Raw genomic sequence first — 461,373 nt, forward strand, 5'->3', positions numbered from 1 at the left:
CACCAATTAAAGCAAAGACTAAACTCGGTAATATCACCATTTTCCTACCAAAGCGATCCGATAAATAGCCCGCTACTGGTATAAGAAAAATAGCCGCGACTGAATAACTTGTAATGATCATACTCGATTGAAATGATGTGATTCCAACCTTATCTTCTAGGATCGGGAGCACTGGAATTAGCATCGAATTCCCTAGGGTCATGACGAGAGGTATTGAAGCCATGCTTACAATGCACCATATACTAACCTTATCCGCACTTTGTTCCATTACCACACCTCGACTACTCTTGTTTTCGATTGCTACAGGTATGGTTTCCTTACTTGTACTAATTATGCGTTATATGGTACAGACTTTTATCATTTTACTATGTAAGAAAAGAAAAGGTATTCATTTTTACACTGGAAAGTCAATTAAAATAATGCATGAAAAGCTTGGATGCCAAAGTAAATACCGAAACCGATCATGGATAGGGATGAAAATCCGGAGACGATTTTCAAAAGCCTGTTGGAGAATAGCTTTCGAGCCCCACTAGATAAAATGGACATTAATAAATCCACAAACATAATGCCAACCAAAATAGCAATACTATTTATAACGATTTGGTATCCCGTTAAGATTCCAACTGTTTTTGCTAAGATGGAACCATATATCCCCAACCAAAAAAGGATGGTAAGCGGATTCAACAATGACATGAAGAAACCGGATAGAATTGAATTTCTAAGACGGACTCTTTTACCTGATGTCAAGTTCGTCTCAATGTTTTTTAGCGTAAGTAAATTTTCTATACCCGTATACATTAGTACAAAACAGCCAAATGACCATAGGATTGTTTTCAGTAATGGTGAATCAATGAATTGACCAATCCCAAAGTAAATCATGAACATATACATGACGTCGGTGACCAAAGCACCAAAACTAAAAAACCAAGCATGAAAAAAACCGCTTTTAATGCCCGTGTTTAATAGTACGGTCTTAACGGGGCCAATTGGTGCAGCTAAAGATATGCCTAAAAAGATATAAATAAATATTGAATTCATAGTTATAGCCCCCTAGTAAAATGATGTCATTGTATTTTATTCAATAGCAATGAGTTGTACGACTATTTTACAAAGATAATAGGGAAGCAAAAGTAAAAGTCTAAGTGATTTAGTCAACATCAAGTTGGCAAGAGAAAATGATTAGATGAAATTTGGGGGATATGTATAGTTTAAGCTATTAAGAGACCTCAAGAAACGGTTGGTCATCGCAACCTAGTTCTTGAGGTCTCTTTTCGTTTATAGGATTCCAAATTTAGGGAGGAGCTGCAATTGCTTTTAAGTGAGCAAGAGGGGGACTTGAAATCAATTGCCTGTGCAAGAAACTAAGTGAACGTTTCTTGCATAGGCACTTTTGATTTATTGATATGACTCTGGTTCCAATTGATACAACTGGGCTACTTTGGGGACACAAAAATTATTCTCAAAGTTGCATTTCGTGTAATTAAATATACCCGTTAATGCGTGATTTATTTTCTTCTTTAATTTCACTTTGCAAACTTTCGATGCTTTCTTGACGCCTTGCATTTTTCTCCTTGATGGCAGCTAGTTCTTTCCCGTCTGCGAATTCCATTGCCGCTTCCGCTGCTTCTGCATTGCTAATTGTTTTCTTGAGCCTGTTCACATTGTCATCAGAGTCATTAGGCATTGAGGTTTTTCTGGACATACTAATACCTCCTTTTGTTTTATAACCTTCAGGAGATAGCGTTCCCGGATTCGCAATAACTATTTGTGGTTTATATTTCTTGGAAAAATAAATAACTTTTCATAATCCGGAAGCGGGAAAAGGACTTGTTCATTATTTCGATTTCAAACTAATAAGAATGAGTATGATACCGCCGAACAGGCAAATCATTCTTGGCAACGATATCTTTTCAGTTAGACCAGTCAATGCTATTCCTGTCGTAACAATTAAAATAACAGGACCCACTAAAGCAAGTAGCGTATTAATATAAAATGCCTTCTCCAAGTCATTAAATTTCAACATAAACATCGCCGCTGTTAATTCGATGCTTCCTGAAAAAATTCTCAAAATAATTATGAAAAGAAGTGCTTTTTCAATCAATAAACATGACTCCTTCATCCCTTAATAATATGGGCACATGCAAAAATCTGACCCTCGAAGTAATACCTAAAGTGTATGCGGGCTTGCCCACTTTTAGTAATGAACAAAAACCGAAATGCTATGTAAGAACTCGTCGTGAGTGTTGGCAACTTAAAGATTGTTTGTATTACGTAAAAAATTGCGATGTGGGAACGTTCCTTCTATAATGGAGACAACGCAAAGGGGATAGGTATCAGAACAACCTCTAGCTAGAGTTAGGAAACCTGAATAAACATTCGAAGCCGATCCAAATGCTTCGCAAATAATGAATTCTAACTGAATGGAGGGAAACGAATGATTACTAAGGTCGGTCAAATTATGTTATATGTAAATGATCAAGATGAGGCGGTAACATTTTGGACGGAAAAAGTCGGATTTAGTGTAGTTTCTGAAGAGGATAACGGCCAAGGGTTTAGATGGTTTGAAATTTCTCCTACAAAGGGATCGGAAACGACTTTCGTTCTCCACAACAAGGAATTAATTGCGGAAATGCAGCCTGAATTAAATCTTTCTACCCCTTCATTACTATTTTACTCGGAGGATCTCGATAATCTGTATAAAGACTTTTCCGATAAAAATATCACCGTTGGGGAAATCGTAAATATGCCTACTGGTAGAGTATTCAACTTTGCCGATAATGAAAAGAATTACTTTGCAGTCATGGAGAAAAAGTAGTATTCGTTTCTGGTGTCCATTTTAATTGCAACCTATAAAAATGAAGATATGCCGTGTAAATAAATGGCTTATCTTCATTTTGGCTTTTTTAGCGGTACTGTAATCACTTCGGTTCATTCCAAGGTAACGTGCCTACTAGCGACACAGGGTGGATTTACGAATGAAATAATCGTCATTGCTGTTGGTGGAATCAATGATGAGACGGTTGGGTTTGCGTTTCCTATACCAAGCAACAAAATTGTTGTTATATTCTGAAATAATTACCAAATAAGTCGTGATTTTGTTATAGTAGAATGTAGAATGCCACTACAAGCGGATGATAGTGGAATGGTTTTCGGGAGTTATTAAACAGGGCGGTGGATAGATGAAGCAAGGACAGCCTATTTGGAGGTATGCATTTGCAAGTGTCATGGTGACGATCAGTACGCTTGGCTTTGGAAGAATGTCATATGGTATTTTAATGCCTTCTATGAAAGATAGTTTGTCATTATCATATGAACAGGCGGGAATGTTAGCAACGACAAACTCAATCGGCTATTTAGGGATGGTCCTTTTTGCTGGCATTTTAGCTGCAAAATGGGGGTCCAAAAAGCTGGTTGTTTTCGGTACGGTGCTTGTTTCTGCTGGATTGCTGTATATGGCTTCGGTTCAAAGCTATGCCGCGAGTCTAGCAGGCATGATCATCATGGGAGTGGGGACGGCTTTCGCCTATACACCGCTTGTAAATATTGTCGTGGGCTGGTTTCCAGAGCGGCGGGGGATGATGATCGGTTTCCTTGTCAGCGGTCTCGGGCTTGGAACGCTTATTTCGAGTATGTTAATCCCATTTTTCTCGACTTGGTTTGCAATTGACGGATGGCGGTACCTTTGGTTGTTGTATGGATTTTTGTCACTATTGTTTGCCCTAGCAGCGCTGATCATTTTGCGGGATCCGCCCATCCCCTTATTGAAAAAAGAACAAAAGGATCTATCCCTATGGCGGGAAGTGTATGTACATAAAGGGGTACTCCTTGTCGCTTTTATTTATGGGCTCATCGGTTTTGCATATTTGATACCACAAAGTTTTTTGTTCAGTTTTATATTGGAATCCAGGATCGATCGATTTGTAGCCGGGCAAATAATGGCTTTAGGCGGATTGATGTCCATTTTCAGCGGACCGTTATGGGGAACGATTTCCGATAAAATTGGGCGAAGAAAGTCGCTGAATATTACGCTTGTCACAGGGGCATTGTCTATGTTCATTGCTGTTATCTACCCAGTATTCATCGGGTTTATCATCGGTCAATTGTTCTGGGGAATTACAGTTGTCGGCATGCTTTCGCTCATTCAAGCACTGTCCACGGAACAAATTCATCCTTCCTATGCTCCAATTGCTTTAGGGTATGTCACTGTTTATTTCGCTTCGGGGCAGCTTCTTGGACCTGGTCTTGCCGGTTGGATGATCGATCATATCGGCGGAATCTCCTCCGCGTTACTCTTATGTTGTGGTTTGTTATTGCTCGCTTTTCTATTTTCGTTGCGACTGCAACTAAAAACGGACACCAAACGTGTAAAATGGGTTCTTAATAGGCGAGCTTGAAACGAAGGTGTTTCCAGGATGACATTATTCGTAGAAGTTTCGACAATTGCATAGAAAAAAACAAAAACCAACCGTTAGCAATACCTTCGGTTGGTTTTTTCAGGCTGTACTTTACGTTTGTAAGTACTTTTGAAGGGAAAGATATGGAAAAGGTTTTTATTATCAAAAGAGGTGAGTTTGTTGAATCGATTATTTGCCATTTTAGTATTCGCCGGTGTCCCGCTCGTGCTTGCCGGTGCATTCTTGAACTGGTCGGACATGATAATGTTCGTCCTATGCTGTATAAGCATCATCGGGCTTTCGGGATACATAGGCCGCGCGACGGAAAGCCTTGCAATCGTTAGCGGGCCGAGGATTGGCGGGCTATTGAACGCCACTTTCGGCAACGCCGTCGAACTCATCATTTCAATATTTACATTGAAGGCGGGAATGGTCGGCATCGTCTTGGCATCGCTAACGGGCTCCGTACTTGGAAATCTTTTGCTCGTGCTCGGGCTTTCCTTTTTTGCGGGAGGCATTAAATTCAAACGCCAAAATTTCAGTCTCCTTGATGCGCGCTACAATTCAGGATTGCTGATTTTCGCTGTTATCGTAGCATTCGTCATTCCCGAGATATTCTCCATGTCGATGGATGAACAAACAACACTCAACTTAAGTATTGGCATCGCGGTTATACTAATCATCCTCTATCTTGCCGGACTGTTCTTCAAACTTGTCACACATCGCGGCGTATTTGCCTCCTCAGATAAGAACGTGGATGAAGAGGAGGAGGAAACGCCTGAGTGGACAAAGCGCAAGTCGATTCTTGTCCTTCTGTTGGCAACAGTTACGGTTGCTTTCGTATCGGAGCAACTGGTTCATACATTTGAAATGCTCGGTGAAAAATTCGGATGGACGGAGTTGTTCATCGGTGTCATTATCGTCGCGATTGTCGGAAATGCGGCGGAGCACGTATCTGCTATTACGTTGGCGGTCAAAAATAAAATGGATGTGTCTGTGGAGTTAGCAGTCGGTTCCACGTTGCAGGTCGCCATGTTCGTTGCGCCGATTCTCGTCCTAGTTTCACTCATAATGCCGGAACCGATGGCACTTGTTTTCACGGTCCCTGAGCTGGTCGCAATGGTAGCCGCATCATTGCTTGTCATCAATCTTTGTAATGATGGCGAATCGAATTGGTTCGAGGGTCTGATTCTATTCGCTGCTTATCTGATTATGGGAATCGGCTTTTATTTCCTCTAAATGTCCGCCGAAAGCTGTAAACGGTAATGGTACTAAAAAATATCAAATCATCCTGTTTTCTCACTTAGAACCCAATTTCATAAAAAATTTCTTTACGGGCATACTTTGAGTATTAATTCAAAGTAGGAGGATTTTAAATTTGAATAACACTGAAAATAAATTATCAGTTTTTGCGCTAGGCGGCATTAACGAAATCGGGAAAAATATGTATGTATTACAATATGAAGACGATCTCATAATAATCGACTGTGGTGCTAAGTTCCCGGATGAAAGTCTGCTGGGAATCGATTTGATTATCCAAGATATTTCTTACTTACAGAAAAATAAGGATAAAATACGGGCATTGGTTGTTACACATGGACATGAAGATCATATTGGAGGCATTCCTTACTTTTTGAAGCAATTAAATGTGCCGATTTACGCAACACGATTAACACTAGGTTTAATTGAACTTAAGCTAAAGGAACATGGGCTTCTGAGGCAAACCGAGCTGGTACTGATAAATTCCGATTCTGATTTGGAGTTTGGAACGGTGAGAGTGACGTTTTTCAAAACAAGCCACAGTATTCCCGATTGTCTAGGTATTGTATTTCATACACCGGAGGGTGCAGTTGTACATACCGGTGATTTTAAATTCGATTTAACTCCTATTAATAAAGACTATCCAGATATTTATAAAATGGCTGAAGTAGGAAATAACGGTGTATTGCTTCTATTATCGGAAAGCACGAATGCGGAACGTCCCGGCTTTAATCCATCTGAACTACTTGTAGGCGGGCATATTGAAGAAGCATTCCGAAAAGCTCGCCGGAAAGTGTTTATCTCTACTTTTGCTTCCAACGTCCATCGGGTTCAGCAAGTGGTGGATGCGGCACAAAAAACAAACCGCAAGCTTGCGTTACTTGGGCGAAGTATGGTGAATGTTGTAGCGGTTGCATCGGAACTTGGGTATTTGAAGATTCCTGAGGGTATGCTGATCGAGAAAAATGAGGTCAGGGGAATGGATCCGGAACGTGTCGCCATTCTTTGTACGGGAAGTCAAGGGGAGCCGATGGCAGCACTGTCCCGTTTGTCTAGCGGAAATTTTCGTGATGTACAAGTCCATCCTGAAGATACGGTTATCTTTGCTTCGTCGCCAATTCCAGGAAACGAAAAAAGTGTCTCGCGTATTGTCGATAATTTATTCCATCTAGGAGCCAAAGTAATCTATGGATCTGCAAGCACTACCGGTATGCATGTATCAGGACATGCATGCCAAGAAGAATTGAAACTAATGTTGACCTTAATGAAACCAAAATATTTCATCCCTATCCACGGTGAATATAGAATGCTTCAGCAGCACCGTATATTAGCTGAGTCTGTTGGGGTAGAAAGTGATAATATTTTTATCATCAACAATGGAGATGTTGTCGATATTAATAATCAAGTCGCCCGCCAAACACGAAAAGTGCAATCAGGGAACCTTTTTGTGGACGGACTGGGTATTGGCGATGTTGGAAAAATCGTCTTGCGCGACCGGAAACTTCTTTCCGAAGAGGGCATGCTGGTCATTGTTATTACCTTAGGTAAAACGGATGGAAAACTAATATCCGATCCGGATACAATATCCCGCGGATTTGTGTATAGTAGCAATTCGGAGGAACTGTTGAATGAAGTGAATCAGTTGGTCATCAAGACCATAAATGAATTGCAAGGCGTCAATGAGAATCAAAGAATCAATTTAAAACAACATCTTAAAAAATCGATTGAAACGCTTTTATTTACCCGGACAAAAAGGAGGCCGATGATTCTTCCAGTCATTATTGAAATTTAACATTAACCTATGTTAAAGAGTGAACTCCTTGAAAGTATAGGGGGTTCCCTCTTTTTTTTGATATTTTAAAACCGATTACTGTTCCGGAATTCCTCTGGCTTTTAGGAAAGTGTCCACCTGCAAATTGCCATAGAAGTACCACGTCTCCGGGATTAGTAGTATATTTATATATACATGGACTCTTAAAAGATATGGAGTATCCAAATCAAAACTATATTTATAGTAGCTGCTGGAGGAAAAAGATGAAAGCAACAATCGCTGTTTTGGGTGATACAGCCGTTTCAAAAGTGAATCAATTACAGACGAGTAAAAGTAGATACCTTACATTGACAATGATGGCGGGGTTTTTCCTTGGATTTGGGATCATTCTTATTTTTACGATAGGTGGTTTGCTAGGACCTACTAACTTTGCAGGAACGAAATTAATAATGGGCATTACATTTGGAATTGCGTTAAGTTTGGTTTTGATGGCCGGAGCAGATCTCTTCACAAGTAATAATATGATCATGACCATTGGTACGTTGACGAAGAAAACGACTTGGTATGAAACTATACAAATTTGGACATTCAGCTATTTGGGCAACTTTGCCGGAGCGATTCTCGTTGCCGCACTTTTTTTCTATTCGGGTCTGGCTTCAGGCGATACGGCAGACTATATCAATACAGCGGCAAGCGCTAAGATGAATACGCCGTTCGTAGAGTTGCTTATTCGCGGAATACTTTGTAATATTCTCGTCTGTTTGGCCGTTTGGTGTGCATTTAAGCTTAAGGAAGAAACCGCAAAATTGATTATGATTTTTTGGTGTTTATTCGCGTTTATCACCTCGGGGTTCGAGCATAGTATCGCAAACATGACCTTGCTTTCCATCGCACTGATGGTTCCTCATCCTGAAACAGTATCATTGGCAGGATTGGCGGCAAACTTAGTGCCCGTGACAATCGGCAATATCATTGGTGGAGCTGTTTTCATTGGCGCTGCATACTGGTTCGCGAATTCCGAAAAGAACTTAGAAATCTCCGAGAAATAACTAAGTGAATGCATTTTCCGCTTTTTGGAGCTTGACAATAGAATTTAGTACATTTTTTAAAGTGATTAATGAATGTACCAATTTCACAATTACTAATTTCAATTGAAAATATGAACATTAACGTATTTTCGCCAACAATTATTCATTTAAATGGATGAGTTCCGTTGATTGTAACGGAAAACGTCCGCCTCTCGTTACAATCAAGCTTGTTCGGATTTTAATACAAAAAATTCTCTATTATGAAATTGACTCGAATGCAAAATTCAATTGGAAGTACCATTACTTAAAACGATTTCTATTTTCGAATTTGCCTTTTAAACATGATCAAGGCCCAGCTTCTCATCCCTAACAAAGGGAAAGAGGCTGGTTTTTACTTATTTATCATTTTGCACGGATTCTTTGAAAAGAATCATTTTGGGCCCTCATTTTGACTAATAATACACTCTGTACCTACTTTTCAATATGACTAAAAATTAGAATTGTATCTAATGTAACGATTCTTTTTACAGGTCCTCTTCATAGAATGTCAAAAGGGGGGGAATCCTTTTGTCGGCTTGGATCTGGGGCTTATTGATTTTTCAATTTATACTTGCGTTTTTCACCTACAAATTTCTATATAGGCGAAGAAAACGGATTTGTTCTCATCTAGGCATGAATGTGGCCATGGTAGCGGGTGGAGGGATGGCACTCGGAACGGGAATTCTTCTGATTTATGAGTTTCCCATCTACTATATGGAGGTTACTGTACTAGCGTCCTTGGCAGGGATGGTGGCGGGAAGTTTATTCGGAGGGATGTTTGACAACCAGACACTGCTAACGGGCTATATTAGCGGTCTGATGACGGGAATGATGGCCCCGATGATCGGAGCGGCGGCGTCTTACAGTGTTGCATTCGCCATCATGATGGAGTTTTTTGTTTTGTGTTCGTTTTTGATGCTGTTTAAAGCGGCGAAATCTGTGCGGAAAACGTAGGGAGAGACGTGAAATGGTCTTATTTGGATCGATTTTGCTTGTGTTAAGTAGTTTGTTGGGCATCTATATGTATGCGCTATTCTATAAATCACGTTACAAAATTAGCAATCGGCTTGGCTTTACTGTGACATTGGCAGCGGGACAGATTACCGGCTTTGTCATTGCGATGATGTTATATTTGATTTTCCCGATGGACTTTTCTATTATCTGTACAGTCAACTTATGGATTGGTATTGTAATAGGCGCTCAATTCGGTTCGATTGTAAGGAAGCAATCGGTGCTTGCGGGTTCTTTTAATGGGGGAGTCGCGGCAGTCATGGGGACGATGGTAGGTACTGTTGCGTTCGCTCCAAGCCTTTGTGGGTTACCCGCCTCGAATATGAGTTTCCAAAATACGGGCATTGCCATTGGGGGTTTTGGATTATTACTGCTTTGTGCCACGACATTGCTGGTCAGATTCTCGGTGATGAATGAAAGGGAATCATCCTAAAATTACTCGGGATTGTTATCAGAAATGATATTATTTTAAGCGATCGCTTGCGAAAAAATAGAAAAGCTTTTATTGTAGGTAAGGAAACAATAACGGAAAAGTTTTTATGGTAATAAAAGGAGAAAATAAAATGGTTTTAGAAAAAAACACTGTTATTCGGAAAGAATTATTTAAAGCGATTGAACCATTGACGGATGAACAGTTCAATAAAATACCCCCGAATGGCGGATGGTCTCCAAAACAAATATTCGAACACCTAGCGCGAATGGAAACAGTGATTGCGACTACTATTGCCAGAGAACTAAAAAATCCCGATAGTCCAAAATCAATGAAGAAACCAATTGCATTATCAACGAATCGCTTAATAAAGGTGGAAGCACCCGGACATACGGCACCGACAAATGAGTATAAATCAAAAATAGAAATGAAAAATGAACTCTATGATTCACGTATCTTCTTACTGGACGTGTATGATTTAAGTACAAAAGACGAACTTCGTGAAAAGTCATTCAAACATCCGATTTTCGGGCAAATACCATTGATTCAATGGTTTCCGTTTGTCGGATTGCATGAAAAACGTCATTTGAAACAATTGAAGAAAACAATTGAAATGGACAAAGAGTGATTTCATCAAACGTAGGACAGGCAGACCATTCACGTGTTATTCCAGTAATTAGACGGGTAGGATTGAGGAATCATCATACAGCGAAGGAGCATCGGGAGAATTCTACCGATGCTCCTTCGCTGTTTTTGAACTGTCGATGCTGAAATTTGGATCGATTTTCACTTCTTTAACATCTGTTCTTGTGCCATCCGAACCATTTCTTTTACCATATTACCACCTATCGGTCCACCGATATTACCCGCCTGTTCCGACGTAAGTTTGCCGTTATATCCTATCGATAATGGAATACCGAGTTCATCTGCGACTTCGTATTTCACCTTGTCGGGATCGGTTGGATTCACATAATAACCTTGTGCTTTCATGACATCCGCTTTCAATTGATCCAACCCCTTACGCGCACCTGGCACTAAAATCCTGTTGTTTTTCGCCATTTTTTCCCCTCCTTCAATGACTAGTGTTTCCTCAAATTGAAAGTTCACTCGGGCAAAATAATTACCAGTAATTTTTTTTAGTAATCGTTGTATGATGGTTGTTTGTACAAAACAACAGCTGTCTTCAAAGTCCGCACATACAGGATTTTGGAGATAGCTTTTCTGCTATTATTCGAAATAAGCAACGTTTAATCCACTAACGAGTTAATGAAAGCGTACTTACAATTCGTTTTAGACTATGCGCATGAGGGTATGCTAATAATGAACTCAATATTAAGGAGGTTACAAATTATGCCATTAAGTAAGGAAATTCAAACTTTAAAAGAATATCAGTGTGATGACCGTTGTGTGTTGAGTGTGTATTTAAACACCAATCCAGGCGATCCGGAGCAGCTAAACGGGGCGTGGAGAATTCATTTGAAGAGTGGATTGAAACGGATAGATGAGTATTTGACGGCCTCCAATGATGAAAAAGAAATAAAAGCATTTAATGAGCTTAAGAAAAAAATTGAAAAAGAAGTCGAGGATCATAAGAATGAACTTAGCAAAGGTGTCGTGATTTTTGCGGCGCTAGACCCGGAATTATGGTCGGTTCACTATGTTCAAGTCCCAGTGAAAACAAGCTTCCACTGGGAGAACAAACCGATGACCGAGGAATTGGAATATATGTACAAAGCATATCCGGAAGCGGGAATTATTTTGCCGAGTTTCGGAGAGGTCCGCATTTTAGACACCGCAATGGGATCTGTCCTTGGTGAAATGACGTACGAATTCGATCCGAATTTAGAAGGATGGGGAGAACGGAATAAAGCTTCCGCTGCGCATAATGTTGGAAATGGAAGCACAAAAGGGGATGCCATCGAACCTCGCTTGAGAGAAAATCTACAGAGGTTCTATAAAGGGATGGGTGAAATTGTTGGAAAACTGAAGAAAGAACGCGGCTGGCATGAAATTCATGTGTCGGGTGAAGCCGATTTGGCAAATGCTTTCGCCGAAACATTGCGAGAAAAACCGGCAAGCTGTATTTATAAAAACTTGAATAACAGTAAACCGAATGATGTGATTCACCAAGTTTTTGAAAAGTAAAAGTGAATAGGCAATACAGGAAAAACGAACCGATCTCTAGTTTACTAGAGACCGGTTCGTTTTTTGTAGTCCTCATTTCGGAAATGATTTTTGAACATACATCCCGCTAGACGAATAACATAGGTAAGGGTAGGTAGGTAGGTAGGTAGGTAGGTAGGTAGGTAGGTAGGTAGGTAAGTGTGATCTGGGTCACGCCTTACTTAAAAGATTACTATGCTTTTAAAATGAAGGGAAGTGCTAGCGGTGCAACTCTTTTATACAGTCCGGCGAGGCGACACGATAAGCCGTATTGCAAAACGATGGGAAATTCCGGTGAAATCCGTTATCGCTGCAAATAACTTGGATGCTCCTTATGTGATATCCATCGGTCAGCAGTTGTCAATCCCCCCCGGTGTTGATAAATACCGGGTGCTGCCAGGGGACTCGGTATATCGAATTTCACAAAATTTTGGTGTGCCGATTTCTGTCATTGCCGAAGCAAATGCCCTTAAGCCCCCATATGTTTTACTGGCGGGGCAGTTATTGACAATCCCTCCCGGTGTTTCTCATTATGTCGTTCAGCCCGGAGATACACTGGTTCAGATAGCCAAACGTTACAATGTGACAACTGCTGGTAAAAGTGAGTCGAAGTTGATTCAACAAGTCAACCAACTGCCTTCTGTGACCATAAAGCCGGGGATGAAGTTAACGATTCCCTATGCACCGCTTGGCGAACGAGGGTTCATTGCGTTTGTTTCTAACCGCGGCGGCAATTATGATGTTTGGGTGTATAATTCACGAAACGGACAAAGTGAAGAACTGACAAATGGGTTGGGCGATGTATTTTCAAAGCCGATTTGGTCACCGGATAGTAGCAGGATTGCATTCGTAGGTAAGAACAGGATTATTTACGTTATTTACGTCCAGACAGGTTTGGTCGCGGGGATTGATCAGTTGGAAGAAGGAGGAGATTTCAGCCTAGATTGGTCGCCTGACAGCAAAGTGTTGGCTTATGCCGCTCGGGGCATCATCATATTATATAACGCTACGCTCCAGGCGGCAAAAAGAATTATGGAACCGGGTGCATCCGATATCAGATGGTTTCCGAGCGGCACGGAATTATTGTTTCAAGCACTGGATGCCTCCGGAATAAGTCAGCTGTACCGTATCAGCACAAATGGAACGGGCAAACATCAATTGACTACAAACAAGGACGGTCCTCTCCATGATATAGCTCTGTCGCCGGATGGTGCCTTTGCTCTTTATACAACGCCGGGCGCAAGTGTTTCGATCATATATACTTTGGAGCTTGCTACAGGTGCCATTCATGAAGTGAAAGGCGGCCCGGATGGAAAAAATTATTTCCCGGAATGGTCGCCGGATTCATCGCGGATTGCCTTCAACTCTACCGCATTCGATGAACAAGGATACTTCTCGCAAATTCGTACAGTTGGACGTCTGGGTGAACGCGAACGAGTGTGGGCGATATCGAATTGCTTCTCGACGCCTGTTACCTGGTCGCCGAATGGCAGAAAAATAGCATATCTTTCCGGATGTAAGGAGCGGGAATTTGCCAATGAGTTGTGGGCGATTGATTTAGGTCATCCGGTTCCAATTCAGCTCCTTGATGGCGTACCTATCCTGTCGTTACAATGGTCGCCGACGCCGGTAATGGATTTAGCAAAAAAAGAATTTACAAGCGAGAAATTTGACGTTAACTTTCAATATCCGGCAAGTTGGCAAAGCGTGAACGAGGAACGATATGAAGGCAGTGATGGATTTTTTCAATTATCAGCCCTTTTTGGAACGGATACGATGGAGCAGATTTGCCATGATGAAGCATTTCACCAGTTAAATCCTTATGGTTCGGCCCCGCAAATATTAATTTCGTCAAAACCATATATACAATCGTGCACCATATTGCCATCTTCAGACCAGCCGTCCGAAATGAAAGGGCAGGCGGCATTTATAGCTAAGTATCCGACACCGATCTCGATTAATGGGATAACTTACAATTATTTTATCTTATGGGCAGACAAGGAGCATATTCATGAGATATCCTCAACGATACTTTTTTTACCGTAAAGCGCTTCAAATAGACAGAAACCACCAAGTCGATTACCCCTGGTGGTTTTAACTTGGTTATTTATAAGTCTTATCCGATTGGCTAACTTCCCGTTGATTGTTGGAAGACATTGGTCCATGCTTCGGATTCAGATTGCCGAGTTCGGCTAATTCCAAAGAAATTTCTTCTTTCATGGCCCCTGTTTTTGCATTCGCTTTACGTTCTGCCTGTGACAAAAAAGCCGTATCTTGGGCAGATCCTTTGCTAATACCTTTACCCATTTATAAAACCTCCAATTCCTCTTTTATGTTTCGACATTAATATGGCTCGGCAAGCCGATTTCGATGCGCGGATTCGACGAATTAATAATTCCGAATGATGAAACTGTGTAAAGAGACTCAAATTAGTACAATAAAGTATAAAGGTCGATTAGATTTTCGGTATTAATTGGAAAAGAACTCATTATTAATCAACCATTCCATCAAGTATACCAACCGTTTGTGACAAATTTGTGAATTGATGCTATTTTTGCATAATCCGACACCTTTTTCAATCCAGCTGTTGTAGACTGAAATAGTTGCTTCAAGACATGCCAGATAATAACCTCAAGATATGAAGCCGAATATATCGTATGGAGGCAGATTCGTGAACAAGCTATTGAATGAAAAAATGTTGTTGGCTCAAATAGGCATTAAGAGGAAAATTATGTATAGGAGAGCAAAAACTTTCGGATTTACAGATCCAAGGGTTGTAGAATGCAGTCAAGAATTGGATGTACTAATTAATAAATATCATAAAAAAGTTGCATGATTAAAAATTCCATTGTCACTTTTGATGCCATCCCATAAAGAACGATCAGCTCTCCATAATTGGGAACTGGTCGTTTTTTATTGATAGGATATGGCGAAAAATCTCAATTTATTCAGCGCATGTTTATACAAATAATGAAGTAAGAATTCTTTTTAATGAAATTTTAACTCAATTGGAAATGTAAGTGCTTCAGTGTTCAGAAAAATATAAATCTTATTGACTAACATGCGCGAACAGTGTACTATTACGAATAATTATTGCCGTAGAAAGAGTGTTCAAAAAGAAGGCAATAATGAAAAAAGGGGGAGTTTAAATGAAGAGAAATTGGATGGCGTATGCAGTGGCATTAGTATGTGTCCTATTCGTCCTAGCAGCATGTGGTAAAGGTGAGGATAAAGCCCCTACAACGTCAAATGACGATAAAAAGACAGGGACGACTGAAGAGACGGAAAAATATAAAATAGGAGTGACACAAATCGTGGAGCATCCATCTTTAAACGCCGCTTATGATGGCTTTAAGAAAGCGATAGAAGATGCAGGACTCGATGTTGAATATGATGTGCAAAATGCGCAGAACGATAACAGTGTGAATACGACGATCGCCAATAACCTGGCCGGTTCAGGCGTAGACCTAATTTTTGCGAACTCGACACCGAGCGCACAGGCTGTTGCCGCTGTAACGCAAGACATTCCAGTTGTTTTTACATCCGTTACGGATGCTGTGACTGCTGAACTCGTTGCTTCCATGGAAAGTCCTGGAGCAAATTTGACGGGTACGATTGACAATCACCCTGACGCGATTCCGAATACGATGAAACTCCTTCAAGAAATGGGAGCCAAGAATGTTGGAATGGTATTTAACGCTGGAGAGCAGAACTCCCGTGCTCAAGTGGACGCAGTTAAAGAGTTATTAAAAGATATGGATATGAAAGTAGAGGAAGCGGCTGTTGCGACGTCCGCGGATGTGAAACAGGCTGCCGAATCATTGATCGGTAAAGTGGATGCGTTCTACATTATTACAGATAACACAGTTGTTTCTGCACTGGAATCTGTCATTGACGTAGCGAATGAAAATAAAATCCCGATGATGGTAGGGGAATTCGATTCTGTAAAACGCGGCGGTTTAGCAGCGTACGGCTTCGAATATTATGATATCGGCTATGAAGCGGGGGAAATGGCAGTGAAGATTCTTAAAGGTGAAAGTGAACCTGCAACTTTGCCTGTACAAGTACCGCAAAACTTGAAACTCATCATGAACAAAGATACTGCTGATGCAATTGAGCTTGATATCAAGGATGAGTGGAATGCTGAATTTAGCGATTAAATTAGGAGATGATTCTATATGTTTACTGCTGTTTTTGGCTCTGTAGAGCAAGGAATCATCTATGCAATTATGGCACTCGGGGTGTACATCACATTCCGAGTGCTGGATTTTCCGGATTTGACAGTTGACGGAAGTTTTGTAACAGGTGCTGCGGTTGCGGCGACAATGATCATTTTTGGCTATCATCCGTTGGCAGCAACTGGTGTAGCGATAGTCATCGGATTCGTTGCGGGATGCTTAACTGGTCTATTGCATACAAAAGGAAAGATAAATCCATTGCTCGCCGGGATTTTGATGATGATAGCACTTTATTCAATCAATTTAAGAATCATGGGACTGACGTCGGAAAATACGGTCGGACGTCCGAATATCCCTTTATTGAATGCCGAAACTTTGTTCAGTAAATTTCATAGCTTTTGGAGTTCACTCGGGATCGATACTACCATCAATCAGTTTTTTGCGATGTTAGGTGTTGAGCATTTGCCTTCAACGTGGGGAACATTATTTTTAATGATTGTAGCTACTTTCCTTATTAAACTCATTGTAGATTGGTTTTTACAAACAGAAATCGGTCTTGCAATAAGGGCGACTGGTGATAATAAAAAAATGATCCGTAGCTTTTCGGCAAATACGGACACGCTTGTTATTCTCGGATTAGGCCTTTCCAATGCGCTTGTCGCATTCGCCGGTGCATTGATCGCCCAGTACTCGAAGTTTTCCGATATCGGTATGGGAATCGGAATGATTATTATAGGACTGGCTTCCGTCATTATCGGAGAAGCGATTTTTGGCACAAAAACAATTATGCGAACAACACTTGCAGTCATTGCGGGTGCGATCATTTATCGAATTGTATTGGGGCTGGCATTGCGAGTGGATTTTCTCGACACGGGGGATATGAAATTGATCACCGCGGTGATAGTTGTTGCAGCACTGATTTTACCGCAACACTTTGAGAAAAGACGTGAAAGAAAGAGGAAATCGAAACGCCAAGTTGAACGTTCAGCATCTTATGCCTCTGTATCGAAAAAGGGAGGTAAAACAATTGTTGAAACTACAACAGATTAACAAAATATTCAATGAGTCGACTCCCGATGAAAAAATCGCGCTAGACCAAATCAACCTGCATTTAAAGCCTGGGGATTTCGTGACCGTCATCGGCAGTAACGGTGCGGGGAAATCAACAATGATGAATATGATTTCAGGAGCATTGACACCGGATTTCGGAGTCATTGAAATCGCTGGTAAAAATGTTGTAAAACTACCCGAATATAAACGTTCTGTTATGATCGGCAGAGTGTTCCAAGATCCCATGGCAGGAACCGCACCATCGATGACAATAGAAGAAAACCTGGCAATGGCCTATTCACGAAATAAAAAACGTGGATTGCGAAAAGGAGTTCACAAGAAACGCCGTGACCTATTTCGGAATTCACTTGAAACGCTTCATCTGAATCTGGAAAATCGGTTGAATGCAAAAGTAGGGATGCTATCCGGCGGTGAGCGTCAAGCGCTCTCCCTCTTAATGGCTACTTTTACGCAACCGTCCATTTTACTTCTGGATGAACATACAGCCGCCCTTGATCCATCGAGAGCGGAATTAATCACGAATTTGACGAAACAGCTCGTGGAACAGGATAAGTTGACGACCCTGATGGTCACGCATAATATGCAGCAGGCGATGGATTTAGGCAACCGTCTCATTATGATGGATAAAGGGCAAATCATCCTAGAGGTGGAAGCGGAAGAGAAGAAGCAATTGACGATTGAAAAGCTGATGGCTGAATTCCAGCGTATCCGCGGCGAAAAGTTAACGAGTGATGCGGCGTTATTGTCCGTGTAACTATGAAAAGGCCTGACTTGTTGTTTGTTCAACAGGTTAGGTCTTTTACTTTGGGGGGACAGCAGATGGTGAAGTTTTGTAGTTGGGATATGATCGGCCATGCTGTACCATCACTTATAAGACATCAAACTCTCCACGATTACAACGGTTGTGCGAACTGGTATGATTAGAACAGATTTGAAAAGAAAAGGTGTATAGTATGAAAAATGTAATCATTATCGGCGCAGGAGTCCTAGGGGCTTCGACGGCCTATCACTTGGCTAAATCGGGTGCCCGTGTGACGGTTATTGACCGCCATGACGCGGGCCAGGCAACAGATGCAGCGGCTGGAATAATCTGTCCTTGGCTTTCCCAGCGAAGGAACAAAGCGTGGTATACACTCGCGAAAAACGGGGCAGCTTATTACACTTCGCTCATCCGACAACTTGAAGAGGATGGGGAAAGCGAAACGGGATACCGGCGAGTCGGTGCAATCAGCTTGCATACAGATGCTGTCAAACTTGAAAAAATGACAGGGCGCGCAATGAAAAAACGGGAAGATGCACCTGAAATCGGCGACATCCGTCAATTGAACACAATTGAAACCTCAACTTTATTTCCACCATTATCTTCCGTATATGAATCAGTCCATATTAGCGGAGCAGCACGTGTCAATGGACGCGCATTGCGGGAGGCGCTAGTAAGCGCGGCCAAAAAACACGGTGCCGCATTTGTCTACGGATCGGCTACACTTACGTTTACCGACAATATTGTTACAGGTGCCCGAGTCGGAGACGATAGCTTTTCTGCAGATACGGTCATTGTTGCAGCCGGGGCCTGGGCAGCAGAGTTATTGGCGCCCCTTGGTATCCAATTGCAAGTGAGTGCCCAAAAAGCGCAAATCGTACATCTTCAGCTTGAAGATGTGAAAACCGGTGAATGGCCGGTTGTCATGCCGCCGATAGACCAATATATTCTTGCATTTGACGATGGAAAAATAGTCATCGGAGCAACGCACGAAGATGAAAAGAATTTCGATATGCGCCTAACAGCTGGGGGATTGAATGAAGTGTTAAGCAAAGCGTTGCAAATCGCACCGGGATTGGCTGATAGTACATTTGCCGAGGCGCGTGTTGGATACCGTCCGTTTACACCGGGTTTCCTTCCGGTCATTGGAGCAGTTCCAGGAATAGAAGGTCTTCTACTTGCAAATGGTTTGGGTGCATCCGGATTGACAGTCGGACCTTTCCTAGGAATGCAACTAGCAATGTTGGCGATGGGCGAACCACTCGAAATCAATCTTGACTTATATAAAATCGAAGGTGCGATTGACGCTGAGTGACAGTCACCTGCGTAAATCTGAAACAATTCTGACTTTTTTCAGAATACTAAAACATCCTCAAATTGAATTTTCAATTTGAGGATGTTTTTTATAATTTAAGCGATTTACCACTGGATTAGAAACTATTTGAAAATACATGAAAAAAGGGAAACAGACCATTCTACTGCTACTGACAAATTTAAAGGAGGAATACCATTGAAGAACATGTTGCGGATTATTGTAACTTTGTTAATTATTTTTTCGTTGGTAGGGTGTGGGGCGAAAAAGAATGATGATGTAAATAACAATGCCACGGGCAACGATACGGGAACAGATACAAATCTGAACAATGACGACAATAACGCGGATAACAACGTAACTAATGATTCAACAACGGGCGAAAATCAAAATAATGAAGGTAATCATGAGTTGGCATTGGCGGATGATGTTGCTGACAAAATTGTTGAAATGGATGAAGTGGAAAGTGCGAACGTCATCGTTACCAATGAAAACGCATATGTAGCGGTCGTTCTAAATGAAGGAACGGATGATACAGAAGCGATTGAAAACAAAATTGCGGACGAAGCCAGATCTGCAAATGCAGATTTTAAAAATGTTTATGTATCAATGAATCCGGATTTTGTGAAGCAGATGAACGATTATGGAACAAAAATTAGGAGCAATGAACCTGTGGAAGGATTCTTCGAAGAATTTTCTGATTCAGTGCGAAGAGTGTTTCCAGACGCCCATTAACTATTCTATGTACAACGATACATTTCAATCACATTAACAGGGTTCATCATTATTTATACAATGATGAACCCTTTTCCTATGGAATTATCTATTCATGTTCATTCGTTACATTATCTATTTATAACAAGCTATATCTGAAAATCATTAGTGGAAAAGGCGGATTCAGTCCTGGTAAAAGAGGGAATAACAAGAAAATGGCGAATTCCTATACTGATAAAGGGGCTGACTTCATGATTCGAAAAAGTATCATTTTCATTGTGGTAAGTATTCTCTTTCTACTAGGAGCGTGTAATCCGAAAGCAAAAGAAACAATGGAGAAAACGAAACTTCCTGAAACACACATACCGGAAAGTGAGACGGAAACGTCTGAAAACAAACCGGAAAACCCCGAACAGACCCACGAGGAAGTGATGGAAGAAGTGAAATCAGCTATAGAAACAGAAATTGAGCTGAAGCTTCCGTCTGACGTTATAATCGGTGATGGCTACTTGACCGCGATAACAACATCTGACGAAAGTAATTATGAAGTCAATTTTTATACTACAAATGTTCCGATTCCCGTTAATGATCCCTCTTTGCACGACGCACATCCCTACATGATTGTGAGTGGCGCGAAATTCGATTCGGCAGATGCTGCGAAAGCGAAAATCAATTACCAGCCGATTATTGATGGTGCAGAAGAGATCGATTTAGGGCATGGCGTGGTAGGATACAGAGATGCCGGCGCAGGCAGTATTTTTATGACATGGCATGAAGGACGTTGGTCTTTCTTAATACGTAATCTAAATTCCGAATCAGGAAATGAAGAAATGATTGACCTATCAAAACAAATTGTTGCAAAACTTGAAAGCCAATTGTTACCTGCACCACAAAAAATTGGCGCTGGCACGTTTGATATGGATAGTGATGGGGCAGTCGCTAACATCTTAATGTGGCAGGAAAGTGATGTCGTTTACGAAGTCTATACGGCAGATCCACTTATACTTGTCGATACAGTGACTGACTATATGAAGGAATAAATAGACCTTGGCCTGTGAGCACACTGTATATAAATGTGTGCCTTACAGGTTTTTTAAGGTTCGAATTCCTATTCGTGATTAAAAGGCATTCGAATGAAGTTGACGAATACAATAAAGGGACACACTAGTTTTGCGGGAGGAGAATAACTATCCTACAGCCTGCTAAAGAAATATCACCTTGGCAAATTTCTTTGTTACTAATGGCGTTGCTGTCAGTTTACACACTGCTGACCGATTTTAATTTAATCGGATATAATTATCAGTTGGATGAAAAAGCAATGGTCTTAACAATTGAGGAAGGTTTTTATGAGAAGGAAATCTACAATGTACAGGTGACTGATGAAAATATAATTCAAATTATACAAGAAGTGATGTTACCGGTTAATTCAGCGAATACAATATGGCAATTTACTATTATTATGCTGTCGTTATTTTTCGGAGGATTTGTGGCTTTAACTCAATTACCTATCACACAAAGCAAAAATGGTAAGTGGTACGTGATAGTATATATAGTGGGTGTTATCGTTTTTATTGGTTGGGATATTTATGCTCATCGAGAACTTCTAGTAGAGATTACTCAATTTCATAAACGATATTTATCAATTTTTTGGGGGTCAATCGATGAAAATTATATCTATGAATATAGGAAAGCCAACAACGGTTGTCTACAATGGAAAAGAAGTCAAAACAGGCTTCTACAAAATACCTGTCCAAGAATCGCTATACCTAGCAAAATTAAATTTTGAAGGGGACGAACAAGCGGATCTTATAAATCATGGTGGGGTAGACAAAGCCGTTTGTGTTTATCCGCATGAGCACTATTCCTTCTGGGAGAAGGAATTGGCGCAAGACTTACAACCAGCAGCATTCGGGGAGAACTTAACAGTAGCGGGTATGCTAGAAACGGACGTGCATATTGGAGATGTTTTCAAGATTGGCGATGCTATTCTCCAGTTATCGCAGCCGAGGCAGCCTTGCTATAAAATTGCAGGCAGACATAATGTGAAGGATTTGATGTTGCGCTTACAGAAAACTGGTTTTACAGGTTATTATTTTCGCGTACTTGAAGAGGGGAACATTTCACCCGATTCATCAATTGAAAGATTGTCAATCCATCCCGCAAAAGTGACCGTCGCTAATGCGAACGAAATCATGTACGAAGATATCAACAATAAAGATGCAATCCAAAAGCACTTGGCAATAGAAGAACTATCGGGAAGTTGGAGGGAGCGATTTGAAAAAAGGCTTGAAAAACTAAAAGCTTACTAATGGAAAAACAACTTAGCTGAATGTACATAAAGGAGATCAATGTAAATGAAATTAGTATCATGGAATGTAAATGGATTAAGGGCATGTGTACGTAAAGGTTTCCTAGAATACTTTGAGTCGATGGACGCGGATATTTTCTGTGTGCAGGAAATCAAATTGCAGGAGGGACAAATCGACTTACAGTTGGATGGCTATCATCAGTATTGGAATTATGCGCTGAAGAAAGGATATTCCGGAACGGCTGTGTTCACAAAAGAAAAACCGCTATCGGTGAAATATGGTGTAGGAGATTTGGAGGCGGAAAACGAAGGTCGTATCCTTACGCTGGAGTTCCCTCATTATTACGTTGTGAATGTTTACACACCAAACTCCCAACGTGATTTGGCACGGCTGCCTTTTCGTTTGGAATGGGAAGATGATATGCGGGCATACTTGAAAAAGCTTAATCAGATTAAGCCCGTTATCTATTGTGGAGATTTGAATGTCGCGCACCAGGAAAGCGATGTACGGAATGTGAAATCAAATATCGGTAATTCAGGCTTTACTTTTGAAGAGCGCGGCAAGATGACAGATTTGTTAGCAGAAGGATTCATCGATACATACCGGTATTTCAATCCGGATCAAGAAGGGGCTTATACGTGGTGGTCATATATGAGTAAAGTAAGGGAGCGTAATATCGGATGGCGAATTGATTATTTTATTGTATCTAAGGGGCTCGAACCTTTACTGAAAGATGCAACCATCCATTCGGATATACTAGGTAGTGACCATTGTCCGATTGTTTTGGAGTTGCAAATTTAATTTAAAGTAGCATTTTTGTGGGGAAAGTTGAACAAAAGAAAGGATGGTTTACATGATTGCTGATTTCAAGCGAATTGAAAATGGGTATCTAGCAAGTTTCGAGCGGCAACTAACTCATACCGTTGAAGCAGTATGGGCAATGCTAACAGATAATGAGCAGTTGAAAAGATGGTTTGAAGAGCTTCGTGTCGGAGAACTTCGTGAAGGGGGATTCATGCAGTTCAATGTGCCGGAAGTAATCAATCAGGAACTAGAAATCAGTGAACTGAAACCTTTATCTGTTTTGGAGTTTGATTGGTTCGGTGATGTAATCCGTTTTGAATTGTATCCAAACGAGAATGGTTGTGAGTTGTTAGTAACGGAAAAGATCAGCTCGATAACGGAACAAACTAAAAAAGACATTGCGGGTTGGCATGTTTGCCTGGATGTTATTGAAGCATTACTGGATGAAAAAACGATACCAAGGGACGAAGAATGGAGAAAGTGGTACGAGAGATATGCGCGGGAAATTGATGAATTGACCGGTTCGAATATCTGAGGAATATGGTCATCTTTAGGTACATTTGGCCATATTCGATAAAAAACTTTGGAGAGATAAATTATAGGAACGACAGACATAAGCATTGATAATTATATTCCCCACGAATTTACATTCACTCCTGCTATTTCACTATTTGTGACATGCGACACGGAAGTCGAAAATGATCGGCTTTTTGAACAGCTATCACAGGATGGACAAGTCCTAGAGCTTTCTCCAATACCGTTATGTGGGAAATTCGGTGTTTCACGGCAATTGAACTTTCCAAAGAAGTGATCTGAATCACTATAAACAAAGAAGCCTGCTTAAGTAGATCATCTACTTAAACAGGCTTCTTTTCATACTATTAAAATCGATTACGGTCGTTCAATGGATCATCATCTAATTCATTTCGCTCAAACCGATTCGTTTCCAATGAATCAATGATCGTTCCCTCTTGTTTATCTAGTACATCATCCGTCCGGTCGATATCCGCTTCTTCACGACGCACTCTTTCACTCACTGTTTCCGTATCATGGACCTCTCGCTTCCCAACGACGATTTCTTCACTGACGACAGGGCGTTTTGTCACTTCAACCCGTTCTTCCATGACAGGAATATGAATGTTTTCACCATCATCAAACACTTCCCCGGCAGCAGTCTCCTCCGTTACGGCGCGACGTTCAATATATACTTCCTCCCGGGTAACGGGCACTTCAACTGTTTGTATATCTTCGACAACATGCTTTCTGACGTTCACTTCTCCCGCTTGATAGCGTTCTTTGTCGACATTGAGCTTCTCTTCATGTAATCGTAGACGTTCGACCCGTTCTGCATCCGTTTCCAACCCATTGCTGTTCATTGCTATATTTGTATTATCATAATCATCGACGACAAGATTTGAGCCGATGTTCAAATCTGTATAACCGGCTTGATAGTCCGTTCCTGGATAGAGTTCACCGTACTCGCGGTCGACATAAAGAAGAATTCCGCCAGCTTTGACTTCATTGAAATAACGGTTGGATTCTTCTTCAGTGAATCCCATATTAGTGAATGCGCCTTTGACGGGTTCATCTCCGCTAAGGAAAGCGATGAATTTGTCCATCCAATTACCTTCAGGTGACCGAAGATCCACATCCGTTTCCCCTCGGACAATCAATAATGAATCCGCATCATTCGTCACAATATAAATATCATTATCAGAATATCCTTGTGCTTTTAACTCATCGATCTTATTCAAAACCTCGGTCTCATTTTGGAATGTACCTACATATTTTTTGTCAGCCATATCAATTTTCCTCCTAAGATTTTTATTGTTTTACTAGTGTTGGTGCTAGTATGTGAAATACCCCGCTTACGAATAATAAAACCTACGTGTCGAATCACGAGGAAATATACATTTATTTCTGAAATATCCCCATAAACTAAATATAATCGATTACACTAGTAAGAGGGGGAAGTTTTCTTGGACATGTTCTTATTTGGATGAATGATAGGCAAGTTGCCGAATTCTATTACTAAACAGAGCAGGTGGAAGACTTATCTCCGTTTCGATACTAGTGAAATAGGGGTGTAGATTTGATTACTTTTATTGTGTCAATAGTTCTTCTGGTTGTGGGGTACTATACGTATGGTAAGGTCATTGAAAAGATATTTGGACCTGCCGAGTCTAGAAAAACACCTGCTTATGAAAATAATGACGGTGTAGACTTTGTGCCAATGAATAAACACAAAAACGCGCTTATTCAACTATTGAACATTGCTGGGACAGGACCGATATTCGGACCGATTATGGGTGCCCTATATGGTCCGGTCGCATTTTTATGGATTGTTTTGGGATCCATTTTTGCAGGAGCTGTGCATGATTATTTAACAGGTATGATCTCTCTACGAAATAAAGGGGCGCATATTCCAGAACTAGCCGGAAAATTTTTAGGTAAAGTATCTAAACATATTGTAAATGTTTTTGCTTTGTTGTTGCTGCTTTTAGTCGGAACCGTATTTGTTACGACGCCGGCATCGTTGCTAAACATTTTACTTGATGGGAAAGTAGCTTTATGGATAATCATTTCCGTTATTTTTGCTTATTATTTCTTATCTACAATTCTTCCGATTGATAAAATAATTGGTAGATTGTATCCCTATTTCGGCGCCGTTCTTTTACTCGGTACACTCGGCGTTGGAGGAGCGTTACTGTTTTCTGGCTATACGATTCCAGAGTTGAGTCTCGAAAATATGCATCCGAATAATTTACCTATTTTCCCGATATTATTCTTTACAATTACATGTGGTGCGTTATCCGGTTTCCATGCGACACAATCACCGATTATATCTAGAACGGTAGAAAAAGAGTCTCAAGGTCGTTACATATTTTACGGAATGATGATTGCTGAAGCGGTGATCGCAATGATCTGGGCAGCTGCATCGATGAGTATGTTTGATGGGCTGACGTTAAATGAATTCATTAATTCAGGTACCCCTTCGGCTGTTGTGAATGAAGTGTCAATGACATTATTAGGGGCTATCGGAGGAACGATTGCAGTATTGGGTGCTATTGTACTTCCAATTACATCGGGAGATACAGCATTCAGGGCGGCGCGTACAATTATTGGTGATTATTTGAAGATTGATCAGAAAAAATTAATGAGACGTTTACTGATCGCAATTCCTTTGTTCGCTATATCTGCCTTGCTAACACAAATTGACTTCAATATTCTGTGGAGATACTTTTCATGGGCGAACCAAGCTACCGCGGCTATAGCGTTATGGATTGCGACGATGTATTTATTTTTAAAAGGCAAGAACTACTTTGTATCATTAGTGCCTGCGCTGTTTATCACCTATATGGTATTTGTATATATATTAAATCAGAAGATAGGATTTAACTTAGATTTAAAAATATCATTTATTGTAGGGTTATTGTTAACCGCTATTTTAGTAGTGATGTTCTTTATAAAAGCCAGGAAGAACAAAGAGGATAAGATAGAAACGGATATGGTTGTCGATTGAAAAAAGAGCAGTAAACCAATATGGTTTACTGCTCTTTTTGTATGTTGGCCACCTGTATTCAATTACTCAGAAGTAATGAAAGCATTTTTACCTGCTTTCATACCGGATAGGAACAGAATGACGGATGAAACGAGTATAATCAGCATCGGTACTGTCCAACCGGAAGTGAAATCATGCAAGAAACCGAACAACACAGGTCCGATTGCAGCGAGCATATAGCCGAAAGACTGCGCCATGCCAGACATCTCCGTGGCTTCGTTCGGTGTACGAGTCCGTAATGTGAAAAACATCATCGCAAGCCCGAATGACGCACCTCCTGCAATTCCTATGATAATCATAAAAAATGGAGTGAAAGAAGTTGCGCCAGCAAAGATACCGCCGTAGCCCATAAGATAAAAAACGGTAACCGCGATAACAATCAACCGTTGATCTTTCACCTTTCCCGCAATAATTGGGATGATGAACGTTATCGGAAGCTGTGAAAATTGCAATAGGGAAAGCATCCATCCCGCGCTGTCCGCATCCAAGTCTTGCGCTTTTAACACTTCAGGCAACCATGCCGAAGTTGTATAGAAGATTAAGGATTGGAAACCCATAAAAAAGGTAATGCCCCATGCCAATGGAGAACGCCATAAGGAAATAGATTGAGGTTTTTCAGACGATAATTCCGGTGTGTTTGCTAGTTTCTTATGTTTAAGTTGTGGCAGCCAGATCAGTAGTGCGATAAATGATAAAAGGGCCCAAATACCTAACGCACCTTCCCATCCTAATCGGGCTCCATGAGCAAGCGGCACACTGGCGCCGGCTGCTATGGATGCGGATAAATTCATGGATACAGAATAAATGCCGGTCATGAGTCCCATTTGCAGTGGGAAATTTAGTTTTATCAAACCCGGCAATAAAACATTACCGAATGCAATGGCAAGCCCCAGAAGAAAAGTACCGAGGAGCAAGTTGGATGTCGTACCCAACGAACGAATAATGATGCCCGACGTCAATAAAATGAGGGATCCGAATAATGTCAGCTCCAACCCGAAGCGACGTGCAATTTTTGGAGCGAACGGTGAAATTAAGGCAAAGGCGAGCAAGGGGATAGTCGTCAGGAATCCCGCTAGCACATTCGAAATTGCTAAACTGTCCCTGATGGAGGAGATTAAAGGTCCAACAGAGGTTAACGGTGCTCGAAGCGTAGATGCGATGAAAATGATTCCGAAAAGTAGAAACCAAGTCTGTCGTGAGAATTTCAATTTTTTGTTTGTGAGATTCGAATGTGAATTGGTCAAGTTAAAGCCCCCGTAATCCATGTATGTTGAAATAAAGAATTCCTTTACATTCGCTTCGGCTACCCCAGATAAGGCGCCTACGCTAAGTTTATACTTGTATTCATATAGTCAGCATACAGTGTAGTTTTATAAAGGATATCACATTCAGCGTTTTAGGTATGTTCAGTGAATTGTATGAATCATTTTTTAATTTTTGATGTCGTTGAAATGTAAATTTAGCATGCTATACTAATAACATTCTAATAGCATTCGCTCATATAATCGCGGGGATATGGCCTGCAAGTTTCTACCGATTTGCCGTAAACAAATCGACTATGGGAAGCAACGGATTGAAAGGGTCGTACTCATTACATGGGTATGTCTCCTTTTCTTTTCCATTCGGCAAATAAGCTCGAATGACATTGCTCCACTCATGGTTTGAATGGATGCACGGTCAACGGGCTTATTTTTTTCGCCCTTGATTGTGAAAACGAAGAGGAGGAACAGAAGAATGAAATTATTAAAAGATAAAATTGTACAAGATGGAAAAGTATTATCGGATCAGGTGTTAAAAGTGGATTCGTTTTTGAACCATCAAATAGATCCACCTCTTATGCAGGCGATAGGAGAAGAATTCGCGGAACGATTTAAAGACGCAGGCATTACAAAAATTCTGACGTTGGAATCATCGGGTATCGCGCCTTCGATGATGGCGGGCCTGATTCTGGGTGTACCGGTGATTTTTGCACGTAAACGGAAATCATTGACGTTAATTGATCATCTGTATACAGCGAGTGTTCATTCATTCACCAAAAACGAAACAAATGATATTTCTGTTTCAAAAGATTTCGTTACAAGTGAAGATACAGTATTACTTATCGATGATTTTCTTGCAAATGGTCAGGCTGTTCTTGGATTGCTTGACATCATCGAACAAGCCGGAGCCAAGTTGGCAGGAGTCGGAATTGTCATTGAGAAAGGATTCCAACCCGGCGGGGCGCTGATCCGTGAACAGGACATCCGTGTGGAGTCACTGGCGAATATCGCTTCGCTTGAAAACGGGCAAGTGACGTTTTTTGAGGGGGCACTTTCCAAGTGAATAATCCACTGAAGTCAACCGCGTTAGGCCTCCAACACGTTTTAGCCATGTATGCGGGAGCTGTCCTCGTCCCATTAATTGTCGGTGGCGCACTGGGCTTATCCTCGAAACAATTGACATATCTCGTCTCCATCGACATTTTAATGTGTGGGATTGCAACAATCTTACAAATTATGAATAATCGTTTCTTCGGAATCGGACTGCCAGTCGTCTTAGGATGTTCGTTTACAGCAGTTGGCCCGATGATTGCGATTGGCACAGAATCTGGAATTTCTGCTATTTACGGAGCAATTATCGTTTCAGGACTTTTTGTTATTGTGATTGGTCGATTTTTCGGTAAGCTTGTACGTTTCTTCCCTCCTGTCGTAACGGGTTCCGTCGTTACGATTATCGGGATTACGTTGATTCCCGTGGCTATCAATAACATGGGCGGGGGACAAGGTGCAGGCGATTTCGGTTCATTGTCTAATATTGCATTGTCTTTCGGAACCTTGCTTTTCATCCTCCTTGTCTTTAAATTTTCTACCGGTTTCATGCGGGCGATTTCCATCCTGCTTGGTTTGCTAGTCGGAACTGTTGCGGCTACATTTATGGGGAAAGTTGATTTCTCAGCTGTTCAGGATGCATCCTATTTCCATATGGTGGAGCCTTTCTATTTTGGAATGCCTACTTTCGAATGGCCGGCCATTTTGACGATGATTCTTGTGGCGATGGTTTCACTCGTTGAATCGACGGGCGTTTACTTTGCGTTAGGTGATATTTGTGAGCGTGATATAAAGAAGAAAGATCTTGAAAAAGGGTATCGTGCGGAAGGAATAGCCGTATTGCTCGGTGGGATATTCAATGCCTTTCCTTATACGACGTTCTCACAAAATGTCGGTTTAATTCAAATGTCGGGTGTCAGATCACGAAAAGTTATTTTAATTGCGGGTATTATGTTAATAACACTCGGCTTTGTCCCTAAAATCGCCGCTATAACAACAATTATCCCGAATGCCGTTTTAGGGGGGGCGATGATTGCCATGTTCGGAATGGTCGTTTCCCAAGGAATAAAAATGTTAAGTAAAATCATAACGGATTCACAAGAGAATTCGATGATCATCGCTTGCTCAATCGGTATAGGACTTGGCGTGACTGTTGCACCTGAGCTGTTCGCACAATTCCCATCAAGCCTTAAAGTATTAACGAGCAATGGTATTGTCGCGGGAAGTGCAACAGCAATTGTGTTAAACATCTTATTTAATATGATTCCTTCAAAAAAGAAGAAGCATTTGATTCAATTGTCTGAACAAAAAGCTTGATTATAAATGTAATCAACCCGGTCCAAAAACATGGATCGGGTTTTTTTATATGGAATATTCCTGCTGCTTGCTGAAACAGCCAATTTGTCGAATTTAGAAAGAGTAAATGTCGAAGAATTGTGGAATACTAAGACCGAAGTCGTTTTGAAAACTTAGTTTTTAATGCGATTCATTTACTTATTTCAATTCGTTTGCTAAACTCATTTAGTTGTATGACGTCAGACGACAAAATAGAGGTTTACATAGTGTGAATTGGCGTATTAGTACCAAAATTATAAATGGAAAAATTCCATTGAAGAGGTGTAGCTGTTGAATTTATTGTGGGGGCTTTTAGGGATAGTGATCGTGTTGGGAATTGCATTTCTTTTCTCCACTGGAAAGAAATCGATTAATTACCGAACTATCATCGTTGGTTTAATCATACAAGTGACGTTTGCATTCGTCGTCTTGAAGTGGGAGGCTGGAAGAGCTGGTTTAGTAGCGTTTTCCAGTCTGGTACAAAATGTCATTGACTATGCTGGTGAAGGGGTTGCATTTCTTTTCGGTCCGGCAGCGGATGTTAAAGGATTCGGTTTTGTTTTTGCATTCCAAGTATTGACGATCATTATTTTCTTTTCATCCTTGATTTCTGTGTTGTATTATCTTGGTATTATGCAGATGATCATCAGACTGATTGGAGGCGCATTATCGAAACTGCTTGGTACGAGTAAGGCGGAATCGGTGTCTGCGGCAGCGAATATATTCGTCGGACAAACGGAAGCTCCGCTTGTTATTCGACCTTTTTTGGCAAATATGACAAAGTCAGAGCTTTTTGCAGTTATGACAGGTGGTCTTGCGTCAGTTGCCGGTTCTGTTCTCGCAGGATACGCACTTTTAGGCGTTCCTCTTGAATATTTGATTGCGGCAAGCTTCATGGCTGCACCAGCAGGGTTAGTAATGGCGAAAATTTTTATACCGGAAACGGAAAAATCGGACATTACAACTTTTGACATGGAGAAAGACCAGGAATCAGTGAACGTGATTGATGCGGCGGCGCGTGGGGCAGGAGATGGTTTAAAACTTGCCTTGAATGTCGGTGCAATGTTATTGGCGTTTATTGCATTAATCGCATTAATGAACGGCATGTTGGGTGGTCTCGGTAAAATATTCGGTTTTGAGTCGTTGACGGTTGAGGGAATACTTGGGGTATTATTTGCACCGCTTGCCTTTGCTATCGGCGTACCTTGGTCGGAGGCGGTTACGGCTGGAGGATTCATCGGTCAAAAGCTTGTGTTGAATGAGTTTGTCGCATATGCCTCATTCGCGCCGGAAATAGCTTCCCTCAGCCCTAAAACAGTCATTGTTGTAAGCTTTGCGCTTTGTGGCTTTGCGAACTTAAGTTCATTGGCGATTCTTCTTGGTGGATTGGGCTCTCTTGCACCAAGTCGCCGCCCTGACATTGCAAAACTTGGTATCCGTTCAGTTGCAGCAGGAATGTTAGCTTCGTTATTAAGTGCTGCAATTGCTGGGATGTTTATTTAAAAGTAAAATTTTAGCCGCAAAAAGACTGGATGGCCAATGGGTCATCCAGTCTTTTTGCGTAACAGCTAATGATGCCATAGTTGATGCGTCTGTTATTCTTTCTTATCGTCAACGACACCATCGCCGTCATCGTCACCCTCTACATCCACATCTGTATCGGTTCCATCGTCAGTATCCACATCGACGTCTGTATCGGTTCCATCGTCAGTATCCACATCGACGTCTGTATCCGTGCCATCATCTGGATTGACATCTTCTACGGGTTCGTTAACATCCACGTTGACATCATCTTCATCCCCGTCGCCGCACGCTGCGAGCATCCCGACTGACAGCAATGTTGCCGCTCCAAGTTTTAACCATTTCTTTTCTCCAGTAAGTTTCAAATTCATTTAAATCCCCTCCAAAAAGTTTGTATAAGTGATGCATGTCCTTGTTATACCCCGATTTAAATCTATTAATCATTTCATTCGTTTTTCGGATAGATTAATGGGGGTCAACTGAACTTCGATACAGCGGAATCATCAAGATTTTTGAAAGTGAAATTCTAGTTGATTAGGTATAGTTTATGACTTAATCAGAAAATCGAACAAAAGCATCCTTGAATAAACGAAAAAGAACGATCAACTGCATCACGATTAAAGGAGTATATGAAAAGGAGCTAAAACCATGGCGGTTTTTAGCTCCTCTGTTGTTTTACATGTTGAGGTAAAAATCACCTTCAATCACGCTTCATCTAAAGACCTTGGCAAGTTACTAGAATTGGGTTTATTCACCGGATTAAACTCGTATTTCAATATATCAAGGTAGAACCAGCGAAGGCGCCTCACAGTGTCAAGTTGCTATCACAATTCGAAAGACGTGAATTGTGTCAGAACTGGACACCGGGTAGCCGAAGCCATCCCCGAGCGCCGAAGCGCAGTATGAAACAATTCATAATTTCAATTTATACAGTTGGATGTTAGTACCGATTATAGAATTCCTATTCCATTAAACACGGTGCTCTTTATAATTATGCATTTTCGCGATAGTCGCTAACTGAGTGATTTCTTCGACTGATGTTTTTTTCTCATAAGCTATAATAGAATCGAGCAACTGCTCGGTCGTGCGGGCACCGATAAGGGCAGAAGCGACCGTTTTATCACGCAATACGAAAGCGATTGCCCCCGCATGCAAGTCGTCGGAATTTTCACTAAGCGCTTGAACGGTACGGTTCAATTCTCCTGCATCGTATTCGGCGAATCCATTCGCATTTGCAGCTCGTGCCAACCCTTCAGATGTCAAAAAACCTTTCGCGATCGTGCCACGGGTGATGACGGATGCACCGGCCTCGTAAATCATGGAAAACCATTCTTCCGGTCTGCGGTCGAGCAGATTATATTGCATCATGACCGAAATTGCGGAGCTGCTAGCTAGGAATCGTTCAATGACAGTCGGACGTATCGACGAAATGCCATATTGACGGATGAGTCCTTCTATTTTTAAACTTTCAAATGCGTCAATCGTCTCATCCACATCGTCTTCCATCGTCCCTCCGTGGAGCTGATATAAATCTATATAATCTGTGTCAAGACGCCTCAGACTCTTTTTGACGGCATCCATAATGTGCGCTTTCGAAGAATCCCATGTCCAACCATCGCCGCCCGGGTTCATTTTATTGCCCGCTTTCGTCGCAAGGATAATATCATTCCGTTTCCCTTTCAGCGCAGCGCCTACAAGTTCCTCATTTCTACCGCCCGCATATAAATCGGCTGTGTCGAAGAAATTGATGCCCGCGTGGATTGCGGCATCGATGATGTTTTTCGATTCGCCCAAATCATCCGGTAGTGACATGCAACCCAGTCCGATTTCAGAAACGTAAAGACCACTTTTACCTAACTCTCTTTTCTCCATGAAAGCACCCCCTGTTTTGTTCTCGTCTAGGAAATTATAAAATCTCGTACTGTGGATAAGTTACTACACAGAGATTTCGCGTCTAGACTCCGGGCGCCAAATGCTCGGATCATAAGTCAGCCCGGCGAGGAAGGGTTGAACTGCATCCTTCCCGGGCAAAAACGCCGCGTCGCCGGTCCGTCTAATGCCTGTCGCATTTAGGCAGGCGCCCTACGCTTTTGTTCATGGTACAATGACAGCATTGGAAATTCTAGAAGAAAGGGTTGACTATTTTGAATAAATACGAAGAAAAAACCATTTCAGGTGAAACGTTATATGAAGGGAAAGTCATCACACTGCGGGTTGAGGAAGTGGAACTGCCCGATGGCAAGAAAGCCGCCCGTGAATTGATCAAACATCCGGGAGCGGTTTCAATCATTCCCATTACCAAGGATGGCAAGCTAGTCCTTGTTGAACAGTATAGGAAAGCGTTGGAACGCACGCTCATCGAAATTCCTGCGGGGAAAATTGATCCCGGGGAAAAACCTGAAGTGACCGCGGTCCGCGAATTGGAAGAGGAAACTGGATACGGAGCCAACGAATTTACGTATATCCAGTCTTTTGCAACGTCGCCCGGTTTTGCGGACGAAATCATTCATATGTATCTGGCACAGGATCTTTATAAGATTGAAAATCCTGCTGCGGGAGATGAAGATGAATTCATCGGACTGTTGGAAGTGACGCTTGAAGAGGCGCAAGAAATGGTTGTGTCAGGAAAGATTTACGATGCAAAAACCGCATTCGCCGTACTCTATGCAAAAAACCTTTTAACGAAGTGACCTAATTTGGAGCGGACAAGCATATGTTGAATAAACTATGCGGAGGTGCAGCCTATGTTCCGTTCTTTATCTTTCATCCATTTATTCGTCATTCTGGCAATCGGCTATATCGGAGGAGCACTTTTGTTCCGTGAGATGTCTGCGACTGCGATTGAAAGAGTGGTAGTTTTTTACGATGCCCGAGTTGTTCATGGGCATGATGCAGGTTATATCAGACCCGTCGGTACGGCGGCCTTATTTTTCGTCGTTGCATTCGGGTTGGCGGCGTTTAGGAAAACACGGTTTGCTGTGTTGTTTTTCGGTGCGGTGAAATGTGTGCTGTTCGGTTTATCTTCCTCATATCTGATAGCTTCAGGTGCGAAGATGATGGAGTATTCAATATGGTGGTTCCCGTTCCAGTTCCTTATTTGCTTCCTATTTCTAGTATACTGTGCTATCCTTAGCCCGCCTTATTTTATGCGTACGACAATTGGAAAGAAAGTCAACACACGTGCATTACCGACGATTATCGGTATATCGACCGCGGTACTTGCTATCGAAATCGTCGTCTTTCAATTCATTCTTGGGTAAATATCAAGTGTTCCAGATTATTGGTCCGCCCCTTTCTGTTGTCATAAGGAAAGCCCATTTGTTATAATAGAAACAGTTTGAGGGGGGCATCGTATGGAGAGCCGAATCGATCGGATAAAAAAACAATTGCATGGGGCCAGCTACAAACTAACGCCTCAGCGTGAAGCGACGGTTTTGGTCCTCCTTGAGCATGAGGAAGATCATCTGAGTGCTGAAGATGTATTTTTGCTAGTCAAAGAGAAAGCACCGGAAATCGGGCTTGCAACCGTGTATCGCACGCTGGAATTGCTGACAGATCTAAAGGTAGTCGATAAAATCAATTTTGGTGATGGCGTGTCGAGATATGATCTGCGGCAGGAAGGCGCTGCCCATTTCCATCATCATCTTATATGTATTGAATGTGGAACAGTTGATGAAATACAGGAGGATCTTCTCGGTGATGTCGAAAAGATCGTGGAAAGCCGCTTTGAATTCGCTATTAAAGATCATTGGTTAACATTTCATGGTATTTGTAAAAGATGTAAATCGGACACTGATGGAAATGCAGAATGAAAAAGGGGATGGCATAATGCTGTCCTTTTTTCATTGAACGTAAACCGGAATTTCGTGGGAAGGGGGAAGGGATTTGTTGGGATTACAATTGAAAAAATCTTCTTTTCTGTTTCCCGTCGGCGTATGAAAGATGGCCGTTTTGCGCTTGAAGATTACATACACTTCCTGAAAGTGGAACGTCAATTGGCGGGAAATACAGTCGTTTCATATAAACGTGACATTGATGAATACCTGGTCTTTATGGAAAAAGCGGGTTATGAATCGATAGACGAAGTTGATCGTTCTACTATTTTAAGTCATTTGCAGCGATTAAAAGAAGGCGGGAAATCAGCCAGAACCGTATCGAGGCATATTTCCTCGATTCGCTCATTTCATCAATTCCTGTTGCGGGAGAAAGTGACGACACAAGATCCGACTGTCCATTTAGAGCTGCCGAAACTTGAACAGAAATTACCGCGTGTTTTATCAATGGACGAAATAGACAGACTGATTGAAGCGCCGGATCGTTCTAAACCCCAGGGAGTGAGGGATACTGCATTACTGGAAATTTTGTACGGGACTGGTATGCGAGTCAGTGAACTTATCGGGCTTAATATGGACGATATCCATCTTTCAATGGGGTTCGTCCGTGTGTTCGGTAAAGGCGGGAAAGAGAGAATCATTCCGCTGGGTGGCAAGTCGATTACGGCATGCAAACGGTATATAGAAGAAGCCCGGCCTGGTTTCATCAAAAAGCAGAAAGGGGCCGAAGCATTATTCGTCAATATGAGGGGAACCAGACTGACAAGACAGGGTTGTTGGAAATTGTTGAATGGGCATGCTCTGAAAGCGGGTATACATAAAGAGTTGACACCGCATATCTTGCGCCATACATTCGCCACGCATCTTGTTGAAAACGGGGCGGATCTCCGTGCGGTACAGGAAATGCTTGGCCATGCAGATATTTCCACGACACAAATCTATACACATGTTAGCCGTTCACGGTTGAAAGAGGTCTATGTGAAATTCCATCCAAGGGCATAGATCTCTATAGAAAAGCTTATCTTACAAGGAGGACTATTTTATGGGAAAACAACAATTCAAACGTGTTCATCTGATCGTGCTCGACTCTGTAGGGATCGGTGAATCACCCGATGCACATCTATTCGGGGATGTTGGTGCAGATACGCTTGGCCATATCGGTGAAGCTATGGGCGGTCTGCATATGCCGAACATGGGCAAACTTGGATTATCCAATATACGCGCGATTAAAGGCATCTCCGCTGCAGATGAACCGCTTGCATGTTACGGTAAAATGCAGGAGGCGTCCGTCGGTAAAGATACGATGACAGGACATTGGGAAATAATGGGTCTCAACATTGATAAACCGTTCAAAGTATATCCGAATGGTTTCCCGCCGAAACTGATACATGAACTGGAGCAGCGCATCGGCCGGAAAGTCATTGGCAATAAACCGGCGAGCGGCACTGGAATCCTAGATGAGCTTGGTCAAGAACATATGGAAACGGGCGCCATCATCGTGTATACATCCGCAGATCCTGTCCTGCAAATTGCTGCGCATGAGGGAATCATCCCGATTGAAGAACAATACCGGATTTGTGAAATTGCACGTGAATTAACAATGAAGCCCGAGTTTTTAGTCGGCCGCGTCATTGCGCGCCCGTTCATCGGCGAACCGGGTAATTTCACGCGGACGACGAATCGCCATGATTACGCGCTGAAACCATTCGCCCGTACAGTTATGAATGAGATGGTGGATGCGAATTATGAAGTAATCGCAATTGGTAAAATCGCTGATATTTATAATGGAGAAGGCATAACGGAATCAGTCCGTACGATTGGAAATATGGATGGTGTCGACAAATTGCTGGCTGTGATGAACAAAGACTTTTCTGGTCTCAGCTTCACGAATCTCGTCGATTTTGACGCCTTATTCGGCCACCGGAGAGATCCGCTCGGTTACGGAAACGCCCTGCAGGAATTCGACGCAAGGCTGGATGAGATCATGGGTGCAATGCGAGAGGACGATCTGCTCATCATTACTGCGGATCATGGCAATGACCCTGTCCATGAAGGAACAGACCATACGCGGGAATATGTTCCGCTTCTCGTCTATTCACCTTCATTCAATACAGGCGGAGCTATGCCTCAGAATGAAACCTTCTCGGACATCGGTGCAACGATTGCAGATAACTTCAACGTGAAAATGCCGGAATACGGAAAAAGCTTTTTAGGTTTATTAGAAGAAAAGGTGTGATGAGATTGTTGAGAATGGTAGACGTAATTGAGAAAAAAAGGGACGGCGAAATCCTGACGAAAGAAGAAATCACTTTTTTCGTAAACGGTTATACGAATGGCTCGATTCCTGACTACCAAGCGAGCGCGTTTCTTATGGCCATCTATTTCAAAGGGATGACTGCGGAGGAACAAGGCTATTTGACGATGGCGATGGTTGAATCCGGGGATCAGATCGACTTGTCAGCAATTGAAGGGATAAAAGTCGATAAGCACTCCACAGGAGGAGTGGGCGATACGACGACGTTGATACTCGTTCCTCTGGTCGCTGCATGCGGCGTTCCTGTAGCCAAAATGAGCGGGAGGGGACTTGGTCATACAGGCGGGACACTCGACAAGCTCGAGGCGATAGAAGGGTTCCACATCGAATTGACTGAAGAGCAGTTTGTCAAGCAAGTGAATGATTTGAAATTGGCGGTCATCGGTCAAAGCGGCAACTTGACGCCTGCTGATAAAAACCTGTACTCATTGCGTGATGTAACGGCTACGGTCGACAGTATCCCGCTTATCGCAAGTTCAATCATGAGCAAGAAAATCGCCGCCGGTGCGGATGCAATCGTCCTTGATGTGAAAACGGGGGATGGCGCGTTCATGAAGACGGAGGAGGATGCAAAAGCGTTGGCCCATTCGATGGTGGCAATCGGAAAACAAGTCGGCCGGAACACGATGGCGGTCATTTCCGATATGAGCCAACCTCTTGGGTTCGCGATTGGTAACTCACTTGAAGTGATTGAGGCGATTGAAACGCTTAAAGGGAAAGGTCCTGAAGATTTGACTGAACTCTGCCTCGTCCTTGGCAGCAAGATGATTGTGGCTGGAGGAAAAGCGAATTCAATCGACGAAGCGCGAGGCATGCTGAAAGCGGTCATTGCTGACGGTTCCGCACTTGAATTGTTTGGAAAACTGATTACAGCACAAGGCGGCAATGGGGAAATCATCCATGATATTTCACTATTGCCGACCGCGAAATACCAGATTGAAGTACCAGCGCTGTCGTCGGGTTATGTAACGAAGATGGAAGCGGATGACATCGGTGTTGCAGCGATGCTCCTAGGCGCCGGTAGGGCGACGAAGGATGATGAAATCGATCTTGCAGTCGGCATTGTGCTGACTAAAAAAATCGGAGATGCCGTGCAAGAAGGAGAACCGCTTGCCATCATCCACTCCAATAGAGAAAACGTTGAACAATCCATGTCACTTATACAGAAACACATCTCCATTGGAAAAGAAGCAGTAGAAGGCCCGCGTCTCATTGGAGAGATGATTACGGGCTGAAAATTGATTGAAGAGTAAAGCGACCCCCTTACCGGAAATTAATTCTGGTAAGGGGGTCGCTTTTTTTGATTAAGAAACCGACCTTATCCGCAACATTTCTTTTTTTAGGAGGATGTGTAAATTGATTGTAAGACGTGCATACTTGCACTAGCTGTCAGCGTTGTCGAAATATAAGAACCTTTCACTGTCCTTGACTAGTTCTGTCAAGTGTAAGGTTTTTACTCCCCGATTGTGGAATAATTTGCAGGAAGGGGGGGTTACAAGTATGGCTGACATCGAAATTATTGACAATGGGATTTTAATTGTGTCGTTACACGGGGAATTGGACAATCATGAGGCGAATCGAATCCGTTCCCATATTTCTTCATCAATTTTCAGTGGACAAGTCAGGTCGGTCATTTGGGATTTGGCAAGGCTGGGTTTTATGGATAGTGCAGGAATCGGCCTTATTCTTGGAAGAATGCGTGACTTGGCACCTTTGGGAGGAGAAACGCTCATATTGAATCCTTCCGCAACGATGGAAAAGATATTTACATTTTCTGGTCTCGGACCAAATATAAGGCATTGCACGGTAGATTTAGCAATCGTGGAAATTGGAGGGGTATTACATGAACAATGAAATGACGTTATCATTCGTCGCAATTGAGGAAAATGAAGCGCTGGCAAGGATGGCAATGACTTGTTTCATCACACCGCTTGACCCGACAATTGAAGAAATCTCGGAATTCAAAACAATTGTATCAGAAGCTGTAACAAATGCCATCATCCATGGTTACGAATGTGATGGGAAAAGTCTTGTCACGCTCCATGCCGTAATTGAAGGGAAAAAAGTGACAATGACGGTCAGGGATGAAGGTATGGGTATTTTTGACGTAGAGCAAGCGATGGAACCGATGTTTACGACCCGCCCCTTCATGGAACGATCGGGTATGGGATTTACGATCATGGAGAGCTTCGCCGACAGCGTGTCGGTCGAGTCTGTCCTAGGAAATGGTACAGCCGTAAAGTTCGAGAAAACGTTTTCTCCGGTCCCGGAAGCAAGCAGAATGAGGTGACCCATGGACGCATCCGTTGAACTAAAACCCGCTTTGTTGACCCAGGAAAAGATGAGGGAACTGATTAAAGTATCACAGGAAGGCGATAAAGAAGCGAGAAGGATGATGGTTGAAGGCAATACTCGGCTTGTCTGGTCCATCGTCCAGCGTTTTGCTTCCCGCGGTGCGGACCCCGAAGATCTGTTTCAAATCGGGTGTATCGGCCTTATGAAATCCATTGATAAATTCGATCTATCATACGAAGTGAAATTTTCGACATATGCGGTTCCGATGATCGTCGGCGAAATCCAGCGTTTTCTAAGAGATGACGGAATGGTAAAGGTGAGCCGGTCGATCCGTGAACTCAGTTTTAAAATCCGGCATGCAACCGACGATTATATTAAACAGCATGGCAAATCGCCATCCATATCGGAAGTCGCGGCCGTCTTGGAAGTAACCGTCGATGAGGTTGTACTTGCATCAGATGCATTGCGCGATCCTGCGTCCCTTCATGAGCAGCTATATGAAAGCGAAGGGGATAGCTTGACGTTGATGGATCAGTTGCGAGATGACAGATCTGAAAGGGTTTTCGATCATATCCCGCTCCGAGATGTCATTTCCAAGTTGAATAAAAGAGACCAGACCATCATTTATATGCGCTATTATTTGGATTGTACGCAAAGTGATATTGCGGAACGGATCGGCATCTCACAAGTTCAGGTGTCAAGGCTTGAAAAGAAAATCCTAGCCCAATTGAAATCATGGATGGGCGTTGATTTCGAAGAAAGTATATTAAAAGCGAGGACGGATTGAATCAATGGAAAAGTTATTCCGGTCGATGCAAGAAGGAGAAGAGTGGTTCTATTCCCGTTTCGACAAAGATAGGACGTTCGATGCTACTGCCAGACAGTTGCATCTTTGGGATATGCCCGCTCTGTTACTTTATATTAACGGACTAATAGACAGTGATACAATAACAACTTTATTGACTGAAATGCAGGCTAATACTGAAATGGAGAATGAAGAGAGTGATGGGGGAGGAAGGTTCCTCTCCTATTTTCCGTACCATGCTGTTTCAAATGTGAAAGATGCCGATGAACTGCTCACCTCAATTTTGAGCGGACAGGCAGCCTTCATTACGCCAGACGGGTACGTATTTACCATCGACATCCGTTCTTATCCGGGCAGGCAGCCCGAAGAACCGGACAACGAAAAGGTTGTCAGAGGACCAAGGGATGGTTTTACTGAAAATCTCATCCAAAATACGGCACTGATCAGAAGAAGACTTCGTACGGAGGACCTTCGATTTGAAATGCATAAAGTGACGACAAATGGAAAAACGGATGTGGCAATCACATATATGGAAGGTGCTGCTAGTAATGAGCATCTCACGTATATAAGGGAAAGGCTTGATGCTATACACCACGATGGGCTTACAATGACGGACAAATCCCTGGAAGAATTTCTATTCAAACAGCGTTTTCATCCTATGCCGTTCGTCCGTTTCACGGAACGTCCTGATATTTGTGCGGCACATCTGCTGGAAGGTCATATCGCGCTTATTGTCGATACATCCCCATCTGTCATCCTAGTTCCGGCCCCGTTATTTCATCATCTTCAACATGCTGAAGAATATCGACAGGCCCCGCTAAGTGGAACAATGATCAGAATGATGCGTCTCTTCGCGGCGGTCATGAGTCTAATTCTTTTACCATTCTGGTTTTTGCTTGCAACACATCAGCACTATTTACCGGATTACCTCAGTTACATCGGACCGAATGATATCGGGGAAGTACCTTTACTACTTCAGCTTCTTATTGCCGATGGCGGAATAGAAGTGCTGCGTATGGCGGCTATTCATACGCCGACACCGATGTCGACCGCAATGGGACTTGTTGCAGCTATCGTCATCGGACAAGTAGCGATCGATGTAGGTCTTTTCACTCCGGAAGTCGTCTTGTATGTAGCGGTAAGTGCCATCTTCACCTTCTCCATCCCCTCATACGAATTAAGCCTGACGACGAAGATTTTCAGGATATGCATCCTATTATCAACGGCGCTTTTGGGAGCACCCGGATTTTTCTTGTCCGTCGCTGTTCTGTTCTACTATTTGTGTTCATTGAAGCCAATGGGCGTGCCGTATTTATGGCCCGCTGTTCCGTTTTTCCCGAAAGCCATGTTGCGGATTATTATCAGATTTCCGATGACTCAAGACGTTCCCAGACCATTCATAACCGACTCCCCTGATCGTAACCGTTTGTCTTAGACCATTGCCACTACCCTTCTTTATATGATAAAGTTTTAGATATCTGATTCGGGAGGGGAAGGCACATGCATTTTTATGGCACACAATCGGTCAACGAAAACGGCCACCTGACAATCGGCGGCGTGGATACGGTTGATCTTGCGCATACTTATGGAACACCATTGATCATCTACGATATCGACTTGTTCCGGGAACGGGCAAACGCTTTTAAGGAAACTTTTGAGAAAGCCGGTATCCGCGCGCAAGTTGCTTATGCGAGTAAAGCATTCTCGTCCATAGCCATTTATGAAGTCGCTGCACAACAAGGTCTTTCCTTAGACGTAGTTTCCGGAGGGGAATTGTTTACTGCTGTTAGCGCGGGTTTCCCAAGGAATCGAATTCATTTCCATGGAAACAATAAAAGCTTTACGGAACTGCAATATGCTTTCGACGAAAAAATAGGTTGCATCGTCATCGATAACTTTTCTGAAATCAAGCTGGTGAAGGAAATTGCGGAATCCCGGAAGGAAGCGATGAATGTACTTATCCGGGTGACGCCGGGCGTTGAAGCATCCACGCATGATTACATAACGACCGGTCAGGAAGATTCGAAGTTTGGATTCGATTTGAAGAATGGTCAGACGGATGAAGCTTTTCTCCAACTGTATGACCATCCTTACATCAACTTGCTTGGCATGCATTGTCATATCGGTTCCCAAATATTCGAAACGGATGCATTCCGACTAGCGGCAGAGGCACTCATGAATAAAATGGTTGCCTGGCGTGATGATCACGAATTCATATGCTCTGTTTTAAATCTGGGCGGCGGTTTCGGTATCCGTTATACGGAAGAAGACGAGCCGCTCGAACCGTCTGCATACGTCGAGGAAATGGCGTCGGTCGTATTATCGATGACCCGTAGCTACAAGTATCCGTTACCGGAAATATGGATCGAGCCAGGCAGATCGCTTGTCGGGGATGCTGGAACGACGCTTTACACTACGGGCAGCACAAAAGAAGTACCTGGTGTCCGGAAGTATATCGCAGTTGACGGTGGCATGTCCGATAATATTCGTCCAGCGTTGTACGGTGCAAAATATACAGCTGTATCGGCAAACCGAATGGACGAGCCACATGCGGATAAAGTGACGATTGCGGGGAAATGTTGTGAATCGGGAGATAAGCTTATTGAGGAAGCGTTCCTTGCGCAGCCGGCAGAAGGCGACATCATCGCTGTTTTTTGTACAGGCGCTTATGGCTATTCGATGGCGAGCAATTATAATAGGCTTCCAAAACCGGCAATCGTATTCTGTGAAAATGGAACCCATCAGCTTGTAGTTCGCAGGGAAACCTACGAAGACGTTGTCAGACTCGATATCCCCCTGGAACTGGCGAGACGGGAGGAAAGGATTTGAGAAAACGCAACATTCTCCTATTCCTCTTTGTAGTTGTTGCAGCTATTATGTGGGGAGCGGTATACTGGATGTTCGTCGCACCAATCATCGATCCGAGATAAAGAGAAACTTCAATCAGTGGGGTGCTTTCTTTCCCCCGCTGATTGTTAGTTGAACCATTCGGGCATTTGCAGGTAGTTGACCCTATATATCACTAGTTTTTTTAATTATAATTAACCTTGAATAGGGATCTTACTGCCCGTTAATGCGGGATAAATGATACCGTTAATCAAATGAAAAATAGAATCGACTCAATTGGATGGACAAAGGATTTTCAGAAAAGAAGGGATTCAAATGATGCTTTTGCGTTATAAGAAGACATATGAAAAGATAGCGATGGGACTACTCTCATACATGCCGGGCGACAAAACTGTGAAAAAATTGCAGGAAACAATCCTACAATATGAAACAAATGATAGTTGGCAGTTGTACCTTATTAAAAAAGATGACGACTTTATCGGTCTGATCGGCATCGAATTGGGCGATGACTCATACACATTGCAACATCTCTCCGTCAATCCATCCTTCCGCGGGGAAGGGATTGGCAAAGAGATGGTCATGAAGTTGCAGGCGCTATTTCCTGATAAAAAATGTTTTGGCACTGAAGAAACCGATTCATTTATACAGAGATGTAAGTCGAAAGAAGAAGGAGCAGACCTTTAATGTCTGCCCTTCTTCTTTTCTTCTCGTTCACGAAGAATATCACTGCGGTCTCTTAGCATATGTTTATGAATGACAGCATCACTGTCGAAAGGAAGAAGTGTCATGGAATTTTCGGCCTGATGGGCGAGTTCCGCTAACGATGCTGATAGAATGGAAATGCGGAAAGGATTGAACGGAAGTTCTTGTGCCGAACTGCTTACTGCCTTTTCCACATCTTCGAGTAGTAAATTAAAATCAATTTCTTCCGTGTAAGCGGGATGGTTACAGAGAAACGTCTGAAACCTGACCTTCGCTTTTTCAAGTGTTCGGCGAGCTCCTGTATTATTTCCCCGACGCCAATGATACAATCCCGTGGCTAAAAGGATATAAGCCGCCAACGGATGGTCTTTGTCGCTATCTGGAATGGACTTCCAATATTCCTCCAATACCTCGTGACATTCAAAATAGTCTTGATTGTTATTGAAATAAACGATGAAATTTACGAACAGTGGATGATGGTACTGATGCATGTAATCATTCCTTTCCATAATATGAACGATAGGCAGGTGTAAAACTATGACATACCAAGTGAAGCTGGATGCCTTTGAAGGCCCGCTAGATCTATTATTACATTTAATCAACCGACTTGAAATTGATATATACGATATCCCGATGGCGGAATTGACGGGCCAATACATAGAACACCTTCAGGCCATGCGTGTACTGCAATTGGACGAACTGAGCGAATACCTTGTCCTGGCAGCGACACTGATTGAGATTAAGAGCAAAATGCTTCTCCCCGTCCATGAAGGGGAAGTGTTCGAAGACGACTATAATCTGGAAGTCGAAAATGATCCGCGTGATGAACTTGTTGCACGGCTTATTGAGTATAGAAAATATAAGGAGGCGGCAATTAGCTTGAAGGGATCAGCGGAAGAGCGATCCGGCCATTTTACAAAACCGCCTGAAGATCTGACGGAGTTTGGTGAAATAGTTGCAGTTGAGACCGAAGAAAGTATGAATATTTTCGATTTGATTGGGGCTTTCCAGAAGATGCTCGATCGAAAGCGATTGAAAGCGCCGCTAACAGCAAGTATATCTAAAACGGAAGTGTCCTTGAGTGAAAAGATGGATGAGATAATGGAGATATTGGAAAGGGGCGGTGGAAAATGCGCATTCCACTCGCTTTTCGAAAAGTGGGAGACAACGGAGTTGGTTGTAACCTTTTTATCGCTGCTTGAATTAATGAAACGGCGGGACGTCATTGTCGAACAGCATGGAAATTTTGACGAAATGACAGTGTCGTTCCGACGGGAGGATGAGTGAAATGGAAAAGGAAGACCGTTTGCCTGGTATGATTGAAAGTTTTTTGTTCATAGTAGGGGATGAAGGATTGACGATCAAACAGTTGACCACGCTTACTGAGTGCGAAGAATCTGAAGTGGCATTGGCAATTGATTGGCTCCGCGGTAATTATGAGAAACGCAATGAGAGCGGTATTGAACTGAAAGTTTTCGGAGGTGCGTATCGTCTTGTAACAAAAGCTGAATTCGCGGAAGATATTAAACGGTTGTTGGAAAATCCGGCACCGAAATCCATGACGCAAGCCTCTCTTGAAGTGTTGGCGATCATCGCCTATAGGCAACCGGTGACGCGTGTTGAAATTGATGATCTTAGGGGCGTCAAATCCGAGGGACCGGTCAGTACGCTGATTGCCAAAGGACTCATAATGGAGAAAGGGCGCTCGGAAGGAAGTGGACGAGCAATACTCTATGGCACGACGGACTTGTTCCTGGATCGATTCGGATTGGAGTCGCTTGATGGATTGCCGCCTCTATCCCAGGAAGAAGAGGGTGAACCAATCGAAACAGACTTGTTCATGACAAAATTCCAAGAAGCGTTTGCAATCGAAAATGACGGAGGAGGAAACATTTCTTGAAACGGACGATGATGGCAGTCCTACTTTTTTCGATAATAGTTAGTGCAGGAATGAAAGAAGTCGCTGCTTCAGGCCAAGCGTGGGCAGTTATTGATGCAGATACAGGCAGATTATTGGAAGGGCACAATGAAAATGTCCGCTTGCCAATTGCGAGTCTAACTAAAATCTGGACGGCGTTTACGTTCATTGAAAGCGGTACACCACCCGAAGATATCATTATTTCTCCGCAAGCCGCATCGACTGAAGGGTCCTCACTTTACTTGCAGCAAGGGATGAAGATGGAAGCGGATGCGCTACTTTATGGCCTGATGCTGCGGTCGGGCAATGATGCGGCACGTGCGTTGGCAGAACAGGCTGGCGGTTCAATGGATGGGTTCGTGGATATGATGAACGACAAAGCGCTGTTCTACGGCTTGAATGACACTGTCTTCACGAATCCATCCGGTCTGCATGATGATCTGCATTTGTCCACAGCATACGAAACAGCGCTCATGCTGCATTATGCGATGGAGAACGACAAGTTCCGTAAAATCGCCACCACCAAAAATTATAAGTACCAGACCAAGGAACAGGCCTATAGCTGGCGGAATAAACATCGCCTCCTCCATTCCGAACTGACTGCGATTGCAGGAAAGACAGGATTTACAAAAGCGGCAGGCAGGACGCTGGCAACCTATTTCGAGGAAGATGGCAAAAATATCATCGTTGTCACTTTGAACGACGGGGACGACTGGAATACGCATAAAGGTCTGGCAAATAAAGTGTTTTCTTCATATAAACTGATGACAGTCGCAAAAAAGGGGAGATATGATATCCTTCCAGGTGTAGAAGGAAACCTGGAAAAACCTATCCGCCTGTTGTTGAAAAAAGGAGAAAAAGAAAAGTTGTCCAATGTCATCCGTATTCCCCGCGGCAAAAGTGAAAAAAGTACAGGGCATTGGACCGTTTCGTTCGGCAATGAACCGCTTATTACGAGTGAAATCCAGATAAACCAATAAATTCATTCCATTGGCAAATAAAACAAAGGAAATCAAGCGATTTTCGATATGGAAAATTGAATTGTGACGTTTTTGGGAAGACTGCTGCTATATAGGGCGGTCTTCTTTTCATTTGCCGCAAAGTGTGACATACTTTTTTACAGAATGAAGATGGGGTGACTTGATGGAAAGATTACAGAAGGTGTTGGCACAAGCAGGTGTCGCATCACGGAGAAAATCCGAAACGCTAATTATTGAAGGTAAAGTGAAAGTGAACGGCGTCGTTGTAACGGAGCTAGGAACAAAAGTATCCAATTCCGACCGTGTGGAAGTGGAAGGCGTACAGCTCGTCAAAGAAGATTATGTCTACTATCTGTTATATAAACCAAGAGGAATCATTTCGACTGTCGATGACGAGAAAGGCAGAAAAACCGTGTTGGACCTGTTTCCACAAGTCGAACAACGAATTTTTCCGGTAGGACGACTTGACTATGACACATCCGGTGTCATCATCATGACGAATGATGGAGATTTCTCCTATCTGATGACACACCCGAAATTCGGTATCAAGAAAAAGTATATTGCAAAAGTAAAAGGGATTCCCGATCGCGAAGCGCTTCGCAAACTTGAAAAAGGAGTCGATCTGGACGATGGTAAAACGGCTCCCGCACATGTGAAAATGCAGACGGTAGATAAGAAAGCCGGCACTGCACTCATTGAAATTACGATTCACGAAGGAAAAAACCGTCAAGTTCGCCGTATGTTCGATGCAATTGGCTATCCAGTCCAAAAACTTCGCAGAGAATCATTCGGTAACATTACGACTCATGGATTGAACGCAGGAGAGGCGCGGGAATTAACGAAGCATGAAGTGAAACAGCTACGCGTCCTTGCTGAAACAGGTAAAATCGGCTGAACTCGAATCAATTACGCCTCGGCGGAATTGCAGTTCATTCCACCCTGTTGGACAAACGTTCACAATCCCTTCAATTATGACGCGTCTTAACAAAGGTCTGTTTGTTATACTAAAGTAGAGAACTTATTTATTGTTAGGAGGCAGTGCGTATGACCAAGGCGGGTAAAAAGAAAACACGCCTTATTATTAGGACAATCGTCCTGTTACTTCTCGTTTCAGCAGTTGTCTATACCATCGCGTCGAAAGACAAAGTGAAGGTATTGGCAGTTGGGGATAAAGCACCCGATTTCGAACTTGTCGATTTGGAAGGCAACAAACATCGGTTATCCGATTATAAAGGTGAAGGTGTTTTCCTAAATTTTTGGGGAACCTGGTGCCCCCCTTGTAAAAAAGAAATGCCTTATATAGAGCGTCAACACAATGCATTCGCAGAGAAGGGCGTCCATGTACTTAGTGTTAACATTGCGGAACCTCACTTAAAAGTTGAGACATTCAGGGATCAGTACGGTCTGACGTTCCCAATTGTCATCGATAAAAGTAAAAGTGTCATGGAGGTCTTTAATGTTGGGATACTCCCCGCAACATACCTCATCAATAAGGACGGGAAAATAGAACAAATCATAACAAGGGAAATGTCTGAGGATGAGATTATTTCATTCATGGAAAGCATTCAACCCGAATAAGGAGTAAATCCAAAATGAGCAAAATCAAATGCCAGTGCGGTCATGATAATCCATTTGGCACAGTGCTTTGTGAGCGATGTGGTAGACCGCAGACTGAAGAGGCTAAAGAAAGCAAACTTGTCGATATGCGTTACGAAGGGTCGGCAAGAAGATCGCAGACGTATAAACGGTCGATCATCGATAAAATATGGAATTTCTTTTCAAGTGTAAAAATCGGAATCAGTATCATTGTTGCCGTTCTCACTACAGCTGCAATAGGAACGATTTTCCCGCAGAAGTTGTATGTGCCAGTGTCAGGCGAAGCAGAATTAGCAGCATACTACGAACGACTTTATGGAATACCCGGCACGATTTATTACAAACTTGGGTTCCACGACATGTACAATAGTTGGTGGTTCATCACGCTAATCGGGATGCTTGGAACTTCCATCATCATCGCCAGTGTCGATCGGGTCATTCCGCTATATAAATCGTTGAAGAAGCAACGTACGAAACGCCATCCATCATTTATGAAAAGACAGCGGATCTATGGTGAGGGCCCTTCCGAAAATCCAGATGATGCACTCATTGAAGCCGAGGGGCAACTGAAGGAACTCCGCTACAAAGTGAAAACGGAAGACGGAGCATTGCTTGCGGAGAAAAACCGTTTTTCAAGATGGGGTCCGTATGTGAATCACGCTGGTCTTATCATTTTCCTCTTTGGTATTTTATTGCGCGGTATCCCCGGGTTCTATGTCGATGAAACGATGTGGATCCGCGAAGGGGAAACACGTTCCATCCCTGGCGCAGAGGGTTATTATTTGGAAAGTAAAGCATTCATCATAGAAAACTATACAAAAGAGGAAGCCGATGAAGTGTTCGGTGATGCTCTAGAGCGTGTCGGTATGATCGCGAAAAACTATCAGACCGATGTCACCTTGTATAAAAAAGAGGAAGGTAGTCTTCCGGGATCCAATCAGACGAATTTCGTGAAGGACTATTCGATTATTGTCAATAAACCTTTGAAATTTGATGGGTATAACGTGTTTCAAATGGATTTCCGTCTGGATGAATTAAAATCGATGACATTCAAATTGACTGAAAAAGCGACGGATGCTTCTTTCGGTGAGTTCACGGTCGATCTTACCAATCCGGAACGTGAATATGAACTTGATAATGGCGCTCGCGTTATTCTCAGTGATTATTATCCGGATTATGACGGGATTGAAAACGGGGAACCAACCTCGAAATCTCCGATACCGAACAATCCCGCATTTATCTTTAAAATGGTGACTCCGGCCAAGCCCGACGGTGAAATGAGTTTCGTCGCGATCAAACAAACGCTTGAAACGGAAGTCAATGATTATAAAGTGAATTTTGTCAGTGCAGAAACCCGGGATATATCGGGGCTTACAGTACGTAAGGATAAAACGTTATATCTCCTTCTGGTAGGGGGGATTATCTTCATGATTGGTGTCTCGCAAGGATCTTATTGGAATCATAGAAGAATTTGGATCCAAAAAGGACCTGACGGCGGGCTGCTAGTTGCCGGTCATACGAATAAAAACTGGTTCTCTCTGAAGAAAGAACTGGATAAAGTAAAAGACGCGGCAAATCTGCCTTCTTACGAAGATAGACAAGACAAGGAATCTAACTTGGATGATAAGGAAGTGGACAAAATATAATGGGACTTGCAGCGTTAAGCGCTAATCTACTTTTAGTTTCATTTATCGCCTATCTTGTCGCAACGCTCTTTTTCGGCGGTGCGGTAAAAGGCGCTAAATCGGAAGCTTCTTATAAAAATAACAGATGGGGAAAAATCGCGATTACGATTACAATCATCGGTTTTATCACCCATGTCGGCTACTTCGTCACTCGGTGGATGGCATCAGGACATGCCCCAGTGAGTAATATGTTCGAATTTACGACAGCATTTGGGATGATGCTAGTAGGGGCGTTCATTCTTTTGTTTTACTTATATAGAACACCATCACTCGGCTTATTTGCTCTGCCAATTGCTATTATTATCATCGGCTATGCAAGTATGTTCCCAAGGGAAATTACACCGCTTATTCCAGCACTGAAAAGTTACTGGTTGACAGTTCATGTCATTACAGCTGCGCTTGGCGAATCGATTCTTGCGATTAGTGCTGTAGCGGGACTCATATACTTATTGAAAAATATTGACTTGACGAAAAAGTCGAAACAGCGTTTTTGGCTAGAGGCAGTTATTTTCACGCTTATCCTAGTAGTCGGTTTCGTACTGTCTTCGTCAGCGTTCAAGCTGACCGGCTATGAAGCTCACTTCACTTATACCGATAAAAATGAACAGCTTGCCAAAATCGAGTACAACTATCCACCACTTTTCGGTATGCATGAATATGAGTCGCTTACACCTGACGTAATGACGCCTTGGGCCGAGATGCCGCCAATCGTCAACGCGAAGACGTTGACCACGTTTGTCTGGTCAATTGCTAGCGGAATTCTTCTTTACTTGATTCTCAGACTCATCTTCCGTCGACCGATTGCGGCGTTGTTGCAACCTTTCGCAAAAAAAGCGAATTCACAGTTGATGGACGAAATCGGCTATCGTGCTGTTATGATAGGTTTCCCGGTATTTACACTGGGGGCTCTCATTTTTGCAATGATTTGGGCACACGAAGCATGGTCCAGATTCTGGGGATGGGATCCGAAGGAAGTATGGGCGCTTATCACTTGGTTATTTTATGCAGCATTTCTTCACTTGCGTCTATCGCGCGGTTGGGAAGGCGAAAAATCGGCATGGCTTGCGGTTATCGGTTTTATCATCATCATGTTCAACCTGATTGCCGTGAACTTGATTATCGCAGGGTTGCATTCATACGCTTAATGAAGAGCTGTACAGTAGTTAACAAACTACTGTACAGTTTTTTTATGCTTGATAAACGCGCTTTCACTGATCCGTCATATGCATCTGCTTTAAAGCGCACCGCTGCCGCTTTTAAGTTTCTTTTTTGCATGCCGGCTTGTACAATGGAAGGAGAAGCTAGTTGAAAGGGGTAATCATTCGTGGAAGAAAAAGTGACGCTATTAGTTGTGGATGACGAAGAGAGGATTCGTCGTCTGTTAAATATGTACCTTACTCGTGAAGGCTATGAAATAGAAGAAGCTGTTGATGGTGCGGATGCGCTCGAAAAAGCGCTTGCCACTACTTATGACTGTATTTTGCTTGATTTGATGATGCCTGAAAAAGATGGGCTGGAAGTATTGCAGGAGCTGCGAGAAAAGAAAATCATGACACCCGTCATTATGTTGACTGCAAAAGGAGAAGAGTCCGATAGAGTGACCGGTTTTGAGTCGGGTGCTGACGATTACATAGTGAAGCCCTTCAGTCCGCGCGAGGTCGTTCTGCGCGTGAAAGCGATTCTTAGAAGATCCGTCGCCTTCCCGGGAACTGTTGCGGCGACGACTTCGAAAGACCTGGTTGTCTTCCCTCAGCTGACAATTGATCATGACGCGCATCGTGTCACGGCGGATGGGAAAGAAGTGGGCTTGACTCCCAAAGAATACGAATTGCTCTATTTCCTTGCAAAATCGCCGGACAAAGTATTCGATCGGGAGCAATTATTAAAAGAGGTATGGCATTATGAGTTTTTCGGCGATCTTCGAACAGTCGATACACATGTCAAACGTCTCCGTGAAAAACTGAGCCGTGTTTCCGAACGTGCCGCAAAAATGATTGTCACTGTTTGGGGAGTCGGCTATAAGTTCGAGATTCCGAATGAATAGAATATGGAATTCAATTGTCGGGAAGCTATGGGCAACCATTTTGCTTCTCGTTTCCTTTGTCCTTTTTATTGTGACGGTCCTTCTACTTGAATTCCTTGATAACTTCCATACGCAACAAGCAGAGGATATATTACGAAGAGAAGCGACGACAATCGGTAAAATTGTTGAAGATCATGATAGCGAGTCATCGATGCAGTTAATCATTCACGACATTCTTGACAGGGAAACGAATGCAATAATTGTGGGCTCCGATCGGGAAGTGATGTATTCATTTCATAAAGGATTGAACAAAGAACGAATCGAAAATAAAATTTTGAATGAAACGATTTTTCCGTTCGATCAACAACTGGATACACAAGTCGTGAAAGAGATGATTTTGCCTTCAAATACTGTAGACAATGTCATGGAGCAATACTTGGTTCTGTCTAACCCGTTCGAAAACGAAAATGAATTGGCTGGTACGGTCATCATTTATCAAAGTCTGGATGCCGTCCATAGAACAACGAAAAGAACAACACATATTGTATTTTTATCGGCGTTTATCGCATTTATTTTAACGACCTTTTTCGCTTTTTTCCTCTCTACGCGAATTACATTACCTCTACGGAGTTTAAAGCAAGCTGCATTTGACTTATCGAAAGGGAATTTCGATACACGGCTTCCTGTTTCTCAAAATGATGAAATCGGTCAGCTGGCAACTGCATTTAACCAGATGGGAAGACAGCTGAAATACCATGTTGAACTGATCAATCAAGACAAGGAGCAGCTTTCAAGCATTCTTACATCGATGACAGATGCTGTTATTACATTCAACCGGGATTACACAATTCTGCTGAGCAACCCGCAAGCTGAACGGCTGTTACAAAACTGGTATTTCAATAATGGGGCACAACAGGGGAACCATCATATACCACCGGCGATTTTTCATATGCTTGAACATGTCATTTCATTCGCTGAGGAAGTGGAAGACGAATTGGAGCTTGGCGGTCAATTCTATGGAATTTCCATCAGCCCGTTATATAGCGGAAATAGTATCCGAGGTGCGGTCGCTGTCTTACGGGACATGACGGATCAGCATAAGCTCGAAAAGCTCCGTTCCGATTTCATTGCCAACGTTTCGCACGAACTTAGAACCCCTATTTCGATGCTTCAAGGATACAGTGAAGCGATTATCGACGGTGTTACGACAAGTGATGAAGAACGCGACGAAATGGTTCAAATTATACATGAAGAATCGAAAAGAATGGGAAGACTCGTTACGGATCTACTCGATCTCGCAAGAATGGAATCGGGTCATATGCGTCTTTACAGAGAGGATCTGTCGATGATTCCGTATCTAGGACGCATCGTCAATAAATTCATGCAAGTTGCGCGAGAAGCGAATGTTGACTTGTCATTCGACTTTCCGGAGGACAAAGAGCTGATTGCGAATGTGGATGAAGATCGTATGGAACAAGTCTTTACGAATTTAATCGACAACGCCATCCGTCATACGCCCGATGGAGGAAATGTCAGTCTTAGCATCGCAAAATATGTGGATATGATCGAAATAAAGGTTGCGGATACAGGCGTCGGAATTCCGGAAGAAGATTTACCGTATATCTTTGAACGTTTCTACAAAGCGGATAAAGCGAGAACGAGGGGAAAAGGCGGTACGGGTCTCGGCCTTGCCATTGCCAAAAGTATCATTGACTCGCATGGCGGCAGAATCTCCGCAAAAAGGGGCGATAGTGAAGGGACAATTTTCAGTTGCACCTTGCCATTAAAAAATATGTAACTAAATAGTTTGAAGAACGACTAATTGATGGAACGGGGGGATTTCATGGACGACTCCGTTTTTCACCGGCTTTATGACCAGTACCACCAAGACGTGTTCAAGTTTCTTATCTACTTGACGAGAGATCGTGACCACGCTGAGGACCTCATGCACGAAGTATATGTGAGGGTGCTGCGCGCTTACGCCGGTTTTGAGGGGAAAAGTTCTGAGAAGACATGGCTCTTTTCAATTGCTAAAAATGTAGCGATAGACCATTTCAGAAAGAATACAGTCCGTAAAAAGCATCTTTTCGATAAATTCGACTGGGAAAAAAGTGAACTCGTTTCAACAGGAATCCTTCCGGATGAAATCGTCACACTCAGTGAAGAGATGCAAGACCTGTTACAAGCGCTTAACACATGTACAGGTGATCAGAAAATGGTCATTGTCATGCGTTATTTTCAAGATCTTTCCATAACTGAAACAGCTGAAATTCTTGGCTGGACAGAAGGTAAAGTGAAAACGACTCAACATAGGGCAATCAAAGCGTTACAAAAGAAATTGAAAGCTCTTCCGACAGAAGGGGGGAAATTGAATGACCCACAAAAATTGGAACGACAACAAGATTAACGATCTCCTCGGTGAAGTGCCCGATATACAAGATAATCGTCCGAAGTCGGAAATACTGGAACGGCTGAAACAAGATGAAAGACTGAATGCCCCCCGCCGGAAAAATTTGAAGTGGTGGGGACCTGCACTGGCGGCGGTGGCCGCGCTGCTTGTCATTGGGCTACTGATACCATCCATGCTCCGGGGAAATGAGAGTGCAATGAGGGACCAAGCGCCCGAGAATATAAACCTAGAGAGCAATAGTGACGATAAGGCAACAATGGAGGATGGATCATCGAAATTATCTGTTGCAGATGAAAAGCAGGAAAAGTCATCTCTTATGAGGACGACTGGAGCTGGATTTACGCATCATTTTGCTGTCTATCCCGAGGATATTGCCGATAGTACGTTATTCCATTTAGGGCTTGCCGGCGATCAAGCTTCAAGCATCCCTGTCACATTTGTTATTCCGAGCGGCCAAATCGAAGAAGACTTTGATACGGTAAAGCCGACAAGTTATGACTTGTACAAAAAGTATGCGGCACGGATTGATGAAGAAGCACTTGGATTTCAGGAGTATCATCCCTATAAAGGGGAAGTGAATGCGGATGATCATGTGATTATCCATAAACTTCCGAAAGGCCATGGTTATGATTTGGCATCTGCATCGATGGAAGTATATCAGCACTCTTTACAAGATACGTTTTACGGTTTTCAGGAAGTCCGATTTGAGAACGAGGATGGAACACCGGTCACTTTCTTTCAAGCGGGGGAACCGAGCGTTCCGCTGAAATTGCCAAATGGCCGCAATCACGTCAATTACTATTTAGTCGAACAACAAGATGGACAACAATTTCTGTCATCGAACTTTTCGCAGGAACAGGCAGGGCTTGTAGAAGCGCTGCAGCAGATGAAAGTGAAACCGAATGATGTTTTTCAGCCTGTTATCCCGCAAGACATAGAATTTGAAGTGATTTCAGAAGCTGGTGTGACAATTGTGAAATTTGCACAGCCACTGGATCTGGAAGCACTAGATCAATCAAAAGCCTTGCAAATGATTGAAGGGATGCTTCTTACGGCTGCAAGCTTTGACGAACAGCTGCAGTTCGACAATGTCATACAAGAAGAATGGAACATTTTTAACTTCAGTCGGCCTTTACCGGTTCCGATTGGCTCCAATCCGCTGCCATTCATGTTGAAGTGATCCGTTGCGCTTTGTAAACAATCTAAATAAGTTGAAGTATTGAATACGCTGTATAAAATGGGTGGATAGCGCCATAGCGGATTCGAAGGAAATCTATACTTCAACTTATATAGTTTACAAAGTGCTTTTTTTTGTATAGAATAGACTTGTAACATACTATTGATTCATCTTCGGGGCAGGGTGTAATTCCCGACCGGCGGTAATGGAAGGTTTCTTTCCAAGCCCGCGAGCTTAACAGCTGATACCGGTGTGATTCCGGAGCCGACAGTATAGTCTGGATGGGAGAAGGTGAAGGTGCGGCCGTCTTTTTGTGTTGTCCACAAAAAGGGTGCTTATTTGATCATGGGCAATATAGAAGAATTACTCTCTTTTGCTTATGAGGATTTCGAGACAGAGCAGTGCGCTTTGTTTGGGAAGTCGATTGTGCCTTTTAACTACCTGGAGCAATTCTGCTTTGGGGATTTTTTGTAGACGTATATCGACGGAACGGCCTTTCCTCTTTTGAAGTGAATCGCAAAAGGAGAGAGGAACAAGTGGCTAACAAAAAGCTAAGAAAGATGATTCTCGTCGCAATACTGGGGAGTATCGCAACTGTTTTAATGCAGTTCAACTTCCCGTTACCTGCATTACCGGGCTTCCTGAAAATTGATTTCAGCGAAATTCCCGCCGTACTGGCAATTATGACGATGGGGCCGGTAGCCGGCATTGGCGTCGAATTGATTAAGAATATTCTTCACTGGTTCTTTTCGGGTAGTCCTACGGGCGTTCCCGTTGGTGAAATCGCGAACTTTACGACTGGCGTGCTCTTCATCTTGCCAATCTACTTTATCTTCAATAAATTCCGTACCGCAAAAGGTCTGACAACGGGTCTCATCGCGGGGACGGTTTCGATGGCAGTCGGTATGACTACATTGAATTATCTCGTGTTTTTACCGATGTACACGTACTTCCTTAACTTCCCACCGTATACGGGAGATGCGTTATATACTGTGGTCGTACTTGGGATATTGCCGTTTAACCTTATTAAAGGTGTTATGTTGATGGTTGTATCATTGCTTCTATTTAACAGTATGCAGAAATGGATCAATAAGCAACGACTTCAATTGATGTCTTAATTTAGAACTATATATTATATGCGCATGCCGAGATATAGAGGCGTGCGTATTTTTATTTGTCATGAAAATTGAGTGATTTAATAGAGTAAATATGGATATCTCATAATACACGCTTCGACGCTCGGGGATGCCTCCCGCCATAAGCCGGACAACTTCGTCGTCAGTCTTATGGCTTCGGCTACCCCTGTGAGGCGCCTTCGCTGGTTATTACTGGGAAGCGTTCTCATATATAGCGAAGCAAGTATTATGGATAATGCTAAGTTCATTCTATAGGGGTGAACTTTTTTAGTGTATTTTAATATCTCAAGAAGCGTATATAATGTGCAATACATATGCCAGCCAACAATTTCGAATTTTTTCTGTATCCACAACAATCCCGGTGTCCTTGGAAAAAATCAGCACAGGCGCCTTTCAGTGTCGAGTTGCTGTCACAATTCGAAGGATGTGAATTGTGTCAGAACTGGACACCAGGTAGCCGAAGCGGTAAGACTGGCGGCGAACTTCCGCTTGGCTTATAGCAAGCCGCTGAAAAAGTTCTTTTTAAAGTAAGAAGTAGTTGATTGTAGTGAAGAGCGGCGACTCCAGCGGGAACAGCGCGAGCTGAAGACCCCGCAGGAACGCAGTGACGAGGAGGCGGAAGCCGTGCCCGCGGAAAGCGTCCGCTCGGAACGGAAATCAACGGGATTTAAGGAAATCGGAATTTTTCTGTGCCCTCGTTTATCGCGGGAGACATCCACAAAGCGCCGTAGCGTGTTATGTAGGGGAATCCTTATATCAGTCTAACTATCGAAGGATAATACAAGAAAGACCGTCCTCGTAAAAAGGACGGTCTTTCTTGTATAGGGTTCATACGATCGGGATTTTATAATCAGTCTTCGTATTTTAACGCATCACCATCAAATGGTGCGTCGGCGGTTTTGATTGAATCAGTTGGGCAGCCATCGAAAGCGTCTTCCAAATCTTCCATCAGTTCTTCTGGAACTTCTGCAGTACCCATGTTATCATCTAGGATAACGTAAGCGATCCCCTCGTCGTCATAATCGTATATATCTGGAGCAGCAGCTCCGCACGCCCCACAAGCGATGCATGTATCCTGATCGACGATTGTATATTTAGGCATAGACCTTCTCTCCTCTTCTCTCCGTACAAACAATTTACTTCACATTCTATTCTAATGATGTTAACAAGAGTTTTCAACAAAAAACATTTGTTATTGGGAGGAATTCAAAATGAATCTATCTTCAATACTAGTAACCATCATAAGCAGAATAGATGGGGAACGCAAGATTTATGCCGGATTTCACTTATTGCGTGGCAAACGATCGGGCCAAACTTTGCAAGATGTCGAGTATTACGGACTAAAAGAGTTCTTTGGCATATTGCCGAAACTATCGATTGAACGTTTTGATGAGGCGGTTAAACAATTGGTCGATGCCGGATTCATTTCCACTATGGATGATTCATTTGTCAGACTGACCGAAAAAGGACGCGACATAGTTACTGAAATTCCTTCTTTCCGATTTAACGGCTGGGATTACAGAGGAGGGGAAACGATATTCTTTGGAAGGTTATCGCTGATGGTTCAGACGGTATCTCATTTCAAGGCAGGGGAAAAGTCGTTCATGCCTGTACAAAAAGACCGCGATATCCAGTATTTCGTTAAATCGCTATTACATAATCGACCGATTGGCGATCCTGCATTTGCAGGGGAGATCGGCAAGGAACTTCGGCTTTGCATCACCCGAAGTGGAATCAATGATAAACAAAAAATAATTATCACCCATCGATTAAGCGGATTCGGTCTGACCGGATGGACGTGGGATCAATTGGGGGATAATCTGAAACTAAATCCATTCGATGTCCGTCTATTGTTTATAGAAGCCCTTCATATGCTGCTCGCTGTCATCACCAAGTCCTCCGATTTGCCCTTATTGCGAAAAATAGCTGAAAGTGTCAAGGTATCGACTTATTTGACTGATTCCTCGGTAAAAACGAAACAACTTTTCAATCAAGGCTTGTCCCTTGAAGATATTGTAGCAGCGCGTAACTTGAAAACGAGTACGATAGAAGATCACTTCGTCGAAATGTCCATAAATGATTCCGATTTCCCCCTAACTGATTTTGTGTCTGATGGGGACATTGAAGCGGTCATCGAAAAAGTGAAGGAAATGGGAACTAGGAGGCTTCGATTGCTGAAATCCGAATTCGAAGCGTTATCCTATTTTCAGCTGCGTCTTATTTTAGGTGCGCGGACGGGAGTGGTAAACTGATGGAAATTCACGGGATATTAAAAGGGAAATTCGGCTTCGATCAATTTAGGACGGGACAGGAGGCTGTCATCCGTGATGTGATTGCAGGCAAAGATACACTTGCGATTTTACCTACCGGTAGTGGAAAGTCGCTTTGCTATCAATTGCCTGCGTATGTTCTTGAAGGAACGGTCTTGATTATATCGCCGCTCGTCGCGTTGATGGAAGACCAGGTGGCCATTATGAAAAAGAATGGAGAAAAACGGGTTGTTGCTTTGAACTCGTTCCTCTCTTATTCGGATAAAAACCGGATTTTGGGCGAGTTGGACCGATATAAATTCATTTTCATTTCACCTGAAATGCTGTTGCAACAAAATGTGGCTTTACGACTTCGAAGTATCAACCTATCGTTATTTGTAGTCGATGAAGCGCATTGTATCTCCCAATGGGGATTCGATTTCCGACCGGATTATTTACGCATCGGTGAGCTGTTCGAGGGACTGGCGCGCCCGGGTATTTTGGCACTTACTGCAACAGCAGACGACAAAGTGAAAAATGACATTTGCCGATATTTAAGGCTTCAAGCGCCTGCCGTCCATCAGCAATCGCTGGACCGTCCTGCTATTTCTTATTCGATTATCAAAGTAGATAATGGGATGATGAAAACGGAATGGATCACGAACCGGATTTCATCTACTCCGGGACCTGGGATCATTTACGTCGCGTCGCGAAAAAGGGCAGATGAATTATCCTCCCTACTCCAGGAGGAAGGGATTTCGGTTGCATCCTATCACGCCGGAAAGGAACAGGAAGATCGTGCTTTCATTCAAGAACAATTCATCACAGGTGAAATAGGTTGGATATGTGCTACAAATGCATTCGGAATGGGTATACATAAGAATAATATCCGTCAGGTGATCCATGAACATATACCACACGCCATTTCAAGCTACATACAGGAAGTGGGCCGGGCGGGCCGCGATGGTGAACAATCGCAGGCTACAATGCTGTATTCGGATGACGACGAAGGAAGAACCCGTTTTATTGTTCAAGATGATATTCCCCAGGAAGATGAAATTCGGAATTATGAAAGTCTGCTGGCCGCTAACATACCACCCGATGAAGCCGCTGATCTGGCACGAATTAGCGAAACGGGAAGACGTATCATAGACTATTACACTGAACGTATGTCTATGGAAGATGTCATTAGCCGAATGAAAGAATTACTACGTGAAAAAGAGATGCAATTGCAGAAGATACTTCGGCTGATCCGGTCGGAAACATGCATCCGTGAAGAAATTTTAGGTTTTTTTGGCGAGGAATCTGTAGAGAAGCCGAAATATTGCTGTTCTGCCTGCGGAACTGCAGAGGTTCATTGGCATATCGGACAGCAACCGATCACTTTTGATAAACGAATGATGGATTGGGAGGAAAGGCTTAATGGACTTCTTGGATAACAGTTCTGTTATCAATTTGACTTCATTCAGCAAAAGTACGCCTACTGACCCGTGGAACTCAGGCTAAGTTCACCGCATCCTGAAGCAACATTGAGGAATGAATTGCAATACCTCCTCGGATCAAAACCTTCTACGGACGCCACAAATTTTGAGGGGTATCAATTGTGCGCGCTTAATTCAAAATCTAAGCGTAATTACAGCAAGGTGTATTTGATTTTCACGACAAAATTCGTCATAATGAAAGAATAGCACGATGCGATAGGAGAATGTGGCGATGAAAAAAGATGATTACAAGACTGAATTCGAAGAGCACAGGAAGGAAATCAGCTTAGACGAAGATCACGGTGTTGACAACCTTCCATCGCGCGCTGAATTGCACAGGAAAGGTCGGAAGCCAAAGAAGAAATCCGGTCATATGATGATTAATGTTATCCTCGGTCTGTTTACGCTCATTCCAGTACTCATTTTAGTATATTTCATTTCCGATTTTTATAACCCGAGCGATCGTACGTCAGCAAAAGGTGGGGAATCGGGTATACGCTTCGAAACAAGCGATAAAACAGCCGATAAAAAGACAGAAGCGACTGACAAGGAAATCGCATTGAATGACAAGGCGGATGACAATAGTACGGATAGTAAAGAAGAAGAAAATAGTGCGGAGAAATCAGAGGTGGAGTCGAAGGAAGTGCAGAAACCGGTAGTGAATGTCAATCCGGCGCCTGTTGAAAAACCTGAAGTGAAACCTGTAGTGAAACCGGAAACCAAACCGGAAAAGAAAGTGGAGCCGGAAAAGAAACCAGATCCCAAACCGGCATCGAAATCACATACAGTGGCCAGTAATGAAAACCTGTACCGTATTTCCCTGAAATATTATGGCAATGGTTCAGGTGTCGAAAAAATCAAAAGTGCGAACGGTTTATCTTCGAATGAAATCAGGGTCGGACAGACGTTGGTTATTCCTTAATAAAACAACAGAATGGTGAACTGGGCAAAGTATGCTTGCTTTGCCTTTTTCTAATGAAAGGTGGCGCATGATTACGGTAAATAAAACAATAGGTACATTAGTTTCACTTATGATTGGATTCATTGGATTCATGTTCGTTAGTGCCAGAAGAAGGAATGTGATTCATCATAGCCTGGATATTGTCGGTGAAGAACTTCAAGGCAAAAGCTTATCGGTTTTTTTTATATCAGATATTCATCGGCGTAAAATCGACGATAAGCTACTTGCAAAAGTTCAAACCGTGCGGGCCATCGATATTGTCATCATCGGCGGCGATTTGGCTGAAAGCGGTGTACCGCTAACACGTATAGCGGAAAATATCCGTAAGCTTGCACAACTGGGTCCGGTATTTTATATTTGGGGCAATAATGACCGTGAGGCTGGAGAACAAGAAATTAGAGATATTATTACCCGTAACGGCGGAAAAGTCCTGGATAATGAAAATGTTACTATCCCCGGACATCCAAGTTGGGGGATAGCTGGAACGGATGACCCATCAAGCGGGAATGTCGATATTGATGCGGCTCTCCGTTATATTGATAAGTATGAGAACGTTATTTTTGTTACACATACACCTTCGCTGTTCCGGAAGGTGGAGCAAATGTATCAGCCGCGAATAATGCTTGCGGGCCATACACACGGCGGGCAAATCCGGTTTGGTAAATTCGGTTTGCAGGAAAAAGGTACGTTCCGTAAAGAAAATGGCAGGGCGAAACTTATCAGCAACGGGTATGGAACGACTACATTGCCATTGCGGCTGGGCGCTCCACCGGAATGTCACGTAATTGCCATCAGATATGTGTAAGTGTACTAAGGGAGTGTTTTAATATAATGATACAAAAAGATGTAATTGTGGTAGGGGGAGGTCCATGCGGCCTTTCTGCGGCGATAGAATTGCGAAAGATAGGACTCGAAGTTCTTGTCATTGAAAAAGGCAATCTAGTCAATTCGATTTATCATTATCCTACGCACCAAACCTTTTTCAGTTCAAGCATGAAGTTATCAATTGGTGATATTCCATTCATCACCGCCAAAGATAAACCAAAGCGTAATGATGCGCTTGTTTATTATCGAAAAGTTGCAGAACTGAAAGAAATCCCTATCAATAGTTTTGAAAAAGTGGAAGATGTTCAGAAGGAAAATTCGGGATTCCGGGTTTTGACGAATAAAGGAGAATATCTTGCGACGAATGTAGTGGTCGCGACGGGTTATTACGATAATCCGAATCAACTCGGTATTGAAGGCGAGAATCTTCCCAACGTCTTCCATTACTTCAAGGAAGCACATCCTTTCTTCAGAAAAAAAGTCATCGTCATCGGAGGGAAGAACTCTTCAATCGACGCCGCTTTGGAATTGGAACGTGCCGGAGCGTCGGTTACCGTAGTCTATCGCGGTTCCGACTATTCACCAAGCGTCAAACCATGGATATTGCCCGCATTTGATAGTCTCGTACGAAGCGGTGAAATCGACATGCATTTTAATGCGAATGTCGTCAAAATTACCGTAGATACTGTCTTAATAGAAAAAGATGGCGTCTTGTACGAGGCTGAAAATGATTACGTTTTTGCGATGGTCGGTTACCATCCTGACCATACTTTCCTTAGAAAACTCGGTATTTCGATTGAAGAGGAAAGTGGACGTCCTAGTTTTGACGAAGAAACAATGGAATCAAATGTTAAAGGGCTTTATATTGCAGGTGTTATTGCCGCTGGAAATAATGCCAATGAGATTTTTATCGAAAATGGAAAGTTTCATGGCGGGATAATTGCTGAAGCAATCAAAAAAACAAAATAAAGTGCAGGTACAGAAAAAAGGTTCCTCTTTGTCCCGGTCCAACCGGATTGAAGAGGAGCCTTTTATGTTATAGGTATAAGGGTCGACTAGTATCCTATTCTGAACAAAGTTCCAGCAATAGTTTCAGCCGCGCTTTCTGTCCACTCAGTCCGTTTTCAAACCGCACGCCCATATCTTTCAGCATCTTACCTCCGCCTTCATACGCATAAATGTCCTGTGCGATGCCGTTAAAGCAACGGGAAACGAGAATGACGGGAAGACCTTCGGTAAGCAGACCTCTGATTCCAGTGGCCAGATTAGGCGGGACATTTCCTTGGCCTAGCCCTTCAAGTACAACGCCGTCATAGCCGAGCGCAGAAATTGTAGTGAGCAAGTCGGCCTCCATCCCTGCATAGACTTTAAACATTGCAACTTTTTTGCTGATTTTCTCGATAGGCAGATACGTTCTTGATAAGGGGGCATGATGGAAATGAATAGCTGCCTTCGTCACGATGCCGATAGGTCCAAATTGGGGACTTTGGAATGTGGACACACTGCTGCTATGCGTCTTCGTCACGTTGGTCGCAGTATGGATCTCATCATTCAGGACGACTAGGACGCCCTTGCCGTTTGCATCATCTGCAGCGGCAACCCTGACGGCAGACATCAGGTTATAAACGCCATCCGATCCGATTTCATTGGATGAGCGCATTGCGCCGGTTAACACAATGGGAATTGTGTAGTCCGTGGTGAGTTCCAGGAAATAGGCAGTCTCTTCAAGAGTATCAGTGCCGTGTGTAATAACTACACCATCAAACGGACTATAATCCATTTTTTCGGTAATTAATGCTTTAAGCTCTAACATCCTTTCCGGTGTTATATGTGGAGAAGGTAAATTGAACGCCTCCACTTCAGTAATATTGGCGAATTTCTGAATGTTATCTATCTCCAAAGCAAGGGGATTCGTCGCACTCAAAATGACACCGCCCGTTTTTGTATCAAATTCCATTGAAATCGTGCCACCCGTATGAATAAGCAGAATGTTTTTCTTCAAATGGACACCTCCTGTTTTAAGGGAATACATGGTATAATATAGCGGATTGGGGGCCTTCCTATGTTCATATTGCTCACTGCAGCGATTGCGCCGGGATTGGCGCTTTTCAGTTATCTTTATTTACGAAAACAAATTGCAAAAGAACCTTCACTTACATTATTCCATACATTCATATATGGGGCTATTATGACTTTCCCGATTTTGTTCATTCAACATGTATTCGAAGAGGAAAACATCTTCTCTAACTACTTCATCAGGAATGTTGTTTTCACGAGCGGCCTTGAAGAGTTTTTTAAATGGTTCATCCTGTTGTTGGCCATTTATCGTCATGTTGAATTTGAAGATGCATATGATGGAATCCTTTATGGCGCTAGCGTATCCTTAGGTTTTGCAACAGTCGAGAATATCATTTATCTGCTGACATTCGGTGCTGATACCGCTTTTCTCCGTGCTCTGCTTCCGGTTTCCAGTCATGCGCTGTTCGGAGTGGTCATGGGTTATTATTTTGGCCGTGCTAAATTTGCAGTGGAGTCAAACATCAATACATATTTGTTTTTAGCGTTGCTAGCTCCATACACTCTGCATTTCATCTATAATGGCATCCTGGCCGTCCACAATTTGTGGCTCTATCTCATAATACCTTTCATGTTGTTCCTTTGGTGGTTTGGTTTGACACGAGTGAAGTATGCCCATACTTTTGCCATGCAGCAATTCAGACGTAAGGCGCGAACAAATAAAAAATGATCCAGCTTTTGCTGGATCATTTTTTATTTGTTAATAATATTGATGATTTTGGACAAACTACCTGAAAAGGAGGAATGAAATTGAAGAAAATAATCATTCGGATGATAACGATCATCCTGCTCCTCGGCTGTGTATATTCCACATCGCCTGGTCAAATAGAGGCGTTCAGTTCCCAGGATATCGCGCGGGGTGCCTTTGGCGATGATGTCATAGAGCTACAGTCGAGACTTCAATATATCGGTTACTATACTGGTACGATAGATGGAACTTTCGGCTATGGAACGTATTGGGCATTACGTAATTTCCAGGATAAGTATGGTCTACCCGTTGATGGAATTGCAGGGTTGAAAACAAGACAAAAACTGATTGAAGTATCACAATACGATGAGAAATACGTGAAAAACAACATGAACAAGGGTAATAAATTTACCTACTATGGAAGCAAGCCGCTCGCATCCCAAGTGGAAAAAGGGACCGGTAAAAAAGAGAATGTCCAGTTGCCTGCAAAGTATTCCGAACAAGATCTTAAACTGATCGCCAATGCCGTTTATGGTGAAGCGAGAGGTGAGCCGTATGAAGGCCAAGTAGCGGTTGCCGCAGTAATCTTGAATCGGATCGAACACCCCGATTTTCCTGATACAGTTGGAGGCGTCATATTTCAGCCGCTTGCATTTACTGCAGTTGCCGACGGACAAATCTGGCTGACGCCCAATGAGCGTGCGAAAGAGGCGGTGCTGGACGCCATTAATGGCTGGGACCCTTCCGAAAATGCCATTTATTACTTTAATCCCATTACCGCAACAAGCGAGTGGATCTGGTCGCGTCCGCAAATTAAAAAAATCGGGCTACACATCTTTTGCAGATGATGACACATTGGACAGAAGAAACACTTGACGACGAGAGGAGGACAGGGCAAAAAGTAGCGGGAATGATTATGGATTCCAGCGATAGTTTGCCGATTTATGAAAAAACTGATTTTTGTACTCGTATATTCAGTAGCAGCACTTTCAATCTTTTCGTATGGGAAATCCGTAGAAAATGAGCAGCTTTCAATTGCTTTAAGTGGACAATATGCCAGTAAGATGACGGATGCGTCAGCGAAACTGGAAGAATTGGATACAGCGGTGAAAAAGACGTTATTATTCAATGAAGCAGATGGTTCTTCAAAAGCGCGAGAGGATATTTGGCGACTGTCATCCGATATTAAAAACTCTGTATCTTCCTTACCGATGGATCCGAGCTTTTCGACATCATGGATGAATTATCTTGGGCGACTTGGTAATTTTGCGAAGGATGCTAATCATGCAACCGACAATGCAGAGTATCACCGTGTGATGAAGCTGGCTTCCAAAAACCTCCGTTCAATGGCGGATGAGTGGGGAGTCGCAACCGCAGACATGGTGGGCGGCGGACTATCGATAGACGGCTGGAAAAAAAGATTGGATGCTGATGAATCGAGCCATGATTGGGCCGGGATGGGTACCACTGTTAAGCAATATACAGAGAGTGATTTCCCCCTGACGGCAAGCGAGTCGGACTCTATGAAGAAAAAAGACTTGAAAGAAATGAAAGATCCAAAAGTGACACGGGATGAAGCGGTTGTCAAATTTAAAAAGCTGTTTCCTTACTTGTCAAACGAAACAATCGGTGTAGAGGAGAGTAAGCCTGGCTCCCCGTATCCGTTTTATCACATTCGTTTCGCGGAAGAGGAGTCGATCGGTTACATTGACATTACGGAAAAAGGCGGTCACGTGCTTTCATTTCTTGCTGAAAGACCTTTCGGAAAAGAAAGTCTCCCGTTTGAGGATCTTAAAAAGAAAGCGGAGTCATTTTTAAAAGATGCGGGATATAAAGACCTTGTTTACGAAGAGGCAAGGGAAAATAATACAGCATGGCATATGGTGTATGTAAGGGTGGAACCAAAATATGGTGCAAAAGTATTTTCGGATACAATCCATTTAAAAATCGCGAAAGATAACGGCGGTATTGTGGGACTGGATGCCTCTGAGTATATACGAAAAGAAAAGACCGAACAGCAACCGATTACGCAAAAAGATTGGAAGAAATTTTTCCACTCCGGCGTCACGATTGTTAAAGAAGAATATGCTTATGTAGAAAATGAACATTTGGAACAGCGTTTGACACATTATTTTACGGTTACATTAGATGAAAATGGAAAAATAGGTACGTATGCGGTAGTGGTCGATACGGAAACGTCTGAAGTGATTAAAACCGAGAAATTGCAGTAAAATAGCCATTGGAATTTCCATCACGCCATGACATAATAGGTCTAAGAAGAGCTGAAGGTTCTATTATAGCATCTGAAGCTGGACCGTATGACATGAAGATGGCGGGTGTGAAAAGTGCTACTTTCGATCGGGACGATTATTGTTATCGACAAAGACTTTACAAAGGACAGTGAAAAGTTTAAAAGTAAAGTGGTCGATATGAGTGAAGGATTTGTGATGATCGATTATCCAACCCATATCGAAACGGGACGGACTGCGTTTTTCATTGATGGAACGCAACTGATTGTAAATTTTACGGATAGCAAGAAAATGTCCTATACATTTCGGACTGAAGTGGGCGGTCGGCTCAATAAAGGGATTCCGATGCTTAAATTAACCTATCCCGGTGACGAGCAGCTGATTAAAATTCAACGGCGTCAATTTGTAAGAGTGGATACAGCAATCGATATTGCCGTAGAGAGAAATGGCCGCTTCAGTCAATACGTAGCAGCAGATCTCAGTGCCGGCGGTGTCGCACTCTTGCTGCCGAAGGAGTCATCCCTAACTGCTGAAGAGGTTTTATCATTAACCATTGTTCTGCCCTTCAACAACCAGGAAATCAGATATATCAAAGCAGTTGCACAAGTAGTCCGGGTATGGGAGAAAGAAGGCAGGATGATTGCCTCGCTAAAGTTTGAAGACATGAACCCGTTTGAGCGTCAATCTATCATCCGGTTCTGTTTTGAACGGCAACTGCAGATGAGGGACCAAAAATAAGTCCGGAAAAGAGGGAGAAGTCTACGTTAATGGGACTTTTCCCTTTTGAATTGACCAATCTTCGGCGAGCTTACCAACGCGCTTACACTTTTCTTATGATATAATGTTTTCGAATTGACTACGGGGGTAGATGAAATGGCTAACAGGATAAAAATTGCAATTGACGGTCCTGCTGCTGCAGGCAAAAGTACAATCGCCAAAATTACAGCCGAGAAATTGGGCTATCTGTATATCGATACAGGTGCTATGTACCGCGCGCTTACGCATAAGGCACTCGTCAACGATATAAATACCGGTGACGGAGAAGAACTAGAAAGATTGCTGGCACAGACCGATATTGTTCTATTGCCCTCACCGCAAGGTCAAGCGGTACTTGTAGATGGGCAAGACGTGACGGAAGACATCCGTTCACAACTCGTCACTGCCAGCGTCTCAGCTATCGCCGCGCATAACGGTGTCCGCCGGCTCATGGTCGATAAGCAACGACAATTAGCTGAACGGGCCGGTGTGGTGATGGATGGTCGTGATATCGGGACAGCTGTATTGCCCGACGCGGAATTGAAAATTTTCATGACAGCTTCTGTTGAAGAAAGAGCGATGCGCCGTCATATTGAAAATGAAAAGCGCGGCTTCACAACTTCCCTTGAACAATTAAAGGCTGAAATCAGCGAGCGTGACCGAGCGGATAGCGAAAGGGATATATCGCCGCTGCGACAAGCGGAAGACGCTGTTCTCATCGATACGACTGCAATGTCGATTGAGGAAGCAGCGGATAAAATCAGTGAACTTGCAGAAAAGAGGATAAGCTTATGAACTTATACCCGCTAGGCAAGTTTCTATGCAGTACAATTCTTTATCCGCTCTATAGAATTAAAGTGATCGGCACAGAAAATTTCCCGAAAGAAGGGGGCGTTCTTCTCTGCACGAACCACATTGAAAACGTAGATCCTCCTGTCGTCGGCATTACTTGTCCGCGTCCTGTCCACTTCATGGCGAAAGAAGAGCTGTTCAAAATGCCGGTGTTAAAAAGTGTTCTTCCCAACGTAAATGCATATCCGGTGAAACGAGGTATGAGTGACAGGGAAGCTTTTCGGAATACATTGAAAATCCTTAAATCCGGTAAGGTTGTCGGAATGTTTCCAGAAGGGACGAGAAGTAAATCTGGTGAAATCGGTAAAGGGCTTGCTGGAGCCGGTTTCTTTGCTCTCAAAGGCGATGCAGTTGTAGTTCCATGTGCAATCATAGGACCTTACAAAGCGTTTAGAAGATTGAAAGTCGTCTATGGAAAACCGCTTGATTTGACAACTTATCGTGAAAATCGGACCTCGGCTGAGGAAGTGACGGAAGTCATCATGAATGAAATTAAAAAACTTCTCGAACAAAATAAATGAAGAAGATAAGGGTAATTTTTTGTTATTATGAATAGATTCGCATAATATAGAAGTAGGATTCTTTATGAAGGAGGACTACATAATGACTGAAGACATGAACTTGGAAAAAGCGAACATCTACAATGAGGGTGACCGTGTTACTGGAAAAGTGACGAAAATTGAAGAGAAATCAGTGACAGTCGAAATTGCAGGAGCACCATTCGATGGAGTCATTCCAATCAGTGAACTATCTAGCCTACACATTGAAAAGGCTGGGGATGCAGTTGCGGAAGGCGACGAACTTGAATTGATCATCATGAAAGTGGAAGAGGACAACTATGTCCTTTCGAAACGGAAAGTCGACGCGGACGATGCATGGGATTCCCTTGAAGAGAAATTCAATACGAAAGAGACTATCGAAACAGAAGTGAAAGACGTCGTAAAAGGCGGACTTGTTGTCGATCTTGGTGTCCGCGGATTCATCCCGGCATCCCTCGTCGAAGATCACTTCGTCGAATCCTTTGAAGACTATAAAGGGCGTGTCATGACATTTAAAATCGTTGAAATGGACAAAGAGAAAAATCGGTTAATCCTTTCTCACCGTGCAGTTATCCAAGAGGAAAAAGAATCGCAAAAAGGTGAAGTTCTGGATAGACTCAATGAAGGAGAAGTCCTAGCGGGGACAGTTCAACGTATTGCGGCATTTGGTGCATTCGTCGATATCGGCGGCGTAGACGGACTTGTCCATATCTCACAACTGTCGCATGATCACGTCGAAAAAGTTTCCGATGTCCTAAAAGAAGGCGACAAAGTAAAAGTGAAAGTGTTATCGATAGACCGGGATTCGGAACGGATTTCCCTATCCATCAAAGACACATTGCCTGGACCGTGGGAAGAAATTGAAGAAAAAGCCCAGGTAGGTTCAACACTCGAAGGAACTGTGAAACGACTCGTTTCTTATGGAGCATTCGTTGAAGTGTTCCCGGGTGTCGAAGGATTAGTCCATATTTCGCGTATTTCCCACCAGCACATCGGAACTCCGAATGAAGTGTTGCAAGAAGGCCAAAAAATCGATGTGAAGGTTCTGGAAGTCAACACTCAAGATAAACGTTTATCATTAAGCATCAAAGATCTTATTAAAAAAGAAGACAGCAACGCCTATGGAGACTATGTAATGCCAGAAGAAGCATCTGGATTCTCGATGAGCGATGTCATCGGAGATCAACTGAAGAAATTTTCGAATAAAGAATGAAAGTCGTAAAATGTCCTTTTGTGAATAACATATATGAACCGGCGTTTTAACCCTGAACAACAGATGTGTCAATATTATGAATGGACACTTACAAGGATGATGGTGCTTTTACGGGCATCATCGTCTTTTTTTGTGTATAATATGCAGAAGATAAGCTGGAAGGATGTTAGATTATGAATAAACCAACAGTAGCGATCGTCGGTAGGCCGAACGTCGGAAAATCGACAATATTCAACCGAATCGTTGGTGAACGAATTTCAATCGTAGAAGACGTTGCGGGTGTTACACGTGACCGTATTTATAGTTCAGCCGATTGGCTCGCGCATGAGTTCAACCTGATTGATACAGGGGGAATTGATATTGGAGACGAGCCTTTTCTTGAGCAGATTCGTTTACAAGCGGAAATTGCGATTGAAGAAGCGGATGTCATCATTTTCCTCGTGAACGGTCGTGAAGGTGTTACCGATGGTGATGAGCAAGTCGCCAAAATATTGTACAAAACGAAAAAACCGGTTGTTCTTGCAGTTAACAAGGTTGATAACCCGGACATGAGGGATATGATTTATGATTTCTATGCCCTTGGATTCGGAGAACCTTATCCGATTTCGGGAGCACATGGACTAGGTCTCGGGGATCTGCTTGATGCAGTGGCGAACGATTTCCCGGAACCGGGCGATGAAGCTATCGAAGACGATGTTATCCGGTTTTCGTTGATCGGCAGGCCGAATGTCGGAAAATCATCACTCGTCAATGCATTTTTAGGCGAAGAACGGGTCATCGTCAGCAACATACCTGGAACAACGGTGGATGCCATAGATACGGCGTATGAATATGAAGGACAGAAATATAAAATCATCGATACAGCAGGTATGCGAAAAAAAGGAAAAGTATATGAGAATGTTGAGAAATATGCCGTTCTCCGAGCACTGAAGGCGATTGATCGTTCCGATGTTGTGCTCATTGTCATCAATGGAGAAGAAGGTATCCGTGAAATGGACAAGCGAATTGCCGGCTATGCGGAAGATGCAGGAAAAGGCGTAATGTTCGTTGTCAATAAATGGGATGCTGTCGAAAAAGATGATAAGACGATGAATAAATTCATTGCGGATATCCGTGATAATTTCCTATTCCTCGACTATGCACCAATAGCTTTTGTTTCAGCCAAAACGAAACAGCGCGTTACTACTTTGTTTGATAAAGTTAAGTTGATCAGTGAAAACCATTCACTGCGCATCCAGTCAAGCGTGTTGAACGAAGTGATCGAAGACGCGGTTGCGAGAAATCCGGCACCTACTAAAAAGGGGCGTCGACTGCGTATTTACTACGTTACTCAAGTTGCCGTCAAGCCGCCGACTTTCGTCGTTTTTGTCAACGATGTCGAGCTCATGCACTTCTCATATGAACGATTTTTACAAAACCGTCTTCGGGAATCATTTGGTTTCGAAGGAACCCCGATCCGGCTGATTACACGCGCCAGAACCTGATCGGCGTTGAAGGGGAAAGGATGTATGAAATGGAAAAAGTAACTGTTATCGGCGCCGGAAGCTGGGGTACAGCAATCGCTTTTGTCCTTGCTGAAAACGGACATGACTGTTTACTATGGGCGAGGCGTCCCGACCAATCCGCGGAAATCAACGAAAACCATACAAATAATTCATATTTACCGGGCATTTCTTTGCCAGAAAATTTAAAAGCGACATCGGATTTGGAAAAAGCCGTGATGCATGGCGATACCGTCATCATCGCAGTTCCGACAAAAGCGGTTCGCGAAGTCTGTTCCGAACTGAATGAAAGGGAAATCAATCCTAAGCTGATTGTCCATGTTTCTAAAGGCATTGAACCGGATTCGTTGAAACGGATCTCCGAAATGATTGCGGAAGAGCTTGAACCTTCCAAAGCATCGGCTATCGTCGTTCTTTCGGGACCGAGTCATGCCGAAGAAGTTGTTTTGCATCACCCGACGACGGTGACGGCTGCTTCATTTGACTTGGCGGCTGCAGAAAAGGTGCAGGACCTATTCATGAACAATTATTTCCGTGTCTATACGAATCCCGATATTGTTGGTGTCGAAATCGGAGCCGCGCTTAAAAATGTCATTGCATTGGCAGCCGGAATCTCCGATGGACTCGGTTATGGAGATAACGCCAAAGCCGCCCTTATTACGCGCGGTTTGGCGGAGATTTCAAGGCTCGGCGTGAAGATGGGGGCAAATCCCCTGACATTTTCGGGTCTGACAGGTCTTGGAGATTTAATCGTCACATGTACGAGTGTCCATTCCCGTAACTGGAAAGCGGGCAACATGCTTGGGAAAGGGAACAGTCTTGATGAGGTCGTATCAGGCATGGGTATGGTCATAGAAGGGGTCAGGACAGCTAAAGCGGCACATCAGCTTGCTGCCCGGCACGACGTCTCCATGCCGCTCACAGAAGCCTTGTACTCCATCCTGTTTAAGGATATTCCGCCGAAAGTGGCCGTAGATCAGCTGATGACCCGCATGAAGAAGCAGGAAGTCGAAGATCTTTTCGGCAACCGTTAACATTTCATTAGATGAAAGGAGGACTTCCTTTGTCCTCGATTGATAAAATGTGGCTATCGTTCTATGCAATGGGATTCATGGTCATTTCCATGGGTCTTATTTACGCGAGCCGACATAAGCTGCAAAACAAATTATTGAAGTTCCTATTTGCTATAATTGCCTATGCTTTACTGATTTTCTCGTTTTTAGCGATGATTTATCTCGTATTCAATGGGCCGACTGGAGGGGCATGATGAAAATGTCATTCAAAAAAATCGGACTACTACTTATGACATCTATTGTTTTTGTTTTATCGGGCTGTATGTATCCAGCCGAAAAAACAACGGGGCAGGAAATTCCATACGCCGACCAATTGGAATCGATGCAAAAAGCGGTCGATGCCTATCAAGTTGACTCGGGAGGAATGCTACCCATCAAAACGCGGGACCAGGAAACGGACATCTATATTAAATATCCAATCGAATTCTCTAAAGTCGTACCGGCCTATATGGAGAAAATACCTTCCAATGCCTATGAAACAGGAGGTATCTATCAGTATGTCTTGATAGACGTGGAAACTGATCCGACTGTCAAGCTTATCGATCTGCGCTCAGCGGAACGAATCCGTGATTTGAATTTAAGGAAGAACATCAACGGTCGGGTGCCATTCAAGGATCCGATCGGCGATAACGTCTATGCAGTCGATTTTGAAGCGATGGGCTTCAAAGAGGCTTTGACGGTACCAAGTCCATATTCGGAAGCGGTTTTGCCGCTGGTCATCGGCGGGGACGGAATTTTTTATATCGATTATTCGATTGACCTGAACCGAATCTTGAAAGAACTGAAACCGGATGTTAAGCAAGGAGAAGATATCCGTTATCTTCTAACGGATAACTATCCAGTTTTACCGGCTTATTCCTTGCCTTATACAGTCAATGAAAAGAACGAACCGGTCTTTATGAAGAAATGAAAATAAAAAACGTTTCATGCCGTGTGCATGAAACGTTTTTTATTTTCATAAGGTAATATGCGTATATAAAGGAGGACGATGGATGAAAGAAGAATTATATGAAAACTTGGCTAGACGTACGGACGGTGATATTTACATCGGTGTTGTTGGTCCTGTTCGTGTAGGGAAGTCTACGTTCGTTAAAAGAGTCATGGAAGAAGTCGTAATTCCAAATATGACGGAGCCGGCAGACCGAATTCGGGCACAGGACGAACTTCCGCAAAGTTCACCGGGTCAAGTCATCATGACATCGGAACCAAAGTTTGTACCAGCCCAGGGAACCTCCGTTTCTGTAGGGGATGGAGAGTTGAAATTTCAGATTAGGCTAGCGGATTGCGTCGGTTATGTGATAGATGGCGTGAAAGGCTATGAAGACGAGAATGGTCCAAAATATGTCCACACGCCATGGCATAACGAACCGATACCGTTCGAGGAAGCGGCCCGCATTGGTACGGATAAAGTGATTCGGGATCATTCCACGATTGGTATCCTTGTTACGACGGATGGTACTGTAAATAACATCCCGCGGGCCGCGGCTGAGGTTGCGGAAGTGGAAATCGTCAATAAATTGAAGGATATCGGCAAGCCGTTTGTTATTGTTCTGAATTCCAAAATGCCTGCCAATGAAAAAACCGTCGCGCTGAAACAGGAATTACATCAAAAATATGGTGTGCCTGTTATTGCAATTAGTGCTGACCAATTGAACGCGCAGGAAATCCAGCTCATTTTAAAAGAAGCCCTTTACGAATTCCCTATTTCCGATATCGAAGTACAAAAGCCGGACTGGATGGATGTACTGGGAAGCGAACATGAGTTGAATGCGAACATCGATCGGGTCATCAATGAAGGATTTTTGGAAGCTTCAAAAATCCGTAAAGTGCAAGAGCTTGCTGAAAGAATAAAAGAAGAAAAATACGTCAAGCATGCAGATGTCATCGAAGTGGATGCAGGAAAAGGGAAAGCAATCGTGAAAATTGATATGGACGAACAGGCATTCCGAGAAATCTGTGAAGAAATTATGGGACTTGAAATCAGTTCGAAAAAAGACTGGTTATTGTTTGTCAAAGAGGCCGCCAAAGCGAAAAAGTCTTATGAAATGTATTCCGAAGCAATTGATACGGCCAAGAAACAAGGGTACGGTGTTGCTTTACCCACAATCGAGGATTTTAATCCTTCACCGCCCGAACTTATTAAACAGAACAACTTTTTTGGCGTCCGCATGAAAGCGACAGCGCCTTCCCTTCATATCATCCGAGTGGATATGGAAGCCGAATTTTCTCCATTAATCGGGTCTGAATTCCATAGCCATCATTTATTAAAAGAATTGAAGAATGCTTATTTGCATGATAGAGAGGCGTTATGGGAAACACAACTTTTCGGTACGCCGCTCCATGAAGTGATGAAAGAAAGCATCCGTTTCAAAACTGCTTCTGTCCCGATGAATGCACGTAAACGTCTCCGGGAAACGATTGAGCAGATGGTCAATGATGGAAATAAAGGCATGATCACATTTATCGTATAAAGGAAAAAGATCCGTTAAAAACGGATCTTTTTCTGTTTTTCGCGTCTAAAGTGCATGAAATTGGCAATTCCGCGATAATATTGTTGCGTCGGGGTTTTTCTTGTGATACTCTTTTTACAGTATTGAAGGCTAGCTAGTTCCCTTTGAGAGGAGGTGAATGGTGTGAATAAAACAGAATTGATTACCTCTGTAGCTGAAGCAGCAGAACTAACTAAGAAAGATGCTACAAAAGCTGTCGAAGCTGTATTCGATACGATCCAGTCTACTCTTGCAAAGGGTGACAAAGTACAATTGATCGGTTTCGGAAACTTCGAAGTTCGTGAGCGTGCAGCTCGTAAAGGACGTAACCCGCAATCCGGGGAAGAAATCGATATCGCAGCAAGCAAAGTTCCGGCTTTCAAAGCAGGTAAAGCGCTTAAAGATGCGGTAAAATAATCTTCATTTTTACATAGAAGTCCGTCCGTCGTATCTGTTAATCAGATGCCCTGGGCGGACTTCTTTCCATTTTTATCATATTACATAAAAAGAGTGAACGAACTGTACGGAAATGGGGGAGTATGCTACTATTTCTGTTGGAATAGCTTTATTGCCTATTAGGGAGGATTCGTATGATGAATGTTGTCGATTATGAGAAAATAGAGAAGGCAGTTTCAATGATCCTGGAAGCGGTCGGTGAAGATCCTGAGCGTGAAGGACTTATAGATACCCCGAAGCGGGTGGCGAAAATGTACGCAGAAGTATTCGAAGGTTTAAACAAGGACCCTAAAGAGTACTTTAAAACAGTGTTCAATGAGAATCACGATGAAGTCGTGCTTGTGAAAGATATACCGTTCTACTCGATGTGTGAGCATCATCTTGTGCCGTTTTTCGGCCATGCGCATGTTGCATACATACCGCGCGACGGGGTTGTTGCCGGCCTGAGTAAATTGGCGAGGGCTGTCGAAACGACCGCGAGGAGGCCGCAACTTCAGGAACGTATCACCTCAACGGTTGCTGATACCATGATGGAGATGTTGAATCCGATTGGTGTATACGTCGTGATTGAAGCGGAACATATGTGCATGACGATGCGAGGTATCAAGAAACCCGGTGCAAAGACCATTACAACTGTTGCACGCGGTGTTTACGAGCAGGACGATGTCAAGCGGGCTGAGATTCTTTCACTGATCAAGATGTCTTGAGGTCTTTGCTGATAACGCCTTTTCTATGATATGATTAGGACCGTAATAGAATAGACAGGAGAGGTGAAAATGACACAAACCGACTATATCGTAATTAAAGCGAAAGAAGACGGCGTAAATGTAATCGGTCTGACAAGAGGGAATGATACAAAGTTCCATCATACGGAAAAATTAGACTGTGGTGAAGTGATGATCGCACAATTTACAGATCATACGTCAGCGATGAAAATACGTGGCAAAGCTGACGTTCATACCGCATATGGTGTCTTGTCAAGTGAAGGGAAAGACTGAATCGTACTTGACACACCTTTCCGCGGACGTCTTTGAATGGGGATTCGACGATGGAAATACAAAAAACTGAATTGCATATCGAAAATTATATACTTGAAGTAGAGCGTTCGATTTACGAGCCAATCGTGGACAGGGATGTCGGCCGGATGCCGGTCGATGCGCTCAAGGCCTTCTTCCTCCTTTTGCCGCTGTTGAACGGTGAAAGGTGGAACAATCATCTGGACGCTGTAGCAATCGCGGTCGGCGCAGTACATGCAGCGTTCGACGCACATGATTCAATTGATCTTTCCGATGCGACGTCACGGCAGCAGCAGCTTTCTGTATTGGCGGGAGATCATTTCAGCGGAGTCCATTATCGACTCCTGGCCTCTCTTCCCGATTTCGGTTTTATCCGTTCATTGTCCGGAACGATTGGGCATATTAACGAGATGAAGACAACTTTTCATGACCGATCACCGGATGGACCTGCTCAATTGATTGAGACGGTCCGGACCATCGAAGCAGGATGTATAACGGATTTTTTACGTACTTACGGCTTTTCGGAATATGTTCCGCTGGCTAGTGCGGCACTCCCTTTACTGTGGCTTGATAGAAGGAAGACTGACGGTAATTTCGATTGGTATGCGCGATCCGGTCGTGGAATGAATATTGCGGATGCGGATCGTGCGGCGGCCATGCTTCATGCTGAAATGCAGGAAGCAGTTGACGCGGCTGATTTCCTTGAGCCTTTTTTACAACAGAAAATCCGTAAATTAGCAACTCCGCTTCTTGGCAAACTGAATTGAGAAAAGGGGTATAACGCTTGTCATTATCAAAGGAACAGAAAGTCCATAATGTTTTTGAGAAGATATCCGTCGATTACGATAAGATGAATTCCGTCATCAGTTTCAATCAGCATAAGAAGTGGCGTGATGATATCATGGCGCGTATGAACGTTCAAGTAGGCGCACATGCTTTGGATGTCTGTTGCGGTACTGCAGATTGGACGATTGCACTTGCAGAAGCAACAGGTTTAGAGGGACATGTAACCGGTCTCGATTTCAGCGAAGGAATGCTGGAAGCCGGCCGCCCGAAAGTTGCAGCACACCCGAACATTTCGCTTGTACAAGGCAACGCGATGGAATTGCCGTTCCCGGACAATTCGTTCGATTATGTGACAATCGGTTTCGGGTTGCGTAACGTACCGGATTATTTGACGGTTTTGAAAGAAATGAACCGTGTATTGAAACCGGGCGGCATGATTGCTTGTCTGGAAACATCTCAATCCGAACTGCCGGGTTACAGACAAGTATTCCGGTTCTATTTCAAATTCATCATGCCGGTATTGGGTAAATTGTTTGCAAAAAGTTATAAAGAATATTCATGGCTTCAGGAGTCCGCGGACGATTTCCCGGGGATGAAGCAGCTTGCCCAGCTATTTTCGGAAGCAGGATTCGCTGGTGTGTCCTTTAAGTCATATAGTGGTGGCGCCGCGGCTGGCCATGTAGGATATAAACAATAAAGACCGCAGGGGAAGGTAATCGTTTTGGAGAAACTGAAGTTAATGTCACTTTATGTCGATTTCCGGAAGGATTTCGCTTATATAGAAAAGGAACTTGAACGATCCGTCAATTCATCTTCCCCGATCATCAGGCAAGCGTCACTTCATTTGCTTCGTGCAGGAGGGAAAAGGATTCGACCTATATTCGTCATTCTGGCTTCCAAATTCGGCACCTATTCGTTAGAAGACGTAGCAAAAGTTGCAGTGTCCCTTGAACTTGTCCACATGGCATCTCTCGTCCATGATGATGTCATTGACGATTCAGATATGCGTCGTGGCTTTAAGACGGTGAAAGCGCGTTGGGATAACCGGATTGCTATGTATGCAGGGGACTTTATCTTTTCCCGGGCACTTACATCCATTGGGGAAATTGAAATTCCAGCGGTCCATCAGCTGCTTGCAAACACGATGCTTGAAATTTGTAAGGGTGAAATCATTCAGATTGATCATCAGCGTAAAACTGATCAGACGATACGGGATTATTTGCGCCGTATTAAAAGGAAGACGGCACTTCTCCTCTCATCTAGCTGCGAACTTGGTGCGCTTGTTTCAGGAGCAGATCCGGAAATTGTAAGGAAAATGCGCCGTTTTGGTTATTTTACTGGAATGGCTTTTCAAATCGTCGATGATATTCTTGATATTACATCTACAGACAAAGAACTGGGTAAACCGGCCGGCAGTGATCTGTTGAACGGACATCTGACATTACCCATCCTATACATAAAAAATGATGCACAGTTCAGGCCTTATATGGAGCGTTCGTTCGACGGGACGTTGACAGAAGCGGATCGTCAGGCGATGCTATCCTATATCCGCAGTACGGGAGCCATTCAGATGGCGCAGGCTGTGAGCGATTTGTATCTGCAGAAGGCAATGGACGAGTTAAGCGCGTTGCCTGACGGTGAGGCGAAAAAGGCCTTCATGCAAATTACCGCATTCATCGGCAGACGCAAATATTAATGTGCTAACAGTTGAAAGATTAAGCATCCGGTGGTACGATCGAAAAGGAGAAATTCCGATACATACAAGAAGGAGTGTTAAATATGGAAAGAACATTTTTAATGGTTAAACCTGACGGCGTTCAACGTAATCTAATCGGTGAAATCGTCGGTCGTTTCGAAAGCAAAGGTTTCCAACTCGTAGGCGCGAAACTTATGAATATTTCACAAGAACTTGCTGAGCAACACTACGGCGAACATAAAGAGCGTCCTTTCTTCGGCGAGCTTGTTGATTTCATCACATCGGGTCCTGTATTCGCGATGGTATGGGAGGGCGAAAACGTTATCTCTGTCGGCCGTCTGATGACAGGAGCGACGAACCCGAAAGAATCTGCACCTGGAACAATTCGCGGCGACTTCGCTGTCACTGTCGGTAAAAACATCATTCACGGTTCGGATGCACCGGAATCGGCTGTTCGCGAAATCGGTCTTTTCTTCAAAGAAGAAGAGCTTGTATCTTACAGCAAAACAATGAACAACTGGATTAATTAATCATCTTAAACAGCCATGCGAATACCGCACGGCTGTTTTTGCTATTCACTAAGAAATAGTGAATAGCGTATTGTGGGTCAGTTATAAGTCTGGGATTTTTCGTCTAGAGTCCTGCGCCTAGCCCCCGAGTCGCTTCAGACCTTAAGATTAAGGCGCTTACGCTTTTGGTCTTCCGAAATTAGTTCCAATCCGTTATAATAGTTAGAATATATGGACGGGAGGACTTATATTGCCGGATTATGCTTTATTTATAGGAAACATTAAAAAGAAGACGGGAATTGACCTTTCTCTTTATAAAGAAGCGCAGATGAAAAGAAGACTCACTTCCCTTTATGAGAAAAGAGGATTTGGGAATTTCATCGATTATTATCATGCTATACATACTGACAAGGTTTTGCTCGAGGAATTCCTCGATCGGATGACAATCAATGTCTCCGAGTTCTACCGCAATGCCCAACGGTGGGACGTGCTCGAAAAAAAGATATTCCCTAAGCTACTTGCCGAAAATAAAAAACTGAAGATTTGGAGTGCTGCCTGTTCAACAGGTGAAGAACCTTACTCCATAGCAATGGTTTTATCATCCCATGTACCGTTGCATGATATATCAATTTTAGCGACGGATATTGACACTGGTGTCATTGAACGGGCGAAAGTCGGTCTTTATCCTGACAGGGCATTGAAGGAAGTACCTGCATCCGTTGTGAAGAATAACTTCATCAATGAAGGCCATTTTTATCAAGTGAAGGATGATGTCAAACGGACCGTAACCTTTAAGCAGCAAAATTTGCTTGAAGACAGGTTTGATTCCGGATTCGATTTAATCGTCTGCCGTAATGTGATGATATATTTCACCGAAGAGGCGAAAGAACAGATATACATGAACTTTTCCAAATCGTTGAAACCGGGTGGAATACTATTTGTAGGCAGTACTGAACAGATTTTCAATCCTGCAAAATATGGTTTCGAATCTGAAGATACGTTCTTTTATAAGAAAATTTAAAATATCCGGAGTGATTTCCGGATATTTTTCATATTAACATATAGTCAAAAGGACTTTACTTTGGTAGAGTGCTATAAAACGAATGGTAAACTATTCGTCGGAGGAGGAAATGGAATGAGGTATTTCACAGCAGGAGAATCACATGGACCACAACTGACGGCAATCATTGAAGGGCTGCCTGCCCAAATGGAATTGACCGCCGAAATGATAAATGGGGAACTTTCAAGACGTCAAGGAGGCCACGGTCGCGGAAGGCGCATGCAAATCGAAAAAGATCAGGTTGTTATTTCGTCGGGCGTCCGTCATGGCAAGACACTAGGCTCACCGGTCACGTTGACGGTTGTCAATGATGACTGGAAACATTGGACATCGATCATGGGTGTAGAGCCATTAGCGGATGATGTTAAGCCGGAAGATGTGAAACGTCAAATCACGCGTCCTAGACCGGGCCATGCGGATCTTGTCGGGGGCATGAAATACGGTCATCGTGATCTCCGCAACGTTCTTGAGCGGTCATCCGCACGCGAGACAACAATGCGCGTCGCTATCGGTGCAGTAGCAAAGCAATTTCTTCGGGAACTCGATATCCATACTGTCGCACACGTGACGGAAATTGGAGGAGTTACAACCAATCCGGATACATATGCAGGAAAAGGGACGGAGGAGCTAAGGGGCGTCATTGAAAACGACCCTGTCTATTGTGCAGACCCTGAAGCTTCTAAACTGATGGTCCAAGCCATTGATGATGCAAAAGGCCGCGGAGACACCGCTGGCGGGGTCGTAGAAGTGGTAATTGAAGGTTGTCCGCCTGGAATCGGGAGTTACGTGCAGTTCGACCGCAAAATGGACGGCAAGCTTGCAGGGGCGATGATGAGCATCAATGCATTTAAAGGTGTGGAAATCGGACTCGGATTTGAGATGGCTAAAATGCCGGGCAGCAAAGTACATGATGAAATCGCTTGGAGCAAGGAACGAGGATATTTACGGAAATCTAACCGTTTAGGCGGTCTTGAAGGCGGGATGACGACTGGAATGCCGATTGTCGTCAGAGGAGTCATGAAGCCGATCCCGACGTTATACAAACCGCTTGAAAGTGTTGATATCGATACCAAAGAACCATTTGTCGCAACAATCGAGCGCTCGGATCCTTGTGCAGTACCCGCGGCTTCAGTCGTAGCTGAACATGTCATCGCAACCGAGATGGCAAAAGCGATAATGGAAGAATTCCGTTCGGATACGATGGACGGCTTGAAAAAGGAGCTTGAAGAATACAGACGGTACGTAAAGGAGTTTTAAAATGGGGAAACTTGCGGTCAATATCCTAGATCATGAATATGACGTCCATTTCGGTAAAGATACATACACTCTATTTGCTACCGATTACGCAGGGTTACTGGCCAGTGCGGACCGTATTGCAATCATTGCCGATGAACGGATTGCCGCCCTCCATTTACCACTTTTACAAAAGGCATTGGAGGCCTCGAATCGTGAAATCATTGTGAAGACGGTCCCGGCTGGGGAAAGTTGTAAAACATCCGCTGTCTACGTCGATTGCCTTTCCTTTCTGTTGAATGAAAAATTCACGAGGGATTCCCTTATTATCGCTTTCGGCGGCGGAGCTTGCGGTGACTTGACAGGGTTCGTCGCGGCAACTTTCATGAGAGGGATACGGTTTCTTCAATGTCCAACGACGATTCTGGCACATGACAGTGCGGTAGGGGGCAAAACCGCAATCAATATGCCGGAAGGGAAGAATATGGTCGGTTCATTTCATCAGCCGGTCGGTGTTCTGTTCAACACATCACTCTTTGAATCACTCCCGCCGCGTGAAATTAGGTCCGGCATGGCAGAATTGTTGAAACATGCATTTATTTCGGATGAAAAATGGACACTTGCTCTATTAGACAATCCGACCTTTTCACAACCCGATATCGATTGGCTGTCAGGCGAATTGTTGCGGGGGACAGAAGTGAAAGCGAAAATTGTCTCGGAAGATGAATTTGAACGTTCTGTACGGAAGTATCTTAACTTCGGCCATACTTTCGGCCACGCGGTGGAAGGGGTTTGCGGGTTCGGTGGTTTAAGCCACGGAGAGTCCGTGATGATCGGTATGGCGTACAGCCTTGTCTTGAGCGAAAGTCATGGGGCGGTGGATGAAGAGATGACAACTCTTTTCATCAGGTTCGCCAAGAAGCATGGCTACACATTCCAACCTGTCCATGAACATACTTTCGACGTTTTCATGAATTATATGGAAAAAGATAAAAAAGCCTCTTTCGGCAGACTGCATTTCGTTTTGCTGGATGGGATAGGAAATCCCTATGTGAAAGAACTATCGAAAGAGCAATGCGAAGAGGCATTCGATCTATTGAGGCGAAGAACGGAAGGGGATGGGAAGCTATGATGGTTAGAGGATTAAGGGGAGCGACCACTGTCGAATATGACGAAGAACAATCCGTTCTTGAAGCGACGAAAGTACTCGTTGAAGAAATGGCGAAAGAGAACTCAATCTCGCCGTCGGATATCATATCTGTACTTGTGTCTACCACGACGGACGTCAAATCGACTTTTCCTGCTAAAGCAGTCCGATCGATCAATGGATGGATGTATGTCCCGGTCATGTGCACGCATGAAATGGATGTGCCGGGTTCAATGCCGCTATGCATCAGGGTCCTCATGCATGTGAATACGGATATTCCGCAACGTTTTATCAAACATATTTATCAAAATGAAGCGATTAAACTGCGACCGGATTTACAAAAAAAATAACGAGATAATTCACTGGAGGGATTTACATGAACTGGAAAAAAGCGCTTGATGGGATGACTCCATATAAACCGGGCAGATCAATCGAAGAAGTGATAAGCCTGTATGGATTGAAAGAAGTTGTAAAACTCGCTTCAAATGAAAACCCGTACGGCTGCGCGCCGTCGGTGAAAGAATTCATGGCAACGGCCGCTATCCAGCATGAAATCTATCCGGATGGTCATGCCAGTGCGTTGCGAAGCAAATTGGCCTTGAAACATGGGGTCGGAGAAGAATCAATATTGTTCGGCAACGGTTCTGACGAAATTGTGATGATCATTTCACGGGCGCTTCTCAGCCCAGGGGCGAATACAGTGATGGCGACACCGACTTTTCCCCAGTATGCCCATAGTGCGAAAATTGAAGGTGCCGAAATTAGGGAAGTCCCATTAAAAGCAGATGGACAACATAATCTAGATGGGTTCCTGAACGCAGTCGATAGCAAAACAACCGTCGTTTGGGTATGCAATCCGAACAATCCAACGGGAAATGTAATTCCAATCGATGACTTGAAAGCTTTTTTAGGACAAGTTCCGGATACTGTTCTCGTTGTGCTTGACGAAGCCTATTTTGAATACGTGACGGCTGCAGACCATGGCGATTCTGTCGCGCTGCTTGAGCACTATCCAAATATAATAGTGTTGCGTACGTTTTCGAAAGCATACGGGCTAGCTGCATTCAGGGTAGGGTATGCAATCGGCCAATCTGAAGTAATCTCCAATCTCAATAAAGTGCGGAGCCCATTCAATAACAACTCGTTCGGACTGGTACTTGCTGAAAAGGCACTTGAAGACGCAGCATTCATTGAGGAGTGTCGTGAGTTGAATCGTCAACAGAGGCAACGTTTCAAGGACTATGCTGACCGGAAGGATATCCACATCTTTGATTCGGAAACGAATTTCGTTCTAATTCAAGTTCCGGGTGATGCAGATGAGGCAGCGGAGAAACTGTTGAAGCAAGGATTTATCATCCGGAGCGGAAATGCGCTCGGAACGCCGGGATATATCCGGGTGACAATCGGGACGGAAGAACAGACCAGCAAATTCTTTGATGCGTTTGATACGTTATTGTCTGTAGAAGGTTCTCACGTATGAGTTCAAATATAACCATCATCGGTCTCGGATTGATCGGCGGCTCGCTCGGTCTTGCTTTGAAAAGGAATCCGGACGTAGAAGTAACAGGCTTTGACCAATCTCCAAGTACGATGGAAGAAGCCTATCGGAGGGGGATCATCGATACATACGCCCCTTCCGCCGAACAGGCTGTCAGGCAGGCGGATGTTGTCATCTTTGCCACACCTGTCAATACAACCATCGGCATGATGCAAGAAGCATCTTCATGGAAACTGAAAAAAGGTGTCATCATGACTGATACAGGCAGCACAAAAGGGTCAATCATGGAGGCTGCATCTGCTTTGATCAAACAAGATGTTGTATTCATCGGCGGGCATCCGATGGCAGGCTCCCACAAAAGTGGAGTTTCAGCGGCAAAAGAGCATCTGTTTGAAAACGCCTATTACATATTGACACCCGATTCAAGGACGGATACAAAGCATGTTGAAAGACTTCAACGACTCCTTGTTCCGACGAAGGGAAAAATTGCAGTACTGGATGCGGAAAAACATGATCGGATGACAGCCATCGTCAGCCATTTCCCCCATCTGATCGCTTCGTCCCTTGTTGGCCGACTTGCACTGCAGCAAGAAGACCAGCCATTCGTTCAAGAACTCGCGGCGGGCGGCTTCCGTGATTTAACCCGTATCGCTTCGGCAGATCCTGTCATGTGGCGGGATATCACAACACAGAACAGAGAAGAATTACTGCAGCAGCTTGACGGATGGTTAATTGAAATGGGGAATGTCCGGGAGATGTTGCTGTCAAATGATCCTGAAAAAATATATGATTATTTTGCAGGGGCTAAAAAATTCAGGGATGATTTGCCGTTGCGGTCACAAGGTGCACTTTATATGACATTCGATTTGCATATCGACATCCCGGATCATCCCGGCATTATTTCTGACATCACCAAAATACTTGCCGATGAACGAATCAGTCTGACAAATATCCGAATCGTTGAGACGCGGACGGATGTATACGGAATTCTTGTCATCAGCTTCCAAACTGCCGATGATCGGGAAAAGGCTAAATCCGTCCTGTCCAAAACAATGGATTATAGTATGTACATAGTATAAAGGGGGCTTTCGTGGTGGTAATGAAAACAGTTGTGTTCGATAAACCGATATTGACGGGGGATGTAGCTGTCCCGGGTGATAAATCGATATCACATCGGGCGGTGATGCTAGGTTCTATCGCTGAAGGGGAAACAAAAATCACCGGCTTTCTAGACGGGGAAGACTGCCTGCGTACAATTGATATTTTCCGGCAACTCGGTGTCTCGATTGAAAGAGAAGGCACAAACGTCACCGTTGACAGCCCGGGATTGCAAGGATGGCAATTGCCGTCCGGGGATCTATACGCGGGCAATTCGGGAACGACGGCACGTCTGATGCTGGGCATTCTTGCGGGATCGAACATCGAGTCGGTTTTGACGGGAGACGAATCATTGTCTAAGCGTCCAATGAATCGGGTTACACTGCCGTTATCGACGATGGGGGCTTCCATAGCAGGCGGTCCGGATGGCAATCTCCTGCCGCTTACAATTGCTGGCGGGCATCTCACTGCGATTGACTATAAGATGCCTGTTGCAAGCGCCCAAGTGAAATCGGCCATCTTGTTTGCAGGATTGAATGCCGAAGGGACGACCACCATCAGTGAGAAGACAGTTTCCCGGGATCATACGGAACGGATGCTTATGCAATTCGGAGCGTCGATTCAGGTCGATGGATTCAAAGTCAGTGTCAAGGGCGGTAATGTGCTCCATGGTACGGAAGTCATCGTCCCGGGTGATATTTCATCAGCTGCATTTTTCATGTCTGCAGCAGCAATGATCAAAGGAAGTTCCGTCACTTTTAAAAATGTCGGCCTTAATCCTACAAGGACCGGGATACTTGACGTACTTAGGAATATGGGTGCACGTGTTGAAATTCTTGAGGAGAAAAACGGAGTCGGAGAACCGTTTGGTACTGTCAAGGTTTCCTACGGTGAATTACGCGCTACGGAAATCAGCGGGGAGCTTATCCCGAGATTGATTGATGAACTGCCTATTATCGCCCTTCTCGCAACGCAGGCGGAAGGTACGACTGTCATCAAAGATGCCGAAGAATTGCGCGTGAAAGAAACGGACAGAATTGCGGCTGTGACATCAGAACTGAAAAAAATCGGTGCGGATATTGAAGCGACGGACGATGGTATGATTATCCACGGTCCTACGGCGCTTACGGGCGGGACGCTTACTTCTTATGGGGATCACAGGGTGGGCATGATGGCGGCGATTGCTGCACTCATTGCATCAGAACCGATTCAAATTGAAGATCCGGAGTGTATAGCTATTTCATATCCGGGATTTTTCGAAGACCTTGATAAACTTGCCCAACCGGCAAATGCCAATGGATAACGAACTGATGTATATATTGTGAAAGAACAGGTGAAAATATGGGACAGTTAGAAGAAATTGAACGGCATATCTTAGAAGGCGATGCCGAAGTACTCAGCCGTGCAGTTGATCAGTTGAACGCGTCGACCGATTTCGATATGCTTTATGAAGCCGCAGGATTATTTGCCGGTTATGGATTTATGGGTGAAGCCGATCGACTTTATGAAACATTGCGGCTTCATCTGCCCGATGAAGCCCAACTGAAAATCGACCGTGCCGGAACGTTGCTGGAGCTTGATGAAGAAGATGAAGCCCTTTTGCTACTCACGGATGTGGGCCCGGATGACGAAGAATATGTTCAAGCTCTTTTGGCACTGGCCGATTATTATCAAATGTCCGGCATGGCGGAATCGGCGCTATCAAAGATTAAGGAAGCCCATGAACTGAATCCGTATGAGCCTGTTATCCGGTTTGCTTATGCGGAATTGCTCCTGGACGCTGGGAAGTACGGCGAAGCAGCGCGGTTGTACTTGGAGTTGCATGAAGAAGCGGATGAAATCGGAGGGATCCGTATTTTATCAAGGCTTGCCGAAACGTATAGCGCGGGGGCGGCCTATGAAGAAGCTATTCCGTATTATGAAGAATTGCTGGAAGATAATGCGACGCCGGATACATTATTCGGAGCGGCATTCGCCTATTACCAAAGTGGCCAACCGGAACGTGCTGTCACCCTTCTCGACAATCTGCTTGAGATGGATCCCGATTATTTTTCCGCCTATATGCTGGCGGGACAATCATTATCTTCAATCGGCGAGGATCAAAGAGCATACGACATGTTCATTAACGGAATCCGCAGGGATGAATTTGACAAAGAACTCCAATTGAGTGCAGGAAAATCCGCCTTGAAGTTGGGCCTTCCCGATGAAGCGGAAACACACTTGAAAGAAGCGCTAGTGCTAGATCCGGAATATATCGAAGCACTTGTCACACTAGCTTCGCTGTACAATGAAAGGGAGCAGAACGACAAACTGCTCGATCTTCTTTCGTATACAAAGAGTGACCAGCTCGATATCCCTTTATTGGATGCATTCCAGGCATATGCATATGAACGGGAAGAACAATTTGACGATGCATATGTATCATATGGTAAGGCATATGTTGGATTGAAGGATGATCACGAGTTTCTTGATAGCTATGCAAACTTCCTTCTTGAGGAAGGTAAAAGTAGCGAAGCCATAGAAATAGTCAAGGAATTGGTTACACTTGTTCCCGATGAAGAGAATTGGAGAGCTTTTCTGGAAGCACAAAATGACGAGGAGGGGTGACATGACGGCCATGGTTCCTGTCGCTGCTAAAAAGGACTTTGTACGATGGTTCTTAAAGCGGTACAAATTGAAGCGCCGTGAATGTGTGTGGATTTTGAATTATCTTCTTAGCCATGAACATCTTCTGGAAAACGTTCACTTTACGGATGAAGCGCATTACTGTCCCAGGGCGATGGTGATCTCGACCACTGGATCGGAGAGCATTCCATTCCGCTTCTACAAAGGAAATTTAATGACTGCCGATGCAGAAAAATCATTTCATGATCTAAGACTTCATCCGGATGATAAAATGTTTATTCAATTAAACTTTCCAAACAGTCATTCCTGTCCGGAATATGCGAGTGTACGGGAAGAGAATCCATTTCTTCCGACCTATTTGCAAGTAAGCGAAAGCGATCGAAAAATCGCGGAACAATTGCTTGAGGAAAGTGCAGCTGCCATAACTGTTGAAATGCTCATGAAGAGGGTTGACGAAGCGCTCGACACCAACGACAAGGAACGGTTCATCGCTTTATCTGCAATGCTGAACGATATGAAGGTAGCAAAGGACTAGCGACTCCATCCAAACAGATGGAGTCCTTTACTGATTTCCCAAGGAGGTAATATAGAAATGAACTGGACCGCCAATGATATGGATACATATTTGCAACAAAGAGAGTATATCGATACACTCATTGTACCCCTACTAAAAGTAGAGACGAAACCCGAGAATATGAAAAGTAGTTCGTCATCTTCCGAGTTCCTGATGCATCTTACGACGTTCATTGAAACACAATTCAAAGGGCGCATGATGCTGATGCCGCCTTTCGCCTATACGCAATCAATGGATCTGACGGAGATGGCTGCAACGCTGTCGCAGGACCTATCTGTAGCATCATTCAAATACGTGTTTTTTCTGACGACCGATTCCAAATGGACAAGCATTGAAATGGATGGCGAGGTTATTTGGCTGCCTTCGATTCCGCTTGAAAGCATGGACCCGCAACTGAGGAAATCCATCATTGAAGATCAGCTTCGACAAGTATTGCCACGATTTACGGAAAAGTGGTCAGAACAGTAAAATTCGATATTTGTTCACAAACTGACATCTGTTCGGAAAGCATGATTGAATTTCCTGTAGTATTGATATATCATAGATATGTCCTAGTATTACAATTAGCAATAGAATGTCCGTTGGACTGACCTTTAAGTAAGAGGAGGGAAAATGATGAGCAAGAAAGTGTCAAGACGCCAATTCATGAGCTATACACTTATGGGTGTTGGTGGATTCATGGCTTCTGGTATGTTGATGCCAATGGTCCGTTTTGCAATCGACCCTGTGTTGCAGACGAAAGATGAAGGTGACTTCATCCATACTCAACACAAAGTGGACGAGCTATCGGAAACGCCGATTCGTATCGATTTCACTATCAAAGATCGAAAAGATGCCTGGTATAAATCCGATGTGTCAAACACTGCCTGGGTTTATAAAAATGGTGATACGGTCATCGCGCTTTCTCCTGTCTGTAAACACCTTGGTTGTACAGTGAACTGGGGCGGAGATGAAAAGCATCCAGATCAATTTTTCTGTCCATGCCACGCAGGACGTTATATGAAAAATGGTGATAACGTAAAAGGAACACCACCGCTTGGACCACTTGACGAATTTGACGTGAAAGTGGAAGACGGATTCTTGTATCTCGGAAAAACAAAACCGAACACATTAGTTTAAAAATGTAAGGGGGTACGACCGAAGTGCTAAATAAAATTTATGATTGGGTTGACGAACGGTTGGATATCACCCCGATTTGGCGCGATATTGCCGACCACGAAGTACCTGAGCACGTAAACCCTGCACATCACTTTTCTGCATTCATCTATTGTTTCGGGGGATTGACGTTCTTCATCACTGTCATCCAGATTCTTTCTGGTATGTTCCTGACGATGTATTACACACCGGACATTGAAAATGCATGGAAATCCGTTTATTATCTTCAAAATGAAGTGGCATTCGGTGAAATTGTGCGTGGGATGCACCACTGGGGAGCTTCACTTGTTATCGTGATGATGTTCCTACATACGCTACGTGTATTCTTTACAGGGTCTTATAAAAAACCGCGTGAACTGAACTGGGTTGTCGGAGTATTGATCTTCATGGTCATGCTCGGCCTTGGATTCACAGGTTATCTACTACCATGGGATATGAAAGCATTGTTCGCTACGAAAGTAGGAATTGAAATTGCCGCTTCAGTCCCGTTCATCGGAGAATCGATAAAAGTACTCCTTGCCGGAGACTCAACGATCCTCGGTGCACAAACACTAACACGTTTCTTCGCGATTCATGTATTCTTCTTACCGGCTGCTTTGCTTGGGTTGCTTGCAGCACACTTTATCATGATCAGAAGACAAGGTATTTCAGGACCGCTATAAGATTGACCGGCGTCCAACGATTTTAACAAGGAGGGGACATTATGCAACGCGGAAAAGGGATGAAATTTGTCGGAGATTCGCGCATTAAGGCTAACAATAAAATGCCGAACGTCCCGAAAGATTACTCAGAATATCCGGGTAAAACGGAAGCGTTCTGGCCTAACTTCCTATTGAAAGAATGGCTGATCGGTGCCGTTTTCCTTATTGGATATTTAATATTGACAGTTGCTCATCCGTCACCGCTTGAACGTCAGGCGGATCCGACAGATACGATGTACATGCCGGTTCCGGACTGGTACTTCCTATCGATGTATCAATTGTTGAAATATGAGTTCGCTTCAGGGCCATGGAACATCATCGGGGCTATCGTCATGCCGGGTCTTGCATTCGGAGCATTGATGCTCGTTCCATTTATGGATACTACAAAGGAACGCCGTCCGTTTAAACGTCCGCTTCCAACAGCATTCATGCTTCTGTCATTTGCGGCGCTCTTCTATCTGACATGGGAATCATATGTAAACCATGATTGGGAGAAACAGAAAATACAAGGTGCGATTGTTGAGGAAGTTGAATTCGACACTGAATCAGAAGGCTATCAAATTTACGCTGGTGCGTCATGTATCGGTTGTCACGGGGATGCATTCCAGGGTGGACTTGGTAAGCCGTTAGTAAATACAGGTCTTGCTGCTGATGAAATCGTGAAAATTGCTCATGATGGAGTAGGCGACATGCCTCCAGGGACATGGGAAGGCTCAGATGAAGATCTGCAGATACTTGCCGAGTTCATTGAAGGTTTGAACAGCAAGTAACAAAAAAGAGTCAGGAAACTGACTCTTTTTTTGTATACATATTAAGCTATTATGGAGAGGTGCCCATGGGTTTATTCATGCAGAAGATTTGGCTCGTTCTTTCCCATAAATCGTTTCTTTGGATTCTATTATTCGTAAACTTGGTCGGTACAGTGTTCGGGTATGATTGGTATATGTGGCAGCTTGAAATCACGGAGCCGAAATTCTGGATTTTTGTGCCGGACAGTCCGACCGCCAGTCTGTTTTTTACACTAGCGATCATCGGCTGGCTTATTGGAAAGAACTTCAGGCTTATTGAGGCGCTTGCACTCATCACACTCGTTAAATATGGTCTTTGGGCGGTTGTCATGAATATTTTGACGCTTTTCGAGACTGGATCAATAGGCTGGGTGGGGTGGATGCTCGTCGGCTCGCATTTTGCAATGGCGGTCCAGGCGATACTGTACAGCCCTTTGTATCGGTTTTCATTCATCCATATAGCGATTGCCGCCATATGGACGCTTCATAATGACGTCATCGATTATGTGTATGGCCAGATGCCGATCTATCATGATTTGATGAGACATATGGAACATATCGGTTATTTCACATTCTGGTTATCAATCGCCTGCATTTTACTCGCCTGTTGGATGTGGCAAAAGCGGGCGAAAGGCGATATATGGTAATAGTAAAAAGTTGCGGTTGAAGCGGTACCATTATAGAATGGATTATATAGAGAAAAGGGAGGAAGTTGACTATGTTCTGGATTTACTTGGCTGCAATCATATTATTGCCGCTTTACGCCCAATTCAAAGTGAAACGCACATACAAGAAATATTCGAAAGTTCGTTCAACCTCAGGCATGACAGGAGCGGAAGTCGCCCGTCTGATTCTTGATCAAAATGGTTTACAAGACGTTAAAGTCGTCGAAAGCCAAGGGTACCTGAGTGATCATTATAACCCGCTTACGAAAATCGTTGCGCTGTCAACACATAACTATCGTGAGGCATCCGTTGCTGGTACAGCAATCGCCGCGCACGAAGTCGGTCACGCGATTCAGGATAAGGAAGCATACGCATTCCTGCGTTTTCGTCACCGTTTAGCACCTGTTGCGAACATCACGTCAAATGCATCTTGGGTTTTCATTATGATCGGTCTGATTTTCTCGAGCATGAATTCCATGTTGGGAATCGGTATCGCATTGCTCGCAGTTGGGGTTCTGTTCCAAGTCGTAACTTTGCCGGTCGAGTTCAATGCGTCATCACGTGCCATGAATGAAATCGTCTCACTTGGTATCATTCGCAATGAAGAGGAAGGCCACGCGAAAAAAGTATTGAGTGCAGCAGCGATGACATATGTTGCAGCAACAGCGGTCGCAGTTCTCGAATTGGTTCGACTTATCTTGATATTTACAAACAGAGACTAACTGTCTATATTGCGAAAAAATCCGTTCCTCCAGTCTGGAGGAACGGATTTTTTTTGGTTACATATAAAAGATAAGAAAGGATAAAATTTTCAATAGGGAACAGGGGCTGGTACCAGTTACACTTATGCTTGTCGGGACTTCGGGACTGTACGGCGACTAGAGTTTTTCTTACCGCTCAAGCGGACGTTTTTGTTCGTCCAGCGTAAAGCCCTCTCCCATGACATCGTGGACATCGGTTAGGGAAACGAAAGCGTGCGGATCAACTGCAGTGATGATATTTTTTAACCGGACTATTTCATTCCTTCCAACGACACAATATAGGATTTCCCTGTCAGATTTAGTGAAATGACCATATCCTTTGAAGATGGTGACGCCACGGTCCATATCTTCTGTGATTTTCGTCGCGATTTCGTCTTGTGATTCAGAAATGATAAACGCGCCCCTGGCTGCATAGGCCCCTTCCTGAACAAAGTCGATCACCCGGGCCCCAACAAATAATGCGACAAGCGTATACATCATCGATCGGTGGTCGAGATAGACGGCCCAGGAAACCAGAATGACAAGCGCATCGAAGAGGAACATCGTCTTCCCCATACTCCAGCCGATGTATTTATGGGCTAGCCGTGCGATAATATCAACACCACCGGTAGTACCTCCATATCTGAAAATGATACCGAGTCCGATTCCGATGAACACCCCGGCGAAGAGAGCCACTAGGAACATATCATCTTTCAAATGGATATCGATCTGATAGACCATGAAAACTTTTAGGAAAACGGATACAGCAACCGTACCGATTACTGTATAGATGAACACTTTCTTCCCCAGCAGTTTCCATCCTATAATGAACATGGGGATGTTCAGGATAAGGTTCATGATTGCGGGATCCCAATTGAATGCGAACAGTAGAATGAGTGTAATACCTGTGAATCCGCCTTCGGCAAGTTCGTTTTGAATATTAAAGTGTACCAGTCCGAAACTGAAAATTGCAGCACCAAGAATGATGAAAAAGATATTTTTGAATTTGATTCCTTCAAGCATTTCGGGAACACCTTCCTTTTTATAGCAGTAGGGCTATTATCGGCTAAAATTTTTATTTTGACAATAGTGTTATTAATTTATACGATGGTAAAGGGAGTTGACGCAAATGGAACGATTGCAGACGATGAAGGATTTACAACAAAGGGTCGATTTATACATAAACGGTTTTGAAGAAGGCTATTTTCCTCCAATGGAACTGATGGCAAGGTTGACCGAAGAACTGGGAGAATTGTCACGGGAAGTACAGCATGTGTACGGTACGAAAAAGAAAAAGCCCAGTGAAGCGGTAAAATCTCTTGAAGAAGAAACGGGGGATCTGCTATTCGTTTTAATCTGTTTCGCCAATTCACAGGGAATCAGTTTGGATAAAGCACTCATTACTGTTCTCGATAAATTCAAAGATCGCGATGCAGACCGCTGGACAAAAAAGGAGGAAACGAAATGACGATAAAAGTAGTTATTGCAGGAGCGCGCGGCAGGCTGGGAAGCGCAGCGTTACGCTCGATTTTGAATGCACCGAATATGGAAGTCGTTGCTGTCCTTGATTATAAATACGAAGGGCAGTATCTACATGGAACAGTAGTGAATGATGAGGCGGGTGGAATCCCAATCTATACGTCCCTTGAAAATCTGGTAGCTGCGACCCGACCGGATGTACTTCTTGACTTGACGGATCCTGACGCCGTATTCAAAAATGTACATGATGCCATAACGCTCGGAATACGTCCCGTTGTCGGCACGTCGGGACTCTCAATAGAAAACATATCACTGTTAACTGAATTGGCGGCAAAAAATCGGATAGGCGGCATCATTGCGCCGAACTTCTCCATCGGTGCAGTATTGATGATGAAGTTTTCCGCCATTGCAGCCCGTTATTTAGGAGATGTCGAAATTCTGGAAATGCATCATGATAAAAAAGTGGATGCTCCATCAGGAACAGCTGTAAAGACTGCGGAAATGATTAAAGAAGTCAGAGAAGCGCATAAACAAGGGCATCCGGAAGAAAAAGAACATCAGGCAGGGGCACGGGGCGCGGATTTCGACGGTATGAAAATACATAGTATCCGACTACCGGGACTGCTTGCGCATCAGGAAGTAATGCTTGGCGGCGAAGGCGAATTGCTCAGCATCCGCCACGATTCATTCGACCGGAGCTCATTCATGCCGGGAATTCTTATGGCGATCCATAATGTTATGGAACGTAAGGATCTAGTCTACGGACTCGAAAACATCATTGATTAATGCAAAAAACCTATTACTGTAAATCGGAAGGAGCACTGTGATTGAAAAAATTGAAAGTCGGTGTAATCTGCTATCCCTCACTCGGGGGTTCCGGAGTTGTAGCGACTGAACTGGGGAAAATGATGGCGGATAAAGGCCATGAAATGCATTACATCACATCGAGTAAACCGTTTCGTTTTCTGGACGTACATGCCAATATTCAATTTCATGAAGTTAAAATCGACGGCTATGCCGTATTTAAATATCCACCCTATGACATTGCTCTCGCCAACCGCATTGCTGAAGTAATTGAAACGGAAGAACTCGATCTTCTCCATGTCCATTATGCAGTACCTCATGCTATTGCCGCAGCGCTTGGCAAAGACATGGCAAATTCCACAATCGGCGTAATCACAACGCTGCACGGAACTGATGTAACAATCCTAGGACATGATCAGGGGCTACGTAATACAGTGCGTTACGGGATTGATAAATCGACGATCACTACGGCGGTTTCCGAATCACTGCGTATGGAGACGCTGGAGTTGATCGAACCCAAGAATAACTTGATAACGATTTACAATTTCATCGACGAAAACAAATACCGGCCGGTGGATCCGGGTACGTTGAAATCCGATCTTGGAATCGGGCAGGATGAAAAAGTAATTATCCATATTTCGAATTTCCGGAAAATAAAACGGATTCCCGATATTATTATCAGTTTCAAGAAAGTATTGAAGGAGATTGATGCAAGGTTGCTTCTAGTCGGAGATGGGCCGGAAAGAATCGAAATGGAAGAGCTTGTGAGTGAGTTCGGTCTGCAGGATAAAGTCACTTTCACTGGTAAACGCGATGACCTTCCCGAACTACTGGCCATCAGCGATTTAATGTTCCATTTGTCCGAAAAAGAAGCGTTCGGTCTAGTTCTGCTCGAGGCGCTCGCTTGCGGACTGCCTTCAATCGCGACGGATGCGGGCGGAATTCCGGAAGTGATCGAAGATGGAGTCAATGGATTTATTGTACAAATCGGGGATACGGACATGGCTGCTGAGAAGGCTCTTCTAGTACTCAAAAACGATGAGTTACGGGTGACGTTGAAGGAAAATGCACTGAGAACAGCGGCAGACAAGTTCCATTCGTCCACAATCGTCGATCAGTACGAAAGACTTTATTATGAAGTGGCGGGAAGCAGATGACTGAACGATTCGGAACCGAACCAAGCCGAGAAGTCATTCGTTTTCTGGAAGAAGCGGGATACGAGGCTGTTTTTGTTGGAGGCGCAGTACGCGATCATCTATTGGGAAAACCGGCGAAAGATATGGATATTGCAACCTCCGCTGAACCGGCAGAAGTAAAATCGGTATTTCCGATAACTGTGGATATAGGGACTGATCACGGAACGGTACTTGTCATGATGAATGGTGAACCGATTGAAACGACGACATACCGGACGGAGGGGACGTATACGGATCACCGTCGTCCCGATGACGTGCAATTCGTCAAATCTTTGAAGGAAGATCTGCGGCGACGCGACTTCACGATAAATGCGCTTGCTATGACGTTAGATGGCGAACTCATCGATCTGTTCGGCGGAAAAACGGATATGGAATACCGACTCATCAGGGCGGTAGGAAATGCAGCGGACCGGTTCAATGAAGATGCTCTCCGTATGTTTCGGGCAGTCCGTTTCACGGCTGTGCTTGGATTCGATATCGAAGAAAAGACGTTTGAAGCAATCCGCGACAATGCCGATCAAATTCGTTACATATCTGTAGAACGATTGAAAGCCGAAATGGATAAACTCTTTGCCGGCAATGATCCCGCGAAAGCTTTTATGGCTATACAAAAAACGGGATTAAATTTCCATCTGCCGCTATTTCCGAAAGAAACAGAAGTACTCTGTCTTACCGCGCCATATGAAACGGCAATCGAAGGTTGGGCCTGTTTCATGATTGCAGGAGAGTTTTCAGCAGCGGATATCGGCAGGGTATACAAATTATCGAACGCTGAAAAGGCGTTCCTCTCAGCCGTGAAAGAAGCATACGCAATTCGAGTCAAGAACCATTTTACAATCGAGGATTATTACCGCTACGACCTGGATGTCCTCATGACTGCGGAAAAGTTGTTCCGGACGAACCATAACGCTAGAGAAACTGTTTCAACCGCAGAAATGAAACGCTTGAAACAATCTATGCCGATTCAGTCCGCGGCAGATCTTGCCGTTGACGGCAGAAAGCTTATGGAATGGACAGGCCAATCGGGAGGCAGATGGATTGGTGAATGGATCGGGAAAATCGAGAAAGCAGTCCTGCACGATACATGTAAAAATGTAACAAACGACATAAAGGAATGGTTTCTATATGAATTCAATCGTGAAAAATGAATTGTTGAAAAGGCTGTTTGAAGCGGAAGGTGAGCCCGTGTCGGGACAGGAAATCGCCGACCAGTTCGGGTTATCGAGGACAGCCATCTGGAAATATGTGAAAGAACTCGAAAAAGACGGCTATGAAATCGGAACCATCCGAAAAAGAGGATATTATCTCATTAAATCAGCGGACCGCGTAAACGAAGCAAATGTACAAAAATATTTGGCGACAAAAAAGTATGGACAACATATCCATTATTTCGACACATGCAAATCGACGCAATTCATCGCGCTGGATGAAGAACAGAATGGTGCCGCTGATGGAACCGTCATCATATCGGAAGAACAGACAGCGGGAAGAGGTCGAATGGCACGCCCGTGGGCTTCAACAGCGGGTAAGGGGATTTGGATGAGTGTTATTACCAGACCGACGCTGACGCCCCAGCAGGCGCCGCAAATGACGTTGGTTGCAGCGGTCTCGGTAACACGTGCAATCCAGGAAATGACGGGAATCGAGCCTGATATTAAATGGCCGAATGATATTTTAATCAACGGCAGAAAAGTGACGGGGATTTTAACAGAACTTCAAGCAGATCCAGATCAGGTGAAAGCTGTCATCATTGGAATCGGCATGAATGTCAACCAGGATGAAACGGATTTCCCGGAAGAATTACAAACGATTGCGACATCACTGAAAATGCTTACCGGCAAATCTGTCGATCGTGCGCAGTTAATTGCCAAAACCCTTGGATTTCTGGAGATTTATACCGATTTGTATGTGAAACACGGTTTTGGACCGATTAAACTTTTATGGGAAGGCTATTCAAATACGACCGGTAAACGGATCCGGGCAGTTATGCTCAATGAAACGATTGTAGGGACTGCACTTGGTATTTCTGATGAAGGGGTCCTGGAGCTGAAGCTTGACGACGGGACGATCCGCGGCATCTATTCTGCCGATATTGAAATTTCGAAGTGATCTGTATACATGTTTCTTCCGATTTGGTATAGTGGTTTCGAAGGGCGGTATCTAGCGGGAACTGCACCTGTTGGAATAATTGAAAACAATCAGTTCCATATGTTCTGCCTTGATCTTTATAGAAAGACAGGGACGGAGGAAACCATCGCATGATGATACAACCCTTCTGTCCATTTAATTGGAAGGAAGGGTTTTTAAATCCGGTTTCCTCTCAAAAAGAGAGGGGAATAATTAAGATGAAGAGCACACTTGATTTTATTAAAATGAAAAAGACACGCGAGAAGATCGTCATGCTGACAGCTTACGATTACCCATCCGCAAAACTTGCGGAAGAGGCGGGAGTCGACATCCTTCTTGTCGGGGATTCACTCGGCATGGTCGTTCTCGGCTATGATTCCACGATTGCGGTTACGACGGAGGATATGATCCATCATGGCAAGGCGACGAGAAGAGGGGCAAAAGAAACGTTTGTTGTAGTCGACATGCCGTTCGGTTCGTATCACGGCTCTGCAGACAGGACACTTACAGATGCAGTGCGGATTTTTCAGCAAACAGGGGCTAATGCGTTAAAACTTGAAGGCGCCGGAAAAGTGATTGACACAATACGCCTGCTTACCGGAACAGGAATTCCGATTGTTGCTCATCTTGGTCTATTGCCCCAATCCGCTTCAGTTGCTGGCGGATATAAAGTGCAAGGGAAGACAGCGGAAGCGGCACAGCAACTTATTGAAGATGCCCGGGCATGTCAAGACGCCGGAGCATTCATGGTCGTTTTGGAATGTATTCCTTATCAACTTGGCGAAGAGGTGGCAAACGCAGTTTCAATTCCGGTCATCGGAATCGGCGCTGGAGCCGGAACGGATGGGCAAGTGCTCGTTTACCACGACACTGTGAAATACGGCAGTCATCATGTCCCGAAATTCGTAGAAAGCTATGCAGATATCGGAACGGATATCCGTGACGCATTGAAACAGTATGTGACATCGGTGAAAGACGGTTCATTCCCCGCGGAACGCCATTGTTTCACGATGAAAGAGGAAGAATTGACTGCGTTGTACGGAGGCAAGCACGATGGCGAATGAAATGAAGATAGTTCAAACGATTGAGGAATTGCAAGGTTTAATTGATCGCAATAAACGTGGGGATCGGACAGTCGGTTTCGTCCCGACGATGGGTTACTTGCATGAAGGTCACTTATCACTTGTCAAGCAGGCGAGAGAGCAAAATGACATTGTGGTCATGAGCATTTTCGTCAATCCGGCACAATTCGGTCCGGGGGAAGACTTTGAAGCGTATCCCCGTGATGCAGAACGGGATGCAGGTTTAGCCGAAGCGGCTGGTGTCGACATTCTATTCATGCCGACGCCTCAAGAAATGTATCCGGAGGACGGCGGTATCCGCATCTTGCCGGGACCGCAATCGACAGCATTATGCGGAGTATCGCGTCCAGGGCATTTTGACGGGGTTTTGAAAGTCGTGTTGAAACTGTTCAATATCGTCGACCCTGACCGGTCCTATTTCGGAATGAAAGACGCACAGCAATTGGCGATAATCGAGACGTTTGTCCGTGACTTTAACTTGAGGACATCGATTGTTCGTGTTCCGATTGTCCGCGAACAGGATGGCCTGGCCAAAAGTTCAAGGAATGTCAATTTGACAGGGAATGAACGTGCGGAAGCGCCGATAATCCAAAAGGCGCTTAAAAAAGGTGAAAAGTTATTCGAACAAGGTGTTTCAGCTGCAGAAATTGAACGCGAAGTCGCATCATATATCACACAAAACAGTTCAGGCATAATGGATTATGTGTCACTTTTGTCATACCCCGAGCTGACAAAATATGATGGGACGTCCGGCGGGGCGATTCTCGCTTGTGCTGTGGTCTTTGAAAAAACTAGACTGATAGATAATATTATTATGTCAACAAAGGATGGTTTGTATGTTTAGAATGATGATGAACAGTAAACTGCACCGCGCAACCGTAACAGAGGCCGACCTTAATTATGTAGGAAGCATTACAATCGATAGTGACTTGCTAGACGCCGCTGGTATGCTTCCGAATGAGAAAGTGCATGTAGTCAACAACAACAATGGAGCCCGTTTCGAAACTTATATCATAGCAGGGGAACGCGGAAGCGGCGTTGTCTGCGTGAACGGGGCGGCAGCACGACTAGTCCAGCGGGGAGACATCGTCATCATCCTGTCCTACGTCTATATGACAGACGAAGAGGCGCAAACACATGAACCGACTGTACTCATCATGGATGAAAAAAATGGCGTACAAGAAATAATTCGGGAAAAACAAGGTATGACGATTTAAATTGCCGAGATCATTTGGAATCAGTAAGCCCTATTCCAAATGATCTTTTGTTTTTTAACCTATCCGAATGGGTTTTGTGCCAACTTGAAGGCCAGAATGTGATACAATCTGCTGTAGTATGTTAAACAGGAAGTTGATGATCGAATGCACAATAAAACCTATGCAGTCGTTGATCTGGAAACAACCGGGCATTCACCGGCAAAAGGGGACCGGATGATTCAAATCGCGATTGTATTCATAAAAAACGGTGAAATAGCTGACAAGTATGTCAGCTTTGTTAATCCCGGACAAAAAATCCCGGCGTTCATTCGTCAATTGACGGCTATTTCAGATGAGGATGTAAAAGACGCACCTTCATTTGAGGAAATCGCGATAGAAGTTGCGACCCTTCTTGAAGGAACGGTCTTCATCGCACATAATACGGATTTTGACTTGTCTTTCCTGCAAAGTGAATTTGCAAGATGTGGCATTCCCCGGTGGACGGGGAAGAAAATTGATACAGTGGAACTGTCTAAAATTTTAATACCATCCGCTCCGAGCTATAGATTGCAGGACATTACAGAAGAACTCGGTATCCCGCTGGCGTCCGCCCATCGCGCTGATGACGATGCAGAGGCGACGGCTAAGCTGTTTCTAATGTGCATGCAGAAATTACACACATTACCGGAGGATTCATTAAACCTTTTACACCGCAGGTCTTTTCGCTTGAAAACAGATCTTGCGACCCTTTTCTATGAAGCGCTCAAGATTGCAAGGACGAAAAGTGTGGGGAAGGAATTTTTATCATTCCGCGGCATCCCTTATCGGAACAGATCGATTTCAGATACGGAACAGTCCGAATCCCCGGTGTATCCCTTCGACAACCATGAGAAAATAGCGCAATTAGAAAAAGCATACCCCGAATTCGAACAAAGGGAATCGCAGTTCGAATTCATGGATGCAGTGTGGGATGCTTTATCCACGCAAACAGAAATCATTGCGGAAGTACCGACAGGAATCGGAAAAACCGTTGCTTACCTCTTGCCGGCAGCCATTCGTTCCATTGAGACGGGGAAACCTGTCGTCATCAGTACATATACCAATCACCTTGCTGATAAAATCATGGATGAAGAACTGGAAAAGGTGCGATTAATACTTGGATTCAATGTGACGGCGACTGTACTGAAAGGCAGGGAGCAATACATTTCGCTTGGCAAATTTGAGGAACTGCTTAGAATTGCAGACGAATCGTACGATGAAACGTTTACAATCATGCAGATCCTCGTATGGCTAACTGAAACGGTGACAGGTGATTTGGAAGAATTGAATATATCCGGCGGCGGGCAGCTGTTTCTTGATCGAATTAGGAAGAGGTCGAATAAGCTGGCGCCGGATGAGCAAGCCGCCGATTATCATTACAAACTGCTTGAAGCGTGCGGCCATTCAAATTTAATCATTACAAACCATTCCATGCTTCTTTCCGACTTGAACCGAAGAGAAGGTATTTTTAGCTTACTCGGGGGGCTTGTAGTCGATGAAGCCCATCAATTTGTCCAAGCGGCATCCATGATGAATGAAACGGTGTTCTCTTATACAAATTGGAAGTATGTGATGGGACAAATTGCATCAGAAGCATCAGGGCATCTTTTGCAGAAAGTCGATGCGCTCAATAGTCGATTGCGAACGGATGGATTTCATAATAAAGAACAACTTGATTCTGCATTTATCAAGTTTCTGACATTGTTCGACCATGCCATTGCGACGTTGACTGCTTTTAATCCGCCAAAGCGTAAAAAGCAACAGGGGAACAGACAAATCTATACGTTAGCGGAATTAGATTATAAAAGTGCTCATTTTTCAAAAGTTGTCGAAGCGATGTCCGATTATATCAGCAAAGCTGAAGCGTTCGCTGATGGTTTGTCGAACCACTTCGATAATTTAACGAAGAATGAACAGGCAATTGTTGCAGATTGGAATTATTGGGTACGCGAAATGACAATTAAAGCCGGTGAATGGGTGGAAGTTTTCCTCGAGGATAATACAGAGGACTTCACAGTCTGGATGGAGAAGGATATGCGAAGTATTCCCGGCAGCCTCACTGTTATCAAACGTTCACTGGATGGCTCCCAAATGATCCGTAAGTTTATTGATAAGCTGAAAGGCGAACGGACCGGTATCATCTGGACATCGGGTACACTGAGGATTCCGGAAAATGAGCGCTTCATCTCAAGACAGCTTGGTATCGATGATTCGATTCCACTTTTACTCTTTGACGCACCGGCCCATTTCTATGAAGGGGCCGAAGTGATTATCGTGGAAGATATGCCAGATATCCAGCAGGTCAGCCAGTCCGATTATATTCTGGCAGTTACGGATGCGGTCATCCAAACAGTGATGGCAACAGGTGGAAGGCTCTTCGTCTTGTTCACTTCACAAGATATGCTAAGAAAAACCTATGACATAATAATGGAAAGTGAGCAATTGGAGGACTATGCTCTTTTTGCGCAAGGAATTAGTTCAGGCAGCCGGCTTAGATTATTAAAGTCTTTCAGGCAATTCAATAACTCTGTCCTTTTCGGAACGAACAGTTTTTGGGAGGGGGTAGACGTGCCTGGGGATGCACTTTCGGCCGTCATCGCCGTTAGACTTCCATTTTCATCACCGGAAGAGCCTATGTACAAAGCGAAAGCCGCCAAGCTCTCGGCGGCCGGACTGAATCCGTTCACCGAACATGCTTTGCCGGAAGCGGTAATGAGGCTACGACAAGGTTTCGGCAGGCTGATCCGTTCATCAACGGATAAAGGGTTTTTTATCATTCTAGACAGGCGGATTGAGACGAAGTCATACGGCAAGCGTTTTTTAGAGGCTTTCCCGGATGTGCCTGTGAAAAAAGTATCACTTGAGCATATGGTTAATGAACTTGAAAATTGCTATAATGAATAGGTATGTAAAATGAAACGAGTCACCAAGAACAGAAAAAACTTTTACGGAGTACGGGACGTGGAGCAATATGTTGAATTGGATAAAATTCATCGTCGTCTTCCTTTTACTGCTAACTTCAGTCATCACCGTCACGGTTTTGTATAATGCCGATAAGCCTTTTTCATCAGCTGAAAAGACGGCGACCAAATCCGCAATCCAATCGGGACAGCTCGTTTCTGCGAGTTCAGCTACAATTTTCCATGGAACGGTTCCGGTTGTGACGGTATTTGGAGTTGACGGGGATGGGATAGAAAAAGCCGTTTTCGTCGATGAAAAATCGAAAGACGGTTATAAAGAAGTGAAGTTGTCGGAAGGGATATCGGCGAAAAAAGCCGTTGCAAATGTCAAAAAAGAACTGGATGTAAAAAAAGTTCTTCATGTTACACTCGGTCTAGAAGAAGAAGGACCTGTCTGGGAAGTAGCATTCAAAAGTAATAGCGGCAAACTGAATTATGTCTATGTTTTTTTCGAAGACGGACAATGGTGGAAACGGATTTTGAATCTATAAGGGAGTGAGACAATTGACAAAATCATTAGCATCCAGAGTAAGTACTTTAACGCCGTCAACTACGCTTGCGATAACGGCAAAAGCAAAGGAAATGAAAGAATCGGGTATCGACGTCATCGGTCTTGGAGCGGGGGAACCTGATTATAATACACCTGCCAATATTATTGAAGCGGCATACGCATCCATGAAAGAAGGAAAAACGAAATATACGCCAGCAGGTGGATTGCCTGCACTTAAAGATTCGATCATCCAAAAGCTCAAGAAGGACCAAGGATTGGACTATTCAAGGAAACAAATTATGATTGGGATCGGAGCAAAACATGTATTATATACATTGTTCCAAGTAATCCTTGATCCGGTCGATGAAGTTATCATCCCGACACCCTATTGGGTCAGCTATCCTGAACAGGTGAAGTTGGCGGGCGGGGTACCGGTACATATCGAAGGGACTGCTACAGCACAGTTTAAAGTGACGGCAGAGCAGATTCGCGGGGCAATCACTTCCAAAACGAAAGCGGTTATCATAAATTCGCCGGGGAACCCGACCGGGATGATTTATTCGAAAGAGGAATTACTGCAGATTGCCGAAGTTTGTAAAGAAAAAGACTTATGGATCATCTCTGATGAAATCTATGAGAAACTCATATATGGTGAAGAAGAACATGTTTCCATCGCGCAGCTTTCTGACGATGCAAAAAAACGGACACTTCTCATTAATGGCGTGTCGAAATCACATTCGATGACTGGCTGGCGAATCGGCTATATTGCTGGTGATGCCGAAGTTGTCGGTGCAATGACCGATCTCGCAAGCCACTCGACTTCCAATCCGACGACGACTTCCCAATACGCAACGATCGAGGCGTATAACGGGCCACAAGATACAGTTGAAACGATGCGTCAAGATTTTGAATCGCGTCTGGACCGGGTGTATCCACAATTATCGGCCATTCCTGGATTTAATGTGATTAAACCGCAAGGAGCTTTCTACCTTCTTCCGGAAGTATCTGAAGCAGTCAAGAAAACAGGGTTCGCCAACGTCGATGATTTTGCTGAAGCATTGTTGACGAAAGCGAATGTCGCGGTAATACCGGGATCCGGCTTTGGTTCTCCCGACACGATTCGATTGTCTTACGCAACTTCAATCGACCTGCTTGAAGAAGCAATTGGGCGCATCCTTGCATTTGTTGAAGAAAACTGGAAAGAATAAGAAATAGGTACCTAAAGCCTAGACAACGACTTGAGTTGAAAAATAATCCTTCTAACTCTTTTAAAAATTGAGAACGTTAACTTTCGGAGGTAACTATGAAAACAATCATGATACATGAAATGCCAAACCACGCAGGCGAAATGGTCCGTATCGGCGGATGGCTTGCGAATAAACGTTCAAGCGGAAAGATTGCTTTTCTACAATTGCGTGACGGTTCAGGATTTGTCCAAGGAGTCGTAGTCAAAGAAGTGGTCGGCGAAGACATCTTTGCAAAAGCCAAATCAATCACACAGGAAAGTTCACTTTATATTACTGCGGAAGTGACTGTGGACGAACGTTCGACTTTTGGCTTTGAACTGCAAGTGAAAGACATCGAAGTCATCCAAGAAGCAGTCGATTATCCAATCACACCGAAAGAGCACGGCACAGAGTTTCTGATGGATCACCGCCATTTGTGGCTCCGGTCCCGTAAACAGCACGCTGTGATGAAAATCCGTGACGAAATAATCCGCGCAACGTATGAATTTTTCCATATGAATGGTTTTGTCAAAGTCGATCCACCGATTTTAACCGGTTCTTCACCGGAAGGAACGTCTGAACTATTCCAAACGAAATATTTCGACGAGGATGCATATCTATCACAATCAGGGCAGCTTTACATGGAAGCGGCGGCAATGGCGCTTGGAAAGGTATTCTCATTCGGCCCAACATTCCGTGCGGAAAAATCGAAAACACGCCGTCACTTGATTGAATTTTGGATGATTGAGCCGGAAATGGCTTTCGTTGAATTCGATGAGAGCTTGGAGGTGCAGGAACAGTATGTGACACACGTAGTACAATCCGTGCTTCAAAACTGCCCGATTGAATTAGAAAGACTTGGCCGTGATCTGTCCAAACTTGAAAAAATTCAAGCGCCATTCCCGCGTATATCATACGATGATGCCATCAAGTTCTTGAACGACAACGGATTTGACGACATTACATGGGGTGAGGATTTCGGTGCACCGCATGAAACGGCAATTGCTGAAAACTATGATATGCCGGTATTCATCACACATTACCCAATAGGCATCAAACCGTTTTACATGCAGCCGCATCCAGAGCGCGACGATGTTGTCCTATGCGCAGATTTGATTGCGCCGGAGGGGTACGGGGAAATCATAGGTGGATCTGAACGTGTTCATGACTATGAGCTCATGAAACAAAGGATCAAAGAGCATAACCTGGATGAGTCAGCTTATGAATGGTACTTAGATCTCAGTAAATATGGGGCGGTGCCACATTCAGGATTTGGACTTGGTCTGGAGCGTACCGTCGCTTGGATTTCCGGCGTGGAACACGTTCGTGAAACAATACCATTCCCGCGTCTATTGAACAGATTGTACCCTTAATATTTAAATAGAGGAAAGGAGTTCGGACATGCAACACGAAGAACGGCTCCAGATTTGGATTGAGCAGGGAAATGTTAACATTTCCCAGCTTTTTTTTCACCATTACAAAAATCTTGGCATTCAGGATTTGGATGCTATGCTGATCATGCATATGACTGCATATAAATCAGAAGGCAATCATTTTCCAACTCCAACTGATTTTACGAGCCGGATGGATTTGACGGAAAATGAAGTATCTATGATTTTACAACGTCTGATGCAACGCGGTTTGCTTCAAATTGGACAAAGTGAAGACCAAAAAGGTGTTTTGCATGAGCGATTTTCATTGCAGCCATTATGGGATAGGCTGATTGATCATATCGCCAAATCATCGACTGAGACTGAAATTGAGGACCAGAAGAATGCGGAAGGTGAAATTTATTCGCTGTTCGAACAAGAATTCGGAAGGTTCTTGTCGCCGATGGAATGTGAATCGATTGCGATGTGGTTTGATGAAGACGGTCATACAGCAGAAATTATCCGCGCGGCATTAAAAGAAGCTGTAATTGCACAAAAGTTAAGTCTCCGATATATCGATCGGATTCTTTTTGAGTGGAAAAAGAAGAATGTAAAGACGTTGTCCGATGTAGAACGTCAAACAAAGTCATTTCGGACAGTAGGGACGCGGCCGTCACAGCAATCAGAAAAAACGGTTACGGTAAAACGTGTACCCTTCTATAACTGGCTGGAAGAACGGGATTAGGTGGGAGTACATGCTGACAAAAAAACAATGGGCATTTTGCCTTGAACAATTCGGTGAAATGTTTCCGGATGCACATTGCGAACTGGTGCATGACAATCCATTTGAATTGACGATAGCGACGCTTCTTTCCGCCCAATGTACGGATGTACTCGTCAATCGGGTGACAGCAGAGCTATTTAAAAAATATAAAACGCCTGAAGATTACCTAGCAGTTGATGTTGAAGAATTACAGAAGGATATCAGATCGATTGGATTATTCCGTAATAAGGCAAAAAACATTCAAGCGCTAAGTCAAATACTAGTTGATAATTATGGCGGGGAAGTTCCTCCCAACAGGGATACAATGATGACACTTCCGGGTGTCGGACGAAAAACGGCGAATGTCGTCGTATCGAATGCGTTCGGCATTCCCGCGCTTGCCGTCGATACACATGTTGAACGTGTTGCAAAGCGACTTGGCATGAATCGTTGGAAAGACTCGCCGCTGGTTGTCGAGGAAAAAATCATGCGTTGGACACCGATGGAAAAGTGGACAGATACACATCACCAAATTATTTTTTTCGGAAGATATCATTGCAAAGCGCAAAACCCGGGCTGTAATATCTGTCCACTCCTGCCATTATGCAGGGAAGGAAAGAAAAGGATGAAAACAAATGCCAAGTGAAGAGAAACGTATCGATAAGGAGCTGCTGGCACCTTATTTTGAACACTGGGAAACAATGCGGGACAAGATAGAAGCATTTTACAATCAAAAAGACCAACAAGCAGTTGGACAGATGGAATCAGCGATAAAGATTTATAGTGAATTGCTCAAGAACGGTGGAAAAGTGATAGATGACCGAAAAGGAAAGGTTGTTTATACACTGCTGCCATTGAATGGTGAAGAACGTTTCGAGTTTGTGAAGGACAAGATATCCAGCCATTATGCTTATATTCAATTGGATGCTCTCTTTACGGAAACGAAAAAGAAAGTTGCAAGACTTTCGATACAGCAGAAATGAAAAAAGAAGAAACCGGAATGCAGATCTGCATTCCGGTTTCTTCTTTTTGTCTATGCTTCAGTGGCTAGCTCGTCAGATGATTATGGATTCGCACCATCATCTGACGTTCCATCTGTTCCGGCATTAGGATCAGGAACCGTTCCATCTTCAACTGAAGAACCGTCGTTCGAATTGTTGCTATTGGGATCTGTGCTACCATTGTTGCCACCGTTACCACCGTTACCGCTGTTACCACTATTACCGCTGTTACCGTTGTTACCGTTATTACCGTTGTTGCCATTGTTCCAGTTGTTTTCGTTGTTGCCATTGTTCCCATCTATGCCATCCGGATTTTCAGAATCGATTTCATCATCCGGTTCTGGGATTTCTTCAACAAATTCTTCAATCTGGACAGTAGTCGTTGCTGGACTGCTTTCCAGACCTTCGAGTTTGGCCACGACGGAGAATGTATAAGTCCGACCTGCTTCAGCTCCCGAGAAAGTAACTGACGTATCTGTAGTTGTTGTCATTTCTTGCATGTCTCCACCATCAACGCCCACTAATACAGTGAAATTAACATTGCCTACGATAGCCTCCGAAACCGGAGCGTTATGTGACCAGCTCAACCCGACGGAACTGGTTGCTGCGTCGTATTGGGCAGTCAAACCGTTTGGTGCATCTAGTTCGATGACTTCTTCTTTAGCAACTTCTACGGGTACAGTCCCTCTCACGAATAACTCGGTCCGTTTCTTCCATTGTGGAGTAGAAGCACTTGCTAGAACAAGTGGATCAGAACCGTATTCGATTGTGGCCTCTTCAACAGATGAAGGCTTTTTAAAGCGTTCTGTATTTTTCCCTGATGAAATGTTTGTCATGACTTGTTTAAATAAATCTTGCGGGACATAACGCTCACCTTCAAAATTTTGCATTGCGGCACGATTTTGATAACCGCCCCAAGCAGCAATTGTGTAGTCTGTCGTATAGCCGGCAAACCAAGAATCTTTTGCTCCCTCTTTGTCCGCGAAGTTCGTTGTCCCTGTTTTACCAGCAACATCAAGACCGTAAATAGCAGCCCGTTTCGCCGTGCCTCCGTCACCAAAGACATCACGCAGTACATCTGTAATCATATAAGCCGTTGAATCTTTCATGACCGTTACTGGATCTGGCGTCATGTTGCGTACCGTTTTGCCATCTCGGAAAACGATTTTCTTAATAGCATGGGGTTTTGTATATATACCGCCATTTCCAAATGCGGAATAGGCACCGGCAATCTCGACCGTAGAGAACTCATCCGTTCCTCCCAATGCATTCGAAGGGTATTCATTCTTGAAATCCAATCCGAGGTTTGCCGCGAACCCTACTGCTTTCTTCCGACCAACTTCTTCATACGTTTTTACAGCCGGAACATTTCGGGAGTTGTAAAGTGCTTCGCGCATCGTAATCGCGCCCCTATATTTTCTATCTACATTACGGACAGGTTGTGCAGGTTTTGAGTCTTTGTAATTGTATGGTTCGTCATGCAGGGTCTGACCTGTAGACCAATTCAAATACTCGATTGCAGGACCATAATCGATAATCGGTTTAATCGCCGATCCTGGTTGGCGTTTTTCGGCAGAGGCAAAATTCAGCAAACCGGTGGAAAAGTTTCGTCCACCGCCGATTGCGACGATTCCGCCTGTTTTCGTATCGAGCACTGTCATGGCGCCTTGCATTTTATCATTGGCGAATATATCCGATTTAAGTGCATTTTCGACTGACTGTTGTGCATCGGGATCAAGGGTTGTATGAATTGTAACCCCGTCGGACAACACATCTTTCATACCCGCATCTTCCAATTCAGCTAAAACGATATCGACAAATGCAGCGTATTTCATATTATCATTCGCCTGTCTTTTATCGTCCGCCAGAAGGGTTGATGTCACTGGAATTGCCTTGGCTGCTTCCATTTCAGCTTTTGTAATCTTCTTATGCTGATACATCAGACCAAGTACGATATTGCGTCGCTTTTCAGCCCGTTCCGGATTTTTATAAGGATTATACCCATTCGGACTTTGTGGCAATCCGGCTAACATGGCAATTTCATGCAATTCAAGCTCGTTCAATTTTTTTCCATAAAAGTGTGCGGCAGCTGTGCCGAACCCATAATTATTTCCAGACATTAATATTTTGTTGAAATACATTTCGAAAATTTCATCTTTTTCATATTTGCGCTCAAGTTTAAAGGCTAGCCATGCTTCTTGTGCTTTCCTTTTCAGCGTTTTTTCTTCGGAAAGAAAAGAGTTCTTAATGACCTGTTGGGTTAGTGTACTTGCACCTTGTGAACCGAATCCGCTCCGGAAATTCGCGATGACAGCACCGCCAAGTCGCCAGAAATCCATCCCGTGGTGGGAATAGAATCGAATATCTTCCGTTGCCAAGATAGCATCTTGCATGGAATCCGGGATTTCATTGTAAGGAACAAACTCCCTTTTTTCTATACCCGACTTATAAATTACATTTTGATTCATATCCAAAATCTCAGACGACAACGGATCTTTCAAAAGTTTTTCATCTAAAGCGGGTGCCGAACTAGCGTAGAAGGCGAACAACCCGGCGCCGCCGATCAGGACCGCTAATCCGATGAGGACAAGCGATAGAAGCACTTTCTTAAAGATATTCCCGCCACCGCCTGTTTTTTTGGTTTTCTTTTTTGCGCGTTCCGCCTCGAGCTGTTTTCTTCGGGCTGATCTAGAATTTATATTTTCACTCATACTTATTCCTGCCTTTCAGTTGTTTCGTTAGATGTTGCTAAAATGACCGACATTGCTTGTAAATAATCGAGTCTGGGATTGAAGCTTGGTAGTATTTCCAAAGCCATCGCTTCAAACTCTATAAGTGTAATCGATTTTCTGCCGCCCATCTTCATTCTCTCCCAGTATTTTTCAAAGTTATCATAAGGGACGATGAAATAGCGGTCAAGCGTAGTGAATTTGATAATGAAAAACACGACTCCATCTTGCTTAGACACAGATTTCATATGCTCCACTTGATGATCATGGATATTTTGCAGGGGAAAAGATGTCGAACTCTTTGTTTCTTTCGCTTCGAAATCGATATATTTCCCTTGCCATACACCATTGAAGTCGGTTGTAGACGGAGTCCGGAAATAAGCTTCTGTAATTACAGCGGCGCTTCTAGCCGGGTACTTCACATTTACAATTTGTATCGGCACGGGTTTCTTATGGATGACAGCAATGCCGCGGCTTAAATAGAATTCATTCGTTTCATTCAATTCATCTTCCAATGACTTTCCACGGTTACTGAATGAAAGATCGACCTTTTTTTGAAGGCCGCTACTTTGGACAGCTACGTATTTCTTGCCGTTCGGATAGCGTATTGTCACAGATACCACCTCGCATCTCTCTATCATACCACAAGACTTAGACGCATCAGAGGGGGGAAAGTTTCAACTTTAGTTACAGATAAGAAACAAGTGCGTAAGATTTGTAATGCAGTTTGTCCTATCCTTTTACGGTGTTTTAAAAAAGTCCTGCCACCTTACCTCTTTCACTCCATCTAAACCCTTATCGATACTACGATCAGGATAAAGTTGGAGTGTGGATTCTTTATCTAAAATCGAAAAAATATGAGCGACATAGATTTGAAATCGGGATTTGTAGCAGAATTTCATTAAAATGGCTGCCGAAAGAATTCAAATTTGAGTATGGAAAGCAGTTGTGACTAAATTAAAAAAACTACAACATAGTGAATGATGACGGGAAAGTTGATTGCGATTGAGAGAAAGCTTATAGTTTTAACTATAACGAAGATAATTTAAATGAAATATTTTTTTGCCTAAGGAAATTCAACTATGAGAGATATGGTTCATATGATAGCTCTGAATAAAAGGGCAGTTTCTGAACTTGCGGAACCGTTTGGAATGTCTTTGGCTGCATTTTCATGGGAAATCTTGAGTAATCGTTTTAATCTTTTTGAAAATGAGTTATGGAAAGCAATAGAGAAAGAATATTAATTCATATAAAAGGAGCATTACGATGAACAATTATTCGACAACTACCTTAACAATGACAAGAAATTTCGATGTAGCATCTGAGAGAGTTTTTGAAGCATGGCTGAACCCTGAGATGATGAAAAAATGGTTCTTTACATTGGAGGGGACAAACAAGGTGGCGCAAAATAATCCTCAAGTGGGAGGTGCTTGGGAAATTATTGATCATCGCGATGGGAAAGATTATCGTGCGGTAGGGGAGTACCTTGAAATTGATCCTCCCCAAAAAATAGTTTTCACTTTCAAAATGCCCCAATTTAGCGAATTGGAAGATACGATTACTGTTGAGTTAAAAGAACTTCAACAAAGCTGTGAAATGACATTTTCACAAAAAATTATTGTGTTTCATGAAGAAGATTGGACGAAATCCGATATCGAAAAAGCTCTTGGCGAGTATCACGATGGATCTGAACATGGTTGGAATTTAATGTTCATGGGTCTTAAAGAATTAGTTGAGACAGGAAAAGTTAGCTATACAGGCTGACAATTGTTTGAGCGAAGTCAATAATATAGAAAATCTTGGATATAAATCACATATTGTAACCCCCTCCTATCATCAGGACGGGGTTATTCGAGTTAGAGGTGCTAACTTAAATAAATGAAAATAAATAGATGTGGGAAAAATAGTGAGAATTTCGACTCTACAAACAACTAATTAAAGGACTCCCATCTTGGTGTAACTATATATGTTGAATATATTAATACGTGTATAAATTTAGCGGGAGGCATCCCCATAGCGCCGCAGCGGAATTAAATGGATTCTTTATTTCAATTTAAATAGGTAGTAATCGTTTTATTGTTTAGTTATATTTATTTGAAAAGTTCAATTGTTAAAGAATATACGTTCCCTCCAATATGGTGAATGAACCCCATATCTGATAAAATGGAAGAATAGCACGGAAAGGGTGTATACATTCATGAATTTAATAGAGAAAACAGAAATCCTCCTTTCAGTCTGCAAAGAATGTTTTGAGAGACATGCCCATATGAGGGAACTCGATCGGGAACCTGATTTTTTTATAGAAGTGAAACCGTATGCGGACAAATATCATACGATGATCGATGAATGGACAGAGGAAATTTCTGGATTCATCAAGACGGCTAAACCGAAATATGTTCATCCGATTCAAATCGAGACACTGACTGATTCTATGAAGCAATTCATCGTCCAGTCATTTTATCAAAAGACAGGCAAAAAACGTTTTGTCTTATCAATCAATTCTGCGGAATATACATTGAAAACAATCTTGGACGCACTGCACGCTGAGTCAGAAGGCGATATGCGATGACAGAAAAGATAGCGGTTCACGAAGTGTTGCAAACACTGCGTACTGACCCTTCGTTTTCCGAAAATATCATTCATTATAAAACGATTGCCGGGAAAGAAGCGATTTACGCTGAATTTCCGAAACAACTTCATCCATCCATCATTCAAGCGCTGGCTTCAAAAGGGATAGACCAGCTGTATAGCCACCAAAGACAAGCTTTCGAATTGGCATCCTCTGGAAAATCCTTCACTGCCGTCACACCGACTGCTTCAGGGAAATCCCTTTGTTACCATTTACCTGTTATGCAAAGCATTCTTGAAGATGAAACGTCGAGGGCGATCTATCTGTTCCCGACGAAAGCACTCGCCCAAGATCAGCTGGCGGATCTACATGAATTGATTGAAGCGAGTGGTGAAACGATCCTCAGTTATACGTATGACGGCGATACCGCACCTGGATTGCGCTCCAAGGTACGGAAGTCAGGCCATATTGTGTTGACAAATCCTGATATGCTCCATTCAGGTATTTTGCCGCATCATACAAAATGGGTTTCATTATTCGAGAACTTGAAATACATTATTATCGATGAATTGCATACGTACAAAGGGGTTTTCGGTAGCCATGTCGCACATGTGCTCAGAAGGCTGAAACGGATTTGCAATTATTATGGCAGTGATCCTGTTTTCATCTGTACGTCAGCAACAATTGCGAATCCGCAGGAACTGGCAGAGTCGCTCATTAATTCGGAGATGGAAGTGATTGTCAATAACGGTGCGCCCGCCGGGAAGAAACATTTCGTCTTCTATAATCCACCCGTCGTCCATCCGACTTTCGGTATCCGAAGAAGTGCAGTGCTTGAAGTAAGGGATATCGCCGCGCTTTTATACCGTGAAGGCATCCAAACGATCATCTTTGCGAAAAGCCGGGTAAGGGTTGAGATGCTTGTGACGTATATGAAAGCATTAACGAAAAAGAAATTATTCGATGAAACAGTTATGGGATATAGGGGCGGCTATTTGCCTTCGGAACGACGGAAAATTGAAAAGGGACTGCGCGAAGGGGATATCCGTACGGTCGTCAGCACGAATGCACTTGAACTCGGTATTGATATCGGACAATTGCAGGCATGTATTATGACGGGTTACCCGGGAAATATTGCGAGTGCATTCCAACAAGCAGGACGTGCAGGAAGAAGACAGGATGAGGCTCTCATCATTTACGTCGCACAATCTTTGGCACTCGATCAATACATTATCGAACATCCTGAGTACCTTCTTGGTCAATCGCCTGAAGAAGCGCGGATTCATCCGGATAATATGTTCATTCTGATGGATCACCTTAAATGTGCTTCTTTCGAGTTGCCATTTTCATCGACGGAAACATATGGTGAATTCGAAGTGCAGGAACTGCTCGCTTTCCTTGAAAGTGAAGGAGTGTTAATTAAGACGACCGACAAATGGCATTGGATGACCGATAGTTTCCCAGCGAGTGAAGTGAGTCTCCGTTCCGCATCGCAGGAGAATGTCATCATTATTGATAAAACCTATCCGAAAGAGACCAAGGTAATCGGGGAAATGGACCGCTTTAGCGCGATGACGCTTCTTCATGAAGAAGCGATTTATATTCATCAAGGGACGCAATTTCAAGTCGAGGAACTCGATTGGGATGAAAAGAAAGCCTATGTCAGCGAAGTCGATGTCGATTATTTTACTGATGCCAATCTCGCAGTGGAATTGAAAGTGATGAATGAGGATAACGCGGAACAATATGGCGCTGACACAGCTGCTTATGGGGATATCGCTGTTCTTGCCATCCCGACTATCTTCAAGAAAATTAGATTCGATACTCATGACAATATAGGCTCCGGTCCGATTTCATTGCCCGCGGAAGAATTACATACGTCTTCTACCTGGTATTCATTCGACATACCCGTAGGATGGACAGGTGCTGGACTTACCGATGCAATGACGGGGGCAGCCTATGCCATCCAGTCATTCATCCCATTATTTGTCCGTTGCGATAAGACGGATATCCATGTCGTACCGCAAGTCAAAGCCGTCCATACTGGCAAGCCGACTTTTTTCATTTACGACAGTTATCCAGGAGGGATAGGGTTGAGTGAAAAAATATTTGAACGGTGGGATAACTTGTTGCGCCAAGCTGCTGATCACGTTTCTGCATGCCGCTGCGAATCGGGCTGTCCTGTCTGTATCGGGGCGCAGGAAGCCGGAATGGACATGAAGCGTGATGTCGGCTCCCTTCTGCATACGCTCGCGGGAGGAGAACGCAATGTCTTATGAACAAAAATTGATGCAAATGAAGAAAATGCTGAAGAAGACGGACAATAAAGCGACACCAGAAACCGTGGCCAAAGTTGTGAAGGTAGCTGCGGAACCCCCATTTTACGAACAAGAGTGGCTGGATGCCGGTCTGACGAAAGCCGTGAATAAACACGGCATCGTCTACAAACGAATTGTAGAATACGATGCGGACCACCATCACGGAAACATCGCCCTTTCCGGGTTGAAATCGACGATTGACAAATGGAGGACATCCGGTGAAGTGCATCCGCTTTCACCGGATTTTTCTAAACAGCTACTATTTTTTGATACGGAAACGACAGGTTTAAAAGGTGCGGGCACGCTGATATTCCTCATGGGGTTCCTTGAACAGACAGCGTCCTCTTTTAAAATGACGCAATATGTCCTTCCGGGTCCCAATCATGAAGCCGCCTTTCTATACGAAACGGGATTGTGGGAAAAGCCGTCGACGCTTGTGACTTATAACGGTAAAAGTTTCGATATACCGATGGTTGAAACGCGTTGGACGATGAACCGCAGGGAGTTGCCGCCGCTGCTTGACCACACGCAAATCGACCTGTTGCATGGCTCAAGGCGCATCTGGAAAGGCGAAATGGCAACGTTCAGACTTCCCGCTATCGAAGAAGAACAACTCGGTTTTTATCGGGAGGGGGATATTCCGGGGCATATGGCGCCGATCATCTACCAGGATGCCGTTAAGAACGGTCGTGCGGAACTTTTGATGAAGGTCCTCGTCCATAATGAGTGGGATATCTTATCACTTGTCGCACTTTATATACGCTCAACGGATTTGCTCCTGAAAACGGATATCCTTGACTCCGCTAATACGCATACGAATATCGGGAAATGGTTTGGCGATTTGAAGTCCTATGGTCGGAGTAAGCAAATCCTTAAAAGCGTAATCGCCGAATATGGAATCAATCATCCCGCCACACATTATCACTTCGGATTCATTCAAAAAAGGGAACAGGATTACGAAGTCGCAGCCTCTTCATTCAGGATAGCGGCGGATGGTCTTACAGGACGCGATCAAATTATCGCTTTGGAGGAATTAGCAAAGCTATATGAGCATAAGCTGAAAGAGTTGACTAAGGCATTAGAGGCTACGAATGAAGCAATTCGGCTGTTGAAAACGGATACCCGACTGACTGAGAAATTCCGAATGCGTTCGGGAAATGAATTCAAGAAGAGGGAAATAAGAATAAACAGAAAATTATTTCCCGGGCAAGCGCGCGAATCGACAGAGAAGGGCTGAAAAACCGATTTAATAAGACAATGCCGGATGCTATATGGTATAATCAACCGTATATAAACAGAGACGGAAGGGCGATTTTTCATGGACATGAAATTAGATACAAAAACGATTCTTGAGAAAGAATTCAAAACTGGCCTACGCGGCTATAACCAGGAAGAAGTTGACCTCTTCCTAGATGATGTCATTCATGATTATGAGACTTTCAAAAAGACGATATCGGAATTGCAGAACGAAAACGCACGGATACAAAGGGAATTGGATATCGCACAAAAACGCCCTGCAGCTGGAAGCGCTGGAACGACAAATTTCGACTTATTAAAGCGTATTTCCAATCTGGAGAAGCATGTGTTCGGAAGTAAACTCTTCGACCAGGAATAAAATATTGTAAATGAAACATAAGTACGGTATACTAAGAATATCATAGAGTGAATTCAGGTAATCGCTGCAACATCCCATGTTGTAGAGGAAAGTCCATGCTCACACGGTTCTGAGATGACCGTAGTGTTCGTGCTCGGCGAAAGAATAAGCCGTGGCTTCGCGCATAGCGCGTTGACGGCGGGTATAAATCCTAAGTCTTCGGATATGGATGAGGTTCCCTGAACAGTGCCACAGTGACGTAGCTGATTCGGAAACGGATCAGATGGAACGCGGTAAACCCCACGAGTGAGAAACCCAAACTATGGTAGGGGCACTCTTCCAAAGGAAATGAACTGAGGAAGGGACAGGCAAATGCCTGTAGATAGATGATTACCACCCTTCGTACGAGGCGCAAGCCGTTTGAGTACACGGGAACAAAACATGGCTTATCGAATTTCCTATGGTATTATTTTTACAATGATTGCTCTCCTCTACAAGATGGGGAGCTTTTCTTTTGGAAAATTAAAGGGTTAGTTAATAGAATAAGATTTCATTGGCTAAGATGTAACTATATAAGTTGAAGGATTGAAAACGGTGAAAAAATCGAGCATAGGCAACCCAAAAGCGCCGAAGCATTTTTTCAAGGAATTCTTTACTTCAACCTATATAATGAAAACCTTACTAAACTCATTGAAAAGATTGACGGTATAGGATTGGAGTTGGAAGTGCATGACTGAATTTAAATTAGTGGCAACGTCAGCGATGGGGCTTGAATCGCTTGTGGCGGATGAAGTGAAGGCGCTAGGATTTAAAACGACTTCGGAAAACGGTAAGATTTATTTCCAAGGCGATGAATCGGCGATTGCGAAAACGAATTTATGGCTTCGGGTAGCGGATCGGGTCCGCATTGTTGCAGGTGAGTTCCACGCAACAACATTCGATGACTTATTCGAACAAACGAAAGCGATTCCATGGGAGCGTTTTTTACCGGTCGACGCGGAATTTCCGGTTGCGGGTAAATCAGTGAAATCCACATTATACAGTGTTCCTGATTGCCAAGCTATCGTAAAAAAAGCGATTGTTGAACGTTTAAAAATCGCTTATAAAAGAATTGGATTTCTTGATGAATCAGGTCCTTTGTTCAAATTGGAAGTATCCATTTTAAAAGATAAAGTGACATTGACAATCGATTCCAGTGGAACAGGACTACATAAACGCGGATACCGTCTTGCGCAAGGGGATGCTCCACTAAAAGAGACACTTGCGGCAGCACTTGTGAAAATATCTCGCTGGAATCCGAACCGTCCTTTTGTAGACCCATTTTGCGGTTCCGGTACGATTGCTATAGAAGCCGCGATGATCGGACAAAATATTGCTCCTGGATACAACCGTGAATTTTTAAGTGAAGAGTGGCCTTGGATCAACAAAACGATTTGGGATGAAGTCCGGGAAGAAGCGGAGGATCTTGCGAAATACGATCAAGAGCTTGATATTACGGGTTTTGATCATGATCCGAGAATGATTAAAGTCGCACAGGAAAATGCAGCGGGAGCAGGATTTGCAGATTTGATCAAATGGCAGACGAACGATGTACGGGATTTGGTTGTAGAAGGGCTGAACGGTGTCATGATCGGTAATCCGCCATACGGTGAACGACTCGGTGAAATTGAAGAGGCTGAAGAGATCACCCGTGAACTTGGCCGGATAATGAAGGACTATCCTTCTTGGTCCGTTTATATGTTGTCTTCATTGGAGAATTTCGAAAAACTGTATGGTCACAAAGCGACGAAAAAGAGAAAATTATTTAACGGCTTCATTAGAACCGATTTGTATCAGTACTGGGGACAACGTCAATAATTGAAGGAATGCGGAAGAGGGAAACTCCTCTTCCTTTTGCATGTAAATAGGAAGGGGTAAACAATGAAAAGTAAGATGCCATTCCCATTATCAAAAGAAAAATCGTTTTATGAATCATTGAACGATTGGATAGGGGATACGTTATACGATGATTTGACCGAAAAAGGGTTCGAATGCCGCGATGAACAAATCTATATGGCATTCCAGATCGAGCAAGCGCTGAAAGAAAAGAAAGTCCTATTCGCTGAAGCAGGGGTCGGAACGGGAAAAACAATCGCCTATCTGCTTCCTGCAATTGCATACGCCCGCTATACAGGAAAACCGGCACTTATATCATGCGCAGATGAGACGCTCATCGACCAGCTGATAAAAGAGGACGGTGATATCCGGAAAATTAGCGAAGCACTCGATCTAGATATAGATGTTCGCCTTGCCAAATCACGTGACCAATATCTTTGCTTGAAACGCTTAGAAGAAGCGGGTAATAAGATTGATGAGGACTATGTCGACATCTTGGCGGATGAACTTCCGGATTTCGTGTATGGAAGTGCCTCGTTGCAATCCATCGTTCCTTATGGCGAACGTGCGAATTATCCCGATTTGAGCGATGAAGAATGGAAAACCGTGAATTTCCATCCGATTCAACAGTGCGCAGCATGCGATATCCGTAACCGCTGCGGTCAGACAATCCACCGAAACCATTATAGGGAAGCAGTTGAACTGGTCATTTGCTCCCACGACTTCTACATGGAGCATATTTGGACGAAAGATTCCCGAAAACGTCAAGGGCAATTGCCGTTGCTCCCGGAAGTTTCGATGATTGTGTTTGATGAAGGACATCTCCTTGAATATTCAGCTCAGCGGGCATTGACTTATGAAGTTCAAAACAGCACATTGTTAAATCTGCTGGAACGAATCATGGTAGATGGTATAAGGGAGACGACACTTCAGCTGATGGAACGTCTTATTGATTCGCACGAAGCGTTCTTTGCATTGTTAGACGTCCACGCAGACGAAACAGAAAACGAACGGAAGGCAATTGAAAAAGCGCCTGAACTTCTTGAAATCGGGAAATCGGTGGTGAAGATTTCGAATGCGCTGCTTGAAGAATTCGTCTTCGAAGGGGAACTGTTCATCATTCCTGAATATGATTTAAAAATGGTAGAAGAATATCTAGACCAATATATTTATTCAATGGAACTCTTCACATCCCAAAACGATGCTGTCGACTGGCTTGAAGACCGTCAAGGCGAATCAACGCTTGTTATCATGCCGCGTCTCGTGACAGACATTTTAAGGGAAAAATTGTTTTCATCCAAAACGCCGATTGTTTTTTCATCGGCGACATTATCGGTCGGTGAAACGTTCACTTATTTGGCGGACGGTCTCGGTATCCAAGACTACTTGTCATTCTCAGTGGATTCACCATTCGATTACGATGAAGTGATGGAAGTGTTTGCGACGGATGTTGAATCAGGTGGGAAGGCGAAGCATGCGCTTGAGCTTTTGGAAGATGGCGAACAAACGTTGATGTTATTCAAATCGGAAGCCGCAATGAATAAATTTAAAGAAAAAGTACCTGCCGAGTGGCAGAGTCGTATCGCTTTCGAAGGCGAAAGGGAATTGTCTTCGATTGTACGTGATTTTCAGCAAAAGAAAGTGCCTGTTTTATGCTCTTATCATTTATGGGAGGGACTCGACATTCCCGAGGACGCATTGACGCGCGTTATTATTTACGATTTACCGTTACCGCCGTCGGATCCATTGTTCGACGCTAGACGTCAGCATGCCAAGGATCCATTCCGGGAAGTGGACTTACCATTCATGTTGCTAAGATTGCGCCAGGGTGCCGGCCGGCTCATACGGACGTCAGCCGATTCCGGAACGGTTCACCTTCTGCTTGAAGGGGAAGAACAACGGATGAGAACTGAAATTGAAGGTATTTTCCCTGTGAAAATGAAAATGACTACGTAAAACGAAAATGATGTAGTAGGTCCTCCCATTAGTTGGGAGGGCTTTTTCATTAGTAACCGAACAGCACTAGTCTAACTTTTAGAGTTGACGGAATTATGTTACTATAAAAACCTGTATAGTCAATGAGGGGGAATGGATATGTCCACTGAAGAAAATTTTGTAGCTTTGCTTAAAAAAATGAGCGCCTACTCGGAAGCCGTTTCAATCATGTATTGGGATATGCGTACGGGTGCACCTAAAAAAGGGATTCCGGCAAGATCGGAAGCGGTCGGTACACTATCGACCGAGCTCTTCAAGATGAGCATATCTGAGGAAATGGGCGAGTATCTAGATGAACTCGGAAAAAGGTTAGATACTCTTAACCCAATCCTGTTAAAGACCGTTGAAGAAGTGAAAAGGGAATATGATTTAAGTAAAAAAATACCCGCGGATGAATACCGTAAATTTGTCGTTCTGACATCTCAATCCGAATCAGCATGGGAAGAAGCGAAAGAACAAAACGATTTTGACATGTTCCTTCCTTATCTCGAAAAAATCGTTTCAACGACGAAGAAGTTCATCGGCTATTGGGGCGAGAAAGATGGCAACGCGTATAATACATTGCTCGATCAATACGAACCGGGAATGACAACGGATATCATCGATGAGGTATTCAATCAATTGAAAGAAACGATTGTACCGCTTGTGAAGAAAATCTCTGACTCGGGCCAGCAACCTGACACGTCATTTTTATTCAAACAGTTTCCGAAAGAAAGTCAGAAAGCATTCAGCTATGAGGTATTGAAACAACTCGGTTATGATTTCGATGCCGGCCGTTTGGATGAAACTGTCCACCCATTCGCAACAGGCATCAATATCGGTGACGTGCGGATAACGACTAAGTACGATGAAAACGATTTTCGTTCAGCTGTTTTTGGTACCATCCACGAATGTGGACATGCGCTTTATGAGCAAAATATTGATAGGGAACTCGAAGGACTTCCGGTTGCTGATGGTACTTCCATGGGGATCCATGAATCGCAATCGTTATTCTATGAACAATTCGTTGGGCATAACGAGAATTTTTGGAAATATAATTTCGACTTATTAAAAAGCCGATCACCTGAACAATTCGGAAGGGTGGCGCTAGAGGACTTCCTTCGTGCAATCAACGTATCTAAGCCGTCGCTCATCCGGATTGAAGCGGATGAACTGACATATCCACTTCACATCATGATCCGCTATGAAATTGAAAAAGAACTCTTCAACGGTGAGTTGGAAGTGAAAGATTTGCCGCAAATCTGGAACGATAAATACGAAGAGTATCTCGGAATCCGCCCGGAAAATAATAGTGAAGGCGTTCTTCAGGATGTGCACTGGGCTGGTGGCTCATTTGGGTATTTCCCGTCCTATGCTCTCGGATATATGTACGCTGCACAGTTAAAGGTCGCTATGTTGAAGGATCTGCCTAATTTCGATGAACTCTGTGCTACAGGTGAGTTTGGGCCGATCCTTGACTGGTTAACAGAACATGTCCATAAATACGGAAAGATGAAACAACCGCTAGAGATTATCAAAGATACGACAGGTGAAGGATTGAATGCCAAATATCTGGCCGATTACTTGGCTGGAAAATATACGAAACTTTATAATTTGTAAACAGAAGCAATCCCGCAAACCTAAGATCAGCCGGCGAGCGGGATTGTTTTTTATACGTCAATTCTCATCGATTGTCAGAATCACTGTAAGTAAACCGCCGCTTTCAAGCAGGACGGGTAACTTAAAGGCTTGTTTAAAACCGAAAAATTTCGTGGTTCCTTTCATGACCGTCGGAGGGGATATATCGAGGATAAGACCGTCCTTTTCTAATATTGTACATAAATTTCCGGCAATCATATTGCCCAGTTCTCCCGTGAATGATTCAATCATTTCTCCTTCTATTGACATACCGAACATTGCATGTCCGATCCTTGTGATGACGTCTGTTGACGTATCGATGATTAATCTGCCTTTTATCCCGCCGACGATTCCAATCAATACACTCAACTCTTTTTGTTCGTAGGGCTCTGCGGTCAGAGATGGAGCTAATACATCCAGTTGTACTGGGATAACAGTTGTTAATGATGAAATCGTACCAGTTAATATCCGTTGCACGTTTGCGGATATAGTCATTTATACTACCGCCTTTCTGAAATAATATGGTAGGACGATTATACCATGGATGAAGAAGCCGAAAACAAGAATCGACAAATATCACATAGAAAATTTTGTTCTTAAACTGGACGTCAAAAATGGTATGATTAGAAGAGTAATTGACGAAGGGACCGAAAAAATAAATGCCTGAATTAGATGCACTCCTACAACAATCTGCAACATATGCTTTACTGTTTAAACAAAATGACGATGAAGAACGCTACAAAAAGATGGCATTATTCGCCAAAAAACTTATCGACAAAGAATATACGATTGGATTTGCAGGGCATTTTTCTGCTGGTAAGTCCTCGATGATTAATGCGTTGACAGGCGACGATTTACTACCGTCCAGTCCAATACCTACGAGTGCTAATATTGTAAAGGTGCGAAAAACTGCAACAGATTACGCCGTTATTCATATGACGGACGGTACTGCAGTAAAATATGGAGGGCATGGTTTTCCTGCTGCTGTAAAGTCGTTCAGTAAGAATGGTGCAGCGGTTTCACTCGTCGAAATCGGTCATACGGAATCCAGTTTGCCGGCAGGGATCACGGTTATGGATACTCCGGGTGTCGATTCAACGGATGATGCGCACCGTCTTTCGACAGAGTCTGCATTACATCTTGCCGACCTGGTTTTTTATACGATGGATTACAATCATGTGCAATCGGAATTGAATTTCCGATTCACGAAAGAATTGATGCGATACAACGATAATGTTTATCTGATCATCAACCAGATTGATAAACACCGCGATAATGAATTACTGTTTGTGGATTTCAAAAAATCAGTTGAGGATTCGTTTAACATGTGGGGAGTGGTACCAAAAGGGATTTTCTATACTTCATTAAAAGACTTAGAGCTTCCGAATAATGATTTCAATGATGTAAAAGCGATTGTTGACGGATCAATGGAAAACTGGCAAGAGAGATTCATAGATAATGCAGAACAAACGCTTTTGAAACTGAAAGACGAGCACACACAATTTCTGACCGATGAAATTGTGGAACGGAAAAATAACTTCCATGAAATCGTTTCAGCAGACGAATGGGAAATGCAAGCCGAACTACAAGAAGAAGCATTAGAAGCAAAAAAGATGTTGAGGCTTCTTTCAGGAGATGCATTTTCCAGCGCGTTTGAAAAAGAACGCAATAGTTTGCTTCAAGTTGCGGCAATCACTCCCTATGAAACACGCGAACTGCTGAAGGAATATTTGGAATCACTGTCGTCCCGTTTCAAAGTGGGTATTCTATTTGGTGCGAAAAAAACGGCAGAAGAAAGAGAACGCCGAAAAAATGCACTTGCCGAAAACATGGGCAAACTTGTGCATGCTCAAATTGAAGTTCATCTGAAAACGCTTATGAAAAAATCTCTAAAAGAGGCAGGAATCTTAACAGACGAACGGTCTCTCGCAATCGACGGAATCGATATGACAATTCCATTCACCGATATCGAAACTGAATTTAATGTATCGGATACCATAACGGGAGATACTGTACTTAATTATGCTGAACGGATGAAAACAACCATCCACACGGCTTTCCGTAGAAAGACGGATGAGTGGAAACACGAAATGGCCCAAATTGCATTGACATCGGGCAATGAAAATACAGGCATCCTTGAACAAAAAGTGTACCATCTGGAAGAAAAATTAAATGCAATCTCACAAGTGGCGGAAGTCGAGGCACAATTAACGGAACTCGAAAATGGAATCGACTTTTCGCCCAGTAAGGTTGAAGCACTCCTTCAAAAATGGAAAACGAAGGAAACGCTGCAAACGGTTGAATTCAACGAAGCGGAGGAAATAATCAGTCTGGAGGAAACGCATGAGCAACCTGTTGAACACGGACAAATCGATCAAGAAGTAAGTGCCGCAGGGGCGAAATCGGTTGTCAGGCATGCTATCCATATTGCAGATTCAGTGGAAGCGATTCCCGGATTCCTGGAAACAGCAGACTATTTACGGAAAAAAGCTGATAGGCTTAATGGGCAAGAGTTCACCATAGCATTGTTCGGCGCGTTCAGCGCGGGCAAATCCTCATTTTCCAATGCTTTGATCGGCGAAAATGTCTTGCCGGTTTCTCCGAATCCAACGACGGCGGCTATTAACCGAATCCGCCCAGTGTCAGCAGGAAAAGAAGATAGAACAGCTGATATTCATTTAAAAACGGAAGAACGCATGGCAGAAGATGTATTGCGCTCGTTCAATGCGCTTGGCATTCCCGTGTCATCATTAAAAGAAGCTTTTCAAAAATCTGACGAAGCGCTAAATACGGAATTGGCAGATGAAAGTCTTCATATTCACAAAGCCTTCATCAGCGCCTTTAAAAAAGGGTATTCCATTTATGGAAAAGTGCTTGGTACGATCCTCAAGGCCGAGCGGGAAGAGTTCGTCAAGTTTGTCGCCGAAGAAGATCGCAGTTGTTTTGTCGAGTCAATCGACTTTTATTATGACTGTGAATTGACACGAAAAGGAATCACGCTCGTTGATACACCAGGTGCCGACTCCATTAATGCGCGCCATACTGATGTGGCGTTCGAATATATCCGAAACGCGGATCTGATTCTATTCATTACGTATTACAATCATGCGTTTGCAAGGGCAGACAGGGAGTTCCTTGTCCAACTCGGGCGTGTGAAAGATGCGTTTGAGCTCGATAAGATGTTTTTCATCGTCAATGCGATAGATCTTGCGTCAGATAAGGAAGAGGCGGAAGCGGTTAAAACATTCGTCGGGGATGAACTTCGGAAATTCGGTATCCGGAATCCTAGAGTCCATGGAATTTCAAGCTTACGTGCGCTTGAGGCAAAAATGGAAAATCGAAAAGATCAGTTCATGACTCCTTTTGAAGAAGAATTCCATCATTTCCTTGAACACGATTTGAAAGGGCTTGCGGTTCAAGCGCTAGAGGAAGAAACAGCGAAAACGATTGAACGACTTGCCTCGCTCATTACACGGACTGAAATGAACATGACGCGCAAAGCAGAGAGACTGGAAGAGTTAAATAAACTCGAAGGGGAAGTGCGTCAACATTTCGCAGCCAACTTTACACACGTGCTTACGAAAGCTGCACATAATGAATTGAGTGAACTCGTCTATTACATTTTACAACGCGTATTTTTACGTTTCGGCGATTTCTTCAAAGAGGCATACAGCCCTTCCGTCTTCGTCAACAACTCGGCAGATCGGGCATTGAAAAGCGCACTTGCCGAAACTGTCCAAATGATTGGATTTGATTTGACGCAAGAACTTAAAGTGACGAACTTGCGGATGCTCAACTTCATGAAAAAGCAATTGAGTGAGAGGCAGCGTATGGAAATTGTAAAATTGAGCGAAAAGGACGGTTCCGTTTCACCTTCACCATATGAACCGCAAGATGCAGACATGTTATCTTTCGAACTTCCATACAAGGACCCGAATGTTTACACTAGCGTGAACAGATTGTTTAAAAATCAAAAAGCATTCTTCGAAAAGGGCGAAAGAGATGTGTTGAAAGCCCGGCTCGAAGAATTGTTGAAGCAAGATGCCTCTCTTTATCTTGGGAAAGAGAAAGAACAGCTTGAAAAGTGGTCCGATCACTGGATTGAAAGCGAAGCTGAAGGGCTCAGACAGCATTTATTGAAAGAAAGTCTGACTCAGATTGCTTCCGAACGATCACTTCTTCAAGGAACGGAGCAACTCGGAGAATGGCGTAGCGTTTACGAAAAATTGCAATCGGAGGAGCTGGTTTGATTGGCTGACGTTTTTATATCGATAAAAGATATTGAATTTGGCGAAACGAAATGGATCGATACCCGTTTTTCGTTGCAAGACGCGGAGGCGGGCAAGCGGAAATATATAGAAAGCCATGTTACAGGGGCAGTATACTGGGATCTCGAGGATGATTTGTCCGATATGACGAAATCGAATGGCAGACACCCGTTGCCAGAAAAAGCTGCACTTACGGAGCTTTTCAGGAAGAGTGGCTTATCCATCGGGGATCACATAGTCGTGTACGATGATGGGGGAAGCCCTTTCGCAACCCGTGCGTGGTGGTTACTGCAATATGCGGGATTCAAAAATTCATTTATCGTCCTTGAAGGATTCGACGCCCTCAAAGAAGCGGGTTTTCCAGTAGATGAAGGTATACCGAAGCCTGTGAAAACTACAGTTTCCCCCGAGTGGGATGAAACGATCCATGCGCCTAGACGGTTCGTTGAAGAAACGGTTTCCGGTGAAACAGCAAGCATTCTTCTGGATGCCCGATCAGCGGAACGGTATCGGGGTGAACAAGAACCGATCGATCCGATTGCAGGGCGGATTCCTGGAGCTCTGAACTTCGACTGGGAACAGCTAAAAATAGGTGGTCTCTTTAATTTGGATGAAGGAATTAAAGAACAATTGCACGGTATTGTCAATCCGGCTGTAGAAGTGACGGTCTACTGTGGCAGCGGCGTGACGGCGGCTCCGCTCTATGCAATGCTCAAACAGCAAGGTTATGAAAAAGTCCGGCTATATGTCGGAAGTTATAGTGATTGGATTTCAAGGGAAGAAACGGAAGTTGAGCGTGGATAACGATTACTATCGATGAATACGGGTATATTCCAATATCACGCTGTATTGGAGGACACCCGTTATGTATCTAGATTTATTGCTGAAGCTTGTAATCGGTCTGGCAGCACTCATGGTCGTCATCCGCCTTCTCGGCAAGAAAGAATTGGCCCAGCTGACGCCGTACGATTTCGTGTACACACTTATTCTCGGCGGAATTCTTGAAGAAAGTCTGTTCGATGAAAAAATTAAGATTACTCACTTCCTGTTTGCGATTGCATTATGGGCAGTGCTCATTTATCTGATTGAACGAGCGACGAAGAAATGGAACCCGTTGCGAATCCTTCTTAAAGGAGAACCAGTCAAACTTATCAGCAACGGCACACTTGATATGCAGAAATTCAACAAACATCATCTTGAAATGGAACAGCTCCGTTCGGCTCTACGGCGGCAGGGCGTATTTTCGCTGCGGGAGGTTCGCGATTTATTCCTGGAACCGGGCGGTGATATTACGATTAATAAATATGTGAAATATGAACCCGTGACAAACGGAGAACTGAAAGAAGAAGCGAAAGATGAGGAACCGACTGTTCTGCTCATCGATGAAGGCGAAGTGAAAGAGGAAGTGCTCTCGTTTGCCGGGAAAGACCTCAAATGGCTCATGGATGAGTTAGCTAAAAAAGGTTACTTTGATCTTGATGAAATCGCATATGGCGAGTGGTCGTCGACGGAGGGGCTTTTCATTAAATTGTATTAATGGAATTTGGAGGATACTACTTTGTATTACGCACTACTTGGAGACATTCATTCATCTAAAGAAGATTTGGAAAAAGTGTTAACGGATATTACAGAGAAATCACCCGAAGCAATACGTGTGGGAACTGGTGATCTATTTGAATGCACAATCAGTAAAAGAGATATAACGGACAAGAAGTTCACGAAGTTGGAAGATGTTATGATTATTCCTGAAGGGTTTACCGAACTGTTATCATTCCCATCTGTCAGTGGAAATCAGGAAGACCGGATTTTAATGCTTACAGAAATGGGAGATCCGCTTAGAGAAAAACTTGCAACTTTGCCGGAGACATTTGAAATTGCCGATGCTAAAGTTGTCCACGGACATCAGTGGGAGTGGGGCGGGCAACCTTGGTCACTCGTACGCGCGGAAGAGCATGGCTCTCCTATATTTTACGGTCACAGCCATACGTCGGGTCTATTGCTCAATGGAACCCGCCAGCAAATCGAATTCGGCGTTTCCTATGACGTCATCGGGGGAAAGGTACTTGTCAATGTAGGGGCTGTCAAAGATGATTGTGAATGGGTCCTGTATGATTCGGTGAAAAACACTGTCATTTTTATGAAAGTGTAATGCAAAAGACTGGACAGGCATTTCGCCCGTTCAGTCTTTTGCGTGAATTGCTTCTCGTGCAAGGGCGTCGGCTGCCCGGTTTTCCGTGTCGGGAATCCATTTGATGAAAAAGAAGTCGAATGATTTAACGATAGTAAGAATCCTCGATAAATATTGTTTGTACATTTCATTTTTAACAAACTCTTTTTCAACAGCCATGACGACGATTTGGGAATCCGATCGGGCTGACACCATCCCGGAAGTCAACTTCGCTGTTTCCTCCAGTCCGCGTAACAACGCTTGGAATTCAGCGGTATGATTATCTGTCGGTTCAATTTTTTCGGCTATTTTCAGCATATGACCTTCGCCCTTTATGAAAATTCCGATGCCGCTTTTTCCGGGATTCCCTGCGCTTGCACCATCTACATACAGTTCAATCATTCTCCAAACACCTCGATTTTCTAGATTAGTTGCACCAATGTTCAAAGCGTATTAGAATAAATACAGCTTTCCATTCGGAGGTAAAATAACATGAACAAAACAAGCGTTATGAATGAAATAAATGGGATTATGGACACATATTGTGAAGGTTGTTTCCTGAAGACGCAACTGTCAAAAGATAAAGGGAAGACTGGTTCACATAAATTCTGTATTACAACATGTACAATCGGTGAACAGCTGAAATTTTTGGGTCAAGAAATGAATAAAATCACAAAATAATATCCCACTGGAATTTACATCAGTGGGATTTTGTGTTTTATCTGGAAAGCTATAAAATCTCGTACTGTGCTCAAATTTACCACGTAGAGATTTAACGTCTAGATCTAGCACCTGGATTATCAAAGGGCCATAGGTTGTGGGGGGGCGCAGCGCACTTAGGCTGGATCCTGTGATAGCAAGTCCGGCCAGGAAGGATTGAAATGCATCCTTCCCGGGTAAATAACGGCCGCTCCCTTTACCTGTCTTATGGATGTAGGCCCTGAACAGGCGCTTGCGTTATTTTTATTTATTATTCATCACCAAGTTTTAAGACATTCGCTGCCTGAGGACCGCGATTCCCTTCGATGATTTCGAAAGACACGGATTGTCCTTCATCAAGCGTTTTAAAGCCTTCTGATAGAATACCGGTAAAGTGGACGAACACATCTTCCCCGTCATCCGCTTCGATGAAACCATAGCCTTTGTCATTGCTGAACCATTTCACTTTTCCCTGGTACATGTATATTCCTCCTCGGCAATTCGATGTCCCATCCATCTTAAGCATGGATGAACTTACTATACATGAATCGACATTCGGCGTCAACGATATGCCCAAATATTCAGACGCTAATCCTTGAAAAAACAATAGTAAATACAGGAGTGATGATATGAATGAAATGATTGAAAGATGTCAGGAAATTGTTTTAGAAATATACGATAAGTTTGATGCAAGTCACGATTTCGCCCATATTGAACGCGTAATGAAAAATGCGGAAAAAATCCTTGCTGTGGAACCTTCGGCAAATGAGCAAGTTGTACGACTTGCCGTTTTATTGCATGATATCGAGGATGCTAAGTATAAAATAGACACTAATCCAACATGCTTGGAAATTTTACAATCGCTCAAAGCCGACGACGAACTTACACAAAGCGTGATTGCAACGATTGAAAGTGTATCGTTCAGCGGCGGTAATTCAAAAAATGTTACGTCCATCGAAGGTGCCATCGTCCGCGACGCTGACCGCCTTGACGCAATCGGTGCAATCGGGATTGCACGCACATTTGCATTTGGCGGTGCAAGAGGCAGGAAGTTATACGACACAGAGGAAAATGCACGAGTAAACATGTCCGAAATAGAATATCGCAATAAAGAAACTGCATCGGTTACACATTTCTATGAAAAACTGCTGCTGTTGAAAGATTTGATGGTGACAGAAGAAGGCATTCGTCTCGCGCAGCAGCGGCATGATTATATGATTGATTTTTTAAAGCAATTGGAAGATGAAATTGGCCACTGATGGGTAATTTTCAATTCAAACACTATTATTTCATTCGAAAAGCCCCTTGTCCTCCGAAATAGGATAAGGGGCTTTACGTTATTTTAATAACAGATGGACTTGCGATTAAAGTAGTAGTTTTTCCAACATAACTGACACTTCTCTCGGTCGGATTCCATCTTGATTCTCACAATATTGCAGAAAAGGCATTGTATTAATGTAATGGAAAATGAGGGAGACATAAGATAGTTATCGATGTGTAGAAAGTGCATGAATCGGAAAATGGGGGATCCAATTCAATTTTCAGTCGTTGAAGATGAAACCAATCACATGCCTTGTAACACTAAAAAAATTCTAGACACCGAAACATGTTGAAGTGTTTCAATGCCTAGAATAAGTGGGTAGGTTGTCAGGTGGCTTGACATAGATTAACTGGATTGTTTTGGGTTGCCAGCTTAAAATTCAAAGTGTTTAGTGATGTAATCCTTCACTTCTGAAATTGGCATCCGGACTTGTTCCATTGAATCGCGGTGACGTACGGTCACTTGACGATCTTCTTCGGAATCAAAGTCATACGTAATACAGAACGGTGTACCGATTTCATCTTGACGGCGATAGCGTCTGCCGATGGATTGTGCGTCATCATATTGGACATTGAAATGTTTGCGAAGTTCCGCGTATACTTCATCCGCACCATTCGCTAGTTTCTTCGACAAAGGCAGAACTGCAGCTTTTACAGGTGCAAGTGCCGGGTGGAAGCGGAGAACAGTACGTTTGTCATCGCCATCCAGTACTTCTTCATCAAATGCATCGCAAAGGAATGCCAGTGTTACGCGGTCTGCTCCTAGGGATGGTTCGATGCAATAGGGTACGAATTTTTCGTTGGTTACTGGATCTTGGTAGTGGAAATCTTCCCCTGAATGCTCCATGTGCCGTTTCAAGTCGAAATCGGTACGATTCGCAATGCCCCACAGTTCACCCCAGCCGAACGGGAATTTGTATTCGATGTCAACAGTCCCGTTCGAATAGTGGGAGAGTTCGTCTTCGTCGTGTTCGCGCAGGCGCATATTGTCTTCCGTCAATCCAAGGTTCAACAACCACTGTTTTGAAAAGTCGCGCCAGAACTCGTACCATTTCATGTCTTCTCCTGGTTTACAGAAGAACTCAAGTTCCATCTGTTCGAACTCACGCGTACGGAATGTGAAATTCCCCGGTGTAATTTCGTTACGGAAGCTTTTTCCGATTTGCGCGATACCGAAAGGCATTTTCTTTCTCATCGAACGCTGAACATTTTTAAAGTTTACGAAGATTCCTTGTGCAGTTTCGGGACGAAGGAAAATTTCGTTCGCTGATGAATCCGTGACGCCTTGAGATGTTTTGAACATCAAGTTGAATTGGCGGATTTCTGTGTAATCCAAAGCTCCGCATGTAGGGCAGACAACTTTATGTTCATTGATCAGCTCTGCCATTTTTTCAAATGACAGACCGTCAACGATCATTTCAATTCCTTTGGCATCAAGTGCATCCTCAATCAATTTATCTGCACGGTGACGCGTGTTACATTTTTTACAGTCAATCATCGGATCATTGAAGTTGCCGATATGACCTGACGCTTCCCAAACTTTCGGGTTCATTAGAATAGCCGAGTCAAGACCGACATTATACGGCGATTCTTGAATGAATTTTTGCCACCAAGCTTTTTTGATGTTGTTCTTCAATTCGATGCCAAGCGGACCGTAATCCCAAGTATTCGCAAGACCGCCATAAATGTCGGATCCTGGGAATACAAAACCTCTCTGCTTTGCTAAGTTTACAACTTGTTCCATTGACATAGTAAATCCCTCCAATTAAAATAAGCACCCATCCCTGGACAATAAGTCCAGGGACGAGTGCATGATGCCCCGCGGTTCCACCCTAATTGGCTGTGTTGTATAAACAGCCCTCTTTACTAATGCATTAGCTCAAGGCCGCCTTTTCATGTCGATACGGGCTTTCACCATCCCCGTTCGCTTCAATTTGACATTACTTATAAACCCATCTTCGCCTATTCGATTCTAATTCAGTTTAGCATGGTTCTTCTTTCTTCGCAATAGCGCACGACTTCGTATATAATAATCAAGGATAAACAATTGAACGCTTAGGGCGGTGACTTATATGGAACTGAATAAGCGCCAGACGGAGATTTTTGAAATCGTTAAAGCTGACGGTCCAATTACCGGCGAACAAATCGCGGAAAGGCTCAAGCTGGCGAGGGCAACAATCCGTCCTGACTTAGCCATATTAACGATGGCAGGTTATTTGGACGCGAGACCGCGCGTAGGATATTTCTATTCGGGAAAAAGGCCTGTCCAATCGGTGGCTGACAGTATGATTGGCATGAAAGTACGTGATTTTCAGTCGATTCCGGTCGTTGTGGAGGAGAACATATCCGTCTATGACGCAATTACCCATATGTTCCTTGAAGATGTGGGAACTTTGTTTGTAGTCAACGGATCATCCCATCTTACAGGGGTCCTATCAAGGAAAGACTTATTAAGAACCAGCCTCGGCAACAATGAGTTGGAAAAAATACCTGTCCATATCATAATGACCCGAATGCCGAATATAACGTACTGTGGAAAACAGGATACACTTCTTCATGCGGCAAAAAAAATGATGGATAAGCAAATAGACTCGCTTCCTGTAGTAAAAGACAATGGGGGCGGTCTGGAAGTTGTAGGTAGGATTACGAAAACAAACATTACCGCAGCCTTCCTTTCACTTGCGGATGACCACGAATTATGAGGGGGATACTATGAGAAAGTTAACCTTATTCATCGTTTCCGACTCAGTCGGGGAAACGGCCGACCTTGTAGCCAAAGCGGCAGCGAGTCAATTCAGGCAAGGGCTTGAAACGGTTTTGATGAAAAGATTTTCGCATATTGAAGAAGAGTCACAGATTGATGAAATCGTCTATTTAGCGCAACGGGAAAATGCCATTATCGTCTATACACTGGTAAAAAGTACCATGTGTCAGAAACTAAAGGTAGAATGCGAAGCAAAAGGACTTCAATGCATCGATCTATTAGGTCCGATCATCAATCGAATCGGCATCGAACTCGGCGAAAAGCCATTGGAAGAACCTGGATTGGTTCGACAGCTTGATGAAGATTATTACAAAAAAATTGAAGCAATTGAATTTGCAGTAAAATATGACGACGGCAGGGATCCGAGAGGGATACTGAGAGCGGATATTGTTCTCGTAGGTGTTTCAAGAACTTCGAAAACGCCGCTTTCGCAATATCTTGCTCATAAACGATACAAAGTGGCGAATGTTCCGCTTGTACCCGAGGTCGACCCGCCGGAAGAGCTCTACATGATAGATCCAGAAAAATGCTTCGGGCTTGTCATATCACCGGAAAAACTGAATTTCATCCGCAAGGAACGGCTCATTGCCCTTGGTTTGAAAGATGATGCGAATTATGCAAGGGTGGATCGGATTGAAGCCGAGATCAGCCATTTCAATAAGGTCGTTTCAAAAATTGGCTGTACGGTGATTGATGTGACGAATCGCGCTGTTGAGGAAACGGCAAATGTTATACTTAATAAACTTGTGGAACGCAATCGACAATAGAAGCTTATCCACAGTGCTGAAGAAGGACCTCCTGTTCATACGGGGTGGTTCTTCTTTTGCGGATACTTCGAAAAAAGTTTTTTTGAAAAATGAGGCCTATTTGGAGATAAAGATTTTCAATTAGTGTAATATGAGAGATTCTGAGTATAATCGAAAATATTTTGTCGAATTAGAAGGATTTTTGAAATCCACCTCGAATTCAATGTTGATAGAGTGGTTGGTGATAGGATGACGAGAATACCAGAAGAGACTATAGAAGCCGTCCGATCAAAGACTGATATCGTAGATTTAATAGGGGAGTTTGTACAGCTGACAAAAAGGGGAAAGAACTGGTTCGGTTTGTGCCCGTTCCATGGAGAAAGCACGCCTTCCTTTTCCGTATCGGAAGATAAACAGCTCTTTCATTGTTTCGGTTGTGGTGCTAGCGGCAATGCGATTACATTCGTCATGGATATCGAGAACAGTCCATTTTCCGAAGCGGTCGTAAAATTGGCCGAACGGACTGGCATAGAGATTGATGTAGCGGTAAGTGAAGGCCCCCAAGCCAGGCAAAACAACGAATTTAAATCTATGCTTGAAGCACATGCTCTTGCAACAAATTTCTATAGTCATCTACTATTAAACACTGTAGAAGGTGAAGAAGCACTAGAATATCTTGAAAAAAGAGGGTTTACGCGGGACAATATCGAAAAATATGGAATCGGGTGGTCACTTAATGATAACGAAGCGTTATCAAGTCTCCTGAAACGTAAAAGTTTTAATATGAAAGAAATGGAACGAGCTGGATTGTGTATCATGAAAGATGATGGGACAGGCTATTTTGACAGATTCCGTTCACGTATTATGTTTCCGCTTCGTGACGATAATGGAAACGTTGTCGCATTCTCCGGAAGGATATTATCGGGTTCGAAACAAGAAGCAAAATACTTGAATAGTCCTGAAACGCCGATATTCGAAAAGAGTCAAATCTTGTACAATTTTCACAATGCACGTCTTAACGTCCGTAAAACGGGTAAAGTAATACTGTTTGAAGGATTTATGGATACAATTTCGGCAGATCGTGCCGGTGTAACGAATAGCGTTGCGGTAATGGGTACATCTTTATCAGATACGCATCTCCTTAAGCTTAAAAGAATAGCTAAAGATATCATCATCTGCTGTGATGGTGATGACGCCGGATGGGAAGCAGCCAAACGATTTGCGGGTATGGTTACGCGGAAAGGGATGGATGTTCAAATCGCCCTTCTGCCGGGGAAAATGGACCCGGACGACTATATTACAGAATTTGGCGGGGATGCTTTTCGCGAAAAAGTCCTCGGTAATCCGCATTCATTCATGTCATTCATCATGGCATATGCTAAACGTTCCAAGAATTTATCATATGAAAACGATGTATTGCAATATATCCATGAAGTACTGGAAGAATTGGCAAAGCGATCATCGCCGGTGGAACGGGATTTGTATATCCGGCAGCTTTCAACAATAACGGGTGTTTCCGTCGAGGCGATTAATCAGCAGTTCATAAAAATGGCCGGGCATCAGGCGAAAAGGGAAAAGGTTGAACCGGACCGCGAAGAGCCGGTTCGTTCCGGAAATGCTGTACCGCTTCAAAAACAAACAGTCACCGAACGCGCCGAGCGATTGTTGCTCCATCATCTGCTGAATGACGGCGCCCTTTTCGACCGTTTACGCGAGGACAAGGAAAATCTGTTCAACCGGGAGGAGTATGTAGCTATCTTCATTCGACTTGCCGGGTTTTACGAACAACACGGAACACCTGATTTCCACAGGTTCGCTGAGTCTTTGGAAGACCGGGAACTTAGGAAGGTCGTTCTGCAATCCGCTATGGTGGAAAGAGATCCAGAACACGCGGAAGAAGAAATAGCAGACTGTATCCGTCATTTGAAAAGATATCGAATCAGTTTGACAATCCAGTCGAAAATGCACGAATCAAAAGAAGCTGAAAAAAAGAATGATCATACCCGGGCGCTGGAGCTGGCCAGGGAAATTATACAGCTCCGGAAATCATTGACGGTAATGTAGTCGTATTCCGGTGTACTAAGGAGGAACGGGTAAGATGAGTAAACAAGAGAAATCCGAAGATATGGAAATTGAAATGACCGTTGAAGATGTGAAAGCGAACCTGTTGGAGGCCGGAAAGAAAACAGGCGAACTAACGCTGGATGAGGTAACAGAAAAGTTGTCAGTTTTTGACATGGAGCCGGAACAATTCGAGGAATTCCTTGATTTGATAGAAGTGCAAGGGATTGAGATGGATCGAAAAGCCGATGAAGAAGCTGGAGAAGAAGGCAAAGTGGTGACAGAGGAAAAGTTCGATTTGAATGACCTTAGTGTACCGCCAGGCGTCAAAATCAACGATCCGGTCAGAATGTATTTGAAAGAAATCGGCCGTGTAGACTTGTTGACAGGGGCGGAGGAAGTTGAACTCGCAATCCGTATTCTTGATGGTGATGAAGAAGCTAAAAAACGACTTGCAGAAGCGAACCTTCGACTTGTCGTCAGTATAGCGAAAAGATACGTGGGACGCGGCATGCTTTTCCTCGACCTGATTCAAGAAGGGAATATGGGGCTTATAAAAGCGGTAGAGAAATTCGACCATACAAAAGGCTTCAAATTCAGTACGTACGCAACATGGTGGATTCGGCAAGCAATCACCCGCGCAATCGCGGACCAGGCCCGTACAATCCGGATTCCAGTGCATATGGTAGAAACTATCAATAAATTAATTCGTGTCCAACGGCAATTGCTGCAAGACCTCGGGCGTGAACCATCTCCGGAAGAAATTGGTGAGGAAATGGATTTGACTGCGGAAAAAGTGCGTGAAATTTTGAAGATTGCACAAGAGCCCGTTTCATTGGAAACGCCGATCGGTGAAGAAGATGATTCCCATCTTGGTGACTTCATTGAAGATTCCGAAGCCCAGTCTCCATCCGATCATGCAGCATATGAGCTACTGAAGGAACAATTGGAGGATGTACTTGATACATTGACGGACAGGGAAGAAAATGTCCTGCGTCTACGGTTCGGTCTCGACGATGGCCGTACGAGAACACTTGAAGAGGTCGGTAAAGTGTTCGGCGTCACACGTGAGCGGATCCGTCAAATTGAAGCGAAAGCACTTCGTAAACTGCGCCATCCATCCAGAAGCAAACGTCTAAAAGATTTCCTTGAATAAAAGATTGCATCGGCGAACCATGTGCCGGTGCTTTTTTCACTATACATATCCTGAGCGACTGAATGGCGCTCTCCACTTTTCCTATATTTATCAAGGAGCGATCAAATACATGCATCCACAGCGAAAAAAGATGATTATTTCTGAAATCAAGTATTGGAAAATAAACAAGCTGTTACCTGAGCATTACTGTGATTTCCTTATTACTCTTTATGCGCAAGGAGAAGAAGAAAAAGAAACGAAAGCTGCAGAAGGGATACTTCTTAAAGAGAAAAGAAGATATAATCTGATGCTATTAATACTTTCCTTACTAACAATATTTGTCGGTGTTTGCATGTTCGTACTTATTCGTCACCCCGAATTGACGATTACTCTTACAGCGATTGTTTCATTCCTTTTTTTAATGTCGACCTTACGTAAATCAACTATTCAATCTGATATTGCACCGGTTCTATACATATTGACATCATTCATGTTGCTGTTAATGTCCCTAAAGTTATGGGGTGTCTTTTTTGAAGGGCAAGTGATGCTACTCGTTGGATTGCTCATTTTAAATTGTGTACTTTGGCTGTTTGCTGGTCGTTTGCTTAAATTGCTTTATTTCACAATTTCGGGAGCAGCTGGACTTCTATTAATCATCGGATTCCTTTTATTTCATTCTAAAGTCTAGTAAACTTTCACTATTTACTGTGAAAGCGTTGGACAATTCGTTATAATTGAAATTGTAAGCGAAAGCGTTCACAGCAAAGGGGATGAAGATGTTGAATTTCGATTTAACTGAAGAACAGCAGATGATAAAAAAAATGATCCGGGAATTTGCAGATGAAGTTGTTGCACCGGGGGCAGTCGACCGTGATCGGTCAAAGAAGTTTCCAGTGGAAGTCTTTAAACAGCTTTCCGGCATGGGAATGATGGGCTTACCGTTTTCGGAAGAATACGGCGGTGGAGGGGCTGATACGATCAGTTTCGCTATCGTGACGGAAGAACTGAGCCGCGCATGCGCGTCGACGGGAATCACTTATTCCGCTCATATTTCATTAGGAGGCGCTCCGCTCAATCTGTTTGGAACCGAAGCACAAAAACATAAATATTTGACTCCTATTTGTACAGGCGAATCATTCGGTGCATTTGGATTGACAGAATCGAATGCAGGATCGGATGCGGGGGGGACGCAGACGACAGCAAAAGAAGACGGCGATGATTATGTCATCAACGGATCTAAGATGTTTATCACGAATGCAAGTTATGCCAAGCATCTTGCAATTACCGCTATTACGCGGAATGAAGGCGGCAAGAAAGAAATAAGCGCAATCATTGTACCAACCGATGTAGAAGGTTTCACAGTCATTGATAATTATGAAAAAATGGGGCTTAATGCTTCCAACACTACAGAGCTGGTGCTTGACAATGTTCGTGTGCCGAAAGAGAACCTGCTAGGCACTCAAGGCAACGGTTTCCGGCAATTCCTCGTCACTCTTGACGGAGGGCGCATTGGAATCGGCGCTATGGCTGTAGGAATTGCTCAAGCTGCGTTTGACCGTGCGCTACGCTATTCCAAAGAACGTAAACAATTCGGTAAAGTGCTTTCCGAATTTCAAATAACCCAATTTAAGTTAGCAGACATGGCGATGAAAATTGAGCTCGCACGAACTATGGTACATAAAGCCGCATGGCTGAAGGATCAGGGGCGTCCATTTTCAAGAGAAGCTTCCATGTGTAAATTATATGCGTCGGAAATCGCTATGGAAGTTGCGAGTGAAGCGATTCAAATCCATGGAGGATATGGGTATATGAGGGAATACGAAGTTGAACGCTATATGCGAGATGCAAAACTTCTCGAAATCGGGGAAGGCACTTCGGAAGTCCAAAGAATGGTCATCGCCAGATTGATTGGCTGCTAAGAACAAATGCGAAAGCGGCTAGTTCAATGCCTCCCTATTGGAGGACCACTAACTTGAAGACTGAAGCGACACGAGGGGCCAGGCACTGAATACTAGACGACATAACTCCAACTGGCAACTTAGACACAATATGAGCGTTTTATCATTTCTAGGTTTATATAATAAAAGTGCTAAAGACACCCGCAGCAAAACAACAGCAAAATGTTTGTCGAATTTGTCACAAAGAGCGAAAAAATCAGCGATATCCCTTTCAGTTTTCATTGGGATACAGTACAATAATAGTTGTGTACTGTATTCATTACAGAATAAATCCTGATGAAGGAGGGTAATTCAATGAGTAAAAATCCAATAGTGCCTTATATCCTGATTTTTGCGCTTGGTATCGGACTTATTTTCTTCATGTCTATTTATGGACTTGATCAGAAAGAGGAAATCGCGGGACAGGGTGAAGAGGGAAAAACTGAAGAAGCTGAAGGTGCGGCGGATTCTGCGGAATTTGACGCTGAAGCGGTTGCTCAAGGTAAATGTATCGGCTGTCACGGTGGCGATCTTACGGGTGGAATGGGACCAGCTTTGGCTGGAACAAAACTATCTAAGGATGAAATTAAAACCATCATCAAAGAAGGTGCTGAAGGCGGAATGCCAGGCGGACTAATAACTGATGATGCCGAGCTTGACGCAATGGCAGACTATATCTTATCACTTAAATAAGTAGAAACGAGCAAAAAGCTGTCAGTCAGCAGATATATCTGTTGACTGGCAGCTTTTTCGAATTCAAAGATAGTGCAAAAACTTCCGAATTCCTATACACTACTAGCTAAGAAAGGCGGCGAAAAAATGAATTCAGAACGATTATCCAACAGATTAGAGGCGGTCGCTTCTTTCGTCAACAAAGGGGCAGTCGTTGCAGATATCGGCAGTGATCATGCCTATTTGCCATGTTTCCTTATACATACTGGAAAAGTAAGAAAGGCTGTAGCCGGGGAAGTGGCAAAGGGGCCTTATGAATCTGCAGTGAAAAATGTACTGCGTGAAGGTTTGTCGGAAGTTATTACAATACGTTTGGCAGATGGTCTATTTGCCATCGAAGAAAGTGATGCTGTCGATACCGTGACGATTGCGGGGATGGGAGGTCCGCTTATCGCAACGATTTTGGATCGGGGTAAGGAACGACTGGCTCATATAAATCGCATCATTACACAACCGAATATATATGCACGGGCTATTCGTGAATGGGCAGTCGTTAACGGCTGGAAAGTTGCAGACGAGCGAATTCTGAAAGAAGATGGCAAATTATATGAAATAATTGTGTTGGAAAAAGGGCAGTCGGCGTATGGTGAATTGGAATTGATGGCGGGTCCCATATTGCTTGATTCAAAAACGGATGTATTCTACGAAAAGTGGGAAAACGAGATGGTGGAATGGAAACGCGTACTTGACTCACTCGAAAAGGCGTCGGAAACAGATGCTATAAAAACGAAAAAAGCACAGTTGAAAAGTCATATCGATTTAGTTGGAAAGGTGTTGGCGACGTGAAAAAAGTTAATGGTCATGAGGTAATTGAACTTTTCGAACAATGGTCACCAAAACGCTTCGCGATGGATGGGGATCCAATCGGTCTTCATATCGGCCAATTGAATCGCCCTGTGGAAAAGGTGCTCGTTACTTTGGATGTCAATGAAGAGGTGATCGATGAAGCGATTGAAAAAGGCGCCAGTCTCGTCATCGCACATCATCCACCGATCTTCAGGCCATTGAAAAGTCTTAAGACGGATACACCGCAAGGCAGAATGATCGAGAAATGTATTAAAAATGATATTGCCGTCTATGCGGCACATACGAATCTGGATGTTGCCCCAGGGGGAGTAAACGATATGTTAGCTTCCAAACTTGGACTAGTCGACACGGAAATAGTGGAGCGGACATTTTCTGAACCGCTTTACAAAATGATCGTCTTCAGTCCGCTATCGCATTCAAACGACATCCGGCAGGCGCTGGCAAAAGCGGGTGCGGGTGCAATCGGCGATTACGCGGGATGCAGTTTTAGTTCCACGGGCATTGGTCGCTTCACGCCTACAGAGGGAGCCGATCCATTCCTCGGTGAAATCGGGAAAGGCGAAGAGGTCAAAGAAGAAAGAATCGAAGTTGTTCTTCCTGGTTCGCTTCGCAGTAAAGTGCTGAATGCAATGTTGAACGCCCATCCATACGAAGAGCCTGCTTATGATTTTTTTGCACTTGATCAGCGGTCGAATGAATATGGACTCGGCCGTATCGGGAAACTTCCTGAAAAAACGACTCTTGCACAATTTGCCGAACTTGTTAAAACTATCTTTAAGGTTCCAGCATTGCGATTTGTCGGTGATCCAAACAAGGAAATTCATAAAGTTGCGGTATTGGGCGGGGATGGCAACAAATACATCGGAGCCGCTAAACGCAGTGGAGCGGATGTTCTAGTGACGGGTGATTTATATTATCATGTTGCCCATGATGCCGAAGCGATGGGGCTCGCCGTCATAGACCCGGGCCATAATATCGAGAAAGTGATGATTAGCGGTGTCGTGGATCATATGCATTCAGCATGCAAGGAAGCTGGTTATCATGTGTCCTTCATCGAATCGGTGGTCATCACTGAACCATTTACATTCATATAAGTTGAAATAAAGAATTCCATTGAATCACTGCAGCGCTAGGGGATGCTTCCAATCATAAGCCAGGTAACTTCGCCGTCGGGCTTATGGCTTCGGCTACCTCTGTTAAGGAACCTTCGTTCAGTTTATAAACCGGATTCAATACTTGAACTTATTTAGTTAGTGAACCATGACGAAAGAAACCGGCCTCTGCAATGGGAGGCCGGTTTCTTCAAGTTGTTGCGTAAGGTTCAATTCGTTCGACAGGGGTGGGATTTTTAATTTTTGGAAGAATTTTTTCCAATTGAAATTTCCGTTCCGGGATATGTGTAGCTGGATCTTCGGGATTGAAATTCTCGAGGAATGAAATCACTTCACGAACTATTAAAGTCGGAGTGGAAGCACCCGCTGTGACACCAACAGTTTCGATACCTTCCAACCATTTCACATCAAGTTCCGATACATCCGAAATTCGATACGATGGTGTGTCGGCAATCTCAACGGAAACTTGTGTCAGACGGTTCGAGTTATTGCTCATTGGATCCCCAACGACAATTAAAAGTTCTGTTTCGCCGGCTTGTTGTGCGACGGCTTCCTGTCTAACTTGTGTAGCAAGACAAATTTCCTTATGAACTCCGATATGTGGATATTTTTCTTTAAGTGCGTCCATAATGTGAACGACATCCCATTGACTCATCGTCGTTTGATTCGTCACGAGCAGTTTGTCATTTTTCACGTCCAGTTTTTCGACGTCTTCAATAGTTTCAATCAGATGCACCGCATGAGGCGCCACACCGATTGCACCTTCCGGCTCAGGATGATTTTGTTTGCCGATGTAAATGATATCGTAGCCATCTGAAGTTTTTTCTTTGATAAGATCATGGGTAACGGTTACGTCCGGGCAAGTTGCATCAATCGAAACAAGGCCTTTTCTTTTCGCCAGTTCACGCACTTCCGGAGAAACGCCGTGTGCTGTAAAGATAACCGTGCCCGTTTCGACTTGCTCTAGGATCTCTAAACGATTTTCCCCGTCGAGAGTAATGATTCCATCCTCTTCAAATGCATCCGTAACGTGTTTATTATGGACGATCATTCCCAATATATATATGGGTCTCGGCAACGTCTTGTCGAGCGCCGCGTTTCTCGCGATGATCATTGCATCGACAACCCCATAACAGTAACCCCTTGGGGTAATCTTTAATACTTTCATGCAGTCTCACTCCTCTAATAGGATCTATCATCCATTATAGCGGAGTCGGGCGGCGGATTCAAAATTATCGGATGGGCGGCTGGAAGATACGGGGGACAGATGGACCGGGCGGCGTATTTGCAACCGCTGATTGCGCGGCGGACGCTACTCCACTTGCGGCCGACCCAGCGGAGGCACCGGCCGATGGGAGCGATTGGAAACCTTTATACAATCTCCACATTGCAGGCAAGTTTTGAACCATTGGCGCAAATTGCTGAACCATTGGTGCGAATTGCTGGGCCGTGTTCAAGAAGCGGTTAGCTGTTTGCATATACGATTCCATTTTTGATGGACCTTGCTGCATCCCTTGACCGGACGTCGGCCCGCCAAACGGATTGTTGGCCGGACCGTTCATGAATGGTTGTCTGGGTCCTTGCCCCTGCCCTAATCGAGGGGGCGGACCGAAGCCCGTTTGTCCCATAGAATTCGGGGGTGGTTGGTGTCGTGCGAACGGATAAAAGGATTCATACCTCATAACTATCTCCTTTCTATAAATAAGAATGGACTTTCACATACTATACTATGCGAAAATCGCATACGGCGGAACGAAATCGTGTTACAATAGGTGTACATTAGGAGGGTTACGTATGTCTAAATTTACAGACTATCAATTCAAACCATTTTTACGCGAAGCAATCGGGAGGCTCGGTTTTGAGAAGCCGACACCGATACAAAAGGAAATTATACCGCTCATCCTTAAAGGGACGAACGCAATCGGACAAGCACATACAGGTACGGGGAAATCACACAGCTTCCTAATTCCGGTATTGGAACGGACAGATACAACTGTCGATGAGCTGCAAGCGGTTATTACAGCTCCGACAAGAGAGCTGGCGACGCAATTGTACAATGAGCTCGCTAAAATGACGGAAGGCACAGATGTGCGCAGTTCACTGCTAATCGGCGGTACGGACAAGCAACGGTCCATCGGGAAGCTGAAATCGATTCCTCATATCGTAGTAGGAACACCTGGGCGGATCAATGATATGTCCGAAAATGGAGCGCTTGCCATTCATACTGCAAAAATATTAGTGATTGACGAAGCGGATCTTGCATTCGACATGGGCTTTATCGAGGATATCGATAAGTTTGCAGCGAAAATGCCCGCTAAACTGGAAATGTATGTCTTCTCAGCGACGATTCCGGAAAAACTTAAACCGTTTCTGACTAAATATATGGAATCGCCTGTTCATGTGAAAATCGGTGAACGAAAACCATTGACGGAAGGGATGCACTACTCTCTTGTTCCTGTCCGCAGCATGAATAAAAGGAAGAAATTGTTGGAAGTAATGCAAGGCATCAATCCTTATTTGGCGATTATCTTTATGAATACAAGGCAAAATGCCGAAGGACTGGCTACTTATCTAGCTGAGAACGGCATTAAAGTAGGAAGGATACACGGTGATTTAACACCGCGTGAACGGACGCGGATGATGAAACAAATCCGTGACCTTGAATTCCAATACATTGTAGCGACGGACCTTGCAGCCCGCGGAATCGATATTCCAGGTGTCAGCCACGTCATCAACTTCGAGCTGCCTGATGACCTCGAGTTTTTCATCCACCGCGTTGGACGTACTGCACGTGCAGGGCTTAAAGGGACTGCGATTACTCTGTATGAACCATCTGAAGACGATAAGGTGGTCAGAATTGAAAAGATGGGCATTCCTTTTGTTCATGAAGAAGTGAAAAAAGGTGAGTGGGTCGAGGTAAAAGAGCGCCATGCAAGAAGAAACCGTGTAAAAGAAGAAGATGATATCGACCGTAAAGCGATTTCGTTCGTACAAAAACCATCGAAAGTGAAACCGGGCTATAAAAAGAAAATGGCTCAGGAAGTAGAAAGGTTCAAAAAGCGGGAAAGGAGATTGAAACGTAAAAAATGACAAACAATCAACCATTATTACTTGGATCCCATGTATCTATGAGTGGAAGCAAAATGTTGCTTGGGGCAAGCCAGGAAGCTGCAAGTTACGGAGCGACCACTTTCATGATCTATACCGGGGCTCCTCAGAACACACGCAGGAAACCGATTGAAGAATTGAATATCGCAGCGGGTCAATTGAACATGGAGGAAAATGGACAATCCAATATCGTCGTCCATGCACCTTATATCATTAATATCGCAAATACATTTAAGCCCGAGACATTCAGACTCGGTGTCGATTTTTTGCAAATGGAGATTGAACGTACCGCTGCACTTGGTATTGATCAAATTGTTCTTCACCCGGGCGCGCACGTAGGGGCTGGTGCCGAGCTAGGGATCGCGAAGATCATCGAAGGGCTGAACGAAGTCCTATCCCAGGACTATCCAGTACGCATCGCACTCGAAACGATGGCGGGGAAAGGGACTGAATGCGGTCGTAACTTCGATGAAATTGCCGCAATCATCAACGGCGTAACGCATAATGAGCGTTTATCGGTTTGTTTCGACACATGCCACGTTCATGATGCCGGATATGATATCGTAAATGATTTTGAAGGTGTACTGCACGAATTTGATAAAATTGTGGGCAAGGAAAGAATTTCCGTCATCCATGTCAATGATAGTAAAAATGAGTGCGGTGCAATGAAAGACCGTCATGAAAATATCGGATTCGGTCATATCGGTTTTGAACCACTTTCTTATATTGTTCATCATGAAGGTTTCCAATCGATTCCAAAAATTCTTGAAACACCGTTTGTAGGTGCAGATCCGAAAAAGAAATCGGCGCCATATAAATTCGAGATTGAAATGCTCAAAGAAACATCATTTCAACCTGAAAAGATTGATCTGTTAAGAGGATAAATTGAACCTCCCGTCTGCAAAGAGTCTATATGCAGACGGGAGGTTTTTGTTAAGAAGTGTACAGACACTTTTTACTTGGTGGAATCCAAATACTTCTTGAATAGAATTTCAGTTTTTTTATCACCGATGGCCAACCGGATTTTATTGATGAAGGCTTCCGGTACCCCCGTAAAAAGCCAATGAAATGAAATTTCATCAAGCAATGGACGCAAAGCCCTTATTTCCGACTTGGAAAAGTCGATTCCGTATTGCCTTGCAATGATTTTGACTTCCTCATCACTTCTCATTTTCACTTCATTTAACAGTTGAACATAATCCACAAATGATTCCTTCTTTCTTAAATGGTTGTATCCCTTCGTGTCTTGGTTTATAATTTGACGAGTGAATCGTAATGATTCCTGTTTCAGGGAAGGGATAGTAAAATGTCAACTAACATTATTCAGCTGGACGATGTCAGTTTCAGTTATGAACAATCAATCGCCCTTGATCATATTTCCCTCCAAGTTGGAGATGGGGAGTTTTGGGCATTGATAGGGCCGAATGGTTCCGGTAAATCAACCCTTATCAATATTATTCTTGGACTCTTACGGCCATCCAGCGGCTCGGTGAAACTGTTTGGTGCGGATATCGATTCATTTAGACACCGCGAACGGATTGGTTATGTTTCTCAGAAATCCAACTCGTTCAACTCTGGTTTTCCCGCGACCGTCCTTGAAGTTGTGAGAAGTGGATTGGCTCGTAAAGTAGGGTTATTTAAAAGTTTTTCAAAAAAAGATGAGCACCGAACAGTAGAAGCACTCCGTATCGTTGGTATGGCGGACTTTGCAAAGCGAAATATGGGTGAATTATCCGGTGGTCAACAGCAGCGTGTGTTCATAGCAAGAGCACTTGCCGGTGAACCGGATCTTCTAATCATGGATGAGCCGACGGTTGGAATCGATCAGCAGAACGTCGCATCATTTTATTCTATGCTCAATAAATTAAATCGTGAGCATGGAATTGCAATCTTGCTTGTGACACACGAAATCGACCTCGTCACCGATCTTGCAACGCATGTGGCCTGTTTGAACAGAACCATCCATTTTCACGGTAGACAGTCCGAGTACAAAAAAATGGAAGATGACGATATTTCCAGATGGTATGGACATCCTGTCCGGCGCGTCCACCAGCATAAGGATGAGGTGGAACGATGATCACTGATATTTTATCGTATGAATTTCTTCAGAATGCTTTTCTGTCCGGTTTGATCATCGGCGTCATTGCCCCTTTGCTCGGTCTATTCATCGTCGTCAGACGTCTTTCGCTAATCGCAGATGCGCTCAGTCATGTAGCGTTGGCGGGTATCGCCGGAAGTCTTTACCTAAGCCAACAAGTTCTTTTTTTCGCTGCATTGAACCCGGTTTATCTAGGAATTGCGTCAGCCGTAGGTGGGTCGTTACTGATTGAAAAATTGAGGGGAGCTTACCGTCATTATGAAGAATTGGCGATTCCGGTAATATTATCGGCAGGAATCGGTCTTGGTGCTATTTTCATTTCGTTATCAAAAGGGTTCGGCTCGGATTTAATCGGTTATTTATTCGGTTCAGTATCTGCGGTCAGCAGGCAGGATCTGCTCGTCGTTATCGTAATTGCAATCATAGTCATCGTCTATATCCGGTTTCTTTATAAAGAACTGTTTGTACTGTCATTCGACGCAGAGTACGCGAAAGTTTCTGGTATAAATCCGCGGTACATCCAGATGGTCTTCATGATCATCACGGCGTTAGTCATTGGTGCGTCGATGCGGATTGTCGGCATTTTGCTAGTGTCATCACTTATGACGATTCCGGTTGCGGCGGCTATACAGCTCGCAAAAAGTTTCAAGGGGGCGATGATCTACTCCATCGTATTCGGAGAGTTGGCGGTCATAATTGGACTAATCACTGCCTATCATTTGGATATCGCTCCAGGGGGAACGATTGTCATCACATCAATACTTATTTTATTAGTAGTACTTGGCTGGAAGAAAGTCCAGGGCGGACGGAATGTCCGTGCAGCGAAGGGGGAGTTGGTATGACACTCGATGAGGCATGGCGTATCCTTCAGGAAAAACAATTTAAGCGGACAAAAAACAGAGATACGATATTACAGTTCTTTTCGGAGAATGACCGCTATTTGACAGCGCTCGAAGTGAAAAACTTCATGGAAGAGGATAATCCGGGAATAAGTTTTGATACGATATATCGAAACTTATCGACCTTTTCAGACCTAGGTATCCTCGAAGAGACAGATTTAAACGGGGACCGCCATTTTCGGATGCAATGTGATCCTGGCGTTCACCATCATCATTTCATCTGTACGGCATGCGGAAAAACTAGGAGTATTTCACATTGTCCTATGGAAATGATTACTGTCAACCTACCTGATTATGAAGTAGAAGGGCATAAATTCGAAATCTATGGCAAGTGTCCTTTATGTGTTGCGAAATAAAAAAACGGTGTGAGCCTCTAACGCTAGAGGTTCACACCGTTTTATCATTTAAATGGAAGCTTCTACTATGGGAAATAACTGCTTGATCCATTTGTTTGCTTCCTGCCAATCAGACACGCGGATGACACCGTCAGGAATCGGCTTCCGGTTATACGGCGTATCAAATAGAATGACTGGAATATTTAGCTCTTTATGGATTTCTACAGCATTATCATGCTTGTCTTCAAAAAAAGCATGAACACCGAATTTTTTTGCCGTTTCAATCTTATAATGGCTTCCGACAAGTTCGATATGATCGTACGGGATTTCCTGTTGTTTGAACCAGTTCAGTGTGGAATCGTATACATGATGGCCCCGGGCGGAAATATAGTACAGTTCAAACTGTGCTTGCCAATCGGTTAAAATGTCTTTGGCATATTCTTGAGCGGGAGACGTTTTGTAAATATGCGGCTCCGCACTTTTATACCAATCATAAAAATTTTTTTCATCTACTGTAAATGCCTTTGTCAGGTCATATTCTTTGATATCATCAAGAACCAGATTGCAGCCGAACTGCTCGTTTATATGCGGCAATAAAGAAGTGGGGCATGTCACCGTTCCGTCGATATCAATACCGAAGCGGAGACTCCTCATTCAACTTTCCCACCTTGCAGGAGTAGTTCTTCTTGTCTTTTCTTTTCAAAATATTCTTCCGCAAGTTTATCGATTTCGACTTTTAACTCTTCGACCATCGTCTCTTCCGGAACTTTTCGGACGGTTTTACCTTTCATAAAGAGAAGTCCTTCGCCGCGTGCGCCTGCGATTCCGATATCCGCTTCGCGCGCCTCACCCGGTCCGTTGACCGCGCAGCCGAGCACTGCAACTTTAATCGGAGCTTTTATGTGGGAAATATATTCTTCGACTTCATTCGCGATTGTAATGAGGTCGATTTCAATCCGACCGCATGTAGGGCATGAAATTAGCGTAGCTGCGTTTGACGAAAGACCGAATATCTTCAACAATTCACGTGCCACTTTAATTTCTTGAACAGGATCGGCACTCAGCGATACCCGCATCGTGTTGCCGATGCCTGCTGATAAAAGGGTACCGAGACCCGCCGCACTTTTAATGGACCCTGAAAACAGCGTCCCTGACTCAGTTATGCCGAGGTGTAATGGGTAATCGAATGCTGCCGCCGCTTTCTGATACGCTTCAATCGCTAAATTTACATCGGAAGCTTTCAATGACACGATGATATCGTGGAAATCGAGGTCTTCCAATATTTTGATATGGTGCAGTGCACTTTCCACCATTCCGTCGGCTGTCGGGTAGCCGTATTTTTCAAGGATCTTTTTCTCAAGGGATCCGGCATTTACGCCGATACGAATCGGAATGCCTTTTGCTTTCGCAGCATTGACGACAGCTTCGACTTTTGCCTGTCTACCGATGTTACCAGGATTGATGCGAATCTTATCCGCCCCTTGTTCGATGGCGATTAACGCTAATTTATAGTCGAAATGTATGTCTACCACAAGCGGAATGTTAATCCGTTTTTTGATTTCGCCGATGGAATAGGCTGCTCGCTCGTCAGGACACGCAACACGGACAATTTGACATCCGGCCTCTTCCAAACGTAGGATTTCCGCGACTGTCGCTTCGATGTCATGTGTCTTAGTAGTTGTCATACTCTGGATGAATAACTCGTCACTGCCACCGATTGTCAGGTTACCGACCCGGACAGGACGTGTATTTGCTCTGTTTATCATTGCACTCATTTATTTCTCTCCTTAGTTGGCCATAGCCTCATAACTATAGCTATTTTAGCAATCTTCATAGTGAAAAGACAAGGGACAGCCCTTATCGATTGTACTCTATGCATTTTTCGGTTTGCGTACCTGATAATGGAAGTACAATTTTTTCACCGCCGACAATTTGCTGGTTTTGAAGATGAGGATTCAAGGAATAGAAGGAAGACAACCTATCGATAAATCCGGTTTCAGCATCGGGATACAGTGCGAACAATGTTTCAATCGTATCACCGTCGACTGTAGAGACGGTGATGGTTTTGATTTTTTCTTCTTCACATTGTTGCTGTTGTTCATTGACAAAAGAAGCGAGCGGGATTGTACCTTCCACCAAATCGAGTCGTATGAAATGGAACGTTGCGAATAATAGAACTGCGAGTAGTAGTATTCTCATGGAAATTCCCCCTTCCGCCACTATATGCACGGAACAGGGAAATATTCATTGAGGCATTTTGGGATAATATCTAGCCGCGGCAGCAATATAAGCAAAATGGACAACAGCTGTGAATACCGTACTGAAGGTTTTCAGTGACGGCAGGAAATCAAGTCCAATTGTCAAAAGTATAGGAACGGTAACCGCAATAGCGGAAGTTCTCCATATATGGCGGTATTCCCCACGTCTCTTCATCAATTTTAGCAAAAGTAAGCCTATGTAACCTAAAATACTGATTTGGATGAATATGAAAGAAGTACTGATGACAAGCTGCAACAAAAATGCAATCGGATAGATGAGACCGCCGATTGTTTTACCGTGCTCCATCTGTTCAGGCGTTGATTCGAATAAAACAGCATCTCCGCCAATATAGCGGATGAAAGATAACAATGTAAATAACGCGACAAAAACGAAAACATAACGGAATACCTTTCCTATCGGTAAAAGGCGAAATGCCGCCAGTTTTTTCGGTTCATGAATCGCTGATTTGAAAAGCTGTTGGAACTTCACTTTATGACCTCCTTCATCTACAACAGTCTATCATTTTACAAAGCAGTTGTGTTTACAACTATATTCGACAGAATGATGACATTTCGTAAACCAATTGTTAAGGGAATGTAAAGATTCGGCTACTTCTATTTACAATTGGGGATTGCTATCCCCATAATGGGATGCGTACATAAAGCATACACAATGGAGGTTGACTGCGTAATGGAAGTGAACTGGCAGGAAATGCTGTTCCAGTTTCTAGGCGGGCTCGGAATTTTCTTGTTCGCGATAAAGTATATGGGGGACGGCCTTCAAAAAGCAGCGGGGGACAGGCTGCGTGCAATCCTTGACCGTTTCACGACAAACCCGTTCATGGGTGTACTGGTCGGAATTATCGTTACCGTTTTGATTCAATCAAGTTCGGGAACGACAGTCATTACAGTAGGTCTTGTGAGTGCCGGTTTCATGACTCTCCGTCAAGCAATCGGTGTCATTATGGGAGCAAATATCGGAACTACTGTTACGGCATTCATCATCGGTCTTGATGTCGGGGCCTATGCGCTGCCGATCATGGCGGTCGGAGCATTTCTTATTTTCTTCATTAAGAAAAACCAAATTAAAAACCTTGGGGAAGTCATTTTTGGCTTCGGCGGACTTTTCCTTGGCCTCGAATTGATGAGTGGAGGTATGAAGCCGCTTCGGGAATTAGAAGTGTTCACTGATATGATGGTATCGATGAGCGATCAACCGATGCTTGGAGTAGTTGTTGGGACGGTATTCACATTGATTGTACAAAGTTCGAGTGCAACGGTCGGTATTTTGCAGGGTCTTTATGCCGAAAATCTCGTTAATATCAATGGAGCACTACCAATTTTATTTGGTGATAATATTGGAACAACGATTACAGCTGTTCTTGCATCAATCGGTGCTTCGGTAGCAGCGAAGCGTGCTGCGGCAACACACGTATTATTTAATGTCATCGGAACGGTCGTCTTCATGCTGCTTCTCATACCGTTCACTGCATACGTCGAGTGGATATCAGGAGTGTTGGCCCTTGAAAATAAAATGCAAATTGCATTTGCACACGGATCGTTTAACATTGCCAATACTATCATCCAGTTCCCGTTAATAGGAGCATGGGCTTGGTTAGTGACAAAAATGATTCCAGGTGAAGATGTTACAATTGAATATAAACCGAAGCACTTGGACAGGCATTTTATAGAGCAATCACCTGCGGTCGCAATTGGACAAGCGAAAGAGGAAATCATTCGCATGGGCGATTTCAGTGTTCGCGGTTTGCAAGAGTCATTTGAATACTTGAAAACAGGCAATAAAAAGCATGCGGAAACAGCATATCAAATTGAAGATGCCATCAATAACCTGGACCGAAAAATTACGGACTATCTTGTTGAAATAACTTCAGTAAGCATTTCGCCGGTTGAATCTGCACGTCACTTTATGCTCATGGATACGGTGCGTGATATTGAACGGATAGGCGATCATTTTGAAAACATTATCGAACTCATTGACTATCGTGATGTCAACCGAGTAAAACTGACGGACGGTGCGATGAACGATCTATCGGAAATGTTTACGTTAACTATTGAAACTGTCCAGAAAGCTGTAGATTCACTCAACCTGAATGATATGGAACTGGCAAGAACGGTTGCAGAAAAAGAAGTTCTCATCGACAAGATGGAACGGAAATTCAGGAAAAATCATATTTTACGACTAAATGAAGGTCGATGTACGGCGCAATCAGGCATGGTGTTTGTTGATATCGTTTCAAACTTGGAGCGTGTCGGTGACCATGCTGTGAATATTGCGGAAGCAATTCTTGGAAATAGAGCATAAATGTTCGTATAGGAGGATGATTTCATGGAAATCATAGGTTGGATTATTGCGATTGCCATGTTTATTATAGCCTTCGCTGGACTCGTGTATCCGATTATCCCATCGGCTCTCTTCATCGTAGGGGGGTTCCTCTTATACGGCCTCATTGATACATTCAACGGGATGACCGTCTTGTTTTGGAGTATTCAAGTGTTGTTCGTTATCTTGCTGTTCGGTGCGGATACATTGTCGAATCTCGTCGGTGTGAAAAAGTTCGGCGGATCTAAAGCGGGTATGTGGGGAAGTACAATCGGCCTTCTCATTGGTCCTTTCGTCATCCCGGTTGCTGGAATCCTAATCGGTCCTTTTTTGGGCGCCGTCATCGCGGAACTGGTTGTTTCCCGAGTCGGAGTTAAGCAGGCCGTCAAGACAGGCATCGGGTCACTTGTCGGATTTTTCACTTCAGTTGTAACAAAAGGACTGGTCATGGCTGTGATGATTACTGTTTTTGTTTTATTCGTCAGATGAATCGATTCGAAATAGTCCATTATATTTGAACGTCATTAGCAACTTTGATAATGTTGAAAGCGTAGCATATTTATGAAACTATCGAGGAGGAAATGACAAATGGCTTACAAATTACCAGAATTACCTTATGCATATGATGCACTTGAACCACACATCGACAAAGAAACGATGAACATTCACCACACTAAACACCATAATACGTATATAACGAACTTGAACAATGCGCTTGAAGGAAATGAAGAACTTTTAAACAAATCAATCGAAGATCTAATTGCTGATCTTGACGCTGTACCTGAGGACAAGCGTACGGCTGTCCGTAACAATGGCGGCGGTCACGCGAACCACTCCCTCTTCTGGGAACTGCTATCACCGAATGGCGGCGGAAACCCGTCAGGCGCTCTTGCAGAAGCAATCGATAAAAAATTCGGCAGCCTTGAAACATTCAAAGAAGAATTTGCAAAAGCGGGTGCGACTCGCTTTGGATCTGGATGGGCTTGGCTTGTATTGAATAATGGCGAACTTGAAATCATGTCGACTCCAAACCAGGATTCACCTATCATGGAAGGCAAAACGCCTCTTCTTGGACTAGATGTTTGGGAGCACGCGTACTATTTAAACTATCAAAACCGTCGTCCTGACTATATTTCAGCATTTTGGAATGTTGTCAATTGGGATGAAGTTGCAAAACGCTTCGGTAAATAATTAATAACTTCATCTAGAAGGAACCAAGCACACATCTTGTTCGTCAAGATGTGTGCTTTTTCTATTTTGAATGATATAATTCAAAATGGTTAACGTAGAAGGGGGGGACATTATGAAAAAACCGATGCGTAAGGCGGAACAGGCTAAAACACGTCAACGAAGACATATCGCATTCCGAATGAACTTCCTGTTCTTTTCAATCTTTGTCCTATTCTCATTGCTGATTTTTCGACTAGGTTACTTACAAATCGTCAAAGGCGAAGATTATTCCAGAGCACTGGAAAGGACGGAAGAAGTTGCTGTCAATACAAGTGTTCCAAGAGGCAGATTATTTGATCGCACGGGGCGTGTTCTTGTAGATAATGAACCGAAAAACGCCATTACATACACGAAGATGACGTCTACAAGCGCGCAAGAAATGCTTGAAATTGCTCAGAAGCTTGCAGTCTTGATTGAACAAGATACGAAAAGGATTACCATTGGGGATAAAAGGGATTTTTGGATTTTGAATAATCCTAAAGAAGCGCTTAAAAAAGTTTCCGAAAAGGAACAGCTCGCAATTGAAAAGGATAGTTCACTATCAAGAGTTCAAATGCAACGTAAAATCAATATGCTGACACGAGAGCGTGTTACGGAAAAAGAAATCGATTCATTCACAGATGATGAACTTGAAGTGCTTGCTATATACAGGGAAATGATGTCGGGCTATGCTTACTCACCGCAAATCGTGAAAAGCGGGAATGTCAGCGAAGAGGAATTCGCAAAAGTATCCGAGCGCCTTGGAGAATTGCCGGGTGTCGATACAACTACAGATTGGGAACGTGTGAAGAAATCAGAGAATACGATTCTAGGATCAACCACTAGTCCGATTGAAGGGATTCCGGATTCACGTAAGAATTATTTTTTGGCTAGAGATTATTCAAGAAATGACCGTGTTGGAAAAAGTTATATTGAGCAATATTATGAAGAATTGTTAAAAGGACAAAAAACAATTGTTAAAAACATTAAAGATCGCAGTGGCCGTGTCGTCGAAACGAAAACAATCAGGGAAGGCGAACCTGGTAAGGATCTTGTCCTGACGATCGACAGCGAATTGCAAGAGGAAATCGAGAAGATTGTATCGGAAAAACTATTGGATTTGAAAAGAGGGCGAAATACCGGAGAATTGGATAGGGCTTTCCTGGTCATGATGAATCCGAATAACGGTGAAGTTCTCGCGCTTGTAGGTAAGCAAGTTGTTACAAATCAAGAAACAGGTAAGCTCGAAATTTGGGACTATGCTTATGGTACGTTCACTGCACTCCATGAAGCTGGCTCGACAGTCAAGATGGCGACACTTTTAACGGGCTATCATGAGAATGTAGTACGAATCGGTGAGCGGAAAATAGATGAACCGCTTAAGATTGGTTCACAATATAAAAGATCGCTGTTCAATCAACACTCCAGGGTTTCTATAAACGATGTTGAAGCGATTGGTAGGTCTTCGAACGTTTATATGTTCAAAATCGCAATCTCTTTGGCGAAAGCTAATTATAGGTTTGGAGAGGCGTTAAGAATTGATAAAAAAGCATTCGATACCTTCAGGCAATCTTTCGCATCTTTCGGATTGGGGACGAAAACTGGAATTGATTTGCCTGGCGAATCACCAGGTCTCATAGGGAATGATACGCTAACAGGATTCTTACTGGACTTATCTGTTGGGCAATACGATACCTATTCAACACTCCAGCTCGCACAATACGTTTCTACTATTGCGAACGGCGGTTATCGGATAGCGCCTAAAGTGCTGAAGGAAATTCGCGAACCTTCCGAAGATGGCAAAATTCTCGGTCCTCTCATCCAGGAGACAGACATTAAGGTCTTGAATAGAATCCAAAATACCGATGCGGAGATTAATCAAGTAAAGCGCGGGATGCACTATGTGTATTATGGAGCAAATGGGACGGCTAAGAATCTATTTGCCGGAAAAGATTTTGATGCTGGTGGGAAAACGGGAACCGCACAAGCATTCAGTTCAGGTAAACCGACAATCAATCTATCCCATGTCGGGTTTGCGCCTTATGAAAACCCCGAAATTGCTTATGCAATCATTATCCCGAACATTACTACAAAGCCAGGCGACCACACGTCTGGCGCCCAAAATAAGATTATCCAGCAAGCTGTCGACAAATACTTCGAATTGAAAGCAAAAAGGGCTTCAGAAGAAAACGCATCAGGTGTCACTCAACCAATCATACAGGCACCTAAAGTGGAATCCGAAAAATAGAAAAAAGGTAGGGAAGCCAGAAAATGGTTTCCCTACCTTTCTATTTTACAGACGTTATTTCCTTGGCGATCGCATGAAAATTCATTGATGAATCAATCTTGTGTTCACCAATTTGAATTTGCCCCGTTAGCCCATTATCGGCAAGATATGCATCAAATATGGCTGCGTCTTCTACAATGCCCATTCGTTCCAAATCAGCTGAGACGATTGCTGAATTCGAACCTGCTTCAATCAATAAAATGGTCCTAATAATTGTGTCTTTGTCCGGGGAATTACTTTCAGTTACATCTTTCTTGCTATCCATCTTTTTCTCTTCCGCAGCTGGTTTATGCTCTTTCACTGTAGATATGGTTTGGGCAGTTGCCAATAGTTCTTTTGTTTTGGCAAGTTCACCACTAAGTTCTTCAACTTCCGCTTGCAATTGCCGTGTTTCGGAAACTGGGATATATTCGTTTTTATTGATGAAATAAAGAATCCCGCCGGCAAGAATACAGGCAGTCCCGAGTATACGTAACATATCCCTGATCATACAATCACACCTTTTAATTGCAATACAGAGATTACGTCTTCGCTTGTTAAGGAAGAGCGTTTGGCGATATCCTTGACGGAATACCCTTGGGCATGCAAAGACAGTATTTGGTTAACGATGATTTCATGAACGGGTTTTGTTTGTTTTTTAGTTTTATTCTTTGAAGGAATCGAACCGGCACCAATCATCAATTCTTCCTCAACCGCTTTCAATCTTTTTTTTATACCATTTGTTTCTTGATGGAGGCTGATTGACACCTTTTCCAATTCTTCGGCATGGTCGGAAGAAGATTTCCCGATGATAAATGAAGCAAATATACTTATAAGTCCAATGATCAGAAGAATTATTGGAATGTCCATTTTATCACATCCTTTGGTAGCTGTTTTGCTACCATTTTACCATAGACAATCCGTTAGGGAAATTTCAATCTTTCTAGTGGACATATGCTGTCAATATGGTACACTTGATAAGTCGTATAAATCATGCTCATATTAAATTTTATATTCCTGATGAGTGGGAGGGACTAACAATGCGCGTAAATATTACACTTGCTTGCACAGAATGCGGTGAGCGCAACTATATTTCAAAGAAAAACAAGCGTAACAATCCAGAACGGATTGAAATGAAAAAATACTGCTCACGTGAAAAGAAACAAACTTTGCACCGTGAAACGAAATAATCGCTCAGGCCAAAACCTTCACCGGTTTTGGTTTTTTCATTTCAGAACGGAGGTAGTATAGTATGTATAAAAAATTATCAAGGAATCAAATGCTAGATATATTGAATAATATGAATCGATCAGAACATATGAAAAAGTCCTTAGAGATTACTGACAGGGTCATTGCATCGAATGAATTCCAAAGTGCGGATACAATCGGGATAACGATTTCTCGTTATCCCGAAGTGGACACACGCCCGCTTATCGAAGCGGCTTGGGAGGCGGGAAAACAGATTGCAGTCCCTAAATGCTTACATGCAACCCGCGAAATGGATTTTCGACTAATTACTACGTTCGATAATTTGGAAACGGTCTATGTGGATCTTTTAGAGCCGATTATCGATAAAACAGTGTCAGTCGGCAAAAATGAAATTGATTTGCAGATTGTCCCTGGTGTCGTCTTTTCTGAAGAAGGATACAGGGTCGGCTTCGGCGGGGGGTACTACGACCGGTATTTACAAGGCTATAAGGGCGAAACTTTATCGCTGGCGTTTGCAATTCAAACGGGTCAAGCGGTTCCTGTTGAACCTCACGACATTCCGGTCGGCAGAATTTTTACAGAAGAAAAGGTGATTGTTTGTCATGGCAGCGAGAGATGCAAATGAAAGATTTCTATGATGTCCTTCAATTGCTGAAACGGTTCGGAATCTATACCTACACGGGAAATAAAAAAGATGATATCGATATGGTGCAATCCGAAGTGAAAGATCTCTACGACAACGGTCTTCTGATGAAGCAAGATTATTTGAATGCCGTTCTGATTTTGCGCCAGGAAGCATCGAAACTATGAAATGAAAAATGGGAATATCCTCCTTTTGACCTTTTTTTAGTGGTTTGTGAAACTTTATTTCAGCTTCTGCGTCTAATTTGTAGTAAGATTGATAAGAAAGCCTTTTATGCCAATTTTTTATTGAAAGGAAGAGATGGAATGAGAAAAATGGTATGTTCAAAACATTCCGTACTCATCGTTGCAATAGTCGCAACCTGGTTGACAACTTATTTCGGTTATATTACAAGTTTCAATATGAAAATCGATAATATGATGCAGGAATTCATTCTCCTTTTGAATCCTCTCAGTTTTCTTTTATTTGTTTACGGAATTGCGCTATTCATCAAGAGTACGAAACGGCGTAACATTTATATACTGACGGTAAGTGTTATGACGTCAATTATTATGTTCAGTAATGCAGTGTTCTATAGATTCTTTAATGATTTCATTACATTACCGATCCTTTTTCAAACGAGTAACTTCGGGGATCTTTCATCCTCGGTTACAGCCAATCTCCACTTGACGGATGTATTCTTTTTCACGGATGTACTAATTATCTGTTTGGCAATCCGATTTATCCCCAAAAATGAACAGAAAGTGCAGCATAGTAAAATTGCCCGTAAGCTGTACTTTGTCATGACAGCTGCAATCATGATGATAAATCTGGGTCTAGCGGAAATGGAACGGCCACAATTATTAACACGCAGTTTCGATAGAGAACTTCTAGTGAAGAATATCGGGACATACAATTACCATATCTATGATTTGTTCATTCAATCCAAATCCCATGCTCAGCGTGCGCTTGCGGACGGTAGTGAACTAGTTGAAGTAGGTAACTATATTAATGCGAACTACGCTGCTCCGGATCCTGAAATGTATGGAATTGCGGAAGGGCGCAATATCATCGCAATATCCCTGGAATCCTTACAGTCGTTCGTTATTAACGAGGAAATGGATGGACATGTCATTACGCCATTCCTAAATGAATTATCAAAGGATCCCGATACATTCTATTTCTCTGACTTTTATCACAACACAGGTCTAGGAAAGACGTCAGATTCAGAATTTCTCCTTGAAAATTCGCTGTACCCGAGAAATGGCAGTGCAGTATTTTTCACACACAGCGGAAACACTTATGAATCAATGGCAGCTCAATTGGGCGAAAATGGATATTTCACGAATGTGATGCATCCGAATAACCGAAGCTTCTGGAACCGTGATATCATGTACGGCGCACTTGGCATCGATAAGTTCTATGATATTGAAAGCTATACTGTCGGTGAAGGAGAAGCGGTCAACTGGGGCATGAAAGATATCCCATTCTTCAATCAGTCGGTTGAGTTGATGAAAGAGATGCCGCAGCCTTTTTACTCAAGATTGATTACATTGACAAACCATCATCCATTCGATCTTGACGAAGAAGATAAACTTATTCCTGAATATACTTCAAATTCAAATACGCTGAATAAATATTTCCAGACAGTTCGCTATATGGACGAAGCAGTCAAAATTCTGTTTGAGGACTTAAAAGCGAGCGGTTTGTATGACAATTCAATTATTGTGATGTATGGGGACCATTATGGTATTTCTGAAAATCATAACAAAGCGATGGGTATGTATCTCGATAAGGAAATAACGCCTTTTGATAATGCGAAATTGCAGAGAGTTCCATTGTATATCCACATACCCGGTTATGGTAAAGGGAAGACGATTGACGAAGTTTCAGGGCAAGTCGACTTACGACCTACCATTCTTCATCTGATGGGTCTCGATACGAAAGACGATATGTACCTTGGGGCGGACATTTTCTCACCTGATCATGAACCATTTGCAATCTTCCGTGACGGACGTTTTGTAACCGATAAAAATGTTTTCACGCAAGATGTCTGCTATGATACCGAGACTGGCGAAGAAACCGATAAAGGTGAATGTGAGCCGTTTATGGAACGCGCTTCAACCGAGCTGAATTACTCAGATATGATTATTAACGGAGATTTGCTCAGATTCAAAGAAGAACAGGGGAATACACCGGGGTCACCCGATAAGGAGTAAAAATCAATAAGGTACTGCACGGAACTATCCGTGCAGCCTTTTTTTTAACTTAAATAGAGGGAGGGGGAGGTCCGGTGAGGAAAGGGTGGTTCATCTTTTGTGCGGCAGTCATGTTGCTGGCAGGCTGTACAGAGAAGGCGAAAGTGGTTGTAGAAAGCCCGAAGGACGTGGAAGCGCCTGAGGAAATTCCTTTGAGTGAAAAGGAACAGATTAAGATATTGCCTGCTGACCCTGCAAAATTTCACTTTGTTGTGGACTGGCTGACGGAGACTAAAATCGTTTACGTTGAAAAAGAGAATGGATTCTATTTACTGAATAGTTTTGACGTGCAAACTGGTCAAAAGGAAACATTGTATGAAGATGCATCAATAATCATCGACGCCCTCATACACCCCTCAAAGAAATATATTTTACTGCATACCAGTGTCGATACTTCATCCGCTACAATTAAAATTGTGACAACGGATGGTGCGGTATATGATGAAATTAAGGTTGCGTCCACAGAACTAGGGATTGAATGGAATGACATGGATCCGTCGCTCATCCTTCTAACGGCCTTCCACCAAGATTGGACGTTCGATTTATTTTTGTATAATGGAAAAAAAGAAGTTTTAAAAATATTGCCGATTGATGATCCTTTTCCGAAATGGCTTGGGATAGATACAATTGCTTATAGCGATATGGAAGGTCATTTGCTCGATGGCGGTGAGATACATACATATAGCCTCGGCACTGAACTATGGGGACAGTTAAATGTTAGCGATGTTGTTTATTTTGATACATATGAAGACTCCATACTCTTTGTTCAAATAAATAAGGATGGAGATGCAAGTTATACAATTAAGAAAAAAGATGGCATCGTTCAATCCGAATGGAAGATGCCGGCGATCAGTAATTATTCAGAATGGATTTTCCCTGATATTGAATGGCATTCAAGTGATACCCTATTCCTGACCTCGCCTGAAACGGGCGGACAGCTTGATGAGCTTAAATCCCCTTATCGACTTGTTCGCGTTACAGCAGGTCAACAGGATGTTGTAACCGATGAATTCACGGAAGGAATCCTTCGATGTTCGCCATCAGGACAGAATTGCCTGACCGGCTACTCATCGGAAAATTTGATTGATGTGAAAAAGAAAACACAGACGACGTGGCTGACGTTCCCCAAGTAAAATAAAAAACCTTTGTGTATGATACACAAAGGTTTTTTATTTTGTCCATGGATTGGCAAATCTTATAGACTTGGTGGATATCCTTGGAAAACGACTGTAGCAATCGTGAAGCCTCCGAAAATAACTGCAGCTCCAAGGTTGAACAGGACGCTTAAAGCGTTACGTTCTTTGAAAGCTTGGACTGTACCAACCACCGCTAAAATTGCGATGAGCCCAAAAATGACCATCAATAAGTTCATAGTGAAGACACTCCTTTCAATAGGAACTTCTGCTAATACCGCTCACATCCTGTGAGCTCTGCAGAAGTCAGCACATTCAGTGCAAGTCCGATTTAACGATATTCCTCTTCTATTGTACTGTTTACAATCTATTTTGTCGAGGTAAATAAGTGACGATTGTTTGAATTCGTATTTCATGTTGCGTACTATGAGTAAAGAGGTGAAGATTATGTTGGAAATCAGTATATACCCACTCGGACCAATCCAGACCAATTGTTATATCATCAGTGACAGTTTGGGAAATTGCTTAATTGTGGATCCAGGTGAAGAAAGTGCACGTCTCATCCGAAAAGTGGAAAGTAAGGAATTGACGCCGACTGCAATTCTTCTGACGCATGCCCACTTCGATCATATCGGGGCCGTCGACAGCATAAGGGACCGTTATAATATTCCAGTTTATGTCCATGAAGAGGAACAGGAGTGGCTGACGAATCCAAAATTGAACGGCTCTGCCAAATATTCTGGATTACCCGATGTTAGCAATAGAAAAGCGGATCATATTATCCGCGATGAAGGGATGATGTCGGTAGGATCATTCGAGTTTGAAGTCAGGCATACTCCGGGTCACTCACCGGGAAGTGTTTCTTATATTTTTGCGCCGTCCCGTTTTGCAATTGTGGGGGATACGCTCTTCAAACAAGGTGTCGGAAGGACGGATCTGCCTGGCGGGAACACGCATGTCTTGCTAGCATCGATACATGATAAACTGCTTTCACTGGATGATGATTACAACATCTATCCCGGTCATGGACCATCTACAACTCCAGAGGAAGAAAAAGATTCGAATCCTTTTTTGAATGGATTCTGAACGAATGTTAACTATAAAAACAAAAAAACAGCCAAAAATAGGCTGTTTTTTCGTATGTACTTTTAGTGGCCAGCGCCAGGTACGTGTATAAACGTTGTGTAGTAGCTGAATCCGACCATGAACACCATCAGATATGCTCCAAATAAGTACATGTACATCCGCTCTGTCAGGTTCAAATATCCAAGTAGTAGGAAGAACCCAGTGTTCGCAACAAAAAGAAGTGCGGCTGGCAGCATGTCTCCTATATAAAACATTACTGCAAATATGCCTGTCCAGAAGCCCATCAACTTGAACATGTTATCCATGTGTGCGTCCCTCCTTAATAAAACATTACAATAAGCTCCCATTCATTATAAAGGATAACAACTGCAGATGTAAACTCCAATCGTTCTTTCATTGTGACAAAGACGTGTATTAATGGTGTTTTCATGAAAAATGAAATTTACTGCGGAATACAGGATGAAAATTCATATATTCCGTCTTTTTACTAATACATAATTCGACTTTGAGGGAAAGTATTCCCAATATTAAGTACAAATCGTATACTATGCCCATAGGCGGATGTAATTTAACCGTTTTCAAAGAAAGAGGGGTGTTCAATGATTAGGAATGACAACGTAGTAGAACACAAAAGTTTTGACCTGTTGGAGAAAGCGATAAAATACGAGGCGACTGATATTCACCTCGTCCCAATGAAGGAAGGATATGATGTGTCCTTCAAGAAAGATTCAAGACTGGACCGGTCCGGGACAATTCCCCTACAGTTGGCGGGCCGAATGATTTTATTTTACAAATACCTATCCTCACTCGACATCAGCGATAAACGTAAACCCCAAAGCGGATCTTTTCACAAACAGGTACAGGGAGAGAACTATTCTTTCCGGGTATCAACAATCCCATCGATTCAAATGAAAGAAAGTGTGGTTATTCGGCTACAGAGACATGACCAAATTGTTTCAATCGATGAATTATGCATCGAAAAATCTTGGGCCGATAAATTGCGTCAGGCTGTTTCTGAACCCCAAGGACTGGTGTTTCTCACAGGTCCAACCGGATGTGGTAAGACCACGACTATCTATTCTTTAACGGCACATTGTGTCAACCATCTTGAACGGCATGTAATCACATTGGAAGACCCCGTCGAAAACAATCATTCGCATCTGCTTCAAATTCAAGTGAACGAACGTTCAGGTATGACCTATTCTGCTGGTCTAAAGGCGATTTTACGCCATTCCCCCGATGTTATCATGATTGGGGAAATCCGGGATAGTGAAACAGCAAAGATTGCGGTTCAGGCTGCATTGACGGGACATTTAGTTTTGACTACGGTTCACTCAAAGGATCCTGCGGGCTGTTTTTACAGAATGATGGATTTTGGTATTACAGCGGAGGAATTAAGACAAACGATTGTTTGTATATCAGCGCAGCGTCTTATTCGGCGGATGTCCGGAAAGAGAGGGGCGGTATTTGAAATCATACAAGGGGAAAATCTTGCTGCAATGACAGATGCAATCATAAAAGGGGACAGGGTAGTTGTACCAGATGAACTTAGAGTAGAATCCCTTGTTCGGAAATACAACAGTTCAGGTGTGATGCATAATGAGTAGACGTGCATGGAAAATGCAATTCCGTAAAAAAGAAGCCATTCAAAATCGGCCGGTATTCCTTGAAAGGCTCTCCGTTTTATTAACGGAGGGTTATACATTTCACGAGGGAATCATTTTATTATTGCCCCATCATATGAAAGATTACAAGGGGATGTTGGAGACTATGGATAATGATTTTAAGGAAGGGCTGGGCGTCATCCATATCCTGTCGCGAATCGGATTTTCATCAAGTGCACTTCTTCCCATTGCGATAGCTGAAATGGATGGCAGAGTCGCGCAGGCATTGGGTGGTACAGCGGCACGTTTAAAGCGGATGGAAGAAAAGAGGAAGAAGCTAAAAAACCTTCTCATTTATCCAATCTTCCTTTTAGTTATCATCTCCGCGCTCCTAATCGCATTCCGCAAGTTTTTCTTGCCCAATATGCAGTTAATGACGAATTCTAGAATAAGTGAAGACGAAGGCATTGTCTCGGTATTGCCTTCCTTAGTGACGAAAATCCCGGATATTATTATGGGTGTGGTACTACTATCTTTAGTGTTGACAGCCATTTGTGTCTTCGTTTACGGAAAACTTTTGCCCGGAACTAAAATACGTGTAGTAATGTCCATACCTATTGCAGGAACTTTCTTTTCAGTCGTTAAGACCCGGGACTTCTCAAGTGAAATCGGAGGCTTGCTTGAATCGGGTCTTTCCATGCAAAACGCATTGGATGTGTTAACTGATCAGAAATTGGATATCGTTTTGAGCGAGATTGCAAAAAATGTAAAAGAACAAGTCATCTACGGGGAATCGTTCCACATTGCAGTCAGCAGGACGGAAGGATTGATGGATCAATTATCCGCATTCGCCAAGCATGGGGCGGATAGCGGGTATTTGCCGAAGGAATTGCAGTTATACAGCGAGCACCTCACTGAAACGATCGATGAGAAGCTGACGAAGGCTTTAGCGATGCTGCAGCCGGCATTATTCAGCATCATTGCTATATGTATATTAGCTGCTTATCTTGCATTACTATTACCGGTTTACGGAATGATGGATAAATTATAAGGGAGAGGAAATAGATGAAATTCATTTATAATGAAAAGGCTTTTACGCTAATTGAAATGATGATCGTTTTATTGATCATTTCGGTTCTGATTCTTATCGCTATCCCGAATGTCACAAAGCATTCGAAGTCCATAGATGAAAAAGGCTGTGATGCATATATGAAAATGGTTCAAGGGCAAGTCGAAGCATATAAAATGGATAAAAAACTTATACCGTCATCTATCGGTGAATTGGTGGAAGAGGAATATCTGCCGAAAAACGCGCAGTGTCCAGACGGCACTCAACTATCAATCGACAACGGTACGGTAAATAAAGTAGGATCGTGAGTAAATGGGGGAGGATACTAACGAAAGCGGATTCACTTTTGTTGAAATGATACTAGTTCTTGCTGTGCTAGCGATCATGACGGCAATCATATTTCCGGTCAGTGCCAAATGGATACGTACTGCATCCGAAGAAGAGGCAGTTCAAGCACTGATTGCATCTATTTATAGTTTACAAGCTCATTCTATGGCAAATTATATCGTCACAAAGTTGGAGTTCAAGCATTCGGGTACAGAGTATACTACTTCGGACTTAGAGGGGAATATCATTACAAAAACTGTTTTTCCTGAAGGGATGCGTTATGTAGGTTCCAGCCAATTTAATGTAATTGAATTCCGTGCAGACGGAGATATCGTCAAAACAGGTACAATTACCCTTTCAACAAGTACAGGCCTTATCGAAATAAGATTACAATTTCAGCGCGGGAGGATGATCATCTATGAATGAAGGGGGCTACTCATGGCTGGAAGCTATTCTTGCACTGACGATTGCAATCGTGATATTCGGAACGCTACTACCCTTCGCGACCATGGTGACTTCGGATTTGCAGGCGAGAAAGATGCACATGTATGCAGCTGAAACCGCCCTTCAAGGATCCATCTACTTTAGTTCGCATGGCCTGATGGAAGGTATCCGTCAGGTTGATGGAGTGGATTACAATTGGAACATTAACGGTGAAGTCGTCTGTGTGTCATACGAAATTGTGGATAAGGTATTCAATAAATGCGTGAAATGATGAATATATCGAATGAACGTGGCTATACGTTTCTGGAAAGCATCTTTCAATTGGTCATACTGGCGATTTTCCTTCATTTGTTTCTTATGTTCTTTTTCTGGAAAAGTTCAATTGAACAGAAGTATTTTGATTATGCATCCACCGAATTTGAGCTATTTTCGGCCGATATGCAACACCTTTTGTCTGATGTAAGCGAACTCCGATTAATTGAGGAAGGAAGTTCGATCCGGCTGAGAAACTCCCGTGGGCTCATTAATATTGAACAGAGCGGAACTGTCTTAAGAAAAAGAGTGGATCAAACCGGACATGTTCCCTATATTACGAATGTGAGGGCAGTTACATATACATTCGATGGTACGACGTTAACTGCCCGTGTAACGATGCTGGACGGTACCTTAAAAGTAAGGGGGTTCGCGGTTGGACTCTATCCGAAATGAAGACGGCGCGTTGCTTGCGTCAGCAATTATTTTATTATTTTTCGTCAGTCTCTTTCTTTTCTCCCTCGTTTCATGGCATGATAGTCTACAAAGGACTTACGATTCGCTTGAAACGTATTATGAAAACGAAACGGTGAGAACAATGAAACGGAACGGATAACACTATTCGTTCTGCCAAATGGGTGATGAGATGAAGAAAGTATATTTGGTTGGTTATATGGGATGTGGTAAGAGTGCAATCGGCAAACGGCTCAGTTTTGCGACGAAAATGCCCTTTTATGATATGGACAATGAAATCGTAAAGATGACAGGTTTGACAATCCCGCAAATTTTTGAAATGTATGGTGAGGAGTATTTTCGTGAAATGGAAACATCTTTTTTACGTTCGTTCCGTGATGAATCATGTATTATCGCTACGGGCGGGGGTGTTGCGGCACGAAGGGAGAACCGGGAAATCATGCGAGAAACGGGCCTTGTCTTTTTCTTGAATGCACCTTTTCGCGATATTTGGCGTAGGATTTCGACTGATCGAAATCGTCCGATTGTCCAACGTTCGACACGCAACGATCTTGAAAAGTTATTTAACGAACGAAAACCTTTCTATTTACAAAGTGCTCATTTTAAAGTGGAAACGGAAAATCGATCATTGCGCGATATTGTGGATTATATCGCGTTCCAAATCGGCAGACTGAAAGGGACAGGTAGATAAAAACGAAAAATATCAGTAGATTCGTGACTTTCATTACTGTAATTGGAAGAAATATTAATTAATAATGATAAACACGAACGATTATTATGTTTTTTACGTTTTCGTTCGTTAAAACAACCATCAATTAAAAAGTATTGCGCTTACAGAATTGAAATGTTAAGATATAAGGCGAAAGGGCATTAGTTGTCCGAATCTTAATCATTTTCAATTGAATAACGCGAATGATTGTATGGGGAGAGCACGCACTGGCGTCGCCGAAGGAGCAAATAACGATTGTTATGAATCTCTCAGGTAACAAGACCCATACATGACGCATCTCTGGAGAGCGCCGTTTTCAGCCGGCCACCAACGAGGAAAGCCGTAAGGTCAAACTTTCAGGTACAAGGACAGAGGTTCTCTTTTTAGGGGACCTCTGTCCTTTTTTAACGACTTTTAAGGGGGAATAGACTGTGTCAGAAACTTTAAAACGTACCGTGCTTTTTGATAGCTATGCTGAGTATGGCGGAAAAACAATCGATTTCGGTGGTTGGGAATTACCTGTTCAATTTTCGAGTATTAAAGCGGAACACGAAGCTGTCCGTACGAAGGCAGGATTGTTTGATGTTTCACATATGGGAGAAGTGCTTGTCAGTGGGGAAGGTGCTCTTTCTTATTTGCAAAAAATGGTTACGAACGATGTTTCGAAACTGAAAGATGGACAGGCGCAGTATACCGCTATGTGTTATGAAGATGGCGGAACTGTTGACGATCTTCTAATTTATAAACGCGGGGAAAACGATTACCTACTTGTTGTCAACGCGTCAAACATCGATAAAGATCTTGAGTGGATGAACAAGCACGCAACTGATGATGTCAAAATTGAAAACGTATCATCTTCTTATGCACTGTTAGCATTGCAAGGACCTGTTGCGCAGGAAGTTCTTCAGAAAATGACAAATGAGCCACTGGCGGACATCAAATTTTTCCGTTTCAAAGAAAATGTCGATATCGCAGGTCAAAAAGTGCTCGTATCCCGTACAGGCTACACAGGCGAAGACGGATTCGAAATTTACGGCTCCCCGGAGGCGATCGTCGAGCTATGGTCCGCTATCCTGAAAGCGGGTGAAAGCGAAGGTGTCGTACCGGCAGGTCTCGGTGCACGTGATACGCTACGTTTTGAAGCAGGTCTTCCGTTATATGGACAAGAATTATCTAAAGATATATCGCCGCTCGAAACGGGTCTTGGCTTCGTTGTGAAAGTGAATAAAGAAGCAGATTTTCTTGGGAAAGAAGCCTTGGCTTCGCAAAAAGAGAATGGTGTACCTCGTAAACTTGTCGGTGTGGAAATGATCGACAAAGGAATTCCACGTACAGGTTACAAAGTGTTTCTGGGCGAAGAGCTAATCGGTGAGGTAACGACTGGTACACAATCACCTACACTAAAAAAGAATATAGGTTTTGCACTTCTGAATAAAGAACACACTGCAGAAGGAACCGAAGTTGAAATCGAAATTCGAAATAAGCGTTTGAAAGCAGTCATTATCGCTACACCATTTTACAAACGCTAATCATATGACATTATGAAAAGGGGTTAAGAGGACATGCAGCATCGTTATATTCCAATGACCGAAACTGATCGCGATGAAATGATGAAAACAATCGGAGTCGCATCTATAGATGAACTTTTTGCAGATATTCCTGAAAAGGTCAGATTTAAGGGCGAATACAATATTAAAAAAGCGAAATCCGAAACTTCTTTGACTAAAGAGCTTTCGAAACTTGCATCGAAAAACGCGGATGCGCGGACATACGCATCATTCTTGGGCGCAGGCGTTTATGATCACTATAAACCAATCATCGTCGACCATGTCATTTCACGTTCTGAGTTCTATACTGCCTATACGCCATACCAACCGGAAATTTCGCAAGGTGAGTTGCAAGCAATTTTCGAGTTCCAGACAATGATCTGTGAACTGACTGGTATGGATCTAGCAAACTCTTCTATGTATGATGGCGGTACGGCTCTTGCGGAAGCGGGAACACTTGCGGCAGGACATACGCGTCGGAAGAAACTTATTGTTTCCGAGACGGTTAATCCGGAATCCCGTGACGTAGTGCTTTCTTATGCATCAGGACAATACATTGAAGTTGTTACAGTTCCACAAAAAGATGGGGTAACTGATATGGCAATGCTGGAAGAATTGATGGACGAAGATACAGCTGCTGTTCTTGTTCAATACCCGAACTTCTTTGGTCAAATCGAAGATATTCGAAAAATCGGGGAAATTGCCCACGCTAAAGGCGGATTGTTCGTCGTATCATCGAATCCGCTTGCACTAGGAATACTAACGCCGCCAGGTAAGCTTGGCGCAGACATCACAGTAGGGGATGCGCAGCCGTTCGGCATTCCTGAAGCATTCGGCGGACCGCATTGCGGCTATTTCGCAGTGACGAAAAAGCTGATGCGGAAAGTACCTGGACGTCTTGTTGGAGAAACGACCGACGATGAAGGCCGCCGCGGTTATGTCCTAACGCTTCAAGCACGTGAGCAGCATATCCGTCGCGATAAAGCGACGTCCAACATCTGTTCGAACCAGGCACTGAATGCACTTGCCGCTTCCGTTGCCATGACGGCACTTGGGAAGATAGGCGCGCAGGAAATCGCGTATCAGAACATTGTCAAAACACGCTATGCGAAAGATGCATTTGAAAAAGCCGGTTTCGAAGTTAAGTTTAACGGATCGCACTTCAACGAAATTGTCGTTGATTGCAAACGATCTGTAAAAGAAGTGAATACAAAATTATTTACAAAAGGGATAATCGGCGGCTATGACTTGGGTCTGACGTATCCTGAATTTACTAACCATGCACTTATCGCTGTTACGGAACAGCGTACAAAAGAAGAAATCGATGCACTTGTGCAGGAAATGGAGGCCCTTCATGCATAAAGATAACCAGGCGTTAATTTTTGAACTTACGAGAGAAGGACGGATAGGCTATAGTCTACCTGAACTAGATGTGCCTGAACTTGACCTTTCCAGCCTATTGCCGAAAGGAATTGTCCGTGAAGAAGTCGCGGAACTTCCCGAAGTTTCCGAACTCGATATTATGCGTCATTACACAGCGCTATCAAATCGTAACCATGGGATTGATTCCGGATTCTATCCTCTTGGATCTTGTACGATGAAATATAATCCGAAAATCAACGAATCTGTTGCACGTTATCCTGGATTCGCAAATATCCATCCACTACAGGATGAGTCGACAGTTCAAGGTGCTCTGGAAGTTATGTATGACCTGCAAGAGCATCTTGTAGAAATCACAGGAATGGATGAAGTGACGCTTCAGCCGGCGGCAGGAGCGCACGGCGAGTGGACGGCTCTCATGATGATTCGGGCTTTCCATGAAGCGAACGGCGACTTCAATCGTACAAAAGTTCTCGTTCCGGATTCTGCACACGGAACAAATCCGGCTTCTGCTACAGTTGCAGGTTTCGATACTGTGACAGTTAAATCCGGTGAGGATGGACTAGTCGATCTTGAGGACTTGAAAAAGCATGTGGGGGAAGATACTGCGGCACTAATGCTGACGAATCCGAATACACTTGGTCTCTTCGAAGAAGAAATTCTTGAAATGGCTGCCATCGTCCATGGTGCCGGCGGTAAGTTGTATTATGATGGTGCGAATTTGAACGCTGTAATGTCTAAAGCACGTCCTGGCGACATGGGCTTCGACGCAGTTCACTTGAACCTGCACAAAACATTCACAGGTCCGCATGGCGGCGGTGGACCAGGATCAGGCCCGGTCGGGGTTAAGAAGGATCTTATTCCATTCCTGCCGAAACCGGTCTTAGTGAAAAAAGAGGATGTTTACACATTTGAATACGATCTTCCGCAATCAATCGGCCGTGTGAAACCGTTCTATGGCAACTTCGGCATTTACCTGCGTGCATACACATATATCCGTTCAATGGGACCAGACGGTTTGAAAGCCGTTACGGAATACGCAGTATTGAATGCGAACTATATGATGCGCAGATTGGAGCCTTATTTCGACCTCCCATATAACCGTCATTGTAAACACGAATTCGTTCTGTCGGGGCGCCGTCAAAAGAAACTTGGCGTTCGTACACTCGATATGGCGAAACGACTGCTCGACTTCGGCTATCACCCGCCGACAATTTACTTCCCGCTTAACGTCGAGGAAGGTATGATGATCGAACCTACGGAAACAGAGTCTAAAGAAACACTCGACGCATTCTGTGATGCGCTCATCCAAATTGCGCAAGAAGTCGAAGAAAATCCGGAAATCGTACAAAACGCACCGCATACGACTGTCATCAATCGTCTTGATGAAACGAAAGCGGCACGTCAGCCAGTTCTGCGTTATATAAAAGGATAAATGAACTATATCTGAATTTAGTAAGGCGACATTACGTTCGATTTTGAGCGGAGTGTCGCCTTTCCTATTCATTATTTTTGCTTAGATTCCACATGGTGGTCCTGATTTGTTTGAGATTGATCGCAAAAGCGATCTTTCCCTAGTAAAGCCTGTCCGTTTTCTGTATAACCTGTAAAGTTGAGTAAGGTATCACTAATATACCCGGGAAAAACCAACGTGGGCATCCCAAAGCGACGAATTGTTTTCGGGTATTCTTTATTTCAACTTTTGTAGCAAACACAAAATGGAAGTGATTTTGTCCTCCCTTCACACATATATTTAAATGGAAGGGAGCGAGAAGAATGAAGCATTCACGACGGTCTCTATTCATATGGTGTATTGGTGGGGTTTTTCTAACAGTCTATGGAACGGCTGTTATCATGCGTCTTATGTCAGGAGAATTTCTGTTGGATGGCGGACTGACCGATTTGAATTATGTATTACTTGCCCTTTTATGCGCGGTGCCATTTCTATTCTATTTAGTAGTCAGCAAGAATGATCTTGAAAAGATCAGTGGAGTGATTTTTACGAGCGGATTTTTCTTTCTACTTCTATTTATCTATACTAACTTTATGCTTATTTTTTCTTTAACCGAACATACCCAGGCAATTGCGGTTAGACTGTTGATCACCTTTCCGATTGTCGCGTTGATAATGGTGGCTGTTTTACATTTTATTCAAAGTAGAAATATATGGTGGAGAGAATTAAACTAGTAAACAAAACAAAAAGGAGAAGCCGCCTCGGGCTCTCCTTTTTAAAATCCGATAGATCCTTCTTGTTCCCAATTACCTTTTGTTGATCGCTTATGCTGTTTCTGTAAATCTTTAATCCGCCTGTCGTATTCGATTGTGCCATCGTAATGAAAACCGAGTGCGACGGACATATACAATTCATTGAGCTGCGAAACGGATAAACCTTCCGTCCGTTTTGTTATCTCGTCCAATTGCTCGTTATTGAATAACCCTTTTTTATCTAGTTTCTTCATATAATTACGGCGTATTTCCGCAGAAGGGGACGGGAGTTCATAGGTGCTGTCAAAACGACCTGCGCGGTTAATGAGTGCCGGGTCGATTTTTTCGGGATAGTTCGTCGTCCCGATAATGAACAAGCCTGAACGCACGCGTGCACCGTCCAACGTGTTGAGAAAAGAACTCCGTGTATGTTCGGGCATTGAATCGATATCTTCAATGACAAGGATTGCAGGGGCCATTCTCGCGACAGTGCTGAATACTTCCTGAACGGAATAGCTACCCGTATGTTCGGTTATCTGCCAATAAATGACTGGTGCGGACGTTGAGCCGGTGATTGAACGGACAAGTGTCGTCTTGCCATTGCCTGGAGCTCCATACAACAGGATTCCCCGTTTGTAGGGCAACCCATATTCTTTATAGAACAATCCATCATCCTTGAAAAACTCATCAATCGTACGGAAAATATCGCTTTTCATCGTTTCCTCAAGCAAGACATCATCCCTGCCGACCTTTTCCCCATATTCAAAACTTTTCTTTTCAACTCCATTGTCCGTATCGACAAGGTATGTAACAGTCGTTTTCATCATTTCACGTTGCATATGATTTACTTCTTCGATAAATGTTTTCGCTGTCTCAGCAGAGGGTGCAAAGAGTTGGAATTCTGGCCAAGTCGTACCGTTTCCTACGAAGTACAGCAGTTGCGTGAACGCAACATCGAAGTCGGGAAAGTATAACAGCTGGTTTTCAATAGTCTCGGAAACACGCAGTTTGAAACCGTTATCTGAATCGCAGCGTTCGACTTTACTTGTCGGCCGCACGCCGTATACATGGCCAAGTGACTCATAGCGTAAATTCCCTTTTTTCATCAATTCATCAATGACTGATTCAGCATGGGCAATTAGTTCTTCTGCCTGGATTGTTTGCCAATCCTGTTGTTTGCGTTCGTTCAGCAGATTCACGATATGGCGATTTACAGTGGCAAAGTCTTCGTAATTCGGTAATTTCTCACGTATCTCGATAGTAACCGGGAATAAAATCGTTTTTTTCATAGATGCTCCATTCCGAAATTTAGTAGTAGAAAAAAAGTTCCTCCATATGGGAAGAACTTTTTATTTTATTTACTTTTCACTTTACCTGTCCATTGACGGAAACCGCCTTGCAGGTGAAACAGTTGTTCATATCCTTTTTTCTTGAGAAACAGCGCCCCACGTGCACTTTTACCACCGTTTTGATCATACAGGTAGACGGGCTTGTCCGAACGGATTTCTTTGAAACGTTGACGGAACTGCGAATACGGAATGTTACGTGCGCCCAGTATATGGCCGGCCTCATAATCTTTGGTTTCGCGTACGTCAATCAGTTGTGCTTTCCGATATCCTTCGATAAATTGCTCTTGCGTCAAGTTTGTCACAGCTTTATTAAGACGCAGCATCGTCACGACAAAATAAATGATAACAATGAGAGCGACGGCCCCTAAAAAATAATAATTCACAACAACTTTCCCCTTTCTCTCTACCTTTTCATTATAAAGATTGAGTGGCACTTGTTCAATGGGAATGCTAAAATGAAATTCGTTGTGAAGGGGGAATTCGGATGGAAAAAACGGTTTGGCACTTCATCAATTCTGGGAAATGCAGAGCATCATTCAATATGGCACTCGATGAAGCGTTGCTGGAATGGCATAGCAAAGGGGAAATCGGTCCAGTACTACGCTTTTATGAATGGGAGCCTGCCACTTTGTCAATCGGCTATTTTCAAAATGTCGAAAAAGAAATAAATATGGATGAAGTGAAAAAGTATGGGCTTGGTTTCGTCCGTCGTCCCACCGGGGGCAGGGGTGTACTCCATGAGCATGAACTTACATACAGCGTAATTGTCAGTGAAAGTTATCCGGATATGCCTGAAACGGTAACGGAAGCGTATCGCGTAATTTCGGGCGGGCTACTCGAAGGGTTCCGCAATCTGGGGCTGGATGCAACGTTTTCTATTCCGCGAACAGCACAACAAGGGAATGATTTGAAAAAACCGAAGAGTGCTGTCTGCTTTGATACGCCTAGTTGGTACGAACTTGTCGTCGAAGGGAAGAAAGTCGCGGGTAGTGCGCAGACAAGACAGAAAGGTGTCATTTTGCAGCACGGTGCGATACTTTTAAGTCTTGACGTGGACAAGCTTGTTGCACTTTTCAAGTTCAGATCGGAAGTGCAGCGTGAACAGATGCGCATAAGTTTGCCTGATAAAGCGATAGCGATTGATAGGTTGGTCGACCGATCGGTGTCGGTCAGTGAATGTGTCAACGCTTTTTCGAAAGGTTTCGAAGAAGCGCTAGATATGAAACTTGAACCGTTGGAATTAACAAAGCAGCAACTTGAATATGTCATGGAAATCGAGCGTAAGAAATATGCGAACGACGAATGGACATTTAAGAAATAACGTCTATATCTTTGGTTCTATTTTTCAAAAGATGACATATGAAAAGGCTTGAATAGCGCACTTTGAGTTTTGTGTAAAAACAATTTAATTGAAGCTCGATTCAATATGTAGTAGATTAAGTAATAATAAGGACACCATATGTAGTGTCAAATTAAATAATCCCAGAAGGAGGGAGCGTTTATGGTCATTGTTTCGAAGCATCAAGAACCAAAAATTAACAAGAAACAACTAAATGCAGATATCGCAGAATTCCCGCAAGTGCATCCGATTACGGAAGAAATGTGTATCGAACACAAAGGAGTATCCCGGCTGGTCATGATCGACCGGTATTCATTCAAGGATACGGAAAAGAAAACACTTAAAGTTGGCGATTTCGTCGTCCTGACAGTGAAGGAAGATCCGAAATTCCCGGCACGCGGACTTGGATTTATCACCGCGATTGATGAGAAGAACGGCAAAGCGGACATTTGGATTGAAAAAGATTACCGTTCCGCGATTGATAATCCGGAAGAACAGGATAAAGGGATCGTTACAAGGCCTATTGAAGTTATCGAGAAGCCGCTTGAAGTGTTTTATGAGCAGATTGCGAAACGCAATGCAACTGGACTGGCTTCGGTTGAACCGACAGATGCAAGGCGTCAGGAATCGTTCAATCAGTTCTATGACCAATTGTCACAACTGAACTTCATTCCCGCAGGACGCGTTCTGTACGGAGCCGGCTCGGATACTGAAGTGACATTTTTCAACTGCTATGTCATGCCTTTTGTAGCTGACTCCCGCGAGGGGATTTCCGATCACCGCAAACAAGTGATGGAAATCATGAGCCGGGGCGGCGGTGTCGGGACAAACGGTTCTACACTACGTCCACGTAACACACTCGCACGAGGCGTCAACGGCAAATCATCCGGGTCGGTATCGTGGCTTGATGATATTGCTAAATTGACACATCTTGTCGAACAAGGTGGATCCAGACGTGGTGCGCAGATGATCATGTTGGCGGACTGGCACCCTGATATTTGCGAGTTCATCATCTCGAAAATGCAAAATCCAAGAATACTCCGTTATCTAATGGAACATACCGAAGATGAAATGATTAAAAAACTTGCAAGTGAAAAACTGAAATTCAAACCGCTTACTGTTCAGGAAGAAGCGATGTATCAAGGTATTATTAACTATCGTACAATTCCTGGCATGGGCGGATTTAATGAAGCGATTCTGAAAGACGCTGAAACGAAATTGCGCGATGGTGGGACCTATTCCGTACATAATGCGGAATTCCTGACTGGTGCAAATATCTCCGTTACATTGACGGACGATTTCATGAAAGCAGTCGAACAGAATGCGGATTATGACCTACGTTTCCCAGCTGTTGAAAAGTATTCGCCGGAAGAAATGGCGACATACAACGAAGAATGGCATAAAGTAGGCGATGTCCGCGAATGGGAACGCAAAGGATTCGATGTACGTGTTTATCGGACAATCAAAGCGCGCGCACTTTGGGATCTTATCAACATTTGTGCAACGTACGCTGCAGAGCCCGGCATTTTCTTCATCGACAATGCCAACAATGAAACGAACGCCAAAGCTTACGGTCAGCAAGTCGTAGCGACAAACCCGTGCGGGGAACAACCTCTCGCTCCTTACAGCGTGTGCAATTTAGCTGCTGTAAACCTTGCTGAATATGCAGATAAAGAAACAAAAACAGTAAACTATGAAAAATTGAAGGAAACGGTCCGTATTGGCGTCCGTATGCAGGATAACGTCATCGATGCAACACCATATTTCCTCGCAGAAAATAAAGTACAAGCACTTGGCGAACGCCGTGTTGGACTCGGAGTCATGGGACTTGCCGACCTTCTCATCTATTGCGAAAAAGAATACGGTTCCCCTGAAGGCAACGACCTTGTGGACAAAGTGTTCGAAACGATTGCAACTTCGGCTTACCGTGAATCAATTGAGCTTGCGAAAGAGAAAGGGAGCTTCCCATTCCTCATCGGCAAGACGGATGGAGAAACGAAAGCTCTGCGCAATGCATTCATCAATACAGGGTTCATGAAAAAAATGCCGGAAGATATCCGTGAATCCATTTTGGAACATGGTATCAGAAACTCTCATTTATTAACTGTTGCTCCAACGGGATCGACTGGAACAATGGTAGGAGTTTCAACTGGATTAGAACCTTATTTCTCCTTTACCTATTACCGCAGCGGACGCCTCGGGAAATTCATCGAGGTGAAAGCTGAAATAGTAGAGGAATATTTGGAACGCAATCCTGATGCAGATCCGGATAATTTACCGGAATGGTTCATCTCATCGATGGCTTTGGCGCCTGAAGCGCATGCGGATGTTCAATGTATCATCCAGCGCTGGATTGACAGTTCTATTTCGAAAACGGTCAATGCACCGAAAGGTTACACGGTCGAGCAAGTAGAAAGCGTCTATGAACGACTGTATAAAGGCGGAGCGAAAGGCGGCACTGTCTATGTAGACGGAAGCCGTGACTCGCAAGTGCTGACGCTTAAAGCGGAAGAAAACGAGATGGATTCCGGCTACGTCGAGGAAGTCATCGAACAGCGTAAAGTGGTTCTTGTGGATACGATCCAGGACTTACGCTCGACAAATGTCACAATTGGATCTGAGGTTGGGGATACATGTCCTGTCTGCAGAACGGGAACTGTCGAAGAAATGGGCGGCTGCAATACATGCACGAACTGTAATGCCCAATTGAAATGCGGTCTTTAAGAGAAGCATAAGCTGCCCTAATAGACGTGACAGCAGAAGGCGGTTTTCGGGGAGGCGTTCCTCAGCCACCACAGTAATGCGCATCGTAAGAATTACAGTCTAAAAGCGCGACGTCCAGTCTCAAAGACTGCATAACCCGCATCCGGCACGCCTCTGAGCGTCTGGGCGCTGCAGACTAGACAATAAACAAATGAAAAAGCGGAAGCAGCCATAATTGGCAGCTTCCGCTATCTTAAGTTACGGGAACAGTTCCTGTTTCAGAATCTGCCTTCGTAGCAACCTTCATTGCTTCAACACCGAATTCTTCTATCTCCAACAATCTTTCAAATGACGCAATCGCTACTTCCACTTGCTGATCATCCGGTTCTTTCGTTGTCAACAACTGCAACCACAGACCTGGATAGCCTAAATATTTCAGCACCGGAATATTTCGGAGGGAGTTCGTCAATTGCAACACTTCAAAGGAGATGCCGAGTACGACGGGAATGAGAAGAATCCGGTTTACAATACGCAACCAAAATGGATCAGTCGGTACGAGGAAGTAAATAAACATGCCGACAATCACCGTGAAAAGCATGAAACTGCTACCACAACGGAAATGCAGCCTCGATTGTGCTTGTACATTTTCAATGGTCATCGGCAGATTATTTTCATATGCGTTGATCACCTTATGTTCCGCACCATGGTATTGGAACACGCGTTTAATGAGTGGGGTCATAGATATGAGTGAAATATACGATAATAACAAAATAAGTTTGAACAGACTTTCAAGTAAAATTTGCTCTGTTTTCCCGGGCGCGATAAACAGCAGCGCTTGCGCTAGAAATACGGGGATGAGGGTGAAGACGAACTTCCCGAATAGTAAGGATAAGACACCGACAACGGCAACGCCGAGTACCATCGTCAATTTGGAAGTCTCTTCTTTTTCCTTAACCACTTCATCGCCGGGCATGACATCATAACGTTCACTCGAAAATGTTAAATGCCGCGATCCGACGCCAGCCGATTCGATCAGCGCAACAATACCACGAACAAACGGGATTTTCTTCAATTTCATCCGAATATTATTCTTTTCTTTTGGCAGATGGAAGTAATCGATCGAATCGTCTTTCCGTCTGACAGCGGCCACCGTATGATATTTCCCGCCGAACATAACACCTTCGACAAGAGCTTGACCTCCGTAAGCGGGAGTTTGTTGTCCTTTTTTCATACATTTACCCACACTTTCTCTCATATCGGCTAAAGCATATGATTCATTATACTAAATAATCACGATACACTCCACTGTGATGTTTAAAATGTTCTGATCCTCCCGACACTTTATGCAGGAGGGATTTACTTGATTAATAAAACTTTAATGTGGACCGCGTTGGTCGGTGCTTTTTTTACTACGGCAGCTCTTAAGTTTTTACAATTGTTCAACTTCATCAGTTGGTCACCTGTCGGTTGGGCAAAAAAATGGCATTTGTTCGAAGCCGAACATTTTACGATTAAATGGACATTACTTTTCATAGCACTCTCATTATTATTCGCCATCGTATACTTCGCAGTTTCATTCACAACATCGATTCCACCCTCTGTTACGGCAATACTCCTTGGGGTTATCGTTGTATTTACGGTTGAATGGACGATAGGCTCACCGAAAACCCCAGTAGCAGCACTCAAATCGATATCAATCCCTTACTTTGCTATAATGGCCATAGTATTCAGGTTTATTACCGGTACGGCCGTTTATATGAAGAAAATTTCAAGTGAAAGTGCGAAATGAGTTGCGACAAAAGAACGATATGCTAAAATGAGAAAGACTACGGTGAAGGGAATGGTGCGGTGGTGAAGCTACTTATTTTGAACGGACCCAATCTTAACAGGCTTGGCAAAAGGGAGCCGGGTATTTACGGTGCGGAAACATTGGCAGATGTTGAAAGTAAACTAGATAAGATTGCACTGGCGCAGGATGTTGAACTTGCCTTCTACCAATCGAATTGGGAAGGTGCCTTAGTCGACAAAATCCATGAAGCGGAAGACATCGGTCTCGATGGCATCATCTTCAATCCGGGTGCGTTTACGCATTATAGCATCGCATTGCGTGATGCTGTTGCGTCAATCACTGTACCGGTCATTGAAATCCACATTTCCAATATACATAGCCGGGAACCCTTCAGACAGAATTCCGTTATTGCACCGGTCTGTATCGGTCAAATATCCGGATTTGGCACGGACGGATATGAACTTGCCTACCAAGCTTTCCTTCTCCGGGGAAAAGGGGTATGAAACTGTGAAATTGACAAAACTGCGGCAATTGTTAAAAGAACATGATATCGATGCACTGCTTGTCACAAACGAATTCAACCGTCGTTATATAACGGGATTCACTGGAACAGCGGGGCTTGCTCTTATCTCTACCAATGATGCAGTGTTCATCACAGACTTCCGTTACACAGAACAGGCGGAAAAAGAGATTAGCGGTTTCCGTCTAGTTCAACATACGACAACTATCATTGAAGAAGTGGCAACGCAAGTGAAAAACATGAATCTTCGTACGGTCGGTTTTGAAAAAGATGATATGTCTTTTGGTCTTTATGAGTTGTATAATGAAAAAATCGAGGCGGAGCTGAAACCGGTTTCGGGTCTCGTTGAAAAACTGCGCATGGTTAAAACGGAAGATGAGCTGCTTATTTTGAAAAAAGCTGCTAAAATTGCCGATGATGCATTTGCGCATATTTGCACGTTCATCAAACCGGGTGTGAGTGAACTGGAAGTGTCGAATGAACTTGAGTTTTTCATGCGTAAACAAGGAGCAACATCCTCCTCATTCTCAATTATCGTTGCATCCGGCTTACGCGGTGCATTACCGCACGGTGTGGCAACAGAAAAAGTGATTGAATCGGGAGAACTTGTTACATTGGACTTCGGTGCATTATATGAAGGCTATATTTCTGACATAACACGTACAGTTGCTGTAGGGGAACCTTCGGATAAATTGAAAAAGATCTACGAAGTGACGCTAGCAGCGCAAGAACTTGCTTTAAAAGAGATTAAACCGGGTATGACGGGAATAGAAGCGGACGCGATTGCGCGTGATTATATCAAGACCAAAGGGTATGGTGAGGCATTCGGGCATTCAACAGGACATGGTATCGGTCTGGAAGTGCACGAAGGGCCTGGACTATCTTTCCGCTCTGAGACGGTGCTTGTACCGAATATGGTCGTTACGGTCGAGCCGGGCATCTATTTGCCTGGAATCGGAGGCGTACGCATCGAAGACGATATTATCTTGACGGCAAATGGTAATGAGCGTTTAACGCATTCAACAAAAGAACTACTTATTTTATAATCTATTATTCATTGGAGGAATCACTTTGATTTCAGTAAACGAATTTAAAACAGGACTTACAATTGAATTTGACGGCGACATATGGCGCGTAATGGATTTCCAACACGTTAAACCAGGTAAAGGTGCAGCGTTCGTACGTTCGAAACTCCGTAACCTTCGTTCCGGAAACGTCAATGAAAAAACATTCCGTGCAGGAGAAAAGGTTGCGAAAGCGCAAATCGATAACCGCCGCATGCAATACCTTTATGCAAACGGGGACGATCATGTCTTTATGGATAATGAATCGTATGAACAGATTGAACTTCCTGAAAAGCAGATTGAAGACGAATTGATGTTCTTGAAAGAAAATATGGAAGTCCATGTTATTCTATTTAAAGAAGAAGTACTCGGGGTTGAACTGCCAGTGACAGTCGTGCTGGAAGTTGCAGAAACTGAACCGGGCATTAAGGGCGATACAGCGAGTGGCGGTTCCAAGCCAGCGAAAATGGAAACGGGCGTTGTCGTCCAAGTACCATTCTTTGTCAACGTCGGAGATAAACTTATTATCAATACAGTAGAATCCGAATACGTTTCAAGAGCATAATTAGGAACGCAGTGTAAGAGCGCCACGTCCTGTGGCAACGACTTGCATGACCTACATCCTGTAGGCCTTAGCGGTAACGGCCTGCTCAGACGCGACAGGCGTAAGGCAGAACGGCGAAGCGGTGACCTTTACCAAGGGAAGATGCTGTTCACCCCTTCCTAGCTGAACTGCCTTATGACCCGAGCGTTTGGCCGTTGGGGCTAGACCATAATTAGGGACGCCGTCTAATTACATAACTAGCTTACTAAAATTCTAAACACCTTGCACCCCAATCGGGAAGCAAGGTGTTTTTTTCATATGGGGCGACCTCGGCACATAGGATAGTGCCATGGGGGGAATACCGGATGGAATTAAATGATTTACTGCGTATTGCCGGTATCGGTTTAGTCATCGGTTTTCTGCATATTTTCTTCGAGCAGACCGGCAGAAAGGAATTTTCTTTTTTCCTGTTTTTCATCGCTTATATTTATATCACTGCCGAAATGCTTCGCTTCCTGAAGATTTTCTTCACGGAAATCACGGAGTTTTTCCAGTGGTTATCGATGACGGTCTGATGATAATTCTAGTTCAGTCAATTGTCGTCTTCCTGATTCTCCTCCTCATTTCATTTTCCGTACCTAAATTGCAACCGTTGCTGTATGCAGCCATTTTTTTCTACTTTTTATTCCACTTGCTTAACACAATCGTTTTTCCGTTCGGGAAGTATTTTGTGGCATTGTTTGAACCGTTACCGGAACCATTTGCAAAATTATTGATCGGCAGTGCCATACTTTTTTATGTATCCGAGCTCATCGCAAAACACATTTCAGAGGCAGGTTATGGTTCTCTTGCTTCGATGACTCATTTCGCTGTAAAAATCGCGATTCTTACATTGTGGATGCAGCAGACAGCCACACTTATCGATCTACTTTCAAAACTCATTACAAAATGAACGGACGGGGCCATCCATGATCTCTTTTATAGAAACGATACTCGGAACCGTATTATCAAGTTTCGTCATTGTTATCATTTCAACTTTTATGGCACTGCTGGTGGATTTCCTATTCCCTTCTTTTTCGAAATGGACGAGGATGATTCTGATTTTCATTGTAGTGATCGTCGTTTTACAGCCAGCGTTTGAACATCTGACGCTTATCCGTGATATTGCACATTCAATATCAATGATGTTCATCTCGATTTACCCGATATTGACAGCAAGCATGATTGCGGCAGGTGGGGCATTCAGCATGCTGAATTTTCAGCCGGCGATGCTGCTATTTGCGAATGGCGCGATTGTCCTGACGGAACGTATACTAATCCCGTTGTTGACGGGCGCACTAATTTTTGATCTTGTATCAAGGATATTACCCGCTGTTCCGTTTACTAAAATGGCGGATTTGATTCGGACGACCCTTCTCGGCGCTGTTTCAGCCGTTGTTGCCGCTTATTCCATTTTTATCACTGTAGGAGGGACCATGTCATGGGCACTCACAGGGTTAGCGAGTGAGCCGATCAAGGAACTCATCCGGCAAAACGTCCCGCTAATTGGCTCATTCATGACTGATAGTATGGGGACGATCGGACGTTATTCATCGGGAGCCAGTGTTTTCGCAGGGGGATGGCTTATTTCCGCAATATGGACGGTTGCGCTTATTCCGTCGTTCAAGACATTACTTACGGCATTCTTTTATAGATGGACGGCTGCGCTTATCGAGCCATTCGCGAATGAAGATATCACCGGGATTTTGGATGATATCGGAAGGACTTTGTTCGTGTTGTGCGCCGTTTCTTTTCTTATCGCTTTCGCATTTATCTACACGGCACTATTTTCAATCATTCTTGTGAAGTTGATTACTTCAATGAAATGAGGCTAGGAAATGGAATCTTTTTAATTGGTGTCCTGCTGATTACTCTTCTATCCTCAACACTCCTATTGTTACTGCCAGAAGAAACGGAAGAAGATTTTATGCCGATCATTAAACTTGCCATGGGAATCTGGATGATTCAATCAATCTTCAATATTTTTGGTCATAGCCTCTCTTGAAACTGCATAATATGAATCATTGATGACAGGTCGTACAAGCGGCTCAATGAACGAAAATGGTGATGATATGGAAAAACCGAAAAGAAAAATTCATACGATCTTCCTCGGCACTATTGTTATCCTGGTCATCATTTTCATCAATTCCAGTCTTGGCGTCATCGGGGGAGAGAAGGGAAAGAAGGAGGAGAGCCGGGAATATGCAGCACTAGAAGAGGCGCTGATGAGAATTGAAGGGATCGGGAAGGTCTCACTTTACTTTCATTATGAAAACAGAGAACCTGCCAATCCGCTATCCGATTACTTTTCAACGTCCACAGCATCGACCAATAAAGGAAATAAGTTGCAAGGCATTCTAGTCGTTGCAGAAGGTGCGGAAGACTTTAAGATTCAAACTGAACTATCCCACATTTTGTCGACCGTCCTTCAGCTGCCCGAACATCGAATCGTCATCGTTGAAATGGAGAAAAGGGGGAACACTAATGAAAACGAATAAAAGAACAGTATGGTTTTTAACATTGCTAAGCCTGGTTGCAGTCATCTCAATCTATTACATCAAAGAAAAAGCACCGATGCCGTTCGACGGGATCACCATCTTCAAAGATTCAGAGAAAGCCATACAGTTGGCAGAGAAAAAGAGTGATGCGGAGAAGACACAACCCGTCTTTGCGGAAGCGCTACTTTTCCAAGAAATGCGGATGGAGGTCCGCAATGAACGGAGTAAGATGGAAGAGCAATTAATGACTAAAATGACATCCTCCGATTATACGGCCGAGGAAAAAAACAAAGTATTCGAAGAGATGGGTGAGTTGTCTAAACGCGAATCGGCAGAAGCGCTCATGGAGTTACAAATAAAAGCGTTGGGATATCCCGAAGCGTTCGTACACAATGAAGACGGCGAAGTAAAAGTGACTGTCCTTTCCACTGAAGGTCAATCAGCACAAATGGCGGATGAAATCGTTCATTACGTCAAGACAAGCTGGAAAGATGCAAAGATGGTGCAAGTCAGCTTCACAGGCGACTCTGAATAAGTAAGAAAATTGAAGGCCCTAAAAAGGGTCTTTTTTTCGTCCATGAAATTATAAAATCTCTTATTATGGATAAGTTACGACACAGAGATTACACTCCAAACTCCGACGCTTTCGTTATTTTAGAAGCAAACTTTAAGACAAATGACTATTATCTATTTCATTGTGGAGTGAAAACGGCTAAAATAGTTAAAGAACGTAATTATAATGGAGTCAGGAGAATCGATCATGTTAAAAATCCAAGAAATCCGTGAAATTATTAAACTAATTGATCAATCTTCAATTGCAAAGTTTTCTTATGAATCAGAAGGCGCGAAATTGGAATTGAAAAAAGGCGATGACCAGCGACCAGCTGTAATCGTAGAGACGGCACCGCCTGTTCAACAGGAAGTTGCGGTTGCCCAAGTAAAGAAGCCGGAAGAAGTTATTGTACCTCTGCAAGAAACGTCAGTTGCACCTGAAGCTGCAACACCAACGGAAGATCCTTCTTTACACAAAATCGTTTCACCTATGGTCGGGACGTTTTATTCTGCATCTTCACCAGATGTACCAGCATATGTGCAGAATGGTGATAAAGTGAAACCTGAAGCCATCGTGTGCATCGTAGAAGCAATGAAACTTTTCAATGAAATTGAAGCGGAAGTTTCAGGGGAAATCGTCGAGGTTCTTGTAAAAGACGGACAACTTGTTGAATACGGGCAACCCCTCTTCCTTGTAAAAGCTAATTAAGGGGGAAAAGTTAATGAAAAAAGTATTAATAGCCAATCGCGGTGAAATCGCCGTACGTATCATCAGGGCCTGTAAAGAGCTTGGTATCAAAACGGTCGCGGTGTATTCTGAAGCTGACCAAGATGCTCTTCACGTGGAATTAGCGGATGAAGCTTATTGCATCGGTCCAAAATTATCCAAAGACAGTTATCTTAACTTTTCTAATATCATCAGTGTTGCAAAATTAACCGGTTGTGATGGAATTCATCCTGGATATGGATTCCTTGCTGAAAATGCGAGTTTTGCGGAACTATGTGAAGAAGTCAACATCGAATTCATCGGACCTACCGCGGATTCAATTTCACGGATGGGTACGAAAGACGTAGCACGTGAAACGATGCGGGAAGCAGGCGTTCCGATTGTGCCGGGGTCTACTGGAATCGTTGCTGATGAAACAGAAGGTCTTCGAATCGCCGAAGAAATTGGTTTTCCTGTTATCATCAAAGCAACGGCAGGCGGCGGCGGAAAAGGGATACGAGTGGCACGAGATCCTGAAGAGCTGATCAAAGGAATCAAAATTACACAAAAAGAAGCAGCAGCCGCTTTCGGCAATCCGGGCGTCTACCTGGAGAAATATATTGAAGTCTTCCGTCATGTCGAAGTTCAAATACTCGCGGACAAATACGGTAATACGATCCATCTTGGCGAACGCGACTGTTCCATTCAGCGCAGAATGCAGAAACTCGTCGAGGAAGCACCATCACCGGCATTGACGCCTGAACTGAGACAGGCAGTCGGAGAAGCGGCGGTAATAGCGGCAGAAGCGGTTAATTATCGTGGAGCCGGAACAGTTGAATTCATTTTCGATCATATCAATCAAAAGTTCTACTTCATGGAAATGAATACCCGGATTCAAGTGGAACATACGATAACAGAAATGGTTACAGGTATCGATTTGGTGAAACAGCAACTGAAAATCGCGTCGGGTGAAAAACTGGCCTATCGTCAGGAAGATATCAAAATCACCGGCTGGTCAATCGAATGCCGCATCAATGCGGAAAATCCTTCGAAAAACTTTATGCCGTCACCGGGGAAAGTCACGATGTACATGCCTCCAGGCGGCTTTGGTGTTCGAGTGGATTCAGCGATGTATACAGGCTATTCCATACCGCCGTTTTACGATTCTATGGTTGCGAAATTGATTGTTCATGGGGATACGAGGGAAGAAGCGGTCGCCAGGATGAAACGGGCTCTTGATGAATTCATCATCGAAGGTGTCGATACGACAATCCCGTTCCATTTGAAACTTATGGGTAACGAAGTCTTTGAATCAGGGGATTTCGATACAAAATTCCTTGAAAAATATACGATTATGAACTAACAAGGAGGAGAATCGGATTGTCTGACAAAACAATTCCCACATTAGTCGGAATGGCTCCAACTGGAAACAGTGAGCTTGGACGTGTCCAGCTTGCTCCTGAAGTTCTTGAGGTGATTATCGGAATAGCAACGACGGAAATAAAAGGCGTTGCGGATACAAGAGGTAATTTTGCTACGGGTGTTGCGGAAAAGTTCGGTAAAGTGAACCATGGAAAAGGCGTAAAAACAGAATGGTCCGAGGATGGCTTAACGATTGACGTATACTGCGTTGTTGAATATGGCTATTCCGTCCCTGCCATCGCCTTGGAAATCCAAAAACAAATTCGTCATGCCATATTCCACATGACTTCCCTTGAAACGAAAGAAGTCAATGTCCATATAACAGGGATTCAGTTTGAGACTGGAGCCGAAATGGTATGATCTGAAAAGCATCGTCCAGCTGGATGATGCTTTTCAACTTGTCTTACTGTATTCGGACAACCTGTTTATGCTATGATAATGCCCTAGAGACACGGTAGTGGAGGAGAATATTAATATGAAACGAAGAGAAGCACGTGAAAAAGCAGTCCAAACACTTTTTCAGCTTGATAATACGGAATTGAGTGTAGATGAAGCCATTAACTATATTATTGAAGAGCCGGCGAGCCGCTTCTATGAACAGCTTGTACGGGGAACTGTGCAAAATAAAGAAGCAATAGATGAAGTCCTGGCCGAAAAGTTGGAAAACTGGTCATTGGACCGACTTCCGAAAATTGAACGGACCGTCCTGAGGATTGCAGTCTATGAACTACTGTTCAATGAAGAAGTACCGCACAGGGTGGTATTGAATGAGGCGATCGAGTTATGCAAAACATTCGGTGATGAAAAATCAGGCCGTTTTGTTAATGGCGTGCTCTCAAAATTCGAAGAAAAATAATTCAAGCTATTTGGAGGAATCATGATGACTGGGAAACTGATCGATGGAAGAGCAATCGGGGAAGAAATCCGGGAAGAAATCAAAGAAAGGGTCACTGCACTGAAGGAAAAAGGTTGTCAACCTGGACTTGCGGTCGTCCTCGTTGGCGATAATCAAGCCTCCCGTACATATGTGAAAAATAAACAGAAATCGAGTCTGGAAGCAGGTATGAAATCGGAATTGATTGAACTTCCAATTACTGTTTCTGAAAAAGAGTTACTTGATCACGTCACAAGATTGAACAATGATGATTCAATCCACGGTATTCTGGTTCAGCTCCCATTACCGGAGCATATCGACGAAAACCTTGTCATTCGTGCCATAGACCCTGCAAAAGACGTAGATGGATTCCATCCTGAAAATGTCGGGAAAATGATCATTGGACAACATGCATTTCTATCCTGTACGCCATATGGCATCATCAAGCTTCTAGAACGGACGGGTACTGAAATAAGTGGGAAGCACGCTGTTATCGTAGGGCGCAGCAACATCGTCGGAAAACCGATGGGTCAATTGCTATTGCAGCGGGACGCTACTGTGACATACTGCCATTCAAAAACGAAAGATCTAGCATCATTTACAAAACAGGCGGACATTCTTATCGTTGCAATCGGAAAAACAAAATTCATTACTGATGAGCATGTGAAAGAAGGTAGTGTCGTAATCGATGTCGGCATGAACCGAGATGAGAACGGCAAATTGTGCGGAGATGTTGATTTCGATTCAGCAAAAACGAAGGCATCTGCAATCACGCCTGTCCCGGGTGGAGTAGGTCCGATGACAATTACAATGTTACTGAAAAATACTCTTCATAGTGCAGAAAAAGCTTCACAAGAAGGAAGATGCACGCAACAACTATAAAAAAACGGACGGACGCTGTTTTTCATTGAAAAGACAGCGTTTCTATACGTCAAGAATCGGGAGGCGGGACTGTTGGCCGGAAACCCACATCTATCTGTACAAGCATTAACAAAATACATAAAACGAAAGTTCGATGCGGATCCCCATTTACGTAACGTCTATGTCAAAGGGGAATTATCGAATGTTAAAAGCCACCCGAGCGGTCATATTTATTTCACGTTAAAAGATGAAAAGAGCCGGATCCAGTCAGCAATGTTCCGTTCAAGCGCAGCCGGACTAAAATTCAGGCCAGAAAATGGCATGAATGTGCTCATCACTGGCGATGTAACAGTCTTTGAGACAAGCGGTAACTATCAATTGTATGTACAATCCATGCAGCCGGATGGTATAGGTGCACTTTATCTAGCATTTGAACAATTGAAAGAAAGTCTTGGGAAAGAAGGACTCTTCGATGCGCGTTGGAAGATTCCATTGCCCTTGTATCCGCAAAAGATTGGTGTAGTTACAGCGCAAACGGGTGCGGCAATCCAAGATATTTGTTCAACAATTGAAAGACGCTATCCTCTTGCTGAAATCATTTTATTTCCGGCGGTTGTACAAGGACCACAGGCGGCTCCATCTATCATCACATCAATTGAACAGGCAGATGCCTATGGTTCAATCGATGTTCTTATCGTTGGACGCGGCGGCGGTTCCATCGAAGATTTGTGGGCGTTCAACGAAGAATCGGTTGCACGCGCGATATTCTCCTGCCGAATTCCGGTAATCAGCGCTGTCGGCCACGAGACGGATACGACAATTGCCGATTTCGTGTCGGATAGACGAGCACCTACGCCAACAGCAGCTGCTGAAATGGCCGTTCCAGCCCGAGATGAACTGTTTGAAAGAGTCCTAGACCGCAAACGAGCTATTTACAGTACGCTGTCCAACCAAATTAAAAATGAACGGAAACGGCTAACAAATTTACAAACTTCCTATCCACTTCAATTTCCGGAACGACTTTACCGGCCTTTCACCGAAAGACTGCTAGGGCTCGAAGGAAGGCTAGTACGTAGTGGGCAGGATATAACCGGTTACCGAACATCACAATATCAACGATTAAGCAGCATGCTATCCACTTTTTCGCCGGAACAGCGAATCAGGGAAGGGCACCGCAATGTGTCGTTATTGACGGAACGCCTGACAAGAGGCGTCCAGCAAGATGTCCGCATGCGCAGTGACCGCTTTCACGCATCCGTCCGTATGCTCAAGGCACTGAATCCGCTTACGATCATGGAGCGCGGTTATTCAATTGTTTATCATAATAACGAAGTTGCAAATTCTGTCCAATCCATCAAGATTGGAGAAAACATCCAAATTCGCTTACAAGATGGAATAGCAGATGCAACCGTCCAATCGATAACAATAAACGAAGGGGAGGAAATATAATTGGGAAACGAGCCGATTCGCTTTGAGGAAGCGATGCTTAAATTAGAAGAAGTCGTCCAGAAGCTTGAGACGGGCGATGTGCCACTTGAAGATGCCATCACGCTTTACAAAAAAGGGATGGAACTTTCCGCGTATTGCCACGGCAAATTACAGGACGCTGAAAAACAGCTCATTTCCATTATTGATAAAGAAGGAAATAAGACGGAATTCAATCCGGCAAAAGGAACTGATTCGAATGAATGAAAAACTGCAGCGATTCATCACAGAAAAAATTCCTGTTATCGACGACAGGCTTAATAGCATGCTTGCAGCCTCAAATGTATCGGAATCATTGAAGTCCTCGATGACCTATTCAATCAATGCCGGCGGGAAGCGAATCCGACCACTCCTCGTACTAGCCACGCTCGAAGACCTCGGTGCCCTTACAGAAGACGCCTTGACGGTAGCATGTGCAGTCGAATTGGTACATACGTATTCCCTAATCCACGATGATTTGCCTTGTATGGATGATGACGACTTCAGACGCGGTAAACCAACGAATCATATCGTTTACGGGGAAGCTGTCGCGGTTCTTGCAGGAGATGCACTTCAGGCCCTAGCATTCGGCAGTCTGACACATCTACAAGAGACATCCGCTCTGGACGCTCTCCGCATCATCCGTTTACTCGCGGACGCATCGGGGGCCACGGGCATGGTCGGCGGACAGGTGCTGGATATTGAAGGGGAGACAAAAAAGTTATCTCTATCAGAACTCGAAACTGTTCATATCAATAAAACGGGTGCCTTGTTATCATTCTGTATCGAAGCCGGTGCGATATTAGCCGGTCTGGATGAAGAAAAATCAGCGGAATTGAAAAGGTTTGCTTATAACATCGGACTTGCATTCCAAATACAGGACGATATTCTAGATATCACGTCTACAACAGAAGAACTCGGAAAGACTGTGGGTAGCGACGCGACAAGTGACAAGTCGACTTATCCATCGCTGCTTGGTTTGGAAGGTGCAGTAGAGCGGCTTGAAGAACATCACCAATTCGCAAAAGAATCAATTGCATTTTTGGAAGCGGAGCATCCCATGCTTGGATTATTCGCGGATTATATCGTGAATCGTAAGTCGTAAAGGGAACGTAAATGTTGTGCTGGTCGTCCTACTTGATATAATGTAGTCAGCGCAATAACAACAATGGCAATTAATATGTGAAGGTGTGTGATAATGATGGAACTCACTGAAATTACTAGTCCATCTTTTATAAAAAAACTCAATAAGGATCAGATGACGCAGCTTGCTGAAGATATCCGTAAATTTCTTATTGAAAAGCTTTCTGTTACCGGCGGTCATATCGGTCCGAATCTTGGTGTAGTTGAATTGACGATTATGCTGCATCGGATATTTGATAGTCCAGACGATAAAATCATCTGGGATGTCGGTCACCAGGCGTATGTCCATAAAATTTTAACAGGGCGTGCATGTGATTTTGATTCATTAAGGCAATATAAAGGTTTATGCGGATTTCCAAAAATGATTGAGAGCGAACATGACGTATGGGAAACAGGACACAGTTCCACTTCACTGTCTGCTGCAATGGGAATGGCGGCTGCAAGGGATGTGAAAGGCGATTCGAATTTTGTTATTCCGATCATCGGTGATGGTGCACTTACCGGCGGAATGGCACTGGAAGCACTTAATCATATCGGTCATGCGAAAACGAATATGATTGTCATTTTGAATGACAACGAAATGTCGATTGCCCCGAACGTCGGTGCACTTCACGCTGTTCTTGGGAAATTGAGAACTGCCGGAAAGTACAATAGTGCCAAAGATGAACTTGAATATATTTTAAAAAAGATTCCGGCGGTTGGCGGTAAACTTGCATCTGCTGCGGAACGAGTGAAAGACAGTTTGAAATACCTGCTAGTTTCGGGCATCTTTTTTGAAGAACTCGGTTTCACCTATCTTGGTCCGATTGATGGCCATGACTTTAATGACCTTGAACGCAATATTCAATACGCGAAGAAGACGGAAGGACCTGTCCTTCTGCACGTCATTACGAAAAAAGGCAAAGGATTCCGTCCTGCAGAGGACGATAAAAGAGGTACCTGGCATGGTACGGGACCTTATAAGATTGAAACCGGCGATCTCATCAAATCTTCTTCCGTGGCGCCTTCATGGAGTGGACTCATTGCAGAAACAGTCCGGAACATCGCACGTGAGGACAGGCGTATCGTGGCAATAACACCGGCAATGCCTGTCGGTTCGAAGCTCGAATCATTTGCATCTGAATTTCCCGATCGTTTCTTCGATGTCGGCATCGCCGAACAGCATGCTACAACGATGGCGGCGGGACTTGCGACGCAAGGGATGAAACCTTTCCTTGCGATTTATTCGACATTCATGCAACGTGCTTATGATCAGATGCTGCACGACATTTCAAGGCAGAACTTGAATGTTTTTATCGGAATCGACCGTGCAGGTCTCGTAGGGGCGGATGGTGAAACTCATCAAGGTGTCTTTGATATCGCATTCTTAAGACATATGCCGAATTTGGTCATCATGATGCCGAAAGACGAAAATGAAGGGCAGCATATGGTGAAAACTGCTATAGATTACAATGAAGGTCCCATTGTATTACGCTATCCGAGGGGTAACGGACTAGGTGTACCACTGGACGAAACGTTGCGCCCAATCCCGATTGGTACATGGGAAGTGCTGCGTGAAGGACATGACGTTGCTGTCCTGACATTCGGAACATCAATTCCGATGGCGCTGGAAGCGGCTGAAACATTAGCTGCAAAAGGAATTCATGTCAAAGTAATCAATGCAAGATTTATCAAGCCGCTCGATACTGCAATGCTGGACCGGCTTTTTGCAACAGGCATGCCAATCATGACAGTGGAAGAAGCGGTCCTCGCAGGCGGTTTCGGAAGTGCTGTACTTGAATATGCACACGATTCCCAGCAGACTGTCATACCGATTCAGCGGATGGGTATTCCGGATCGATTCATCGAGCATGGCAATGTCGAAGAGCTGCTGGCCGAAATTGGTATGACAGCAGGTCATTTAGCTGATGATTTGGAAATCCTTGTGAAAAAGCATGCAGTTGAAAGGGAACAAGTATGATTAATCGTATTGAAAAAGAGCGGGTCGATGTCCTCTTGGTCGCGCGCGGCCTCTTTGAAACGAGGGAGCAAGCAAAACGATCTATTATGGCAGGTATCGTCTTTTCCGCCGAAACCAGACTCGATAAACCGGGTGAGAAAATTGCAGCGGATGCACCGCTAATGGTAAAAGGCTCGAAACTGAAATATGTTAGCAGGGGCGGCTTGAAGTTGGAAAAAGCGCTTGAACTGTTCGATGCTGATGTGGAAGGCAAGATTGTACTTGATATCGGTTCATCGACGGGCGGATTTACAGACTGCGCTCTACAAAACGGAGCGGCACATTGTTACGCACTTGATGTCGGGTACAATCAATTAGCTTGGAAAATACGTCAAGACCCGCGTGTCACAGTTATGGAGAGAACAAACTTCAGACACGCTACGCCGGAACTATTCACTGAAGGCATACCCCAATTTGCGACAATTGATGTTTCCTTCATTTCATTGACACTAATCCTGCCTGCTTTGAAACGTATCATTGCAAATGGTGGTGATGTTATGGTGCTTGTTAAGCCACAATTCGAAGCGGGCAAAGGGAAAGTGGGCAAAAAAGGAGTCGTCAGGGAAAAGTCCGTACATCTTGAAGTATTAAAAAAAATCGCGGAGGCATCTATAGAAGAAGGTTTCAGTCTACGCGGAATTTCATTCTCACCTGTCACGGGGGGAGAAGGGAACATCGAGTTTCTGTTTCATCTGACTTCTGAGGACAATGCCACGACGTCATTCGATGATGTTGACTTCGACAAACTTGTCGATGACGCTTACAAAAACTTGCAATAGCGCGCATTAAGTTGCGCGCTTTTGTTGTTGTGTACAAAATTCGATGTTAAAGTACAAAATAGGATATCATTATTGTGTATGGGAGTGATTGGTATGAATAAAGGGCATAGACAAATACGCATTCGGGATATTATCTCGAATTTTGAAATAGAAACACAAGACCAGCTTGTAGATAGTTTAAAAGCAGCAGGCGTAGAGGTGACACAAGCGACCGTTTCACGGGATATAAAAGAAATGCATCTCATTAAAGTCCCTTTATCCAATGGTAATTATAAATACAGCCTTCCACCCGTACATAAATACAATACGGAACAGAAACTTCATCGTATGCTGACGGATGCATTTGTCAGTATTGACGGTGCTGGCTATTTTATTATCTTGAAAACGCTTCCTGGAAATGCTCAGGCTGTCGGATCTTTAATGGACCATCTCGGATGGGATGAAATTCTCGGAACAATTTGCGGCGATGATACATGTTTGATTATTTGCCGGGACGAAACCCTGACACAACAAGTGAAAGAAAAACTGCTAGCAATGCTTTGAAAGAGGTGACTGCAATTGTTAAGTGAAATTTCCATTAAGAACTTCGCAATCATTGAAAACCTCGAGGTTACTTTTAGCGAAGGTTTAACTGTATTGACTGGGGAAACAGGTGCGGGGAAATCAATCATTATCGATGCTGTCCAACTTCTGGCAGGTGGAAGAGGGTCACAGGAATTTATCCGTCATGGAGCGCAAAAAGCCGAACTTGAAGGGCTATTCACAATTGAAGATGAAACGCACCCGGTCATTGTAAAACTAGCCGAGTTTGGAATTGATGCACAGGATGGCGTTGTTATATTGCGACGTGACTTGAATTCGAACGGAAAAACAGTTTGCCGTGTCAACGGCAAGTTGGTGACCATCGCTATTTTGAGGGAAATCGGTTCCCACCTAATTGATATTCACGGTCAGCATGAGAATCAGGAATTGATGCATGAAAGAAGCCATATCCATTTACTCGACCATTTCGCAGGTGGGAAAATTGCACATGCATATGAAAACTATACCGAGTTATATGAAAGTTATTTGAAGTTAAAGAGAAAGCTTGATAAGGCGGATGAAAATGAACAACAAGTAGCCCAACGTATCGATTTGTATTCATTTCAATTGAAAGAAATAGACGCTGCCGCCCTACAAATCGGTGAAGAAGACGAACTTGAAGCTGAAAAACAAAAACTTCAAAATTTCAACCGTTTATATGAGCGTTTGAATACAGCATACATCTCAATTAGCGGAGATACACATGCCCTCGATTGGGTCGGTTCCGCAATGAGTGATATCGAGGATGCGGCTTCAGTGGATAAAATGCTGAAACCGCATGCTGAAACGATCGCGACAAGCTTCTATACATTACAAGAAACTGCGCATGAACTTAAAAGCATACTTGATGATATGGAATTCGATCCTGCAAGACTAGAACTAGTCGAAGAGCGCCTTGCTCTTCATATATCACTGAAACGAAAATATGGTAAAACGATAGAAGATATTTTGTTGTATCGTGACAAAATCGCAGATGATTTGGAGGGATTGGTAAGCAGGGATGAACGTCTTGCCGCAGAGCAGGAAAAACTCGCGCAAATCCTGAAAGACCTTGAAATTGAAGCGGAAGAACTATCCATTATCCGACAAGAGTCGTCGATACAATTGGAAAATGCTATTATGGAGCAATTGCAACAGCTTCACATGGGAAAAGCGTCTTTCAAAGTGGAATTTACTCGAAAAGCGGCGGGTACTTTCGATTCGAACGGGTATGATAATGTAGCGTTCCTAATCTCAACGAATGTGGGAGAACCATTGAAGCCTATGGTGAAGGTAGCCTCCGGCGGCGAGATTTCCCGCATCATGCTGGCATTAAAGACGATTTTTTCAAAACATCAAGGTGTCACTTCACTTATTTTCGACGAAGTCGACACTGGTGTCAGCGGAAGAGTGGCACAAGCCATTGCAGAAAAGATTGCCATGATTGCAACCCATTCCCAAGTGCTTTGCATTTCGCATTTACCGCAAGTTGCGGCAATGGCTGATCACCATTATCTCATAAAAAAAGATGTTAAAAAGGATAGGACAAGGACTGAAATCCAAGATGTGGTTGAGTCGGATAGAACTGGGGAATTATCCAGAATGTTATCCGGGGCTGAAATCACTCCATTGACCTTAAAACATGCGGAAGAATTATTGAATTTGGCAGTCGAACGTAAAAAGTCGTTTCGGTAACCGCTCAGTGCGTATACTACATTATGCTTGGTTTTGAATGATTTATTCATCAATCGTAAATCACTTTTAATTGCTGAAATATGGAAGAAATAATTCGCATTCCACTTTTGCTTTATTTACCCTTTCATAACATTCTCCCGAACGGACATACCAACAGTAACTTATTTAGGGAGGTGAAATATGGGATGGAGTAGACAGTTCAAGTTGGCCGTTTCGTTATCTGTGCTTTTTCTTTTCATGCCTTTCACGACAGATGCAGCTTTTGCAAAGGACGGTTCACTTATACCGATGGGACAGTCAATAGGTATTAAAATGGAACTGTCCGGGGTCTACATCACAAATGATATCATGATCAGTAAGGACAATTGGTTGAAGGCTGGTGATTTAATCGGACAAGTGGACAATGTTGCAATCAGCACTCTACACGAATTTGAGAAAAAATCGACGTCATGGCGTGATAAAAAAGAAATTGTATTACATGTTATCCGAAATGGAGACGAAAGCCAATTCCAAGCAGACGGCGAAGCGATGAAACGTCTCATTCCATTCCTGAAAGACCGGACTGAAGGAACAGGAACTTTGACGTATGTCGATCCCGATAATGGGACGTACGGCGCGCTTGGTCACCAGATTATCGACAGTGCATTGAAATCACCGCCTTCTTTTAAATCTGGATCGATTTATCTATCTGAAATTGATCAGATTAAAAAAAGTGTACCAGGAATTCCCGGCTATAAAATTTCAACGATTGTTGACGGTGATGATGTTCTTGGATCAATTCGGATAAATGGTATTTACGGTATTTTCGGGGCATGGAGCAGCGATTATAAGAAAGTGTTGGCCGAACCACTCCAGATTATGCAGCCGGCAGAAGTGGAAGTTGGTCCTGCCGAAATTTATACGACCATCAAAGGTGTCGAGGTAGAAGCATTTTCTATTCGAATTACCGAAGTCGAACATGACCAATTCCACTTTATTTTAACAGATCAAAAATTACTCGCGGCAACAGGCGGGATACTGCAAGGTATGAGTGGTAGTCCGGTAATCCAGAACGGTAAATTTGCAGGCGCAGTAACGCATATGTTTGTCGATGATCCCAAAAAAGGTGCAGGTCTTTATTTGGAAAAGATGCGTAGCGGCGAAAAATGAAAAAAAGGGTCAACCCATACGCGGTTGACCCTTTTTAGCAGCGTCCATTCAGAAGGTGAATTATTTGACAATCTATGGGAAGGTAATGGAATTCGTCGAAATATAGGGAAACCATATGCCAGAAGATTCATTTTTCTGTACTTATAAAGGTTTCATATACTATTCGTCGAAATTTCCCTTGTGTAGTTAAGAGATAGTTGCTAATATTTAGGGAAAGAAGTCGTCATAAACGAACAAGGGGGAATTGGGAATGGATAAACTGAAAGTCGCAATTGCGGATGATAATAAAGAGCTTGTAAGGACTATGGTGACATATTTTGAAAGGCATCCCGAAATTGAAGTCGTTTGGACGGCGCACAATGGAAAAGTATGTCTGTCGATGTTGGAAGAGAAAAAACCTGATGTCCTATTGCTTGATATCATCATGCCCCACCTCGACGGTATAGCGGTACTTGAAACATTGAGCGGTAATACAAAAATTACTGATTTGCATATTATCATGCTGACGGCATTTGGCCAGGAAGATGTAATGACACAAGCTGCAAGTTTGGGAGCTTCCTATTTCATGCTTAAACCTTTTGAATTCGATCGGCTAGCAAATCAAATTTTCCAAGTGGCTGGAACAAGAAAACCTGTTGCTACTGCAACTAAATCTGTCGAAGAGTATGCACCGGGAACTGTGAGTCAAAAAGTATTAGATACGACAATTACAGCAATCATTAAAGAAATCGGCGTGCCTGCGCATATTAAGGGCTATGCTTTTATTCGTGAAGCGATTCAAATGGTCTACACGGATGTCGATTTGCTAGGGTCGGTGACGAAAGTACTTTATCCGGAGATTGCAAAAAAATACAATACGACAGCATCCCGTGTCGAGCGGGCAATCCGTCATGCAATTGAAGTGGCATGGAATCGCGGGAATTACGACGTCATCTCCAAAATGTTCGGCTATACCGTGCATCATTTGAAAAGTAAACCGACAAATTCAGAATTCATCGCAATGATTGCAGATAAAATCCGTCTTGAGCATATGGCGAGCTGATTATCGGTATGAAAGCGTTTTTGCGGATTAGTAATCCTCGAATGTCTACCTTGCCCAATGGTTATGGCTTTTAAAACCTATAAAATATACGCCCAAAGACCAATGAATTAAGAAATTCATCGGTCTTTTTTATTGTTGTACAAAGAATATCATAGCAGTGAAAATTAATCATCCGCATTCTGTGATTTGTCGGAGGAACGGGACCCATATATGGTTACCACTAGAAGTGGTCAGTACGCTCTGACTGAATCTATTAATCTTTTTTTAGAGTATGATTATCTGTAGAATTAATAAGGTCTTAAAATTGATTTGTAAGGTTTTCTATTCGCTTTTTAGTAGCCTAGTAAGTTGTGCTATTTGAATTAATTTACTATCTTATTTGTTACATTGGTCAAACTATATCATCGTCGGGTTCCAATTCATTTGCTTAAGTGATAAAATGGAATTGGAAGAGTCTGATAAGTTTGTTTGTCTAAACTGATTATGATGTGTGGAATTAAAGCTTGGCCTACTTTCCGAATTTTTTTCGTAGGGTAGGCATTTTTTTCGAAAAGTAAAAAAAGCTATTCCAACAAAGTGTTTAATGCAGCTCTGTAATAATTACTTGAGAAAGGGTGAATCCGCGGTGCTGACTCAAAATGATTTTTTCGATCTTTTTGTACAGGAGGACAAAGTGATTTTGCGTTCAAAGAAGAACGGTTTTCCGCTTAAATCATTCGATGGAATAACACGTGAACATCCGCGACTTAAACTCAATTCATTTTCTACGCTACGGACAGCACTGATGGATTCAGAGAAAGAACATATCATCGGTAGCTGGCTGCCCGCAATCGAAGTAGCAATATCACCCGATAAGATGACCGCCTTATTATATATCAATTTATCAAAGAAGGAATTTGACGAAAACAAACAGCCGATTTTGCAACAAGCAGAAAAAGTACTTACTGAAACCGGAATAAGTCATGGGAAAAATGACTTGAAAAGCGAACCTTTTAAACCAGGCGAACCGATGATTGCCGCCGTTGGTACACTTCCGACGAAAGGTAAAGAGGCTGTCGTCACATATATCGATATTCCCTCACGGAGACCAGTTATCCGTGAGGATGGTCTTGCTGATTACTTTGAAATGAACTTTGTAACTACTGTTAAAGAAGGGGACTGGCTTGGTGAAAAGATACCCGCGCAGGAAGGCGTCGATGGAATAGATGTATTAGGTAATACTGTGTCTGCGAAACGAGGCGATGACGTGATGCTGTCCTTTGATAAGAAGTCAGTGACTGAAGAACAAGAAAAAGGGAAAGTAGTTCTGCGTGCATCACACAGCGGGGCGCTGGAAATCATCAACGGTGTAATTGGTGTCGGAAAACAGCTGATTGTTAACGGCGATGTCGGTCCTGAAACGGGTTCGATTACATTCGATGGTGCCGTTACTGTTTATGGAACGGTTCTCGCGGACTTTTCGGTTAATGCGACTGGTACTATTTCGATAGAAGGAAATGAAGGGATTACAAATGCAAAGGAAATACGATCGACGGAAGGCGATATTTACATAAAAGGGGGCGTATTCGGGGGTGAAATGACCATTGTCGAGGCTCAAGGCGATATTTATATTAAACATGCAAATAATTGCAAACTGTATGGAAAAGAGATTCATGTCGGACTCTATTTGCTTGGGGCCGAAGTTATCGCGGATAGTGTCTTTGTCGACAAAAGCCAAGGAAAGATAATTGGCGGGGAAATAGATGCCCTCTTTAAAATCGAGTGTGCATTTGCAGGTAATAACCACGAACGAAAAACCACCCTTCGTACAAAAGGCATCGATAAGGACGCAATCTATATGAAAGTTCAAGAAATGGCGAACAGCTTAAAAGAACATCAAGCGATAGTTGTGAAGCTAGAACAGCATGTTCTTCCATTGGAGAGAGCTGCAGATGATCTGAAGGGGCAACAAGCCAAAGTATTCGAAAAGTTAATGGATACGATCGACTATAACAGAAAAAGGATCTTAGAAATAGACGGAGAGATTCACTTGGAACTGCGCAAAATTAAACAGGCAATCCCCGGACAAATCGAAGTGACGAAAGAAGCATACCCCGGAACAATTATTCAAATCGGAACTAAATCTTCTACGCTTTCCGTTCCTACGAATGGTGTATTTACTATTATAGATGGAGTTCTTAATGTCTAGGCCCGCTATTTTTGCACATCGAGGTGCATCAGGCGTCCGATTTGAAAATACGATGAAAGCATTTGAGAAGGCCGTCGACCAAGGGGCTGATGGTATTGAACTGGACGTTCAAGTTTCGGAGGATGGTGTACCGTTTGTGATCCATGATCCTGAACTCACTAGGCTTGCAGGCATCCGTAGAGCGATTTCATCTATGACAAGTGGAGAAATAAAGAGGGTTCCAGTGGGCAGAAAATATACACGCATTTTCCGTGGGCACCGGATTCCCACATTAATTGAAGCCGTGTCATTTTGTCAAAGTCATCAATTGGCACTCAATGTTGAATTGAAAGAGACAGTTTCGGGGCGACCCGATTACATTAAACAGATAGTTGATATTGTATCCCACCTTGATAATGTCCACATCTCTGCATTCGATTACCGTCTACTTGAAGTAGTGAAAAAGGAAAGTCACCAGATGGAAACGGCCTATCTTTTGCGGAAAAAAGATGTCGATTGGACAAATCTTGAACAATATTCATGTGCGGATGGATTCCATTTGCACAAAAGGCTATTGAAAGAGCCTTATTTGAACAATCTTATTCTGTCCGGCAAAAAGATTCGAGTGTACGGTATTAGTGGGAAAGAACCAATGGCGTTAAATCCACCGCCATATATCGATGGTTGGATTACGGATTACCCGGATAGATTCAATGATGTGAAAAAGGACCGAGACAGTTAAATGTCTTGGTCCTTTTCTAATCCTTTACTCCATAACTTACCGCCATCGTTTTTACTTTTCTTTAAATCGTTCTTGCACCCGTCCTGATCTTCGGTCGCGGCGCAATAGGAATCCCGCGAAAAACCAGAGTCCCCCCGCAAAGAGTAAAAAGCCTACTACAAATTGAAGCCAGATGAATGGAAACGGATTGAATAATACTCCAAATATGGAATCCCGCATTAACTTTATGCCACCGGCCGCAAAAAGTCCGGGGATTAGTAGTACGATGAATGCCGCTAAACGTGCCATAGAATCCCACTCCTTAACGATTCTAATTTTACCTACTCATATTTTATTGTCAAGAACTGCGCTTTCATGTATGATGTAGTGGTAATTGCAAAAGATTGCATGATTCAAAAAGGAGAATGAATACCTTTGCAAAACGTTCTCATTGTCGGGGCGGGGACAGGCGGATCGATAATACTGGACCTTCTCCAAAATTTAGAATTCATGAATGTTAAGGCAATCATCGATACTGATGAACAAGCACCAGGAATAATTCTAGCAAAAAAACGAGGCATTCCATATGGAACGGATTGGAAGAGTCATCTGACCGAAGATTTGCATATCATTTTCGATGTAACCGGAGAGGAGGCTGTATTCTCCGAACTGTTACATGCGAGGCCCGCCCAAACTGTAGTGATACCTGGATCTGTCGCGAATCTTCTTGTAAAGCTTCTCGAGGAAAATGATACATATATTAAGCGGATTCAGACAGAAGTGCATAAACAACGGATGATCTTCGATTCAATAGGCGAAGGCATGATCGGGATTAATGAAGATGGCATTATTGACTTTTTCAATAAGAGCGCATCCAAGATGATTGGCTTTCCGATAGAAGAAGCTGTTGGCAGAACAATTACTGAAGTCATTCCAACAACAGAGCTTCCTAGAGTGTTCAATTCGGGGCAGGCGGAATTGAATAAGGAGCTGATTCTCGGCAACGGTTTGAAAATCGTCACATCTCGTTTTCCGCTTTTCGACTCAACAGGGAAAAAGTTTGGCGCTTTCGCGATATTTAAAGAGATTACGGAAATTGTTGCTCTTGCTGAGGAAATCACAGATCTGAAAAAAGTGAAGACGATGCTTGAAGCCATCATTCATTCAAGTGATGATGCGATTTCGGTCGTAGATGATAAAGGGTACGGAATTCTTGTCAATCCGGCCTATTCGCGAATGACGGGTCTTTCTAAAGAGGAAGTGATCGGAAAACCTGCCAATGCGGATATCAACGAAGGTGAGAGTATTCATATGAGAGTACTCAAGTCCAAAAAACCGTTCCGGGGCGTCAATATGCGGATTGGCGACAACAACCGGGAAGTTATTGTCAATGTTGCGCCAATCATTGTCGATCATCAAGTTAAGGGAAGTGTCGGGGTCATTCATGACATAACCGAAATGCGTAATCTGATGAAAGAACTCGACCAGGCACGAACAATCATCCGGAAACTTGAATCCACTTATACATTTGATGATATCTTCGGCAGTTCATCCGATATTGAAATTTCAATTGAGCAGGCAAAGCTGGCAGCTAAATCCGATGTGCCAGTCCTTCTTCGCGGAGAAATCGGAACCGGAAAAGAATTGTTTGCGCATGCCATCCATAGTGGAAGTGAACGGCGGTCGAATAAATTCATTCGAATGAATTGTGCAGCGATGGACCCGACCGTATTGGAAATAGAGTTGTTCGGACAGGTATCGGGGGCTTCCCAATCTGGCTTTGAAAAGGATGTAAAAGGACTTTTTAAAGACTCCGAACAAGGTACGCTATTCCTTGATGAAGTGGCCGATTTACCGCTAGCTGCTCAAGAGGGGTTGCTGAACTACTTAAAAAATGGCGCGATTTTCAATGTCGGCGGTACCCAACCAATCCATTTATCTGTCCGTGTTATTACGTCCACTTCGAAAAACCTGGAAAAAGCGATGCATGAAGGTTTTTTTAATGAAGAGCTGTATTACATGCTGAATCGGATATCCATCCAAGTTGCACCACTTCGATCACGAAAAAAGGATATACCATTGATTGTCGGACACCTGCTTGTAAAACTTAACCAGGAGTTTGGCATGAATATCGAGACGATTACCGAAGCGGCGCTGGAAAGGCTGATGCAATATGATTGGCCCGGGAATTTGAGGGAACTCGAAAACGTCCTTAGCCGCGCAATGATTTACATGGGGTCGGGAGAGGCAGTAATCAATTTGGAAGATGTGGTTAACGCACTGTCATCTAGGGGAAACAAGGAAGAGGAACAAATTCTTTCGGAAACTAGCACCCTTGCTTCCATAATGGATCAATATGAAAAATCCATTCTTGAAACGGCTCTTCGGGAAAACGATGGAAATAAATCGTTAACAGCGAACAGACTCGGTATTTCGTTGCGATCCCTTTATTATAAACTTGAGAAATTCAGCCTTGTGTAATAGTTAAGACGTTCAGTCGAAGGAGGAGAGACGATGACTACACTCGACTCACTTATCATCAAGGCTGCATCGAAGCAAGATCCTGTCGTCGCAGTTGCATCTGCCGCAGATCGGGAAGTTCTTGAAGCCGTGAATATGGCTATTGAAAAAGGGATTGCTTCATTCATGCTTTTTGATGATGAAAAACGAATGAAAGATATGATTGAAACACATTTCCCCCGCTTGTCAGATGAAGCGAAAGTTAGTTTTCATCACGCAAAGGATAATGTAGATGCGGCGACCCTTGCCGTGAAAGCGGTTTCAAGCGGTTTGGCAACCGTTTTAATGAAGGGGAACTTGGCAACTTCCGTAATACTTAAAGCTGTCTTGAACGGTGAATTTGGATTGCGGTCAGGAAAAGTGCTGTCGCATGTGGCTGCATTTGAGGTTCCAGGCTATGATCGACTTCTTTTTGTGACAGATGCAGCAATGAATATTGCGCCTGATCTTGGAGCGAAAGCACAAATTATCCGGAATGCTGTTGACACCGCACATGCATGTGGCATCACGGAACCTATCGTCGCTCCGCTTGCCGCGGTCGAAACCGTCAATCCAGCGATGATTCCAACCACGGATGCTGCATCACTGGTCGTCATGAATCGACGCGGGCAAATTACAGGTTGTATCGTCGATGGTCCGCTTGCACTTGATAATGCGGTATCAAAGGAGGCAGCGGGACAAAAAGGGATTACGGGTGAAACAGCCGGTAAAGCTGATATTCTCGTTGTTCCGAATATCGAAGCAGGCAACATCCTGTACAAGTCACTTATGTATTTTGCCAATGCAAAGGTAGGTGCTGTCATTCAAGGCGCTAAAGCACCAATTGTCCTGACATCAAGGGCGGACAGTGCCGAAAGTAAATTGTATTCACTCGCACTGGCGATACTTACCACAAAGTGAAATAAAATCGAACATACTTTAGGAGGAAATTACAATGGAAATTTTCAAATATATGGAGAACCAAGATTATGAGCAACTCGTTATTTGCCAGGATAAAACTTCAGGACTGAAAGCGATTATCGCTATCCACGATACGACACTCGGGCCTGCACTTGGCGGAACACGCATGTGGACTTATGCAAGTGAAGAAGAAGCGATTGAAGATGCACTTCGCCTTGCTCGAGGTATGACTTACAAAAACGCGGCAGCAGGATTGAATCTTGGTGGCGGAAAAACGGTTATTATCGGAAATCCGAAAACAGACAAAAACGACGAAATGTTCCGTGCTTTCGGGCGATACATCGAAGGTTTGAACGGCCGCTATATTACTGCGGAAGATGTGGGAACAACTGAAGCGGATATGGATTTGATCAATCTTGAAACGGATTATGTTACAGGGACTTCTGCTGGATCGGGCTCATCGGGCAATCCTTCCCCTGTTACTGCTTATGGAATTTATTACGGCATGAAAGCGGCGGCAAAAGAGGCATTTGGTGACGACTCACTAACAGGCAAAACAGTAGCGGTGCAAGGAGTCGGAAACGTTGCCTATGCACTTTGCGAGTACCTGCACGAAGAAGGTGCGAAACTGATTATTACGGATATCAATGAAGAGGCTGTTCAACGTGCAGTTGAGGCATTCGGTGCAACGGCAGTCGGTATCAATGAAATATACTCTCAAGAAGCGGACATTTTTGCACCATGTGCACTAGGGGCAATCATCAATGATGAGACAATTCCGCAGTTGAAATCAAAAGTGATTGCTGGTTCAGCAAATAATCAATTGAAAGATACTCGCCACGGCGATCTACTCCACGAAATGGGCATCGTTTACGCTCCAGACTACGTTATCAACTCAGGCGGAGTCATCAACGTAGCAGACGAGCTTGATGGTTATAACCGCGAACGTGCACTTAAACGTGTCGAAGGCATCTACGACGTAATCGGGAAAATCTTCGCCATCTCAAAACGTGATAACATTCCGACGTACGTTGCTGCTGACCGCATGGCAGAAGAACGTATCGCACGTGTTGCAAACACACGAAGCACATTTTTACAAAATGAAAAAAGTGTACTCTCAAAACGATAAGATAAATAATTTGAAGCAGCCGTACTAAAGGAAAATAGTCATGCAGCAATTAAGAGGGATGAAGTTCAATCCCTCATCTCTGCTTGACTTCCATCTTGGAGGCCTTCGACATGGAAGGAGGACTACTTATGCATGAAAATTTATACCGGATCTTGGTCATTAATCCAGGGTCAACATCAACAAAAATAGGCGTTTTTGAAGGCGGAAAACAGTTGATGGAAAGTACGTTACGACATTCTTCAGAAGATATAGCAAAGTATCCTTCCATCATCGATCAATACAGTTTCCGTAAAGACGCAATCCTGGCTTCACTTGACAGTGAAGGTTTCCACATTTCGGATCTATCTGCCATTTGCGGTCGCGGCGGGCTTCTCCGCCCGATTGAAGGCGGTACTTATTCTGTCAATGAAGCAATGATCGACGATTTGAAAAAGGGCTATTCAGGTCAACATGCATCGAACCTGGGGGGGATAATTGCGAATGAAATCGCATCCAGTCTAAATGTTCCCGCTTTTATCGTCGATCCAGTAGTCGTCGATGAACTTGCACCCCTGGCGAGGATTTCCGGGTTTTCGGCCATTGATCGGAAATCCATTTTCCATGCGCTGAACCAAAAAGCGGTTGCTAGACGCTACGCAAAACAAGTTGGTAAAAAGTATGAAAGTCTTCGGCTGATCGTCACACATATGGGCGGGGGCATTACAGTCGGTGTGCACGAATCCGGCAAAGTCATCGATGTGAACAATGGACTTCACGGAGATGGACCTTTTAGCCCTGAGCGTGCGGGCACCGTTCCGGCCGGCGATCTTGTCGATCTATGTTTTTCGGGTGAATATTTCCGTCATGAAGTGATGAAAAAGGTTGTCGGTCAAGGCGGCTTAGTCGGTTATCTTGGGACGAACGACGCTGTTCGAGTGGAAAAACGGATTGAAGACGGCGACGAAAAAGCGAAACTGGTGTACGGAGCAATGGCCTATCAGGTCGCTAAGGAAATCGGTAGTGCCGCCGCCGTTCTTCAAGGCAAAGTCGATGCAATCATTCTTACGGGCGGGCTCGCGTATGGTAAAGAGTTTGTGAAGGAAATTTCATCCAGGATTGACTGGATTTCTGAGGTTGTTGTGTACGCTGGAGAAGACGAACTGCAAGCACTTGCGGAAGGCGCACTCCGCGTCCTATCTGGTGAAGAGACTGCTAAAATCTACCCGTCTTGACGGGGCGTTGTGAGGGAGGCCATCAATTATGGCACGGGAATATGATGTAGTTATTTTGGGAGGCGGAACAGGCGGCTATGTCGCTGCGATCCGCGCCGCTCAATTAGGACTGAAAACAGCACTTGTTGAAAAAGGGAAACTTGGAGGAACTTGCTTACACAAAGGTTGTATCCCAAGTAAAGCGTTACTGAAAAGTGCTGAAGTATTCGATATAGCGAAAAATCAGGCGGCGGATTTCGGTGTTGACACGAAAGACGTAACGCTTGACTTCAGCCGTGTCCAAGCTAGAAAAGAGGGTATCGTCAAACAGCTGCACAGCGGTGTCACAGCACTTATGAAAAAAGGGAAAATCGATGTATTTGATGGATTTGGCAGAATGCTAGGACCGTCTATATTTTCTCCGATGCCCGGCACGATTTCGGTCGAAATGAACAACGGTGACGAAAACGAAATGCTCATCCTGAAAAACTTGATTATCGCAACAGGCTCTAGACCACGCACGTTACCAGGTTTGGATATTGATGAAAATCAAGTCATGTCATCAGATGGCGCACTTTCTATGGAAGCACTTCCGAAGTCGATCATCATCGTCGGCGGCGGTGTCATCGGTATCGAATGGGCATCCATGCTCAACGATTTCGGTGTAGAAGTCACGGTCCTTGAATATGCAGACCGGATTATACCGACTGAAGATGAAGACATCTCAAAAGAAATGAAAAAACTGTTGACGAAAAAAGGAATCACTTTTGCGACAAGTGCGAAAGTACTGTCGGATACACTTGTCAAAAAAGAAGGATCCGTTACCATTTCAGCAGAAATGAACGGTGAAACGATGGAGTTTACAGCTGAAAAAATGCTTGTTTCAGTTGGACGTCTAGCGAATGTCGAAGGAATCGGTCTTGACAATACAGAAATTGAAGTCGTAAATGGCTTCATCAAGACAAGGCCGACATTCCAGACAAAAGAAGCTCATATTTATGCAATCGGGGACGTTATAGGCGGACTTCAACTTGCACATGTCGCTTCCCATGAAGGAATTGCGGCTGTTGAACATATTGCAGGATTGAAAAACGAAGCGATTGATTATACGAAAATATCCCGCTGTATATACTCAAGCCCTGAAGCATCCAGCGTTGGCATAACGGAGAAACAGGCAAAAGAACAAGGCTTTGATGTTAAAGTCGGGAAATTCCCGTTCATGGCTATCGGTAAAGCACTTGTTAACGGCAATTCAGATGGTTTCGTTAAAATTATTGCCGATAAAAAGACGGACGACATACTAGGCGTCCATATGATTGGTGCCCACGTCACCGATTTGATATCGGAAGCTGGTCTTGCGATGGTGCTTGATGCGACTCCATGGGAAGTGGCAAGTACGATTCATCCGCATCCGTCACTTTCCGAAGTAATGGGCGAAGCGGCTTTGGCCGTTGACGGCAAGGCTATCCACATGTAAAAGGGGGATTTTGGAAATGGCAAAAACGCGTCATGAAGAACTCGGTTTAACAAACGAAGAAGCACTACAAATTTTTGAAACGATGCTGATGGCACGTCGCATAGACGAGCGTATGTGGCTTCTCAACCGTGCAGGGAAAATTCCCTTCGTCATTTCATGTCAAGGACAAGAAGCGGCACAAGTTGGGGCGGCATTTGCACTAGATAAGGATAAAGACTGGATTGCACCATACTATCGTGATATGGGCGTTGTCCTGCATTTCGGAATGACCGCTCATGAATTAATGCTTTCTGCATTTGCAAAAGCGGAAGACCCGAACTCAGGCGGTCGTCAGATGCCTGGTCACTTCGGCCAGCGTAAAAACCGAATCTTGACGGGATCATCTCCAGTAACAACGCAATTACCGCACGCGGTCGGAGTAGCATTGGCAGCGAAGATGAAGAAAGAAGATTTCATCACTTTCGTCACACTTGGGGAAGGTTCATCCAACCAAGGGGATTTCCACGAAGGCATGAACTTTGCTGGAGTCCATAAATTGCCGACGGTTATCATGGTTGAAAACAATAAATATGCAATTTCGGTGCCGGTTGAAAAACAACTTGCATGTGAAAACGTTTCGGATCGTGCAATCGGATATGGTATGCCGGGTGTAACAGTTGATGGTACAGATCCGCTCGAAGTATACAAAGTCATCAAGGAAGCAGCAGACCGTGCGCGACGCGGAGAAGGTCCGAGTCTAGTGGAAACAATTTGTTACCGTTTGACGGCGCACTCTTCAGACGATGACCACCGTCAATACCGTGATGCTGAAGAATTGGAAAACGAAAAGAAACTCGATCCGATTCCAATGTTCGCGACCTATTTGAAAGAGGCCGGCGTCCTTACGGATGAACTCGAAAAAGAATTGGAAGAACGCATCATGAAAGAAGTGAACGAAGCGACCGATTATGCGGAAAACGCTGCGTACGCCGAACCTGAGTCCGCGCTCCTCCATGTGTATGCTGAAGATGGGGGGAACGAATAATGGCTGTAATGTCTTATATCGATGCAATCACACTTGCAATGAAAGAAGAAATGGAGCGGGATGACCGCGTTTTCGTTCTAGGAGAAGATGTTGGGCGTAAAGGTGGCGTATTTAAAGCGACTAACGGTCTTTATGATCAATTCGGTGAGTACCGTGCTCTTGATACACCGCTTGCGGAATCCGCAATTGCGGGTGTCGGAATCGGTGCGGCAATGTACGGCTTGCGCCCGATTGCGGAGATGCAATTTGCTGATTTCATCATGCCTGCGGTTAACCAAATCGTTTCGGAAGCGGCAAAAATCCGTTACCGTTCAAACAACGATTGGTCATGTCCGATTGTTATACGCGCACCGTTCGGAGGAGGAATCCACGGAGCGCTGTACCACTCGCAATCCGTCGAGTCGATGTTCGCAAGCACGCCTGGATTGAAAATCGTCATCCCTTCGACGCCGTATGATGCGAAAGGTCTTCTGAAAGCGGCAATCCGCGATGAAGATCCAGTATTGTTCTTTGAACATAAACGTGCCTATCGTTTAATAAAAGGCGAAGTACCTTCAGACGATTATGTGTTGCCGATCGGGAAAGCGGATGTTAAACGCGAAGGGGATGACATCACGATTATCACGTACGGTTTATGTGTCCATTTTGCACTGCAAGCTGCTGAACGTCTTGCTGAAGATGGTATATCGACACATATCCTTGATCTTCGTACTGTTTATCCACTTGACCAAGTAGCAATTATCGAAGCGGCTTCAAAAACTGGGAAAGTACTGCTCGTTACGGAAGACAATAAAGAAGGAAGCATTATGGGCGAAGTAGCAGCGATCATTGCTGAAAACTGCCTGTTTGAACTTGATGCGCCAATTAAACGTCTTGCTGGACCGGACATTCCGGCAATGCCATATGCACCGACTATGGAGAAATTCTTCATGGTTAATCCAGACAAAGTAGAGAAGGCAGCGCGTGAACTTGCTGAATTTTAACTCCATTCAGCGGAAGATTCCCACTTCTATAAGTTTCTAAAGTTTGTAAAATATGGGTGTATTCGATTAAGGATGGAGGTCAATCAATTGGCTATTGAAAATATTTTAATGCCGCAACTGGGTGAAAGTGTGACAGAAGGTACAATCGAGAAATGGCTTGTCAAACCGGGCGATACAGTTAACAAATACGACTCGCTTGCAGAAGTGAATACAGACAAAGTGACAGCTGAAGTTCCTTCTTCGTTCACTGGTGTAATTAAGGAATTGATTGCACAAGAGGGAGAAACGCTTGCTGTTGGAGCACTCGTTTGTACGATTGAGGTGGAAGGCGGCGGAACTGCGGAAGCTGCAGTAGAGGCGGTGCCCGCGAAAGAAGAGCCCGCAAACGAAATGCCTGCTGTAGGTTCTCAAAAAACCGCTTCATCATTGAATCGTGAAAAAGGAGCGGCGGCAGGACGTTATTCTCCAGCAGTACTCCGTCTCTCACAGGACAATGGCATTGATTTGGCATTAGTAGAAGGTTCAGGCAAAGAAGGGCGCATCACGCGCAAAGACTTACTTGCTATCATCGAGAGCGGAGATATTCCGTCAGCGCCAACAACATCACCAGCTCCATCGGTTCCTGTGGCGGAAGCATCGGCACCTACGCCGGTGACACAGGCGGCGCCTGCACCAAAAGCGGCTGAGCCCGTCGATGTCCCGGTTGCGGCAGGCGATATCGAAATCCCTGTAACCGGCGTACGCCGTGCAATCGCGAGCAATATGCTACGTTCGAAACACGAAGCGCCACATGCATGGATGATGATTGAAGTCGATGTGACCAATCTTGTTCAATATCGTGATTCCCTGAAAAATGACTTCAAAAAGAAGGAAGGCTTCAACTTGACATATTTCGCATTCTTCGTGAAAGCAGTATCTCAAGCATTAAAGGAATTCCCGATGATGAACTCGATGTGGGCAGGCGACAAAATCATTCAGAAAAAGGATATCAATATTTCCATCGCGGTAGCAACTGAAGATTCCCTGTACGTTCCCGTTATAAATAATGCCGATGAAAAAACAATCAAAGGCATTGGACGCGATATACAGGAACTTGCAGGTAAAGTACGTTCAGGCAAACTGAAATCATCTGAAATGCGAGGCGGTACATTCACAGTGAATAATACCGGTTCATTCGGTTCGGTTCAGTCTATGGGCATCATCAATCACCCGCAGGCAGCAATTCTGCAAATCGAATCAATCGTTAAACGTCCGGTTGTTATGGGCAATGGCATGATTGGGGTCCGCGATATGGTGAACCTATGCCTATCACTTGATCACCGCGTTCTGGACGGTCTCGTTTGCGGACAATTCCTTGCACGCGTAAAAGCGATTCTCGAAAATGTATCGGCGGAAAATACATCCATCTACTGATCAAAATTGTAAACCCCGGTGCCTGACAATATAGGGCATCGGGGTTTATTTTACCTTTCAACAATAGTCTAAGTCGGGTAAACTAGTAATAGATTGATTATTTTGAGGAGGGAAGCGCAAAATATGACTATACATAACATGCAGACGACAACATTTGATAAAACCGGATTCGAACAATGGGAAGAAACTGCGGTCCAATCATTGAAAGGGAAGCCTTTCGATTCGCTCATCACAAAAACGATAGAAGGGATTGAACTGCAGCCCCTTTATACAATTGAGAGCCTTGATAAACGCATGCAGACGAATTGTGTGGCGAAAAAAGACTCCGGCTGGATTATTGCACAGCAACCTTATGCCGAAGACGGAAAACAGTTTGTTGCTGATCTGAAACATTCTATTGAACGAGGGAATGAAGCTATTGCTTACGACGGGGCGAAACAACTTCAATGGGAAGATTCTTCTCTTGCTGAAATAGGACAACTCATGACGCAATATCCTATCTTCATGACAAATACCACACAAAATGATCCATTTCTAAAAGTGTTTTTGGGGATTCCACAATCGGATCGGTCCCTTGTTAACGGTGCGATTTCTGTGCCTGACTGGTCTCTTCCAGAAGGTTTCACAAACATTCGGACGACGGGAGCGGATATGTGGGGAGTGCATCACAACGGTGCAGATGCGGTGACAGAACTTGCACTTACACTCGCACATGCTGCTACTAGTGCTGAAAAGGCGGAGAAATTCAGCGATTTCGCGAATGACTTTTTTGTACGCTTTGCGGTGGACACTCATTTCTTCATGGAGATATCAAAGTTCCGTGCGCTTCGCATTCTTTGGCAAGCGTTCTGTTCTGCATATAGTTTACAGGAAGCACCGTATGTCCCGATTATCGCAACGACATCTCTGCGTTCATATTCAAAACTAGATCCGTATGTGAACGTATTGCGGGCTGGGAATGAAACGTTTGCTGCGGTTCTGGGCGGGGCAGACGTTATCACGGTCTATCCGCACAATCTACTTACTGGACCGACGAACGGCGCTGTACGGTTAGCAAGAAATATTCAACTTGTCATTAAAGAAGAGACCCATGCCGACAAAGTAATCGATCCTTCAGGCGGTTCTTATTTCATTGAAACATTGACATCGGAACTTGTTGAAAAAGCATGGGAACTGTTCATGGAAATTCAGTCTACAGGTGGTTATGAAGCATTTCTTGCTAACGGTAGACTTGAAACGTTGCTAGGACAGCGCATAAAAGAAGTTGCGAAAGGGAAACAATCATTGATTGGGACGAATGTTTACGCCGAATTGACCGATACGGACTTCTCGGATTGGGATGGTCTTCAGCTTTATGGGCGTCTGGCTGAGCCGTTTGAAAAATTGGTGGCCAAGCGAAAAGATAATCACGTGCGTACTGTTCTATTGACGTTCGGCGATTTGAAAGACTTCAAACCTCGCGCCGATTTTGTCAGTGGTTTTTTAGCAACAGGCGGTATGCGTGTAGAATGGAGTCCGTCGTTCGACAACGCTCAACAAGCACTGCACTGGCTTGCGGATGAAAAACCCGACTATGCGATTGTCTGTGCAATACCTTCTGTGACCGAAAGCGTACTGGATCAGCTGATAGAAGGATGTTCCGACAAACTCATCTTGGATGCGGCAGGGAAATACGAAGCTGCACTTTCACAGAAATGGCTGAAGGCCGGTTTGAATGGATTTATTTTCGCGGGTCAAGACAAAGTGGGGAAATTGATAGCTATCAATGAGAAATTGAAAGGGGGAGCGACGGATGAATAAACCTGATTTCAACAAAGTAGACTTGCATAACATAGTTGAAAATGTGAAGGAAACAGCAAGCGAAGCGGGAAAACCTTTTCGGACGAATGAAGGAATTGATGTCAAAACGCGCTATACAGGGAAAGATATCGAGAACCTTGAACATTTATCTGACTTGCCAGGCATCGCGCCGAATACGAGGGGCCCCTATCCGACTATGTTCGTTTCCAGACCTTGGACAGTACGCCAATACGCCGGATTTTCAACGGCTGAAGAGAGTAACGCATTTTATCGGCGAAATCTGGCAATGGGGCAAAAAGGATTATCTGTCGCATTTGACCTTGCGACTCACCGCGGTTACGACTCCAATCATCCGCGTGTAACGGGCGACGTTGGAAAAGCAGGTGTAGCTATCGACTCGGTTGAAGATATGAAAATTTTGTTTGACGGTATCCCCTTAGACCAGATGTCCGTTTCCATGACGATGAACGGAGCTGTATTGCCGATCATGGCATTTTATATCGTAGCGGCAGAGGAGCAGGGCGTGTCGCCTGAAAAACTTGCCGGTACTATCCAGAATGATATTTTGAAGGAATATATGGTGCGGAATACATATATTTTTCCGCCTGAAATGTCGATGAAAATCATTGCGGATATTTTTGACTACACATCCAACAACATGCCGAAATTCAACTCGATTTCCATTTCGGGCTATCATATGCAAGAAGCCGGGGCAACCGCAGATATCGAGCTTGCGTATACGCTTGCAGATGGTCTTGAATACGTCCGTACAGGTTTAAAAGCGGGCATTGACATCGATTCATTCGCCCCGAGGTTATCATTTTTCTGGGCAATCGGCATGAATTACTTCATGGAAATAGCTAAAATGCGTGCTGCACGTAAAATGTGGGCACAAATGATAAAGACATTTGAGCCGAAAAATCCGAAGTCGCTTGCTCTCCGTACGCATTCGCAAACATCCGGCTGGAGCTTGACGGAACAAGATCCGTTCAACAACATCACGCGAACATTGATTGAAGCGAACGCTGCAGCGATGGGTCACACACAATCACTTCATACGAACGCGCTCGACGAAGCGATTGCACTACCGACGGATTTCTCTGCCCGCATTGCGCGGAATACGCAATTATTCTTACAGGAAGAGACGATGATGACAAAAGTGATCGATCCATGGGGCGGTTCGTACTACGTCGAAAAACTGACGGATGAGCTGATGGAGAAAGCATGGGAATTAATCGGAGAAATCGAAGAACTCGGTGGCATGGCGAAAGCGATTGAAACCGGACTACCGAAAATGAAAATCGAAGAAGCGGCAGCAAAACGCCAGGCACAGATTGATTCACGTGCAGAATCAATCATTGGAGTGAATAAATACCGCCTGGATACTGAAGACCCAATCGATATTTTGGACATTGACAACACGCTTGTACGCCAGAAGCAAATCGACCGTATAAATCGGATGAAAGCGGACCGTGATGAAAGTGAAGTAACGGCATTGCTCGCTAAGTTGACAGAAGTTGCACGCAACGGCGACGGTAATCTACTTGCCAGTGCCGTCGATGCAGCACGCGCACGTGCTACGATCGGCGAAATTTCGGATGCGATTGAAAGTGTATCAGGCAGACACAAGGCGGTGATTCGTTCAGTGAGTGGCGTATACAGTTCGAATTTCTCCAATTCAGAGGAAATTGAAGAAGTGAAAATGATGGCAGAAGACTTTTTGGAGAATGAAGGTCGTCGTCCACGTATCTTAATCGCAAAAATGGGACAAGACGGTCATGACCGCGGTGCGAAAGTAATCGCATCCTCATTTGCAGACCTTGGTTTTGATGTTGACATCGGACCACTTTTCCAAACACCGGAAGAAACGGCATTGCAAGCTGCTGAAAACGACGTTCATGTCATCGGTGTAAGTTCGCTGGCCGCAGGTCATAAAACACTTGTTCCGACTCTGCGTGAAGAGCTCGCCAAAATTGGCAGGGAAGACATTCTCATTGTTGTCGGCGGTGTCATACCCGCTCAAGATTACGCATTCCTCCGTGAAAATGGGGCAGCGGCAATTTTTGGGCCAGGAACTGTCATACCGGTTGCCGCACAAAAAGTCATTGAAGAAATCTACCGCAGGCTCGGCTACGAGGAAGTGGCGGATTGAAAGATAAAAACCGTTCACTTGATGACAGTGCGCTGAATGTGATGGGCGGTATCAACTCGTCGCATGACGGCATGGCAGCAGCGGCGCGGAAACGATTTGTAAAAAAAACACGCAAAATTCCGGTTGAAGAACTGACGGAAAAGATAACAACCGGTTCGCGGCTCTATTTGGCAAAGAGTATAACGCTTCTTGAAAGCATCATACCGGAAGACAGAGTAGCGGGTCAGCAACTTCTGCTCAACCTGCTGCCGAGAACCGGCAACAGCATACGGATCGGCATCACGGGTGTCCCAGGTGCGGGGAAAAGCACGTTTATCGAAGCATTCGGACTAATGCTCGCTGAAGCGGGCCATAAAGTGGCGGTCCTCGCTATCGATCCGAGTTCAACTGTAACGGGCGGCAGCATCCTTGGCGATAAAACTAGGATGGAGGAGCTTGCAAGACATCCGAATGCATTCATTCGGCCCTCGCCATCAGCGGGGACACTCGGAGGCGTTCATAAAAAGTCGCGTGAAACGATGTTGCTTTGTGAAGCATCCGGCTATGATGTCATCTTAATTGAAACGGTCGGTGTGGGGCAAAGTGAAACCGTCGTTCGGGGCATGGTCGATTATTTTATGCTGCTCGTCCTGACCGGTGCGGGGGATGAACTGCAGGGAATGAAAAAAGGAATCATGGAGCTTGCAGACGGCGTCGTCGTCCATAAAGCCGACGGCGACAATTTGAGGCTAGCGAATAAGACAGTCAGGGAATATCGTCAATTGCTACATCTCCTGCAGCCTGCATCGCCCGGCTGGACATCAACGGCACTTCCTGTTTCTTCGATTAAAAATACCGGGCTTGAAGAAGTCTGGAAAACGATATTGTCCTTTAAAGAGACAATGGAAGATGACGGATTCTGGAATGGTCGCAGACAATCCCAAACGAAAGACTGGTTCCATTCGATGATTAAAGACCGTCTCATTGACACCTTTTTCGCAGAGCCTGGTAGGAAAGAAGAAGTCATAGAACTTGAGAAAGCCTTGCTCGGTGGAAGTTTGACCGTTACGGGAGCTGTTGAAAGATTGTTCGGGAGGTAGACATTTTGCAGGAAACGATCTCTCCTGCTATGATGAAGAAGTAAATAGAAAGGGGTTTGATTAATTATGAATATGAATTTTGATCTTTATATGAATGACATCCTTAGACAAGCACGTTCAGAGATGGAAGCTAGCGGGTACGAGCAGCTGACAACGCCTGAACTTGTGGAAGATGCATTTAAACGTCCGGGTACGACTCTTGTTATGGTGAACTCGGTTTGCGGTTGCGCAGGTGGCATCGCACGTCCAGCGGCTGCGCATGCAGTGCATTATGACAAACGTCCAGACCACTTGGTAACTGTGTTCGCGGGTCAGGACAAAGAAGCGACAGCGCAAGCGCGCATGCTTTTCGGAGAAGATCATTTGCCTTCTTCACCATCATTTGCACTTCTGAAAGACGGCAAGCTCGTTGCAGAAGTCGGGCGTTATGAAATCGAAGGACACGATCCAATGTCCGTCGTCACTAACTTACAAAGCCAATTCGAGGAATACTGCGAAGAGTTATAATAAGAAAAAGAGTCCGTCAGTGCATCTTTAGCACTGACAGACTCTTTTTTATTTTACATAATCATACTAAGGCCGAACATGACACTTGAAGCAAGCATTGCCCCAACCATTAAAAGGACGACGACTTTCTGTACTTTACGATTGCTCATCAGTCAAAACTCCTTAAGCTTTATAACTCTATTTTAACAGAAATTGCAGATTTCACAACATATAGCTGTTCAATAAGGTAAAATGGAAAATAGGAAGGGGGGAGTCGTCATGCAAAAAGTAGATCATATAGGGATTGCTGTAAAAAGTATCGAAACCTCAATAGACTATTACATACATACACTCGGACTTACACTTTTGGCAATCGAAGAAGTCGCAAGTCAGAACGTGCGCGTCGCGTTCATTGACGCTGGAAATATCAAGCTTGAGCTATTGGAACCTTTAGGGGAAAATGGTCCAATTGCAAAATTCATTGAAAAGCGCGGTGAAGGTGTTCATCACATTGCTTTCGGGGTAACAGATATACGAACCAGGATGACTGAACTGCGTGAAAAAGGTGTACAGCTATTGCAAGAAGAACCGAAACCGGGTGCCGGGGGAGCAGAAGTGGCATTCCTTCACCCTAGATCATCATTTGGTGTGTTATATGAACTATGCGATAAAAGCGGCAAAGGGGACTGACTGAAAAGATGGATATTTACGATAAAATAAATGAATTGTATGATAGAAAGAGAGTCATCGAACTTGGCGGCGGAGACGAGCGAATCGCTAAACAACATGAAAAAGGGAAGTTGACGGCGAGAGAACGAATCGATCTGCTTCTGGATCCGGACTCATTTGTTGAATTGAATCCATTTGTCGTACATCGGACACGCGATTTCGGAATGGACAAGCAAGTGGGACCAGGAGATGGCGTTGTCACAGGTTATGGAAAAGTGAACGGCAGACCAATCTATTTATTTTCTCAGGACTTTACTGTTTTCGGAGGAGCGCTAGGGGAAATGCATGCGATGAAAATCGCCAATGTAATGGATCTCGCTGCCAAAAACGGTGCCCCATTCATCGGATTGAACGATTCGGGCGGAGCCCGGATCCAAGAAGGTGTTGTCTCTCTTGATGGCTACGGTGAAATCTTCTACCGTAACGCTATTTTTTCAGGAGTCATACCGCAAATTTCGGTTATTCTCGGGCCTTGCGCAGGTGGTGCTGTTTATTCACCAGCCATCACCGACTTCGTATTCATGACGGATGAAACGAGCCAGATGTTCATCACGGGACCGAAAGTGATTGAGACTGTTACCGGGGAGAAGATTTCTTCCGAAGATCTCGGCGGTTCGAAAGTACATAACACGATTAGCGGTAACGCACATTTCCGCGGTAAAGACGAAAAGACAGTTCTCGAGAGTGTCCGGAAATTGCTTGCTTATTTACCGCAGAATAATAATGAAAAACCACCAGTTGCAGATTATAATGAAGAAGACGATTATCGCCCGGATTTGGCGGATATCGTGCCGTATGAAACAATCCGTCCTTACGATGTGCGAAAGGTCATTGAGCAAGTTGTTGATACAGATTCCTTCATGGAAGTTCAAGCCGAATTTGCGAAGAATGCTGTTGTCGGGTTAGCGCGAATGAAAGGTGAGCCGGTCGGTCTTGTTTGTAACCAGCCGAAAGTGATGGCAGGCGGACTTGATATTGATTCATCCGACAAAATCGCGCGCTTTATCCGCTTCTGTGATTCTTTCAATATTCCAATCATTACATTTGAAGATGTAACGGGCTTTTTCCCAGGCATTAAACAGGAGCACGGTGGTATAATCCGCCACGGGGCAAAAATCTTGTATGCTTATTCGGAAGCGACGGTACCAAAAATAACCGTTATCCTTCGAAAAGCATTTGGCGGAGCATATGTCGCATTGAATTCTAAGTCAATTGGTGCCGATGTCGTTTACGCTTGGCCGAACGCCGAAATAGCGGTTATGGGGGCACAAGGCGCAGCGAATATCATTTTTGCTAGAGAAATCGCAAATAGCGATGACCCAGAAGCGATGCGTGCGGAAAAGATTGAAGAGTATCGTGAGAAATTCTCGAATCCTTATGTTGCAGCATCACACGGCATGGTCGATGACGTAATCGACCCACGCGAAACACGCGTTAAACTTTTACAAGCACTCGACATGATGCGAAACAAAACAGAAACCAGACCAAAGAAGAAACACGGTAATATACCGTTATAAGGGGATGCTCTACTTGAATAAACAAAGACTACTTGATGAGTTTTTAGAACTTGTGCAAATCGACTCGGAAACAAAAAACGAACGGGCGATTGCGGATGCGCTAACATTAAAAATGGAAGCACTTGGTTTTGATGTCGAGGAAGATGATTCCGATGATCGTACTGGACATGGTGCAGGTAACCTTATCGCGACAATGAAAGGGACTGGCGCTGGAATCGACTCAATCTATTTTACATGTCATATGGACACAGTCGTTCCGGGACAAAGCATTAAACCGGAACTGCGTGATGACGGATACGTTTATTCAGACGGCACGACAATTCTAGGTGCAGATGATAAAGCAGGAATTGCAGCACTATTTGAAATGGCACGTACATTGAAAGAAAGCGGCCAACCGCATGGCGATATCCAGTTCATCATCACAGCAGGAGAAGAAAGCGGACTTGTCGGGGCAAAAGAAATGGATGCGTCTTTGATCACAGCGAAATACGGCTATGCTGTTGACAGCGATCAAAAGGTGGGTGGTATCGTAACTGCTGCTCCCTATCAGGCAAAATTATGGACGACAATCCATGGTAAAACAGCACATGCCGGTGTTGCACCTGAAAAAGGGGTTTCTGCCATCAATATCGCCGCTAAATCGATTGCAGCCATGTCACTCGGTCGAATTGACTCGGAAACAACAGCTAACATCGGGCGTTTTGAAGGTGGACAAGCGACGAACATTGTCTGTGATGAAGTGCATATTTTAGCTGAAGCACGCTCCATCAATCAGGAAAAGTTAAATGAACAGACAGAACATATGGTTCGCACATTCGAACGGACTGCTGAACTGATGGGCGGAAAAGCCGAAACGGAAGTTCAGCTCATGTATCCAGGCTTCAGCTTTGAAGAAGATGCGGAAGTTGTCCAAACTGCTATGAAAGCCATCAAAAACATCGGACTGATTCCTGAACTGATGACGAGCGGTGGCGGAAGTGATGGCAATATTTTCAACGGCGCCGGTATCCCGACGGTCACACTATCTGTCGGTTACGAAGAAATCCATACGAAAAACGAACGTATGCCTGTTGATGAATTGAATAAACTGACGGAACTCCTGCTTGAAATCGTCCGTGTCACAGCGAATGACTAAAAGGAGGCCTATGGTATGAGTGATTTGAAAGCAGTCATTGTCCAATGCGGTAACGAGGAATATGCGATTTCTGTTGATGTAGTCGTATCAATCGAGCGACTTGAACAAGTGAATCCGATTCCTCATCTCCCGAATTATATGCTCGGACTCATGCGGATTCGTGGCGAACTTGTTCCGATTCTGGACTTTGAACAGATTTTATACGATAGAAGTGCAAAAGGACGTGAAGAGGCGCGTGTCGTAGTTGTTCAGACCGGAAGTTTATTCATCGGTCTTCTCGTTCTCGATGCAAAAGAGATTCTTGATATTCCAGAGCGTGCTTTGACCTCGTCTGGCCTCATGGCATATTCAAGAACACCGTATTTCACGACGGTCGCAAATTTGGAAAACCGAATGATTACTGTCGTCGATCCAATGATATTATCTCAAACACTTGTTGGGATGGATGAAATCGGCGAGTATGTGGAAACACAACTTGTACAAGAAAAATAATGTGGAAACCGGGCAGTGTCATCTGTCCGGTTTTTGCATTATAATCAAGAAAAGTGGAATAGGAGGAAGTGTCTTGACAGCGGTTAGTGAATCCAGAGCGAAAGTCATCCTTCATCTAGATATGAATAGTTTTTTCGCTTCCGTCGAACAGGCGCATGACCCTTCCTTAAAAGGTATCCCAATGGCTGTTGCGGGCAATCCAAAAGCGCGGAGGGGCATTCTTGTGACATGCTCCTATGAAGCGAGAGCCCTCGGCATTTATACGACGATGACTGTTGGTGAAGCGAAACGGCTTTGCCCGGATCTTGTAATTGTCCCGCCGGACTTTGAAAAGTATCGAACCGCTTCGTCTGCCGTTTTTGATTTGCTGCGGACATATACGGACCTTGTGGAACCAGTGTCAATAGATGAGGCCTATATCGATATTACTGCGATTGGCGGATTGACCAATGCGATGAAAATTGCATCCGGCATGCAACAGCGTATTTTACAGGAGCTCGATTTGCCTTGTTCAATTGGTATTGCGCCGAACAAGTTTCTAGCGAAGACGGCATCAGATATGAAAAAACCGATGGGCATCACGATATTAAGGAAGAGGGAAGTTGAATCGATTCTATGGCCTCTACCGATTATCGAAATGCACGGTATCGGGGAAAGTACAGAGAAAAAGATGCAGGCCTTAAAGATTTTTACGATAGGTGATCTGGCAAACACAGATGAAAATATCATTAAATCTTCTTTTGGAAAACATGGCGTCAGACTCCACAAACGGGCGAATGGCATTGATGACCGACTGGTAGATCCCGAGGCTGCCGAAGAACGAAAAAGTGTTGGCAGTTCAACGACTTTGCCAGTGGACGAAACGGATTTGGATGAATGTCTGAAAGTTTTCGAATGGCTCGCAAACAAAGTTGCGGCACGACTTGATGTCCGACAACTGGCAGGCACGGTCGTCATGATCCAGATTCGTACAGCCGACTGGCGCAATCAATCGCGTAGCCGGACTGTCCTTAATCCCCTTTATAAGGAACAGGATATTTACAAAGAAGCCGCAGATCTATTCACAAGGCATTGGGACGGTGAACCAGTCCGTCTTCTCGGTATTACCGTTTCCAATGTAGTTTTAATGAATGAACTGCATGAACAGCTATCGATTTACAACTTTGAAAAGCATGCGAAAGAAGAGACGATGGATGCTCTGCTTTCCAAGCTGGAGAAAAAATTTGGTCCCGGGTCAGTGAAGCGGGGTATAACTTAAAAGGAGGTTTTCCGTTATGGAACTGCAGTTTTTAGGAACAGGAGCAGGTATGCCATCCAAAATGCGTAACACGTCATCTGTCGTTTTGAATTTGTCCGCTGAAGGAGAAGGGTACTGGTTGTTCGATTGCGGGGAAGCGACGCAGCACCAGATACTACATACATCTCTGAAACCACGAAAAATCAGTAAGATATTCATCACACATTTACACGGCGATCATATATTTGGATTGCCTGGTTTAATCGGCTCACGATCATTCCTTGGCGGCGAGGAGCAACTTGAAGTTTACGGTCCTACAGGGTTGAATGAATGGCTTAAAACCACGTTGCGCATTACAAATACACATTTAAATTATGAATTGCTTGTCCATGAAATCGGTGAAGGCGTGGTCTTTGAAGACGATGACTATCTTGTCACTGCAAAAAGCTTACAGCATATCATTCCGTGCTTAGGCTATCGTATTGAGCAAAAACCACTGCCGGGTAAATTGCTTATCGACAAAGCGAAAGAAGCGGGGGTACCGAATGGTCCACTGCTGAAACAACTGAAGGATGGAGAAGATATCGAGCTAGAAGATGGACGAATCGTTCTTAGTTCGGCCGTTACCGGTGAACCGCAAGAAGGATTTACGGTCGCCATTCTCGGCGATACAAGCTATTGCGGCTCTGCAGTTGAATTGGCGCAAGACGTGGATATTCTAGTCCACGAAGCGACGTTTGATATGGAAACAGGAAACTTGGCGAAAGAGTACGGTCATTCAACGATTGGTGACGCAGCACGCGTAGCGAAGCAAGCGAGAGCGACAACACTTATTGCTAATCATATTAGTGCCCGTTTCATGCCAAGCGACGTAGCCCAATTGCAGAAACAAGGAGAGGCGATTTTTCCGTCACTTCATATCGCGGAAGATTTTTCACGATTTGAATGGAAGAACGGCGAAGTTATTCGAGGATGAAACTATAGTTCTAATCATAAAGATATATTAGCGTGCAAATTGATACATTCAACAAAACAGCGGATATTTAATTAAAAACCCGATTCTCCTTATTTATGGGAAGAATCGGGTTTAGCGTTTTATAAATCATCATTTCACAGAAATAACTTGTCCCTTCGTCATTTTCTCCAATTCATCCGGTGTTAATTGGAACACGGCTTTTGGATGTCCGGCAGCAGCCCAGATCGTTTCATATTTGAAAAGATCTTCATCGATTAAGGTCTGCACCGGGTTCTTATGCCCTAATGGTGGAACCCCGCCAATAACAAAGCCTGTAGATTCACGGACAAAATCTGCATCTGCTTTTCCTAATTTAACATTAAGTTTTTGGGCAATTATTTCCTCATTAATACGATTGATTCCGCTTGCGACAACTAATAACGGCTGATTTGTACTTTTTAGTTTGAAAATAATTGATTTGGCAATTTGTGCCACATTGCACTCTAAGGTATCTGCCGCTTCTTGGGCGGTTCGGGCACTGTCTGTCAATTTTACCACTTCATTCGGATGGGCCAATTCCAGCAATTTTTCCTGCACTTGCTGAGCACTTGCTGTTAAGCTTTGCATCAATCCAACTCCTCCTATTAGCCTTCGATGTAATTTAATAAATACCATTTCATTCAATATTCAATATACTACAAAGCTATATTTTCTTCATTCAATTTTTCAGAAATTCGAAAAGTCGTTACTTGTTTTTAAACGTATTCAATTACGCTTAGGAAAGAAGGTAATCGTTTACTTTTTAAAGAATATCTTACTGTAATAAAAGAAAAATCCGATAGTAAAATAGAAAGGGGAAATTATGTGAAAAAATTATTCATCGTTTTAATTTCAATCGTAATTTTAACAGCTTGTTCAAATAAAAAAACTCTCAACTATGAATACTCATTTATAGGAGAAGGTGAACATTGGGAAAGTGAATATACTTTTAACGGAACAGAGATATGGAATGAAAGAGAGAAAAGAACCACTTACTCCAATGAGAATAATTATACATTAGTAATAAAGTACAAAGGGGATATAAAAGACATATCAACGACGAAAAACCTGGAATATGCTTATGAAACAACGGCCGGTGGTGGAAGTGGCACAATGCAGTTCAATGATACTTCTAAAGAAGCAATTTTTATTACCAAGGGCAGCTCAACTGGGGCAAAAGTAAATGCAGATGAAATAATCAAAGTAACGATTAAATGGGATACATTTGAAGAATCGTTTGAATTGTATAATAAAGGCAAGTGATTTTAAATTTGCGAAAGAATTATCGGTAATGTTTAACCTATCTATTAGTGGATAAAGGAAACCCGCGAAAGAGGAAATTTCTTCGCGGGTTTCCAATTATTTAATAGTTAAAACATCCAGCCCCGCTCATATTGTTTCGGCGACTGAATCTCCACCCGGAGCTCTTTCGCTGCAGTATATGCCCAGTAGGGATCACGCAATAATTCACGGGCAAGCAAAATCATATCGGCGCGGTCGTTTTTCAATATTTCTTCCGCTTGGATACCTGTCGTGATCATACCCACCGCGCCTGTTAATATATTGGCACCGACTTTAATTGTTTCCGAAAATTTCACTTGATAGCCAGGGAATGCATCAATCGCCGCTGGAACAACCGCTCCAGAACTGACATCGATCAGATCGACGCCCTGCTCTTTCATCCACTTCGCCATTTCGACGTACGCTTCTGGTGTCATACCGCCGTCAATGTAGTCATTTGCGGATAGACGGACGAAAAGGGGACCTTCCCATACGGTGCGTACTTCGTCGATGGTTTCACGTAATAATCGATAGCGATTTTCCGCGGAGCCGCCGTATTCATCCGTCCGTTTATTCGATAGGGGCGACAAGAATTCATTAATGAGATAGCCGTGTGCACCGTGCAGTTCGATAACGTCGAATCCGGCTTTCTTCGCACGAATAGCGCCTTCTTTGAATGCTTGTACAGTCGTTTTTATATCATCTTTCGTCATTTCGACAGGCGTTTTATATTTATCGTCGAAAGCAATTGCGGATGGTGCATAAATATCACCGTCGACTGTCGCTTTCCGTCCGGCATGTGCGAGCTGGATACCTGTTTTCGCGCCATGTTGCTGCATGAGGCGGACAACTTCTGCTAATCCATCAATATGGTCATCGCTCCAGATGCCAAGATCCTGTGCGGAAATACGTCCCGCGGGTTGTACGGCTGTCGCTTCAACGATAATAAGGCCAACTTGACCGACTGCGCGTGTGGTGTAATGAGTCTTATGCCAATCCTCAATCATCCCGTCTTCATTATGACTCGAATACATACACATCGGCGACATAACGATGCGGTTTTTAAATTCAACATCGCGGATTGTAAATGGTTCAAATAACTTTGACATGTTTTCGCCCTCCCTAAATGCTTTACACGATAAGTATAGCAAAGGGGGAAACACAAGGCAGTAGTTGCGGCTTATGTAGTTCTGTACTTGCTCGGGTTTACACTCATCGTTTACTCCGAGTTTCTTCTATTACTTTAGAAAAACAATGATGAACAGAGCCGTACGATTTAATATCCTGATGAACCTGAAAAGACGACTCTGTATAAATTACTTGTTCTAAGTGCTTAATGATTTTCAAATGTACTAATCCTAAAAATTGGTCAACGTTTGATCAATGAGACAAAATGGAACTATTGAGCGTATTTTACCTCAACTGTTATGGCTTATCTGGAGGTTTCCTGAAGTTCGATATTAACCACTTTTTCAGTTTCAGTAGTAAACTCAATTCTTACAAAAACGCCGAATTCGTTGTCACCATCTTTTAACCATAGCTTAAACTTTTCAATTGTTGAATCCCCTTTAGTTTCGCTACCTTCATGTAGATAGTCAATAATATTCGCATTGGGATATTTTGATTGTATCTCTTTTATAGCGAGTTTACTCCACTTAGCATAGGATGGAATTTCTTGTTGTGCATGAGCAATAGGTGGAATATGTGTTAGTGCTGAATTAATTGCAATGAAAATTCCAAGTGCAATAAATGATTTTCGCATAATTGATCTCAGCTCCTTTTCTATAGGATGAGTAATTTGCTTAAAATCATCCTATATCGAATAAGAATTTATGAAAAAAACCACCACACCATTTAGACCATAATAAAAGTAGCATTCCATAAGATAAATCGAAGCATGCCCAGAGGACCTAAATGCCTCTCAAATTGAAAAAACAGTATGATATTGAATCATACATCATAGGAAAAGAACAGTTAGCATTGGAAATTAAACAGTATGGAATGGCTTGGTATCGCGGCTCTGGAGGTTGAGGCAGATGGGAAGCCCTATAATACTCGACCAGCAACCTGACAGGTATCATTGGTCAGAGGCGGTTTGGCAGACAGTTAATTTATTATTAACCACTTTTGGGCTATGATTTATTCCAAAACTAGTCCTAGACGCTAAAATTTTCTCAAACGATCACATGCATGTCAGCTGTTTTTTTATAGGCAAGACCATCATTGTCCTTCTAGGCGGGTAATTTGAACGCTAACTCGAATAATAGGCGCATTTTTAAAAAAGTGAACTATTACTCGAGTTTTGTGTTCCATTTTTTATCGAACAATGAGTAGCTTCAAGACCCCGCTCCTAGCTCCCGTGAACGCGCCTCCGCCTTTCCAATACAATTCGCAATCGTTTCTTTGAACAGACCATCCTTCAGTGCATTTAAACCTGCCGCCGTCGTGCCGCCTGGACTTGTCACATTTTCACGCAATTCCGCCGGTTCCGTACCCGTCTGTTTCAACATCGCCGCTGCTCCTTCAAGTGTTTGAATGATTAGCGCGCGCGCAACTTCTTTCGAAAGTCCTTTGCCGATTGCCGCTTCTTCAAGCGCTTCCGCTAAATAATAGACATACGCAGGTCCGCTGCCGGACAGAGCGGTGACTGCATGTAAGTCATCTTCCTCGACTTCTTTCACCATACCGACTGATTCCAGGAGACCAAGGATATGTTTTTTCATCTCTTCGTTAATCGCTTGATTCCACGCAATTCCACTGGCTGATTTGCCGATTGTGGCAGAGGTGTTAGGCATCGATCGCGCGATGGGCCTTGCGCCGAGGCCGTTTTCAATTGTCTGTATTGAGACACCTGCAATGACCGACAAAACTGCTGTTCTACCGGCCAAATAGGGAAGGGTATCCGTCATCGCCTGATGGATGTCTTTCGGTTTCGTCGCAAGAACAATAAGGTCCGCATTTTTCAGCGCCTCTTTTTTCTTGCAGACAATGGATACACCGTATTTATTTTGTAATGAAATTAGTCTTTCATCATCCGATCTGTTCATGACGAAAACATGATGAGGTTCTACAGCACCTTGTTTTACAATTCCTGCGATAACAGCTTCTGCCATCGATCCGGCACCTATAAATACAATCGTTTTCATTTACATTACCCCTTTCTTTTCGCAACTAAAAGCCTAAGTATCTTGAACGGACACAAAAAAACATGCGCTCCCGTCCCTACTAATAAGGACGAAAACGCATGTTTCCGCGGTACCACCTAAATTTACCGGCATTATGCCGGTACATCTCGTTCTTTCTTAACGCGAAAGGCACGCCCGTGTTTCCACGGCAGCTCGGAAGGAGGTTCGAAGCGGGAGAGGGGGATGTGGCTTTCAGCCGGTGACCACATTTTCTGTTCTCCATTTCCGCAACTACTCGTCTTCGTCAAAGCCTGTATGTACTTGAATTAGTCCGATTATTGCACGCGGTCTGAAGAAAGTCAACTTTCTAATTCTTCAAGAACCACCGTCATACCATTTCAGCGAAAAATAGAATCAGCATAATAATGGCGATGGCCAGTCCTGCAACCAGCGATACTTTCACGGCACTCACAGGAGATTTTCCACTTACTTTGCCGGTCTGTCCATTGACGAGGAAGCGATAGACCTTATTGTTGAACTGAAACGAGGAAATCCATAAAGGCAATAGGATATGTTTGTATGTAATGTTGTCATAGTCTGTGGAGACGCTCACGATATTGACAACATCGCCATATACTTGTCCGTATATTCCATTTGTAATTCCGTCGTCTATGACAGCTTTGGCATCATTCCATCCATCCTTCAACGGAATCGAATACTTCTCCGCCAAGAAACCCGATAAATACTCCATTTTATAATCGACAAGCCCATTCAAATGGAAAGGTTCAACTTTATCAATCAATCCGCTGGCGACATTACGTGAAGCTTTCACCAATACATCATCAAAGAATTTGCTATAACGGCCGTGTTCCGTATGCCACCTGATTTTTCGGACTTGCTCCGTTACTTGTCTGGGCTTACCGTCTTCAACTACTGTACGCGTTACTGTGACGTAATAATACGTTCCAATCTGTACGATGAAAGATGAATCCGTCTGGGAGTCGAACGTCCAGTAAGGAATATAAGCACCAGCCAAATGGTCTAATTTATAAGATTGGACCAGCTTGGAAGGAGCAAAATATCTCTTTTTCATCCATGCCTTAAATTTGTTGACGGCCTCTTCTTTGGTGATCTGGAAGGGAAGGACCAATGCCGGTTTGATGCCAGCGTGGTTATCGGTTATCGCAATATGCGACGAACCGCAAAATGAGCAGAAATCTGCTACTTTGTCTGTATCCAAAAGTGTTTCGGCACCACAGTTTTTACATTTGAAAACACGTTTTTCTTCATCCCAACTGTAGTCTTCTTTTTCAAGGGCCTGCAGGAAATCATGTTCAATCGTGTTTTTGCGCGATTTCTCAATTTCCTTTTCGCTGCCGCAAAATGGGCATTTAAGGGTTCCGCTTGCTGGTTCAAACATGGTATTACCGCCACAGGAAGAACAATTATTCACTTCTGTCTGTTCAACTTTTGTTGTTTCAGTCTGCTTATCCTTGTCTAAATCTGTCATATGAACACCTCTTTATCGATCACTGTTGCAGACTATCGCCGCAGTCGCCGCAGAACTTCGCATTGGGACCATTACCCTTGCCGCATTTCGTACATGTTTTTTCGGTCATTTGTTTTGCGCCACATTCCCCGCAGAATTTGGCCTCTGCATTTATTGCTGCCTGACAGCTGACGCATGGTACCTTTTGCTTTTGAACTGTTTTGCCACAATCGCCACAAAACTTCGCGCCTGGATTAATGAGTGCCTGACAATGAGGACAAGTCATTTTTTCTGGTTGCGGAGTTGAAGGAAGATTTTTTTGTTGCTGGTTGTTTTGTAAGGCATTCGCCATGACACTTCCAAGTGCAGCCCCTGCTCCAATTCCTGCACCGGCTCCTGCTAATCCGCCGCCTTCATTTTGCGCAGCTTCCCTGATGGCCTCTGCAGCCTGGTATTGCTGATACTGATTCATGTCTCCGAGAACACCCATGGATGTTTTGCGATCCAACACTTTTTCCACTTCTTCGGGCAGAGATAAATTTTCAATGTACAGGGAAGTGATTTCAAATCCGAATGTACTGAATCGTTGTTCCATCTTCTCTTTGCCTTTTTCACTTAATTCATCGTAGTTCATCGCCAGATCCAGAGCAGCGATATTCGATTCGGCAAAGAGATCTGTAAGTCCCGACAGCACCATCTTTTTCAACTGGCCTTCAATGCTGCTCGTGTCATAGGATGCATTCGTGCCGAACAGTTCTTTTAAGAACACGGTTGGTTTGGAAATCCGATACGAGTAAATACCATAGCCTCGTAAACGAATGACGCCAAACTCGGAATCGCGCATCATGATCGGGTTCGAAGTGCCCCATTTTTGGTTGATGAATTGCTTCGTATTCACAAAATAGACTTCCGCTTTAAAAGGGGAGTTGAAGCCATGTTTCCATGATTTCAATTTTGTTAGAATTGGCATGTTTTGTGTGTATAATAGATGACGTCCCGGTCCGAATACATCCGCGATTTCGCCTTCGTTGACGAAAATTGCCACTTGTGATTCCCGAACGGTTAACTCTGCCCCCATTTTGATTTCGTTGTTTTGAACGGGAAAACGGTAAACCATTGTATTCGCATTCTGGTCTGTCCATTCAATGACTTCGATAAATTGACTCTTAAAAAATCCGAATAAACCCATGTATACAACCTCCTAGTAGTTCCGTATTCAGATAAATAAATTCGACAACAGATAATGCCATTATACCATTTTAAACTTCTTGGTAGAGAATTGATTAAAAAGGTGACGTCTTCTAGTAAAAAAAGGTACAATGTACTGAATACTCATTCATTTATATAAAGGGGATTTTTCATATGATACAGAAGATTGTTATACCAACACCATTCGCGGTCGGCGATGTAAATGCTTTTCTTGTAAAAGGTGATACACTGTCGCTCGTCGATGCGGGACCGAAAACCCCCGATGCATATGAAGCATTGAAACAGGGCATCAAGGAAGCCGGTTATTCATTCAATGATATTGAACAAGTCATTTTGACGCATCATCATCCAGACCATGCCGGCTGGATTGATGCATTTGATAATGCGAAAGTTCTTGGCCACACGTACAATGATTTATGGTTGAAACGGGATGAAGCTTTTTTCCGCTATCATGATGCGTTTTATCTCGACTGTCTTATCGAAGAAGGCGTACCGGAACAGTACCTTGGCTGGGTTAAGAAGATGAAACGATCTGTTTCCTACATGGGAGAACGTCCACTCGATATGACGCTTGCTGAAGAAGATGCATTGCCCGGGCATCCCGGTTGGACCGTAATGGAAACCCCAGGTCATGCACAAAGCCATATTGTGTTATGGAATGAAGAGAATCGAACAATGATTGGCGGAGACTTAGTGCTTGAAAAAGTGTCTTCAAACCCGCTCATTGAACCGCCGCTAGATCCCCAGCAGGGGCGCCCGCGATCTTTACTGCAGTATAATAATTCCTTGAAACGGCTCCTTACATTGCCGGTCGATCTTATCTATAGCGGACACGGCAACGAAGTGCGGAATGCTCATGGACTTATTGAAAATCGGCTCGAGAAGCAGCATGATCGGGCTATGAAAGTGCTTGCGATGATGGACGAAGGCTCTCGGACGATTTTTGAATTGACCCGCGAACTGTTTCCGGCTGTTTATGAAAAAGAGCTTGGACTTACGCTTTCCGAAACGATTGGTCAAACAGATTACCTTTTTGAAGAAGGGCTAATCCGTGAAACACGGGATGAAGGCGGCGTCCTCCACTATGAACAAGCGTAAATCGATTCTTGTAACGGGAGCGACGAGCGGGGTTGGATATGCGTTGACGAAAAGACTGTTGGCAGAAGGATATGAAGTGTGGGCAACAGGCAGGACGCCCGCTGTTTTAAAGGAGCTCAAAAGTGAAGGTGCGCATGCGGTATCTGCGGATTTGTCAAAAAAAGAAGACGTTGAGCAGTTGGTGGCAAAGGTCGGTTTACTCGATGCTGTCGTCTTTTCGGCGGGCGTCGGCACATTCGAACGTGCACATGAGACCCCCGATGAGGCGATAGAGGCCATGATGGCTATCAATGTCATAGGACCGATGCAATTGACGAAACTTCTGTTACCCGGAATGATCGACCGCCGCAGCGGTCATCTGATTTATCTCGGTTCACAAGCCGGGAAAGTGGCGACACCGAAAGCGTCCGTCTACGCGGCGTCCAAGCATGCAATCATAGGCTATACGAATGCGCTTCGCATGGAGGTAGCTCCATTCGGCATCCATGTCACGACTATTAATCCGGGTCCAATCGACACGCCGTTTCTGGATTTAGCGGATGAAACAGGTATTTATCGTACGTCGCTTGGCAAGCATTTATTGACCGTGGAAACAGTTGTCGATTCGGTGATTAATACAGTGGGAAAACCGGTTCGTGACGTGAATTTACCGTGGTATATGGGCATTACAAGCAAACTTCATGCACTCGCGCCGACGCTTGTCGAACGGTTAGGGCGTAAGTATTTTATGAAGAAATAAAATGAATTCCATCTTGTAGGGACCGGCGTAACTGCCGGTTTTTTGTCGTATCCAATAAAGATTGAAAGGTCTATCTGCATAAAGATTCCATTGTATCTATGTAGCTGCTAGAGCTATAATACAAATAAGAACAAACGTTCCGTAAAGGGAGGAGTTTCACATGTATGAACATTTGCCGAACCGGAAAATCGTATGCTTTGATATGCGTAGCTTTTACGCCAGTTGCGCTGCCGCAATCGAAGGGCTCGACGTCATGAAGGTACCGATTGCCATCGTCGGCAATAAAGAACGCAAAGGTGGCATCGTTCTCGCTGCGTCTCCGTCACTGAAGAAACAATTCGGTGTGCGGACTGGTATGCGGCTGTTTGAAATCCCGGATGATCCCGCTATCCACCTTATCGAGCCCAAGATGGGGTTTTATATCGATGTGTCGATGGAAATTACTCGGTTGCTAAACAGTTATGTTCCAAAAGAGGCAATTCATGTGTACAGCATTGATGAAAGTTTCATTGACCTCAGTGGGACGGAACGGCTATGGGGATCGGTGGATGAGACGGTAAGAAGGATACAGGATGATCTCGAAACTCAGTTCCAATTGCCATCTGCATGCGGTATCGGACCAAATATGCTGCTGGCGAAACTCGCACTGGACATTGAAGCGAAAAAAACAGGTGTCGCTCATTGGATGTACGAGGATGTACCTGCCAAGTTATGGCCGGTCGCACCACTCAGCCGCATGTGGGGGATCGGCAGCCGACTTGAAAAGACATTGAATGGCATGGGGTTGTTCTCAGTTGGCGATCTTGCACATGCATCTCTCGAAAGACTTGAAAAGAAGTTAGGCGTCATGGGTAATCAATTGTATTACCACGCGCATGGCATCGATTTGTCCGACATGGGAGCACCACTCATAGAAGGGCAGGTCAGCTACGGAAAGGGGCAGATTCTCTACCGTGATTACACTTTACGGGAAGATGTGCTCACTATTGTTCTTGAAATGTGTGAAGATGTCGCGATGCGGGCGAGAGAAGCGGGAAGGGCGGGACGCACCGTCCATTTGTCTATTGGCTATTCGAAACAGACACTTGGCGGCGGTTTCGGCCGTTCACGTTCACTGAGCGAAGCGACGAATGATACAATGAAAATCTACCGGATGTGTACGAAATTGTTCGATGAATTCCATGATGGTCGTCCAGTTCGGCGTCTGTCAATCAGTCTGACGAATTTGGAAGAAGAGCATTCCATGCAGCTCAGTTTCTTCGATGAAGATAGATGGCGCACTCGGCAACTGGGTGGGGTGGTTGATTCGCTCCGGAAAAAGTATGGCTCGAATGCTGTTTTGCGTGCGGTGTCTTATACAGAAGCCGGGACGGCTGTTGAACGGGCGAAGCTGACCGGGGGGCATAAGACATAGTCTTGGCATCATGTTCAAATATAGAAGGGATCTTTAGTTAGATAGATCAACTTTTTGTTGCTCGTTCAACTATTTCTATACCGTTTAACGAAACGCTTCCATTTTCAATTAAAACTGCCTTCGATTTAGGTCCTATCGAGAATATGCCTCCCTTAACAGCAATTGTATTTATTTTGCCTTGTACGTGAAGGCTTCGAACATTTTTCCCGTTTGTAACAATTCTTCCACCGATTTCAACGGTATCGATTGTACCGCCTTCTTTGACACTTAATCCGTCGGCAGATAGTTGCGTGATGACTCCCTTTACTAAGGATTCAGCTTCATCTCCAAAATTTTCTATATCTTCGTGTACGACTAACGTTCCTACAGGTTGACTGATTTGAATACCATCGGCAGCATTCACATGCGTAACAATTCGTTTAAATTCCGCATTGTTTTACACTTCCAGCATATACGTTAAATCCCCGAGCACCGATTCCGTACGTCTCGATTATAAGTCGACCGCCTACATCCCCAGCCCCACTAATAAATATGCCACTTCCTTCGGAACTATAGAAATAGTGGGTACAGATGAAGCCGTCTGTTCAATAATTTGAAGATACAAATTTTCAACAAACAGTGTAGAACGCTTTAATTCGAATACATTACGCTGAAACTGAATCATATAAAGATATTGCTGTTTCAATTGGGAATGAAAAAGCCGTCAGGGTAGTAGGAACTGTAAATGGAGAAATAAGCTAAGTATCGTATATTCCTAGTCATCGAATTATCAGTTCGAACGGAAAATGAACAGGTTATGCAGGTGGATTGTGGAGAAGGGAATGGCTACCTCAGCATGAGAGGGATTATTTGCAAGGAAATGATTTAAGTCGAGGTTGATAAGGAGCATTTTAGTAGCGAAATGGGATGAAATCATAATGTTTCGGGGGGGATAGATCATGATTTAGATGTACAAAATAGAACGTGCGTGTGGTATAATGAGAGGATAATAGTATAGGGATTCAAGGGTGGTCAGCACTCCTGTTACTTGTTCCAGTCACGGTATATTCCATGGCGGAAGGGGGTGTTGTACGTGAGCGTATTTCAAGCAATCGTCCTCATGATTAGCTTCGCTAGTCTGATTGTTGCTGTAATCGCATTATCACAAAAGAAATAATCCGCCCTTGAGCCTCCAAGCAAATGAGCGGATTATTCTGTCGAGTTTGCTGATCGCCTTTGAAGCGATACTATTTTATTAAAAGACCGTTTGGTGGTTGCACATCAAACGGTTTTTTTTACTATATGTCGCTTTACCGATATTATACGTCGTACACTTCGGATTTTCAAGTGCATTGCGTTGGTTGAAGTAAACTGTTCAATGTTCTAAAGCTCAATCCTGATGTAAAGGGGAGCGTATGCACCGTTCCGGTGAGGGGGGATTTTTTGACTGTTATAAGATTAGAAAGGAAGTGACATCCATGAACCGGGACCGCGGACGTATCAAATGGACGGCGATGATGCTGACCGAACACCTGGAAAAGTTACGAGACTGGGTAGGAGAAGATGACTATGAAGTAAAGCCGGACATCGACGAATGGACCCTTCAAGAATTTCAGCAGCAGTTGGACATTGCTTATCAATCGCAATGTGAAGTTCGGATTAAGAATTGGGAAAAGGGAACACTCGTTGATACAATAGGTATTTTAAAAAGACTGGACAATCGATTGCAACTTATTTATATAACAGCCGGAATGGAAGTCCGGAAGATATCGTTGAACACAGTTGTCGGGATTGAGACGATTGGTTTTGATTAGCGGTTCCTATTGTTAGTGATCGTGTTCGTCCACATGCTCTTTCGCTACATTTAAAATTGTAAAACTTTCAACGGGCGAATTACATCCTTCAAGCGTGTAGACAAATAGTTGTTGGCCGTCCTTTTCGACAAGATCCGTACAAGTCATGCTAGTTTTTGCAGGTTCATTCCCTTTATTTTTATTTTTTGAACGGTCAATCTCCAAGTGAAGTGAAGAGCCGTCGAAGGACAGATTGTATAAGGTCGGATCTCCTTCAAGTGTGTAATTCGCAATACGGACTGTAGCCGATTCCTTCATCTCCATGCTTTCCAGGAAATTTTCAAAGGCCGGATAGTTATAGACGGGCCCGTGCATATTAACGACGTCACCATTGAGAACCGCTTTTTCGCTGTCATACGAACAGGCCGAATTGAATGTTACACTCATTCCTACAATGAAAACTAAAAGGAATTTGTTCTTTACTGCCCTCATATTGTTCCCCTCCAGACAATCAGATGAAGTTTCACCTTAAACTATATGAGGAAGCAGCATCCGTTATCCCGATTTGCATACTGAACCTACTTCGGCATCCGAATAATTTGAATCTCGTACCTATTCTATTGTTCAGACTTTTGTTAAACTAGTCAAAGGTCTGAGTTTATAGAGAAGTAGGGGAGTCATGTGAAGGTATTAGTACAACTGGGCTGGTTTTTTAAACAGCGGAAGAAGCAATATATGTTGGGGATTGCAAGCCTTGTTTTCGTATCAATACTACAGTTGTTGCCACCGAAAATCATTGGAATCATAGTCGATGATATTACAAAGGGTTCATTGACAGCTGACGGACTTACAAAATGGCTCGTTATCTTGTCGGTCGCAGGCATCCTAATGTATATTGCGCGTTATTACTGGCGTGTCATGATTTTTGGTTCAGCCGTACTGTTATCCCGGACGATGCGTGAAAAACTATTCAATCATTTTACGAGAATGTCTCCGGCATTTTACCAAAAAAGGCGTGTTGGGGATTTAATGGCCCATGCGACAAATGATATAAATGCTGTACAACAAACAGCGGGTATGGGAATTCTGACTCTCGTCGATTCCATCTCAACGGGTGGGTTCGTCATTTTGACGATGGCCATCACCATCAATTGGAAATTAACATTGATTGCACTCATCCCTTTGCCATTCATGATCTTCCTGACAAGCTATTACGGGAAGTTATTGCGCAAACGATTCAGATTCGCCCAGGAAGCATTTTCGAGTTTGAATGACAAGACACAGGAAAGCATATCCGGAATCAAAGTCATTAAAACATTCGGTCAGAAGGATGAAGATATTGAAGATTTCAAGAACAAATCAACGGATATAGTCAACAAAAACATGGGTGTTGCTAAAGTGGATGCATTATTCGATCCGACGATTACAGGAATATTTGCAATTTCATACATTCTATCATTCTATTTCGGTACGAAATTCATCATTGCGGGTGACATGTCAATCGGAGACATGGTAGCGTTCAGTACATATCTGGGCCTTCTCGTCTGGCCAATGCTTGCATTTGGTTTCCTATTCAATATTGTAGAGCGCGGAAATGCATCTTACGGCAGGATTATGGAATTGTTATCCGTTGCACCGGAAATTGAAGACCTACCTGGTGCGATTGATAAAAGACCGGAAGGCGACTTGCATTTCGGTATAGACGAATTCAAATTTCCGGGCGATGAACGCGCCGCGCTACACAACGTTCACTTCTCGTTAAAACGGGGAGAAACAATGGGTATCGTAGGGAAGACGGGATCAGGCAAAACAGCCATCCTGAAATTACTGCTCAGAGAATTTGAAGGATACAAAGGAAGCATCGTCTACGGTGACAATCCGATCAATCAATATAAACAGCAACGTTTAAGGGAGTCGATTGGTTATGTACCGCAAGACCACTTCCTATTCTCGACGACACTTGCAGAAAATATCGCTTTTACAAATCCGAAAATCGCACCGGAGAAAGTTCAAGAAGCTGCACGGCTCGCGCACATCCATGACGACATTTCAGGTTTTACGGAGGGGTATGGCACAATTGTCGGCGAACGAGGGGTATCGTTATCCGGAGGTCAAAAACAGCGGATTTCCATTGCGCGCGCATTGATCATGGAACCGGAATTACTGCTTTTGGATGATTCCCTATCGGCCGTTGATGCCAAAACGGAAGAAGCGATTTTACAATCACTTAAACAGACACGTACAGGCGAGACGACGATTATTACGTCGCACCGATTAAGCGCCATCCAACATGCTCATAAAATTGTTGTTATGCATGATGGAACAATTGTCGAAGCAGGTACACATGAAGAGTTAATCAACATGGATGGAAAGTATAAAGAGATGTATGATCTGCAACAATTAGAAGTGCTTGTCGAACAGGGAGGCGAGGAATAATGTCAACGGCAAAACAACCGAAATTAACAGCGAAGGATCAATGGGTTGTCTTAAAAAGATTGTTGCGTTATATCATTCCTCATAAAAAAAGCGTACTAATCGCCCTTATCCTACTTGTTTTGACAGTCACGGGCAGTATCGCAGGACCTTTAATCATTCAAAGATTCATCGATAACCATTTAGCTACGATGAATTTCCCAAGAAGCGACATCATGAATATCACGATTGTCTATATAGGAATTCAAGTATTCATGGTCGTCGTATCCTATTTCCAGTTAATCCGTTTCCAAGATATTGCTCTACAAATCATTCAGCAAATGCGAATCGACGTATTTTCGAAAGTGCAAGGGCTCGGTATGCGTTATTTCGACAAAACACCAGCTGGAAGCATCGTTTCACGCGTGACGAACGATACGGAAGCAATTAAAGAAATGTTCGTCAGTGTAATAGTGACATTTTTACAGGCCATATTCGTTCTGCTGGGCGTATATATTGCGTTATTCTCACTTGATGCAAAATTAGCATTGATTTCCATGCTGTTAATGCCACTGTTTTTAACAGTGATTGTCATTTACAGACGATATAGCGCTGATTTCTATCAAGATATACGTGAACGGTTGAGTCAGCTCAACGCTAAAATAGCTGAGTCTTTATCCGGCATGGGAATGATTCAGGCATTTAGGCAGGAAAATCGTTTGAAAGCCGAATTTGATGATATTAATGAAAAACATTACCGTGCCGGCATGCGGAATATTAAATTTGACGGTATCCTGCTTGGCCCGGCAATCGATTTGCTTTACGCCGGGGCAATCGTTTTTGTGCTTGGTTACTTCGGGTTCCTATCACTGGGAAGTGCTGTAGAGGTGGGGATTCTATATGCCTTTACGACGTTAATCGGTCGTTTATTCCAGCCCGTGCAACAGGTGATGCAGCGGTTATCCATTTTTCAACAAGCAATGGTGGCTGCATCGCGTGTATTTAAGTTAATGGATGATCCGGACATGGAACCGGAACAACAAAATCATGAAAATGCTGAAATTCAAAACGGAAAAATAGAATTCCGCGATGTATCGTTTTCTTATGATGGAGAGACAGACGTTCTGAAAAACATTTCCTTCACGGCGAATGCGGGTGAGACAGTGGCACTTGTTGGTCATACGGGCAGCGGGAAGAGCTCAATCATCAATTTGTTAATGCGTTTCTATGAATACGAGCGCGGCGATATTTACATCGACGGCGTTTCGCTGAAGGGATATCCAAAAGAGGAACTGCGGAAGAAGACAGGACTTGTCTTGCAAGATCCATTTCTATTCTACGGAGATATCGAAAGCAACATCCGCCTGCATGATAAACAAATGACATCTGAAGAAGTGAGGGCGGCAGCCGAGTTCGTCCAGGCGAATGAATTCATTGAAAAGCTGCCGGACAAATACGCACAAAAAGTAACGGAACGGGGCTCCACATTCTCAAGTGGTCAACGTCAACTTGTCGCGTTCGCACGAACAATCGCGACGAACCCAAAAATTCTTGTTCTAGATGAAGCGACTGCCAACATCGATACTGAAACGGAAGTGGCTATCCAGTCGAGCCTGGAGAAGATGAGGAAAGGCCGGACAACAATCGCGATTGCTCACAGACTGAGTACAATCCAAGACGCGGAACTGATTCTCGTCCTCCACAAAGGCGAAATTGTCGAACGAGGGACACACCAGGAACTGCTCGTTCAAAAAGGGCTCTACCATAAGATGTATCTACTTCAAAATAATATTTTAGAAGATGTTATCTGAAGAAATGCCGGCTTGCACACACCTACCAGGGAACGTGCAGGCCGTTTTTAGGCCTACAGGACGTAGGTCATGCAGTCGTTGCCGCAGGACGCGGCGGTTTCAGACTGCGTTCTGTGAAATGTCATAAACTGTTCACAGTCGAATTAAGCGTCTTTTGATGTTACTTTTGTTACGATTGAGGAAGAAAAATTGAAAGGGAGAGAATAGAATGATGGCAACAGATATAAATTTATTTCTCGCTTTCGGGGCTGGTTTCCTAAGTTTCATATCACCGTGCACATTACCGTTATACCCGGCATTCATTTCGTATATTACCGGCATGTCATTGGATGATTTGAAATCGGATTCGAAACGCATGAGCAGAAGTGGCATGCTTCATACTTTGTTCTTTTTAATTGGATTTTCAATTATTTTCATCGTACTTGGTTACGGGACATCGTTTTTAGAAACTTTCTTCATACAAAACCAGGAGATTCTAAGACAGGTGGGAGCCATATTCATTGTCTTATTCGGTGTCATGATCGCGGGATTGTTTACACCGCAGTTTCTGATGAAGGAAAGAAGGCTGCAATTCAAAAACAGACCTTCCGGGTATTTTGGTTCGATGCTTATAGGACTCGGATTTGCGGCAGGTTGGACGCCATGTTCAGGACCTATTATCGGAGCGATAATGGGGTTGTCTGCTGCAAATCCAGGATCGGGCATGACATATATGCTATCCTATATCCTTGGCTTCGCGATTCCCTTCTTCATTCTGTCATTCTTCATTACAAGGCTCGGTTGGATTCGGAAATCCAGCGGCGTTATTATGAAAGTAGGCGGATATATTATGATTGCGGTTGGAATCCTGTTGTTTTTCGATGGCATGACGTACATCATCAGCCTGCTTAGCCCGATTTTCGGGGACTTTACTGGTTTCTGACTGAAATTTGGAGGGACCTAATGAAACAAATTGCATCGTTCGGGGAATTAACCGAAATAATCGAAATGGAAAACAAGTTGCTTCTTTTCGTGAAAACCGATAATTGTTCGGTATGCGAAGGGTTATATCCGCAAGTGGAAGCACTGAATGCACTTTATACAATCCCTTTTTATAAAGTGAATGTGGCGGAAGTGCCGGAAATAGCGGGACAGCTGTCATTATTTACGGCTCCTGTCGTCCTATTATTCCATGGAGGGAAAGAATATGTGCGATTTGCACGTTTTGTCCAAATGGAAGAACTGAAACGTCGGTTGGAGGAAATACAATGAATGAATTGATCGAAACTGTTTTCACAAAATTGCCTCCGGTTTACCTTATCATCGGTTCGACCGTTCTTGCGCTATTCATGGGCACGATGGCGCTGATCGTAAGGACAAAAGCCGCAAAAAGGCCCGTTACTCCTATGAAGATCATTTTACCGCCTCTCTTTATGTCTACGGGTGCGCTGATGTTCTTATTTGAAGAATTCCGCGTGCCGTTGCCTCAAGTGATTGAAGCCCTCTTTGTCGGGATGCTCTTCTCAATCATCTTGATAAAAACGACGAATTTCGAACGCAAAGATGGCGGTATCTATATGAAACGATCAAAGGCGTTCCTGTTCATCCTGCTCGGGTTGCTTATTGTCCGTCTCATCGGGAAACTGGTTCTTAGCAGTACTATCGATGTTGGGGAACTGGGCGGTATGTTTTGGATTCTCGCATTTGGCATGATTATTCCTTGGCGGATAGGTATGCTGATCAAATACAAAAAAGTTAAAGAAAACATAGAAATAAAAGGTGTCCGCATTTAATTGCGGACACCTTTTTATTCGTATTAAAACAAATGCTCGTATGGTGTTACATCGATCTTCATTTCCGCCAGTTTTTTGCGCAGAAATTTATGATCCCGTTTCGGGGTTGCTAGTATATACCCTCGTATAATAAGATCGGTATCAATTTTTCGCGCATTTTCGCCGAGTGCAATTTCACCAATTTTGCCCGCTATTTTTTGTTTCGCTACAGGACGGAATAATTCCGGGACTGGTGTGACTAACTCATTCAGCATCAGTTTCGCTTGGTCATTCCAAAGGTGAAGAGAACTCTCTACATAGTGCTCTTCCCAGTCCAGTGTCGATTTTCCATCCGCTTTTGGAAACACTTTTAAAAACTTCCTGAACATGAAAAAGCCGCCAATGCCGAAAAGTCCGATGAGGACAACACACCAAAATATAATGAACCACATAAATAAATCTTGTTGCAACAGACTTCACCTCTTCCATTCTATTCACCATTATAAGAGCATCTGAAAAAAAATACACGGACAATGAATCCCTTTCATCATTTTCACTCTATCTAGAGGGGGAAAGGAGGTGAGATACATGGTGATAATCGAATTTAAGAATGCAGTCGGCCGGTTATATTTTGATGGAGGTTTGACTGAGGACGGCAAACTGATCCGCAAGTCGAAGACATACAGCAATATTACGGAGATTGTCAGATTTTGAATCATTCATATCTCTTGCACCGGCTCGAAACGAAACTTGTTACCATCCACGATGTCATTAAAGGTGAAGTGAACTTCACAAAATCGTCATGGGTTTGACATCGGAGCTATCAGCGCAATGCTTGTTTGAAGCCATTACTTCCGATATGATGGACGTATCAATGAGTAGTGGAGGAAAATGAATGAAGAAAAAGTTATTACTGTCTTATGTATTGCTTATGGTTCTAATTCTGAGTGCATGTTCAGGCGGCGGATTCAAAGCGGATCACCATTATAAAATTGAACCCTTTGAATTTACAAACCAACACAACGAAAAGGTTTCATTGGATGATTTGAAAGGTGAAGTATGGTTGGCACAATTTGTCTACACTGTTTGTACGGATGCCTGTCCGCCCATGATGGTCAATATGACGGAAGTTGAAAAAAAACTTGCTGAAGAAGGCGTTGAAGATTATAAAATAGTATCATTCAGTATCGACCCTGAAGTGGATACACCGGAATTATTGCAAGAATACCTGGGGATGTTTGATGTCCAGGATGAGAGCAAATGGGAAATGCTGACGGGGTATTCACAAGAAAAAATCATTGACTTTGCGGCAAAATCATTCAAGACGCTTGTTGCAGACATACCGGATTCAGTAGATGTAATGCACGCCACTTCCTTTTCCCTTGTCAATCAGGATGGGCAAGTCGTCAAATCATATGATGGCATGGTAGACGTGCCATTCGATCAAATCATCAAAGATATGAAAGCACTCATTAAAGAGGGTGCATAATTTCGATAGGCAAGACTGGATTTAACGGGGTGGAAAGATGAAAAAACGTAAGAACAAAGGATTGTCCTTGAAGGTGAAAGCGATGTTCATCATGCTGCTAATCCCTGTTGCTGTTACGGTCTTCACATTGACAGCTATCGTCTGGACGGGCTTGAAAAATCCGGAAATCATCCGGAAATCCGCAAGCACCTTGCTTGACATGAAAGAACGTAACACCGCTACAGAAATTCCGGAAGAATATATTCCGGTTTATAAAGAAGCGGCAGAAACGTATAGTATCCCGTGGACGCTCCTTGCCGCACACCACCGAATTGAAACGCGGTTTTCAACGATGGACCCACTGCTTTCGCCCGTCGGTGCGGAGGGGCATATGCAGTTCATGCCTTGTACGTTCGTGGGATGGAGTTATCCGGGATGTCGTGATCTTGGGAAAGGGGAAATCCCTGTAGAAGATAAACTAAACCCCGAGGTAATCAAACAATACGGAGGATATGGTGTTGATGCCAATGGAGATGGAATCGCCGACCCATATGATATTGAAGACGCAATTTACAGCGCAGCCAACTACCTATCACAAAGTGGTGCTGCGGATGGGGATTATGAGAAAGCAATTTTCAATTACAACCACAGTGAAAAATATGTCAAAGACGTACTTTGGTTTTTTGACGAATTCGAAACTAAGCGAATTGAAATGGAAACAGGCAAATAAAAAAGATGGACCGCGAACAACGGGGTCCATCTTTTTTATTATTCATTTGTTGCGGTTATGAGGCTTTACGCATCGATTTCATAATTAGACTAACTATGAATACGAGGATAAGTGCTCCGATGATGGCCGGAATAATGTAAAAGTCGGAAACCTTCGGACCCCATTCTCCTAATAGCATGCCGCCAATCCAAGCACCGATGATACCGGCGATAATATTACCAATAACTCCACCCGGGATATCCTTACCTAAAATCATGCCTGCTAACCAGCCGATGATACCGCCAATAATTAAAAACCAAATGAAACTCATGTTGTTCATCTCCTTTTGAGTATTTTATGATTACGTCTACAGTCTTTGTAATAACCTTTATTACAATACATTAAACATCGGTAAGAAAAAAAACGCCAAAAATTTCTGGGATTCAACAGATGACAGTAGCGTCTGAAAAAATGTTCATCATACTCCCCTTTTAGGGAACCATAATGATTCTTGTCGAACGTATTACGAAAATTGCTTTGTTTAAAGAATGTTTGCTTCAGTTTACGCCATACTTTTGCATATTATCCATTTCGATTGTGGCTCTAGTTATAGTATGACCAAAAAATCGATCCAACAAAATATCTTTGCATGAACATCATTATGAGAATATACTTGAAGGGATAATGACAGTGCTTCATTTAAGTAGGAGCCCTTCAAGAAAGTAAGGGTCATAACTTTAACTTATGATAGACTATAAAGTTAATGTATTTTACTTATGTAGGTTGGTATTATATGATGGAGTAGAGAAAAGATGCTCTTTTATAGCCTTTTCAGTAGTGTTTTACAGATAGAAGGAGGAATTCTACAATGGCAAAAAGCAATTTGCACAACAGCCGTACATCATTCGATTTGAACGGTAAGACGTATAACTATTACCGTCTAGCTGCTCTCGAAGAAGCCGGCATCGCGAAAGTTTCCAATCTGCCTTACTCGATTAAAGTGTTACTTGAATCCGTCCTGCGCCAATACGACGGTTATGTCATCAAAGACAATCATGTTGAAAATTTGGCGAAATGGGGGAAAGATGCGGACACGGATGGAGAAGTACCATTCAAACCGTCACGTGTCATCCTTCAAGACTTCACAGGAGTTCCTGTTGTCGTTGACCTAGCATCACTACGTTCAGCAATGGCGGCGATGGGCGGCGACCCTGACAAGATTAATCCTGAAATTCCGGTTGACCTTGTCATTGACCACTCCGTACAAGTTGACCGTTACGGAACGGCAGAAGCGCTTAATTTGAACATGGAACTTGAGTTCGAACGTAACGCGGAACGTTACCAATTCTTGAGCTGGGCACAAAAAGCTTACGATAACTACCGTGCAGTACCACCTGCAACAGGTATCGTCCACCAAGTTAACCTTGAGTACTTAGCAAACGTTGTCCATGCAGTTAAAAACGAAGACGGCACATTCGAAACATATCCGGATACGCTTGTTGGAACTGACTCCCACACGACGATGATCAACGGTATCGGTGTTCTCGGATGGGGTGTCGGCGGTATTGAAGCTGAAGCGGGCATGCTCGGACAGCCTTCATACTTCCCGATTCCGGAAGTTATCGGAGTAAAACTGGTTGGCGCACTTCCGAATGGAACGACAGCTACCGACCTTGCTCTGAAAGTGACACAAACACTACGTGCACATGGCGTTGTTGGTAAATTCGTCGAATTCTTCGGACCAGGCGTAGCACAGCTGCCACTTGCGGACCGTGCTACAATTGCGAACATGGCACCTGAATATGGCGCAACTTGCGGATTCTTCCCAGTAGATGAAGAAGCACTTGACTACATGCGCTTAACCGGCCGTGAAGAAAGCGACATCGCAGTTGTGAAACAATATCTTGTAGAAAACGACATGTTCTTCACAGTAGATAACGAAGAACCGACATACACTGAAGTTGTCGAAATCGATCTTTCCGATATTGTAGCGAACCTTGCTGGACCGAAACGTCCACAGGACATGATTCCACTTACGGAAATGCAACACGAATTCAACGAAGCAGTTGTAGCTCCTGAAGGAAACCAAGGTTTTGGTCTATCACCGAAAGAGCTAACGAAAACGGCTAAAATTGAATTCGAAGACGGGCGTTCTGTTGAAATCAAGACAGGTGACCTTGCAATCGCTGCAATCACGTCATGTACAAATACATCTAACCCATACGTTATGTTAGGTGCTGGACTTGTTGCGAAAAAAGCGGTTGAAAAAGGACTTACACCACCGGCATACGTGAAAACATCACTTGCACCAGGATCAAAAGTAGTTACAGGCTACCTTGAAGATTCAGGTCTTAATGTGTTCTTGGATAAAATTGGATTCAATACAGTTGGATATGGCTGTACAACATGTATCGGTAACTCCGGACCGCTTCTTCCTGAAATTGAAAAAGCGATCATGGGCAACGATATGCTTATGTCTTCCGTTCTTTCCGGTAACCGTAACTTTGAAGGACGTATTCATCCACTTGTGAAAGCAAACTACTTGGCTTCACCGCCACTTGTTGTTGCCTACGCACTTGCTGGAACAGTTGATATCGATTTCGAAAAAGATCCAATCGGTAAAGACAAAGAAGGCTTCGATGTCTTCTTCAAAGATATTTGGCCAACTACGGAAGAAGTTCAGGCAGTTGTTAAAGCAACCGTTACACCTGAGTTGTTCCGTAAAGAATATGCACGAGTATTCACTGAAAACGAAGCATGGAATGCAATCGAAACAACAGACGATTCATTGTATGATTTCGATGAAAACTCAACATATATCCAAAATCCGCCGTTCTTCGAAGGTCTTGCAAAAGAGCCGGCTGACATCCAAGCACTTTCAGGGCTTCGTGTCATTGGTAAATTTGGCGATTCAATCACAACGGACCACATTTCACCTGCAGGCGCTATCGGTAAAGATACACCGGCTGGGAAATACTTGATTGATAAAGGCGTAAGCCCTCGTTTCTTCAACTCGTACGGTTCACGCCGTGGTAACCACGAAGTGATGATGCGCGGTACATTCGCTAATATCCGTATCCGTAATCAGATTGCTAAAGGAACAGAAGGCGGATTCACGACTTACTGGCCAACAAAAGAGATCATGCCGATTTATGATGCTGCAATGAAGTATCAAGAAGAAGGTACAGGTCTTGCAATCATCACAGGTAAAGACTACGGAATGGGTTCTTCACGTGACTGGGCAGCGAAAGGTACTTCACTATTAGGTATCCGTACAGTTATCGCTGAAAGCTATGAGCGTATTCACCGTTCAAACCTAGTTATGATGGGCGTTCTTCCACTTCAATTCAGCAAAGGCGAAAGTGCACAAACACTTGGCCTGACGGGTGAAGAGGAAATCAGCGTAAATATCGCGGAAGGTGTAAAACCGCGCGATATCCTGAAAGTGACTGCAACTTGCAAAGACGGATCTGTCAAAGAGTTCGACGTGCTAGCACGTTTCGACTCTGAGGTAGAAGTCGACTACTACCGTCACGGTGGAATCCTGCAAATGGTTCTTCGTGATAAAATGAAAACGAATTAATTACAACAAGCAGGAAGGTGTCCGATATACTCGGGCACCTTTTTTCTATTTACATGCAATTTCAGTTTAAGGACAGCTTTTTCAGTGATGCTTTTGTATAATGGACAGTGAGGTGAAGACAATGTATATAAGTGAAAAAGAAGTTGAAATCAGGTATGCGGAGACGGATCAGATGGGAGTCGTCTATCATGCGAATTATTTAGTGTGGATGGAGATCGGGCGTACGAAGCTAATCGAGGACCTTGGCTATACCTATGCACAGCTCGAGGCAGATGGCTTCTTATCACCGGTGACGGACTTATCGATTCAATATAAGGCGGCAATGAAATACGGTCAGAAGGCAACTGTACGGACCTGGGTCGAGTCGCACGGAAGACTGCGCACAACATACGGTTATGAAATAATCCAGGAAGACGGTACAATTTCAGCAACAGCCACATCGGAACATGTATTGGTGAAAAAAGAGTCGTTTAGACCAGTTCCTCTAAAGAAAATCGATCCGGTATGGGATGCAAAATATAGTGAAATTCAGCGAAGTAAAGACTGATGGCGTTTGGACTAAGGCGTGCGGAACTACAGCATTGGAAAAAAGCGGTCAGTAAAGGTGAAATTGCATTTTTGACCCATTATTGGTTAGATGAGCGCTTTCCCGAATGTAAAACAGTGACGAAAGCAGGCTGTGCGAACATCGAAAAACTTGTTGAATGGGGAGCACAGTACGGCTTGAGACGGGAATGGCTTGATATGCGGAATGATTTTCCCCATTTTGATCTTTTCGGTAAACATGAATACGATATTTTACAGAATGAAGGACTATCCCATCAATTGGAACGGTTCGGTCTGCTAAAGTCAACGTGAAGCAAAAAAGCTTTACGTTTTTTTATGCCGTAAAATGGTTTTCTTTCGCAATGTAAGTCTATTTTTGACATTATTATTGTGTCATATAGGTTGAAAGAAAGAAATCCATTCCCGCTTCATTTGTTCAGGAATAGTCTTACAAAATAGGTATGATTTGCGGATGATCTGTTTGTAGTGCACACACACTGGAGCCTAATGGTGAATATGATGGCAAAAAGACCTTGTCATGGCCCGATAGGTAGGCCGACACGTATAGCAATGGTGTAAGAGTTGTTTGAAATGTCTAATTTATACATATAATAGGTCAGTAGACGTAACATATAAGAGGACTATCGACGATTTGAAAATTGCAACGAGTGATGGATGGAGCGATTTTTAAAATAGGAGATGACTAAATGAGGTTAACTGGAAAAGTCGCAATTATTACAGGTGGTGCAAATGGAATCGGATTGGCAGCATGTGAGCGTTTTGCGGAAGAAGGAGCGCATGTCATCATGGCTGACTATGATGAAACAGCGGGAAAAGAGCAAGAAGCGCGATTCACGGAAAAAGGACTGAATGTGACGTTCGTACAAGTGGATGTCGTAGATCGTACTAGCGTCGAGCAGTTAGTTAGGAAAGCGATACAACATCATGAGAAGATTGATATATTGATCAATAACGCAGGCATCACAAGGGATGCCACACTGGTTAAAATGGAACCGGCTGACTTCCAGCGGGTTCTCGATGTCAATTTAACAGGCGTTTTCAATTGTACACAGGCAGTTGTCCCTCATATGATTGCGAACGAGTCGGGGAAGATTATCAACACCTCTTCCGTAAGCGGCATCTATGGCAACTTTGGTCAAACGAATTATGCTGCAACAAAAGCGGCAATCGTCGGAATGACTAAAACATGGGCTAAAGAATTCGGTCGAAAAGGCATCAATGTCAATGCCGTCGCTCCAGGCTTCACTGCAACAGCCATGGTCAGTAAGATGCCGGACAAAGTTCTCGATCAAATGAAATTTTCCACTTCCTTGCAACGGCTAGGGAAACCGCGTGATATTGCGAATGCTTACCTATTTCTAGCAAGCGATGACGCCGATTATGTCCATGGCCATGTCCTGCATGTCGATGGCGGAATCATGATGTAAGGAACGCAATCGGTTCAAAAAAGCGTGAGGCATGTCGCCATCACGCTTTTTCATATGAATAAATGAGTTCATTCAGGTTCGGGTCTACATTGACATGCAAGTCGTGATCAATAAAGTACCATTTGTCCCGGCTTTCAATATAATAGCGGACGTTGTCATGCTCCGTTTCAACCGACACTTCATCCGGCTGTTCTTTCGTCACACCAAGTGAGAAGCCGGCGTGAAGTGGGCTTGACCCTCCGTATCTCGCGAAAAAACGGATAGCATCGCCAGATACTGCTTCCATCTCTTCTTTAAACCATAAAAGCGCTTCGTTCGACAAAATAATCTTCAATGGAAACACCATCCTATCGTTTGCTGCTTCCATTGTATTATAACCACTTCACTTTTGGCTCAGTTCCTGCCTTGATACGTCCGATATTCGCCCGGTGGCGGTAGAAGATGAAGGCACCGAACAAACCGATCATCACCATCAAATAGATATCGCCTGTTCGGAAATAATAAAAGATACCGTATAGAAAGCCTACCACAGATACGATCATTGATGATAAGGACACCATTTTCGTCATTTTCAAAGCGATAAAAAAGGTTGCCAGCACAATAAGGAAGACGGGCCATTCGTAGGCTAATAACACTCCTCCGGATGTCGCCACAGCTTTGCCGCCTTTGAAATGCGCGAATACAGGATACATATGTCCAACGACTGCAAGAATTCCCGGGATGAGCGGATGAACATGGACACTATCGAAAATAGGGAGTAGTGGCAAGAGTGCCGCTGCAGTCCCTTTAAAGATATCCAGGGTTGTTACGGCGAATCCTGCTGTTTTTCCGAGAACACGGAAAGTATTCGTTCCGCCGAGGTTCCCGCTGCCATGCTTGCGGATATCCGTTTTGTAAAAAACTTTGCCAACCCAGAGTGCGGAAGGGATAGAGCCAATTAAATAGGCAATCAGTAAAAGTATGATAAGTTCCATTGTATACCCCTTTTTTTATTTGTGTCAGTATAGACTTAGTTTAGCAGAACCGTGAAGTTGCGACAATGAGATTGATGCGGAGAACTTTACGAATTTGAGTAATCAGTTACCCCTTGATTTTGAACTTTCGAGTCTTGCATGGCTGATTTTCTGGGTCAACAATTTCCCATCTACATTGCAATAAAATGCGTTCTTCTATACAATTAATTGAGCAAGCTTCCGAAAACGTTGATTTGACAAGCTTTAAAGGAAGCGTTACGATTACATAAAAGAGAACATTCGTTTGATGGAGGTTGTAATTTGACGAAAAATCAAGATAATTATACGTATGATGATGATTCAATCCATATACTTGAAGGCCTTGATGCGGTACGAAAACGTCCGGGGATGTACATCGGATCCACCGATTCACGCGGATTACATCATCTGGTCTATGAAATTGTAGATAATGCAGTAGATGAAGCGTTGGCGGGATACGGTAATGAAATAGATGTTACGCTCCATACCGATGGGAGTCTCAGTGTCCGGGACTACGGACGGGGAATGCCGACGGGAATACACCAGTCAGGGAAACCGACAACGGAAGTCATCCTGACCGTTCTGCATGCAGGCGGCAAATTCGGTCAAGGCGGCTATAAAACGAGCGGCGGACTTCATGGGGTCGGTGCATCTGTCGTGAATGCACTATCAGAGTGGCTCGAAGTGACGATTTTCCGCGACGGGAAAAAGTTTCGACAACGTTTTGAAAATGGAGGGAAACCCGCTACGACGCTTGAACAGATTGGAACGACGCGTGAAAAGGGGACACTCATTCATTTTAAACCCGATGGGACTATCTTTTCGACGTTGAAATACCAATACGACACATTGAGTGAACGGTTGAGGGAGTCTGCATTTCTGTTAAAGGGCTTGAAGATCGAGCTTCAGGAAGAGGGAACGGAAAAGCATGATATCTTTCATTACGAAACAGGAATTAAAGCCTTCACCTCCTATTTGAATGAAGAGAAAGATGTATTGCATGAGGTGGCGTATTTGGAGGGCGAATCGGACGGCATCGAAGTCGAGTTTGCCTTCCAATTCAGTGATGGCTATTCGGAAACGATTTTATCATTCGTTAATAACGTCCGCACAAAAGACGGTGGGACACATGAAACCGGTGCAAAAACGGGGATGACCCGTGTATTTAATGAATATGCAAGAAAAGCGGGTTTATTAAAAGAAAAAGATAAAAATCTTGAAGGTGCAGATATCCGTGAAGGAATCGCTGCAATCGTATCGGTGCGAATCCCGGAAGAAATCCTGCAATTTGAAGGCCAGACGAAAGGCAAGCTCGGGACTAGCGAAGCGCGTGGCATCACGGATGCAATCGTTTCACAGAAACTGCTTTATTTCCTGGAGGAGAATGCGGATTTAAGTGCGTCGCTTGTCCGAAAAGCGATCCGTGCGCACCAGGCTCGTGAGGCGGCACGGAAAGCCCGAGAAGATGCACGTTCCGGGAAAAAGAGGAAAAGATCAGATACATTGCTGTCGGGTAAACTGACTCCAGCACAATCCAGAAATGCTGCAAAAAACGAATTATACCTCGTCGAAGGGGACTCTGCCGGCGGATCCGCTAAGCAAGGGCGTGACCGTGTTTTCCAAGCGATCCTTCCGCTGCGGGGAAAAGTACTAAATACTGAAAAAGCGAAGCTCGAGGATATTATGAAAAATGAAGAGATCAATATGATCATTCATGCAATCGGTGGCGGCGTCGGTTCCGATTTCCAAGTGGAGGACATCGCCTACGATAAAGTTATCATAATGACGGATGCGGATACAGACGGAGCACATATTCAAGTGCTGTTGTTGACGTTTTTCTACCGTTACATGAAACCGCTCATTGAAGCGGGGAAAGTGTATATCGCACTTCCGCCGTTGTTTAAAGTGTTCAAAGGCGCAGGGAAAAGTGAAAAAGTGGCATACGCCTGGACTGAATCCGATCTTAGCGCAGCAACAGACAAAATAGGAAAAGGGTACATGCTACAGCGATACAAGGGACTCGGGGAAATGAATGCCGATCAGTTATGGGAAACGACCATGAATCCTGAAACGCGCACATTGATCCGTGTGACGATTGAAGACAGTGCTATTGTTGAGCGACGTGTGACAACCCTAATGGGGGATAAAGTGGATCCGAGACGACGTTGGATAGAAGAGAATGTCGACTTTGGCATGTTGGAAGACCATAATATTTTAGACAACGAATTTTTGCACGTCGAGGGGGATTTTGAATGACATTATCGGAACGTTACCAAGACCTTCCCTTGGAAGAAGTAATCGGTGACCGATTCGGACGATATAGTAAGTATATTATCCAGGATCGGGCATTACCGGACGCACGCGACGGTCTAAAACCTGTTCAGCGGCGTATTTTGTATGCAATGTTCCATGAAGGCAATACACATGAAAAGGCATTCCGTAAATCTGCAAAGACAGTCGGGAATGTCATCGGTAACTATCATCCACACGGTGATACATCCGTCTACGAAGCAATGGTACGGATGAGCCAAGACTGGAAATTGCGCCATATGATGGTAGAAATGCACGGAAATAACGGTTCCGTCGATGGGGATTCGGCTGCAGCGATGCGGTATACGGAAGCGCGCCTTTCCGCTATTGCAGGCGAAATGATGCGTGACCTCGGTAAGGATACAGTCGACTTCATCCCGAACTTCGATGATACGGAACCAGAACCGACTGTTCTGCCGTCGAGGTTCCCGAACTTGCTTGTAAACGGTTCAACCGGTATTTCTGCCGGGTACGCGACGGATATTCCGCCGCATGCGCTTCATGAAGTTCTTGACGCAGTTCTAATGCGGATGGACAATCCTGATGTTACAGTCGATGAATTGATGACGGTCATAAAAGGACCGGATTTTCCAACTGGCGGTACGATTCAAGGAACGAACGGTATTAAAACGGCTTATGAAACCGGAAAAGGGCGTTTCATCATTCGATCGAAATCGTTCATTGAACCATTAAAAGGTGGTAAATCGCAAATCGTTGTGACGGAAATTCCATATGACGTCAACAAAGCAAATATGGTGAAGAAGATGGATGAGCTTCGACTTGACCGGAAATTGGACGGAATTGCAGACGTTAGGGATGAATCGGATCGTACAGGTCTACGTGTCGTCATTGAACTTAAGAAAGACGTAGACGGCAATGCGATTTTACAATACCTGCTTAAAAATACTGACTTGCAAGTGACGTATAACTTCAATATGATTGCCATCTCCGGACGTAGACCGACATTGATGTCGTTGCCGATGTTACTTGACGCCTATATCGGTCATCAGAAAGAAGTTGTTACACGCAGATCCCAATACGATATTCAAAAAGCGCAAGATCGTCTTCATATCGTCGAAGGGCTTATGAAAGCTTTATCGATTTTGGACGCAGTGATAAAAACGATTCGTGCATCAAAAGATAAACGAGATGCTAAAAATAATATCATCTCGAAATTCGAATTCTCCGAAATACAAGCTGAAGCGATTGTATCATTGCAACTATATAGACTGACGAATACGGATATTACGGAACTGCAGCAAGAAGATGCTGAACTTCGGAAATTAATTGAAAAACTTGATGCGATTTTGAAAAGTGATAAAAAGCTTTCTGCTGTCATTAAAAAAGAGCTTCTTGAAATTCGTAAAAAGTTTGCGGAAGCGCGGCGTTCTGTCATTGAGGAAAAAATCGAGGAAATCAAAGTCGATCTCGATATTCTGGTACCGAGCGAAGAAGTGATAGTGTCAGTTACAAAAGACGGCTATGTGAAACGCACAAGCGTCCGTTCACATAGTGCATCGAACGGAACAGGACATGAGATGAAAGAATCCGATTATACGCTTTTAGAAGCGCCTATGAACACACAGCATCATCTATTGCTGTTCACGTCTGCCGGGAACTATCTTTATCAGCCTGTTCACGAACTTCCGGATATCAGATGGCGGGATCTCGGCCAGCACATCTCAAGCATCATTCCGCTTGGACAAAACGAAACGATCGTGGCGGCAATCGGTATGGAAAGTTTCGATGAGGAAGCGCTTATCGTGACCGCTTCGCAAAATGGCTTCATCAAACAATCGAAACTTGCCGATTTTAAAGTCCAGCGTTATTCAAGAACGTTTAAAGCGATGGGCATAAAAAAAGATGATGTAATGATTGATGCAAGACTCATAAAAGGAGACGGTGACGTCATCCTATTCACACAGCAGGCATATGCACTCCGTTTCCCACTTACGGAGTTATCCGTAACGGGCGTAAGGACCGCGGGTGTACGTGGAATTAATCTGAAAGAGGCTGACCAGGTCGTTGCAATGGAAATCAATTCGGATGACGGGGCTTCAGTCTTGATCGCGACGCAGCGCGGCAGCGTGAAAAGAATGGGTCTGAAAGAACTTGAAAGTGCTTCGAGGGCGCAACGTGGTGTTGTTGTTTTGAAAGAGTTAAAATCCAATCCACACCGCGTTATTGGAGCGAAAATGGTTAGGAATGATGAAATTATTGTGCTGGCAACGGAAAAAGGCAATAAGATTCCTATCTTAGCGGGTTCATTACGACCAGTTGACCGTTATTCAAACGGCAGTAGCTTGGTCGATGAGAAAAAAGACGGTGGAATAACGTATATTTATAAAGATCCGAAAGCTGAAATAGAATAACCAACTTGGAAAGTCATGGGATATTATACCCATGACTTTCTGTTTTTTCTACCGTATAATAGTTCGTTGGGCGAAATAATAAAAGTTATTTCCTAAACAATGAGAGAATGGGGATAGAGCATGTGGAGGAATCGTAATATCTGGATTATATTAACCGGGGAAATGATTGCCGGGTTAGGATTATGGACGGGAATCATCGGCAATCTTGAATTTATGCAAGAAAAAATCCCTTCAGATTTCGTTAAAGCATTAATTATGTCAGTCGGACTACTTGCAGGAATTATTGCGGGACCGCTTGCGGGTAAGGTCATTGACCAATCAAGGAAAAAAACTGTTCTACTTATATCAGGTGCGGGTCGGATGCTTAGTGTCATTTTCATGTTAATTGCAATATCAACCGGCTCTGTTTGGTGGATGGTTGCATTTATGATCAGCATACAACTATCTGCTACATTTTACTTTCCCGCGCTGCAGGCGACCATTCCGCTTGTTGTCAAGGACGATGATTTGCTGACGATGAATGGATGGCATATGAACGTCGCGACGATTTCCCGCGTCATTGGAACGGCTCTAGCCGGTATTTTGCTCGTCTATTGGTCGCTCATGTCGCTCTACTGGATATCAATGATCGCTTATGGCGCACTTCTATTGTTCACGATGATGTTGCGCATTGATGAAGGACAGGGAAGAGAGGCAAAGGTGAAAAGTGCGGGAAACAAAGGGGGCTTCATGGAAGTCTTTCCTGTGTTGAAAGCATATCCTGCTGTCGGTATGACTCTAATTATGACGCTAATTCCATTGCTATTCATCGGCTCGTTCAACCTGATTGTCATTAATATTAGTGAAATTCAGGATTCAGCATCGATTAAAGGACTTATTTATACATTTGAAGGGGTAGCATTCATGGTGGGAACAATATCCGTGAAGTATATTTCAATGAAATGGCGAACAACGACGATTTTATTTTCATTCGCAAGTATGGTAGCAGTGGCAGAATTCATGCTTTATTTTGCCGAAAGCACAGTAATTACGTTAAGTGCTTTTGCCGTGCTAGGATTCGCATTAGGCTGTTTTTTCCCGACAGCAATGGTCATTTTTCAGAAACAGATGCCGAAAGAGTATCATGGCCGATTTTTCTCATTCCGCAATATGTTGGAACGAGTCATGTTCCAAGTTGTATTACTGACGGCGGGTGCATTTTTGGATATTATTGGATTGCAGTCGATGATCATTATATTCGGATTGATCAGCTTAAGTTTGACAGTACTATTCTTCGTACAGATGAAAAGAAGAAATATCATACTGGAACAACCAAAACAAACTGCCGCAGAAAGCATTTGACTTTTTGCGGTATTTTCTATTTTATTGTACCTTGTTTCATCAAGTACGGTGGCCATAAATAAACCTCAATTCCATTCATGTACAAATTCTGAATAAAAGAAACCTCGCTAGTTCATATATAGATATATAGCTCGCAACCAGTTTATTTTATAGCTATTATATATCCCCGAACAATCGTTCAAGTAAAGGAGAACTACATAGTTTAAGGAAAGGGAGCATTGTCGGAATGATAGTACGATTTCTGACAAATTAGTACAGGTTACTATATCTTAAACAAATAAACTGCCCATAAATTTTATTTTAATTTTAATAACGACTTTATTGTTGAAAGAACAGGTCTTGTAATAAAGCCAAGCTGATTTATTTTTGTATGGATATAAGATTCTTTTACAAATTGAATGTATACGGGCGTTTTTTAATTGTAATCTAATGCTAGATGGTACTAGGAATGATAAATTTCAGTGTAAGTTATATAAATCCACATTTTCGCTTTTATCTCACTGTTTCAAGTATACTTATCGAATGAAACGTAACTGTTGATAATTTATATTATGTAAACTAAAATAGTTTTAAAGAAAAAGAGGTACTTAATGAGACAATCCCCTTTGTATAATCACAGCTTAATCTATTCTAAGTTGCGTCTATTGTTTACATCAATACTCGTACACTACACTCAATCACAATGCGGATGATTAGCCTGTTCTTTTCGGAAAAACCTTTAAGACCAGCCAATTATTCATAATATATGGCATCTAACAATAAACGTGGTCCTTTGGTTCAATCGTTTAATAAGATGAAATTCTTTGTAGACTTCATTATCATCGCCAATTACAAGCATATACAAGATCTTATGAAATCGTGTATTTCTGATTTCAGATACTTAATAAAGAATGCTTATAGTAAAAAGAACGCTTGATGCGTTACTATCAAGACAGTCAATCCCTTTTAGGGAGTCAGCATCACAAGATTAAATAATCCAATTGGGTCGCTAATTTTGAGGGTGAATTATTTTTTTGCGGCATTTTATAAGCTAAAGCAATTTTGATTACAGTTGATTTGAATGTAATCACTTGCAGCACTCCCTTCCGTCAGGAATATACTATGATCGAAATCATCGAGTTAAAATCCTGACGACCCTTGAACACTCTATACTACTACCTTCCCCATTAAACTGTTAAAATATCCCTCTAACCTTTCCTACTCAAACAATGGAACTTTCAAGTCTTTCTTATAACAATGTACAAGCATAGAATGCAATTGGCCTCTATGGTGATATATATGTGCAACAATTTCTACCAACCATTCGTACCGTGTATAGGTTACACCCCAGAATGAAGTAATCTTCTCGTGTAATTCAGCTTCTGTAAACGCCATAAATTTAGCTTCTAGTATTTGATAATTTTGGATTAGCGTCGCCTTGATTTCACTGAGGTTCTTATAAGAATTCATTGAATAATATTGTTGCATCTCCTCCTGGGTTATACCGTCAGAAATTAACGCATCTGCCTCACAAATAATTGCAATGTGTTCCAGTAGCTCACCTATGGAATGCTTATTGGAACTCGGTCTTTTTCGAAGGTCGGTTTCCTCCAATTTGTCCATCAACGCTAGAGTAGTCGTAACCGCTATCCAAATTTGATTCAATGTGTATTTACAATATATATTCATCTAATCCCCTTCTAACTTTGATGGATTATTTTTTAGATTACATGTATGCGATATTCAAACTATTTTAATAACATAGTGTAGGTATTTACGAACTTGAGTGATTCGCTCAGTCAACGAAGCCTCTACAGTCATGTAGAATTGTTCACTCTCCTCCGTTTTATATAATTTGCGAATAGTTCTTCTTTCGTCCGGCCAGAATCCAACAAGCAAATTAGTTTCTTCCATTTCGCGTTCAATATTGTATAAGTAGCTATTCGATGGAGACCAACCAAACAAACTATTTAATTGACGCTCTACTTCGGCCATATAAAATGAGTCACGTTGCAAGCTAAGCCGTAGTGTCATAAATCGAACCACATCTTTGACTGATAACAGTTTTGATATAAACAATCTAAAATCTTCGTGTAATGGCTCAATTTCAACTTGCGGCGGTAGTCCATTCTTGGTTAGAAAATAATAGAAACGATCAATGACGGTAGATACTTCTCCAAACCGATGTGCATAAGAAGTTTTGTATTCTTGAAGACGAGTTTTTCCTTTATCAGTAATTTGGAAAAACTTTTTACGGCCTTCTGTTTGAGAGTGAAGAAAGCCATCGTTTTCTAATGTGTTAGCGGTACGTGCGACGTACTCATATGAAACGGAACGTCCTGGGAAATCTAAATTAAATTGTTCATAGAGTGCCCTGGAATAACTTTTTCGATCAAAGAGAGTTCTTAACAAAAACAAAGAAAGAGTATCACCGACACTAAAACCGACAGCTTGTTGAAACGAAGGTATTTTCATGCTGAACACTCCTAATATTTTTAATAATCATACACCTCACTAGTGCATATATCAAGACAAATATCCGTTGCAATATGTCCCCCCCTCTCCTCTAAAACTCCCTTTCCTTAAACTGTGTAGTTCTCCTTTACTTGAACAATAGTTCGGGGATATATAATAGTTATAAAAAAATTGGTTGCGAGCTATATGTTTATATATGCACTAGCGAGGTCTCGTATGTTCGGAATATATACATAGATTGGATTGATGGCCGACATGCTAAAATAAAACCTTGAAAAACAGAAACTGCCACCCTGATTAATGAAACAGGGTGGCAGAGATTAAGTGTTTGAGCGTTAATATACTTGGTAATTGATCCTATCCGTTTCCTTTAACTCACCGAGTGAAGCCACTCCGATGCCGAACATCGCCATTCGAAGTTCCAATTCCTTGATTTCCATCGCTTCCAGGACATCTTTCGTAGAAAGTGTCGCTTCTTTCAAAATTGACCTGCCGAAACCGACGATATCCGCGCCAAGTGCAATGGCTTTCGCTCCATCCAGACCAGTATGTATTCCGCCACTTGCGATTATCGGTTGTTTACCGATTCTGCCCCTTACTGAAGAGATACATTCGACTGTCGGGATGCCCCAGTCACTAAACGCCTCTGCTGCTATTCTTTTCACAAGGGACGTTGATCGGAACTTTTCGACTTGACTCCAAGACGTACCGCCCGCTCCGGCCACATCTATAAAGGAAACGCCTACATCGCATAATCTCTTAGCAGTGGCTCCGTCGATGCCCCACCCGACTTCCTTCACGCCAACCGGCACTTCCATAGCATTGCAAAGCTGTCCTATTTTCTCCAATAGATTTTCGAAATTCGTATTCCCTTCTGGTTGGATCACTTCCTGAATACTGTTTAAATGAAGGACGAGTGAATTTGCCTCCGTTATTTCAATGATGCGGAGACATTCATCTACTCCAAAGCCATAGTTCAGTTGAACCGCACCTAAATTGGCGATTATCGGAATGCTAGGTGCATATTTTTTCACTTGGAAAGAAGATCGGTGTTCCGCGCTTTCGATTAGTGCACGCGTTGAGCCCAAAGCCAATCCCCAACCTCTTTCTTCCGCCGCTTCGGCAAGATTTCGATTGATCGTTTCGGCAAATGCCGCCCCGCCAGTCATTGAACTAATTAGGAATGGTGTTTTGCATTCATGCCCTAAAAATGTCGTATCGATGGATATATCGCTGAAATTGATTTCGGGTAATGCATTATGTATGAATTTCACCTTTTCGAAGCCCGTTGTGATTGTATCGCCCGTTACGTTCTCATTCAAACTGATTTGAATATGTTCTGATTTTCTTTGGTTGATTGGCCCAGTCATTTTGGAAACACACGCCTTTCCTGTTGGTGTTAATGATAACGCTTTAATTGCTTTAATAGGAGTCACCATACTGCTGCGTTGCTTCTCCCTTGTTTTCTAGCAAATAGAGATTATCCAATTCGTAGCATTCTCTTTGATGACACCTACTACGACAACAAAAGTCCATTCAGCGTCATTTTCTTGCTGTATAATAAACGCAGCGTAGTAAATTATTATGTAAATGAATATTTATTCTATCTCATTATACCTGAATCAGCGTTATCAAATGTAATGCAAAAAATAGAAGGCATTTTATACGGTTAAATGCAAGTATCAACACGACCAATGTTGCAAAAGCAATTGCAACATTAACGATTCGAATACCGACATTGGCACCACCCTTTCATTCGGGAATGAACCGATTGCCCTTGAGTTACCTATTCTATCACCTCTCCATTATGCTATACATGCATTCTTGAAATAGCGTATCTAACTGGTTTATATCCTACTATCCATTATAGCGACTTTTTAAAAACATAACTCACCTTGTCATAATCCATCTTCTCTTCATAGAAACGATGTGCGTCTACACGCTGCAAGCCTGATGATAAAGCGACACTTTCATAGCTATTTTCCTTTGCCCATTCATGGACATAGATGAGCAGTTTTTCTCCGTACCCGCTAGAACGTTTCGTAGTATCAGTCACCAAGTCACAAACCCAAATAAATCTGCCATAATAAAGTGTAATCATTGGTTTGAAACCGATAACTGCAACGATTTCCCCTTCACTTTTTAACGCGAATAGTTGATAGCAATCTTTTTCTTGCGCTTCATAGACTAATTCCAAGTAGGTGACTTCATCTAAATGTGTTCGTAACTGTTTCATAATCGGATATGCTTCAACGATTTCATCGCGTGATTGAAGTCTCTTAATCGTTAATTCATTCATCACTGCAACCCCTTTTTTCATAAATATACCACACGTTTCAACACGGTATAATAAAATTGTTTGCTGAGCGTATTCAAATCAAACACTTGAAAAGTAAATCCTTCAAACGTATAATGGAAATAAGTTTAGAATATAATAAAAAAGACCGCTTGGTGCGCGAACACCAAACGGTCAATGTAATAAGCAGGTTCCCTACAAGGGGATTGGCATCGGGAATGAAATAATCCATCCTAAATTGAGCCGTTAACTCAAGGATGGGTTATTTTTGTTTTTGGTTAAATGAGAGTATCGTTACAATTAATGCTCCGAATGTGAATGTTAGCATTAATCCTTCGAATACTGTCATTGGCACCACCCCCTTCTAAACGGGAATGAGCCAACCACCCTTGAGTCACCTATTCTATTACTCATCCATTATATCATACATGCGTTTTTGTAATTAATAATGTGTAAACATAGTAAAAGTTATAAATACACAACGTCTACTTGGCGCACTAACACCAAACAGTCAATGTATTAGCGGGCTTCCGATCTGGGGATTAGTATCACAAAATAAATAATCCACCTGAGCCGTCTTGTCTCAAGGGTGGATTATTTATTTTGTGACATATTAATATAGAAAAGTCGCTGAAGCAAGTTGATGAGCTTATCTATCCCTACAGTTTTTACATACTTTAATGATTTCTTTCGCTTCGGTTTTATGAATGTACAATAACTTAATACGATTTCTATAACACAACGGACAGTTTCCTCTTCCTTTTGACGGGAGTTTGTTTAATGCTTTTCCTCGATTTCTTTTTGCCATGTCCATCCACCCCCAGAGTGAAAAATCCTCTTTCTCTTTATCTAATGATGGTCTCGGGGGATAATATGGGTATTTTAATAAATTATTTATCGCAAGCTATTCTTGAGCATTAACTATAACAACTAGAAAGTCTGTTACTTGTCTTAGCCCGTACTTTAGTAGCAATATCTTCTACTAGGAAAGTTATTTCCATGAAATCATGTATAATGAAATCCGCATCTACATCTAACTCCCTTCAACTTCAATACAATAACAATGATATCCTACTCCCCCTTGGAATATCATGAGAGAGATGAATAGATGAGGAGAGATTTCTAGATGCAAATCCATGTGGTACGTCCGGGGGAAACGTTGTGGTTGATTGCTCAACGGTACGGCGTCACAGTAAACGAAATAGTAACGGCTAACCAGTTGGAGAATCCAAGTAAATTAGTGAGCGGCCTGGCCATTGTTATTCCCACAGCCACACGTAAGCATACAGTTCAGCCTGGCCAGAACTTATCGGAAATTGCACATCGTTACGGCACCACTGTAGAGGATATCGTAAAAGAGAATCAAATCCAAAATCCCAATATGATTTTATCCGGTACACGTTTAACCATTCCTGTCCATAAACCAGCTATCGACGTAAACGCCTATACCATTAATACAGGAGAAACCGGAGCCAGAGAGATTCAAGAAGTAGGTCGGGATTTAACGTACTGGATGCCTTTTGTCTACACGATACGCGAAGATGGCGGACTAAATTCAATTGACGATGCCGAAATGCTCCGATCTGCCGCCGCCGAAAGAGTCGTTCCTATTATCGCAATCACGAATTTCAGTGCCACGGCTGCAGGATCCGGTCTTGCGCATACAGTCCTTGCTAGTACTGATATACAGGATGTTTTACTAACCAATATTTTAAAAGTCATGAAAGAAAAAGGCTATCAAGGTTTAAACATTGATTTTGAAAATGTGTTTCCCGCCGACCGCGAATTATATAACCAGTTTTTGCAGCGGGCGGTTGACCGCTTGCATCCCGAAGGCTATTCCGTCTCAACAGCTCTTGCCCCAAAAACAAGCGGTGAACAAAAAGGGTTATTATACGAGGCACATGATTACGCGGCACATGGGAGAATTGCTGACTTCACCGTGTTGATGACCTATGAATGGGGTTATCGATTAGGTCCGCCACAAGCAATCTCACCTTTGAATGAAATCAAAAAAGTGTTGGATTACGCAGTTACCGTGATACCAAGAAATAAAATCTTATTCGGTTTTCAAATTTACGCACGTGACTGGCTGCTTCCCCATGTGCAGGGACAAGAGGCGGAAACATTCAGCCAGCAGGAAGCGATTCGCAGAGCTATTCAATACGGAGTGGCCATTCAATATGACTTGAAAGCTCAATCCCCTTTTTACAGGTACACCGATGAACAGGGGCGGAATCACGAAGTCTGGTTTGAAGATGCCCGCAGTGCACAGGCCAAATTTGATGTAGTAAAAGACTATAATTTACGAGGAATCAGTTACTGGGTTCTTGGTTATCCGTTCCCGCAGAATTGGTTGTTGTTGGAAGATAACTTTACGATACGAAAAAGAAGCTAATGAATTTGCAATAACCCATCCCATTGAGCCCTTAACTCAAGGATGGGTTATTATTGTTTTGAATAAAAGCCGGTATCGCTAGTAAGAGGTGTGATGTATTAATAAACCGGGTTACATGATAATTCAATCAAGCATATCTTAATAATAAATTATAAATAGTGCAGAACCCCTTCTTAATTATAATCCAAAGACTCCAAATAGGTGAAAGAAGGTGTTAAGTAATTTGCATAACTGGTTTCAAATAGGACCTTCCAGGGATTTACCCCAGAATTATAGTGCAATTCTTGGTTTTATTGGTTCGATACTCGTTACAATTGGCGATTCGATTGGAACAATCGCTGCGGCTATTGACTTAAAACAAGCAGAAATTGAAGCGATTCAACAGCAACAAGATCAGCAAGACAATAAAAAAGTAATCGAGAAAATGCAAAAACAAATTGACGATATGCAAAAAGAACTAAAGTACTTGCGGGACAGAAAAAACATCTAAAACAGCATCTTTAAAAAGTTGAGCGAAAAATAGCATCAACCATCCAAGCATTTTACCCGGCATGGATGGTTTTTTTTATGGTTAAATGGTTAAATGGCAAAAAAGAACATGAGTTCGGTATCGCTGTCCGAAACTAAAGTGAAAACGCAGGATTAATTAATAAAATAATGTTTATCGGGACAGACTACAGACAGTAATTGAAATTAATGAAGTGAGTAATTAACATGAAAAAGAAGCTGGCACTACAGACTATGCAGCATGCCGTACAAACGCTTAAGCTAATGGCATCCATATAAGTCCTGCATTAGATGCAACAAGCGCAGCAGCCCCTCCAACAAGCGGTTCAGCAGCTGAATTATTTGCAGGGATCTCGATTACACAATACACGACCGCCAATCTTGTATCTCGGCATCTTAAGTTCAAAAAAAGAAAAGAACGCCTACTTGACGGGGATATTACAAGAGGGGTTCATTCGCCTGTGGGGCTTTTCATTAGTGTTGATGGACCTGAGGAAATCGCTGTTAGCATAGTGGCAGAACTAATCGCAGTGAGACGGGGGGAAATGATATGAAAATCGTAGGTATTTATCTTGCAGCTGGAAACAGCGGCCGTATGGGTACCCATAAATTGGCGCTGCCTGTAGGGACAATGACAGTAGGAAGCTTGGCGCTTGAAACAGCTTTAAAGGCGCCGCTCGATGAAATTTATGTCATTACAACAGAAACAGACGATGCAGATTGGCTGCCTGCAGAAATGAAGTCCCACGCAAAATGTACAATCATTAATTGTTCCGCAACTTATGAAGGTCAGTCTGAATCATTGCGATGTGGAATTCAACGGGCACAAGCCGACCGCGCGGATGCCGTGATCGTCTTGCTGGCAGATCAGCCATTCATCACCGTCCGAATGATTGAAGAAATGATTGCGTGCACGAAAGACAATCCAACATGTAGGTTCGTCGCCACTACATACGACCAATCCATCATGCCGCCTGTTCTATTTTCGTCATCCATGTACAATGAACTTTTGTCGTTGCGTGGGGACAAAGGAGCAAGGGCCATTTTACAAGGGGATTATCTTCGCAAAGGGAAGCTTTTACCCTGTACCGATAAGAGGTTTGTATGCGATGTTGATACGGAGGATGATTATCAAACACTCCAAGAAATAGCGATAACGAAATGATAGAATATTTCCTATCATTTCGTTACCGCTACTCACCCATTATCCGTTCATAATTAATAAATAGGATGCAAGTTTAATAAAGGGTACCTATGCCAGACACAAATACAAACAATTCACATGTCCAAGCAAATACACAAAAAACTAGTAATTAACCACTTTAGCTAATCTCCATTCTATTTTTATTCAGTTGCAGCGAATTATTTGAGTAGTGCCACACACGGGAACATAAAATTTTTCTGAAAATTAAAATGACACCAATCCAGGAACTCTAATTCTTGGATTGGTGACGTCTTACGAATTTAATGAATTACAAAATTCGGTAAATTCGTTTTTGTTTACTCACGTTCTATAGCAGTGGTCGCAATATGTCTTAATTCATTTAATGCTATCACTAAATTATCAGTTAGTATCTTGGCACTTTCTTTCTCTGAATTGTGGCATGAAACGTTGATGGAAATCGACTTATCCAATAATATATAAGCTAACCCATAGCCACCCTCAACTACCGGTCCGAAAATTCGATATTTAACACTGTCATATGCCATTCCACTTGTTGAAATAAAATCATGACGCATCGTTAAGTAACCCTTGTCATTGAAAATATCCGGTAATTCATTTATTCCTAGCTCTTCCCCATGTAAATAAAACATTTGTTCAAGACCGAACATATGCCTTTCAACACCTAAGCCTTTACGGCATTCTATTATACGGTTTGAATGGGCTGCACCCGCTTTTTGCATTAAAGAATATAAAATTTCATTTTTTTCTTCTTCAGCTTCAAGTGCTGTCACCAATTTGAGTTTCTCCATACTTGTAGCTCTAGCACATTCTGTCCTTCCCTCATGAAAGACCCGGACTGCCACCGGTTCGTAAACGCTTCTCAGTTTACCAAACGTTCTGTACTGTGCTAGTTGTAAGGCCATATGGAAAAAGGCATCCGGACTTATATTCATTTCCTTAATTTCATCTGAACCAAAGTTTTCGAAAGTTCTGGATTTTACATGAAAGTCTTTTTTTGTTTGTTCATTATCATTTTGAAACTTCGTTAAAGATTCCTGTAGTTCTCCCGATATTTCCCATTCCATTTTTTGTGCGACAGTCTTTTCAGTCGTATAAATAATTTCAGGTTCTTCACTGCAAAGTCCCTCATTTACATGGCTAATGACAGCAAATATTGTTGTCCCGTCTACTGCTGAATGCTCGATGCTATACCCTAATTCTCCACTTTTTGTAATAACAACTTGTATTGTCTTATCGTAGTATTTATTGGCTCCATTTAACATAAGATTTTCAATCGCTTCTTCGGAATCATTGCTTTCTTCGTCGATTGAAATAACTAGAAGTGAATCTGCGATTGTCTGAAGGCTTTCGGCATTTACCTTTGACACGATGAGTTTGTTGTACACCTCTGCGGCCTCGTCCCTATTGGCAGTCGTAAATAGGCCAATAGGAAGACCTTCATTTTTCTCTGCGGAAAAAGTTGTTTTGATAGCAGCTGCAATTTCTTCACTTTGGTAAATAGCCCCGTCGCTATTCGTGACAGTTACTTTATATACGTTGTGTTTATATAAAATAACAACATGATTGTTCTTTTTATAAAATTCGGCAATTCTATATTCGTCCATATTCTTCTTAGGAATGCGAATAGATCGGAAGAAATTTTTATATTGCCCCATATCAAGTGGTATTCCGTTAATTATTACAGGCTTTACTTCTTCATCAATAATTTTGTGGTATAGTTCTGTAACGAAATAGCATATTTTTCCAGATAATTCCGGCATTGTGTAACGATTTTTATATTTTTTATTGTCTAATAAAATATTGAAATGCATTCCAGTTGGTAAGGAACCTCTGTATTTTAAATAAGAGGCATCCCAAAAAGGCTTGAGCCAGCTTCCTTCTAAACTTTTATCCCATTCGTACAGCTTTTCTTGCAATTTACGAGCGTCGCCATTACTCTCAAAAAATCGATTTATTACTTTCGTCGTTTTTTGAAATTGCTCTTCACTAACTAAAGGCTCAATCCATTCGAGAAGTTTAGATTTCGTACCATTCAATTGTGGAATTGGTAATGATGGTAATTCGTTTTGATAAGCAAATGTTTTTTTAATAATAATTAGTCCCTTCTTAACTCATTTACTTACTACTTTAGGTATCCATTTTCGTGTCAATAAGGGGATTAGATTTCCCTTTTTTTATGGTTTATCTGACTTCTTAGTTCATCATTCGGTCTCTGTAGAATGGATAGTGAGAATTGAAAATAATTTTACACACTTTTGTGTCGGTGTAAAATTTGTTAGCATGGGGTTTAACTGTCTTTGAGTCTCTGGAATTGTGATGAATGGATTCCGTGTTTTTCCTGTGAGGAGCAAACGGGTAGTTGTACTTTTGGTGATGCAGCTGCGCCCCTTCGCTTTCATCATTTAGATACTAATTATAGCATATGGACCTTCCATTGAAGAACTTACGACAAACGAAGAAAGCTCCCTGCTTGAAAATTAAAGGCAGGAAGTTTTAATTTATATTGTTATGCACTATTCACCGTCTTCAAAATAAAAACGACTCCGCTATGAGAACCCACCTAGCCATAATAATGTCGTATTTATCTTAAAGCGAAATGTTTGCTTTTAGAGTGTCTCCTATTATTTCGTTATAGTTACCCGCCCATTATCCGTTCTTAATTTAATCAAATGCTCACCTTTACCGAATGTCGTATGTTTGTTTTCATACCCGAAAACATCGACTTTTCCGTTATCCATTTTTATATCAATAGTAGCATTCGTCGGTTCTTTTTCGGTTCGAATTTCGATTCTGCCGTTATCAGTCGTCAACTCGATTGGTCGATCCAAATTGTTTGTCACAAGAGAAATTTGCCCGTTGTCCGTTTTTCCAGTTATTTTACCTTCGACAGATGTAAGAAGTATTTTACCGTTATCCGTTTTAACATCAGTTATAGAAGTCTTTACATTTTTCATGTCAATCGTGCCATTATCTGTTTCCAACGCTATATCTTGCGCTTGGATATTTTCCACTTTAATCCGTCCATTATCAGTTTTTGCTAGGATTTTATTATATTCTTTTTGCGGTACTTTCACGAACAGCTTTAAGTCGGAGGTTGAAAATCCGAAATTAATGAAGCTACGTCGCTTTTCTTTAAAAAGGATGGAAAGCGTATTTCCCTTTACATCCGCCTTGAATACATATTTCGAATTCTTCCTCGTTTCCCCCATATATTCAACTGTTGTTGCCGAATCTTTGGTAGGTACAATTTCCACCGCTGCGTTACCGGCTACAATTTCAATATTCGTGAACGAGGAATCGTCCACTGCTATTTTTCGAGCACTGTTTCCTAGCGAATCACCTAATGTAAGCGACCACGAAATTCCACCTATAACAATTAACAAGAGCACTAAAACGATAAACAATTTATTTTTGAAAAACATCTTCATCAAACCACCTTTCAATAGGATTGGAGTAAGCGTAGCCGGTATGAATTCATTGCTGTTTCTCCAAGTTGGTCAAGTAGATTATAGTTGGCAAAGGCACCGACGATTGCACCGAAGCCGGGGATTAATTGGAACATCTTCACTAAATCGATATGATCCCGATACTCTTGCTGAAAATCCCTCCAGTCCATGTCCGCAATTAGATGCTTCTCTACCTCCCAATTTTCAATGATAGACAACGTTTCTTTCCGTGTTTCTTCACCTGAAAAAGCAAGCTGGAATACATGTAAAAGGAAAAGGCGCTCTTCATATTCAGTAGGATCAAACCCATAAATTGTTGCGGCTTCGAATAGAAATTTCATTTTAATGGATAACAATAGAGGAAAATCAACAAGACCCAGCATTATGCCCCCCGCACCAGTACCTGCGCCTTCGATGACAGCCGTTTTGCGGAAAGTTGAAAGTTTTTCTTTAAAAAGCTCATCACGTTCATAAAGACTTAGACCATTTGCTGGCCTTTTTTTCGTTGTTATATTAGAGCCGAGCAATGTGGCTTTCACCATGTTTTTAATGCTCTCCGTCATGACTGTATGAATTTTCTCCGGAATGAGACCATTCACTTTCAGTTGCGCTTTTTTGGATGTACGGCTAATCAGACCGAATCGCTTTGTCATTTTCCGCTTCCAAAATAACAGTTCCTCCTGTACTTTCATCGTATAATCGACCATTTATTTTCACCCTCTTTCCGGTGCAATCAATTCATTGTTTATAAACTAGTATAACCGATAGGTATTTTATTCAAATGGACCTAAGAAGTGATTGCATCTCAGCCCTTGGACGTAGCTTGAACGGTCCGCTTCCTGAAAAGCAACCACATAAAAACGAATATTGAGAATGAGACGCCTTCAAGTGATAAGATGTACCACGGATGGGGCCCTAAATAGTCAAGCAAATTCCCGGTGAATGGCTTCTCCTTTAAAAACATGTAGTTTCCCCGAAACAACGTATTGGCGGCAACTATAACCGGCAATATCAAGTTCAAAGCAACCATCGTTTTGAGGATGCCTTTAAAGGTAGGCCTGTATCCTTTCATCCACGTAAAATACAGTGCCGTTACTATAATTCCGATATGTGTATAAAAAAAGTGGAAGAACCTGAAATGTGGAAATCCGATATCTAAAACAGGGGTCACCATTGCCTGAAACGCTCCTCCAATACCTGCAAAAAAGACGAAATCGACCAGATGCTTATTCCCCGTCCATAGGAGAACAATTGCAACAAGTAAACTGATACTGCATAACTGGAGCGGCAATGAGTCATCTAATTCCCATAATCCGGTCCAACTCATCCAAACATGATAAAGGACTTCCATTATCAAGAGTGACATAGCAAAGAGTCGTTCATATTTCAATTGAACGGGACCTCTTTTTTGTAAAATAAATAAGAGCAAGATTAAAAGGCTTACTAATCCAATTGCCAACATATGCGTTATTGAAAAAAGTATAAAAGGAGGTTCCCCATAGACTGCCAACTTCTCCATCTCATTTCCTTGTAATGATTATGTTCACTAAATCCGAATAATTACCGGTCAGTAGTAAAACAAACGCTCAAAAGGCTACTCATTTTTTTAGATTATCACCTCATCGAAAAGTTTTTGTTTTATATCTTATACTTAAATCAACGATAAGATATCTAAATTTCATAATACATCAAATTACATTGATAGAAGCTCCATCTTAACTATTCAATTGCCAATCCAGTAGAATTAGATGTTCATACAAGTAGTTTTTTAGTCCTGGTTATGCCACCCTACCACATGTCTGGCATAATTCATTAGTCACTAATTGTCGTTGGGTATATTTAACTATGTCGATAATTGTCTTCGAATAATGCTTCCGATGATTAACTATTTTGTTTGTACAGCTATCTTTCCAAATTAGCAGCGTAATTTATTTTATCGCCACACTATGCAAGACGAAAATAAAAACGATACTACTTTGAGAACTAAAGCGCTCATTGTAGTATCGTTTTTGTTTATTTTAAAGCGAAATATCAGCTTTCCTTTTCATAAAGTCCATTTCAGGATAATAAGCATCTTTCACCAACAAATTTGGACCAAGGCAATTAACTGCCGGACAATGACAACCAATCGTTTTTGCAAGTGGTCGCTCGAGCCAGCGATCGAGCATTACTGGAAGCGATTCCGTTTGAATATTGCCCATCGGCGGTGTATCACCAAAATCCGTGACAATGACATTACCTGTGAATATATTGACGTTCAGGCGGGATCTGCCATCCGGGTCATTGCGCACTGAGACGTTTTTACTGTTGTATAACCGTTTCAACAGTGCCAAATCCTCTTCATTATCACTACACGGGTAAAACGGCAACGTACCGAACAGCATCCAGACATCCTCGTCACGGTGGTCTAGAAGTTCGTGGATCGCTTTCCGCGTTTCATCCAATGAGAGCACTTCAAGCTGAGAAGCAAAATCGCTTGGGTACATAGGATGCACTTCATGTCTTGCACATTTCATTTCCTCTATAACTTGTTTGTGGATATGTTCAAGATGCGGAAGTGTCCGTTTATTCAACATGGTTTCCGCTGAAACCATGACATCCGCTTCAGCTAATGCCCGGCTATTATCGATCATCCGCTGGAATTGTTCAGCGCGGCGTTCCCGGGGAGGTTTCCGTTCCATATTGGCGAAGCCGCCATCAACGAAATCATCAACCGTACCCCAGTTATGTGAAATATGTAAGACATCCAAATACGGTGCAATCGCCATATAGCGGTCAAGTGGCATCGTTAAGTTCGAATTCATTTGCGTTCGGACCCCACGCTCGTTCGCATATTTCAATATGGGTAATACATATTGCTCTATCGACTTTTTTGAAAACATCGGCTCGCCGCCTGTAATACTTATGGTCCGTAAATGAGGAATTTCCTCCAGGCGGGAGATGAGCAGTTCCATCGGCAGAGCGTCCGGATCCTTATGCTGTAACATATATCCTACAGCGCAATGTTCACAGCGCATATTGCACAAATATGTCGTCGTGAATTCAATGCTCGACAATGTCAGTTTACCATGCTCCTGCACATCCAAGTATGCTTCCCACGGATCGTAGGCAGGCGTCATGTTTTTGTGTGTTACTAAATCAGTATGCATTTTAATTAACCCCTATACGTATAGTAAGATACTAAAATAGTATGCACCTCAAACCGACGTTTCGCAATAGCACAAAAAGACCCCATCCAAGAAACTGTCTTGTAGATGAGGTTTCTTCACTGGCTGACAGCTAGCTCTTTACTTAAATTTAATTTAAGTATTTTGCTCAAGGCATTGATAAACCGCTATCAAATCTCGTTTATTTAACTCACGAATACGATTGAAGATTGGAATATCAGCAACAGCCTCATTATATAAGCTTTCATCAACAACATCTCTCACTTTACCAGTGAGCCATGTTTCTACCGCTATGCCTTCGACAACTTCCTGAAGTCCGTCATCATTGATACCACTTTCATTGCAACTCACACATGGTATCGTTAATTTAAATACGCCATCATGGAGATTATCTTCTGTAATGACTTTTTTTCCTTTACAGAATGGACATGGATGACTTTTTTTAATCTTATTAATTTGGGTAACAATTTTTTTATATCCAAAAGCTTCATAAACATACGTTAGTTTTTTGTATTTTCCATTTGTGAAATACTTATCAATGATGGTTTCTCTCATCTCAGTGATATTGTCAAAATCACTGATGGTAACCCGGTTGTTAGTGCTGATGGAATCGATATTGCCTCTAATTTTATCCCAGAATGGTAAGGCATTTTGTAACACCACTTCATAACCAACAAAGCTTGCCATTTCCAGCTCAAACATTTTCAGCGCGACTTGTGTTTCCCTAGGCAGTAAAGAAACATCTTCCGTCAAAGTCATATCTCCGCCAACAATAGATTTCATTTTTATCAGTTCCGGTAACGTACCTACTGTTTTCAAAACTTGATCTAGTGGCTGATAAATAATTTCACGTATATCTGTGCCGCCAAATTCGAGCTTTTTATGATGGTTTAGCACGGTTCCTTGACAAATCGGACATGTAATCATCTCTCTCGATGTTTTCATATGCTCTTTAATATTCGATTTCGAAATGGACATATACATTCCAATTATGTTATTAAAGCCTTGCCACGTTCTCTGCGCCTTGCCTGCTTTATCATAAAAGGACTTTTCCCAATACCCGTATAAATAGGTATGCTTCTCTGCTTCTGTCATATCATTATAGCTTTTACTAATATCGTGACCGAGCTCATTCTCAATCTCTTCAAAAAGGAATTTCAGTTTTGGGTATTGATAATGTTTTAACACCTCCATGACGTCTGGATGCAATTGACCATCCCAGAATGGAACGGTTTTGTCCTGAATAACAACATCTATATCAAATTTTTCAATCGCCCGGCGGCCAGAGCAGTATAGACAATGATTTTCTTGATTATAGAAATCGAATCTTTTTGTATCATTATTGGTCGGATGCGCCGCTACAATATGGTTGATTAAACCGCCAATTTCATATAGAAAACTATATTGGCTATACAAGTGTCTTTCAAGATCAATGGCAATGACCGGTGCAATTTTTTCAGATTCGTATTCACCATATATCAAACGAGCCATTGATGATAAGCTTTTCAAGATTCCGCCCTTATAGACGTTTTCTGCATTTTTAAAATAGGAAATTTGATTTTCTTTTACATAGTTAATTCCTTTTTGTTGGTTGATGGTTGAAGAGATTTGTAATGGAACAACTCTCTCCGTACTGTTTTGTTGACGATAATAATCATCATGACTGACAACATCTAGATGTTGAACAGGTGTAAGCTGTCTTTTACCAAAATCCACGATAAAATCAGAGTTATTTAGCATATATGAATTATGTTCAATCATTATCATTGAGACAGATTCATCCTGCAAAATGACCCTGACACTATCAATGAATTGATTTAAAATATTTTGTGATAAACCTTTTGAAGGCTCGTCAAAAATAAAAAGCGTATGTGGGTTTCTTGAGTTTGCAAACAGCTCAGAAACTAAATGAACACATTGAAATTCACCAGTCGATAAAGACTGTGTTTTTCTTTCCAACGTCAAATAACCAAGTCCTAGTTTGATCAATAAGCTTAAACGTTTATGAACGATGTCGTCCTTTGGCAGTTCACCAATAATATCTTCAATCGAACGCTGAAAAATATCATCAATATCTTCACTATATTTTGCGAGTTTCCTTTTAATATCAAGAAAAGTTGCAACTGTTGACCGACTGGTAATCGATTGGTTTCGATTTTGCCCAACCATTACCAATTTATCTTTTGGATATCGCTTGAGAAAATCTTTGGCTATACACTCATTGACAAGTGTAGATTTACCACATCCAGACTCCCCGGTAAAAGTGACAATTCTATTTTGGGGAATCTGAATTTCAGCCATTTGAATATTACGACAGTAAAGATCATGAAATTGATAGTATCCTGTTGGTATTGCCTGATTTCCTTCCAAAGTAATTGGTTTTGGACGTGGGGATTCTTCAACAATTTTCCCACCGTATTTTCCACTGCCAGGTCCAAAGAACAATTGCTTTTCCGTTGTGTTAAGGACCGTGTCAGAATGGTCAATGAGCCAAATTTGATTCTTAGACCCTAATTGTTTAATCTCTTCTAAGATTTTCAATAGTGTTTGGTGATCGAGACCCACGGAGATTTCATCAATAATAATAACGGTATTTTCACTTGTCGCCATGAATTCTGCCAAGTAAAGTCGTGTTAATTCTCCACCCGATAATGTACCCATAATGCGATTTAATGTTAAGTAACCAATATTCATATTGATAACATTTTTAAGAATATGTTGTTTCGCTTCACTAATATGTAATTCTTCTCTCAGGGAGAGAATCGTTTCAATGTTTAAGTTGTTTATATCGGAAATACTATATGGTTGATCCAATAATTTCATCTTATATTGTTCAACTTCTGGATTATAGCGTTTGCCCTCACACTTTTTACATTCGATATTTTTGGTAGTACCACGTCCTTTACAATCAGGGCACCAGCCTAAGGGATTATTAAATGAAAAAACTTCTGGAGAAAGCTTGATTTCTTCAGCAATTCTCTCACGAATCTCTTTAAAAACACCCGTATGTGTGCCGATCGTTGAACGCGGATTGGAAGAAATAGATGATTTTCCGAGAAAAAGTACTAAAGGCATTTCTTCCATCTTAATAGCACTGAAATTGGTTTCCATAATATTGGGGAATAAATACTGATATTCAGCCTTAGGCAATAAGGAAACGAGACGCTTCTTGGATTCTTCACCAATTGTTTGGCAAAAAGTTGTTTTACCAGATCCAGACAAACCAGCAATTCCTAACGATTTATCTACTGGTAGTGCTACATCTAATTTGTAAAGATTGTTCGCAATCAATTGATTTATCTTCATAAGTGAGTTCCTCTCCATTCTCTAAATTTAGTATTGCCACATTTGCTTCATTATAATTATTACAAAATTATTATTTAACTCCTTCGTAACTTCCATTAAAAATGACGCTTTCCATGTTCCGGAAAAGCGCCCTATTGTTGAAGTATGGTTTATTTTATAAAACGATTACCAATAATGATTTTCACAGTTCTTCTAACACTTCTTCTAACACTTCTTCGAGTTCATCACCCATTTGCGACCATGCGTATTTAGCTCCCTCGATGGCTCCTTCGCGTGCTTTTGTTTCTTCACTGAATCCAGTTTGATCGAAATGTAGATGGACAGTTCCAACTGGATCTTTTCAATGTCCATGTAACAGTAGTGCTTTCTCCGGCACTTAGCCAAGTGTAAGACAATAAATGAGGCTCGTCCACTCCGGGCACCTCGCAATCTACAATTCCATTCCATCATTCGGAAGGCTCTGTCCGAAACTGAAATTTATGTTTAACAACTGGTTTAAAATATCCATTTCGCAAGAGTATCCGGATCCGTAAAAACGTTCCACAGCTGCTCGATTGAACTTGTAAATTGAAAATCTAATGATACATCTTATTTCATTTTTTCTCCAATAAAAGATTTAATTTAGCAACTCTTACTTTCCAGAATCCTTCGTAAAAAGATACCCAATCTTGAATTTCTTTCAACGAAGTAGCATTCAACCGATACCTCGTTTCTCTACCAACCCTTTGAGCAATTACGAAATCCGCATCTTTAAGGATAGCCAAATGCTTAGAGACTGCTGTACGCCCCATTTGAAAATAAACAGTTATTTCATGTAAGGGTAATTCTTCAACATCTGTCAACATTTGAAGTGATTTTCGCCTTGTCGGATTGGCAACTGCGTTATAAACATCCCTCAGTTGACTTATATCGTCCAAAATCCCCTCAGCTTTTCATTATGATTTCCTGCAATGTCAGCGATTAAATTTCATAATAAATAAGATACCTTATGGTATTCTATTTATCATAGGACACCAAAAGGTGACGCGTCAAGTTCCATTATCTTGCCCTTTAATGGAATAGCAATAGTAGTTGTAATTTACAAGTAATGTACGTAATTGATTAACTGGCCTGAAATATAGTGCGATTTTCATTTGCACTTTGCAAGTTACTAATTTAATTTACTTGCAAAACGCAATTATTCAATAGTTAATCTACTTGTATTTTGCAAATATTAGGCATACTAAATTGCTAACTCCCTCTCAATTTTTCCTCCAGCACATACATGGAGCGCAGAACTGTCTCACGTTCAAAGTCATTCATGGAAGCTAGGGCACCCTCCATTTTGGCTGCAATGATTTCATTTATGGACGTTACGATTGCACTCCCCTTGCTGGTTAAAGATAGTAAATAAATTCTCCGGTCTCCTTCGTAGGGAGTTCTGATGAGCAGCTCTTTCTTTTCCAACGTTCCGATCTGCCTGGAAAACGTTGTGATGTCCATACCGACAGCTTCGGCCACAGTCTGCATAGATGGTTTTATTATCAATGAAATTTCGTAAAGAATAGAACTTTGTACGACAGAGACTTCATCACAGCTTGATTTATGAATGTTGCGCATACTTTTTGATAATGAGTGAAAAATAGGAATGATAGTATCCATTTTGAAGTTCCTCCTTACCAGTACTTTTTGCAATTATACAATAATAAAAGCGTAAGCGCCTGATTAGATAAGAAAAACAGAAAAACTGGACAAAAAAACGCGCCCGGTATATTTAGGCGCGCTGTACTTATGCATATAGTATTTCGTCTTCGTCTTGAATATCAACGCCGTTTTTAAGATGAACACTAGTTTTTAAAATGAGCGCCTGCGTTTTAGATTCGATTTCCCATCTCTCATCAGGCACCATCTCAAATGGAATCATCCATGTTTCTTTTGATTTGATATCGCTCATCATTTCAATTGATTGTTTTGCGATGATAACTTCATCGGTTTCGGATCGCTTCAATAATTCAATTACAATATGATCGACTAATTCATCACTGGCATCCCCTTCGATATAAATAGTTCCGGAAAGGGTTTCTCCAAAAGCGACATTTGGTCCATCAACATTTGTGCTGACAGTCGTTGCTCCGTATTCAATCATCGACGTAAATTGCCTTACCATGTTCTATTCCCCCGATTCTCGACTCGCACTATTTTCATAATGCAGCTGATCATTAACTTCATATTTATTATACCGTAATTTAAACAATTTGAATAAATGACTTACGAGGACTTTTAATAACGCATATCCCGGAATACCGAGTACGACTCCGGCAACTCCGAATAATGACCCTGCCGTCAACAAAACGAAAATGATCGTTATAGGATGGATACGCAATGATTTCCCCATAATCTGCGGAGAAATAAATTTCCCGTCAATTAGTTGGACGATTGTCCATACAGCGGCTAATTTGAATAGCATCAATGGGGATGTCACAATTGCAATGATGACTGCAGGTGTAATTGCGATAAGCGGACCTAAATAAGGCACAACACTTGTAAACATCGCCAGAACGCCCAATAATAATGCATACTTCATGCCAATGATCAGAAAGCCGATGGAAACCATAATCCCAATACAAATTGCAACAAGAATCTGCCCTTGCACGTATGAACTGATTTGACGATCCGCATCATGGAAAATGATCTCAGCATCATCCCGCATACGAGGAGGCAACATCTTAATAATAAGTTGAGGAAGTCGTTCCCCGTCTTTCAACAAGTAAAACAGGATGAACGGTACCGTTACAATAGCCAAGATGAAACCTGTCAAGGCAGAAATGAAAGATGTAACTCCGCTTGCAATTCCGCCTACCGTATCAGTGAAAAACTTTCCTATATTGCCTTGTACGGATTCCAAAAGAGTATTTACATTAATATCAAGTCCAGCATAATAGGATGCAAAGATGGATGTACGTAAAAAAGAATCGGCGTTAATTAATAATTGACCGAAATATGTAGGAAATTCTTCGACGAGATTGTGGAATTGTATTTTTAAAAAAGGCAAAACAAGAAAAACAAGCAATGTAATTAGACCGACCGCCCCAATGAAGATGATTAAAATCCCCCAAATCCGCGGAACTTTTATTCTTTCCAATAAACGCAGGATAGGTCTCAATAAATAATATGCGATTGTAGCAAGTATTACGGGTAGTACAACTGTCGAGAAAAAGACCGTAATCGGATAAAAGATGAAGGAAATATGATTGTAAATGTAGATAATCAAACCTATTAATAAAATTGAAACAAGGACGAATAATGTACTTCGTCCCCCTAGAAACTGAATTACATGAGAAACCTTTCCATTTCCCTTATCAACTTTCAATGTTGTAGTCGACAGCCTTTCTTCATCTAGCTCCATAGACATCCCCCTTCTTCCGTCAAGATTATCTACCTAATCCAGCTGCATACCGAGGAATTTTGAAATTGCCTCTTTATTTTGAGTGATATCCAGCTCAATTACAGAACCTGCATGTGAGTATGAGTTGAAAGAAAACGACCCTTCCACTGGTACCGTCATTGTTTCTATTTCCGCACCTTTATTCATCAGAAGTGAGATTGCTTTCGAAATTTCATCTTTCGTTGTCAGATCCGTTTTAATGTATCCGGAAAGTGCACCCGCAAGTTTCGGTAGATTGGCAAGCATTCCTGGCCGGAACGCTTCATCCTTCATCGCAGAAACCACTTCTTGTTGACGTGCAACCCGCCCGAAGTCACCCTCTTCGTCTGCACGGAACCGTGCGTAACCGAGCAATTCCTTACCGTTCAATTGTTTTTTGCCCGGCACCAGCGTAACGCCAATTTTTTCGGACATCTCTTTTTTGACATCAATCTCAACTCCGTCCGGAAACGCGATATCAACAATCGATTCAAAATTAGCAAAATCAACGATTGCATAATGATGAATCGGAACACCAAACATGCCTGTTATTGTGTCCTTCGTTAATTGCAACTTACCGAGGTAATAGGCGGTGTTCAATTTATATGATTTGAATCCCGGAATGTCTGCATATATATCACGCATAAATGAGATAACCCGTATTTTCCCCGCATTCTTATCCCAGGACAGCACCATCATTGTATCCGTCCGTGAACTACCGCTACCATCATCGTCCACACCTAGTAATAGGTAATTTTCAATGGAAGTATATTTGGGGTCTATTGCATCCCCCTTAAATGGACCAGGGTCAATCATATTGTTTTTTGCCAGTGATTTCCCTTCATTATATTGAATGAATGAGTAAAGTCCAACTCCGATAAAACTAATAGTAACTATTAAAAAAATGACCCTGCCGATGCGAAGCTTTTTCTTTCTTCTTCTTTTCGGTACTGGACCTTCATAATTTTCTTCCATTATTGATTCCTCCAAAAAATGATATCCCAATTAGGACGAACAGGAAGCCTCTTGGTTGCGCATTGCTATGTTAATTATACCATGATGATCCATTACGGTTAACAATAACGAATTTTTGTTATTATTACTCCTTCAATGCAGTTATGTTCAGCGGGGATTTTCCCTATAAGTGAAGATTATTGTCATATTCCCCACTCCCCTCAATACATTCCCGCATATGTTACATAGATGTTCCTGCAGAAAGGTGGTGAATGAATATGGGACGTGAATACCGCGGAGGCGGCGAAGGTAATTCATTCGCTCTGCTCGTTGTGCTTTTTATTCTTTTGATTATTATTGGCGCCAGCTACCTCTATTAAGATAATAAGCTCAGCAAACCTAAACCGCTCATTTGAGACCTATCTATGTAAGAGCGCTTGATAAGCGCTCTTTTCATATTAGTTCAGAATACGGATGAACGACTATTTCCACTGAATCTACTATGTTACAATTCAGATATGTTAAAAAGAAAGGGAATGATGACTTTGACTGAAAAATCATTTGAAAAAGCCGCATTTGCGGGCGGTTGTTTTTGGTGTATGGTGAAACCGTTCAAAGAATGGGAAGGTATCCACGACGTCCTATCCGGTTATATGGGGGGACATGTTGATAACCCTACATATGAAGACGTAAAAAAGGGTGATTCCGGTCATTTGGAAGTTGTCGAAATTACATTTGATCCAGCGGTATTCCCGTATGAAAAATTACTGGACATCTTCTGGCAGCAGATTGACCCGACCGATGCAGACGGTCAATTCCAAGACCGTGGACATTCATATTCAACCGCTATCTTCTATTACACGGATGAGCAGCGCCAAATTGCTGAAGCATCTAAAGAAAAGCTTGGTGCAAGTGGTACTTTCTCTAAACCGATTGTCACACCAATCCGTGTTGCTGAGACGTTTTACCGGGCGGAAGAATATCATCAAGATTATTATGAAAAAGAACGAGAGCATTATGAAATGGACCGCGCACAATCTGGCAGAGATGAATTTATTGCAGGTCATTGGTCTTAAGATGCAGAATTCGTGTACTCTATGGTGAAAAAGGTGGACAAGGACTCAGATGAGGTATCTGGATTCCCTGTCCACCTTTTTATTTACCCTCCTCATTTATAAATCGTTTAGAATTTTCTTATCCCCGATCATGAATGTCAGGATGAACATCATCACATATAACAACAGTATAATGCCGAACGTATAATGATGGTTTTCCGTCCCATCGTAGACAACTGCAATCAGAAGTGGCAATAATCCTCCTATGATAAAGCCGCCCGTCTGCATCATCGCAGTCCAAGAACTAGCTTCTTCAGCAGTTCTTGTCTCGTCAAGCGGCAAGAGAAGCGCTACCGGGAATAACCCACCGAGTGGAATTCCCATGATGAATGCGCCTGCCCACATAAGCGGATACATCCCCGTCCAAAACAGAAAAACTGCGAGCATCCCCGCAATGAGCATCAGCAAGAGCCAAAACTTCCGAGCTGGAAAGCGTTCCATCAACAATGGCAGGAGAATGTTTAAGAAAATTTGGACCGTCGTCATGATGCTAAGTAATGTTCCCGCCTGCAGCAATGTCATTCCTGCGGAAATTGCAATTGGAGCGAGCCATGTAATGATTGAAAAGAATGCTGATGACTGTAAACCAAAAAACAGTAAGAATAACCACGCCTTCCGTGTTTTCCACGGGGATTTCATCTTCTTCTGTTTGTCTTTTACGACAATGGAAGCGAGTTGACGGACTTCCATATTCCCTTTCATTGCTAAAGACCATGCAACTAAACCGAGAAGTGCAAGTACGGACCAACTACTAAGTGCAAATAAATATGATCCTGTTCTTTCAAAAAATACGGCGGTCAATCCCGCACTGGCTGCAGACCCGACCCCCATCCCGAATGAATAAATTCCAATGACGGAGGCAGCACGTTCCGGAAAATACTGTTTGATCATCGCAGAAAGAAGCGGTCCGATTACTGCAATTGCGATACCTATAAGAAAAGCTGTACCGATTAGAATTAGAAAACTGGAGATGAAACCCCGCAAAAGGGTCATTATTGCAATGATAATAAGCATCGTATAGATTGTATGCTTCACTCCGAATTTCCGGTTCAACACTGGTGCCATTGTGGCGAAAACGCCCATACAAATGACAGGTACTGCTGTCAGTAGGCTTACTTGTGCGTTGGATAACAGTAACTGCTCACGAATCGTTTCTAGCATCGGTCCGATTGATGTGATTGCCGGTCTCATGTTGATGGATATCGCAAAAATCGCAAAGATAATAAAAACTGACTTTTGCTTACTAATATTTCTATGCATATACTCGTTCCTTTCTTTCTATAAGACAATTGATTAGATGATGGGTTTACCTATGTGTAGAAATTTCTTGACAGAAAAAAGCGATTTACGTGGAAGTCGAGAAAAGTAGGTGAAGCTTACATCTAGCATACCACTCTGAAACGATTTCGTGCTATAATAGGAGCATTGTGAATTTAGGAGGATTTTGAATGATAGCAGTCAGTAATGTAAGTCTTCAATTCGGCGACCGCAAGCTGTTTGAAGATGTGAATATACAGTTCAATCCAGGTCATTGCTATGGTCTAATCGGTGCGAATGGTGCGGGTAAATCAACATTCCTTAAAATCTTGTCCGGTGAACTTGAACCGCAATCAGGAAATGTCATCATGAACAAAGGCGAGCGCCTTGCTATTTTGAAACAGAACCATTTCGAATACGAGGACAGCATCGTGCTCGATACAGTCATTATGGGCCACAAACGTCTGTATGATATTATGATGGAGAAAAACGCCATCTATGCAAAAGAGGACTTTTCCGACGAGGACGGCATGCGCGCAGCTGAACTGGAGGGCGAATTTGGCGACTTGAACGGTTGGGAAGCAGAATCGGAAGCAGCTATACTTCTACAAGGACTTGGCGTACCAGATGAATACCACCAGATGAAGATGTCTGAACTTACCGGTTCCGATAAGGTGAAAGTGCTTCTTGCACAAGCTTTGTTCGGCAAACCTGATGTTCTACTTTTGGATGAGCCGACAAACTCACTTGACTTGAAAGCAATTCAATGGCTTGAAGAATTTCTAATCAATTTCGAGAACACACTAATTATCGTATCTCATGACCGTCACTTCTTGAACAAAGTTTGTACACAGATTGCAGATCTAGACTTCTCGAAAATCCAGATCTATCCGGGTAACTATGATTTCTGGTACGAATCAAGCCAATTGGCACTGAAAATGTCCCAGGATCAAAATAAGAAAAAAGAAGAGAAAATTAAAGAATTGCAGGCATTCGTAGCCCGCTTTAGTGCCAATGCTTCGAAATCGAAACAAGCGACTTCGCGTAAGAAAACACTTGAAAAAATTGAGTTGGATGATATTAAACCATCTTCTCGCCGTTATCCCTTTATCAATTTCCAAATAGGCCGTGAAATCGGGAATGACGTACTTAGTGTACAAGACGTCAACAAGACACAGGACGGTAAAGTTATGTTGAAGGATGCTTCTTTCACAATCAGCAAAGAAGACAAAGTAATTCTTCTTGGAAATCCGCTTGCAAAAACAGCGCTCCTTCAAATGCTTGCAGGAGAGTCCGAGCCTGATTCCGGTGCTATTAAATGGGGAATTACGACTTCACGCGCATACCTTCCCATTGATAACAGTGAGTACTTCCAGGGCTCGGAACAATCACTAGTTGATTGGTTGCGCCAATACTCACCGGATGATCAAACCGAAACATTCTTGCGTGGATTCCTTGGACGCATGTTATTCTCCGGTGAAGAAGTGAACAAGAAACCTTCCGTTTTATCCGGTGGTGAAAAAGTGCGCTGCATGTTATCGAAAATGATGCTGACAAGTTCAAACGTTCTTCTTCTTGACGAACCGATGAACCATTTGGACCTTGAATCAATTCAAGCACTTAACAATGGGCTGATAGCGTTTAAAGGGGCAATGATTTTCACATCTCATGACCAGCAGTTCATTCAAACAGTTGCGAACCGTATCATTGAAATTTACGATGACGGTACAATCTTCGATAAACTGATGAACTACCAAGAATACCTTGAATGGAAAGAACAAGAAAGTAAAGGAAAACAAAAAAAATAAATCGAAGCCGTTTTCCCACAGTGGAAAACGGCTTTTTTCATTTGGAATGTGTAACTGTTTCGTATGAACTCTGTATAAATGGGAATAACAAATAGAAAGGAGTGTTTTTCATGAGAAAAATGAATCTTTTCGTCTTTTTGTTAATAGCTGTTCTTCTGTTTTCAGGATGTTCGAAAAAACAGCCGACTACTCTTGATAATTCGGGATCAACCAATGGCACAGTCGGTGAAGAGGTAGTCAAAGAAAGTGAAAAAGAGGGAGAAATTTCATTGACCGATTTTTTCCTTCCGGATGGTTCAAATGCGCATTATCAGGGTGATGGGAATGAATTCGCCGAACTGGACATTGAAGTGGCAAGGCCATTTGAGGATTACGTTGTAATTCATGAAAATAATGGTGGTTCCCTCGTTAGATACATTTATAAAATCGAACCTGACAAAGTAAGTATTTTAGAAAAAAAGACAGTCGAGTTAGTAGATGATTTCCCTACCCAAGAAGAGTTGGATGAAATGAAGGCAACTGGAATCTATCTTAAAAAGCCAATTGAAAAAGGGGCGGTTTTCGATACATGGACAGTTATTGAAACGGACACAACCCTCGACACCCCGTATAAGAAGTTCGACCACGTATTCGTAATTGAAATGAAGACGGATGAATTCACTAACCGTAAATATTTTGCAGAAGGTATAGGAGAAATTAAACGCGAGGCCATTATGCATTTAGAAGACGGTGACTTCCCCGTCACTTCAACGATTCAAACAATCGATGAATAGGATGAGTTCATATGAGGTTCACGCTATCTCTCTTATTGACTTATATCAGAAGTGAGTGAATAAAATAACAGACAGAAAAAAAGAGGCGTCCGCAGTAAGGGCGCCTCTTTTGTGAATGCCGTGTTAGATTTTAACGACGCTAGCAGCTTGGAGTCCACGGTTGCCTTCGACAACTTCAAACTCAACTTGCTGTCCTTCGTCCAATGATTTGAATCCTTCTCCCTCGATTGCCGAGAAATGGACAAACACGTCATCCTCGCCTTCAACTTCGATAAATCCGAAGCCTTTTTCAGCGTTGAACCATTTTACAGTACCTTGTTTCATAATGATTACCTCCGGCTAAAAAAATATTAATACATGAAAATTATTTTGAAATAAAAATTCACATATTAGAAAAAGTACCGACAACGCCGATCACTTTTTGTAATATGTGAATACGTGTCTTCCGTCTAACCAATTTCAGTTGTTACTGATAGTATAGCATAGAAATTAACTTTTTCAACACAAAATACAAAATACTCCAATTATTCCCTCGTAATAAAGTTCCTGGGCTTGCCATCTTTCATTAAGATAATGCCATGATACAGTTGTAGATCCTCATCGCAACCATCACAGAAGTTTATTTCATCCTCAGACCAGAATGCGTAAAAACAGTCCTTTTTCACGGCTTCATGTTTATGTTTTTTGCGTAATTCAGCAATCAATTTTTCAAAATGTAACACAGCTGAATTTACGTCGTCAAATGAGTGGCGTGAACGGATTGTGTCTTCCCATTCATCAAACATCCACCACGGTTCGTAATCTGCTTTCATATATATAACTTCAAACATATAATTACCTCCCTATGTTACTCCCAGGTGAATGTCCTCCATTTTAACAAACTCCCCTCTGAAGTCCAAGTTAATTGCTTTCAAGTTTAAATTCAAATGGTAGGTGTACATTGCATTTATCGGTTATAATTGAACTACTGACATGAAACTTTATTCGTTTTGAAACGTATAAAAGTATAAGGTCAAAGGAGGTCTGAACATATCATGAAAGAAATACAACAATTTTTCACAAGACACTTCATCACCGCACCGATCAGCTTTGGGTCTTGGCTATTCTTCGTTCTGGGGATTGGCATGAATATTTTCGCGGCTACTGGCCTGTTGGTAGCCATCTACCTAGGTGGAACCTTCACACTGAAACAGATTCAACTTTCGTCCAACTTAAAAAAACTCGGGATGTCCCGTTCTGAATATAATCATATAAAAGAACAACTCTCCGGTGCAAAATCGAAAGTGCGACAACTTAACAGTCTCTATGGACAGGTTAGATCCGTCCAAGCATTCAAGCAACTGCATGAAATGAATAATCTTTCCAGAAGAATCCTTGGCATTGTTCGCACAAATCCAAAAAAATTTTACTATGCAGAAAAATTTTTCTATGCTCATCTCGATTCCGCGGTTGAACTGACTTCGAAATATGCTTTGCTTGTCAATCAGCCATTAAAAGACAAAGAGCTTCGCATTGCCCTGCAAAATACACGTGAAACGCTAAATGATGTAAACAAACAACTTGAACAAGACTTAAAGGACGTACTATCATCTGATATCGAACAGCTTCAAATGGAAATTGATTTTGTTGATATTTCGATGAATGCTAAAAAACCGTTGCTTGAAATGGAAGGAGATACAAACAATGACCGAAAATAATCCTAAAAAAACCATTGATGATTTACTTGATAGTCCTTTCGATTTTCAAGAGCCGCTGCTTCCCGAGGAAATGCAGACGAATAAGAAAGAGGCCGGCACAAGCCTCAAACTGATTGATCGTCTCTCGAGCGAGGAAAGGGAAAAAGCGAAGATGCTTGCAGAACAGATTCCCGTTGGCAACTATGAGGCAATTATCACTTACGGAGCTAGTGCACAAGGCGAGCTCTCAAAGTTCTCCGGCCAAATGCTCGATCATGTCCAGAGTAAAGATATCGGACCTGTAGGTGATGTATTGAAGGATCTGATGAATAAACTCTCCGAAATCGATCCTGACGATTTATCAGATAAGAAAAAATCAGGTCTTAGCAGATTATTTAATAAAGCTACGCGATCCGTACAGGAAATGATGACAAAATACCAGAAACTTAGTACCCAAATCGATCGGATCGGCATCCAACTCGAGCATTCGAAACGTGGTCTTTTGGATGACGTCCAAATGCTCGATAATTTATACGAGCAAAATAAAACGTATTTCCAAGCGCTCAATATCTTTATAGCCGCAGCTGAATTAAAGCAGGAAGAACTAGCCAATGAAATCATCCCGAGAATGAGAAAAGAAGCCGAATTATCGAATGATCAAATGGCCTTTCAAGAAGTGAATGATATGGCGCAGTTTCTTGATAGGCTTGAAAAACGATTGTATGATTTACAATTATCGCGCCAAATCACTATTCAAAGTGCACCGCAAATCCGAATGATCCAACAGACAAACCAGACACTTGCCGAAAAAATACAGTCTTCAATTATGACTTCCATACCCCTCTGGAAAAACCAGATTGCAATTGCGCTGACGTTAAACCGACAAATGAAAGCGGTCGAGTCTCAGAAATTAGTAACAAAAACAACAAATGACCTGTTATTGAAAAACTCGGAAATGCTAAAAATCAACTCCATTGAAACGGCGAAAGAAAATGAACGCGGAATCATTGAAATTGATACGCTGAAAAAGACGCAAGAAAACTTGATTCAAACAATTGAAGAAACGCTTCTGATTCAAGCAGATGGCCGAGCAAAACGGAAAGCCGCCGAAGTAGAAATCGGACGCATGGAAGAAGAATTAAAACACCGTCTACTTGCCGTTCACGAAAAAACACAAAACCGTCCCAACTAAGGGCGGTTTTGTGTTTTTTAAGGACCATAAGTTAAAGTATTGATTACGGTTTGTAAAATTGTTTGAACATAGAAGTAGCTATCATCAATAAAACCAGGAAAAAGCAACAAAGGCGCCTTTCTTGTGTTAGCCGAGCACGTATTATTGGGAATCCCGATTACAGTTCTTGTAAGGCGCGCTTTTTCACTGGAAGCAATTACTAGATATTCCGAATAACTATAGCAAGTAATTTCCTCAATATCCGTAAGGTCTGATCAGTGAAACTATCCACCGAATTGGAAGAAGCGGTTTTATTCCCAAACATCATTGAAAAAAGTGCTTTTTGATCATCCGTAGGCTCTTCGGTAGATAGGAATAAATGAATAATGGAAATCCCTTTCTTTTCGGTTTCCATCACCGCTTCCGCCGTATCGAGGATACCGTTCCGATCGTAGCCGAATGCTGAAGGCTCTCCGTCCGAAAACACCAACAGAAATTTATGTTTCTCCTGTCTGGCACTAAGTTGGTCGGCCATCCATCTAATTGCGAACCCATCACGGTTGTCTTCGTTAGCGTCAAACGATAATATTGAAAGACCGTTATCCTTATTCCTATCCGTAAACGTATGCATCAGACCAAAAATATTGGGTTGCACTTCTTGTGTTGCATGGTTTGCATCTTCATAATAAGATGCAATTTCATGGCTGACACTAAGTTTTCGGAGTACATCATGGAATAACAGCACTGCTTGTTTCGTTTCGTCCAATTTGTCAAGCATTGAGGCAGAACCGTCTACGAGCAATCCGAACACCGCATCCAGATTCACGGAAGGTACATTTTTCCGATAAAATGGTTTGGGCCGTTCATCTATGACCATCGTCGTCAATTTAGTGGATAGTCGACCTTTTGCAAGACGCTCCCTCTTTGAATCCTGTTTCAAATCAATGCGTTTTTTCATTTCTTCAACAAAGGAACGGACATATGGTTTTTGTTCTTCTCTCCAAACCATCAGTTTTTTACGGTTTTCATGTTCATCCATAACTTCTATCCGTTGTTCTTCAAATATAACATTTAAATGCTCTTTTCCGAACATCGTTCCCGCTTTCAACTTTCGATTATGCTTGTCTGTTTTGTCACCCGTGTCATCCATCCAACGGTCCTTGTCATTCCCTACCGAATCACCGGAACCTGATTCTTCGATTACAACGTCTTCATTGCCCGGGGTTGCATCGCTAGCATCACTTTTCCCTGAACGTCCATGTTCAAGTTCGAATTCCAGGTGGACACCTTGTTCACTTTCGCTTTCACGATGCCAAGACCGAAATACTTCTTCAATTGTTTCTTTTGGTCCTTCCTCACCTTTTTCTGCATCAGAAATCCCATCATGGTAATGAAAGATCGTATTTTCCTCCGTAATTGAATCTCCTGCTGAATAATACTGATGAACAAGATCCTTTTCGAACGACCTTTCAATGATTTCGATAATCCTGTCTGCGATGTATGTGCTGTCATCCGTACTTCTTGAATCGTAGGCATTTTGCAGGATCGATGAAATAAGACCGTAATCAAGGGGGTCCCAGTCAATAGAGGTTTTTGCAAACATGCCTTCGTGTAAGGTAATGAATAGTTGGTTCATCATAGCATCTGCGAGGAGACTTTTCTGCATATTAGTGGATAGAGCATCATGATGGAAGTGGACATAGGCTTCTCTTCTAATTTCAAAGGCAGAGGCCGTTCCAGGTCTTTCTTTTGTAATAGCATCAATTAATCGGAATTCTTCCAGCATCAATACTAATTCTGAAGCGAACTTTCGAAGTGGATGCATACTGTTTTTTCGAGTATATTGAATCCATGAATTGACACTAAAGCGCTTCCAATAACCTGCCGTCAATAAATAAATATCCGATAACCGTCCAGCATGAATCACCTCTTCTGCCCTATGACGCCAAAAAACACTCATTGAAATAATTCCCTCTTTTGGTCGGAACTCGAGGAGTTTACGTTCCGTCAATTCAAGATAAGGTGCATCCGCCAATGCCCGGCTTAATCGTTCATATAGCAAAAGTGTCTTGGCATCGACCGTTTCATCATTGAATTGAATGAATCGATTCACCTTAACCATATTAATCGCCTCATTTCACCCAAGTATCAACCAGTTCCATGACAAGTCTGCGCTCGATTGTATCATCCAATTTCTCAGCTATTGCGTATTGGATTGCACGTTTCACTGGTATATGTTCTGCCAGACCCATTGCATCGAGTAAACTTCTCACGGATGCGGCTTCGTCAGATAATAATCCATTCATTACTTGTTTCTTCAAATCGTTACTGATATGCAGAAATACCTCAACAAGCTGTTTTGAAGCGTTCGGATTTGTATCTATCATGACTGATTCCAATTGTTCCCCCGTCAGGTACGGTACTGTGAAAGAGACGAACCTGTTTTTCAAGGCTTCATTCATCGGGGATGTTCCCACGTACCCTTCGTTGATAGCCGAAATAACCGTGAAATCTTCATGGCCAAAAATAACTTCACCTGTGAAAGGATTCGTCAGCATACGTCGGTGATCCAATACACTATGAAGTATCGGCAACGTTTCGGGTCGCGCCATATTGATTTCATCGATATATAAAATATGTCCTTTTTTCATCGCTTGGACTACTGGACCTTCGACAAATTCAATAACTGTCTCCCCGTCTTTGCTAATAATCGTTTTGAAGCCAAGGAGTGCTTCGGCATCTAAATCGACCGAACAATTTATGCTTTGCATCGGCTGATTGAAGTAATGTGATATCGTTTGCGCCAACTTCGTTTTACCTGAACCCGAAGGGCCTTTCAATAATACTGGCTTTTTCAAAACAGCACTAATGAGAACATCCTCCCATAAATACGGATCAGGAGAAACATATCCGCCTTCTTGTATTAACCGTACCGCTTCGGAATCATGTGTTTTAGTTGAACGAAGCTCTTGTTCTTTTTCTACTATCGGATTCATAAGCTTTCCTCCTATTAAAAGCCCGCACACCAACGAGTGGGGTGCGGGCTTACGTTCATTCAAAATACGTCTTGTAATAGCCTCCGACTTTCCCGGAATTATCGAGAATGAAAATGAACTCATCTGTTTCGTTTTTCACTTCATACTTTTTACCCGGTGTCAGAACATTGTTCACTACATACTTTTCAGCGTCTGCATGTTTACAGACGACAGTTCGAATTGCAGGTGCGGTAATCCATTCCTTGAATGTCATAGCCAATCACGCCTTTCCAGTGGGATGAATAAGGAAAAATCGACCCGCTAACAAAAACGGGCCGATTAACTACCTATTTTTATGAATTAAGATCCTAGAAGCAGATCTTCCGGATTTTCAATCAATTCTTTTACCATTTTCAAGAAGCCAACTGAGTCTTTACCATCGATTACGCGGTGGTCATAAGAAAGAGCTACATACATCATAGGACGGATTTCGACATTATCTCCAACCGCAATCGGTCGTTTCTGGATTGTATGCATGCCTAGGATTCCGACTTGTGTCCCATTCATGATTGGTGTTGACATTAGTGAACCGAAGACTCCACCGTTTGTTATTGTGAATGAGCCGCCTGTCATATCCGCAATCGTAAGTTTGTTGTCGCGTGCTTTTTTTGCAAGCTCGACAATAGAGCCTTCGATTTCCGCGAAGTTTTTACGGTCAGCATCTAACACGTTAGGAACAACTAATCCACCATCTGTTGAGATAGCGACACCGATATCGTAGAAGTTCTTAAGAATAATTTCATCGCCATCGATTTCTGCGTTGACGTATGGATATTTCTTAAGTGCAGCAACGACAGCTTTTGTGAAGAATGACATAAATCCTAGACGAACATCGTTTTGCTCGAAGAATTGGTCTTTCTTACGTGAACGAAGTGCCATAACATTTGTCATGTCGATTTCGTTGAACGTTGTAAGCATAGCAGTAGATTGTTTTACTTCAAGTAAACGTTTTGCGATTGTTTGACGACGGCGTGTCATTTTTTCGCGAGTTACACGTCCATCATCCTCTGCAACAGGTGCTTTCGGAGCAGAAGCAGGTGCTGCTGCTACAGGCTGTGCTTTCGGAGCCGTTCCGTGAGCTTCTACGTCTTGAACACGAACGCGACCCATCGGATCAACTGGCGATATTGCTGCAAGGTCAATGCCTTTTTCACGAGCCAATTTACGTGCTGCAGGGCTTGCAATAGTACGATCTGATCCGTTTGCATCTTCAGTTGTTGCAGGAGCAACCGGTGCTGCTTCCACTTTTTGAACAGTTTCTGTCGCCGGTGCAGATGGTGCCGCCGTTGGTGCGCCTGATCCCGAACCAACAATAGCAATGACTTGGCCTACTTGTACTGTATCGCCTTCTCCTGCAAGATGCTCTTGTACGACACCTGCTTCTTCCGAAATGATTTCGACGTTAACTTTATCAGTTTCAAGTTCAACGATGAATTCACCTTTTTCAACGCTATCTCCGGGTTGTTTCAACCATTGTGCAACCGTTCCTTCTGTAATCGATTCTGCAAGTTCTGGTACTATGATTTCTGCCACAATAATTTCCTCCTCTAGTCTACCGTTAAAACGGTGTAAACAATCAATATTTCATATGTTGATTAAATTAAATAATATTACTTTTTCAATGCTTCATCGAGGATACGGTTTTGCTCAATCTTGTGGGATTCCCCGTCGCCTTCGGATGGGCTTGAACGATGAATGCGTCCCACATAGGATACTTTTTTACCATCAGCAATTTCACGGATATAATTATTTGCAAAGTGCCATGATCCCATATTCTTCGGTTCTTCTTGTACCCAGACCAGGTCTTTTGCATTCGGATAACGTGAAATGATATCACTGATTTTGTCAGCTGGGAACGGATAGAGCTGTTCTACACGGACGATATGCAAATGATCGAAGCCTTTACCATCTTTCACTCGTTCAGCGAGATCAATTGCCACTTTTCCGCTTGCGAACAAAATTTTCTCGACTTTGTCGGTCATCTTGCCTGTTCCCGGTTGTTCAAGTACCGTTTGGAAATGTCCCTCTGTCAGATCGTTGACATCAGCACCTACGAGCGGGTGACGTAGAAGTGATTTCGGCGATACGATTACTAGCGGACGCATTGATTTTTCACCAAGCATTTTTGCTTGTCTGCGGAGAATGTGGAAATAGTTTGCCGCACTGGAAAGGTTTGCGACCGTCCAGTTATTTTCTGCACAAAGTTGCAAGTAACGTTCAAGCCTTGCGCTTGAGTGTTCAGGTCCTTGTCCTTCATATGCATGTGGCAGCAGCAAGACGAGTCCAGACTGCTGGCCCCATTTCGAGTAACTTGCCGAAACGAACTGATCGAACATTACTTGTGCCATATTTGAAAAGTCACCATATTGCGCTTCCCATATAGATAACACGTTTTGGTCTTCCAAGTTATAGCCAAATTCATACCCGACAATAGCTGCCTCCGTCAAAGGGCTGTTATAAGCAACAAATGAAGCTTTTGATCCGCTAATATGGTGAAGAGGAACGAGCTCGTCCCCAGTTTTCTCATCATGAAGAACGACATGACGGTGCGCGAATGTACCGCGCTGGACGTCCTGGCCAGTCATGCGAATTGGATTGCCGTCTTGAAGGATGGCACCGAATGCAAGCGTTTCGGCATGTGCCCAATCAATTTTCCCTTTCCCATTGAAAGGTTCTTCACGGCGCTTCAGAATTTTGCCCAGTTTCCCGAATACATTGAAGTTTTCAGGATACGAAAGTAACTCTTCGTTCATGCGGCGGAGATTAGCTTCATCCGTGCCAGTTTCAAGGTCTCTTGGATACCCAGCAAGTACTTCTTCGGGTGTTGCGTTTGAAATCAGTGTTTTTTGTGTAGTCTCGTCTTTTACTCTGTCGTATGCTGCCTGCATCGTTGCAAAAACAGATGAATCGAGTTTTGTCACATCTTCCTCTGTCAAGATGTTTGCAGACGCTAGTTCGGAACCGTAGAGTTCACGGACTGTAGGATGTTCATGGATTGAATGGTACATAACCGGATTCGTAACGAGAGGCTCGTCCATTTCGTTGTGACCATATCGACGATAGCCTAGGAGGTCAATCAAAATATCCTTGCTGAACTTCTGGCGGTACTCGAATGCAAATGATGCTGCTGCAATCACCGATTCAGGGCTATCTGCGTTTACGTGCAGTACAGGAACTTCATATCCTTTTGCAGGATCGGAAGAATAGTGTGTAGATCTGGAATCATAATATTCTGTCGTGAAACCAATCATATTGTTTGCGATGACGTGGATGGAACCGCCTGTTTTGAATCCGCGTACTCGGCTGTAGTTGAAGGATTCAGGAACAATTCCTTGTCCAGGGAATGCCGCATCTCCATGGATAAGCACTGCGTAAGCGGCGTCTGGATCTTGGACAGGAATACCGGGATTATCCGTGTTTTCTTGTGCAGCCCGTGTTTGCCCTGTAACGACCGGGTTGACGACTTCCAAGTGGGACGGGTTATAAGCAAGGAAACGCTGCATGCCCGATTCGCCTTTATATAGAGCACCCATGTGGTATTTTACATCGCCGAACCAGCCGCGTGTCGTTTCAAGTGAACCGTCGTCAGGAAGGAACGGATCTTCGGGAACACCCGCGAATTGCGCAAACATCATTTCATATGGTTTATTTAGAATATGTGTTAGTACATTTAAGCGGCCGCGGTGAGCCATCCCAATCAATACTTTTTTCATTTTTTGTTCTTCGGATAGACGTACGAGTTCATCAAGGAAGACGACTAGTGTATCAAGACCTTCAATTGAAAATCGTTTTGCCCCCACGAACGTACGGTGTATGAATTTCTCGAATCCTTCAATTTTCGTAAGTCGTTCAAGAAGCGCTTTTTTCTCATCCGCGGATAGTGTAGTGGAAACATTTCCGTCCTCGATTTTCGATTGTATCCAGTTTCGTTCTTCTTCATCAATGACGTGATCAAACTCATACGCGATTTTACCTGTATACAAGGACTTCAAGTAGTTCACTGCTTCAAGTCCGTTTTCTACACTAGCTGGAACTTTTTTAAAGAAAAGTGAAGCTGGCATTGCCTTCAAATCACTTTCTGAAAGTCCATAAGTGGAAAGCTCTAGACGTGTTGAGTCTTTTGGACGATCACTGAGCGGATAGATATCTGCTGCAAGATGTCCGTATGTACGGATGGCAGTCTGCAACTGATAAGCGGATAATACTTTACCAAAGTCGCCAGGAGTTACAGCTCCGACCGCCCTGTCCTGTTCATTCACATTCATTTCAGGCGCACCAAAACGGCTGAACAACTCAGCTAGCTCAGCATCTACAGAATCAGGTGACGTTTTGAAAAGTTCATACATTTCCATTACATACCCAAGGTTCGGACCCGAAAAAGCAGCATACGGGGAACGATGGGCGTCAACATTGTTCGACATGTAAAATGACCTCCACATTTGCCAATAGGCATATTGTGTTTATATTTTAATCCTTGTTAATTTTACCACGCAAACACTTTAACTGAAAGGGTTTAGCGTTATCTCATTAACTTTATTACCGTGAACTACAATACACCGGATTTACATTCCTTGCAACTAGTCAAGATGTTTAATGAAGAATGATTGAATTTCCATTCAAACTATTTCCTGTGCGACAAGATCATTTCAACCATTTCTTCCGGTATTTTAGGAGTCGCAACTTTTTTCATATTCCCCATCAAGTTATCTTTCTCTTCTATGAAAGAGATGAATTCTTCCGATAACGGACGAAGCCCTACGTCCTCTTCTTTCAACACCTGCGCAAGCCCGAGAGATTCAAAATAAGAGGCATTCAAAATCTGATCCCCCCTGCTTTTTGCGGCGGATAGCGGAATTAGCAGCATTGGTTTATATAGCGCCAGCAATTCAAAGATTGCATTCGACCCTGCTCTAGAAACGGCAAAATCGGACGCCGCTAATAAGTCTGGCAGACCGTCCGTCACGTATTCGAATTGTGTATAGCCAGAAGTATGTTCAAGAGTTTCATCAAGGTTCCCTTTCCCGCACAGATGGATTATATCAAACTTCGACAAAATTCGAGATAAGTCTTTCCGAACGGCTTCGTTAAGTACGGCAGAACCTTGACTGCCCCCCATAATGATCAGAACGGGTTTTTCTCCTGACAAACCCGCAATACGCAGACCTTCCTTCCGTACACCATTGAACAATTCCGGTCTGATGATTGCTCCCGAACATGTCGCTTTCCCACCCGGCACATAATTTAGCGTCTGTTCGAACACTGTAAAGATATGATTGGAAAAGGGCAATGCCATTTTGTTCGCAAGCCCCGGTGTCACATCAGATTCGTGGATAACGACAGGCACTTTCGTCATTTTTGCTGCTAGTACGACAGGGACTGAAACGAATCCGCCCTTTGAGAATATGATTTCAGGTTTAATCTTCCGAATGATCGCCAGTGCCTGAATAAGACCTGCTCCGACGCGGAACGGATCTGTGAAATTTTTCATGGAAAAATAACGACGCAGTTTACCGCTTTGAATGGCATGATACACCACCTCGGGGTGGCCATCACCAATTAACTCTTTTTCGATGCCATCGTGAGAACCTATGTAATGAATTTCATATCCTTTTTCACTAAATACAGGGATAAGGGCCTCATTCACGGACACGTGTCCTGCCGTGCCGCCCCCTGTTAATAATATGACCGGTCTTTTCACAGCCATTCACCTCCTCTAAACTGACAAATATCTTATAACTTCACTAATACCCCAAAGCCATTATAGCAAACGAAGCATGGTACAATGGTGTTTAATTGAAGAATAAAGGGTGATTTATTTGGAAACAGTAGTTCCGCTCAAGAAAAAACCGTTCAAATTAGCGAAAATTGTCATGCCAATTCTCGTTACACAAGTCGCACTCTACATGATGACATTTTTCGATATTCTAATGACTGGACGCTATGACACATACCATCTTGCCGGTGTCACAATCGGGTCTTCTTTCTGGGTTCCGGTCTATACAGGGCTTGCAGGAATTCTAATGGGGCTTACACCAATCATAGCCCAGTATGTAGGGGCGCGCCACCGGGAGGAAGTCAGACCTTCCGTCCAGCAGGGTCTTTACGTGTCGGTTGTGCTAGCCGCAATCGTTTTTACCATCATTCGTTATGCAGTAGCACCCATCCTGGAATCAATGTCGCTAGAAACTGAAGTACGTATTGTTGCAGCGGCTTATTTGAAAGGGATGAGCCTCGGTCTTCTCCCATTGTTCGCGTATACAGTGCTTCGGTCTTTTTTTGATGCACTTGGAGCGACACGGGTTTCGATGTTCATTATTCTATTATCCGCTCCTATCAATATCTTCATAAATTATTTGCTCATATATGGGAATTGGGGATTTCCTGAACTCGGCGGTGCTGGGGCTGGCTATGCATCCGGCATAACATATTGGCTCGTTTTCCTCATTGCTTGTTCTGTCGCATGGAAGCGTAAGCCGTTTAACGAGTTCATGCTTTTCAAAGGATGGGAGAAGATTTCTTTCAAAAGATGGAAAGGCATTTTATTCATCGGTGTCCCCATTGGTATTTCAATATTTGTGGAGACGAGTATCTTTTCCGCCGTCACACTGATGATGAGTAACTATTCGACCGCGGTTATTTCGGCACACCAGATTGCACTTAACTTCACATCACTCTTGTATATGCTGCCGCTTAGCATTTCAATGGGTGCGACAATACTCGTCGGTCAAGCCGTCGGTGCCGGACAGATGCGCGATGCCAAACAATACAGTTTTCTTAGTGTCGGGCTCGCCATCGTATTCAGTTTTGTCTCGATTGCTATTCTCCTCGTGTACAGGGCACCAATCGCTTCCCTTTATACGACAGATGGACAGATTATTGGACTGGCAACACAGTTCTTCATCTATGCAGCGCTGTTCCAATTATCGGACGCGATACAAGCTCCTGTCCAGGGTGCATTACGAGGTTATAAAGACGTGAATATGACGTTCATCATGGCAATCGTTTCTTATTGGGTGCTCGGTTTGCCAATCGGATATGTGATGGCGACGTTCACTAATCTTGGTCCGTATGGCTACTGGGTTGGACTCATTGCTGGGTTAACTGTTGGTGCGATTACACTTACCATACGCCTGCACCATATTCAAAAAAAGCGTTTCAGTTAACAATGAAACCCGCGATGCATATATGCTCGCGGGTTTTATTATATTTCAATTCAGTATGCCTGTCCGTGAAATCTCCGCCTCAACCTTTACATTTATTTCAAGCTCTGAAAACGTGTCATGCCAGTTCCCTTTGTTCCATAAGCGGGGATGAAATGCGCGAACCGATCTGCCAAAACCAACGGCATCACTTTTAGCTTCTTGCAATTTCTTGGTCACTTTGTTGAAATCCTTTGTTAGTTCCTTCGACAGGAATCCCTCAATTTCTTTCCTGTTTTTTTCATTATCCAAATGATCATACGGAAATTCCTCAATATTGAATTTCATTTTATAAGTTGCATTTATTTTGCCATCCTGAATGTCCCATTTTTTTTTGTACCTGGCAAGTTCGACTGTCAGCGGATACGGTTCGCCTTCTTTTTTCCATATATATGTGAACATCGAATACTTACCAGGTTTCTTTTGAAGAACCTGGACGATTATAGATTCCTCCTTATCCAATGTGCGACCAGTATAAGCTTTATCACTGAATAATGCTAAACCCGAAATTTTAGGGATACCCGTCTTTTCATCCATTTTAATGAAAGGCAATGCCAGGTCAATTGCATCGTCATTTATTATTCCAGCAACGTTCTGGATATCAATGTCTGGAAGGACAGAGAACTCTATGTCAGTTTTTAAAATGTCCTTATAGAAATCAGGTAATTCTATATCCATATTTTCTGTTTTTTCAATATATGGAGTAATATCCCCTTCTACGATTGCAACTCTAGAACTCAGCCTGGTACGCGGCGTTCTGAAAATAGCATCAAAAGTCTGATTGATATTTAACTTCGCAGTCTCTTCGGTAAGAAGCATTACTTGTAATTGAGATAAGTCAAGAGTTTCACTCGCCTTACTATTTGCATTAAGTCGGGTATCTCTAACGGATAAACCATTTCCTTCAACAGTTGAAAAACTGATGGATTCATTGGATATTACGGAGAAAGAGTAGTGTCCAGTAAATTTTTCGGATTCCCGTTCAATACCAACCAGCGGGACGATTGAAACTTCCTTGTATAATTGTTCATCCCAACACCCCACCAATAGGAAGGAACATGCGATGAATATGGGGACTATTTTCTTCATTTCTTCTTCCTCCTACTGCCAATGATGACGATGAATGGGATGAGTACGGAAAATAGGAGATGCACATAAATGACTACATCATTCAGTATTTCAATATACTTTTTTGATAAAAAGAATAAAGGCAAGAAAACAAGCAAAACGTGCCAAATTATTGTATCCCTTTTCTGATGCTCGTTCGCATGAAGTCGATGGACATACAAGGCGGAAAAAGAAAGGATTGTAACAGTAACAATGCTCCATATCATCCAAATGTACAGAAAAAACAAGTCGATACGCTCTACGAATGTCAATTCCTGGGATTTCAAAATGTAAAGTAGTGGCTCCGGAATTGCTTGTATACCCGCGAGAGTAAAATATAACAGTGTAATCAAGACTGAAAAAAAGAAGAATGAAAACCATAACATTTGGTAGACGAATAACGGAAAACCTTTTATTTCTTCTTTTACATCGACATGTTTTCTGAAAAACAAATATAATTCAATCCCTATGAAAGCAACCTGTGCCTTTAGAAGACCTATGAGCCATTCTTTTTCAGTCGATTCTCCTATCGGAAAAATGTTCGTCCATGTAAGATCATCCCAAGCAAACTGTAGGAAGATAACGAAAATGAAGATGAGCGGGATAAGTATGACAGATAAATTGATAATTGTTTCCGCTCTGCTCAAATTTGCGTAGAGCGAGACACTAACAAGAGCCGCTAGGACGATAAATTGAGGCGTTTTCGGGAATCCCCAGACTGCAAGTGTATAGTCGATGTATGCAAGATAGGTTACTGCAATAAAAAGCCAGTATCCTTTATACAACCACCCGACGAAAGGGCCGATTGTAAACCTCTGGTAATACCGTTCATAAAAAAGTAACAGCAAGTAGTGAAGGACTCCAGCAACGAGAAATATTAACCATGCATCCCTACCGGTAGCAGTAATGAATGGTGATGGAAAAGAAAAGAATGAAGATCCTGACTGCATAATGAAAAGAAGCAGGAAGAACTGTATTCTCGATAACCTGAAATTCAAGTTTTTCCACCGCCCTTCCGCTTGTTCCCTCCGTGAGTAAATGTCTGTTGCTGCTTATGATTTTTATAAAATGGAATCCTGAAGAATATATTTTTAAATCGTGTAGGGTCAAAGGGAATGACCGGTGACAAATAGGGTTGTTTTAGTGAAGATTGATTCAGCATATGGATAAATAGGATAAGTGTCGCAATTGCGATGCCGAAAAAACCGAAAAGAGTTGCAGCAAGCATTAGAGGATATCTGATAATTCGTATTGTCGTGTTCATTTCAAGATTCGGCACAACATAACTTGCAATTGCGGTCATCGCCACGACGATCACCATCAAGTTCGATACAAGTCCAGCGGTAACGATTGCATCTCCAATAACAAGCCCTCCTACAATACCGATTGTAGGTCCAACCGGTGCAGGTAGCCGGATTGTCGCCTCCCGGATGATTTCTATGAAAATTTCCACAATAAGGGCTTCGACAATTGGCCTGTACGGAATATCTTGTACAGCAATTTTAACTTTTTTACTTAGTTCAAACGGCAATATCTCCGAATGGAAACCTACTACCGCTATATAAAACGCAGGCAAGAAAATAGCTAACATGAAACAAAACAACCTGAGAACACGAAAGAATGATCCGACATATACACGTCCATTAAAATCGTCCGGCGATTCGAAAAACGTAAAGAATGTAACCGGTGCAACAAGCACTGCAGGTGATTGGTCGGTGAAAATGGCTATTCTGCCTTCCAGCAAATTCGCGACAACACGATCAGGCCTTTCTGTGTTAAGGAACTGGGGGAAAGGAGACCAAACCGAATCCTCCAAATAATCCTCTATTTGTCCAATGCTGTATATTTTAGGTGTATCTATATTTTCTAGACGATTTTTAACGTCTTCCACAACTTCTTTATCAGCAATCGACTCGATATATACATATGTGACTTTCGTATTCGTCTCTTTCCCAAGTCGTAAGTCTTTTATGACTAAATCGGGAATCGCAAGATGTTTACGAAGAAGAGAAATATTTTTGTCTGTGCTTTCGACGAACCCTTCATGTGAACCACGAATAACAAATTCATTGGTTGGTTCAGACGTAGATCGTACTTCATAAGATGGTATCGTAATTGTCATTATTAGATTCGATGCAGGGAAATAAACCGCTACAAAACCGTTCGAGACACTATCGACTAATTTCTGCACCGAAAATGCTTCTACGCTAGATGCGGCGGTCCCTCCCCAATCGGTAAGCCCATCCATCGCGCGTTTCCGAATAATATCGATTTGTTTGTTGACTTCCCCACTTTCCGTCATCGTATTAAAAAAGCAGACGATGCCGACCCCATCTTTCCAAGTGACTTCCCGTACGCTAAGATCCGTCGAATCATGGAATAATTTTTTAATGTATAAAATCAAACTGGCATTCGACTTCACTTCATCCATCACATTCACCTCTTTGAAGAGTATGCGCAATGCAAAAATGTTTTAAACTTTTTCGGATAGCGTAAGATAGAAGTAAACCCATAATTTGTTTACATAATATTATTATCGAAATTAAACTCAAATACGTCTTGACTATTAAATATGAAATTCTATTCAAAAAAGAGTCATCCTCTGTACCGGAATGATTCCGGTACAAAGGATGACTCCATAATTGTATTACTTTTGAATGAACTGTTGTGTCCAGTAGTTTCCGTTACTGTCATAACCGATACCGATGTGAGTGAATCCAGGCGTTAAAATGTTTTGTCTGTGGCCTGGTGATTCCATCCATCCTTTTACGACTTCTTCAGCTGAACGTTGACCCATTGCGATGTTCTCTGCTGCTGATTTGTACGTAACGCCATTTGCTTTCATTTGGTCAAACGGTGATCCGTACGTAGGGCTTGTATGCGAGAAATAATTTTTCGAAGCCATATCAGCAGACTTTTGACGTGCTGAATTCATCAAGTTGCGATCCGTTTGTAGTGGTTGAAGACCTGCCTTTTGTCTCTCAACATTCGTTAAGTCAAGAACTGCTTTTTCAATAGCAGAAATAGAACTATCTTGCGCTGTCCCTGCAGGTTTAACCGGTGCTACTTCAGCAGGTTGTGCTGGAGCCGGAGTTGCTTCTGGCTTCTGCGCTGGCTTTGTCGGTGCAGGTTTTTCAACCGGCTTAGCTGTAGCTGGCTTCTTCACTGGATTGACTGGAGCCGGTTTTTCTAGCTGCTTTTCAGGGGTTGGTACAGCAACCTCTGTGTTTAGTGCATAGGATTTCGTTAACTTGTAAAGCTCTTCGAAATCAATATTTTTTCCAAGTATAGTGTTGTAGAAGTGGGATTGTTGGCCCCCCCATATATAGTGTTGAACATACTGTACTTTCTGCACCTGTACATTATTGTCTGAATATGAAGCTTCTACACTATTGTTGTTCGGCAGTAAGAGCGCCGAACCGAGCATGAGTACTGCAATCGATTTTTTCATCTCATTACTCCTCCCTTCGCAAACTATCATAACGCGTGGGAGATTGAGAATATCGGATTATACTTCCAGTTTCTCCAATTCTTTAATAGATACCCTAGCAAAGGACATCACAATCTAGGAGATTGGATAAGTTTGGTCGCTCGCCCTTACTTTTCATCTAAATAGGGGTTGACGTGCTCGAAATTCAACTTTTCGATTCCTTCCCCAATGATAACGAGACGGGGTTCCATCGCGACGTATTCGGGCATCCAATTCACCATTCCATATGCATATTGAAACAAGAAGGGATTTTTAAAGCCACTGATTGGAACATAACCTTTTATTCTATATACAGTATCTGGGAGGGATTTTACCCAGTTCTCGAACTCATCTTTATTAACGCTATCGGAAAATGTATGAAGTTTCGAAGACAGCGGTAAACTTTTTCCGGAAATAATTTGTTCATTGCTTACTTTTTTGGATGAATGTAGAACCTTTTCAATGAAGGAAAAGGCAACTTTCCCACCCGTCGTCTGTATAATTGGAGCGGAATTATTGAAATTGGATAGTTCAAACGTCACAGTCGCGTTTTCTTCATCTGTTAGAAGATCTACCTTGTTCGCTAGCAATAAATGAGCATGGCGGATTTGTTCCATGAATAAAGCGCGTATTTGCGGGGATAGTTTATCCCGTTCCAGCCAGCGTTTTGAGTCAGCGACTGTTACAATCCCTTTTATGTTGAGACGATCCGCGAATATGGGAGAATGGATGGCATCAAGTGCTTCTACAGGATGAGCGGCACCCGTCGTTTCTATCAAGATGACATCAATATCATCATTTTCTTCAAGTAGCCCTTGTAGCTGCGCTTCCGTTTTTTCAGATCCAGTGCAACAGATACAACCGTCAAGTAGTTCTTTGAGAGGAATATTCCCTTCTCCTTCAACCGAAGTGGAATCGAAAGGTAATGCCCCAAATTCATTCATCAACACTGCAGGTTTTTTTCCTTGTTCTTTCAATTGCGAGATTGTATGCAATAACAACGATGTTTTCCCACTGCCAAGAAAACCGCTAAATAAGTAAACATCAATCATATGTATCCCTCTTTCCTATTCATTTAACTGGAAAAGTCGCAGCGGACTGCCAATGCATGCCGCAATAGACTAGACATATGAAAAGCGTCCGGCCGGATTAGGACTGGACGCTTTTTAATCATTTTTCTACTTTTTCTAGCAAAACTTCTTTTGCTTTCATCAGCTGTGGATCGTCTTCTTGGATTTTCGTCCGAAGTTTCTCCATTAGACCATATGTTGTATCTCCTTTGAGGATACCGTTTATGTCCAGTGAAAGATCCTTTTGAAGATTTTTGACAGCCAGTTCTGTACGTGCATCGAATAGCCCATCTATCTCACCAGGTTCATATCCTACGGCTTCAAGCATTTCCTCGGCAGCTTTAATAGATGGAGAAAGCATGCCTTCCTTCATTTCCATTGCTGAATCGAGAAATGGAAGCATTGCATATGAGGGATATGGAACCTTGATATCGGGTTCAATACCCTTTTTATGGATCCAGTTGCCATCGGGTGTTAGCCATTTTGCTGTTGTCAGCTTTAAGTTTGAGCCATCCGCAAGATCTTTCGGTGTTTGAACAGTTCCTTTACCGAACGTTTTTACACCAATAAGAGGGATTTTAGCAGATTCTTTCATTGCAGCAGCGAGTATTTCCGATGCCGATGCACTGCCGTCATCTATAACGAGAGCAACAGGGATTTTGACTTTTCTATTTCCGGAAGCTTTATAAATCTCCGGCGCTATTCCTTTTCCTGCAAATTGGAATAAATTCTTTCCATTTTCCACAAAAAGATCAGAAATATCGATAGCTGTGTCAAGTCTGCCGCCTGGATTTTGACGAACATCGACCACTAATCCTTTCATACCTGCAACTTCCATCTCGTCAAGAGCAGCTAGTAGTTCGTCATATGTCCCTTCAGAGAAGCTCGTAATATGAATATGAGCGATTCCGTCGTCAAGCATTTCTGCATAAACCGTCTCTATCGGAATGACATCTCGTTTGATTTTCACATCGACCGGATCAACTGCTTCACCGCGTCGAATGGATAATGTGACGGTGGTCCCTTTTTCACCCCGAATCAGTAGGACAGCTTCAGAAGAAGACATACCTTGAATACTTTTACCGTCGACAGCGATGATTGTATCATTCGGTAAGATGCCTGCCCGTTCAGCAGGTGAATTTTTTATCGGAGAAACGACGTTTATATATCCGTTTTGCTCTTGGATTTCAGCGCCGATGCCTTCGAAACTTGACGAAATACTTTCGCTCAGTTGCTGAGCTTCCTGTTGATTCAAGTAATCGGAATATGGATCACCGAGGGCTTCAATCATACCGTTGATGGCGCCGTCAATGACTGCCGTTTCATCGATATCTTCGTAATAGTCTGCTTCCATTTGATCGTATGCGTCATACAATTTTTCGAAAGCTTTCCGGTCTTTCGACGCTTGCTTTTGGGGACTGACGACTTCCACTACCTTGTCCTCACCGGTAGTCAATACAAAAAATGTTATGGCGGCAGTGGCCAGTACGAGTCCGAAAACAACCATTACGAAAGAAAATAGTTTCAATTTAATATATCGTTTTGCCGGAGGTTGACGATGTGGCTCATTATTTTGACCATGGTCTGTATTCTCTTCCATCCCATTCCCCACTCTCTACTCTTTCTATAGCTAACTATTCAACCTAGTCACAGAGACCAGGCGTTAATCCATTTCTAAAAAAAAGGACCGCTGTATAGCGGGCGGTCCCTCGTCACAATTAATCTTGGATTGCAGCTTCCAATGCCACTTCAATCATATCGTTGAAAGTTGTTTGACGCTCTTCCGATGAAGTTGCTTCACCTGTGAGGATATGATCGCTTACAGTCAGGATAGCGAGTGCTTGACGACCGAATTTAGCAGCAAGCGTATACAATGCAGCAGCTTCCATTTCAACCGCAAGGACGCCATATTGAGCCCATTTTTCATGTTGTGCAAATTCATTATAGAAGACGTCTTCAGTAAATACATTACCGACTTTCAAGTCAAGCCCTTTCTTAAGTCCTGCATTATAGGATTTCAAAAGAAGGTCGAAGTCTGCAGTCGGTGCATAAGTAACGCCGTTGAAAATGATTTCGTTCATTTTGGAATCTGTCGAGGCACTTTGTGCTAGGATGACGTCACGGACATGAACATCTTTCTGAATCGCACCGCATGTCCCGACACGGATTAGTTTCTGAACGTCATATTCCTGCATCAGTTCCGTTACATAAATGGAAATCGAGGGAACGCCCATGCCTGTCCCTTGGACTGAAATACGTTTACCTTTATATGTTCCTGTATAACCGAACATATTACGGACTTCGTTGTACTGTGTGACATCTTGCAAAAATGTTTCAGCGATGTATTTTGCACGGAGCGGATCTCCAGGGAGCAAAATTGTATCGGCGATGTCACCTTTTTTTGCGTTAATATGTATACTCATATTGAATAGCCTCGCTTTCAAATTTTCTTTTTTAATCATACATTCAACCATTCCAATATGCAATGATGAAGCAGTTAACTTTATAAGAATCGGTCTTCATATAACATGTATAGCTCGTCGAAAATGACGGATGGCATTTCCGCATCCGCTTTTTCTTCAATATAGCGTGATAATGTATCGAAAGCTTTTTCTTCTTTTGGAAAACTGTAATCTTTGAACATGGCTTCCGCAAAAACAGCTTTCATATCACCTTTACCCCCACCGCGGAATGAGAGGGCAAATCGATAGAAGGATCGATCCATCCGTTCAACTCCTTTCCCTGTTGGCAGCTTTAGAATTGCTTCAAATACTCTCCGTAACCTTCATCCTCAAGTCGGTCGACGGGAACAAAACGAAGTGCGGCGGAATTAATGCAGTAGCGTAATCCGTCCTCACCTGGACCGTCCGGAAATACATGACCGAGATGTGAATCAGCTGTCTTACTGCGGACTTCTATTCGTCGCATACCGTGGGTTGTATCCATTTTCTCCAAAACTTCCGCTGTTTCAATCGGTTTCGTAAAACTTGGCCAGCCGCAACCTGCATCATATTTATCCTTTGAACTGAATAGAGGTTTTCCTGAAACGATATCGACATAGATTCCCTCATCATAATGACTATCATATTCATTACGGAATGGTGCTTCGGTTCCGTTCTCCTGTGTGACATGATATTGTATGTCCGTTAATTTATTTTTCAAATTTCCTTTCATACTTCTTCACCCCAGTTTTCAGTTTTGAACTGCACCCTGCCGGAGCCAATCGCGTATCTATTGTAGTGAGCAGGATTTTTCATATAATAGTTTTGATGTCCTTCCTCAGCCCGATAAAATGTCTTAGCGGGCAGGATTTCCGTTGCTACCGGTTTCTCGAACTTCCTGGATGCATCCAGTTCTGCTTTTGTTTTTTCAGCGAGCTGTTGTTGTTCGGGAGTATGATAAAAAATCGCTGTCTGATAGGATTCACCCCGATCAAAAAATTGACCTCCCGAATCAGTTGGATCGATTTGTCTCCAAAAGATGTCGAGCAATTCACTGTAGGAAATGATTTCATCATCAAACGTGATTTGAATTGCTTCGCGATGTCCCGTCGTATTCGTACAGACAAGTTCATAAGATGGATTTTCGATATCGCCGCCGGTATAACCAGAAACGACGGATGAAACTCCATCAAATCGATCAAACGGTTTCACCATACACCAAAAACAACCTCCTGCAAATGTCGCTAATGATTTCGTCATGGTCAATCCCCCTTATTCTTTTGGAATATAAATTTCCAAGATAATTTCATCATCCGCTAAGTTGAATGTTTTTGCCTTTATTTGCAAATCGCCTGACACTGGAATTTTAGAGAGGTCTATGAATAATTCCTCTTCTTTAGGACGAACAATCATCCAAGGTGGAAGTTTCACCGAATCCCGCAGTACTTTTAAAACAGTCTCTGGTTGAAGATTCAATTGGCCTATCTCCATCGAGGATTGTTTCAATATTAAGTTACCATCTTCACGTACAATCGGGTCAAAATGCATAATGACTGGCAATGTATATGAAAACACTGTCATTTCCGAAAAAAGTACTACATCTTCTCCGACTTCCATCGTTACTGGAAGCGGTTCACCCTTTACCGCTTTTTTAATATACGTATTCGCAATTCCCTCAAAATCTTCTTTCGTCGCCGTCACTGTCAGAACATGGTCTGATGGGTCCGTTGCTTTCATTTTCGGAAGCGGTCCCGATTCGGCAGAAGATCCGATAAGTACTATTACCGCTGCAATTGCGGCTGCGATAAGTCCTGCAAGTAGAAAAAAACTAATTTTCCATCGATTCAAGCAATCAGCTCCTACATATCCAATTCCCCATCCGACAACTGTTGTAAACCGCATTCCTCCAGTTTTTCAAGGTAGCGGTCCGCCATTCCGTCATATCCTTTTGCATTCGGATGAAAGAAATCGGTGTGGTATACCATGTTCGTATTTGAATCGAACAGGTCTGTAACGGGAACAAAACATGACTTCCCGTCCATAATCGCGCGAACTTCAATCGCTTTGTTCCAGTCATCGATAATTTCCTCAAATTCATTTGTTTCATCCGTAACGATTGAAAATGGATTATACAGTCCTGCAACAACAACGATTGCATCGCTATTGAGGTCTCTGATGATTGTGAATAGTTCATCAAGTCTACTTTCAAACTTACCAAGTTCAATATAAAATGGTTCCATCTTCAAATTGAAAAGGTTGGCTTTAACGACTTTCATAATATCATTGCCGCCGATTGTTAAAAAGATTAAATCTGCCGTTTTCACAGATGCTTGAACTTCAGGATCTGAAAGTTTTTCGAGGAGCTGGTCACTTCTTCGACCCCGCTTTGCCAAATTGGCCACATCGACCTCCTTGACGCCTTTCCATTCAATCATCCTGCCTGTGACCCGGCCAAAATAACCTTCTTTTTTCAATTCATCCCCGACTCCCTGTGTCAGCGAATCCCCTAGGCCAACCACACGGACCTTTTTCGGAATGAAGTATCCTGGGATAGCCCACTCCGTAAATCCAATTTCTTGCCGTGCAGTAAATGCATCCGTTTTTCTGATTAATGTTTGTTGACAGCCGGACAAAAATAATGAGAAGGCGATCACAATCAAGAATACTCTTCTCATACGTAGAGTTCCCCTTTTCTTCAGTAAAGAATCATTTATCAATCCGCGTAATACATGAAACCAATTGCACCTTCACCTGTATGTGTACTGATGATGGGCGCGGTAAATGTAAGTTTTACGTTTGTTATACCTACGTCTTGTAGTAATTTTTTCAATGGTTCCCCCATTGCAAGACCATGGGCGTGTGATATGCCGACCCCGCGGACTATCTTTCCGGCCGTCTCTTCCTTAAAAACTTTGAACAAATGGGATACCACTTGCTTATGACTGCGCGCTTTCGCTACAGGCGTATATACGCCATCCTGTAAGCTTGCAATCGGCTTTATATTTAATAAGGAACCAATCATTGCTTTCCCTTTTCCGATACGCCCGCCTTTTACAAGGTTATCCAGCGAATCCACAACAACGAAAAGCGATGTGTTACTACGGATTGCAGTTAAACGTTCAACTATTTCAGTAACAGATTTCCCTTTTCGGGCCAATTCCGCCGCTTCTTCAACTTGAAATGTCAAGGCATGAGAAATGAACATCGAATCGATGACAGTCACTTTGGAATCTGTCATTTCTGCCGCTGTTTGCGCAGACTTTACAGTTCCGCTCATGCCGCCTGTCATATGTATGGAGATGATTTCGCTGCCGTCTTCACCGAGTTTATCATATAACTCTTTGAAAACACCTGCCGCTGGTTGTGAGCTTTTCGGTAGTTCCGGAGCCTTTTTCATCATGCCAAGAAAAGCTTCAGGTTGTATATCTACACCATCAATATAAGTTTTGCCGGCAATTTGGACAGTCAAGGGAACAACATGGATACCAAGCTTTGAGATATCCTCGTTTCCCAAATCCGCTGTCGAATCCGTGACGATATGAATTTTTTTCATTACTTGCACTCCCATCGAGTAATAGCGGTTTTTATTTTAAAGTATTTTGGTGAAAATTGGTAAGTTGAAAAAGGCAGTTGCACCTGCCCTCAAAAACGAAAAAAGTGAAGGATATGTTGCTCATTTTTCTTATGAGTATACTGCTGCATTGTATGCAATTAACTCTGTACATTTGTTATCCATTCATTTTTTATATTTTTCATCAGCTAACCATGGCGCATCCGCTTTTCTTACTTCTTTTCATATACAAGGAATGAATACGGAACGTCATCTTTAGAAAAATGATCTTCCGTTGCTGATATCAGCTTCCATTCAGGGCCATACGACGGAAAGTATGTATCTCCTTCGTACTGTTTTTGAATGTACGTAATATAGAGTCGATCCGCGATTCCCATTGTTGAACGGAATATCTCCGCTCCCCCGATAATCATCACTTCTTCGGCGTACTCTTCCGCTCTACTGATGGCATCATTTATATTATGGACGACGACAGCACCTTCGGCAGTGTAATCTTCATCCCGTGTGACAATAATACTCAGTCTTCCCGGTAATGGTCTTCCGATCGACTCAAACGTCTTGCGACCCATTACCATTGCTTTCCCCATCGACATCTTCTTGAAATAAGCCAGGTCTTCTGGAATATGCCAAGGTAATTCGTTATTCACGCCAATGACCCGATTAGGATCATGTGCTACGAGCAATGAAATCATAAAAATCCCCTTTCTTTAAACGGCAATTGGTGCTTTTATTTTCGGATGTGGATCATAATTTTCCAGTTCAATGTCCGCTGTTTCCAATTCAAAAATCGACTTGCCCTCGATATGCAGCTTTAAAGTAGGCAGTTTTCGCGGTTCACGTGTCAATTGTTCATTCACTTGATTGATATGATTTGCGTAAATATGCGCATCCCCTAGTGTATGGACGAATTCGCCAACACCAAGATTGCATTCATGTGCAATCAAATGCACCAGCAATGCATAGGATGCGATGTTGAACGGCACTCCGAGGAATATGTCCGCGCTTCGCTGGTACAGCTGGCATGACAATTTTCCGTCGGCAACATAAAATTGGAATAACGCATGGCAGGGCGGCAAAGCCATATCTTCCACTTCAGAAGGATTCCATGCAGTTACGATATGTCTTCGGGAATCCGGATTATTTTTGATACCTTCGATTAAAATGGCAATCTGATCAATCGTTTCTTTTCCGTTTGACCATGATCGCCATTGCTTACCGTATACAGGTCCGAGATCGGCGTATTTCGCAGCAAATTCATCGTCTTCCAGAACACGTTTTTTAAATGCTTCCATTTCAACTTTATAGATAGCAGCAAATTCCGGATCTTTTGAAGCGCGACGCCCAAAATCGGACATATCCGGTCCTGAATATTCAGGACCGCCCACCCATTGTTCAAAAGCCCATTCATCCCAGATTGGGTTCCGGTCTTCAATCAGCGTTTTTACATTCGTATCGCCTTTTAAAAACCATAATAGTTCAGAGGAAATAAGTCGGAAAGCGGTTTTTTTCGTTGTCATGAGGGGAAATCCTTCATTTAAATCGAATCGCATCTGATGACCGAAAACACTGACTGTCCCTGTCCCTGTCCGGTCTTCTTTTTTCACACCTGTTTCAAGAACATGTTTACATAAATCCAAATACTGTTTCATTAGAAAGCCTCCTTACATTAGTGTTCAGTATATCAAATATAATCTTGCTATCATAATAAAAACACGCCTCTGACGCGGTTATTTAGGATAATCGTGTCAGGGGCATGTTTTTTCTTTGATGTAACAAATTTCATAGATTGCGGTTTGCTAGTTATAGCACTTGGAATATGATAGTCAGAATAGTAATGGATTCCGTTTCGCTGTCGTATATATTTCAATCTTCATTAATAAACTAATTACACAAAGTAAAGAAAGGATGGAGAGTTGAAACGGATATTTTGCTATATAGCAGCTGTACTTGTTGGTATAGGTTTGGGGATTCTTGCAACTTATATCATGATTTCAGTATAGTTTTAAATAAAAAACCGAGCATTTTTCAGCTCGGTTTTTTCAATAGTAATCTTAAGTAGTTGTTTATGATAACCACTTAGGAGGCGTGTCTTTTGCCCAATAAATGTCTCCGATTGAATGATGAGCTATAAACCCATCATTCGCGGTATGATAGTGGAAGTTGTAGAAATAGCCGTCTTGCGGCCGTTTCTCTGTGCGTACATGAAAACGGATAAGGTCTTTTCTGTCTTGAAGATCGTATACATTGAAAATTTTCTCAGAATAGTCACCTGCAGGTTTCTCGCTGATAGCAAGACGGCGTTTATCTAAATCTCCTGAACTAGCAAGCGTCATTTGAATTGCTTCTTCAATTTTCGGAAAAATGATATTGTCAAATTCATCGGCAATTACCGGTCCAACCTTTGTTCCGAATTTCATATAAGATAACTTTTTCGCAGACATGATAAATAATTCCTCTATGGATTCAGAATTATCATTCGAACTCTCATCGGCTAACGAATCTGCTAGTCCAATTGAATAATCGTCACTTCGCGAAGGATCTACTGCATGTTTCGAGATATCTTTGTCTTGCAAGCTCGTCCAAATTTCATGATTCGGTGAAATGGCACCGAATGTCAAGAGCGCTACTGCAACAATGAGTGTTTTCTGTAACCATCTTTTCATAACGTTTCACCCGCAATTATGTGTTTTTTAGTAGGGAATTGTATATTTGACGAAAAGGAACCGATAAAGGTTTCTTCTTTCTTACTTTCATTGTACAATAAAAACGTAGATAAATGTTCTTTTTTTAAGGGAGGTACTCACTGATGGATGTACAATTGTTTATCGGCCTAGGGTTGCTCGCATTGATCCTATACCTAAGCTCACTGAATTTCACACATTAATAATAATAAACGCCGACACCCTCAATATAGGAATGTCGGCGTTTTTCATTTTTCATGCTCACATTTTTCATGTTCAATAAAAGCGAAATGGAACTTTGTATTCGGTCTACTCTTCCGTTCCATAAGAAACTGTTCAAATACCGGTGAATCAAACCTATCTTTCACAACTACGCGTCGTTTACATACACGAAGAGCTTGTTCCATCCATTCACCTGTAAGTGAACTATGCATACCGGCTTGTCGGAGCGGCGTAAAATTCGACGATTCCTTTATTGGCGTGTGAAACATCGGATCCATGTAGACAATATCCCAGGAAGAATCGGGTTGATGGCTCAAAAACTCAACTGCTTCCGAATGGATGACTTCGATTCGACTCATCGCCTCTACAAGCTGTTCAGACTCTGACGGGAACGAACAAAGTCCCTTGCCGGTTATGAAGGCAACCGCAGCATCCGCCTCAACGCCTATTACCTTGCCCGTTTCACCTGCTATAAAAGAAGCGATAATACTGTCAGAGCCGAGACCCAATGTGCAATCAAGAAATGTATCCCCTTTTTGTAGTTGGGTTGCCTCAATCAATGGATCTATTTCCCCGTTAATTAGACGTTTCAATCTAAAAGCTGCTGAATTGGGATGGAAGAAAAACGGTTCATTCATGCCAATCTTATACAAATCGAAACGATTCTTCCCAGCCACGATTACATCTGCTTCGTACGCTTTCTGTATCCGGGCAACCGATTGTTTTTTTCGTTCTACAATTGGATATCCAAGAATTCCGGCTGCTTCCGACGCAAGTTGCAGCGACTGCTCATCCGGTCTGCCGGCTGTCGTAATGATTGTTTTCACTTTTTACAAACTTGATCGAGTACTTCCGACAGATGGTCTTTTATTTGCTCCATCTCATAATTCTCGATTTGTTCCCGCGGTATAAAGTAGGCAAGTGCTCCGTCTTTCCACAGAGCAATAGAAGGTGAGCTCGGTGGTACTTCAGGAAAATAATCTCGCATCATTGCCGTTGCTTCTTTATCTTGTCCTGCGAATACTGTCAACAAGTGATCTGGTTTTTGTTCGGCTTCTTGTAATGCTTCCCTTACTGCTGGTCGCGCAAGTCCTGCTGCACATCCGCATACTGAGTTGATAACGACCAGCGCTGTCCCCTCAAGTGATTTCATTGTTCCTTCAACGGCCTCCGCCGTCGTAAGTTCTGTAAATCCAGTTCCTACCAGCTCATCACGCATCGGTTTTACAATGCCTTTCATATACTCATCGTAAGCATTCATTATCATAATCCCCTTTCAAACTATTTACACAGTGCTCAGCGTTAAATGTATATCCTATTTCATATTACCTTGTCCAATGTATTTTTTCACTAAATAACGACTATATTGTCAAGTATGTTTATACTTTCAGACAAAGGTGAAGGATTTGTTTGAATTTAAATCCCTTATGCGGAGCGGTAAGAAAGGTGAACCATGTTATTCTCCTCTATTGGTAAAGGCTTACGTTACATCCTTTAAAAGCCCGCGGTCAATTGCAACATATAAGAGCCCGATTGCATCCGAATCCGTTAATGTTCCATTCAATAACTTTTCACGCCATAAGGGGGAAATCGGACCTTCCCCCATATTTTCAAGTTGCTGTAAAACAGCGATTGTCGAATTGACAATTGCCTGAGATGTTGGCTTATACAAGTTTTCCTCTCCTTCCGCAGGTGTTTGTGTTTGGTTATCTTCAGGGATAGTTTTTGGCTCCAATTTGAAGTATTCTGCTAGTCCTTCCGCGATAGCCTCACCTTGGGACTTTAAATAATGATTGTCACGTAATTTTAGTATGTCAATTGTTGAATCCATAAAGCCTCCTTCCGTTAAGATTGCCGGCATGGCGGACTCTCGTAGAACGTGGAAATTAGCACGTTTCATTCCACGATCGCTCACCCCCATAGCCACTACAATCCGGGGATGAACGGCTCCTGCAATTTCAATGGATTTGGGATTTGCTTTTGGTTTGTCCATCGTGTAAGTCTCAATACCGCTATGTTTTCCCCACTTACCTGTTAAGGCGTTGTGGTGGATTGAAGCATACACATCAGCTTTCCATTTGTTAGCCCGGTTTGTGCGTGTATTAAGAGGAACATCCGTCTTACCGCTCGGGTCATCCACACGAAGGATTTCTACATCTTTATATGTTTCCAATTTTGCAATGGCGTATTGGGCTACCTTGTTGTTAAAAGTCCACTCCCGTTCATCATCCGGGGAACGCTTACCTGGTGTATTAAAGCCATGCCCTGCGTCGATTACGATTTTTACCATTAGTTTTACCTCCTCTTCGTGGTCTATTTAAAAAGTAGTAGTCGTATCTTCTAGTTCCAACACTTTTACTTACTTTTCCCTTTATCATATTCATTAAGGAATAATAGATGGCGGCACTAGTCCAATCATGAAAAATAAGAAGATATCCTTGGAGCCTGAAGCTTCAAGGATATCTTCTTAAAGTATGCGTCGTATGGGTTTATTTTACTAATGATTTTTTAAGTTTCCCCTTATTGAAAGGTAGACCTAACTGTTTTCTGTAAAAGTTGAAATTATGTTCGACATGGCGTAATAATTTCATATTTTCATCGAATAACTTCGAACTCTCCTCGTAGTGTTCCCATCTAATTTCCTTTTTTAACATCCAAATAATTAAATCCAAATCAGGATCGACTAATTCATAGTTTCTTTTGATAATATCTTCGATTTCAAAAAGGGTTTCCTTCGTGATTCCGTCATACCCATCCCCGGGTACAATTACAGCAACTAGTATTTTTAATATAGGGGTATAAACTTTTTTCAAGATTTCCGTTTTATATTTTACGGATTCGTTTCGTATCTCTTTCATTAATTGGAAATGATAATTAAAAAAACTTGTGATAATGATTGTTATAGATGAACTTACTAATGCGATAATAACTTCTTTCAATGCATCTCGCCCCCCAACACTCTCCTTCTATTTTATTCAAGCGTTGTACTACGATTGATTGAACATCCGCTGAAAGATAGAAAACAGCCGTCCACTCATTTGAGCAGACGGCTGTTTGTTAGGTTTGTTGTTCTTTATTTCTTGAAAGTCCAAAATAGGCAAGAACCGCAAGTAAACTCGAGAAGAAAATGATTGCCCCCATCGGAATAGCCGTTTCTTCTCCTGCTATTCCGACAAGCGGTGCTGTAATCGCTCCTAAAATGAAAGGTAACAAACCAAGTAAGGCAGATGCACTACCCGCAATATGTCCTTGCTTTTCCATCGCGAGTGAAAAGGATGATGTCGAAATGACACCAATGGAAGCGACGAAAAAGAAGATTGGTATAACGATTGTTATCAGTGGTCCTTTCAACAATACGGCAATTAGCAGCATTATTCCCGAAGTGATTGAGATGAATAAACCCGATTCCAAAAATCGCTTTTCCGTTACAATTCCCGTTAAACGTCCAACAACCTGAGTTCCGATAATGAGTCCAATTCCATTCATGCCGAATAATATGCTGAATGTTTGCGGGGAGACCCCGTAAATATTTTGATAGACGAATGGTGTTCCCGCGACATAAGCAAATATGCCTGCCATGATAAAGCCTTGCGCAAGTGAATATCCCATGAACTGCCGATCTTTAAGCAAAGACAAAAAGTTTTTCAATGTATGGGAGAGGTTACTTGGTACACGCGTTTCTTTAGGTAATGTTTCATCTATTCTCCATAGTACAATGACAAACAATAAAAAGCCGATTGCGCTTAAGACCGCGAATATACCTGTCCATTCAGTGAAGGCGATGATCCCTCCGCCAAGGACCGGGGCTAAGATCGGAGCCAAGTTATTGATCAGCATGAGCAAAGCAAAAAACTTCGTCAATTCACGTCCGCTATATAAATCGCGCACGACTGCTCTCGAAATCACGATACCCGCGGCAGCGGCAAACCCTTGCAAGAAACGTGCAGTTATGAAAAATTCTATATTCGGGGCAAATACACATAAAAGTGATGCGATGAAATAGACTACGAGTGCTATTAGTAACGGCCTTTTCCGTCCATGAACGTCACTCATCGGACCGAGAATGAGTTGCCCCAAGCCGATTCCGAGTAGGCAGGCCGTTAAACTTACCTGAACGAAGGTGGCAGACGTATCAAATGCATCTACAATTGAAGGGAATGAAGGTAAATACATATCAATCGTTAGAGGACCCATTGCTGCTAGCGTTCCGAGAAGTAAAGCGAATCGTAATCGTTTTGTTCCTGAGAGTGGCCTCATGTTCGTTAACAACCTTTCTATAACTGAAAATCAATTACATAAGTGCCAACGGAGGTACGAATTTCAATCCCTCCCATTCGACGCACAAGTTATTCACTATAACAGCAAAACACATCAGATAAAAGAAAGAAATAAAAATGTGCTCTTTTTTAGAAGTCACTAGTTAAATAACTCTTGATAAGCGATTACTTTTAAAGCTACGATTTCCTCTTCAGTAAGTTTTCCTTCTAGTTCATTTAGAAGTACCTGTATTTCATTATTCGACATTCCCTTTTGTGCATTCGATTGAATAGTTTGGAGTTCCTTAAACCCTATTTTTTTGATTAAAACTCTCGTTGCTTGTTCCTTTGTCGTGAAAGGAAGGTTGCTTTTATCAACATTAACACCTTCTTCAAGAAATCGTTTTAATTCAGGATCATTATTTACCATTTGCTTAATTTCATCTAATTGCCCGCTATTTTCCAATTCGGCAGTTACAACGCTCATTACTTTTTCAGAAGCGATGTTGGTACCTATATAATAGATTCCGTACCCGACTCCGCCAGTAACTAATAAAATGAGAATAATGATTTTCAACAGTTTCATTTGTCCCTCCCATTTTCCATTTATAAAAAACGTTAGCGGAATGCAAGTTATTCACATCCACTAACGTTTTAAGTTTTGTTATTCATGTATGTTACATTACTCTTTTGAACCCATGCGCGCCTCTGTCATTTGTTTCCAAACTGATCCTTTAGCATCTTCACCTTCGGAAATTCGAGCAATCGCCATTCGAATTTGGAGTTTCACTTCAAATTCTGGATCATCTTCAGCCTTTTTCAAAGCAGGCAATGCATCTTCAGTACCCGTTTCATATAAGTACATGGCTGCACGCCAGCGAACCAATTTATTTTTATCATTCAACGCATCGATAGCCGCTTGTTCAAACCCTTCAAAACCTAGGTCGCTCATGCAATCCCCAGCCGTCCGGCGTACAGCCCAGCTTTTATCTTTGAGTGCTTTTTCAACATATGGTATGACCGCCTCGTCTTCGATCATTCCAAGATAGACTGTTGCAAGACGTCTGATCGACATCTTGTCATCTTCCAGTGCGCGCTCAAGAAGTGGCGCGTCCGACATGTCCGGGTCTGGCATTTGGTCTAACAACTGGAATCTAGTCTCCCATTGATCCACCGAGAAATCCTCCAATGAAATCTTTCTTCCACGCTGAATAATCTCAGCTTGTCCTTCATTCGCAAGACGGATAATGTCTTGCAAGCGTTCTTCTGGATACGCTGCCTCAATTTCCTGAATCACCGTTTCAGCGATTTCAACTTTTTCTCCGTAACGGATTCCATAATCTGCCCATTTCCGCAGCAATATATAGTTCTCCACTTCACGTCCATGTACCTTTTCCATCGCTTGCACAAAGCGTTCGCTTAATCCGAACCGTTCCTCGGACATGCTATCGAAAACTTTCACTTGAAGAGGAATATCTTTGTAAGTCTGTACATGTACATATACTTCTCCGTAGCTGTCGTCAATTTCTTCTGCAGTTTCCGACTGTTCATTTCTCTCTTCATTGAAAACGGCTTGGACATCTGCGAGAATCGATTCCCAAGCGACTTTCCCTATTCGTTCAATCGCCATGAAATTCATAACATGGTAAATTCCTTTTACACCATTAATGTTCAATAATGCTGAAATCGGATGCGATGAAGTTTCTGCATCATCTTTTTTATAGTTATGACTTGTGCCTTTAGGCAACTCCGTGTCGAGTACGATTTTCATGGAGTTCGGACTCGGTGTTGGTTCAATCGTTACTATTTTCATCTGTATTTGCTCCTTCCGTTAGGACTTTTTCAATTCTTGTAAAAAAGACCAACGTTCAATGAGTGTTTCGTATTTGTCGTTCAATTCATCAAGTGTTGTCGTCAGTTCTCTAAGTTTATCGTAATCGGAGCCAGTAGATGCCATTTCTGCCTCCGTCGCTTCGATTGACTGTTCAACATTTTCGATATCCGACTCAATTGTTTCGTATTCTTTCTTTTCGGCGTATGTCATTTTCTTTTTATGTTCCTGTTGAACAGGCTTTTCTAACTCAACGATTGGCTTGTGTACCACCTTTTCTTTAGGCACATAGGTTTCAAGGAAATCGGAATAAATACCAAACCATGTATCAACATCTCCTGATCCATCCATCACCCATAGTTTAGTTGACGTACGGTCCAAGAAAAACCGATCATGTGAGATTGTGATGACGACGCCAGGGAATGTGTCGATGAAAGTTTCTAGAACAGAAAGGGTTTCAAGGTCTAGGTCGTTTGTCGGTTCATCCAATAGCATGACGTTAGGTTGTTCCATCAGCAGTTTCAATAAATAAAGTCTTTTTCGCTCGCCACCCGATAATTTACCGATGGGTGTCCCGTGTGCTTGTGTAGGAAATAAAAAACGCTCCAACATTTGTGAAGCTGAAATGCGGACACCATCAGCATCTTCAATATCATTCGACGTATCACGAATATATTCGATAATTCGTTTCTTCTCATCCATTATTGGCGTGTGTTGTTGGAAATGAGCAATTTTCACTGTCGTTCCTTTGTCGATGATTCCACTGTCCGGTTCACTTTCTCCGGAAAACATATTTAATAACGTCGTTTTCCCTGCCCCATTAGGTCCAACAACCGCGATACGGTCACCCGATTGAAGAATACACGAGAAATCATCAATGACTTTTCTTCCACCGAAAGACTTCGAGATGCCTACCGCTTCAATCACTTTCTTGCCAAGTCGCGTCGACTTTAGCGCGACGTCCATTTCTCCACTCGTGTCTTCTTTTTTAACCTTCTCCGATAGTTCATCGAAGCGGCCAATCCGCGCTTTTTGCTTTGTCGATCTTGCTTTCGCTCCTCGTCTAATCCATTTCAATTCGGACCGGTACCGATTGCGGAGTTTATCGTCTGACGCAGCTGCCATCTCTGCACGAATCGCTTTTGATTCAAGATAATTTCCATAGTTACCCGTATGTGAATATAATGTTTTATCTGCAAGTTCATAGATATTGGTGGATAACTCGTCCAAAAAATAGCGGTCATGAGTAACAAAGATGACGGCTCCTTGTTCATTTTTCAAGTAGTCTGACAACCACATAATTGAATCTACATCTAGATGGTTTGTCGGTTCATCGAGCAGCAAAAGGTCAGCAGGCTCAATCAATACTTTTGCGAGCGTTACCCGCTTTTTCTGTCCGCCTGATAGCTCACCCATCTTTTTATCGAACGTTTCAATGCCGAGTTTCGACAAAACCGTCCGTGCTTTAGAGTTTATATCCCATCCGGATAGATCGTCCATCTGGTTTTGAAGTTGCGAATATTTTTCCTGATTTAGTGTAGATTCCGGATTTGCTGAAAGCGCTTGAAGTGCGTGCTCATACTCCAAGTTGACCTTTATTATCGGTGCATCACTCATGAACACCGTTTCCATCACTGTAAGTTCTGGGTCGACTTCAGGTTCTTGAGGCAAATATACAATCCGGTATCGATTCGGATGATCGGTCGAAATCGAATCGGCTTCTTCGACTCCCGCAATAATCGATAGTAATGTCGACTTGCCTGTTCCATTTATACCGAGCAAACCCACTTTTTCTCCGCTCACGACTGTAAATGATATGTCTTTAAACAAAGTTTTCTCTCCGACGGTCTTCGTGAGATTTTCTATAATTAATTGACTCATGACAACACTTCCATTTCTAATGTCTACCTTGTCCTATCATAGCCGATTTGACTCGCATTTTAAAAGAGTATTGTACTATCGGAAGCATATCACCCATGTAACCGTTGTGTAAGTTCCCATTAATAGGTATAATTTTCCTGAAAGAGATTTCTAAAAGTTGCCTGAAACTCATAAGCTGAATTTACTACTATACAGTTTAAAATAAATAATTCCATTAAATTCGCTACGGCGCTATGAGATGCCTTTCGCTTTAAGAAGGCGCCTACGCTTAGTTTTTTTAGATATTCATTTGTTCAGCAGATGTCGTATAGGTTGAAAAAAGGGGGTTAGTAAATGAACAAAATAATTGAAGTAAATCGATTGTCAAAGTCATTCGGAAAAGTAAAGGCTGTCAACGATATCAGTTTCTACGTTGAAGAAGGTTCACTTTTCTCTTTTTTAGGTACGAACGGTGCGGGAAAATCGACGACTATTTCAATTTTATTGACACTTCTGAAGCAAGATCAAGGTATTGTGTCAGTGAATGGCTATACTGTTGGAAAACACGACTTGGCCATCCGTCAAGAAATTGGCGTTGTATTTCAAGAAAGCCTGTTGGACCCATTGTTGACAGTGATAGAGAATCTTACTATCCGGGGATCTTTTTACGGGATGTCGAAGCTAGAACGTAACGATGCAATTATACGGGTTATGGATGTCGTGGATATACAATCTATTTCGAATCGACCATATGGAAAGTTATCGGGTGGACAACGTCGGCGAGTAGATATTGCACGGGCTCTTATTCATAAACCAAACATCTTAATACTGGACGAACCGACAACGGGTCTCGATCCGCAAAGCCGAAAAAATATATGGGAAACGATATTACAACTCCAAGGAACAACTGGCATGACCGTGTTTTTAACAACACATTATATCGAGGAGGCGGCAGGCTCCGATTATGTTGTTGTGATGAAAGAAGGAAGAATTGTTGCAAAAGGAACCCCTGAACAGTTGAAAAATGAGTATTCGACGGATTTATTAACGATATCAACGAATATGGAAAATGAACTAAGAAGCGCGCTTGTTGAAAATGGGGTGAAATTCAAAGATGAAAAGTCGCTTTTTTATCTCCCGCTTGAACATACGAAAGATGCTATCCGGATTCTGGAAGAGTTCACTCCTTATATATCCTCTTTTGAAGTAAAAAAATCTAGCTTGGACGATGTGTTTATCGCCATCAATGGAAAGGTCGTGGACCAGGATGATGGCATTCGCAAAACGTAATGTTTTATTGTACTTTCGGGATAAAACCACTGTCTTTTTCTCACTTCTAGCGGTCATTATTTTAATCGTCCTGTACGTTTTATTTTTAGGTGAGATGACTTTCAAAGGCCTTCCCGACTTTCCTTCAAAAAAGGCATTGCTCACTGCTTGGTTCATCGCTGGAATTCTGGCGGTAACCTCCATGACGACAACACTTGGATCATTCGGCATTCTTGTGGAAGATCGAGCAAATAAAACATACATGGATTTCTACTCCTCTCCTATCACGAGGATGAGGCTAGTCGGCGGTTATATTATCAGCGCAGCTTTTGTAGGTTTCATCATGTGTATGTTCACACTTCTTGCATCCAATGTATTTCTTTTCATCTCTGGAGAAACTGCACTCTCATTCAGAAAATTGTTGGAAGCAGGCGGTAGCATTTTCTTATCTGTGTTGGCAAGTGGATCGATGGTTCTTCTGTTGGTTTCCTTTTTCAAAACATCAAACGCTTTCGCCGCTGCCAGTACAGTCATAGGAACGCTCCTTGGATTTTTAGCAGGGATCTATATTCCGATTGGAGGTTTGCCTGATTACATACAGGCAGTCGTTAAACTTTTCCCGGTTTCCCATTCCGCTGCGCTTTTTCGACAATTATTGATGGATGATCTTCTTCTAGATGCCTTTTCAAAATCTCCTGCCGAAATGAAACAAGCATTTAAAATTGATATGGGCATATTATATGAAATAAATGGCAGACAAACCTCCAAATTATTTAGCGTTCTCTATCTTTGCTTTACAACACTGCTGTTTTTCGGACTATCGCTCCTCGTTATGAAAAGAAAAAACAAATAAGCTTGCGTGTGCAAGATGTCACTCTACTTTGCACACGCAAGCTTGTATGGAGTTGATTAATTCACAAGACGACCCGTTACTCCTTGTGCTTCCCAATAAGCATCGCGGATTTGGACTTTCTGAATTTTTCCAGATGCTGTTTTTGGGAGTTCATCGACAAACGTTATGCCCGTAACAGTTTTGAAATGGGCTAACTTTTCTTTGCAGAAAGTTATGATTTCCTGTTCGGTAGCTGTTTTATCTTTGCGTAATACAATGTATGCGTGCGGTGTTTCCCCCCACTTCTCATGCGGGACGGCGATAACCGCCGCTTCTAGGACTGCCGGATGGCCGTAAAGGACACCTTCCACTTCGATAGAAGAAATGTTTTCCCCACCGCTGATAATGACATCTTTTTTACGGTCGACAATGTTGATGTAGCCATTTTCATCGATGGTCCCCATATCTCCTGTCAATAGCCTGCCATTTTGCAGCGCTTCTGTTGTCGCTCGTTCATTTTTCCAGTAGCCCTTCATGACACCATGACTTCTTACTGCCACTTCCCCGACCTGTTTCCCGTCATGTGCGACCTCATCCCCGAACTCATCAATAATTCGAACGTCGCTTCCAATCATCGAGAAACCCGCCTTCGCTTTCAAATCCGTCTTTTCACTTTTTGATAGCCCAGCTAAATTTGAGCGAATTGTTGAAATTAGACTAAGTGGAGATGATTCCGTCATGCCATACACCTGGATGAACTCCCAGCCTAATTCTTCCTCAACCCGCGTGATGAATGCGGGCGGCGGTGCAGATCCGGCAATAACAACTCGAACGTCTTGCTCGATGGCCGGATGGTGCTGTTCATGATACAACAGCAATGCATTCAATACGGTTGGCGCCATATGTAAAATGGAGACTTTATGGTCTTGCATCGCTTTAAAAATGGATTCGGGTGTCGATTTTCTTGAACAGATATGTGTGGCTCCATTTGCTGTATAATAAAATGGCGAGCCCCAACCATTTACATGGAACATCGGAAGCACGTGAAGATGAACGTCTCTATCCGTAACCCGTAAATGATGCATTGCACTAAGTGCGTGCAGATAGTTATTACGATGTGTCAGCATGACGCCTTTCGGATCTCCAGTCGTTCCACTTGTATAGAGCAAACTGCAGACATCATTTTCATCAAGGTCTGCCCGGTCAAATGATTCAGGTGAAAAGGTTGCGAGCCAATCGTCGTAGTCTGTTTCATTTGTTTCCGGATCTTTATAGTGAACAATAATATGCTTGATTGTTTCAAACTGATTGATTACTGGGTTTATTAAATCATAAAGCGCTTGATCTACGAAAAGTACTTTGGCTTCACTATGATTCAAAATAAATACATAGTCTTCAGGCTTCAATCTGATATTTAACGGCACCATTATAGCGCCAAGTTGAAACACGCCATAAAAACCTTCCAACATCTCAAGAGAATTGCCTGCTAAATAAGCGACCCTATCTTCTTTTTCAATTCCCAAGTTATGCAAACCATGTGATAACTGATTGACTCTTTCATTCAGTTGGCGGTAAGTAACAACTCGTCCCTCACAATATACCGCATCTTTTTCCCCATATAAAGCGACTGCCCGGTCGAGAAAGTCCGGCAATAGTAGTGGTACATTCATTCTAATCACCTCATCATTTTGCTATAGTATACGTCACTTTAAATTTTCTGTCATCAAGAATATTATGAATATATGAACAATTATTTCGTGCTTCCATTAAAAATGTAAGAAAAAAGTCTATTCTGTTAGCCGGAAAATCCGCTTGTAGAATAGACTTTTTTAAATCAGTAACTATACAAGAACAGTCCAAAGCAACATTGTCACTACAATCGTTGTTAGACCTTGTAAAAATGTCGCCATCGTTTGTGCTTTATACGCATCTGTTACCGTCATACCGCTGAATTGTGTAACGACCCAGAAGAAGCTGTCGTTTACATGGCTCACCGTCATAGCTCCAGCACCGATTGCCATGACAACAAGCGCTAATGGAACGGCTCCTTCAATGCCCATTGATGGCAAGAGCGGAGCTACCAACGTCGACGTGATAACAAGTGCAGCAGTTGAAGAACCTTGGGCCGTTTTCAATGCTGCTGCGATGATAAAAGGAATGAGCAGGAACAATGCGCCGCCTGCTAAAGCGTCCATATTCATGTTTGCGATTAGATCGGCAACGCCAGAATTTGAAATGACCTTCCCAAATGCTCCCCCAGCACCAGTTATAAGTAGAATAGGAGCAGCTTCTTTCAATCCTTCGCCAATCCAGCCTGATAACGTTTCTTCATTAAATTTAGGAAGTAGCAAAAATGCTGCCAATACCCCGAAAAGAAGTGCGACAGACGGCGCCCCTAAAAAACGTAGGAAATTGATAAAACCGCTGTCTTCACCAGTCAGTGCCGCCACCGATCCAATACCAATCAAAGCAATCGGAAGAACAATAGGCAAAAAAGCTTTAAAAGTGGAAGGCATTATTCCAAATGATGCTACAATTTCTTCATAATTGAGGCCGCCTTCCTCTTTATCTTCCGGTACCTCAATCTTGGAAGCTACTTTAATTGCCCAGAAATATCCGACAATGACAGCCGGAATCGCAACAAAAAGGCCGATTAAAATAATCGTTCCCAAGTAATTTTCTGCTCCGATATTTCCCGCAGCGGCGATTGGCCCCGGTGTCGGTGGGACTAATGTGTGTGTTGCATACAGCCCGGTTGCAAGTGCAACTGACATAGATGCAATCGCCACTTTCGCCCGTTTTGCCAGTGCTTTTTTTAAACTTGTTAAAATAATAAATCCTGAATCGCAAAATACCGGGATCGATACAATCTAGCCAATAATAGACATCGCCAGTTGAGGGCGCTTTTCACCAATCAACCGTAATACGACCTCCGCCATTCGGTATGCCGCGCCAGACTTCTCCAAGATTACGCCAATAATAGTACCGGCAACAATGACAATTCCAATCCCCTTCATCAGTCCGCCGAACCCATCATTCACATTTTCAACAACTGCAAGCAACGGCATGCCGGATGCAATTCCGACGAAGAATGCACCTAAAAGTAAAGATAAAAACGGATGAACTTTAAAAACAGCAGTCAACACAACAACGAGAACAACACTTAGTGCAATAACTGCAAATAACATATCAACACCCCTTTTTAGTAAGTTAAATACTTCTCCATTACCAGCTTCGTTTTTGCTCGTAAATAATGGCTTGCATATTCAATCGATTCTTGTGATGAAACAGTTCCATCTGTAATCGCATGCAGTTCGTTAAACATAGGTGCCAATAGACCCCGACTTTCTTCAATCAATGCACCTGAAATTAGTATGACAGGCTTCCCTTTTCTTTGTGCCACCTTTGCAACGCCAAATGGTGTTTTACCTGAAAGCGTTTGACTATCTGTTTTGCCCTCACCTGTAATAATTAAATCAGCATCTGCTATATATTCATCAAACGAAATTGCATCCAACACGACATTAATACCTTGCTTCATTTCCCCTGGAAAGAACGCTTGAAAGGCTCCACCCGCCCCACCTGCTGCGCCAGCTCCTTTTTTCAAGTGAAGATGAATACCAGTCAACTCTTCTACTTTATCGGCGAACCACGTCAAATTTCCATCGAGCATATTTACCACTTCTGTAGATGCCCCTTTTTGTGGACCGAAAACAGCTGAAGCACCTTCAGGACCGACAAATGGGTTTTCCACATCACATGCGATTAGGAAGTTACTTTCAGAAATCCGTTTATCAAAATGAGTCCTATCAATTGTATGCAAATCACCCAGTACACCGCCACCGCTCGGCAGCTCCACTCCGTATCTATCAACCAAACTCATACCGAGCGCTTGCAACATCCCAGCCCCCCCGTCGTTGGTCGCGCTGCCGCCGAGTCCGATAATAAAATTACGTAAACCAGCGTTTAGTGCATGGACGATTAACTCGCCTGTACCGTAAGTCGAAGTGACAAGTGGATTTTTTTCATCCTCATCCAATAGCATCAATCCGGACGCCTCCGCAATTTCTATAATGCACGTTTCCTGATTTCCAAGAATTCCATACCCCGCCTTGACTTTCCGACCAAGCGGATCGTGCACATCAACAGAAACAATCGTTCCATCGGTGGCACCAACCAAACTCGTCATTGTTCCTTCCCCACCATCAGCAGCAGGAAGCATTACCGTCTCAATCGTCGGGTCAGCATCCCTGATTCCATCCGCCATTGCTTGTGCTGCTTGAACGGCAGTCAAGCTACCTTTAAATGAATCTGGTGCTACTACAACTTTCAAATTTATACCCCCCCTTTTAGTAAAGCACTTACAAAAGTATTAGAATCCATTACCAAGAAATCATTATATTCCTTGAAATTACTATGCTATCATCAAAATCCCCTTAGGGTAAATTTACCTAAGGGGATTTTCCGACTATAAAATCTTATTTATCAATCACCGTTCTCCCTCCGGCATATAGCCCGCTTGCAGATAAACCCATCATCAAACCGACAAGCACCCCTGCTTTAATGTCATGGGGGTAAATATAAATAATGCCCCCGACAACACCAAAAATAAGTGCCATGACCGGTAATAGCCGCCTCGGCATCCCGTACATCTTCAATAACTCCACGATTCCGATAATGAGCGGAATTAAGACCACATCATAGATTTCCAACGTTTCTCCTCCTGAAATAGTTAGTCAGCAACCGGATAACTGCTCAATAGGATTAATGAATACGCTAATTTCTTTGCGAAATCCAGTGGTGGTTCATCGGATTTAATATGAATGTACATGATTGTTGGTTGTATAAGAGCCAATGGTTATGTAATGCTCTGACAATCAGCCCTGTCTGAGAAACGGAGTAAATGAATACTGGATTTCCACTTTCCAAAATAGCGATTTCAGCCAGATATAACACAAGGCCAGTTTCATCCAAAGATTCAAACAACACGCCTGCGGGTATAACCGTAGTACTTGGACGACCTTGACGTTCACCTCACTATTTCTGTGAAAGGATACTTTACATACTCCTTATCCCTTAATGAATTCGTGCGAAATGGTCCACCTATTTTTCGGCTTCCCTTCAATGTTTAGTTTTTATCTTCCATCACTCTATGATAAAAGATAGGTATACATGTCTGGTAAACATTGATACTATTCAGGTATAATTATTAGGTTTTATAAAAATATCTATTTATTATATTTGGAGTATTGTCAGTTGAGGGAAACATTGCAATATCGGCTTTTTTCGAAAATATAGTATTTCCAATAATTATTTTTGACAATTGAAAACGTTTAATTGTATTATAGTGAAATATGAAGGAGGCATCATGATGTCACAGATAACTAAGCAACAGATCGTGGAGAGTGTTCCGCAAAAAGGGTTCTTCGGACACCCTAAGGGTTTGTTCACATTATTCTTCACGGAATTCTGGGAACGTTTCTCGTATTACGGTATGAGGGCTATCCTTGTCTACTATATGTACTATGAAGTTACAAATGGTGGACTCGGATTAGACAAGACTATTGCATTGTCAATCATGTCAATCTACGGTTCCCTGGTCTACATGTCGGGTATTATCGGAGGATGGTTGGCAGACCGGATATTCGGTACATCGAAAGCAATATTATATGGTGGGATATTCATCATGCTTGGTCATATCGCACTTGCGATTCCAGGTAATATTACATTGTTCTTCGTTTCGATGGTGCTAATTGTAATTGGGACAGGTTTACTAAAACCGAACGTTTCCAGTGTCGTTGGTGACATCTATCCGGAAAATGACAACCGTCGCGATGCAGGTTTCAGTATCTTCTACATGGGGATTAACATGGGTGCATTCATCTCCCCGCTTATCGTCGGGGAGTTAATGAAAACAAGTTTCCATCTTGGATTCGGTGTTGCTGCAGTTGGGATGTTTATCGGACTGTTAATTTTCGTCATTACGAAAAAGAAAAGCCTAGGCCTTGCAGGTACGCAAGTTCAAAATCCACTGGAACCATCTGAAAAGAAAAAAGTATACTCAATCTTCTTGATTGCTGCCTTGGCGATTGGAGTTTTAATCGCGGTTGCCATCCCTCGAGGCTGGTTGACTTTTGACTCATTTATTGCGATTGTAGGAATCCTCGGTTTCCTTATCCCAACGGCATATTTTGTAGTAATGTATAGGAGTCCAAAAACGGACGATGTGGAACGTTCACGTATTATTGCATTCATTCCGCTATTCCTTGCATCGGTTGTATTTTGGGCAATTGCCGAGCAAGGGTCAACAATCCTTGCACTATATGCGGATACAAGAACGAATCTTAATATCTTTGGCTATCAAATTTCACCAGCCTTTTTCCAATCATTTAACCCTTTATTTATCATTACGCTAGCACCATTCTTTGCTTGGCTATGGGTGAAACTTGGTGATCGGCAACCCAATATTCCACAGAAATTCTCGTTAGGTCTACTTTTTGCAGGTTTGTCGTTCATCATCATTTTACTTCCCGGGTACTTCGGTGGCACAGATACACTCGTGAACCCGCTGTGGCTCATTCTAAGCATCCTTGTTGTGGTTCTTGGGGAGCTTTGTTTATCACCAGTAGGACTGTCAGCAACGACGAAATTGGCACCTGCTGCGTTCTCAGCGCAGACGATGAGTCTGTGGTTCTTATCGAACGCGGCTGCTCAAGCGCTTAATGCGCAGCTCGTCAAATTATATTCACCCGAGACTGAGATGATGTATTTTGGAATCATCGGCGGAACGGCGATTTTATTAAGTATTATTCTGTTTGCTGTTTCACCAATTATTCAGCGCTTTATGAAAGGCGTTCGTTAATTAAATGAATACAGGCAGCCCCACTGAACTGCACCCCAATTGTTAGAAACCATCTAACAATTGGAGGTGCAGTTTTTTATGGGTCTGCCTGTTTTCGTTTACGATTTGTTTTCAAGATTTACACCTGTTCTCCCCATCACGATAAAACGGAACATTACAACATTGTATTCATCTTATTCATAAATAGCATGTTTTTCTTTGTATATAAGTAAGATAAGTAACTAAATCGGTTAGAAAAAGGAGGTTACTTATGATAATTGGTTTATCTATCATTTTACTAGTAGTATTGTTTTTGCCGTTTACAATAAAAATTGTTGAACGTAACTTGGAAGTGTTTTTATTCATTATGGGGATTTCAGCGGTACTTTTAAGTAAGGTACTTGACTCCGCTCTTGTATTAAAAGCGTTGGAAGACCCCATACATATAACGGTAGCTGTCATTATTGCAGGAATAGTATTCAGATGGCTTAAGAAACCTTTTGAAAAAGGCATAACAGGCTTACGAAAAGCAATCCCTTTTCGTTTGTTCATAGCTCTGATTGTAATCGTGCTTGGTATTCTTTCAAGCGTAATCACAGCAATTATTGCAGCAATTGTACTTGTCGCCATCGTAGGCGTTTTGCGTCTTGACCGAAAACATGAAATCCGTCTTGTTATCATCGCTTGTTATTCAATCGGACTTGGTGCCGTTCTTACTCCAATCGGTGAACCTCTGTCAACAGTTGCAACGAGCAAATTGGACGCTGACTTTTTCTATTTGCTACGATTAATTGGTCCTGAAATCATTCCAGGTGTGATTGCATTTGGTGTGCTCGCTGGAGTCATGATTCAACCTTCGAATAGGTTAAACAGATTGAAGGCTATTCCAGGAACGGAATCATACTCCGCTATTTTTATACGCGGTATTAAAGTTTACTTGTTTGTAATGGCCCTCACATTACTCGGAGCAGGCTTTGAACCATTTATCGAGAGATATTTACTTGGATTAAACCCATTGGTGCTATATTGGATCAATATGATTTCAGCGGTACTCGATAACGCTACTTTGGCTGCTGCAGAAATCAGTCCTGCAATGAATGATTCGACAATTAAAGCGTTGCTGCTGGGACTACTCATTAGCGGAGGTATGTTAATACCTGGGAATATCCCAAATATTATCGCTGCCGGAAAACTCAATATCAAAAGTAGTGAGTGGGCAATTTTTGGTGTTCCGATAGGATTAATTGCAATGGTCATCTATTTTGCTGTCATTGCGACGGTCGGTTGAACTGGAAAAGGCGAAAAATGAGAGCTCTCTCTCATTTTCCGCCTTATTAATTCAATGCCTTATTTTTTTCTGGAAACTCTTCCAAGCGCGAAAGCCCCAGCAGCCAGACCTATCATTGTATTTGTTTTCTTATTGAAAACTTGTTTGACGACAAGATTCAAGTTTTGGGGTCTTTCAGCAAGGCGTCGCATGAAATAACCATACCAGTCATTCCCAAAAGGAACGTATGTACAGAAATTATACCCTTCGCTAGCCAATTTTAGTTGCATATCCTTCCTGAAACCATACAGCATTTGGAACTCGAATTTATCGTTCGAAATATTGTTGTCCCGAACAAATTGTTTTACGTGATTAATGACATGGTGATCATGTGTTGCAATCGATGTGAATTTCCCATTTAACAAATGCCATTCAATCAGTTTGATATAGTTTTCATCGATTTCTTTTTTGTCTTGGTAAGCAAATTCTTCAGTCTCTTTATATGCACCTTTTACAATGCGTAAACGGAAATCTTTATATTTTTGAATATCTTCAACAGCACGGAAGAAGTAAGCTTGAATCACTGTTCCAATATTGTCATAGTCCTTGGACAATTCGTCGAGCAGGTCGAACGAAGGTTGTAAACGAGCATGATCTTCCATATCGAAATTGATAAAGACATTGAAGCTTTTTGCCTTCGATACAATTTCTGTTAAGTTTTCCAAACAGAAATCCAAATCAATGTCCAAACCAAGTTGAGATGGCTTCAATGAAATGTGGGCGTCGACTCCATTTTCGTGAATTGCTTCAATCACTTCAAGAATCTGTTCTTTGGCCGCAAGTGCTTCTTCTTTTTCAAAAACGAACTCACCAAGATTATCTACCGTACAGGAAATCCCCTGAGCGTTAAGTTCTTTGATACTTTGAATCGTCTCTTCAACATTGGTACCCGCCACTACGTTCTGTGCACCAAGTTTCAATCCGTACTTTTTTGCAGCAGTATTTAATAGTTGATTTTGGGATAGCCCGATAAAGAAATCTTTTAACATGTCTCATGCTCCTCAATGCAGTTTTATTTGTAATTATATCATAAGTTACTGTCTTTATAGAAATAAAAACGAACTCCAAATTTCATTTTATCATTAAACATACGTAGAGCGCTTCTCTAAATGATTTTGCCAAACCTCGACCAGCATACAGATGCCCCAATAGATTAGACCGACCAAGATATAAACCGTCATATAGTCAAATTCCCTGCCACCAACAATTTTTGCGCGTTGAAACAGGTCGGGTACTGTAATCATTGCTGCCAGTGAAGATGCTTTGATTAGATCCAGCAAAACATTCGACAACGGCGGAATTGCAATACGTGTTGCTTGTGGCAAGATTACGGATAGTAACGACTGCCTATATGACAACCCCAAAGCGGTCGCTGCTTCCCACTGCCCTTTGTCAACCGAGTTAAGTGATGACCGTATAATTTCGGCCATATAAGCGGAAGAATGAAGGCTGAATCCTATTAATGCGGCTGTAACTGCTGTAAATTGAATCCCAATGTTCGGTAAACCGAAATAAAGCAAAAAAAGGAATACAAGCATTGGAGTTCCTCGCATGTAGGAGATGAAAATTCGTGCCGGCCATCTAAAAATAGACAACCTGGATGTTCTGCCAAGTGCCAAGAGTAAGCCTAAAATCAGCCCGAATGCCATTCCACCAAAGGAAATAAGTATCGTGTATCCGATACCTTGTAAAATATAAGGGAAGGATTCGATGGCAAGCGGTAAGTCGAAAATATGATTCCATTCAATTCCACTCACCTTATAATCCACCTTTCCTTTTATTCAAAATCATAATCTTGTTTAATTGATACATCTTCACCGCCAAAGAATGTTTTCGCCAATTCAGAGATGGTTCCATCAGCGTGCATTTCGGCAAGTCCGTCATTTACGTGTTTCAATAGTTCATCATTATTCTTTTTCATAATTATTGCTTGTACATTGGGATGATATTTGATGTCAGGATGAATCATGATTTCAAATTCCGGAAAAGCTTCCAACGCTAGCTTTTGCAAATAATAATCATTTAAGATGACATCTGTGCGGCCAATTTCCACGTCCCGCAAATACACATCATTTGTGACGTTATCATAAATCACTTCTTCAGCACCATAGTCACGGCCGACTTGCATATAAACGGAAGTCGCGGCTCCCGCCGCTTTTTTCCCCTTCAAATCTTCAAGTGATTCAATGCCGGAATGATCCGATTTACGAACAATCGCCGTGCCGAATGAATATTTATACGGCTCTGAAAATGCAAACTTTTCTTCTCGCTCGGGCGTAATCTCTATATCATTCACTGCTAAATCAACTTCATTACTGTTAAGGGATGTAAGCATTCCATCTAAACCCATCTCAACAAATCTGATTTTCAAATCTAGACGTTTTCCTAGCTCCCTCATTATTTCAACTTCGTAACCTGTCAATTCTTTGCTTTCGCTGTCATGATAGGAAGCGGGATAAAGTGTTCCTGAAGTTGCCACAACAAGTTCACCATTCTCCTGAATTTTTTCCCAAGCTGTATTGCTAGTACCGCTCTCATTTTCTTTGCTGCTTCCCTTACCGCATGCAACCAGTATGCTCATCATTGAAAGAAGTAATAAAAACATGATGATCTTACGATGATGTTTTTCATTTGTCATGAAGATTCTCCTTCTGAAATAGTATTGTACAAATAATTGCCCATTAGAATTATAAGATATTATTACTTCAGTTGTAACCCTTTTGCTTTATAAATATAAAATCGGATGATTGCGAATTAAATGATCGCCAAATTCACTATTTTAACTACAGATAAAATGAATCATTGTTTGTATTTATAATTGAAAGAAAGACACGCAAAAGCGAATAGCTCTTGCGAAGCATTCTATTATTTCAACCTCATCTTTCCGACAAGTTCTTCGAGATTTTTTGCCATGTGGCTCGTTTCGGTTGATTGAATAGCACTTCTTTCTCAACGACCGCTAATTTTCTTTTATATTTGCCAACCCGCGGCGCTTTAATTGTCATTTCGACCCCATTTTTATATAGAGAATGTCCCTCTTCTACCTACAGTATAATAGAAAAAACTATACGTTTTTCAATAAGTTAAAAGAGGTGTTGAAATGGACATTAACGACTATTTAGCAAGGTTTTACGGACTTCCGTACAAAAAGGTGTCTTTATCCAATTTAACCGCCTTGCAGCAATTGCATATGCAGCACGTTCCTTTTGAGAATCTCGATGTCATTCGACGGGTACCCATTTATCTAAATTTACCCAACTTTTATGAGAAAATCGTAAGTCGTAAACGCGGCGGTTATTGCTATGAATTGAACGGCCTTTTTAAATGGCTATTAACTGAATTGGGGTATGATGCACACTTGATAGCAGCTACAGTCCAAAGACCTACTGGCGAATGGGCTAAAGCGGATACACACGCTGCCATTCATGTCCTACTTGAGGAGCCTTACCTTGTTGACGTCGGATTTGGTGATTCCACTTGCCTTCCCATTCCAATGAATGGCGAAGAACGAACGGATATTAGCGGCACGTATAGAGTTAATCGGCAGAATAACCATACATTTGAACTTGAACGGGACGAAGACTCTGGTTCAAGAACTTTATACAGATTTGGTTTAACCCCAAAATCCCTTACCGACTTCCATGAAGGCTGTGTATTTAACCAAGTAGCAAAAGATTCGACCTTTACTCATTCGGATATTGTCACCCGTGCTACACCATTAGGTCGAGTCACATTAAATAATGAAACAATAACTCTAACAGAAAATAATATACGAACAAAAACAGTCCTTTCGGAAGAAGAAAAAATATGCACGCTGTCAGATACGTTTGGTATTCGTCTTTAGTTTCGGGGAAACATTGAATAGCAGACACTGGGTGTATGCCAATGGCAGTTCAGCGTCTGCTTTTTCGATTATGTACTTATGTTTTTTCCTCATCTAAGGAAGCAAACTCAAATTCGTTTATGGCGTTATGATAATGATTGAAAAGTTCCGGGTACGTTTGCAACTCACTTTTGCCCTTGTCATTAATCATGTAGATCCCTCTTCGGATTCTTTCAAACCACCCATAATAGTTTTTATTCAGAATCGTTAAGGTTCTTTCACCTGTTCCCATCTTCCGAAGGGATTTAGGTGACAGTGGACCCGAATGCAAAAGGCAGCAGGCGATATGAATACAGTTTTCTTTATAGGCAGTCATAATTTTGGTCTGACGGCTTCCTCCAGTGTTAAAATCCGCTAATCTGCCTTCCATTTCAGCAAACATAGCTCTCCTTTTTATCTTGCTGCGCTGCATACTTCTCTTTCGGTCGAACGATGCCGGGTGAAATACAATTTCCACATTCGCATCGTCATCCAGAAACGAAACAATGATAAGACCTAATTCCATTCTTCTCACCAGATGACATAGATCCTTCCACTTTTTTGAACGGAAACTGAGTTTTGGTTTAGGAATGGCCACATAGACTTGATTTGTCAGCCTCTGTCTTTTAGCTGCTTGCACCAATAAATCGATATTCAACGTCAGTTTCAACTCAATGAGTATCAGTTCCTCTTCTTTCACAGCCGCAACATCACATTCTTTCACTTCTCCGTAGACATCGTATCCTTGGAGCGTAAAATACTCTTTTATTGGTTTGTATAAATCAACTTCATATTTTTTAAATTTTTTGTCCGACATACCTGAACTTCACCTCATTAAAATGGTATACGTAAATGATAGAAACTGCCATCGAAACAGATTAATCTATTCCAGTAATCCTTAAAGGAGAAGTGATAACGTACAGTGCGCTTCGCATTACCGTCCATGAAAAAGCATTGAATCTACTATGTGCTTGTAATAAAGCGGCTCTCCTTCAAAATTCTCGAATAATTAAGAGAACTCGTATACTTTTCACAGTATTGCATGTTATCATAGAAAAACGATCATATTAAAATGGAGGGTGCTGGTATTACAATGAGCTTAACGAAGACTGAACCAACTGGAATTCAAGTCGAGGATATACTGATTGCCAATCAATTATTAAAAGACATAGTTGTACATACCCCTCTGCAAAAGAATGAACGGCTATCCGAAAAATATGAATGTCGTATTTATGTTAAGAGAGAAGATTTACAACATGTTCGTTCATTTAAATTACGGGGTGCCTATTATAAAATTAAGACGATTGAAGCAGTTGCGCTTGAACAAGGAGTTGTCTGTGCCAGTGCGGGAAATCATGCCCAAGGCGTTGCTTACGCATGTGCCCAACTTGGTATTTACGCGAAAATATTCATGCCGCAGACGACACCGAAACAAAAGATTAACCAAGTGAGAATGTTTGGTCGAAACTATGTAGAAATTATTTTGGCAGGTGATACGTTCGATGAGTCCTCGAACAAAGCCGCGGAATGCGCTTCTGCTGAAAACAGAGTGTTCATCCATCCTTTTGATGATTATGATATCATCGCAGGCCAAGGTACGGTCGCAGTGGAGGTTATGAATGACATTGAAGAACCGATTGATTTTGTTTTCGCCAGTATCGGCGGCGGCGGACTCGCTTCCGGTTTAAGTACTTACATTAAAAACGTATCTCCGCAGACACAAATGATTGGCGTGGAACCTGAAGGTGCGGCTAGTATGAAAGCAGCCCTAACGAATAATGTAGTGACAACATTGGATAAAATCGATAAGTTTGTAGATGGTGCGGCGGTGCAAACTGCTGGACAGCATACTTTTGAAGTTTGCCGCAAATATCTGGATAATATTGTAATCGTACCAGAGGGTAAAGTGTGCACTTCGATTCTTGAATTATACAATGAACATGCAATCATTGTAGAACCTGCAGGCGCGTTACCGATCGCCGCCTTAGATTTTTATAAGGATGAAATAAAAGGCAAGTCTGTTATCTGTGTAATAAGCGGTGGAAATAACGATATCGGTCGAATGCAGGAAATCAAAGAGAAATCTTTGTTATATGAGGGTCTCCTTTATTACTTCATTGTCAATTTCCCTCAGCGCTCAGGGGCGTTACGCCAATTTCTGGATGAGGTACTTGGACCTGATGACGATATTACTACATTTGAATATACGAAGAAAAACAACAAGGAAAGCGGTCCCGGACTAGTCGGCATTGAGCTGAAGAAAAAATCGGATTATGAGGGACTTATTCAACGGATGCATCATTGCGGCTTTTCATTTAAAGAAGTTAACAAGGATAGTACATTATTCGATTTACTTATCTAAATGGGATTTCCAACATATAAAAAATCTTGCTTAAGGCGATTAAACCATAAGCAAGATTTTTCTTTTAAGCAAAGATACCTTTATCATTTCACAGCCCGCTTGCATTAAATGTATCTCCTCCTTCAATGGTTCCGTTTTCGAAACCTTTTGTAAACCAACGCTTCCTTTGCTCTGATGTTCCATGTGTAAAACTATCCGGTACAACATAGCCTTGAGCTTTTTTTTGAATTTGGTCATCACCTACAGCACTAGCTGCCGTCATAGCTTCCTCAATATCGCCCGATTCTAGATAATTCATATCCGCCTGATGATTTGCCCAAACACCTGCAAAATAATCAGCCTGTAATTCCATTCGCACCGAATACTTATTGAACTCCTCTTTGCTCAATTTTGAACGAAGTGCGTTCACTTGCTCGCTGATTCCCAACAGAGTCTGTACGTGGTGACCCACTTCGTGCGCAATTACATAGGCCATTGCGAAATCACCAGGAGCTTGAAATTTGTCTTGAAGTTCTTGATAAAAACTTAAATCGATGTAGAGTTTTTGATCACCCGGACAATAAAATGGTCCGACTGATGCCCCAGCCGCCCCGCACGCGGATTGAACGCTATCTGTGTATAGGACAAGGGTTGGCTCTACATACTCCAAGCCTTGTTCGCGAAATAACTTTGTCCACACAACTTCGGTATCCGCTAATACGACGGATACAAATTCTGCGAGTTCCTTTTCCTCCGCTGTTTCTTCGTAAGGAACAGACGTTCCTTGATTCGTAGTTTGTGCGCCATTCAAAATTTCTCCAGGGTCACCGCCCAAAAAAGTGAAGATAAGTAATAGAATTATACCGCCAATGCCGCCTCCAGCTAATGCTACGCCGCCTTTTCCCCTACCTCTCCGGTCTTCAACGTTCGCACTTCCTTTTCTGCCTTTCCATTCCATTCTATTTCCTCCCAACTTTTGATTGAAGCAATTGATTACACAGAATGTACCTATGTATTCCTTGCTATACCCAAAATTAGAGGATAATAATTCTTCTTTTTTGATACCATTTCAGTTGTGGAATTTTACCATTTAAAAAAAGCATCAAGAATTGCCCGATGCTTGGTGTTTCTAATACATTCCTAGTTTTGAACAGGGCGATAACCCCCACTAAACAAAAGTGTTCAATACCCTTTATTAATCAATTGCTCTGCCATTTTCACATTATTGTCAAAGAGTTTCTGGGCTAAAATTTCTTTTGCCTCCAAAGAAGCCACTAAATAATCAGTATCATTAACGGTAGCGACAATTGTAAACTTATAACCAAATGGACTCGTATCAAGGGAATGTAAACCATATACTTTATACATCTCCACGTATTCATCAGTTTGCTTATCGACTTTTAAATAGGATAATTGTTTCTTGTTCAAGTCGTCACAGACTTCTTGCAATAACACTCTAACAATACCCGGGTCTTGATTGAATGAAACGATAAGGCTTTCAAAAATCCTTCTTTTTTCAACAGAACCATTTACCATTTTCCTGATTTCCCCATTGGAAATAGTCAATAACTTTCCGTTAATCAATCGAATCTTGACAATCCTGAACCCTAGTTCCTCAACTGTTCCACCTTCGAGTTCCCCGTTGACGTTAATAAAATCTCCGCGTTTGATTGTACCTTCAAATATTATGAAAACGCCGCTTATAAGATCATTGATCAATTTCTGGGCACCGAAACCGATAACGGCCGCGATAATTCCTCCGGCAACAATAACTTCTTTCAAATCGCCCACGAACGGCTTAATAGCTGCGATTATAATAATGATGGCCAAAATATACCTGGATGTGTTTTTGGTTACACTTTCAATAGTTTCTTTCTTCTTCTCTTCTAATAGACTTGTTCGTTTGAATAGTTGCTGCATAAGCTTCCTGAAGACAACTATGAGCAAATACGCGGAAATAATCGTTAACATCAATGAAAATAGATACGATTTAACGGGTGTAAAATCAATGTCAAAAAAGTGTTTTATAGAATTTATAAACTCATTCATTTTCATCAAATTCCTATTCTGTATTCACTAGATTTTTTACTCTTTAAGTTTATCATACTATACAATAATTATAATCTTTCTTTCTCATTGAAAAGTGCCCTTGGAATGAATTCCCGGGGAAGTCGCAAAAAAATCCCCGCTAGAAATATAGAGATGACTCGTATAACACGAAAACACTGACTTTTCCGTGAACAATAGGTAGAATAGAAAGCGTAATTAAAATATATAATTGGGGGAAAAAGATATGTCCATCACCTTTACAGCAAAAGAGGAGTTCTTCACGTTTCACGACCCGATGCAAGAAGGGAAATTAATTGATCGGAAAACCGAAATCCGAATGGATCCGCTGACCGGCGAAACATCTCGGATCATATTTGACCCAGGCTCACCATTCATTCCAACTGACTATTCGAGGCTTGCTGAAGAAACAGCAGGTAGCAAATGTCCATTCTGTCCTGAAAACGTGCTATCCTTTACACCTAGATTCCCGAATGATTTAATCGAGGGTGGACGGATCAATCAAAACGAAGCTGTCGTTTTCCCAAATCTATTTCCTTACAGCAAACACAATGCTGTCGTCCGGATGTGCAATCAGCACTACGTCAAACCTAATGAATTTACAGCGCCCTTGATTGCCAATTCCTTTTCGGCTGCACATGATTATCTAAAAAGAGTCATTGCTCAAGACCAGCAAACGGCATATTCATCCATAAATTGGAACTACTTGCCACCTTCTGGAGGAAGTATTCTACATCCTCATATTCATGTTTTAGCTTCAGAACTTCCTACAAACTATCAACTAACAGCTTTGGCGGGCAGTGCGCAATTTTATGAGGAAACAGATAGCAATTATTATGATGGATTGATCAAGAGCGAACGTGAAATAGATGAGCGTTTCATCGGAACTGTAGGATCAATTGACTGGGTACATGCCTTTGCGCCTAAAAGTCATACTGATTTTATGGGGATATTCGAAGCTTCGTCCCTGGACGAATTAGACGATACTAGTTGGAATGATCTTGCGAAAAGCCTCATACAATATTTCCGTTATTTTAAAACAATCGGGATTACGAGTTTCAATCTTGCCCTATTTATCCCCGTTACCAAGAACGCGACTGAACGTGTCCATGTCCGGCTCGTTCCACGGCTGACAATCGGAGCACTACAAACAAGTGATATGAACGTTTTCAACTTCTTGCATGGTGAACCGCTTTGCATGAAGGTGCCTGAACAAACCACAAAAGAAGTAGCAGTTTTTTTTGAGTAATAAATAAGTGCCAGGTTTTGAAACGATTCGAAATCGTTTCATTACCTGGCACTTTCCTTTTAAACTGTCGTTACTAATACACTACGTATTTGTTTCATTTGATCGGTGACTTCTACAATTTTTTGCAATACTTCATTACGGCTTTGTTGTTGTTTTTTTACCACCTCTTTGCCGATCGTTTCAAATTGCTCTTGAGATGTAGATAAAAAATCCGCCATGGCATAACCTGAGGTCCATGGAGAAATTTGTGCTTTGTCACTTAATCCTTCTATCGTCTCAATCCAGCCGGAGATCGGTTGTAGCTGTTCAAACTCAGTAAAACGTTCTTTCCATTCTTGCGTCATTTGTTTGGACTGCCTCTCCATATTTCTCAATGTATCACGTGTTGAATCGAGAAGCTCCCTTTGATAACCATATATTTGTAGCGATTTTTCTTCTAGTTCATTTTGAATTCCTGATACCATTTTGATACTATTTAACCAGCCATCCCAAATTAGATCTACCCCATTACTCGTTTGTGTGCTTTCCCCAATTTTCTTCACCATTCTTAATTCCTCCTTTGAAATGTACCCATTTTTCATGCATGGATTTATAATAAATGCAAAATACTTCTTGCATTGTACCCTGATGTCAGTCGCGTTCATTGTCCTCATCCTTCAAATTGGAAGGTGTTTGAAAAGGTACGAAAAACGGATTATACAAATTGAAAAACTGTTCCAACATTTTTTGATAATGACCAAGCGAACCTGCCCATAACTCAAGGTACTCTTCCCCTACCCCTGTAATCGAATAAATTCTCTTTGCCGGTCCACCCGACGTAGTGTCCCAAACGGATGTGACCAGCTCGTCTTTTTCAAGTTGCCTCAGTATCCTATAAAAGTTTCCTTGATCCACTGATTGAATACCGAATTGCGTGATTTTCTCCATCAATTCATACCCATGTGAATTCCATTCGCGCAGGTGCAAAAGCATAATCGGGATCAAGAAGTTTTTCGGGGTGCCTAAATTGAGGCTTTTCACTTTATTTGTTTCTTCACCCTTTAACGCCATTATTTATCACCGCCTAAAATGTAAAATACTTATATATGTAATTTACACCTATGTGAAATAAAAGTCAAATTTATGAAAAATAACATTTTTGAGAATAGTGTATTATCATGTCGAATCATAAGGGAATATAATGTAATTTGATGGTATAATAGTCCTTATTGTTTATTTAAGAATAAGTTTATTCTTAGTATGATTATACAAGCGACCTACTGAAAATACCCAAGGGAGATGAAGTCTTATGCCACAAGCAAAATTTATGGACCCACTTACGATGTGGAAAGATATTTATGAGAAGACAGAAGCCACATGGAGTGAAGCGATTCAAGACTCGATGAAAAAAGAGCCGTTCTCTGAAGGGATGGGCCAAACTTTAAATAATCACTTACAATATCAAGAACTTATTTCCAAAATGACCGAAACGTACTTGAAACAAGTTAATATGCCGACGCGCGGGGAAATTGCGAGCATTGCCTCTCTCGTCATTAACCTCGAAGCGAAAATTGATGATCTCCAAGATAAAATCGAGGTAGATACAGTTGAAAATGAAACCAACAATGAAATTAACTTACTAAAAATATCTGTTATAAATTTGGAGAAAAAACTAGACAAAGTAATTGGTTTGCTTGAAACATCTAATGAAAAAAAGGCTCCTAATTCTGCTAAAGATAAACTTAAAAATATTTAGAACCTTCGATGTTGATTGGTGAACCGAACTTCTTATTTATAAAAAATTCATGATTCGGAGTGGATGAAACGATGACAACGAGCGCGATTGAAGTGATGGAAAGACAGACGATCTTGAAACCTCTGGAAGGAAAAGTGGCGATAGTTACGGGCGGATCTCGAGGAATTGGTGCAGCTATTGCGAAAGAGTTAGCTAAAAATGGTGCACAGGTTGTTATCAACTATCAATCTCGAACAGACTGTGCAGAGGCAGTGGTCCAAGAAATTGAAGAGGATGGCGGACTTTCTTACGCTATCCAGGCTGATGTATCTGATTTAAATGATGTCCAGAACTTTTTACAAGAAGTGATAAGTCGATTTGGAAAAATTGATATTCTTATTAATAATGCTGGCATTACTAGAGACCGTTCATTCCGAAACTTGTCTGAAGAAGATTGGAACGAAGTCATCAATGTAAATTTGAATAGTGTTTTCCATACAACTTCTGCAGTCATCAATCATATGTTGGAGAAAAAGTCTGGCCGGATTATTAATATCAGTTCAATCATTGGACAGACGGGCGGTTTTGGTCAATCCAATTATGCCGCTGCAAAAGCCGGTATGGTTGGATTCACTAAATCACTTGCACTGGAGACAGCTAAGAGCGGTATTACTGTCAATGCTGTTTGCCCAGGTTTCATTGAAACTGAGATGGTGGCGGCAATGCCTGACAATATAAAAGAACAAATGATTTCAAAAATCCCCATGAAACGTTTAGGTCAAGCGGATGAAATTGCCGAAGCGGTATTGTTTCTCGCGCAAGCTAACTATATTACCGGACAGTCAATCAATGTAAATGGCGGTTTGTACATGTAACACTTCCCGTTTATGGGCATTTAGGGGGCTTCCATTTCCGGGAGCCCATTTTCGATTATTAAGGAGGAATAAGATGAATAACTCAGCTATAAAAGAATTGGAAAACTGGGTGGATTCCATGCCCGAGGATGTTAAAAACGGTTATCGAAAGCTTAAGCGGATGACAGCGGTACTTACGACCGAGGCAGAGCCGCAAGTTGGTCAAACACCGAAGGAAGTCATTTGGACAAAGAACAAGGCAAAACTTTATCGCTATCAACCTAGCGTAAAGAAAACAAATAAAGTCCCTATTTTAATGATTTATGCACTGATCAATAAACCGTATATTCTTGATTTGACACCCGGAAACAGTTTAATTGAGTATTTGACTAATAAAGGCCACGATGTTTATCTCCTTGACTGGGGCACTCCCGGCTTTGAAGACAAGAATATGAAATTAGATGATTATATACTGGATTACATGCCGCGTGCCGTTAAGAAGGTGTTACGCACTTCTGATGCTAATGAGATCAGTTTGTTCGGCTATTGCATGGGTGGAACGATGACATCGATTTTCGCAGCGCTACATCCTAAACTTCCCATCCGCAATTTAGTATTTATGACCAGTCCTTTTGATTTTTCAGATACTGGCCTATTTGCAAACTTCTTAGACAAACGTCACTTTAATTTGGATAAATTGGTAGATACGCTTGGCAATATGCCGCATGATATGATTGATTTCGGAAATAAATTATTGAATCCAATCGCAAATATTTATGGTCCATACTTCAGTCTTGCAGATCGTGCGGACAACGAGGAATTCGTGGAAAACTGGAAGCTTATGCAAAAATGGCTAAATGACGGCATCCCTTTCCCAGGTGAAGCTTACAGACAGTGGATTGGCGAGTTCTATCAAGAAAATAAATTAATTAACGACCAACTCTTGATCAGAGGACAAAAAGTGGAGCTAAGCACTATTAAAGCGAACTTGTTGAACATTGCCGGAAAGCGTGATAATATCGCTGGACCGCAACAAGTTGAACCACTTCAAGCTAAAGTATCGAGTAAAAATAAAATTTTCCATCTGCTTGACACGGGTCATGTGTCTGTCGTAGTCGGTCGCAAGGCGATCAATGAAACATACCCGCTGATTGATGGTTGGTTAACGAAAAATTCGAAGTGAGATGGAATAACCTATAAGAAGACAAACAATCCCCGACCAGTATACAGGCCGGGGATTGTTTGTCTTAATTTTTTCAACAGTTTTTTAACTGAATACTGGCAATGTAACGAGAATCATCATTGTAAATAGGATCGCTACATAGTTCACTGAACACATGAACATGAGATGCGCCCACTTCATATCATCTTTGGTGAAAAACCCGCTAATACCGGCAACTAGCCAGCCGACATTCATTAGTGTCGCAATGATAACAAATACTGTTCCAAGTGCTCCTAAAAAGAATGGCAAAGGAAGTAAGCAGACTATATAGATAACCATTTGCCGTTTTGTAAATTCAAAACCATGAACGACTGGGAGCATAGCGACCTTCGCCAGACTGTATTCCTTCGACTTCTTCATCGCGATAGCAAATGTATGCGGCATCTGCCAAATGAACAGAATCAAAGTCAATACAATCGGGACGATATGATATCCAGGTTCTATTGCAGCCCAACCGATTAGCGGCGTCACCGCGCCTGAAACACTGCCTATTACTGTGTTCAACGTAAATCTGCGTTTTGACCACATCGTGTACAGAATAACATACGTGAACCATCCAATGAATGCATAGATGGCTGCTTCAACTGTTGTCAAAGTGAGAAGCAGTAAACCCACTGCAGATAATACGATACCCAAAGTTAAGACGAATTTAAGGGAAAAATGTCCCGTAACCGTTGGGCGATTTTTGGTTCGTTCCATAACTGTATCTATGTCAACGTCGTACCAGTTATTCAAGATAAGTGCGCCAGCCATCACTAACGTACTTCCTGAAATTGTGAGTAAAAAGACGTGCCAGTTTGCTAAAAAAGTTGAGTCCGTGAAATAAAGTGCTAACCAAAAACCGGTCAGGACTGGCAACACGTTAGAAATTAAAACAATTGCTTTAAAAAGTGATTTTAGGTCAGCAACAAGCGTGGACAAGTTTTGTTTAGTCGATACAGTCGTTTTCTCAACCTTCTCCCAAGAAGGATCCATTACTTTAGACATCAATTCTTCTCTCCTCAAAAAAGCCAGGTGTTTTTCCAATGTAATGAAAAGCACATTCTTCTGCAACTGGCATACTTACCTCCATTTTACCCTTACTTTTCAAGTAAGACAAAGGAAAGCTTTGTGACATTTTCAAGAGAGCTAAAAAAGGATTATGTGATTCAACCCCATAAAGGTTAATCTCGATGTTCCAGCACAATATAGACTAGTAATAACGAAATCAAAAGAAAAATATACGGAGGCTAACTTAATGATTCTATTCCATATCACTTCGGCGCTTACGCAGTTTTTATATGCTCAATTCTTCTAGTACGAAAGAAGTCGCTAAACAGCATTTAACCTAACTATTTCAAAAGGTGAAATCACCGTGATAACTTCGAAGAGTAAAGCAGTCATTATTCAAAAATACGGCAAGCCTTACCTCACTACTATCGAGGTAAAGCTTGCCTGTTATTTGTATACTTTGTTTCGACGCATTAGATGTCCCCAATTTACCTAGAAAAACCAGCGTAAGTACTAAAACGTGGTCACAAAAGGCATCCATAAAGCGCCGGAGCGTGTATTATAGAGAATCCTTAGCCTAGACTATAGCTGAACCATATACTTACTCAGCAGATTCGACTAACTTCAACTGTTCCAATTGAATCAATCCCTCAATATCATTACTAGTGACGTACCCCGCATCCTTACTAATATCGGCCATCTCTTGAATAACCTCTTCATTTACGGACGTCGTCACTTTCAGTCGCTTAAATGCGGCTTCCAGTTCTTTTTTGTCGATTTCTTTCCCTGTCAATTCCTTGATGTGCTTAATAACAAGATCTTGGCTATCTCCAGGATTTTGTTCAATAAACCCGACCGCTTTTACATGTGCCTTTAAATAGGCGTTTGCAAGTTTTTCATCTTCCAAAAACTTCTTACTTGCCGCGACCACTGTATTTGTCGATTCTTTTCCCCAAGCGAATGATTCCCAGTCAAGCAACAACTTGCCATTCGCCTGTGTTTCTAAGATATATCCCCACGGTTCTTGTGTCGCGGCAGCGTCAACAGTCTTTTGGATAAAAAGCGTTGTTGTATCGGCTGGCGCTGCGGCAAACATTTCGACTGTCCCACCATTTGAAGTCGGCTTAAGACCCACTTCTTGCAGCGCTTTACGTAACATTACATCTTGTGTACTTCCAATTACCGGTATCGCAACTTTCTTTCCGTCCAAATCCGCCAAATCTGAAATAGTACTATGTTCACTCGCAACGAGGACTGCTCCGCCGTTTACAGCGCCTGAAATAATATGGTAGTTTGGGTCTTTTACATAGAAGTTCAGCAATGGGCCGGGTCCGACTGTTCCAACATCAATTGATTTAGTGGCCATCGCTTCCATGAATAAACCGCCGTTATTGAAGGTTTTCGTGTTGATTTTAATATCTTCTCCGAACGCTTCCGCGAAATAACCTTTCTCCAATGCAACTATCGTAGCGATATGCGTTAAGTTGGGAAAATACCCGATATTCACTTCTTCGCTGCCTTTTGCCCCTTTTTCAGCCTTTCCGCATGCAACACCAAAAGTTAGGACGATTGATGCAAGTAGTGCAAGTGTGAATAACTTACGTTTCATAGTGATCTCTCCCCATCTCCATTTTATATAATTCTTTTAACTGATTCCCCACTTTTTCTGTACACGGCGCTCCAGTCGTAAAAAGACCAGATTATCCATGATAGTCCCGATGACACCAATGATGATCATTACCGAAATGACTAAATCCATTTGCCCAAGAGACCTGCCCATCTCCAACAAGTGTCCAAGTCCTCCCCCAGCACCAAGCAGTTCTCCAGCCATTAACGCACGCCATGAAAACGCCCATGCGATCCGCAGTCCGGAAATGATTTGTGGAACAGACGCCGGTAAAATGACAGTCCGTAAAAAGTGAAAGCCGCTTGATCCTAATGTCTTGGCAACTCGTTGATAAAGCTTCGGTACATTCTTAAAGCCACTCGTCGCACTAATTGTCATTGTCCATGTTGCGCCGATTGCGACAATAAAGAGTATTGAAAAATCGTTTAACCCGAACCAGATGATTGCAAGCGGAAACCAAACAATACTCGGAATCGACTGCAATGCCGTAATGAGAAATCCAAGCGTGTCTTCAACTAGCTTAGATCTCCAAATGAGATAACCTAAAAACAGCCCGAGCACTGTCGCAATTGTAAACCCGATTAATAGACGTCCCATACTTGTATAGATTGCAATCGCTATCTGCCCATTCACAAGACCCGTATATAATGTAAGAAGTACCTGGCTGAGACTGGGAAACATGAAATCCGGCAAGCTTGATAGTCTAGATGTGACTTCCCATATCCCCGCTAGAATCGCGATGAAGAGGGTCCGCCTTAAAATTGTAATCATCCCCCATTTCCTCCCTTAACACTTTCTCAATTTCACCTTGCAGTGAGGCTAATATCTGTTTTTCCAAATGAAATGTTGCGTCATTCGGCATTATTCCATCCTTCATAGTTTTTGAAAAATAAATCTCTTTGATCTTTCCTGGACGTGTTTCAAAAACGACAATTTTTTCCGATAAAAGGACTGCTTCTCGAATGTTATGCGTAACGAAAAAAATCGTTACTTTCGTTTTTTGCCATATTTCCAACAGCTCGTTGTGCAACACCATTCTCGTTTGCTCATCTAGTGCTGCAAACGGCTCATCCATCAGCAGAATTGCCGGTTCCATTACAAGAGCCCGTGCGATTGCAACACGTTGTTTCATACCTCCGGATAGCTGATGAGGGTATGCATCAATAAAATTGCTTAAATGAACCATTTTCAACATTTCCTTCGCTTTATCATCTGCCTGCTTTTTTGGCAACCCCTTCAAACGTAAACCATATGTGACATTGTCAAGGACTGTTAACCATGGAAACAGTCCATCTTCTTGAAAGACAACGACACGATCGGGTCCTGGATTCGTCACTTTTTTTCCTGCAATGCGAATTTCCCCTGTGTCCGGCTTATCAAGACCCGCAATAAGATAGAGTAAAGTAGATTTCCCACAACCGGACGGGCCTACAATCGAAACAAACTGCCCTTTATCCACTTCTAAGGAGATATTATCTAGCACGTTTACCCGGCCTTTTTCTTTATGAGGAAAACTTTTTTCAATTCCATCAATCGATAAATACATTTGAATTTCTCCTCCCACCCCAATACCTACTAATTCAATATGTTTTATACCTTTTATATATAGTCGCTCATTTCAATGTAGTTTGTCAACTAGTATTTTCATTCTTTACTACTTCTTTTTATGATATTTTCTAGTTTGTATAACAAAATAATAAATACTATTCGTTTCAGTAGTACTGGAGGTCTGACTAGAGGAAGATTATACGGAAACTCTACGACAGCAAGGGCATACTATACGACAGTTTCTTCAAATTCCAAGCAAGTCCATACCCAACAATTTCTAAACAGAACTCTTAAAAATAAAAACCTTCTGCCGAGGTTCTTATTGGCAAAAGGTTACGAAATTATGATTCGAACAAGTCGCTGGATAAATATCGTTCGCCGGAGTCAGGTGCAATACAAACGACTGTATCATTAGGTGTCAATCGTTTTGCTACAGCAAGCGCCGCATGTATTGATGCGCCTCCCGAAGGGCCAACGAGGATACCTTCAAGGGCCGCTATGCTCCGGACTGTATTGTATGCCTCCTCGTCTGTAATTTTAAAAATCTCATCATATACATTCGTATTCAACACTGGCGGGATGAAACCGGGGCTTGTTCCAACAAGCTTATGCTTACCAGGTTGCCCTCCTGATAGAACAGGTGAACCGGCAGGCTCAACGACATGGACAGTGATTGTCTTATCATAATCTTTTAGTGATTCCCCTGTCCCGGTGACTGTTCCACCCGTTCCTGAAGTACAAACAAATGCAGTAAGTGGTCTACCGATCGATTCCATCGCGCGGATTATTTCAACAGCAGTCGTAGTTCGATGAATATCCGGATTTGCTGCATTTTCAAATTGCATGGGAATAAAACTGTTCTCAATTTGTCCTGCCAATTCGTTTGCCTTTTCAATTGCTCCAGGCATCCTTTCTTCACTCGGTGTTAGTACCACCTCTGCGCCGTATGCTTTCATTAAATTAATACGCTCGATCGTTGCGTTGTCGGGCATGACGAAAATAGCTCGATAGCCTCTCGCTGCAGCATTCATAGCCAAACCGATTCCTGTATTTCCAGACGTCGGTTCAATAATAGTTGCACCTTTCAATAAATCGCCGCTTTTCTCAGCTTCAACGATCATATTGAAAGCTGCTCGATCTTTAACACTTCCGCTTGGGTTGAAAGACTCAAGTTTCACAAAGACAGCTGCACCTTCTGAATCTAAAACTTTATTCAATCTTACAAGTGGTGTATTTCCTATCAGTTCGGCTATATTATTTACAATTTGCATATCCATCATCCTTCCAATTAGCAGTTCTTATCGTCTCCCTAGTATAACAAATCAAACTATATTATTCCTATCCTTTTTATAAGTTTTTAGAAATCTGTGTCCGTATTCATCACAAAAGGGATAAGGCATCAAACAGTCACCTTACCCCTCAATTGTTCCATTACTAACTCTTGCTAACGTAGCGCGGGACTATCTTCTGTAATCGCAAAGCCTTTGATCGTTTCTAGGAAGGCTTGTTGTTTTTCATTCGATTGTCTATAGGAAACATTTGTGATTTCTTTTAGCAATTTAGTTTTTATTTTTTGATTTAGAATGGAATGCTTCACTTTTACACGCGCCAGTGCAAGAAATTCAAGGTATTCTTCATAAGATTCATCATAAATTGCGGCAAGTTCATCACGAATGACTTTTGCCAGTGTTGGACTTGCCCCACCAGTTGCAACACTGATTGTTAAGTCACCTCTTGTTAACTTTGCAGGGACATGGAAAGTACTGATTTCCTGATTATCAACAACGTTCACGAGTTGATAGTTTCCAGCGGATAAGGCGACGAACTCATTTACTTTTTCATTGTTCGTCGCAGCAATGACGATCCATGCAGAGTCAAGATCTTCGGGTTCAAATATTTTATTCCTCCAGGCAATTCGGTTGTCACTGAGCAGTTCTTCGATTTTCAATTGAATTACGGGACTTATTACAGTGACACACGCACCAGACTGTAATAAACCGGCGATTTTTCTATAGGCTATCTGCCCCCCGCCGACGACTACCGCTTCTTTATTCTTCAAGTTCAGCATAATAGGATATCCGTCCATTGATTTTTCCACCTGCCTTTTATCATCAAAAAAAGACCGCACTTTTGGCGGCCTTTTTTGGCTTATCACCGATCAATCATGAAAGTCCAATCCAGATTGCACGGCTTTCACATGTCCGGCACGAATGACAAAATCTCCAAAATGCTCACCTTCCTGTCTTTCCTTAGCGTATTGGAAAAATAGAGGTTTAAGCAATTCCAGTATTTCTTCTTCTCCGACGTTTTCTCGATAGATTTTGTTCAGCCGATCCCCAACAAAACCAGCACCCAAATACATATTATATTTACCTGGGGCCTTTCCGATAAAGGCGATTTCACCTAAAGCCGGACGGGAACAACCATTTGGACAACCGGACATGCGTATAACAATCTCTTTTTCACGTAAACCCGATTCATCTAAAATCAACTCGATTTTATCCAACAGCGATGGTAGATAACGCTCGGCTTCGGCCATGGCCAGCCCGCAAGTCGGGAAAGCAACGCAAGCCATTGAACTTCTTCGTAATGCGGAATGATGCTGCCCATCAGTCAAGCCATGTTTCTCAATCAATTCTTCAACAATATTTTTTTGTTGACTGGAAACGTTACTTATAATCAGATTTTGATTCGGGCTGAGTCGGAAATCCCCTGTGTGAATCTTGGCTATTTCCCGCAGACCTGTCATCAATGGATAATCGTCCTGATCCTTAATCCGGCCATTTTGGATAAAGAGTGTATAGTGCCATTTGTCGTTGCTCCCTTTCACCCAACCATAACGATCGCCATTATGTTCAAATTGATATTCCCGTGCCGCATCAAGTTCCCAGCCCAATCTTTCTTGGAGCTCATTGACAATCCAATCAAGACCCCGAGCATCAATCGTGTATTTGAAACGTGCGTACTTTCTCACAGAGCGGTCTCCATAATCACGTTGAATTGTAATTATTTTCTCTGCCACCTCAATAATTTGATCTGGTGTACAAAATCCAATTACTCTGGCCAACTGTGGATACGTCTTCGTATCTCCATGTGTCATCCCCATGCCGCCTCCGACAGCAATATTGAATCCTGTTAATTTACCTTCATCCAATATGGCAATCAGACCAAGATCCTGGGAAAAAACATCAATATCATTATTAGGAGGTACTGCTACACCAATTTTAAATTTCCGTGGTAAATAGAGCGCGCCATACATCGGTTCAATTTCTTCATCCGTTTCCTGACTGTCGACCACTTTTTCACCATCCAGCCAGATTTCATGATAAGCTGTTGTCCGTGGTGAAAGATAATCGCTCAGTTTCTGAGCCCAACCATAAACTTCAGTGTGAATGTCCGATTGATAGGGATTTGGATTACACATCACATTCCGGTTTACATCACCGCAAGCGGCTAGCGTATCCATCAACGAATCGTTGATTTCTTGAATATTGTTCTTCATATTCCACTTTAAAATCCCATGCATTTGAAAAGCCTGCCTAGTAGTCAATTTCAACGTGCCGTTGCCATATTTATTGGCAACACGATCCATCACCAACCATTGTTCCGGAGTCGCAACTCCGCCCGGAGCACGGACACGAACCATAAACTGGTATGCCGGTTCTAATTTTTGTCGTTGACGCTCATTACGTAAATCTCGATCATCTTGCAAATAACTGCCATGGAATTTCATCAATCGATTATCGTCATCGGGGATTCCTGAACTGATTGGATATTCCATTGTATTCACCAGTGACCCTCGTAAATAATCGCTTTCGCTTTTTATCCGCTCAACGTCACTAGGCGGTCCCGGTTGTGGCGGTAGTATAATTTTTGTCGTCATTTTCCCAGCTCCTTTTCAGTCTATTTAATAGACATCCCGTTGATAACGTTTCTGCTGTTGCATGTCAGCCAAATAGGCGGTTGCTTCCTTGGAACTCATGGCGCCTTCTTCTTCTAGGATTTTCTCTAAAGTTGCATGAACATCGGTTGCCATCTGCTTTTCATCCCCACAAACGTAAACCACAGCTCCCTCTTCCAGCCATTGAAAAATATCTTGACTTTTCTCTAGCATACGGTTCTGGACATAGACCTTTTCGTCCGTATCACGGGAAAATGCAACATCCATCCGTGTCAATACACCTTGTTTGAGCCAGTTCTGCCATTCAACCTGATATAGGAAGTCTGTCACAAAATGCTGGTCACCAAAGAACAACCATGTTTTCCCTTCGGCGCTAATCTCTTCCCGCTCTTCTAAGAACGATCTGAACGGGGCGACTCCAGTACCGGGTCCAATCATAATTATCGGTGTGTCAGGATCCTCCGGTAATTTAAAGTTCGCATTCCGCTGAACATATACAGGCAAGCTATCACCTGGTAGTGCGCGAACAGCGCATTCGTCCGAGCAGACACCCACCCGATTGCGACCGTGCGATTCATAACGGACGGTTCCAATCGTGAGATGTACTTCATCTGGATTCGCTTTTGAACTGTTGGCGATTGAATAAAGGCGTGCTGGTATTTTTCGCAAAATCGAAATAAATTCACTGGCGGGGACTTCCCAAGGTGCAAAATCCTTTACTAAATCCAATAGATCACGACCATACAGATAATTCCTGCATTCTTGATCTTTTTCCGGCTCCAATAGCTCTTTTAATCCTTTGGCAGCAGTTAGTTGCGATGCTTTTTGTAGTAGTGGTTTTGTAAGCACCGTAATCTCGAAGTTGGAAATCAATGAATCACGCAGAGATTTCAGCTCTCCCTGCTTATTAACCGCGAGGAGTTCGTCAGGATTCCAGTTCATCTCAGTAATCAACGCATCTACTAACTTAGGGTCATTTTCCGGGAAAACACCTAAACTATCACCTGGTTCAAAATCAAGATTTGATCCTTCAAGTGATAATTCAAGATGTCGTGTTTCTTTGTTCGACCCACGGCCATTCAAATTGAAATTTTCAAGGATTTCAGCTTTAAATGGATTCGTTCTCGAATATTTCGCTTGTTCAGAGGGTGCCGTATTATTGACAGTTTGCTGAACAGACGTAGAATTGGTCCCTTCTCGTTTGTTCAATGTAAAAAGAACGTCCTTTAGCCATTCTGCGGCAGGTTCATCATAATCCAAGTCACAATCAACACGCGGACTAAGCTGTTTAGCTCCTAATTCCAGCAAACGCTCATCGAATTGTTTTCCTGTTTGACAGAAGAATTCATAAGAACTATCTCCCAAAGACAATACTGAAAATTCTAGGTTTTCCAATCTCGGAGCCCTTTTACTGTGAAGATATTCATGGAACGGAATCGCATTATCAGGTGGATCACCTTCTCCATGCGTGCTCACAATCAATAGTAGGTTTTCGATTTTCTTCAATGCATTTGGTTTGAAATCATTCATTGAAGAAAGCGTTACTTGAAAATCTTCTGCTTCCAGGTTTTTCGACAGGTTTTCAGCTAATGCTTGCCCGTTGCCGGTCTGTGATCCGTAGAGGATGGTCACTTCTCGGGAGATAACCTCTGTACTAACGACAGGAGCTTCCAATACAGCCACGCCGCCGGATGCAATTTGATTTTTCGCTATCTGATTTGCACTCAAATACCCGCCCAGCCAGATTTGTTGTGTCTCCGTCAGAACTGGCAGAAGTTGATTAAGGAGTTCTACCTGCTCCTTATTAAATGGACTGTTTATCTCTAGAAGCGCCAACGATTTCCACCTCGCAAAGTAGTATTTTTTTCGTTTATTTTAATCTGATCTTTTCATTTTTCTCGATTTGGACAACAACATTATCTTGGACAATCAATGTTATTGAGCCGTATTGCATCGTAATTAGCATCTGCTTTAAATTTTCTATTGTCAGATCAAGATTTTGTTCCCTTTTCCCCATAGTCACTGTCCATCCTTCCTATGAAAATACGAGCCTTCAGGCAGTTGAATACTAGATAGTAAATGGTGTTCCTTCATTTAATAACTATATAATTCGAATATCGACTTTCATATGTTCAACTTATATAGCACGATTTTTCTGATTCAAGTAATTCAGTCACTCGTTCCACGAGTATATCTCGGATATTCTCATGATAGCCAAGGCTATGACAAAGAATTAATCGATTGGCGCCAGTTGACTGTTGTGTAATCTTTTTTTCAATTCCATTCATTAAAATTCCTGTGAAAAGCAAGTAAGGAATAATGAAAACTTGTTTTTGCGAAACTTGCTGCAGTTGTTGCAACACCTCATCGAAATGAGGGGCCGCTCCATAAAGAAAACAAACTTCAACTTTGTTAAAGGCATAGTTATCACGAAGAAGCCGTGCAATCTCGGTTAAATCCTGCTTGACTGCTGGATCGCTGCTGCCCCTTCCAATTAATAACACTTGGGCATCTTCTGCTATCGTGATTTTTTGTTCGAGTACCCGATCATATAAACTGTCAACAATTTTCGGATGAATGCCAAACGGCCTTCCGTATGTAAATTCGACATCGGGATACATGATCCTACCCACTTCGATTTCAAATGGAATATCATCTTTTGCATGAATTGCTGATAATAGTAGGATAGGAACGACCGCAATTTTAGTAGCACCTTGGTCCACACACTTGGCAATTCCCTCATTCACGCTTGGGGCCGCCAACTCTAAAAAACAAATTTCTTGTATCGGAACATCGATAAGTGCTTGACTGCTCCGGATAAATTGAATGGCTTCTTCGACACCTGCCTTTACCCGGCTGCCATGGCACACATATAAGATTGCCTGCATGCTAATCCCCCTTTTCTTCCGCTAGTACGCCGACACTTCTTGTATGAGCTTTTGATCCACCCCCGCTTGTTCGAACCATTGAATCTTCTCTCTTAACTTTACAACCTCACCGACAATGATCATGCTCGGATTTTTCATGTCAGACTTTCTAGCAATCTCGACTATAGAAGATAATGTTCCTGTAATCGTATACTGATCTTCTGTCGTTCCCCAATGGACAAGTGCGACCGGTGTACTTTCAGGTCGACCATATTTCGTGAGCTGAGCACAAATATATGGCAAATTACCAACCCCCATATAAATCGCCAAGGTATCAATTCCCTTCGCAAGACTTTCCCAATGAATGGAATCACTTTTACCGGCGCGCATATGACCTGTGACAATCGCAAAGCTTGAACTGAGTTCGCGATGAGTAACAGGGATACCTGCATAAGCAGGTGCAGCAATTCCTGCAGTAATCCCGGGAACCACCTCGAAAGAAATCCCATTGTCAGCAAGTACTTCAGCTTCTTCAGCACCTCTCCCGAAAACGAATGGATCTCCGCCTTTTAAGCGAGTGACAATCTTTCCTTGTTTCGCATACTTCACTAGAAAGTGATTGATCGTTTCCTGAATCATCGCGTGATAGTTTGGCAGTTTCCCGCAATAAATTAAGTCGGCTCCCGGTTTTGCATAGTCGAGTAGCTCTTTATTGATTAAGCGGTCATATAGGATGACATCTGCCTCTTGAATACACTTCATCCCCTTAACGGTTATTAAATCAACATCTCCGGGACCCGCACCAACTAGATAAACTTTACCCATTCACTACCCTCTCCTAGCCATCTGAATTTACAGTAACATCGTCTTTATAAATGGACCGTTTCTTTTTGCATACCGGCAATTAATACGTCAATTACTTCCGGGCGACTGAATGTCGATGGCAGTTGTTCACCGTTGCGAAGCTTTTCCCTGACCTTCGTACCGGATAAAATCATATGGTGACTCGCATCATGCGGGCATGTTTTGGGTGTTGCCATACTGTCGCATTTATTGCAATAAAAACTATGCTCAAAAAATAATAACGTAATCCCAAGCTCTCCAAGCGTAAAGTTGCTGAAGATTTTTTGGGCATCGTACGTGCCATAATAATTACCTACACCAGCATGATCTCGACCAACGATAAAGTGCGTGCAACCGAAATTCTTTCGGACCATCGCATGAAAAACAGCTTCCCTTGGTCCGGCATAACGCATTGCTGCAGTAAATACACCTAAAAACACATGTTCCTTTGCATAATAGTTTTCTAGTAATACTTCATAGCTCTCCAGGCGTACATCTGCCGGAATATCATCTGATTTCGTTTCACCTACAAGTGGATTCAAGAATAATCCATCTACAATTTCCAATGCTGTTTTTTGAATATATTCATGTGCCCTGTGAACCGGATTTCTTGTTTGGAAACCAACGACTGTTTCCCAGCCACGCTCCTGGAACTTTTGCCTTGTTTCAATCGGATCATAGATGTAGTCAGAAAACTCATTTAACGGCCTACGCTTAATCAATGTAATTGTTCCGCCAAGATATACATTTGGACGTTCAAACAACTTCTTAACGCCTGGATGCTCACGGTCTGTCGTTTGATAGACCAGTTCTGCTTCTTGTTCCTTGTCTGGTGTAAAAATATCCGATACTTCAAGCACACCATAGACAACACCGTCTTTCACCAATTTCACGAAGTTCCCAACAGCGATATCTTGTGCATTCTCCTCCGTCGTTGGCAATGTAATCGGAATCGTCCACGGTTCCCCAGTAGAAAGCCTCATAGTCGTAACGACAGAGTGATAATCTACTTCTGTTAAAAATCCACTTAACGGGCTATAAGCACCCGTACCGATTAAATCTAAGTCACTACTTGCAATTTCATCTAATTCAACCGTTTTCGTGAACCCCTCGAATTGAAAATCAGGATTCCTGCGATTAATTAATGTGCCACCGTGTGGTTGACTCAAGCTCATTTAAATTCCTCCATTTTTCACTTAATTTTGGTCATACGCTATTACGATTTAACTTTTATGCAAGCCACATTCCGTTTTGTTTTGATTAGCCCATCGTCCTGACCTTGAACCTGTTGTTGTATCGCCTGGCAATGTACAAGGGGCGCAGCCAATACTTGGATAGCCATGGTCATGGAGAGGGTTATAGGGCAATTGGTGTTTTTCAACATACGCCCAAATATCACTCCACGACCAATGAATCAGCGGGCAAACTTTTATCGATTGAAAGGTTTCATCCTTATTCACAAAATTCGTCTGACTTCTCGATGGTGATTGTTCGCGTCTAAGTCCAGATAACCAAGCTGTCGCATTACTTACTGTTTCTCGTAGCGGCACCACTTTTCTCATATGACAACAACGGTCAGGCTGTCTTTCCCAAAGTTTATCGCCATATTTTTCAGCTTGTTCTTCAACTGTTAAAATGGGCTTTTTCAATTCAATCACCAAATTTGGATAGCGACTTTTCACTTCATCGATTAAGGTATATGTTTCTTGAAAATGAAATCCTGTATCCAGAAAGACCACTTTAGCTGTTGGTTTTATTTTCGAAATTAAATCTATCATTACGATACCTTCAACCCCGAAGCTACATGCATATACAAGCTCGTCTTTATATTCGCCGTAAGCCCATTGCAATACGTTTAATGCACCTTTGGATTCATCGTCAATCGTAAATTTGTCATTGGACTCAACCCATGATTCATACGTAAGTTTCACCAAAGTAATTCTCCTTCCCAATCTTTTTAAAAAAGGCGACTTTAATCATTCAATGATTAAAATCGCCTCTAATTTTTTAGTCAGCGCATTATTCATATGTTCACTATCTGCCCTAAGCTTCTGGTTTTCCAGTCGGCTATTCGTTAAAATATATGTTAACTTTATTAATCCTATGTGTCAAGTAGGTATTAAGGCATTTCATTCCCATAATCCTAATTAATTACAGGAACACCGATTTTTTCATATATAATTATTATCATTTAAATACGAAACGATGACTTCGACTGATTCTGAAATACTTAATCGATTTGTATCGATGGTGATTTCAGGCGCATCGGGTTCTTCATAAGGAGCATCTATCCCTGTAAAGCCTTTAATTTCACCCAATCTTGCTTTCTTGTAAAGTCCCTTCGGATCGCGTTCTTCACATGATTCCATAGTGGCTTTCATGTATATTTCTATAAATTCATCAGTTTCCACAAGTTCACGTACTTGATTACGATCTTCTCGATAAGGGGAAATGAATGCGGTTAACGTGAACAATCCTGCATCGACCAATAATTTAGAAACTTCACCGATTCTGCGGATATTTTCCGTTCGATCCTCTGGACTAAACCCTAAATTCTTATTTAAACCATATCTAACGTTATCGCCATCCAGTCGATAGGTGTGAATGCCCCGCGCGTGTAATGCCGTTTCCAATGCAACTGAAATCGTCGACTTTCCTGATGCCGATAATCCTGTAAACCATAGGACAGCACTTTTATGCCCCTTAGCTTCACGGCGAATTGCTTTTGTGATCTCGGATTCATGCCAAACGATATTTGTAGACTTTGTCATTATATTCTCCTCCTAAAACCATACGTTATATATAACTGTTAGCGATGTAACCATAACAATGAGACTTAGCGGTGTGCCAATTCTCACATAGTCAATAAATTTATAACCACCTGGACCATAAACAATTAAATTTGTTTGGTAACCAATCGGAGTGATAAAGCTTGATGAAGCTGCTATCGCAACTAATACCGCAAATCCCATAGGATCAAGTGCCAGTGAATTTGCCAGTTCCAAACCAATCGGTAGCATCAAGACTGCGGCAGCACTATTTGTAATTAATTCTGTAAACAGGTTTGTCAATGCATACATCATCACTAAAATCCCGATGACCCCAATCGGTTTCCCTACTGCTATTAGCCCGGTAGCAGCTAAATCAGCCAACCCCGTTTTCGACATTGCTATTCCAATGCCGAGCGAGCTGGCAATGATGAGTAATACTTCCATTTGCATATTTTTTTTTACGTCTTCCGTGCCAACAACCTTTGTGGTTAACAGAATGACGACAGCCAATGCCATTGCATTAAGCATCGTTAACCACCCGATCGAAACGCAAACGATCATCAACAATAAAAGCACAATGGAAAACCAAGATTTCCAGTTGTTTTCATGTAATATCTTCGGTGTTTCTAACCGGGAAACAACATAAAAGTCATTGGATTGTTCATATTTTCCTATGAAATCAGCACCCGCTAATAACAGCAGCGAATCTCCAGGTTTCAAACTAATATCGCTGACTTTACTTTGTATCCGTTCATTTTTCCGGTGGATTGCAATTACACCTGCATCATAACGCGAACGAAACTGCGATTGTTTGATTGACTTGGATAGAAGCCCTGATTGATGAGACACGACCGCTTCTATTAAGTGAGTTGAACCGTTTTTAAGATCATCCAGTTCCAGATTCGTTCCCGTTCTTAATTTTAAGCCATTGACTTTTTGTAATTCGGCCATTGTGGAAATTTTACCTGTAAAGATTAATCGGTCACCTGCCTGTATGATCGTTGAGTTCCGGACAGGCGACACTCTTTCATTTTTGCGAATGATTTCAATGAGGTATATACTATCTAAATTGCGTAAGCCTGCTTTTACAACACTTTGGTTCACAAATTGAAATGATGAATCAACATGCATTTCTGCAATATATTCTTTCGCGCCTTCTTTCACTTGCTGACTAAAGCCTTTGTGATCAGGAAGTAATCTTTTTCCTACAGTGAATAAATACAATAGACCAACTACTGTTACCGGAATGCCAACAACCGTTAATGTAAATAATGAAAATCCTTCAAGACCATAATCCAACAACATCCCGTGAACAACGATATTTGTAGATGTTCCCATCAGTGTAATCGTTCCACCCAAAATCGTGGCATACGATAACGGTATCAAAAACTTCGAAGGGGATATTCCATGTTCTTCACACCAGTTTTTAATAATAGGTGTAAACGTCACAACAATCGGTGTGTTATTGAGAAATGCTGATAACATTGAAATCGGCACGAAGAACCGCACCATTGCCCCGGTCTGGGTTCGACTGTTCTTCAACCACTTTTCCGCAATTTGATCAATCCTTCCACTTTTTTGTACAGCCCCTGCGACTATAAATAAGAGAGCTATTGTAAGCATTCCCTCATTCGAGAAACCGCTAAGTGCTTCTTTCGGTGTCAGTATTCCAGTAATCAACAAGATTACTAATGCCGAAAAGATAATCATCCCCGGTCTAGCTACATCTAAAACTAGACAAGCGAGCATAACAACAATCAAAACAAGCACTGTTATCATTTCCAATGACATCGGCATCACCACCCTTTCCGTATGCCTTTTTATTTTGATTTTACTATACAAAAAAGGCATCTTTTTAATCGATTCGAATGATCGATTTGAAAGATGCCTTTAGTTGACTAATTAGCATGTATTTAATTGGTAAAAAATAAAAACCTCTCTAGATAGGATATAAACTATTAAGTTGAGACCAATACTACCTCATCAAAAATTCAATGTCAATGACTTATCAGATAATATTTTTAATCATATATGTTTAGTATGAATTAATGGGCAGTATCCCTAAAAGAAAAATAATTTGGTGCTATCCGTATTATTAATAAATGCATGCTTAGGATGCAATTTACCCGTAAAAATAATTCATTATCTTTACTACGATAAAGCGTTGAAATGGAAAACTCCTATGAATCCGCTACGGCGCTAGGGGATGCCTCCCGCCATAAGCCAGACAACTTCGTCGTCAGCCTTATGGCTTCGGCTACCCCTTTTAAGGCGCCTTCACTCAGTTTGTACACTGGATTAATTATTTCAGTTAATATAGTTTTTGCTATGACTCTTTGATTAAATCTTAACTTGACAGAAAAAATATAGGTATCAATCCGGTTATATTAAGGCTATCTTTATTAAGCAAATGCCTATAACCGATTTCATTTCAGATTTTCAAAAAAGACACGGATAACATCGGCTCCGCCTAGAAAGGTACCCAATGTACCGCCTAAATTTGTGAGTACAACAACGAGCAAGACCCGAGTCACCTTATTGGCCCAAAAGCCTTTTATTGTAAAAACATCCTCTGAAAGCGTTTCAAAATCGCCTACACTCGGACGCCGGAAAAATGCTTGAACAATTCCCGATACCCAGCCGGCTGCTATCAGCGGATGTAAAGTAGTGATAGGCGCTGATACAAAGGCCGCCAAAATGGCTAGCGGATGTCCGAGGGCCACCGCAGCGCCAATTGCCGACAGACTTCCTGTCCATAATATCCAACTTAACGCTTGATCGAAACCCGCAGACGGATTAGCGATAAATGTATATGCGATAATTGAAAGAAGGAGTACTGGGATTGCCCAGCCGATAATCTTCGGTAAATTTGATTTTGAAGGTGTTTGCGCTAAGGCGACTAAATCATGGTCATTATGAATTTCCTTTATAATCCCAGGAACATGTGCCGCCCCCAAGACTGCCACGATTTTTTGACCAGGAGCATCTTTTATTTTCTGAGCTAAATACTGATCCCGCTCATCGATTAAAGGCGTCTTTAACTTTGGAAAGGATTCCGTGAAGTCCGTTAAAACCGCGTTTAACGTATCCTTTGATTTCATTTTTTCCAATTCTTCTTCGGAAATCGTCTCTTTGCTGAAAATACTGTAGAAAACCGCCATGAGAAGTTGACTTTTCCCCTTTAAACCAATATTACCCCAGATTCGGGAAAAAGTAATTTGTATATTCCGATCAGCCAACACCAAATCTGCCCCGACTTCATTCGCTGATTCAATCCCTTGAATCATTTCTTGTCCGGGCTTTATATCAAATTGCTTTGCGAGCCTGTTTTGAAAGGAGGATATTGCCAGATTCATTAATAGCAAAGTGGCTTTCTTCTCTTTAATCACTTTGAAAATATCTGTCTCTTTCCATTTGTTGCTTTCCATGATAGATTGAAACCTTTGTTCATCCAATTCTATACACACCGAATCGGGTTTCTCTCTTTCGATTACTTCTTTCACTTGTTCTGCACTTTGCTTCGAAACGTGAGCAGTTCCGATAAGTATAAGTTCTTTATCATCTATCTGTATTCTCGTAATGTTTTCTTCCATCAATAAACTTCCTTTATAGAACTAATTTCTTCTGAGCAACCATAAGCCAACGATTACTAAAAGACGGTCTATTATTTATAATGAATCAGTTTGAAGAAAATTTCAATTATCTTTCATTATAAATAAGATGTAAATCACTTTCTTCGATAATGACTATTAAATATAGTACGTAAAGTCCTCTGGCAAGATCCTCGTCAAGAATTTTTGTGTCCGTTCCTCTTTTGGGTTCACAAAAGGCGGCCTCTTGGCGTGCTCCTGGTTTGAGCTTACTTACAGACGGAATATGAAAAATCCCCCTTTCTTAAAAGAAAGGGGGATCAGGATTTATGAATTGCAAATTACCATACTAACCTTTGGCGACGTCTATACATTTTGTTTTCTTTGTAATTTTTTTCGCCATCTTTCCCCATACCCAAATAATGTTCTCGAACTTCTTCGTTTGATAATAGAATGTCTGCATTTCCTTGCATAACGACCCTGCCGCTTTCCATAATATAACCATAGTCAGCAATTGACAGTGCGACATTGGCATTCTGCTCAACTACCAATATTGATGTTCCTTCTTCTTGGTTAATCTGTTTAATATTTTGGAAAATCTCCTTAACGAGTAACGGTGCGATTCCTAAAGAAGGTTCATCAAGTAACAATAGCTTCGGTTTTGCCATAATTCCTCTGCCAATTGCAAGCATTTGTTGCTCCCCTCCCGAAAGAAACCCCGCTTTACGATGTTGAAGCGCTTTTAGTTTTGGGAAGTATACATAAATTTTCTCCATATCGTCTTTGATAGTAGTACGATTCTTTCGTGTATAAGCTCCAGCCATTAAATTCTCCTCGACCGTTAAATCACCGAACACGCGTCTGCCTTCCATGCAAAGGAATATTCCTTTGCGTACAATAATATCGGGAGTGATATTGTTAATCTTTTCACCTTCAAATTCGATGGTTCCATCCGTGATTTGTCCTCCATCCCCGGACAGTAAGCCTGATATCGCTTTTAAGGTTGTCGACTTTCCCGCTCCATTGCTGCCGAGTAAGGCGACAATCTTTCCTTCGGGAACATGGAGTGACATTCCCTTCAAAGCTAGAATGATTTTTGAATAAACCGCTTCAATATTGTTAACTTGTAGCATTTTTTCCCCCTTCCTATCAAAAACTACAAACGGAGGAGCACCTATTATCAAATGCCCCCCGCGCACAATCCTTGATGCTCTATTTAATACAGATTGTCTTTTTTTTAATCAATCATTATAGCTAAAATAATCAGTAAGTGGTTCCCATTTACCGTCTTTTACGATACCGAGACGTGTCTGGTCAGTACCCATATGGCTTTCTGCACTAAAGCTAACTGGAGCACCTAATCCACCTAGATCCAAATCTTTTATAGATTCAAGTCCTGTACGGATTTCTTCCCCTGTTAAATCACCATCTGGATGATTCTTAGCAGCTTCTTCTATTCCAGACGCTAAAATTTTTGCTGTCGTCCATCCCTGAATAAATTTCTGATCAATATCTTCAAGTGTCTTACCTTCAGTGTCTAAATACTCTTTTACTTCAGCAATACCTGGAAGGTCTTCGTATGGCAATGCATGTGAAAGGATTCCGATATACCCTTCTGCAACTTCGTCCCCTACAATGGCAATTACCCCTTCTCCAGATGCCCAGTTCAAACCGATGAATTGCGTTTCAATACCAAGTGTTTTAGCATCCCGTAAAATTGTTGCAGTTGCACCCCATGTTTCCTGAATGATTGCATAGTCAGGATTTTTCTTTTTCATATTTAACAATTGGGATTGTGCTTCCGTAGCCTGGACATCAACCACTTGCTCATCTACGATTTCAATGCCGATTTCAGCGGCATAAGCTTTAATATCTTCGATTGGTGAACGTCCGAACGCTGTATCGTTATACAATAATGCTACTGTTGGATCCGCGCCTTTATGATTGTCTTTAATCCATTTCAAAACGGAACGACCTTGATCAGAATAAGAAGCAGCAGCCAAGAAGTTATATGGACTTTCCCCTATATCTTTCAAGCTTTCAGAGTATGAAGCTGAGAAGAACGGTAGTTCATCATTTGCCACTTGCTGACGCAACGCTTCCGTATCGCCAGTCCCCCAACCAAGTACAGCCGAAACTTTTTCTTTATCACGGAGTGCCTGGTAGATTTTTTGTGCTTCCGGAATAGCATAGGCATAATCTTTTCCGTTCAACTCAATATTCAAGCCTTCAATTCCGCCTTTACTTTTCAAATACTTGAAATAAGCTTGCTCTCCTTCGGCATAAGGCGTTCCAACGTCACCTGTGGCACCTGTGATATCGTACAGTCCGCCGACTACAACTGTTCTTTTCCCATTTGCTACTTCGCCACCTGCGTCAGCATTATCTTCTGCACATGCACCAAGAACAAATACCGACATAAATCCGAGCAGCAAACCAGCAATTTTATTTTTTCTACTTATCATACTCTTTCCCCCTCGTTTTTGTTTTTATATGGAAAGAAACCTGTACATATTGTTAAATATAAGGTTTCGAAATCCCGTTCGATTAATTAATAGGAAAATGGCCATAACCTGAAATACTTTTTAATATTAAGCCAGATATGGGCTAATCCACCTGGTTCAAAAATTAAAAACAAGATGATTACCGCTCCAAAAACAAAATCTTTGAACGCGGAAAATAGTTGATATAAATCCGGCATGATACCAGCCATGACATCAATGAGCGAGCTCAGACCCACAGGTAACAGAGTAATAAAAACCGCCCCTAAAATTGAACCGAATATACTCCCCAAACCACCGATTAATATCATTGCTAAATATTCGATAGAAACGTGAAAACTATAGAGTTCCGGACTGACGATCATTGTATAGTGCGCTAGTAGTGCACCCGCAATCCCCACAAAAAATGAACTGATGGCAAATGCCATTACTTTATATTTGAACAAATTAATCCCCATGATCTGCGCTGCAATATCACGATCACGGACCGCTAGGAAAGCACGGCCAGTCCGACTTCTTATAAGATTTGTCGCGTATAAAACTGTCAACAACAGAATGATAACGCATAAATAGTAATAACCGGTATTACTAGATAAAGAAAACTGACCAATAGTAGGGCGGCTTAAAACCATCCCAGCTGTCCCGCCTGTTAGACCATCCCATCTACTAATGACAAAAAGGATGATGACCTGGGCGGCAAGGGTGGCAATCGCTAAGTATAATCCCTTCAATCGAAGAGAAGGGATACCAAAAAGACCACCGATAAGCGCTGTCACAATTCCTGCTATTGGTAACGCTACCCAAAAGCTGATTCCTGCCGTAGAGGTCAAAATTGCCGAAGTATAACCGCCTACCCCTAAAAATGCTCCGACACCAATTGATATTTGTCCTGTCAAACCGGTTAGTATATTAAGCCCGATAGCACCAACAGATGCTATTGCACATAATGTCAACAGTCCGACCCAATAACTGGATGCAAATAGAGGTAGGGCAAGAATGGTAAGAATAATTATGATCGCTTTAATTTTAGCTCCGGTAGTTCCAAACAATTTCATGTCATCACGATAAGTAGTTTTATAATTACCGCATTCCCTCACGAATGGATTCCTCACCTAGTCACACCCTTTCAATTCCTCTGCTGCCAAACAAACCATATGGTTTTAACATCAATATCAGTAATACAACAATAAATGGAGCAACTTCTTTCAGACCCCCGCCTATAAGCGGATCCAAGTAACCTCCTGCCATATTTTGTAGAATGCCGATGATAAACCCTCCGACAATTGCCCCCAGTACACTATCAAGCCCCCCCAGAATAACAACGGGCAGAACAGTCAGACCAATGGCCGCCATAGTTGGGCTTAATCCATTGATATTTCCTAAAAGGACTCCTCCTACGGCAGCAACAACGGAGGCAATTGCCCAAGTAGCAGCATAGACAAATTTCACACTTATCCCCATAGACAATGCTGCCTGACGATCATCAGCTACGGCCCGCATAGCAATCCCCATTTTTGAGAACTTGAAAAACAGTGAAAATAGTAGTAGAAGTACAATTACCACAATGAAAGACCAGAGATAAACAGGAGTGATAATGAGACCTGAAAAGTTGATAGGAGTTGACGGAAAGACTTGGGGAAACGTTCTGGTCTGATGTCCCCAAAGCATATGCACGGCTCCGCCCAGCAGACTGGATAGTCCAATTGTCGCCATGATAACAGATACGACAGGCGCATTCTGTATAGGCCTTATTACAAGCCTCTCGACAACCAATCCGAGTATGGCACTGAATATAAGTGTGATGACTAATGATAAAATGAATGGTATTTTATAAGCGGTCATCAAGACTAAACAGATATAGGGTCCGATGATAACAAATTCTCCATTTGCCAAATTTAAAGCACCGCTCGCTCTATAGATCAAGACGAACCCTAATGCAACAAGTCCATAAATACTTCCTACCACGATTCCTGTAACAAGCATTTGAAGAAAAAATGTCATGAATTATGCCACCTCCTGCTTAATTTTCAGTTGAATGACCTGTAAACTAATCTCCTCGACAGATTCCAATTCAGAACTGGCGAATAATACCTCGTTACTATCAGAATACATTCCATCAATAAGCTTTTTATATTTTTGTTCTATATAATTTCTTCGTACCTTTAATGTCCGTGTTAGTTCGGCATCATCTGCAGTAAATTGCTTGTGTAAAATAGAAAACTTCTTCACTCTCGCATGCAGCGGAACCTGGTCCATTAACTCAGTTAGCTGGTCTTCAATAAATTCTATAACCTGTGGGTGTCTCGCCAAGTCGGAGTATTCCGTGTAAACTATACGTTTTTTATCCGCCCAGCGACCGATACTATTGAAATCGATATTGAGAATTGCCGTCATGAATGGTCTATCTTTACCGTAGCAGACAGCTTCTTTGATATATGGGCAAGTTTTTAATTTATTTTCAACAAACCCTGGATAAATGAGCTCACCGTTTTGTGCTGTGATGATGTCTTCTTGTCGATCAAAAATATAAATGCGCCCGTCTTCGTCTATCCGCCCGCAATCACCAAGCGTAATCCAGCCATCCACCATTAACTTGCGATCTTCCACATTAAGATATTCTGAGAAAATAGCAGGGTTTTTGACGTAAATAGTGCCATTTTCTCCGATCTTTACCGCCGTATTCGGTAGAGCGACACCGGAACTATCTGGTTTAATATCATCATCATGCTGAACAAAGGCAATACCAGCAAGCTCTGTCCCTCCATATGTCTGTTTCAAATTCACTCCGATGCTATGAAAGAAATAAAAAGCTTCTGATTGCAGCGCGGCACCGGCAACATAAGCCCTTCTTATCCTGGACAAACCAAAATGGTCGCGAATCGCACTGAAAACTAGAAAATCACCAAGTTTATACATTAATTTATCTCCTAGCGAAAGTTGTTCCTTCTTAAGTTTCGCCATGGTAACTTTATCTCCATATTTCTTGAATGTTTTATAAACTTTCCTTTTAAGCCAACTTGCCCCTTCCATACGGATTGTAAAATTCGACATCAGAGTTTGGTAGACTCTTGGTGGCGCTAACAGCGTTTGCGGTCCGATTTCACGCAAATCCCCAAAAATCGTATGTGGCTTTTCGGGAAAATTAATGACCGTTCCCGTTGTTAGCGGAATAACAATGCTTATCACTTGCTCATGAATCCAAGATAGTGGTAAAAATGAAAAATAGTCATCTCTTTTGTTCATTTTATCTACCATACAAAGACTTTTAGCAGCTTCGATTAAATTGGTGTGAGTAAGAATTACACCCTTTGGATTCTCGGTTGTTGCTGCACTGTATGCAATAATGGCATGATCGTTCCCTTGTGAATATTCGGTTTTATCTTGAAAAAAAGCGGGTCTATTTTTCATTAAGGATTTCCCAATTAGTAATACATCATCAAAATCTACTAACTTGGGATGATTATAATGGCGTAATCCCTGTTTATTATAAAAAATGATGTGTTCCACTAACGGAATCTGTTCTTCTATTTCCAGCAATTTGTTAACTTGTTCCTGATCTTCGACAATAACGATACGTGCTTGGCAGTCGTTTAGGTAATAAATAATCTGTTCGGGCAGTGACTCTTGATAAATCCCGACTGATATTCCGCCTAAAACCTGGGATGCCATTTGCGAAAAAAGCCATTGGGGACGGTTTTCTCCTATGATAGCCAACTTCTCACCACTCTTAAAGTCAAACTCTTCTGAAAATGCGATTGATAGTTGCTCCACTTTTTTAAAATACTCGCCCCAAGTAATTTCATTCCAAATCCCCAAATGCTTTTGCCTCATCGCAACTTCATTTTCTTCCTTTGACGCCCGTTCCGCTAAAAGTTTAGGTAACGTTTTGTCTGGTCCCATCACTTGGCTCCCCTTTCTAAATAAAGGTTTCTTCCCCAATATAAGCTTTTATTACATCCGGATTTTTTTGTATCTCTTCTGGAGTGCCAAATCCAATGCGTTTCCCGAAATCTAAAACGGCAATATGATCCGATAAATTCATGACGATTCCTAAATCATGTTCAATCAATACAACAGTTATTTCCATCACTTCATGCATATCTAAGATGAAACGGGCCATCAAATCTTTTTCAGTACTGTTCATTCCTGCCATCGGCTCATCCAATAATATTAGTTCCGGACCTAGTGCCAATGCCCTGCCGACTTCGACCCGTTTTTGCAATCCGTATGGTAACGTTCCGACAGGCGTATGCCGGATATCTTGAAGTTCTAAAAACTCGATGACTTCCTCAACCTTCTTACGATGCTCAATTTCTTCATTCGAAGATTTCCCGATGTATAGTCCTCCACTTAGTGCGCCTGATTTCATTAACGTATGACGTCCTAACTTTAAATTGTCGAGTACGGACATGTGAGCAAACAATGCTATATTTTGAAAAGCACGCGCAATTCCTAACGTTGTCCGATTATAAGGTTTCATATTTATTATTTCTTGGCCTTTATACCGTATAGATCCGCCTGTTGGCTGATATAAACCGCTGATACAGTTGAGCATACTCGTTTTTCCCGCACCATTCGGCCCAATAAGTGAAAATATCTCTCCTTTTTCAATATGATAGCTGACATTATCCAGTGCTTTGACTCCGCCGAATTGCAATGATACATTTTCTATTTCTAATATAGGTCCCACTAGAAATCCCCCCTTTAGGAAAGCGCTTAATTCGCAACCGTTGTCTGAATATTACTTCATATGAAATAGTTTTGTCAATCTATTTTGTGAATCATATGAACTAATAAATTGTCGTATTTTGTAACTATATAACCTTGGCCAATAAAACGACTAAAGATTGATTTTTAGCTGTTTTTTATATTTGGATAGGCTTTTTGGAACAAGTATATATTTACTACACACAAAAAATCCCCTAACATGACGAGTGTCAATGAAAGGAGATACTAAAATTATCACATTATCAACAAATTTTTTTTTGTTCTTTCCTCTTTCTACAAATGAAATATTTCTTTTATTGTTATATTCGCGGTTATTATTCAGCCTTCCACATCTTTTGGAAAGTTTATTTACGTTAAATAATTGGCGTTGCAATTTAACTTTACCGTAATTCAGACGTCGTTCTTTCTAATTTAGATTCTTTCTCTTTGTACATTGCCCCATCTGCTATTTGAAGTAATTCTTGAAAGCTTAAACCATCATCGGGATAAATTGCAAAACCAACAGAAGTTCCAAGTGATGTGATTCCAACGAGTTTCTCATTCTCTATCATTTGATGAAGATTCCTTATATAAGCAGTCTGGAAGTCCTCTTTACAATTAGGTACAAGAATCAGGAACTCATCACCACCCCAACGCGCTACTATATCATTATCCCTAATGGACCTTTTTATGATAGTTGCAACATGGTTTAGCAATTCATCCCCTTTTTGATGGCCATATGTATCATTAATCACCTTGAAATTGTTGAGATCCATCATGACGATACCCAACTTTTGATTTTTTCTTTTACATATTTGTGTAACTTTTTGGAAAGACTGTTCTACTGTCCGACGATTGTATGTCTTAGTTAAAGGGTCTTTTTCAGAAAGGAATTTCACCCTATCGAACTGATGACCTCCCCACCAAGCAATTACTAAAAAGATTAATGTTAAAATGAAAAAGTTTGCTTTAAATGGTAGTCCTAAATACTGATGATAGTAAAAGTACCGAAAAACGTTAAATAAACCGACTATACCAACTGCAATCAGCCTGACATTATACTTCACGCTATTCACTCAATTCCATATTTTCATAGGTATAATACAACACCAAAGAGATATTCGCAAAAAAAACGATTGCAATATAAACGCAATCGTTTTTTTATGCTTATTTACAATAGAAGAAACCTTGAAGCGTTTTACTTTTTAGAGGCAGTGGCCCATACGTTTTCGAGCCATGTGTCAAATTCATCACCTTTGTCACCTTCATACGTATCATACAAATCAAGTCTCATGTTCTTCAACTTCTCTTTATATTCTTCGTATGTGTGGCCTGCCGGCAAGCTTTTCTTAATTCTGAAGAAGACTTTATTAGCGTCTTTAATCAACTCGAATTTATTTCTTGGCGGTAATTGCACATCTTCGCCAAACTTTACAAGATTCCGGTAAGCGGCTTCTACCACTTTATATACTGCATCGTTGTTCATTCTATGCAATAGTACATCGATAGTCCGTTTATGTTTCCACTGTCCTAACTCTTCAATAGCTGCTAATCGTACTCTCCAATTTGACGCACGGTTTACAGCCTTCCTTAATTCATCATAATTTGGAGGCATTTCGTTTTTTATATCATTACTCAAGTGATTCAATCTCCTTCTATTTCAATATCCTATTTATGTAAGGGATAATTCCATGATAACCCTTCAATTTGTATTGTACCATTATCTGTTGCACCACATACCTTTTTTACATATTCAAATTTAGAGATTTAGCTGCCATTGAATGTAACCTTCAGTTCATATTCCGTTCACCTAACAAGAATATACTTCAGTTATCAAGAAATATTGGAGGCGCAAAGATGAATATTGCATGGAAAGAAATTAAGAAGAACAGAGCAAAGTTTGTGATTTTGGGATCCATCATTTTTTTGGTCAGTTTTTTAACATTTATCATTTCCGGATTATCAAATGGGCTTTCACAAGATAATGCAGCTTTAATCAAGGATCTGCCAGATGGCCAATTTTATATGAATGCCGAGGCGAATGAAACGTACAATCTTTCAAGAATAGATGAAAGTGTACAATCCTCTGTTTTAAAAGAACAAAAGGATGCGGTTGCAATCTCCATTCAGATGGGCTTCGTAAATGATATGGACGACAAGCAACATAGTATCGCTTTCGTCACTTCAACAGATTCGATATTGTTTGAATCTGTTGGCAAAGGAGAGGTAGTCCTAGATCGCTCATTGCAAGACAAAGGTATTAAAGTTGGAGATTCATTAACGAACAATCAATTTAGCGGCGGTTTTACTGTTAAGGGCTTTGTCGATCAAAAGAAATACAGCCATGCACCTGTCGCTTATATCAATATTGAAAACTACAAAGAAATTTACCGTGTAAATGAGATGCAATTGATTTTCGTGCCGGGTAAAGAGAAGTCACAAGTCATAACGGGGTTACAATCATTTACAAATAAAGAGTTTCTTAATACAATCCCGAGTTATAGTGCGGAACAGATGTCACTCAATATGATCATATGGTTTTTGGTTGCCATCAGTGGAATGTTGTTCGCAATATTCTTCTATATGATGAATGTTCAAAAAATCGGTCTATATGGTATCTTAAAAGCGCTTGGCGTTAAAACAAGTCGATTGTTCGGCATGATGTGGTATCAAATGATTTTCATCACCGTGATTGCACTGGCACTGTCTGTCGCTTTAAGCCAGGTTTTTACAATGATTGCACCTGAAGGAATGCCTTTCAGTCTAACGATTGAAACAACTTTTCAGTTGTCGATTATATTCTTGATCATCGGATTTATAGGTGCTACACTTTCCGGGCTTCAAATTAAGAAAGTCGAACCACTGCAAGCTATCCAACAAGGAGAGGTTTAATATGTCAATTTTCACAATTGATGAAGTGAAAAAAACGTTTACAAATGGTGAAGTGGAAGAACAAGTATTGAATGGTATCAATATTACTCTTCAAGAAGGTGAGATAACAGCGTTAGTAGGAGCCTCAGGTTCTGGAAAAAGCACCATTCTAACAATAGCCGCAGGACTCCAACGTGCATCGGACGGAAAAGTATTATTTCAAGGAAAAAACATGACTGACATGAATCAGGATCAGATTCGGAAAATCAGGGCAAGTGAGTTCGGCTTCGTCTTTCAATCTTCCCACCTTGTCCCTTTTCTCACGGTAGAAGAACAATTATTGCTGATGCTTGACGTTTCTGAAACGAAGATGAGAAAACGTGAGCAGAGAGATGAAGTTGAAAAAACCCTCAAATTAGTAGATATTGATCATCGGAAAGATGCTTATCCCTCTTCTTTATCTGGAGGGGAAAAACAACGTGTGGCAATTGCCCGCGCGATTATCCACAAACCGAAGATGTTGTTTGCCGATGAGCCGACAGCAAGCCTGGATTCCAAAAGATCGAAAGACGTCATGACATTGATTCGGGAGTTAACGAAAACATTGCACATTACAACGTTGATGGTAACACATGATGAAGAAATGCTTCCTTACGCCGATCACATCATAACAATGAAAGATGGCATGGTAGTGTAATGTAAAAACGCAAACCAAGGTAGCATTGGTTTGCGTTTTACTATTAAGAACCCATTTTTCTACGTGCACTGCTTACTTTTTTCGCTTGTTGGCTTTGCATTTTTTTCGCAGTTTGTACAGAATTACCTTTTTTGTTGTTATCAGCGGTTTGATTCTTCTTCGCTTCTAACTGTTTTTGCATCGCTTCTTTTAAGCTGATTTTTTTCTTTGGAACATCTGTTTCGTTTGTTTCATGGTTTTCAGTCATGTGACATCCTCCTTATATCGAGTAATGATTGTTCTTTACTTATCTCTAGTATACCCGAAACAATATGACTACTGGGAGTTTTTAATGATTTAATTGAAAATACCTAAAACCTTAGTATTCTATATAATTTAAAATTTGGAGCTACTGGAATAGCCCAGCACTTTCGACTGGATTAAGGATTTCACAAAATACACGTATTTATATATTCAACATATATAGTCTATCTATTTCGCTTGCTGGCTAAAAACTTTTCCCAGTGAATAAATTTAAGAATAGATTAAGACTGATACAATGGTATTAGCCTTTTTTTATATAAGAAAGCAATGAGATTTAGTAATGGAGCAGGAATTTTCTTTGAATAGAATCGTTTACGATAAACTTGATGGTAGGCCTTTTTCAAATCACTCCATTGCTTACAGTTTTTAGTTTGTCTGAAACGTGCAACATCAATAATTTTTATCTTATCATCAGTCGTGATAAAAATGTTCCGTAAGTGGATATCCGAAGGGTTTAATCCCTTTTCCGAGGCTAAAGACAGTGCATAATCCACTTCTTTTATATGATCTATTGTAATTACTTTTCCGTGTGTAATGCACTCAAAAAGTGTTTGACCATCAATGTAGTCCATAACAATATAATTCAAACCCGAATCATAAATAGATGGATAATATGAGATATCGTCCAATTTCTTATAAATTTCAGCCTCTTCTTTTGCAATGTATTCAAATTTCGGAAAAAAAACTTTAATTGCTTTTTCAGAAGATTTTATTCTAAATACAAATGCACTTCGTCCTGTACCAGCAAGCTCTAAATATTCACTGTGGTCAATAAGTTGATTTTTCTTGTTAATAATGACTGTATTTGCAAGTTCATGGTAAGTATTCAAAGCTTGACCTCCAATAATTTTTAAGAAATAAAAAGAGACGTTATGACCAATTCTTGGTCATAACGTCTCAAAATAAAACAAAAGACCTCACCAAATAATCGGTAAGGTCTCGCAAACAACAATTGTTGTCAATAAAACCGAGGATTAGAATCCTGTGTTGACGATTTTACTGTTATAGCTACTCCCCTTAATGGAAGTTGTATATTTATATGTAATCCTATTATATTTACTTTTAACTTCGTAGTCAATGTTAAGGATCTATTTCATTCATTTAAATGGAGACACCTGGATCGGCTAGTTTAATTTCAAAGTTGTTTTTTACCTTTATATAATTAACACACCGTGTAATTTTTAATACTTCTCTGCACAGAATACAGAAAGTTTACATTAAAAAGGTCTATTTACGTTATAGTTTCAGCCAAAGTCATTTGATGGACTCCACCAAAATTGTTATACTACTAAAAGGACGAATCGAAATAAAGTAGTAATAAATAAGCGGGAACGGGGTTGATAATACAGATACAAAATTGGGAGTTGATATATATGGAATCTGTACGCGCTACAGATCAAAGAGAGAAAGAAGAGATGAATGATGATTATTCATTAGATAGGGTTCCACGTTCTAAAAGAACCATGGGCTGGATTAGTATTACAAATATCACTTTCGGGATAGCAACAGCTATTTTCTATTTTCAAATGGGAAGTGTTATGGCACTTCAATTTGGGGCAATTAATGCTATCATATCCTCTATTTATGCGATTATTGTCGCTGGAGTTTTAGGTACATTCATTGCTTATTTTTCCGCTAAATCTGGCATGAATGTAAATTTATTATCCAGGGGCGGCGGATTTGGTTATATCGGTGCATCGCTCACCTCATTTATTTATGCAACAAATTTCATCATGTATTGTGCGTTCGAAGGCTTAATTTTAGTCTCCGCCGTCCACTCATTTTTCCCCGCCCTGCCCCAATGGGTGTATATCATTTTCTTCGGTTTACTTGTGATTCCATTAAACTGGTTCGGTATTAAACAACTAGACAAGCTTCAAAAATGGTCCTTACCGATATTCTTTCTTTTCTTATTGACAGCGATTATTGTCTCTATCTATACCCCTTCAGTTTACGGAGGGAAATTTTGGACATACATGCCAGAAGGTGTTCAAGTCGGCGGAACCGCATTGTTGCTTTGTATAGGAATGCACCATGGCATTATGGGCCTGACAGCCCTCCTTGCTTCTGACTATGCCCGATTCCTTAAGCCGCAAGATATCAGAAAAGGTTCTATTGCAATTGGATTCATTCCACAAATTTTCTGTTTTGGAGTGATGGGTGGCCTTGGCATCTGGTTCGGGGTCCGTCTTGGAGAGTCGAATCCAGGTATTTATATCGTCCTCCTTCTAGGAATGGGTGGAGCACTTTTTACAATGCTGACTCAAATAAGAATCAATGTCACAAATATCTATAGTAGTTCCCTATCGCTATCCAACTTCTTTGAAAACATCTTTAATTTCAAACCGGGCAGACGCTTCTGGGTTGTCGTGTCGGCTATAACCGCTATGGCACTGATGCTCGGTGGCATCGTTGATCATTTGGATACCGCCATGACATTCCAAGGAGTCTTTTTATTGTCTTGGGCTGCAATCTTGGTTACTGACGCATTAATCGTAAAAAAACGATTAAAGATCGGTCCCGGATATTATGAAGCACGACAACAATATTTATATAAATGGAATCCTGTCGGAGTCGTTTCGCTCCTTGTTGCTAGTGGTTTAGGTACGATTGCGGCTATGGGCTTCATGGGAACGTTCTTACAAAGTACTGCCGCATTTTTCGCGGCAATCCTTGCAGCATTCCTTACAGTAATCCTAGCCATTTACACGAAAGGAAAATATTATTTAGCAAGCGAACCTGATGACGTACCAAAAGAAGATTATATTGGTTAGTAAGTTACCCATTCCATGTTTACCATTTTTTTCTAGGCCAACCATTGTATAAGCATTCAATTGTTTATTTTTTAGAAAGCATTTAACCTTTAACTCGATTCGTTTTTACAATTCTTCCCGCTTATCTCCCTTACTTATATAGTAGAGGGCAAATAAAGAAAAACGCTTACGAAAATGCGGCTTTAAATAAAAGCGCATTGGCCGTAGGCGTTTTTTTATTGATGGGAGAATTATCGAATTAACCTACAACCTTGGGAAGTTGAACGTTATATGAAAATCTACAGATAACGAAAAGGAGTCAGTTTCAGCGCTGGGCTCCATTCATTATGACAATAGAAAATTCATTCCTTCCTCTACAATATGAAAACCCTTTGTTTCGATCAAGCTGCGAATGCCTTTATCCGAATCAATTGCGGGATTTGAGTGGTTTAGGTGGATGAAGTAAATTTCGGTCTGTTCAACTAAGTCTTGAAGTCGATCCATCGTTTCTGTCATAAGTGGATGGGGGATTTCCCGATAATCACGACCAATTTTCTCAAGGTCTTCCGCGGAATAGAATGTACCATCAAGTAAACATATGTCCGCTTCCTCACACGCTTTGTAAATGTCCTGGTCCCATTGTTCCCACCGATCGATGTCTGGGATGTAAAGAACCTTTTTCTTCGATCCTTCAATCCAATAAGCAAATGTCTCGGAGAATTCATTTCTATGAGGGACATCAACCGGGATAATTGTAACGTGAGGTGATACGGTAATTGCTTGCCCATCGTTAATTTCTCGGATTTCAATATTATTAAGCTTTGTTAGTTGGCTCCATGGTGCCTGCTCTTCTAACATTCGTTTCATCTTCGTGCCTGCCATGACAGGGACGCTACTTGATCCGATTGCTTCTCGCCCTAAAAATAATAATCCCGGGTAATGGCCTAAGTGAGCATGGGTTAAAAAAATGCTCTCCATTAACTGCCCTTTCAAATTGAATTTCATTTGTACATTTATCATTTGCACCTTTAGGTCAGGTGTTGCGTCAATTAGATGCCATACTTTTTCTTCGGGCAGGACAATCGCCAATGACGCTGCGAAGCGCCTAATTTGAGGATTGCTAATGGCCTCTGTGCAGTTCTTACAATAACAATTTGGATGTGGTAGTCCAGCGTCTTGTGCTGTTCCCAACACATGTAAAATCACTTCGCTCATAGTGGGATTTCTCCTTTATTATGTATTTTACTTTCAATATAATTTTTCTTTGTGATGGTCCAACCGGTAAAACCAAATATGATATTGATGAGTGGGACGAGGAATGCGAAGAAAACATAAGGAATGAACTCACCTGGACTGACTCCAAGAATGCTTACTGCAAAAACGGCCGGCACACTCCATGGAACGAGGTTAATTCCCACGGTACCTGCCGCTTCGACACACCGTGAAAGGTTTTTTGTATCGATTCCCATCTCTTTATACGTTTTCACAAAGGTTCTAGCAGGTAAAATAATCGCTAAAAATTGTGCACCGCTTGCAAATGCTACGACGAAAGTTGAAAGTATTGTCGAGCTTATTAATGTTCCAGTTGAACGTACATTAGCCATCATTTTCCTCGTTACTACTTCAAAAGATCCTGTTTCTTCTAAAATTCCGCCTAGGGCTGTCGCGATGATTAAAAGCCCAACTGTTCCGAACATAGAAATGAGACCCCCACGATTTAACAACGAATCTACTGTATTCACACCCGTCTCCACCGAAAATCCACTTGTCATCACTTGAACAATTGAGGAAATGGAAGTCCCTTGAATAGTAACTGCAAGTATAGCACCTAAAATTCCTACAATGGTCAACGCTGGAATTGCAGGTACGCGCTTCATCATCAAAATGATTGTAATTACTGGCATTAGCAAAAGCAGTGGATGAATGACAAAGACACTCTCCAACCCTGTTTTAATCATATCAATTCCATTCGTATCTGCTGCATTGGTCGTTGCAACTGAATTACCTACAAACCAATACAGCACAATTGCAACAACAAATGCAGGAATCGTATCCCATAGCATGTGCTTTATATGGCTAAACAGATCGGTTTCGGCCATCGCTGGAGCGATATTTGTCGTATCGGATAACGGCGATAGTTTATCACCAAAATAGGCACCTGAAATTACCGCTCCTGCAATTAGACCCGGAGCAAAGCCTAATCCCTCTCCTATCGCCATAAAAGCTAGTCCAATCGTCGCAATTGAAGTGAAAGAACTTCCTAAAGTGATTGAAACAATTCCAGTAATAAGTGCAACTAGCGGTACAAACAAGGCAGGTTCAATGAATGATAATCCATAGTAAATCATCGTTGGGATAACGCCACTTGCAATCCATGTTCCAACAATGATTCCGATAATGAGTAAGATAAATAGAGCGGGCATTGCCCTCGCTACCCCTTTTATCATCATATTCTCGACTTCGTTCCAGCTCCAACCACAACGAATTGCAACGACCGCTGCTACAATCACCCCAATCATTAACGGTATATGCATTCCAGCCTTCCAAATGAAGATCGATGAAGCTCCTGCTGCTATTAAGATAACAATTGGTATGATTGACATTGCTAATGTAACTTCTTTTTTCATTTAAAACTTCCCCTTTTCCATTGACAACGCAACTCTAGTTTTTATATTAACTCGAATGGCTGTAACATGTCTTAACTGCAATTCAATTTCAATCATTCGGAAAAATTTAATTAAATTCTATAGTACGCTACTTTTACAAAGTTGGCTATATAGATTTCTGACACAAAACTACATAATTCGCATTTTGTTAGAACGCAGCAGCGAATAATTCAGAGACTCTATCAGTAATGATGAAGTTATTCTATACGCTGTAGGCGGCAAGCATAACTTCGAGAACCACATTTTGGGGAAAGATTGCAATGAAAGAGATACGGAATTAACGTATACCCTTGGGAAGTTGAACGCTATATGAACATCTACTGATAGTTAAAAGGAGCCATTTTCTGAATTGTCTCAGAACCTGACTCCTACTCATTTTCACTTAACCAAATGAACTACATCACTCAAATTGAAACTTCATTCTTAGTCTGCAAGGCTGACGTTGGATACTAATGTCTTTGGCTAAAGGCTGAAATAGCAAAACCCGATAAGCCATGGGGAATTCCCCTGCATATCGGGTTTATTACATAAATTAATTTCCAGGAATGATAAGCCCTTTTACTAAGACTTTTTAACATCGATTGGGTTTTTCCCATATATCCAGTAAAGAATCAAGCCAAATATCACTCCGAGAAAAGACATGGTCGCTATAGAGAGGTAAAGAATTTTGCCGCCAAAAGCACCATAGATCGCTCCCCCGACATAAGACGCTAAAATGCCTGACACCCCAAAGAACAATAGCGCCAGCACCGTTTGACCTGTGGCGCGCCACTCTACCGGAACAATCCGATATAAGTACTGAATAGCGGCGGAATAGAAAACTGGGAATGTTAACAGTTGCATAACTTGCAAATAAGCTAATAGATGCGGATCAGTAATCCACGCCGAGGTAAAGAAACGAATGAAGTAAAATGCGGTTGCAAATGTGATAATGATCAATTCTTTCCCTTTACGTAGCCACCAGAAGCTTAGCGCAAACACCACAATTTCACTGCTTCCAGCCAAGAACCAAGCCTGGCCAATCAATGCTGTACTTCCTCCAAGTTCTCGGATATATACGCCGAGGAATGTATCATTCATCCTCGCTGGAATCGAACAGATAAACACCAGTAACATGAACAGCAGTGTTTCTTTATTGCTTAAAAAGTGCTTGAGACTGCCTAAGGTAACTGGTTTTCCTGAAACCGGTGCATCCGGCATTTTCCAGCAGACAATAAAGCAAATTGCACCAATAACAGCAAAAAGAATTGCCATACTATGCGCGCCAAAGTAGGACATTACATAGCCGGTGAGTAACGATACAACTGCATAACCCAATGCCCCATATGTACGAATTGATCCATAACTGATTCTTATGGATTCTGCAATAGTAAAGTTAAGGCTTTCGGTCAGCGGATCAATCGGCATCAGAAAGAAGTAGAGCAGCATAGCGAACAAGATAAGCAAGAGATAACTGGTAGAGTCGTACAACAAATAACCGATTATGCTCGAAAACAAAATCAATATCATCAATACTTTACGTATGGTCTTGCTTTTGTCGCTAATCATGCCCCATAAAGGCTGCGTGATAATCGTGACAAACCCTCCTGTCCCAACGATAAAGCCAATTTGACCTGGTTTCAGCCCCTGCTCAGCCAAGTATACCGGTAAAAACGGGATGAAGATTGCAAGAAGACCAAAGTATAGAAAATTAAAGCCCCGTAATAAATTTTGTGGTTTCATAAGCGTTAGCATACCTCACATATTCGAATCGTTAATTAAATTTTAGCTTTGTAAGTATATCATATTACACCATTCAAAATCGTTTATCCCACCAGAATTGATACTGCACTATATACTAATAACAAAGCCATCACAATGTTAAACTGATTTCGATACTTTGATAAGAACTTTTGAAAAATCGAACCAAACAAACTCCAAGTGCTAGTACTTAGGAAACCAACAACCGCCAGAAATAACGAAAAAAGTAGTAAGACCATATGCGAAGTATGATACGGCAGGATGAACGTTGCTACAACTGTTATGCCAAATAATACACCTTTCGGATTGACGAATTGTAAAAGCATGCCTGCAATAAAACTATTATACTTGCCTCCATCATCCTCATCCGCACTTTTTTTACTGGTCACGATTTTTATAGCAAGATACACCATATAGCCCGCTCCTAGGATCATCATGGGAAGTTCAATTTTTGGGATGAAATTATGAAGTACTAGATTAAAATAACTAGATAATAACATAATGACAAAGAAGCCGGCACCAACTCCTAAACAAAACCTAAGTGTCTTCTTAAACCCATATTCATTAGCAAATAACATCGCCATAATATTATTAGGACCTGGCGTAAAACTAGTAATAAAAACATACAACAAAAATGATACTAATGGCATAATGGACCTCCCAATCGCAATGTATGTTATAATGTCTTAAATAGACAATATAACGTATTACTTTTTATTGTACAGTTTAGACGTTATATTGTACAGAAGAAAAGGTGGCTGATTATGGAGGAAATACATCTTGTACTTGCAAAAAATTTAAAAGTCTTTAGAGAAAATAAGAAATTAACTTTGGAAAAGGTTGCAGAATTAACTGGAGTCAGCAAAACAATGATTGGTCAAATTGAAAGAGGAGAATCAACCCCAACAATTACAACCCTTTGGAAAATAGCAAATGGATTAAAGATTTCTTTTACTTCCCTGATAAATAATCCGCAGCCAGATACAAAAGTTGTTTTAAAAAGTGAAATTCAAGCATTATCTGAAGACAATGGAAAATATAGAGTCTATCCATACTTTCCATTCGAAGAAGATAAACGATTTGAAGTGTATTCAGTAGAGATTGATAAAGGGGGATTCCTAAGCGCCGATTCGCACAATGAGGGTACTGAAGAGCTCATAACTGTTTTTGAAGGGAAATTGACGATACGTGTAAATAACGGGGAATATACCGTTGGAAGTGGTGATTCGATCCGGTTTAAGGCCGATAGACCCCATACCTATCATAATTCTGGGGAAACAGTAACCCGATTGAGTATGATTTTGTATTATCCGGCTTGAAAAGGGGCTAATCCGTGAGTCATTATCGACTTGTCGGATAGTCCCTTTAGCTTCTGTTTTTAACCTGTACCAAAGGTAACCAGTAAATGACCGCTTACTTTTGTGATCAAACATTAGACACCCTATGTACAGATGCTTTCGGATCGCTTTGGACTGAACGACTACTGCACCATTATCGGGATTTCTTGCTGCGTAGGGATGCAACTTTGTCGCATCCCTACGCATTTTTTCGTTAATCGTCCGGTGCTCGCTCGTCCGTCGCTCTCCAAAGATACAGGTACACGAAGTACTAAAGCTATTGGGAATGAGTGAATAACCACTATCCTTTCCATAAAGGGGCAGCCAAAGATGCAATTTTGACTGCTTACTCCTTCCTTATAGCATTTCCTTCTCGAATTTAAGGCAGTGTCACTTTCTCCATAGCATCACACTGTTACTTGTATGATTTTCTTAAAATAAGCAAAGAGGCTTTAGTAAAAGAGGTGGAGTGGCCGAAATTTCATCTTCGGGGACTTGCAACCTCTATAGAAAGGTAGTTATTCTTTCCTCTTCCAAAGTAGTTGCATTTTTCACTCGAGCATTGTAGGTACGCGGCGGACAGATAGCCGGGACAGGATGACCAAGAGGGAATGAACTGCAATTCCTCCCCAAAGGATGTGGTTGGAAGTGACGGAGTCATTTCCAGCCACATTTAACACGCGGTAAAGGTGTAGCGATTATGTCGTCCAAAGCGGGTCGGAGATGTACAAGTGCAAATATAGACTTTTATGTTCTTCTTACAGGTGCTTTATGTAAGAAAGTGGTTAATCAACAGACGTGAGTTATAAACTAACTTAAATGGACGTTCCTTTTAACAATGTCGATTACAGCTTTTTAACAAATTCGGATTTTAGTTTCATAGCCCCAAAACCATCAATTTTGCAATCAATATCATGATCGCCATCAACCAAACGTATTCCTTTTACTTTTGTACCTACTTTTACGACTGATGAACTTCCTTTTACTTTAAGATCTTTGATTACTGTTATGGAATCACCATCACTTAAGACATTTCCATTCGCATCTTTAACAACTTTTTCTTCACTATTTTCAGGCTCCGATGCCAAAGTCCACTCGTGAGCACATTCCGGGCAAACAAAAAGATTTCCATCCTCGTAAGTATATTCTGAATTACATTTTGGGCAATTTGGTAAATCAATCATAATTTCATTTCCTCCATCCGTTTTGTTAATTCCATTAGAAAAGAATTATTTTCGAATTCCTTCTACAACTACGTAAAAATTGTGCTTTCCAACCTTTAATTATAAGCGAATAACCGTAATTTAAACAACTTTATCCTCATTAAAACGCCGGAATGACTGATGTCGTAGAATTTGGCTTAATTGAACAACCTTATTCATAAAAAACAACTCAAGTAAATGCAATATGAACTGTCGGATAAAAATCATCATTCCAACACATACTACCATTTAACCATCTACACTTTAAGATGTGCTCAATGTTCAGAAATTACCGTAAGTCTACTTACTTTAGGGGAGGATGTCTTGAATAAGTTATTAAAAGTAAAAGCGACTTGGACCCCTATTTGGACGGTCGCTTTACTCATGTTGTGTATGATTAGTATTTATCTGCCTGTATTTGGAGGCTCAAGTCAAAGATTAACGGATTTCCTCCTCATTATCGTTAATGAGGATGAAGGTGTATCTTCTTACATTACAGGTAGAGAAATCGTAGACAATCTTATTAGAAAACAAAATGGACATACGTTTAACTGGAGACCGGTAGCAAACAGAGATGCTGCAATAAATGAAATTAAAAACAATCAAGCCTATGGAGCTTTAATTATCCCATCTGAGTATTCTAGGGACATTTCGGAATTACGTGATGTTCTGATAACAGGAAAAACGGAAGGAAAGGCTGTTAAGTAGGAGATATTAATTAATGAAGGTGGAGGTCAGTCGACAACACTGATAGCGAAAAATGCGCTAGAAACGATCGCCAATCTGGCTTCAGCCAATATTAACCACCATTTAAAAGAGGAATTAATAAACAACAATATTCTATTAAACCCCCAAGTCGCAACTTTGATGGATAACCCGATACGATATACCGTGACAAAAGCATTGGGGCTTCCTGAACACACAAATAACGGAATGACTCCCTTTATGATTGTCCTAATCACTTCAATTACAGGACTTATGAGCGTACAAATGATTAATGGTTATTTAAAAAATATTAGCACGACTATTAGAAAAAGCGGTCATCTATTAAGCGACACCCAAATTCTTGTCACCGGAATGCTGTTAGGCATTATATTATCCGGAAGCGTAGCTGCAGTTTTGCAATTGGCTGTATTTGGTGTTTTCGGAAGCTCACACTCGACTAGTATCTGGCTCATACTCTTATTCACATTTTTATGTTGTATGACGATGTATTTCCAATTTAAAATGATTACTCTGTTTTTGGGAAAATGGGGGATACTGGTGATGTTCCCAATTAATATTATGGGGATCTTCTCCAGTGGAGGAGCGGTTCCGATTGCGACCTTACCATTAATCCATCACATTTTCAGCACATTCTTACCTGCACGCCATATGGTAGATGGATTAAGGGTAATGCTCTATTACAATGGAAAATTGCAAGCTGGTCTTGGAATCTCTTTATTGATTATCCTACTCTATTTCGTTCTTTTTCTAGGAACTTGTATAGCAGTTGTTACTCGTACTTATAAAAAAGAACACAGTAAAACTAAGGCGACGTCCACATCCTGAAAAGTAGCGAAAATCTAGAAATGGGTAACAGATAAAATAGTTCTTTTATGTGAAGTTATCAATCGCTCCACTGCATCAAGCGCATGAATATCAAAAATGTTGGTCGATTCATATTTGCATTCGATTCTATTTTTGGCATGCTGGCCGCTTGATATTTTTTTGCTTTTTAATTTTTCTTGGGCTACTATTTCAAAAAGACTCTTCTCTTTTATAATTTGTTCATGAGCTTGACTCTGTTGTTCAGCCCTCTAACTGCTTCTGTAGCCAATAATCTATGTAACTTCCTGTATAGGCATGCGCCTCGCCCTCTTACACTTCCTAAATTGTTGTAACAAGTTCGTATAAGGCCTCGTGATTATGACTTAATAACACAAGTGCTCCATAGTGATAGCACAGTTCATCAAGAACAAACTGACATTTTGCTGCTCATTTCAACATCTACAAGAATGTCAAAATATATATCCCTGCAATATTCGCCAGAAAATGGGCAATCGTTGTTAAATATACATTCTTTGTCTTTAAAAATAATATTCCATAGAGAATACTGTCTATTAAAATAAAGCCAATATCGTACATGACAACACTCATTGAACCAGCTGAAAGATGGGCAAACGCGAATAAAATTGAAATTGCGATAATAGCTATTTTAGAATCTACTAATTCCGATAATTTTTCTTGAGCGAAACCACGAAATGCAAGTTCTTCCCCAAAAGCGAGTAGTAAAAGTTGCGGAAACAGTACAACTATAGAACTTATGTGTAACATTGGCTCGACCCGTTCCATGACATGCTCATTAAATGCTGGCACTACATAATGAGCTAACACAATTTGACCGATAACTGCTAAAAAGGGAAGTATAATAAGCCACCAATACTTGTGAATATCTTCTTTCGTTTTTCCCCATTGAAATGTAAAGACTGAAAATTTATTTTGAAATTTCTTTTTTTCATATAGTATATAGGCAATGGAAAAAATAATAGCCAAACCGCTAAAAGGTGATAGTGCTAAAATAGCAAAAATAATGAGTAGCGATAGTACTTTTCCATTTTTCCTCATTTTCATCCTCCAAATCGTAATAGCTTTTATAAACTGAATGGATTCGGGTTTTATCTAAGTTCTTTATTAACGATTTGCTTTCCGTTTATGATTGGCATTTTCAAATTAATTTATCTTTTGGTAATGAATCCATGAAGAAAGATTTCAACAATCCTTCACTTTTATTTGTTCTAATCGGCTGTTCTAACCAGTTGAGAAATTCTGCTCCATCAAAAAGAAAAAAACGATGCGCCTTTACTACCAACGGTTTACTCTATTTCAAAATCACAATCCCATTCTCATCTCTTTTGAAGATCAATAATTTTATTCCTTTCATACAAATGAGTAATGTGAGGAATATGATACAATCGAGTAAATAACTCACAAAATAGGAGAACGATATGTGCCGTAACATTAAAACACTATTTAACTTTGCCCCTGTGGCTACCGACGATGAAATTTATGCAGCTTCACTTCAATATATTCGAAAGGTCTCCGGTTTCAACAAACCATCTAAAGCAAACGAGAACGATTTTTATCGTGCTGTACAAGAAGTGGCTTTCACTACGCAAAATTTACTAAACAACCTGGTAACAAATGCAGATCCTCGTGATCGAGAAATTGAAGCAGAACGTGCTCGAATAAGAACTGCAAAAAGATTTGGAACTGAATAGAGTTCAGAAAAAGGAAATTAGAATGGTTAAGATTTATGTTGAGATTTTCGATAGTTGCTAATTATGCCGTGGTTTCATACTAATATAGAATTTGCATAGTTGATATGAATACAAATCAGCATAGTCCCTATTATTGCATAATCAAAATGCCCCCTTCAATTTGCCATTAGCTTTATTGAAGAGGGCTTCTATATGTATTTATAAAAAAGGTAGCTACTGTTTTACTACGTCCAAATTCCTTTATTCAGGTAATAGCGAAGTGCAATTCCTGCTAAATCATATCCACGATAGTCTAACTTCTCGAGTCCCTTTAATAAAATTTCTAGCATCCAAATCACCAATAAAACCTACTATTCCACACATATTTTTTCCTTAGATGTTTGCAAAATCATTAACACTAAACTACACCTCAGCTGAATTAGCGACCGGGCAATTGCGATTGCGAGGTTTCCGCCGAAAGATTCGATACTCCTCCACCTCGTCTGCTGAAAAATAGTGTTGTCCGATTTATTTCAGAGTCTACCCCCATTTATTAAACTATGCAGAATGGCAGTGATATTGAGGCGTTTCATGAAGAAATTTCTTAAAGGCGATAACACATTATAATGAGTTCTCCTCTCGTACCCATCACTCTATGGCCTTCATCAATATAACCACACTTTTTGTACACAGCTTGAGCTATTTCATTCTTAACATTTACAGCCAATACAATCTCATTAATGTTCACAAAATGGCTATTTACTAGTTCTGGAACAAGCATCAATGCATTCTTGGCATAGCCTTTACCTTGATGATGGAAATCGGTTGAAAAAGTTCTAATTAAGATGGCATTTTCATTAGTAGAGTATGGTTCTACCCCTTCGCATCTATGTAAAGCAAAAAAGGTCACCAATTGTTTGTTTTTCATTGCTAATACCGAGAACAGATTCTTATCAGCTTTTGAAAGGTTAATTGCGTCCCTGGGGGTACCCGTAAATCGCAGTTGTTCTTCCGTTATTGTATAGTTTTGTATAAGATTATCAAATTCATCGGTGTAAAAATGTAGTTTCATTTATTCCAATCCTCCTCAAAACAGGATCAATTTTCTACTTAAGAAATTTTATGTATTTTTTTGTTAGATAATTAACCTTTCTAATAACCTTTTCCCCTAGATGATAGATACCGATAATTCCAAAGAGTTATTTTATTATACCAGGAGTTATCGGAGTAATCTAAAAATAAATACATTATATCAAAAAATATTCTTTTCTATTTGATACAACAGCCTTTCCTCCAAATTTAAGAACAAAAAAAGAGACTCCTGAATCTGCGGAGTCTCTCTCTTCCTACACTTCATTGCTATGTTGAATATAATTATATAAAGGTAGTTCCGTCTGTCTTTGAATTCCTTAATAATGAATGAGGTTTTTTTTATGATTATTTCTATTGTATAATTTATTCCTTACTAGAATAATAAGTGTTTAAATCATTATAATACTTATTTAATGAAGAGGTTGATACTTCAAACCATTCGGCGATCTCTTTTACTGTTATCGTGAGGGGTTCAAAAAAGCCATGTTCCTGACCAAATCGTATCGCCCCGGCAGCAATCGCTACATCTTTACGAGCATTCGGCTGTTGCTCCACTAAATAATCTTCTACTATTTCTACAAGCTTTCCTGGTTCTCGATCATTTTTCTCTAAAAACTCGATTGCATTAAGGAGTACACCCGATTCAAAGTTGGTAAATTCCCCTCCCTCATAGCCATCTTCACCAAGCAACTTCCAAAAGACAATTCCGTTTTCTTTTAGAAACGCTGTAATCGAAAGTTCTTTTTCTGAATCATACAGTTTTCGGAACTGACTAAACACTTTTTTATGATCGGTCGGGAAGAAGATTAAGCTGGAAACAGCCAAATAATGATTATCCTTGGATGTTCCGTCCGGTAAAATAAAACAATAAACGTGAACGCCGATAGGGACAGGCTTTTCGCTCTCGCGTCGTAAACGAATCGTTTCATCTTCAAAAATACTTTTAACTGACATATAAGCCTCGTCCACAGCTACAACTTCTCCGATGAAAACACGTGGATCAGACCACGTTTCTAACACTTTCACTACTGATGGACGGATGTTTTTCTTTTGTTGCTTTTTCATGTAATTTTCCCATATTTCCGGTTTATAGTGGAAAAAGAATTCATCAATGACAATCGCTTCAATCATTTCCTCTATTAAATATCTCTGTAGGGGGTCACTCCATTTTTTAACCAAAGCAAGGTATTCATTTAAGTCACGTCTTTCAGGATATTCTTCGTAAAAGGATTGCAAAATCCTTTCAAGTTCTTCCGATTGCACTTCTTCTATTATAAATGCCGCTTTCGATTCACAACATTTTTTATATTTCTTTCCACTGCCGCACAAACACGGATCATTACGTCCTACCATACAAACACGTCCTTTTAAATAAATAAGAATACATTTAAGTGTAACATGTCCATTCAAGAATAATAAGAGTCTTGTTTTAGTTTAGCATTTTGGACGCTGGCAACTTATCTGTCTATAATGAATTACAAAAGGAGGCGCATGATATGAAACGTTTTGCATTTTACAGGATTTTCCGTATCGTTTGGATGTCAGTTAAGTTTTTCGTTCAAGTCAGCCTTTTCCAGCGCCGGTATAAAGGTCGATTTACACCTTCAGTTAATGAAAAGTGGGAACGTCTTGTGACGAAACAGGCGAAAGAATATAAACGAATTGCGCTCGACTTAGGCGGATTAATGATTAAAATGGGTCAATTCTTATCCACTCGTGCAGACATTATGCCACCTTCATTTATTGCGGAATTAGAAGGTTTAACGGATCATGTTAATGCTGTTCCGGTCGAGGAGGCAATTGGACTTTTGGAGGACGAATGGAATACGGGCTATGAAGACCATTTAATTAATTTATCTGATGGGCCGGTCGCTTCGGCTTCAATCGGGGAAGTTTACAAAGCTACCTTAAGGGATGGGACGCCTGTAGCGGTGAAGATTCAGCGTCCAGATATTGAACGTATACTGCGTGTCGATTTTCGTGCAATGAGGATTGTCATTTGGCTCATAAAAAGGTTTACTCCGTTCAGTAAGCAAATTGATTTTAGCTTATTATATAAAGAAATGGTTGATACAATTGGCGCCGAGCTTAATTTTTTGCAGGAGCTAAAAAATGGGCGTAGTTTTTCTGAGCGTTTTGCTGCAATGCCAGGCATTCGTTTTCCTGTCTATTACGATGAATTTTCTACACGGCGGGTCCTTGTCATGGAATGGATTGAAGGTTCACGAATAACTGACCTTGCATTCTTGGCCGAGAATAAAATCGATCGCCGTGAGTTATCGGAAAGACTATTTCATTTGTTTTTAGAACAGGTTCTGGAGGGCGGACAATTCCACGCCGATCCTCATGGCGGCAATATTTTAGTTCAACAGGATGGAACGCTTTTCTTAATTGATTTTGGGATGGTTGTTAACATCACATCCGACGAGGCCCGTTCAATTTTGAATATTGTTGAAGGCATCATTTTCACACAGTCTGATCAAGTACTAGATGGTCTGGAAGAGTTAAATTTCTTGTTACCCAGTGCGGATCGACGAGTACTTGAAGTTGCAATTGAAAGTGTTGTAACTGCCTATGAATCCAACGACTTGAGCGAGATGAATAGCTTTGTTGTCGATCGATTACTTGATGATTTAAAAGAAATTGTCCGTACCCAACCTGTACAGCTACCGGCCGAATTCGCCTTTTTAGGTCGGGCAGTTTCAATATTTGTCGGCGTGCTTCATGTCTTAGATCCTAATGTCGATTTGCTTGCGATTGGACGCCCCCGCATTATGGAATGGGCAAAGAAACAAACAATCGGAAATGGTCCGTTTACAAAGGTAGATGGCAAGCGTATCGCGATAAATGTAATTGGTCCGTTGCGAGCTCTCCCAAAAAAAGTGATATCTTTCCTTGATGAACCTACCCGTATGCGTGAATATATTCAAACACGGGATGCAATAAGGAAAATAGAGCGTTCTCGTTTACAAACCCGCATGTTCGCTGGAATCATCACAGTGTTATCTCTTATTGTTGTATTTTTCAGCGTCTGGGATGAGCATTTCCCTCTTCTCGCAACATCAGGTTTCTTTTTCATTAGTTCTGCATGGATGTTTAAACGGATGATATAACGGCCAATGAGTCTATCAATAATCCTGATTATCATGACATCTGTGGTTGCAACTTGACAATGCGTGAGTAATTCCTTCAGAATGCACCATAAAAAACGACTGTTTGGCATTTTTGCCATTCAGTCGTTTATCCTCTATTTGTCTAGCTAGCATTCGCTGTTCTCTACTTGGTTTTCTACGTGTCATCGTTTGCCTGCGATAATCTACTATCCATAACGTCGTACTTTTCGAAGTGATCATTTTAATCCTCTCCTTTGCTTATTGTGCCGTGCCGTTCCCTGCACTACCCCAATGAAAAGCAGCTTTTAGATCTTTTGCCCGTTTAGTCGGCTATCTTCTTTTTGCAGTGATAGAACCCGCCTTTGCCCGCTTGTCATTCTTTTTGGCTTCACCCTACTATGATGATCGTCGACAACTGCTTGTAAATTTAAAACATTAATCATACATATCACCTCCATTTCTAACTCGCTCACTAGCGTATGTTATAAAAACGGAGAGGATACACCAAACTAATATGTTGCACTCTTCAGAAAATAGCAATTACTACACAAAGCGATTTCTTCATGATTTCCTTTATAGTCCTTCGAGAAACATTATAAACAATTATCTTGTAGAGGCAACCATCGTCAATTAAGAATCTTTACTTTAACCTTTTTGACTCCCCATGCCATTGCACCATCATAAGTAGGAATGAAAACGTCAATTTTCTTCCCTTTAATAGCCCCTCCCGTATCGCCTGCAATTGCTTCTCCATAGCCTTCCACCCAAACTTTTACACCGAGCGGAATAATTTTCGGATCAACTGCAATTACTTTCTGATTCGGATACGTACGTAGGTCGATACCGTAAGCGGTAGTCCCTGAACAGCCTTTACAGTATGCTGTATATGCAGTTGCTGTAACAAGCAGTTCTTTCCCATCTCCTACAGCCGGGGCTGATGGTGTTAGTGTGGATACGGCGGGAATCTTTTCTGACTCAGTCAAAACGGTTCGGGAATCACCTGCATTTCCGCCGACAATTAATACATCTCCAGGGTGAATCAAATTTCCTGCCAATTTGTTCCAACTCGCGAGAGAATCTAATGAAACATCATGATCTAATGAAATCCGAAACAAATTATCTCCATTGACAACTGTATATCTTTCCTGCTCCGCCTCTGACAATAATTCCACGGGCATAGAGTCTATGGGATCTGAAACATCCTGAAGTGGTACATTACGTTCCTCTGATTCATCCAATAGTGTATTTGCTTCAATAGAAAGATACTGTACATACGAGAATCTTTCACCAATTTCTACAGAATGGGAAAGGATTGTTGCATATGTTACTGTATAAGTTGAAAATGAGAAAATTGTTGCTAACAGAAAGACTTTTAGTTTCAACAATATGATTCCTCCTTCATACCAATTATTTGTTTCCAACAAGTATTGCCCCGAAACTAGGAAAAACAAACATTCAAATACAATAAAAAGAAATCAAGTTTTAATACAATAAAAATTCTATTTTAACAATAACGATGACAAATTAACTTAATCGATTGAAAAAAAAAAAAAAAAAATCAGCCATGCAAATGGCTGATTTTCTAGTCTTACGATATACAATGGTCTAATATCTCTTGGATAACCGAAAACTGCAAGCGATTTTCGATAAAAATACCCAATTAGAAATAGTGCTAGGATAGTAACCCCACCATTTCCAATCCATGTGCAATGCCATCTTCACTAACATCTTTCGTAATATATCTTGCCGCATTTTTAACTATCTCAGGCGCATTTCCCATCGCTACACCATGTCCGACATATTGCAGCATTTCAATATCGTTTAAATTATCACCAAAAGCATAGACTTGTTCTTTCCTGAAACCTTTCTTTTCGATAAATTTCTCAATTCCCTTCGCTTTGGAACCACCAAGAGGCAGAACATCCATCGAATATTCATGCCATCGGATAAAATTCAAGTTTCCTAAATTGTTACGGTAAAAAGATTCTTCATGTTCCTTACAATAAAGCAATGTTTGATAGATTTCTGTGTCGTTATAGTAATTAGCGTTCATTTCTATTTGGGCAGTATCAATATTAAGGGAAGTAAGGGATTCCTCTATCTCAGAATGATAACCGATATTGGATTTCATAAATTCATCACCCATATATACAAGCGGATGGGCATTTGTAATGGAATAATCCGATAAATGCATTAACAATTCTTTATCAATCGGGTTTTTATAAATGATTTCATTTTCAATTTCAACGTACTGACCATTAAAACATACAAAGGAATCAATTTCCAATTCCTCTCTTATATCCTTAATGAAATAGGGAGCACGCCCTGTAGCAATGGCTACTTCATGTCCAGCTTCTTTTAAAGATCTAATGGCTTCCTTCGCAGATATGGGCAATTTTTTGTCATGATCGAGAAGTGTTCCGTCAATATCAAACATTATCATTTTTTAGTCATTTCATTTCCTCCATTACAGAAAAAAATCATTTTTTGTATCAATTTCATAAATGCGACATTCCAGAACGATTAAACAAGTTCCGGGATGTCGCTTTACTTTGTTCAAGCTTTTTTACTTACTATGACATTATAATTTAAACGGTACAGCTAACCCTGACAGCTTGGGCAACTTCGTCAGCAGTCGCCATCTGTAATGCTTCATTCGCAAGTAGTGCCATCTCATTCTTCGTCAATTGTTTAATTTGTGCACGGGCCCTTAAAATCGATGTGGCGCTCATCGAGAATTCATCTAGTCCTAAACCTAGCAATAACGGAATAGCTATTTCATCCCCAGCCATCTCCCCACACATTCCTGTCCACTTTCCTTCATTATGTGCAGCGTCAATGACCATCTTGACTAAACGAAGAATTGAAGGATTATAGGGTTGATATAAATACGAAACGCGTTCATTCATGCGATCGGCTGCCATCGTATATTGGATTAAATCGTTTGTTCCGATACTAAAGAAATCCACTTCCTTCGCAAATTGATCCGCAAGAATTGCAGTGGACGGAATTTCCACCATGATACCGACTTCAATATTATCCGCAACATTCACATTGTTAGTTAGGAGTGCTTGTTTCTCTTCCTCTAAAATTACTTTTGCCTGTCGGAATTCATCTAAAGTAGCAATCATCGGGAACATAATCTTCAAATTTCCAAATGAACTAGCTCTTAAAAGTGCCCTTAGTTGCGTTCGGAAGATATCCTGCTCTTCTAAACATAAACGGATAGCACGAAAACCTAAAAATGGATTCATTTCTTTAGGGAGATTTAAATAAGGGAGTTCTTTATCCCCACCAATATCAAGGGTCCGCACAACTACTGGCTTATCTGCCATTCCTTGAAGAACCTCTTTATACGCCTCAAACTGCTCTTCTTCGGTTGGAAGTTGGTTTCTACCCATATACAGAAACTCGGTTCTGTATAGACCAATTCCCTCCCCCCATTATTGAGGACTCCTTCTAAGTCTTCCGGAGTGCCGATATTAGCAGCTAACTCAACATGATGTCCATCTGCTGAAATTGTTTTTTCATTAACAAGCTTTGCCCATTCCGCCTTTTGCTGCTCATACTTTACTTGTTCTTTTTCATATGCTGCAATGACTTCTGAAGTAGGGTTAATATGTACTGTTCCTTTAAATCCGTCAACAATGACGATGTCACCATCCTGGATAAGCTCTGTCGCTTCCTTCGTTCCCACAACTGCAGGAATCTCTAGTGTGCGGGCCATAATCGCGGAGTGAGACGTTTTCCCACCAATATTAGTTGTAAAACCTTTTACAAATTTACGATTTAATTGAGCTGTGTCTGATGGAGTTAAATCCTCGGCGATGATAACTACTTCTTCAGCAATCATTCCCGGGTTCACAATTTCAACATTCAACAAGTGGGACAGCAAGCGTTTCGTAACATCACGAATGTCTGAAGCCCGTTCCCTCATATATTCATTATCCATTTGCTCGAACATGGTAATAAACATATCTGTCGTTTCTTTGAGCGCATATTCAGCATTCACATGATCTGTCTTAATTTTATCTTCAATTGATGAAATCAACTCAGGATCAATTAAAACTAATACATGAGCGTTAAAAATAGCTGCCTCATCTGCACCAAGTTCCTTTTCGGCAATATCACGAATCGACTCCAATTCACTCTTTGAAACGGCGATAGCAGACTGAAAACGTTCGATTTCTATCGGAATATCTTCAATAGTTTTTTTACTGAAATATAAATCCGGCTCAACAAAACGGTACGCTTTCGCTATGGCAATTCCGTTTGATGCAGAAATTCCATGTAGTATATTCATTAATTAGTCAGTCCTCCGTCTTTTAACGCTTCTTCAAGCCCGTTAAGTGCATCTTGTTCGTCTATTCCTGTCGCTGTAATTTTAATTTCTTCATCCAGTCCGATACCTAGAGACATTACACCCAAAATCGATTTTAAATTGACTTTTTTATTGTTATGAACCAAACTTATATCGGATTTAAATTTGTTTGCTGTGCTCACTAATACTGATGCGGGGCGTGCATGTATCCCTTGCGCATCTGTTACTGTAAATTGTTTTTCAACCATATTAATCAAACACCTCCATAAAAATGATTGATATAATTGTAGATAATGTCCCATCATTTTAGACAAATTAGTAACGCCAATTAATTAAACGTTCATAATAATTATATCACATATGACTTCCTTGAAAAAAGCATACCACTTAACAGGCCCAGTTTTGAAATACGAAATCTATTTCTTTAAAAAATCAATCATCCCCATTGCACTTACTTGCATATCTACTTCAATTAAAAAATACACTTCATGATCGTCAGGTATTCCCGACTTTCTTAAATATTCCCTTACCCTATTGAACAACCGCTGTGCAAGTACATCGTGACCTTTTTGTTCGGCAACAACGTTTTCCGCTTCTTTCATAAATGCGTCAAGCCATTCAGATACTTGCTGCAGTGCCTTATGCGGAGCATCTGTCATTCCGTAATGGCCAAAGTAAATCGCATGTAGATTCATCTCACTCATGCGGTCAATCGCTCTTCTCATTGCATCTGGATCAAATTGATTCGGTGAGGTGGATGGCAAAAACAAATTAACATCATCACGTATTAATTGCTCATAACGGATTCCAACTGTGTCGCCAGAAAAAATACCGTTGCTGATCGGGTCAAAAATACTAAAATGATGTTTAGCATGTCCAGGTGTATCCAAAAACTTCAAGGTACATGTCCTGCCAATTTCCAAGGTATCTCCCTCATCTTTAACGAGCAGGCGATCTGCAGGTATCGATATAATGGGCTCAAACAATTTCGAAAATCTCTCTCCGTAAACCAATTTGGCACCGGCAACTAATCTTTCGGGATTCGCCAAGTGCCTTGCTCCTCTGGGATGAACAACAACAGTAGCATTCGGGCAATCTTGAATCAGTAATCCTGCTCCTCCGGAATGATCCAGGTGGACATGTGTCACAATTATATATTTCACTTGATCCAGCGAAAACCCTAACGCTTCCAATCCTATTTTCACATGCTTCACTGAAGGACTTGGACCAGGATCTATAATTGTCAATTCTTCTTCATTGATGACATACGTTCCCGTTCGCTCAGCCACACCCAAATCAAATCCGTCAATCAAATGGATTCTTTCGTTCAATTGGATAGGATATTTTTTATGCATGATGGAATCCTCCTTTAATAGCGATACCAATTACATGAATTCTGATATTATTCAGTAACCTTCTAGTAATCTTATCAGTTCCGCTATGCATTTCCAATGGAATAGTCGGATGGATTGGAAGTTTCCTTGAAACATAGTTAGCCCCTGTAATGCCTTATGTTCCTAAATTGCACGTCTTACATATACTAGTTCGAAACAATATAATAAGGAGGCGCTCAATTTTGTCAGAACAAAATTTTTCCGACACGCACAACCCAGATAACTCAGATCTTCCCAACGGACAGCCGCATTTCCCCAAAAGCCAAGATCACTCTCAAGATACCAGAAGAGCTAATGCACCTTCTCATCAACCACCATCTACCGTCCCGCAACTAAAGAAAGCTCTGCTAACCGTAGATCCAGGTGCGTTACGCGGATGCTTATACCGCGACACCTATATCAAACTCACCAACCGTACTTCATTTTGGTTTCATCCAACATACATCGACTATGTTGCGACGTCAGGATATAAATGGAACGGCTATGCATGGATTCCGTGGGGAACGGATTTGGATAGAATCGTATCTTTTCAATGCACATAGGATTCACTTGCTAATATAAAAGGACCAGTTTCCCACTAAACGCGATACGACAATCCTTCGCGTTCAATTGAGGAACTGGTCGATTTAATTGTACTTAATAAAAATCGCTTAGATAAGCATGAAAAATTCCAGTTTACATATATTTCTATCGGATATTGGAACTCTTATTAATGAAATACAATCGTCTTGTTGCCTTCCACAATAATCCTATTTTCAAGATGCCATTTTACAGCTTTTGTAAGAACGCGTCGCTCGATTCGACTACCGATTTTCTTCAAATCAATTACGTCATCACGATGGTCCACTCGCTCTATATCCTGTTCAATTATTGGACCTTCATCTAAATCGTTCGTTACATAGTGGGACGTAGCCCCTATTAACTTGACTCCACGATCAAATGCACGCTCATATGGTCTCGCTCCGATAAATGCCGGCAAGAATGAATGATGAATATTAATGATCCGATTCTGAAAATGGCTGACAAAATCAGACGTAAGAATTTGCATATAACGAGCAAGAATTAGCAAATCAACTTCGTAGTCCTCCATTAGGCGAATCTGTTCTTCTTCAACTTGTTTCCGAATATCTTTGTTCGCCGGAATATAATGAAAAGGAATCCCAAAAGATTCGACTAACCCCCGCGCATCCTCATGGTTACTAACAACAACGACAATATCAGTGTCCAGGTCACCATTTTGCCATTCCCATAAAAGTTCCATCAAACAATGCGGTTCTTTTGAAACAAAAATGGCAGTTCGCTGCCGTTCATTTCCATAAGCGAAGTAATAGTCAATAGAATAATTGGCGGCAATCTCTTTAAAATCCAACTCCATTTGCTTTGACTTTTTCATCAGATTCTCACAATGAAATTCAATCCGGATAAAAAAAGTTCCGTTTTCCGGATCACTTGAATACTGACTCGATTCAATGATATTCGAATCATGTTTAAGCAAAAAAGAAGACAATACTGATACGATCCCCGGTTTATCCGGACATTTCACTAACAGCCGCCCTCGATTTTCTATTTTATTACCTGGTTGTTTCAAATTCATTTCTACTATCGTTTCTACAGACATTTATAAACAACTCCTATATTTTAAATAAGACAAGCTATCATTATCCATCATACGACTGGCCTTCGCAATGATTCCGGCTGTTACCATAACAAAACAGCAACTAAAGGCTCGACTTCGGAATTTCGAATTGAATTATCTCATTGTACCTTTAAAAGAAATACCTGAAGATACTTGCTTGTTAATGATATAAAGTATCAATCCTTCAATTTTGTTCATCCTAACAAAAAGGAGGTGTGAAACTATGGGACAAGAGATTCTTTGCGAAGTGAATAACTGCAAGTATTGGGGCGCCGGAAACAAATGTAAGGCGAATTCTATTTATGTAGTCAGCCAAAAAGGCAAAAAAGCAACCAGTAGTGAAGAAACTGATTGCAAAACATTCGTGCCCAGAGATTGAATCATGGCTCATAATTGAATAATGTCTAGTATGTAAAATTTGGTTCGGTCCTATTATTGTACAAAGTGAAGAGTGCCAGCGTCTAAAACTGTTCTTATTCATTTTAGACGCTGGCACTCTATTTTAACTCTTTTCCCATCCCTTTCAGAAAATGCAGACCGAATTTTACGGCACGATTAATATCGTCATCGTTTAATGCAGTCATCAACTGAAAAATGCTTGCTTTTTTCCCGTTATCCTTATAGAGTTCTGCTTCATTCAAACCATTTTTGACGCTTGCGGCAAGTTTTGCTGTGATATCAGGATCGATCGATGATATAACACTCGTTGCATTTAGCACATGGTTGATGATATTGGTCACTGGCTCGCGCGACGCTTGGTCTACAGCGATTTTAGCGATATCATCTTTCGCTAACATCATCGCCTTCAGCGCGTCCAATATCCCGGCTCCATCCAATTCACCTGTGATTTCGAGTATTTTATTGATAGCTTGGTCTTGCTCCGCAATCAAGGACTGTAACTCCTCCAATTTCCGCTTATTAAGTTCTTCTGGTGTCAATTCTTTCTTTATAATAGAAGTAATGGGTGCTGCCATCGAACTTCACCTTTCTTTCTAATTTTCAGTTAGTTGCACATAACCTGGACGCGCCCATTTCCGCTCCACTTCTACGCCATTTTGCGGGTGCCGCTCTTTATTCCGGTGGTTCGAAATGGGTAACGGGTTTTCGCCTTCTTTTTGAAGTATTTCCATTCGAACCATCGTCTGTTTATAAGCAGGTGTATTCGTCCGCTGATCGACGGCCGGACCAGTCAGGAAGTTGATTGCCGATTCTTTTTCAACTGAGTTCATCGGCAAGAATAGTTCATTTTTCTTTACGCGGTCCGTTACGAGTGCCGGCAACTTCAAAGCGCCGTAAGGGGAAATCAAACGAACAACGGAACCGCTTATCACGCCGCGGTCTTTTGCAAGTTCCGGTGAAACTTCGACGAAAACTTCCGGCACTTTCTCCTGAATACCATCCGACTTGTTCGTCATGTTACCTTCGTGGAAGTGTTCAAGCAAGCGCCCGTTATTGATGTGAAGATCATATTCTTCAGGAAATTCTACAGGGTGTATCCAGTCAGACAGAGCGAAACGCGCTTTTTTATCTGGAAAATTAAAGCCATCCACGTACAGAAGGGGGGTGCTTGTTCCGTCAAAACTGCCCCATAAGAAGCTGTCCCAACCTTCCATCACGCTATAATCCGCTTGACCGAATAACGGCGACAAATTAGCCATTTCCGCAAAAATTTCGCTTGGATGACTGTAGTTCCAATCCGCACCGAGACGGTTAGCGATTTCCTGAACAATCCACCAATCCGCCTTTGCGCCACCCAATTCCGGAAGGGCTTTGTACAAACGCTGCACACGTCTTTCCGTATTTGTAAATGTACCATCCTTTTCCATTGACGGAACCGCCGGTAAAATGACATCAGCATATTGCGCTGTTCTTGATAAGAAGATATCCTGAACAACTAGAAATTCTAGTTTAGACAAGACATCATGCACATAGTTTGCATTAGAATCGACGAGCGCCATATCTTCACCTACTATATACATCGCTTTCATGATTCCTTTATCGATGGAGTGCAGCATCTGAATATTGTCAAGCCCGGGCTTATTATCGATTTTCACACCGTATGCCCTTTCGAATTTTTGACGTGCCGTATCATCAGTGACGTGTTGATAACCTGGAAGCCAACCTGGCAGTGATCCCATATCACATGCACCCTGGACGTTATTATGCCCACGTAGCGGATATGCACCTGCACCAGGTCGACGATAATTTCCTGTCGCAAGCAGCAAATTGGATATTGCAGCAGAAGTGTCCGATCCGCCTGTGTTTTGTGTGACACCCATTCCCCAAAGAATACATGTGCCGTCCGCATCACGAATCATTTCCGCTGTTTGAATGACCATGTCTTTTGAGACGCCTGACACTTTTTCGGCATAGTCAAGTGTGTATTTTTCAAGAACTTCCCTGAATTCCTCCAAGTAATGGACGTTGTCATTAATAAACGACTGATCGTGCCATCCCTGATCGATCATGTATTTCGTCACTGCCATGAGCCATACTTGGTCCGTCCCTTGCTTCGGACTTATAAAGATGTCAGCGCGTTCCGCCATTTCGTGTTTCCTCAAATCCGCGACGATCAGCTTTTGCCCATGTAGTTTATGGGCTCGCTTTACCCGAGTGGCAAGTACAGGATGTCCTTCAGCCGGGTTGGCTCCGACAATAATAACAAGCCCAGCTTTGGCGATATCTTTAATCGTTCCTGCATCCCCTCCCATACCAACTGTTCGGAACAAACCGTCCGTTGCGGGGGATTGGCAATAACGTGAACAATTGTCGACGTTATTCGTTTCAAATACTTGTCGCGCGAGTTTTTGAATTACGTAGTTCTCCTCATTAGTAATCTTCGACGAAGAAATGATTCCGACAGCGTCTTTTCCGTGTTCTTTTTTGATAGTTCCAAGTTTCTGGGTCACAAGGTTAAGCGCCTCTTCCCACGTAGCTTCTACAAAAGAATCATCTTTACGGATGAGCGGTGTCGTAAGTCGTTTATCGCTATTAACGAAATCCCATCCAAATTTCCCTTTAACACATGTAGAAATCGCATTAACAGGTGCTTCTGAAACAGGTTGGATTTTTAAGATTTCCCGGCCTTTGGTCCACACTTCAAAAGAACAGCCTACGCCGCAAAATGTACAAACTGTTTTCGTTTTTTCCGTTCTTGTATCACGCATTGCCGCCTCCGCATCCGAGATGGCCATGATCCCGCTATACCCTGGCTCAACGTCTTTGACAAGTTCAATCATTGGTGTCAGGATTTCCTCTTTCAGCCCGCTCATGAAGCCAGCTTCGCCAAGCATTGATTTTTCCATCAGCGCATTACATGGACAGACGGTGATACAGTGCCCGCAACCAACACAGGAAGAGTCGTTGATTTTCGCCCCTCCATCCCATAGGACAATTGGACGATCCCTTTCCCAATCGATTGATAAGGTTTCATTCACCTGCAAGTTTTGACATACTTCCACGCACTGACCGCAGGCAATGCATTGATTCGGATCGTAACGGTAAAACGGATGTGTAAAATCAACACTATCTTGTGTGCACTTCGGTTCATATGGATACTTTTGGTGTTCGATCTCCATCATATCCACTGTATTATGTATTTTACAGTTGCCATTGTTGTTATCACATACTGTACAATACAGCAGATGATTTTCAAGAATCCGATCCATCGCCTCCGTCTGAGCTTCTTTGGCACGGGTCGAAGAAAGCGCTATGCTCATTCCTGGTACTGCTTTCGTAGAGCAGGCACGCATAAGACGGCCATCTACTTCCAAGATACACGTATCACACGTCTCAATCGGATCCACCTCCGGTAAGTAACAAATTTGAGGATGGGAAATTTGATAATCATTGATCACCTCAAGAATCGTTTTGCCTTCCACGAAGTTATAATCGGAACCGTTAATCTTGATCTGCATGTAAGCGCCTCCTATTTTATAAATAAAAACCACCATGAAAAAATACACCTACTTGACAAGTGCACTTTCATAGTGGAATAGTCTTCTAACAGGACTTGTTAAATTACCAATCCATATTTTCGTTCAACGTTTGATAACGCCGCGGCAGTTCATACCGAAACGCCCTCTTAGATACTAGTATATTTGAACTTGCAAGAATAAACAATCTATATTTCAACTATTGAAAAAATTTATTTTAGATACTTGGGAGGTGTACGTTCATGTCAAAAGTAATACATGATTTTAATGATATTATTAGAAAGCTACGCAAAGATTTATTCGGAAAGGGACCCGAAAGGATCCACACAGTTTTTGTTGACAATATGATTATTTCAACGCTCTACGGAAATTTGACTCCTACCGAAAAATTCATTGCCGGTACACAGGAAGGTAAAGAAATGGTACATACTGCAAGGACTCGAATGATACAGAAGGTTTATCAGAAAGCACCGCCCGATGGCATGGAAAAACTCATTGGTGCTAAATTTGTCCATCTTTTCTCCGATATAAAATTGGAAGACGACATTGCTATTTCCGTATTCCTTTTTGATCGGTCAATTGAGCACAAGGGAGGAGAAGTGGATGGAGCAAGATAAGAACCGGACCATTTTTCGCTATTCAAACGGTCATTTCACGAAAACAGAAGACCGGATTGCAGTCGAACACCCCGTCACCATCAAAATCAACGACAAAGAATTTGCGACTATCGTCTGTTCCCCTGAGTACATCGAGGACATGGCAGTGGGTTTTTTAGCATCGGAAGGGGTCATCCCAAATTATAAAGCTATCAAAGACATTTGGGTGCAGGAAGAAGTGGGGATTGTCCATATCAAAACAGATAGAATGTATCCCTTTTATGAAAAGTTGTTGAACAAACGCTATATCACCTCATGTTGTGGAATGAGCCGACAAGGTTTTGTGTTTGCCAACGATGCATTGACTGCAAAAAAGATGACAGAAACCAGCGTAATGCTTACCCCGGAAGAATGTTTTTTCCTGATGGAACAAATGGAGCAAGCGGCTGACATGTTTCATCAAACCGGCGGCGTTCATAATGCAGCGCTTTGCGATGCTACCGGTATCGTCCTGTCGAGGATGGATATCGGGAGACATAATGCGTTGGATAAAATCTACGGTCACTGTTTGAAGCACACTATTCCTGTCCGGAACAAAGTAATTGTGTTCAGCGGTCGTATTTCATCCGAAATCTTATTGAAAGTGGCTAAAATCGGATGCGAGATGGTCCTTTCAAAATCAGCCCCTACTGAACTGGCGCTGACACTTGCGGAGGATCTCGGAATTACTACAGTCGGTTTTATACGTAAGAAGTCCTTCAACTTGTATACTCATCCGCAGCGGATTATTGTAGAAAAGAACAACAATAATTTATAAAGTTTTTAAAATTAGTTGCTTTATTAAATGAAATAAAGAATCACATCGAATCGGCTAAAGTGCTTAGGGGGCGCTTACGCAGTCTTAAAAATTTCAGCATATTGGAGTAGTCAATTGCAAGCAAAAACCTACCTATATGCGATGTCTAGATACAAACGCATGTAGGTAGGTTTTTATTATTAACGTGACATATGCTCACAATTCCGAATGAATTACTATATTTCAATACCGCTCAAGTTATTGTTGCCAATTGTATAATTCATATCACCACTTTGGTGATTGCCCAGACTGAAATTTAACGAAATCGAATAATAGAGGCACGTTGCAGTATTGTTGTAATGAAGAAGTACTCTCCGTAATCCTTTCCCAACTTTCCGAATATGGATCGAGTCCTTTCAATACCGGCATGGATTGCTGTAGAAATTCTTCTATCGGCATCTCCAACTGTTCAATAAAGCGCTCCACCTCTGGAAACTTCCTATCTTTTTCGGGATTCGGTTCTTTAAATAGTACATGTTCTAAGTTTCTTGAAAAATAAAACATCCGGTAATTAATGTCAACTGAAAGAATCGTTCCTAACACTTTCATGATATTGATATTGTTACTTCTATCAGCATTTCTTGCCGCTATTTGCAGTTTTTGTTTTTCATGGGGCACTGTTATTCGATCCTCGTGGTAGATGGTTAATTCCTTTTGGGTGTCATCAATGACAATTGCATCGTCAGGGATAAAACAGCCATCCATATCAATTATATGTAGGACACAGAACACATCTTCCGGACGAAATTTACTTTTTATCATAAACTCATTCACGGAACTTTCGATAACAGACTTGATGGGTTCTTCCGGTCGATCCAAATCATATAAAATATCGCCGTGCTGAATATGAAAGCGAATATTATGCTGTTCAAAAAGGCCACGTAAGCGATTATATAGTAACACCTCTTCGCAGCTTCCCTCGACGAGTAATAATACAACCTTCTTTTTACTAATTGTCATATAAAATCCCCGCTTTACGGAAAGCCGTTTTAATGTCGAATAAATTGGTTTCCGCGTATATTGCCTCTTCCTGACCGCCCAATTGTACAGCGCGTAAATAAACATCACGTGCATTATCCAGCTTTTCGACGCCTTTTAACTGGTGATATCTGTCCATTTTATTTAGTGTCGTAAACCATAAGTTCCGTATAGGGAGCACTTCTACTATACGCAAATTATGTGAAGTAAAAAAAAGTTGCCCTTGTGCATTTTCATTTAACACTTCCAATATTTCACCAAGCAGAAATTCAAATATTCCTGCATCCAGTTCGTCAATCACCACGCATGCATTCGGATTGTTGTAAACCGCTATGAGTGTACTTAAAATAGAAATTATTTTCAAAGTCCCCTCAGACTCGCTTCGCAATGGAAGTTCAATCCCCTCTTTTTTTGAAAGAAATTCAAAGCGAACTCCATCACTGCCATCACTCAGTTTTTGCGTATTTATTTGTCTGATTTTTATTTGAAGACTAGGAATAATAGTCTGCAAAACAATATTGGTTTGGCTAACCACTTGGTCAATCGTTTCAAATAAATCCATCGGTAATACCATCGTGTCTTGCATCTCATAAGGGATATGTCCACGTTTCTTTTCCAAATGTACACTGAAGGGCATAACAAGATTGGCAATTAAGAGACCATAATGAATCGTATCAATTATATGTAAATCCCGATTAAAGTCTATCGATAGATTTTTCATTATTTCTTTTTCATTATCATTTAACAGATCTTCAAATACTTCTTTCAATTCTTCCCTAAATACAAAAGAAGTTGCGTTGCCTGCAGCCATCCGATTGGCAATAATAACCGAAATTCGTTCCGTTTCATTCAGATCATGTATTTTTTTATCATGAATAAAAATTTTGTTTTCATTTTTTGAAATCAGCACTTTATAGTGGTCATTTTCCGTATTTTCTCGATATGACACTTCTTCTTCAACAACTTTATATTTTGTCATTCCAGCTGATAAAGAAACCGAATAGTTAACGAAAAATTCACCGAATCGATTTTTCAAAATGAATTGAAACAACAATCGAATCGTTTCTTCATTGACATAAAGCAGCTTAGTCGTAAGTTTTGGTAGCGGATGATCAATATTAGCTGATAATAATGTTTTCAATAGATTAAACGCTTCAACAGCAGCTGTTTTCCCCGAGCCATTTTGACCATAAAAACCTATAACATCTGCCTTTTCCAATGTATCAAAGGTTGAATTCGTATGAAAACCGCCATATTTAACATTTTTCAAATTCTTTATTTCTACATTGGCTACCCTGACTATACTTGTCATGGAGATCCCCCTAGGAATAATTCTTTATTGGAAAAGTATTAACCGAAATAGCTGATGTGCGACAAATGATGCATGTGTTTTACAATATTGGCTAACAGACTATAAATTATTCACGTTTGGGTCAGGTACTTTTGGTATGAAATGACGCCAATTCCTCATATGCAAATTTTATGTAAAAAGAATCAGCCATTTATATAAATGGCTGATTCTTGCTTTTCAGTATGCAATTATTGTTAATGGTCGGAATTTCCCCATACATAATTAAAAAACCGAATTAATCCATTCCGATTGAAACGTATTGCGTCTCCAAAAATGCTTCCAATCCTTCATGGCCACCTTCCCTGCCGATTCCACTCTCTTTCATTCCACCGAAAGGAACTTGAGCAGCTGAAGGTGTCCCGTCATTCCAACCGACAATCCCAAAATTCAATTGTTCAATTAATAGTGTCCCCTTAACAACGCTTTCCGTGAACACATAGGCCGCCAAACCATACTTTGTATCATTCGCTAACCGGATAGCCTCATCTACAGTCTCGAACTTCTGAACAGGCGCTACAGGGCCGAATGTTTCTTCTTCCATAATAACCATGGAAGTATCTACTCCGCTAAGTACGGTTGGTGAGTAAAATGTTCCGCCTTGATTTGTTAACGCTTCTCCTCCTGTTAAAAGTGAAGCACCTTTTGAAAGAGCATCCGCTACTTGTCGCGTTACTTTGTCGACACTGCTTTGATTAATCAATGGGCCAATATCTGTTTCCTCATTAATACCATCGCCAATTGTTAATTTCGTAACAGCTTCTGTAAACTTTTCCAAGAACGTATCATGGATGCCTGATTGCACGTAAATTCTATTTCCACAAACACAAGTCTGGCCTGCATTTCTAAATTTCGAAGCAATGACGCCTTTTATAGCTGTGTCAATATTGGCATCATCCAAAATAATGATTGGTGCATGTCCTCCAAGTTCCATGGATAAACGTTTTACTTGATCCGCGCTTTGTTTAATTAACAATTTACCGACTTCAGTGGAGCCAGTGAATGTTACCTTCCGAACATTATCGTGCTCCATCATAGCTGTTCCTATTTTCGATGAAGAGCCCGTTACCAGGTTAACTACACCTTTCGGAAATCCAGCCTTTTCACATAGCTCCACCAGTTTAACGGCCGTCAATGGACTTTCACCGGATGGTTTTATTACAATTGTACACCCTGCCGCTAAAGCCGGTCCCATTTTCCGAGTCAACATGGCCACTGGGAAATTCCATGGCGTAATTGCTGCAACAACTCCGACAGGTTTTTTCCAAACTTGCATACGTTTATTCGCAAGATGTGAAGGCACGGTTTCTCCATAGATACGTTTGCCTTCTTCCGCATACCATTCAATATATGTAGCAGCAGAACTTGCTTCTCCTCTGGATTCTTTAATAGGCTTGCCCATTTCAATCGTCATTATTTGGGCCAATTCTTCTTGGTTTTCCAAGATAAGATCATTCAATTTTTTTAAATACTTCGCTCTTTCGTATGCAGTTGTCTGGGACCACGTTTGAAAAGCTTCATGTGCACTATCAATTGCTTGATTCGTTTCAATTTCTCCCCCGATTGGGACTGAACCGACAACTTTTCCATTCGCTGGATTTTTAACCTCTAATTTTTCTAGATCTTTCCCAACCCATTCTCCATTGATATACATTAGATAGTCTCTCATTTATCATGCACTCCCTACCCTATTTGTTCGAATTAATTACAAAATCTTCCGTTTCAACTTCTTCTTCTTCTTCTTCTACTTTATCTTCTGCTAATACTACTTCTTTTTCTATTCCTTCTGTGAAGATACGGTCAAGCTCATTATTCATATGTGCATCAGAATTTTCAGGTCCATATTTAGACATAGAAACTTTATACAAAATAATACCAAGCACTGTCCAAACAAGAACAATCGCCCACTCATATGGCCAGACGAGAGCGGATGGCATACCCGGCATATACAAAATACAAATACCTACTGACATCAATACGGCACCCCAACCGACTACACGCCCCCCGCGAAGTTGAAATGGCCTTGCCATCTCTGGACTGTTCTTACGAAGAATTAAAAATGAGGCTGCGACCATGAACCAGGCAACTACTAACGCAAGCCCTCCCGCGTCGACTAACCAGACTAAAGCCGGTCTACCAAATAGCGGAGCAATTGTTGTAAGAACCCCAATCAATATAATTGCTTTATAGGGTGTATTGTACTTTGGGTGTAAGTCCCCCAATGATTTTGGAAGCATTCCAGCTTTTGCAAGCGCGTAAATTGCACGGCTTCCTCCGATATAGAAGCCAATCCAACTCGTTAAAATCCCACCCACTCCACCTAGTACAAGTATATTCCCCATCATACGACTATCTCCGAAAGCTTTTGCCATTGCATCAGCAGTGACTAAGTTTGAGTTATTGATTTCTGTCGGAGTCAACACACGAGACACTCCGAATATGATTGAAATATACCAAGCAATCGCAAGAAAAACCGAGAATATTAATAATTGTCCAATTCTTTTCCTCGGTAAATTAATTTCTTCTGCTGCCTGTGGAATAATATCAAATCCTACAAACATAAAGGGTGTCATAATGATAACAATTAAAATTCCGACGGCACCTTTTTCAAATAACGGTGTCATATTTTCTACATTACCAGCAACCGAACTACCGGTAATTAGTAAGACCCCTGCTATTATTATTAATAAAGTCAGTAAGAATGTAACGAAACTTGCTAATTTTATTCCTTTAAAATTAACCCATGCAATCAAAATCGAACCTATTACGCCCACCGCAACCCATGTAAAGTTAACATCCCATCCCGCAATCGTATACATATACCCCCTGCTGTAATTAGGGGCTAAGTATTCAAATACAGTGGGAAGTGCAACAGCTTCAAAAGCAACTACGGATACATAACCAAGGACAATCGCCCATGTTGTTATAAAGGAAGGAAGTCTACCCATCGCCTTAAATGTATAAAATAACTCTCCACCTGCAAGCGGAATGGCCGATGCCAATTCCGCATAAGTGAGCCCAACCAACACAACCATAATGCCTCCGATTAAGAAGGCTATAATCGCTCCCACCGATCCGGCTTCAGTTATCCAAAGCCCGGCGGTTACAACCCATCCCCATCCGATCATCGCGCCGAACGCCAAGGCAAGAACGTCCCTATTACCTAAAACTTTCAACAATTTTTGATCTTCCATCTCTTCGCCCCCAATTTAAATGGAACTGATCTATTAAGTTTTAAATATTGACGCTTAATTCCTGTGCGACTGAAGAGATCGCATCATGTAATTTTTCTAGAAGGGACTTAATTTGCTCCTCGCTGATTGTTAATGGCGGAGAAAAACAGATAATATCTGTACCTTCATAAGTTACCGCACGACAGATTACGCCCCGTTCATGCAGCGCCTCAATTACTTTTCCTGCAACCTTTAATTTTGGCGAAAACCGTTTGTTTGTTTTGGGATCTTCCACAAGCTCTACAGCACCAAGAAGACCGATTGCTCGAACTTCTCCAATAATGTTTAAATCCTTTTTCAGTTCTTTAAATCCTTGGAGTAACAATTCTCCCATCTTACGTGAGTTCTCAACCAGACCTTCATTTTCAATGATCTCAATATTCTTTAATGCCACAGCAGCCGCTGTCGGATGTCCACTATAGGTGAAGCCATGGAACAACGTACCTTCGGACTTCTCCTTCAGAACATCATGCACTTTGTCTGATACGATTACGCCGCCCAATGGAAAATAACCGCTCGTAACCCCTTTCGCAAATGTCATCATATCCGGTTCAACTTCCCAATTTTCAAGTCCAAACATTTTCCCTGTTCTTCCAAAACCAGTGATTACCTCATCCGCAATGAATAGAATGCCATATTCATCACAAAGTTTTCGAACTTCAGTAAAATAATCATTTGGCGGAATAAGAACACCGCCCGCTCCCTGAATAGGTTCTGCAATAAATGCAGCAATCGTGTCAGGTCCCTCCGTCTCAATTACTGAACGAATAGATGTGATGGATGCTTTGGTCCCCTCCCAATAAGGAGTTTCGGCGTGAACGAATCCATCTTGTAGGTGACCGGCCATGTCCCAAAACTCTGGAATCCCAGTAGCACTTGTGGAAGCGGCAGCCACTCCATGATAACCACGTTTAAGAGAAACGATTTTATTGCGCCCTGACTTATTTTGGATTTTCCAATAATGACGAACTAATTTGAATGCGGAATCATTTGACTCCGAACCTCCGGACGTGAAAAAGGTTGCATTCAAAGTCGGGGGTGCCAAATCCGCTATCTTTTTCGCCAATTGAATAATGGGCTCATGACTAAACGTTGAAAAGGCAGAACTAAATGCCAGTTTATCCATCTGTTGCTTGGCCGCTTCCCCCAACTCTTTTCTGCCATGCCCAATATTGACATTCCATAATGAAGACATCGCATCAATGAAAACATTTCCTTCTTTGTCCGTTAAATAGATGCCCTCTCCTTTTTCGATAATTAATTTTGCCCCTTTTGCTTGTTGGTCTTTAATCGATGACGTCGGGTGAATAAAGTGCTTTTTGTCTAATTCAATTAAATTCTCCATTTGAATTCCTCCTAGTATTTTTGTATTCGTTCTCCAAGGTTTACAGCTTATAAGCACTTTCTAACAGGACAGGATTCAACTCTACTTATTATTCTCTTTATAAAATCAGTGTCGTCTGCCCAACTTCAACAGACGACACTGATTTTTCATTTTAATTATGATTTAACCAATTGCTCTTCCCAAGCAGGAAGCATTCTATTCAATTCCTTATCCTCACGGTACCCCAATACGTACTCGGCCTGCATCACCGTATGGATTTCACGCGTTCCTTCGTAAATTACTGGCGCCTTGGAATTTCGTAAATAACGCTCAACAGGATACTCATCAGAATAGCCGTTCGCCCCGTGAATTTGAACCGCATCATCTGCTGCTTGATTTGCAAAATCACATGCCTGCCACTTCGCAAGTGAGGTTTCTCTAGTATTCCGTTTCCCTGCATTCTTCAGTTCACCTGCACGATAAACAAGCAGACTACTCATTTGGAATCCAGCTTCCATCTTAGCGATCATTTGTTGAACAAGTTGGTGTCTCCCTATTTCTTTCCCAAAAGTTTCACGCGAATGACAGTAATTTGTGCTTGCTTCAATACATGCCATGATCTGTCCTACAGCTCCTGCGGCCACGGTGAAGCGTCCATTATCGAGCGCTGCCATCGCAATTTTGAACCCTTCTCCTTCCTGTCCAAGCAAGTTCTCTTTCGGCACTTTGACATTATCGAAAAATAGCTCGCCTGTATTTCCGGCACGAATGCCTAGTTTCCCTTTGGTTGCCATCGAAGAGAAACCTTCCCATGTACGTTCTACAATAAATGCAGAAATCCCTTTATGTTTTTCTGATTTATCACCTGTATAAGCAAAAACTAAGAAGTTATCTGCAAGATCACAAAGTGAAATCCACGTTTTTTGGCCATTTAAAATATAGTGATCCCCATTTTTAATAGCCGTCGTTTGAAGCGCTGCTACATCGGATCCCGCAGCGGGTTCAGTTAAACCAAAAGCTCCGATTTTCTTTCCTTTAGCTTGTGGAACTAAATACTTTTGCTTCTGTTCTTCTGTTCCCCACTGTAATAATGTAAGACTATTTAAGCCAATATGAACAGAGACAGCAGTACGGAAAGCCGTATCCCCACGTTCAAGTTCTTCACAAACGATGGCCAACGAATTGTAATCCATTCCGCTTCCACCATATTGTTCTGGTACACAAACACCCATTAATCCGAGTTCTGCAAGCTTTGTATAGATTGTAGGATCCGATTTCCCTGCACGATCCCACTCTCCAATGTGAGGCATAATTTCCTTATCAACAAATCCCCTTACTGTTTTACGCAACATATTCTGCTCTTCTGAAAATGAAAAGTTCATTATATAATCTCCCCTTTTTAATTAGTTGGTTGGTTCATACCTAATCGATTCATGATTTCCTCATTATGCTCCCCCGGATTCGGTGGATGATATTTCATTTGAACGGGGGTCCGTGATAATTTAAGTGGACTTCCAATCATCTTAATGGGCCCCGCAGTAGGATGATCTTGCGTAATGAACATATTACGTGATTGAAGTTGCTTGTCGTTGACCACATCATTTAGACTCTGGATTGGGCCACTCGGAATATTATTGTTTCTGCATTGTTCCTGCCAATAAGCCGTTTCTTTCGTCAGTAAGACTTTTTGAAGTAAAGGGACTAATTCTGCCCTGTTTTCTACACGACTTGGATTCGTTTGAAAAAGTGCATTTTTCGCATATTCAGGTTTTTCCAGCACATCACAGAGTGCTTTAAACTGATTGTCGTTCCCGACTGCAATAACCATTTCACCATCCAATGTTTCAAACGTCTGATATGGGACAATATTTGCATGGATATTTCCAAGGGCTGTGGGAACTTTCTCAGCCATTAAATAGTTACTTCCGATGTTCACTAATGCACTAACTGCTGAATCGTACAATGAAATATCCAACTTCTGACCTTGCCCCGATTGTACCCGTTCAAGCAAAGCCGCTTGAATTCCGATACAGGCGTACAATCCCGTCAGTACGTCTACAATTGCAACGCCTGACTTTTGGGGACCTGATTCTTTCGTACCTGTAATGCTCATTAACCCACTCATCGCTTGTATTATGAAGTCATACCCCGGCATGTTTCGATCGGGGCCCGTCTCACCGAAGCCTGTAATCGAGCAATACACAATACGTGGATTAAGCTGGGTCAATGTGTCATAACCTAAGCCAAAACGATCCATCGTTCCTGTTTTGAAATTATTAATGATTACATCACTCTCGGTGACAAGCTTCTTAATAATTTCTATACCTTCTTCAGACTTCAAATCAACCGTAATCGCTTTTTTATTACGGTTTGCACTCAGGTAATAAGCGCTTACATCATTTTTAAATGGGGGTCCCCATTTACGGGTGTCATCACTACCTCCAGGCGCTTCCACTTTTAAGACTTCCGCACCTAAATCGCCCAAAATCATCGTACAATATGGGCCCGCGAGAACACGGGATAAATCGAGTACCTTAATGTTCCCCAATGCTCCAGCCACTTTTGCATACCTCCTTTTCTACTCTAAAATTCAAAAAGCCAATCCAAAAAGACTACAGACCTGCTGTAAGTCAAAATGAACTGGCTTTTTATCTGCGGCTAAAAATCCCGGATAGGATTTTCTGCAGATTAGGCAGTATTGGCTTTTTACAATATCTTTTGATGCTGATCATGTGTAATGAACGTTTAAACGTTTCTGCATGATTCGTTAGTTCTTATTCTAGTACATAAAAACGAGTTTGTAAACAAAATAATGTAATACATCCCAATATTCTATCAATAGTTATATTGATGCTTTATAAGACTCATAATGTTTATATAAATCTTTCAGCGCAGACATTAACGCATTTCCCGCTTTTCCTAAATAATGATTTTTGACACTTTCCATCGGTTTTTCAATACCGTCTTGTAAACTATGCCCTCTAAGCAATTGGTGTACAAACTCTTGTCCATGTACTGTCGCTAACGTACAACTTGCTGCCACAATTACTCCGTACTTTTTGTCGATTTCCGCTGTAATTGTCAATGTTTCATACATATTTTGTGCAGCCATTCCCGCCGGAAGCCGAGCATGTCCCGCAATAAAAACCGTATTCATAGTATTTCCAATCCCTTCCTGACGAATTATTTAGCGTTCTTCATATCAAAACAGCCAATTTGAAGAGCGACATTCATTCTTAAGAATACAGGAAGAGCATTGGATTTAACAGTGTTTTAATTGAAAATATTCCGTGTTCATCCGTTATTTCAAGAAATCATTTTACTTTTAAAAAATAACTTAGCTCCAGTGCGGAACCATTCTTTCTACAAGCATGTCCCGATATTGTTGAGAAGACTTCGGCAGAATTTTATTAGTTTCATAATCGAAGACAACACCGAATTTTCTGATTAGGTCAAGTTCATCGATGTCTCCTGATAGATACATTTTTTCTACTGTTTGAATATCCTGTTGAAGCCATTTTTTGCGGTTCATACGAATGTTTTTCCTAGCAACAATTGTTTCTATTTCATCAATCTCAAAAAGATCAATGTCTCTGTCAATTTCAGTGATTACAACACCGTAGTCTTTTTTCGCGCGTTCAATGGATACATATTCATCAATGACGTCTTCGAGAACAGCACTTGGATTTCGATTTAATGGATCACCAAGACCTCCGCCCCCTGCTGATGGTCTAGTAAATGAATCACCACTTCCGACTTTTACATTAGAAAATATAGCTCCAAGGAATTCTCTACTTTCTTTTTCAGGATTTAACCATGCCCCATGGGGAGATGAAGGCAATCCGCCCCAAATACCCCATGTAACGGATCTTGATCGATCACAACAATATGACATTACTGTATCTTGAACGGAAGTCAAAATCCCACCTTTTTCAACCCCGCAGCCACCCCGATATTCACCGGGGCCTCCAGAGTCAATCTTGATTTCATGTTTTGTCGTGATAACAGGCGATAACCTTTCCTGTCCTTCACAAGGCTGAATACTCAAACCAACACCAAAAACAGGTGATAGCGCATTGGCTCCATCGCGTTTATTTCTGCCTCCGTGTCCGCCTGCCATCCAGTCGTACCACATAAAATATTCTTTCTCTTTATTTCTCGTATCCCACCCGCCAACTAACAAGTATTCCAAATTAAATGAACAAGCTAACGCCCGTTCGGGAATAATTGAAGACCATAATTCAAAACATGCATTCATAATTTTTTCATAGGCGCCCGAACAAAATCCGGTAACCGCAATTGGACATGGAGCATTTACAACTGAATTTTCAGGTAATTCGACATGTACAACACGATAAAACCCGGAATTCAGTGGAATATCCGGAAAAAACGTTTTCGTTCCAGCGTAAGTTGCTGATAACGATGCTCCGTATCCAGCGTTCAAAAAGCATCCTATATATGAATGCGAACCACTTAGGTCATAAAACACTTCATCATCTTTAATCGTCATTTTCACTTTAATCGGGATTAATCCATCGCCTATATCAGGATCCATATCAATATAATCCGTTGTTTCCCACGTGCCGTTTGGAAGTGCCTTTATATTTGCTCGTGCTAATCGCTCTACATAGTCTTGAACTTCTTCAAAAGCGGTTAATATAGTTTCGACTCCATATTTATTAATCAATGCAATTAGTTGTTTTTCTCCTACTCTTGTTGCTTCCACTTGCGATCGTAAATCTCCTAACCGTTCTTCTGGTACACGCATATTAGATACGAGTAAATTCGCTACATCTTTTAAGTAAACGCCCTTACTATAGATCCGAAGCGGTGGAATTCTCATTCCTTCCCCGAAATGTTCTTTCGATTTAATATCAAAGGATCCCGGGACAGAACCGCCCATATCTGCCCAGTGACCATTTACTTGCATAAAAGCAATAATTCTCTTCTTATAAAAGACAGGAGTAATGACTCTGGTATCACTAAAATGAGTCCCCCCTCTATACGGATCATTAATTAAAAACACATCTCCAGGATGAATATCATCCTTAAAATCTTCAATAACCGCTTTCGCAGTTAAGTGAAGGGTACCGACATGAACAGAAATGTCCTGTGTACCTTGCATCACAGTATTTCCTTCCGCATCACAAATTGCCGAGCTAAAATCACGATTATAAATAACGAATGAATAGCAGGTTCTTAAAACCTGTTCCGACATCTGGTCCACCAAATTCACATATGCATTTTTCAACACTTCAAATGTTACAGGATCTAGTTTACTTTGAAATAATTGCGGTGCTTTTACCATGCTCATTCCCCTTTACTAGTTAATATAGCGGATAATAATATTACGATAATCATCTGTCTTTGCAATGAATAGCGGAGGAATTACAATCGTCGAATCAAGTTGTTCAATAATTGCTGGTCCCTCTATCTCCATCCCAGTCGGCAAACTCTCTCGGCTATATACGGGAGTATCGACGAAACCGTCAGACTCTTCAAAGTAAACTGGCCGATGACATAGTAGTGCTGATTGCAACGTTCCTGTTTTAATTTTTTTCGGAAGTGCAGGTTTTTCTACCGTTCCAATTGCTGCTACACGGAGTCCGTATATTTCTACTTTTTGATTAGGGTTAGAAAAAGCAAACTCACGCTCATGCTCTTTATGAAATTGTTCAAGTGCTCCATCAATCGAGTCGAGTGTCCGTCCAATTGTAATCGCTAAAGATCTCCATTGCCCCGAATATCTCATATCAATATAACGAATGAAATTCATATCCTTATCAGCAATTCCCTCTTCAACTAAAAGGCCTTTTGCTTCTTTTTCCATAGTAGAAAACTCCGCTTCTAAGTCTTCTATTGATACATTTTTCGCATCCGTCAAATAAGTTTTTGTAATGTCGTGCTGAACGTCAACCATCAAACATCCCATTGCTGCGGCAACTCCTGAATGAGGCGGAATAATGACATTCGGAATGTCCATCTCTTTAGCTAAGTAAGCACCATGAAGCCCTCCAGCACCGCCAAAAGCAACGAGGGCAAAATCACGGGGATCATAGCCTCGGCGAACTGAAATTAATCGGAGCGCATCACACATATTCGCATTTGCTACTTTTAAAATTGAATTTGCAGCTTCTGCCACTTTAAGGTTAAATGGATCACCTATTTGATCACGAACGGCTGTAATAGCGGATTCTTTATCCAAGATCATTTGTCCGTTAAGTAATTGCGTACTTAATCTTCCAAGGATTAAGTTTGCGTCAGTATTTGTGGGTACCTCACCACCAAGTCCGTAACATGCGGGACCTGGTTCAGCACCAGCACTTTTCGGTCCATTCCGTAATGCTCCGCCCTCATCTATCCAAGAAATGCTACCGCCACCAGCTCCGATTGTTAAGATTTCTATACTTGGAAAACCAATTGGATATCCGTATTCAATCGCCCAGTCCTTCGTAATTCTCAATTCACCCTCATACATTAAAGATATATCCGTGCTTGTCCCACCCATATCGAATCCAATTGCATTTTGATAACCACATAAATTAGCAATATATTTACTTGCAATTGCCCCTGCCGCGATTCCAGAACTCGCTAAACGTGCTGCATATCGCGGGACTGTTTCAGAGGTCATGACGCCGCCTCCGGAGTGGAGAACTAATATGTCCCCTTCATAACCAAGGGCTTCCATTTCTCCTTCCAGTTTTTTAATGTAGTTACTCACGGTTGGTCCAAGTACAGCGTTCACAATAGTTGTACTCATTCTTTCGTGTTCAAATATTTCTGGCAACACATCATTAGATGTACAAATGTAAACGTCCCCTAATTCCTCTTGAAAAATCTTTTTCACTATTGCTTCATTTTCTCCATTGATATATGCGTTAATAAAACAAACAGCAACAGATTCAACACCACGTCTTTTAAGTTTAGTGGCCAATGCCTTTACTTCTACTGGATCAATCTCTTCCAATATAGTACCTGCATAGTCCATTCTTTCGTTTACCTCGAACCGATCACGACGTTTAATATATGGCGGGGCAACATCATTATAAGCATCCCATAAATCCAATCTTGTGCCATCGCGAATTTCAATCACATCACGAAACCCTTTAGTCGTTACAAGTGCAGTATTCGGTAATTTTCTTTCAATTAATGCATTTGTTCCCACTGTGGTACCATGTGAAAATTGCAAAATATCTTTCCCGGATAAACCTGTTTTCTTAACGCCTTCTATAATCCCTTTTTCGGGATTTGAGGGAGTAGAAGCAACCTTCGTAATAAACATTTCCTTCTTTTTTTCATCGAAGACAAACACATCTGTGAATGTTCCACCAACATCAACTGCAAAACGGTAATTTGACAAATTCTCTCTCCCCTTTTACCTTTTATGAAAACGCTTCCATAAAAATAAAAATGACCAATAAAATTATTCAAAAACACCTTGAATAATTTAACTGGTCACGATCCACTTTTTTATTCAGTAGATTCTACAGTTTTTATGGGTTTAAAATGTTCTCGTTTCACTGGATGTTAGTAGCGATTAACTACTTTACGTGTGAAATCGTTGTTCCTACTAAATTAGTATAACTAACAATACAATGAAAGTCAATTCAGTATTTTTAGTTAACTGTCCATTAATATGACCTTTTTAAAATATATATTGAAATACTAAATATGAACATATTATGGCCCCCGGCAATATGCTATTTTTCAATTTAGTTTGATTATCAGGTACTATCCAACACAAAAACGCCCATCGAAACGATAGGCGTCTTAAAATAATCTTCATCTGTTAAAAGTCTCTCCATTGATGATAACTTTTGAGGCACGAAACGGGATGCTTTGGTTCATTAAAAAATAAGGGTCTAATATAGCGTAGAACGATTCCCATTGGAGATCTACTAGCTCATAATCACCATTCTGATCTGAAGTAAGGATTCCTTTGTAAATTTCTTGTAGTTTAGAAAGATCGTCGTTTGACACTTCAAAATCATAATAAGTCATTTGCTCCTCAAATGTTGGAATTGGATAAGCAGCACGGTAATAAGGACGCATAGCTAAATCAAAGGCCTCCCATTTCTCCATCGAAAGCTGATCGTCCCCATCTTGGTTGACCATACGAGCATCTTCATATAACTGCTTGATCACCGGGAAATCCACTTCAGAAATAGTAATATTCAAGTCTTTAATATAATCTTCAAATGTCGGCTCTACATAATACTTGTTGACAATCTCAAAAAACTGAGTCATCTTCTCACCGGATTCTTCTTCCGCTCCACTTTTTGAAAGTGAAATCCACTCATTGTAAAGTTTCTCCATTTGAACGAGGTCGTCATCAGTAAATGCATACTCAAACATACTTATATAAACATCAAATGGTTCAGGCTCCCAGTTGGCAAGGTAATATGGTTTTGTTATTTGATTGATTCGCATCCAGAATTCCCCGGCCTCTTCCCATGATTCAGCCTTTTCTAAAGCCATTGCTTGATTGTAAAGAAGTTCTAGCTCACTAATTTCATCTTCTGTTACTCCGTTCGGCAGGTTTTTCACGAAATAGTCAAAGTCATAGAATTCGGAAAAACTTTCAAGTTCCTTTCCTTCAATTTGGACAATAGCTCCGACCAAAAGATTCATCGTCTTAATTTGTTCATCTGCGAAGCTATGCAAACCAATATGATAACGTTTACCATCATCCCCTTTTACGATTATTTCATTACCCCAACTTTCAAAAACGGTACCTTTGATAATCTGTTCCATTTGAACGTGGGCTTTGGTTTGTCCTACTGCGGCGGAAGTATATGACGGCATCAATACACCAATCCCAAGTGCTATCGCAATGGTAGCAAAAAACATCCTTTTCTTTTCTTTTCTCATAGCTAAATCCCCTTTTTTAGAAATGATTGTGTATTAATTTGACGGATGAACAGGGACTTGTTTCAGTATTCTCAAGATTAATCTAAAGAAATAAGTCCCTTACTAACATGAACAATTTTCTATTCTTCCATATACCTATTTATTGTATGTTCAGACTAGAAAAGTATGACTGTCGAATAGTTTGTAATCCATCTTAATTAGTTATTGTGATTTACTTATATATACTGCAGACATTTCATATAAGGCTAGACTTCGACCAAGAAAATCGTCTTCACTCATTTGTGTATAATGAATCATAACGCTATGTGTTTAAAAGATAGGGTGAGGACGCATGAAGTCTACTGAAAAACAACAAACTGATTTATTAAACGAAGATTATGTAGATGAGATTGATGATGATGAACTGCAAGTATTGGTATTAGAAGCCCAACGAGAGGCACTTTCTGAAGAGAATCCGGATAAATCAAGCCGTAAAACAAAACGTCCATTTCCAAAGTGGGTGTTTTGGCTGACTTCTATCATGTTGGTCTTCAATACATTTGCGGTGATTTTTGAAATTTATTCAATTCCGGCCATTGATTTTTTAAAGACTTCTGCCCGATTGTCATCTCAAAAAGATATTGCTTCTTATAAGAAGTCTGTTGTCGTTATCGTGACTGAAGATAGCAAGGGAACCGGCTTTTCGATATCAAGTGATGGAACCATCCTCACAAACTACCATGTTATCGAAGGATACGATACTGTCACGGTCAAATTTCCTGATGAAGGTCTTATTACCGCCACAGTTGTACATACCTTTCCATCAATTGATCTCGCTGTGCTAGAAACGAATGGTGAGAACTTACCCTATTTACAGCTTGCGGAACAAACGTCGTATGTAGACGATGAGCCCATTTACTTCATTGGCAATCCATTAAGCTTCACAGGCATTGCAAATGAAGGAATGATTATTGGCGACATACTGTTAAGTGGTTGGGAAGAGCCTGTGGTTATGATAAATGCGCCGGTTTTCAAAGGAAATAGCGGAAGTCCCGTAGTGAATCGTAAAGGGCAAGTAATTGGCATTGTGTTCGCCACATTAAAACATGAGGCATATGGTGAAGTTGGATTATTTGTGCCTATTGACGAGTATCACAACCGGCAATAATATCAGTGATTCGAAATCGGTTCAGTACCAGTCAACTTTCTGTCCCCTTCACGATGACATTAATTTATTGAAGTAAACACATCAAAGAAACCAGCCACAAACGAACATGACTGGTTTCTTTTTCACTACTGGGAACTTTATATCCCCATATTTCAACGTACTGGAGACTCAGCACCTACTGCGCCATATTTAGCTTTTGCTTCGAGGCGACGACTGTGTAAAATTGGCTCGGTATATCCATTTGGCTGGTCACAACCTTTAAAAACAAGATCACACGCTGCCGCAAATGCAACCGACTCATCAAAGTTAGAAGCCATTGAACGATATAATGCATCTCCAGCATTTTGCTCATCAACAATTTGTGCCATACGCTTCATCGTTGCTACTACTTGCTCTTCCGAACAAACTCCTTGATGTAGCCAGTTGGCAATATGTTGACTAGAAATACGTAATGTTGCACGATCTTCCATGAGATTAATATCATTAATATCAGGGACTTTAGAACAGCCAACACCTTGGTCAATCCAACGTACAACATATCCAAGAATACCTTGGGCATTGTTATCTAGTTCTTGTTGAATTTCTTCAGCTGACCAGTTAGGATTTTCAGCTAATGGAATTTGCAAGATTTCGTCTTGTAGATTTTGTGAGGTTAAAATTCCTCTTTGTACTTTGCCAACGTCTACTTGATGGTAATGTAAAGCATGTAATATTGCCGCCGTGGGTGACGGTACCCATGCGGTATTCGCACCCGCTTGTGGATGGGCAGCCTTTTGCTCCAACATCGCCGACATTAAGTCAGGCATCGCCCACATTCCTTTACCGATTTGAGCCCGGCCTGGTAATCCGCAATTTATCCCGACAACAACGTTGGATGCTTCATATGCTTCTAACCAAGTTGTTTTTTTCATTTCACTTTTGCGGATCATGACGCCCGCTTCCATGGATGTATGAATTTCATCCCCCGTACGGTCTAGGAATCCAGTATTAATGAATGCAATTCTTTCTTTTACTTCTTTAATACACGCTTTCAAGTTGAGTGATGTACGGCGCTCCTCATCCATGACCCCGATTTTCAGAGTGTTGCGAGGTAAGTCTAAAATATCTTCAATGCGATTAAATAACTTGTTAGCAAATGCTACTTCTTTGGAACCATGCATTTTCGGTTTTACAATGTAAATAGAGTTGTGGTCAGAGTTTTTAAAAGGTACATCTTCTTTTAAGTTGTGTTTTGCAATTAATGATGTAAGAACGCCATCAATAATACCTTCCGGAACTTCTTCTCCATCTTTATCCAGAATTGCATTATTCGTCATTAGATGGCCTACGTTTCGAACGAACATTAGTGAACGTCCAGCTAAAGTGACCGTTTCACCATTCGGTGACGTGTATGTACGATCAGGGTTTAATGTACGTGTAAAAGTGTTATTGCCTCTTTCAAAAGAAGAAGTTAAATCACCTTTCATTAAGCCTAACCAATTGCGGTAAACATGTACTTTATCTTCTGCATCTACAGCGGCAATGGAGTCTTCACAATCCATTAAGGTTGAAAGTGCTGCTTCCAAATAAACATCTTTCATACCCGCCAAGTCGTTTTTCCCAATTGGATGATTCCGGTCAATTTGGATTTCAATATGCATACGATTATTAACTAACAAAATGGCGGTTGGGGCTTCAGGTAGACCTTGGTAGCCTGAGAACTTTTCTGTGTTTTGTAACCCTGTTGTTTGCCCATCGCTAAATGTAGCAGACAATTTCCCGTCAATGATTTCATATTTAGCAACATTTGTGTGTGAAGTGCCAACTAAGGCAACAGTTTCATCAAGGAATCTTTTGGCGAAACCGATTACTTTCGCTCCACGTACTGGATTGTATCCTTTCCCTGACTCCGCGCCGCCTTCGACATTGATCACGTCTGTTCCATATAAAGCATCATAGAGGCTTCCCCAACGTGCGTTTGCTGCATTTAGCGCATAACGGGCATTATCCACTGGTACAACCAACTGTGGCCCCGCTTGTCTAGCTACTTCACTGTCTACATCTTTAGTCGAAATGGTAAAATCATCAACTTTGGGCTCAAGATAGCCGATTTCTTGTAAAAATAATTTATACTCGTCAAAGTGGAATTTCCCTTTATGTTCATTATGCCAATTATTAATCGCCTCTTGTAAGTGTGTACGCTCAGCTAATAATTGTTTGTTTTCCGGAGATAATTCATGAATGAGTGCGTCGAAACTAGTCCAAAATTTCTCTTGTTCCATCCCTAGACCAGGCAGTACATCAGAATTAACAAAATCGTAAAGTAGTTGTGAAACTTGTAGGTTATTGACCTTATTATATTTATGCATGGTTTACATCCCCTTTTAATTTGATAAATAATGATGTTAAATCATAAATCCTATAACAATTATCCATTTTTCCTATTTACCCACTTCCATTTCGACTGTGAATTTGTCCCAATCAATGAATTTCTCCATAAAGATTGATAGAAAGACACCCATCATGAGACCGTTTGAAAGTAACGGTAGAAATAGAGCGGGAACACTGCCGAATAATTCTGGCGGGAAATTCATGATACTTACACCAATTAGTACTGGGCCCGCTATGCGGAATATTGTTATAGAGTTGAAAAAAGTACCCTTCAAGCTATTCAACGAAGTCCCAAACAATTGAAGGTAGGCGACAAATAAAACAGCATTTCCGACCGTTAAAGGCATTGTTCCTAGAAAGCCCACAAATGAAGGGATAAACCCGAGTGACATGAACATGAACCCGCTAATAATAAATGGTGTCTTTTTTAATAAATTTGTACTTTCCAAAAATCCGATTGTGGATGTAAATGGCGTAAAAGGAACTAAGCCGAAAATCGCGGAGATCAATGCCAAAAAACCCGTTACAAAAATCGATCTTTTATATTGAGTATTGTTAACTTCTTCCTTGTATAGGTCCGCGGTAGCCTTTATGGAGGCGAAAGTATTCGTTAAATTCAATAGACCTGCTACAAACGCGACAAATATTATCCCTAACTCCAAGTTTGGTGTCCCAAAAGGAAAAATTGTAAATGCTACGTTTCCCGAACTTGATACTGGAAAATCTGACGGAAAAATGATTCGATATAATAACCATCCTACAATTATACCGATAAGTATGGAAAAGTTACCCACTCCTTTTCCGCCTTTAATTTTTAACAGACTTACGAAAAAGACAACACCAATTGAAAATAAACTAACAGGTAAATCAATTGTTCCATTTTCACTTATTTTAAACATTCCTTTGAAAAAAATAAAAATTAGATGGAACGTTAGTAAGAATATATATACGCTTATAACCATAGGTGTAACTATTTTTTGTACAATAGATATGAGATTAAATAGTGCAATCAGAACGGTTACAGCTCCTGAAAGAAGAATCCCGGTTGCGATACCACCCCCGACAGTTGCAAAATCCAGTCCGAGTGCCGATGCGGATATCCCCATATTTAATAATAATCCCCACATGAGTCCCGAATGACCCTCCATTAAAGGATAACGATGCCCAATCCAAGCTTGTAGAATACAAGCCAGTCCCGTAAAAATAAAAGAGTATCTGATCGTCATTTCTATTATTTCCGCTGGCAACTGGAACGCGGCTCCAACAGAAATCGGAACAACAAGTGTGTTAGCAAATATAAAAAAAAGCCACTGAAATGAAGACAACATTGTTACAGTAGCCCTTTGCTTAAGCATCGTAATCATCACCGCTTCCAGAAGCATTCATTTTCTATTGTTTCACACAATTCTTTTTCTTATATTAAATAGCGGTTCTTTCCCGATTTATCGACTCCATAGTCTTGCCGGATTCTAGTATTTTGTTATATCCATCGGCAGTTTACCCGCGGCAAACCCCACAAACATAAAACGACCATTTCCTGTATTACGCATTCCGTGAATTTGATTAGGCTTAGCTAATAGTACCATTCCTTGTTTAATTGGGATTTCATTCTCCAGGTCCGGGAAATAAATCCCTTCCCCTTCAATGCATACCCACATATCGTCGACATTCGAATGGGAGTGTGTGTATACTTCTTGCCCCGGCTCCAGGCACCAAATCGCCCCTACTGTTTTGTCTGTCTCATAGAAATAGTTTTTCTGAGGCTCGTTCGGATCAAACTTTGCTATTTTATCAATTTCAAAAATTCTTTCCGCCATAATCTCTTCTATATTTGTCAAAGTCGCTTTCTCCCCCACACTAACCACCCCTTTTATAGGTTAAATCCTTCGTTTTCATTACTCTTTTGAATTCATGAAAACTCATTTGTAACTATAGGAAACTTATTTTATTTTGCAAAAGCATTTTTATTATCATATGCATTATTATGAATCACATCTGAAATAAGGTAATCATACACAGCATCGACTATGTCAATTCCGTTCACTGCATTTTCTTTTTCCCTTGCAGCACTTCTCTGCCCTGGGTAAGATACCTGCTTAAATCCGGGAGCTGGTTTACTATTGTTCAAATCAACCATCGTGTCAGTAATATTTTGCTTGAAATTCCTTAATCCAGTGAAAACCTCGGGATTAATTACGATATGAAGCTGACCTAAATTCCTATATTCAGTAAGATCTTCGTACATCGACGAAACTTTATTCCCAAATGGCAGACCTAAAAGGATGCCTGATAATACATCGACCATCATCATGAGTACGTATCCTTTTGGACCCGCAATTGGCAATAAAGCATTCACTTTAAATGGATCTGTTGTCGGCTCTCCATTTACATCGACCGCCCAAGTATCGGAAATCGGTTCATTTTTTGACCGGGCATGTAAGACTTTCCCCCAAGCTTGAACAGTTGTTGCCATATCAAAAAGTATGTGATCTTCGCCGTTCCCCGGGGCTGCAAAAGCAATTGGATTTGTTCCATAATATGGTTCTGCTCCTCCATACGGAACTACCATCGGGTCGGATTGACATAGAGAAATCCCGATAAGATTAGCTTGGGCTGCCTTTTCAACAAAGTACGAAAGAGCGCCACTATGACTAATCCGCCTCACTCCTACAACCGCAATACCGTTTTCTTTAGCCATTTTTATCGCTTCATCCATTGCTAAATTTGCTGCAACATGGCCTGCTCCATTGTCACCATCAAAGATAGCCGAACAAGGACCCGTCTTTTCATAAGTGAAAATGGGACTTGTATTGATTCCACCTTTGGCAATTCTTTCGGCGTAATATTCTACACGCATTGCACCGTGAGAATGGACTCCCCGCGCGTCGGCATGCGCAAGAACATCCGCTACGCCTTCCGCATGGTCTTCGGATAATCCAGCTTTATTGAGCTTCGTTTTCATTAATTCCCTCAACTCTTGTTTTGTTACTTTCAACGCGTACACCTGCTCTCTTCTCTTATCATGAAATTCTGCATAAAACAGAAGGCGTCAAGCTATGTTCCATTCGCTTAACGCCCCACTTTGCTTGATTTTGTTTCTAAATTGATGTCACTTTTTATAATTCGACATCACGGTTACAATCTTTGGAGTAGACGTACGTTAAATTTTCCCTTCCAATCGCATACGCCGCTTGATGAACGTATGGACCCATGAAAATATAATCACCTTTTTTTACTGGGACCCACTTGTTATCCAGATTATACATTCCTTCTCCAGACAGTAAATAAGCACCATGCTCTTGCACATGTGTTTCAATAAACGGATGACTTGCTGCTGGGTCGAAAGAAAGAATATGGAAGTTCATGTCAAAATCTATATCCGTTGGTAAAAGATCTTTCAGATTTACGTTGTGCATACCATCGTAAATCTGATACGCAATCTTATTCGCATGGTTTGAAACCACCCACGGTTTCTTTCCTTCAAGTGGACGATATTTCTGCTTATAGAGGAACAGTTTGGAATCAGTATCCCCGAGATTTTCCAAGTACATTTTTGTTCCAGGCGGGCAATACAAATAACCACTTTCTTCGAGAGTAAAATCTTGATCATCAGCAGATGCCTTGATGGCTCCTTCAATGACATAAACGAATGTTTCAACATCCGATTGTCCGCCAAACCCTTCACTATTTCTCCCGCCTTTTTGCATTGTCACCACGTAATCGACAAAGCTTGCTCCAAGTTTTGGTGAACCCAGAATTGAAATAATACAATTCTCAAAGCCGGGAACAACATTATTCACCAAACCTTCTGGTGCGATTAATGCATATTTACCATGCTCAATGATTGATCTGCTTGCTAATAAATCCTTAGGATAACCCATTCTATAAACTCCCCTTCTTATCTTTATTCTAGATATGCTAGTTCATATAGAGTCGCAATCAATGCTTTAACTCCTTCAGCTAAATCTGCGGGCTCCGTGTATTCTGCCGGATTATGACTAATCCCATCTCGGCTTGGAACAAACAACATAGCTGTTGGAACAGTTTCAGCGAAAATTTGAGCATCATGACCTGCTCCGCTATGCATTAATTTGTAATTTAAATCATTTTTTTTGCATTGATTTTCGATGATTTCCACAATCTTAGTATCCATAGGAACTGGGTCGGCATCTAACCACATATCTATGGATGTTTGTACTGCATGTTCATTGGATTTATCATTTATGTTTTTTGTAAGCATCTCAGTAAACTGAACGATAGCTTTTTTGTCAGTATGACGTACATCTACGGTGAAAATAACTTTACCTGGTACAACATTAACGATATTTGGACTGACTTCCATTTTTCCGACTGTCATTACTAGCGGATCGCCTAGTCGCTTCGCTAAACTGATTAGATCATAAATCATATGGCTAGCCGCATATACCGCATCCTTACGGTATCCCATCGGCGTTGTACCAGCGTGGTTCGCTTCACCTGTTACTTCAATCGTAAAACGCCTTTGTCCGACAATGCTATGTACAACCCCTACAGATTTCTTCTCAGTCTCTAGTACATTGCCCTGTTCCACATGAATTTCTACGAAAGCCTTCAAGTCCTGACGCGGAGCTTTCGTTTCGTCCCTAAAAGTATATCCTGATTCATTCATTGCTTTTACAAAAGGAATTCCATTAAAGTCCTTAATCATCTCTACGTCTTTCCGGTTTGCGGTACCAACTATATTCTTCGAACCCCAGAAAGCATAAGGAAAACGACTACCTTCCTCTTCTGCCAAAGATACAATTTCTAGGTTTCGTATCGGTTGCCCGTGATATTTCTTTAAATATTTTATCGCAAGAATCCCTGCTACAATTCCAAATTGTCCATCATATAATCCACCATTTGTTACAGTGTCGATATGGGATCCTGTAAGAATTGTCTCACTTGTGTCAGTACCCTCTACTATTCCACTTAGGTTTCCAATTTCATCATAGCGTGCTACAAAGCCTTCAGTTTCCATCCAGTCTTTCAAAGCCAACTGGGCTGCATCCCATTCCTCTGAATAGAGTAAGCGAGATACCCCTCCTGTCGAATCTCTCCCAAAGCCGCCTAACCACCTGAGCCTCTCGGTAATCTCCGTAGCCAAACTTTCAAAATCTAGCTCTTCTCTACTTTGGATTAAATCGTGCATTTTTATCAACCCCTCTTCACAATAAAATATCTAATGATTGCTTTAGTATAATTTATTTAATTTCGAGTCTATTTAGCTACTACCTACTATTATAAATATCATCACTCAATTAGTCATTATCGCAATTAAACAAAAACTCTGCCGGTATTTGTTCACTATAGATAAAACCATCTTCCTCTACTTGCATAGAACCTTTTCTTAATAACTAATTAGTAATTTTTCCATATCGGTGATATTTCCATTTTCAAAAATAATATTACCGTTGACAATAGTTACGTTCACCTTTCCTTGAAACTTTTTCCCTACATAAGGAGAATGCTTGTGACGATAAAACAAGTCTTCTCCCTCTAGCACGAAACTCACTTTAAGATCGACAATGGTAAGATCGGCATCGCTCTCAACTGCAATTGTTCCTTTCTGCGGATAAAGCCCGAATAGCTTGGCGGGATTCGTAGCGGTTAATGCAACAACTGTTTCCAATGGCAGCTTCCGATTAAAATGCCCTTCCGTTAACATAACGTTCAGTGTAGACTGGGCACCTGAAATCCCGCCCCACGCTGTAAAATAGTCCCCGTTCTCTACCTCTTTCATTGATGCAGGTGCTGGTGAGTGATCGGAAGCTATGACATCAATCTCACCGTTTACAATGGCAGTCCATAAATCTTCAAGTTCATGCTTATCGCGAAGTGGAGGACAGCATTTTGCCATACCGCCTTTTTCCTCCAAGTCTTTTATTGTTAACGATAAATAATGCGGGCATGTTTCAACTGTAATATCTACGCCTCTATTTTTCGCTTCACTAATTTCTTTTACTACTTGTCGACTGCTTGCATGAACAATGTGCAGCTTACAGCCCGTAGCTTCGGCATAGGAAATAATCCTTCTAACCGCTTCAATTTCTGAAATGATTGGTCTTGATTCCACAAAATCCTTTGCAGATGTTTTATTTTGGCTTTGCTTTTCTTCAGCAAGCTGATTGCAAATGACTGTGCTCTCAGCATGAACAGCCAAGAGAGAGCCAATAGAAGCAATTTCACTCATCCCTTTAAAAATCGTACTATCATCAACATGATTAAAATCGGCAATACCGCTTGGGGACATAAAAGCTTTAAATCCAATTACTCCATTCTCGTGTAGCTCTTTTATATCCTGTATATTTTCCGGCACAAGCCCACCCCAGAAGCGATAATTAACAACCGACTTTTCCTCGGAAGCAGCCCGTTTCAACTCCAAATTTTCCTTATTGATAGTTGGGGGCGTACTGTTTAATGGCATATCAAAGTAAGTAGTCACTCCTCCCGCAGCGAGGCTTCTACTTCCTGTTTTAATACCTTCCCATTCAGTTCTTCCGGGCTCGTTGAAGTGAACATGTGTATCGATTAATCCTGGAAGGATGTGCTTGCCTTGAGCATCGATTTCCCTTTCGGCAGTTGCTTCAAGCATCCTGCCAACCGAAATTTCTTTGATTTTCCCTTCTTTAATAGCAATATCCCCTTGGATAGTCGAATCTGCTGTTACAATTTTTCCGTCTCTAATAATTAAATCATACATTACCATAAGCTTCTCCCCCTCAATTGAATTACGGATAGTACTAGCAATAACTCCTCCCATTCATGAGAGGAGCCGCTAAAGTTTCACTATACTTATACCAATGCAGATACTTTTTCGTTATACGTTATTAATTCACCAACAGGGTCTCCTACAATGCCATGATCTAAATCGAATACTAAATTCCCACGAACAAAAGTCTTCGTAACTCGACAATTAATGTTTCTACCGATGTATGGGCTATGTTTGTGACGGTAATAAAGATCCTCTTTCTTCACTATATAAGATTGGCTCGCGTCAACAAGGATAATATCTGCATCTTTTGATATAGCGATTTCTCCCTTGGTAGGCATATTGAAACGTCTTGCCGGATTTGTTGCAATCATGCGTACAAAATCAGTCACAGGAACATTTCGTTTTAAAACTGCTTCATCGAACATTAAATCAACGTTATTTTGACAGCCTGTAATCCCACCCCAGACTTCAAAAATGTTATTTGTGTCACTTTGTTTCATGTCTGGCGGACACGGCGAGTGATCTGACGTGAGCATATCAATCTTACCTTCAATTAATTTGCCCCATAATTTCACCTGTTCTTCCTCATTGCGAAGCGGTGGTGAACATTTTGCAACTGGACCGATTTCTTCGAACTGGGCAGTCGTAATTGTAAAATAGTGAGGACAAGATTCGACGGTTACATCTTGGCCTCCGTTTTGTGCTTCAATAATTTTATCGACAGCTTCTGCTGTACTAATGTGAACAAAATGTAGCTTACAGCCTGTTTCTTTCGCTAAAAATAGTGCTCGTTTCACCGCTTCGACCTCTGTAAATACCGGGCGTGATGCAACATAGTCCGTAGCAGTCAAGTTACCTTGTTTAACCGCTTCTTCAGCAAGACGATCCGTAATAACAGCGTTTTCAGCATGAATTGACAGTACATGACCCAGTTTAGCCAACTTTTTCATACCTGCGTACAGAGTAAAATCATCAACATTTGTGAAATCGTCCGGAATGTCCGACCCACATGTTGACATGAAACATTTAAAAGCAACGACGCCTTCGTCAGAAAGTTCCTCTAGATTATCGATATTACCGGGAACAAGACCGCCATACAATGCGAAGTCAACATAGTTCTTTCCTTTTGCAGCTTCCAGCTTTGAGCGTAAAGACTCCCTGTCTACTGTCGCAGGCAATGCATTTAATGGCATATCAACATAACTTGTTGTACCACCTGCAGCCAACGCTTTAGTTCCCGTTACAAAACCTTCCCATTCTGTACGTCCAGGTTCACAAATATGAACGTGGGTATCAATCATACCCGGCATTACATATTGCCCTTCGGCATTTATGGTATTGAGAGCTTCGTCATCTATCTTTTCAGCAATAGCAGAGATTTTACCATTTTTAATTGCGATATCAACATTCCTTACTTCATCCCTAAAAACTACTTTTCCGTCTTTTATTAGTAAGTCATACTTCATATCGTTTCCCCCTTAGATTGGTTGAACAATTCTTAACTACGTCTAACTGTTTCCGATAAGCTGACAGTCGTTGCCCTATCAAGCGGTTTTGGAGCTACTTTTATTATGTCACCTTGTTCCTCTACACTTCTAGAAGCGAATAATCCCTTAGTTACCAGTGTGAAATATATAATAGATGCTAAAATAGAACCGGTGAAAAACGAAACATCATATAAAGATTTAAAGAATGGAACGACCTGGCCAATCAAGCTTATGAAACCTGCACCTAATGTAGCAATTATCGCCGGCACATGAATGCCATTCGTATAACTGTATTTTCCGTTTGCTGAGTACAAATCCTTCATATCTAAATCCTTTTTAGCAATGAAAAAGTAATGAGTGAGCATAACCCCAATTACTGGACTTAATAGACCCCCGATAATGTTTAAGAATGTGAAGATGCTCGTAGCGTTCTCCATCAGCTTCCAGGGCATTATGATTATTCCGACGACAGCTGCAAGCAATGCACCTGTTTTGAAACTGAGGTGTTTTGGAAATAGAGCGGACAATTGGTAACCTGCAGGAATAATATTACCCGTAATATTTACAGCTAGTGTTGTCATGCAAATTGTTAAAACAGATATTCCGATAGCGAAGTCACTATTGAAACGATCAACCACATCAAGTACATTCCAAATCGGTGTGCCAAATGCCACTTCTGAACCGACAATGACCGCAATAGCTGCAATTGCAAATAATAAGTAGGTAGTAATAAGACCAGCAATTTGACCAATTGACTGATCTTTTTGTGACCGGGCTTCTTTCGTAAAGTCGGAAGCGCTTACAATTGGAGCAGCCCATGTTGCTAATATTGCACTTATGCTGGCAAAGAATATAAGTGTCGTATTTCCATCTACTCCTTTTGACGAATATTCAAGGATTGGCGTAATTCCTCCAGCCAATTGAATTGCCCAAATGGCCATTCCTCCAAATACTACATATACAAGTGGCGATAATAACTTTGTAAATTTACCAAGTATTCTCATACCGCCAAAAACAAATAGTATATTAAATGTCCAGAATACTAGAAATGAAATTAACCCTGGCAAGCTTAGACCAAAAAAATCCCAGTTTCCTCCCAGCTGGAGATAGGCCGGCCATAGTTTACCTATCAGGATGGTGAAAGCAGGACTACCTGCATAAGTTTGAAATCCAAACCACATAATAGCAGCGATACAACCTCTAATAATTCCCGGAAGCATTGCCCCTCTTATACCGTAAGAGGTTCTTAATAGCATCGCAAAAGGAATTCCATATTTAGCTCCCGCATGACCACTTAACACCATTACTAAAGCTAGAATGATGGCCGCAATCATGATGGACCAGAATACTTGACCAATTGATAGACCAAGGGCGAAAAAACCGCCGATCGTGACATAAGCTGGAACGTTATGTATATTCCCCATCCAGATAGAAAAGTAGTTTTCCATTTTCCAGTTTCTTTCGTCGGGTTTTGTCGGCAATAGTTCTTTATTAAATTCTAAATCTAGTTTCATTGGAGCTTTAGGTTGCTTCAAAGTGACCCTTCTCCCTTAAATAGTTTCTTTGTACTAACCATATCTACCAAGAAAAAAACGGAATCAGGCAAACGATTTCATGTTAAATTCAAATGCATCAATCATTCGCTTTTCCCATTCTGACTATTCGCCAAAATCTTATAACCATTATAAGCGTTATCTTCACAGATATCATTGTCCACTATAAACAATTTCAATGGATGTATTTTGTGCGATGTAATCCGAATAATTTAAACTTTCACCTAGATAAAACAATTCTAACACAGTTATGTATACGGCATTGATCGTTTATGAACAAAAAAACTGACTCTTCAAAGTCAATGTATTAATGACTTTCGAGTCAGCCTTTTCATCTTTTCTTGTTTAAACAAAGTTAAGCTGATATAAAAAATATTCACTGTTTTTTATTTCAACTTACAGATTTGGTCGCATCAACAGGTTTCAGTCCTTCTCAAAAATCGTACCCTTTTTGAACTTTGAATCTTTAAATGTGAATTTCATTAGGAGAATATACGCAATACCTGCCACTATTACGCCAATAATCCATGCCAGTTCCACTTTCATAAAGGCGGCACCGGCACCGATAACCAATGCAATCATTGCGCATGGATTATATCCGGCAAAAGGACCATCTTCTTCGTACAAATCTTCCACATTCACTTTTTGCTTTCTCAATATATAATATTCAATTAATAAAATAGAAACAATCGGACCCAAAAATGCGGAATAGATGAGGATGAACATACCAAGGCCCTTTGCCGAGGAATCTTGGACAAGTACCCAAGGAAAAGAGCATAAAGCAAGCAATCCGGTTACAATAACTGCAGCTTTATATTTCATTTTTGTAAGCAATGTAATGACATAAGTAGGCGGAATAATGTTGGCAACCATATTTACTGCAATTACACCAATAACAATAAAGGCGGATACAAAGATTGTAATATACGGGTTATCCACCACAATTGCAAATGCTTTAACAGGATTGGAAATCCCGGTTGCGGAGGCAAGCATTGCCCCGATTGTAAGTGTCAGTCCATACGCTATTAAAATGGGTGAAAAATATAAAAAACCTCTTTTTGCGTCACTGATACCCGACTTGAGTTCTCTTGAATAATCTCCAGCACTTAAAAAGATTGCCGCATAATTCCCTAGGAACATCATAATAAATGCAAAGAACGGCAAGCCCCATGAGCCTTTTGCATGAACCCATTTCTCTGTAATAACAGTGCTATGAGCTGTTAGAAGAACGCTAAATACATAGATTAGAGCTAGCATAATAACAATAGACGCGAGTGATTCCACCCATTTAATGGCATGGAATCCATAAAGTGAAAGTACAATTTGTACCAACTGAAGCACTACAAAGCAAACGAAGATATTATCAAAGGCGCCTCCCGAAACAATCTTCACAATTTCATTTAATGCAGTACCGCCAATCCAGCTTTGAAAACCATACCAAACGATGGCGGGAACACCGCGTAATAGTGACGATATGATGGAACCCTTCACACCGAAGGACATTCTCAGCTGTACAACGTAAGGTATCCCGGTTTTGTAACCGAGCCTGTCATTTAGAGCAAAGAAAGTTGAAATGATACCAATAGCTAGGATAGCTGCGGCAAATGTCTGAAAGATGTTTAGCGTTGCGACTCCCGCTACAACCAGACTAGCTCCAAGCGTCATATTACCTAAATTAACGCCGTCACCAATCCACATAAACAGATAGGGTATCGGACCTACCGATCTATCCGCATCGGTTCTGGGTTTTAGTGATTCATCCACACCCGTAGTTCGTTGTATCTGTGGCTCCGTTGTAACGTTACTTTCTATTTTTACCGTCATTGTCCATCCCACTCCTTTTTTTCACGTATGCCATCTTACTGATTATGCAGCCGTTGACAAGTTTAGGCTTTTATTTTTGTGAACTGGAATTGAAACATTTTCCTCTCAGAGTAAAATCTTCACTGATTTCGGACGCTCAACAATTGGAAGCTTTTGTTTGTTTCAAAGAATTCCCCCCAAATCATACAGCATTGTTATTTCCATCATTTAGATCTAATAGAAAACTTTACACTCTACTTATTTACAATTTTCTGAATAATGGTGTATAACGATTGTAAGCGTTAACAATACAGAAATCATTATTCACTTTAAACAACAGCTAGAATTTATTTTTGTGCAGATCGGCCTAAATAGAGCGCCTTAAAAGTTAAATTAAAAAAAGCCTGAATTTTAAGCAGGCTCAAGAATTTCAAATTACTTTATAAATAACTTCAAACTATTTTTAGTAGTCTATTTGGACATTCGCCTTCACTTAAGGAGCAACCGCCTTCTCTGGGTTTCCAAGACGTACATGTTCTGAATGTTCTTTCGGTTTTTCGTTGATGGTCAACGCAATAACGGCCGCTACTACAAGTGCCACAATCATCATGATGAAAGACGTATCAAATGAGCCACTCGTTTGAATCATATAACCCATCAAGAAAGGGGAAATGAAACCCGCAATAGATCCAAAACAGTTAACCGTGGCTGAGCCGGAAGCCATGATTTTTGCTGGAAGACTAACAACAACCAACCCCCAGAAAGCACCTTGGGCTAGGAACATAAAGAATGCCGCAAAACATTGGAATATGATAACCATTGTTAAAGAGGAAGTCTGAAACATAAAGAATAACGCTACGCCACCAGCGAGTGAACTTGGTATGAATACCCACTTTCTATTCCCTTTTACTTTATCCGACAAATATCCTCCAAGAACTATTGCGATTGTACCTACTAAATAGGGCAATGCACTATAGATTCCTGTACTCATCAGCGATAGACCTTTTTCTTTAATCAAATAAGAAGGAAGCCATGATGTAAAGCCCCAAAAGGTAATATCAAAGAAGAACCAAATAAGCGCCATTTGCCACAAGATTGGTTTTTTTAATAATTCCTTGAAAGATTCATCAGATTTCTTCTTTTCAGAAAGGTTCCCCTCCGCATCTTCATCTAATTCCGCAAGTTCCTCTTTAGTGATTTTAGGATGATCTTTCGGGTTATCTTTAAACTTTAACCAAATATAAACCCCTATTGCCAGTCCTGGTAATCCCATGACGATAAAGACTACACGCCATCCATATAACCCGATGATTGCGGCCGCTACAACTGCGGCTATTGCCGGTCCAAGCGTATTTACTGTTGACTGGATTCCCGTTGCGGTACCGCGTTGCTTACTAGGAAAGTAGGTAGCGATTGCTTTGTATGATCCCCCGGGTAAAGCGGCTTCACCCAACCCGAAGACAAAACGAAGCAATAACAGAAGCGGATAAGAGAATATAAAACCCGTTAATGTTGTAAATATGGACCACCAAATAATAGCTATACTTACGACACGACGAAAACCGAATTTATCTGATAACATTCCACCTGGAATTTGAAACAATGCATAGCCGGCAAAAAATATACTTAATAGTAATCCTTGGGCCGTTGCATTTAAGTTAAGATCATCTCCAATGAACGGAAGAGCAATGGTGATAACCATACGATCTAGAAAAGAAAATAACCAGCATAACCACAATACGAATAAAACCGAATAACGAACTTTCCATTTTTTCTTAGGCAACGCTTTCGAATGTTCATTCATTTAAGTACCCCCCCTGAATTCTCCACTTAAATAGTATGGAAAAATCGTCCTCACAGTAAGTTCGATTCTATACGCTACACTATTATTGATTCCTATGATTCCCCCTCCTACCGCAAATCTTTTCCAATTGAATCTATACTGATAACAACTAGAATGGATAACGGCCTCCATGGCTGCTCATTACCAAATTCAATTTAAAATATTCTGTCTTTAATTATTCTTGATTGTAAACCCTACTATCTTTAAAATCACTATCCACTATAACCAGAATTTCGAATTCGTTTTTGTACAAAGTAGCTTAAATGAGTAAAACCTTTTTGCTAGTAAGGAAAAAAATTTGACATAGAGCAATATGAAACAAAAAGCTGACTCTTTAAAATCATTTTTCAATGATTTTTTGAGTCAGCCAATTGGTTTCCTTAATTTTTTAAAATTCACGACGTTTATTGTTTGTTAACACTATTTCCCTGAAAGAACCGCTGTTTTTCCTTCGTATACATCTAGTGCAGCTTGAAGTGCTTCACCGGAATTGACTTTACCGCCGTGGCGATGAACGGATGCCTCCAAGACAGCTAAAACTTTCAAAATGTTTTCTTTTCGGCAGCTGAAGCCCATTGAGCCAATACGCCATATCTTTCCTGCAAGTGATCCGAATGTGCTGGCTATTTCCACCCCAAACTCTTTAGCCATTGTAGAACGGACTGCATCGCCGTTTACCCCTTCGGGAATATTCACGCAAGTTACAATCGGCATTTTATAGCGTGAATCACCAAACAGAGTAAGCCCCATTGCCTCAAGACCTGCTAACAATGCCTTTTCATGAAACTTATGTCTTTCAATCCGTTCTTGCAAGCCTTCTTCGTGAATGATACGCAGACCTTCCCTAAGTGCGTAAAGCATTGATGTTGCTTCTGTATGGTGATTTAGTCGTTTTGGACTCCAGTATTCTTGAATTTGGCTCAAGTCGAAATAGTTACTTTGAATTCTTCTTGAGTTTTTAGATGTACTATCTAGACCTTGCTCTATTTTTCTACGTTCAAGAATAATTTTTTCAACTCTTTCGTTATAAGTAATTGGAGCCATACCAGTTGGTACACCTAAACACTTTTGTGTCCCGCTTATAACCGCGTCAACAAACCACTCATCTGTTTTAAAATCTGTTCCCCCCAACGTCGCGACAGCATCAACCACAAATAAAACATCATTGTCCCGACAGAACTTACCGATTTTATCCAACGGTTGCATAATACCTGTTGAAGTCTCACCGTGTACAAGTGCTACAACTTTCGGCTTAACTCTTTTAATTTCTGCTATGATTTCATCTTGATCAAAAGCCGTACCCCATTCGCATTCCATTGTAGTTAAGTCCGCCCCCGAACGGTAAGCGACTTCCGCTACTAAATGGCCAAACCTCCCGAATATAGGTACAAGAACTTTATCATCATTCTCAATAATGGAGTTTAGTACTGCCTCAAGCCCTGAACGAGAGGTGCCGTCAATAGGATATGCCCAATGGTTTTTCGTTTGAAATGTCATCCTTAAAAGTTCCATTGTTTCGTCCATTATCTCAAGAAATTCGGGATCAAATTGCCCGATTATCGGAATTGTCATTGCGCGAAGCACCCGTGGTTCCGCCTCGACCGGTCCTGGTGTCATTAACGTCCGTAATGAAGGATTTAATTCTTTGAACATATTATTACTCCCTTTCTTTCATAATTTATTGAACCCTTTAGTCCATTCCTATCCTATCAATTCCTTTTTAAGATTGATTTTGAGGAATATTCTATGTACAGTTGATTGTAAGAGTATTTATAGAAAATGTCATTATTCACTTTAAACAATTTCATAATTACATTTTGTACATAAGAAACATTCTCTGAGACCCGTCCTGAACTTAATCTATATTGTTTGGAATAAAGAATTCCATTGAATCTACAACGGTGCCCGGGGATACCTCCCGCTGCCTTTGCTCAGTTTTTATTGGTATTCATTTGTTCAACATATATAGAGGATTTGTCCGGAAATAGATGAAATTGAGGTGCGTTATGAAAAAGGTAGAGGATTTATTTTTCGTAGATGTTTTTCAGGAAGCGAAAGTTATAGCCGGTTATGGCGGGCTTAAAAGAGAAGTTGAATCGATAGAAGTATCAGAAACACCCGACGTTATTCATTTTTTAGCTGAAAATTCATTATTAATTACAACAGGTTACGCTTTTAAAGACAATCCTGTTGAATTATGCAATCTCATTTTACAAATCAATGAACGTCCCTGCGCAGGGATTGCTATAAAACTTAAGCGATTCATTGATAAAATCCCTCAAGAAGTAATTGATTTGGCTGACTCGTTGGACTTTCCAATTATACAAATCCCAGAATCGTTAACATTGGGTACTGTTGCCCATCAATTATTAAGTTTTATATGGGACAGTCAAATTCAAGAGTTGTTCTATGCAATTCATGTACACAAAAAATTTACAAATATGATGATAAAAGGCTATAAACTGCAAGCTTTGATTGAAAGCTTGGGGTCCTTATTAAAAAGCCCCGTCCTCCTTTTAGATCCATTGGGCGAAGTAACTTCTTTTTCGCATCATTTTCAGGCAGATCAAATGAGAACGGTAGTAAAAAATGTCGAAGAGTTTATTAAAAGCGATATTGATACACACCGTGAAAAAGACACTCTTTCAATTGCAACCCCTCATGCACAAAATGAAATCATCTCTATAAAATTATTCCAAGTAAAAACGATGCATCCTTATCCATACTTGTTAGTTATTTTTAATCCTGAGGAACTTCCTTACCCCTCTTCACAATTAGCTATTGAGCAAGCATCAACGGTTATTTCATTCACACTGCTTAAAAACGAGGCGATTAGAGAAAACAACCGTTTATTGAAAAACAATTTTTTCACATCTCTTGTTGAGGGAAATATTTCTTCCAAACAAGAAATTATTCATCAGGGTAAACAGTATGGCTTAATTAATGACCTCAACTACATTTGTGTCGTTTGTAGGATTGATGATGATAAGCAAAGTCCGGATATAATGAACAGATTATACGACTATTTGTATAAATACTTGAATAACTCATTTTTCAACATGGACTCTAAAAACATCGTTTTTATGAAAGATACATATTTTGTTATTCTGATGCAAGTTCCTATGAATATTGACGATCCTATAAAAGGGTTAATAGAAGAAAGGTTGAAGGAATTTCAACATAATGTTTTTTTAAATCTAAAGATTTCCCTCTCCTTTGGTGTTGGTAACCTATTTAATGACGTTTCCAATATTCCAATCACATTTGCCGAAGCGGTAGAAGCGTGGAAACAAGGAGCAGAATTATTCCAATATAAATTTATAAACTTTTTTGTGCCGAAACAATTAATAGAATTAATGCGATTAATTCCCGAAGAAAGCTTGCAGAACTTTTACGAAAACACTCTAAACTCTCTTTCCTATCCAGAGAATAAGGATGAGGAAGATTTAGTGAATACATTAATAGTATATCTCGATAACAATTGCGAAATTGCGCTCACCTCAAGGAAATTGTATGTTCACCGTAATACCGTCAAATATCGAATTGCCAAATGTGAAGACATCCTAGGTTGTTCCGTCCATGATTCACAAAGTTCACTACATTTACGTCTAGCCCTACTTATGCGTACGGTTTTCATAAAATAAAAGTAAGAAAAAGTCAGCCATTCAACAGAAATGGCTGACTTCTTTACGTATCCTGAAATTAATGCCGAAAACCAATTAATAGTAGTACGAAAAACTTTTACAAGTAAAGTTCCCGCCACTTTTTTCGTTCTTTTTCATTTAATTGAGCTTCGAGCACTTCATCCCAATGGTCAGAAAGCGTATTCCAAACTCTTGCATAGATTACATCTTCCAACTTGTTATATAGCCTGAATTCAATACAAGGCATCAAAGTTGTTTGAATATCAGTGGCTGATACAATTTCGGAGACGACAACCTGAACGTTTCCTTCATCAGATTCCACACCAGAGGTATGAAGCGCATTTTGTAGGACGGTATCCTCAACAAACGCTATATCCCAGTCGTCAAATTCATTTTTATAGCGATACTCTTCCTCCTCTTCATCAGTAGTATTCTTAATATCCCCATTCAAAAATGACTGATGATAGGGACTATATAGCATGGTTGTGGAACCCGCTTCCTGCCCATGCACAAAAATTCCTGATTTGAGCTGCTGGACTCCTACCTCTGTCAATGAGAATAAACCTTCCCTTTTTTCAACAATACCCGTTTTAGTCATTTTTTCGATTAAATCATTAATAAAGAGCTGTTCAACAAGAAGGGTTTCACTTAACTCTTCTGCGGTAGCAATTTCCGCTTTCCCGAAAGCTATCAACATCATTTTCATAAGGATATCCATTTTAGTTCGTTTAACTGTATTATATTCAACTTCAATGATATGTACAGGTAAACTCCATGACTGGGAATCCATGATTTTTAAATTAAAATCCTGTTGAAGTTCTTTTGTTAACCGCTTCTTTAACTCTTCCACCAAACAGGACCCCCTTCTGCATTAAGATTTAACATTGCCTTTCTGATCTCTCAATCCATTTTTTAATTTTATATTTTCCAACAGCCGTCCATACATCTCTTTTGTACTTGCATGTTTCGCTCGCATTGTGAACATCTCCGAACTCCCTACAATGATGAGCAGTTCGCGTGCACGGGATAGTGCAACATTTAGACGTCTATAGTCTCTGGCGAATCCTATATCACCGCCTTGTTCCCTGTGATTCCGCACAAAGCTCAAAATGATGACGTCCATTTCCATTCCTTGAAACTTGTCCACTGAACCAGTTCTACAATTCAAATGCTGTAAAAGCAGTTCTTGCTGAATCAATCGGTCGATCCTTTTCACCTGTTCACCATAGAAACTAATCACACCGACACTCTTTTTGTCATCCTGCTTTAATTTCCCTTCTGACTTTGCCTTTTCGGTTGCTACATTTACATCTATTAAAATTTTATTAATCATATCCAATTCAGCTTGATTGAAACGGCTAGTTCCACCTTTAACTTTCTCCTCGAAGAATTTCGGTTCATTCGGCATATCGAACCAAAGAAGATGATCTTTTCTTTGCACATAACGGGAATCAATCAAGTGATCGCGAACAGCATCAGAATCTGTTAAACCGCATTGAAGACTGTAATTGCCTTCTTTATAAAATGGTGTAATCGTTTCCATGATACTTTCATGCATACGGTACTGAATGCCAAGCATCGTTTTATTTTGTTTTGGCAAAGTTCTGAAAAGACGTTCGAATAATGATTCTTTCAACAGTTTTTCCAGTTCACTCTTCTCTTCATGACTGTCGCTTTCCTCAAGCAATTCTTCGAGTGTCGCTTGTCCCATAAGGGGCGGCAACTGATGATGATCGCCAACTAAAATGATCTTTTTCCCTTTTAACATCGGCAACAGCAGTTCGGGAGGCGTTGCCTTGGAAACTTCATCAATGATGACCACATCGAATATTGGATACTCCTCCATGAAGTCACGCCTTGCGGATGCAACGCACGTTGTTCCGATAACGTTTGCATGCTGCACGTAAAGCTTTCGAATTTCATCAAGATCATATTCGTTCGCCTCAGTAAGCAATGCAGACCATTCTTTCTGAAGTGTATGTGTAATTGGCAAACGTTTTTTGTCGTTATTCAGTTTGATTACTTTTTTCGATAATTCATCGATCGTTCGTAGCGTTTGTTGACGCTGTTCTTCGGGTTTTTGTTCTATTATTACCGTCAAGTCCGTTAGTTGTTTTTCTCGTTCTAAACAATCTAGGTTTAAAGAATCAATTTCTATGTTAATTGCCTGGAGGGTAGCTAAATTCTTCTCTATTTTTCGAGAAATAACTTCAGCATCGTTCTCTTTACGTTCCAGCTCGAACGTATATTGTTTAAGGGCCGCTCTCTTTTCTTCATAGTCGGCATACATTTTCTCTTTCTTACTCAATTCTTCTTTCACCGTGTCGATTGATACAGTTTCGTCGATAGTATCAAGCTGTCCTTGAAGGTGTAGCTTCTCTTGCTGTAGAGTATTTAGTTGAATTTGGAGATTTTCAGCATCGTGCTGCATGACGCTAGTTTCGCTCTCTATTTCTACTATGGATTGATTGACAAGCTCAATTATTTCGGTCTTAATTAATGCAAACATTTTTTTAGAGTCTAACCTAATCTGATTTTGTTTTTCTAAGTTTCTTCCTTGTGTCAGCACATAGCTCTTTCTTTCGCGTAAAATCTCCAAAGCAACGGCTATTTTTTCTAGATTGTCATATTTTTGAGCTGAGTAATTCCTTGTTTCAAGGCTTCGTTTGGTAGATGGATCGATTAAAAATCTTCCTATGTAATCAACGAGTCCGTGGATTTCTTCAACTGATTTGTATCTTTGATTTACATTTCTTTTCATTGGCTTTGTAAGAAACCCGTTCTCTTTCAACAAGCGCTCAATCATCTCAATGGCAGTTAAAAGTCGTTTGTTCAAGTCTTGCCATTTACTGTATTCATCGCTGGAAGCGTCAGATTTAATCGTATCAATCAACTGTTTTAATTCGGTCATTTTCCAATTCGTTGTGAATAACGGAGCAATTCCGTAATGCTCCATACGATTTTCCAATAAATCCAATTTTGTTATTGCCTGAAGCTCTTTCAAGAATAGAGTCAGATTGTTGATTTTTAATTGTTTCATTTCGATTTTTTTTCGAATGATTATGAGCGAGTAATCCATCTCACCAATCTTTTGTAGTGTTTGAAGATAGCATATGGAATGACGAAGTATCACGATTTGCGGATGTAATTTTTCCATTTGGTCAATCTTCTCAGAGCATATACTTTCTGCTTGGATAATTTGTTCAAGACGGTCGATTTCTTGTAATAATTCATCCGCAGATTTCTTCAATTCCGTTTGACTTTGCTGTAAATCTGCACGTTCTTTTTTATAAACAGCTTCCTTTTTAGTAAGTTTTGCGATTTCATTGGAATGCACAAGGTATTCCGCCTGTGCTTTTTCCTTCAATTCCACTTTCTCTTCTATTGAAATCAATTCATTACGAAGGTCTTGTAATTGATCTTTGCTAGTAGTCAACTCGTCGGCAAGCTGCACTTCTCTTTTTGAATGTGATTGGATTTTTTCATTTACAGCATCTAATGTCTCATTTCTCCAGTTCAGCGCTACATTTTCTTCGATGAATCTCTTTCCTTCTTCTTCAATACTGTCTGTCCGGCCATATCGTAAAATCCGTATGTCTTGATGGGATAATAATCTACCGAGTGCGTTGTCCACGGCTAGATTTGCTTGGGAAGCAACTAAAGTACGCAATCCGGCTTTGACGGTCTGGTGACATATTTCAGAAATAACCGTTGTCTTCCCGGTTCCCGGCGGTCCTTGAATAACATATAGATCATTAGACGTAATCGCCCCCGTAACTGCTTCTTTTTGAAACTTATTTAACTCGTTATGAAAGACAAGTTCTTGCTGTTTCTTCGAAATGCGAACAACCGGACGTTCCTCAAAGAGGACTTTTTCCAAGTTCGCGTTGGCTGCAAGACCGTCTTGAAGATCTTTGAACCCTTTTCTCAGTCTTCTTACTTGGCTAAGCGCAGCAAAGTTACTGAATATAAGTTCCTTAGATGATTTCGGATGCCATTCGTTGCGTCTTGCCATCTCTTTATATTTTCGATTTAATTCAATTTCGACAATTTTCTTGGATCTATTCGTATTTACAACATTACCTATGTCATTTTGAAGTCCTTTCATTTTGACACTAAAACCGCTAATCGTGTTCCATTCCTGCCCCTTCAATCCACTGCAAACAACGCTTAACTTGCTGAAATCTTCATTGAAACTCGCCAATGAAAAAGCAGCCGTCAAATCAGCGACATCCGCATTTTTTTCTTCGATGCGCAAATAACCTTCCCAGCTGGCGATTCGTTTCTTCACATACTCAGAGCGTTCTTGTGCAACAGGCAGTTCCCGGATACTTGTGTACAATTCAATAGGCATCGCAACACCTGTACTGCGACCAATGTTGAATTTCACCCGTACTGGGAGACGTCGGTTCGTTCGCACCGGCTCTTTCCTTCCCCTCACGTGAAAACCGGTCGCGAGAAAACCATCGTTTTTATAAATACACTCCATCACGGCTACTCTATCGTTTAGATGTTTCGTCAAGACTTCATTCGTTATATTATCGAAGAAAATCGAAAAAGCCATATTGCCTTGCCTATTTTCCGGACGCTTTTCAATATGTATATCAAAGGCTTCTTGCAACGAAAAAAAGGCATGATCATCCTTTACAATTTTCATAATCCCTTTGCGGGCGTTATCTGTCATTCCTAAGCCACACCGTATCACTTTCTGCAAAGTTGTTTCCTTTTCCATGAGCATGCCTCCCTTCTGCAACCTGATAAAAGTCAGTATCCCATTCGAGATGACTGACTTTTGACTTTGGCTTATCTATTTATCATGCTTTTTTTGAATGATGTTACACATAGGTCCTTGAAATATTACCTATACCATAAGATGACATAATGAAATTCTTTAAACTCACTTCGCAGATGTCTCTGTAAGCCACCATCTCTATGTTTATACACCTATTTATATATTCAACATATAAATTATAACTATTTACAATCAAACAGCCCTTGAATGACGTAGCTGTTTTCGAAATCACATTATACAATTGTATAATATTTTCTAGAATGTGTCGCGCAAATACACCCGATACTATGTCAACAAATCCCTGATTAAAAATGGCGAAATGAGAGAACATACAGTATACAAAATGGAGGTGTTATTATGGATGAAAACAACGATACAATTCAAGACCAATATACGGTCGTCGGAACAAATAGTAATGAAGTAAAAAGACTAAATGCGAATTCGGGCCTGTCTTATAATGAGGTAAAAGAATTGATTGCAAAATCAGGCGGAATAGGGACTGGAATCTACAGTGATACGAATGCGGAGGAAGTAAAGAAGAAAAATCAAGCGTAATTCGAAAATAGATAAAATAATCGGTGAAAGATTTCAAACAATTATATTGGTTTAGACAGATGTGATTGATCTTTACACAGTTTATAAATTTTCATCCTTTCAAATCAAGCGGTTACCGAAGTAAATCAATCAAGACCCTGCCAACATTGCAATATTCTCCGCTATATTAAAGGTGATTTCCCGGGAAATCGCAAAAAATTCCAACTAATCCGCAATGGATAGATAATGAAAAAAGCGTATTGGGCAGCCGAAGGCGATGGTCCAATACGCTTTTTCACTGTTCATCTTGATGTTTCAATTTTTCGGGCCATTGCCTGGGCATCAATCACTCTTTTCGGGTAGTAATTGTATACCTCTTCCATTTGTTGATTTATCTCTTCTAGTTCTGTTGGCTCAGAAAACGGGTATTCGTATAAGACAGCGCCTTTTTTCGTTTGTAAGAAAATCGTCAAAACTTGCATGGCGTTCGATCCAGACGAGTCCTCATCCAATAAGATTGTTTTATCCGCATTCCGGGTATCTTGGTTAATATATATCGTCCCTGGATTATCAATTGGACTAATGGATTCCACAATCTTATGAAACTCTTTAACAGATGATGCATTTTTCAATTTGCACACTCCCTCTATACATTCTATCTATCTGTTCCCGAATGTATGTAGGATATAAACTTTAATGAGACAGTTTTCTGTTAAGTTGAGATGATATCGTTCTCAGAAACTTTATACTCAATTTTTATTTCATTTGTAGAGTTATCTTCTATTACTATATTTAATATGTCTCCCCCATTTAGCTCAGGGATATATGTGTCAAAAATAATATAACTTTTTTCTCTCTTAGACTTTCCTCTAAATGAATTACGGTTTTCATCCATTATCGTTATCCGTGATAACTCAAATTCTTTAGCCGTATTTTCGAATTCCAATGTTAATCTTCCATCCTTCATGTTGTAGGATGATGAAGCAAGTTTAATGCTAGCTCGATCTTCGATTTGCTTATCAGACTTTTCGTTCCCGTTGTTTAGTATTCCCAATACAATTACAAACAATATCCCTGTGGCAATCAGAACGTTTTTTTCTGATAATCTCATTTGGACACTCCTAAATGTGTACATTTTTATTAACAATTTTATATTGTACACGTTTTTTCATATAAGTAAAGCGGTTTTTATGGTACTATACTTAAATAGTAATTAGACAGGTTTTATTATTTCTTACGTTCTTTGGGTAAACTATATAAGTTCAAGCATTGCATACGGATATATAAACTGAGCGCATGCGCCTAACAAGGAGTAGCCGGAGTTCTTTCAAGGGAAATTTTTAGTTCATCTCATAATAGCGAGTAACTTGCTAATAATTTTACAAAGGAGATGTTCAGATGCAGCAAATAGATCCTGCCCCTAACCTTTTCGATAAGTTTTTTACACTTATTACAGCTTCATTAAAGGGTTTTTCGCAAGTTATTCTCGTTGAAAATGCTGTTTCGGGATTTCTTATTTTAATCGGTATTACACTCCATTCCCCTATACTCGGTCTTATGGCCTTTCTTTCAGCTTTAGTCGGAACGATTACAGCAAAGTATTGTGGTGGGGACCGTTTTATGATTCGCGCAGGCATATATAGTTTCAATTCTGTACTCAGTGGAATCTCCGCAATTCTTTTTCTAACTGGGGATAAGCGTTGGTTTCTAGCTATACTTGCAGCTTTGTTCGCTTCTTTATCAATGGCTCTGCTAACAAAGTGGTTTGCTAAATGGGGTATCCCTGTATTGACAATCCCATTTGTTTTTATAACATGGATTGGGTTACTTGTTGCATACCGTACAGATAAGCTTTATATGGACCCGTATTTTGTCACAAGTTCCCCTGCACAATGGAATTTACCTGTCGAAGGAACACCGACATTACTAGTCGGACTGATAAAAGGAATCGGAGAAGTGTTCGTCATTGACTCACTTTGGACAGGATCCTTCATTCTTGTGGGGCTTTTCTTGGCAGGATGGCGATTCGGTGTTTATGCGATTATCGGTACTTTTGTCTCCTGGCTGGCTGCCTATTTTATCGGGGTAGACGTTCAATCCTTAAATTTAGGATTATATAACTACAATGCCGTTTTAACAATTATAGCGATCAGTCTTGTATTTGATAATAAAGCTGAAAAAACCCCACTAACAGGAATAATAGCCGCCACTTTGACAGTCCCGATTACTGCAGGATTAGAGCTTCTTCTCAATCCATTAGGACTACCCGCCCTAACATTTCCATTTATCTTATGTACTTGGCTATTTATAGCTGTGAGAAAGTTTTTCCCGAAAATCTAAAAAATACAAGTGCAGAATTAATTCTGCACTTGTATTTTTTATTTTATTAACTATTTATCGACAGTGTTCGAGTATTTATTTTTTCATTGTCGAATTTACTGATAATATGTTAAACTTTTTCTAGGATATTGATTTGCAATTGTATGATATTTAATTAGATTGAAAGGAGTCTCAATTGCAAAAATCCTATAAAAGTAGGGAGTGGGAAATACATATGCAGGAACAACAATTATCAAGAGGTTTAAAAAACAGGCATGTACAATTAATTGCCATTGGGGGGGCAATCGGGACTGGATTATTCCTTGGTGCCGGAAAATCGATTCATTTAGCGGGACCTTCGATTTTGTTCGCTTACTTAATAACAGGGGCGATTTGCTTTTTAATAATGCGTGCACTTGGGGAACTACTGTTAACCAATTTGAACTACAATTCCTTCGTTGACTTTGTACAGGATTATATGGGTAATATGACGGCATTCATCACCGGATGGACCTATTGGTTCTGCTGGATTTCAATCGCAATGGCAGATTTAACTGCGGTTGGTCTCTATACTCAGTTCTGGCTTCCCGATGTACCGCAGTGGATGCCAGGGTTAATCGCGCTTGTCATTTTGCTAATTATGAACTTGGCAACTGTAAAACTTTTCGGCGAGATGGAATTCTGGTTCGCACTAATTAAAGTCATTGCGATTCTGGGATTAATTGTTATCGGAATTTTCATGATTGTTAAGGGCTTTTCCACCGATTCAGGTGCATCCAGCTTCTCTAATCTTTGGAGCCACGGTGGCATGTTCCCTAATGGCATAAACGGTTTCATCCTTTCATTCCAGATGGTTGTATTTGCGTTTGTCGGAATTGAGCTAGTAGGCTTGACCGCAGGTGAAACAGAAAACCCGGAAAAAGTTATTCCAAGAGCAATCAATAATATCCCGATTCGTATTTTGATATTCTATATCGGTGCGCTTATTGTCATAATGAGTATTTATCCGTGGAACGCAATCAACCCGATGGAAAGTCCATTTGTACAGGTCTTCGTTGCTGTTGGTATCGCTGCAGCTGCTGGTATCGTCAATTTCGTAGTCCTTACGTCTGCAGCTTCGGCATGTAACAGCGCCGTCTTCAGTACAAGCCGGATGGTCTACTCGCTTGCTAAAGATAATCATGCACCTATACCATTTACTAAACTGACTACCAATAAAGTTCCTTCCAATGCATTGTTCTTTTCAACTGTCATCATTTTAATCGCCGTTGTTTTGAACTATGTGATGCCAGAAGGAGTATTTACATTGATTACAAGTATTTCTACGGTATGTTTCATCTACATTTGGGGAATCACTGTCATCTGCCATTTGAAATACCGCAAAACTAGACCAGATCTAGTGAAAGTGAACAAATTTAAAATGCCGCTTCATCCATTCTCTAATTATCTAATCCTTACTTTCCTAGCCTTCGTTCTTGTCGTGCTAGCTCTTGCGGAAGATACGCGTATTGCTTTGTTCGTAACTCCCGTTTGGTTCATATTACTGATTGCGATTTATAAGATACGCGATAAAAAGAACCAACTTTCAAAAGTAGAAGTTCTGTAATACCTCCATCAAGGTATATAGTAAAAATAAAAAATGTCTTGTCTCTATTTACGAGACAAGACATTTTTTACGTTCGAAGAATATTATTCTCAATATGTTCCTTCATCGCTAGAGCCGCTCCGTTTTTGTTCTCATTTTCTAGTACCCTATCGAATAATTTATTGACTTCAAGGATTTCGTTTAACATATGTTTCGGAGTATTCTTTTGTTACAACACAACCCTTTTCAGAAAGCGAGCTTACAACAGCCCTATTTCGCCGACAGAGAAATCGTTGAATATTGATTTACTATGATAATGATTCACTCGTGTAGGCAAAGAGACAATCTGGATGAGGCATAATTGCATACTTATATAGTAGAGGATACAGTTTTATAGGCAGTCTTTAGTAAATGGTTGATTTGAAAAGACTACTAACAGCCAGAAACGTCTGAACAGTACAACACGTAGAAGTAAGGTATTATGAAAGTGTCATTCCTCGATTTATTGGCTATGATAAATCTGTTCGGAGTGAAACAAATTTAAATTAGAAGGAATGATTTTATGGTGAATTTGAAGCTGGAACCAAAAGTCCTTGAAGTATTAAAAGAAAAAATTCAATTGATAAAGACAGATGAAGGCGCCATCTACTTGGTCGGTCCAATCCAATTACCCGTGGAATTATATGGGGAGACCGTAGTTTTTCAATGGTATTGCTGGCTTAATCGTTGCGAAATAACGGGGAATTACCTAGAAATCATCGATCAGCTGTCATCTGCAAATTTGGCGGAGTATCAGCAATCAAGCGTTCTTGTATACGGAGATTTCGAAAATGCTGATGATGCGTTAATCCGCATGCATTCAATTTGCCATACTGGAGACATATTTGGCAGCAAAAGATGCGACTGTGGCTATCAACTTAAGCAGTCAATGAAAAGTATTGCGGAAAATGGGACGGGTGCTCTATTTTATTTGGCGAACCATGAAGGGCGTGGCATCGGATTATTCAGCAAGGCGATGGCGTATGTACTTCAGGAAAATGGCTACGATACAGTGGAAGCGAACGAAAGCCTTGGATTTGTTGATGATTCAAGAAATTATGAAGATGCGATTCAAGTATTAAAGACACTACGGACTAAACCTGTTAAACTCATGACAAATAACCCCAAGAAGCTGGATGCACTGAAGAATGCCGGACTCCCTGTGTCTGGAAGAGAACCTTTATGGGGCGATAAATCGGAGTACAATGAAAAATATTTGCAGACAAAGATTCAGCGTTCAGGTCATTTAGAGGAAGAAGGAACTTGTCCAAATGACTAACCACGAATTTTACATGAATTTGGCCCTAGGCAATGCGCGTGCGATGAAAGGGCAAACAGATCCAAATCCACTTGTCGGTTCAGTAATAGTCAATAATAATCGAGTGGTTGGTATCGGGACACATTTAAAGGCTGGAGAACCGCATGCAGAAATACACGCCATTCGGATGGCCGGCGACATGGCGCGGGGCGGCACGATCTATGTGACCCTTGAGCCATGCTCACATTACGGACGGACAGGCCCTTGTGCACTCGCCATTGTTGAAGCGGGAATTAAGAAAGTTGTTATTGCCACGCTAGATCCGAATCCTGTCGTTGCTGGTAATGGTGTCAAGATTTTGGAAGATGCCGGAATTGAAGTGATTGTCGGAGTAATGGAAGAGGAATCTCGAAAGTTGAATGAAGTATTTAACAAATTCATAGTAGAACAGAAGCCGTTCATTACAATGAAAGCCGGAAGTACATTAGACGGAAAAATTGCTACGCACACAGCAGACAGTAAATGGATTACATCCGCCGAAGCTAGGCATGACGTGCATGTACTACGCAATGAAAATATGGCTATTTTAGTCGGTGTTAATACGGTGATTGAAGATGATCCTGAATTGACTACTCGGATCCCAAATGGAAGGAATCCAATTCGCATCATATTAGATTCCACACTTCGTATTCCCTTAGATTCAAAGGTCGTTACCGACGGACAGGCACCAACTTGGATTTTCACAGCAAAAGAGGTTGACCAAGTAGCCAAAAAGAAACTAGAAGAGCAAGGGATTTCAATTCACCCAACTTCTGGAATCAAATATGTAAATCCAAATGACGTCGTCCGTATTCTCGGTGAAAAGCTTATATCCTCTGTCTTGATTGAAGGGGGCGGCACCATTCACGCTGCTTTCCTTGAAAATCATCTGGTCGACAAGGTAGAGATTTATATCGCACCTAAACTAGTCGGAGGTTCCCTTGCGCCAACATTTCTCGAAGGCACAGGCGTGGAATTAATGCGAGATGCTATAGACTTGGAAGATCTCCAAATAACCCCTGTCGGGAATGATTTCAAGTTCACTGGCTATCCGCGATATCCTGAAAACGAATAGAGGATGTGTAAAATGAAAATCGGTTTTGACATCGATGATACATTGATCAATCTGAGGGAACATGCATTTCAAATTTACAACACAAAGTTGAATCGAACAGTAGAGCTAGAACTCTTCCATGCTTTGGATAAAGTTGAAATTCACGAGCTTTTCGACATGACTGCCGAACAAGGCAACGAGATGTGGAATAGTTCCTTGGAAGAAATCTACTTCACATCATGCCCACCCTATCCAGATGCTGTGAAAACACTACAAAGGTTGGACAGAGAAGGTCATGAAATTTATTATATTACTGCGAGACCGAAAGTACATGGCGAACGTACAATCGAGTGGATGATTGAAAATAAGTTCCCTGTTGACAAAGACAGGTTTTATTATGGCATGAAGGATGAGGATAAGGTTAACATCATCCAGGAATTGAACCTAGACTATTATTTCGATGACAAACCTGCAGTTCTAGAAACATTAAAAAATCGTCCTGTTAAATTGTTTGCAAAAAGCCAATCGTACAATCGGCATCTGGATATTCAACGAATCACCGAGTGGTCTGAGTTGTTCGACTTGCTTAATGCAGAAAAGGAATAATGAAAGTTTTCAGATACTAAACATACAGCAAACCGTCCATTTACGAATAAAACCAAAAAACAAGCCCTTTCAATTAACTTAGCTATTCTTCCCCCAGTTTTATCAGGGGAAGGATAGTTTTTTGTTTTATGATATGTGTACGTATTCCAGGCAGCACCCCAATAATTCCCAACCGAGAATCTCTAAATTTTTATTCCTATCCTCTAATTTTACCCCATTTAAATATCTTCCAATTCAGCAATAGAAATAGGAAATAACCTATGAAGGAATAGATAACATTCCATTGAACTTCATGATGAAATAATCCTAATTGCACCGCTATTTTCTCTATGAACGGAACGAGCGCACTAAGAAACACAGTGAAAACGAACCTACCCCATCGTGACATTTTATCTACCAAAAAGAGATACAGTCATATTAATAGAGGAAGCACAATTAACGTGAATGCAATATTAATCGAAAATATTTCAGCGAATGGACGAACCGGAAACTCATATAGACGTTTTCCAACAAAATACAAATCTAAATAGGTTCCCAGTAAGGACGCTAATAAAACAGAAGGCAAATACAAGAAAGCATTACGCGAAAATCGCCGTTTTCGCGATAGCGGCAATCTCGAGTTTTTCAAGTGTTTCACAATATTCACCTTCCACCTTTCCATTGACAAGGTTTTTCTCTTCTATTAGATAATTGATAATTCGCCAATGCTCGAACCAATCCCCCCGTTCAACGGATGACTGAATAACGTTTTTCCAAGCAAACTCGAGTTTCGGACTATACAACCTGAGTGCCCCTTTTCTCAACTGACAATACTTTAATCTTCTTGTAAGCGCCATTCCTGGTACCCCTTCGTGTACATCATTAAAAACATCCGGCCAATAGTCCTTTCGTGAACCAGTATGCGGATGGATAGTTGCCCAGCGGTATGCTTTCTCTAACAGTTCCGCGTCATTGAAAAGTAATTGATATAAATCCTTTCCAAGCCTAATCCGCTCGTGTAACGATCCGAAGTGGTGGAGCGTAAGTCCAGTCAGTGATGCCTTTTCAGTCGAGTGTCCATTTCTAGTGAAAGGGAACAATATTTGATTGAATGATAAAAGATCCTGTAGTACAAACTCGAACGTCTGAAAAACTTTTTTCTTATAGATAGGATTTTGCACGATTCTTTTTTCCAAATAACTTTGTTCATTAATAATGAGCGCTATCGCAAGTATATAGGAATCACTTTCCTCCCAAAAATGATTCCAGATCACTTCCATAAATGCAGAAACATTTAAGTACGACAGCAAATAAAATAAATTCCGACTTTGAAATAAACTTTCTTCGTATAGTAAAAACTGAGGGTATGCATCCTGGAATATAAGCCAGTTTCCTCGTTCCAAAAATGAATAGAAATCTTCGATTGATTGTTCATCCATAAGTTTAGATAGGAACTCCCCTTTTAAATCAGTCATATTCCATCCGCCATTTCTTGAAACCATATGCCCGAGGAATGCCCAGTGTATTTCCGGTCGGAAAATATAAAAGTCGAGGTATGCCTTTGTTCTCGTAACATTGTTTACATTCAACTGTTTCGTTTTTAAACGAATCTTTCGAAGAAGCTCCTGATCCCCCCATGATAAGTATTGCTCCTCCGGGATAGATACGGATTCATAATTCTTCAATTTAGCCTTAATTAACAGTAGATTTTCTGGAAGTTGCAGCTTTCCGCCTATTATTCTTAATAAATTTAGCAAGGGTCACCTCCCAAATTTAAATCATTCTTCATATAGGATTATGAACAAGGATATATATATATATATATATATGAATGACCTTTATTAAGGAGATGACTAGACGTTGAAATATCATATAGAACAGTTGATTAGCCAATTAATCCAACAGCTCAAAAGTGAGCAGACACCAGACGGTTCATGGAATTACCCCTTTGAAACGGGGATTTCAACCGATTCTTACATTATAATTTTATTAAGGTCGCTTGAAATAAATGATGAAAACTTAATTGGCGAATTAACAGAAAGAATATTGAGTAAGCAGGAAGCGAATGGTGCATGGAAACTTTTCCATGATGAAGGTGATGGGAATGTATCTGCTACAATTGAAGCCTATTACTCACTTCTGTATTCAGGATACGTCAGCAAAGATGATTACAGATTAGTTGCGGCAAAAAAGTTTATTTTAACAAATGGTGGTCTTGAAAAGTCTCATATGTTAACAAAGATCATGCTGGCGTTAACGGGTCAATACCCATGGCCCGCTTATTTCCCAATACCAGTAGAAATTATCCTCTTACCGCTTCACTTTCCTATCAATTTCTATGACCTTTCCGTTTATGGTAGAGCTAATCTTGCTCCGATAATGATTTTAGCAAATACTAAATTCGTAAAAACAACGAAAAGAAGTCCCGATCTCTCCGACCTTTCCATACCGGGAGCAACAGATGAGTTTTTCGGCATACAAGATATTCAAGAATTCATTTCGATGATTGAACTTGATTTTAAAAGTTTGCTTGGTTTACCTCAAACAGTCCAAACTTTAGCCATCAATCGAACGAAACAATATATGCTGAATCACATTGAGCCCGATGGAACCCTTTACAGTTATTTCAGTTCTACATTTCTAATGATATTTGCCCTAATTTCACTTGGTCTTCCTTACCGCGATCCAATAATTTTAAAAGCGATACAAGGATTAAATGCAATGAAATGCAAGATTCAAGGAAATACTCATCTGCAATATACAACCGCAACGGTTTGGAATACATCCTTAATCAGCTATGCTCTTCAAAAAGCAGGAGTCCCTTCAAATGATTCTTTAATCGAAAAGGCAAACGAGTACTTGGTTGGACGGCAACAGACTAAATATGGCGATTGGTCAATCCATAATCCTGGTTTAGTACCAGGGGGTTGGGGATTTTCAGCTATCAATACGATGAACCCTGATGTAGATGACTCCACAGCTACACTGAGGTCGATCTCACAGTTAGTGCAGAGGAATACCCGCTTTCATCAAGCTTGGGAGAGAGGCGTTATCTGGGTAATGTCGATGCAAAATAGAGATGGCGGATGGCCTGCCTTTGAAAAAAATGTAGATAACCAATTATTGAACTTGCTTCCAATTGAGGGCGGTACATTTTTATTGACGGATCCAAGCAGTGCCGATTTAACCGGCAGAACACTCGAATTTCTAGGAGGATATACTAATTTACCGAAAAATCATGAAGTGATGAAACGTGGAGTAAATTGGCTTATTCATAATCAAGAAGTGGATGGTTCTTGGTATGGCCGATGGGGAATTTGTTATATTTACGGAACGTGGGCGGCTATTACCGGTCTTATTGCATCAGATGTACACCCGAAAAGTCCAACTATCCAAAAAGCTGTTAATTGGTTACTTGCAATTCAAAATTCCGACGGTGGATGGGGAGAGTCTTGCAAAAGTGACCTTGCTTCTAAGTACGTCCCTCTTGGCTCCAGCAATATAACTCAAACGGCATGGGCACTTGATGCACTCATTGCCGCTTCAGATAAGGTGACAACGGAAATAAATGCCGGAATTTCCTATTTGCTAGAGGCTTATAATATAGACGATTGGACCATTTCATATCCAGTTGGGCAAGGAATGGGGGGAGGTTTCTATATTCACTATCATAGCTATCAATATATCTATCCTTTGCTGACACTCGCTCAGTATAATAGAAAATTTAAAGAATAAACGCGAGGTTCTAAAAACAGTTCTTAACTGTTTTAGAACCTCGCGTCTTTTACTTACTATCTCTCCCACTTCGTGAAATATTAAACCATTTTCAACAAAGCCTGTTCTCCTATCATTCCTTCATGAATACCAAGTCGTATCGCCTCATGTGTTACGGATTCAAGGGGAGCTTTTAACAATTGATCAATGGTCTTAACTCCTACCGCCCGACCCGCAAGTATTTTACGTTCATGTAATTGCGTATTTAGAAGGTCGACATCTAACGCTCCACACATAATATATCCGTTTTCATTCGAGACTGTTAACAATGTCGTTCTCGGTAAACGGACTGTAACTGCCGTAAAGGAATGGCCATCAATAACTATCGGTGTCAATGAAACCATCTTACCCGCCCCTTTCCTCTATATACATATGGAAAAGTTGAGAAAGATGTTCGAAAACAAATAATTAGCTTCAGGTATTTGGAGTTGTATTCGATCCCGATACCCTTTACAAATTTACATTTTGCTCAACTAGACATATAATAAATTAAAATCTAATCAGAATAGTAGGTCTTAGTATGAGGTCAATTCCGAAACCTTTGGTAATGGCAAATCAATATACAATTATTATATCTGTAGTTATTGCACTTATGACACAATCTGCTTGGGTATTACTCATACCATTAATCGCAAACCTAAGTAGTTTATTAATAGGTTTCCATCCGATTTTAGCAATAGTTAAGCGCTTTTTAACTAAACCTACAAACCAATATATTCAAGAAGATTATGCACAGTTAAGATTTAACCAATGGTTAGCCGTTGGATTTCTGCTCACCGCAAGTGTAAGCTTTTTATTGGATTGGTCTATTTTATTTAATGTCGCTACAATCATGGTTGGTATTGCTGCGCTCATCGCAACTCTAGGATTTTGTATAGGTTGTTTTATTCGTTTCCAATACCAACAATGGAGTTATCGGCGAAAAAATTCATAATAAGTGCGAATATAGTTAGTAATTCTGAACAAACTCCGATTTCTTATTGACACATAATGACAAATATCCATTTAAAAGAAGCATAATTTAAAATTGGAAATCAGCCGTTCACACACCATGCTGATTTCCATTTTTCTCTATATTCCATAGTAATTTTGTGTCTGATTAATACTTTACAAAAGCACTTGAAATTTAATCATCTTCATCTTTGTGTTTATCTTTATCTTTATCTTTATCTTTATCTTTATCTTTATCTTTATCTTTCTTTTTCTTTCTTTTTCTCTTTTTCTTTCTTTTTCTCTTTCTTTTTCTCTCTATCTTTCTTCTTTTGCTTCTCATTTTCTCTTTTTTCCTTTTCTGCCTTTTTTTCATTCTTCTCTCTCTTTTTTTCTAGTTCCTTTTTCTGCTTCTCAATTAATGATAAATTGAATTCCTTGTTAGCTAATTCACTTTCGGATTTAGTTAGGATTTGTTGGAATATAGATGGTGCTGTAAAACTACTAGTCGTCGCCAAGTAATGTTCGGAATTCGTTTTATCATAACCTAACCAAATCGCACCAACGATATCCGGTGTATATCCGATAAACCAGTGATCCTTTGATCCATCAAAACCAGAGAACGGGAGTTGCGTAGTACCCGTTTTTCCAGCTACATCCAATCCAGAAATTTGTGCCTTCTTAGCCGTACCATGCTCTACAGCGCCTAGGAGCATATATGTTATTTTCTGAGCAACTTCCGGTTCTGTTACTTGAACAGACTTTTCACTCCATTTTCCGATCATTTCTCCTTCTGAATCTTTTATTTCCGTAATTGCATGCGCTTCCATCATTAATCCATTATTAGGGAAGGCGGAAAAGGCCTGTGCCATTAATAAAGGTGAGGTACCTTGGTGTAAGCCGCCTAAAGCTAAACCAAGATTTGAATCATTTTTTTGTAAAGGTATTCCGAATCGTTCAACTGTATGCATACCATTTTCAATCCCGATTTTATTTAATAGCCAGACGGGAGGAATGTTATAGGAATTTACTACTGCATCATACATTGTGACTTGGCCACGAAATTGTCTATCAAAATTTTGAGGTGTATACCCATTAATATTTAATGGTTCATCTGATAAATTATCAGAGATGTTATAGCCTTGTTCCAATGCAGGAGTATAGACGGCAATTGGTTTTAATGTCGATCCCGGTTGTCTAATTAATTTGGTGGAATTATTGAAACGTCCATAAGTATAATCACCCCTACCGCCCACTAGCGCGCTAATTCCACCAGTTTTAGGATTAAGGAATATTGATCCGCTTTGAATAAGTTGATCTGGCTTACTTGCTGGAAAATTGTTTTCATCCTGATATACTTCTTCAATTGCATCTTGAATAACAGGATTTAATTCTGTATAAATATGAAGCCCTCCAAACAGAACCTCATTTTTAGTTAAATGATACTTTTCTACTGCCTCATCAATAATATGATCGACATAATACGGATATTTTCCTTTATAATCGATATTTGTTTTATCCGTTAACGCGATACTTTGTTTTATTGTCTTATCAAAATCAACTTGTGTAATGTAGCCTTCATTTTTCATTAAAGATAGAACAATGTTTCGGCGTTTAACCGATTTCTTCATGCTTTTGTATGGTGATAAGTGTGAAGGAGCTTTTATTATCCCTGCTAGTGTAGCAGATTCATTTAATGTTAATTGACTTACATCTTTTCCAAAATATACCTGCGCTGCTCTTTGAACGCCCCATGCTCCTTCGCCAAAATAAATTTGATTCAAATAGCTTTCCATTATTTCATCTTTTGAATAGTTTCTCTCAATTTTTTTAGTTAGAATAACTTCTTTAAATTTCCGTGTATACGTACGTTCTTGGGTTAGAAAGACATTTTTTGAAAGTTGCTGGGTGATCGTACTCCCTCCAGCGACAACTTCACCGCTTAACAAGTTTTGAGTGAACGCCCGTGTAATACCGAAGTAATTAATACCGTTATGTTTGTAAAAATGTTGGTCCTCTGTAGAGATGATAGCTTCAATTAGTTCTTTGGGGATTTCCTCGATATGAACTCCCTCGATGTTTGATTTAGAAATTTTACTAGCAACCTCTCCATTTCTATCATAAATAATTGTTGGTCTTGGTTCAGGTTCCTCTAATTTACTAACATCGCTAAACAAGATCAAAATATTAAATACTAACAGACCAAATAAGGTAATCCCAATAATTCCGAATAAAATTCTCTTGGTCAGATTGTTGGATTTACTCCATTTCCTAAATCCGCCAAACTGTT

The 461,373-nt window shown here is 41.9% G+C and carries 444 protein-coding genes, 1 other RNA gene, 7 pseudogenes, 3 riboswitches and 1 other annotated feature (2 of these 456 cut by a window edge); of the genes and pseudogenes, 266 read left to right on the forward strand and 186 right to left on the reverse strand.

Features of this window, described 5'->3' with window-relative positions:
* From HDC33_RS05905 to HDC33_RS05920, 4 genes are all read right to left on the reverse strand, one after another.
* A protein-coding gene (locus HDC33_RS05905) for an MFS transporter (protein WP_179391564.1) crosses the window boundary here: on the reverse strand, positions 1-268 show its 5' end (the start). It extends 965 nt beyond the left edge of the window; the window shows 268 of its 1,233 coding nt (coding positions 1-268); the start codon lies at positions 266-268; the stop codon falls past the left edge of the window.
* Between the two features lie 143 nt (positions 269-411).
* On the reverse strand, positions 412-1,038 hold the full coding sequence (locus HDC33_RS05910; RefSeq protein WP_179391565.1) for a LysE family transporter: 627 nt from the start codon (positions 1,036-1,038) through the stop codon (positions 412-414).
* A 442-nt stretch (positions 1,039-1,480) separates the two neighbouring features.
* Complete coding sequence (locus HDC33_RS05915; RefSeq protein ID WP_179391566.1) at positions 1,481-1,702, reverse strand: small, acid-soluble spore protein tlp; 222 nt, start codon at positions 1,700-1,702, stop codon at positions 1,481-1,483.
* Positions 1,703-1,834: 132 nt separating this feature from the next.
* Positions 1,835-2,119, reverse strand: a complete 285-nt coding sequence (locus HDC33_RS05920) for a YqhV family protein (protein ID WP_179391567.1) — start codon at positions 2,117-2,119, stop codon at positions 1,835-1,837.
* A gap of 315 nt (positions 2,120-2,434) precedes the next feature.
* Here HDC33_RS05920 and HDC33_RS05925 point away from each other — a divergent pair, with 315 nt between their 5' ends.
* From HDC33_RS05925 to HDC33_RS05960, 8 genes are all read left to right on the forward strand, one after another.
* On the forward strand, positions 2,435-2,815 hold the full coding sequence (locus HDC33_RS05925) for a VOC family protein (protein ID WP_179391568.1): 381 nt from the start codon (positions 2,435-2,437) through the stop codon (positions 2,813-2,815).
* A 364-nt stretch (positions 2,816-3,179) separates the two neighbouring features.
* Positions 3,180-4,394: a YbfB/YjiJ family MFS transporter gene (locus HDC33_RS05930; RefSeq protein ID WP_179391569.1), complete on the forward strand. Its 1,215-nt coding sequence runs from the start codon at positions 3,180-3,182 to the stop codon at positions 4,392-4,394.
* 177 nt (positions 4,395-4,571) lie between these two features.
* Entirely contained in the window at positions 4,572-5,633 is a 1,062-nt protein-coding gene (gene cax, locus HDC33_RS05935) for a calcium/proton exchanger (protein WP_179391570.1), read from the forward strand.
* 139 nt (positions 5,634-5,772) lie between these two features.
* Positions 5,773-7,446, forward strand: coding sequence for a ribonuclease J (locus tag HDC33_RS05940; RefSeq protein ID WP_179391571.1), 1,674 nt, complete (start codon positions 5,773-5,775; stop codon positions 7,444-7,446).
* Positions 7,447-7,688: 242 nt separating this feature from the next.
* Positions 7,689-8,474 carry a formate/nitrite transporter family protein gene (locus HDC33_RS05945; RefSeq protein ID WP_179391572.1) on the forward strand — a complete coding sequence of 262 codons (786 nt, stop codon included), beginning with the start codon at positions 7,689-7,691 and terminating at the stop codon, positions 8,472-8,474.
* Between the two features lie 546 nt (positions 8,475-9,020).
* A complete protein-coding gene (locus HDC33_RS05950; protein WP_179391573.1) occupies positions 9,021-9,446 on the forward strand; it encodes a hypothetical protein in 426 nt (141 codons plus the stop codon).
* Between the two features lie 13 nt (positions 9,447-9,459).
* The gene (locus HDC33_RS05955) at positions 9,460-9,936 is read left to right on the forward strand and encodes a hypothetical protein (protein WP_179391574.1); all 477 of its coding nucleotides are present in this window, start codon (positions 9,460-9,462) and stop codon (positions 9,934-9,936) included.
* A 130-nt stretch (positions 9,937-10,066) separates the two neighbouring features.
* Positions 10,067-10,561 carry a DinB family protein gene (locus tag HDC33_RS05960; RefSeq protein ID WP_179391575.1) on the forward strand — a complete coding sequence of 165 codons (495 nt, stop codon included), beginning with the start codon at positions 10,067-10,069 and terminating at the stop codon, positions 10,559-10,561.
* A 158-nt stretch (positions 10,562-10,719) separates the two neighbouring features.
* Here HDC33_RS05960 and HDC33_RS05965 read toward each other — a convergent pair whose 3' ends face one another.
* On the reverse strand, positions 10,720-10,992 hold the full coding sequence (locus HDC33_RS05965; RefSeq protein ID WP_179391576.1) for an alpha/beta-type small acid-soluble spore protein: 273 nt from the start codon (positions 10,990-10,992) through the stop codon (positions 10,720-10,722).
* 291 nt (positions 10,993-11,283) lie between these two features.
* Here HDC33_RS05965 and HDC33_RS05970 point away from each other — a divergent pair, with 291 nt between their 5' ends.
* Together HDC33_RS05970 and HDC33_RS05975 are read left to right on the forward strand one after the other, a co-directional pair.
* A complete protein-coding gene (locus HDC33_RS05970; protein WP_179391577.1) occupies positions 11,284-12,078 on the forward strand; it encodes a VLRF1 family aeRF1-type release factor in 795 nt (264 codons plus the stop codon).
* A gap of 243 nt (positions 12,079-12,321) precedes the next feature.
* Entirely contained in the window at positions 12,322-14,142 is a 1,821-nt protein-coding gene (locus HDC33_RS05975; RefSeq protein ID WP_179391578.1) for a LysM peptidoglycan-binding domain-containing protein, read from the forward strand.
* Positions 14,143-14,199: 57 nt separating this feature from the next.
* On the opposite strand, the gene HDC33_RS05980 is transcribed toward HDC33_RS05975, so the two are convergent.
* Positions 14,200-14,403 (reverse strand): hypothetical protein, encoded by a 204-nt coding sequence (locus HDC33_RS05980; RefSeq protein WP_179391579.1) that lies wholly within the window; start codon positions 14,401-14,403, stop codon positions 14,200-14,202.
* A gap of 364 nt (positions 14,404-14,767) precedes the next feature.
* On the opposite strand from HDC33_RS05980, the gene HDC33_RS05985 reads away from it, so the two are divergent.
* From HDC33_RS05985 to HDC33_RS06035, 11 genes are all read left to right on the forward strand, one after another.
* On the forward strand, positions 14,768-14,932 hold the full coding sequence (locus HDC33_RS05985; RefSeq protein ID WP_370457411.1) for an aspartyl-phosphate phosphatase Spo0E family protein: 165 nt from the start codon (positions 14,768-14,770) through the stop codon (positions 14,930-14,932).
* A gap of 313 nt (positions 14,933-15,245) precedes the next feature.
* A complete protein-coding gene (locus HDC33_RS05990) occupies positions 15,246-16,256 on the forward strand; it encodes an ABC transporter substrate-binding protein (protein WP_179391581.1) in 1,011 nt (336 codons plus the stop codon).
* Positions 16,257-16,274: 18 nt separating this feature from the next.
* Complete coding sequence (locus HDC33_RS05995) at positions 16,275-17,324, forward strand: ABC transporter permease (protein WP_179391582.1); 1,050 nt, start codon at positions 16,275-16,277, stop codon at positions 17,322-17,324.
* Positions 17,302-18,099, forward strand: a complete 798-nt coding sequence (locus tag HDC33_RS06000; RefSeq protein ID WP_179391583.1) for an ABC transporter ATP-binding protein — start codon at positions 17,302-17,304, stop codon at positions 18,097-18,099. Before HDC33_RS05995 ends, HDC33_RS06000 begins: the two co-directional genes overlap by 23 nt.
* A 199-nt stretch (positions 18,100-18,298) precedes the next feature.
* Complete coding sequence (locus HDC33_RS06005) at positions 18,299-19,420, forward strand: NAD(P)/FAD-dependent oxidoreductase (protein WP_179391584.1); 1,122 nt, start codon at positions 18,299-18,301, stop codon at positions 19,418-19,420.
* A gap of 204 nt (positions 19,421-19,624) precedes the next feature.
* Positions 19,625-20,152: a YhcN/YlaJ family sporulation lipoprotein gene (locus HDC33_RS06010; protein ID WP_179392645.1), complete on the forward strand. Its 528-nt coding sequence runs from the start codon at positions 19,625-19,627 to the stop codon at positions 20,150-20,152.
* 230 nt (positions 20,153-20,382) lie between these two features.
* Positions 20,383-21,171, forward strand: a complete 789-nt coding sequence (locus HDC33_RS06015; RefSeq protein ID WP_179391585.1) for a hypothetical protein — start codon at positions 20,383-20,385, stop codon at positions 21,169-21,171.
* Between the two features lie 621 nt (positions 21,172-21,792).
* Complete coding sequence (locus HDC33_RS06020; protein WP_179391586.1) at positions 21,793-22,440, forward strand: MOSC domain-containing protein; 648 nt, start codon at positions 21,793-21,795, stop codon at positions 22,438-22,440.
* Between the two features lie 45 nt (positions 22,441-22,485).
* Positions 22,486-23,241: an exodeoxyribonuclease III gene (locus HDC33_RS06025; protein WP_179391587.1), complete on the forward strand. Its 756-nt coding sequence runs from the start codon at positions 22,486-22,488 to the stop codon at positions 23,239-23,241.
* 52 nt (positions 23,242-23,293) lie between these two features.
* Positions 23,294-23,779 carry an SRPBCC family protein gene (locus HDC33_RS06030; RefSeq protein ID WP_179391588.1) on the forward strand — a complete coding sequence of 162 codons (486 nt, stop codon included), beginning with the start codon at positions 23,294-23,296 and terminating at the stop codon, positions 23,777-23,779.
* Between the two features lie 78 nt (positions 23,780-23,857).
* Complete coding sequence (locus HDC33_RS06035; RefSeq protein ID WP_370457453.1) at positions 23,858-24,055, forward strand: VOC family protein; 198 nt, start codon at positions 23,858-23,860, stop codon at positions 24,053-24,055.
* A 70-nt stretch (positions 24,056-24,125) separates the two neighbouring features.
* Here HDC33_RS06035 and HDC33_RS06040 read toward each other — a convergent pair whose 3' ends face one another.
* Positions 24,126-25,046, reverse strand: coding sequence for a YsnF/AvaK domain-containing protein (locus HDC33_RS06040; protein ID WP_179391589.1), 921 nt, complete (start codon positions 25,044-25,046; stop codon positions 24,126-24,128).
* A gap of 290 nt (positions 25,047-25,336) precedes the next feature.
* On the opposite strand from HDC33_RS06040, the gene HDC33_RS06045 reads away from it, so the two are divergent.
* Positions 25,337-26,767, forward strand: coding sequence for a carbon starvation CstA family protein (locus HDC33_RS06045; RefSeq protein ID WP_179391590.1), 1,431 nt, complete (start codon positions 25,337-25,339; stop codon positions 26,765-26,767).
* Positions 26,768-26,829: 62 nt separating this feature from the next.
* Here HDC33_RS06045 and HDC33_RS06050 read toward each other — a convergent pair whose 3' ends face one another.
* A complete protein-coding gene (locus HDC33_RS06050) occupies positions 26,830-28,071 on the reverse strand; it encodes a CynX/NimT family MFS transporter (protein ID WP_179391591.1) in 1,242 nt (413 codons plus the stop codon).
* A gap of 212 nt (positions 28,072-28,283) precedes the next feature.
* Positions 28,284-28,385, forward strand: a riboswitch (purine riboswitch).
* A 155-nt stretch (positions 28,386-28,540) separates the two neighbouring features.
* Here HDC33_RS06050 and HDC33_RS06055 point away from each other — a divergent pair.
* From HDC33_RS06055 to HDC33_RS06065, 3 genes are all read left to right on the forward strand, one after another.
* On the forward strand, positions 28,541-29,128 hold the full coding sequence (locus HDC33_RS06055; RefSeq protein WP_179391592.1) for a xanthine phosphoribosyltransferase: 588 nt from the start codon (positions 28,541-28,543) through the stop codon (positions 29,126-29,128).
* Positions 29,129-29,136: 8 nt separating this feature from the next.
* Positions 29,137-30,429, forward strand: a complete 1,293-nt coding sequence (locus HDC33_RS06060; protein ID WP_179392647.1) for a nucleobase:cation symporter-2 family protein — start codon at positions 29,137-29,139, stop codon at positions 30,427-30,429.
* A gap of 309 nt (positions 30,430-30,738) precedes the next feature.
* Positions 30,739-31,950 carry a NupC/NupG family nucleoside CNT transporter gene (locus HDC33_RS06065; protein WP_179391593.1) on the forward strand — a complete coding sequence of 404 codons (1,212 nt, stop codon included), beginning with the start codon at positions 30,739-30,741 and terminating at the stop codon, positions 31,948-31,950.
* Positions 31,951-32,042: 92 nt separating this feature from the next.
* Here the strand turns inward: HDC33_RS06065 and HDC33_RS06070 are convergent, their stop codons facing one another.
* Complete coding sequence (locus HDC33_RS06070; protein ID WP_179391594.1) at positions 32,043-32,339, reverse strand: hypothetical protein; 297 nt, start codon at positions 32,337-32,339, stop codon at positions 32,043-32,045.
* A 598-nt stretch (positions 32,340-32,937) separates the two neighbouring features.
* A complete protein-coding gene (locus HDC33_RS06075; protein ID WP_179391595.1) occupies positions 32,938-33,840 on the reverse strand; it encodes an aldo/keto reductase in 903 nt (300 codons plus the stop codon).
* Positions 33,841-34,112: 272 nt separating this feature from the next.
* On the opposite strand from HDC33_RS06075, the gene HDC33_RS06080 reads away from it, so the two are divergent.
* The 12 genes from HDC33_RS06080 to HDC33_RS06135 all read left to right on the forward strand — a co-directional run bounded on the left by HDC33_RS06080 (position 34,113) and on the right by HDC33_RS06135 (position 44,746).
* Complete coding sequence (locus tag HDC33_RS06080; RefSeq protein ID WP_179391596.1) at positions 34,113-34,658, forward strand: NUDIX hydrolase; 546 nt, start codon at positions 34,113-34,115, stop codon at positions 34,656-34,658.
* Between the two features lie 54 nt (positions 34,659-34,712).
* Positions 34,713-35,228, forward strand: coding sequence for a hypothetical protein (locus HDC33_RS06085; protein WP_179391597.1), 516 nt, complete (start codon positions 34,713-34,715; stop codon positions 35,226-35,228).
* A gap of 93 nt (positions 35,229-35,321) precedes the next feature.
* The gene (gene fur / locus HDC33_RS06090; protein WP_179391598.1) at positions 35,322-35,780 is read left to right on the forward strand and encodes a ferric iron uptake transcriptional regulator; all 459 of its coding nucleotides are present in this window, start codon (positions 35,322-35,324) and stop codon (positions 35,778-35,780) included.
* Between the two features lie 123 nt (positions 35,781-35,903).
* Positions 35,904-36,803 (forward strand): site-specific tyrosine recombinase XerD, encoded by a 900-nt coding sequence (xerD, locus tag HDC33_RS06095; protein ID WP_179392648.1) that lies wholly within the window; start codon positions 35,904-35,906, stop codon positions 36,801-36,803.
* A gap of 40 nt (positions 36,804-36,843) precedes the next feature.
* Positions 36,844-38,037 (forward strand): phosphopentomutase, encoded by a 1,194-nt coding sequence (gene deoB, locus HDC33_RS06100; RefSeq protein ID WP_179391599.1) that lies wholly within the window; start codon positions 36,844-36,846, stop codon positions 38,035-38,037.
* 8 nt (positions 38,038-38,045) lie between these two features.
* Positions 38,046-39,350, forward strand: coding sequence for a pyrimidine-nucleoside phosphorylase (locus HDC33_RS06105; RefSeq protein WP_179392649.1), 1,305 nt, complete (start codon positions 38,046-38,048; stop codon positions 39,348-39,350).
* Positions 39,351-39,615: 265 nt separating this feature from the next.
* A complete protein-coding gene (locus HDC33_RS06110; protein ID WP_179391600.1) occupies positions 39,616-39,969 on the forward strand; it encodes an anti-sigma factor antagonist in 354 nt (117 codons plus the stop codon).
* Positions 39,959-40,405 (forward strand): anti-sigma F factor, encoded by a 447-nt coding sequence (gene spoIIAB, locus HDC33_RS06115; protein ID WP_179391601.1) that lies wholly within the window; start codon positions 39,959-39,961, stop codon positions 40,403-40,405. Before HDC33_RS06110 ends, spoIIAB begins: the two co-directional genes overlap by 11 nt.
* 3 nt (positions 40,406-40,408) lie before the next feature.
* Complete coding sequence (locus HDC33_RS06120) at positions 40,409-41,197, forward strand: SigF/SigG family RNA polymerase sporulation sigma factor (protein ID WP_179391602.1); 789 nt, start codon at positions 40,409-40,411, stop codon at positions 41,195-41,197.
* 4 nt (positions 41,198-41,201) lie between these two features.
* Positions 41,202-42,650 (forward strand): spore germination protein, encoded by a 1,449-nt coding sequence (locus tag HDC33_RS06125; protein ID WP_179391603.1) that lies wholly within the window; start codon positions 41,202-41,204, stop codon positions 42,648-42,650.
* Between the two features lie 65 nt (positions 42,651-42,715).
* Positions 42,716-44,044, forward strand: a complete 1,329-nt coding sequence (lysA, locus tag HDC33_RS06130; RefSeq protein WP_179391604.1) for a diaminopimelate decarboxylase — start codon at positions 42,716-42,718, stop codon at positions 44,042-44,044.
* 333 nt (positions 44,045-44,377) lie between these two features.
* Complete coding sequence (locus HDC33_RS06135; RefSeq protein ID WP_370457412.1) at positions 44,378-44,746, forward strand: GNAT family N-acetyltransferase; 369 nt, start codon at positions 44,378-44,380, stop codon at positions 44,744-44,746.
* Here HDC33_RS06135 and HDC33_RS06140 read toward each other — a convergent pair.
* The gene (locus HDC33_RS06140) at positions 44,743-45,255 is read right to left on the reverse strand and encodes a DUF309 domain-containing protein (RefSeq protein ID WP_179391605.1); all 513 of its coding nucleotides are present in this window, start codon (positions 45,253-45,255) and stop codon (positions 44,743-44,745) included. The genes HDC33_RS06135 and HDC33_RS06140 overlap by 4 nt on opposite strands.
* Positions 45,256-45,301: 46 nt before the next feature.
* Here HDC33_RS06140 and HDC33_RS06145 point away from each other — a divergent pair, with 46 nt between their 5' ends.
* The 12 genes from HDC33_RS06145 to HDC33_RS06200 all read left to right on the forward strand — a co-directional run bounded on the left by HDC33_RS06145 (position 45,302) and on the right by HDC33_RS06200 (position 57,671).
* Positions 45,302-46,051: a segregation/condensation protein A gene (locus HDC33_RS06145; protein WP_179391606.1), complete on the forward strand. Its 750-nt coding sequence runs from the start codon at positions 45,302-45,304 to the stop codon at positions 46,049-46,051.
* Between the two features lies 1 nt (position 46,052).
* Positions 46,053-46,664, forward strand: coding sequence for an SMC-Scp complex subunit ScpB (gene scpB, locus HDC33_RS06150; RefSeq protein WP_255457307.1), 612 nt, complete (start codon positions 46,053-46,055; stop codon positions 46,662-46,664).
* Positions 46,661-47,662, forward strand: coding sequence for a D-alanyl-D-alanine carboxypeptidase family protein (locus tag HDC33_RS06155; RefSeq protein ID WP_255457308.1), 1,002 nt, complete (start codon positions 46,661-46,663; stop codon positions 47,660-47,662). The genes scpB and HDC33_RS06155 overlap by 4 nt, the downstream gene beginning before the upstream one ends.
* 163 nt (positions 47,663-47,825) lie before the next feature.
* The gene (locus HDC33_RS06160; RefSeq protein ID WP_179391608.1) at positions 47,826-48,557 is read left to right on the forward strand and encodes a pseudouridine synthase; all 732 of its coding nucleotides are present in this window, start codon (positions 47,826-47,828) and stop codon (positions 48,555-48,557) included.
* A 149-nt stretch (positions 48,558-48,706) separates the two neighbouring features.
* The gene (gene resA / locus HDC33_RS06165) at positions 48,707-49,240 is read left to right on the forward strand and encodes a thiol-disulfide oxidoreductase ResA (RefSeq protein WP_179391609.1); all 534 of its coding nucleotides are present in this window, start codon (positions 48,707-48,709) and stop codon (positions 49,238-49,240) included.
* A gap of 14 nt (positions 49,241-49,254) precedes the next feature.
* A complete protein-coding gene (gene resB / locus HDC33_RS06170) occupies positions 49,255-50,904 on the forward strand; it encodes a cytochrome c biogenesis protein ResB (protein ID WP_179391610.1) in 1,650 nt (549 codons plus the stop codon).
* Complete coding sequence (gene ccsB, locus HDC33_RS06175) at positions 50,904-52,088, forward strand: c-type cytochrome biogenesis protein CcsB (RefSeq protein WP_179391611.1); 1,185 nt, start codon at positions 50,904-50,906, stop codon at positions 52,086-52,088. Before resB ends, ccsB begins: the two co-directional genes overlap by 1 nt.
* Positions 52,089-52,267: 179 nt before the next feature.
* Positions 52,268-52,987, forward strand: a complete 720-nt coding sequence (locus HDC33_RS06180) for a response regulator transcription factor (RefSeq protein WP_179391612.1) — start codon at positions 52,268-52,270, stop codon at positions 52,985-52,987.
* Positions 52,980-54,764 (forward strand): ATP-binding protein, encoded by a 1,785-nt coding sequence (locus HDC33_RS06185; RefSeq protein WP_179391613.1) that lies wholly within the window; start codon positions 52,980-52,982, stop codon positions 54,762-54,764. Before HDC33_RS06180 ends, HDC33_RS06185 begins: the two co-directional genes overlap by 8 nt.
* Before the next feature lie 45 nt (positions 54,765-54,809).
* Positions 54,810-55,373 (forward strand): RNA polymerase sigma factor SigX, encoded by a 564-nt coding sequence (sigX, locus tag HDC33_RS06190; protein ID WP_179391614.1) that lies wholly within the window; start codon positions 54,810-54,812, stop codon positions 55,371-55,373.
* Complete coding sequence (locus HDC33_RS06195; RefSeq protein WP_179391615.1) at positions 55,339-56,556, forward strand: hypothetical protein; 1,218 nt, start codon at positions 55,339-55,341, stop codon at positions 56,554-56,556. Before sigX ends, HDC33_RS06195 begins: the two co-directional genes overlap by 35 nt.
* Positions 56,557-56,718: 162 nt before the next feature.
* Positions 56,719-56,850: riboswitch (FMN riboswitch) on the forward strand.
* A 239-nt stretch (positions 56,851-57,089) separates the two neighbouring features.
* Entirely contained in the window at positions 57,090-57,671 is a 582-nt protein-coding gene (locus tag HDC33_RS06200; protein WP_370457413.1) for an ECF transporter S component, read from the forward strand.
* An 868-nt stretch (positions 57,672-58,539) separates the two neighbouring features.
* Here HDC33_RS06200 and HDC33_RS06205 read toward each other — a convergent pair.
* Positions 58,540-58,791, reverse strand: coding sequence for a ferredoxin (locus tag HDC33_RS06205; RefSeq protein WP_067210431.1), 252 nt, complete (start codon positions 58,789-58,791; stop codon positions 58,540-58,542).
* A gap of 109 nt (positions 58,792-58,900) precedes the next feature.
* Between HDC33_RS06205 and HDC33_RS06210 the strand changes: the two genes are divergently transcribed.
* From HDC33_RS06210 to HDC33_RS06230, 5 genes are all read left to right on the forward strand, one after another.
* Positions 58,901-59,941: a YpbB family protein gene (locus tag HDC33_RS06210; protein WP_179391616.1), complete on the forward strand. Its 1,041-nt coding sequence runs from the start codon at positions 58,901-58,903 to the stop codon at positions 59,939-59,941.
* Positions 59,941-61,377 carry a RecQ family ATP-dependent DNA helicase gene (locus HDC33_RS06215; RefSeq protein ID WP_179391617.1) on the forward strand — a complete coding sequence of 479 codons (1,437 nt, stop codon included), beginning with the start codon at positions 59,941-59,943 and terminating at the stop codon, positions 61,375-61,377. The genes HDC33_RS06210 and HDC33_RS06215 overlap by 1 nt, the downstream gene beginning before the upstream one ends.
* Before the next feature lie 274 nt (positions 61,378-61,651).
* On the forward strand, positions 61,652-62,341 hold the full coding sequence (locus HDC33_RS06220; protein WP_179391618.1) for a LysM peptidoglycan-binding domain-containing protein: 690 nt from the start codon (positions 61,652-61,654) through the stop codon (positions 62,339-62,341).
* Positions 62,342-62,408: 67 nt separating this feature from the next.
* Positions 62,409-63,185, forward strand: a complete 777-nt coding sequence (locus HDC33_RS06225; RefSeq protein WP_179391619.1) for a metallophosphoesterase — start codon at positions 62,409-62,411, stop codon at positions 63,183-63,185.
* A gap of 26 nt (positions 63,186-63,211) precedes the next feature.
* The gene (locus HDC33_RS06230; protein WP_179391620.1) at positions 63,212-64,174 is read left to right on the forward strand and encodes a YpdA family putative bacillithiol disulfide reductase; all 963 of its coding nucleotides are present in this window, start codon (positions 63,212-63,214) and stop codon (positions 64,172-64,174) included.
* A gap of 94 nt (positions 64,175-64,268) precedes the next feature.
* On the opposite strand, the gene HDC33_RS06235 is transcribed toward HDC33_RS06230, so the two are convergent.
* Positions 64,269-65,207: an asparaginase gene (locus HDC33_RS06235; RefSeq protein WP_255457309.1), complete on the reverse strand. Its 939-nt coding sequence runs from the start codon at positions 65,205-65,207 to the stop codon at positions 64,269-64,271.
* 60 nt (positions 65,208-65,267) lie between these two features.
* Between HDC33_RS06235 and prsW the strand changes: the two genes are divergently transcribed.
* The 34 genes from prsW (at position 65,268) to HDC33_RS06405 (ending at position 94,371) form a co-directional block, all read left to right on the forward strand.
* Complete coding sequence (prsW, locus tag HDC33_RS06240) at positions 65,268-65,951, forward strand: glutamic-type intramembrane protease PrsW (protein WP_179391622.1); 684 nt, start codon at positions 65,268-65,270, stop codon at positions 65,949-65,951.
* Between the two features lie 74 nt (positions 65,952-66,025).
* On the forward strand, positions 66,026-66,817 hold the full coding sequence (sleB, locus tag HDC33_RS06245; RefSeq protein ID WP_179391623.1) for a spore cortex-lytic enzyme: 792 nt from the start codon (positions 66,026-66,028) through the stop codon (positions 66,815-66,817).
* Positions 66,818-66,913: 96 nt separating this feature from the next.
* Entirely contained in the window at positions 66,914-68,200 is a 1,287-nt protein-coding gene (locus HDC33_RS06250; protein ID WP_179391624.1) for a PepSY1/2 domain-containing protein, read from the forward strand.
* 114 nt (positions 68,201-68,314) lie between these two features.
* Positions 68,315-68,956: a flagellar brake protein gene (locus tag HDC33_RS16790; protein ID WP_179391625.1), complete on the forward strand. Its 642-nt coding sequence runs from the start codon at positions 68,315-68,317 to the stop codon at positions 68,954-68,956.
* Positions 68,957-69,091: 135 nt separating this feature from the next.
* Positions 69,092-69,769, forward strand: a complete 678-nt coding sequence (cmk, locus tag HDC33_RS06260) for a (d)CMP kinase (RefSeq protein ID WP_179391626.1) — start codon at positions 69,092-69,094, stop codon at positions 69,767-69,769.
* Positions 69,766-70,347 carry a lysophospholipid acyltransferase family protein gene (locus HDC33_RS06265; RefSeq protein WP_179391627.1) on the forward strand — a complete coding sequence of 194 codons (582 nt, stop codon included), beginning with the start codon at positions 69,766-69,768 and terminating at the stop codon, positions 70,345-70,347. Before cmk ends, HDC33_RS06265 begins: the two co-directional genes overlap by 4 nt.
* Positions 70,348-70,429: 82 nt before the next feature.
* The gene (gene rpsA / locus HDC33_RS06270; RefSeq protein ID WP_179391628.1) at positions 70,430-71,578 is read left to right on the forward strand and encodes a 30S ribosomal protein S1; all 1,149 of its coding nucleotides are present in this window, start codon (positions 70,430-70,432) and stop codon (positions 71,576-71,578) included.
* A gap of 173 nt (positions 71,579-71,751) precedes the next feature.
* A complete protein-coding gene (gene der / locus HDC33_RS06275; RefSeq protein ID WP_179391629.1) occupies positions 71,752-73,062 on the forward strand; it encodes a ribosome biogenesis GTPase Der in 1,311 nt (436 codons plus the stop codon).
* A 29-nt stretch (positions 73,063-73,091) separates the two neighbouring features.
* Positions 73,092-74,114, forward strand: a complete 1,023-nt coding sequence (locus HDC33_RS06280; RefSeq protein WP_179391630.1) for an NAD(P)H-dependent glycerol-3-phosphate dehydrogenase — start codon at positions 73,092-73,094, stop codon at positions 74,112-74,114.
* 29 nt (positions 74,115-74,143) lie between these two features.
* On the forward strand, positions 74,144-74,347 hold the full coding sequence (locus tag HDC33_RS06285; protein ID WP_179391631.1) for a DUF2768 domain-containing protein: 204 nt from the start codon (positions 74,144-74,146) through the stop codon (positions 74,345-74,347).
* Positions 74,348-74,352: 5 nt separating this feature from the next.
* On the forward strand, positions 74,353-75,063 hold the full coding sequence (locus tag HDC33_RS06290; RefSeq protein WP_370457414.1) for a hypothetical protein: 711 nt from the start codon (positions 74,353-74,355) through the stop codon (positions 75,061-75,063).
* A gap of 82 nt (positions 75,064-75,145) precedes the next feature.
* Entirely contained in the window at positions 75,146-76,624 is a 1,479-nt protein-coding gene (gene spoIVA / locus HDC33_RS06295) for a stage IV sporulation protein A (protein WP_179391633.1), read from the forward strand.
* 162 nt (positions 76,625-76,786) lie between these two features.
* Positions 76,787-77,059, forward strand: a complete 273-nt coding sequence (locus tag HDC33_RS06300; RefSeq protein ID WP_179391634.1) for an HU family DNA-binding protein — start codon at positions 76,787-76,789, stop codon at positions 77,057-77,059.
* A 176-nt stretch (positions 77,060-77,235) separates the two neighbouring features.
* Positions 77,236-77,805, forward strand: a complete 570-nt coding sequence (gene folE / locus HDC33_RS06305; protein ID WP_179392653.1) for a GTP cyclohydrolase I FolE — start codon at positions 77,236-77,238, stop codon at positions 77,803-77,805.
* A gap of 69 nt (positions 77,806-77,874) precedes the next feature.
* Entirely contained in the window at positions 77,875-78,096 is a 222-nt protein-coding gene (mtrB, locus tag HDC33_RS06310) for a trp RNA-binding attenuation protein MtrB (protein ID WP_179391635.1), read from the forward strand.
* A gap of 50 nt (positions 78,097-78,146) precedes the next feature.
* Positions 78,147-78,881, forward strand: a complete 735-nt coding sequence (locus HDC33_RS06315; RefSeq protein WP_179391636.1) for a heptaprenyl diphosphate synthase component 1 — start codon at positions 78,147-78,149, stop codon at positions 78,879-78,881.
* Positions 78,882-78,898: 17 nt separating this feature from the next.
* On the forward strand, positions 78,899-79,597 hold the full coding sequence (locus HDC33_RS06320; RefSeq protein WP_179391637.1) for a demethylmenaquinone methyltransferase: 699 nt from the start codon (positions 78,899-78,901) through the stop codon (positions 79,595-79,597).
* A gap of 24 nt (positions 79,598-79,621) precedes the next feature.
* Positions 79,622-80,596, forward strand: a complete 975-nt coding sequence (locus HDC33_RS06325; protein WP_179391638.1) for a polyprenyl synthetase family protein — start codon at positions 79,622-79,624, stop codon at positions 80,594-80,596.
* An 83-nt stretch (positions 80,597-80,679) separates the two neighbouring features.
* Complete coding sequence (gene ndk / locus HDC33_RS06330; protein ID WP_179391639.1) at positions 80,680-81,126, forward strand: nucleoside-diphosphate kinase; 447 nt, start codon at positions 80,680-80,682, stop codon at positions 81,124-81,126.
* Positions 81,127-81,355: 229 nt separating this feature from the next.
* Positions 81,356-82,126 (forward strand): CheR family methyltransferase, encoded by a 771-nt coding sequence (locus HDC33_RS06335; RefSeq protein WP_179391640.1) that lies wholly within the window; start codon positions 81,356-81,358, stop codon positions 82,124-82,126.
* Positions 82,127-82,240: 114 nt separating this feature from the next.
* On the forward strand, positions 82,241-83,422 hold the full coding sequence (gene aroC / locus HDC33_RS06340; RefSeq protein WP_179391641.1) for a chorismate synthase: 1,182 nt from the start codon (positions 82,241-82,243) through the stop codon (positions 83,420-83,422).
* A 1-nt stretch (position 83,423) separates the two neighbouring features.
* A complete protein-coding gene (gene aroB, locus HDC33_RS06345) occupies positions 83,424-84,530 on the forward strand; it encodes a 3-dehydroquinate synthase (RefSeq protein WP_179391642.1) in 1,107 nt (368 codons plus the stop codon).
* Positions 84,530-84,895 carry a chorismate mutase gene (aroH, locus tag HDC33_RS06350; RefSeq protein ID WP_179392654.1) on the forward strand — a complete coding sequence of 122 codons (366 nt, stop codon included), beginning with the start codon at positions 84,530-84,532 and terminating at the stop codon, positions 84,893-84,895. Before aroB ends, aroH begins: the two co-directional genes overlap by 1 nt.
* A 26-nt stretch (positions 84,896-84,921) precedes the next feature.
* On the forward strand, positions 84,922-86,025 hold the full coding sequence (hisC, locus tag HDC33_RS06355; RefSeq protein ID WP_179391643.1) for a histidinol-phosphate transaminase: 1,104 nt from the start codon (positions 84,922-84,924) through the stop codon (positions 86,023-86,025).
* The gene (locus tag HDC33_RS06360; RefSeq protein WP_179391644.1) at positions 86,022-87,122 is read left to right on the forward strand and encodes a prephenate dehydrogenase; all 1,101 of its coding nucleotides are present in this window, start codon (positions 86,022-86,024) and stop codon (positions 87,120-87,122) included. Before hisC ends, HDC33_RS06360 begins: the two co-directional genes overlap by 4 nt.
* A 20-nt stretch (positions 87,123-87,142) precedes the next feature.
* Positions 87,143-88,444 (forward strand): 3-phosphoshikimate 1-carboxyvinyltransferase, encoded by a 1,302-nt coding sequence (gene aroA / locus HDC33_RS06365; RefSeq protein WP_218843234.1) that lies wholly within the window; start codon positions 87,143-87,145, stop codon positions 88,442-88,444.
* Positions 88,445-88,482: 38 nt separating this feature from the next.
* Positions 88,483-89,748 carry a tetratricopeptide repeat protein gene (locus HDC33_RS06370; protein ID WP_179391646.1) on the forward strand — a complete coding sequence of 422 codons (1,266 nt, stop codon included), beginning with the start codon at positions 88,483-88,485 and terminating at the stop codon, positions 89,746-89,748.
* Between the two features lies 1 nt (position 89,749).
* The gene (locus HDC33_RS06375) at positions 89,750-90,301 is read left to right on the forward strand and encodes a ReoY family proteolytic degradation factor (protein ID WP_179391647.1); all 552 of its coding nucleotides are present in this window, start codon (positions 89,750-89,752) and stop codon (positions 90,299-90,301) included.
* A gap of 57 nt (positions 90,302-90,358) precedes the next feature.
* Positions 90,359-90,808, forward strand: coding sequence for a DUF2487 family protein (locus HDC33_RS06380; protein ID WP_179391648.1), 450 nt, complete (start codon positions 90,359-90,361; stop codon positions 90,806-90,808).
* Positions 90,809-90,952: 144 nt separating this feature from the next.
* A complete protein-coding gene (locus HDC33_RS06385) occupies positions 90,953-91,459 on the forward strand; it encodes a Rieske (2Fe-2S) protein (RefSeq protein ID WP_304625711.1) in 507 nt (168 codons plus the stop codon).
* 23 nt (positions 91,460-91,482) lie between these two features.
* A complete protein-coding gene (gene qcrB / locus HDC33_RS06390) occupies positions 91,483-92,157 on the forward strand; it encodes a menaquinol-cytochrome c reductase cytochrome b subunit (RefSeq protein ID WP_067210348.1) in 675 nt (224 codons plus the stop codon).
* A 41-nt stretch (positions 92,158-92,198) separates the two neighbouring features.
* Complete coding sequence (locus HDC33_RS06395; RefSeq protein ID WP_179391650.1) at positions 92,199-92,966, forward strand: menaquinol-cytochrome c reductase cytochrome b/c subunit; 768 nt, start codon at positions 92,199-92,201, stop codon at positions 92,964-92,966.
* Positions 92,967-93,031: 65 nt separating this feature from the next.
* On the forward strand, positions 93,032-93,631 hold the full coding sequence (gene lhaT / locus HDC33_RS06400) for a lipoprotein heptaprenylglyceryl N-acetyltransferase LhaT (RefSeq protein WP_179391651.1): 600 nt from the start codon (positions 93,032-93,034) through the stop codon (positions 93,629-93,631).
* 71 nt (positions 93,632-93,702) lie between these two features.
* Positions 93,703-94,371, forward strand: coding sequence for a zinc metallopeptidase (locus HDC33_RS06405; RefSeq protein WP_179391652.1), 669 nt, complete (start codon positions 93,703-93,705; stop codon positions 94,369-94,371).
* 168 nt (positions 94,372-94,539) lie between these two features.
* On the opposite strand, the gene HDC33_RS06410 is transcribed toward HDC33_RS06405, so the two are convergent.
* Positions 94,540-95,412: a YitT family protein gene (locus tag HDC33_RS06410; RefSeq protein WP_179391653.1), complete on the reverse strand. Its 873-nt coding sequence runs from the start codon at positions 95,410-95,412 to the stop codon at positions 94,540-94,542.
* A gap of 106 nt (positions 95,413-95,518) precedes the next feature.
* On the opposite strand from HDC33_RS06410, the gene HDC33_RS06415 reads away from it, so the two are divergent.
* The 15 genes from HDC33_RS06415 to HDC33_RS06485 all read left to right on the forward strand — a co-directional run bounded on the left by HDC33_RS06415 (position 95,519) and on the right by HDC33_RS06485 (position 110,104).
* Positions 95,519-95,857 carry a nucleotide pyrophosphohydrolase gene (locus tag HDC33_RS06415; RefSeq protein ID WP_179391654.1) on the forward strand — a complete coding sequence of 113 codons (339 nt, stop codon included), beginning with the start codon at positions 95,519-95,521 and terminating at the stop codon, positions 95,855-95,857.
* On the forward strand, positions 95,854-96,654 hold the full coding sequence (gene dapB, locus HDC33_RS06420) for a 4-hydroxy-tetrahydrodipicolinate reductase (RefSeq protein ID WP_179391655.1): 801 nt from the start codon (positions 95,854-95,856) through the stop codon (positions 96,652-96,654). Before HDC33_RS06415 ends, dapB begins: the two co-directional genes overlap by 4 nt.
* Positions 96,655-96,704: 50 nt before the next feature.
* Complete coding sequence (gene bshA, locus HDC33_RS06425) at positions 96,705-97,829, forward strand: N-acetyl-alpha-D-glucosaminyl L-malate synthase BshA (protein WP_304625753.1); 1,125 nt, start codon at positions 96,705-96,707, stop codon at positions 97,827-97,829.
* A complete protein-coding gene (locus HDC33_RS06430; RefSeq protein WP_179391657.1) occupies positions 97,826-99,016 on the forward strand; it encodes a CCA tRNA nucleotidyltransferase in 1,191 nt (396 codons plus the stop codon). The genes bshA and HDC33_RS06430 overlap by 4 nt, the downstream gene beginning before the upstream one ends.
* Complete coding sequence (locus tag HDC33_RS06435; protein ID WP_179391658.1) at positions 98,994-99,977, forward strand: biotin--[acetyl-CoA-carboxylase] ligase; 984 nt, start codon at positions 98,994-98,996, stop codon at positions 99,975-99,977. Before HDC33_RS06430 ends, HDC33_RS06435 begins: the two co-directional genes overlap by 23 nt.
* 236 nt (positions 99,978-100,213) lie before the next feature.
* Positions 100,214-101,059: a 3-methyl-2-oxobutanoate hydroxymethyltransferase gene (panB, locus tag HDC33_RS06440; RefSeq protein ID WP_179391659.1), complete on the forward strand. Its 846-nt coding sequence runs from the start codon at positions 100,214-100,216 to the stop codon at positions 101,057-101,059.
* Positions 101,049-101,921 (forward strand): pantoate--beta-alanine ligase, encoded by an 873-nt coding sequence (panC, locus tag HDC33_RS06445; RefSeq protein ID WP_370457415.1) that lies wholly within the window; start codon positions 101,049-101,051, stop codon positions 101,919-101,921. The genes panB and panC overlap by 11 nt, the downstream gene beginning before the upstream one ends.
* Complete coding sequence (gene panD / locus HDC33_RS06450; RefSeq protein WP_179391660.1) at positions 101,914-102,294, forward strand: aspartate 1-decarboxylase; 381 nt, start codon at positions 101,914-101,916, stop codon at positions 102,292-102,294. The genes panC and panD overlap by 8 nt, the downstream gene beginning before the upstream one ends.
* Before the next feature lie 144 nt (positions 102,295-102,438).
* Entirely contained in the window at positions 102,439-105,216 is a 2,778-nt protein-coding gene (dinG, locus tag HDC33_RS06455) for an ATP-dependent DNA helicase DinG (protein WP_179391661.1), read from the forward strand.
* Positions 105,217-105,283: 67 nt separating this feature from the next.
* Positions 105,284-105,763, forward strand: a complete 480-nt coding sequence (locus tag HDC33_RS06460) for a DUF5590 domain-containing protein (RefSeq protein ID WP_179391662.1) — start codon at positions 105,284-105,286, stop codon at positions 105,761-105,763.
* A gap of 13 nt (positions 105,764-105,776) precedes the next feature.
* Positions 105,777-106,970, forward strand: a complete 1,194-nt coding sequence (locus HDC33_RS06465; protein ID WP_255457310.1) for a pyridoxal phosphate-dependent aminotransferase — start codon at positions 105,777-105,779, stop codon at positions 106,968-106,970.
* Between the two features lie 95 nt (positions 106,971-107,065).
* A complete protein-coding gene (gene asnS, locus HDC33_RS06470) occupies positions 107,066-108,361 on the forward strand; it encodes an asparagine--tRNA ligase (RefSeq protein WP_179391663.1) in 1,296 nt (431 codons plus the stop codon).
* A 28-nt stretch (positions 108,362-108,389) separates the two neighbouring features.
* Positions 108,390-109,103: a DnaD domain-containing protein gene (locus HDC33_RS06475; RefSeq protein ID WP_179391664.1), complete on the forward strand. Its 714-nt coding sequence runs from the start codon at positions 108,390-108,392 to the stop codon at positions 109,101-109,103.
* 10 nt (positions 109,104-109,113) lie between these two features.
* The gene (gene nth, locus HDC33_RS06480) at positions 109,114-109,767 is read left to right on the forward strand and encodes an endonuclease III (RefSeq protein WP_179391665.1); all 654 of its coding nucleotides are present in this window, start codon (positions 109,114-109,116) and stop codon (positions 109,765-109,767) included.
* Positions 109,757-110,104, forward strand: coding sequence for a YpoC family protein (locus tag HDC33_RS06485; RefSeq protein WP_179391666.1), 348 nt, complete (start codon positions 109,757-109,759; stop codon positions 110,102-110,104). The genes nth and HDC33_RS06485 overlap by 11 nt, the downstream gene beginning before the upstream one ends.
* 80 nt (positions 110,105-110,184) lie before the next feature.
* Here the strand turns inward: HDC33_RS06485 and HDC33_RS06490 are convergent, their stop codons facing one another.
* Positions 110,185-112,833, reverse strand: a complete 2,649-nt coding sequence (locus HDC33_RS06490) for a penicillin-binding protein 1A (protein WP_179391667.1) — start codon at positions 112,831-112,833, stop codon at positions 110,185-110,187.
* 2 nt (positions 112,834-112,835) lie between these two features.
* Positions 112,836-113,465, reverse strand: coding sequence for a Holliday junction resolvase RecU (gene recU, locus HDC33_RS06495; RefSeq protein WP_370457416.1), 630 nt, complete (start codon positions 113,463-113,465; stop codon positions 112,836-112,838).
* Positions 113,466-113,933: 468 nt separating this feature from the next.
* Between recU and HDC33_RS06500 the strand changes: the two genes are divergently transcribed.
* The 10 genes from HDC33_RS06500 (at position 113,934) to HDC33_RS06545 (ending at position 124,801) form a co-directional block, all read left to right on the forward strand.
* The gene (locus HDC33_RS06500) at positions 113,934-114,095 is read left to right on the forward strand and encodes a hypothetical protein (protein ID WP_218843170.1); all 162 of its coding nucleotides are present in this window, start codon (positions 113,934-113,936) and stop codon (positions 114,093-114,095) included.
* Between the two features lie 22 nt (positions 114,096-114,117).
* Positions 114,118-114,615 (forward strand): SRPBCC family protein, encoded by a 498-nt coding sequence (locus HDC33_RS06505; protein ID WP_179391669.1) that lies wholly within the window; start codon positions 114,118-114,120, stop codon positions 114,613-114,615.
* A gap of 433 nt (positions 114,616-115,048) precedes the next feature.
* On the forward strand, positions 115,049-115,420 hold the full coding sequence (locus tag HDC33_RS06510; RefSeq protein WP_179391670.1) for a YppE family protein: 372 nt from the start codon (positions 115,049-115,051) through the stop codon (positions 115,418-115,420).
* Entirely contained in the window at positions 115,417-117,699 is a 2,283-nt protein-coding gene (locus HDC33_RS06515; RefSeq protein WP_179391671.1) for a DEAD/DEAH box helicase, read from the forward strand. Before HDC33_RS06510 ends, HDC33_RS06515 begins: the two co-directional genes overlap by 4 nt.
* A complete protein-coding gene (locus tag HDC33_RS06520; protein ID WP_179391672.1) occupies positions 117,689-118,975 on the forward strand; it encodes a ribonuclease H-like domain-containing protein in 1,287 nt (428 codons plus the stop codon). The genes HDC33_RS06515 and HDC33_RS06520 overlap by 11 nt, the downstream gene beginning before the upstream one ends.
* A gap of 81 nt (positions 118,976-119,056) precedes the next feature.
* The gene (gene gpsB, locus HDC33_RS06525; protein WP_179391673.1) at positions 119,057-119,353 is read left to right on the forward strand and encodes a cell division regulator GpsB; all 297 of its coding nucleotides are present in this window, start codon (positions 119,057-119,059) and stop codon (positions 119,351-119,353) included.
* A 49-nt stretch (positions 119,354-119,402) separates the two neighbouring features.
* Positions 119,403-119,786: RNase P RNA component class B (rnpB, locus tag HDC33_RS06530), an RNA gene on the forward strand.
* Between the two features lie 275 nt (positions 119,787-120,061).
* A complete protein-coding gene (locus tag HDC33_RS06535) occupies positions 120,062-121,189 on the forward strand; it encodes a THUMP domain-containing class I SAM-dependent RNA methyltransferase (RefSeq protein ID WP_179391674.1) in 1,128 nt (375 codons plus the stop codon).
* Between the two features lie 63 nt (positions 121,190-121,252).
* On the forward strand, positions 121,253-123,163 hold the full coding sequence (locus tag HDC33_RS06540; protein ID WP_179391675.1) for an ATP-dependent DNA helicase: 1,911 nt from the start codon (positions 121,253-121,255) through the stop codon (positions 123,161-123,163).
* 138 nt (positions 123,164-123,301) lie between these two features.
* Positions 123,302-124,801, forward strand: coding sequence for a carboxypeptidase M32 (locus tag HDC33_RS06545; protein ID WP_304625715.1), 1,500 nt, complete (start codon positions 123,302-123,304; stop codon positions 124,799-124,801).
* Positions 124,802-124,858: 57 nt separating this feature from the next.
* On the opposite strand, the gene HDC33_RS06550 is transcribed toward HDC33_RS06545, so the two are convergent.
* Positions 124,859-125,314 (reverse strand): chemotaxis protein CheX, encoded by a 456-nt coding sequence (locus HDC33_RS06550; RefSeq protein WP_179391677.1) that lies wholly within the window; start codon positions 125,312-125,314, stop codon positions 124,859-124,861.
* Positions 125,315-125,478: 164 nt separating this feature from the next.
* Between HDC33_RS06550 and HDC33_RS06555 the strand changes: the two genes are divergently transcribed.
* From HDC33_RS06555 to HDC33_RS06570, 4 genes are all read left to right on the forward strand, one after another.
* On the forward strand, positions 125,479-129,069 hold the full coding sequence (locus HDC33_RS06555) for a dynamin family protein (RefSeq protein ID WP_179391678.1): 3,591 nt from the start codon (positions 125,479-125,481) through the stop codon (positions 129,067-129,069).
* On the forward strand, positions 129,070-129,891 hold the full coding sequence (locus HDC33_RS06560) for a sulfurtransferase (protein ID WP_179391679.1): 822 nt from the start codon (positions 129,070-129,072) through the stop codon (positions 129,889-129,891).
* Positions 129,892-129,952: 61 nt separating this feature from the next.
* Positions 129,953-130,624, forward strand: coding sequence for a DUF421 domain-containing protein (locus tag HDC33_RS06565; protein ID WP_179391680.1), 672 nt, complete (start codon positions 129,953-129,955; stop codon positions 130,622-130,624).
* Positions 130,625-130,645: 21 nt separating this feature from the next.
* Positions 130,646-131,236, forward strand: a complete 591-nt coding sequence (locus HDC33_RS06570; RefSeq protein ID WP_179391681.1) for a metallophosphoesterase family protein — start codon at positions 130,646-130,648, stop codon at positions 131,234-131,236.
* 30 nt (positions 131,237-131,266) lie between these two features.
* Here the strand turns inward: HDC33_RS06570 and HDC33_RS06575 are convergent, their stop codons facing one another.
* Positions 131,267-131,656, reverse strand: a complete 390-nt coding sequence (locus tag HDC33_RS06575) for a ribonuclease HI family protein (RefSeq protein WP_179391682.1) — start codon at positions 131,654-131,656, stop codon at positions 131,267-131,269.
* A 90-nt stretch (positions 131,657-131,746) separates the two neighbouring features.
* On the opposite strand from HDC33_RS06575, the gene HDC33_RS06580 reads away from it, so the two are divergent.
* The gene (locus tag HDC33_RS06580) at positions 131,747-131,935 is read left to right on the forward strand and encodes a zinc-finger domain-containing protein (RefSeq protein ID WP_179391683.1); all 189 of its coding nucleotides are present in this window, start codon (positions 131,747-131,749) and stop codon (positions 131,933-131,935) included.
* 289 nt (positions 131,936-132,224) lie between these two features.
* Here HDC33_RS06580 and HDC33_RS06585 read toward each other — a convergent pair whose 3' ends face one another.
* Positions 132,225-132,434 (reverse strand): cold-shock protein, encoded by a 210-nt coding sequence (locus HDC33_RS06585; protein ID WP_067210265.1) that lies wholly within the window; start codon positions 132,432-132,434, stop codon positions 132,225-132,227.
* A gap of 148 nt (positions 132,435-132,582) precedes the next feature.
* Here HDC33_RS06585 and HDC33_RS06590 point away from each other — a divergent pair, with 148 nt between their 5' ends.
* A complete protein-coding gene (locus HDC33_RS06590; protein ID WP_179391684.1) occupies positions 132,583-133,212 on the forward strand; it encodes an HD domain-containing protein in 630 nt (209 codons plus the stop codon).
* Between the two features lie 434 nt (positions 133,213-133,646).
* Here HDC33_RS06590 and HDC33_RS06595 read toward each other — a convergent pair whose 3' ends face one another.
* Positions 133,647-135,023 (reverse strand): glycine--tRNA ligase, encoded by a 1,377-nt coding sequence (locus HDC33_RS06595; RefSeq protein ID WP_179391685.1) that lies wholly within the window; start codon positions 135,021-135,023, stop codon positions 133,647-133,649.
* A 322-nt stretch (positions 135,024-135,345) separates the two neighbouring features.
* Here HDC33_RS06595 and ccpN point away from each other — a divergent pair, with 322 nt between their 5' ends.
* The 9 genes from ccpN to HDC33_RS06640 all read left to right on the forward strand — a co-directional run bounded on the left by ccpN (position 135,346) and on the right by HDC33_RS06640 (position 144,549).
* Positions 135,346-135,975: a transcriptional regulator CcpN gene (gene ccpN, locus HDC33_RS06600; protein ID WP_218843171.1), complete on the forward strand. Its 630-nt coding sequence runs from the start codon at positions 135,346-135,348 to the stop codon at positions 135,973-135,975.
* Between the two features lie 10 nt (positions 135,976-135,985).
* A complete protein-coding gene (locus HDC33_RS06605) occupies positions 135,986-136,804 on the forward strand; it encodes a pyruvate, water dikinase regulatory protein (protein WP_179391687.1) in 819 nt (272 codons plus the stop codon).
* A gap of 228 nt (positions 136,805-137,032) precedes the next feature.
* A complete protein-coding gene (gene dnaG / locus HDC33_RS06610) occupies positions 137,033-138,847 on the forward strand; it encodes a DNA primase (RefSeq protein WP_179391688.1) in 1,815 nt (604 codons plus the stop codon).
* A 34-nt stretch (positions 138,848-138,881) separates the two neighbouring features.
* A complete protein-coding gene (gene rpoD, locus HDC33_RS06615; protein ID WP_179391689.1) occupies positions 138,882-140,000 on the forward strand; it encodes an RNA polymerase sigma factor RpoD in 1,119 nt (372 codons plus the stop codon).
* A 109-nt stretch (positions 140,001-140,109) separates the two neighbouring features.
* Complete coding sequence (locus tag HDC33_RS06620) at positions 140,110-140,667, forward strand: hypothetical protein (protein WP_179391690.1); 558 nt, start codon at positions 140,110-140,112, stop codon at positions 140,665-140,667.
* Between the two features lie 91 nt (positions 140,668-140,758).
* A complete protein-coding gene (locus HDC33_RS06625; RefSeq protein ID WP_179392657.1) occupies positions 140,759-141,898 on the forward strand; it encodes an acyl-CoA dehydrogenase family protein in 1,140 nt (379 codons plus the stop codon).
* A gap of 333 nt (positions 141,899-142,231) precedes the next feature.
* Positions 142,232-142,609 (forward strand): cytochrome c550, encoded by a 378-nt coding sequence (gene cccA / locus HDC33_RS06630; protein WP_179391691.1) that lies wholly within the window; start codon positions 142,232-142,234, stop codon positions 142,607-142,609.
* Positions 142,610-142,735: 126 nt separating this feature from the next.
* Complete coding sequence (locus HDC33_RS06635) at positions 142,736-143,434, forward strand: tRNA (adenine(22)-N(1))-methyltransferase (protein ID WP_179391692.1); 699 nt, start codon at positions 142,736-142,738, stop codon at positions 143,432-143,434.
* On the forward strand, positions 143,431-144,549 hold the full coding sequence (locus tag HDC33_RS06640) for a Nif3-like dinuclear metal center hexameric protein (RefSeq protein WP_179391693.1): 1,119 nt from the start codon (positions 143,431-143,433) through the stop codon (positions 144,547-144,549). The genes HDC33_RS06635 and HDC33_RS06640 overlap by 4 nt, the downstream gene beginning before the upstream one ends.
* A 208-nt stretch (positions 144,550-144,757) precedes the next feature.
* On the opposite strand, the gene HDC33_RS06645 is transcribed toward HDC33_RS06640, so the two are convergent.
* Positions 144,758-145,735 carry a 4-hydroxy-3-methylbut-2-enyl diphosphate reductase gene (locus HDC33_RS06645; RefSeq protein WP_179391694.1) on the reverse strand — a complete coding sequence of 326 codons (978 nt, stop codon included), beginning with the start codon at positions 145,733-145,735 and terminating at the stop codon, positions 144,758-144,760.
* Between the two features lie 64 nt (positions 145,736-145,799).
* Entirely contained in the window at positions 145,800-146,249 is a 450-nt protein-coding gene (gene vrrA / locus HDC33_RS06650) for a VrrA/YqfQ family protein (RefSeq protein ID WP_179391695.1), read from the reverse strand.
* Positions 146,250-146,361: 112 nt separating this feature from the next.
* Here vrrA and HDC33_RS06655 point away from each other — a divergent pair, with 112 nt between their 5' ends.
* Positions 146,362-147,657, forward strand: coding sequence for a DEAD/DEAH box helicase (locus HDC33_RS06655; protein WP_179391696.1), 1,296 nt, complete (start codon positions 146,362-146,364; stop codon positions 147,655-147,657).
* Positions 147,654-148,559, forward strand: coding sequence for a deoxyribonuclease IV (locus HDC33_RS06660; protein WP_179391697.1), 906 nt, complete (start codon positions 147,654-147,656; stop codon positions 148,557-148,559). Before HDC33_RS06655 ends, HDC33_RS06660 begins: the two co-directional genes overlap by 4 nt.
* 71 nt (positions 148,560-148,630) lie before the next feature.
* On the opposite strand, the gene HDC33_RS06665 is transcribed toward HDC33_RS06660, so the two are convergent.
* Positions 148,631-148,879, reverse strand: coding sequence for a hypothetical protein (locus tag HDC33_RS06665; RefSeq protein WP_179391698.1), 249 nt, complete (start codon positions 148,877-148,879; stop codon positions 148,631-148,633).
* A 102-nt stretch (positions 148,880-148,981) separates the two neighbouring features.
* Between HDC33_RS06665 and HDC33_RS06670 the strand changes: the two genes are divergently transcribed.
* From HDC33_RS06670 to HDC33_RS06680, 3 genes are read left to right on the forward strand one after another with little or no spacing between them, the layout of a single operon-like run.
* On the forward strand, positions 148,982-149,752 hold the full coding sequence (locus HDC33_RS06670; RefSeq protein WP_179391699.1) for a metal ABC transporter ATP-binding protein: 771 nt from the start codon (positions 148,982-148,984) through the stop codon (positions 149,750-149,752).
* A complete protein-coding gene (locus HDC33_RS06675) occupies positions 149,749-150,615 on the forward strand; it encodes a metal ABC transporter permease (RefSeq protein ID WP_179391700.1) in 867 nt (288 codons plus the stop codon). The genes HDC33_RS06670 and HDC33_RS06675 overlap by 4 nt, the downstream gene beginning before the upstream one ends.
* The gene (locus HDC33_RS06680; RefSeq protein WP_179391701.1) at positions 150,612-151,028 is read left to right on the forward strand and encodes a Fur family transcriptional regulator; all 417 of its coding nucleotides are present in this window, start codon (positions 150,612-150,614) and stop codon (positions 151,026-151,028) included. The genes HDC33_RS06675 and HDC33_RS06680 overlap by 4 nt, the downstream gene beginning before the upstream one ends.
* Before the next feature lie 48 nt (positions 151,029-151,076).
* Here HDC33_RS06680 and HDC33_RS06685 read toward each other — a convergent pair whose 3' ends face one another.
* The 4 genes from HDC33_RS06685 to HDC33_RS16795 all read right to left on the reverse strand — a co-directional run bounded on the left by HDC33_RS06685 (position 151,077) and on the right by HDC33_RS16795 (position 153,755).
* A complete protein-coding gene (locus HDC33_RS06685) occupies positions 151,077-151,661 on the reverse strand; it encodes a 5' nucleotidase, NT5C type (protein ID WP_179391702.1) in 585 nt (194 codons plus the stop codon).
* Positions 151,658-152,782, reverse strand: a complete 1,125-nt coding sequence (gene ispG / locus HDC33_RS06690) for a flavodoxin-dependent (E)-4-hydroxy-3-methylbut-2-enyl-diphosphate synthase (protein ID WP_304625717.1) — start codon at positions 152,780-152,782, stop codon at positions 151,658-151,660. The genes HDC33_RS06685 and ispG overlap by 4 nt, the downstream gene beginning before the upstream one ends.
* Before the next feature lie 82 nt (positions 152,783-152,864).
* Complete coding sequence (locus HDC33_RS06695; protein WP_179391703.1) at positions 152,865-153,206, reverse strand: hypothetical protein; 342 nt, start codon at positions 153,204-153,206, stop codon at positions 152,865-152,867.
* A gap of 45 nt (positions 153,207-153,251) precedes the next feature.
* Positions 153,252-153,755, reverse strand: a complete 504-nt coding sequence (locus tag HDC33_RS16795) for a DUF1189 family protein (RefSeq protein ID WP_179391704.1) — start codon at positions 153,753-153,755, stop codon at positions 153,252-153,254.
* Positions 153,756-153,956: 201 nt separating this feature from the next.
* On the opposite strand from HDC33_RS16795, the gene HDC33_RS06705 reads away from it, so the two are divergent.
* The 4 genes from HDC33_RS06705 to HDC33_RS06720 all read left to right on the forward strand — a co-directional run bounded on the left by HDC33_RS06705 (position 153,957) and on the right by HDC33_RS06720 (position 159,063).
* Complete coding sequence (locus tag HDC33_RS06705; RefSeq protein WP_179391705.1) at positions 153,957-155,588, forward strand: Na/Pi cotransporter family protein; 1,632 nt, start codon at positions 153,957-153,959, stop codon at positions 155,586-155,588.
* Positions 155,589-155,612: 24 nt separating this feature from the next.
* Positions 155,613-156,095 (forward strand): DUF456 domain-containing protein, encoded by a 483-nt coding sequence (locus HDC33_RS06710; protein ID WP_179391706.1) that lies wholly within the window; start codon positions 155,613-155,615, stop codon positions 156,093-156,095.
* Between the two features lie 99 nt (positions 156,096-156,194).
* Positions 156,195-156,797, forward strand: a complete 603-nt coding sequence (gene sodA, locus HDC33_RS06715; RefSeq protein ID WP_179391707.1) for a superoxide dismutase SodA — start codon at positions 156,195-156,197, stop codon at positions 156,795-156,797.
* Between the two features lie 112 nt (positions 156,798-156,909).
* Positions 156,910-159,063, forward strand: a complete 2,154-nt coding sequence (locus tag HDC33_RS06720; RefSeq protein ID WP_179391708.1) for a peptidoglycan D,D-transpeptidase FtsI family protein — start codon at positions 156,910-156,912, stop codon at positions 159,061-159,063.
* A gap of 40 nt (positions 159,064-159,103) precedes the next feature.
* Here HDC33_RS06720 and HDC33_RS06725 read toward each other — a convergent pair whose 3' ends face one another.
* On the reverse strand, positions 159,104-159,592 hold the full coding sequence (locus HDC33_RS06725; RefSeq protein ID WP_179391709.1) for a hypothetical protein: 489 nt from the start codon (positions 159,590-159,592) through the stop codon (positions 159,104-159,106).
* Positions 159,589-159,951, reverse strand: a complete 363-nt coding sequence (locus tag HDC33_RS06730) for a hypothetical protein (RefSeq protein WP_179391710.1) — start codon at positions 159,949-159,951, stop codon at positions 159,589-159,591. Before HDC33_RS06730 ends, HDC33_RS06725 begins: the two co-directional genes overlap by 4 nt.
* Positions 159,952-160,121: 170 nt before the next feature.
* Between HDC33_RS06730 and rpmG the strand changes: the two genes are divergently transcribed.
* The 5 genes from rpmG to HDC33_RS06755 all read left to right on the forward strand — a co-directional run bounded on the left by rpmG (position 160,122) and on the right by HDC33_RS06755 (position 164,303).
* Positions 160,122-160,271 (forward strand): 50S ribosomal protein L33, encoded by a 150-nt coding sequence (gene rpmG / locus HDC33_RS06735; RefSeq protein WP_179391711.1) that lies wholly within the window; start codon positions 160,122-160,124, stop codon positions 160,269-160,271.
* Between the two features lie 62 nt (positions 160,272-160,333).
* Positions 160,334-160,915, forward strand: a complete 582-nt coding sequence (locus tag HDC33_RS06740; protein WP_179391712.1) for a 5-formyltetrahydrofolate cyclo-ligase — start codon at positions 160,334-160,336, stop codon at positions 160,913-160,915.
* Entirely contained in the window at positions 160,912-161,100 is a 189-nt protein-coding gene (locus HDC33_RS06745; RefSeq protein ID WP_179391713.1) for a YqgQ family protein, read from the forward strand. Before HDC33_RS06740 ends, HDC33_RS06745 begins: the two co-directional genes overlap by 4 nt.
* A gap of 138 nt (positions 161,101-161,238) precedes the next feature.
* Complete coding sequence (locus HDC33_RS06750; RefSeq protein ID WP_179391714.1) at positions 161,239-163,131, forward strand: LTA synthase family protein; 1,893 nt, start codon at positions 161,239-161,241, stop codon at positions 163,129-163,131.
* A 74-nt stretch (positions 163,132-163,205) separates the two neighbouring features.
* A complete protein-coding gene (locus HDC33_RS06755; protein WP_179391715.1) occupies positions 163,206-164,303 on the forward strand; it encodes a YqgU-like beta propeller domain-containing protein in 1,098 nt (365 codons plus the stop codon).
* 62 nt (positions 164,304-164,365) lie between these two features.
* Here HDC33_RS06755 and HDC33_RS06760 read toward each other — a convergent pair whose 3' ends face one another.
* Positions 164,366-164,542 (reverse strand): DUF2759 family protein, encoded by a 177-nt coding sequence (locus HDC33_RS06760; protein WP_179391716.1) that lies wholly within the window; start codon positions 164,540-164,542, stop codon positions 164,366-164,368.
* Positions 164,543-164,750: 208 nt separating this feature from the next.
* On the opposite strand from HDC33_RS06760, the gene HDC33_RS06765 reads away from it, so the two are divergent.
* A complete protein-coding gene (locus tag HDC33_RS06765) occupies positions 164,751-165,389 on the forward strand; it encodes an MBL fold metallo-hydrolase (RefSeq protein WP_179391717.1) in 639 nt (212 codons plus the stop codon).
* A 62-nt stretch (positions 165,390-165,451) separates the two neighbouring features.
* On the opposite strand, the gene HDC33_RS06770 is transcribed toward HDC33_RS06765, so the two are convergent.
* Entirely contained in the window at positions 165,452-165,694 is a 243-nt protein-coding gene (locus HDC33_RS06770) for a DUF2626 domain-containing protein (RefSeq protein ID WP_179391718.1), read from the reverse strand.
* Positions 165,695-165,988: 294 nt separating this feature from the next.
* On the opposite strand from HDC33_RS06770, the gene comGA reads away from it, so the two are divergent.
* The 12 genes from comGA to HDC33_RS06830 all read left to right on the forward strand — a co-directional run bounded on the left by comGA (position 165,989) and on the right by HDC33_RS06830 (position 175,382).
* Positions 165,989-166,996 (forward strand): competence type IV pilus ATPase ComGA, encoded by a 1,008-nt coding sequence (gene comGA, locus HDC33_RS06775; RefSeq protein ID WP_179391719.1) that lies wholly within the window; start codon positions 165,989-165,991, stop codon positions 166,994-166,996.
* A complete protein-coding gene (gene comGB / locus HDC33_RS06780; protein WP_179391720.1) occupies positions 166,989-168,044 on the forward strand; it encodes a competence type IV pilus assembly protein ComGB in 1,056 nt (351 codons plus the stop codon). Before comGA ends, comGB begins: the two co-directional genes overlap by 8 nt.
* Positions 168,045-168,058: 14 nt before the next feature.
* Positions 168,059-168,370, forward strand: coding sequence for a competence type IV pilus major pilin ComGC (gene comGC, locus HDC33_RS06785; RefSeq protein ID WP_179391721.1), 312 nt, complete (start codon positions 168,059-168,061; stop codon positions 168,368-168,370).
* A 4-nt stretch (positions 168,371-168,374) separates the two neighbouring features.
* Positions 168,375-168,815: a prepilin-type N-terminal cleavage/methylation domain-containing protein gene (locus tag HDC33_RS06790; protein WP_179391722.1), complete on the forward strand. Its 441-nt coding sequence runs from the start codon at positions 168,375-168,377 to the stop codon at positions 168,813-168,815.
* Positions 168,808-169,104: a hypothetical protein gene (locus HDC33_RS06795; protein WP_179391723.1), complete on the forward strand. Its 297-nt coding sequence runs from the start codon at positions 168,808-168,810 to the stop codon at positions 169,102-169,104. Before HDC33_RS06790 ends, HDC33_RS06795 begins: the two co-directional genes overlap by 8 nt.
* Entirely contained in the window at positions 169,092-169,541 is a 450-nt protein-coding gene (gene comGF, locus HDC33_RS06800; protein ID WP_179391724.1) for a competence type IV pilus minor pilin ComGF, read from the forward strand. Before HDC33_RS06795 ends, comGF begins: the two co-directional genes overlap by 13 nt.
* A complete protein-coding gene (locus tag HDC33_RS06805) occupies positions 169,522-169,701 on the forward strand; it encodes a hypothetical protein (protein ID WP_179391725.1) in 180 nt (59 codons plus the stop codon). The genes comGF and HDC33_RS06805 overlap by 20 nt, the downstream gene beginning before the upstream one ends.
* Positions 169,702-169,731: 30 nt before the next feature.
* The gene (locus HDC33_RS06810; RefSeq protein WP_179391726.1) at positions 169,732-170,250 is read left to right on the forward strand and encodes a shikimate kinase; all 519 of its coding nucleotides are present in this window, start codon (positions 169,732-169,734) and stop codon (positions 170,248-170,250) included.
* Between the two features lie 221 nt (positions 170,251-170,471).
* Positions 170,472-170,563: riboswitch (glycine riboswitch) on the forward strand.
* A 136-nt stretch (positions 170,564-170,699) separates the two neighbouring features.
* The gene (gene gcvT / locus HDC33_RS06815; protein WP_179391727.1) at positions 170,700-171,797 is read left to right on the forward strand and encodes a glycine cleavage system aminomethyltransferase GcvT; all 1,098 of its coding nucleotides are present in this window, start codon (positions 170,700-170,702) and stop codon (positions 171,795-171,797) included.
* 33 nt (positions 171,798-171,830) lie between these two features.
* Positions 171,831-173,177 carry an aminomethyl-transferring glycine dehydrogenase subunit GcvPA gene (gene gcvPA / locus HDC33_RS06820; RefSeq protein ID WP_179391728.1) on the forward strand — a complete coding sequence of 449 codons (1,347 nt, stop codon included), beginning with the start codon at positions 171,831-171,833 and terminating at the stop codon, positions 173,175-173,177.
* Positions 173,170-174,630 carry an aminomethyl-transferring glycine dehydrogenase subunit GcvPB gene (gcvPB, locus tag HDC33_RS06825; protein ID WP_179391729.1) on the forward strand — a complete coding sequence of 487 codons (1,461 nt, stop codon included), beginning with the start codon at positions 173,170-173,172 and terminating at the stop codon, positions 174,628-174,630. Before gcvPA ends, gcvPB begins: the two co-directional genes overlap by 8 nt.
* 341 nt (positions 174,631-174,971) lie before the next feature.
* Positions 174,972-175,382 (forward strand): hypothetical protein, encoded by a 411-nt coding sequence (locus HDC33_RS06830; protein WP_179391730.1) that lies wholly within the window; start codon positions 174,972-174,974, stop codon positions 175,380-175,382.
* Positions 175,383-175,423: 41 nt separating this feature from the next.
* Here HDC33_RS06830 and HDC33_RS06835 read toward each other — a convergent pair whose 3' ends face one another.
* Positions 175,424-176,689 carry an AAA family ATPase gene (locus HDC33_RS06835; protein ID WP_179391731.1) on the reverse strand — a complete coding sequence of 422 codons (1,266 nt, stop codon included), beginning with the start codon at positions 176,687-176,689 and terminating at the stop codon, positions 175,424-175,426.
* Positions 176,690-176,754: 65 nt separating this feature from the next.
* Entirely contained in the window at positions 176,755-177,072 is a 318-nt protein-coding gene (locus tag HDC33_RS06840; RefSeq protein ID WP_179392659.1) for a rhodanese-like domain-containing protein, read from the reverse strand.
* Between the two features lie 161 nt (positions 177,073-177,233).
* Between HDC33_RS06840 and HDC33_RS06845 the strand changes: the two genes are divergently transcribed.
* On the forward strand, positions 177,234-178,070 hold the full coding sequence (locus HDC33_RS06845) for a lipoate--protein ligase family protein (RefSeq protein WP_179391732.1): 837 nt from the start codon (positions 177,234-177,236) through the stop codon (positions 178,068-178,070).
* A 180-nt stretch (positions 178,071-178,250) separates the two neighbouring features.
* Complete coding sequence (locus HDC33_RS06850; RefSeq protein WP_179391733.1) at positions 178,251-180,812, forward strand: vitamin B12-dependent ribonucleotide reductase; 2,562 nt, start codon at positions 178,251-178,253, stop codon at positions 180,810-180,812.
* Positions 180,813-181,044: 232 nt separating this feature from the next.
* On the opposite strand, the gene HDC33_RS06855 is transcribed toward HDC33_RS06850, so the two are convergent.
* Positions 181,045-182,022, reverse strand: coding sequence for a DUF1385 domain-containing protein (locus HDC33_RS06855; RefSeq protein WP_179391734.1), 978 nt, complete (start codon positions 182,020-182,022; stop codon positions 181,045-181,047).
* 129 nt (positions 182,023-182,151) lie between these two features.
* Between HDC33_RS06855 and HDC33_RS06860 the strand changes: the two genes are divergently transcribed.
* From HDC33_RS06860 to HDC33_RS06980, 26 genes are all read left to right on the forward strand, one after another.
* Positions 182,152-182,580 carry a hypothetical protein gene (locus HDC33_RS06860; protein ID WP_179391735.1) on the forward strand — a complete coding sequence of 143 codons (429 nt, stop codon included), beginning with the start codon at positions 182,152-182,154 and terminating at the stop codon, positions 182,578-182,580.
* A 62-nt stretch (positions 182,581-182,642) separates the two neighbouring features.
* Entirely contained in the window at positions 182,643-183,083 is a 441-nt protein-coding gene (gene aroQ / locus HDC33_RS06865) for a type II 3-dehydroquinate dehydratase (RefSeq protein ID WP_179392660.1), read from the forward strand.
* Entirely contained in the window at positions 183,037-184,146 is a 1,110-nt protein-coding gene (locus HDC33_RS06870; RefSeq protein WP_179391736.1) for a M24 family metallopeptidase, read from the forward strand. The genes aroQ and HDC33_RS06870 overlap by 47 nt, the downstream gene beginning before the upstream one ends.
* 25 nt (positions 184,147-184,171) lie before the next feature.
* Positions 184,172-184,729, forward strand: coding sequence for an elongation factor P (gene efp, locus HDC33_RS06875; RefSeq protein ID WP_179391737.1), 558 nt, complete (start codon positions 184,172-184,174; stop codon positions 184,727-184,729).
* Positions 184,730-185,073: 344 nt separating this feature from the next.
* The gene (locus tag HDC33_RS06880; RefSeq protein WP_179391738.1) at positions 185,074-185,283 is read left to right on the forward strand and encodes a SpoIIIAC/SpoIIIAD family protein; all 210 of its coding nucleotides are present in this window, start codon (positions 185,074-185,076) and stop codon (positions 185,281-185,283) included.
* Positions 185,262-185,660, forward strand: coding sequence for a SpoIIIAC/SpoIIIAD family protein (locus HDC33_RS06885; protein ID WP_179391739.1), 399 nt, complete (start codon positions 185,262-185,264; stop codon positions 185,658-185,660). The genes HDC33_RS06880 and HDC33_RS06885 overlap by 22 nt, the downstream gene beginning before the upstream one ends.
* A 16-nt stretch (positions 185,661-185,676) precedes the next feature.
* Positions 185,677-186,576, forward strand: a complete 900-nt coding sequence (locus tag HDC33_RS06890; RefSeq protein ID WP_179391740.1) for a stage III sporulation protein AE — start codon at positions 185,677-185,679, stop codon at positions 186,574-186,576.
* Positions 186,573-186,752, forward strand: coding sequence for a hypothetical protein (locus HDC33_RS16385; RefSeq protein WP_218843172.1), 180 nt, complete (start codon positions 186,573-186,575; stop codon positions 186,750-186,752). Before HDC33_RS06890 ends, HDC33_RS16385 begins: the two co-directional genes overlap by 4 nt.
* 22 nt (positions 186,753-186,774) lie before the next feature.
* Positions 186,775-187,245 carry a hypothetical protein gene (locus HDC33_RS06895; RefSeq protein WP_179391741.1) on the forward strand — a complete coding sequence of 157 codons (471 nt, stop codon included), beginning with the start codon at positions 186,775-186,777 and terminating at the stop codon, positions 187,243-187,245.
* A complete protein-coding gene (locus HDC33_RS06900; RefSeq protein WP_179391742.1) occupies positions 187,232-187,780 on the forward strand; it encodes a SpoIIIAH-like family protein in 549 nt (182 codons plus the stop codon). The genes HDC33_RS06895 and HDC33_RS06900 overlap by 14 nt, the downstream gene beginning before the upstream one ends.
* A 225-nt stretch (positions 187,781-188,005) precedes the next feature.
* Entirely contained in the window at positions 188,006-188,506 is a 501-nt protein-coding gene (gene accB / locus HDC33_RS06905; protein WP_179391743.1) for an acetyl-CoA carboxylase biotin carboxyl carrier protein, read from the forward strand.
* Between the two features lie 13 nt (positions 188,507-188,519).
* A complete protein-coding gene (accC, locus tag HDC33_RS06910; protein WP_179391744.1) occupies positions 188,520-189,866 on the forward strand; it encodes an acetyl-CoA carboxylase biotin carboxylase subunit in 1,347 nt (448 codons plus the stop codon).
* A gap of 17 nt (positions 189,867-189,883) precedes the next feature.
* Positions 189,884-190,285 (forward strand): Asp23/Gls24 family envelope stress response protein, encoded by a 402-nt coding sequence (locus HDC33_RS06915; protein WP_370457417.1) that lies wholly within the window; start codon positions 189,884-189,886, stop codon positions 190,283-190,285.
* A 115-nt stretch (positions 190,286-190,400) separates the two neighbouring features.
* Complete coding sequence (gene nusB / locus HDC33_RS06920; RefSeq protein WP_179391745.1) at positions 190,401-190,781, forward strand: transcription antitermination factor NusB; 381 nt, start codon at positions 190,401-190,403, stop codon at positions 190,779-190,781.
* Between the two features lie 24 nt (positions 190,782-190,805).
* The gene (gene folD, locus HDC33_RS06925) at positions 190,806-191,681 is read left to right on the forward strand and encodes a bifunctional methylenetetrahydrofolate dehydrogenase/methenyltetrahydrofolate cyclohydrolase FolD (protein WP_179391746.1); all 876 of its coding nucleotides are present in this window, start codon (positions 190,806-190,808) and stop codon (positions 191,679-191,681) included.
* Positions 191,682-191,753: 72 nt separating this feature from the next.
* The gene (gene xseA / locus HDC33_RS06930; protein WP_179391747.1) at positions 191,754-193,109 is read left to right on the forward strand and encodes an exodeoxyribonuclease VII large subunit; all 1,356 of its coding nucleotides are present in this window, start codon (positions 191,754-191,756) and stop codon (positions 193,107-193,109) included.
* Positions 193,110-193,352 (forward strand): exodeoxyribonuclease VII small subunit, encoded by a 243-nt coding sequence (locus tag HDC33_RS06935; protein WP_255457311.1) that lies wholly within the window; start codon positions 193,110-193,112, stop codon positions 193,350-193,352.
* Positions 193,345-194,229, forward strand: a complete 885-nt coding sequence (locus HDC33_RS06940) for a polyprenyl synthetase family protein (RefSeq protein WP_179391748.1) — start codon at positions 193,345-193,347, stop codon at positions 194,227-194,229. The genes HDC33_RS06935 and HDC33_RS06940 overlap by 8 nt, the downstream gene beginning before the upstream one ends.
* Before the next feature lie 96 nt (positions 194,230-194,325).
* A complete protein-coding gene (gene dxs, locus HDC33_RS06945) occupies positions 194,326-196,227 on the forward strand; it encodes a 1-deoxy-D-xylulose-5-phosphate synthase (protein WP_179392663.1) in 1,902 nt (633 codons plus the stop codon).
* Positions 196,227-197,045: a TlyA family RNA methyltransferase gene (locus HDC33_RS06950; RefSeq protein ID WP_179392664.1), complete on the forward strand. Its 819-nt coding sequence runs from the start codon at positions 196,227-196,229 to the stop codon at positions 197,043-197,045. The genes dxs and HDC33_RS06950 overlap by 1 nt, the downstream gene beginning before the upstream one ends.
* Before the next feature lie 93 nt (positions 197,046-197,138).
* On the forward strand, positions 197,139-197,588 hold the full coding sequence (gene ahrC, locus HDC33_RS06955) for a transcriptional regulator AhrC/ArgR (protein WP_179391749.1): 450 nt from the start codon (positions 197,139-197,141) through the stop codon (positions 197,586-197,588).
* Positions 197,589-197,603: 15 nt separating this feature from the next.
* Positions 197,604-199,301 carry a DNA repair protein RecN gene (gene recN / locus HDC33_RS06960; protein ID WP_179391750.1) on the forward strand — a complete coding sequence of 566 codons (1,698 nt, stop codon included), beginning with the start codon at positions 197,604-197,606 and terminating at the stop codon, positions 199,299-199,301.
* Between the two features lie 180 nt (positions 199,302-199,481).
* On the forward strand, positions 199,482-200,450 hold the full coding sequence (locus HDC33_RS06965; RefSeq protein WP_179391751.1) for a SpoIVB peptidase S55 domain-containing protein: 969 nt from the start codon (positions 199,482-199,484) through the stop codon (positions 200,448-200,450).
* Between the two features lie 250 nt (positions 200,451-200,700).
* Entirely contained in the window at positions 200,701-201,492 is a 792-nt protein-coding gene (gene spo0A, locus HDC33_RS06970; protein ID WP_179391752.1) for a sporulation transcription factor Spo0A, read from the forward strand.
* Between the two features lie 673 nt (positions 201,493-202,165).
* A complete protein-coding gene (locus HDC33_RS06975) occupies positions 202,166-203,680 on the forward strand; it encodes a flagellar assembly protein A (protein ID WP_179391753.1) in 1,515 nt (504 codons plus the stop codon).
* Positions 203,673-204,401 (forward strand): glycerophosphodiester phosphodiesterase, encoded by a 729-nt coding sequence (locus HDC33_RS06980; protein WP_179391754.1) that lies wholly within the window; start codon positions 203,673-203,675, stop codon positions 204,399-204,401. Before HDC33_RS06975 ends, HDC33_RS06980 begins: the two co-directional genes overlap by 8 nt.
* Positions 204,402-204,452: 51 nt before the next feature.
* On the opposite strand, the gene HDC33_RS06985 is transcribed toward HDC33_RS06980, so the two are convergent.
* The gene (locus tag HDC33_RS06985; protein WP_179391755.1) at positions 204,453-204,689 is read right to left on the reverse strand and encodes a DUF2627 domain-containing protein; all 237 of its coding nucleotides are present in this window, start codon (positions 204,687-204,689) and stop codon (positions 204,453-204,455) included.
* 126 nt (positions 204,690-204,815) lie between these two features.
* On the opposite strand from HDC33_RS06985, the gene HDC33_RS06990 reads away from it, so the two are divergent.
* The 13 genes and pseudogenes from HDC33_RS06990 (at position 204,816) to HDC33_RS07045 (ending at position 220,554) form a co-directional block, all read left to right on the forward strand.
* Entirely contained in the window at positions 204,816-206,861 is a 2,046-nt protein-coding gene (locus tag HDC33_RS06990; protein WP_179391756.1) for a sigma 54-interacting transcriptional regulator, read from the forward strand.
* A gap of 33 nt (positions 206,862-206,894) precedes the next feature.
* Positions 206,895-207,800, forward strand: coding sequence for a phosphate butyryltransferase (gene yqiS, locus HDC33_RS06995; RefSeq protein WP_179391757.1), 906 nt, complete (start codon positions 206,895-206,897; stop codon positions 207,798-207,800).
* Positions 207,801-207,834: 34 nt separating this feature from the next.
* A complete protein-coding gene (locus tag HDC33_RS07000) occupies positions 207,835-208,929 on the forward strand; it encodes a Leu/Phe/Val dehydrogenase (RefSeq protein WP_179391758.1) in 1,095 nt (364 codons plus the stop codon).
* Between the two features lie 128 nt (positions 208,930-209,057).
* Entirely contained in the window at positions 209,058-210,140 is a 1,083-nt protein-coding gene (gene buk / locus HDC33_RS07005) for a butyrate kinase (protein ID WP_179391759.1), read from the forward strand.
* Positions 210,141-210,168: 28 nt separating this feature from the next.
* On the forward strand, positions 210,169-211,596 hold the full coding sequence (gene lpdA / locus HDC33_RS07010) for a dihydrolipoyl dehydrogenase (RefSeq protein ID WP_179391760.1): 1,428 nt from the start codon (positions 210,169-210,171) through the stop codon (positions 211,594-211,596).
* A 16-nt stretch (positions 211,597-211,612) separates the two neighbouring features.
* Entirely contained in the window at positions 211,613-212,620 is a 1,008-nt protein-coding gene (locus tag HDC33_RS07015; RefSeq protein WP_179391761.1) for a thiamine pyrophosphate-dependent dehydrogenase E1 component subunit alpha, read from the forward strand.
* Positions 212,620-213,603 carry an alpha-ketoacid dehydrogenase subunit beta gene (locus HDC33_RS07020; RefSeq protein ID WP_179391762.1) on the forward strand — a complete coding sequence of 328 codons (984 nt, stop codon included), beginning with the start codon at positions 212,620-212,622 and terminating at the stop codon, positions 213,601-213,603. The genes HDC33_RS07015 and HDC33_RS07020 overlap by 1 nt, the downstream gene beginning before the upstream one ends.
* Before the next feature lie 87 nt (positions 213,604-213,690).
* Positions 213,691-214,192: pseudogene (locus HDC33_RS16800) on the forward strand (biotin/lipoyl-containing protein); the annotation flags it as partial.
* Complete coding sequence (locus tag HDC33_RS16805) at positions 214,168-215,016, forward strand: dihydrolipoamide acetyltransferase family protein (RefSeq protein ID WP_370457454.1); 849 nt, start codon at positions 214,168-214,170, stop codon at positions 215,014-215,016. The pseudogene HDC33_RS16800 and the gene HDC33_RS16805, both read left to right, overlap by 25 nt.
* Positions 215,017-215,139: 123 nt before the next feature.
* The gene (locus HDC33_RS07030) at positions 215,140-216,816 is read left to right on the forward strand and encodes a methylmalonyl-CoA mutase family protein (RefSeq protein ID WP_179391764.1); all 1,677 of its coding nucleotides are present in this window, start codon (positions 215,140-215,142) and stop codon (positions 216,814-216,816) included.
* On the forward strand, positions 216,809-218,968 hold the full coding sequence (gene scpA / locus HDC33_RS07035; protein ID WP_179391765.1) for a methylmalonyl-CoA mutase: 2,160 nt from the start codon (positions 216,809-216,811) through the stop codon (positions 218,966-218,968). Before HDC33_RS07030 ends, scpA begins: the two co-directional genes overlap by 8 nt.
* A gap of 41 nt (positions 218,969-219,009) precedes the next feature.
* Positions 219,010-220,047, forward strand: coding sequence for a methylmalonyl Co-A mutase-associated GTPase MeaB (gene meaB / locus HDC33_RS07040; RefSeq protein ID WP_179392665.1), 1,038 nt, complete (start codon positions 219,010-219,012; stop codon positions 220,045-220,047).
* Between the two features lie 66 nt (positions 220,048-220,113).
* Positions 220,114-220,554, forward strand: coding sequence for a BrxA/BrxB family bacilliredoxin (locus HDC33_RS07045; RefSeq protein WP_179391766.1), 441 nt, complete (start codon positions 220,114-220,116; stop codon positions 220,552-220,554).
* A gap of 53 nt (positions 220,555-220,607) precedes the next feature.
* Here HDC33_RS07045 and prli42 read toward each other — a convergent pair whose 3' ends face one another.
* A complete protein-coding gene (gene prli42 / locus HDC33_RS07050) occupies positions 220,608-220,703 on the reverse strand; it encodes a stressosome-associated protein Prli42 (RefSeq protein WP_179391767.1) in 96 nt (31 codons plus the stop codon).
* A 109-nt stretch (positions 220,704-220,812) separates the two neighbouring features.
* On the opposite strand from prli42, the gene mce reads away from it, so the two are divergent.
* From mce to rnz, 6 genes are all read left to right on the forward strand, one after another.
* Positions 220,813-221,223 carry a methylmalonyl-CoA epimerase gene (gene mce / locus HDC33_RS07055; RefSeq protein ID WP_179391768.1) on the forward strand — a complete coding sequence of 137 codons (411 nt, stop codon included), beginning with the start codon at positions 220,813-220,815 and terminating at the stop codon, positions 221,221-221,223.
* 8 nt (positions 221,224-221,231) lie between these two features.
* Positions 221,232-222,779, forward strand: a complete 1,548-nt coding sequence (locus HDC33_RS07060; RefSeq protein WP_179391769.1) for an acyl-CoA carboxylase subunit beta — start codon at positions 221,232-221,234, stop codon at positions 222,777-222,779.
* 13 nt (positions 222,780-222,792) lie between these two features.
* On the forward strand, positions 222,793-223,914 hold the full coding sequence (locus HDC33_RS07065) for a M20/M25/M40 family metallo-hydrolase (protein WP_179391770.1): 1,122 nt from the start codon (positions 222,793-222,795) through the stop codon (positions 223,912-223,914).
* Between the two features lie 15 nt (positions 223,915-223,929).
* The gene (locus tag HDC33_RS07070) at positions 223,930-224,406 is read left to right on the forward strand and encodes a chemotaxis protein CheW (RefSeq protein ID WP_179391771.1); all 477 of its coding nucleotides are present in this window, start codon (positions 223,930-223,932) and stop codon (positions 224,404-224,406) included.
* Positions 224,407-224,479: 73 nt separating this feature from the next.
* On the forward strand, positions 224,480-225,664 hold the full coding sequence (locus HDC33_RS07075; RefSeq protein ID WP_255457312.1) for a DNA polymerase IV: 1,185 nt from the start codon (positions 224,480-224,482) through the stop codon (positions 225,662-225,664).
* Positions 225,665-225,680: 16 nt separating this feature from the next.
* The gene (gene rnz / locus HDC33_RS07080; protein ID WP_179391773.1) at positions 225,681-226,619 is read left to right on the forward strand and encodes a ribonuclease Z; all 939 of its coding nucleotides are present in this window, start codon (positions 225,681-225,683) and stop codon (positions 226,617-226,619) included.
* Positions 226,620-226,748: 129 nt separating this feature from the next.
* Here rnz and HDC33_RS07085 read toward each other — a convergent pair whose 3' ends face one another.
* Complete coding sequence (locus HDC33_RS07085) at positions 226,749-227,225, reverse strand: YbaK/EbsC family protein (protein ID WP_179392666.1); 477 nt, start codon at positions 227,223-227,225, stop codon at positions 226,749-226,751.
* 237 nt (positions 227,226-227,462) lie between these two features.
* Here HDC33_RS07085 and HDC33_RS07090 point away from each other — a divergent pair, with 237 nt between their 5' ends.
* The gene (locus tag HDC33_RS07090; RefSeq protein ID WP_179391774.1) at positions 227,463-227,900 is read left to right on the forward strand and encodes a hypothetical protein; all 438 of its coding nucleotides are present in this window, start codon (positions 227,463-227,465) and stop codon (positions 227,898-227,900) included.
* A gap of 107 nt (positions 227,901-228,007) precedes the next feature.
* Here HDC33_RS07090 and namA read toward each other — a convergent pair whose 3' ends face one another.
* The 5 genes from namA to HDC33_RS07115 all read right to left on the reverse strand — a co-directional run bounded on the left by namA (position 228,008) and on the right by HDC33_RS07115 (position 233,721).
* Positions 228,008-229,027 (reverse strand): NADPH dehydrogenase NamA, encoded by a 1,020-nt coding sequence (namA, locus tag HDC33_RS07095; RefSeq protein ID WP_179391775.1) that lies wholly within the window; start codon positions 229,025-229,027, stop codon positions 228,008-228,010.
* 323 nt (positions 229,028-229,350) lie between these two features.
* On the reverse strand, positions 229,351-229,680 hold the full coding sequence (locus HDC33_RS07100) for a DUF3889 domain-containing protein (RefSeq protein ID WP_179391776.1): 330 nt from the start codon (positions 229,678-229,680) through the stop codon (positions 229,351-229,353).
* 574 nt (positions 229,681-230,254) lie between these two features.
* On the reverse strand, positions 230,255-231,064 hold the full coding sequence (gene proC, locus HDC33_RS07105) for a pyrroline-5-carboxylate reductase (RefSeq protein WP_179391777.1): 810 nt from the start codon (positions 231,062-231,064) through the stop codon (positions 230,255-230,257).
* 81 nt (positions 231,065-231,145) lie between these two features.
* Positions 231,146-231,360, reverse strand: a binding site (T-box leader).
* Between the two features lie 71 nt (positions 231,361-231,431).
* Positions 231,432-232,553: a Lar family restriction alleviation protein gene (locus HDC33_RS07110; protein ID WP_179391778.1), complete on the reverse strand. Its 1,122-nt coding sequence runs from the start codon at positions 232,551-232,553 to the stop codon at positions 231,432-231,434.
* A 19-nt stretch (positions 232,554-232,572) separates the two neighbouring features.
* Entirely contained in the window at positions 232,573-233,721 is a 1,149-nt protein-coding gene (locus tag HDC33_RS07115) for an SPFH domain-containing protein (protein ID WP_179391779.1), read from the reverse strand.
* Positions 233,722-233,894: 173 nt separating this feature from the next.
* Between HDC33_RS07115 and HDC33_RS07120 the strand changes: the two genes are divergently transcribed.
* The 3 genes from HDC33_RS07120 (at position 233,895) to HDC33_RS07130 (ending at position 236,992) form a co-directional block, all read left to right on the forward strand.
* Positions 233,895-234,839, forward strand: coding sequence for an MBL fold metallo-hydrolase (locus tag HDC33_RS07120; protein WP_179391780.1), 945 nt, complete (start codon positions 233,895-233,897; stop codon positions 234,837-234,839).
* Positions 234,826-235,578 carry an SDR family NAD(P)-dependent oxidoreductase gene (locus tag HDC33_RS07125; RefSeq protein ID WP_179391781.1) on the forward strand — a complete coding sequence of 251 codons (753 nt, stop codon included), beginning with the start codon at positions 234,826-234,828 and terminating at the stop codon, positions 235,576-235,578. The genes HDC33_RS07120 and HDC33_RS07125 overlap by 14 nt, the downstream gene beginning before the upstream one ends.
* Before the next feature lie 160 nt (positions 235,579-235,738).
* Positions 235,739-236,992 (forward strand): Y-family DNA polymerase, encoded by a 1,254-nt coding sequence (locus HDC33_RS07130; protein ID WP_179391782.1) that lies wholly within the window; start codon positions 235,739-235,741, stop codon positions 236,990-236,992.
* 46 nt (positions 236,993-237,038) lie between these two features.
* Here HDC33_RS07130 and HDC33_RS07135 read toward each other — a convergent pair whose 3' ends face one another.
* Entirely contained in the window at positions 237,039-237,395 is a 357-nt protein-coding gene (locus tag HDC33_RS07135) for a hypothetical protein (protein ID WP_179391783.1), read from the reverse strand.
* A 188-nt stretch (positions 237,396-237,583) separates the two neighbouring features.
* On the opposite strand from HDC33_RS07135, the pseudogene HDC33_RS16810 reads away from it, so the two are divergent.
* The 3 genes and pseudogenes from HDC33_RS16810 to HDC33_RS07145 all read left to right on the forward strand — a co-directional run.
* Positions 237,584-237,871 (forward strand): annotated as a pseudogene (locus HDC33_RS16810) (methylated-DNA--[protein]-cysteine S-methyltransferase); the annotation flags it as partial.
* A gap of 193 nt (positions 237,872-238,064) precedes the next feature.
* A complete protein-coding gene (locus HDC33_RS16540) occupies positions 238,065-238,148 on the forward strand; it encodes a putative holin-like toxin (RefSeq protein WP_370457455.1) in 84 nt (27 codons plus the stop codon).
* Between the two features lie 301 nt (positions 238,149-238,449).
* A complete protein-coding gene (locus tag HDC33_RS07145; RefSeq protein ID WP_179391784.1) occupies positions 238,450-238,785 on the forward strand; it encodes a YolD-like family protein in 336 nt (111 codons plus the stop codon).
* A gap of 12 nt (positions 238,786-238,797) precedes the next feature.
* On the opposite strand, the gene HDC33_RS07150 is transcribed toward HDC33_RS07145, so the two are convergent.
* Positions 238,798-239,256, reverse strand: coding sequence for a DUF4362 domain-containing protein (locus HDC33_RS07150; RefSeq protein ID WP_179391785.1), 459 nt, complete (start codon positions 239,254-239,256; stop codon positions 238,798-238,800).
* Positions 239,257-239,445: 189 nt separating this feature from the next.
* On the opposite strand from HDC33_RS07150, the gene HDC33_RS07155 reads away from it, so the two are divergent.
* The 5 genes from HDC33_RS07155 (at position 239,446) to HDC33_RS07175 (ending at position 244,759) form a co-directional block, all read left to right on the forward strand.
* The gene (locus tag HDC33_RS07155; protein WP_179391786.1) at positions 239,446-241,200 is read left to right on the forward strand and encodes an ABC transporter ATP-binding protein; all 1,755 of its coding nucleotides are present in this window, start codon (positions 239,446-239,448) and stop codon (positions 241,198-241,200) included.
* The gene (locus HDC33_RS07160) at positions 241,200-242,987 is read left to right on the forward strand and encodes an ABC transporter ATP-binding protein (protein WP_179391787.1); all 1,788 of its coding nucleotides are present in this window, start codon (positions 241,200-241,202) and stop codon (positions 242,985-242,987) included. The genes HDC33_RS07155 and HDC33_RS07160 overlap by 1 nt, the downstream gene beginning before the upstream one ends.
* Before the next feature lie 211 nt (positions 242,988-243,198).
* Positions 243,199-243,909, forward strand: a complete 711-nt coding sequence (locus tag HDC33_RS07165) for a cytochrome c biogenesis CcdA family protein (protein ID WP_179392667.1) — start codon at positions 243,199-243,201, stop codon at positions 243,907-243,909.
* A 20-nt stretch (positions 243,910-243,929) separates the two neighbouring features.
* Entirely contained in the window at positions 243,930-244,238 is a 309-nt protein-coding gene (locus HDC33_RS07170; RefSeq protein WP_179391788.1) for a thioredoxin family protein, read from the forward strand.
* Positions 244,235-244,759: a CcdC family protein gene (locus HDC33_RS07175; RefSeq protein ID WP_179391789.1), complete on the forward strand. Its 525-nt coding sequence runs from the start codon at positions 244,235-244,237 to the stop codon at positions 244,757-244,759. Before HDC33_RS07170 ends, HDC33_RS07175 begins: the two co-directional genes overlap by 4 nt.
* Before the next feature lie 23 nt (positions 244,760-244,782).
* Here the strand turns inward: HDC33_RS07175 and HDC33_RS07180 are convergent, their stop codons facing one another.
* Positions 244,783-245,190: a DUF2621 domain-containing protein gene (locus HDC33_RS07180; protein WP_179392668.1), complete on the reverse strand. Its 408-nt coding sequence runs from the start codon at positions 245,188-245,190 to the stop codon at positions 244,783-244,785.
* A gap of 136 nt (positions 245,191-245,326) precedes the next feature.
* Here HDC33_RS07180 and HDC33_RS07185 point away from each other — a divergent pair, with 136 nt between their 5' ends.
* The 3 genes from HDC33_RS07185 (at position 245,327) to HDC33_RS07195 (ending at position 246,936) form a co-directional block, all read left to right on the forward strand.
* Entirely contained in the window at positions 245,327-245,452 is a 126-nt protein-coding gene (locus HDC33_RS07185; protein WP_179391790.1) for a DUF1659 domain-containing protein, read from the forward strand.
* A gap of 181 nt (positions 245,453-245,633) precedes the next feature.
* A complete protein-coding gene (locus HDC33_RS07190; RefSeq protein ID WP_179391791.1) occupies positions 245,634-246,227 on the forward strand; it encodes an SCO family protein in 594 nt (197 codons plus the stop codon).
* A 37-nt stretch (positions 246,228-246,264) separates the two neighbouring features.
* Positions 246,265-246,936, forward strand: a complete 672-nt coding sequence (locus HDC33_RS07195; protein ID WP_179391792.1) for a lytic transglycosylase domain-containing protein — start codon at positions 246,265-246,267, stop codon at positions 246,934-246,936.
* A 55-nt stretch (positions 246,937-246,991) separates the two neighbouring features.
* Here the strand turns inward: HDC33_RS07195 and HDC33_RS07200 are convergent, their stop codons facing one another.
* Entirely contained in the window at positions 246,992-247,246 is a 255-nt protein-coding gene (locus tag HDC33_RS07200) for a GlsB/YeaQ/YmgE family stress response membrane protein (RefSeq protein ID WP_179391793.1), read from the reverse strand.
* Between the two features lie 537 nt (positions 247,247-247,783).
* On the opposite strand from HDC33_RS07200, the gene acnA reads away from it, so the two are divergent.
* The 4 genes from acnA to fabG (HDC33_RS07220) all read left to right on the forward strand — a co-directional run bounded on the left by acnA (position 247,784) and on the right by fabG (HDC33_RS07220) (position 252,492).
* Positions 247,784-250,498: an aconitate hydratase AcnA gene (gene acnA / locus HDC33_RS07205; RefSeq protein ID WP_179391794.1), complete on the forward strand. Its 2,715-nt coding sequence runs from the start codon at positions 247,784-247,786 to the stop codon at positions 250,496-250,498.
* Positions 250,499-250,619: 121 nt separating this feature from the next.
* Positions 250,620-251,045: an acyl-CoA thioesterase gene (locus HDC33_RS07210; RefSeq protein ID WP_179391795.1), complete on the forward strand. Its 426-nt coding sequence runs from the start codon at positions 250,620-250,622 to the stop codon at positions 251,043-251,045.
* Positions 251,045-251,356: a hypothetical protein gene (locus HDC33_RS07215; RefSeq protein ID WP_179391796.1), complete on the forward strand. Its 312-nt coding sequence runs from the start codon at positions 251,045-251,047 to the stop codon at positions 251,354-251,356. The genes HDC33_RS07210 and HDC33_RS07215 overlap by 1 nt, the downstream gene beginning before the upstream one ends.
* A 395-nt stretch (positions 251,357-251,751) precedes the next feature.
* Positions 251,752-252,492, forward strand: coding sequence for a 3-oxoacyl-ACP reductase FabG (fabG, locus tag HDC33_RS07220; protein ID WP_179391797.1), 741 nt, complete (start codon positions 251,752-251,754; stop codon positions 252,490-252,492).
* 40 nt (positions 252,493-252,532) lie between these two features.
* Here fabG (HDC33_RS07220) and HDC33_RS07225 read toward each other — a convergent pair whose 3' ends face one another.
* Entirely contained in the window at positions 252,533-252,826 is a 294-nt protein-coding gene (locus tag HDC33_RS07225; protein ID WP_179392669.1) for a HesB/YadR/YfhF family protein, read from the reverse strand.
* Between the two features lie 37 nt (positions 252,827-252,863).
* Positions 252,864-253,466 (reverse strand): glycerol-3-phosphate 1-O-acyltransferase PlsY, encoded by a 603-nt coding sequence (gene plsY / locus HDC33_RS07230; protein ID WP_179391798.1) that lies wholly within the window; start codon positions 253,464-253,466, stop codon positions 252,864-252,866.
* Between the two features lie 300 nt (positions 253,467-253,766).
* Between plsY and parE the strand changes: the two genes are divergently transcribed.
* From parE to HDC33_RS07245, 3 genes are all read left to right on the forward strand, one after another.
* Positions 253,767-255,740 carry a DNA topoisomerase IV subunit B gene (parE, locus tag HDC33_RS07235; RefSeq protein ID WP_179391799.1) on the forward strand — a complete coding sequence of 658 codons (1,974 nt, stop codon included), beginning with the start codon at positions 253,767-253,769 and terminating at the stop codon, positions 255,738-255,740.
* Complete coding sequence (parC, locus tag HDC33_RS07240; RefSeq protein WP_179391800.1) at positions 255,737-258,166, forward strand: DNA topoisomerase IV subunit A; 2,430 nt, start codon at positions 255,737-255,739, stop codon at positions 258,164-258,166. The genes parE and parC overlap by 4 nt, the downstream gene beginning before the upstream one ends.
* Positions 258,167-258,286: 120 nt before the next feature.
* Entirely contained in the window at positions 258,287-259,507 is a 1,221-nt protein-coding gene (locus HDC33_RS07245) for an MFS transporter (protein WP_179391801.1), read from the forward strand.
* Positions 259,508-260,704: 1,197 nt separating this feature from the next.
* Here HDC33_RS07245 and HDC33_RS07250 read toward each other — a convergent pair.
* The 5 genes from HDC33_RS07250 to HDC33_RS16815 all read right to left on the reverse strand — a co-directional run bounded on the left by HDC33_RS07250 (position 260,705) and on the right by HDC33_RS16815 (position 264,606).
* Positions 260,705-261,175 carry a DinB family protein gene (locus HDC33_RS07250; RefSeq protein WP_179391802.1) on the reverse strand — a complete coding sequence of 157 codons (471 nt, stop codon included), beginning with the start codon at positions 261,173-261,175 and terminating at the stop codon, positions 260,705-260,707.
* A 54-nt stretch (positions 261,176-261,229) separates the two neighbouring features.
* Entirely contained in the window at positions 261,230-261,961 is a 732-nt protein-coding gene (locus HDC33_RS07255) for a hypothetical protein (RefSeq protein ID WP_179391803.1), read from the reverse strand.
* A 335-nt stretch (positions 261,962-262,296) separates the two neighbouring features.
* The gene (gene fni, locus HDC33_RS07260) at positions 262,297-263,331 is read right to left on the reverse strand and encodes a type 2 isopentenyl-diphosphate Delta-isomerase (RefSeq protein ID WP_179392670.1); all 1,035 of its coding nucleotides are present in this window, start codon (positions 263,329-263,331) and stop codon (positions 262,297-262,299) included.
* A 494-nt stretch (positions 263,332-263,825) separates the two neighbouring features.
* Positions 263,826-264,260 (reverse strand): GNAT family N-acetyltransferase, encoded by a 435-nt coding sequence (locus HDC33_RS07265; RefSeq protein ID WP_179391804.1) that lies wholly within the window; start codon positions 264,258-264,260, stop codon positions 263,826-263,828.
* Between the two features lie 259 nt (positions 264,261-264,519).
* A complete protein-coding gene (locus tag HDC33_RS16815; RefSeq protein ID WP_370457456.1) occupies positions 264,520-264,606 on the reverse strand; it encodes a putative holin-like toxin in 87 nt (28 codons plus the stop codon).
* Between the two features lie 777 nt (positions 264,607-265,383).
* Here HDC33_RS16815 and HDC33_RS07270 point away from each other — a divergent pair.
* From HDC33_RS07270 to HDC33_RS07285, 4 genes are all read left to right on the forward strand, one after another.
* Entirely contained in the window at positions 265,384-266,655 is a 1,272-nt protein-coding gene (locus tag HDC33_RS07270; RefSeq protein WP_179391805.1) for a glycoside hydrolase family 18 protein, read from the forward strand.
* Positions 266,656-266,878: 223 nt separating this feature from the next.
* The gene (locus HDC33_RS07275; RefSeq protein ID WP_179391806.1) at positions 266,879-267,145 is read left to right on the forward strand and encodes a hypothetical protein; all 267 of its coding nucleotides are present in this window, start codon (positions 266,879-266,881) and stop codon (positions 267,143-267,145) included.
* Between the two features lie 454 nt (positions 267,146-267,599).
* Complete coding sequence (locus HDC33_RS16545; RefSeq protein ID WP_370457457.1) at positions 267,600-267,716, forward strand: XdhC family protein; 117 nt, start codon at positions 267,600-267,602, stop codon at positions 267,714-267,716.
* Positions 267,713-268,327 carry a nucleotidyltransferase family protein gene (locus HDC33_RS07285; protein WP_179391807.1) on the forward strand — a complete coding sequence of 205 codons (615 nt, stop codon included), beginning with the start codon at positions 267,713-267,715 and terminating at the stop codon, positions 268,325-268,327. Before HDC33_RS16545 ends, HDC33_RS07285 begins: the two co-directional genes overlap by 4 nt.
* Before the next feature lie 335 nt (positions 268,328-268,662).
* Here the strand turns inward: HDC33_RS07285 and HDC33_RS07290 are convergent, their stop codons facing one another.
* The 12 genes and pseudogenes from HDC33_RS07290 to HDC33_RS07340 all read right to left on the reverse strand — a co-directional run bounded on the left by HDC33_RS07290 (position 268,663) and on the right by HDC33_RS07340 (position 282,645).
* Positions 268,663-270,444 carry a choline/carnitine O-acyltransferase gene (locus HDC33_RS07290; RefSeq protein WP_370457458.1) on the reverse strand — a complete coding sequence of 594 codons (1,782 nt, stop codon included), beginning with the start codon at positions 270,442-270,444 and terminating at the stop codon, positions 268,663-268,665.
* 525 nt (positions 270,445-270,969) lie between these two features.
* Positions 270,970-271,770 (reverse strand): DUF4097 family beta strand repeat-containing protein, encoded by an 801-nt coding sequence (locus HDC33_RS07295; RefSeq protein WP_179391809.1) that lies wholly within the window; start codon positions 271,768-271,770, stop codon positions 270,970-270,972.
* Positions 271,771-271,787: 17 nt separating this feature from the next.
* A complete protein-coding gene (locus tag HDC33_RS07300; RefSeq protein ID WP_179391810.1) occupies positions 271,788-272,501 on the reverse strand; it encodes an EcsC family protein in 714 nt (237 codons plus the stop codon).
* Positions 272,502-272,599: 98 nt separating this feature from the next.
* The gene (locus HDC33_RS07305; RefSeq protein ID WP_179391811.1) at positions 272,600-273,313 is read right to left on the reverse strand and encodes a YwaF family protein; all 714 of its coding nucleotides are present in this window, start codon (positions 273,311-273,313) and stop codon (positions 272,600-272,602) included.
* A 499-nt stretch (positions 273,314-273,812) separates the two neighbouring features.
* Positions 273,813-274,943, reverse strand: a complete 1,131-nt coding sequence (gene yfkAB, locus HDC33_RS07310; protein WP_179391812.1) for a radical SAM/CxCxxxxC motif protein YfkAB — start codon at positions 274,941-274,943, stop codon at positions 273,813-273,815.
* A gap of 153 nt (positions 274,944-275,096) precedes the next feature.
* Positions 275,097-278,267 (reverse strand): ATP-binding cassette domain-containing protein, encoded by a 3,171-nt coding sequence (locus HDC33_RS07315; protein WP_179391813.1) that lies wholly within the window; start codon positions 278,265-278,267, stop codon positions 275,097-275,099.
* Between the two features lie 181 nt (positions 278,268-278,448).
* Positions 278,449-278,822, reverse strand: a pseudogene (locus tag HDC33_RS16550) (SRPBCC family protein).
* Positions 278,823-278,860: 38 nt separating this feature from the next.
* The gene (locus HDC33_RS16555; protein ID WP_255457314.1) at positions 278,861-279,184 is read right to left on the reverse strand and encodes an ArsR/SmtB family transcription factor; all 324 of its coding nucleotides are present in this window, start codon (positions 279,182-279,184) and stop codon (positions 278,861-278,863) included.
* Between the two features lie 313 nt (positions 279,185-279,497).
* Complete coding sequence (locus tag HDC33_RS07325) at positions 279,498-279,908, reverse strand: MarR family winged helix-turn-helix transcriptional regulator (protein WP_179391814.1); 411 nt, start codon at positions 279,906-279,908, stop codon at positions 279,498-279,500.
* 127 nt (positions 279,909-280,035) lie between these two features.
* Positions 280,036-280,413, reverse strand: coding sequence for a sporulation protein (locus HDC33_RS07330; protein WP_179391815.1), 378 nt, complete (start codon positions 280,411-280,413; stop codon positions 280,036-280,038).
* Positions 280,414-280,416: 3 nt separating this feature from the next.
* Positions 280,417-281,652 carry an AI-2E family transporter gene (locus HDC33_RS07335; RefSeq protein ID WP_179391816.1) on the reverse strand — a complete coding sequence of 412 codons (1,236 nt, stop codon included), beginning with the start codon at positions 281,650-281,652 and terminating at the stop codon, positions 280,417-280,419.
* Between the two features lie 33 nt (positions 281,653-281,685).
* Positions 281,686-282,645: an LCP family protein gene (locus HDC33_RS07340; RefSeq protein WP_179391817.1), complete on the reverse strand. Its 960-nt coding sequence runs from the start codon at positions 282,643-282,645 to the stop codon at positions 281,686-281,688.
* Positions 282,646-282,902: 257 nt separating this feature from the next.
* Between HDC33_RS07340 and HDC33_RS07345 the strand changes: the two genes are divergently transcribed.
* Together HDC33_RS07345 and msrA (HDC33_RS07350) are read left to right on the forward strand one after the other, a co-directional pair.
* Positions 282,903-283,004: a YjcZ family sporulation protein gene (locus tag HDC33_RS07345; RefSeq protein ID WP_179391818.1), complete on the forward strand. Its 102-nt coding sequence runs from the start codon at positions 282,903-282,905 to the stop codon at positions 283,002-283,004.
* 165 nt (positions 283,005-283,169) lie between these two features.
* Positions 283,170-283,700 carry a peptide-methionine (S)-S-oxide reductase MsrA gene (gene msrA, locus HDC33_RS07350; protein ID WP_255457315.1) on the forward strand — a complete coding sequence of 177 codons (531 nt, stop codon included), beginning with the start codon at positions 283,170-283,172 and terminating at the stop codon, positions 283,698-283,700.
* 96 nt (positions 283,701-283,796) lie between these two features.
* On the opposite strand, the gene HDC33_RS07355 is transcribed toward msrA (HDC33_RS07350), so the two are convergent.
* Complete coding sequence (locus HDC33_RS07355; protein WP_218843175.1) at positions 283,797-284,999, reverse strand: MFS transporter; 1,203 nt, start codon at positions 284,997-284,999, stop codon at positions 283,797-283,799.
* Between the two features lie 188 nt (positions 285,000-285,187).
* Between HDC33_RS07355 and HDC33_RS07360 the strand changes: the two genes are divergently transcribed.
* On the forward strand, positions 285,188-286,804 hold the full coding sequence (locus tag HDC33_RS07360) for an ABC-F family ATP-binding cassette domain-containing protein (RefSeq protein ID WP_179391820.1): 1,617 nt from the start codon (positions 285,188-285,190) through the stop codon (positions 286,802-286,804).
* Between the two features lie 110 nt (positions 286,805-286,914).
* Positions 286,915-287,577, forward strand: coding sequence for a hypothetical protein (locus HDC33_RS07365; RefSeq protein ID WP_179391821.1), 663 nt, complete (start codon positions 286,915-286,917; stop codon positions 287,575-287,577).
* 123 nt (positions 287,578-287,700) lie between these two features.
* On the opposite strand, the gene HDC33_RS07370 is transcribed toward HDC33_RS07365, so the two are convergent.
* Positions 287,701-287,901, reverse strand: coding sequence for a cold-shock protein (locus HDC33_RS07370; protein ID WP_179391822.1), 201 nt, complete (start codon positions 287,899-287,901; stop codon positions 287,701-287,703).
* 200 nt (positions 287,902-288,101) lie between these two features.
* Positions 288,102-288,407: a DUF1033 family protein gene (locus HDC33_RS07375; RefSeq protein WP_179391823.1), complete on the reverse strand. Its 306-nt coding sequence runs from the start codon at positions 288,405-288,407 to the stop codon at positions 288,102-288,104.
* 204 nt (positions 288,408-288,611) lie between these two features.
* On the opposite strand from HDC33_RS07375, the gene HDC33_RS07380 reads away from it, so the two are divergent.
* Both HDC33_RS07380 and HDC33_RS07385 read left to right on the forward strand, forming a co-directional pair.
* On the forward strand, positions 288,612-289,274 hold the full coding sequence (locus HDC33_RS07380; RefSeq protein WP_179391824.1) for a 5-bromo-4-chloroindolyl phosphate hydrolysis family protein: 663 nt from the start codon (positions 288,612-288,614) through the stop codon (positions 289,272-289,274).
* On the forward strand, positions 289,261-290,445 hold the full coding sequence (locus HDC33_RS07385; RefSeq protein WP_179391825.1) for a toxic anion resistance protein: 1,185 nt from the start codon (positions 289,261-289,263) through the stop codon (positions 290,443-290,445). The genes HDC33_RS07380 and HDC33_RS07385 overlap by 14 nt, the downstream gene beginning before the upstream one ends.
* A gap of 199 nt (positions 290,446-290,644) precedes the next feature.
* Here the strand turns inward: HDC33_RS07385 and HDC33_RS07390 are convergent, their stop codons facing one another.
* The 6 genes from HDC33_RS07390 to HDC33_RS07415 form a co-directional block, all read right to left on the reverse strand.
* Positions 290,645-292,546 (reverse strand): hypothetical protein, encoded by a 1,902-nt coding sequence (locus HDC33_RS07390; RefSeq protein WP_179391826.1) that lies wholly within the window; start codon positions 292,544-292,546, stop codon positions 290,645-290,647.
* A gap of 10 nt (positions 292,547-292,556) precedes the next feature.
* Positions 292,557-293,420, reverse strand: a complete 864-nt coding sequence (locus tag HDC33_RS07395; RefSeq protein WP_179391827.1) for an ATP-binding protein — start codon at positions 293,418-293,420, stop codon at positions 292,557-292,559.
* Positions 293,421-293,475: 55 nt separating this feature from the next.
* Entirely contained in the window at positions 293,476-293,673 is a 198-nt protein-coding gene (locus HDC33_RS07400) for a DUF6501 family protein (protein ID WP_179391828.1), read from the reverse strand.
* Positions 293,674-293,759: 86 nt separating this feature from the next.
* A complete protein-coding gene (gene odhB / locus HDC33_RS07405; RefSeq protein WP_179391829.1) occupies positions 293,760-294,992 on the reverse strand; it encodes a 2-oxoglutarate dehydrogenase complex dihydrolipoyllysine-residue succinyltransferase in 1,233 nt (410 codons plus the stop codon).
* Positions 294,993-295,069: 77 nt separating this feature from the next.
* The gene (locus HDC33_RS07410; RefSeq protein WP_179391830.1) at positions 295,070-297,880 is read right to left on the reverse strand and encodes a 2-oxoglutarate dehydrogenase E1 component; all 2,811 of its coding nucleotides are present in this window, start codon (positions 297,878-297,880) and stop codon (positions 295,070-295,072) included.
* Between the two features lie 200 nt (positions 297,881-298,080).
* The gene (locus tag HDC33_RS07415) at positions 298,081-299,157 is read right to left on the reverse strand and encodes an undecaprenyldiphospho-muramoylpentapeptide beta-N-acetylglucosaminyltransferase (protein ID WP_370457419.1); all 1,077 of its coding nucleotides are present in this window, start codon (positions 299,155-299,157) and stop codon (positions 298,081-298,083) included.
* A 118-nt stretch (positions 299,158-299,275) separates the two neighbouring features.
* On the opposite strand from HDC33_RS07415, the gene HDC33_RS07420 reads away from it, so the two are divergent.
* The gene (locus HDC33_RS07420) at positions 299,276-300,622 is read left to right on the forward strand and encodes an MATE family efflux transporter (RefSeq protein WP_370457420.1); all 1,347 of its coding nucleotides are present in this window, start codon (positions 299,276-299,278) and stop codon (positions 300,620-300,622) included.
* 45 nt (positions 300,623-300,667) lie between these two features.
* On the opposite strand, the gene HDC33_RS07425 is transcribed toward HDC33_RS07420, so the two are convergent.
* From HDC33_RS07425 to HDC33_RS07540, 24 genes are all read right to left on the reverse strand, one after another.
* The gene (locus tag HDC33_RS07425) at positions 300,668-301,747 is read right to left on the reverse strand and encodes a Ger(x)C family spore germination protein (RefSeq protein ID WP_179391832.1); all 1,080 of its coding nucleotides are present in this window, start codon (positions 301,745-301,747) and stop codon (positions 300,668-300,670) included.
* Positions 301,744-302,763 carry a GerAB/ArcD/ProY family transporter gene (locus HDC33_RS07430; RefSeq protein WP_179391833.1) on the reverse strand — a complete coding sequence of 340 codons (1,020 nt, stop codon included), beginning with the start codon at positions 302,761-302,763 and terminating at the stop codon, positions 301,744-301,746. The genes HDC33_RS07425 and HDC33_RS07430 overlap by 4 nt, the downstream gene beginning before the upstream one ends.
* Positions 302,760-304,196: a spore germination protein gene (locus tag HDC33_RS07435; RefSeq protein WP_179391834.1), complete on the reverse strand. Its 1,437-nt coding sequence runs from the start codon at positions 304,194-304,196 to the stop codon at positions 302,760-302,762. Before HDC33_RS07435 ends, HDC33_RS07430 begins: the two co-directional genes overlap by 4 nt.
* A gap of 216 nt (positions 304,197-304,412) precedes the next feature.
* Positions 304,413-305,216, reverse strand: a complete 804-nt coding sequence (locus HDC33_RS07440; protein WP_179391835.1) for a CAP domain-containing protein — start codon at positions 305,214-305,216, stop codon at positions 304,413-304,415.
* Positions 305,217-305,362: 146 nt separating this feature from the next.
* Entirely contained in the window at positions 305,363-306,286 is a 924-nt protein-coding gene (locus HDC33_RS07445) for a CobW family GTP-binding protein (RefSeq protein WP_179391836.1), read from the reverse strand.
* A gap of 118 nt (positions 306,287-306,404) precedes the next feature.
* On the reverse strand, positions 306,405-307,904 hold the full coding sequence (locus HDC33_RS07450; protein WP_179391837.1) for a lmo1851 family serine protease: 1,500 nt from the start codon (positions 307,902-307,904) through the stop codon (positions 306,405-306,407).
* Between the two features lie 118 nt (positions 307,905-308,022).
* Positions 308,023-308,727 carry a purine-nucleoside phosphorylase gene (gene deoD, locus HDC33_RS07455; protein WP_179391838.1) on the reverse strand — a complete coding sequence of 235 codons (705 nt, stop codon included), beginning with the start codon at positions 308,725-308,727 and terminating at the stop codon, positions 308,023-308,025.
* 80 nt (positions 308,728-308,807) lie between these two features.
* Positions 308,808-309,029, reverse strand: a complete 222-nt coding sequence (locus tag HDC33_RS07460; protein WP_179391839.1) for a YozE family protein — start codon at positions 309,027-309,029, stop codon at positions 308,808-308,810.
* A 29-nt stretch (positions 309,030-309,058) separates the two neighbouring features.
* Entirely contained in the window at positions 309,059-309,478 is a 420-nt protein-coding gene (gene msrB / locus HDC33_RS07465; RefSeq protein ID WP_179391840.1) for a peptide-methionine (R)-S-oxide reductase MsrB, read from the reverse strand.
* The gene (msrA, locus tag HDC33_RS07470; protein ID WP_179391841.1) at positions 309,475-310,005 is read right to left on the reverse strand and encodes a peptide-methionine (S)-S-oxide reductase MsrA; all 531 of its coding nucleotides are present in this window, start codon (positions 310,003-310,005) and stop codon (positions 309,475-309,477) included. The genes msrB and msrA (HDC33_RS07470) overlap by 4 nt, the downstream gene beginning before the upstream one ends.
* A gap of 12 nt (positions 310,006-310,017) precedes the next feature.
* On the reverse strand, positions 310,018-310,593 hold the full coding sequence (locus HDC33_RS07475; RefSeq protein WP_179391842.1) for a YpmS family protein: 576 nt from the start codon (positions 310,591-310,593) through the stop codon (positions 310,018-310,020).
* Positions 310,594-310,604: 11 nt separating this feature from the next.
* The gene (locus HDC33_RS07480) at positions 310,605-311,420 is read right to left on the reverse strand and encodes a GDSL-type esterase/lipase family protein (RefSeq protein WP_179391843.1); all 816 of its coding nucleotides are present in this window, start codon (positions 311,418-311,420) and stop codon (positions 310,605-310,607) included.
* A gap of 38 nt (positions 311,421-311,458) precedes the next feature.
* A complete protein-coding gene (locus tag HDC33_RS07485; protein WP_179391844.1) occupies positions 311,459-312,298 on the reverse strand; it encodes a DegV family protein in 840 nt (279 codons plus the stop codon).
* Positions 312,299-312,528: 230 nt separating this feature from the next.
* Positions 312,529-313,008 (reverse strand): dihydrofolate reductase, encoded by a 480-nt coding sequence (locus HDC33_RS07490; RefSeq protein WP_179391845.1) that lies wholly within the window; start codon positions 313,006-313,008, stop codon positions 312,529-312,531.
* A gap of 15 nt (positions 313,009-313,023) precedes the next feature.
* A complete protein-coding gene (locus HDC33_RS07495; RefSeq protein WP_179391846.1) occupies positions 313,024-313,965 on the reverse strand; it encodes a thymidylate synthase in 942 nt (313 codons plus the stop codon).
* Between the two features lie 414 nt (positions 313,966-314,379).
* Positions 314,380-314,979, reverse strand: coding sequence for a YpjP family protein (locus HDC33_RS07500; RefSeq protein WP_179391847.1), 600 nt, complete (start codon positions 314,977-314,979; stop codon positions 314,380-314,382).
* 266 nt (positions 314,980-315,245) lie between these two features.
* Positions 315,246-316,046, reverse strand: coding sequence for a class I SAM-dependent methyltransferase (locus HDC33_RS07505; RefSeq protein WP_179391848.1), 801 nt, complete (start codon positions 316,044-316,046; stop codon positions 315,246-315,248).
* On the reverse strand, positions 316,043-316,480 hold the full coding sequence (locus tag HDC33_RS07510; RefSeq protein ID WP_179391849.1) for a BrxA/BrxB family bacilliredoxin: 438 nt from the start codon (positions 316,478-316,480) through the stop codon (positions 316,043-316,045). Before HDC33_RS07510 ends, HDC33_RS07505 begins: the two co-directional genes overlap by 4 nt.
* Positions 316,481-316,699: 219 nt before the next feature.
* Positions 316,700-317,509 carry an N-acetylmuramoyl-L-alanine amidase family protein gene (locus HDC33_RS07515; protein WP_179391850.1) on the reverse strand — a complete coding sequence of 270 codons (810 nt, stop codon included), beginning with the start codon at positions 317,507-317,509 and terminating at the stop codon, positions 316,700-316,702.
* 199 nt (positions 317,510-317,708) lie between these two features.
* On the reverse strand, positions 317,709-318,158 hold the full coding sequence (locus HDC33_RS07520; protein WP_179391851.1) for a hypothetical protein: 450 nt from the start codon (positions 318,156-318,158) through the stop codon (positions 317,709-317,711).
* A gap of 118 nt (positions 318,159-318,276) precedes the next feature.
* Positions 318,277-319,476, reverse strand: a complete 1,200-nt coding sequence (locus tag HDC33_RS07525) for a Bcr/CflA family multidrug efflux MFS transporter (RefSeq protein ID WP_179391852.1) — start codon at positions 319,474-319,476, stop codon at positions 318,277-318,279.
* Positions 319,477-319,635: 159 nt separating this feature from the next.
* On the reverse strand, positions 319,636-320,061 hold the full coding sequence (locus HDC33_RS07530; protein WP_179391853.1) for an EF-hand domain-containing protein: 426 nt from the start codon (positions 320,059-320,061) through the stop codon (positions 319,636-319,638).
* Positions 320,062-320,157: 96 nt separating this feature from the next.
* Positions 320,158-321,288 (reverse strand): conserved virulence factor C family protein, encoded by a 1,131-nt coding sequence (locus HDC33_RS07535; RefSeq protein WP_179391854.1) that lies wholly within the window; start codon positions 321,286-321,288, stop codon positions 320,158-320,160.
* An 18-nt stretch (positions 321,289-321,306) separates the two neighbouring features.
* Positions 321,307-323,187: an ABC-F family ATP-binding cassette domain-containing protein gene (locus HDC33_RS07540; RefSeq protein ID WP_179391855.1), complete on the reverse strand. Its 1,881-nt coding sequence runs from the start codon at positions 323,185-323,187 to the stop codon at positions 321,307-321,309.
* A gap of 333 nt (positions 323,188-323,520) precedes the next feature.
* Here HDC33_RS07540 and HDC33_RS07545 point away from each other — a divergent pair, with 333 nt between their 5' ends.
* Together HDC33_RS07545 and HDC33_RS07550 are read left to right on the forward strand one after the other, a co-directional pair.
* On the forward strand, positions 323,521-324,456 hold the full coding sequence (locus HDC33_RS07545; RefSeq protein WP_179391856.1) for an ABC transporter ATP-binding protein: 936 nt from the start codon (positions 323,521-323,523) through the stop codon (positions 324,454-324,456).
* A complete protein-coding gene (locus tag HDC33_RS07550) occupies positions 324,434-325,288 on the forward strand; it encodes an ABC transporter permease (protein WP_179391857.1) in 855 nt (284 codons plus the stop codon). The genes HDC33_RS07545 and HDC33_RS07550 overlap by 23 nt, the downstream gene beginning before the upstream one ends.
* 56 nt (positions 325,289-325,344) lie before the next feature.
* Here the strand turns inward: HDC33_RS07550 and HDC33_RS07555 are convergent, their stop codons facing one another.
* From HDC33_RS07555 to HDC33_RS16560, 5 genes and pseudogenes are all read right to left on the reverse strand, one after another.
* Complete coding sequence (locus tag HDC33_RS07555; RefSeq protein ID WP_179391858.1) at positions 325,345-326,937, reverse strand: long-chain-fatty-acid--CoA ligase; 1,593 nt, start codon at positions 326,935-326,937, stop codon at positions 325,345-325,347.
* Positions 326,938-327,108: 171 nt separating this feature from the next.
* Positions 327,109-328,455 (reverse strand): annotated as a pseudogene (locus tag HDC33_RS07560) (GntP family permease).
* A 14-nt stretch (positions 328,456-328,469) separates the two neighbouring features.
* Positions 328,470-329,600: a glycerate kinase gene (locus HDC33_RS07565; RefSeq protein WP_179391859.1), complete on the reverse strand. Its 1,131-nt coding sequence runs from the start codon at positions 329,598-329,600 to the stop codon at positions 328,470-328,472.
* A gap of 145 nt (positions 329,601-329,745) precedes the next feature.
* A complete protein-coding gene (locus tag HDC33_RS07570) occupies positions 329,746-329,979 on the reverse strand; it encodes a hypothetical protein (RefSeq protein ID WP_179391860.1) in 234 nt (77 codons plus the stop codon).
* Between the two features lie 20 nt (positions 329,980-329,999).
* Positions 330,000-330,336 (reverse strand): annotated as a pseudogene (locus HDC33_RS16560) (DUF1259 domain-containing protein); the annotation flags it as partial.
* Between the two features lie 302 nt (positions 330,337-330,638).
* Here HDC33_RS16560 and HDC33_RS07575 point away from each other — a divergent pair.
* Positions 330,639-332,129, forward strand: coding sequence for a peptide MFS transporter (locus HDC33_RS07575; protein WP_179391861.1), 1,491 nt, complete (start codon positions 330,639-330,641; stop codon positions 332,127-332,129).
* Positions 332,130-332,379: 250 nt separating this feature from the next.
* Positions 332,380-333,396 carry a DUF1646 family protein gene (locus tag HDC33_RS07580; RefSeq protein ID WP_179391862.1) on the forward strand — a complete coding sequence of 339 codons (1,017 nt, stop codon included), beginning with the start codon at positions 332,380-332,382 and terminating at the stop codon, positions 333,394-333,396.
* Positions 333,397-333,455: 59 nt separating this feature from the next.
* Here the strand turns inward: HDC33_RS07580 and HDC33_RS07585 are convergent, their stop codons facing one another.
* The 4 genes from HDC33_RS07585 to HDC33_RS16565 all read right to left on the reverse strand — a co-directional run bounded on the left by HDC33_RS07585 (position 333,456) and on the right by HDC33_RS16565 (position 336,440).
* A complete protein-coding gene (locus tag HDC33_RS07585) occupies positions 333,456-334,424 on the reverse strand; it encodes a proline dehydrogenase family protein (RefSeq protein WP_179391863.1) in 969 nt (322 codons plus the stop codon).
* A 93-nt stretch (positions 334,425-334,517) separates the two neighbouring features.
* Positions 334,518-335,192 (reverse strand): amino acid ABC transporter permease, encoded by a 675-nt coding sequence (locus tag HDC33_RS07590; RefSeq protein WP_179391864.1) that lies wholly within the window; start codon positions 335,190-335,192, stop codon positions 334,518-334,520.
* A 20-nt stretch (positions 335,193-335,212) separates the two neighbouring features.
* On the reverse strand, positions 335,213-336,073 hold the full coding sequence (locus tag HDC33_RS07595) for a transporter substrate-binding domain-containing protein (protein WP_370457421.1): 861 nt from the start codon (positions 336,071-336,073) through the stop codon (positions 335,213-335,215).
* A 238-nt stretch (positions 336,074-336,311) separates the two neighbouring features.
* Positions 336,312-336,440: a hypothetical protein gene (locus tag HDC33_RS16565; RefSeq protein WP_255457316.1), complete on the reverse strand. Its 129-nt coding sequence runs from the start codon at positions 336,438-336,440 to the stop codon at positions 336,312-336,314.
* A gap of 95 nt (positions 336,441-336,535) precedes the next feature.
* On the opposite strand from HDC33_RS16565, the gene HDC33_RS07600 reads away from it, so the two are divergent.
* Positions 336,536-337,279, forward strand: coding sequence for an arylamine N-acetyltransferase family protein (locus HDC33_RS07600; RefSeq protein ID WP_179391865.1), 744 nt, complete (start codon positions 336,536-336,538; stop codon positions 337,277-337,279).
* A 76-nt stretch (positions 337,280-337,355) separates the two neighbouring features.
* Here HDC33_RS07600 and HDC33_RS07605 read toward each other — a convergent pair whose 3' ends face one another.
* A complete protein-coding gene (locus HDC33_RS07605; RefSeq protein ID WP_179391866.1) occupies positions 337,356-338,114 on the reverse strand; it encodes a DUF2161 domain-containing phosphodiesterase in 759 nt (252 codons plus the stop codon).
* A gap of 276 nt (positions 338,115-338,390) precedes the next feature.
* On the opposite strand from HDC33_RS07605, the gene ilvA reads away from it, so the two are divergent.
* Positions 338,391-339,659: a threonine ammonia-lyase IlvA gene (gene ilvA / locus HDC33_RS07610; protein WP_179391867.1), complete on the forward strand. Its 1,269-nt coding sequence runs from the start codon at positions 338,391-338,393 to the stop codon at positions 339,657-339,659.
* An 88-nt stretch (positions 339,660-339,747) separates the two neighbouring features.
* Here the strand turns inward: ilvA and ypfJ are convergent, their stop codons facing one another.
* Together ypfJ and HDC33_RS07620 are read right to left on the reverse strand one after the other, a co-directional pair.
* Complete coding sequence (ypfJ, locus tag HDC33_RS07615; protein WP_179391868.1) at positions 339,748-340,596, reverse strand: KPN_02809 family neutral zinc metallopeptidase; 849 nt, start codon at positions 340,594-340,596, stop codon at positions 339,748-339,750.
* A 224-nt stretch (positions 340,597-340,820) separates the two neighbouring features.
* Positions 340,821-341,687: a mechanosensitive ion channel family protein gene (locus HDC33_RS07620; protein WP_179391869.1), complete on the reverse strand. Its 867-nt coding sequence runs from the start codon at positions 341,685-341,687 to the stop codon at positions 340,821-340,823.
* A gap of 244 nt (positions 341,688-341,931) precedes the next feature.
* Here HDC33_RS07620 and HDC33_RS07625 point away from each other — a divergent pair, with 244 nt between their 5' ends.
* Positions 341,932-342,954 (forward strand): hypothetical protein, encoded by a 1,023-nt coding sequence (locus HDC33_RS07625; protein WP_218843176.1) that lies wholly within the window; start codon positions 341,932-341,934, stop codon positions 342,952-342,954.
* Between the two features lie 59 nt (positions 342,955-343,013).
* Here the strand turns inward: HDC33_RS07625 and HDC33_RS07630 are convergent, their stop codons facing one another.
* Both HDC33_RS07630 and phaQ read right to left on the reverse strand, forming a co-directional pair.
* Positions 343,014-343,499, reverse strand: coding sequence for a hypothetical protein (locus HDC33_RS07630; protein ID WP_179391870.1), 486 nt, complete (start codon positions 343,497-343,499; stop codon positions 343,014-343,016).
* 85 nt (positions 343,500-343,584) lie between these two features.
* On the reverse strand, positions 343,585-344,004 hold the full coding sequence (gene phaQ, locus HDC33_RS07635) for a poly-beta-hydroxybutyrate-responsive repressor (RefSeq protein WP_179391871.1): 420 nt from the start codon (positions 344,002-344,004) through the stop codon (positions 343,585-343,587).
* Between the two features lie 238 nt (positions 344,005-344,242).
* Here phaQ and HDC33_RS07640 point away from each other — a divergent pair, with 238 nt between their 5' ends.
* The 3 genes from HDC33_RS07640 to phaC all read left to right on the forward strand — a co-directional run bounded on the left by HDC33_RS07640 (position 344,243) and on the right by phaC (position 346,705).
* Positions 344,243-344,689, forward strand: a complete 447-nt coding sequence (locus tag HDC33_RS07640; RefSeq protein WP_179391872.1) for a poly(R)-hydroxyalkanoic acid synthase subunit PhaE — start codon at positions 344,243-344,245, stop codon at positions 344,687-344,689.
* Positions 344,690-344,802: 113 nt separating this feature from the next.
* Positions 344,803-345,543: a 3-oxoacyl-[acyl-carrier-protein] reductase gene (gene fabG / locus HDC33_RS07645; protein ID WP_179392676.1), complete on the forward strand. Its 741-nt coding sequence runs from the start codon at positions 344,803-344,805 to the stop codon at positions 345,541-345,543.
* A gap of 73 nt (positions 345,544-345,616) precedes the next feature.
* Positions 345,617-346,705 carry a class III poly(R)-hydroxyalkanoic acid synthase subunit PhaC gene (gene phaC / locus HDC33_RS07650; RefSeq protein WP_179391873.1) on the forward strand — a complete coding sequence of 363 codons (1,089 nt, stop codon included), beginning with the start codon at positions 345,617-345,619 and terminating at the stop codon, positions 346,703-346,705.
* 84 nt (positions 346,706-346,789) lie between these two features.
* Here the strand turns inward: phaC and cyoE are convergent, their stop codons facing one another.
* The 24 genes from cyoE to HDC33_RS07770 all read right to left on the reverse strand — a co-directional run bounded on the left by cyoE (position 346,790) and on the right by HDC33_RS07770 (position 373,728).
* Positions 346,790-347,731, reverse strand: coding sequence for a heme o synthase (cyoE, locus tag HDC33_RS07655; RefSeq protein ID WP_179391874.1), 942 nt, complete (start codon positions 347,729-347,731; stop codon positions 346,790-346,792).
* Between the two features lie 604 nt (positions 347,732-348,335).
* Entirely contained in the window at positions 348,336-349,343 is a 1,008-nt protein-coding gene (locus tag HDC33_RS07660) for an ABC transporter substrate-binding protein (protein WP_179391875.1), read from the reverse strand.
* 36 nt (positions 349,344-349,379) lie between these two features.
* On the reverse strand, positions 349,380-350,132 hold the full coding sequence (locus HDC33_RS07665; protein WP_179391876.1) for an ABC transporter permease: 753 nt from the start codon (positions 350,130-350,132) through the stop codon (positions 349,380-349,382).
* On the reverse strand, positions 350,065-350,907 hold the full coding sequence (locus HDC33_RS07670; RefSeq protein ID WP_179391877.1) for an ABC transporter ATP-binding protein: 843 nt from the start codon (positions 350,905-350,907) through the stop codon (positions 350,065-350,067). The genes HDC33_RS07665 and HDC33_RS07670 overlap by 68 nt, the downstream gene beginning before the upstream one ends.
* 343 nt (positions 350,908-351,250) lie before the next feature.
* A complete protein-coding gene (gene cysK, locus HDC33_RS07675; protein WP_179391878.1) occupies positions 351,251-352,180 on the reverse strand; it encodes a cysteine synthase A in 930 nt (309 codons plus the stop codon).
* Between the two features lie 173 nt (positions 352,181-352,353).
* On the reverse strand, positions 352,354-352,995 hold the full coding sequence (locus HDC33_RS07680) for an NAD(P)-binding protein (RefSeq protein WP_179391879.1): 642 nt from the start codon (positions 352,993-352,995) through the stop codon (positions 352,354-352,356).
* 72 nt (positions 352,996-353,067) lie between these two features.
* Positions 353,068-354,792 (reverse strand): assimilatory sulfite reductase (NADPH) hemoprotein subunit, encoded by a 1,725-nt coding sequence (gene cysI / locus HDC33_RS07685; protein ID WP_179391880.1) that lies wholly within the window; start codon positions 354,790-354,792, stop codon positions 353,068-353,070.
* Between the two features lie 24 nt (positions 354,793-354,816).
* Complete coding sequence (locus HDC33_RS07690; protein ID WP_179391881.1) at positions 354,817-356,646, reverse strand: assimilatory sulfite reductase (NADPH) flavoprotein subunit; 1,830 nt, start codon at positions 356,644-356,646, stop codon at positions 354,817-354,819.
* Between the two features lie 34 nt (positions 356,647-356,680).
* Positions 356,681-356,827 carry a YezD family protein gene (locus HDC33_RS07695; RefSeq protein ID WP_179391882.1) on the reverse strand — a complete coding sequence of 49 codons (147 nt, stop codon included), beginning with the start codon at positions 356,825-356,827 and terminating at the stop codon, positions 356,681-356,683.
* 115 nt (positions 356,828-356,942) lie between these two features.
* A complete protein-coding gene (locus HDC33_RS07700; RefSeq protein WP_179391883.1) occupies positions 356,943-357,698 on the reverse strand; it encodes a sirohydrochlorin chelatase in 756 nt (251 codons plus the stop codon).
* Between the two features lie 21 nt (positions 357,699-357,719).
* Complete coding sequence (gene cobA, locus HDC33_RS07705; RefSeq protein ID WP_179391884.1) at positions 357,720-358,502, reverse strand: uroporphyrinogen-III C-methyltransferase; 783 nt, start codon at positions 358,500-358,502, stop codon at positions 357,720-357,722.
* Positions 358,503-358,546: 44 nt separating this feature from the next.
* Positions 358,547-359,695, reverse strand: coding sequence for a sulfate adenylyltransferase (gene sat, locus HDC33_RS07710; RefSeq protein WP_179391885.1), 1,149 nt, complete (start codon positions 359,693-359,695; stop codon positions 358,547-358,549).
* 48 nt (positions 359,696-359,743) lie between these two features.
* Positions 359,744-360,451 carry a phosphoadenylyl-sulfate reductase gene (locus HDC33_RS07715; protein ID WP_179392677.1) on the reverse strand — a complete coding sequence of 236 codons (708 nt, stop codon included), beginning with the start codon at positions 360,449-360,451 and terminating at the stop codon, positions 359,744-359,746.
* 240 nt (positions 360,452-360,691) lie between these two features.
* On the reverse strand, positions 360,692-361,291 hold the full coding sequence (gene cysC, locus HDC33_RS07720; RefSeq protein ID WP_179391886.1) for an adenylyl-sulfate kinase: 600 nt from the start codon (positions 361,289-361,291) through the stop codon (positions 360,692-360,694).
* A gap of 12 nt (positions 361,292-361,303) precedes the next feature.
* Entirely contained in the window at positions 361,304-363,082 is a 1,779-nt protein-coding gene (locus HDC33_RS07725) for an SLC13 family permease (protein WP_179391887.1), read from the reverse strand.
* Positions 363,083-363,717: 635 nt separating this feature from the next.
* Positions 363,718-364,887 carry a TraB/GumN family protein gene (locus HDC33_RS07730; RefSeq protein WP_179391888.1) on the reverse strand — a complete coding sequence of 390 codons (1,170 nt, stop codon included), beginning with the start codon at positions 364,885-364,887 and terminating at the stop codon, positions 363,718-363,720.
* A gap of 335 nt (positions 364,888-365,222) precedes the next feature.
* Positions 365,223-366,014 (reverse strand): ABC transporter ATP-binding protein, encoded by a 792-nt coding sequence (locus HDC33_RS07735; RefSeq protein ID WP_179391889.1) that lies wholly within the window; start codon positions 366,012-366,014, stop codon positions 365,223-365,225.
* 108 nt (positions 366,015-366,122) lie between these two features.
* Positions 366,123-367,346: an ABC transporter substrate-binding protein gene (locus HDC33_RS07740; RefSeq protein WP_179391890.1), complete on the reverse strand. Its 1,224-nt coding sequence runs from the start codon at positions 367,344-367,346 to the stop codon at positions 366,123-366,125.
* Between the two features lie 86 nt (positions 367,347-367,432).
* A complete protein-coding gene (locus HDC33_RS07745) occupies positions 367,433-368,494 on the reverse strand; it encodes a branched-chain amino acid ABC transporter permease (RefSeq protein WP_370457422.1) in 1,062 nt (353 codons plus the stop codon).
* Positions 368,495-368,498: 4 nt separating this feature from the next.
* Complete coding sequence (locus HDC33_RS07750) at positions 368,499-369,383, reverse strand: branched-chain amino acid ABC transporter permease (protein WP_179391891.1); 885 nt, start codon at positions 369,381-369,383, stop codon at positions 368,499-368,501.
* Between the two features lie 3 nt (positions 369,384-369,386).
* Positions 369,387-371,282 (reverse strand): AMP-dependent synthetase/ligase, encoded by a 1,896-nt coding sequence (locus tag HDC33_RS07755; RefSeq protein ID WP_179391892.1) that lies wholly within the window; start codon positions 371,280-371,282, stop codon positions 369,387-369,389.
* A 16-nt stretch (positions 371,283-371,298) separates the two neighbouring features.
* On the reverse strand, positions 371,299-372,072 hold the full coding sequence (locus tag HDC33_RS07760; protein ID WP_179391893.1) for an ABC transporter ATP-binding protein: 774 nt from the start codon (positions 372,070-372,072) through the stop codon (positions 371,299-371,301).
* Positions 372,073-372,490: 418 nt separating this feature from the next.
* Complete coding sequence (locus HDC33_RS07765; protein ID WP_179391894.1) at positions 372,491-373,156, reverse strand: GGDEF domain-containing protein; 666 nt, start codon at positions 373,154-373,156, stop codon at positions 372,491-372,493.
* A 131-nt stretch (positions 373,157-373,287) separates the two neighbouring features.
* Positions 373,288-373,728, reverse strand: a complete 441-nt coding sequence (locus HDC33_RS07770; RefSeq protein ID WP_179391895.1) for a HEAT repeat domain-containing protein — start codon at positions 373,726-373,728, stop codon at positions 373,288-373,290.
* Between the two features lie 218 nt (positions 373,729-373,946).
* Between HDC33_RS07770 and HDC33_RS07775 the strand changes: the two genes are divergently transcribed.
* Together HDC33_RS07775 and HDC33_RS07780 are read left to right on the forward strand one after the other, a co-directional pair.
* Positions 373,947-374,981, forward strand: a complete 1,035-nt coding sequence (locus tag HDC33_RS07775; RefSeq protein ID WP_179391896.1) for an FtsX-like permease family protein — start codon at positions 373,947-373,949, stop codon at positions 374,979-374,981.
* Between the two features lies 1 nt (position 374,982).
* On the forward strand, positions 374,983-375,657 hold the full coding sequence (locus tag HDC33_RS07780) for an ABC transporter ATP-binding protein (RefSeq protein WP_179391897.1): 675 nt from the start codon (positions 374,983-374,985) through the stop codon (positions 375,655-375,657).
* A gap of 43 nt (positions 375,658-375,700) precedes the next feature.
* Here HDC33_RS07780 and HDC33_RS07785 read toward each other — a convergent pair whose 3' ends face one another.
* Both HDC33_RS07785 and HDC33_RS07790 read right to left on the reverse strand, forming a co-directional pair.
* A complete protein-coding gene (locus HDC33_RS07785) occupies positions 375,701-375,904 on the reverse strand; it encodes a hypothetical protein (RefSeq protein ID WP_179391898.1) in 204 nt (67 codons plus the stop codon).
* 277 nt (positions 375,905-376,181) lie between these two features.
* On the reverse strand, positions 376,182-376,790 hold the full coding sequence (locus tag HDC33_RS07790) for a protein kinase family protein (protein ID WP_179391899.1): 609 nt from the start codon (positions 376,788-376,790) through the stop codon (positions 376,182-376,184).
* A 543-nt stretch (positions 376,791-377,333) separates the two neighbouring features.
* On the opposite strand from HDC33_RS07790, the gene HDC33_RS07795 reads away from it, so the two are divergent.
* Positions 377,334-378,734 carry a purine-cytosine permease family protein gene (locus HDC33_RS07795; protein WP_179391900.1) on the forward strand — a complete coding sequence of 467 codons (1,401 nt, stop codon included), beginning with the start codon at positions 377,334-377,336 and terminating at the stop codon, positions 378,732-378,734.
* 324 nt (positions 378,735-379,058) lie between these two features.
* On the opposite strand, the gene HDC33_RS07800 is transcribed toward HDC33_RS07795, so the two are convergent.
* The 4 genes from HDC33_RS07800 to HDC33_RS07815 form a co-directional block, all read right to left on the reverse strand.
* Positions 379,059-379,928, reverse strand: coding sequence for an MBL fold metallo-hydrolase (locus HDC33_RS07800; protein ID WP_179391901.1), 870 nt, complete (start codon positions 379,926-379,928; stop codon positions 379,059-379,061).
* The gene (gene nhaC / locus HDC33_RS07805) at positions 379,925-381,340 is read right to left on the reverse strand and encodes a Na+/H+ antiporter NhaC (protein ID WP_179391902.1); all 1,416 of its coding nucleotides are present in this window, start codon (positions 381,338-381,340) and stop codon (positions 379,925-379,927) included. Before nhaC ends, HDC33_RS07800 begins: the two co-directional genes overlap by 4 nt.
* Positions 381,341-381,940: 600 nt before the next feature.
* Positions 381,941-383,101 carry an MFS transporter gene (locus HDC33_RS07810; RefSeq protein ID WP_179391903.1) on the reverse strand — a complete coding sequence of 387 codons (1,161 nt, stop codon included), beginning with the start codon at positions 383,099-383,101 and terminating at the stop codon, positions 381,941-381,943.
* Between the two features lie 83 nt (positions 383,102-383,184).
* The gene (locus HDC33_RS07815) at positions 383,185-383,769 is read right to left on the reverse strand and encodes a LysE family transporter (protein ID WP_179391904.1); all 585 of its coding nucleotides are present in this window, start codon (positions 383,767-383,769) and stop codon (positions 383,185-383,187) included.
* Between the two features lie 114 nt (positions 383,770-383,883).
* On the opposite strand from HDC33_RS07815, the gene HDC33_RS07820 reads away from it, so the two are divergent.
* Positions 383,884-384,438 carry a helix-turn-helix domain-containing protein gene (locus HDC33_RS07820; protein ID WP_179391905.1) on the forward strand — a complete coding sequence of 185 codons (555 nt, stop codon included), beginning with the start codon at positions 383,884-383,886 and terminating at the stop codon, positions 384,436-384,438.
* An 863-nt stretch (positions 384,439-385,301) separates the two neighbouring features.
* On the opposite strand, the gene HDC33_RS07825 is transcribed toward HDC33_RS07820, so the two are convergent.
* Entirely contained in the window at positions 385,302-385,640 is a 339-nt protein-coding gene (locus HDC33_RS07825; protein ID WP_179391906.1) for a zinc ribbon domain-containing protein YjdM, read from the reverse strand.
* A 342-nt stretch (positions 385,641-385,982) separates the two neighbouring features.
* On the opposite strand from HDC33_RS07825, the pseudogene HDC33_RS07835 reads away from it, so the two are divergent.
* Positions 385,983-387,209 (forward strand): annotated as a pseudogene (locus HDC33_RS07835) (YhgE/Pip domain-containing protein).
* A gap of 438 nt (positions 387,210-387,647) precedes the next feature.
* On the opposite strand, the gene HDC33_RS07840 reads toward HDC33_RS07835, so the two are convergent.
* The gene (locus tag HDC33_RS07840; RefSeq protein WP_179391908.1) at positions 387,648-388,265 is read right to left on the reverse strand and encodes a CPBP family intramembrane glutamic endopeptidase; all 618 of its coding nucleotides are present in this window, start codon (positions 388,263-388,265) and stop codon (positions 387,648-387,650) included.
* Between the two features lie 380 nt (positions 388,266-388,645).
* Between HDC33_RS07840 and HDC33_RS07845 the strand changes: the two genes are divergently transcribed.
* Positions 388,646-388,918 carry a DUF2277 domain-containing protein gene (locus tag HDC33_RS07845; RefSeq protein ID WP_179391909.1) on the forward strand — a complete coding sequence of 91 codons (273 nt, stop codon included), beginning with the start codon at positions 388,646-388,648 and terminating at the stop codon, positions 388,916-388,918.
* A 583-nt stretch (positions 388,919-389,501) separates the two neighbouring features.
* Here the strand turns inward: HDC33_RS07845 and HDC33_RS07850 are convergent.
* Positions 389,502-389,969, reverse strand: coding sequence for a GNAT family N-acetyltransferase (locus tag HDC33_RS07850; protein ID WP_179391910.1), 468 nt, complete (start codon positions 389,967-389,969; stop codon positions 389,502-389,504).
* A gap of 383 nt (positions 389,970-390,352) precedes the next feature.
* On the reverse strand, positions 390,353-391,342 hold the full coding sequence (locus HDC33_RS07855) for a YecA family protein (protein ID WP_179391911.1): 990 nt from the start codon (positions 391,340-391,342) through the stop codon (positions 390,353-390,355).
* Positions 391,343-391,485: 143 nt separating this feature from the next.
* Here HDC33_RS07855 and HDC33_RS07860 point away from each other — a divergent pair, with 143 nt between their 5' ends.
* Positions 391,486-393,102, forward strand: a complete 1,617-nt coding sequence (locus HDC33_RS07860) for an ABC1 kinase family protein (RefSeq protein ID WP_179391912.1) — start codon at positions 391,486-391,488, stop codon at positions 393,100-393,102.
* A gap of 305 nt (positions 393,103-393,407) precedes the next feature.
* Here the strand turns inward: HDC33_RS07860 and HDC33_RS07865 are convergent, their stop codons facing one another.
* The 6 genes and pseudogenes from HDC33_RS07865 to HDC33_RS07890 all read right to left on the reverse strand — a co-directional run bounded on the left by HDC33_RS07865 (position 393,408) and on the right by HDC33_RS07890 (position 398,778).
* A complete protein-coding gene (locus tag HDC33_RS07865; protein WP_179391913.1) occupies positions 393,408-393,545 on the reverse strand; it encodes a hypothetical protein in 138 nt (45 codons plus the stop codon).
* Positions 393,546-393,728: 183 nt separating this feature from the next.
* Entirely contained in the window at positions 393,729-394,487 is a 759-nt protein-coding gene (locus tag HDC33_RS16710; RefSeq protein WP_304625745.1) for a 3D domain-containing protein, read from the reverse strand.
* A gap of 287 nt (positions 394,488-394,774) precedes the next feature.
* Positions 394,775-395,545, reverse strand: coding sequence for a Cof-type HAD-IIB family hydrolase (locus HDC33_RS07875; protein WP_179391914.1), 771 nt, complete (start codon positions 395,543-395,545; stop codon positions 394,775-394,777).
* 145 nt (positions 395,546-395,690) lie between these two features.
* Positions 395,691-397,405 (reverse strand): annotated as a pseudogene (gene ptsP, locus HDC33_RS07880) (phosphoenolpyruvate--protein phosphotransferase).
* Positions 397,405-397,671, reverse strand: a complete 267-nt coding sequence (locus HDC33_RS07885; RefSeq protein ID WP_179391915.1) for a phosphocarrier protein HPr — start codon at positions 397,669-397,671, stop codon at positions 397,405-397,407. The pseudogene ptsP and the gene HDC33_RS07885 overlap by 1 nt, the downstream one beginning before the upstream one ends.
* A 168-nt stretch (positions 397,672-397,839) precedes the next feature.
* Entirely contained in the window at positions 397,840-398,778 is a 939-nt protein-coding gene (locus HDC33_RS07890) for an MBL fold metallo-hydrolase (protein ID WP_179391916.1), read from the reverse strand.
* A 221-nt stretch (positions 398,779-398,999) separates the two neighbouring features.
* Between HDC33_RS07890 and HDC33_RS07895 the strand changes: the two genes are divergently transcribed.
* Positions 399,000-399,359: a hypothetical protein gene (locus HDC33_RS07895; RefSeq protein WP_179391917.1), complete on the forward strand. Its 360-nt coding sequence runs from the start codon at positions 399,000-399,002 to the stop codon at positions 399,357-399,359.
* Between the two features lie 167 nt (positions 399,360-399,526).
* Here HDC33_RS07895 and purU read toward each other — a convergent pair whose 3' ends face one another.
* Complete coding sequence (purU, locus tag HDC33_RS07900) at positions 399,527-400,435, reverse strand: formyltetrahydrofolate deformylase (RefSeq protein ID WP_255457317.1); 909 nt, start codon at positions 400,433-400,435, stop codon at positions 399,527-399,529.
* A gap of 241 nt (positions 400,436-400,676) precedes the next feature.
* Here purU and HDC33_RS07905 point away from each other — a divergent pair, with 241 nt between their 5' ends.
* Complete coding sequence (locus HDC33_RS07905) at positions 400,677-400,832, forward strand: DUF1540 domain-containing protein (RefSeq protein ID WP_179391918.1); 156 nt, start codon at positions 400,677-400,679, stop codon at positions 400,830-400,832.
* 118 nt (positions 400,833-400,950) lie between these two features.
* Here the strand turns inward: HDC33_RS07905 and HDC33_RS07910 are convergent, their stop codons facing one another.
* Both HDC33_RS07910 and fdhF read right to left on the reverse strand, forming a co-directional pair.
* Positions 400,951-401,427, reverse strand: coding sequence for a helical membrane plugin domain-containing protein (locus tag HDC33_RS07910; RefSeq protein ID WP_179391919.1), 477 nt, complete (start codon positions 401,425-401,427; stop codon positions 400,951-400,953).
* A gap of 18 nt (positions 401,428-401,445) precedes the next feature.
* Positions 401,446-404,370 carry a formate dehydrogenase subunit alpha gene (gene fdhF, locus HDC33_RS07915; RefSeq protein ID WP_255457318.1) on the reverse strand — a complete coding sequence of 975 codons (2,925 nt, stop codon included), beginning with the start codon at positions 404,368-404,370 and terminating at the stop codon, positions 401,446-401,448.
* A 260-nt stretch (positions 404,371-404,630) separates the two neighbouring features.
* Here fdhF and HDC33_RS07920 point away from each other — a divergent pair, with 260 nt between their 5' ends.
* Positions 404,631-405,005, forward strand: coding sequence for a Na-translocating system protein MpsC family protein (locus HDC33_RS07920; RefSeq protein ID WP_179391921.1), 375 nt, complete (start codon positions 404,631-404,633; stop codon positions 405,003-405,005).
* Positions 404,992-405,801: a formate dehydrogenase accessory sulfurtransferase FdhD gene (gene fdhD / locus HDC33_RS07925; RefSeq protein ID WP_179391922.1), complete on the forward strand. Its 810-nt coding sequence runs from the start codon at positions 404,992-404,994 to the stop codon at positions 405,799-405,801. Before HDC33_RS07920 ends, fdhD begins: the two co-directional genes overlap by 14 nt.
* Before the next feature lie 264 nt (positions 405,802-406,065).
* Here the strand turns inward: fdhD and HDC33_RS07930 are convergent, their stop codons facing one another.
* The 11 genes from HDC33_RS07930 to HDC33_RS07980 form a co-directional block, all read right to left on the reverse strand.
* A complete protein-coding gene (locus HDC33_RS07930; RefSeq protein WP_179391923.1) occupies positions 406,066-406,800 on the reverse strand; it encodes a hypothetical protein in 735 nt (244 codons plus the stop codon).
* Positions 406,790-408,130 (reverse strand): AAA family ATPase, encoded by a 1,341-nt coding sequence (locus HDC33_RS07935; protein ID WP_179391924.1) that lies wholly within the window; start codon positions 408,128-408,130, stop codon positions 406,790-406,792. The genes HDC33_RS07930 and HDC33_RS07935 overlap by 11 nt, the downstream gene beginning before the upstream one ends.
* Positions 408,131-408,404: 274 nt before the next feature.
* Positions 408,405-409,835 carry an NAD-dependent succinate-semialdehyde dehydrogenase gene (locus HDC33_RS07940; protein WP_179391925.1) on the reverse strand — a complete coding sequence of 477 codons (1,431 nt, stop codon included), beginning with the start codon at positions 409,833-409,835 and terminating at the stop codon, positions 408,405-408,407.
* A 19-nt stretch (positions 409,836-409,854) separates the two neighbouring features.
* Positions 409,855-411,360, reverse strand: a complete 1,506-nt coding sequence (locus HDC33_RS07945) for an APC family permease (protein WP_218843178.1) — start codon at positions 411,358-411,360, stop codon at positions 409,855-409,857.
* 40 nt (positions 411,361-411,400) lie between these two features.
* Positions 411,401-412,744, reverse strand: coding sequence for an aminotransferase family protein (locus HDC33_RS07950; protein WP_179391926.1), 1,344 nt, complete (start codon positions 412,742-412,744; stop codon positions 411,401-411,403).
* 155 nt (positions 412,745-412,899) lie between these two features.
* A complete protein-coding gene (locus HDC33_RS07955; protein WP_179391927.1) occupies positions 412,900-414,105 on the reverse strand; it encodes an acyl-CoA dehydrogenase family protein in 1,206 nt (401 codons plus the stop codon).
* Positions 414,106-414,122: 17 nt separating this feature from the next.
* A complete protein-coding gene (locus HDC33_RS07960; RefSeq protein WP_179391928.1) occupies positions 414,123-415,283 on the reverse strand; it encodes a CaiB/BaiF CoA transferase family protein in 1,161 nt (386 codons plus the stop codon).
* A gap of 282 nt (positions 415,284-415,565) precedes the next feature.
* Entirely contained in the window at positions 415,566-415,880 is a 315-nt protein-coding gene (locus tag HDC33_RS07965) for a DUF3870 domain-containing protein (RefSeq protein ID WP_179391929.1), read from the reverse strand.
* A gap of 180 nt (positions 415,881-416,060) precedes the next feature.
* A complete protein-coding gene (locus HDC33_RS07970; protein ID WP_179391930.1) occupies positions 416,061-418,031 on the reverse strand; it encodes a hydantoinase B/oxoprolinase family protein in 1,971 nt (656 codons plus the stop codon).
* A 15-nt stretch (positions 418,032-418,046) separates the two neighbouring features.
* On the reverse strand, positions 418,047-420,083 hold the full coding sequence (locus tag HDC33_RS07975; protein WP_179391931.1) for a hydantoinase/oxoprolinase family protein: 2,037 nt from the start codon (positions 420,081-420,083) through the stop codon (positions 418,047-418,049).
* 422 nt (positions 420,084-420,505) lie between these two features.
* The gene (locus HDC33_RS07980) at positions 420,506-421,594 is read right to left on the reverse strand and encodes a hypothetical protein (RefSeq protein WP_179391932.1); all 1,089 of its coding nucleotides are present in this window, start codon (positions 421,592-421,594) and stop codon (positions 420,506-420,508) included.
* Positions 421,595-421,925: 331 nt separating this feature from the next.
* On the opposite strand from HDC33_RS07980, the gene HDC33_RS07985 reads away from it, so the two are divergent.
* Positions 421,926-422,741: a S1C family serine protease gene (locus HDC33_RS07985; protein WP_179391933.1), complete on the forward strand. Its 816-nt coding sequence runs from the start codon at positions 421,926-421,928 to the stop codon at positions 422,739-422,741.
* A gap of 152 nt (positions 422,742-422,893) precedes the next feature.
* Here the strand turns inward: HDC33_RS07985 and HDC33_RS07990 are convergent, their stop codons facing one another.
* The 12 genes from HDC33_RS07990 to HDC33_RS08045 all read right to left on the reverse strand — a co-directional run bounded on the left by HDC33_RS07990 (position 422,894) and on the right by HDC33_RS08045 (position 440,183).
* Positions 422,894-425,089, reverse strand: coding sequence for a malate synthase G (locus HDC33_RS07990; RefSeq protein ID WP_179391934.1), 2,196 nt, complete (start codon positions 425,087-425,089; stop codon positions 422,894-422,896).
* Between the two features lie 72 nt (positions 425,090-425,161).
* The gene (locus tag HDC33_RS07995) at positions 425,162-426,475 is read right to left on the reverse strand and encodes a uracil/xanthine transporter (RefSeq protein ID WP_255457319.1); all 1,314 of its coding nucleotides are present in this window, start codon (positions 426,473-426,475) and stop codon (positions 425,162-425,164) included.
* A gap of 105 nt (positions 426,476-426,580) precedes the next feature.
* On the reverse strand, positions 426,581-426,967 hold the full coding sequence (locus HDC33_RS08000) for a cupin domain-containing protein (RefSeq protein WP_370457423.1): 387 nt from the start codon (positions 426,965-426,967) through the stop codon (positions 426,581-426,583).
* 89 nt (positions 426,968-427,056) lie between these two features.
* Positions 427,057-428,106 (reverse strand): ureidoglycolate dehydrogenase, encoded by a 1,050-nt coding sequence (gene allD, locus HDC33_RS08005; RefSeq protein WP_179391935.1) that lies wholly within the window; start codon positions 428,104-428,106, stop codon positions 427,057-427,059.
* 121 nt (positions 428,107-428,227) lie between these two features.
* On the reverse strand, positions 428,228-428,992 hold the full coding sequence (gene allE, locus HDC33_RS08010) for a (S)-ureidoglycine aminohydrolase (protein WP_179391936.1): 765 nt from the start codon (positions 428,990-428,992) through the stop codon (positions 428,228-428,230).
* Between the two features lie 23 nt (positions 428,993-429,015).
* Entirely contained in the window at positions 429,016-430,281 is a 1,266-nt protein-coding gene (gene allC / locus HDC33_RS08015) for an allantoate deiminase (protein WP_179391937.1), read from the reverse strand.
* Positions 430,282-430,479: 198 nt separating this feature from the next.
* The gene (locus HDC33_RS08020) at positions 430,480-431,838 is read right to left on the reverse strand and encodes an allantoinase (RefSeq protein ID WP_179391938.1); all 1,359 of its coding nucleotides are present in this window, start codon (positions 431,836-431,838) and stop codon (positions 430,480-430,482) included.
* 86 nt (positions 431,839-431,924) lie between these two features.
* The gene (allB, locus tag HDC33_RS08025) at positions 431,925-433,310 is read right to left on the reverse strand and encodes an allantoinase AllB (RefSeq protein ID WP_179391939.1); all 1,386 of its coding nucleotides are present in this window, start codon (positions 433,308-433,310) and stop codon (positions 431,925-431,927) included.
* A 32-nt stretch (positions 433,311-433,342) separates the two neighbouring features.
* Positions 433,343-434,866 (reverse strand): allantoin permease, encoded by a 1,524-nt coding sequence (gene allW, locus HDC33_RS08030; protein ID WP_255457320.1) that lies wholly within the window; start codon positions 434,864-434,866, stop codon positions 433,343-433,345.
* 441 nt (positions 434,867-435,307) lie between these two features.
* Positions 435,308-436,708, reverse strand: coding sequence for an NCS1 family transporter (locus HDC33_RS08035; protein ID WP_179391940.1), 1,401 nt, complete (start codon positions 436,706-436,708; stop codon positions 435,308-435,310).
* Between the two features lie 472 nt (positions 436,709-437,180).
* Positions 437,181-438,491 carry an MFS transporter gene (locus HDC33_RS08040; RefSeq protein ID WP_179391941.1) on the reverse strand — a complete coding sequence of 437 codons (1,311 nt, stop codon included), beginning with the start codon at positions 438,489-438,491 and terminating at the stop codon, positions 437,181-437,183.
* Positions 438,492-438,950: 459 nt separating this feature from the next.
* Positions 438,951-440,183, reverse strand: coding sequence for a pyridoxal-phosphate-dependent aminotransferase family protein (locus HDC33_RS08045; RefSeq protein WP_179391942.1), 1,233 nt, complete (start codon positions 440,181-440,183; stop codon positions 438,951-438,953).
* Positions 440,184-440,536: 353 nt separating this feature from the next.
* Here HDC33_RS08045 and HDC33_RS08050 point away from each other — a divergent pair, with 353 nt between their 5' ends.
* Entirely contained in the window at positions 440,537-442,174 is a 1,638-nt protein-coding gene (locus tag HDC33_RS08050) for a PucR family transcriptional regulator (RefSeq protein ID WP_179391943.1), read from the forward strand.
* Between the two features lie 97 nt (positions 442,175-442,271).
* Here HDC33_RS08050 and HDC33_RS08055 read toward each other — a convergent pair whose 3' ends face one another.
* On the reverse strand, positions 442,272-443,024 hold the full coding sequence (locus HDC33_RS08055; RefSeq protein WP_179391944.1) for a hypothetical protein: 753 nt from the start codon (positions 443,022-443,024) through the stop codon (positions 442,272-442,274).
* A 21-nt stretch (positions 443,025-443,045) separates the two neighbouring features.
* A complete protein-coding gene (locus HDC33_RS08060; RefSeq protein WP_179391945.1) occupies positions 443,046-446,906 on the reverse strand; it encodes a DEAD/DEAH box helicase in 3,861 nt (1,286 codons plus the stop codon).
* 417 nt (positions 446,907-447,323) lie between these two features.
* Here HDC33_RS08060 and HDC33_RS08065 point away from each other — a divergent pair, with 417 nt between their 5' ends.
* Positions 447,324-447,521, forward strand: coding sequence for a gamma-type small acid-soluble spore protein (locus HDC33_RS08065; protein ID WP_179391946.1), 198 nt, complete (start codon positions 447,324-447,326; stop codon positions 447,519-447,521).
* A 281-nt stretch (positions 447,522-447,802) separates the two neighbouring features.
* Here HDC33_RS08065 and HDC33_RS08070 read toward each other — a convergent pair whose 3' ends face one another.
* Together HDC33_RS08070 and HDC33_RS08075 are read right to left on the reverse strand one after the other, a co-directional pair.
* Positions 447,803-448,132, reverse strand: a complete 330-nt coding sequence (locus tag HDC33_RS08070; protein ID WP_179391947.1) for a hypothetical protein — start codon at positions 448,130-448,132, stop codon at positions 447,803-447,805.
* Positions 448,133-448,212: 80 nt separating this feature from the next.
* The gene (locus tag HDC33_RS08075) at positions 448,213-448,611 is read right to left on the reverse strand and encodes a hypothetical protein (RefSeq protein WP_179391948.1); all 399 of its coding nucleotides are present in this window, start codon (positions 448,609-448,611) and stop codon (positions 448,213-448,215) included.
* 287 nt (positions 448,612-448,898) lie between these two features.
* Between HDC33_RS08075 and HDC33_RS08080 the strand changes: the two genes are divergently transcribed.
* From HDC33_RS08080 to HDC33_RS08100, 5 genes are all read left to right on the forward strand, one after another.
* Complete coding sequence (locus HDC33_RS08080) at positions 448,899-449,840, forward strand: urea transporter (protein WP_179391949.1); 942 nt, start codon at positions 448,899-448,901, stop codon at positions 449,838-449,840.
* A gap of 214 nt (positions 449,841-450,054) precedes the next feature.
* Complete coding sequence (locus HDC33_RS08085; protein WP_179391950.1) at positions 450,055-451,425, forward strand: amino acid permease; 1,371 nt, start codon at positions 450,055-450,057, stop codon at positions 451,423-451,425.
* 541 nt (positions 451,426-451,966) lie between these two features.
* Positions 451,967-452,722 carry a GTP cyclohydrolase II gene (locus HDC33_RS08090; protein WP_179391951.1) on the forward strand — a complete coding sequence of 252 codons (756 nt, stop codon included), beginning with the start codon at positions 451,967-451,969 and terminating at the stop codon, positions 452,720-452,722.
* Positions 452,715-453,815, forward strand: coding sequence for a bifunctional diaminohydroxyphosphoribosylaminopyrimidine deaminase/5-amino-6-(5-phosphoribosylamino)uracil reductase RibD (gene ribD / locus HDC33_RS08095; RefSeq protein ID WP_179391952.1), 1,101 nt, complete (start codon positions 452,715-452,717; stop codon positions 453,813-453,815). Before HDC33_RS08090 ends, ribD begins: the two co-directional genes overlap by 8 nt.
* 12 nt (positions 453,816-453,827) lie before the next feature.
* On the forward strand, positions 453,828-454,400 hold the full coding sequence (locus tag HDC33_RS08100) for a 5' nucleotidase, NT5C type (RefSeq protein ID WP_179391953.1): 573 nt from the start codon (positions 453,828-453,830) through the stop codon (positions 454,398-454,400).
* A gap of 412 nt (positions 454,401-454,812) precedes the next feature.
* Here HDC33_RS08100 and HDC33_RS16715 read toward each other — a convergent pair whose 3' ends face one another.
* Both HDC33_RS16715 and HDC33_RS08105 read right to left on the reverse strand, forming a co-directional pair.
* Positions 454,813-455,061: a CBO0543 family protein gene (locus HDC33_RS16715; RefSeq protein WP_304625746.1), complete on the reverse strand. Its 249-nt coding sequence runs from the start codon at positions 455,059-455,061 to the stop codon at positions 454,813-454,815.
* Positions 454,979-456,136, reverse strand: coding sequence for a DUF2515 family protein (locus HDC33_RS08105; RefSeq protein ID WP_255457321.1), 1,158 nt, complete (start codon positions 456,134-456,136; stop codon positions 454,979-454,981). Before HDC33_RS08105 ends, HDC33_RS16715 begins: the two co-directional genes overlap by 83 nt.
* A gap of 103 nt (positions 456,137-456,239) precedes the next feature.
* Between HDC33_RS08105 and shc the strand changes: the two genes are divergently transcribed.
* Positions 456,240-458,114 (forward strand): squalene--hopene cyclase, encoded by a 1,875-nt coding sequence (shc, locus tag HDC33_RS08110; protein ID WP_179391954.1) that lies wholly within the window; start codon positions 456,240-456,242, stop codon positions 458,112-458,114.
* An 80-nt stretch (positions 458,115-458,194) separates the two neighbouring features.
* Here the strand turns inward: shc and HDC33_RS08115 are convergent, their stop codons facing one another.
* The gene (locus tag HDC33_RS08115) at positions 458,195-458,497 is read right to left on the reverse strand and encodes a YunC family protein (RefSeq protein WP_179391955.1); all 303 of its coding nucleotides are present in this window, start codon (positions 458,495-458,497) and stop codon (positions 458,195-458,197) included.
* 176 nt (positions 458,498-458,673) lie between these two features.
* On the opposite strand from HDC33_RS08115, the gene HDC33_RS08120 reads away from it, so the two are divergent.
* Complete coding sequence (locus HDC33_RS08120; protein ID WP_179391956.1) at positions 458,674-459,087, forward strand: DUF4395 domain-containing protein; 414 nt, start codon at positions 458,674-458,676, stop codon at positions 459,085-459,087.
* 256 nt (positions 459,088-459,343) lie between these two features.
* Here the strand turns inward: HDC33_RS08120 and HDC33_RS08125 are convergent, their stop codons facing one another.
* Positions 459,344-461,373, reverse strand: partial view of a transglycosylase domain-containing protein gene (locus HDC33_RS08125; protein ID WP_218843244.1) — the 3' portion only. Its footprint extends 22 nt past the window's final position; the window shows 2,030 of its 2,052 coding nt (coding positions 23-2,052); the start codon falls outside the window, past its right edge; it ends in the stop codon at positions 459,344-459,346.

Source organism: Sporosarcina sp. JAI121 (genome assembly GCF_013408665.1).
Classification (GTDB): Bacteria; Bacillota; Bacilli; order Bacillales_A; family Planococcaceae; genus Sporosarcina.

Bases quoted from the DNA above. Each gene is read 5' to 3' on its own strand.
- HDC33_RS05910 (WP_179391565.1), bottom strand. From the start codon at position 1,038: ATGAATTCAATATTTATTTATATCTTTTTAGGCATATCTTTAGCTGCA.
- HDC33_RS05915 (WP_179391566.1), bottom strand. From the start codon at position 1,702: ATGTCCAGAAAAACCTCAATGCCTAATGACTCTGATGACAATGTGAAC.
- HDC33_RS05920 (WP_179391567.1), bottom strand. From the start codon at position 2,119: ATGAAGGAGTCATGTTTATTGATTGAAAAAGCACTTCTTTTCATAATT.
- HDC33_RS05925 (WP_179391568.1), top strand. From the start codon at position 2,435: ATGATTACTAAGGTCGGTCAAATTATGTTATATGTAAATGATCAAGAT.
- HDC33_RS05930 (WP_179391569.1), top strand. From the start codon at position 3,180: ATGAAGCAAGGACAGCCTATTTGGAGGTATGCATTTGCAAGTGTCATG.
- HDC33_RS05945 (WP_179391572.1), top strand. From the start codon at position 7,689: ATGAAAGCAACAATCGCTGTTTTGGGTGATACAGCCGTTTCAAAAGTG.
- HDC33_RS05955 (WP_179391574.1), top strand. From the start codon at position 9,460: ATGGTCTTATTTGGATCGATTTTGCTTGTGTTAAGTAGTTTGTTGGGC.
- HDC33_RS05960 (WP_179391575.1), top strand. From the start codon at position 10,067: ATGGTTTTAGAAAAAAACACTGTTATTCGGAAAGAATTATTTAAAGCG.
- HDC33_RS05965 (WP_179391576.1), bottom strand. From the start codon at position 10,992: ATGGCGAAAAACAACAGGATTTTAGTGCCAGGTGCGCGTAAGGGGTTG.
- HDC33_RS05970 (WP_179391577.1), top strand. From the start codon at position 11,284: ATGCCATTAAGTAAGGAAATTCAAACTTTAAAAGAATATCAGTGTGAT.
- HDC33_RS05980 (WP_179391579.1), bottom strand. From the start codon at position 14,403: ATGGGTAAAGGTATTAGCAAAGGATCTGCCCAAGATACGGCTTTTTTG.
- HDC33_RS05990 (WP_179391581.1), top strand. From the start codon at position 15,246: ATGAAGAGAAATTGGATGGCGTATGCAGTGGCATTAGTATGTGTCCTA.
- HDC33_RS05995 (WP_179391582.1), top strand. From the start codon at position 16,275: ATGTTTACTGCTGTTTTTGGCTCTGTAGAGCAAGGAATCATCTATGCA.
- HDC33_RS06005 (WP_179391584.1), top strand. From the start codon at position 18,299: ATGAAAAATGTAATCATTATCGGCGCAGGAGTCCTAGGGGCTTCGACG.
- HDC33_RS06010 (WP_179392645.1), top strand. From the start codon at position 19,625: ATGTTGCGGATTATTGTAACTTTGTTAATTATTTTTTCGTTGGTAGGG.
- HDC33_RS06015 (WP_179391585.1), top strand. From the start codon at position 20,383: ATGATTCGAAAAAGTATCATTTTCATTGTGGTAAGTATTCTCTTTCTA.
- HDC33_RS06020 (WP_179391586.1), top strand. From the start codon at position 21,793: ATGAAAATTATATCTATGAATATAGGAAAGCCAACAACGGTTGTCTAC.
- HDC33_RS06025 (WP_179391587.1), top strand. From the start codon at position 22,486: ATGAAATTAGTATCATGGAATGTAAATGGATTAAGGGCATGTGTACGT.
- HDC33_RS06030 (WP_179391588.1), top strand. From the start codon at position 23,294: ATGATTGCTGATTTCAAGCGAATTGAAAATGGGTATCTAGCAAGTTTC.
- HDC33_RS06040 (WP_179391589.1), bottom strand. From the start codon at position 25,046: ATGGCTGACAAAAAATATGTAGGTACATTCCAAAATGAGACCGAGGTT.
- HDC33_RS06050 (WP_179391591.1), bottom strand. From the start codon at position 28,071: ATGGATTACGGGGGCTTTAACTTGACCAATTCACATTCGAATCTCACA.
- HDC33_RS06055 (WP_179391592.1), top strand. From the start codon at position 28,541: ATGAAATTATTAAAAGATAAAATTGTACAAGATGGAAAAGTATTATCG.
- HDC33_RS06070 (WP_179391594.1), bottom strand. From the start codon at position 32,339: ATGAATTTGAAACTTACTGGAGAAAAGAAATGGTTAAAACTTGGAGCG.
- HDC33_RS06075 (WP_179391595.1), bottom strand. From the start codon at position 33,840: ATGGAGAAAAGAGAGTTAGGTAAAAGTGGTCTTTACGTTTCTGAAATC.
- HDC33_RS06085 (WP_179391597.1), top strand. From the start codon at position 34,713: ATGTTCCGTTCTTTATCTTTCATCCATTTATTCGTCATTCTGGCAATC.
- fur (WP_179391598.1), top strand. From the start codon at position 35,322: ATGGAGAGCCGAATCGATCGGATAAAAAAACAATTGCATGGGGCCAGC.
- xerD (WP_179392648.1), top strand. From the start codon at position 35,904: ATGAAAGATGGCCGTTTTGCGCTTGAAGATTACATACACTTCCTGAAA.
- deoB (WP_179391599.1), top strand. From the start codon at position 36,844: ATGGGAAAACAACAATTCAAACGTGTTCATCTGATCGTGCTCGACTCT.
- HDC33_RS06110 (WP_179391600.1), top strand. From the start codon at position 39,616: ATGGCTGACATCGAAATTATTGACAATGGGATTTTAATTGTGTCGTTA.
- spoIIAB (WP_179391601.1), top strand. From the start codon at position 39,959: ATGAACAATGAAATGACGTTATCATTCGTCGCAATTGAGGAAAATGAA.
- HDC33_RS06120 (WP_179391602.1), top strand. From the start codon at position 40,409: ATGGACGCATCCGTTGAACTAAAACCCGCTTTGTTGACCCAGGAAAAG.
- HDC33_RS06125 (WP_179391603.1), top strand. From the start codon at position 41,202: ATGGAAAAGTTATTCCGGTCGATGCAAGAAGGAGAAGAGTGGTTCTAT.
- lysA (WP_179391604.1), top strand. From the start codon at position 42,716: ATGCATTTTTATGGCACACAATCGGTCAACGAAAACGGCCACCTGACA.
- HDC33_RS06135 (WP_370457412.1), top strand. From the start codon at position 44,378: ATGATGCTTTTGCGTTATAAGAAGACATATGAAAAGATAGCGATGGGA.
- HDC33_RS06140 (WP_179391605.1), bottom strand. From the start codon at position 45,255: ATGCATCAGTACCATCATCCACTGTTCGTAAATTTCATCGTTTATTTC.
- HDC33_RS06145 (WP_179391606.1), top strand. From the start codon at position 45,302: ATGACATACCAAGTGAAGCTGGATGCCTTTGAAGGCCCGCTAGATCTA.
- scpB (WP_255457307.1), top strand. From the start codon at position 46,053: ATGGAAAAGGAAGACCGTTTGCCTGGTATGATTGAAAGTTTTTTGTTC.
- HDC33_RS06160 (WP_179391608.1), top strand. From the start codon at position 47,826: ATGGAAAGATTACAGAAGGTGTTGGCACAAGCAGGTGTCGCATCACGG.
- resA (WP_179391609.1), top strand. From the start codon at position 48,707: ATGACCAAGGCGGGTAAAAAGAAAACACGCCTTATTATTAGGACAATC.
- resB (WP_179391610.1), top strand. From the start codon at position 49,255: ATGAGCAAAATCAAATGCCAGTGCGGTCATGATAATCCATTTGGCACA.
- ccsB (WP_179391611.1), top strand. From the start codon at position 50,904: ATGGGACTTGCAGCGTTAAGCGCTAATCTACTTTTAGTTTCATTTATC.
- HDC33_RS06185 (WP_179391613.1), top strand. From the start codon at position 52,980: ATGAATAGAATATGGAATTCAATTGTCGGGAAGCTATGGGCAACCATT.
- sigX (WP_179391614.1), top strand. From the start codon at position 54,810: ATGGACGACTCCGTTTTTCACCGGCTTTATGACCAGTACCACCAAGAC.
- HDC33_RS06195 (WP_179391615.1), top strand. From the start codon at position 55,339: ATGACCCACAAAAATTGGAACGACAACAAGATTAACGATCTCCTCGGT.
- HDC33_RS06205 (WP_067210431.1), bottom strand. From the start codon at position 58,791: ATGCCTAAATATACAATCGTCGATCAGGATACATGCATCGCTTGTGGG.
- HDC33_RS06210 (WP_179391616.1), top strand. From the start codon at position 58,901: ATGAATCTATCTTCAATACTAGTAACCATCATAAGCAGAATAGATGGG.
- HDC33_RS06215 (WP_179391617.1), top strand. From the start codon at position 59,941: ATGGAAATTCACGGGATATTAAAAGGGAAATTCGGCTTCGATCAATTT.
- HDC33_RS06220 (WP_179391618.1), top strand. From the start codon at position 61,652: ATGAAAAAAGATGATTACAAGACTGAATTCGAAGAGCACAGGAAGGAA.
- HDC33_RS06225 (WP_179391619.1), top strand. From the start codon at position 62,409: ATGATTACGGTAAATAAAACAATAGGTACATTAGTTTCACTTATGATT.
- HDC33_RS06230 (WP_179391620.1), top strand. From the start codon at position 63,212: ATGATACAAAAAGATGTAATTGTGGTAGGGGGAGGTCCATGCGGCCTT.
- prsW (WP_179391622.1), top strand. From the start codon at position 65,268: ATGTTCATATTGCTCACTGCAGCGATTGCGCCGGGATTGGCGCTTTTC.
- sleB (WP_179391623.1), top strand. From the start codon at position 66,026: ATGAAATTGAAGAAAATAATCATTCGGATGATAACGATCATCCTGCTC.
- HDC33_RS06250 (WP_179391624.1), top strand. From the start codon at position 66,914: ATGAAAAAACTGATTTTTGTACTCGTATATTCAGTAGCAGCACTTTCA.
- cmk (WP_179391626.1), top strand. From the start codon at position 69,092: ATGGCTAACAGGATAAAAATTGCAATTGACGGTCCTGCTGCTGCAGGC.
- HDC33_RS06265 (WP_179391627.1), top strand. From the start codon at position 69,766: ATGAACTTATACCCGCTAGGCAAGTTTCTATGCAGTACAATTCTTTAT.
- rpsA (WP_179391628.1), top strand. From the start codon at position 70,430: ATGACTGAAGACATGAACTTGGAAAAAGCGAACATCTACAATGAGGGT.
- der (WP_179391629.1), top strand. From the start codon at position 71,752: ATGAATAAACCAACAGTAGCGATCGTCGGTAGGCCGAACGTCGGAAAA.
- HDC33_RS06280 (WP_179391630.1), top strand. From the start codon at position 73,092: ATGGAAAAAGTAACTGTTATCGGCGCCGGAAGCTGGGGTACAGCAATC.
- HDC33_RS06290 (WP_370457414.1), top strand. From the start codon at position 74,353: ATGTCATTCAAAAAAATCGGACTACTACTTATGACATCTATTGTTTTT.
- spoIVA (WP_179391633.1), top strand. From the start codon at position 75,146: ATGAAAGAAGAATTATATGAAAACTTGGCTAGACGTACGGACGGTGAT.
- folE (WP_179392653.1), top strand. From the start codon at position 77,236: ATGAATGTTGTCGATTATGAGAAAATAGAGAAGGCAGTTTCAATGATC.
- mtrB (WP_179391635.1), top strand. From the start codon at position 77,875: ATGACACAAACCGACTATATCGTAATTAAAGCGAAAGAAGACGGCGTA.
- HDC33_RS06315 (WP_179391636.1), top strand. From the start codon at position 78,147: ATGGAAATACAAAAAACTGAATTGCATATCGAAAATTATATACTTGAA.
- ndk (WP_179391639.1), top strand. From the start codon at position 80,680: ATGGAAAGAACATTTTTAATGGTTAAACCTGACGGCGTTCAACGTAAT.
- aroC (WP_179391641.1), top strand. From the start codon at position 82,241: ATGAGGTATTTCACAGCAGGAGAATCACATGGACCACAACTGACGGCA.
- aroB (WP_179391642.1), top strand. From the start codon at position 83,424: ATGGGGAAACTTGCGGTCAATATCCTAGATCATGAATATGACGTCCAT.
- aroH (WP_179392654.1), top strand. From the start codon at position 84,530: ATGGTTAGAGGATTAAGGGGAGCGACCACTGTCGAATATGACGAAGAA.
- hisC (WP_179391643.1), top strand. From the start codon at position 84,922: ATGAACTGGAAAAAAGCGCTTGATGGGATGACTCCATATAAACCGGGC.
- HDC33_RS06360 (WP_179391644.1), top strand. From the start codon at position 86,022: ATGAGTTCAAATATAACCATCATCGGTCTCGGATTGATCGGCGGCTCG.
- aroA (WP_218843234.1), top strand. From the start codon at position 87,143: ATGAAAACAGTTGTGTTCGATAAACCGATATTGACGGGGGATGTAGCT.
- HDC33_RS06370 (WP_179391646.1), top strand. From the start codon at position 88,483: ATGGGACAGTTAGAAGAAATTGAACGGCATATCTTAGAAGGCGATGCC.
- HDC33_RS06375 (WP_179391647.1), top strand. From the start codon at position 89,750: ATGACGGCCATGGTTCCTGTCGCTGCTAAAAAGGACTTTGTACGATGG.
- HDC33_RS06380 (WP_179391648.1), top strand. From the start codon at position 90,359: ATGAACTGGACCGCCAATGATATGGATACATATTTGCAACAAAGAGAG.
- HDC33_RS06385 (WP_304625711.1), top strand. From the start codon at position 90,953: ATGATGAGCAAGAAAGTGTCAAGACGCCAATTCATGAGCTATACACTT.
- HDC33_RS06395 (WP_179391650.1), top strand. From the start codon at position 92,199: ATGCAACGCGGAAAAGGGATGAAATTTGTCGGAGATTCGCGCATTAAG.
- lhaT (WP_179391651.1), top strand. From the start codon at position 93,032: ATGGGTTTATTCATGCAGAAGATTTGGCTCGTTCTTTCCCATAAATCG.
- HDC33_RS06405 (WP_179391652.1), top strand. From the start codon at position 93,703: ATGTTCTGGATTTACTTGGCTGCAATCATATTATTGCCGCTTTACGCC.
- HDC33_RS06410 (WP_179391653.1), bottom strand. From the start codon at position 95,412: ATGCTTGAAGGAATCAAATTCAAAAATATCTTTTTCATCATTCTTGGT.
- HDC33_RS06415 (WP_179391654.1), top strand. From the start codon at position 95,519: ATGGAACGATTGCAGACGATGAAGGATTTACAACAAAGGGTCGATTTA.
- dapB (WP_179391655.1), top strand. From the start codon at position 95,854: ATGACGATAAAAGTAGTTATTGCAGGAGCGCGCGGCAGGCTGGGAAGC.
- HDC33_RS06430 (WP_179391657.1), top strand. From the start codon at position 97,826: ATGACTGAACGATTCGGAACCGAACCAAGCCGAGAAGTCATTCGTTTT.
- HDC33_RS06435 (WP_179391658.1), top strand. From the start codon at position 98,994: ATGAATTCAATCGTGAAAAATGAATTGTTGAAAAGGCTGTTTGAAGCG.
- panB (WP_179391659.1), top strand. From the start codon at position 100,214: ATGAAGAGCACACTTGATTTTATTAAAATGAAAAAGACACGCGAGAAG.
- panC (WP_370457415.1), top strand. From the start codon at position 101,049: ATGGCGAATGAAATGAAGATAGTTCAAACGATTGAGGAATTGCAAGGT.
- panD (WP_179391660.1), top strand. From the start codon at position 101,914: ATGTTTAGAATGATGATGAACAGTAAACTGCACCGCGCAACCGTAACA.
- dinG (WP_179391661.1), top strand. From the start codon at position 102,439: ATGCACAATAAAACCTATGCAGTCGTTGATCTGGAAACAACCGGGCAT.
- HDC33_RS06460 (WP_179391662.1), top strand. From the start codon at position 105,284: ATGTTGAATTGGATAAAATTCATCGTCGTCTTCCTTTTACTGCTAACT.
- asnS (WP_179391663.1), top strand. From the start codon at position 107,066: ATGAAAACAATCATGATACATGAAATGCCAAACCACGCAGGCGAAATG.
- HDC33_RS06475 (WP_179391664.1), top strand. From the start codon at position 108,390: ATGCAACACGAAGAACGGCTCCAGATTTGGATTGAGCAGGGAAATGTT.
- nth (WP_179391665.1), top strand. From the start codon at position 109,114: ATGCTGACAAAAAAACAATGGGCATTTTGCCTTGAACAATTCGGTGAA.
- HDC33_RS06485 (WP_179391666.1), top strand. From the start codon at position 109,757: ATGCCAAGTGAAGAGAAACGTATCGATAAGGAGCTGCTGGCACCTTAT.
- HDC33_RS06490 (WP_179391667.1), bottom strand. From the start codon at position 112,833: ATGAGTGAAAATATAAATTCTAGATCAGCCCGAAGAAAACAGCTCGAG.
- HDC33_RS06500 (WP_218843170.1), top strand. From the start codon at position 113,934: ATGAGAGATATGGTTCATATGATAGCTCTGAATAAAAGGGCAGTTTCT.
- HDC33_RS06505 (WP_179391669.1), top strand. From the start codon at position 114,118: ATGAACAATTATTCGACAACTACCTTAACAATGACAAGAAATTTCGAT.
- HDC33_RS06510 (WP_179391670.1), top strand. From the start codon at position 115,049: ATGAATTTAATAGAGAAAACAGAAATCCTCCTTTCAGTCTGCAAAGAA.
- HDC33_RS06515 (WP_179391671.1), top strand. From the start codon at position 115,417: ATGACAGAAAAGATAGCGGTTCACGAAGTGTTGCAAACACTGCGTACT.
- HDC33_RS06520 (WP_179391672.1), top strand. From the start codon at position 117,689: ATGTCTTATGAACAAAAATTGATGCAAATGAAGAAAATGCTGAAGAAG.
- gpsB (WP_179391673.1), top strand. From the start codon at position 119,057: ATGGACATGAAATTAGATACAAAAACGATTCTTGAGAAAGAATTCAAA.
- HDC33_RS06535 (WP_179391674.1), top strand. From the start codon at position 120,062: ATGACTGAATTTAAATTAGTGGCAACGTCAGCGATGGGGCTTGAATCG.
- HDC33_RS06540 (WP_179391675.1), top strand. From the start codon at position 121,253: ATGAAAAGTAAGATGCCATTCCCATTATCAAAAGAAAAATCGTTTTAT.
- HDC33_RS06545 (WP_304625715.1), top strand. From the start codon at position 123,302: ATGTCCACTGAAGAAAATTTTGTAGCTTTGCTTAAAAAAATGAGCGCC.
- HDC33_RS06550 (WP_179391677.1), bottom strand. From the start codon at position 125,314: ATGACTATATCCGCAAACGTGCAACGGATATTAACTGGTACGATTTCA.
- HDC33_RS06555 (WP_179391678.1), top strand. From the start codon at position 125,479: ATGCCTGAATTAGATGCACTCCTACAACAATCTGCAACATATGCTTTA.
- HDC33_RS06565 (WP_179391680.1), top strand. From the start codon at position 129,953: ATGTATCTAGATTTATTGCTGAAGCTTGTAATCGGTCTGGCAGCACTC.
- HDC33_RS06575 (WP_179391682.1), bottom strand. From the start codon at position 131,656: ATGATTGAACTGTATGTAGATGGTGCAAGCGCAGGGAATCCCGGAAAA.
- HDC33_RS06580 (WP_179391683.1), top strand. From the start codon at position 131,747: ATGAACAAAACAAGCGTTATGAATGAAATAAATGGGATTATGGACACA.
- HDC33_RS06585 (WP_067210265.1), bottom strand. From the start codon at position 132,434: ATGTACCAGGGAAAAGTGAAATGGTTCAGCAATGACAAAGGCTATGGT.
- HDC33_RS06590 (WP_179391684.1), top strand. From the start codon at position 132,583: ATGAATGAAATGATTGAAAGATGTCAGGAAATTGTTTTAGAAATATAC.
- HDC33_RS06595 (WP_179391685.1), bottom strand. From the start codon at position 135,023: ATGTCAATGGAACAAGTTGTAAACTTAGCAAAGCAGAGAGGTTTTGTA.
- ccpN (WP_218843171.1), top strand. From the start codon at position 135,346: ATGGAACTGAATAAGCGCCAGACGGAGATTTTTGAAATCGTTAAAGCT.
- HDC33_RS06605 (WP_179391687.1), top strand. From the start codon at position 135,986: ATGAGAAAGTTAACCTTATTCATCGTTTCCGACTCAGTCGGGGAAACG.
- dnaG (WP_179391688.1), top strand. From the start codon at position 137,033: ATGACGAGAATACCAGAAGAGACTATAGAAGCCGTCCGATCAAAGACT.
- rpoD (WP_179391689.1), top strand. From the start codon at position 138,882: ATGAGTAAACAAGAGAAATCCGAAGATATGGAAATTGAAATGACCGTT.
- HDC33_RS06620 (WP_179391690.1), top strand. From the start codon at position 140,110: ATGCATCCACAGCGAAAAAAGATGATTATTTCTGAAATCAAGTATTGG.
- cccA (WP_179391691.1), top strand. From the start codon at position 142,232: ATGAGTAAAAATCCAATAGTGCCTTATATCCTGATTTTTGCGCTTGGT.
- HDC33_RS06635 (WP_179391692.1), top strand. From the start codon at position 142,736: ATGAATTCAGAACGATTATCCAACAGATTAGAGGCGGTCGCTTCTTTC.
- HDC33_RS06645 (WP_179391694.1), bottom strand. From the start codon at position 145,735: ATGAAAGTATTAAAGATTACCCCAAGGGGTTACTGTTATGGGGTTGTC.
- vrrA (WP_179391695.1), bottom strand. From the start codon at position 146,249: ATGAGGTATGAATCCTTTTATCCGTTCGCACGACACCAACCACCCCCG.
- HDC33_RS06655 (WP_179391696.1), top strand. From the start codon at position 146,362: ATGTCTAAATTTACAGACTATCAATTCAAACCATTTTTACGCGAAGCA.
- HDC33_RS06660 (WP_179391697.1), top strand. From the start codon at position 147,654: ATGACAAACAATCAACCATTATTACTTGGATCCCATGTATCTATGAGT.
- HDC33_RS06670 (WP_179391699.1), top strand. From the start codon at position 148,982: ATGTCAACTAACATTATTCAGCTGGACGATGTCAGTTTCAGTTATGAA.
- HDC33_RS06675 (WP_179391700.1), top strand. From the start codon at position 149,749: ATGATCACTGATATTTTATCGTATGAATTTCTTCAGAATGCTTTTCTG.
- HDC33_RS06680 (WP_179391701.1), top strand. From the start codon at position 150,612: ATGACACTCGATGAGGCATGGCGTATCCTTCAGGAAAAACAATTTAAG.
- HDC33_RS06685 (WP_179391702.1), bottom strand. From the start codon at position 151,661: ATGAGGAGTCTCCGCTTCGGTATTGATATCGACGGAACGGTGACATGC.
- ispG (WP_304625717.1), bottom strand. From the start codon at position 152,782: ATGAGTGCAATGATAAACAGAGCAAATACACGTCCTGTCCGGGTCGGT.
- HDC33_RS06695 (WP_179391703.1), bottom strand. From the start codon at position 153,206: ATGAGAATACTACTACTCGCAGTTCTATTATTCGCAACGTTCCATTTC.
- HDC33_RS06705 (WP_179391705.1), top strand. From the start codon at position 153,957: ATGGAAGTGAACTGGCAGGAAATGCTGTTCCAGTTTCTAGGCGGGCTC.
- HDC33_RS06710 (WP_179391706.1), top strand. From the start codon at position 155,613: ATGGAAATCATAGGTTGGATTATTGCGATTGCCATGTTTATTATAGCC.
- sodA (WP_179391707.1), top strand. From the start codon at position 156,195: ATGGCTTACAAATTACCAGAATTACCTTATGCATATGATGCACTTGAA.
- HDC33_RS06720 (WP_179391708.1), top strand. From the start codon at position 156,910: ATGAAAAAACCGATGCGTAAGGCGGAACAGGCTAAAACACGTCAACGA.
- HDC33_RS06725 (WP_179391709.1), bottom strand. From the start codon at position 159,592: ATGATCAGGGATATGTTACGTATACTCGGGACTGCCTGTATTCTTGCC.
- HDC33_RS06730 (WP_179391710.1), bottom strand. From the start codon at position 159,951: ATGGACATTCCAATAATTCTTCTGATCATTGGACTTATAAGTATATTT.
- rpmG (WP_179391711.1), top strand. From the start codon at position 160,122: ATGCGCGTAAATATTACACTTGCTTGCACAGAATGCGGTGAGCGCAAC.
- HDC33_RS06740 (WP_179391712.1), top strand. From the start codon at position 160,334: ATGTATAAAAAATTATCAAGGAATCAAATGCTAGATATATTGAATAAT.
- HDC33_RS06745 (WP_179391713.1), top strand. From the start codon at position 160,912: ATGAAAGATTTCTATGATGTCCTTCAATTGCTGAAACGGTTCGGAATC.
- HDC33_RS06750 (WP_179391714.1), top strand. From the start codon at position 161,239: ATGAGAAAAATGGTATGTTCAAAACATTCCGTACTCATCGTTGCAATA.
- HDC33_RS06760 (WP_179391716.1), bottom strand. From the start codon at position 164,542: ATGAACTTATTGATGGTCATTTTTGGGCTCATCGCAATTTTAGCGGTG.
- HDC33_RS06765 (WP_179391717.1), top strand. From the start codon at position 164,751: ATGTTGGAAATCAGTATATACCCACTCGGACCAATCCAGACCAATTGT.
- HDC33_RS06770 (WP_179391718.1), bottom strand. From the start codon at position 165,694: ATGGATAACATGTTCAAGTTGATGGGCTTCTGGACAGGCATATTTGCA.
- comGA (WP_179391719.1), top strand. From the start codon at position 165,989: ATGATTAGGAATGACAACGTAGTAGAACACAAAAGTTTTGACCTGTTG.
- comGB (WP_179391720.1), top strand. From the start codon at position 166,989: ATGAGTAGACGTGCATGGAAAATGCAATTCCGTAAAAAAGAAGCCATT.
- comGC (WP_179391721.1), top strand. From the start codon at position 168,059: ATGAAATTCATTTATAATGAAAAGGCTTTTACGCTAATTGAAATGATG.
- HDC33_RS06790 (WP_179391722.1), top strand. From the start codon at position 168,375: ATGGGGGAGGATACTAACGAAAGCGGATTCACTTTTGTTGAAATGATA.
- HDC33_RS06795 (WP_179391723.1), top strand. From the start codon at position 168,808: ATGAATGAAGGGGGCTACTCATGGCTGGAAGCTATTCTTGCACTGACG.
- comGF (WP_179391724.1), top strand. From the start codon at position 169,092: ATGCGTGAAATGATGAATATATCGAATGAACGTGGCTATACGTTTCTG.
- HDC33_RS06810 (WP_179391726.1), top strand. From the start codon at position 169,732: ATGAAGAAAGTATATTTGGTTGGTTATATGGGATGTGGTAAGAGTGCA.
- gcvPA (WP_179391728.1), top strand. From the start codon at position 171,831: ATGCAGCATCGTTATATTCCAATGACCGAAACTGATCGCGATGAAATG.
- gcvPB (WP_179391729.1), top strand. From the start codon at position 173,170: ATGCATAAAGATAACCAGGCGTTAATTTTTGAACTTACGAGAGAAGGA.
- HDC33_RS06830 (WP_179391730.1), top strand. From the start codon at position 174,972: ATGAAGCATTCACGACGGTCTCTATTCATATGGTGTATTGGTGGGGTT.
- HDC33_RS06835 (WP_179391731.1), bottom strand. From the start codon at position 176,689: ATGAAAAAAACGATTTTATTCCCGGTTACTATCGAGATACGTGAGAAA.
- HDC33_RS06840 (WP_179392659.1), bottom strand. From the start codon at position 177,072: ATGCTGCGTCTTAATAAAGCTGTGACAAACTTGACGCAAGAGCAATTT.
- HDC33_RS06845 (WP_179391732.1), top strand. From the start codon at position 177,234: ATGGAAAAAACGGTTTGGCACTTCATCAATTCTGGGAAATGCAGAGCA.
- HDC33_RS06850 (WP_179391733.1), top strand. From the start codon at position 178,251: ATGGTCATTGTTTCGAAGCATCAAGAACCAAAAATTAACAAGAAACAA.
- HDC33_RS06855 (WP_179391734.1), bottom strand. From the start codon at position 182,022: ATGAAAAAAGGACAACAAACTCCCGCTTACGGAGGTCAAGCTCTTGTC.
- HDC33_RS06870 (WP_179391736.1), top strand. From the start codon at position 183,037: ATGAACTTGCCTACCAAGCTTTCCTTCTCCGGGGAAAAGGGGTATGAA.
- HDC33_RS06880 (WP_179391738.1), top strand. From the start codon at position 185,074: ATGGAATTAAATGATTTACTGCGTATTGCCGGTATCGGTTTAGTCATC.
- HDC33_RS06890 (WP_179391740.1), top strand. From the start codon at position 185,677: ATGATCTCTTTTATAGAAACGATACTCGGAACCGTATTATCAAGTTTC.
- HDC33_RS16385 (WP_218843172.1), top strand. From the start codon at position 186,573: ATGAGGCTAGGAAATGGAATCTTTTTAATTGGTGTCCTGCTGATTACT.
- HDC33_RS06895 (WP_179391741.1), top strand. From the start codon at position 186,775: ATGACAGGTCGTACAAGCGGCTCAATGAACGAAAATGGTGATGATATG.
- HDC33_RS06900 (WP_179391742.1), top strand. From the start codon at position 187,232: ATGAAAACGAATAAAAGAACAGTATGGTTTTTAACATTGCTAAGCCTG.
- accB (WP_179391743.1), top strand. From the start codon at position 188,006: ATGTTAAAAATCCAAGAAATCCGTGAAATTATTAAACTAATTGATCAA.
- accC (WP_179391744.1), top strand. From the start codon at position 188,520: ATGAAAAAAGTATTAATAGCCAATCGCGGTGAAATCGCCGTACGTATC.
- nusB (WP_179391745.1), top strand. From the start codon at position 190,401: ATGAAACGAAGAGAAGCACGTGAAAAAGCAGTCCAAACACTTTTTCAG.
- folD (WP_179391746.1), top strand. From the start codon at position 190,806: ATGACTGGGAAACTGATCGATGGAAGAGCAATCGGGGAAGAAATCCGG.
- HDC33_RS06940 (WP_179391748.1), top strand. From the start codon at position 193,345: ATGAATGAAAAACTGCAGCGATTCATCACAGAAAAAATTCCTGTTATC.
- dxs (WP_179392663.1), top strand. From the start codon at position 194,326: ATGGAACTCACTGAAATTACTAGTCCATCTTTTATAAAAAAACTCAAT.
- ahrC (WP_179391749.1), top strand. From the start codon at position 197,139: ATGAATAAAGGGCATAGACAAATACGCATTCGGGATATTATCTCGAAT.
- HDC33_RS06965 (WP_179391751.1), top strand. From the start codon at position 199,482: ATGGGATGGAGTAGACAGTTCAAGTTGGCCGTTTCGTTATCTGTGCTT.
- spo0A (WP_179391752.1), top strand. From the start codon at position 200,701: ATGGATAAACTGAAAGTCGCAATTGCGGATGATAATAAAGAGCTTGTA.
- HDC33_RS06980 (WP_179391754.1), top strand. From the start codon at position 203,673: ATGTCTAGGCCCGCTATTTTTGCACATCGAGGTGCATCAGGCGTCCGA.
- HDC33_RS06985 (WP_179391755.1), bottom strand. From the start codon at position 204,689: ATGGCACGTTTAGCGGCATTCATCGTACTACTAATCCCCGGACTTTTT.
- yqiS (WP_179391757.1), top strand. From the start codon at position 206,895: ATGACTACACTCGACTCACTTATCATCAAGGCTGCATCGAAGCAAGAT.
- HDC33_RS07000 (WP_179391758.1), top strand. From the start codon at position 207,835: ATGGAAATTTTCAAATATATGGAGAACCAAGATTATGAGCAACTCGTT.
- buk (WP_179391759.1), top strand. From the start codon at position 209,058: ATGCATGAAAATTTATACCGGATCTTGGTCATTAATCCAGGGTCAACA.
- lpdA (WP_179391760.1), top strand. From the start codon at position 210,169: ATGGCACGGGAATATGATGTAGTTATTTTGGGAGGCGGAACAGGCGGC.
- HDC33_RS07015 (WP_179391761.1), top strand. From the start codon at position 211,613: ATGGCAAAAACGCGTCATGAAGAACTCGGTTTAACAAACGAAGAAGCA.
- HDC33_RS07020 (WP_179391762.1), top strand. From the start codon at position 212,620: ATGGCTGTAATGTCTTATATCGATGCAATCACACTTGCAATGAAAGAA.
- HDC33_RS07030 (WP_179391764.1), top strand. From the start codon at position 215,140: ATGACTATACATAACATGCAGACGACAACATTTGATAAAACCGGATTC.
- scpA (WP_179391765.1), top strand. From the start codon at position 216,809: ATGAATAAACCTGATTTCAACAAAGTAGACTTGCATAACATAGTTGAA.
- meaB (WP_179392665.1), top strand. From the start codon at position 219,010: ATGGGCGGTATCAACTCGTCGCATGACGGCATGGCAGCAGCGGCGCGG.
- HDC33_RS07045 (WP_179391766.1), top strand. From the start codon at position 220,114: ATGAATATGAATTTTGATCTTTATATGAATGACATCCTTAGACAAGCA.
- prli42 (WP_179391767.1), bottom strand. From the start codon at position 220,703: ATGAGCAATCGTAAAGTACAGAAAGTCGTCGTCCTTTTAATGGTTGGG.
- mce (WP_179391768.1), top strand. From the start codon at position 220,813: ATGCAAAAAGTAGATCATATAGGGATTGCTGTAAAAAGTATCGAAACC.
- HDC33_RS07060 (WP_179391769.1), top strand. From the start codon at position 221,232: ATGGATATTTACGATAAAATAAATGAATTGTATGATAGAAAGAGAGTC.
- HDC33_RS07070 (WP_179391771.1), top strand. From the start codon at position 223,930: ATGAGTGATTTGAAAGCAGTCATTGTCCAATGCGGTAACGAGGAATAT.
- rnz (WP_179391773.1), top strand. From the start codon at position 225,681: ATGGAACTGCAGTTTTTAGGAACAGGAGCAGGTATGCCATCCAAAATG.
- HDC33_RS07085 (WP_179392666.1), bottom strand. From the start codon at position 227,225: ATGCAAAGCTTAACAGCAAGTGCTCAGCAAGTGCAGGAAAAATTGCTG.
- namA (WP_179391775.1), bottom strand. From the start codon at position 229,027: ATGTCAAAGTTATTTGAACCATTTACAATCCGCGATGTTGAATTTAAA.
- HDC33_RS07100 (WP_179391776.1), bottom strand. From the start codon at position 229,680: ATGCGAAAATCATTTATTGCACTTGGAATTTTCATTGCAATTAATTCA.
- proC (WP_179391777.1), bottom strand. From the start codon at position 231,064: ATGAAAACGATTGTATTTATAGGTGCCGGATCGATGGCAGAAGCTGTT.
- HDC33_RS07110 (WP_179391778.1), bottom strand. From the start codon at position 232,553: ATGACAGATTTAGACAAGGATAAGCAGACTGAAACAACAAAAGTTGAA.
- HDC33_RS07115 (WP_179391779.1), bottom strand. From the start codon at position 233,721: ATGGGTTTATTCGGATTTTTTAAGAGTCAATTTATCGAAGTCATTGAA.
- HDC33_RS07120 (WP_179391780.1), top strand. From the start codon at position 233,895: ATGATACAGAAGATTGTTATACCAACACCATTCGCGGTCGGCGATGTA.
- HDC33_RS07125 (WP_179391781.1), top strand. From the start codon at position 234,826: ATGAACAAGCGTAAATCGATTCTTGTAACGGGAGCGACGAGCGGGGTT.
- HDC33_RS07130 (WP_179391782.1), top strand. From the start codon at position 235,739: ATGTATGAACATTTGCCGAACCGGAAAATCGTATGCTTTGATATGCGT.
- HDC33_RS07145 (WP_179391784.1), top strand. From the start codon at position 238,450: ATGAACCGGGACCGCGGACGTATCAAATGGACGGCGATGATGCTGACC.
- HDC33_RS07150 (WP_179391785.1), bottom strand. From the start codon at position 239,256: ATGAGGGCAGTAAAGAACAAATTCCTTTTAGTTTTCATTGTAGGAATG.
- HDC33_RS07160 (WP_179391787.1), top strand. From the start codon at position 241,200: ATGTCAACGGCAAAACAACCGAAATTAACAGCGAAGGATCAATGGGTT.
- HDC33_RS07165 (WP_179392667.1), top strand. From the start codon at position 243,199: ATGGCAACAGATATAAATTTATTTCTCGCTTTCGGGGCTGGTTTCCTA.
- HDC33_RS07170 (WP_179391788.1), top strand. From the start codon at position 243,930: ATGAAACAAATTGCATCGTTCGGGGAATTAACCGAAATAATCGAAATG.
- HDC33_RS07175 (WP_179391789.1), top strand. From the start codon at position 244,235: ATGAATGAATTGATCGAAACTGTTTTCACAAAATTGCCTCCGGTTTAC.
- HDC33_RS07180 (WP_179392668.1), bottom strand. From the start codon at position 245,190: ATGTGGTTCATTATATTTTGGTGTGTTGTCCTCATCGGACTTTTCGGC.
- HDC33_RS07185 (WP_179391790.1), top strand. From the start codon at position 245,327: ATGGTGATAATCGAATTTAAGAATGCAGTCGGCCGGTTATATTTTGAT.
- HDC33_RS07190 (WP_179391791.1), top strand. From the start codon at position 245,634: ATGAAGAAAAAGTTATTACTGTCTTATGTATTGCTTATGGTTCTAATT.
- HDC33_RS07195 (WP_179391792.1), top strand. From the start codon at position 246,265: ATGAAAAAACGTAAGAACAAAGGATTGTCCTTGAAGGTGAAAGCGATG.
- HDC33_RS07200 (WP_179391793.1), bottom strand. From the start codon at position 247,246: ATGAGTTTCATTTGGTTTTTAATTATTGGCGGTATCATCGGCTGGTTA.
- acnA (WP_179391794.1), top strand. From the start codon at position 247,784: ATGGCAAAAAGCAATTTGCACAACAGCCGTACATCATTCGATTTGAAC.
- HDC33_RS07210 (WP_179391795.1), top strand. From the start codon at position 250,620: ATGTATATAAGTGAAAAAGAAGTTGAAATCAGGTATGCGGAGACGGAT.
- HDC33_RS07215 (WP_179391796.1), top strand. From the start codon at position 251,045: ATGGCGTTTGGACTAAGGCGTGCGGAACTACAGCATTGGAAAAAAGCG.
- fabG (WP_179391797.1), top strand. From the start codon at position 251,752: ATGAGGTTAACTGGAAAAGTCGCAATTATTACAGGTGGTGCAAATGGA.
- plsY (WP_179391798.1), bottom strand. From the start codon at position 253,466: ATGGAACTTATCATACTTTTACTGATTGCCTATTTAATTGGCTCTATC.
- parC (WP_179391800.1), top strand. From the start codon at position 255,737: ATGACATTATCGGAACGTTACCAAGACCTTCCCTTGGAAGAAGTAATC.
- HDC33_RS07245 (WP_179391801.1), top strand. From the start codon at position 258,287: ATGTGGAGGAATCGTAATATCTGGATTATATTAACCGGGGAAATGATT.
- HDC33_RS07250 (WP_179391802.1), bottom strand. From the start codon at position 261,175: ATGAATATATATTGTAAATACACATTGAATCAAATTTGGATAGCGGTT.
- HDC33_RS07255 (WP_179391803.1), bottom strand. From the start codon at position 261,961: ATGAAAATACCTTCGTTTCAACAAGCTGTCGGTTTTAGTGTCGGTGAT.
- fni (WP_179392670.1), bottom strand. From the start codon at position 263,331: ATGACTGGGCCAATCAACCAAAGAAAATCAGAACATATTCAAATCAGT.
- HDC33_RS07265 (WP_179391804.1), bottom strand. From the start codon at position 264,260: ATGAATGAATTAACGATTAAGAGACTTCAATCACGCGATGAAATCGTT.
- HDC33_RS16815 (WP_370457456.1), bottom strand. From the start codon at position 264,606: ATGACAGTATTCGAAGGATTAATGCTAACATTCACATTCGGAGCATTA.
- HDC33_RS07270 (WP_179391805.1), top strand. From the start codon at position 265,384: ATGCAAATCCATGTGGTACGTCCGGGGGAAACGTTGTGGTTGATTGCT.
- HDC33_RS07285 (WP_179391807.1), top strand. From the start codon at position 267,713: ATGAAAATCGTAGGTATTTATCTTGCAGCTGGAAACAGCGGCCGTATG.
- HDC33_RS07295 (WP_179391809.1), bottom strand. From the start codon at position 271,770: ATGTTTTTCAAAAATAAATTGTTTATCGTTTTAGTGCTCTTGTTAATT.
- HDC33_RS07300 (WP_179391810.1), bottom strand. From the start codon at position 272,501: ATGGTCGATTATACGATGAAAGTACAGGAGGAACTGTTATTTTGGAAG.
- HDC33_RS07305 (WP_179391811.1), bottom strand. From the start codon at position 273,313: ATGGAGAAGTTGGCAGTCTATGGGGAACCTCCTTTTATACTTTTTTCA.
- yfkAB (WP_179391812.1), bottom strand. From the start codon at position 274,943: ATGCATACTGATTTAGTAACACACAAAAACATGACGCCTGCCTACGAT.
- HDC33_RS07315 (WP_179391813.1), bottom strand. From the start codon at position 278,267: ATGAAGATAAATCAATTGATTGCGAACAATCTTTACAAATTAGATGTA.
- HDC33_RS07325 (WP_179391814.1), bottom strand. From the start codon at position 279,908: ATGGATACTATCATTCCTATTTTTCACTCATTATCAAAAAGTATGCGC.
- HDC33_RS07330 (WP_179391815.1), bottom strand. From the start codon at position 280,413: ATGGTAAGGCAATTTACGTCGATGATTGAATACGGAGCAACGACTGTC.
- HDC33_RS07335 (WP_179391816.1), bottom strand. From the start codon at position 281,652: ATGGAGCTAGATGAAGAAAGGCTGTCGACTACAACATTGAAAGTTGAT.
- HDC33_RS07340 (WP_179391817.1), bottom strand. From the start codon at position 282,645: ATGGAAGAAAATTATGAAGGTCCAGTACCGAAAAGAAGAAGAAAGAAA.
- HDC33_RS07345 (WP_179391818.1), top strand. From the start codon at position 282,903: ATGGGACGTGAATACCGCGGAGGCGGCGAAGGTAATTCATTCGCTCTG.
- HDC33_RS07355 (WP_218843175.1), bottom strand. From the start codon at position 284,999: ATGCATAGAAATATTAGTAAGCAAAAGTCAGTTTTTATTATCTTTGCG.
- HDC33_RS07360 (WP_179391820.1), top strand. From the start codon at position 285,188: ATGATAGCAGTCAGTAATGTAAGTCTTCAATTCGGCGACCGCAAGCTG.
- HDC33_RS07365 (WP_179391821.1), top strand. From the start codon at position 286,915: ATGAGAAAAATGAATCTTTTCGTCTTTTTGTTAATAGCTGTTCTTCTG.
- HDC33_RS07370 (WP_179391822.1), bottom strand. From the start codon at position 287,901: ATGAAACAAGGTACTGTAAAATGGTTCAACGCTGAAAAAGGCTTCGGA.
- HDC33_RS07375 (WP_179391823.1), bottom strand. From the start codon at position 288,407: ATGTTTGAAGTTATATATATGAAAGCAGATTACGAACCGTGGTGGATG.
- HDC33_RS07380 (WP_179391824.1), top strand. From the start codon at position 288,612: ATGAAAGAAATACAACAATTTTTCACAAGACACTTCATCACCGCACCG.
- HDC33_RS07385 (WP_179391825.1), top strand. From the start codon at position 289,261: ATGACCGAAAATAATCCTAAAAAAACCATTGATGATTTACTTGATAGT.
- HDC33_RS07390 (WP_179391826.1), bottom strand. From the start codon at position 292,546: ATGGTTAAGGTGAATCGATTCATTCAATTCAATGATGAAACGGTCGAT.
- HDC33_RS07395 (WP_179391827.1), bottom strand. From the start codon at position 293,420: ATGAATCCGATAGTAGAAAAAGAACAAGAGCTTCGTTCAACTAAAACA.
- HDC33_RS07400 (WP_179391828.1), bottom strand. From the start codon at position 293,673: ATGACATTCAAGGAATGGATTACCGCACCTGCAATTCGAACTGTCGTC.
- HDC33_RS07410 (WP_179391830.1), bottom strand. From the start codon at position 297,880: ATGTCGAACAATGTTGACGCCCATCGTTCCCCGTATGCTGCTTTTTCG.
- HDC33_RS07425 (WP_179391832.1), bottom strand. From the start codon at position 301,747: ATGAAGAAAATAGTCCCCATATTCATCGCATGTTCCTTCCTATTGGTG.
- HDC33_RS07435 (WP_179391834.1), bottom strand. From the start codon at position 304,196: ATGGATGAAGTGAAGTCGAATGCCAGTTTGATTTTATACATTAAAAAA.
- HDC33_RS07440 (WP_179391835.1), bottom strand. From the start codon at position 305,216: ATGAAAAAATCGATTGCAGTACTCATGCTCGGTTCGGCGCTCTTACTG.
- HDC33_RS07445 (WP_179391836.1), bottom strand. From the start codon at position 306,286: ATGATTGATGTTTACTTATTTAGCGGTTTTCTTGGCAGTGGGAAAACA.
- HDC33_RS07450 (WP_179391837.1), bottom strand. From the start codon at position 307,904: ATGGAAGAGAATACAGACCATGGTCAAAATAATGAGCCACATCGTCAA.
- deoD (WP_179391838.1), bottom strand. From the start codon at position 308,727: ATGAGTATACATATTAACGCAAAAAAAGGTGACATCGCCGATACAATT.
- HDC33_RS07460 (WP_179391839.1), bottom strand. From the start codon at position 309,029: ATGGATCGATCCTTCTATCGATTTGCCCTCTCATTCCGCGGTGGGGGT.
- msrB (WP_179391840.1), bottom strand. From the start codon at position 309,478: ATGAAAGGAAATTTGAAAAATAAATTAACGGACATACAATATCATGTC.
- msrA (WP_179391841.1), bottom strand. From the start codon at position 310,005: ATGACGAAATCATTAGCGACATTTGCAGGAGGTTGTTTTTGGTGTATG.
- HDC33_RS07480 (WP_179391843.1), bottom strand. From the start codon at position 311,420: ATGAGAAGAGTATTCTTGATTGTGATCGCCTTCTCATTATTTTTGTCC.
- HDC33_RS07485 (WP_179391844.1), bottom strand. From the start codon at position 312,298: ATGAAAAAAATTCATATCGTCACGGATTCGACAGCGGATTTGGGAAAC.
- HDC33_RS07490 (WP_179391845.1), bottom strand. From the start codon at position 313,008: ATGATTTCATTGCTCGTAGCACATGATCCTAATCGGGTCATTGGCGTG.
- HDC33_RS07495 (WP_179391846.1), bottom strand. From the start codon at position 313,965: ATGAAACAGTATTTGGATTTATGTAAACATGTTCTTGAAACAGGTGTG.
- HDC33_RS07500 (WP_179391847.1), bottom strand. From the start codon at position 314,979: ATGAAAAGATGGTTACAGAAAACACTCATTGTTGCAGTAGCGCTCTTG.
- HDC33_RS07510 (WP_179391849.1), bottom strand. From the start codon at position 316,480: ATGAATGCTTACGATGAGTATATGAAAGGCATTGTAAAACCGATGCGT.
- HDC33_RS07515 (WP_179391850.1), bottom strand. From the start codon at position 317,509: ATGGTAAAAATCGTAATCGACGCAGGGCATGGCTTTAATACACCAGGT.
- HDC33_RS07525 (WP_179391852.1), bottom strand. From the start codon at position 319,476: ATGAGGCCACTCTCAGGAACAAAACGATTACGATTCGCTTTACTTCTC.
- HDC33_RS07530 (WP_179391853.1), bottom strand. From the start codon at position 320,061: ATGAAACTGTTGAAAATCATTATTCTCATTTTATTAGTTACTGGCGGA.
- HDC33_RS07535 (WP_179391854.1), bottom strand. From the start codon at position 321,288: ATGAAAATAGTAACGATTGAACCAACACCGAGTCCGAACTCCATGAAA.
- HDC33_RS07540 (WP_179391855.1), bottom strand. From the start codon at position 323,187: ATGAGTCAATTAATTATAGAAAATCTCACGAAGACCGTCGGAGAGAAA.
- HDC33_RS07545 (WP_179391856.1), top strand. From the start codon at position 323,521: ATGAACAAAATAATTGAAGTAAATCGATTGTCAAAGTCATTCGGAAAA.
- HDC33_RS07550 (WP_179391857.1), top strand. From the start codon at position 324,434: ATGATGGCATTCGCAAAACGTAATGTTTTATTGTACTTTCGGGATAAA.
- HDC33_RS07555 (WP_179391858.1), bottom strand. From the start codon at position 326,937: ATGAATGTACCACTACTATTGCCGGACTTTCTCGACCGGGCAGTCGCT.
- HDC33_RS07575 (WP_179391861.1), top strand. From the start codon at position 330,639: ATGTCACAGATAACTAAGCAACAGATCGTGGAGAGTGTTCCGCAAAAA.
- HDC33_RS07580 (WP_179391862.1), top strand. From the start codon at position 332,380: ATGATAATTGGTTTATCTATCATTTTACTAGTAGTATTGTTTTTGCCG.
- HDC33_RS07585 (WP_179391863.1), bottom strand. From the start codon at position 334,424: ATGTTAAAAGATTTCTTTATCGGGCTATCCCAAAATCAACTATTAAAT.
- HDC33_RS07595 (WP_370457421.1), bottom strand. From the start codon at position 336,073: ATGACAAATGAAAAACATCATCGTAAGATCATCATGTTTTTATTACTT.
- HDC33_RS16565 (WP_255457316.1), bottom strand. From the start codon at position 336,440: ATGACAATTAAAGCGCCGCGGGTTGGCAAATATAAAAGAAAATTAGCG.
- HDC33_RS07600 (WP_179391865.1), top strand. From the start codon at position 336,536: ATGGACATTAACGACTATTTAGCAAGGTTTTACGGACTTCCGTACAAA.
- HDC33_RS07605 (WP_179391866.1), bottom strand. From the start codon at position 338,114: ATGTCGGACAAAAAATTTAAAAAATATGAAGTTGATTTATACAAACCA.
- ilvA (WP_179391867.1), top strand. From the start codon at position 338,391: ATGAGCTTAACGAAGACTGAACCAACTGGAATTCAAGTCGAGGATATA.
- ypfJ (WP_179391868.1), bottom strand. From the start codon at position 340,596: ATGGAATGGAAAGGCAGAAAAGGAAGTGCGAACGTTGAAGACCGGAGA.
- HDC33_RS07620 (WP_179391869.1), bottom strand. From the start codon at position 341,687: ATGAATGAGTTTATAAATTCTATAAAACACTTTTTTGACATTGATTTT.
- HDC33_RS07625 (WP_218843176.1), top strand. From the start codon at position 341,932: ATGTCCATCACCTTTACAGCAAAAGAGGAGTTCTTCACGTTTCACGAC.
- HDC33_RS07630 (WP_179391870.1), bottom strand. From the start codon at position 343,499: ATGGTGAAGAAAATTGGGGAAAGCACACAAACGAGTAATGGGGTAGAT.
- phaQ (WP_179391871.1), bottom strand. From the start codon at position 344,004: ATGGCGTTAAAGGGTGAAGAAACAAATAAAGTGAAAAGCCTCAATTTA.
- HDC33_RS07640 (WP_179391872.1), top strand. From the start codon at position 344,243: ATGCCACAAGCAAAATTTATGGACCCACTTACGATGTGGAAAGATATT.
- phaC (WP_179391873.1), top strand. From the start codon at position 345,617: ATGAATAACTCAGCTATAAAAGAATTGGAAAACTGGGTGGATTCCATG.
- cyoE (WP_179391874.1), bottom strand. From the start codon at position 347,731: ATGTCTAAAGTAATGGATCCTTCTTGGGAGAAGGTTGAGAAAACGACT.
- HDC33_RS07660 (WP_179391875.1), bottom strand. From the start codon at position 349,343: ATGAAACGTAAGTTATTCACACTTGCACTACTTGCATCAATCGTCCTA.
- HDC33_RS07665 (WP_179391876.1), bottom strand. From the start codon at position 350,132: ATGATTACAATTTTAAGGCGGACCCTCTTCATCGCGATTCTAGCGGGG.
- HDC33_RS07670 (WP_179391877.1), bottom strand. From the start codon at position 350,907: ATGTATTTATCGATTGATGGAATTGAAAAAAGTTTTCCTCATAAAGAA.
- cysK (WP_179391878.1), bottom strand. From the start codon at position 352,180: ATGCAAATTGTAAATAATATAGCCGAACTGATAGGAAATACACCACTT.
- HDC33_RS07680 (WP_179391879.1), bottom strand. From the start codon at position 352,995: ATGGACGGATATCCTATTATGCTGAACTTGAAGAATAAAGAAGCGGTA.
- cysI (WP_179391880.1), bottom strand. From the start codon at position 354,792: ATGACGACAAAAATTATACTACCGCCACAACCGGGACCGCCTAGTGAC.
- HDC33_RS07695 (WP_179391882.1), bottom strand. From the start codon at position 356,827: ATGGGGAAAAGGGAACAAAATCTTGATCTGACAATAGAAAATTTAAAG.
- HDC33_RS07700 (WP_179391883.1), bottom strand. From the start codon at position 357,698: ATGCAGGCAATCTTATATGTGTGCCATGGCAGCCGGGTAAAGGCAGGT.
- cobA (WP_179391884.1), bottom strand. From the start codon at position 358,502: ATGGGTAAAGTTTATCTAGTTGGTGCGGGTCCCGGAGATGTTGATTTA.
- sat (WP_179391885.1), bottom strand. From the start codon at position 359,695: ATGAGCTTGAGTCAACCACACGGTGGCACATTAATTAATCGCAGGAAT.
- cysC (WP_179391886.1), bottom strand. From the start codon at position 361,291: ATGACAAAGTCTACAAATATCGTTTGGCATGAATCCGAGATCACAAAA.
- HDC33_RS07725 (WP_179391887.1), bottom strand. From the start codon at position 363,082: ATGTCATTGGAAATGATAACAGTGCTTGTTTTGATTGTTGTTATGCTC.
- HDC33_RS07735 (WP_179391889.1), bottom strand. From the start codon at position 366,014: ATGCTACAAGTTAACAATATTGAAGCGGTTTATTCAAAAATCATTCTA.
- HDC33_RS07740 (WP_179391890.1), bottom strand. From the start codon at position 367,346: ATGATAAGTAGAAAAAATAAAATTGCTGGTTTGCTGCTCGGATTTATG.
- HDC33_RS07750 (WP_179391891.1), bottom strand. From the start codon at position 369,383: ATGACATTTTTTCTTCAAATGCTTGTTACAGGAATCGTGGTAGGAAGT.
- HDC33_RS07755 (WP_179391892.1), bottom strand. From the start codon at position 371,282: ATGGGACCAGACAAAACGTTACCTAAACTTTTAGCGGAACGGGCGTCA.
- HDC33_RS07775 (WP_179391896.1), top strand. From the start codon at position 373,947: ATGAATATTGCATGGAAAGAAATTAAGAAGAACAGAGCAAAGTTTGTG.
- HDC33_RS07780 (WP_179391897.1), top strand. From the start codon at position 374,983: ATGTCAATTTTCACAATTGATGAAGTGAAAAAAACGTTTACAAATGGT.
- HDC33_RS07785 (WP_179391898.1), bottom strand. From the start codon at position 375,904: ATGACTGAAAACCATGAAACAAACGAAACAGATGTTCCAAAGAAAAAA.
- HDC33_RS07795 (WP_179391900.1), top strand. From the start codon at position 377,334: ATGGAATCTGTACGCGCTACAGATCAAAGAGAGAAAGAAGAGATGAAT.
- HDC33_RS07800 (WP_179391901.1), bottom strand. From the start codon at position 379,928: ATGAGCGAAGTGATTTTACATGTGTTGGGAACAGCACAAGACGCTGGA.
- nhaC (WP_179391902.1), bottom strand. From the start codon at position 381,340: ATGAAAAAAGAAGTTACATTAGCAATGTCAATCATACCAATTGTTATC.
- HDC33_RS07810 (WP_179391903.1), bottom strand. From the start codon at position 383,101: ATGAAACCACAAAATTTATTACGGGGCTTTAATTTTCTATACTTTGGT.
- HDC33_RS07815 (WP_179391904.1), bottom strand. From the start codon at position 383,769: ATGCCATTAGTATCATTTTTGTTGTATGTTTTTATTACTAGTTTTACG.
- HDC33_RS07820 (WP_179391905.1), top strand. From the start codon at position 383,884: ATGGAGGAAATACATCTTGTACTTGCAAAAAATTTAAAAGTCTTTAGA.
- HDC33_RS07825 (WP_179391906.1), bottom strand. From the start codon at position 385,640: ATGATTGATTTACCAAATTGCCCAAAATGTAATTCAGAATATACTTAC.
- HDC33_RS07840 (WP_179391908.1), bottom strand. From the start codon at position 388,265: ATGAGGAAAAATGGAAAAGTACTATCGCTACTCATTATTTTTGCTATT.
- HDC33_RS07845 (WP_179391909.1), top strand. From the start codon at position 388,646: ATGTGCCGTAACATTAAAACACTATTTAACTTTGCCCCTGTGGCTACC.
- HDC33_RS07850 (WP_179391910.1), bottom strand. From the start codon at position 389,969: ATGAAACTACATTTTTACACCGATGAATTTGATAATCTTATACAAAAC.
- HDC33_RS07855 (WP_179391911.1), bottom strand. From the start codon at position 391,342: ATGGTAGGACGTAATGATCCGTGTTTGTGCGGCAGTGGAAAGAAATAT.
- HDC33_RS07860 (WP_179391912.1), top strand. From the start codon at position 391,486: ATGAAACGTTTTGCATTTTACAGGATTTTCCGTATCGTTTGGATGTCA.
- HDC33_RS07865 (WP_179391913.1), bottom strand. From the start codon at position 393,545: ATGATTAATGTTTTAAATTTACAAGCAGTTGTCGACGATCATCATAGT.
- HDC33_RS07875 (WP_179391914.1), bottom strand. From the start codon at position 395,545: ATGATAATGTTTGATATTGACGGAACACTTCTCGATCATGACAAAAAA.
- HDC33_RS07885 (WP_179391915.1), bottom strand. From the start codon at position 397,671: ATGGTTGAAAAACAATTTACAGTAACAGATGCGCAAGGGATACATGCA.
- HDC33_RS07890 (WP_179391916.1), bottom strand. From the start codon at position 398,778: ATGCATAAAAAATATCCTATCCAATTGAACGAAAGAATCCATTTGATT.
- purU (WP_255457317.1), bottom strand. From the start codon at position 400,435: ATGTCTGTAGAAACGATAGTAGAAATGAATTTGAAACAACCAGGTAAT.
- HDC33_RS07905 (WP_179391918.1), top strand. From the start codon at position 400,677: ATGGGACAAGAGATTCTTTGCGAAGTGAATAACTGCAAGTATTGGGGC.
- HDC33_RS07910 (WP_179391919.1), bottom strand. From the start codon at position 401,427: ATGGCAGCACCCATTACTTCTATTATAAAGAAAGAATTGACACCAGAA.
- fdhF (WP_255457318.1), bottom strand. From the start codon at position 404,370: ATGCAGATCAAGATTAACGGTTCCGATTATAACTTCGTGGAAGGCAAA.
- HDC33_RS07920 (WP_179391921.1), top strand. From the start codon at position 404,631: ATGTCAAAAGTAATACATGATTTTAATGATATTATTAGAAAGCTACGC.
- fdhD (WP_179391922.1), top strand. From the start codon at position 404,992: ATGGAGCAAGATAAGAACCGGACCATTTTTCGCTATTCAAACGGTCAT.
- HDC33_RS07930 (WP_179391923.1), bottom strand. From the start codon at position 406,800: ATGACAATTAGTAAAAAGAAGGTTGTATTATTACTCGTCGAGGGAAGC.
- HDC33_RS07935 (WP_179391924.1), bottom strand. From the start codon at position 408,130: ATGACAAGTATAGTCAGGGTAGCCAATGTAGAAATAAAGAATTTGAAA.
- HDC33_RS07940 (WP_179391925.1), bottom strand. From the start codon at position 409,835: ATGAGAGACTATCTAATGTATATCAATGGAGAATGGGTTGGGAAAGAT.
- HDC33_RS07945 (WP_218843178.1), bottom strand. From the start codon at position 411,360: ATGGAAGATCAAAAATTGTTGAAAGTTTTAGGTAATAGGGACGTTCTT.
- HDC33_RS07950 (WP_179391926.1), bottom strand. From the start codon at position 412,744: ATGGAGAATTTAATTGAATTAGACAAAAAGCACTTTATTCACCCGACG.
- HDC33_RS07955 (WP_179391927.1), bottom strand. From the start codon at position 414,105: ATGAACTTTTCATTTTCAGAAGAGCAGAATATGTTGCGTAAAACAGTA.
- HDC33_RS07965 (WP_179391929.1), bottom strand. From the start codon at position 415,880: ATGAATACGGTTTTTATTGCGGGACATGCTCGGCTTCCGGCGGGAATG.
- HDC33_RS07970 (WP_179391930.1), bottom strand. From the start codon at position 418,031: ATGGTAAAAGCACCGCAATTATTTCAAAGTAAACTAGATCCTGTAACA.
- HDC33_RS07980 (WP_179391932.1), bottom strand. From the start codon at position 421,594: ATGAGAAAAGAAAAGAAAAGGATGTTTTTTGCTACCATTGCGATAGCA.
- HDC33_RS07985 (WP_179391933.1), top strand. From the start codon at position 421,926: ATGAAGTCTACTGAAAAACAACAAACTGATTTATTAAACGAAGATTAT.
- HDC33_RS07990 (WP_179391934.1), bottom strand. From the start codon at position 425,089: ATGCATAAATATAATAAGGTCAATAACCTACAAGTTTCACAACTACTT.
- HDC33_RS07995 (WP_255457319.1), bottom strand. From the start codon at position 426,475: ATGATTACGATGCTTAAGCAAAGGGCTACTGTAACAATGTTGTCTTCA.
- allE (WP_179391936.1), bottom strand. From the start codon at position 428,992: ATGGGTTATCCTAAGGATTTATTAGCAAGCAGATCAATCATTGAGCAT.
- allC (WP_179391937.1), bottom strand. From the start codon at position 430,281: ATGCACGATTTAATCCAAAGTAGAGAAGAGCTAGATTTTGAAAGTTTG.
- HDC33_RS08020 (WP_179391938.1), bottom strand. From the start codon at position 431,838: ATGGTAATGTATGATTTAATTATTAGAGACGGAAAAATTGTAACAGCA.
- allB (WP_179391939.1), bottom strand. From the start codon at position 433,310: ATGAAGTATGACTTACTAATAAAAGACGGAAAAGTAGTTTTTAGGGAT.
- HDC33_RS08035 (WP_179391940.1), bottom strand. From the start codon at position 436,708: ATGACGGTAAAAATAGAAAGTAACGTTACAACGGAGCCACAGATACAA.
- HDC33_RS08040 (WP_179391941.1), bottom strand. From the start codon at position 438,491: ATGAATGAACATTCGAAAGCGTTGCCTAAGAAAAAATGGAAAGTTCGT.
- HDC33_RS08045 (WP_179391942.1), bottom strand. From the start codon at position 440,183: ATGTTCAAAGAATTAAATCCTTCATTACGGACGTTAATGACACCAGGA.
- HDC33_RS08050 (WP_179391943.1), top strand. From the start codon at position 440,537: ATGAAAAAGGTAGAGGATTTATTTTTCGTAGATGTTTTTCAGGAAGCG.
- HDC33_RS08060 (WP_179391945.1), bottom strand. From the start codon at position 446,906: ATGGAAAAGGAAACAACTTTGCAGAAAGTGATACGGTGTGGCTTAGGA.
- HDC33_RS08065 (WP_179391946.1), top strand. From the start codon at position 447,324: ATGGATGAAAACAACGATACAATTCAAGACCAATATACGGTCGTCGGA.
- HDC33_RS08075 (WP_179391948.1), bottom strand. From the start codon at position 448,611: ATGAGATTATCAGAAAAAAACGTTCTGATTGCCACAGGGATATTGTTT.
- HDC33_RS08080 (WP_179391949.1), top strand. From the start codon at position 448,899: ATGCAGCAAATAGATCCTGCCCCTAACCTTTTCGATAAGTTTTTTACA.
- HDC33_RS08085 (WP_179391950.1), top strand. From the start codon at position 450,055: ATGCAGGAACAACAATTATCAAGAGGTTTAAAAAACAGGCATGTACAA.
- HDC33_RS08090 (WP_179391951.1), top strand. From the start codon at position 451,967: ATGGTGAATTTGAAGCTGGAACCAAAAGTCCTTGAAGTATTAAAAGAA.
- ribD (WP_179391952.1), top strand. From the start codon at position 452,715: ATGACTAACCACGAATTTTACATGAATTTGGCCCTAGGCAATGCGCGT.
- HDC33_RS08100 (WP_179391953.1), top strand. From the start codon at position 453,828: ATGAAAATCGGTTTTGACATCGATGATACATTGATCAATCTGAGGGAA.
- HDC33_RS16715 (WP_304625746.1), bottom strand. From the start codon at position 455,061: ATGGAAAGGTGGAAGGTGAATATTGTGAAACACTTGAAAAACTCGAGA.
- HDC33_RS08115 (WP_179391955.1), bottom strand. From the start codon at position 458,497: ATGGTTTCATTGACACCGATAGTTATTGATGGCCATTCCTTTACGGCA.
- HDC33_RS08120 (WP_179391956.1), top strand. From the start codon at position 458,674: ATGAGGTCAATTCCGAAACCTTTGGTAATGGCAAATCAATATACAATT.